The following is a 392,643-nucleotide window of genomic DNA, read 5'->3' as shown; positions in this document are numbered from 1 at the left end:
CCCCCCCCCACGACCCATTTGTGCGTCCGGAGCGCGGAGATCCCGCGCCCGGGTGCAGAGATGAGCGAGACTGAGCGCATACAGCGCGGAAGGAATCACGATGAGCGAGCGTGGCAACCGGGGCGGTCAGGACCGAGGAGGCCAGGGGCGCAGCGGTCAAGGCCGTGGCGGCCAGGGCGGAAGCGGTCAGGGCGGAAGCGGTCAGGGTGGCAGCGACCGGGGCCGTGGCGGCCCGGGGAGCGACCAGAGCCGTGGCGGCGGTCAGGGCGACCGGCGGGGTGGCCCGTCGAGCCGTGGCACTGGTCCCCAGCGTTCGGGTGGGAGGCCTGGCGGATCTGCCGGCGGCTCTCGCGGACCGCGACGTGACGACGACCGCTCACGTCCCCCTCGCGACGGCGACCGCTCGCGTCCCTCTCGTGACGGTGACCGCTCGCGTCCGCGCCGTGATGACGACCGGCAGAGTGCTCCGCGCCGGGTCGAAGGCCCACCGATTCCGGACGGCGTCCACCCCGACCAGCTCGACAAGAGCATCCGTCGGCTCCTGACGTCGCTCACCCCTGGCAAGGCAGACTCGGTCGCGTCCCACCTCGTGGCCGCAGGCATCCTGATCGACGAGGATCCTGACCTGGCCTACAAGCATGCACGCGCTGCTCGTGAGCTCGCGCCCCGGATCGGCGTGATCCGCGAGGCTGCCGGCGAGACGGCGTACGCGGCCGGCCGGTGGGCCGATGCCCTCGCGGAGCTGCGCGCCGCGAAGCGGATGACGGGCGGCTACGACCACATCGCCCTCATCGCCGACGCCGAGCGTGCGCTCGGGCGTCCCGACCGGGCGCTACGGGTCATCGCCGATGCGCGCGAGAAGATCACGGACATCGACGTCCGGGTCGAGGCCGCGATCGTCGCCGCCGGTGCGCGTCGTGACCTGGGCCAGGTCGACGCGGCCATCGCCCTCCTGCAGCAGGAGCCGCTCCACAACTCGAGCCCCACGACGTGGCTGGCTCGCCTTCGGTACGCGTATGCGGATGCGCTCGCGGAAGCCGGCCGTACACAGGACGCTCTGGAGTGGTTCCACCGTGCGCTCGGGGCTGATCCGCAGCACACCACGGACGCTCAGGAACGGATCGCGGCGCTCGAAAAGGCCTGACCTGGGGTGACACGCCGACCGGGGGGCACGCGGTCAGGCGTCGTCGTACACTCGTGCCTCCGCCCTTTTGCTCGAGGAGGATTCTGCGTGCGTTTCACAGTCAGGCGTGTGGTCGTGGCCGCGGTTGCGGCGACGGTCGTGGTCGGCGCCGGCGTAGTCGGCGTGACCGGCGTCCACAACCCGCTCCCTGTCTCGGCCGACGCCGCAGGAGCCTCGGCCGCGGCGGGAAGCGCCGTAGGATCTGCCGAGACGACCGTCCCTGCGGGGACGGCGCGCTACCGGCCGAACGTCGTCGCGATCGTCGCCGATGACCTCGATTCCTCGCTCGTGAAGTACATGCCCAACGTCAAGAAGCTCCAGGCGCGCGGCGCCGACTTCAGGCGGCACTTCGTCGTCGACTCGTTGTGCTGCTCGTCCCGCGCCTCGTTCCTGACGGGGATGTACCCGCACAACTCGAAGGTTTACAACAACATCCCTGGCGGTGACGCTGCTAAGCCGGTCGGTGGCTATCCGGCCTGGGTCAAGGCCAAGAACGACACGAAGACGTTCGCCTACGCGATCACGCGCCCCGACGCCGGCTATCGCACTGCCTTCTTCGGCAAGTACATCAACCGCTATCCGGGCACGCCCGGGACCCCGCCGCCACCGGGCTGGCACACCTTTAACGCGCTGACCACCAACATGTACGCGATGTGGAACTACACGATGACCTCGGTGACCCGCAACCGCGCTGGCGACCGGGTCCTGACCAACCGCCGCTTTGGCACCAAGGACAGCGAGTACTCGACCGATGTCCTGCGCCGCATGGCGGTGCGACACCTGCAGGCCGCCGAGCGTCAGAACACGCCGTTCTTCGTCGAGATCGCCCCGACGGGCGTGCACCACCGCAACGTCAAGGCGGCGCGCAAGGGTGACGCGAAGTATCCGCCGGCGGTGCGCGACCGACCCCGCACCGGCAAGAAGGCCAAGAAGAACCCGCGGCTGCGTTACGGCGACTGTGGTCCTGTGCGCTGCGACCGGGTCGACGTCAGCAAGCACCCGAGCTTCAACGCCAGCCGCGGGACCTCGCGGCCGCGCTATGCCGACGGCCGCATCGCGCCGTCCTTCGGCCAGACCAAGAGGCTCAACCGCCAGCAGGTCAAGAAGATGAGCAACCACTACCGCAACCGCGTCCGGATGGCTCAGTCGGTCGACGACCTCGTGGGCGCCGTGATGCGCACGGTCGGGCCTGACACCTACATCGTCTTCACCAGCGACAACGGCTACCACCTCGGCCACCGGCGGCTCAGCCCTGGAAAGTCGAGCGCGTACGACACGGATATCCGTGTCCCGCTCGTGATCGCCGGCCCGGGTGTCGTCCGTGGGCCTCGATACCAGGTCGTGCAGAACATCGACGTGGCGCCGACGTTGGAGCAGATCGCCGGGATCAAACCGTCGGCCGTCCGTGACGGGCGCTCGCTGATGTCGATCCTGCGCAATCCACGCGCCGCTGGGTCGCGGTACGCGTTCATCGAGCACACCCGACCGCCCAGGTCCGCCGACGACCCTGACGGTGAGGGCCTGACCGGGGCGATCCCGTCGTACATCGCCGTCCGGTCCGCCGATACCCTCCTGGTCCGCTACGACACGCAGGACGGCGCCGAGGCCGGCCACACGTACGAGTACTACCGCGGCCTCTCGCGCGCGGGTGCCTGGGAGCGGTTCAACCTGTTCCGGCCGAGCGATCCCGTGGTGCAGGAGCTCCAGCGGCGGCTCGAGGCGTACGAGGACTGCAAGGGCGCAGGCTGCGTCGCGCTGACACGCTGAGCCCTGCTTGGGCCCGCCGCGCTCGCCCTCGGATCATCGGGCCAGGGTCCGGCGGGTAGGCTCGTTGTCGTGGCAGGACGAGATCTCGACGCAGCAATCAAGTCCCTCGACGCGACGATGACGTCGATCGAGGCCGTTCTCGACCTCGACACGATGAGGGCAGAGATCGCCGAGCTCCAGGAGAAGGTGTCCGCACCCGACCTGTGGGACGACCAGGCGCACGCCCAAGAGGTCACCGGGCGGCTGTCGGTCCTACAGGCCGAGACCGAGCGCGTCATCAGCCTCCGGCAGCGCATCGACGACGTGAGGGTGCTTGTCGAGCTCGGCCGCGAGGCTGACGACGCCGACGTCCTCTCCGAGGCCGACGTCGAGCTCGAGCGGATCGAGAAGGCTGTCGAGGCGCTCGAGGTCCGCACGCTGCTGTCGGGGGAGTACGACGCCCGCGACGCCCTCGTCACGATCCGCTCCGGCGCCGGCGGCGTCGACGCCGCCGACTTCGCCGAGATGCTGCAGCGGATGTACATCCGCTGGGCCGAGCGCCACAAGTACTCCGTCCAGGTCTACGACACCTCGTACGCGGAGGAGGCGGGCCTCAAGTCCACGACCTTCGCCGTCAAGGCGCCGTACGCGTACGGCACGCTCTCGGTCGAGTCGGGCACGCACCGGCTCGTCCGGATCAGCCCCTTCGACAACCAGGGGCGACGTCAGACGTCGTTCGCCGCGGTCGAGGTCGTCCCCGTTCTCGAGCAGACCGACCAGATCGACATCCCCGAGGACGAGATCCGCGTCGACGTCTATCGCTCCTCGGGGCCCGGCGGCCAGAGCGTCAACACGACCGACTCCGCCGTCCGGCTGACCCACATCCCGACCGGCACGGTCGTGAGCTGCCAGAACGAGAAGAGCCAGCTCCAGAACAAGGCCAGCGCCATGGTCATCCTGAAGGCCAAGCTGCTCGCGCTCAAGAAGGCGGAGGAGCGCGCCCACCTCGACGAGCTGCGCGGTGACGTCCACGCCTCGTGGGGCGACCAGATGCGGTCGTACGTCCTCAACCCGTACCAGATGGTGAAGGATCTGCGGACCGACTACGAGACGGGCAACACCCAGGCGGTCTTCGACGGCGAGATCGACGGGTTCGTCGAGGCCGGTATCCGGTGGCGGCGTGGCGCTGAGGGAAGCACTCCGTAGCCTTGCGTACACTCGCACGGTGATCCGCTTCGAGAATGTCAGCAAGACCTATCCGGGGCAGCCGCGACCGGCCCTGGAGAAGATCAGCCTCGAGATCGAAAAGGGCGAGTTCGTCTTCCTCGTCGGCCAGTCGGGCTCGGGCAAGTCGACGTTCCTCCGCATGATCCTTCGCGAGACCCGTCCCTCGACCGGCCGCGTCTACGTCGCCGGCAAGGAGATCAACCGCCTCGCCAACTGGAAGGTCCCCAAGCTGCGGCGCCAGCTCGGCACCGTCTTCCAGGACTTCCGCCTGCTGCCCAACAAGACGGTCTCCGAGAACGTCGCGTTCGCGCTCCAGGTGATCGGCAAGCCCCGCTCGGAGATCCGGCGCGTCGTGCCGGAGACCCTGGAGCTCGTGGGCCTGGAGGGCAAGGGCGAGCGCATGCCCGACGAGCTCTCCGGCGGTGAGCAGCAGCGCGTCGCGATCGCGCGCGCGTTCGTGAACCGACCGATGATCCTGATCGCCGACGAGCCGACCGGCAACCTGGACCCGGTCACGTCGGTGGGCATCATGAAGCTGCTCGACCGGATCAACCGCACCGACACCACCGTCCTGATGGCGACGCACGACGCGGGGATCGTGGACCAGATGCGCAAGCGGGTCATCGAGCTCAGCGGTGGCGTGCTGGTCCGTGACCAGTCGCGCGGCGCCTACGACTACGAGAACTGACGAGGACCGATGGCACTGGGAAGCATCTTCTCCGAGCTCACGACAGGGCTGCGGCGCAACTTCTCGATGACGGTCTCGTTGGTCGTCACGATGAGCGTGTCGCTGGTCCTCGCCTCTCTGGGGCTTCTCCTGCAGGCGCAGGCCGACCGTACGGAGAAGTACTTCGGCGACCGGCTCCAGATCCAGGTCAACCTCTGCACGCAGAACTCCTCCGCGGAGACGTGCGTCGGCGGGCGGGCGACCGAGGAGCAGGAGCAGGCGGTCGCGGCTGCGCTCGACGGCAACCCCGAGGTGCGCTCCGTCGAGCGCTGGAGCCCCGAGCGCAACTACGAGCAGGCGCAGGAGTGGCTCGGCCAGAACGAGGAGGACCGCAAGCAGCTCGAGGCGCTAGGCCCGGAGTCGTTCGGCACGTCCTACATGGTGACGCTGCGCAACCCCAACCAGTTCGAAGGGGTCCAGAGCCAGATCAGCGGCATGGACGGCGTCAACTCGGTGGTCAGCATGCGCGACCTCCTCGCCCCGCTCTTCGAGGTGCTCTCCAAGCTCCGGTGGGCCGCGCTCGGGACGTCCTTGCTCCTGATCGTCGCCGCCGTCCTCCAGGTCTCCAACACGATCCGGATGACCGCGTACGCCCGTCGTCGCGAGATCGGCATCATGCGCCTCGTCGGTGCGTCGTCCTGGCACATCCAGCTGCCCTTCCTCCTGGAGTCGCTGGTCGCCGCGGTGATCTCGGCCGTGCTGGCGTGCGCCGGCCTGGCGGCGTTCATGCACTTCGTCGTGTACGGGTTCCTCCGTGACCGGCTCGCCGGTCTCACCACCTGGGTGCGCTGGGAGGAGGCGCTCACGGTCATGGGATACACGACCGTGCTGGCGCTGCTGCTGGCCCTGGTGCCGACGGTCGTGATGACGCGCCGCTACCTGAAGGTCTAACCGAGTCGTTGGTCTCGACCAACGGTTGCGGCACGCCCGGGCGCGTCGAAATGCGCGGAAGGTCCCGAATGACGGGCTAGCGTCACCCACGGAACTTCCCCGACCAGAGGCAGGCCCGTGGTGCGACTCGTCATTCCCCGGCGTGCCGGCACGCGCGTCCGCACCGCCCTCGTGCTCTGCCTGCTGATCGCGCTGACCGGAGCGGCTGCGAGCCCGACGCTGGGTGACGACAAGGACGACCTCAAGAACCGCCGCAACCAGGTCCAGTCGGAGATCTCGGGAGCCCAGGCCGAACTCGACCAGTCGAGCGCCCAGCTCGCCGCCGCGACCCGGACGCTGCAGAGCTCTCAGGTGAGCCTGTCGTCGGCGCAGACGTCCCTGGCGACCACGCGGGTCCAGCTCGCGGCGGCCCAGGCACGTGATGCCGCGATGCAGGCAGCGCTCCTCAAGGCGCAGGCCGAGCTGGTCGTCGCCAAGAAGGACGCGAAGAGGGGACGCCGGAGCCAGCGCCGGGCCTCCCGTGTGGTCGAGCGGATGACCGTCGAGTCCCTGCAGGGCGGGTCGCCCAGCCTGCGGGCGTTCTCTGCCCTGGTCAACGGCGTCGATCCGGCGGCGTACGGCAAGCAGGTCAGCCTCGACCAGGCCGTCACTGACGCCCGCCTCGCCAAGGTTGACACGCTCGAGGCGACCAGCATCGTCCTCGACCTGCACCGCGAGAAGGTCCAGAAGCTTCGCGACGAGGTCAAGGTCAAGCGCGAGGAGGCAGCCGAGAACCTCGCGACGCAGCAGCGGCTCGAGAAGGATGCGCGCGAGCAGGAGGCCGAGGTCGCCCAGCTCGTCCAGGCCAACGCGGTCGCCCAGACCACCGCGCAGCAGGCCCGATCCTCTGACGCCGCCCAGCTCGCCGCCCTGGAGTCCGAGCGCTCCTCGATCTCCGGGAGGCTGAAGGCGATCGCAGCCGCGGAGCGCGCCGCACTGGCCCGAGCGGAGGCGCGCGAGCGGGCGCGGCAGCGCAAGGAGGCACAGAAGAAGCGCGACGGCTCCGGCGGTGGTGGGAATGGCGGCGGCTCGGCGTCCGGCGACTCCGGCAACTCCGGTGGCGGCGGTGGCGGGGGCGTGGGCGGCGGCGGTGGTGGCGGCTCGTCCTCGGGCAACCCCCTCTCGTACCCCGTGAGCGCCCCCATCACGTCCTCGTACGGCATGCGCTTCCACCCGGTCCTGCACTACTGGAAGCTGCACGACGGGACCGACTTCGGCGCTGCCTGCGGGACGCCTGTGAGAGCGGCGGCCGGGGGGCGGGTCGTGGACCGCTACTTCAACGCCGGCTACGGCAACCGCGTCATCATCGCCCACGGTCAGAACCGCGGCTACAGCGTCGCCACGACGTACAACCACCTGTCGCGGTTCTCGGCGCGGCCCGGCGAGCGCGTCCAGCGTGGAGAGGTCATCGGCTATGTCGGGTCGACGGGCTACTCGACCGGGTGCCACCTGCACTTCATGGTGCTGCTGGACGGTGACACCACCAATCCCATGAAGTGGCTCTGACGGCGGGGGCGGTTCTCGATCAGCGCCGCCGGCGACGGTCGGTGAGCAGATCGACGAGCCCGAGGACCAGCGCGCCGACGACGAAGGCCACCGTGGTCCGCAGGGCGAGGGTCATCGACGCCACGTAGTCGCCGTCGGTGCTCTCGAGCTGGCTGAAGAACTGCGCGAGCACCAGCGCGACCCCGATCGCGCTGCCGACGCGCTGCGCCGTCTGGAGCATGCCACCCCCGGCACCGGCGTGACGGACGTCGACCTCCGACAACGTGATCGTGACGTTGGGGGAGATCACCAGCCCACCACCGAAGCCGGCGACGACCAGCGGCAGGGCCAGCCACAGGCCGACGCGGTCGTCGAGGTGGGGGACGAGCAGGTCGACGCCGACCAGCCCGACGATGACGAGGACGAGGCCGCTCACCACGAGCGCTCGACCGTACTGGTTGACGAGCCGACCACCCAGCCACGCCGCCACCGCCGCGCCCAGCGCGAACGGCATCTGGGTGAGACCGGCCTCGAAGGCGGTGTAGCCGAGGCCGTTCTGCAGATACAGGGTGAGGACCAGGAAGATCGAGGTGAAGCCGGCGAAGTAGAGGGTGCCGAGCCCGAGACCGAGCATGTACGAACGGATCCGTACGAGCGAGAGGTCGACCAGCGTCGCCCGGCCGGAGCGGGCCCACCAGCGCTCCCACGCGGCAAACGCGACGAGCAGCGCGAGGGCGACGCCGACGATCCACCACGGGCGCGAGGAGAGCGCCTCGCCCCGCGCCCCGTCCACCAAAGGCAGCAGCACGAGGAAGGTGGCTCCGCCGAAGAGGAGGACACCGACCGGGTCGAGCGACTCCCGTGGCCCGGGCTCGGACCGGGGGAGCCAGCGCAGGGCGAGGACCAACGCCACGATGCCGACCGGGACGTTGACGAAGAACACGTACCGCCACCCGTGCTCGGCGCCGCCGAGGGTGACGAGCGCGCCGCCGAGAAGAGGGCCGACCGCGGTCGAGATGCCGACCGTCGCACCGAACAGTCCGAACGCGCGGGCTCGTTCGTCGCCGCGGAACATGGTCTGGATGAACCCCGAGACCTGCGGGTTGATCAGACCGCCCCCGACCCCCTGGAGGATCCGGGCCGCCGCCAACCACGCGGGATCGGACGCCGCGCCCGCCAGCGCGCTCGACGTGGTGAAGACGACCAGGCCGATGCAGAAGACCACCTTCCGGCTCAGTGCGTCACCCAACCGCCCCGCCGGGACGAGCACGATGCCGAACGCGAGCGAGTAGCCGGCGACGATCAGCTGGATCTGTGAGTCCGACGCCTCGAGCCCGCTGCGGATCGACGGCAGCGCGACGTTGACGATGCTGACATCGAGCAACGTCATGAATCCGGCGGTCAGGCACACCACGAGTGCGCCCCAGCGTGTGTCCCGAGGTGCGTCCGTCACCGTCCGAAGGTACGCCGTCACGGGCCGGTACGCGGATCGATCACCTCCCTCCCGTGAAACTGGTCGACGACGCTGGGAGAATGGTCAGATGGCCAAGGACACCGGCATCAAGCTGATCGCGCAGAACCGCAAGGCGCGGCACGACTACCACCTCGACGCCACGTACGAGGCGGGCATGGTCTTGTCCGGGACCGAGGTCAAGTCCTTGCGTGAGGGGCGGGCCAACCTCACCGACGGCTGGGCGGACATCGAGGGCGGCGAGGTGTGGCTCCACGGGGTGCACATCCCCGAGTACGCCCAGGGCACCTGGACCAACCACACCGCTCGCCGCAAGCGCAAGCTGTTGCTGCACCGCCGTGAGATCGAGAAGATCGAGAAGGCCGTGTCGACGCCGGGCGTGACGCTCGTGCCCCTCTCGCTCTACTTCTCCTCCGGGCGGGCCAAGGTCGAGATCGCGGTGGCACGGGGCAAGAAGGCGTGGGACAAGCGCCAGGCGATCGCCGAGCGCCAGGCCACGCGCGAGGTGCAGGCCGAGGTGGGGCGCCGGGTGAAGGGCATGCCGGGATGACCTTGGCGGGGATCGCCTCTGCCGGCGAAGACCTGCGGGACGAGGACCTGCCTGCTCTGGCGGACGCACTGGGGATCCCGGGGTTCTTCGACGTGCACGTGCACTTCCTCCCGCCGCGGGTGATGGACAAGGTCTGGTCCTACTTCGACTCCGTCGGACCGCTGACCGGCCGGCCGTGGCCGATCCGCTACCGCCAGCCCGTCGACGAGCGCGTCGAGCAGCTCGGCCGGATGGGCGTCCTCCGCTACTCGGCTCTCCCGTACGCGCACAAGCCCGGGATCTCCGAGTTCCTGAACGACTGGGCCGCGGGCTTCGCCGACAGCTTCGGCAACGCGCTGCGGTCCGCGACGTTCTATCCCGAGCCTGAGGCCGGGTCGTACGTCCGACGCTCGATCACCGACGGCGTCGAGATCTTCAAGACCCACCTGCAGGTCGGCGACTTCGACCCGACCGACCCGTACCTCGACCCGGTCTGGGGCGCGATCGCCGATGCTCAGGTGCCGGTCGTCGTGCACGCGGGATCCGGGCCGGCGCCTGGGACCTACACCGGGCCTGAGCTGATCGGCCGGGTCCTCGCCGCGTACCCCACCCTGCCGATGATCGTCGCCCACATGGGGATCCCCGAGTACGAGGACTTCCTCGGGCTGGCCGAGCGCTACGTCAACGTCCGTCTCGACACGACGATGGTGTTCACCGACTTCACCGAGGAGACCGCTCCGTACCCGCGTGACCTGCTGCCTCGGTTGCGCGATCTCCAGCCCAAGGTGTTGCTCGGGACCGACTTCCCGAACATCCCGTACGCCTATGCGCACCAGGTGGAGGCGCTCGCACGACTCGACCTGGGGGACGCGTGGCTGCGCGACGTCCTGTGGCACAACGGCCTGCGGCTGTTCGACGCCTGAGGTGACCTGTGGAATGCCGGTCGTCGCTGCAAGGTTGGACCAGGTATCGTGGTCGTGCGCGAGCGGTTCAGAGCCGGTCGCGTGGCGTCACAGTTGACAACATCACAGCGGGGCTGATCGGTTTCGACTTTGGTCGTACGTAGCAGGAGAAGCGAGCCGAGAATCCAGGGTCATCTCGTAAACGTTCCTTGGAAACCAATAAGTGCCAATTCTAAGCGCACTGACTTCGCCCTCGCCGCCTGAGGCGAGCTAGGTGAAGGGTCGGCCTGGGAACGCCTCCGTCCCAGTCACCGGCCTCAGCTAGGAGGCTTGCTCTGTTAGTCCGGTCGCGGGACTGACAGGGGACATCAACAGCGACTGAGCCTGTCGACGACGCGTCTGCTCGAGCGTCGGGGCTGAGAAAACGACATAGCAGTCTGCGCTCGGAGAAGTCCTGGTTCTGCGCTGAAGGACGCGGGTTCGATTCCCGCCAGCTCCACCACATGCAGTCCCCGCACCACGAGGCGCTCCCGGCCACCGGCCGGGAGCGCCTCTGTGTTTTCTCTCAGGCTGTCTGCAGCGCGGCGTCATGTCTCCGCGCGGATCCCTCCGACCCGCATGCGTCATTCATGCAGACCAGCCGCGTCACGCCCCGAGTCTCCGGTCCGGACCTCGCGGACGGTGGCGACCGCTGCGGCTGCCTCGGCGGCGGGCAGCGCCGAGCGTACGCCCCACTCGAAGAACGCCAGCGCGAACAGGGCGACGGCGACCATGTCGACACCGGACGGCAGCAGCTCACGGCCCCCGCCGAACCTCCCGACGAAGGTCAGGGTCAGCAGCCCGACGTAGTAGGGACCGAGCCACACGAGCGAGCGCAGCGCCAGGGCTCGCCTCAGCTCGGGGTCCCGGACCATGCGCCACGCCAGCACGGCGATGCCGACCGCGATCGGGATCGTCACCTTGATCATCGTGTCCCACCCGGTCCAGTAGACGATCAGGCTGACCACGACGAAGGCGACGCGTGCGAGCACGGGCAGCCCGCGGAGGCGGAACGGCCGTACGCGGTCAGGCACCTGGCGACGCAGCGCGACGACGGTCACCGGGCCGAGCGACATCGACAGCACGATGGCGCCGGAGTTGAAGGCGAGCAGCTCCGACCAGCCGTCACGGAAGACGAGCAGCAGCAGGAGCCCGGCCGCGAGGTTGAGGACCATCGCACGCAGCGGGACGCCGTGACGCGAGAAGACCGACACGGTCCGTGGAAAGAGGCCGTTCTGTGCCACCGCCACTGCGAGCCGGCCGGTGGAAGCCGTGGAGACCAGACCTGCGCCGAACGGCCCGAGCACCGCGTCGGCCAGGACGAGCTTGGCGAGCACGGCCATGCCGAGGCCGGTGAGCAGTGCGGCGAGCGGGCCGTTCGCCCCACCGCTATCGAGGCCGGCCCAGCCACGATCGAGGTCCCCTGGGTCGACCGCGCCGACGAAGCCGACCTGGAGGGCGGTGAAGAGCGCGGTGCAGATGAGGATGCCTCCTACGAGTGCTACCGGGATGGTCCGCTGCGGCCGCCGTGCCTCGCCCGCGAGGTCGAGCGCGTGTCGGAAGCCGAGGAACGCAAAGACGACGCCACCCGTGGTGAGGGCCCCGAGGACTCCGGCCACGCCCTCGGGAGCGAAGCCGGTCTCGCGGATCGGCGCGGACGAGAACTGAGTGAGGAGAGCAACGGTGACGGCCACCGGGATGAGCAGCTTCACCCAGGTCAGCGCGGTGTTGACCCGGGTGAAGAGCGCCACCCCGTACGCGTTGAGGGCCGTGAAGGCCACCAGGACGACGGCTGCGGCCGCGATGCCCGGGAGGCTGAGCGGACTCTCGCCGCCCGAGGAGGTCTCAGCGACGAAGAGCCAGTCGAAGGCCGCCTCGTTGCTGGCGTACTCGAGCATCGCCTGGGTCTCGATCGGCGCCGCGGTCACGTACCCCACCCAAGCGACCCAACCGATCGCGATGCCGACGCCTTGTCCGTGACTGAAGGTGGGAAGGAGCCCGAGGCCCCCGACGACCGGCAGCATGGCAGAGACCTCGGCGAAGACGAGCACCACCGTGATCAGCATCAGGCTCGCGATCGGCCACGCGATGATGGAAGCGGGTCCGGCCTGCTGGGCAGCGAACAGCGGGGCGAACAGGATGCCGGATCCGACCACGCCGCCGACGACGACGAAGGTCAGGCCGAGTGGGCCGACGGAGCGGCTGGGAGCGTGCGGCGCAACCATCACAGTCGACGGTATCCATGGCCCGCCACCTCGGCACGCTCACTGTCGTGCCGCCGACCACGCTCGACGGGCCCGATTCGGTGAGGGAATCGGGAATCCTCGGCGGAAAACCCCGATCTCCTCACCAAATCCGGGAGAGGGGGCGGGGCGGGGCGGGGGCCCCGGACGTACGAAAGTCTCCGCCCGGATGGACGGAGACCCTTCGTACGGGGTGCTGCTCTTAGTCGGAGTCGGTCCCGTCCTGCGGGGGGACCGGGTCGATCCGCCAGGTGACACCGCTCGTCAGGGTGGTGACGATCTCGGTGACGGCGCGGTGCTCAGGATCGCGCGGTTGTCCTGAGGTCGAGGCCTTCACCTCGTCCTGAACGCCCTTGCTGCGGAAGACCCCCATGTGTCGGACGTTATCAGCTGGCGCGGCGCTCGGTGCCGGTCTCGACCAGGGCGTTGCGCTCGCCGGTGTTGAGGCCGCCCCACACGCCGAAGGGCTCCCGGACGCGCAGTGCGTGGTTGAGGCACTCGTTGACCACCGGGCAGACGGCGCAGTACGCCTTGGCCTTGGCCTCACGGTCGTGGCGCTTCTTGCCACGCTCGTGCTCGGGGCTGAAGAAGATGGACGTGTCGGCGCCGTTGCATGCGCCCTGGAACTGCCACTCGTACTCGTCCATCAGGGGCATCGGGAGGCGGGAGATACTGCTGCTCATGTCTACTGCTCCTCAATCGTGCTGGTCTTATGTGGTGCCAAGTCGTGCGCGGTCGCGGTGACCGGATGTCTCATGTCGGGGTGGGTGCGAACCAGTCGTTGTTGATCGTTCGCACCGAGATCGTGCTGCGTGCGGCGTGCGCGGGGGAGAGGTCGGCCTCGGCGAACCGCCCGATCAGACGGTCGATCGTCAGGCGACCCTGGAGCCAGGGGCGGGACAGCGACGTGGTCATGCCGCGTCATCGATCAGGCCGGCGGCGGCGGCGAGCTCGTCGCGAGAGAGCCGCCCAACCTGCTCGATCCAGGTGGTGTCATCGGCGGCGTGCGTCCGTGCTGCGGCGCGGTGCGTCGCACGGATGACACTGCCTGCGGATGCCACTCCGGTCATTCCCTGGAGGAGCTCCTCCTGCAGGGCGAGCAAGGACCGGTGTCGCGGCAGGGACAGCACCGTGGTGATGCTGCGACCACGGCGGACCCGTACGGTCTGCTCGTTCGTCCTCACGGTGACTCCTTGCTCTCGGCGGGAGCCAAAACGTAGCACGCGAAGTTGTTCACCTGTCAAATCCCTGAACCAATTTTCTTGGTCAGAATCGCTGTAGATCCAGCGATCGGCCTCCGAAGCGTCCACGTTCAACCAGTTCAAGCCTGACGAATCGTGAGCAGGTTTATACTCTGTCGCAGACGCCGCCCGACTAGAGAGGCACCGGATGGCACCCTCTGAAGGCATGAGCGTGCGCGATGTCGCCGTACGCCTCGGCGTGCCGGCGGCGACCCTGCGCACGTGGGAGCGCCGCTACGGACTTGCTCCCTCAGGCCGCAGCGCGGGTGGGCACCGTCGCTACTCCGAGGAGGACGTCGGCCGGCTGGCCGTCGTGGCGCGGCTGGTCGCGGACGGCATGTCCCCCCAGCTCGCGGTCGCGGCCGTACGCGCCGACCCGCACGTGTCCCCGATGGGCCTCGGTCGGGCGCAGGAGCAGATCAGCGGCGAGCTCGTGTCGGTCCTCCTGGCGGCGGCCGCCCGCGGTGACACCGCGGCGATCCGTCGGCACGTGTCGCGCGCGGTGACCCAGCGCGGGGTCGCGCGCGCGTGGGACGAGGTCCTCGTCCCACTGCTCCAGGCGGTGGGCGAGCGCTGGCGGGACCCGGCGTTCGGGATCGCCGGCGAGCACCTGACGACCGAGATCGTCATGACGACCCTGCACGGTGCGACTGCCCGGGCCGAGCAGCGCACTCGCGGGTCGGCCGATGGAGAAGTCCTTCTCGCCTGCGCTGAGGAGGAGCAGCACTCGCTGCCGGTCGCCGCCCTCGAGGCCGCGCTCGCCGAGGCGGGGACGGCGAGCCGATCGCTCGGGGGACGGGTTCCTCTCCCGGCGATGGTGGACGAGCTGGTCAGGTCTCGGCCCAAGGTCGCGTTCGTGTGGGCCTCGATGCGTCGTCCCGACCCCAGTCTCCTCCTCTCGCTCCAGGAGTCCGCGCTGTCGCCGGTTCTCGTCCTGATCGGCGGTCCGGGCTGGGCCAAGGTCACGCCGCCCGAGCCTCGGGGAGGTGTGGTCTTCGAGCCGGTCGCGGACCTCCCGAGCGCGGTCGAGAGGATCGTCGTCGCCGTCCGCTCGTGGCAGGGCGCGCTGGTCGACGACGAGATCTGACCCCGGGCGCATCAGACGTCGGGCACAGCAGACGTCGGCTACGTGATCGACGCGGTCGGGCGTGCCTCGACCCGCGAGGCGGCCGCCGCGCCGCACAGCGCGAGCGCGGCCGCAGTGGCGAGGATCCCGGCCAGGACCGCGCCGGGCAGGGGCGTCCCCACGATCGCGATCGCCGCCCCTGCGACCGCGATCAGCATCGACTGGGAGATCGTCGCCGCGAGCATGGACGCGGCCGTGAGCCGGCCCTGCTCGTCCTCCGGAGCGAGCGCGAGGAGATGGGTCGTGAGCGTCGGGGAGCCGACACCCATGCCGATGCCGGCAGCAGCCCACAGTGCGAGCCCTGCCCAGACGGGGAGCCGGTCGATCGCGACCATGGCCGGACCGAGGATGCCGAGGCAGATGAGCGCGAACGATGCCCGCACGCGTCCGGTCACGGTCGTCCGACGCTGGACCGCGGACGTGCCGTTCACCTGGGAGCCCAGGGCCCACGACAGCCCCGTGATCGTGAGGCTGCTCGCCGCGGCTGCCGGTCCCAGCCCGTGGACTGAGGTCAGCATGAGCGGGATGAAGGCGCCGGCGCCGGCGAAGGACGCCGCCCGAAGGCCCTGGCTCGCGACCACGGCGGGCAGTCCGGCGGCGAACCGGGCGGTGCCACGAGGGAGCACGCGCCGTGCGCCGATCAGGATCAGCGCGAGTCCCGCGCCCACGGCGACACCTCCGACGATCGCCGTCGACCCGCTGTGTGCGCTGTGTTCGAGGCCCGGGCCGCCCAGCGTCAGGGCAGCCAGACCGGCGGACACCACGGCAGCCGAGACCAGGATCTGACGCGTGTCCGGGGGTGCCGTCGACGGCTCCGCGGCGTCCGCACCTCGAAGTGTCCGCAAGGACGGCCGCAGGGCGAGTGCGGCCGGCACCGTGAGGGCGATCGCGACCAGGAAGACGGACCGCCATCCGACCAGGTCGGCGAGCACCCCGGCGATCAACGGCCCGATCAGCGAAGGGACGATCCACGCGGTCGCCATGGCCGCGAACATCTTCGGACGAAGGCTCCTCGGGAGCACGCGGGCGACCAGTACGGTGAGGGCGACGTCGAGGAGCGCCTCGGCCACCCCCGTGCCGACACGTCCGACGAGCAGCACGGTCATGCCCGGCGCGGCTCCCATCACGAGCTGGGAGAACGTGAAGACGAGCAGGCCGGTCGCCAGCGCGGGAGTCGGCCCGCGCCGATCGCACCAGAGGCCCGCAGCGACCGTCGCGACGACCGAGGAGATCAGTGGTGCAGCGGCAGCCGCGCCGAAGAGCGCCATCCCGTCGAGGTGGCCGGCCACGGTGGGTAGGATCGCGACCGTCGCGCGGTTCTCGAACGCGCCGAGAGTGACGAGCGCGAGCGCTCCGACGACGAACGGCAGGCAGCGGGGATCCCACAGGCTCGAGGGAGTGTCCGAGCGGACGGAGGCAGGCATGAGCGAGATCGTCACACCTCAAGTTCACTGGAGGTCAAGCCACTGGCCGAGGCGTGCCCTTGTCACCCGTACGGGTCGTCGGTACGGTCACGTCGACCCCTACTCGAGGAGAAGCATGTCCAAGCTCGCCCCGCTCGCCGGAACGCTGATCGCCGCCACCGGCGCCGCCCACTTCGTCACCCCGCAGACCTTCGCGTCGATCAACGAGGCGGCGTTCCCGGAGAACACCGGCGAGTGGATCAAGCGCAACGGAGCCACCGAGGTGGCGCTCGGGCTCGGACTGCTCTCGCGCCGCACCCGCAAGCTCGCCACCGTCGGGCTGGTCGCCTACACGTCGTTCCTGGGCAGCCGCGTCGCCGCCCACCGCGCCGGCTGAGTCAGGCGCACCCGACGCACGTGCGTGCGGCCGGTCGTACGGCGAGCCGTTCGGCCGGGATCGGTCGCCCGCAGCGCTCGCACACCCCGTAGGTTCCGGCGGCGGCACGACCGAGTGCGGCGGTGAGCTGCTCACGCTCAGCCTCGTGACGAGCAATCAGCGCGGACATCTGCTCGCGTTCCCACGCGATCGTCGAGCCCTCGGGGTCGTGCTCGTCGTCGGCGTTGGAGGACTCCGAGGCCGCCACGATCGCCGCATGGTCGCGGCGCAGCGCGGCCAGCAGCTCCTCCAGGCGCTCGAGACGCTCGACGATCGCGGTGGTGTCCACGAGCAAGCTCAACGACACCGGCAGGGTCGATCATTCCTGCCGGTCCACCCGGGCGATGTGACGATGGCCAGAGTCGGAGCACGGCCGCCGAACCGGGGAGTGACGATGCCGAGCACAGCAGAGGTGATGATCGAGACGGTCAAGGCCGCAGGTGTCAAGCGGGTGTACGGCCTGCCCGGCGACTCGCTCAACGCCTTCACCGACGCGCTGCGCAAGGACGGAACGCTCGAGTGGGTGCACGTCCGCCACGAGGAGGTGGCCGCGCTGGCTGCCGCTGCGGAGGCGCACCTGACCGACGAGGTCGCCGTCGTGGCCGCGAGCTGCGGGCCCGGCAACCTCCACCTCATCAACGGTCTGTACGACGCCCAGCGCAGCCGGGTGCCTGTCGTCGCCATCGCCTCCCACATCCCGAGCTCGGAGATCGGCAGCGGCTACTTCCAGGAGACCCATCCTCAGCAGCTTTTCCAGGAGTGCTCCGTCTACTGCGAGATGGCAGGGACGCCCGAGCAGCTGCCACGGATCCTCGAGATCGCGTTCCGTACAGCCGTGGCCGAGCGAGGCGTCGCGGTCGTCGTGGTGCCGAGCGACGTGATGCTGGCCGAGGCCTCAGGGCGCCGTCCTCCGTCGACGATCCAGGCGAGCCGCGCTGTCGTCGTCCCGGCCCATACCGACCTGCTGCGCGCTGTCGCCCTGCTCGACGCCGCCGAGCGGGTGACGATCCTCGCCGGCGCGGGGTGCGCCGGGGCTCACGGCGAGCTGGTCGGTGTCGCGGAGGTGCTCAAGGCTCCGATCGTGCACACGATGCGCGGCAAGGAGTACGTCGAGCACGACAACCCGTACGACGTCGGGATGACCGGGCTGCTGGGCTTCTCCTCCGGGTACCGCGCGATGGAGGCGTGCGACGTGCTGCTCATGCTCGGCACCGACTTCCCCTACCCGCAGTTCTTCCCCGAGCACGCGGCGGTGATCCAGGTCGACGTGCGCGGTGCACAGCTCGGGAAGCGGACGCCGATCGATCTCGGGCTGGTCGGCGACGTCGGTGAGACCCTGCGCGTGCTGACCCCGCTGCTCGACCCGCGCAGCGACGACGGCCACCTGATGAAGATGCTCGCGCACTATGCCCGGAGCCGCAAGGAACTCGACGAGCTCGCCGGCCCGGGGGGTGACGGGCCGTTGCACCCGCAGTACGTCGCGCGGACGGTCTCCGAGATGGCCAGCGCCGACGCGGTCTTCACCTGCGACGTCGGCACGCCGGTGATCTGGGCGGCGCGCTACCTGGAGATGAACGGGCAGCGGTCGATCGTCGGGTCGTTCACCCACGGGACCATGGCGAACGCCCTGGGGCACGCGATCGGCGCCCAGGCGGCGTACCCGGGCCGGCAGGTGGTCGCCCTCTGCGGTGACGGAGGGCTGTCGATGCTCCTGGGCGACCTGATCACGCTCGTCCAGCAGGAGCTCCCGGTGAAGATCGTGGTCCTCAACAACGCGTCCCTGGCCTTCGTGGAGCTGGAGATGAAGGCGGCCGGCATCGTGAACTTCGGCACCGGTCTCACCAACCCGAGCTTTGCCGCGATCGCGCGGGCGATGGGCATGCACGGCGAGCGGGTCGACCAGCCGAACCGGCTGCCGCACGCGATCTCCGAGGCGTTCGAAGCGCCCGGACCGGCCGTCGTGGAGGTGATGGTGGCCCGTCAGGAGCTGGCCATCCCCCCGACGGTCACCGCCTCGCAGGCGAAGGGCTTCACGCTCTACGCACTCAGGACCGTGCTCTCCGGTCGGGGTGACGAGGTGGTCGACCTGGCCCGGACGAACGTCTTCGGGCGGCGGCGCGACCGCTGAGCACCTGAGGGCGGCCTCAGCGGGCGGCGTGGTCGCGCTTGAGCGCGACCACCCTCGCGGCCGCCTCCTCGACCCGGGCCTGGAAGGCCGGGTCCTGGCTGGCCCGCGCGAACACTGCCGCAGTCATCTCGGGCATCTGCGCCGGATCGATCGCGAGCACGAGGTCGCCGCCGGCGCGGAGGAAGTCGACGGCGCGCTCGGCAGGCGTGCGGTCCTTGACCTGCTGCGCCGCCGAGAGGTCGTCGGACATCACCACGCCGTCGAACCCCATCCGCTCACGGAGCAGCCCGGTCACGATGGGTCGGGAGAACGCTGCCGGCTCGTGCGGGTCGATGCGGTCGAACGTCGCGGTCGCCATCATCACGACACGCGCTCCAGCGGCGATCGCGTCCTCGAACGGCCGCAGGTACGGGTCGGTCGCCGTCGTCTGCGAGTCGTGCACGTCGTCGCTGGTGTCGGTGTTGGCGGTCACCCGGCCGAGGCCGGGGAAGTGCTTCACGGTGCCGATCACGCCCGCGTCCTCCATCCCGCCGAGGAACGCGAGGCCCTTGCTGGAGACGGCCTGCGGCGTGAATCCGTACTGCCGGTCGAAGGCGCCGATCGGAGCGTTCTTGGGGGCGAACGCAGCGCTCGGCACCGTGTCGAGGACGGGGGCGAGGTTGAGGTCCACGCCGGCTGCCCGCAGCTCGCGCCCCCAGGTCGTCGCCCGGCTCCGCAGGGTCGCTGCAGACCATCCGCCCTGCGAGACCGCACTCGGCAGGTCGGTGAACCCCTGACCGCGCAGCACCTGGACCTGGTCGCCCTCCTGGTCGGTCGCGACGAGGAGGGGCACCGAGCCCGTGCTGTCTGACCCGACTTCGTCGCGCAGCGTGCGTACCACGCGGGCGGTCGTCGCGACCCCGTCGTCACTGCGGCCGCGCAGCATGACGTTGCCCACGTGGTGGTCGCGGATCGAGTCGAGGGTGGCGCTCTCCGCATCCGACGGGGACGTGCCGGTCATGAACACCTGGCCGACGACCTGAGGCAGGGTGAGTCCGGTCACGGCGGGAGGGCTGGGTGCCGACGGGCTGGGTGTCGACGGGCTGGGCTCGGAGGGTGCACTCGTGGCGGGCGTGGTCGTCGTCGTCGCCGAGGCCTCGGCGGCGGGCCGGGGTGCCGACTCGCCGCATGCCGGAAGGATGAGGACCGCGGCCAGCCCGAGCGCGAGACGACGCCGCGTCACCAGGGTTGCGCTCATGCGGCCCAGGGTAGTCGGCCACGTCGTGCCATCCGACCCGGCCGTGAACCCGCGACGCGGTTCACTGAAAGCAGGCATCGAATCGGACGATAGCGACCATAATGGCGTGTACTCGGGAAGGAGCGCGATGACCTCATCGATCACGTCGTCGCATGCGGCGCGCCTCACCACCGCGCTGGGGGCGATCAGGGCCGGAGACAACGACTCCGCCGTCGCCGCGATGAAGACCCTGCTCCGTGACCTCGGGCACGATCCGTCGGAGCTGCGCGCAGCGGCGGAGTACGTGCTCGTGATCGCTGCCGTCGAGTCCGGGGCCTGCGGGCAGGCCTCGCGGGCGGCAGCCGCCTGCCAGGCTGTCGGTCTGGCGCTCGACGAGCCCGGCTGGGTGGCGATCGGCTGTGCCACGCGTGCGATCGCGGTGCTCCAGGACGACCGCCCCGCCGACGCGGTGAAGGATCTCGTACGTGCCGAGTACGAGCTGCGCGACTCGCGCCGGGACGACCTGCGCGGGTGGGCTCACACCCACCTCGGCCAGGCCTACGAGAGGTTCGGCCTGTTCGAGCTCGCGGTGCCGCACTACGAGGCGGCGATGGCCATCGAGGACCGCCTCCTCGACCTCGCGGGCTCCCGCGCGATCGACGCGCGCAACCTCGCGTCGGTGAACTACCACTGGGCCAAGGAGCTCGACATGCTGATGGAGCCCGACCTCGAGTCCGAGGTCGAGCGGCGTCGCGTGGAGGTCGTGCGTTGGGCCGAGCGCTCGCTGACGCTCGCCGACTCCGAGCACGTCGAGGGCTCGGTCTTCCCACTGGCCCGGTATCTGCGCGCGGCAGCCGGCTGGCCCACGGACCCCGCTCGGTGGATCGGTGAGCTCCACGTGTGCCGGAGCAACCTCAGCGAGGCCCACGTGGGCTTCGAGATGGAGGCGACGGCACTCCTGGCGGTGGCCTATGTCGAGGTAGGGGAGATCGCCCAGGCCCAGCGCGAGGCGCGCAGGGCGCTGATCCGGCTCGACGGGATCGACGACCTGAACGTTCAGCGCTACGTCCGGTGGGCGACGTTGCGGGTCGCCGACGCGATGGGCTATCCGTCCGCGGGGGCGGGTCTCGGTTATGGACGGAGCGTGTCGTGGGCGTGGCGCCAGCAGCACCGCAGCGACCTCGAGATGATGCGTGCGGCGATCGCCGGGTACGAACGCTCGCGGGCGCACGACGCCGCTGTGCAGGCAGCGCGCGAGGACGCGCTCACCGGTCTGGGCAACCGTCGTGCCTTCGACGAGTGGATCGCCGACGCGGCGGTGTCGAGCACAGAGGTCTGTGTGGTTCTCGTCGACATCGACCGGCTCAAACAGCTCAACGACACCTACGGCCACGCCGTCGGTGACGACGCGCTCAAGACGGTGGGCGAGCTGATCCGTACCAACACCCGGAGCGAGGACCGGGCGGCCCGGCTGGGTGGTGACGAGTTTGCCATCGTGCTCTCCTCTCCCGATCCCGTCGAGGCCCAGCTGGTCATGGACCGTCTCCAGCTCGCCGCGCGGGTCGTCTCGCTGAAGCCATGGGTCGAACAGCCCGGCATCGGCCTGAGCATGGGCCTCGCGACGTGCAGCGAAGGGCTCTCCTCCGAGGCCCTGTACGCGGTGGCGGACGCGCGGATGTACGAGGACAAGCGTCGCCGTTCCGGCGCGGTCGCCTGAGCCGTTCCGGCGCGGTCGCCTGAGCCGTTCCGGCGCGGTCGCCTGAGCCGTTCCGGCGCGGTCACGCATGCCGGGGTAGCCAGTAAAGGTGATGATGACTATTATGTGTTCAGGTCACCCAGACCTTTACTGGTGACTCGACAGCGAGGGGGGACCGGATGTCCGGGATCGAGATTGCGGTCTCCACGGTGATCTTCGCGCTGCGGCACGATGACCGGACCGACCGCACCTCGTTGTGGATGCCTCTCGTGCGCCGCGTCAAAGATCCGTACAAGGGCAGCTGGGCGCTCCCCGGCGGTCCGGTCCCCGAGGACGAGGACCTGTCCGACACCGCGCGCCGGACGCTGGTCGAGACGACGGCGCTCAGCCCGAAGTACCTCGAGCAGCTCTACACGTTCGGCCACGTCGCGCGCGCTCCGCAGCCGGTGCCCGGTCCCCGGGTCATCTCCGTCGTCTACTGGGCGCTCGTGCGTCCCGAGGAGGCGGAGCGCGGCATCGAGGACGACAACGTCTCGTGGCGACCCGCCGACGAGCCCCCCGAGCTCGCCTTCGACCACTCGACGATCGTCGAGTACGCGCTCTGGCGGCTGCGGACCAAGATGGAGTACTCACGGATCGCCCAGGCATTCCTCGGTGAGACGTTCACGCTGGCCGAGCTGCGCCACGTGTACGAGGTGGTGCTCCAGCGCACCCTCGACCCCGCCAACTTCCGCCGCCAGGTCGAGGCGAGCGGCGCCGTCGAGCCGACGGGGGACTACCTCGTCGGCGGCCGCCACCGACCCCCGAGGCTCTATCGACATCGCGAGGCGAGCGACCTCGCGGACAACGGACCCCTGACCCGGCCGTGACCACCACAGTCCCGTCGTACGACACCTCTCGCCGGCCGGTGCCGGCTCCTTCCAGGAAGGCCCTCACCATGTCCTCTGTCGACACCGTCGTCCGAAGCGCACCCGGCGCCACCTGCGACCCGAGCCTGGCCGACGGCCCGTGGACCGTGGACCTCGCACCACCCTCGTACGGGCCTGGCGCCTCCATGGGCGACGTGATCCCCGCGGCGGCGCCCCGCCAGGGCGTCCTCCCGGCGGCCTACACGCAGATGTCCGCCGACGAGCTCGACGCCCGCATCCGCGCCGCCAAGGACGCCCTCGGCGACCGGCTCGTCGTCCTCGGCCACTTCTACCAGCGTGACGAGGTCGTCCGGCACGCCGACTTCGTGGGCGACTCCTTCCAGCTCGCGAACGCCGCGCTGACCCGCCCCGACGCCGAGGCGATCGTGTTCTGCGGGGTCCACTTCATGGCCGAGACCGCCGACATCCTCTCCGGTCCGCAGCAGGCCGTGATCCTCCCGAACCTCGCGGCCGGGTGCTCGATGGCCGACATGGCCGACATCGACTCCGTCGAGCAGGCGTGGGCCGAGCTCGAGGCGGTCTACGGGACCCAGCCTGACGCCGACGGCAGGCTCCCGGTGATCCCGGTGACCTACATGAACTCCTCGGCGGCCCTCAAGGGCTTCTGCGGCGACCGCGGCGGCATCGTGTGCACGTCGTCCAACGCCGAGACCGTGCTGCGGTGGGCGTTCGAGCGAGCGCAGCGTGTGCTCTTCTTCCCCGACCAGCACCTCGGTCGCAACACGGCGAAGGCGATGGGCGTGAGCCTCGACGCCATGCCCATGTGGAACCCGCGCAAGCCGCTCGGCGGCAACGACGAGCAGACGCTGCGGGACGCGAAGGTTCTGCTGTGGCACGGCTTCTGCTCGGTGCACAAGCGGTTCACCGTCGCTCAGATCGAGAGTGCGCGCGCAGCGCACCCGGACGTCCGCGTGGTCGTGCACCCGGAGTGCCCCATGCCGGTCGTCGACGCCGCCGACGAGGCAGGTTCCACCGACTACATCCGCAAGGCGGTGGAGTCTGCGCCGGCTGGGACGACGTTCGCGATCGGGACGGAGATCAACCTCGTCCAGCGGCTCGCCGTCGAGCACCCCGAGCACACGATCTTCTGCCTCGACCCGGTCGTGTGCCCCTGCTCCACGATGTACCGGATCCACCCCGGCTACCTCGCCTGGGTGCTCGACGGGCTCCTCGAAGGACGGGTCGAGAACCAGATCCAGGTCGACCCGCAGGTCGCCGACGGTGCCCGCGTCGCGCTCGAGCGCATGCTGGCCGCCCGCCCGCCGGAGCGGGCAGCATGACGAGCCGTGCTCGGCCCCGACGCCTCCGGGTGGTCGTGGTCGGCAGCGGGATCGCGGGGATGACGACCGCCGTCGAGGCGAGCGTTCACCACGACGTCGTCCTTCTCACCAAGGGAGCGCTGGGCGAGGCGACGACCCGGTACGCGCAGGGCGGGATCGCGGTCGTCCTCGACGCTACGGCGCGAGCGGGCGTCGAGGACTCCGTCGCGGCGCACGTCGCGGACACGGTGACCGCAGGTGCCGGACTGGTCGACCGTGCGTCGGCCGAGGTGGTGTGCGGTGAGGGACCCGACGCGGTCGCGGCGCTCATCCGGTGGGGCACCCGGTTCGACCGGCAGGACGGGCGACTCGCGCTCGGCCTGGAGGCGGCACACTCGGCGCCGCGGATCCTGCACGCCGACGGCGACGCGACCGGGGCCGAGATCGTCCGTGCGCTGTCCGCGAAGGTGCAGACGGGCGCGCTCGCCGTGCACGACCACGCCATGGTCACCGACCTCAGCCTCCGCGACGGCGCGGTCGTGGGCCTCACCTGGGTCGGCGCCCCGAGCGGGCGCCCCCGGACGCTCGAGGCGGATGCCGTGGTCCTCGCGACCGGGGGAGCCGGACAGCTCTACGCGCACACCACCAACCCCGTCGGCTCCACCGGTGACGGCCTGGCCCTCGCCCTGCGTGCGGGAGCGGTGGCGACGGACGTGGAGATGTACCAGTTCCACCCGACCCGCCTGGCCGTGCCCGGCGGGGGACTGATCTCGGAGGCCGTCCGGGGGGAGGGAGCCGTGCTCCGCGATCAGGCGGGGCGGCGGTTCATGCGTGACGTCCACCGCGACGCCGAGCTGGCACCGCGCGACGTCGTGGCCCGTGAGATCGCTCGGGTCATGCACGAGCAGGGCGGTGAGCCGGTCCTGCTCGATGCCACCGCCCTCGGTGCGGAGTTCCTCGCCCGACGCTTCCCGGGCCTCGACGCGCGCTGCCGCGCCCATGGGCTGCGCTGGGACGAGGGACCGATCCCCGTCACGCCCGCCGCGCACTACTTCATGGGCGGCATCCGGACCGACCTCGACGGGCGCACGAGCGTCCCCGGGTTGTACGCCGTCGGCGAGGCCGCGTGCACGGGCCTGCACGGCGCGAACCGTCTCGCCTCCAACTCGCTCCTCGAGGGCGCGGTGACCGCACGGCGTTGCGTGTCCGCGCTCCAGGAGCCCGGAGCGGCCGCGTGGGACGGTGAGCCCACCCCGTACGCCGCCGAGCCCGTCGGAGTGACGACCGGTGGGCCCACCGCAGGACCCCTGGACCGGGACGAGCTGCAGACGACGATGTGGGCCGCCGCGGGACTCGTCCGCGACGGCGACACCCTCCAGGCGGCGGCCGACGCCATCGCCGGGTGGTCCCCGACCGTCGACGGGACCACGGCGGCGTACGAGGACGCCAACCTGCTGGAGGTTGCGCGGGTGGTGGTGACGGCGGCGCTGGCCCGGGAGGAGTCGCGCGGCGCCCACTTCCGGTCCGACCGTCCCGACCGTGACCCCGCCTTCGACCGCCACCTGTCGTGGGTGCGGAAGGGAACACTCGCATGCTGACCGACACGCTCATCAGGTCAGGGGTGCAGGCAGCACTCCAGGAGGACTCGCCGTGGGGAGACCTCACGGGGGAGGTGCTGGTCCCGGCGGAGGCGGTCGCCACCGCGCGCATGGTGGCCCGGGAGGCCGGAGTGCTCTCCGGCGGACGGGTCGTCGACGTGGCCTTCACGACCGTCGACCCCGCCATCTCGGTCCGGCTCGAGCGGGCAGACGGTGACGCGCTCGAGCCGGGGACGGTCGTCGCGACCGTGGTAGGTCCCGCCCGGGGCGTCCTTCGCGCCGAGCGCGTCGCGCTGAACTTCGTCCAGCGGATGTCCGGCATCGCCACACAGACGCGCGCGTACGTCGAGGCCGTCGCCGGGACGGGTGTGCGCATCGTCGACACCCGCAAGACGACGCCGGGGCTGCGGGCGTTCGAGCGGTACGCCGTGCGGTGCGGCGGCGGGCACAACCACCGGTTCTCGCTGTCGGACGCCGTGATGGCCAAGGACAACCACCTCGCTGTCCTCGGCGACGATCCGGAGCGCGTCACCTCGGCGCTGCGAGCCGCGCGAGAGGCGCTCCCGCACACGGTGCACCTCGAGGTCGAGGTCGACCGCCTGGACCAGCTCGATGCCGTCCTCGCGGCCGGTGTCGACACCGTGATGCTCGACAACTTCACGCTCGAGGACCTCCGTACCGGTGTCGAGAAGGTCGCCGGGCGGGCGCTGGTGGAGGCCAGCGGCGGCATCACGCTCCCTCGGGTCGGTGAGATCGCGCTGACCGGGGTCGACCTGATCTCGGTGGGGGCCCTCACGCACAGCGTCGCCGCGCTCGACCTGGGGCTCGACGTCGAGGTGGCGGTCTAGGGTGCGCTACCTCGACACGGCCGCGACCACGCCGGTTCGCCGCGAGGTGCTGGAGGCGATGTGGCCCTTCCTCACCGGCGAGTTCGGCAACCCGTCGAGCCGCCACGGTCTCGGAGACGTCGCGTCCCGGGCGCTGGAGCGCGCACGCGCGGACGTCGCCGCCGCGGTCGGTGCCCGACCGGCGGAGATCGTGCTCACCTCCGGTGGGACGGAGGCCGACAACCTCGCGGTGAAGGGACTGGCACTGGCGAACCCGCGTGGGCGCCACCTCGTGACCACCCGGATCGAGCACCCTGCCGTGCTGGAGGCGTGCGACCACCTGGTCAGACTGCACGGGTTCCGGAGAGACCTGCTCGACGTCGACGGTGACGGCGTCGTCGACCTGACGCAGGCGGAACGACTGATCGGCGCCGAGACCACGTTGGTGTCGGTCATGCTCGCGAACAACGAGGTCGGTACGGTCCAGCCGGTCGCCGAGGTCGCCGCCCTGGCACGCGCACGGGGGGCGCTCGTGCACACCGATGCCGTCCAGGCCGTCGGGTCCGTCGTCGTGGATCCCACGCAGCTCGGCGTCGACGCCCTCTCGCTCAGCGGGCACAAGGTGGGTGCGCCGAAGGGGAGCGGGGCCCTGTGGGTCCGCCGAGGCGTGCCCTTGGAGCCGCTGATCCACGGGGGCGGCCAGGAGCGTGGACTTCGGTCGGGCACCGAGAACGTCGCCGCCGCCGTCGGTCTCGCCGCGGCGATCACGTCGGCGGTGGGGTCCACGCCCGGGGGACCGCGTCCGCGAGGTCCGGTCGAGGCCCTGGCCGCGGCCCGCGACGCGTTCGTGCACGACGTGCTCTCCGCTGCCCCGGGCGCCTTCCTCACCGGCCATCCGCGCCGTCGGCTTCCCGGTCACGCGTCGTTCTGCTTCCCGGGCACGTCGGGGGAGGCGGTGCTCCTGGGGCTGGAGCAGGATCACGGCATCGCGTGCTCCAGCGGCTCGGCGTGCGCCGCGGGCTCCGACGAGCCCTCGGAGGTCCTCTTGGCGCTCGGGATCGATCCCGAGGTGGCGCGTACGGCGGTGCGGTTCACGGCCGCGTCGCCGGCGGACTTCGAGGGTGCCGCCGGGGCCGTCGTCACCGCGGTGCGAGCCGTCCGGTCGCTCGCCGGCTGACCGTCGCCGGCGCGCCCGCGGGTGCGGTGGACCCTTGCATCCGCGCAGAGCTTTGTTATGGTCCTGGGACAAGACCGGTCAAAATATGACAAGGGTCACATAGCCCCCCGTCGATCACTGCGACGGCAGGGCAGGTGACCTGGACGAGCGTCCAAACCTCGTCCGTGGTGACGTCTGGTGTTTTGAGCGGGTCCATCGACGTGTCTATGGTGGCCCGCGGCCTGACAACAGGCCCCACAACCCCCCATAACGGGCAGGACCGGGACGCGACCGGGTCCTGCCGGACAACTGAACATCGTGTGTGGGAAACGCCCAATCCTGCCCGCCTGCACACGCCCCCATCATCGACCGTCACCGACGGGCAGGAGCGGAGGAACCAACTCTGCACGAAGTCCTTCGGGTCATGCGTGCTCGGGGTGAAGCCCTAAGACAGGGCAGGGCCATCCTTCGGCCCTAATCCGACAGCTCACTTCGCAGGCGTGGAAGGGACCACGCTCATCATGCTCGCGACCCCCCGGACGCAGCGCCTCATGGCTCTGCCGATCGCTCTCTCCGCTGCCTTCGCGATGGTCGTCACGACCGCCAACGAGGCCAGCGCAGCCCCCGCCTCCACGTCCACGAGCACGGCCGCCGCGAAGACCGCGACCGCCCAGAAGCTCGCCGCCGCGAAGGCCACCAAGAAGGCCAAGCGCGTCGTCGCCAAGAAGCGTCGCGCCGGTCGCATCGTCAAGGCCTCCCGCGTCGCCGCGCGCCAGAAGGGTGACCCGTACCGCTACGGCGCGTCCGGCCCCCGCGCGTTCGACTGCTCCGGCCTCACCTCCTACTCGTTCCGCAAGGCAGGCATGAAGCTGCCGCGGACCGCGAACTCGCAGTACCGGCACGTCCGCAAGATCAAGAAGCGCAACATCCGCAAGGGCGACCTCGTCTTCTTCGGTGGGTCCCGCAAGTACCACGTGGGCATCTACTGGGGGAAGGGTCGCATCCTCCACGCGCCGTACTCCGGCAGCCGCGTGAAGGTCGAGCGGATCTGGACCCGCGGCTGGTCCGCAGGCACCATGCGTCTGCGCTGACAGCGACACCACCACGAAGAGCAGGGCCGGTGCCTCCTGAGGTACCGGCCCTGCTCCACCATGGGAGCATGCACGTGAGCCAGAAGCCCCGTACCGCGTTGCGCGCCACCCTCGTCGCGACCGCACTCGTCCTCGCGGCGGCGTGCTCGGGTGGTGACGAGCCGAAGACCCCGGAGAAGCCGACGCCGACCAGCGCCGACGCCGCGCGCAAGGCGGCGACCCTGAACCGCGCCAACCCGTTCACCGGCGAGGCGGCGGCCAAGGGTCTGCCCGATCACCCCGCCTTCCTGGTGAAGGTCGAGAACACCGCCGCCGGAGCCCCGCAGTACGGGTTGTCGCAGGCTGATCTCGTCGTCGAGGAGCTGGTCGAGGGTGGTCTGACGAGGCTGGCGGCGTTCTTCTACTCGCAGACGCCGACCAAGGTCGGGCACGTCCGCTCGACCCGGACCACCGACATCGCCCTCGTCAAGCCGACCGGTGGGCAGCTGATCGCCTCGGGCGGCGCGAAGGTGACCATCCGCAAGATCAAGGCCGCTGGTGTGAAGCTCTACAGCGAGGACACCGGCAACCTCACGCTCGCCATCGACCGGGGCAAGAAGGCCCCGTACGACCGGCTGCTGAACCTTGCCGCCTACGCCGACCAGCACCGGTCCGCTAAGGCCGCCGTGCCGCCGCCGTACCTGCCGTTCGGCGCGAGCCCGACGCCCGGCTCGACGAAGGCGACGTCGTTCGACGTCCGCTTCTCCCGCAGCTCCGCGACGCGGTGGCAGCTCGGTTCCGGCGGCGCGTACCGCCGGGTCAACGGCCACGCCCAGAAGGGCAAGGACTTCAAGCCGGACACCGTCCTCGTGCTCTTCACCCGACAGGTCGACGCGGGCTACCGCGACCCGGCCGGGTATCCCGTCCCCGAGACGGTGCTCAAGGGGGGCGGCCGGGCTGTCGTCCTCAACGGCGGCACGATGCTGAACGCCCGCTGGAGCAAGAAGAGCGCTGCGGCGCCGATCCAGCTGACTGCCGGGGGCAAGCCGGTCACGCTCGAGCGGGGCAAGGTCTTCGTCGAGCTCGTGCCGGCTGGCGCCGGTGGCGTGACGGTCCGGTCCCGCTGACGCGAGGAAGGTCACAGCAGGCGGCCTCGGTTCGGCGCGCGCGCTCCCCTACGATCGGCACCAGGGTTTCGGCCCCACCCGGCGGGTCCCTCCCTCCAGCGTCGGGTGGGGCCGTTCTCCGCCTCCGGGGGAGCCGTCTGTGGAGACGCCGGCGTCAGGCGTCGGGAGCGGGTCGCTGGTCGCCGAGCGCCGCGAGCTCCTCGCCCAGGGCGTCGTCGATCGCGTGCGCCAGCTCGTCGCGGAACACCGCGACGACCGCCTGCGCGGCGACCGGCAGCAGGTTGGCGATGGAGGTCACGACCTCCTGCCACTGGTCGTCGGGCATGCCGGCGCCGACGAACGGCTGCCAGATGTCGCGACGCACGCGGCCCACGAGGTCGTCGGCGACCGTGCGCAACGGCCCCGACAGCGCCGGGAGCAGCTCGAGCACCGTCTCCGGGGCCAGGCCGAGCGAGATGGCGGCGGCTCCGGCCCGCACCACCTCGGGACGGTTCACCTCGAGAGTGTCGTCGTCGACGATGGTGGCCAGGCCGCGGTCCACGAGCTTCTGGGCGAGGTCGGTGTCGCGGTCGATGCCTGCCATCGCCGAGAGCCGGTCGCGTGACATGAGCTCGCTCTCGGGCTCGCGGGCCAGCGGCGAGTCGAGCACCGTGATCAGGTCGAGTGCGTAGTCGGCCGTCGTGGAGGTCTTGTCCTGCAGCGCCTTCTCGACGGCCTGCAGCGTGTAACCGCGGTCGAGGAGGCTGCGGACGAGCTGGAGCTGCTTGACGTGGGAGCGCGTGTAGTAGCCGGTGCGTCCCTCCAGCCGCGGCGGTGCGAGCAGTCCACGACTGGCGTACGCGCGGACGTTGCGCACGGTCATCCCGACGCGTGCCGCGAGCTCGTCGACGGTGAGCTCGTCCTCGTTGGCGGTGTCGGCCATCTCGTCCTTCGTGTCGGGTTCGCGGTCCGGTCATCCTACGGCCTGGGTACCCGCGCGAGAGGGCGCCACGGCGTACGCTGAAAGCCGATGAGGCGCCGAGCGAGGAGGGGCGATGACCGACCAGGAACCCGCCGGCATCTCGCCGCGTCACCGGTCGTGCCGAGGCCGTCTTCTCGTGGCCACTCCGCTGCTCGTGGGCGGGCCGTTCTTCCGCGCGGTCGTCGCGGTGCTCGACCACGACGCCGGGGGAGCGCTCGGCGTGATCCTCAACCAGCCGCTGGACGCCACGGTCGCCGAGGTCCTGCCGGAGTGGTCGACACTCGTGTCCAGCCCGACCGCCCTCTTCTCCGGTGGTCCCGTCTCGCCCGACTCGGCCCTCGCGCTCGGCGTCCTGCGGTCGGGTGACCGGCCGCCGACCGGCTGGCGCGAGATGTACGACCGCGTGGGACTGATCGACCTCGACCTGCCGGCCCACGGCGTCGAGCCGGGGCTGCGTGGGATGCGGGTCTTCGCCGGGTACGCGGGGTGGAGCCCGGGGCAGGTGGAGGAGGAGATCGCCGAGGGTTCGTGGGTGGTGGTGGACGCGTTCGACGAGGACCTTCTCTCGTCCAATCCCGAGGCGTTGTGGCGTCAGGTGCTCCGCCGTCAACGCAGCGATCTCGCAATGCTCTCGACCTATCCGGACGATCCCCAGCTCAACTGACCGGCTAGGGGGACGGTTCTTTCTGGCATAGACTGAAGGGGTGTCGACCACCTTCAGTCCCGGATCCCAGACGTCGTCGGACGTGCGCACGCAGCCGCGCCTCGACGACGGCGATCACGAGCGCTACTCGCACTACGTGCCCAAGGGCAAGCTCACCGAGGCGATGATCGAGGGCACGCCCGTCGTCGCCCTGTGCGGCAAGGTGTGGGTGCCGAGCCGTGACCCGCAGCGCTTCCCCGTGTGCCCGGAGTGCAAGGAGATCTGGGAGTCCCTGAAGGCAGGCGGCTCCGGTGACGATGAGTGATCGGCCGCGGCGGCGGCCGCGCTCGTATGCCCTGGGGGCGGTGCTCATCGGCACCGCCCTCGTCGCGAGCATCGCGGCGCTGACGGGTGCCTCGGCGGTCGTGCCGGCCTCCGCAGCGCCCGCCTCGGCACGGCCTGCGGCTGCCGCGACCGACTGCACTCCCGACGAGACGCTCGGCGCACGGACGCTCAACGGTCTCGACGGTGTCGTGCGGGCGCCCGAGCCCTCGCACGCGACCGTCGAGGCGTACGAGCGCGACCTCGCCCGTCGCGTCGGCGGGGTGGGCGCCGCGAGCGACCGGCGCAGCGCGCAGGGCGATGGCCCCCGGCGGATCAAGATCCGTGTGTACGCCCACGTCATCAAGCCGTCCTCCACGAGCAAGACCGTCAGCCGCGCCAAGGTGCGGCGCCAGATCAAGGTGATGAACCGCGCCTTCGCGGGCAAGCAGTGGCGCGACGCGCGCAGCACCCGCTTCCGGTTCGTGCTCAAGAAGACCGACTACACGGTCAACCGCGCGTGGTACACCGCCGGGCTCGGCTCGCGTGAGTCCCGGGCGATGCGCAAGGCGCTGCACCGCGGCAAGAAGCGCGATCTCAACCTCTACATCGCGGCGCCGACCGAGCGGGGCGACCTGCAGGTCCTCGGCTACGCGACGTTCCCGCAGCGCCCCAAGAGCAAGCTCGCGACCGACGGTGTCGTGATCCACCGTGACTCGATGCCGGGCGGACGCTTCCGCGGCTACAACAAGGGCGACACCGCCGTGCACGAGACCGGGCACTGGCTCGGGCTCTACCACACCTTCCAGGGCGGCTGCGGCAAAAAGAACGACCGCGTGCACGACACCCCTCGCGAGCGGATCCCGAGCTTCGAGTGCCCACGGGGACGCGACACCTGTCCGTCTCCGGGGGAGGATCCGATCCACAACTTCATGGACTACTCCTACGACCGGTGCATGCACCACTTCACGCCCGGTCAGATCGAACGCATGCGCAAGCTCTGGCGGGTGTATCGCCGCTGATGTCCGGGGCCGCGCATCTCTCACCGGCCTATCCCGACCGCGCAGCCTGGGGCACCGCTCCCAAGCTGCGCGCGTGGCAGGCCGACGCTCTCTCCCGCTACGCCGAACGCAACCCGCGTGACTTCCTGGCGGTCGCGACCCCGGGAGCCGGCAAGACGACCTTCGCGCTGACGGTCGCCGCCCAGCTCCTCGAGCGCCGCATCGTCGAACGCATCGTGGTCGTCGCGCCGACCGACCACCTCAAGACGCAGTGGGCGGAGGCCGGTGCACGCGCGGGCATCCCGCTCGACCCGTCGTTCAGCGGACGCGGTGGCGCGATGGCCTCCGACTTCAAGGGCTTCGCCCTCACCTACGCCGGGGTGGCGACCAACCCCACCGCGTACCGGCTGCGCACCGAGCGCTTCCGCACGTTGGTGATCCTCGACGAGGTGCACCACGCCGGCGACGCCCTCTCGTGGGGTGATGCGGTCCGGGAGGCGTTCGAGCCCGCGACGCGCCGGCTGGCGCTGACCGGCACCCCGTTCCGGTCCGACACCAACCCCATCCCGTTCGTCACCTACGCTCCCGGCGACGACGGCATCGGCCGGAGCGTGGCCGACTACTCGTACGGCTATGCGGAGGCGCTCGCCGACGGCGTGGTCCGCCCTGTCCTGTTCATGGCGTACTCCGGTGACCTTCGGTGGCGTACGCGCGCCGGCGACGAGGTCGCGGCGCGGATGGGCGAGCCGATGACGAAGGACCTCACCGCGCAGGCGCTCCGTACGGCGCTCGACCCGGCCGGCTCATGGATCCCGTCGGTGCTCGGCGCGGCAGACACCCGGCTGTCCGAGGTCCGGCGCCACGTGCCCGACGCAGGCGGGCTCGTGATCGCGAGCGACCAGAACACCGCACGGGCCTACGCCAAGATCCTCCGCGAGGTGACCGGTGACGGACCCGCTCTCGTGCTCTCGGACGAGAAGGAGGCCAGCGCGCGGATCAGCGCGTTCGCCGAGTCCGACGAGCGGTGGATGGTCGCGGTCCGGATGGTCAGCGAAGGCGTCGACGTGCCACGGCTGTCGGTCGGCGTCTATGCGACCAGGACGTCCACCCCGCTGTTCTTCGCCCAGGCGGTCGGTCGCTTCGTCCGTGCCCGCAAGCGGGGCGAGACGGCGACCGTGTTCGTCCCGAGCGTCCCCCGTGTCCTCGGGCTCGCCTCCGACCTCGAGGTGCAGCGCGACCACGTGCTCGGTCGCGCCGGCGGTGACGACGACGATCCGTTGGCTCTCGACGACGAGCTGATCGCGGCCGCCCAGGCGACCCAGTCCACCGCCGATCTCGAGCCGTTCGAGTTCAAGGCTCTCGGCAGCGAGGCCTCGTTCGACCGCGTGCTCTACGACGGTGGCGAGTTCGGACACGAAGGCGAGGTCGCGACCGGGTCGGAGGAGGAGATGGACTTCCTCGGGATCCCCGGCCTGCTCGAGCCCGACCAGGTGCGAGAGCTGCTCCGCCACGCGCGGACCCGGCGCACCCAACGGGGTGTCGCAGCCGCAGCCGAGCGGGGGGAGCCCGCCGACTCCCAGGCGGGGGCGACCGGCTCTCCTGGGCCGGCGACGCGGCCCGACGAGCCGAGCACGCACCAGATGCGTGCGCTGCTGCGGCGCGAGCTCAACGGACTCGTCGGCGCGTGGCACCACCGCACGGGTCAGCCCCACGGTGTCGTGCACAACCGGCTGCGCGAGGAGTGCGGGGGACCTACGGCAGCGAGCGCGTCGGTCGACGACCTGCGGGCGCGGATCGACAAGATCCGCGAATGGGCCGGTCGACCGACCTCTTGACGTCGTAGTGTCACAGCATGCGTCTCGCCGTCGCGATCGCCTCTGCCACCCTGCTCACCGGGCTGCTGCCCGTTGCACCAGGTGCGGCCGCCGCGGCTGAGGCGGGCGAGGCCGGCACCAACACCGCGGTGCGTGCGGGCATGGCGGCCGCACCGGGCGTCGGTCGGCCGGGAGCCGGCGACGCATACTTTCCGGGCCACGGCAACGGCGGCTACGACGTACGGCACTACCAGGTCACCGCCGCGTACCAGCCTGCCGAGAAGCGTCTCGTCGGACGCACCCGCCTGCGGGCGGTGGCGAGCCAGCGGCTCCGGCGCTTCAACCTCGATCTCGTCCTCGCCGCCTCGTCGGTACGGGTCGGCGGGCGCCCCGCGCGGTTCAGCCAGCGCGGCAGGGAGCTGGTCGTCACCCCGCGCCGGGCGATCCGCAAGGGCGATCGCTTCGTGGTGTCCGTCGCGTACGCCGGCCGGCCCGCGAGCATCAGCCACCGCGGTGCCCGGCCTTTCGTCACGACGCGGGCGGGCGCGATCGTCGTCGGCCAGCCCGAGGCCGCCCCGTGGTGGTTCGCGAGCAACGACCACCCCAGCGACAAGGCGACGTACGACATCCGCCTCCGGGTCCCGCGCGGCCGGGAGGCGATCAGCGTCGGCAGGCTCGCGGGACGCAAGCGCGTCGGTGACCTCGTGCAGTGGCGGTGGGTGATGCGGCGGCCGATGGCGACCTACCTCGCGTTCGCGGCCTGGGGTGACTTCCGTGTCGTCCGCGGTCGGGCCGGTGGTGTCCGCTATCTCTACGCCTACGACCGTGCGCTCAGCGCCGGCGTGCGCCGGCGGGCGGTGCGCTCGCTGCGCCGTACGCCCGAGGTGACGCGGTTCCTCGCGCGCCACCTCGGCCCCTATCCGTACGGCGACCACGGTGGCGTAGTCACGAAGGCCGACCTCGGCTTCGCGCTGGAGACGCAGGCCCGCCCCGTCTACGACGCCGCCTTCTTCCGCCGTGGGGCGGGCCTGCAGCCCGGCCAGAACACCTCGGTCGTCGCGCACGAGGTCGCTCACCAGTGGTTCGGCGACTCGGTCTCGCTGCGCCGGTGGCGTGACATCTGGCTCAACGAAGGGCTCGCGACCTACCTCGAGTGGATGTGGGACGAGTCGCAGGGACTCGGGTCGGTCCGGAGCGAGTTCGACTACTGGTACGACCATGGCGGCCGAGCGTTCTGGCGGCTGCCCGTCGGCAACCCGGGACGGGACCGGATGTTCGACAACCGGGTCTACGTGCGAGGCGCGATGACGATCCACGCGCTGCGGCGCGAGATCGGCGACGCCGCGTTCTTCGCGCTGCTGCGGCGGTGGGTCGGCGAGCGCCGTGACGGCCACGGGACCACCACGCAGTTCGAGCGGCTCGCCGAGGACGTCAGCGGGCGTCAGCTCGACGGATTCTTCGACGCCTGGTTGTTCCGGCGGTCGCGGCCGTTGCTCTGAGCGTGAGCCGGGGCGGCGGGCTCGTCCAAGGGCACGCGCAACGTGTGCAGCGTCGTCGCGAGCCCGTCGTACTGGCACACGAGCATGACGATCTCGACCAGGCTGCGGGGTGGGAAGCGCGCTGCCAAGGACTCCCACGTGCTGTCGTCGACGTCACGCGTGAGGACCAGCGCGTCGGCGGTGTCGAGGAGCGCCTGGTCGGCAGCCGACCAGGGCCACGTCGTGGCCGGATCGGTGACCGCCTCGATCTCGTCCGTGCTCAGACCGGCCCGCGCACCGAGACGACGGTGGTGGTCGAGCTCGTAGGCAGATCGGCGCAGCGCGGCGACACGGAGGATCACGAGCTCGGCCTGCCGGCGGGGGAGCGTCCCGAACGGCATCAGGCGCCCCGAGTAGTGGAGCCAGCCTCGGAACAGCCCACGCGTCCGGCCGAGGACGGAGAAGACGTGCACGTCACGGACCCCGACCACGCGGGAGGCGACACGGGCCAGCGCGGCGTTGACGAGGCCGAGGTCGCGCCGGTCACCCGGGGGGACGCGGGGGAGCTCGGTCACGCGGCATCCCGAGGACCGTCTGGCGCCGCTTCGGCGGTCGGCTGCGGTGTCGTCAGGCCCGCGCCCTCCCGGCGTGCGATCTCGAGCGCGTGGCGTACGCGCGAGCGACGCAGGGTGCGTTCGACGGCGCGCTGGACGGCGGCGCGAGCAGGGAGCGCGGCCCTGACGAAGCGCGGTGAGGTGACGACGCGGGCCCGGCGGGCGATGCCGCGCTCGAGCGCGGTGATCGCGTCCTCGAGCGGAGCGACGCGCCCGATCGGGGTGCCTCGCATCAGTATCGTGGCCGCCTCCGTGCCAAAACCTCGGCTCGTCATCTCGGTGTCGAGCTCGCCGAAGAAGGCGACGCCGACGCGGGCGCCGCTCGGCGCCAGCTCGAGGCGGAGCGCGTCGCCGAGCGCCTCGACGCCGGCCTTCGACGCGGAGTACGCGCCGAGCATCGGGAGGTGCACGGCAGCCGCGAGCGACGAGACCAGCAGGGCGTAGCCCTCGGGGTGGCTCACGTGAGGCCCGGCGAGACGCACCGTGTCGTACACGCCAGTCAGGTTGACCGCGAGCGTGCGGTCCCACACGTACGGGTCGCCACCGACGATCGGCAGCTGCGCGGCGACCCCGGCGTTGGCGACGACGACATCGAGGCCACCGAGCGCGGACGCAGCCGCCTCGATGGACCTCTCGAGCCCCGACCGGTCGGTGACGTCGCAGGCGAACCACGGCGCGTCACCCGCACGGGCGGCCGTCGCCGCGAGGCCGTCGGGCTCGAGGCCGAGGAGGGCGAGACGGGCGCCGCTCTCGGCCAGACGGACCGCGAGCGCCGCGCCGATCCCACGGGCGGCGCCGGTCACGAGGACGCGTCGTCCGGCGAGTCCGGCTGCGGTGCTCACGCGCACACTATGGCGCGGGCGGCGCCGCGGTGTCGAGGCCCAGCGCGGCGTCGAGCAGGGGGGCGACCCGGGGCGCGAGCTCGGTCTGCAGCGCGATGACCGTGGCGACGCGCACGATCGACGGCTCCGAGACGACGGCGTCGAGGACCCGCTGGAGGTCGGTGTTGGAGCGGGCGACGACGCGGCACCAGAGGTCGCCGGCACCGGTGATGGTGCATGCCTCGAGGACCTCGGGGATGGAGGCCAGGTGGTCGGCGACGGGGGCCCGACCCTCGCCCTGGACGACCTCGAGCGTGAGAAAGGCGGTGACGGGATAGCCGAGCGCCGCCGGAGAGACCGTCGGTGACCAGGACGCGATCACGCCGCGCTCGGCGAGGCGATCGAGCCGCGTCTGAACCGTGGCACGGGCGACCCCGAGTCGCCGCGAGGCCTCGAGGACCCCGATCTTGGGCTCGGCGAGGAACAGGCGGGCGATCTGGGCATCGAGGTCGTCGATCGCAGGCATCCGGTCAGCATAGGGTGAGGCATGGACACCGACGTCTTCGTCGCCGAGCTCGTCGCCGCTCTCGGGCCGGACGTGGTGGTCACCGATCCTGACCGCCTCGTCTCCTACCGGACCGACCGCGCGATGTTCTGCGAGGCGGGCACCCCGTGCGCGGTCGTGCTCGCCCGGGCGACAGGCGACGTCGCGACGGCGATGCGGCTCGCCTCCGCGCACGGGATCCCGGTCGTGGCGCAGGGCGCCAGGAGCGGCCTCTCCGGTGCCGCCAACGCGATCGAGGGCGGGTTGGTGATCACGCTCGAACGGATGGACCAGGTCCTCGAGGTCGACACCGACGAGCGACTCGTCGTGACCCAGCCCGGCGTGCTCAACGCCGTCCTGTCGCGCACGGTGGCCGAGCATGGGCTGTTCTACCCACCGGACCCCAGCTCGTGGGAGTTCTGCACGATCGGCGGCAACCTCGCCACGAACTCCGGCGGCCTCTGCTGCGTGAAGTACGGCGTCACGACCGACTACGTCCTCGCGCTCGAGGTCGTCCTCGCGAGCGGAGAGGTGCTGCGGACGGGGCGGCGTACGGTCAAGGGCGTCGCCGGATACGACCTGGTGCGCCTGTTCGTCGGCTCGGAGGGGACGCTCGGCATCATCACCGAGGCGACGCTGCGGCTGCGGCCCGCCGCCCACCGCCCTCGGACCCTCGCGGCCACCTTCGGCACCGTGCACGCGGCCGCGGAGGGCATCGGCGCGATCGCCCGCTCGAGCGTGGTCCCCAACCTGCTCGAGCTGATGGACGCCACGAGCCTCCGGGCGGTCAACGACGCCTACCGTCTCGGATTCGACGCCGAGGTGGGGGCGCTCGTCCTCGCGCAGTCCGACGCGCCGGGTGCCGCCGGAGAGGAGGAGATCGCCGCCCTGGCGGCCCACCTGCGGGACGCGGGAGCGTACGACGTGGTGCTCGCCGCCGACGACGCGGAGGCCGCGCTCCTGCTCACCGCTCGGCGCGAGGTGCTGACGGCCTTCGAGTCGATGGGGACGACGATGGTCGACGACGTCTGCGTCCCGCGGTCGAGGATCGCCGACCTCGTCGACGGGGTCGCCGCGATCGCTGCGAAGCGCGAAGTGGTGATCGGGGTCGTCGGGCACGCCGGTGACGGCAACTTCCACCCGTGCGTGATCTTCGACGGTGCCGACCTCGACGAGGCGGAACGGGCGCACGCGGCCTTCGACGACGTGATGCACCTGGGCCTCGACCTCGGCGGAACCATCACCGGGGAGCACGGGGTCGGCGTCTTGAAGCGGACACTGCTCGAGCGTGAGCTCGGGCCCGTCGGACTCGGGGTCCAACGCGCCGTGAAGCACGCGCTCGACCCTCACGGTCTGCTGAACCCCGGGAAGGTCATCTAGTCTGGCGGCCATGGCCGCCCCCTTGCCGATCCGCACCAGACTGTTCACGTTCGTCGAGCGCTTCCTCAACCGACCGATCGACGAGGTGCCGCGAGAGGAGCTCCCTGCTCGCCGTACGCAACGGGCCAAGCTGCTGGGCTCGCCGCTGGGACGCGCCGTGTCGGGCAGACCGCATCCCGACGCCCAGGTCACCGACCGCCTCGTCGAGCTCCAGCCGGTGACGGTCGGCGAGCTCCCGCAGGAGACTCAGCCAGTGACGCTGCGGCTGCGGATCTACCAGCCGCCGACACCGGGGCCCGAGCCGTCGCCGGTGGTGGTGCTCTTCCACGGCGGAGGCTGGGTCCTCGGTGATCCCGAGCAGGACGAGTGGTGGGCCAGCCATCTCGCGGTCGACACGCCGTGCGTCGTGGTCTCCGTGGCCTACCGGCTGGCTCCCGAGCATCCCTACCCTGCCGCCGTCCTCGACACCTGGGCCGCGCTGGACTGGGTCGTGACGCACGCCGACGAGCTCGCGGCCGACCCGGCGCGCATCGTCGTCGCCGGCGACAGCGCCGGCGGCAACCTGGCCGCCGTGGTCGCCGACCTGGCGGGTCAGGCGGGTGCACCGGCGCTCGCCGGTCAGGTCCTCGTCTATCCCGCGGTCGAGATGGAGGAGGTCTTCCCGTCCGAGCGCGAGCACGCGAACGCCCCGGTGCTCACCTCACGCCAGATGCGCGCCTTCTCGCGCCTCTACCTCGACGGCGCCGACCCGTCCGCGCCCACGGCGGCGCCCTTGCACGGGACGCTGTCGGGGGCGGCCGTGCCGGCGTTGATCCAGGTGGCGGGGCACGATCCGCTGCGTGACAACGGTGTCTTCTACGCCGAGGCGCTGCGCGGCAACGGCGGCGACGTCACGCTGACGGAGTACGCCGATGCCGTCCACGGCTACATCAGCCTTCCGGGGATCTCGCCGTCGGCACCGCGTGCGCTGGCCGAGATCGTCACCTTCGTCCGCCGGGTGACCTCCCGCGGGTGAGGTCGTACGTCCGATCGAGGCAGGTGGTGGGGGACATGACCGTCGAGGATCTGCCGCTGATCGACGAGCACGCGCTGACGATCGCGCGGCCGCGTCAGCAGGTGTGGACCGCGCTCGAGGCCTTCGTGCACAGGTCACTGCTCTCGGCGGCCGACGGGGCGATGGCTCGCCTCCTCGGCACCGACCCGCCCGGCGGCTTCGCCGTGGACGACGTCGTCACGGGGGAGCGGCTGGACCTCGCCGGGAGACACCGGTTCTCCGTCTACCGCCTGGTCTTCAGGCTGGCCGACGCACCTCTGGCCGACGCACCTCTGGCCGAGGTGCCCGCGGCTGACGCTCCGGCGACGCGACTCTCCGCGCGCAGCTATGCGGTCTTCCCCGGTGTGCGTGGTGCTGTCTACGAGACGATGGTCATCAGGACGCGCTTCCACGTCCTCGCGACGCGACGGATGCTCCGGCAGGTCCGTCGGATCAGTTTGTCGGACCCAGCAGGCTGAGTGCGCGGAGGTCGGCGAGCGAGGCGTCGACGTCCTCGGAGCCGACGCCGGTGAACCACCGCCGAGCCGACTCCAGCGAGGACTCGCCGATGACCCCGAGCTCGGTGACGACACGCTCCGAGGCGGTCAGGGCCAGGCGCTCGGCGACCGCGCCGACGTCACCCCCGTCGAGGCTCGCGCGGGTGGCGAGGAGCACGTTGAGGAACCCGTGGCGCACGCGACCCGTGTCGGGCTCGCGCCAGGCCACCGCGTGCGCCAGGTCGCCTCGGCACGAGAACGCGACCTCGCGGTCGAGCGCGTCGCCGACGGCACCCGCCAGGGTCTCGGCCGACGGCACCTCCTCCGGGTCGGCCCCGCCGGTCCGCAGCACGAGCCGCAGGTCCTGGGACGCCAACGTGTCGAGGGCGTGCTGCCAGCGCAGCGAGCCCTCGGTGCGGGCGTGCAGCGGGAGCCCGACCTGCACATCGACGTCCTCCAGCAGCCCTTCCGCCTCGAGCTGGCCGACCATCGCCACCACCCGGTGGGCGCCGCGGGCCAGGTCGTCGAGGTCGCGGACGGCCGCGGTGAGGCCGACCAGACGGAGGCGCTCCTGCCGCGTCGCCCACCGCACCGCCGGCTCGATGGCCCCCGCACCTCCGGTGACAGCGACGACGACATCGATCTCGTCGGCGCCGAGGGCGGCCACCGTGCCCTGGACCAGCGGAAGCTCCGTGTCGGGCACGACGAGCGGGCCGAGCACGTCACCGTGATCCTCGGCGGTCGAGCGGCGCGCGGCGTACGCCTTCACGCGCTCGCGCAGGCCGTGTGCCGCCGGTGCCTCGTACGACGTGTCGGCCACGAGATCTCGGAGGTACGGGGCGCTCATGTCTCCGAATCTAGTGCAGACGCCGACCGTCGGAGCACGGTAGCGTCCGGTGCATGACACGCGTCCTGCCCGCCGCTCCCCGGGGACGGGAGCGCTGGCGCCGCGATGCGTGGCAGCGGGTGATCGCGACCCTCGACCCGGAGACGGACTACGAGATCATCTCGGCGGTCGACACCCGATTCGAGTTCCCGTGGGACATCCAGCAGGCGCTCAGCTTCGCGCTGTTCCGGACGTTCGCGGTGCCGTCGATCGGGGTGCTGCTGCACGAGACGCAGGAGTTCACCGAGCGCACCCAGAAGCGCCACGACGACACGGTGCTCGTCCTCGACGCGATCGTCGAGGACGGCATGGAGTCGTCGCCCGGACGTGCTGCGGTGCGTCGGATGAACCAGATGCACGGTGCCTACGCCATCAGCAACGACGACCTGCGCTACGTCCTCGCGACGTTCGTCGTCACGCCCGTCCGGTGGCTCGCCGACTACGGGTGGCGGCCGCTCGGCCCTGCGGAGGTGGACGCGGCGACGCGGTCGTACCAGCGGATGGGCGAGCTGATGGGGATCAAGGACATCCCCGCCTCGTACGCGGAGTTCGAGACGCTCCTCGACGCCTACGAGCGCACCCACTTCGCCTACGACGACCGTTCGCGCGAGGTCGCCGACGCCACGCTGGCGCTGCTCTGCTCCTACTACCCTCGGCTGCTGCGGCCCGCGGTCGAGGTCTTCTCCCGGTCGGTGATGGACCCGCACGTGCGCGACGCGTTCGGGTACGCGACGCCGCCGCGCGCCGTCGTCGCCCTGTCGCGAGGACTCCTGCGGCTGCGCGGTCGCGCGCTCCGGCTCGCCCCTCCGCGGGTCGCACCGTCCCGGCCCGAGGACCGCGGCGCGATCCGCACCTACCTGCCGGGCGGCTATCGCATCGAGGATCTCGGGACGCATGTCTGACGAGCCGTCGACGTACGAGCTCGCGCGCGAGTGGTGGCGCAAGCAGCGCTGGTACGGCCGCGCCTACCGGCCTCTCAACCGGGCGCGGCTCAGCGTCGAGCTGGCGCGGCGGCGCGCGTACGCCCGCGGCGTGGTGCACGGCGACGTGCTCGAGATGCTGCGCGACGGGCGTCTCCACCTCGGGCCGCAGGTGTTCCTCGAGCCCGGGGTCTGGATCACCGGCGGATCGGACGCGCAGATCGTGATCGGTGAGGGCACGTTCCTCAACCTCGACGTGATGGTCTCCGCGTCGCACCGCGTCGAGATCGGCGCCCACTGCATGCTCGCGAACGGTTGCCTCGTGACCGACTCGGCGCACCGCTACGACGACCCAGACGTGCCCGTCCCGTGGCAGGGGTTCACGTCGAAGGGGCCGACGGTGATCGGCGACAACTGCTGGCTGGGCGCCAACGTCGTCGTCACCAGCGGCGTGACGATTGGGGAGCGGTGCGTCATCGGCGCGAACTCCGTCGTCACGCGTGACGTGCCTGCGTTCTCGGTCGCGGCAGGCTCGCCGGCGCAGGTGGTGCGGTCGGTGGCGTACGGGTGAGGCTCAGGCCACCGTGACCCCTGCGGCGTCGAAGTCGCTCCGGGTCTTGTCGAGGTTCGCCGCAGCGACCGGAGCGGTGAGATCCATGAGGACACGCGTGCCGAAACCGCGTGCCGCAGCATCGAGAGCCGTGGCCCGCACGCAGTAGTCGGTGGCGATGCCGACGATGTCGACCGTGTCCACGTCGCGCGCGCGCAGCCAGTCCTCGAGCCCGTCGCCGGTGGTGGCCTTGCCCTCGAAGCCGGAGTAGGCCGCGTCGAACTGGCCCTTCTCGAACACCGCCGCGAACATGTCCGCCGTCAGCGGCGCATGGAGCTCGTTGCCATCGGTGCCGACGACACAGTGCGGCGGCCACGAGTCCACGTAGTCGGGCTGGTCGCTGAAGTGGGCGCCCGGGTCGATGTGGTGGTCCTTGGTCGCCACCACCAGGTCGTAGCCGCCGTCGGCGACCAGGCGCGCCACGCGCTCGGCCACCGCGGCGCCTCCTGAGACGGCGAGCGAGCCGCCCTCGCAGAAGTCCTTCTGCACGTCGACGACCACCAGTGCCCTGCTCATCGTGCTCCTCCGCTCGTCACGTCCTCGAAGACCGTCGGGATCGCGGCCTCCCCCCGCGAGAGCTGCCGGGCCCGCAACGGTAGCTCAGCGAGCGAGTCCCGTAGCCGGTCGCGGGCGGTCTCCAGGGTCTCGTCGTGGACCCGTTCGCCGTTCTCGACGAGCGGGACGAGCAGCGGGCGGTCGTTGTCGTCGCTCTCCGGCGGCTCGCCGATGCCGATCACCTCGGCCGTGGCCGTGCCGTGACGGTCGAGGCGACGCAGCGCGTACTTGCGGCCGCCGATCGACACCTTGTCCACGCTCGTCTTCGCGACGGAGATCATCGCGGCGTCGGTCTCCAGACCGTCGGCCCGGGCGACGAGCTTGTAGACGAAGCCGCACGTCGGGTGCCCGGATCCGGTCACCAGCGACGTCCCGACGCCGTAGCCGTCCACGGGAGCGGCGGCGAGACCGGCGATCGCGTACTCGTCGAGGTCGCTGGTCACGGTGATCCTGGTGCCGGTCGCACCGAGCTCGTCGAGCTGGCGTCGGACCTGGCCCGCGAGGAGCGGGAGGTCGCCGGAGTCGAGGCGTACGGCGCCGAGTCCCGTGCCCGCGACGTCGATCGCGACGCGCACCGCCTCGGCGACGTCGTAGGTGTCGACGAGCAGCGTCGTCGCGGTGCCGAGCGACTCCACCTGGGCGGTGAACGCGTCACGCTCGGTGTCGTGCAGCAGGGTGAAGGAGTGGGCGGACGTGCCGGCGGTCGGGATGGCGTACCGGCGGCCGGCCTCGAGGTTCGACGTCGTCGCGAACCCGGCGACGTACGCGGCCCGGGCCGAGGCGACCGCCGCGAGCTCGTGCGTCCGCCGTGACCCCATCTCGATGCACGGACGGTCACCGGCGGCCACCGTCATCCGGGCCGCGGCGGAGGCGATCGCCGAGTCGTGGTTGAGGATCGACAGCAGCAGGGTCTCCAGCACGACGGCCTCGCCGAAGGTGCCTTCGACGATCATGATGGGCGAGTTCGGGAAGTAGGTCTCGCCCTCGGGATAGCCCCACACGTTGCCGCGGAAGCGGTAGTCGGCGAGCCAGTCGAGCGTCGGCCCGTCCACGATCTCGTTCGCGCGCAGGAACGCGAGCTCGCCGTCGGTGAACCGGAAGTCGGCGATCGCATCGAGCACGCGGCCCGTCCCTGCGACGACGCCGTAGCGCCGGCCGTCCGGGAGCCGGCGTGCGAACAGCTCGAAGACCGAGCGTCGGTCGGCCGTGCCGTCTGCCAGCGACGCCTGGAGCATCGTCAGCTCGTAGTGGTCGGTGAGCAGCGCGGTGGAGGTCACGGCGTCAGCGTAGTGGCGGGCCGGCGGACCGTGGAACTCCACCGGGCAGGGGCGGGCCGGTGAGTTTGCGCGTACGCCACAATGGGCCGGGTGAGCACGCCAAGCCCGATCGAGGTCGACGAGCCGGCGACCGACGAGGTCACCGAGCTCGACCGACCCTGGGTCACCATCGTCTGGAACGACCCGGTCAACCTCATGTCCTACGTCGCGTACGTGTTCAAGTCCTACTTCGGCTACGACGACGCCACGGCGAACGACCTGATGATGAAGGTCCACCACGACGGGCGGGCCGTGGTCGCGACCGGGCCCCGCGAGGAGATGGAGCGGCACGTGCAGGCGATGCACGAGTACGGATTGTGGGCGACGTTGCAGCGGGACGACGCATGAGCGCGGAAAGCATCCGATGAGGGCGTTCGAGCGACGCAAGCGCGACCGGGTCCGCGCGGAGTTCGAGCGGGCCGAGGCCGAGCTGCTCGTCAACCTGCTGGGCCAGGTGATCGAGCTGCTGCGTGACCGCAACGCCCCCGAGGAGTCGTCGCCCGACCCGTTGTTCGGTCAGCTCGGCACGACCGCGTCCTCGCTGCCTCCGGAGGACCCGGTGCTCCGGAGGCTCCTGCCCGACGCCTATCGCGACGACGACGACTCGGCGGCCGACTTCCGTCGCTTCACCGAGCGGAGCCTGTCGACGGCCAAGGTCGAGAACGCTCAGGCGCTCGTCGCGTCGCTCGCGGCGGGCGGCTTCGACCTGGACGACCCGGAGCAGTCCGTGGACCCCATCGAGGTCGAGCTCGGTGAGCGCGGTGCTCAGGCGTGGCTGCGGTCGCTCACCGACGTACGGCTCGCCCTCGCGGTCAGGCTCGGCATCGAGTCCGAGGAGGATGCCGAGGCGGCCGCGGAGAGCGACGATCCCTCCGTGGCGGTGGTCGTCGACATCTACGAGTGGCTGGGCTTCGTCCAGGAGTCCCTCGTCCAGGCCCTCGACTGAGCCCATGAGGTTCTGCCCGTGAGGTTCTGCGTCGTGTCCTTCGTCGAGGACGCGCCGGAGGAGTTCGGACGTGAGGCGTGGCCGCTGCACGTCACCTGGGTGCCGCCGTTCGACGCTGACGAGGCCGAGGCCGTGGAGGCGTTCACCCGTGCTGCCGAGAGTCGTGCGCCCGCAGCCACCGAAGCGGCGGGGGAGGAGTGGTTCGGCAGCCGTCACGACGTGCGGGTGACCGAGCTGGCACGGACCGCTGATCTCGACGCGCTCCATCGGGCGCTGCTGGGCGCCCTCGCCGACGCGGGTGTCGACGTCGCTCGGATGCGGCACGTGCGTGACGCCTTCCGGCCGCACGTGTCGGCTCAGGGTGGCCGGGCTCTCAGGGTCGGGACGCGCGTGACGCTCGACGAGGTGTCGCTCGTCTCCCTGCGACCCGACGACGACCCTCGCCGGCGGCGCGTCGTCCTCACCCGCCCGCTCGGCTGACGCGGAGTGGCACGGAGTGGCGCGGCCCACACGGACGCCGTTCGGATGGCGGACCCACCCTCTGAGCCGGGTGCCACCCCGTACCTTGGAAGCGTGCTCACCATCGACCAGGCGACGTACGACGCGATCATCGCGCACGCTCGACGGGACCACCCGGACGAGGCGTGCGGCGTGGTCGCCGGACGGATCGGCTCGGACCTGCCGACGCGGTTCGTCCCGATGGTCAACGCGGCGATGTCGCCCACGTTCTACGAGTTCGACTCGACGGACCTGCTCCGGCTCTACCAGGAGATGGACGACAACGACGAGGAGCCCGTCGTCGTCTACCACTCCCACACCGCCACCGAGGCCTACCCGTCACGCACCGACGTCAACCTCGCCGGCGAGCCGAACGCGCACTACGTCCTCGTGTCGACCCGCGACGGCGCCCACGCGTCCGGACCTGTCGACTTCCGCTCGTTCCGGATCGTCGACGGCGAGGTCAGCGAGGAAGAAGTCCGCGTCGTCGAGCGTTACGACGAGGAGGGCCCGGGCGGCGACTCCGTCCAGGCTCCGAGCACTCATCCCACCGATCGACCAGGAAGCTGACGTCTGATGGCCATCGAGGTCCGTGTCCCCACCATCCTCCGTACCTACACCGACGGCGAGAAGAAGGTCTCCGCCGCCGGTGACTCGGTCAGCGCGCTGATCGAGGACCTGGAGGCTCACCACTCTGGCATCAAGGACCGCCTGGTCGAGGACGGCCAGCCGCGCCGATTCGTCAACATCTACGTCAACGACGAGGACATCCGCTTCTCGGGCGGCCTCGAGACGCCCCTGTCCGACGGCGACGTCGTCGTCATCCTGCCCGCCGTCGCGGGCGGGGCGCGCTGACCTCGCGTACGAGGCCGGACCCGTCCATGCGCTTCGACAACCTGATCGACTCCGTCGGCGGCACCCCGCTCGTCGGGCTCCCGAGGCTGTCCCCGTCCCCTGAGGTCCGGTTATGGGCCAAGCTGGAGGACCGCAACCCGACCGGCTCGATCAAGGATCGCGCTGCGCTGGCGATGATCGAGCGCGCCGAGGCCGAGGGTGTCCTCCGACCGGGGTGCACGATCTTGGAGCCCACGTCGGGCAACACCGGCATCTCGCTCGCGATGGTCGCCAAGCTGCGCGGCTACCGCATCGTGTGCGTGATGCCGGAGAACACGTCCCAGGAGCGCCGGCAGCTGCTGCGCATGTGGGGTGCCGAGATCGTGTCGTCGCCCGCCGCCGGCGGCTCGAACGAAGCCGTCCGCGTCGCCAAGCGGGTCGCCGAGGAGCACCCCGACTGGGTGATGCTCTACCAGTACGGCAACGCCGCCAACGCCGACGCGCACTACCGCGGCACCGGCCCGGAGATCCTGGCCGACCTCCCCGAGGTGACGCACTTCGTCGGGGGCCTCGGCACGACCGGCACGCTCATGGGCGTCGGACGCTTCTTCCGCGAGGCCAAGCCGGAGGTCCGCATCGTCGCCGCCGAGCCACGCTACGGCGAGCTCGTCTACGGGCTGCGCAACCTCGATGAGGGGTTCGTACCCGAGCTGTACGACCCGCAGTACATCGACGCCCGCTTCTCGGTCGGACCTCGCGACGCCGTGCGACGGGTGCGCGAGCTGCTCGAGTCGGAGGGCATCTTCGCCGGCATCTCCACCGGCGCGATCCTGCACGCCGCCCTCGCCCAGGCCTCGAAGGCCGTGAAGGCGGGGGAGCCCGCCGACATCGTCTTCGTGGTGGCAGACGGCGGCTGGAAGTATCTCTCGACGGGCGCGTACGAGGGCACCGTCGACGAGGCGGAGGAGCGGCTCGAGGGCCAGCTCTGGGCGTAGCCCGCTCGTCCGGGAGCGGCTCGCCCCGGCCATCAGGTCGGGTAGCCCTCGAACGGGCCGGTCGCCCCGTCGATCAGCTCGCGGAGGATGTCCGCGTGCCCGGCGTGACGGGCGTACTCCTCGACCATGTGGATCAGCACCCACCGGAGCGACACCGTCTGACCCCACCACGCGGTGCCGGTGTCAGTGAGGTCGAGGTCGTCGATCACGGCGTCGGCGGCCTTGCGGGCCATCGCGAAGTAGGCCAGCACACCCTCGGTGGTCTCCCACGGCTCGATGCGCCAGTCGGCGTCCCAGTCGTCCTCGTCGGCCGGGACCTCGAGCGACTCGCGGCCGAACGTCGAGCAGAACCAGGCGTAGTCGACGGACGCCAGGTGCTTGACCATCCCGAGGAGCGTCGTCCCCGACGGCACCATGGGCCGCCGGAGGTCCTCGTCCGAGAGTCCGTCGATCTTCCACAGGATGGCATCACGGTGGCGGTCGAGAGCCGTGTAAAGGCTCTCCTTCTCGTCGCCGGTGAAGGGCACGCGTCTCATCGAGACAGCATGCCCGACCGCGGTGTCAGACCGCGAAGAGCAGCGCGGCGCTGACGAGGACGATGACGGCCGTGGCGAAGTGGATGCCGAAGGCCACCGCCTTCGTTCCTCCGTTGCGGAGGACGACGAGCGTGTCGCCGAATGGCGCGAGCGAGACGGTGATCATGAACAACCCCGCTGCTCCGGGCGTCGAGAAGGCCAGCAGAGTCAGGCCGACGACGCCGAACGTGGAGTCACGGACTCCCTTGACCGTCAGGTACGCGCCGTCGCCGTCCGGCTTGGCCGGGACGCCGTAGCCGGCGGCTGCCGGGATCGGGTGAGTCAGGAACCGTACGCCGATGAACAGAACCATGAGGCAGAGGGCGGCGGCCAGGACGTACGCGACGGTGATGAGCACGAGAACTCCTTGTTAGCGATGCTAGAAACAAGTGCGACGCTATGCGAGCATGAGCCTGATGTCTAGCGGTGCTAGGATCTCTGCGTGGCGATCCACGAGCGCAGGGCACGCGAACGCGAAGCACGTGAGCGGTTGATCATCGACGTCGCGCGCGAGCTGGCCGAGGCCGAAGGGTGGGAGGCGGTCACGACGCGACGACTCGCGGAGCGCGTCGAGTACAGCCAGCCCGTGCTCTACAGCCACTTCGCCGGCATGGGCGCTCTGATGGCAGCGGTCGCGATGGAGGGCTTCACCGAGATCGCCGAGGCGCTGCTCAGAGCCGTCCGTACACCGGAGGTGTCTCCCTCGGAGCGCCTCGCCGACGTAGCCACGGCGTACCTCGACTTCGGTGCACGCCACCCGGCACTGTACGACGCGATGTTCAGCCGGGCCGTCGAGCTGAAGTTCGCACAGGAGTCCACCCCGGCGCCGATGCGCGAGGGATTCGGTGCGCTTCGCGAGGTGGTCCGCCCGTACGTCGGCGACGACGCCGACGCCGACGCCGACGTGGACGCGCTCACCGAGGTCTTCTGGAGCTGCCTGCACGGTCTGGTGACGCTCGCCGCCACCGGACGGCTGAACCCTGCGCTGGTCGAGCTGCGGCTCACGGCCCTCGTGGAGCGCTTCAGCCGGTGACGCCGAGCCGCGTCCCACGCGACTCGCCCTGTGGCGTCGGACGCATTGTGTTTCGTGGGTGTGAATCGCACACTAGGCTCGCTCGGGTGAACGACGCGCCCATCGGCATCTTCGACTCCGGCTTCGGCGGTCTGACCGTCGCCCGAGCCGTCATCGATCAGCTGCCGAACGAGGCGGTCCTCTATCTCGGCGACACCGCCCGTCAGCCGTACGGGCCACAACCCATCGGCGACGTCCGCGAGTACGCGCTGGAGTGCCTCGACCACCTGGTCGACCGAGGCGTGAAGGCGCTCGTGATCGCCTGCAACTCCGCCAGCGCAGCGGTGCTCCGCGACGCGCGAGAGCGGTACGACGTGCCGGTGGTCGAGGTCATCGTGCCGGCGACCCGACGGGCCGTCGCCGCCACCCGCAACCACCGCGTCGGTGTCATCTGCACCCAGGCAACCAAGACGTCGATGGCTTACGAGGACGCGTTCGCCGCGAACCCGTCGGTCCAGCTGACCGTCCGGGCCTGCCCCCGCTTCGTCGAGTTCGTCGAGGCCGGGGTGACCGCAGGTCCCGAGCTCCTGGAGGTGGCGCGGGACTACCTCGCGCCGCTGCAGGAGAGCGGGATCGACACGCTCGTGCTCGGCTGCACCCACTACCCGCTGCTCACGGGCGTGATCGCCTACGTGATGGGCGAGGAGGTGACGCTCGTCTCCAGCGCGGACGAGACCGCCAAGGACGTCTACGCGCTGCTCGTGCGCCACGGCCTCGAGCGGACGGTGACCACGCCGCCCGAGCACCACTTCCTGACCACGGGGCAGCCTGAGGAGTTCCGCACCCTCGGGCGCCGGTTTCTCGGTCCCGAGATCGACCACGTCGACCAGTTCTCGTGGGTGGGCGTATGAGGCTGACCGTCGTCGGCTGCGCGGGGTCGTACCCGGGCCCGGACTCCCCGGCCAGCTGCTATCTGCTGGAGGCGGCGCACCAGGGGCGCACCTATCGGCTCGTCATCGACCTCGGCAACGGTGCGCTGGGCGTGCTCCAGCAGTACGTCGCCCTCTCCGACATCGACGCGATCGCGATCTCACACCTCCACCCCGACCACTACATGGACATCTGCGGGATGTACGTCTACCGCAAGTACGTCCCGGGCGGTCCGCTCCCACGGATCCCGCTCTGGGGTCCGTCGGGCAGCGCCGACCGGTTCGCGGAGGCGTACGGGCTGCCGATCGACCCCGGGATGACCGACGAGCTCGCGGTCCAGACGTGGGTCGAGGGCGAGCCGGTGACCCTCGGACCGTTCACGGTGACGCCGCGACTGGTCGACCATCCCGTGCAGTCGTACGCGTTGCGGATCGAGGCCGACGGCAGCGTCCTCACCTACTCCGGGGACACCGGGCCGACCTCGGCCCTCGTCGAGGCGGCGGACCGGGCGGACGTCTTCCTGTGCGAGGCGTCGTTCACCGACGACCCGGACAATCCGCCCCACCTCCACCTCACCGGCACCGATGCCGGGGCCGCGGCCACCGAGGCCCACGTCGGGCGGCTGCTGCTGACCCACGTCCCGACCTGGACCGATCACGAGCTCGTCGCGTCGGAGGCCAAGGCCGCCTTCGCCGGACCGAGCGAGCTCGTCGAGGCGGGCGGGGTCTACGAGGTCTAGGCCGTTAGGCTCGTCGGCATGCCCACCACCCGAGCGGACGGCCGCCCGAACGACGAGCTGCGTCCCGTCACCATCACCCGCAACTGGCTCGACCACGCCGAGGGATCGGTCCTGGTCGAGTTCGGCCGCACGCGCGTCCTCTGTGCGGCCAGCGTCACCCAGGGCGTCCCGCGCTGGCGGCGAGACTCGGGGCTCGGCTGGGTGACCGCCGAGTACGCGATGCTGCCGCGCGCCACGCACACGCGTTCCGACCGCGAGTCGGTGAAGGGGCGGATCGGCGGACGTACGCACGAGATCTCGCGCCTGATCGGCCGGTCGCTGCGTGCGGTGATCGATGACAAGGCCCTGGGCGAGAACACGATCGTCATCGACTGTGACGTGCTCCAGGCCGACGGAGGCACCCGGACCGCCGCCATCACGGGCGCGTACGTCGCGCTGGCCGACGCCGTCTCCTACCTGCGCGAGCGGGGTGCCCTGCTGTCGGAGCCGCTGACCGACTCGGTCGCCGCCGTCTCGGTCGGCATCATCGACGGCACCCCGATGCTCGATCTACCCTATGACGAGGACGTCCGCGCCGAGACCGACATGAACGTCGTGATGACGGGCTCCGGGTCGTTCGTCGAGGTGCAGGGCACCGCCGAGGGTGCGCCGTTCGACCGGGCGGAGCTCGACGCGCTGCTCGCGCTCGCGGAGAAGGGGTGTGCCGACCTCACGGCGATCCAGGCCTCGGCGCTCCAGGACGGGCCCTCCGCATGAGTGCGCGACGAGTCGTCCTGGCCAGCCACAACCCCGGCAAGCTGGTCGAGCTGCGTCGCATCCTCGAGCCCGACGTGCCGGGGATCGAGGTCCTCGGTCTCGACGACATCGGCGACTTCGACGAGCCCGTCGAGGACCAGCCGACGTTCGAGGGCAATGCGCTGCTGAAGGCGCGCGCCGCCGCGAAGACCACCGGACTCCCGTCGCTGGCCGACGACTCCGGGTTGTGCGTGGACGCGCTCAACGGGATGCCCGGCGTCCTGTCGGCACGGTGGAGCGGCAAGCCGCAGGGTGACAAGCGGTCCGCCGACACGCGCAACAACGCGCTGCTGCTCGACCAGCTGGCCGACGTGCCGGACGAGCGGCGTGGTGCCGAGTTCCGGTGCGCGATGGCGCTGGTGCTGCCGAGCGGGGCCGAGGTCGTCGAGCTGGGCGTGATGCGGGGTCGGATCCAGTGGGAGCCGACGGGTGACGGCGGGTTCGGCTACGACCCGCTGTTCGCCGCGGACGGCTACGACGTGTCGACCGCAGAGCTCACGCCCTCCGACAAGGACGCGATCAGCCACCGGGGCAAGGCCCTGCGGGCGATGGTCCCGCACCTCGTGGCCCTGCTCGCCTGAGCCCGTGCGCACCCTTCTTGCCCTGCTGCGTATCGCGGCGCTGGGCTCGTTCGTCGTCGCGTTCGTCGCCGCGTGGCGTGAGTTCGGCTCGACCGGGATGCCGGCGCAGGAGGGGATGACCGCGGACGCGCTCTGGTGGTACGTCCACCAGGACGACGTCCGAGATGCCGGGCTTGTCACGCTGGTCGTCGGGCTCGTCACGATGCTGGTGCCGTCCATGCTGGTCACGGTCGCCGGGGCGTGCGCCGTCGCGGCGTACGCGTCCGTCGTCGGTGCTTCCCCGGCCTTCGACGTCGAGCAGCCCGCGGCGTGGTGGATCTTCGCCGGTGCTCTCGTCCTGGTCGCGCTGGTGCGACGCGCATTCCGACGGCCCGGCTCCTCCGGTGGGCAGGCGACTCCGCCGCAGCACGGGGTCCCGCCGCTCAGTTGAGGCGTACCCGAGGATCGAGGACCGCGTAGGCGATGTCGACGACGATGCTCGCGATCACCACCGCGGCTGAGGTCACCAGCACCACGCCGATGATCACCGGCAGGTCCTGGTTGTTGATCGCGTCCACGCTCGTCTTGCCCAGACCCGGCAGACCGAACACGGTCTCGGTGACGACGAGACCACCCACGACTGTGCCCAGGTCGATCCCGAGCTGGGTCACGACCGGGGTCAGTGCGCTCCGCAGACCGTGCCGCAGGACGACGCGGCGCTCGGTGATGCCCTTCGAGCGGGCGGTCCGGATGTAGTCCTCGCCGAGCGCGTCCAGCATCGCGCCTCGTGTCAGCCGGGTGTAGATCGCCGCGGACAGCATCGCCAGCGCGATCCACGGCAGCACCAGGTGCCGCGCCCACTCCCCGACCCCCGCCGACAACGGCGCGTAGCCCGCCGCGGGGAACCAGTCCAGTCCTGCGAGGGTGAACCGGTAGTAGAAGACCGTGAGCAGGAGCAGGCCGAGCAGGAACGACGGCATCGAGTAGAAGAACAGGGCGAAGAACGTCAGCCCGCGGTCCACGGCGGAGCCCGGGCGCACGGCCGAGACAACGCCGTTCGTCACTCCGAGGAGCGTCCAGATGACGGCGGCGCCCAGCGCGAGCGAGATCGACACCGGCGCGGCCGCAGCCAGCATCGAGGTGACCGACTGGCCGTGGTAGTAGTCGTAGCCGAGGTTCCCGTGCAGGGCGTTCCACAGGAAGTCCCCGTACTGCTCGAGCAGCGGACGGTCCAGCCCGAGACGGTGTGAGATGAGGGCGACCGTCTCAGGGGTCGCCTGCTTCCCGGCGAGCGTCTCAGCGACGTTGTTGGGCGCGATGAAGAACATCCCGAACACCAGCAGCGTGATCAGCCACATCACCACGGCGCCGAGCAGGGTGCGTCGCACCACGAACCGGATCATGACGGTCTCCCTGGTCTCATCGAGAGCGTCGGTCGGGCGCGGGGGTCGAAGGCATCACGGACACCGTCGCCGAACAGGTTGAACGCGAGCGTCGTGACCAGCAGCGCGAGGCCGGGGAAGAGGATGTACCACCACGCTGTCGTGTAGTAGTTCTGGGCCGTGGCGATCATCCCGCCCCAGTCGGCCGTCGGCGGGGGAATGCCGAGGCCGAGGAACGACAGCGTCGCCTGGGTGACGATGACGACGGGGATGAGCAGCGAGGTGTAGACGATCACCGGCGCGAGCACGTTCGGCAGGATGTCGATCACCATGATCCGCCAGCTCGACGCGCCGAGGGATCGTGCTGCTTCGACGAACTCCCGCTCACGCACCGACAGCACCTGCCCCCGGACGATCCGCGCGACCGACGCCCAGCTGAACAACCCGATCACGAGGATCGAGATGCCGAGGCTCGGTCCCGTGATCGACACCAGCGAGATCGCGAACAGCAGGAACGGGAACGAGAGCACGACGTCGACGAAACGGGCGAGGATCGTGTCGATGACGCCACCGAAGAATCCGGCAGCCAGACCGACGACGACCCCCACCAGCACGGCGAGCGCGGTCGCGGCCACGCCGACCAGCAGTGAGACGCGGGCACCGTAGGCGATCCGGACCAGCAGGTCGCGCCCGAGGTCGTCGGTGCCGAGCCAGAACGTGCTGTTCGGACCGCGCGGCAACCCGTCCGGAGTGAGTCCAGCGCTGTGGTATTGCGTGTTCGGCGGATGACCGGTGACCGCCGCGACGACCGGGGCGAAGACCGCCATCAGGAGGATTGCGGCGATCACCGTCAACGAGAGCATCGCCACGCGGTCACGTCGGAGCCGATGCCACGACAGCGCCCATGGGCTGCGGCCCTTGATCTCACCAGCAGCAGCGGTCTCGGTGGCCTCCGGGCTCATCACGCACCTCCAGGATCGGTGACCCGCTCGGCGACGATCTCGCTGTCCTGCGCATCCAGGTCCGGCACCTGCCCCACCAGCTCCTCGCCGACGCGCAGCGGGTGGAGGCACGCGGCACGGTGCTCGGGTGGGTCGTCGAGCACCGGGACGAGGTCAGGGTCGACGGACACACAGTCGTGTCGTGCCTTCGGGCAGCGTGGGTGGAAACGGCAGCCGGACGGTGGCGCGACCGGCGACGGGAGGTCTCCGACCAGGACGATCCGCTCCCGAGCCTCGGCCTCCTGCGGATCTGCCACGGGGAGTGCGGAGAGCAACGCCTTCGAGTAGGGGTGCCGAGTCACCTCGAACAGCTCGTCGGCCGGGGCGGTCTCGACGATCCTCCCCAGATACATCACCGCGATCCGGTCGCTGATGTGCCGGACGACCGACAGGTCGTGGGTGATGAAGAGGTAGGTGAGGTGGAGGTCCTCCTGGAGGTCGATCAGCAGGTTGAGCATCTGAGCCTGGATCGACACGTCGAGCGCCGAGACCGGCTCGTCACAGATCAGGAGCCTCGGGCGCAGCGCGAGCGCGCGGGCAAGGCCGATGCGCTGGCGCTGACCTCCGGAAAAGTCGGCGGGGAACCTGTTGTAGTGCTCGGGGTTGAGGCCGACGAGCTCCATCAGGTCCTGGACCCGATGTGCGCGCTCCTTGGCCGACATCGACCGGCCGTCGGTGTCGCCGTGGATCGCCAGCGGGTCTCCGATGATGGAGCCGACTCGTCGCCTCGGGTTCAGCGAGCCGTACGGGTCCTGGAAGACCATCTGGATCTCCCGCCGCACAGGTCGGAGGCGGCGCCGGCTCGACGCCGTGATGTCGGTGCCGTCGAAGCTGATCGAACCTGACGTGACGTCGTAGAGCCGGGCGAGGCAGCGCGCGAGCGTCGACTTCCCGCAGCCGGTCTCGCCGACGAGCCCGAGGGTCTCCCCACGCCGGATCTCCAGGGAGACCCCGCTCACCGCGTGCACGACCTCGCGGCTGCGCCGCCACGGGCTTGAGGCGCCGACCGGGAACTCCTTCACGACGTCGGAGGCGACCAGGAGCGGTGCAGCGAGGTCATGCTCGCGCCTGCCCGAGGCGTCGACGGCAGCGGTGCTCATGCGGGTTGCTCGTGTGGTGAGGTGACGCGCGCCTCGCGTGAGGCGACACGCTCGTCGCGCGAGGCGATGTCGCTCGGCAGCCAGCAGGCCGACTCGTGGTCGGAGCGCCCGAAGACCGGTGCCAGCCACGGCGTCTGCGTGCAGCGGTCGAAGGCGTAGGCACATCGCGGTCGGAACGGGCAGCCCTCCGGCGGCGTGATCAGACTCGGCGGTGAGCCGGGGATCGGGGTCAGCCGCCCCCGGCCCGGTGCTCGCGAGGGGAGCGAGGCGAGCAGGCCCTCGGTGTAGGGGTGGTGGAACCGGTAGAAGAGCTCGTGGCGGGCGGCCCGCTCCATCACCTGACCGGCATACATCACCACGATCTCGTCGGCTACTTCCGCGACCACCCCGAGGTCGTGGGTGATCAGGATGATGGCGGTGCCGAGCTCACGCTGCACGTCCTGCAGCACGGTGATGATCTGCGCCTGCACGGTGACGTCGAGCGCCGTCGTCGGTTCGTCGGCGATCAGCAGCGCGGGGTCCAGGGCGATCGACATCGCGATCATCGCGCGCTGGCGCATGCCGCCCGAGAACTGGTGGGGGTAGTCGTCGACCCGCAGATCGGCCTGCGGGATGCCGACGAGTGCGAGAAGCTCGACGGCACGACGTCGGGCGGCTCGACGGGAGATGCCGCGGTCGTGCGCGCGGATCATCTCGACGATCTGCCAGCCGACCGTGTAGTACGGGTGGAGGCTGGTCAGCGGATCTTGGAAGATCATCCCGATCCTCGCCCCGCGCACTGCCTCGAGCTGCTTCGTCGTCGCGGTGAGCAGGTCCTCGCCGTCGAACACGGCGGACCCCGAGATCTGCGCTCCTCGGGTGAGGCCGGTGACGGTCTGGGTCGCAACGCTCTTGCCGGAGCCGGACTCGCCGACGACGGCGAGCGTCCGACCGGCCTCCACGGCGAACGAGACGCCGCGTACGGCGTGCACGACGCCGTCAGGAGTCGGGAAACCTACGTGCAGGTCAGTGACCTCGAGCAGCGTCATCGGTGGCTCCTTCCAGGCAGAGGGGACGAGGCGGGGAGCGAGGTGGCGACCGCGCAGATCCGCGTGGCCGCCACCTCGCCCGAGATCACCCGCCCTGCTTGCCCTTCTCCAGCCAGACGTTGGCCGGGTCGAGGCTCTGCAGGATGGGGATGTAGACGCCGTGGTGCACCTGCGACGCCTTGTAGGTCGGCCACAGCGCATTCGTGATCGGATAGATCGGCGCGTCCTTCATCGTCTGCTTGTCCGCGGCCGCCCACAGCTTCTTCGCGTCCTCGTCGGTCGCCGCCTTCGAGGCCTCGTCGATGAGCACGTTGGTCGTCGGGTTGTCGTAGAACCCGAAGTTGCTGCCGACCGGCGGGAACGACGACTTGCCCGAGAACAGCGGCTTGAAGAAGGACAGAGCCGCGTTCCCGTACCAGTCCGAGCCCCAGCTGGACATCGCGATGTCCCACTCGCCGCGCTTGGCCACGGCAGGCACCTGGAGGTACTTCGTGTAGAAGTCGGCCTGCTGCGCCTGGAGCCCTTTCACGGTGATGCCGACCTCCTTCAGGTCGCCTTGGAGCGTCTGGAACACCTTGCTCTGACCTTCGCTCTTGTTGCGGTAGAGCACCGTCAGGGTCAGGCCGTTCGGGTAGCCCGCCTGCGCCAGCAGCTGCTTCGCCTTCGTGACGTCGTGGGGATACAGGTCGAACTCCTCCGACCCGAGCAGCGTCGACGGCAGGACGTGGGTCAGCGGCGGATTGACCTTCTCGCCGCCGAGCACCTGCACGAGGTGGCTGCGGTCGATCGCGTGCGACAAGGCCTGCCGCACCGCGACCTTGCTCAGTGCACGGGCGTTGTTCGGCGAGACCGTGTTGAAGATGACGTACGGGCCTGAGCTGCTGGTGACACCCAGGGTGAGGTTGGGGTCCTTGGCCGACACCAGCTTCGGGAGCTGCGCCGGCGGCACGGCGATGTCGAACTGCATGTCCGCGCTCGGCGTGCCCGTCTGCAGCTGCTGGAGGATCGAGTTCTGGTTGCCGCTCTCGCTGACGACGACCTTGTCGACGTACGCCTTGCGGACGGGGTCGCTCGAAGCCACCCAGGCAGGGTTTCGCGAGAGCGTGATCTCCTTCGTCGGCTGGTACGAGTCGATCTTGTACGGCCCGTCGGAGATCGTGTGCTGACCGAGCTCAGCGCTCGCGGGGGTGTACTCGAGGAACTCCTTCGGCGCGGGTGACATCGCCGTGAGGGTGAGGATGCCGGTGAAGTACGGCGCGGGATGGGCCAGCGTGAACACGACCGTCTTCTCGTCCTTGGCCGTCACACCGGCCACGTCGTTGCCCTCGATGTAGCTCGCTATCGCCTGCGGAGTGGGGTCGACCTTCTCGAACCCGCTGCAGAACTCCGCCAGCCCGACGATCAGGTCGACGTAGTTCGGCAGACCACCGAAGGGCTGGGCCGGGTTGCAGGTGCGCTTGACGCCCCGGACAACGTCGTCGGCGGTGACGGTGCGCTTCGGTGAGGTGTTCCACGCGGCGTCGGGCTGGATGCGGATCGTGTAGGTCTTGCCGTCCTCGCTGATCCCGCCGTTGTCGGTGGTCGGCATCTCGGTCGCGAGGTCCGGGACCTCCTCGGTCGTGCCGCCTTCGACCGCAGGATAGGTGAACAGCTGCCGGCTCCAGAGGCGGAGAACGGTGTATCCCGCCGAGTAGTAGCTGATGTTGGGGTCCATGTAGTCGACATCGCCGACGCCGAGCATGTTGAGCGTGCCCCCCTTGACGGGCTCGCCCTCGTCGCCCGGCCCTGAGCCGGAGCCCTCTCCGCTGCCGCACGCGGTGACCACCAGTGCCGCCGCGACCGCTCCGGCCCCGGCGGCGAGCCATCGTCTCGTTCGCACCATCGTTCCTCCTGGTCCGTGCCCGCGGATCACGGGCTCCCTGCGCCGGAGCCCGGAAGGGCCTGGCACGACGCGACGCTAGGCTCCCGGCCAGTGGGCGGCCAGGCTCCGAGTCGGACCGACACGGGACTGCCATGGAGCTGTCACGGCGGTTGTCATCTCGTGACGCCTCCGTGGCAGGCCGATGACGAACGTCGGCGTGTCGTCCTCGCTGACTCCCGTCCGAGCAGCTGCCGGGCCATAGTGAACGCATGACGCGCAGCGTGCTGCTGGTGGAGGACGACCCGCGGGTACGTCGCTCGCTGCGCCTGGCGCTCGAGGACGAGGGATATGCCGTCGTGGAGGCGTCGACGGGCGCCAGTGCGCTGGACATGCTGCGAGAGCGCGGACCGGACGTCGTGCTGCTCGATCTGATGCTCCCCGACACCGATGGGTTCTCGGTCTGCCGCGAGCTCCGGCGGGAGAGTGCCGTCCCGGTGATCATGGTGACCGCCCGTACCGACTCCCACGACGTCGTGGCAGGGCTGGAGGCGGGCGCCGACGACTACGTGACAAAGCCGCTGGTGGCCAAAGAGCTGTCGGCGAGGATCCGCGCGCTGCTGCGTCGGGCCACCGCGGGGCCCTCGGCCGCGCCACGCGACGACCTCACACTGGGCGACCTGCGCATCGATCTCGGTGATGCGGTCGTGGTGCGTGACGGCGTCGAGCTGCCCCTGACACGAACCGAGTTCAAGCTGCTCGCCGAGCTCGTCCTCGCCGAGGGCAGGGTGTGCAGCCGCGAGCACCTCCTGGACAAGGTCTGGGGGTACGGCTACTTCGGCGACAGCCGCATCGTCGACGTGCACGTGCGGCGGCTCCGGATGAAGGTCGAGCACGACCCTGCGTCCCCCTGCCACCTGCTGACCGTGCGCGGGCTGGGCTACCGGTTGGCCGGCTGAGGATCCACCGTGGCCACGACCCGACGCCCGTCCGACCCCAGGAGGTGGAGGATGCGGCTCGGGGTCCGCGGACGTGTGACGCTGCTCTTCGGCCTGCTGGCGCTGGCGCTGTCACTGCTGCTCGCCGTGCTCAGCTGGTCGCTGGTCACGCACTTCCTGGTGGCACAGCGCGAGTCCAGCGCGGCTGCGGAGACGGCGGTCGACGCGGGACTGCTCCAGCGCGAGATCGACGCCCGGCCCGTCGACGTGTCTGGCGCTCTCGACACCGTGGGGTCGGGCGCCTCGGCGGCGGTTCTGCGCTACGACGACGCCTGGTACGCGACCTCGCTCGACCCGACCCCGTCCGACCTGCCGGCCGCGCTGGTGGAACGGGTCGAGGCCGGGACGGCGAGCACCCAGCGGATCGAGATCGACGGGCGGCCGCTGCTCGCCGTGGGGATGCCGTTGCAACCGAGCGGCAACGCCTACTTCGCGGTCTACGACCTGACAGAGCTGAACCGAACCTTCCGGGTGCTGTCCGCGAGCCTGGCCGGTGCCGCGCTGCTCACGGTCGTCTGCGGTCTGGTCCTCGGCCGGTCGGCGAGCCGCCGGGCGCTCCGCCCGCTGACCGAGCTGAACGACGTCGCCTCCGCCGTCGCCTCCGGCAGGCTGACCGCACGGATGGACACCGGCGGCGACCCCGACCTCGCGCCGCTCGCCCGGTCGTTCAACGCGACCGTCGAGTCGCTGCAGCGGCGGGTTCGTGCGGACGCACGCTTCGCAGGCGACGTCAGCCACGAGCTGCGCACCCCGTTGACCACGATGCTGAACTCCGTGCAGGTGCTCCAGAACCGGCGCGCGAGGCTGCCTGAGGAGGTGCGCGAGCCGCTCGACCTGCTCGCGGAGGACCTCGAGCGGTTCCGGCGGATGGTGGTGGACCTGCTGGAGATCTCCCGCGCAGAGGACGAGTCCAGCGCCACGTCGGAGGCGGTGGCGATCGGTGAGCTTGTCGAGCGTGCCGCGGACGAGGCCGCCAAGCGTCCCGTCACGATGGTCGAGCCGGAGGCAGCGGACGTCATCATGCTGGCCGACAAGCGCCGGCTCGAGCGGGTGATCGCGAACCTGGTGGAGAACGCCGAGCGTCACGGCGGTGGCTGCACCGGAGTGACGGTCCGGCTGGGGTGTGACGGCTCGACGGTCGAGATCGCCGTCGATGACGCCGGTCCCGGTGTCCCCATCGACCGGCGGGAGCGGATCTTCGAGCGGTTCAACCGCGGTGATGAGGCAGAGGACTCCGGCGTCGGTCTCGGGTTGGCGATCGTCGCGCGCCACGTCGGACAGCACCACGGGCGGGTGGCAGCCGAGGACTCGCCGGTCGGCGGGGCACGATTCCTCGTCACGTTCCCGGTCGGCCGAGGGAGGGGCCGGTGAGCCGGGCTGCGCGGCTGGGGGCCGCGGCCGTGCTGGCTCTGAGCCTCGGCGCGTGCGCGATCGGTGCGGAGCCCGCACCTCGCGACGCCGCAGTCACCGCTCCGCGCCTGCCCGCGTACGGACCGACAGTCGGCCGGGAGCGTGCGATGGACGTCGAGGTGTGCCTGCTGGAACGCGGCCGGCTCCGCCGCGTGGGGCGGACTGCCGCGGCAGGTGGGGTGGCGAGCGCGCTGCGCTCGCTCGCCCGGGGGCCGACGGGCGGCGAGCGTCGCGCGGGGCTGACGACCGACGTGCCGCAGAGCGCAGAGGAGAGCCAGGTGACGGTGGCGTCCAGCGTCGCTCAGGTCGAGGTCCCGACCGGCTTCGCCCGCCTCACCGCGGAGCAGCAGATCCGGGCGATGGCCCAGATCGTGTGCTCGGTGACGAGCGGCGGCGTGATCCGCAGCGTACGGCTGGTCTCCGACGGCAAGGCCGTATTCGCACCCGTCGGGAGCGGTGCGCTCGTGGACCGGTCGGTCGGGCTCGGTGACTACCCGGCCTTCACACCGCGGTGAGCGTCGCCGTATCGGGGACTCAGGTGCCGCCGGCGTACCCCTGCTGGCGCCAGGCCTCGTAGACGACGATCGCGGTCGAGTTCGCGAGGTTGAGCGAGCGGCGGGCCGGCAGCATCGGGATGCGGAGCCGATCGGTAATGCGACGGTCGGCGAGCACGTGGTCGGGGAGACCGGTCGGTTCCGGACCGAACAGGAAGACGTCTCCGGGTTCGTAGGCGATGTCGGCGTAGGACGTGGTCGCCCGCGTCGTGAACGCGAACACGCGTGCGGGGTCGAGCGCCTTCCACGCCGCCTCGAGGTCACCGTGGACCGAGACGTCGGCGAGGTCGTGGTAGTCGAGCCCGGCCCGGCGGAGCTGGGCGTCGGACAGGTCGAATCCGAGCGGCTCCACCAGGTGGAGCTGAGCCCCCGTGGCGGCCGAGAGCCTGATCGCGTTGCCCGTGTTGGGCGGGATGCGGGGTTCGTAGTAGAGGATCCGGAACATCGTCTGAGGCTATCGCTGATGACGACAGGCCCGGATCGGCGGATACTCGGGACGTGACCTCGACGGACTTCGTACGCGCGGACCCGCGTGGTCCGTACGCGGGCGCCGTCGTCTCGCTCGTCGGATACCGTCAGCGCGACATCGAGCAGCGCCTGCACCGCGGCCTCCCCTCGCCGTACCTCACCTTCGTCGTCTCGCTCGACAACCCGGTGGTCGTCGGGGAGCGTGAGGACGACCCGGAGCCGGTGTCCGCGTACGGCATGCTCGGCCCGCTCGCCGCGCGGCCCGCCTTCATCGACCAGCCCTCCGCGCAGGAGGGGGTGCAGCTGGCGATCCACCCGTTCGCGTCCCGATGGCTTTTCGGGGTCCCGGCGAGCCGGCTCACCGGTCTGGCCCTGGACGTTCGCGACGTCCTCGGCGCCCCGGCCGACGCCCTGCGCGCGCGGATCGGCGACACCGACGACTGGGGACAGCGGTTCGCAGCGGTCAGCGGCCTGCTCGCCGAGCGTGCGCGTACGGCGTCCGGCGCGGCGGCGGCGCGACCCCGCCCGGAGGTCGTGGAGGGCTGGCGCTGGATCGTCGCCCGCGGGGGCAACGGTCGCATCGACGACCTCGCAGCCCATGTCGCCCTGAGCCCACGGCGTCTGCGGACGGTGTTCGTCGACGAGCTCGGCTTCGGCCCCAAGGTCCTGAGCAGGCTCGTGCGCTTCGAGCGGGCGGTCGCGATGGTGCGGGACCAGACGGTCGCGCCGGAGACGGGGTCCTTGAGCGACGTCGCCGCGCGGGCGGGCTACGCCGACCACGCCCATCTCGTGCACGAGTTCCGGACGCTGTCGGGGACCACTCCGACGGGGTGGGTCGAGGAGGAGCGCCGAAACCTCCAAGCGGGAGGGCACCGCAACGGAGCATCGTGAGGTCCATGAGCACTGTTGAGAACCAGAACCAGAACCAGAACCAGGACCAGAACCGCACGGCCGAGCCGCCGGCCCCCACCGTGTGGCCCGCGCTCGCCGCGCGCGACGCACTGGCGATGATCGACTTCCTCGAGCGCGCCTTCGGCTTCCGGCCCGTCGTCGTGATGGCGGAGGACGGGTTCGTGCAGCACGCCGAGCTCGCGTGGCCGGAGGGCGGCGGGATCATGATGGGCTCGGAGAAGCACGAAGGGAACTGGCAGCAGAAGCCCGGGACCTTCGGGGCGTACGTGGTGTGCTCCGACCCCGACGCCCTCTACGACCGGGCCAAGGCGGCAGGAGCGACGATCACGATGGAGCCGACGACGACCGACTACGGGAGCCGCGACTTCATCGCCGAGGACCCCGAGGGCAACTCGTGGTCGTTCGGCACGTATCGCGGGGAGCCGCACTGAGCACGAGACGACAGGCAGACGGCCGTCTCGGGTGCCGGTGACAGGACTCGAACCTGCACGTCTTGCGACACAGGAACCTAAATCCTGCGTGTCTACCAGTTCCACCACACCGGCCCGCCGGACAGTCTAGGCGGCGACCACCGCCGTACGGCTCAGGCCAGGTCGAGCTGACGGATCAGGCGCTCGACGTGACCGGTCGCCTTGATGTTGTACTGCGCGACCTCGATCTTGCCCTCCTCGTCCACGACGAACGTGGAGCGGATGACGCCCTCGATGACCTTCCCGTACAGCTTCTTCTCGCCGAAGGCGCCCCAGGCGCGGAGCACGCTGCGGTCGGGGTCGGACAGGAGCGCGATGTCGAGACCCTCCTTCTCGCGGAAGGAGGCCAGCTTGTCGGTGTTGTCCGGAGAGATGGCCAGCACGGTGTATCCCGACGCGTCGAACGTCTCACGCTCGGCGGTGAAGTCGCACGCCTCGCGGGTGCACCCCGGCGTCATCGCGGCGGGATAGAAGTAGACGATGACCTTCCCGCCGCGCAGGTCGGAGAGCGTGACCTCCTTGCCGTGGTCGTCGAGGAGCGTGAAGTCGGGCGCCTGATCACCTGGCTGCAGTCGCGTGGTCATGGTCCTATCCTTGCGTATCGGTACGGTGGTCACGACAGGTGACCGCGCCGAGCGAGGAGACAACGTGACGAACGATTTCAGGCCGGATGTCCCGACGACCATCACGGGCACACCTGACCAGCTCGTCACCCAGATCGACGAGGTTCGCAACCGTCTTGCCTCCAACGTCGACCAGCTCGTCTACCGTGCGAGCCCCAAGACGGTGGCACGACGCGGCCTCGCCGACGTCAAGGCCAGGTTCGTCACCCCGTCGGGTGAGCCGCGGATGGAGACCATCGTCCCGGTGGTGGGTGGCCTCGTCGCCTTCATCGGTCTCGTCGTCGTGATCCGCAAGATCGTGAGCGACTGAATGACCGACGGGCTTCCGATCCGGATGCTCCACGACCGCCTCCTGGTGTCGGTCGACCCGGACGACGGTGACCGCCGCTCGTCCGGCGGCATCGTGATCCCGGCCACCGCGCAGCTGGGCCGCCGGCTGTCGTGGGCCCGGGTCGAGGCCGTCGGCAGCACCGTCCGGACCGTCCAGGTCGGCGACCGGGTGCTCTTCGACCCCGACGAGCGGGCCGAGGTCGAGGTGCGCGGCAGGGACTACATCCTCCTGCGTGAGCGCGATCTGCACGCGGTCGCGGCCGAGCGGATCGACCACGACCAGACCGGGCTCTACCTGTAGGCCCCTGATGGTCAGCGGACAGGGTTTCCTGGATCGCATCAGCGGTGACGATGCGCGCGGTGTCCCGATGCCGGTGTCGTTGCACACCCGGGCGCAATGGGTGCGCGCGCAGATGACCAGCATCGTCCAGATCTCGGTCGGTGCGGCGCTGGCCTGGGTGATCGCGCACGACCTGGTCGGCCACCAGCAGCCGTTCTTCGCCCCCGTCGCCGCGATCCTCGTGATCTTCGCGGGCACCGGCGGGCGGCGGCGGATCACCGTCGAGCTCTTCATCGGCGTCTCGGTCGGCGTCCTCATCGGAGAGAGTCTCATCTCGGTGATCGGCCGCGGGTGGTGGCAGCTCGGCGTCATCGTCGCGCTGGCCGCGACCGCCGCGACGTTCCTCGGTCTGCGCGGTCTCGCCCGGAACCAGGCCGCGACCTCGGCCAGCCTGCTTGCCGCCATCGTCCCCGTGATGCCCGGCAACCCCGCCGTCGCGCGCTTCGTCGACGCCGTGATCGGCGGCCTCGTCGGGCTCGCCATGGCGCTGCTCATCCCCGGCAACCCGGTCCGACGTGTCAACCGTGGCATGCAGCCGGTGCTGACGACGCTCGGTCAGGCGCTGCGTCGCATCGAGCTGGCCCTGCGCCTGGAGGACGCCGGTCCCGCATGGACGGCGCTGCAGCAGGTTCGCGGCCTGCAGCCGGCGATCGAGAGCCTCACGACGACCGTCTCCAACGCCGATGAGATCGCCCGCTACTCGCCGTTGCGGTGGCGACAGCGCGGCCACGTCGAGCGGTACGTGGTCGCGGTCCGCGACGTCGACAACGCGATCCGCGACACGCGCGTCCTCGCACGGCGGGTGCACACCATGCTGCGCCGTGGCGAGCACTCCTTCACCGGCATGCCCGAGGCCGTCCGGCTGCTGCGGGAGGCGGTCGAGGTCTTCGCCGACGACATCGCGGAGAAGGACGCGTACGACGAGGCGCGTCGCCAGCTCATCGAGGCGGCCAGGATGGCGACCAAGGCGCTGCCCGAGGCCGCCACGATCAACGACGCCGCGGTCGTCGCGCAGGTCCGCTCGATCGCCTCAGACCTCCTCTATGCCACCGGATGGACGGTGGCCCAGGTCGACCGAGCCTTGGCGACCGGGCGCTGATCAGAACACCGGTGACGCGAGGCCGAGACTGTCGATCTGCGAGCGCAGGGTCGCTGCGGATGAGCGGAGTCCTGCCAGGTCGGTCTCGTCGAGGGGCAGCTCCGCCGGGCCTGCGACGCCGCTTGCGCTGACGACGCAGGGGGCGGAGAGGCAGACGTCGTCGATGCCGTACTGCCCGGTGAAGAGGGTGGAGACCGGAAGGAACCGGTGCTCGTCGCGCAGCACGGCCGACATGATGTCTGCGGCAGCGAGACCGATGGCGAAGTTGGTCGCCCCCTTGCCTTCGATCACCTTGTACGCGGAGCCGGCGACGGTCTCGCGGATCGCGGCGTACTCGGAGGGGTCGAGCGAACGGCCTTCGAGGTCGTACTCGGCGATCGGGACGCCGCCGATGTTGGCCGACGACCACAAGACGATCTCGGAGTCGCCGTGCTCACCGGCGACGGCAGCGTGGACGCTCCGCGGAGACACGGCGAGGCGCCGCGACAGCAGGTAGCGCAGCCGTGCGGTGTCGAGGACGGTGCCGGACCCGAAGACCCGACCGGGCGGGAGGTCGAGGAAGCCGATCGCCGCGTAGGTCAGCACGTCACAGGGGTTGGTGACCAGCACGTAGACCGCGTCGGGCGCGACCTCGCGCACGGCGCCGAGGACGTCGCGCGTGATGCCGACGTTGACCCCTGCGAGGTCGAGCCGGGTCTGCCCGGGCTTCTGCCGGGCTCCTGCGGTCATCACCACCAGGTCTGCGCCGGCGCACGCGGCTGGGTCGTCGCTCCCGACGATGGTCGTCGGCGACGCGAACGCGGCACCGTCGTTGAGGTCGTGCGCCTGCGCCTCGACGAGCGTGGACGCGATGTCGTACAGCACGATCTCTCCGGCCAGCCCCCGCAGCAGCGCGGCGTACGCGACGGTGCTGCCCACCGAGCCCGCGCCGCACACCGCGATCTTGGCGCCCCTCCTGGACGTGCGCGGGCCGGCGGGAGGCCCGGGTCGTTCGTCGGCCATCGGCCCTCCTCGTACGGCTGCTGGAGCATGTCGTCGCCGCCCCGAGTTTCTCACTGAGAGGGTGCGACCGCGCGATCGGTACTACTCTCTCGGGCATGGCGATGGTGGTGACGTTCGGTGGACCGTTGGAGTACGCCAACCAGGTGTGGAGCGACGTCGAGCCCGACCAGGACGGCTACGTGCTGATCCTCGGTGGCGCGGCCGCGGGCCAGGAGGCGTGGTACGTCGTGGATCCGGAGGCGGAGCTGATCCCGACCGACCAGGGTGACGCGATGCCCGCGGAGTACGCGGGGGAGCGGAAGCCGGAGAGCTAGCTGTAGCTAGACGTCGTCGCCCGTACGCGGGCGTCCTCCGCGGCTCAGGTCCCCACGATGGCGTCCTGGAGCTGGAGCACACGATCTCGCTGCCGAGCGTGCAGCTCCGGGTCGTCGATCTCCTCCCTCGCCACGACCGTGAGCAGCGCTGCGGTGTCGAGCTCGTAGACGTCCAGGAGTGCCTGATCGGCCGGTGACCACCCTGTGCGTCCATAGCCCGCAAGGAACTCCTCGTCGAGGTAGCCGTAGGCGCGGATGCGGCCGAGTTCCAGAAGAGGGTCACCGACGACGCAGTTGGCGGCGTCGATGATCGCGACGATCCTGGTGCCCTGCACGCAGATATTGGCGCTCCGCAGATCCATGTGCAGCAAGCTCGTGGCCGCCGACGCCCGCCCCTCGAGCAAACCGGAGACGCCGGCGATGACGGCGACGTCGAGCCCGTCGCAGTATGGCGCCGCAGCGCGAAGACGCTGCTCGAGCCGGCGCCAAAAAGTGTCTGCCCACGCCGCCGGAGGACTCAGCAGATCGCTCGTCGGCTGGATGTCGTGGATCAGCCGCGTCATCCGGCCGAGCTCACGCAGCGGGACCTCAGCAGACGTGTCGTCGTGGACCCGCTGCTGGAGCATCCACGAGGGACCATCGGCCGGTGCCGCGCGATGCACGGCCAGGGCTTCCGGCACGGGCACGCCGCCCACAGCCATCAACCTCAGCGCTTCGCCCTCGACCTCGAGGACGGCGCCGAAATCGACGACCCCCTCGTAGGAGGTCTCCAGCAACTCGTGCCGCGGCGAACGGAGAACTCCAAGCTCTCGACCGTCGACGATCAACAGGTCGGCCCAGAAGTCGACGCCAGACGTCCAGGGCTGCACCTCGACCTCTCGGTCACCGAAGCCGCGGCTCACGCTTCTTTTTAGTTGCGCGACGCGTTGTTCCTCACACGGCGGCATAGTCTGCCCGTTCTCGTGGCCCATCGGGGGGTGCGAAGGCCCCCGGATCCGACGACGTGGCGAACAACTGGTCTCGCGATCTGTTGATCGTCCCAGGATCGGGTACCAATGGTGGACCGGTACTCGACGAAAGGAAACTCCCATGAAGGGAAAGCTGGCACTCCTCGGCGGCATGGCCGTCGGCTATGTCCTGGGCACGCGTGACGGTCGCGAGCGCTTCGAGCAGATCAAGGGCAAGGCGCAGAGCCTCTGGAACGACCCCACGGTGCAGCAGAAGGTGAGCGATGCCCAGGGCTTCGCCGCCGAGAAGGCGCCCGAGGTCCAGGAGAAGGTCGTGCAGACGGCCAAGGACACCGTCGGCAAGGTGACGAACCGTGGTGAGGGTGGCGACCACGCCGCGCCGACCTCGGGCAGCAGCAGCACGGGCAGCAGCACCGGCAGCAGCACGTCCTCCGGCAGCGGCCTCGGCAGCTCCACCGGTGGCACATCGACCAGCACCCCCGGCAGCCACGCCGGCAGCGGCTCCACCGGCAGCAGCTCCACCGGCAGCGGCTCGACCGGCAGCGGCTCGACCGGCAGCAGCTCGACCGGCAGCCGCTCGGCCGGCGGCAGCAGCAGCGCCGCCACCTCCGGCTCGCCCGCCTCGAGCCGCCCGTCGGGCCAGGCTGGATGACCGACGCCCGCCCCGGGCGTGCCCCGCACCCGGACGACCCCGCCAAGCCAGACTCTCCCACCGACATCACGAAGCCGTCGTGGGGGTACGTGGCACGCAAGGCCGTACGCGAGTTCTCCGAGGACGAGTGCCTCGACCTCGCTGCTGCCCTGACGTACTACTCCGTGCTTGCGCTGTTCCCGATGATGATCGCGCTCCTCTCCCTGGTCGGCCTGTTCGGCCAGGGCCGCGAGACCGTGGACACGCTCCTCGGCGTCCTTCGTGACGTCGGTGCCAACTCCGCGGCCGACACGGTGGAGCCGACGCTGGTGCAGCTGAGCGAGGGTCGCGGTGCGGGACTGGCGTTCGTGGTCGGCCTGGCCGTGGCGCTGTGGTCGGCCTCGGGCTACGTCGGCGCGTTCGGGCGGGCGATGAACCGGGTCTACGAGATCGACGAGGGTCGTCCGATCTGGAAGCTCCGGCCGGTCATGCTGCTGGTCACGCTGATCACCGTGGTTCTGTGTGCCCTCGTGGCTCTGGCGCTGGTCCTCACCGGGCCGGCTGCTCAGGCCGTCGGGGACGCGATCGGGCTCGGTGAGACGGCGGTGACCGTCTGGAACATCGCCAAGTGGCCGGTGATGCTGATCGCCGTCATGTTCGTCGTGGCGATCCTGTACTACGCCACACCGAACGTCCGGCAGCCGAAGTTCCGGTGGCTGAGCGTCGGTGCGGTCGTCGCGATCCTGACCTGGATCGTGGCTTCGGCCGCATTCGGGTTCTACGTCGCGAACTTCTCGAACTACAACCGCACGTACGGCTCGCTGGCCGGCGTGGTCGTGTTCTTGCTGTGGCTCTGGATCACGAACCTCGCGCTGCTGTTCGGCGCGGAGCTCGACGCCGAGCTCGAACGCGGGCGTCAGCTCCAGGGCGGGATCCCCGCCGAGGAGAAGATCCAGCTGCCACCGCGCGACACGAAGAAGAGCGACAAGGCGGCCGCGAAGCACGACAAGGACGTCGAGCGCGGGCGGCGCCTGCGCCAGAGCAGGGGCCAGACGACGAGTCAGGACGAGCCGGAGCAGGACTCGGGCTCTCGCTGAGAGTCTCCTCAGCCTGGGCGTACGACGCGGGCCAGCCCCGTCGGCGCGAACCAGGTGGGCACGGCGCGGCGCGCTGCGGAGGGTCCGTCCACAGTGACGGTGCCCGCCCGCAGCGCGCCGGCCCACGTCGTGTCGCCTCTCCAGACCTGGGTGAGGGCGCGGAGCCCTGCGGTCACCGTGACCGAGACGGGGCGCTCCGGGTCGATGTCGCACACGTCGGCGTCGTCGCGCTCGATCACGATCCACCACTGCCGCGCCGCCCCGGTGACGTCGTCGAAGACGAAGTTGACGACCTCGGGCGGGTCGTCCACCGCGGAGTGGTCGATGTTGCGGTGCATGTCCCACATCAGGAGCTTGGGGTCGAGGTCCTCGTCGCCGAGCGTTCCCATCCACCGCACGCCCCAGGTGCCGACGGACTCGACGACCGTCCGCAGCTCCCGGCCGGCCGGAGTCAGGACGTAACGCACCTCGGCACCGTGGACCTCCTTGTCGACGATCCCGGCGCGCACGAGCTGCTGGAGGCGCTTGGACAGCAGGGTCGGCGACATCCGTGGTAGCCCTCGTCGCAGGTCGTTGAAGTGCTGGCTGCCCGTCACCAGCTCCCGGACCAGCAGCATCGTCCATCGCTCGTCGAGCAGCTCCATGGCTTTCGCGACCGGGCAGAACTGGCGGTACGGCGCCCCCATCCGTGCAGCGTACGCCCGGTACAGATCTCGTACTAGGCCCGTTGTCTCTGCATCTCTAGCGTCGAGAGCACGCACAACGAAGGGACACTCATCATGACGAGCGAGACGACAGCAGCACCGGTCACGGTGGACGACGGCGTGATCAAGGCCAAGCACCGGGCGATGTGGGCGATGGGGGACTACCCAGCCGTGGCCACGGAGGTGGTGGCCGACCTGGGACCGGTCCTCGTGGACGCCTGCCGAGTCGGAAGCGGGACGACCGTCCTCGACGTAGGCGCCGGCTCCGGCAACGCCGCGATCCCCGCTGCGCGAACCGGAGCGACGGTGACGGCGAGCGATCTCACGCCCGAGCTCCTCGACGTCGGCCGCGCGGCGGCCGCGGACGAAGGGCTCACACTCGGGTGGCGTGAGGACGACGTCGAGCACCTGGGGCTCGAGGACGCCTCGTACGACGTGGTCATGTCCTGCATCGGAGCGATGTTCGCGCCGCACCACCAGGAGACCGCCGACGAGATCGCGCGCGTCTGCACACCCGGCGGCACGATCGGGCTGCTGAGCTGGACGCCCCAGGGCTTCATCGGGCAGATGTTCGCCACGATGAAGCCGTACGCGCCGCCGCCACCGCCCGGCGCGCAACCACCGCCGTTGTGGGGGGACGTCGAGCACGTCCGGGCACTCTTCGGCGACCGAGTCACCGACGTCGAGGCCACGACGCAGACGCTCGCGGTGGACCGCTTCGTCGACGGGGAGGAGTTCCGGGACTTCTTCAAGGCGACGTACGGTCCGATGATCGCGGTCTACGCGGCGATCGCTGACGATCCTGACAAGGTCGCCGCGCTCGACGGCGCACTGGCAGACCTGGCGGACCGGTTCGGTGTCCGGGACGGCGCCATGCAGTGGGAGTACCTGCTCGTCACCGCTCGCCGGGCCTGACGGCGCGGGACGGTCAGACCCCGGTCAGGTCGGCGTACAGGAGGGCGTGGTCGGACGCCTCCTCCACCTTCGACGTCAGAGTGGGAAGGATCTCCCACGGGTCCTTGGTCCGAGGGCCCCGCCAGACGCCCTTGCGGAAGACCCCACCCCCCTGCGCGTGGGAGAACAACGCCGGCGAGAGCAGGATGTAGTCGATCTTGGCGGTCTCGTTGCCCGACCCGTACGTCCCCTTGCGGTGGTTCCAGTCGAAGTCCGGGTGCGCACTGATGTCGACGAGGGTGCCGTCCTCGAGCAGCGGAGCCAGTGCGTCACTGGTCGGGTCGTCGTTGAGGTCCCCGGTCACCGCGAACATCTCGACGCCCTCGTCACGCAGCGCCGCCACGATGCGTGCGACCCGCTCTGCCTGACGGCGACGGCGTCTGCCGCCGAGCGGGTCACCTGGCGAGCTGTAGCCCTTGGACTTGAAGTGGTTCGCGAGCACCACGACGCGGTTCCCGAGAGGGGTGTCGAGGTGGTATTCGCAGCAGTCCCGCGAGAAGACGGTCCCAGAACCGTCGGTGTCGAAGATGTGGGTGCGCATCTGCACCAGCCGGTAGTCGGCGCGCGCCATCAGCCCGACGTCGATCCCGCGCTCGTCGTTGCCCTCGACCACCATCACCTGCTCGTACGGGGTGCCGCCGACCGCCGGCAGCAGCGACTCCGAGAAGAGCTGGAGCCCGGGACGGTCGTCGGCCTCGACGACGGTGACGACGTCGGCGCCGACCTCGTCGAGGACCCGCGCGATGTTCTCGGTCGCCGTGACGTTGACCGCGACGGTCTTGAGCTCCAGCCATCCGACCCAGTCGGGACGCCCGGCAGCCGCGAGGACGACCGGTCCGCTGCGCGGGCGCTTCAGGAGATGGCGGCCGCGCATCGTGCGCATCCGCACGTACGGTGCGTCGTCGGAGCGAAGCAGACCGAGCGTGTCGAGGAGCCCGAGGATGTCGGCCTCGCGGCCGGCGTAGCTGGGCCGGTCGAGGAGTGCGGAGAGTCGTGCGTGAGCCGCGAGCACCTTCTTGCGCGTGGCCGCGTCACCCTGCTCCTCCGCCATGGCCTTCGGCCGGGCGAACAGGTTCTCGACGTTGAACGATGCGATCCTCATGGCGTCCCCCTCTCGCCAGTGTGCGCCGACGCCGGTTCACCTCGTGGGGGATTGAGCCACCGCTCAGATGACGCCGAGTGCGAGCATCGCGTCGGCGACGCGGACGAAACCCGCGATGTTGGCCCCGGCGACGTAGTTGCCGGGGCTGCCGAACTCGTCGGCGGTCTCGGCGCACCGGTCGTGGATGCTGCGCATGATCTCGGCCAGGCGCTCTTCGGTGTGCTCGAAGGTCCAGGAGTCGCGCGAGGCGTTCTGCTGCATCTCCAGTGCACTGGTCGCGACGCCGCCCGCGTTGGCCGCCTTGCCCGGGGCGAAGCGCACACCCGCCTCGTCGAAGACGGCGATGGCCTCGGGGGTCGCCGGCATGTTGGCGCCCTCCGCGACGATGGTCACGCCGTTCTTGACGAGGGTGACCGCGTCGGCGCCGTTGAGCTCGTTCTGGGTCGCCGACGGCAGCGCGATGTCGCACGGCACGTCCCAGATGGACCCGGCCTGCCCGAGCCGGACGTCTCCGCCACGCAGCTCGGCGTAGTCGGCGATGCGCCCGCGGCGCACCTCCTTGACCTCCTTGAGGATGTCCACGTCGATGCCGTCCTCGTCGACGACGTAGCCGCTGGAGTCCGAGCACGCGACGACGGTGCCGCCGAGCTCGTGCACCTTCTCGATCGCGTACGTCGCGACGTTGCCGGAGCCGGAGACGACGACGCGCTTGCCGTCGAACGACTCGCCCGCGGCCTGGAGCATCTCGGAGACGAAGAAGACGGTGCCGTAGCCGGTCGCCTCCTTGCGGACCTGGGAGCCGCCCCAGGTGAGGCCTTTGCCGGTCAGGACCCCGGACTCGTACCGCGTGGTGATCCGCTTGTACTGACCGAAGAGGTAGCCGATCTCACGGCCGCCTACGCCGATGTCGCCGGCGGGGACGTCGGTGTACTCGCCGATGTCGCGGATCAGCTCGGTCATGAACGACTGGCAGAACCGCATGACCTCGGCGTCGGAGTGGCCCTTGGGGTCGAAGTCGGAGCCGCCCTTCGCGCCGCCGATGGGCAGACCGGTCAAGGAGTTCTTGAAGATCTGCTCGAAGCCGAGGAACTTCACGATGCCCAGGTAGACGCTCGGATGGAAGCGCAAGCCACCCTTGAACGGGCCGAGCGCGGAGTTGAACTGCACCCGGAACCCGCGGTTGATCTGGACGCGACCGGCGTCGTCGACCCACGGCACGCGGAAGATGATCTGACGCTCGGGCTCGCAGATCCGACGGATGACCGCGGCGTCGACGTACTCCGGCCGCTTCGACACCACCGGACCGAGGCTCACCAGGACCTCACGGACGGCCTGATGGAACTCGGCCTCTCCGGGGTTGCGACGAAGGACCTCGTCGTACACGTCCTGCAGCTTCTCGTCGATGCTCGACACCTGGTGCACCCTTCTGTTGACGGCCCCTCTCGAGGCTATCCGGGGCCCGATCCCCCTCTCAGTAGGGGATGCGCAGCGTCGCACGGACCGGGTTGTGGTCCGAGGCGAAGGGCGTCCGGTACAGCTTCCCCTTCAGGCGCACGATGACCCGGAACTGGCGTACGCCGATCCCCGGTGAGACATAGACGTGGTCGACGTGGTGGTGCGTGCGCCACGGCCGCCGCCGCAGCTGGTTGGCGCTGTTGTAGCTGCCGAACTTGCGGGTCCGGGCCACGGCGAACGCGTCGCGAGCACCGGCCGCCTGGCGCATCGCGCGGCGAGGCGCGTCGAAGGTGTACTTGCGGGACGCGGACGAGTTGTAGTCGCCGGCCCACACGATCGGCCAGGACGCGCCGTGCGCTCGGCGCACCGCGAGAGTGTCGGCGATGAGATTGCGGGTCTGGCGGTAGCGCTTGCGGTCCTTCGCGACGCCAGGGCCGTTGACGAGATGAGCCGAGGCGACAAGGAACCGCGCACCCGTGGCCTTCTCCGTGAGCAGCTGGTAGCACCCGTAGTCGGCGCTCACCGAGTAGGAGCGGTCCAGCCGGATGCGACCCGAGATCGCGCGCGACCCCGAGAAGCGCGTGCGGTCGTAGAGGATGCGCGAGCGGGCGTCACGAACGGCGGTGCCCTTGATCTTGGCGCACCGGGCGGTGGAGGCGAAGCGGTGCTTCACCTTCCGGTAGAGCGACGGGAAGTTCGTGTTGCCGTTGGCCTCCTGGAGGCCGACGACGTCGAAGCCGCTGCGCAGGACCTGGGACGCGACCCGGTTGCGCCGCTTCGCTGTCCACGGGAGCGGCTTGGCGTCCTTGTGGATGTTGTACGAGCCGACGCGGACCGTCGTGGCGCCGGCGGCCCGGGCCTGCGAAGCCGGCTGGACGGTGGCGGACGAAGCCGAGGGGGGCGCCGAGGGGGCAAGGGCGGTCGGCGTCGCGAGTGCCACAGCGACGGCTGTGGCAGTCGCGACGCCCATCGGGAACCGGGATAAGAAGGTCATACCGCCATGCGATACCCGGAGTGAGTCAGGTGCAACTCAGCCCAGGACGCGCTTCGCGGCTCGGTAGGCGAGCCAGCCTCCCAGCACCCAGGGGCCGGCGACGATGACCGGGTCGAGCGCCTGGTGGACGACGTCGGTGCGGTTGCGGCCGAACCGGGACTTCGCACCGTGCCGCTTCAGCTCGCTGCTGATGCCGGTCTGGGTGATGGGGTTGTCGGGGCGGAGGGTGACGAACGATCGCAGCATCGCCTCCTTCACGTCGATCCGGTCGGCCGCCATCAGCAGGAGCCAGTGCGCCGCCCGACCTTCGCTGTAGCGGGCGTAGGCCAGGCGCCGCACCTTGCCGGAGAGTCCACGCGGCGGGCAGGAGGTCCCGAAGACCGGCGTGAGGAACGCGTGCTCGATCGAGCGCTCCCGCGGATAGGTCTCGGGCTGCCGGTCCGGGAACGACCAGTGGGCGCCGGAGTGGTCCGGCTGAGGCACTTCGCGGGGGAAGGACGGGCGGTCCGCCGGGTCGAGGTCCGCACCCCATCCCGGGATGGTCGCGCGGATCTCGTCGAGAGGCCGGGGGAGTGGCGGCTTCGCCTCGGTGTACGTCGGGATGTCGGACGGGGTGGTGGCAGTCATGGTGGTGCCCTCCTCAGGCGGCATCAGGAATGATGAGCGGCTTGATGCAGCCGTCGAGCTTGGCCGAGAACATGTGGTAGGCCTCGTTGATGTGCTCGAGCGGGAGGCGGTGGGTGACGATCTCGCTCGGCTTGAGGTGGCCGTTGCGGATGTGCTCGAGCAGGCGAGGCCACTGGCGCTTCACGTGAGCCTGGTTCATGCGGAGCGTCAGACCCTTGTTCATGGCGTCACCGAACTTGACGGCGCTGAAGATCGGGCCGTACGCCCCCATCACCGACACCGTGCCACCCTTGCGCACGCCGTCGATCGCCCAGTTCAGCGCGACAGGGGACCCTCCCTGCAGCTTGAGCTTCGCTGCGGTGACGTGCTGCAGCAGGTTGCCGTCGGCCTCGGCACCGACCGCGTCGATCGCGACGTCCGCTCCGAGGTGGTCGGTGATCTTCTTGAGGTGGACGATGATGTCGTCGTACTCGACGAAGTTGTACGTCTCCGCGAACGCGAACGTCCGCGCCTTCTCGAGCCGGTTCTCCAGGTGGTCGATCACGATCACCCGGCCGGCGCCCATCAGCCAGGCCGATCTCGCGGCGATGAGCCCGATCGGGCCGGCGCCGAACACGACCACGACGTCGCCCTCGTGGATGTCTCCCAGCTGGGCTCCGAAGTAGCCGGTCGCCGCGGCGTCGGTGAGCAGGACCGCGTCCTCGTCGGCCAGCCACTCGGGGATCCGGGAGGGGCCGACGTCGGCGAACGGCACCCTGACGTACTCGGCCTGACCACCGTCGTACCCGCCGGTCGTGTGCGAGTAGCCGTAGATGCCCCCGACCGCGGTCGCGTTCGGGTTGACGTTGTGGCAGTTGGCGAACAGGCCGCGCGCGCAGAAGAAGCAGGTGCCGCAGAAGATGTTGAACGGCACCATCACCCGGTCACCGACCTGGAGGTTCTCCACCGAGGGGCCGATCTCGTCGACGATGCCGATGAACTCGTGGCCAAAGGTGTGGCCGACCCGCGTGTCCGGCATCATCCCGTGGTACAGGTGCAGGTCGGAGCCGCAGATCGCGGCCATCGTCACCTTGACGATCGCGTCGTTCGGATGCTCGATCTTGGGGCGGTCCTTCTCTTCGACGCGGATCCTGTACGGCCCGCGATACACCATCGCTCGCATGAGGCTTCCTTTCGCTGGTCGTCAGTCAGGCAGGTACCCGCCATGACCCGTCGTCACTCCTCCGTCTTCGTCGCTCGGCTCGGCCTGGGTGGGCGGTAGACGTAAGCCAGAGCGGGGAGGACGAGCAGGACGGTTCAGCGCGACCAGCAGGACGAGCGAGATCCCGGCTGCCCGCCCACCGGTCAGCCCTCTCGCGGGTGACGACGATGGCGGCGTGCCGAACTCCGTGCCTCGCTCAGAGCACGAGGGGCCCGACCTTCTGGCAAGGATCTGACAGCCCGGTTGCCGACCGCCATGGCAAGGACCATGACCACGAGGAAGCCGACATAGCCGGCCACCATGACGACCACAGGAGCCACGCGACTGGCGTCCGCGGTGTTGGCCAAGATGACCCCCGTCACGCTCAGGACCGCCGTGACGATGGCCAGCAGGCACGCCACAGCGCCTCGCACTAATCGGAGAAGCCCCTGACGGCCGCAACCGTGATGCTCGGGGCGCCGCTCCCAGCGCACGCCGGGCGCGACGGGCACCGATCCCGGGTGGTCAGGCGAAGTCGTAGCGATAGACCGAAACCGGGTTCCACGGCGTCTGGTCCGACCGCTCGAACCGGAACCCCAGCCGCTCGGCCAGGCGGATACTTGCTGCGTTACCGGGCTGAATGACGGCGGTTAGCGCTTGCGCAACCCCCTCCCGGCGACCCCACTCCAGCCAGGCTCGAGCAGCCTCATGAGCGAGGCCGCGGCCCTGGTAGCAGCGCGCCAGCACCCAACCGAGCTCGACCTCGCCCCATTCTTCCCACGGATGCAGGCCTACCCGGCCCATGACCGTGCCGGTGAAGCGATCGCACACGATGCTCTGCCCGTAACCCCGCTGATCCCAGACAGATGCGAATTTCTGCGCCTGGCGCTCCGCAGCAACCCGATCAAGTCCGTCACCGCCGATGTGGCGGGCAACTTCTGGGTCTGAGTACAACTCGGCGAGCAGCGAACCATCTCCCGCATCGAGTGCCCGCAGCGCGAGCCGCTCCGTCATCATGATTCTCGGCTCAAACGACACGTCGGGTCATTCGCTTTCGTCCGGTCTGTCTCTCTCGGCCGCCTCGCGGAGCCGCGCGAACTCCTCGGCCAACCGCGGCAACGTGTAGTGGGCATTGAGCCCGCTCGGGTTGGGCAGCACCCACACGCGGGACGGCCCGAGGCGGCGATCCTGCGGGCCGACCGTCGTCCGTGGATCGTCGAACGCAGCACGGTAGCCGGTGATGCCGAGGACGGCGACCCACGCCGGACGCCAGCGGTCTGCCTTCTCGGTGAGCGTCCGGCCACCCGCCACCAGCTCCTCGCGGGACAGCTCGGCAGCGCGTGCCGACGCCCGTGCGACCAGGTTGGTGATGCCGAGGCGACGTGCGAGGAGCGCCTCGTGCTCCCACGGCTCGAGCCGACGGTCGGTGAACCCGGAGAGGTGGAGAGCCGGCCAGAAGCGGTTGCCGGGGCGAGCGAAGTGGAGCCCCGTCGCCCCGGAGTAGAGGCCCGGGTTCAACCCGACGAAGAGCACGCGGAGGTCCGGCCGGACCCAGTCCGGGATCGTCCGTCCGTCGGCGGCCGCGACCTCCGCCGGGTCAGGGCGAGGCGGCCGATCTCCTCGTGCAGCGTCCACCGTGCCGTTCTATCGCGTGCCCCTGCGTCGTCGCTCGGGCGGGCCTCAGCGCAGAGCGCCGAGCTCGTGGTCGGCGTCTGCGCCGTAGTAGTCACGGAGGAGGCCGGCCGCGACACGATCTCCCCAGCGCTCGAGGCGACGGTGGCCGCGCTCGCCGCGGCCGAGCAGCCGGTATCGGACGGTGTTGGCGGCGATGGTCGTGGCCGTCGCCCACGGGGGACGGACGGGGAGACCGAGCTCGCGCATGCTGCGGACCCCGAGGAACGCGGTGAGCATCGATAGCGTGCGCTCGCGGCGGAAGGCGCCGTTCGGCAGATCGCGGAGAGCGCCGCTGATCGCCTGCGCGAGCTGCGGCCCGGCCTCGGAGATGTCGGCCTGCGCCCGTACGAGGTGGTAGTTCAGCCGGTGACGCTCGCGCTCGTCGTCGACGAGCCAGGCCTCGTCGACGCCCATGAGCCAACCGACGTACTTCCACAGGTGCATGACGGCGTGCGCCTCGTCCCGTGTCACCGGGACTCCGAGCGCTCTCACGCCGATCAGGAGGACACCGTCGAACAGGCCGAGCGTGGCCGCCTGATCGGTCATGTTGATCGGCAGGCCCCAGCGAGGGACGTCCCAGGTGGGCTCGAACGTGTGGTTGACCAGGGCGTGCATCGCACGGACGTGCACGGTGAGGCGCCAGCCCTCCCCGTAGGGAAGGAGTGCGTCGGGCTGCGCCAGGGCGACGGCCCACTTCTGAGTCTCCGCGAGCCGGCGCCGGGTCATCTCGCCGGTCAGCCCGCCGGTGGCGACCAGGAGGTCGGTCGGCCCGCCGAAGCGGTACCCGCCGATGAGCGAGAGCTGGAGGAGGACGTCCGCGGCGTTGCGGCCGAAGCGACGCTGCAACCGCCCGGCCCGCGCGATCAGCTCGTGGTCGACCCAGTCCGGTGTCGCCTCGACGCGGGAGAAGAAGTCCGTCAGCGCCTCCGGAGCGTCGGGCACGGCGGAAGGGTCGCGGAGACGGGCGTGGAAGTCGCTCATCGACACCCGTCGTGGATCACCCGCTCGCATCCGCATCGCTTCGGCCAGCCGCTGACCGACCTCGTCGCGCTCGAGGAATCCCGCGCCGATCCGGGTCATCAGCGCCTCGTCGACGGCCGCCACCCGTCCGAACAGTCGCAAGGGTCGCGCGATGCGGGCCCCGCGCTCCTCCGCCTCACGGAAGCGGCTGGGGAACGTGGGGGAGTCGGGACCCGCGGCGGTGCTCTCGAGCGTCGTCATGCTCCCATCGTGACGCGAGTTACAACTCGCATACCAGTCGCGTCAGCGCCTACGATGCGGGCATGGCTGCCTCCGGACCTCCGGCGTACGGATCCGCCGACGCGGTGCTCCAGGCGCGCAAGCAGCCGCGTCAGGCGCGATCTCGCGCCACCGTCGACAGGATCCTCGCCTCCGGTCGGGCGGTGCTCCTGCGCGACGGGTACGACGCCTTCTCGACCAACCGTGTCGCCGACGCGGCGGGCATCAGCCCGGGCTCGCTCTACCAGTACTTCCCGAACAAGCACGCCATCGTCGCCGCCATCGTCGAGCGCTACGCCGACGAGGTCTCGGACCAGGTGGCCGCCGCGCTGGCGGACCGGCTCGGCGAGGTCGGTCCGTCGATGGTGCGTGCGTGCGCCGACGCTCTGCTGACCGCCCTCGAGGAGAACGCCGAGCTGCTGAGGCTGGTGTTCGAGGAGCTGCCGGCGAGGCAGAACGCCGCACGACGCACCACGCTCGAGCGACGCGTGCAGGATCTCGTCGGTGCGTACCTGGCCGCACGTGCGGGCCCGGCTCTCGACCGACGACCGACCGTCGTGGCATGGGTGCTCGTGCTGGCTCTGGAGAACCTCGCCGTCCGGTGGGTGCTCGACCGCCCGCCGATCCCTCGGGAGGCGCTCCTCGACGAGCTGGTGCGGCTCTGTCTCGGCTACCTCGGCGCCCCGCCGGCTCCGGATGCACGATGACGTGCCGTCGGCGAGGCTAGGGGTCCTGCACAGCACGACGCTCAGGAGGCTCCATGTCCATGTCTCGCGCCGTTGCCGCGGCGTCCGCCGTACTCGTCCTTCTCGCGACCGCCGCGTGCAGCGACGACGACGACGATCCTGACGACCAGGCCCAGCCCACGGCGACCGCGACGGACACGACGGAGCCGTCCCCGGGCGCGACCGCGACCGCGACCCTCGAGTCGGAGGACGAGGCCGGAGAGTTCGAGCTCGACACCACTGACGACTCCGTCGACGTCGATGGTCGGGCCTCGGAGTGCCAGAGCCCCGACGACGCGACGCTGACGGTGACGTTCACCGACGAGGGCACCACGGTGACCGCCGACATCAGCGGCGGTACGGGCACGGTCAAGGTCACCGGCGGCATCGAGTTCGAGGGCGACGTCGCGTCGGTCCAGGTCTCGGACAATGGCACGCTGAACGCGTTCGGACAGGGAAGTCTCTCGCGCCCCGGCGCCGAGAAGACCGCCTTCACCCTCGTCGGCAGGTGCTGAGCGACAGGGTGGGCCTCGGCCCTGCCGTCAGAGGTCGCCGAACGGACCCGCCGCGCCCGACGAAAGGTTGGCGGCAGAGACGACGAGACCGAGGTGGGAGAACGCCTGCGGGAAGTTGCCGAGCATCCGCTCCGCCTTGGGGTCGTACTCCTCCGACAGGAGACCGACGTCGTTGCGCAGGTCGAGCAGCCGCTCGAAGAGCGCCCGAGCCTCCTCGTGCCGACCGACCAGCGCGAGGGCGTCGACGAGCCAGAACGTCGTCATGAGGAACGCCCCCTCGCCCGGCGGCAGCCCGTCGACGGTGTCGGCGGCTCGGGTCGGGTAGCGAAGCAGCACTCCGTCGACGAGCAGGTCCGCCTGGATGGCGTCGATGGTCCCGAGGATCCGCGGGTCGTCGGGAGGGAGGAACCCGACACGCGGCAGCATCAGGAGGGATGCGTCCACGACGTCCGCGCCGTAGAACTGCACGAAGCTGTTCTTGTCGGCGTTCCATCCTTTGTTGCAGATGTCGGCGTGCACGGTGTCGCGGAGCTCGGTCCACCGCTCGAGCGGGACGGCGTCGCCGAGCATGAGGTGCTCGGCGATACGGACCGCCCGGTCGAACGCCACCCACACCATGACCTTGGAGTGGACGAACTGACGGCGTGGCCCTCTGATCTCCCAGATGCCGTCGTCGGGGTCCTCCCACACCCGCTCGAGGTGTTCCATCAGGGCAGGAAGGATCGCGTCCTGCCGGTGCCCCAGCACGGGGAGGTCCTCGGCATGGGTCACGAGGTTGGCCTGGACCGCCGTCCAGGTGGCGTCGAGAACCTCACCGTAGACGTCGAGCTGGACCTGCGAGCTCGCGGCGTTGCCGACCCGGACCGGACGTGACCCTTCGTAGCCCGGCAGCCAGTCGAGCTCGATCTCGGTGAGCCGGCGCTCTCCTGTGACGCCGTACATGATCTGGAAGTCACCCGGGCTGCCGGCGACAGCACGGCGCAGCCACCGGTACCACGCCTGTGCCTCCTCGGCGTACCCGCTGAGCACGAGGGCCTGCAGTGCGAAGGAGGCGTCGCGCAACCACGAGTAGCGGTAGTCCCAGTTGCGGACGCCGCCGACGAGCTCGGGCAGCGACGTGGTGGCGGCCGCCGCGATCGCGCCCGACGGTGAGTACGAGAGGGCCTTGAGGGTGAGGAGCGAACGCAGCACCTCGTCGCCCCACTCGCCGTCGTACGTGCAGCGTCCTGCCCAGTCGCGCCACCAGCTCTCGGCCCGAGCGCGCGCGGCATGGGCGTCGAGGGGGAGCGGAGGCGAGGTCTGCGCGTCATAGCAGGCGAGAGAGAACCCGACCTGCTGATCCGCACGGCACGAGAAGGAAGCGACCGTCTTCATGCCCTCGCCCTTGACCGGCACTCCCGCGTGGAACCGCAGACCGTCGCTGCCCGCTACGAGCGTCTGCCCGCCGGGCACGTGGTTGACCCATGGGACGATCGACCCGTAGTCGAAGCGCACGACGAGCTCCATCTTCATCGGCACTGTTCCGTCACGTCCTTCGACGATGCGAAAGATCCGGGACTGCTCGTCGGGTGGGGCCATGAAGTCGACGACCGCAACCGTTCCGCTCGCGGTCTCGAACTCGGTCTCGAGGACGAGGGTGTCGTGGCGATACCAGCGCCGGACGGAGACGATCTCCTCGTCCGGGCAGAGCAACCACCGCCCGTTGCTCTCGTCACCGAGAAGAGCGGCGAAGCACGCCCCGGAGTCGATCCGCGGCACGCACCACCAGTCGATCGACCCGCCACGCTCCACCAGGGCGACCGTCTTCGTGTCGGCAATGATCGCGTAGTCCTCGATCCGTCCGGCCATCGGTCCACTCCGCTCCGTCGCGTGGAGTCGTCAGCCTAGCGACGAACAAGGTTGCGGCACGCCGACCTGACGGACCTAGTCTCGAGCCATGAGCGATCCCGAGCCGGGCTCTGACGTCGACGTGGCCGTCGTCGTCCGCGACCCGGCCTGGCTCACCGACGTCTCGATCTCGGAGCGCTGCGTCGACCGCCTGCGCCACGGTCGGGTCCTGCTCGCGGGCGATGCGGCGCACATCCAGAGCCCGGCGGGGGCCAGGGCATGAACACCGGGATCCAGGACGCGGTGAACCTCGGCTGGAAGCTGGCGCTCGTGTGCCGGGGGGAGGCAGGCGAGGCGCTCTTGGACTCCTACGCCGACGAGCGCCTCCCGGTCGCCGCGGTGTGCTGCGAACGACAGGCCGCGCCTTCCGTCTTGCGACCTCCTCGAGGCTCCGGTGCGCGCCTTGCGGCCACGTGTCGCGACGGCGGTGCTGCCACTGCTGACCAGGGTCCCGGCGATCCGTCGAGCGGCGTTCCGGGCGCTTGCCGAGCTCGACGTGGGTTATCGCAACGGTCCGCTGCCGGACGGCCCTGTGGTCGTGGACGGTCGGCCCCTCCGCCTCCAGCAGAGCCTGTCGCCGACGGCCTTCACGCTCCTCCTGTGCGGGCCTGGGGACCATTGGGCCACGCCTGCGGTGCGGGCACTGGAGAGTCGCTGGCCAGGGATGGTCCGCGCTCGTCAGCTGAATGTCTCGGAGGGCCTGCGCCAAGGCATGGGTCTCGATCCGAGGCGGAGCACGCAGCTGCTCGTCCGCCCCGACGGCTACCTCGGTCACCGGGTCGACGCGGCGGACCTGAGCGCGGTCGACGACTACCTCCGGACGGTGCTCGGCGGGAGTTCACGCGACGGAAACATCGGCGTACGAGCATGAGCCGGTGACGACGCAGATCCATCGTGCGGACTTCGCCGACCCCGGCCTCTCCGCCTTCCTCCAGGCGCACCTCGACGACCTTGCACCCACCGCCCCTGCGTGCAGCCGGCACGCCCTCGACCTCGACGGTCTGAGGCGGCCGTCGGTGCGGATGTGGGTGGCGTGCGACGGAGACCAGATCGTCGGGACGGCAGCGCTCGCGGAGCTCGAGCCCGAGCACGAGGAGCTCAAGAGCATGCGGACCGACCCCCGCCACCGCGGCCGGGGAGTGGCCCGCGGTCTCCTCACGCACCTCCTCGCCGACGCGCGTGACCGGGGGGGTCCGACGGATCTCGCTGGAGACGGGGAGCATGGAGTTCTTCGCGCCTGCCCGCGCGCTGTACGCCTCGTCCGGCTTCGTCGTGTGCGACCCCTTCGGCTCCTACCGCGAGGACCCGAACAGCACGTTCATGACGCGCGTGATCGCCGCGACAGCGGCCGTCTGACCCGGTTGCGATCCCGGCAAGCAGACGCTGCCGGGTCGGCTCGTGCCATGGTGGCGGAGTGAACGTCGACGAGGTGGCGCAGGCACTGTACGTGACGCTGCCCGCCGACTTCGTGGGCGCTCGCACGGCGTACGCGAAGGAGGCCCGGGCCGACGGCGACGCCTCGTCGGCTCGCCGCATCGGGCGGCTGCGCAAACCGACGAAGTCGGCGTGGGCGACCAACCTGCTCGTCCGTGCCGATCCCGGACGGCTCGACGCGCTGCAGGCCCTGGGCGCGGAGCTCAGGTCCGCGCAGGACCGTCTGGCCGGCGCGGAGCTGCGGGCCCTCGCCTCGCGCCGGCGTGATCTGGTAGCCGACCTGGTGGCCGAGGCACGCCGTCTCGCGGACGAGGCGGGCGACCCACTCGGAGGTCCGGGGGCGGACGAGGTCGCACAGACCTTGAACGCCGCGCTCACCGACGCCGCCGCCGCGGCGGCGCTGGACACCGGCCTGCTGGTCGACGCGCTCGTGGCGACCGGGCTCGAGCCGGTGGAGCTCGACGGCAAGGTGGCGCTGCCGGAGTCGGTCGGAGAGGTCGCCGAGCGCCCTCGTCGCGCGCCGTCGCCGACGCAGCCCGCGCCGACCAGGAAGGCCAGGCCGAGGAAGGCGCCGCCGGAGAAGAAGAAGAAGCCGGCCCGGCGCGAGGAACCGGAGGAGAGGGTCGAGGACACGGCGGCGGAGAAGGCTGCAGCCAAGGCCGAGGAGAAGGCAGCCGCGAGGGCGGCGGAGGAGCGACGTCGAGCCGAACGCAGGAGGTCGGACGCCGAGGACCGCCTGGTGGCTGCTCGCCGGGCGATCGAGCAGGCCGAGCAACAGACGACATCGGCCCGCGGAGCGCTCGACGACCTCGAGCAGCGGCGTACGGCGCTGCAGGACGAGCTCGCTCGGCTGGACCACGACATCGCCGCCGCCCAGCGCGACGTGAGAGAGGCGCGTCAGGCCCGGACCGCGGCCGAACGCGCCGAGGCCAAGGCGCAGCGGGCGATCGACCGCCTCCCGTAGGTCACTCCTCGTCCGCCACCTGCTGCTCCAGGAGCTCCCGGGCGTGACGACCGGACTCGCCCTCCGCGTGGAGACCGCGCCGGAAGCTGTCCAGCTTCTCGCGACCACCAGGGAACGGAGGCAGCAGCGGCTGGTCGCGGTCGACCATCGCCTCGATGACGACGGGCCGGTCTGCGGCAAGAGCGCGCTCCCACGCGGCGTCGATCTCGTCGGGCGAGGTGAGGTGGATGCCCTCCAGCCCGAGGAGTTCCGCGTAGGCGGCGTACGGGAAGTCGGGGAGCGACTGGCTGGCCTCGTACCGAGGCTCGCCCTCGGTCTCGCGCTGCTCCCACGTGACCTCGGCCAGATCCCCGTTGTGCAGGACCAGCACGACGAACCGCGGATCATCCCACTCCGGCCAGGACCGAGCCACGGTGACGAGCTCGTTGATCCCGTTCATCTGCATCGCGCCGTCACCGACGAGAGCGACGACCGGTCGTCCTGGCTGGTCCAGCTTGGCGGCGAGGCCGTACGGGAGACCCGATCCCATGCTCGCGAGGGTGGAGGAGAGATGGGCCGGGACGCCGTGGGGCAACATCAGGTGGCGGGCGTACCAGTACGTCACCGACCCGACGTCGACGCTGACGAGGGCGTCGCCGGGAAGGTGCGCACTGAGGTGGTGGACGACCGCCTCGGGGTTGAGCGGGTCGGCCGGACGGGCCGCACGACGCTGCCGGATGTCGTGCCAGCGGGTGACCTGCTCGGCGACGCTGCTCCGCCACGGATCGTCGCCCGCACGGCCCTCGAGCATCGGGAGGAGACGCCGCAGCGTCTCGGCCGCGTCGCCCCGCACACCCACCTCGACGGGATAGCGGTGGCCGAGGTTCCGGCCGTCGATGTCGACCTGCACGGCTCGGGCGGCGCCGGGCGGGGGATAGAACTCGCTCCAGGGATCGTCCGAGCCGATGATCACCAGCGTGTCGCACTGCTCCATCAGCCATCCCGAGGCGGTGGTGCCCAGGTGTCCCATCACGCCACAGCTGTAAGGGAGGGTCTCGTCCCACCACGGCTTGCCCAGGAGGCTGGTCGTCACCCCCGCTCCGAGGTGCTCGGCGAGGGCGCGGACCTCGTCACCGGCGTCGCGGGCACCTTGGCCGACGAGCAGCGCGACCCGTGCTCCGGCGTTGAGGACCTCCGCCGCGGCCGCGAGCTGCACATCCTCAGGGACGACGCGGGCGGGCGACCAGCGGGGTGCGCTCACGACAATTCCGTGCTCCTGCGGCGGCTCGGCAGGAAGCATGCCGGTCTGGACGTCGTGGGGGAGGATCACCACGCACGGCGACCGTCGCTCGAGTGCCGTGCGGAACGCCCGGTCCACGACGACCGGCACCTGCTCCGGCGACATGACGGTCTGGACGAAGTCGCGCGCGACCTCGGTGAAGAGCACCTGGAGGTCGATCTCCTGCTGGTACTCCGATCCGAGGACGGTCGTCTGCTGCTGTCCTACCAGCGCCACGACGGGCACGTGGTCGAGCTTGGCGTCGTACAGGCCGTTGAGGAGATGGACGGCCCCGGGGCCTTGTGTGCTCGTGACGACGCCGACCCCGCCGGCATACTTCGCGTGGCCGACGGCCATCAGCGCGGCGTTCTCCTCGTGCCGCGCCTGGACGAACGCAGGGTCTCCCGCCGCCCGTCGCAGCGCACCCATGAACGGGTTGATGCCGTCCCCCGAGTAGCCGAACACGCGAGGCACCCGCCATGCGCGCAACCGCTCCACGAGGAAGTCGGCCACCAACGTCTCGTCGCTCATGGGGCATCTCCTCGGCTCGGCAGTCGATGGCGTTCCCGGGCCCGGTACCCAGGGCAGCGGGACAGAATCGCCCGACACGCGGCCCGCGCATGACCACGGGCACCAGGGGAACCGGAGGGTCCCACCGAGACGAGGAGGACGCCATGGCCGCCGAGGAGACCGAGCTGGACGTCGTCGACCTGCTGCTGGCGCAGCACGATCGGATCCGCGTGCTCTTCCGTGAGGTCGAGGTCTCGGGCGACGGCACGCGCAAGGAGCGGTTCGACGAGCTGCGGGCGTTCCTCGCCGTCCACGAGACCGCCGAGGAGATGATCGTCCACCCGCTCGCCAAGCGGCAGAGCGATGAGGGCGAGACCGTTGCTCGCGATCGCCTCGCGGAGGAGAGGGAGTCGAAGGAGTTGTTGGCACGGCTCGACGACATGGACGTGACAGACCCCGAGTTCCGGGTCAGGTTCGCGATGCTGCACGAGATGGTGCTGCACCACGCCGGCAACGAGGAACGCAAGGAGTTTCCGCTGCTGCGCCGGCACGTGGAGCCTGACGAGCTGCGCCGCATGGCGGGGGCGGTCCGGGCTGCCGAGAAGATCGCCCCCACCCGGCCGCACCCGGGAGTCGAGTCGCCGGCGGCGCACGTTGTCACCGGCCCGCTCGCGTCCCTCGTCGATCGGACGCGGGACGCGGTGCGTTCGGCCCTGCGTGACTGACCGCAGGGTCGAACGCACCGCGACGAGTCACCGGCCGGTGGTGCGAGGGCTCGTTCCCCTGTGGCTGTCGAGCGCGCGTCGCCCGTAGAGCCCCAGAGCCACCATCCCGACGCCGAGGACGAGGTGGAGCCAGTTGTCGGCGTCATTGACGGGGATGAAGTTCGCGCTGTCGTCGTGGTCGATGACCAACCCGTAGATCCAGAGCAGAAGGTAGATGACGCCGCCGGCGATGAGGTACAGGACCGCGGTCCGCGCGGCACGCGCCGCCCAGAGCCCCACGAGGCCGAACAGCAGGTGAACGATGTTGTGCAGGATCGAGACCTCGAAGATGCCCAGGAGCTTGGCGTTGCTCTCGTGCCCGGCGAAGGTCATCGTGTCGTAGTTCGTCGTGATCCCCGGGATGAAGCCGAGAATGCCGATGAGTAGGAAGACAGCAGCGACGACCATCGTCAGCGTGCGGATGGTCTTGGCGTCGGAGTCGCCGTCATGGGCGCGGTTGCCTGCCGGTTGGTTCGTCATGATCTTCCTCTTCCGTTTGTCGTGCTCTCTGTACGCACCCACTACCCCCCGTTCCGTCCTTGACACCTCACGGGGTGCGACCAGGAGCGCGGCTCCGCAGACCGACGCCTCCGCGCCATGGCGTCACGCTCTGCGCTGGTCGCCTGCGTCCTCACGACCGTGCCTGCCCTCCTCGTCGAGGGCCTGATGCTCCTGCTCGCGTGACCGCCCGTGAGACGGTCGCCTGGCGGGAAGGCGGGGGCCGGTTGCCAGCAGCCGGGCGGGGTTGGTGACGAGGATCTGGTGCAGGTCCTCGTCGCTCGCCCCGCCCGAACGCAGCATCGGGAGGATCCGCCGAGGAAGGTTCTCCATGTGCCAGTTCGGCACGTGCCGCGCTCTCCAGCTCGGCGGTGTCACGCGGCTGAAGAACGCGGCGTCGTGCGACAGCACGAGACGGTCGGCGTAGCCGCGCTCCAGCAGCGCCAGGACCGTCCGGACACGACGCTCGTCCTCCAGCACGTGCTCCATCCCGAACCGGTCCATCCCGAGGGTGGCGCCCGTGTCGGCAAGCTCGCGGAGGTAGCCGAGGTCCTCGGAGTCCCCGCAGTGGCCGACGATCACCTGTTCCGGAGCGACCCCGTGCCGAGAGAGCAGAGCCAGCTGCTCACGGCCGTTCTGCGACGCGGCGTTGGTGTGGGTGGTGACGGGCACTCCCGTCTGCTGGTGCGCCACTGCGGCGGCGGTGATCACCCGGGTCACGTCCGGCGTCAGCCCCGGGCGGTCGGTCACCACCTTGAGCATGCCCGCCCGGATCCCGGTCCCGGCGATCCCCTCCTCGATGTCGCGCACGAACATCTCGACGAGCGGATCGGGCCCGCCGACGAGCAGGCCGGGACCGTGGGTGTGGAAGAAGGGTGGCAGGGCGTCCGAGGTGTAGTAGCCCGTCGACGCGACCAGGTTCACCGGCGTCCGCGCAGCCACCGCGGCGACCCGTGCCACGTCGCGTCCGAGACCGAGCACGGTGAGATCGACCACCGTCCGTACCCCGAGGTCCCAGAGCCGGTCGAAGCCCGCGACGGCGACCTCGACCGACCTGGCCTCGTCCCACTCGGGGTGGGGGAAGTTCAGGTCCAGCTCCGGGTGACCCACGAAGACGTGCTCGTGGATCAGCGTGACACCGAGGTCCTCCACCGCCACAGGGCCCGCGAACGTCTGAACCTCCCCCTCGCCCGTCATCCAGCCGTGCCCCTGATCGCCTCGTACACGGCGAGCTGCTCGTCGTCGAAGTTGTCGCGGAGGTAGGCGTCGGCCTTCGTACGGAACGCGTCGACATCCACGTCCTCCACGACCTTGAGCGAACCGCTCTCCTTCCACTCGGCGAGCTTCTTCTGCTCGTCCTCCTCGACGCACCCGGGTACCTGCTCGACCGCGGCGTCGACCGCCGACTCGAGCGCCTCCTGCTGCTCGTCGGACAGCTCGTCCCACCGCTGACCAACGATCACCAGGTTCGAGTTGGCCTGGTGCGACGACATGCTCAGGTAGTCCTGCACCTCGTCCAGGCTGACCGCGTCGATGTTGACGATCGGGTTCTCCTGTCCGTCGACGGTGCCCTGCTGCAGGGCGAGGAACAGCTCCTCGTACGCCACCTCGGTCGCGTTCGCCCCGAGCGCCTTCGCGTTCATCAGGAACTGCGGGGACGCGGGAAAGCGCATGCGCAGACCCTCGAGGTCATCGGGTGTGCGGATCGGCTCGTTGGCGGTGAACTGACGCATCCCGGCCGACCAGGCGCCGAGCGTGGACACGCCCGTCTCCTCCTTGAAGCCGTCGAGAACGTCCCCGGACGCGTCGCTCTCGAAGAACGTCGCCAGGTGGTCGGCGTCGTCGAAGGCGTAGGCAGCGTCGAGCACCGCGATCGGCTCGTACACCGCCCCGAGTGCTGATGCGCCCTGGATGTCGATGTCGATGTCTCCCGAGACGACCGAGCTGATCCGGTCCGCGTCACCGCCGAGCTCGCTGTTGGGGTGCAGCGCGATCGTGAGGCCGACGTCCGACTTCTCGACCTCGTCGGCGATCACCTGCGCACCGCAACGGTGCTGTGGCTGGTTCTCGGTGTAGCTGTGGGCGAGCGTGAGCTCGACGTCACCGCCGCCCTCGTCCCCGTCTCCACCGCAGGCGGTGAGAGCGAGGACGGGAACGACGGCCCAGACGGCGAGTGCCGTGGTTCGGCGGAGCTTCTCTGCGGACATGGTCATGGGTTCCTTTCTCCGGAGGTCTCCCGAGACGGTGGGACGGGGGTGTCGGCGACCTCGGACGAGACCATCTCGTCGAAGTCGCGGAACATCTCCTCGCGGTGAGCGGGTCTGCCGGTGAGGAGCTCGAAGGTGTCGGCGGCCTGGTTGACCGCCATCCCGGCACCGCTGAGGGTGGGGCAGCCGCGTGCTCGCGCAGTACGGAGCAGCTCGGTCGTGAGGGGGCGGTAGACGATGTCGGCCACCCACAGCCGCGGGGTGAGCAACGTGTCCGGCACGGGCGAGCCGGGGTGGTGGGCCATTCCGACGGGCGTGGCGTTGACGACTCCCGATGTGGTGGTCAGCACCGACTCCAACGCGCCGGGATCCGACGTCCGCACGTCGAGACCGCTGCCCGCCGCGGTCAGCGACGCCCGCAGACCGTCGGCGCGAGCAAGGTCCGGGTCGACGACGTGCAGTGTGATGGCGCCGAGGTCCGAGAGGGCATGCGCGACCGCCGTCCCTGCTCCGCCCGCTCCGAGCAGCACCACGTCGGTCAGGTCGGCGTCCGGGAGCCCCTCGCGGAACGCGCGGGTGAACCCGGTGAGGTCGGTGTTGTGGGCGACGGTGCGGCCGTCGCGCACCAGGACGGTGTTGAGGGCGCCGATGCGCTCGACCTCGGGCCCGAGCTCATCGACCAGTGGCATCATCGTGTGCTTGATCGGATGGGTGACGTTCAGACCGTCGAAGCCGAGCTCGACCGCGGCGTCGAGCAGCTGCCGCAGGTGGTCGGCGCCCACCTGCCGGTCGTCGAGGTCGACCACTTTGTAGACGTAGCGCAGTCCGTGCCGGTCGGCCTCGCGCTCGTGCATCGGTGGTGTCAGCGACGGACCGACCCCTTGGCCAAGGAGCGCGACGAGGACCGACTCGCGGCCATCAGCCGCACGAGACCTCACAGCCCCAACTTCTGAGGGAGGTAGAGGATCGCGTCAGGCCAGAAGATGATGGCGACGCAGAGAAGGAGCAACGGCACCATGAACGGCAGCGCGCCCCAGAAGACCTCCGACATGCGGGCCTTCGCGATCGCCTGGAGGACGAAGATGACCGTGCCCACCGGCGGAGTGAGCAGCCCGATCATCTGCGACAGGATCATCAGGACTCCGAGCGCGATCGGGTCCACGTCGTACACCGCGGCGATCGGGAGAAGGATCGGGACGGCGAGCGTGAGGACGGCGATGGCGTCGAGGGCCGTACCGAGGATGAGCGAGAGCAGCAGGACGAGCAGCAGGAAGACCGTCGGGCTCGAGGTGAGGTCGAGGACCCAGGCCGAGAGGTCCTTCGCGACCCCCTCGCGGGCGAAGATGTAACCGAGCAGGTTGGCCGAGGCGACGATGAGCATGATCGCGCCGCTGGTCAGGACGGCCTCGGTGAGCACCTTCGGCAGGTCCCGCACCGTGAGGGTGCGGTAGGCGAAGCCGAGGGCCGCCATGTAGGCGACGCCGACGGCGGCGGCCTCGGTCGGGGTGAAGACGCCGCCAAGGATGCCGCCGAGGATGATGACCGGCGCGCCGAGCGGAGCGATGACGCGCTTGCCCGTCTCCCACACGCGCGCCCCACTGAACTGCGTGCGCTCGATGTTGGGGTCACGACGAACCCAGAGGAACACGACGACACACAACCCGACGGCCATCAGGAGCGCCGGCACCACCGATGCCGCGAAGAGTGCACCGGTGGAGACTGCGGCGAGCCCGGCGTAGACGACGGCAGGGATGCTCGGTGGCATCACGGGCGCGATCAGCGACGCGGCGCCAGTGACACCCAGCGCGAACTTCCTGGAGTAGCCGGCGCGCAGCATCGCCGGGATCTGGACCTTGCCGAGCGCAGCGGCGTCCGCCACGGCCGATCCGCTCATCCAGGAGAAGCCCACGCTCACCCCGACGCTGACGTAACCGAGGCTGCCGCGGACCCGGCCGAGCAGGGCGAGCGCGAAGTCGAAGAGGCGATCGGCGATCCCTGCGTGGTTGGCCAGGGTCCCGAGCAGGATGAACAGCGGCACCGCCAGAAGCGGGAAGCTTGCCGTGGACTGGGCGACGAGCCGCAGCGCAAGGCCGACCGACAGGTCGTTGGTGAGCAGATAGAGCATCGACGGGCCGATGAACGCGAAGGCGATCGGGACCCGGATCACGAGCAGGAGCGTGATCAGGAGGCCGAGGACCAGCAGGCTCATGCGACCGGTGCCTCCGTCTGCGTCTCGTCCTGGGGGACGCCGACGACGGCGTACTGGACCGCCGCCACCGTGGCACGCACCGTCATGCTGACGAAGCCGACGAGCGAGACCGCGTACAACCACGACATCGGCATCCGCATCGCGGGGGACTTGAGGATGCCCTGGCTCTCGATCAGCGACCACGCCTCGACGGTGAGGCCGATCCCGACCGCGGCCACGACGAGGCACGAGATGACGCGAACCAGCCGGCGTACGACCTCGTTGCCAACCGCGTCGACCATCTCGATCGCGATGTGCGAGTCGGTCGTGACGAGGACGCCCGCGACGACGAAGGTCAGCCACACGAGACAGAAGCGGGCGAGCTCGCCGGTCCAGGGCCAGCCGTCGACGGGCAGGTAGCGCTGGGCGGCCTGCGCCATGACGAGGAAGAAGATCAGCAGCAGGGCCGCGATGCCGATCGCGAGCTCGATGGCGGTGGCGGCGCGGATCGTGCGGGCGAGCCATCGCGGCGGGGCGTCGAAGAACGCCTTCCCCCGTCCCCAGCCCTGCGGCTGCGGTGTGACTTCGGTCATAGCAGGCGAACTTAGGGAGAACGGCAACCGGATGGCAAGGGGTTGCCATCCGGTTGCCATCCGGCTTGAGTGAGCGGGTGCCCGTACCGACGATCTACGACGTCGCTGCCGTCGCCGGAGTGGCGACCTCGACCGTCTCGCGCGCCTTCTCGACCCCGGGCCGGGTCAACGCGTCCACCCGCGAGCACGTCCTCGCGGTGGCTGCCGAGCTCGGCTATCGGCCAAACCCGCACGCGCGAGCGTTGTTGTCCGGGCGTCACCACACTGTCGCGATGGTCGTCTCCGACATCACCAACCCGCACTACTTCGAGCTGATCCGTGGCGCCGAGCTACGAGCCAAGGCGTCGGAGTACACGCTCGTGCTGGTCAATGCCGAGGAGTCGCCGAGGATCGAGTACGACCAGATCCAGCGCCTGGTCAGCTCGGTCGACGGCTTCGTCCTCGCCGCGAGCCGGCTTCCCGACGAGAACCTCGAGCAGATCGCGGCCCAGCGCCCGGTGGTGCTCATGAACCGCGAGCTCACCGGGCTCCCCAGTGTCGTGCTCGATCACGTGCAAGGGTGCCGTCAGATCGTGGAGCACCTGGTCTCGCTCGGGCACCGGCGTCTGGTCTACCTCGCCGGTCCCCGCAACTCGTGGATGGCATCGATGCGCTGGTCGGCTCTGCGGACGGCAGCCGACGACCTCGGCGTCGACGCCCAGCGCGTCGGGCCGTTCACGCCGAAGGTGACACAGGGTGGCGCCGCGGCCGACAGCGCTCTGACCACCGGCGCGAGCGCGGTCGTCGCGCACAACGACCTCCTGGCGATCGGCGTCGTCCAGCGCTTGGCGCAGCGCGGAGTGCGCGTCCCCGAGGAGGTGAGCGTGGTCGGGTTCGACGACATCTTCGCCTCCGACCTCTGCACCCCGAGCCTGACCACGCTGGGCGGCCCGCACGTCGAGGTCGGACGCGCCGCGGTGGAACTCCTGCTCGACCGGACGAGCCCCAGCGGCTCGAGGCGCACACCGCCTCGCTTGGTGGTGCCGGCCGGGCTGGTGCTGCGCGGCTCGACGGGTCCCGTCGCCCCGCGGTGAGGCGACGCGCTCAGGTGCCGGGGTGCTGGGCCGTAGCGCGCTGTGCGGCGAGCCGGACCGGCGCGTCGGCCGCGGCGCCGTAGCCGTCGTACGCGTCGCGGCGCTCGACGAACTCGAAGAACAGGTCGCCGAGGGTCCGTGTGTAGAAGTGCACGAACCCGCCGTCGGGGTCCTCGTCGTACAGCAGGTCGTGCTCGCGCAGCTGCGCGACGAACGCGTCGTCGAGAGCGAAGCGGGCGCGGAGGTCGTCGTAGTAGTTGTCCGGCACCGGGAGGAACGACAGCCCTCGCCGGCGGGCGGCGCGGGCGAGACCGACGACGTCGGTGGAGGAGAACGCCACGTGCTGCGTACGCTGCTCCTCTGCCTGCGGCTCGACGTTCAGCGGGAGCCGTACACAGCCGTCGGGCGTGCGCATGACCTGGCTCCGGACCAGCCCCCGCGGGCTCGCCACCTCGCGTGCCGGCTCGGCCTCCAGACCCAGCACACTCTGGTAGAACAGCACGGCCTCGTCGAAGTCCTGCCAGCGCTGGGTGATGTTGACGTGGTCGATCGAGCGAGCCACGTCGTCGTTCTCGGGATCGCCGTAGGTGAACTCCGCGAGCCAGCGGGGGTCCGGCCCGTTGTCGTTGAAGAGGATCTGCATGCCGTCGGGCGCCGCCGTCGCCGGCAGGTCCTGCTCACCGGCGTGGGTCTGGCGGAATACCGGCGGAGCGGCCAGCTCGCGCGCGCGTGCCAGCGCCGCGTCGGCGTCGGCGACCTCAAGACCGAAGGCGGCCAGGTGGGCGGGTCGGTCGTTGTCGCGCTGCTCGTTGAGGATCACCCGGGCGCGACCGGAGGACCAGAGCCGCACCGGCTTCGTCCTGTGCCGTCCGCGGAAGGTGAAGCCGAGCTGCTCGAGCACCAGGTCTACCTCGTCCAGGCCCGAGCCGCGCAGCTCGACGAAGTCGAAGGCCTGCGGGGGAGAGACGGAGGTCAGGGGGCGCAGCGGCTCCGGGGCGTCCAGGCGCCGGACCTGATCCTCGAGCCACACCAGCGAGCGGTGCGCGTGCGCAGCCGTACGGCGGACGTCGGTCTGGCGGAAGACGTCGTTGAACACCTCGAGAGACAACGGCCCTGTGTATCCCGCGGCGAGGACGTGACCGAGGAAGCCGCTGAGGTCGAAGCTGCCCTCACCCGGGAACAGCCGGTGGTGGCGGCTCCACGACAGGACGTCCATGTCGAGGGCTGGAGCATCGGCGAGCTGCAGGAAGAAGATCTTGTCGCCGGGGATCTTCTCGATGTCGCTGGGGTCGTGGCCGCGCGACAGGATGTGGAAGGAGTCGAGGCACACGCCGACGTTCGGGTGGTCGGCGCGTTCGACGATTCGCCAGGCCCGCCGGTAGTCGTCGACGTACTTTCCCCAGGCCAGTGCCTCGAAGGCGACGCGCACCCCGTATGCCGCGGCGAGGTCGCCGAGCGCGCGCAGCTGCTCGGCCGACACCTCGTCCGAGTCGATCGTCGCGGTGGCGACGTTGCTGCACACGAGCATGAGGTCCATGCCGAGGCGGTTCATCAGCCGGAACTTGCTCTCCGCGCGCCGCAGGTTGTCGGCGAACACCACCTCGTCGACGCCTTCGACGTCACGGAACGGCTGGTAGAGGTCGAGTGAGAGCCCGAGCCGGTCTGCGAGCGTCCTGATCTCCTCCGGCGACTCGTACGCCGTGACGAGGTCGGGCTCGAATATCTCGACCCCGTCGAACCCGGCCTCGGCGCAGGCGTGGAGCTTGGGGACGAGGCTTCCGCTGATGCAGACGGTGGCGATCGAGGTGCGCACCGTCAGAACGTACCAGTTCGTACATAGCCTGGCGAGGGTAAGTTGATGGCCGTGAACGACACCGTCCCGAGACAACGCGACCCCGAGCGTACGAAGGCCGAGATCCTCGAGGTGGCCACCCGGACGTTCGCCGAGGACGGTTATTCGGGGGCGCGCGTCGACGACATCGCGGAGCGCACCCGCACGACGAAGCGGATGATCTACTACTACTTCGGCGGCAAGCAGCAGCTCTATCTCGCCGTCCTCGAGCATGCCTACCGCGGCATCCGCGACGCGGAGGAGCACCTCGAGGTCGGAGACCTGGGGCCCGTGGACGCGATCCGTCGTCTTGCCGAGCTGACGTACGACCACCACGTGGAGCACCAGGACTTCATGCGCCTGGTCGCGATCGAGAACATCCACCGAGGTGACGGGATCCGTCGGCTCGAGGTGCTGCGCGACCTGGGCAAGCCGGCGATGGAGGTACTCGAGACGATCCTCTCGCGCGGTATGGCGGACGGGAGCTTCCGTGAGGACGTCGACGCCCTCGACGTCCATCTCCTCATCAGCGCCTACTGCGTGTTCCAGGTCGCGAACCAGTACACGTTCGGCTACCTCTTCGACGTCGACCTCCTGGCCGACAGCACCCGGCCGAGGCTGCGTTCGATGATCGGGGACGTCGTCGTCGCGTGGCTCTCGACGCCGGCGCGCTGAGGGGCGGCGTCGGGCCGGCGTGGTTTTGACCCCCACCGCCTCGGGTACCGGCGTCTTCACGGCGGCGCGCTGCCTCGAGGCGCCTCATCGGACCACCAGGAGGATCTCGTGCAGTTCGGCTACACCTTGATGACGGAGCAGTCCGGACCGAAGGCACTGGTCGACTACGCGGTGAGGGCGGAGAGGGTCGGCTTCGACTTCGAGGTGGCCAGCGACCACTACTTCCCGTGGCTCGACACGCAGGGGCACGCCTCGTACGCGTGGAGCATGCTCGGGGCGGTCGCCCACGCGACGGAGTGGGTCGGGCTCATGACGTACGTGACCTGCCCAACCGTCCGCTACCACCCCGCGGTGGTCGCGCAGAAGGCCGCGACCCTGGGCCTGCTCTCCGACGGGCGCTTCACGCTCGGCCTCGGTGCCGGAGAGAACCTGAACGAGCACGTGGTCGGCGAACGCTGGCCCGCGACGCGCGAACGTCACGCCATGCTGTACGAGGCGGTCGAGATCATCACGGAACTGTTCAGCGGTGAGCTGGTCGACTACGACGGGCAGCACTTCCAGGTCGACTCCGCCCGCGTGTGGGATCTTCCCTCCGACCCCGTGGAGATCGGTGTGGCCGTGTCGGGGTCGAAGTCGATCGAGCAGTTCGCTCCGGTGGCCGACCACCTGATCTCCACCGAGCCCAAGAGCGAGATCATCGAGCAGTGGAACGGAGCGCGCTCGGGAACGCCGTTGCCGGACTCGCGGAAGATCGGCCAGATCCCGATCTCCTGGGACACCGACCGCGACGCCGCGATCGAGCGGGCTCACGAGCAGTTCCGGTGGTTCGGTCTGGGCTGGCCGGTCAACGCGAACCTCCCGACGACTCAGGCGTTCGAGTCGGCGAGCGCGTTCGTGACACCGGACGACGTGGCGGCGTCGATCCCGTGCGGGCCGGACCTGGATGCCGTGGTCGAGGCGGTGTCGGCGTACTGGGAGGCCGGCTTCACCGACGTCGCGCTGGTGCAGATCGGTGACGAGAAGCAGGAGGAGTTCCTCCACTCGGCCGCTGGCGAGCTGCTGGACAAGTTGCGTGCTGCGGCGCCCTCCTGACCGGACGGCCACCGGCATCCCTGTGCGGGACGTCGGGTCATCCCGTGACGTCGGGTCGAGCCGCGCTCACCGGAGTCGCCGAGGTCGGCAGCGTCTGGATTGGCGCGGCAGCAGAGGCGGCGGCGTCCAAGAGCGTGCCGCGAGCCGTTGTCTCGGGCAGGGCCGATCGGTGGGGCGGGATCGGCTCACGGAGAATGAGGCGTGACCCCACGACGTGTTGAGACGACTCCGTTCGGCCACCTGACGATCGCCTTCGACGACTCGGTCCTGCGTCCGCGCCCCTGGACCGCACGTCAGTCCGAGCTCGCGGTCGAGCTCGCCTCACGGTCCCCGGAGGGCTCTGTGCTGGAGATCTTCTCCGGCGCCGGGCAGATCGGTCTGCTCGCGGCATCGATGATGGAGCGCCACCTCGTCCAGGTCGACCTGAGTGAGCGCGCCTGCGCCTTCGCCCGGTCGAACGCGGACGCCGCGGGGGCTCGCGTCGACATCCGGTGCGGCTCCCCGGAGGCGGTCCTCGACGAGGACGAGCGGTTCGCCGTGGTGATCGCGGACCCGCCGTGGGTCCCGACCGACGAGATCGGCGAGTTCCCGGAGGACCCGCCACTGGCGATCGACGGAGGGGTCGACGGACTCGGTCTCGCGCGGCACAGCATCGCGCTGATCGGGCACCACCTCTTGGACGGCGGCCACGCCGTGGTCCAGGTGGGTCCGGGCGCCCAGGCCGAGTCGCTCGTCGACGCTGCGGCGAGCGACGCGGGCCTCGAGTGCGTCGCCGTCGAACGGTTCGACCGCGGCGTGCTCGTCGGGCTCCGGAAGAACCTCGGCTGAGCGACGCACTCGAGGACGTGCGGTCGGTCAGTCGTCGCTGACCACGAGCGTGACGTCGATGTTGCCGCGGGTGGCGTTGGAGTACGGGCAGACCTGGTGGGCCTTCTCCGTGAGCACCTCGGCGGTTGCGGCGTCCATGTGGGGGAGCGTGATCTCGAGCTCCACGGCCAGGCCGAAACCACCGTCTCCGTTGGAGCCGAGCGACACCCGGGCACCGACTGCGGAGTCCGAGATGTCGGCCTTCTCCTGGCGTGCCACCTGACGGAGGGCGGAGTGGAAGCATGCGGCGTACCCGACGGCGAAGAGCTGCTCGGGGTTGGTTCCCTCGCCGCTCCCTCCCATCTCTGCGGGGATGGCGAGCTCGACGTCGAGCCGGCCGTCGGAGCTGCTGGCGTGGCCGTCGCGTCCGTCGCCGGTGGACAGGGCCTCTGCGGTGTAGAGCGTCTTCACTCGGATTCCTTCCGTCGTGATGCATTGAGGGCCTCGCTGAGACGGCGGACCGCCTCGCGCAGGTCCGCGGTCTCGTGTGCGGTCATGCCGGTCGCCGAGAACGCCTGTCTCGGAACGCCGCGCGCCTCGCGTTCGAGGTCGGAGCCCGCCGGAGTGAGGACCACCTCGACGACCCGCTCGTCGCTCGTCGAGCGCTGGCGGCGGAGGTATCCGTGTGCCTCCAGTCGCTTCAGCAGCGGCGAGAGCGTCCCCGAGTCGAGCTGCAGCCGCTCGCCCAGCTCACCCACCGTGGTCCGGCCCTCTTCCCAGAGAGCCATCATCACGAGGTATTGCGGATAGGTGAGTCCGAGCCCCTTCAGCAGCGGTCGGTACGTCGCCGTCATCGCGCGCGACGCCGAATAGAGCGCGAAGCAGAGCTGCTCGTCGAGGGTCGGCATGGCCATGCCTCATGTCTAGCGCGACATTGAGTTGTGCACAACCGATTGGCAGGGGTGCCCAGCAGGCGGGACGTGAGATGACGCGCGCACGCGAGCCGAGGCTGACATCGTGGGGCGATGGGCGATTTCGAGATCCTCATCCTCGGTCTGCTCGTCGCCGTCGCGGGTCTGGGAGCGCTCGCGAACCGGATCTCCGTGCCGTACCCGATCGTGCTCGTGGTCGGGGGTGCCCTCGTCGGGTTCGTGCCCGGCCTGCCGGAGGTGCGCCTCGACCCCCAGGTCGTGCTGGTGATCTTCCTGCCGCCGCTGCTCTACAAGTCCGCGATCTACGCCAACTTCGGTGACTTCCGCGCCAACATGCGCGCGCTCACGTTCAGCACCGTCGCCCTCGTCCTCGTGACGATGTGTGCGGTGGCCTGGGTGGCGCACGCGGTGGTCCCCGACCTGCCCTGGAGCGCCGCCTTCGTCCTCGGCGCCATCGTGTCGCCCACCGATCCCGTGGCCGCGGCCACGATCATGCGTCGGCTCTCGGCGCCGCGACGCCTGGTCAGCGCTGTCGAGGGCGAAGGGCTCTTCAACGACGCCACGGCTCTCGTCGCGTACCGGGTCGCCGTCGCGGCGGTCGTGGTCGGCACGTTCTCCCTGGGGCAGGCCGGTGCGGAGTTTGTGCTCGGTGCTCTCGGTGGAGTGCTCATCGGGCTCGCGATCGGGTGGGTCGCCACCCAGATCCGTGCCCGGATCTCCGATGCACAGGTGAGCGTGACGATCTCCCTGCTGACCGGCTACGCGGCCTTCGTCCCGGCCGATGCGCTCGGCGCCTCGGGTGTGTTGGCGACGGTCACCGCAGGTCTCTACGTGGGCATCCGTGCACCGGGCATCCTCCCCGAGTCGAGGACGAGGCTCCAGGGGTTCTTCGTGTGGGACCTGCTCGACTTCCTCGTCAACGCGCTGCTGTTCGTACTCATCGGCCTGCAGCTCCCGACGGTGGTGGACTCGCTGGGGGACTACTCCGCCGCGGCCCTGACCGGCTATGCACTCGCCGTGGCGGGCGCGGTCGTCGGCGTACGGCTCGTGTGGTTCTTCACCGTGCCTTACCTGATCCGGGTGGTGGACCGCCGGCCGTCCCAACGTGCCCGACGGGTGGGCCCACGCCTCCGTCTGGTGCTGGCATGGAGCGGCATGCGCGGAGCCGTCTCCTTGGCGGTGGCGCTCGCGATCCCGCTGACCACCGACACCGGCGACGCCTTCCCGAGCCGTGACCTCATCGTGTTCCTCACGTTCACCGTCATCCTGGTGACGCTCGTCGTGCAGGGCCTGACGCTACCCACGCTGATCCGCCGCCTCGGCATCACCTCGGCGGGGGAGGAGGAGGCGGAGGAGGTCCGAGGCCGTCTTGCGGCGGCGAGGGCGGCGCTGGCCGAGATGGACCGTCTCGAGGACCAGGACTGGACCCGCCCCGACTCGGTGGAACGGATGCGAGCGATGTACCGCTACCGCGAGGCCCGCTTCGCCGCCCGCGCGGGAAAGTGGGAGGACGAGGGGTACGAGGACCGGTCGCAGTCGTATCAGCGGATGGTTCGAGCCGTCCTGGACGCTCAGCGCCTCGCGCTGCTGCGCCTCCGAGGGGACGGAGAGATCTCGAACGAGGTCGCGAACCGCATCCTGCAGGACCTCGATCTGGAAGATTCTCGCCTGGAGATCTGATCCTTGGCATCCGTACGCCGCTGTCGGGCGAAGTACTAGTGAAGGGCCGGGTGACCGGCACACTCGACAGAGAGGCAGACTCATGAAGAGGAACCGGTTGGTCGGAGCGCTCGTCGCTCTCCTGACAGGCTTCGGGCTCGTCGCCGTGGCAACAGCGCCCGCCGAGGCCCAGACCCGGCCGCGGACCGGCTACACCCAGGTGGTCGTCGCGCCGGAGGTCTACTCCTTGATCGCCGGAGCGGGGATCACGCCGGCGCCGATCGAGGGCGCCAAGGCTGCTCCGTTCAGGGACACGCTCTCGGCGTCCTTCCCCATCACCGGCTACACCCTCGGCAAGCTGCGGATCAGGCACAGCGGCGGCCTCAGCCTCACTGCCGGGTCGTCGACCATCGCGCTGAAGAACTTCAACATCGACCTCGGTCGCCTCCGGGTGAGCGCTGAGGTCTCGGGGACCATCGGCAACGTCGGCCGCGCCGACCTGTTCACCATCGGATTCTCCAACCGTCTTCGGTACGGAGCTGTCCGTCTGCGGCTGACGGCGACGGCCGCAGGTGCACTGAACTCGACGTTCGGTGTCGACGCGTTCAGCGCCGGTGACACCTTCGGGTACGCCACGCCCAAGCCGTTCTCGCGGTTCTGATCTCCGCGGACCGGCGGGAGGGCATAGCACCCGGGGATCTCCCGCCGGTCCACGGTCAGCTCGTCGCCCGCTGCGCACGCAGCGGGCGAACGGGGGTACCGGACGGCCTGACCCACCACGAGCTCGACACCGCCCGGCGTCTCGTGCCCTCCCTCGTCCGGATCGGGCCGTTGACCGGCCCCTCTCGCCGCCCTAAAGTCGTCGGCGCCGACATCCGCGGCGAGAGGAGCACATCGTGACCGACGTCGTCCTGTTCCACCACGTGCAGGGACTGACCGACGGGGTGCGAGCCTTCGCCGACCAGCTCGCCGAAGGCGGGCGCACCGTGCACACCCCCGACCTGTTCGACGGGGAGACGCCCGCGAGTCTCGAGGAGGGGATGGCGTTCGCCCAGTCGATCGACGACGACGTCGTCCGGGAGCGGGTCGATGCGGCCTTGAGCGGCCTGCCGCCCGAGCTCGTCTTCGCCGGCATCTCCTTCGGCATCATGGAGGCTCAGCGCCTCGCGCAGACCCGGCCCGGTGCTCGGGGAGCTCTGCTGTACGAGGGGTGCCTCCCCATCACGGGGGAGTGGGCGTTCGGACCCTGGCCCGACGGGGTGCCGGTGCAGATCCACGGCAAGGACGACGACGCGATCTTCGCGCACGAGGGCGACGTGGAGGCCGCGCGCGGGATCGTCGACACCGTCGGGCCGGACCTCGCCGAGCTGTTCCTCTATCCCGGCAACACGCACCTCTTCCTCGACAGCACCCTGCCCACCTACGACGCCGAGGCGACCGCGCTCGCCGTACAACGCTCGCGTGCGCTGCTCGACCGTGTGGGTTGAGCCGGAGACGGAGCCGACGAAACGGGTTTGATCTGACGGCCGGGCCGACGCACGATCGTGTGTGGTCCCCCGCCCCCAGCCGTGAGAGTCCGTCATGCATCCCGTCACCGAGTCCGAGATCCGCTCATCGTTCGTGAACGCCTCGCGTCGAGAGGCGACCCAGGCGCCTGTGCCTCCGTCCCTCGACGAGGTGGACTGGGACTCCCGCGACTTCCTCGGCTGGGTCGATCCCAAGGCGCCACGGCGCGCCTACGCCGTCGTCCCCACCGCCGAGGGTCTCGTCGGCCTGCTGCTCCGGACGGCCCAGACGACCGGGCATCGGCCGGCCATCTGCACGTGGTGCGAGGACGTCAAGGCGACCGAGGACGTCGTGCTCTACGTCGCCAAGCGGTCGGGGTCGTCGGGTCGCAACGGCAACACCGTCGGCACGCTCGTGCATGCCGACCTCTCCTGCTCCGGGCACGCGAGGCGTCGGCCGACCCGCGCCGAGGGAGCCGGCGACCCGGACGCGTTCGTCGCTCGCCGGGTCGCCGGTCTCCGCGAGCGCACGGTCCGCTTCGCCGAGCGGGTGCGCGACGCGACCTAGTCGCTCATCCCTGCCTTCTCGGCGGCGATCGTCGTGTCGTCACCGTGGCCGGTGTGCACGACGGTGTCCTCCGGGAGGGTGAACAACGTGGATCGGATCGACTCGCGGATGACGTCGGCGTCGGAGTACGACCGTCCGGTCGCGCCGGGGCCGCCCTGGAAGAGCGTGTCGCCGGTGAAGACGCAGCCGATGTCCTCGGCGTAGAGGCAGACGGCGCCGGGTGCGTGTCCCGGCGTGTGCAGGACGCGCAGCTCGGTCCCGCCGACCGTGATCGTGTCGCCGTCGGCGAGATCGACGTCCCACGTGGTGTCGGGATGGGTGAGCTCCCAGAGCGGCCGGTCGGCCGGGTGCAGCATGATCGGGGCGCCCACCCGCTCGCGGAGGGCGGGGGCCACCCGGACGTGGTCGTCGTGAGCGTGGGTGCACACGATCGCGGTCACCGTCCGGTCACCGACGACGGCGAGGATGTCCTCCACGGAGTGGGGGGCGTCGATCACCACGCACTCCCGATCGTCCCCGACCACCCAGATGTTGTTGTCGACCTCGAAGGTCTCCCCGTCCAGGCTGAAGGTGCCGGACGAGACGGCGTGGTCCACGCGGGCCATCAGAGGATCACCACCGAGCGGAGCACGTCGCCGTCGTGCATGCGGGCGAAGGCGGCCTCGACGTCGCCGATCCCGATCTCCTCGGTGACGAACGCGTCGAGGTCGAGCCGGCCCTGCCGATAGAGGTCGACCAGCATCGGGAAGTCGCGCGACGGCAGGCAGTCGCCGTACCAGCTCGACTTCAGCGCGCCGCCGCGACTGAACATCTCCACCAGCGGGATGTCAGGAAGCGTCATGTCGGGCGTGGGCACGCCCACCAGGACGACGGTGCCGGCGAGGTCGCGAGCGTAGAACGCCTGCTTCCACGTCTCGGGACGACCGACGGCCTCGATCACGAGGTCGGCTCCCTCGGCACCCTCGTACACCTCGCCGACGATCTCGCGGATCGCCTCGACCGGATCGGTCGTCGAGGAGTCCACGGTGTGGGTCGCGCCGAGCCTGCGGGCAGCCTCCAGCTTCTTGGCGTCGATGTCGACGGCGATGACGGGCGATGCGCCGGCGAGCGCCGCACCGGCGATCGCGGCGACGCCGACACCTCCGCACCCGATGACGGCCACCGAGCGGCCCCGCGTGGCACCTCCGGTGTTGATGGCGGCACCGATGCCGGCCATCACCCCACATCCCAGGAGGCCCACGGCGGCAGGACGAGCCGACGGGTCGACCTTGGTGCACTGGCCGGCGGCGACGAGGGTCTTCTCCGCGAACGCGCCGATGCCGAGCGCGGGGGTCAGCTCCGTGCCCGCGTCGGGGCCCTCGGCAAGCGTCATCTTCTGGGTGGCGTTGTGCGTGTCGAAGCAGTACTGGAGGTCGCCGCGCTTGCACGCACGGCACTCGCCGCAGACGGCCCGCCAGTTGAGGACCACGAAGTCTCCGGGGGCCACGCTCGTCACGTCAGGTCCGACCGCCTCGACGACGCCGGCCGCCTCGTGGCCCAGCAGGAAGGGGAACTCGTCGTTGATCCCGCCCTCCCGGTAGTGGAGGTCGGTGTGGCAGACGCCGCAGGCCTGGACGGCGACCACCGCCTCGCCGGGTCCGGGATCGGGGACGTTGATCGTCGTCACCTCGACCGGCTCGCCCTTGGCGCGTGCGACCACTGCCTTCACCTGCTGCATGTCTCTTCCTTCGCTTGCCGAACCATCCCCTCTCGAAGATCTCATGCGGGTCCACGCCGTACCGAGCGAGGCGGCTCGCTGGCCCAGGCTTGACATGTGACCATTTGGTCACATAACGTCGGAAGCGTGAGAGACGACGACATCGACGAGGTGGTGTTCCGGGCCCTGGCCGACGGCACGCGTCGGCGCCTGCTGGACCTGCTCTTCGCGCGGGACGGGCGCACGCTGACGGAGCTGGAGGAAGAGTTCGAGATGACCCGGTTCGGTGTGATGAAGCATCTCAAGGTGCTCGTGGAGGCCGGCCTGGTCGTCACGCGCAAGGAGGGACGCTCCACCCTGCACTTCCTCAACCCGGTGCCGATCCGGTTGGTCCACGACCGCTGGATCGACAAGTTCACCGAGCAACGGGTCGCCGCTCTCTCAGACCTCAAGGCCAGGCTCGAAGACAACCGTTCGCAGGAGGGCACATGAGCACCATCGGCAACACGCAGGACGCGCAGGCGACGACCGTGCAGGTCTATCAGATCCTCGTCAAGACGACCCCCGAGAAGCTCTGGGAGGCGCTCGTCTCGCCCCAGTTCACCGCGCAGTACTTCTACGGCGCGCGCATCTCCGTGTCGCCGGAGGGCTACGAGGCCTACGGCTCCGACGGTTCGTCGTGGGGTGACACCGAGGTGATGGTGTTCGATCCGCCACGACGTCTCGTCCACGGCTGGACGTCGGCGTACGACCCGGAGCTCGCGTCGGAGCCGCTCAGTCGCGTCACGTGGGAGATCGAGCCACGAGACTCCGGAGTGTGCCTGCTGACGGTGGTCCACGACCAGCTGGAGCGGTCGCCGGGCACCGCGAGGAGTGTGGCCGGGGTCGGTTGGATGACCGTCCTGTCCGGGCTCAAGACGCTGCTCGAGACGGGGGAGCCCCTCCAGTCGTAGCCCGCATCGCGCCTTGTGGAACGGAAGACCGTTGCGCAAGACTTGCTCGGTGGCTGCTGAGTACGAGAAGAGCGACCAGTTCCGTGGCGCCCGGATCTCCGAGTCCGACCTCTCCGGTCTGGAGGTCCGCGACTGCGCGGTCGATGGGCTGAAGATCGTCGACTGCTACGGGGAGGACGTCTATGTCGGCGGTCAGTTCACACGCATCGTCGTCAACGACGTCGACGTCGCCGCGTACGTCCAGGGCGAGCTCGACGAGCGGCAGCCCGAGCGGGTCCTCGCCCGGGGCGCCGTCACTCCGGCCGACTACCAGGCCGCCTGGGACGCCATCGAGGCGATGTGGGCTGTGACGGTCGATCGCGCCAGGCTGATGCCGCAGTCGGCGTTGCACGAGCGCGTCGATGGTGAGTGGTCGTTCGTCGAGACTCAGCGCCACCTGCTGTTCGCCACGGATGCCTGGCTCGGCAACGCCGTGCTCGAGCAGGAGGCGCCGTACCATCCGCTGGGGCTTCCTTCCAGCGGGATGCCGGCCGATGTCGCATCCGCGCTGGGGCTGACGCTCGACGCCACGCCGTCGCTCGACCAGGTGCTCGCTGCGCGGTCCGAGCGCATGGCTTCGGTGCGGCGCCTCGTCGACGGGCTGACCGAGGCCGAGCTGGACCGGGTCTGCCGGCGCAAGCCCGCGGACCCGTACCCCGACGGCGAGTACGTCGTACGGCGCTGCCTCGGAGTGGTGCTCGGCGAAGAGGTCGAGCACCACCGCTACGCGGTGCGCGACCTCGACACCCTCGCACGCTCCTGATCACCGCTCCACGAACGTCCCCACGTCCGCGACGGTTGCCCTTCTGACCACGACCCGACAGGGTTCCGTCATGACACATGCGATCGTGACAGGTGCGGCAAGCGACATCGGGCAGGCCATCGCCCGGACCCTGGCGGCCGAAGGCGCGCACGTCGTGCTGGCCGACCGTGACCTCGACACGGTCCAGGCGGTGGCTGACGACCTCGACGGCGCGGAGGCCGTCGGTCTGGACCTGCGGTCCGCCGACGAGGTCCGCCAGGTCACCTCCGACCTGGTCCGGCGCCTCGGGCCTCCTGACCGCCTCGTCAACGGAGCGGCTACCTGCAGCGGCGAGCCTTTCGAGACCATCGACGAGGCGACCTGGTCACAGGACCTCGACGTCGTCCTCGGAGGGACGTTCCGACTCTGCCAGGCACTGCTCCCGGCGATGCGCGAGGCCGGTCGTGGCTCGGTCGTCAACATCGCCTCGGTGAACGGGCACGCCTATTTCGGCACCGACATCTACAGCGCAGCCAAGGCCGGGGTGCTCAACCTCACCCGTACCCTCGCCGTCCAGTACGGGCCGCACGGTGTCCGCGTCAACTCGGTGTCACCCGGGACGGTCATCAACGCCGTACGCCGGAGGCAGCTGGCGGCCGATCCCCACGCGCTCGACGAGGCCACCGGCTGGTACCCGCTGCAGCGGGTGGGCGTGCCGCAGGACGTCGCGGACGCGGTGGCCTTCCTCCTCTCCGACCGTGCGAGCTGGATCACCGGCACCGACCTGCGGGTCGACGGTGGACTGCTTGCCGGCATGCGCGGGCTCGCCGACGCCCTCGGCTCCGGCGAGCCCGGATAGTCACGGTCCGACCGGTGGCTCGAGACGCTTCTGCGTCGTCTCGAGCTTCGGCATCTCGCCCAGCGCGTCGACCTGCTCGGTCAGCGCGTCGAGCACGGACCGGAGCTGGATCTGCGCGACCTTCGCGAACGTGCGGACGTACTCGATCTCGGGGATCGGGTGGTCGTAACGGGTGCCCTCGGTCGTCTGTGCCAGCGGCTCGACCTTGCGGACGGCCTCGGTCGCGGCGTCGTGCGCGTCTCGGACGATGTCGCGCTGCTGCGCCCGTGCCGACATCATGAGGTCGCGCGCGTGCGTGACCGCCTCGTCGATGAGGCTGTCGGCGACCTTCTGGGCCTCGGCGAACATGATGACGGCCTGGGCGCTGATCGGCTCGCTGTGCTTCTCCTCCTCCTTGGTGCGGAGGTCGGCGCGCAGCCTCGCGTTGTCCTCCTCGAGGCGCTGGACGGCCATGGCGAGCTGGCTCAGGTAGTCACCGACCTCTTGCTCGTCGAGCCCGCGCCGACGGACCGTGAAGGTGGCTTGACGGATCTCTGACGAGATTCTGCTGGTATCCGTGGGGGTCGTCATGGCTGTTACCCGTCCTTTGCCGTGTCGCGCGGTCGGTAGCCGCCTTCGCCGAAGTCCTCGTAACGGATGTCGCTGGGCGGGATCCCCGCGGAGACGAGCTGAGGGACGGTGTTCTCGACCATCCCGCGTGACCCGCAGACGAACGCCCGGTAGCCTCGCCAGCCGCCGCGCGCCGCCGCGACGTGGCCCACGGTGCCACGCTGGCCCCGGTAGGTCGTGTCGTCGGAGACGGCTGCGTCGTAGGAGAACCACGGACGCTTCGTCATCTCGCGCATCGCCTCGTCGTCGTAGAGGTTCCACGGCATGCGCGCACCGTGGAACAGGTGGACCTTCGGGCCACGTCCCGTCTGGCGCCAGTAGGCGTCGACCTCTTCGATGACCGCCTTCATCGGGGCGAGGCCTGTGCCTCCGGCGACCAGGAGGAGGTCTCGCGTCGGATCCTCCAGCGTCAGAGCGACACCGACGGCAGCACTCATCCGGACGGTGTCACCACGCTGCAGGTCCTTGACGATGGCGCTGCTGACCTGCCCGCCGTCGACGATCTGCACGTGCAGATCGATGGAGCTGTCGTCGCGCGGCGCGTTCGCCGGGCTGTAGTAACGCCACAGACGAGGACGCTGGGGAACCTCGACGGCGATCGACTGACCAGGCCGGTACGGGAGACGCTGGTCGAGCCGGAGCCGGACGACCGCGACGTCGAGCGTGCGTCGCTCCACGTCGACGACCTCCGCGTCCCACCACGAAGGCGTGGTCTTGGCCGACTCCTCGGCTCCTTGGACCATCGTCTTGGCGATCACGCCGTACGCCGCGGCCCAGTCCGCCGCCAGCTCGTCCGTCCACTGCTCGCCGAGGAAGTGCTTGAGGGTCGCGAGGAGGGAGCCGCCGACGGCGTTGTACTGGTCAGGGGAGACCCGGAAGCGACGGTGGTCGCTCCCGAGCTGTCCGAGCACGGGCACGACGTTCTCGAGGCTGTCGACGTTGCTGACGACGGTGCCGAGCGCCGTCACGAGCTTGTCCCGCTGCGCGGACATCGAGACGGGGAACATCGACCGGACGTCGGGGTGGGACAGGAAGAGGTGCGAGTAGAAGAAGAGCGGGACGTCGTCGCCGTGCTTGGCGACGTACGCCCAGCTCTCCTTGAGTGCTGCTGGATCCACGCCGGTCAGCTCTCCTGACTGACGATGTCCGGCTCGACCGCGACGAGCGTGCCGCCGAGCGTCGCGATGATGTCGTCGGGGACGCCTGCCTCGGTGAGGGCCGCGACCAGATGCTTCGTCACGAGCGCGTACGCCTCGTGGGTGATGTTGAGGCCGACGTGTGCGTCCCGCAGCTCACGGCCGGTGTACTCGACCGGTCCACCGAGGAGGTGGGAGATCAGGTGCACCTGGTGCTGCTTCAGCGTGGGGAGGTCGGTGTTGGCGAAGTAGGGAGCCAGCTGCGGGTCGGCGATGACGAGCTCGTAGAAACGATCGACCACCACGCGGACAGCACTTCCACCGCCAACGCGCGCGTAGGGCGTCTCCTCGTTCAGAGCTGTGTCGACGTCGGTCATGCGAAGCTCCCTTCTGCACGGCCGACTCCGATTGCGGCACGCGCGTTCGGCCGCCTGTATAGCAGTCATTTCATCGCGCGGTAAAGCCGCTGTTCATGGCGAAGTACGACGCGGGCACCGTCGCAACGCGCTGGCCTGCGGTGATGGCGGCTCCCGCGGGATGAGGCGGCCGGCGGGTATGGGTCCGGTCACACGTGCGTGCGTCCTGGCGTCTCTGCTCCACAACGGTCCGGACACAGATTCCGATGTCGCCAGACCACGGTCTACCGGGGCGATGACAGCACGGAGTAATCTGAGTCGTGCTCTCCAACACCCCCTCGGGCGCTCTCGGCGACCTGGCTATGGCGGCGCGCGACATCGACGCGGCCGAGACCGTCGACTCCGTCGCTCAGCAGTCGGTCGAGTTCGTCGCGACCTACATCGGCGGCTGTGCGGCCGCAAGCATCACCTTCGCCGGCCGAGAGTCCTTCGAGAGTCTCGCCGAGAGCGACTCGTTGGCTCTGCGGGCCGACCAGCTCCAGGCCGAGCTCGGCGAGGGTCCGTCGCTCGATGCCGTGGTCGAGACCCCGACGGTCTACGCGGCCGACCTGGCACACGACCCCCGGTGGCCGCTGTGGGCCGGCAGCGTCGTGCACGACCTCGGTGTCCGCAGCATCGTCAGCTATCGCCTCTTCACCAGCGACGAGACGATCGGAGCGCTCAACCTCTACGGCAAAGAGGTCGACGCCTTCGACGACGAGGCGAGGGAGCTGGGCTATCTCGCCGCCACCCAGATCGCGGTCGTGATCTCGTCGACCCGCAAGGAGCAGAGCTTCCGGTCGGCGCTGGCGACCCGAGTCGCCATCGGGCAGGCGCAGGGAATGCTGATGGAACGCTTCGGCCTCTCGGCCGACCAGGCGTTCAACGTCCTGCGCCGTGCGTCGACGAGCCACGACGTCCCGCTGCGCGAGATCGCTGACGAGCTCATCAGGACGCGCGAGCTTCCCGCCGACGTCGAGTAGTCGCCGTACGGACGTACGGCGGTCGGTGCGTGCCATCCCAGAAACAATTCGTACACATGTGTCCGAGTTGGTGTTACCTTGATCTCGTACACACGCGTACGAGTTGAGGGGGGATCCTCATGACGTCCCAGCATCACGGTGGCGCGTCCGTCACCGCCGAAGCCGAGCGCCCGCTCTCGTGGTGGCGGCGTCCGGCCTGGACGTTCACCCGTCACTACCTGGAGATGATCGTGGCCATGCTTGTCGGCATGGCGGCCCTCTACCCCCTGTGGAGCGTCCTGGCCGGGTCGACCGCCGTCTCCGCGTGGGCCTCGCGCCCCGACGTCGACGCGACGGCGATGGCGACGGCGATGAGCATCACGATGGTGGCGTGGATGCGGTTCCATCGCGCCCGCCTCCAGCTCGTCGTGGAGATGACCCTCGCCATGTACGCCGGGTTCTGGGTGCTGTTCCCGCTGCTGTGGGCCGGTGTGCTCGCCGAGATGGGTCTGATGATGCTGGGGCACGTGCTGATGCCCCTCTTCATGCTGGTCGCGATGCTGCTGCGACGAGGCGAGTACGCCTACGGCCACATGCACGCGGCCGACCCTGCCTGACCCCAGCGCCAGCCTCCGGAGCCGCGTGCCGATGACGACGCGACGCGGGGAAGGTGATAGAAAATATGTGCTGCTTAGACTGCCAGGCAGATCCCGGGGACAAGTCTGTTCAGGAGCGGCTGCGGTATGGAAGATGCGCGCCTCGACCATCAAGAGCTGGTCGAGATCGTCGAGGAGCTGCATGCCGCTGATTCCCTCGAGGAGACGGCCGAGCAGGTCATCGCGTACCTCTGCGAGACACTCGAGATGGATGCGGCGGGCGTGACGCTGTTGCGCGGCAACAGCCGCCTCGAGACGGTGGCCGCCACCAGCGACCTGGTCGTGGAGGTCGACGAGATCCAGGAGAAGTGCCAGGAAGGCCCGTGGCTCAGCTCCGACTGGGACCAGACCCTCCGTGTCGGCGACCTGGGTCAAGAGACGCGGTGGCGCGACTGGACCTCCGGCCTGTCCGAGCGCGGTTTCAAGAGTCTGCTCGCCGTCGGGCTCCCGATCCAGGGACGCCGGATCGGTGTGGTCTCGCTCTACTCCTGCGTTCCTCGGTTCTTCGACGAGGACGACAGCGCGCTGGCGCACCTCTTCGCCCGGCACGCAGCGGTAGCCCTCGTCCGGGCCGACCGTGAGGCTCACCTGCAGCTCGCGCTCGACTCCCGCAAGCTGATCGGTCAGGCACAGGGGATCCTGATGGAGCGGTTCGGTCTCGACGAGCCGCGGGCGTTCGAGGTCCTCAAGCGCTACTCGCAGCACCACAACCTCCGGTTGCGCAGGGTCGCGGAGATGCTGGTGCAGACGCGCGCCCTCCCTCCGATGGTCTGACCGGGGCTCGACCGGAATACGCCGGTCGTACTGGCGGTTGGCGCTGAGATGAGCCGCAGACGCCGTCTTCCCGATGCTCTTCATCCGATCTCCGTGGAACCGACACCCTCACGGGTCCGGGTCCTGGTCGGTGACACCGTCGTCGCCGACACGACCGCCGCTCTGACGCTGCGGGAGTCGACCTACCCGCCGGTCGTCTACGTCCCTCGGTCCGACCTCGACGCGTCGGTGGTGTCTCCGACCGACACGTCCACCTACTGCCCGTTCAAGGGAACGGCGAGCTATGTCTCGATCACCACTCCCGAAGGCATCGTGGAGGACGGCGGGTGGACGTACCCCGAGCCGTACGGCGCCGTCGCGAGCATCCGCGGGCACGTGGCGTTCTATCCCGACCGGGTCGCGGTCGAGGTCGAGCACACGGCCGGCTGAGACCATGGGACGCACCGACTCGGCCTCTCGCACTGTCGCGGCACCGCCGCAGCGGGTCTATGACGCGTTGACCGATCCGGAGGCGCGCGTCGCGTGGCTCCCGCCCGACGGCATGACCGCCCGAATCGACCGGTACGACCTCCGGCCGGGCGGGTCCTACCGGATGGTGCTGACCTACGACGACGTCACCACCGTCACCGGCAAGGCGACCGCCGACTCCGACGTCGTCGAGGCCCGCTTCGTCGAGCTCGTGCCGGGTGCGCGAGTCGTCGAGGCCGTGGAGTTCCCGTCGGACGATCCCGCGTACGCCGGGACGATGACGATGACCTGGACGATCGCGTGGACGGGGAGCGGGACGCGCGTCGAGGTTCGTGCCGACGACGTGCCGGCGGGCATCTCCGCCGCCGACCACCGCGCCGGGCTGGCCTCGTCCTTGGCGAACCTGGCCGCGTACGCGGAGGGGACCTCGCGCGATGTGTGAGACCGCCTCCCACGGGGCACCATGGGAGGACCGAGCAGGATCAACCGAAGGGGATGACCTCGATGGGTCTCGACGACAAGCTGAAGAACACCGGTGAGGACGCCAAGGGCAAGGCCAAGGAGGCCGCCGGCAAGGCGCGGGGCGATGAGTCCCAGGAGGCCGAGGGCAAGACCGACCAGAGCAAGAGCGACCTGAAGCAGGCCGGCGAGAACGTCAAGGACGCCTTCAAGAAGTAGCCCGCCGGTCCGCTCCAGCTCCCGTCCCGTCCCCGATTCGTGCAGTTGGTCAAGGTAGTTCCATCCGAAACCTTGATGAGGTGCACAAATCGCGGGCGGGACGGTTGCGTGCGGGCTCACGCGGGGAGCGTCGTCGGCAGGCCGAACGCGGCGAAGTCCGCATCGAGAAAGCTGACGACCTCCCGTACGGAGCCGTCCGCCACGCTGAGGACGTCCAGCCCTGCGGGTCGGAAGTCTCCGTGCTGGGCGTCGAACATGTACGTCGCGAAGGCGAGCTGACCGTTGGCCTCGGTCCTCAGGAACCGCCACCTCGCCTGGAGGGGACCGTCTCGCAGGAAGGCGGCGACCGAGGCTGAGCCGAGGTACCAGCGCGGCTCAGGCGGCATGGCGTAGCGCACGTCCTCGGCGAGCAGGGCGACGATCTGGTCGACGTCGCCGGCCTCCCAGGCGCGGGTGTAGCGCTCAGCCAACGCGTCGAGACCGGCGTCGTCGCTCGTGGAGCTCGGCGCCGGCAACCCGTCGGCGACCGCTGCGCGGGCGCGTTGCAGAAGGCTGGTGACCGCCGGCACGCTGAGGTCGAGGATGCCGGCGACCTCGGCCGCCCTGAAGGCGAGGACGTCACGCAGCAGAAGCACGGCGCGCTGTGCCGCAGGGAGGGTCTGCAGCGCAGCGACGAATGCCAGCCGTACGGTCTCCCGATCGATCGCTTGCTCCTCGGGCGTCGATCCGAGCCAGCCCCCCGGCAGCGGCTCGAGCCAGGACACCTCGGCGTCACCGGTGGCGAGCGTCATCGGAAGCTCACGTCGACCGCGCCGGTCGATCATGGTCAGACACCGGTTGCTCGCGATGCGATAGAGCCAGGCCCGCAGGTGCCGGCCGTCGAACCGGCCGAGACCCTGCCAGGCGCGCAGCAGCGTCTCCTGCCGGGCGTCCGCCGCGTCCGCGGTCGATCCGAGCATCCGGTAGCAGTGGAGAAGCAGCTCGCGGTCGTACGGCGCGACCAGCCTGGCGAACGCGTCGGCGTCGCCGGCACGCGCGCTCGTGAGGTCGGTGTCGGGCTCGGCGCGATGAGTTCCGGTCTGCGCCGGGGTTCCTTCCACGAACCCAGACTTGCAGACCGGAGGCAACCGATGGAACACGAATCCGACATCCGCTCCGTGATCACCCGCTGGATCGACGCGGTCGACCGCGGGACCGATCTCGAGGCGGTGCTGGCCGACCACACCGACGACATCGTCATGTTCGACGTCCCGCCGCCGTACGAGGGCGTCCGGGGCATGAAGGCGTACGAGGCGTCGTGGAGCGACTTCCTGGCCTGGCAGCGAGGCGACGGCCAGTTCGTGCTGGAGTCGCTCGAGGTCACCGCGGGAGACGACGTCGCCTTCGCGCACGGTCTCGTGCTCTGCCGCGCGCGAGGATCCCACGACGAGCACCCAGACCAGCGGCTCCGCCTCACGCTCGGGCTGCGAAGGGTCGACGGACGATGGCTCATCGCCCACGAGCACCACTCGTTCACCGAGGACAGCGGACGTCGTGACTCGGAGGGGGAGGCCGAGGTCGCTGCCGTGCTGAGGCGCTGGCACGAGGACACCGCCGCCAAGGATCTCGACGCGATGATGGCTGGCATCGCCCAGGACGTGACGTCGTACGAGCTCGAGGAGCCTCTCCTGCTGCGCGAGCTGGAGGACGTCCGTGAGAGCTGTCGTCGCGGGTTGGAGGCGACAGCCGGCCGGATCGACTTCGACGTGGTCGATCCCCAGATCGTCGTCCGCGGTGACCTCGCAGCGGTGTGGTCCCTGGACCGGGTCGCGGTCACGCAGGATGGTGACGACGACGAGGCCACCACCTGGTCGCGTGCGACCCGTGTCTTCCGCCGGAGGGACGGGCGGTGGCTGCTGGTCCACCAGCACCTCTCGTACCCGCTCGCGGCGGGGACCGATCGGGTCCGGTTGGACCTCCGCCCCGTCCCCGATGTGTGCAGCTGATCAAGGAATCCGGCACCGAGAACCAGGATGAAGTGCACACATCGGGGACGGGAAGGGACGGGAGGGGATCAGGGCATGATCGGCAGGAACCGGCAGTTGGACCGCGCCGGCTTGCCCGCGAGGCGGTCGGTCACCCACGAGATGGCCTGGCCCTGATCCTCGAGCATCGGCAAGAAGTGGTTGGGGAGCACCAGCTTGTTGCCGAGGTTCGGGAGGTAGACAGGCTCGTAGGTGACATTGGCGCCCTTGGCGCACCAGTCGACGGCGAGCTGTCGAGCCTGACGGTGAGGCACCGTGTCGTCGGCGACGCCGGTGGCGACGCGGACCGGGGCGGTCGGGCGCAGCCGGCCGATGCGCTGCTTGTCGATGGCCGCCTGGACCGCCGGCTCACGCGCGACGACGTCGCCGAGCGAGATGCCCTGCTTGGTCCAGCTCCTGGTCTTGGTGAAGCCGTGGGCGAAGATCGCGTCCCCGACGCACCGGGTCGACACGTCCTCCAGTGCGGCGCGGCCCTTGTCGTTGATATAGGCGTCGATGATCGGCCGCAGCGCCGGCTCGCTCTGGGCGAGACCGTTGACGGTCCATCCGGCGGCTGCCGCGAGGGCACTCCCGTCGATGCCGGGGAGCACCTTCACCAGGTCGGCCGGCGGCGCGCCGGAGTACACGCCGGAGAGGGTGACGTCCGGGGCGTACGAGGGCTGCAGCTCCGCCGCGGCGGCCGTGGCTCCGCCCCCCTGGCTGTAGCCGTACAGACCCACGGGCGAGGCGTCGGTCACCGACGCCGAGTCGAGTCCACGAGCGGCGCGCACAGCGTCGAGCACGGCGTGCCCCTCGTCGACGCGGTTCACGTAGGTGTGCAGCCGGTCGGTGGCGCCGAGCCCGACGTAGTCGGTGACCGCGACCGCGACGCCCTTGGCGAGCAGGCGGTACGTCGCCAGGTTCTCGTAGCCGACCGACACGGTGCCCTCGGTGAGGTTGAGCGCCACCGGGTTCTCCAGCGCGAGAGAGGCCGCGCACTGGTCGCCCTGCCCGAGCGTGCCGGGCGCCAGGACGACGAGCGGACGAGGCCCGGTGCCCGTCCACCGCGCTGACGGCTCGATGTAGGCGCCGGTGACCGCGACGGGCTGCCCGTTGGAGTCGGTCGACTTGTACATCAGGCGGGTCGCCGTCCCCGGGAGCGGGCCGTTGAGGCCGGGCAGGCTCAGCCCGAGCTTCAGCGGCGCGGTACGGATCAGCGCTCCGTCGGCCGACGGCAGGGAGCTCGGCGGGTTGTAGAAGGCGGGGATGGTGATCCCTCGGGACACCACCTCGTCGTCGGCTGCTGCCGGAGCGGCGGTGCCGAGGCCGCCGAGCAGGGTCAGCGCGGCGACGGCGGCGACGAATCGGCCGCCTCGGCCGGCAGGGAAGAAGGGTCTCGAACGCTTCATGGGACTCGCTCCTGTGTCGGTGGCTTGTGAAGCACGTCCGACTGCGTCGCTCGCCGGGGCGCCGGCGTTCGAGAGGGAGGGCGGTCTGGGACGCAGAGCCCGAGCCGCAGGGGCCCTGCGCGGTGGCGAGGGGCCTGGGTCTTCGGTGGTGACCGGCCGCGGAGGTCGTCCGTGCCAGAGGCGTCGCCCCGCGCGCGGAGCGAGTCGTTCGTTGCGGTAGACGGAGTCTAGATCGTCGTAGCGCCGGGCGACAAGCAACGTGTCACCCAGCGTTACGACGTCACGCTCGTACGGCCGTCAGTCGCCCCGCTCCTCCAGCGCGTCGGTGAGCAGCCCGACGAGAGCCTCGAGCTGGACGTCGGCCGACGCCTTCTCGTCGAGGGCCTCGCCGTCCAGCGCCGTCGCGGCCAGCGCGGCCTTCGAGTCGATCAGCTCGGCGACCTTCGCGTCGATCGTCTGTGCGCCGATGATCCGCCACGCGGTGACCGGCTCGGCCTGACCGATGCGGTGCACGCGGTCGATCGCCTGCGTCTGCTCGGCGTCGGTCCACGAGAGCTCGGCGAGCACCACGTTGGACGCGACCTGAAGGTTGACGCCGACGCCGGCGGCGGTCAGCGAGCACACGATCACCGCGACGTCGGGGTCGTTCACGAACGCGTCGATGTCGCGCTGGCGCTGCGTCGACGTCTGGTCGCCGCGGATGGTGGCGTAGCGGAGTCCGCGCTTGGCGAGCGTCTCCTCCGCGACGTCCATGACGTCGAGGTGCTTGGCGAAGAACACGACCTTGCCGACGCTGCGAGCGAGCTGCGCGGTGTAGTCGGCGGCGAGACCCGCCTTGGCCAGACCGATCCGGCGCATCATCCCGAACACGTTGCCGGTCTCGTTCGTGTCTTCCTCGCGCTCCCACTTGGCGACGAGACGGACGAGCTCGCGGTCGATCCCGTCGACGACCTTGCCGGCCGCGCGGTGCTCCAGCGCGTTGTCGTACCGGGCGACCATCCGGCGGGCGAGCACGCGCTCGGCCTCACGGATAGAACGTCCCGTCTCGCCGTCGAGCTCGACCGGGATGTCGGCGATGCGACGCGCCGGGATGTCGGCGGCCACGTCGATCTTGCGGCGGCGGACGATACCGAGGTCGACGACGCACCTGCGGGCGGCGGCGTAGAAGCCGGGCTCGCCCGGCTCCAGTCCGGTCTCCTCCAGCGCCGCCATGAGCTCGGCCTCGGGCTTGCGGTCGTCGATCCAGCCCAGGAACTGCCAGATCGCCCGGAAGTCCTCGATGTCGTTGATCAACGGCGTGCCCGTGAGCGCCATGAGCAGCGGCCGGGCGGTCCGGGAGCGGATCCGCTCGGAGAGCTCGAGCGCGTGCTGGGAGCGTTGGGACTTGCGGTTCTTGATGAAATGGGCCTCGTCGACCACCATGCCGCGGAAGCCGTGCTCACCGAGCCAGCCGATGTGGCGGTCGAGGACCTCGTAGTTGACGACGACGATGTCGGCGAACCCGTCGATCGTGGTGCCGTCACCGTGGATGACGGTGGCGGTGCGCCGCGGGGTCCACAGCTGCGCCTCCCGCGCCCAGTTGATCTTGACGACGTTGGGAGCCACCACGAGCAGGGGATAGGCGTCGGCCGACTGGGCCGCGAGCAGCGCCTGCGCCGTCTTGCCGAGCCCGGGTTCGTCGGCGAGCAGGAAGGTGCGGTGGCCGTCGGCGGCCGAGGCGACCAGCTGCGCCTGGTGCGGCATCAGGTCGCGGCCGTCGCGGGTACGCAGGGTGGTGGGCGTCGGCAGCTCCATGCTGGAGGCCGGTCCGCCCTGCTCGAAGGACCGCAGCAGCGGCTCGATGAGCTCCCAGTTCGCGAGGCGTCCCGCGCCGGTGCGACGGGGCTTGGCAGCGGAGAGGTCGGGAGTGAGGAAGGGGTTGGCCAGCTGGCGCGCGACCACCGACTGCGGCACGACCTGGCGGTCGGGCGCCGGTCCTGCCTCCTCAGGAGCCGCGACCGGCTCCTCCTCGACCTCGATGCCGGCGGCCGTGAGCATCTCGCGCCGCAGCGACCTGGCAGCGGGGGAGGGTACGGCGTCGTCGGCGAGCAGGGTGAAGAGGGAAGGGTCTCGAGCCGCGGTCGTGGCCAGGATCGTCGCGATGCCGTCGAGGCGCTTCAGCTGCTCGGCCCGGCGCGCCTCGGGGATGTCCTCCTGCTTGATCCTTGCCCGCTCCTCGCGGACGAGCAGGGCGATCACCTGGAACGCGGTGCGCGTCGAGGACGTCGCCGTCCCGCGCTGGACCGCCCGTTCGACCTCGCGTACTGCCTGGGCGAGCAGAGGGAGGATGCCGACGTTGTCGGCGTCGACCTTGCGGTCACGGGTCGACCGCCGAGCCCCGCCCTTGCGGCGCGGGTCCGGTCGACGCTGGGTCGGTCGAGCCAACGATCCTCCTCTGGAACGGGGCCGCCGTGCGCGACCCCTGGCACCGGCGACCGCGGTCACGCACGAAGCCGCCAGAAGGCGGTCGTGCTGCCGCGGTGCCGTATCCGCCCGTGGGCGGCGGAGACCGTCGAGCGAGTGCGTGCGACGGGTGAGGGACGACGAATGTCGATGTCCTCATGAATCTCCGGACAGCTGCTTCGGTGACGATGATACGCCGTCGGGCGCCCGGTGGGGGGATCTGGTGGCGTGGCCACCTCAGCGATCTCCGCGCGGCTTGGCCAGGGGCGCCTGGAAGCGGGCCGAGACCGCCCCCGGCAGGCGTCTTGTGACGATGCTCTGCACCTTGAGGATCTTCGACCCGCTCACGACTCGCCGCTTGCCGGCCATCATCGCGGCGAAGCCTTCCCGTGCCACCGTCGCCGGGTCCGCCTTCGGCCCGCGTGCCAGCCAGGTCTCCTCCATCTTGGCGCGGGCGAAGAAGCGCGTGTCGGTGGGGCCAGGCTCGAGCGACGTCACCGTGACGCCGGCTCCTCGCATCTCATACCTCAGAGCCTGGGCGAAGGACGAGAGGAAGGCTTTCGACGCGGCGTACGTCGACTGGAAGGGCCCGGGCCCGTCCGCGGCGATCGACGACGTCACCATCAAGCGCCCTTCGCCCCGGGCGACCATGCCGGAGAGCAGGTGGTGCGCGAGCCAGACCGGTGAGACGACGTTGACGCCGACCACGCGCAGGTGGTCGGCAAGGTCGGCGCGGTCGAAGCGGCCGTGGACACCGACCCCCGCGTTCAGCACGGCGGCTGACACCGGTCGGCGGTCGGCGACCAGGGCAGCCACCACGTCGTCGTTGCCGGAGGGTGTCGCCAGGTCGGCGGTGAGCGGCCGCACGTGCTCGCCCAGGCCCGACCGGGCGATGTCGTCGGTCATGTCCTCGTCGGAGACCGCGATGAGGTCGAAGCCCGCGCCGACGAACTCGTCGACCAGGGCGCGCCCGATGCCGCTCGATGCGCCGGTCACGACGCCGAGCGGGCGGGGAGGGGCGGTGGGAGTGCTCATGACGGCTGGGTACCCACGACCCCGGCCGCCCACGCACGAGGGCGCGGCACGGTCGGCGCCTCATTGTCGGCGCCTCACGGTTGGCGCAGTACGGGATGGGTAACGGCGTCTCATCGACATCCGCACAGGAGGTGAGGTGACGATGGAGAACAAGGACACTCTGTCCGTGGACGAGGCCGCCGCGCTGTACGAGGAGCGCAACCGCCGCGCACGCCGGGTGGCGGCGTACGTCGTCACGACGGGGGCGGCTGTGCTCGCGTCCGTGGTGGCCTTCGGCGTCGCGGGTCTCGAGCAGGGAGGCTGAGCGGCAGCGCATCGGCGTCGGTGTCCCGCGCGCCGTGGGCAGCAGCGTGGCGTGGCGTGGTGCGGGCTCCCAGGTTTCGGACGACGATGGAAAATGGAGGCACAATTAGTTAGATTATCTATCAAGTAATCGACGAACGGGAGTTTGATGGGCAACTGGGCCGACTTGGTCGTCCTCCTTGACGAGGATCATCAACCAGCGGGTGTTGCCCCGCGTGCGGAGGTGCACGATGCTTCCACGCCGTTGCACCTGGCGTTCTCCTGCTACCTGTTCGACCAGGAGGGGCGCCTCCTCATGACTCGCCGAGCCGTCGGCAAGCGCAGCTGGCCGGGCGTGTGGACGAACTCCTTCTGCGGGCATCCGCGACCGGACGAGGCGATCGAGACGGCGGTCCATCGCTACGCCGACCACGAGCTGGGCGTCCCGATCCGCGAGCTGACACCTCTGCTCCACGACTTCGTCTATCGTGCGGTCGATCCGGCCGGGGTGGTCGAGCACGAGCTCTGCCCGGTCTTCGCCGCCGTCTGCGACGGGGACATCGAGCCGAATCCCGCCGAGGTCGAGGAGTGGAGGTGGGTCCACCTCGACGAGGTTCTCGAGGTCGTCGCGGTGGCACCGTGGACCGTCAGCCCGTGGATGGTCGCGCAGGTCGACCAGCTCCACCGTGCCGACCGGTCGCCGTGGGTGCGTACCCGATGAGCGCCGAAGGCGGAGCCAAAGAGTTCTCGTCCGCACTCGACGCCGAGGTGGCCCGGCACCTCGCCGAGCTCTGGTCAGGCGGCTCGGGCGGGGTCGACGGGGACGCGCTCCGAGCAGCGCTGGACGACGCCGTGACCGGCGGCAAGCGCTTCCGCCCGCACCTCCTCGCAGGCGTGCACCATTCGCTCGGCGGCGGCGCTCATGCCGCGGTCGCGCAGACCGCTGCGGCGGTCGAGCTGCTCCACACGGCCTTCGTGATCCACGACGACGTCATCGACGGCGACGACGTGCGTCGAGGCCGCCCGAGCATTCCGGGACGATTCCGCCGCGCGGCTCGCGATGCCGGCTCGCCCCCTGAGCGGGCCGACACGTACGCGCTCGCCGGTGCCGTCCTGACCGGCGACCTGGCACTCAGCGCGGCGTTCCGCGCGATCGCCACCACGCCGGCACCCTCCGACGTCCGACAGCAGGTGCTCGACCTCGTCAGCCAGGCGTCCTCCGCGTCAGCCGCCGGCGAGCTCACCGACGTACGCCTGTCGGTCGGTGGTGAGTGGCCGACGGTCGTCGAGACGCTCGAGCTCGCCGAGCACAAGACGGCGGCCTACTCCTTCGTCCTCCCGATGCAGCTCGGGGCCGTCCTGGCCGGTGCAGCGCCGGACGTGGTGGCGCAGGTGTGCGAGGCGGGTCGGTTGCTCGGCATCGCCTTCCAGCTCTACGACGACCTCGCCGGCACGTACGGCGACCCGGGGGAGACGGGCAAGAGTCGTACGGCCGACCTTCGTGAGGGGAAGTGCACGCTGCTGCTCGTCCACGCCCGCGGCACCTCGTCGTGGTCCCAGGTCGAGCCCTACTGGGGCAACCTGGAGATCACCGAGGACGACGCGGCGCTCGTCCGGTCGGCGTTGGAGGCCTGCGGGTCCCGCGCCTACGTGGAGCAGGTCGCCGCCGACCATCTCCGGGCAGGGCTCGAGCAGGCCGCGGACATCGGGGTCGACGCGCCCGTGCTGACGTGGCTCGCCAGCGTCCCTGCGCGCCCGAAGGTCGGTGCGGCGTGACCGCGCTGGTCTCGGGGTCGCCGTCCGGTGTCTCGGCCTCGGACCTCTACGACTCGGTCGCCGACGAGAGCGCAGCGTTGGTGATCCGCCGCTACTCGACGTCGTTCGCCCTGGCGACCCGCCTTCTGGGCGACCGGGTGCGGACCGACGTCAAGAACGTGTACGCCCTGGTGCGCATCGCCGACGAGGTGGTCGACGCCCCTCGCTCGGGCGCCCGCGCGGAGGAGCGCCGAGCCCTGCTCGACGCGCTCGAGGCGGAGACGGAGGTAGCACTCGAGCGCGGCCACAGCGCCAACCTCGTGGTGCACGCCTTCGCGCGCACCGCGCACAGGTGCGGCATCGGGCTCGACGTGGTGACGCCGTTCTTCTCGTCGATGCGCGTCGACCTCGAGCCGGTGACCCACGACCCCGAGAGCTTCGCCACCTATGTCTACGGCTCCGCCGAGGTCGTGGGACTGATGTGCCTGCGTGCGTTCCTCCGCGGTGTCCCCGATGGTCAGGCTGCCTACGACGGGCTCTCCCCAGGCGCTCGACGGCTCGGGGCCGCGTTCCAGAAGATCAACTTCCTGCGGGATCTCGCGGCCGACCACCACGACCTCGGGCGCTCCTACTTCCCGGGCCTGGACCCGTCGTCCCTGTCGGACGGCGAGCGTGACGCGATCCTCGACGACATCGACGACGACTTTCGCGTCGCTGCGGCCGCCATCGCCGGCCTCCCGGCGGACTGCCGCCGAGCCGTCGATGTCGCGCGGGCGCTGTTCGGCGAGCTGGCAGTGCGCCTACGAAGCACGCCCGCGGTGCAGATCCGCGAGCAGCGCGTCAGGCTGTCGGCGCCGGTGAAGGCTCGTGTCGTCGCCGGAGCCCTCGCCAGGAGCGGGCGGTGAGCGGCGGTCACGCCGTCGTGATCGGGGGTGGCATCGCCGGTCTCGCGTCGGCGGCCCTCCTGGCTCGCGAGGGATGGAGCGTCGAGCTGGTCGAGCGCAACGACCGTGTCGGTGGTCGCGCAGGGCAGTGGAGCAAGGACGGGTTCACCTTCGACACCGGACCGTCCTGGTTCCTCATGCCCGAGGTCTTCGACCACTTCTTCCGGCTCTTCGGCACCTCGTCGGCCGAGCAGCTCGACCTCGTGCGCCTCGACCCGGCCTACCGTGTGTTCTTCGAGGGTGAGGACGAGTCGCTCGAGATCCGGTCCGACCGAGCGGCGAACCTCGCCACGTTCGGATCGCTGGAGGAAGGCGCCGACCGGGCACTCGACGCGTATCTTGATTCCGCGCGTGAGGCCTACGACCTCGCCGTACGCCGGTTCCTGTACGGGACGTTCGCCTCGAAGGCGTCGCTGCTGGCCCCGGACGTCGTGCGCCGTGGCCCGCGCCTCGCGGGCCTGCTCACCCGTTCGCTGGAGTCGCACGTGGCCGCGCGGTTCTCCGACCGCCGGCTGCGGCAGGTGCTCGGATATCCAGCGGTCTTCTTGGGGACCGCGCCCGACCGTGCACCCAGCCTGTACCACCTGATGAGCTCGATGGACCTCGACGAGGGCGTGCTCTACCCGCAGGGCGGTTTCACCACCTTGATCGACGCGATCGAGGGGATCGCGACCCGCGCGGGTGTCCGGATCTCGACGTCGACCACAGCGACGGCCGTCGAGGTCGACCGGACGGGGCGCCGCCCGTCGGTCAGCGGCGTGACGGTCCGCGACGATGACGGGGGGAGCCGGACTCTCCCGGCCGACCTCGTGGTCGGGGCGGCCGACCTGCACCACGTAGAGACCCGCCTGGTCCCCCCGGACCTGCAGACCTATCCCGAGGACTGGTGGGCGGAGCGTGATCCAGGCCCAGGCGCGGTGCTGGCGTGCCTCGGCGTGCGCGGCGAGCTGCCGGAGCTGGCCCACCACTCGCTGTTCTTCACCCGCGACTGGTCGCGCAACTTCGGTGACATCTTCGACCAGCCCACCCGTGTCCCGGACCCCGCGTCGGCGTACGTGTGCAAGCCGTCGGCGACCGATCCCTCGGTCGCGCCTGCCGGGCACGAGAACCTCTTCGTGCTCGTCCCCGTGCCGGCCGACCCGACGATCGGGCGGGGAGGGGTCGACGGCTCCGGTGACCCGATGGTCGAGAAGACCGCCGACGCGGCGATCGCCCAGATCGCCGCGTGGGCCGGGGTGCCCGATCTCGCCGAGCGCGTGGTGGTTCGCAGGACGATCGGGCCGGGCGACTTCTCGACCGATCTCAACGCCTGGTCGGGGGGCGCCCTCGGGCCCGCGCACGTGCTGCGGCAGAGTGCGTTCTTCCGCGCCGGCAACTCCTCCAAGAAGGTCTCGGGGCTGCTCTACGCGGGTGCCGGGACCATCCCGGGGGTCGGTCTGCCGATGTGCCTCATCAGCGCCGAGCTGGTGATCAAGCGCGTGCGGGGCGACCGGTCGACAGCCCCCCTCGCAGAGACGGAGGCACCATGGGCCTGAGCTACCTGGTGGCGGTCGTCGTGTCGATGCTCTGCATGGGACTGGTCGACCGGCGTTGGCGGCTGTTCCTCTTCGCAGGCCGGCCCGGACGGGCGCTCGCCCTGGTCGGCGCAGGCGCCGCTCTCTTCCTCGGCTGGGACCTGGCCGCCATCGAGGCCGGGATCTACGAGCGCGGCGGGTCACCGGCGATGACGGGCCTCGAGGTGCTGCCGGAGCTCCCGCTGGAGGAGATCTTCTTCGTCGTCTTCTTCTGCTACCTGACGATGGTGCTCCACCGGCTGCTCCTGCGCGTGCTGGCGCCGGCTCCCCGCGTCGCCGCCCGGGTGCGAGAGGAGAGCGCACGATGACGCACGCCGAGCTTGCCGTGCCCTTCATCGCCCTGTCGCTGGCGGTGCTCGCTGCCGGTGTGCTCCGACGTCGGCCGACGGCTCGTTGGTGGTGGGCGACGGGGCTGACGATGCTCGTCCTGATGGTGCTCACCGTCGTCTTCGACAGCATCATGATCGCCGCCGACCTCTTCCGCTACGGCGACGGCCAGATCTCCGGCGTACGGATCTGGCTCGCGCCGGTCGAGGACCTGACGTGGCCCGTGGTCGCGGCGCTGGCGCTGCCCGGCCTCGCGCTCCTCCTCGGCGACCCGGGGGAGGAGTCGTGACCGCCACCGTCGGCTCCGGACGAGAGCGACAGCGCGTGCTCGGCCAGGTCGTCGCGTCGTCGCGTCCGCTGAGCTGGGTCAACACCGCCTACCCGTTCGGTGCCGCCTACCTGCTCGCCGGCGGCGGGGTCGACCTCACGCTGGTCCTCGGCGTCCTCTACTTCCTGGTGCCGTACAACCTGCTGATGTACGGGGTCAACGACGTCTTCGACTACGAGTCGGACGTGCGCAACCCGCGCAAGGGCGGTGTGGAGGGGGTCGTGCTGGACCGCGCGGTCCACCGCACGACGATCGTGGCGGCAGCGGTGACCAACCTGCCGTTCCTCGTCGCGCTCGTCGTCCTCGGCAGTCCGGCGTCCTCGGCGGTGCTCGCGGTCGTCGTCTTCGCGGTGGTCGCGTACTCCGTGCCCGTGCTGCGCTTCAAGGAACGCCCGTTCCTCGACTCGCTGACGTCGAGCACCCACTTCGCCGGGCCGGCGTGCTTCGGAGTCGCCGTGGCGGGAGCCTCGTTCTCCACCACGGTGGTCGCCGCGTTGCTGGCGTTCTTCCTGTGGGGCATCGGGTCGCACGCCTTCGGGGCGGTTCAGGACATCGTGGCCGACCGCGCCGGCGGGATCGCGTCGACGGCGACCTGGCTCGGTGCTGCGGGGACGGTCCGCGTGGCGCTCGGGGCCTACGTGGTCTCGGGCCTGCTGCTCCTCACGCTCCCGTGGCCCTACACGCTCGCGGCGGTGCTGGTCGTGCCCTACCTCGTCAACGCCGCCCCGTACCACGCTCTGAGCGACGTCGACTGCGAGCGCGCGAACGCGGGGTGGCGCCGGTTCCTCTGGCTGAACTACCTGACCGGCTTCCTCGTCACCCAGCTGCTGATCCTCGCGGCGATCGGCTGGTAGCGGTCGCGCCAGCGCAGCCACGGGGGCTGCACGCTCCAGTTGAGCGCGAGCGTGGTGCGTGCCCGGTCCAGGCGGCGTCGTAGCTGCCTGCCCCCGCGCAGGGAGCGTCCCGACACGCCCACCGAGACCGGCACGAGCCGGATTCTCCGGGCCGGGCCCAGCACGAAGGCGAGGTCCATGTCGTCGTGGACGTCGGCGTCACGGTGGACCCCGTCGCGGATCTCCTGCCAGGTCGCGCGCCGGAACGCCATGTTGGACCCCCACAGAGCCGTGTGCCCGAGGGCCAGGTGGGTGAAGAGGTAGTAGGCACCGAGGTACATGACGGCGCTCATCCGCCCGAGGCCGCGTGGGAGGTCGTAGAACCTGCCCAGCCCCGTGACGGCGTGGAGTCGCGGGTCGTCGACGAGGTGGCGGACGAGGCGTTCCACCCACCGAGGACCCGGGACGGAGTCGGCGTCGCAGCGGAGCACGATCTCACCCGTCGCCGCGTCGTACCCCGCCGCCGTCGCCGGTGCGATGCCGACCTTCGGCTCGACCACCACGCGGGCACCATGGGCGCGGGCGACGGCGGCACTGTCGTCGCTCGAGCCGTTGTCGACCACGACCACCTCCGTCGGTGGCAGCGTCTGGTCGGCCAGGCGCCGCAGGCACTCCTCCAACGCCACGGCGTCGTCGCGTACGGGGATGACGACCGACACCGAGATCGGAGCGGACAGCCTGGGGGCCTGTGAGGTCACCGGCGCGCTCCGGCGAGCAGCAGGCCGCGTGCGAGCAGGATCCCGGCCACGACGGAGCCGACCGTGCCGGCGGCGAGGTCGCCGAGCGTGTCGTGGTATCCCACCTGGATGCTCTCGTCGATCTGCGTGTGACCGAACCACTCTCCGAGCTCCCACAGGGTCGCGAGCGCCACGCCGAGCGCCGTGGTGACGAGCGCGCTGCCGAGGCGTGCCCGTCGCAGCTGCGGGTCGTCCACCGGGGCGACGGCGTTGAGCCGCACCAGGGCGAGGTGCACGACCGTTGCGACCAGGCCCGTGACAGCGGTGTGCACGACCAGGTCGAGCCAGCTCACGGCGACGTACCAGTCGAGCTGGGCGGCCCACGCCGCGACGAGGATCGCGAGGCAGTAGGAGAGGTCGAGCGCTGCCGGGGCTCCCAGGGCTCGCGGGATCATCGTGCCCCCCAGCACGAAGAAGAACAGCGCGCCGCCGAGGCCCCCGTAGGCGAAGACACCGGCGACCACGCTCACCGCCGCAGCGAAGCGGACGGCGTCCCCGATCACCGGCGTCGCGGTGCGCCGGATCGGCTGAGCACTGGCCATGCCCCGACCGTAGCCGCCAGCAGGTAGTCGAAGAAATTCAGCCTCGGCGCACATCCACCAGCCGACCCGCTCCGAACCAAGAGCATGGACTTCGCCGCCGATGTCGTCGGTCAGTCGATCGGTCTGCGCCTCGCACACCGCGACGAGACCGCGCTCCAGGACGCCTACGAACGCTACGCACCCGTGGTGCTGGCCTATGTCACCGGCTTCGTCGGCCGGGACGAGGCCGAGGACGTGCTCCAGCGGACGTTCCTCGACGTCTGGCGCAGCGCTGCGCGCTACGACCCGGCGCAGCGGTTCACGGGGTGGCTGTTCACCATCGCTCACCGTCGGGCGGTCGACACGCTGCGGGCTCGACGCCACGTCGTCGTCGACATGGACCTCGCCCGCGATCTCGTCGGCGACGACGGGAGGGAGACGGTGAACCGGTTCGCGGACGCCGCGGACGTGCGATGGGCCGTCGCCCGGCTGCCCGAGCACGAGCGCACGGTGCTCGAGCTCGCCTACTTCCGCGAGCTGACGCAGCGGGAGATCGCCGTACGGCTCGACGTGCCGTTGGGGACGGTCAAGGCGCGTGCCTCGCGGGGGACCCGACGGCTGGGCCAGATCATGCGCGCCTCCGACGAGGCCGCGCGATGAGCGCCGAGCACCCGGACCACGTCGGGCTCCTGCGCGGTGAGCTGACCAATGCCGAGGTGCTGGAGCTCGGCGGTCACCTGGAGGCGTGCGACGAGTGCCGGGACGAGCTCGTCGCCCTGGTGACCGGGCACGGGCTGCTGGCGGCCACGATGCGTGCGCTGCGTCCCCGGGAGCCGATGGAGACCCCGTGGGTCCCTCCGCTGACGGTGACGCCCGCCCGACCACGGTGGCGTCGACCGGCCGTCCTGGTGGCGGCGGCCGCGCTCGTCGTCGCGGGCGCGGCGGTCATCCCCCTCGTCGAGGGCGGCTCCGAAGGCTCCACGCCGACCGCCCGCCGTACGGCTGCGCTGGCGCCGGTCGACGGCTCGGCACGTGGCCGGGTGGTGATGACCGAGGGCGCCGGCGCGGTCCGGATGACGATCACCACCCGCGACCTCCCGCGAGCCGCGCGCGGCGACTACTACTACGCGTGGTTGTTCGAGCCTGCGACCGACAAGATGCTCGCGCTCGGCGTCGTCGACCCCGATGGCGTCACCGCCTTCGAGGTCGCGCGCGACCTCGTCGAGCGCTACCACGCCCTGGACGTCAGCCTCGAGAGCGACGACGGCGACCCGGGCCACTCGATCACCTCGGTGCTGCGCGCGAACTACACGCCCGAGGCATCCAAACCTCCCTCTGCAACGAAGTAGTGGGTAGGCACGATTCTCGCCATCGATCTGGAGGAACTCCCATGAAGAAGCAAAAACTCGCCGGCGCGCTCGCAGCGTTCGCCGCGACGTTCGGGCTCGTCGCCGTCGGCACGGCGACGCCGGCCCAGGCAGCCGAGCAGAAGCCCAAGGTGGGCTACACGCAGGTCACCGTCGCACCCGCCGTCTACAAGCTCGTCGCCGGGGCCGGCATCACGCCTGCTCCTGTCGGTGGGGCCAAGGCCTTCGCCTACAAGAACACGCTGGCGGCGCGCTTCCCGATCACCAACGCCTCGCTCCGCACGCTCAAGATCAAGCACAGCGGCGGGATCAGCCTGACCGCCGGGTCGCGAACGATCGCCCTGCGGCGCTTCACCATCGACCTGAAGCGCCTCCGGGTCAGCGGCAAGGTCTCGGGCTCCATCGGCAACGCCGGGCGTGTCAATCTCTTCAAGATCCGTCGTTCGAGCCGTCCCGGCCTCGGCGTCGTGCGTCTCACCCTGACGAAGACGGCTGCGCAGGCGCTGAACGCGACGTTCCGTGTCCACGCCTTCAGCGCGGGCGACACCTTCGGTTACGCGACCCCGCGTCCGTTCGCACGCTTCTGAGGTTGCTGAGCGAGCACCCTGGGTGCTTGATGGTACGAGCGGTCTGAGGGCAGGACCTGCGCGTACCGACCGATCCGCGTGGCCGCGTCTCCACCACGGAGGCGCGGCCGCGTCGGTGTTGTCGTGGACCTTGGGGGGAGCGGGCATGCGTGGTGTGGTGATGTACGGACCGGGCGACGTGCGGGTCGAGGAGCGTGACGATCCCACGATCGTCGAGCCGTCCGACGCGATCATCCGCGTCTCGGCCACCTGCGTCTGCGGCTCCGACCTGTGGCCCTGGCGCGGGGTCGAGACTGTCGAGGGACCGGCGCCGATGGGCCACGAGTACGTCGGCGTGGTCGAGGAGGTCGGTCCCGACGTCAGCAACGTGCGGCCCGGCCAGTTCGTCGTGGGCTCGTTCTTCGCCTCCGACAACACCTGCGAGATCTGCGCGGCGGGCTACCAGTCGCGCTGCGTCCACGCCGTGGGGATGGGCGGGATCGGGACTCAGGCGGAACGGGCGAGGATCCCCCTTGCGGACGGGACTCTGGTCGCGACTCCCGACCTGCCCCCGGCCGAGCTCCTGCCCAGCCTGCTGGCCGCCTCCGACGTGCTGGGTACGGGGTGGTTCGCCGCCGTCGCGGCAGAGGTGGCGCCAGGGAAGACGGTGGCCGTCGTCGGGGACGGGGCAGTGGGGTTGCTGGGTGTGCTCGCTGCGCGTCGTCTGGGCGCCGAGCGCATCATCGCGATGAGCCGGCACGCCGACCGCCAGGCCCTCGCCCGCGAGCTTGGGGCGACCGACGTCGTCGAGGAGCGCGGCGACGAGGGGGTCGCCCGGATCAAGGAGCTCACTGGTGGTCTCGGTGCGCACAGCGTGCTGGAGGCGGTGGGTACGCAGGAGTCGATGATGCAGGCGATCCGATCGACGAGGCCCGGGGGACACGTCGGATACGTCGGTGTCTCGCACGACGTGAGCCTGCCCGGGGACGAGCTCTTCTTCGCCGACGTGCACCTGCACGGCGGGCCGGCACCGGTGCGCCGCTTCCTGCCCGAGCTGGTCGACCTGATCTGGCGACGCGAGATCGACCCAGGTCGTGTGTTCGACCTGAGCCTCCCGCTCGAGGACGCTGCGGCGGCGTACGAGGCGATGGATCAGCGCCGGGCGATCAAGGCCTTCCTCACCGTCTGATCGGGGTCGCGGCGGTCGACCGCGGCGAGGGTCGCGGTCAGCTTCTCGACCTGGCCGCAGCTGCGGTCATCCGACGACCGTCTCGCCGGCGATGAGCGACTTCGCGACGACGGTACGGAGGATGTCGTTGGTCCCCTCTCCGATGCTCATGAGGATGGAGTCGCGATAGAGGCGCTCGACCTCGAACTCGGTCGAGTAGCCGTACCCGCCGTGGATCTTCATCGCGTCGATCGCCGCCTGCAGCGCCACCTCGGAGCAGAAGATCTTGGCCATGCCGGTGGCACCGTCGGCCCGTCCGCTGCGGACGGCGTCGGCAGCCCAGTAGGCCATCAGACGGGCGGCCTGGACCTGCGTGCCGAGCTCGCCGAGCTTGAGCTGGATCGCCTGGAAGTCGGCGATGGGCCTGCCGAACGCCTTGCGCTCGCCGGCGTAGGCGAGGGCCTCGTCGTGTGCTCGCTGTGCGATCCCGACCGACCGTGCGGCGATGTTGACGCGGCCCCACTCGAGGGCGGAGAGGACCTGCTGCATGCCCCGGCCCTCGACCCCGCCGACCAGCTGACCGACCGGCACGCGTACGTCGTCGAGGAGGATCTCGCAGGACTCGGTGCCCTTGTAGCCGAGCTTGGGGATGTCCTTGGTGACCTCGAAGCCTGGGGTGTCGGCCTCGATGAGGAGCACGCTCATGCCCTTGTGCGCCGGAGACGCCGACGGGTCGGTCTTGACCAGCACGGGGAGCGGGTCGGCGTAGCGGGCGTTGGTGATCCACATCTTGGACCCGTTCACGACGTAGTGGTCGCCGTCGAGTCGGGCGGTGGTCCGGATGCCCTGGAGGTCGGTCCCGGCGTCCGGCTCGGTGAGGCCGATGCCACTGCGCCGCTTCCCGGTGGCGAGGTCGGGGAGATAGGCGCGCTTCTGGTCCTCGGTGCCGTGCATCGCGATCAGGCGGCAGGCGAGCGAATGGCTGCCGAGGATCCCCGCGACGCCCATCCAGCCCCGGGCGATCTCCTCGAAGACGAGCGCGAAGGACACGGGGTCGAGGTCGAGGCCGCCGTACTCCTCGGGCACCGTGATGCCGAACAGGCCCATGTCCTTCATGCCGTCGACGATCTCGGTGGGGTAGCGGCCGGACTGCTCCCAGTCGCGGGCGACCGGGACGATCTCGCGGTCGACGAACTGGCGCAGCAGCGCCTTGAACTCACGCTGGTCCTCGTCGAGCTCGAACTTCATCGGGACTCCTCGTTGCGGTCGATAGGTCGGAAGCAGGGGAGGGCGCGGCCGTCGGGCAGGTCGGTCCACGCGACGGTGACCGTGTCGCCGATCGTCCACGCCTCCGGGTCGTCGCGGCCGTCGAGACGGGTGAGGAGGATCGGCCCCTCGGGCAGCCGCACGCGGGCGACGACGTACGGCACCGGGACGTCGGGGCGGGGGGCACGGTGGACGACGGTGAACGAGTCGACCGCTGCCGTGCCGTCGGTGTCGACCGGTCGCAGGGACCGGGTCGACGAGCACCCGGTGCAGAGAGCACGCGGCGGATGCTGCCGGTGACCGCACTCGCCGCACTCCTGGACGGTGAGGCGGTGCTCACGGGTGGCGTCCCACCACGGGCCGGTGACCTCGTCGGCGGGCGGGACCTCAGCGGGGACCCAGTGGCTCTGCTCGCTCATCGGTCGACTCCCAGGACGACGGTCGCATGGGTGGAGAGGATGCCGCCGGTCCCGTGGGCGACCGCGACCTCCGCGCCCGGCACCTGGCGGTCGCCGCACTCCCCGCGCAGCTGGCGGACCGCCTCGACCAGCAGCAGGACGCCGTACTGGCCGGGATGGCAGTACGAGAGGCCGCCCCCGTTGGTGTTCAGCGGCAGGGCGCCGCCGGGCCGGATCCGGCCGTCGGCGATGTAGTCGAGCACCTCACCGGGTCCGCAGAACCCGAGCGCCTCGACGCTGAGGGCGGCGGTGATCGTGAACGAGTCGTAGACCTCGAGCACGTCGACGTCGGCCGGTGTGATCCCGGCGCGCCCGAACGCGTCGGCACCGGACCCGATCGCGCCGGGGCGGGTGAGGTCGTCCACGGCGGTGAACGACGTGTTGGTGGTCCGCTCGCCGTAGCCGAGCACGTGGACCGGCTTCTGGCGCAGGTCGCGAGCCCGCTCGGCCGAGGTGAGGACGACCGCTCCTCCACCGTCGGTGACCAGGCAGCAGTCGGCTGCGGTCAGCGGCGAGGAGATCATCGTCGACCCGACCACGTCGGCGACGCTCAGCGGTCCCTTGCCGTAGCGGAACGCCTTCGGGTTGAGCAGCGCCCATTCCCTCGCCGCGACCGCGATCTCCGCGAGCTGCTCGCGGGTGCCGCCGTAGCGGTGGAGGTAGGCCCGCGCTGCCATCGCGTAGTACGACAACGGATAGAGGACGTCGTACGGCTCCTCGAACTGAGCCTCGGGGACCCACGCCTCGTGCACGCCACCGAGCCGGCGCGAGCGCGCCGAGCGCTGGTTGGACGCGAACGAGATCACCACGACCTCGCACTGCCCGGCCTCGATCGCCTGGGCGGCGCGCGCGACGAACATCTCGAACGCGCTGCCGCCGGCGAACGTGGAGTCGGTCCACGTCGGCACGATGCCGAAGTAGTCGGCGAGCTGGGTGGCGGAGAAGCGCGACACCCCGGTCGTCGCGATCCCGTCGACGTCGGCGAGCGTCAGGCCGGCGTCGTCGAGCGCCCGGGTGACCGCCTGGGTCTGGAGGCCGAGGATCGAGAGCCCGGTGACGCCGAGGTCGGACTCGGCGGCACCGACGATCGCGACGCCGCTCACGGGCGGCCGGTCCCGTCGGCGCGGCCGAGCAGGACCCGAGCCGACGCGGGGCGCACGGCGAAGCGGTCGTCGGCGCCGTCCGAGCCGAGGATCGTCGCGCTCATCGCGACCTCGACGGCGTCCTCGGAGACGGCGACCACCTGGCCCTCGCACCGGACCGTCTCACCGGCGAACATGAGGTTGCGGAACGTGAAGTCGATCGTCTGCACGAACGAGTCCGGGCCGAGCCAGTCCTGGAGCATCTCGACCAGCAGCGCCCCGAACACCTGGCCGTCGACGACCGGACCCGGGAGCCGCTTCTCGGCGACGTAGGCGGGGTCGTAGTGCAGCTGGTGCCAGTCCCAGGTGGCGCCGGCGTAGGCGACCATGTCGGTCAGCGTGATCGTGCGCTCCAGCGGCGGCACCGGCTGGCCGACCGCCGGGGGAGAGGTCGGCGTGCTCATGCGGCCCCCAGGGCGATGAAGATGATCGTCTCGGTGTTCTCGGCGAGGAAGTCGCCGTCCTGGTTGGTGTAGGTCGCCGTCGAGGAGACGATGAGCATGTCCGCGCCGGCACGGTTGGTCTTCTCGGTCGCGTCCGTGATCTCCCACGTCGCCGTGACGACGTCGTCGGGTCGGACGCGGCGCCCGAAGGTGTAGCGGTTGCCGCCTCGGACCTGACGGGTGTCGGGGACGCTCAGTCCCCAGGTGTGTCCGGCATAGCCCTCGGCGTCCGCGGGCAGCCCGGCGTACTGGTTCGTCTCGCAGATCAGCGTCGGCGGCAGCGTGACGCCGGGCAGGCCGTGGTCGCGGGCGAACGTCGCGTCGGTGTAGAGCGGGTTGTCGTCGCCGACGGCGAGGGAGAAGTAGCGTCCGCCCGCGGCGCCCATCGGCTCCGGCGCGGTGTAGACGCGGCGGGTGCCGATCAGCGACCGGACCTCGTCGGTGAGCAGACCCACGTCAGCCCTCCTCGGGGTAGAGCGCGGTCGGGAACACCTCGAGGAGGAACTCGGGTCGCAGCAGCCCCGCGCAGATCGCACCGGTCGACGCGGGCCACGGTGGGGAGAGGAGGCGTTCGCGCACGGCGGCCACGGCCCGGTAGTCCGGGAGGGCCGACTCGACGCAGTACTCGGTGGTCTCGAGCAGGTGGGTGGCGTCGAGGCTCTCGTGCTTGAGCAGGTGGAGGATCGCGCCGTACGTCGCCTCGGCCTGCGCACCGATGTCGTCGGGGTGCAGCGCCTCCTGCGTCTCCATGTCGAGCGCCGCGAACCCGGACATGTAGAGGGTGCGCCCGGCGCGCACGCCCGGGGCGTACGTCAGCGTGTCGTAGCGCGACCAGCCGGGGTTGACCAGCTCGAGCGGATGACGGGAGGCGGTGACGTCGATCGCGACGAGCTGATCGGGGTGGTGCAGCCGGCTCATGAGGATCCCGCCGGCCCCCGGGTAGACGCCGGCGCCGCCGAGCAGCTCCTTGCGGACGCGGTGCGTCTTCCGGTACACCGACCGGGTCTCGGGCGTGGAGTAGTCGTAGGTGGTGACGGCGTCGTCCAGCGACAGCCCGGCCTCCCGCAGCAGCACGTCGGCCTGCTCGAGGCAGTAGCGGTACTGGCCGACGAAGTCGCCGGGTGCGACCACCTCTCCGGAGGCGTCGACCGGGATCATGGTCGGCAGGTACACCGCGCCGTCGTGGCCCTCGCGGACGGGCGAGGCCGCCCACGTCCCGGCATCGCGAGCCTCGCTGGCGGCGCGCAGCTCCTTCCCGCCACCGGCGACCGCGTGCAGCTCGACCTCGAGGAGCGCGGCGCGCCGCACGAGGCGGTCGACGACGACCGTGCGCAGCGTCGGTTGGTGCTCGCCGAAGAGCTCGCGCCGTACGGCGGCGGCCGCCTCGTAATCAGGCAGCCCGGCCAGCGTGACGTTCTCGGTGATGCGGGTGACGTCACCGGGGCCGAGGCCTGCGCCCGCGAGGATGGTCAGGACCTTCTCGTACGCGGTCCGCGCCTGCTGCTCCATGCTGCCGCCGACCGTCATCTTGCCGATCGCCGGGTCGTGCGACGCGGCGGTGTGCCCTGACGTCCACGCGGTCTCGCCCTCGGCCAGTCCCAGGCAGAAGGTGAACCCCTCGTACGGGAACCACGGGAACGACGGTGGGCGGATGGCGCTGAGCGTCATGGGTGGCCTCCTGGGACCGATGCGGTGTGGAGCGCTGCGAACAGACCATCGAGGGACGGCTGGTCGGCCAGGTGGGTGACGACGTCGACCACCTCGTCGCCGCCGGGCCCCGCGTTGGCGAGAAACTTGTCACGGATCTGCCGGACCGACATCGGGTTCGCGGTGGTGCCCGAGCTGGCCGCGACGGTCCCCGTGATCTCGCGGCCGTCGACCAGCCGGACGACGACCCGACCCGGAGCATCCGCCGCGTGGCCGGCACGCGCGCTCGTCTGCCACGAGACCTTCTCCGCGAGGGCGGCGACCTCCGGGCGTGCGAGCGAGTCGCCCTCGTACGTCGCGAGGCCGACCGCGCCGTCGACGATCATCGCCGCGGTGGACCAGGGGAGCGAGAACTTCGCTGCGTACGGCGACCCTGGTCGAGCGAGGTCACGGCGCTCGTCGCAGACGGTCGGAGCAGAGTCCGGATGGACGTCGGCGACGACGGCGGCGACCTGCGTCGCGTCGAACGGCACCGTCGCGGCGGCGTCGGCGACGGCGTCCAGGGTGGCGTGCATCAGCTGGCACGCCGGGTAGGGCTTGATCCCGATCCTGACCGTCTCCCACCGCTCGCCCAGCGCCGCGACGACCGACCCAGGATCGGCCTCGACGGCGGACAGGGCGTCGTAGACCCCGTGCGGACCGTCCAGGACGGTGTCGGGTCCGCTCGCGCCGGCGGCCGCGAGGCGCGCCGCGAGGATCCCGGAGTGGGACGCGAGGCCCGGGTGCAGCTGCTTGGTGCTGGCGTCGGTGCCGAGGAACGCGAGGAGCCCGCCGGCCTGGCTGCCGGCGATGCCGAGGGCGTCGGTCGCCGCGTCCTCGTCGAGTCCGAGGAGCCGCGCGGCCACGAGCGCCGAGGAGAAGACGCCGGCGACCATCGTGGCGTGGAGGCCGCGCGCGTGGAACCCGTGCGGCGCGGCGGCGGCCACCCGGCAGACGGTCTCGTAGCCGACGAGGGCGGCGTCCAGGACCTCACGGCCACTCGCGCCGACCTGCTGCCCGACCGCGAAGGCGGCCGGGAGGACGACCGCGGTGGCGTGGACGAGACCGCCGGCGTGGGTGTCGTCGAAGTCGAGACCGTGGACCATCGCCCCGTTGGCCAGCGCCGCTGCCGGAGCACCGACGGGCGCGGCGACTCCGATGACGTTCGCCTCCGGGCGGCCGCCGAGGCCGGCGGCGACCTCGACCGCGGCCTCCACGCTGCCGTACCGGCGGGCGGCGAGGGCGGCGCCGAGGCCGTCGAGGAGGTGGCAGAGGGCCGCCTGCTCGACGTCACCGGGCGCGCCGACAGGTTGCAGTCCCCAGCGTGCGAGCGTGCGAGCGGTGCTCATCGTGCTGCTGCCGCCGTCGCGTCCGGGTCCTGCCCCTCGGGCTCGTCGCCGAAGGCACCACGGCGCCGGAGCGCCGCGACGTCGGCGGCCGACAGCTTGAGGATCTCGGTGGCGATCGCGTCGAGGTCCTCACCGCGCTGCGGTGCCCGGCGGTAGTCGGGTGTCTCCGATCCGACCCGGACGGGCGACGCGAGCTGCTCGAGCGACCCGTAGCGGGGGTGGTCGGTGGTGACCACGAGGTTGCGCGCCCGGGTGTGCTCCTCGGTGAGCGCCGCCTCCACGTCGTTGATCGGCCCGCAGGGGATCGACGCGGCATAGAGCTCGGGCAGCCACTCGTCGACCGTACGGCCGCGGAAGATGTCCTCGAGCGTCTTCACCAGCTCGTCACGGTTCTCCCGGCGCGACGCGAACGTCCCGTACGGCGACCCGTGCTCGGCCCACTCGGGGTGTCCGACGACGGCCGCCAGTCGCGTCCAGAACTTCTCCTTGGCACAGCCGACGACCAGCCAGCCGTCGGAGGCCTCGAACACCTGGAACGGCACGAGCGACGGGTGGGCGGAGTGACGGGTGCGCTCCGGGGTGAAGCCGGCGTTGAGGTGCCAGGTCGCCGGGTAGGTCAGCATCGCGATCGCGGTGTCGTAGAGGCTGACGTCACAGTCCATCCCGACACCGTCGCGACGTGCGGCGTGCACGCCGGCGAGCAGCGACAGGGCGGCGACGAACCCGCCGGAGTAGTCGACCATGGACAGCCCCGACTTCGTCGGAGGACCGTCCGGCTCACCGGTGAGGTCCATCCAGCCGGCCAGGCCCTGGAGGATGTAGTCGTAGCCGGGCTCGGTGCTGCGCGGCCCGGTCATCCCGAAGCCGGTCAGCGACACGCACACGATGGCCGGGTTGAGGTGCTTGAGGTCGTCGTAGGTGATCCGCATCTTGGCCGGCACGTCGCCCCGCAGGTTGGAGTAGACGACGTCGGAGACCTTGACGAGGTCCTCGAACACCTCCCGGCCGGCCTCGGTCGTCAGGTCCAGCGAGAGGCTGCGCTTGTTGCGGTTGAACGTCTCGAAGAACAGCGAGTCCTCACCGTCGGCGTACGGCGGCACGTAGCGCCCCACGTCGCCCCCGGCGCGTGGGTCCTCGATCTTGATGATCTCGGCACCGAGGTCGGCGAGATGGACGCTGCCGAAGGGCCCGGCGCCGTACTGCTCGACGGCGATGACGCGGATGTCCTCGAGCGGCTTCATCGACGTGCTCCTGTGAACTCGGCGATCATGTCGATGATCGCGGCCTGGGCCGTACGGGTCTCCGCAGCATCGATGCCGTGGGTGGGTGGGCTGAGCTTGACCGAGTCGGCCACGCCGTCGTACTCGGCGACCCGGGCGACGACCTCGTCACGCGTCCCGGCGAGGGTGAGCGCGTCGACCATCTCGTCGCCGACGACGTCGGCGAGGTAGTCGGCGCCGGTCCCGGCGCGGAAGGTCTCGATCACCCGCTGCTGAGCATCGCCGAGGCCGTGGAACTCGAACATCTCCGCGTACGTCTTGACGGTGGCGTAGAACCCGACGCCGCCGGCGGCCCGGCGGCGTGCCCGGCCACCGTCGGTGTCGACGGAGCAGCACGCCGACACGACGACGTCGAGATCGTCACGGGTCTTGCTCTCGGCGCGCGCGATGCCGGTCTCCAGCTCGGGCAGCAGCCGCTCGGCGAGGTACTTCGGCGAGCACAGCTCGTGGCTGATCCACCCGTCGGCGATCTGGCCCGCCAGCCGCATCATGAAGGGACCCATCGCCGCCAGGTAGACGGGGATGTCGGGTCGGGTGACGGCGAACGGCCGCTCGTAGCCGCGGATCCGCATGGGCTCCCAGTCGCCCTCGGCCTCCATCGTCTCGCCGCTGGTCGACTTCTCCCAGAACAGCCGGATGTTGCGCACGGTCTCGCGCAGGTGGGGGACCGGCTTGCCGAAGGTGACGTTGTGCCAGTCCTCGTTGAGGCGCTGGACACCGGTGCCGAGCCCGAGGACGAACCGGCCGCCGGAGAGCTCGTCGAGATCGAGGGCCTCGAGGGCGGTGATCATCGGGCTCCGGGTGAAGGCGAGCGTGATCGCGGTGCCGACGCGTGCCGTACGGGTGCCGGTGGCGAGTGCCGCCGCAGTCACGGTCGCGCTGCGGTGCAGCTCGGAGCTCCACAGCACCTCGGCTCCGGCGTCCTCCGCCCGCCGCCCCGCCTCGACCAGCTCGGCGAGGGTCTCGCCCCAGGGCTGGTAGGTGATCCGCAGGCTCATCGAGCGCTCTCGGTGTCGAGCGACAGCGGCGTCTTGCCCGCGGGGAACGTGTCTTCGACCTGCTCGGCGCCGCGGCGGTAGACGTAGAAGGTCCTCTTGAAGGAGCAGACCTCGTCGCCGTCCTGGTTGAGGGTCCGGGTCCGCACGGTGACGATGCCGGCGTGCGGACGGCTGGCCGACTCCCGCTTCTCGAGCACCAGCGACTCGCTGAACAGGGTGTCGCCGGCGAAGACGGGGTGCGTCATCCGGATCTCGTCCCAGCCGAGGTTGGCGAACGCGTTCTGGGTGATGTCGGTGACGCTCTGGCCGACCGCGATGGCGACCGTCAGCGTGGAGACGACCAGCGGCTTCTCGAACTCGGACTTCTTGGCGTACTCGGTGTTGAAGTGCATCTGGTTGGTGTTCATCGTGAGCAGCGAGAACCAGGTGTTGTCGTTCTCGGTCACCGTCCGGCCGAGCGGGTGCTGATAGACGTCACCGATCTCGAAGTCCTCGAAGAATCGTCCGGTCCATCCCTGCTTGTGACTCATCGTCACCCTCTCGGTCGAAGTTGCGTGCTGCCTGGACACTAAATGTCAGACGATTCAAAGGTCAAGGCGTCGGTTGCTCAGCGCTGGTCCGGGCGTGGGTCGCGATAGCTGCCGCGGAGTCGCCCCAGGTGCTCGCTCATCGCCCGGCCGGCAGCGTCGGCGTCGCCCGCCTCGATCGCGGCGAGGATCGTCTCGTGGTCGTGATCGACGTCGGTCCAGAAGTGGGGGTCGACGTCGGGGTCGAGGAACGTCGACTGCAGGACGCCGAAGACCGGCTCCGTCATCACCTCCAGCAGAGCGTTGCCCGAGCACTGGAGCACCAGCGCGTGGAAGTGGCGGTGCTCCTCGAAGCGGCGTCCGCGCCCGCGTCGTTGCCGCTCGCGCTCGACCGCCTCTCTCAGCGCGGTCAGGTCGTCCTCCTGCCGGCGTTCGGCGGCCAGCCTGGCCGCCGGGACCTCGAGGATCTCGCGCGCCTCGAGCATCTGCTCGACGTCGATGTCGGCGCTGCCCGACATGAGCCCGAGGCTGGTCTCGAGATAGCTGCTGACCTGGCGGAGCTCGACGCGGCGGACGAACGTGCCGCCGGTCGTGCCGCGTGCGGTCTCCAGGAGGTCTCGCGACGCCAGGGCCCGCAGCGCCTCGCGCACGGTGCTGCGGCTGACCCCGAAGATCGACGACAGCTCGGCCTCGTTGGGCAGCCGGTCGCCCGCCTTGAGGGTGCCGTCCAGGATCAGGTCGAGCAGCTGGTCGGCCACCTGCTGGTAGGCGTTGCGGACCCGGCCGGGGGTCACGCCGTCCGCACCGTTGTCTGCCCGAGAGCGGCGCGCCGCGAGCCCGGCGATGAGCACGTCCTTGGTCATGACCCCACCCTGCCAGGCAGCGTCACGCTGAGGTCGTGCCCTGCTGGGCGAGGTACTGGTCGCGGATGTCGCGCTTGAGGATCTTGCCGCTGGGGTTGCGGGGGAGCTCGTCGACCAGGTGCCACTCGCGAGGCACCTTGAACTTCGCCACGCCGGCTCGGACGTGCTTCTCGAGCCCGGCCAGGTCGACGGTGGTGCCGCGGCGCGCGACGAGGAAGGCCGCCACCCGCTCGCCGTACACCTCGTCGGGGACGCCGACGACGGCGACGTCGTCGACCTCGGGGTGCCGGGCGACGACCTCTTCGATCTCTCGCGGGAAGATGTTGACGCCGCCGGCGATGATCATGTCCTTCTTGCGGTCGACGATCGAGAGGAAGCCCTCCTCGTCGCGGACCGCGATGTCGCCGACCGTGACGAACCCGTCGTCGGTCGTCGCCTCCCGGGTGGCCTCCTCGTTCTTGAGGTATCCCTTCATCAGCAGCGGCGAGCGTGCGAACAGCTCGCCCGGCTCTCCCGGCCCGACCTCCTGGCCGTCGTCGTCGAGGAGGCGGACCTCGTTCATGAACCACGGGTGCCCGACGCTTCCGGGCTTGCGCAGCGAGTCCTCCGGACGCAGGTCGGTGACGACCGAGCACTCGGTCGACCCGTACAGCTCGTGGACGCCCACGCCGGGGAACGCCTCGTGCACCCAGGCCTTCAGCTCCATCGGCAGGGCGGCGGCGTTGAAGTAGAGCGTCTGCAGGGCGGACAGGTCGTAGGCGCGCGTCGGCTCCTCGACCATCCGCCGGATCTGCTGGGCATGGGTCGGGACCAGGAAGACGGTGCTGACCTTCTGCTCGGCCATCCCGGCGAGGAACCGCTCCGGGTCCCACGACGTCAGGACCGTGGTGGTCCCTCCCAGCTGAGGGCCGGCGTAGGCGAAGGCGAACCCGGCTCCGTGGTAGAGCGGCGCGACCGCCATCGTCGACGTGGAAGGCCCGAGACCCCACTCGATCGCCGAGGCGTAGTTGGTGAGGACGCGTCCGCGGTGGGTGAGGATCACGCCCTTGGGGAGCCCGGTCGTCCCGGAGGTGTAGGTGATGCAGAAGATGTCGTTCTCGTCGACGGCGGTGCGCGGGTCGACCGCACGCGACTCCGCCAGGAAGGTCTCGTAGTCGAGGCCGAAGCCACCGTGGAAGGAGATCACCGTGTCGAGCTCCTCGACGAGCGACCCTGCGCCGGCCGCGAGCGCATCGTCCATCAGCAGAGCGCGCGCCTCGCAGTGCCCGAGGATGTAGGCGTTGTCGGAGGCCTGGTTGCGCGGGTTGAGCGGGACCATCGGCAGACCGGCCTTGGCGAGCGCGGCGGCGATCTCGAAGTACTCCATGCGGTTGCCGCTGAGGACGGCGACGGGGTCGCCGGGCCGCAGGCCGTGAGCGAGGAGGCCGGACGCGAGCCGGTTCGACCGCTCGTCGAGCCCGGCGAACGTCAGCGACCGGTCACCGTCGACGACCGCGGTCCGGCGCGGTGTCGCCCGTCCGAACTCGCGGATCCCGGTCGCCATGTTCAGGTGCGTGCTCACGGTGGCTCCTTCGTCGTCCTGACCGGCCGGCATCGGGACCTTCGCCGGCCGAGATCAGCCTGTCTATCATATCTGATCTACAAGCCGCCATGACCGGATTCCGGTGCACCGAGGGGTGACCGGTCAGCTCGGACAGACGACGCCGCTGTCGAGACTGGGAGTCCAGACCTCGCTCGCACGCGCCCGGCCGAGGTTCCACGCGAGCCAGTCGCCCGCCTGCGGAGGCCGGACCGTGGCACAACCGCGGACCGCGGCGGGCAACCCCGCGAGCACGGGTGTCGCGTCGTCGGAGAGCTGAGAGAGGTAGTGCCAGTCGACCTTGCCGGTGCTCTCGTAGCGCGCGATGTTGCGCTCGGCGATGTAGGCGTCGGGATTGATCGCCGCCAGGACGACCAGGGCCGAGGCTCCGGAGAGGAGCGCAGCGCGCGGCACCCACCACCCCGACAGGCGCACCCCCGCGGCGACGACCAGGGCGAGGACGAGGCCGAGCCAACCCTCGAAGAACGACACCAGCAGCCGCAGGCGTGTGAATCCGTACGCCTCCTCGTAGACGTGCATGCGGGAGAGCGCGGACACGACGACGATCAGCGTCAGCAGGCAGAGCGCGCCGAGGACGACGCGCAGCAGCAGCCGGTCGCGCGCCCGGGCACGTGACGCCTTGCGCGCGGTGAGCGCGACGACCCCGAGCGTGAGCATCGTCGCGACCGTGAGCTGGCCGAAGCCCTGGTGCACGTACTCGGCGTAGGTGAGTCCGGTCGTCCGGCGGAGGTAGCCGTGACCGCCGAACATCACCGTGAGCTGCGCGGTCACGAACAGGCCGAACACCGCGACCACCAGGGACACCGGGACCAGCCACTCGAAGCGCCGAGCGACCGGCGGTCCCGGCGGCGGCGCGAGGCGCTCGACCAGCGGCGGGTTGAGCGCGGCGTACACGCCGGCCAGGGTCAGCGCAGCCAGCGCCAGCCCGGCGAACGCCCGGGCGGGCGTGTCAGCCAGCGTCAGGTCGGGCACGAGAGCGTCCACCCACCGGGCGAACAGCGCGTCCGCCGAGGCGAAGAGTGCGACGAAGACGACGACGGCGACCACGGAGAGCAGGACGGTCCGGACGACCGGCACCCACGTCCGTGCGCCCCGACCCCGTGCGACCGACCTCCCCACCCACGGCAGCCCGCGCACCGAGCCGATCGGAACCAGACCGGTCGACGCGACGATCCCGATGACCGACCGTGCTCCTCCGAGAGAGGTGGCTCCGACGACGAACGCCGTGAGCAGGCACAGGAGGCTGAGCCACTCCGCGGCCCGCAGGAAGAGCGTGGACAGCAGGAGAAGGATCAGCGCGGCCGAGACGAGATGGTACGGGCGACGGAGGTGCGGGTCGGCGAGGGCGACGACGGCGCACACGCTCACCAGGACCAGGAAGGTGCCGAGCCCTAGCTGCCGGTGGGGCAGCACGAGCGCGGCCAGCACACCCACCGCCGCCACCGCAGCGACGAGCCGGGGACGGGCCGCAAGCGACTTCTCGGGCCAGAGGTCACCGAAGAAGACGTCGAACGCGGGCGTGGGCTTGGCGGGAGGTGCAGGAGCGGGGAAGGCGGGGATGGTCATGGGAGTCGTCCCTCCGGGAGACAGGCGCGGATGCGGCATCCGGTCGTGGTGTCGGCGACCTCGATCGTGCCGCCGTGCAGGTCGGTCACCCAGCGTGCGATCGCGAGGCCGAGGCCGGTGCCGCCGTCGTCCTGACCGGCGCCGGTGCCGGTCGTGAAGCGCTCGAAGACGGCCGTACGTTGCGCGGGTGCGATGCCCGGCCCCTCGTCGGAGACCTCCAGCACCATGCCGCCCTCGCCGGGGTGCGCCCGGATGGTCACGGTGCCCTGGTCCGGGCTATGACGCGCTGCGTTGTCGAGGAGGTTCGCGGTGAGCTGGTGGAGGCGTGCACGGTCGGCGCGCACGACGAGATCGGACGGCTCGACCTGCACCGTGAATCGCACCGGGCGTCCGGTCAACGTCGCTTCGCGGACGGCGTCCTCGAGGAACGGCCGCACCTCCATCGGCTGGGCGTCGAGGGCACTGATCCCGGCGTCCACGCGGGACAGGTCGAGCAGGTCGGACACGAGGTGGCTGAGCCGCTCGGTCTGGTCGAGCGCCGTACGCAGCTGCTCGGGGTCAGGCTCGACGACACCGTCGGCGAGGTTCTCGAGCAGCGCCCGCAGCGCGGTGACCGGCGTTCGCAGCTCGTGCGAGACGTTCGCGACGAGGTCGCGGCGCTGTCGGTCGACGGCCTCGAGATCGGCGGCCATCGTGTTGAACGCGCGGGAGAGCTCGCCGACCTCGTCACGTGACGACGCAGTGACCCGGCGGGAGTAGTCGCCGGTTGCCATCGTCCTCGCGGCCGCCGTCATCTCCCTCAGCGGCGACGTCATCCCGCGGGCGAGGAGCTGGGTGAGGAGCAGGGCGACGGCGACGGTCGCGGGGACGGTCACGAGCGGGTCGAGGCCGAGGCGCGAGCCCGCGAGCGGGAGCACGGCAGCGACGGCGACCGTCACCGCGACGAGGACGCCGAGCTTGGTCTTGATCGAGCCCAACCGGTCGAGCGGTCTCACGAGGTCACCTCCAGGGCGTAGCCGACCCCGTGGACGGTCCGTACGACGTCGGCGCCGAGCTTGCCGCGAAGGGAGCGCACGTGACTGTCGACCGTCCTGGTGCCGGCTGCGTCGGGCCAGTCCCACACGTCGGCCAGCAGCCGCTCACGGGTCAGGACGGTGCCGGGCGTCGCCGCGAGGCACACCAGGAGGTCGAACTCCGTCGGTGTGAGGTGGACCAGCTCGCCGTCGCGGCGGACCAGACGGCGCGCGTGGTCGATCTCGAGCGGTCCGACCGTGCGCGGACCGGGGGCGCCGGCCGCGAGCGATGCCGCCCGCTCGACGCGCCGGAGGAGCGCCCGGACCCGAGCGACGAGCTCCCGCATGCTGAACGGCTTCGTGAGGTAGTCGTCGGCTCCGACCCCCAGACCCACCAGTACGTCGGTCTCGTCGTCGCGAGCGGTGAGCATGAGGACGGGCAGCGGTCGCTCGGCCTGGATGCGCCGGCACACCTCGTGCCCGTCGTACCCCGGAAGCATCACGTCGAGGACCACCACGTGCGGCAGCCAGTCGGCCGCGGCCGCGACGGCGCTCGGGCCGTCGTACTCCTGACGCACCTCGAAGCCCTCGGCGACCAGTCGGTCGGCGACGGACTGGTTGATGAGGCGTTCGTCCTCGACGACCAGGACGCGTGCTGCCGTCGTGTTCATGCCTCGACCTTAGGTTCGCCGCTGCGCAGGGGAGGCCGGGAACTCGTGAAGATCCTGTGCAGGTCGTCCCGGGAGTACGGGACGACCTGCACAGGACGCAGGACCGCTCAGGCGACGTCGCGTCGACGGACCAGGACGATGACCAGGACCACGAGCCCGACGCAGTAGGCCGCCACCGTCGTCAGCGCCTGGCCGCCCGAGAGGACGTCGAGGATGCCCGGGGTCTCGTTCGGGTTGGCGGAGACGTCGATCAGCGCACCGACCAACGACCCGCCGGCCGTCCCGGGCAGGACCTCTGTCACCGCCTCGACGGGGCCGAGCAGCGCGCCGACCCCGCGGAGGAGGTTCTCGACGACCAGGGCCCAGACCAGACCGAGACCGACCGCCAGCGCTGGTCCGCGCGCCACGGTGCCGAGCGCGAAGCCGAGCAGCGCCCACATCTCGAGGACGAGGAAACCACCGCCGAACGACTCGGCGAGCGCACCCGCCGACGGCCAGGTGACGGCCTGCGACTCGGTGCCGGCGACCAGGAGCGAGACTCCGGCGAACAGCACCAGCGTCAGTGCGAGGCTGCCGAGGACGGCGATCGTGAGCGCGACCAGCGAGCCACCGACCGTGGCGGGACGGGACGGACCTTGGGTGAAGATGGTCTTCCACGTGCCCCATCCATAGCCGTTGCCGGCGACGATCGCGCCGAGCACCAGCGCCAGCGCGCCGCCGAACATCGGCAGGCCCTGGACGAGCACGACCGGGAGCGCGGGAGGCAGCATCTCGACGAGCAGCCCCGCACGTGTGTCGCCGTCACCGGCGAAGCTGAGGTCGCCCGTCCGGTACGACAGGTACGGGAACAGGTAGCCGAACACCAGAGCCAGGGTCACCCAGACGGCGACCAGCACCCACACCGCCGGCCACCTGCGCAGCCGGAGAACCTCTGCTCGTGTGCTGCGGACGACCGGGTTGTCGATCAGCGTGGTCATGCCACCGTCTCCTTCGTCTGTGCGGGCGTCGTCTGCGTGGTCGTCGTCATCTCGAAGAAGACCTCCTCGAGGCTGCGCTCGGTGGGGAACACCTCGTGGACGTCGACACCCGCCGCGACCAGGTCGCGGATGAGCGCCGGCGCGCCCGCCGGTTTCAGGTCGAGCTCCAACCCGTGCGGCGTACGGTGCACCGCGTCGTCACCGGCTGCCTTCATCGCGACCGCGAGCGCCGTGTCCTCCGGGGTGGCGCGCACCCGCAGGGTCGCCTCCCCGCGGAGCTCGGCGACGCGCGCCTCACGGAGCAGCCGACCGCCGTTGATGACACCGACGCGGTCGCAGATCTCCTGGACCTCGGTGAGCAGGTGGCTCGACAGCAGCACGGTCTGCCCGCCTCGTGCGAGCGAGACGACGAGTGCCCGCATGTCGGCCATCCCGGCGGGGTCGAGGCCGTTGGTCGGCTCGTCGAGGACGATCAGCTCTGGGTCGCCCATGAGCGCGGACGCGACGCCGAGCCGCTGCTTCATGCCGAGCGAGTACGCCTTGAACCGGTCGCCCCCACGGTCGGTGAGGTCGACGCGCTCCAATGCCGCGTCCACGGCCGCGTCGCCGAGTCCTCGATAGCGCGCCAAGGTCCGCAGGTTCTCGCGGCCCGACAGGTACGGGTAGAAGCCCGGCCCCTCGACCAAGGCGCCCACCTGCGCGATGACGTCGGGGCGACCTGCCGGCCGCCCCAGGACGCTCGCCGAGCCGGCCGTCGGCCGGATCAGGCCGAGCATCATCCTCAGGGTCGTCGTCTTGCCGGCCCCGTTCGGGCCGAGGAATCCGTAGACCTCGCCCCTCCGCACGGTCATGCTGACCGAGTCGACGGCGAGTCGATCGCCGTACCTCTTGGTCAGCCCGTGTGTCTGCACCACCAGATCGTTCATGGGCACCACGGTCGTCGTTCGCGTGCTGCGTCGCGTCCGCTGCGTCGCGGCTCCGGCGTACGCGGATCCGCGTACGCCGGAGCCTCGCGTGGTCGTACGCCGCAGGGCTCTAGCCGGTCTATCGTCGGGCCCGTGAGCGACCGGCGCAGCGTCCTGGCGAACGCCCATGGCTGGTGGGCGATGGTGGCCGTCGTGCTGCTCGGCACCTTTGCGGCCAACCGCGACGTCGACCCCGGTCACGGGGCGGTCGCGGCCGCGGTGATCGTCGCGGTGCTCGCCGTCCTTCCGGCCGTGCTCCCGTGGCGACCCGAGGTGGCCGTCGCGGCCAGCGGTGTCTGCACGGCCGTCTACTTCGGCGCGGGATTCGCGGACGGCCCGATCTTCCTGGCACTCCCGACGGTGACCTTCGTGGCCGTGCTGCGGGCGACGTCGTACCGGTGGGTGCCGTGGGCCACCGCCGCCGCCGTCCTCGCGGCGACCGCGCTCGTCCTCCGGATGCTCGTCACGGACGGGGAGCGGACGCAGGAGGTGTGGCAGGCCATCGGACTGCTCGCCGTGGTCGCGGCGGCCGGTGCCGTCGCCACCGTCGTGAGCCAGCTCGAGGCCTCGCGCGCCGACCGGACCGCTCGCGCGGCGAGCGAGGAGCAGCTGCGCATGGCCCAGGACCTGCACGACGGCGTCGGGCACGGGCTGGCCGTGATCGCCATGCAGGCGGGAGTCGCCCTGCACCTGCTCGACCGCGACCCGGAGAAGGCCCGCGAGAGTCTGGAGGCGATCCGTGCCACCAGCCGTGAGTCGCTGGACGCGCTGCGGACCGAGCTCGGTCGCATGGCGGGTGCTGAGTCTGAGGCGGCTCGCCGCCCGGCGCGCGGACTGCGCGACCTGGACGCGCTGATCGAGCGGGTGCGCGCGGGTGGCCTCGAGGTCGACCGCGAAGGCGAGCCTGGCGCGGTCGACGACCGGATCGGTGAGGTCGCGTACGCCGTGGTGCAGGAGGGGCTGACCAACACCTTGCGTCACGCGGACGCGAGCCGGGCGGTCGTCGCGATCGTGCGCGAGCCGGGGACGGTCGTCGTGAGCGTGCGCGACGACGGACGCGGTGCACCCGCAGAGGGCCAGGATGAGGGCATGGGGATCTCCGGCATGCGGGCACGCGTCGCCGAGCTCGGCGGCACGCTGGACGTGACGCCGGCCGACGACAGCGGCAGCGGCTTCGTCGTCCGCGCGACCCTCCCGGACCCCGCGTGATCCGCGTGGCGCTGGTCGACGACCAGCCGCTGGTTCGGATGGGACTGGCGACCCTCGTCGACTCCGAGGACGGCCTGGAGCTGGTCGGGCAGGCGGCCGACGGTCGGGACGGGCTCGCGCTGATCCGCCGTACGAGGCCCGACGTGGTGCTGTGCGACGTCCGGATGCCGGTGCTCGACGGACTGGCGCTGCTCGAGGAGGTCACCCGTGACCCGGCACTCGCCGGGGTGCGGGTCGTGATGCTGACGACGTTCGAGCTCGACGAGTACGTCTTCGAGGCCCTGCGGCACGGTGCCAGCGGGTTCTTGCTCAAGGACGTCGAGCCGACGGCCCTGCTCGACGGGATCCGCGTCGTGGCGGAGGGGGGATCGCTGCTCGCCCCGTCGGTGACGCGGACCGTCATCACGCGGTTCGCGGGCACGTCGGCCGCGTCGCGTCCGCATCCCCGCCTCGGCGACCTCACCGAGCGCGAGACCGAGATCCTCGGCTGGGTCGCGACCGGTCGCTCGAACCAGGAGATCGCCGACGAGCTGGTCGTCAGCCCCGACACCGTCCGGACCCACGTGAGCCGGGCGATGGTCAAGCTGCACGCCCGCGACCGTGCGCAGCTGGTCGTGTACGCGATCGAGTCGGGGCTCGGGCGATGACACGGCCGACGGCCCGCCCCCTACGCTGACCGACATGAACCGCACGCGTCGGGCCGTCGTCGTCCTCGGGGTCCTCGGACTGACCGGCATCGTCCTCCTCGGCACCGCCAACGCCGTCGTGCTGGCACGCACCGACCAGTGGATCGTCGACGATCCCGACGACCTTCCGCACGCCCAGGTGGCGATCGTGCCCGGCTCGCTGGTGCGACCCGACGGCACTCTCGGGGCGGTCGTGCGCCAGCGGGTCGACGCGGCGGTGGCCCTGTACGAGGCGGGCACGGTCGACAAGATCCTGGTCTCGGGAGACAACGGCACGCACGCCTACAACGAGCCGGACACGATGCGTGACGCCGTCCTGGCCGCCGGCGTCCCGCCCGAGGACGTGTTCACCGACTACGCGGGCTTCAACACGTGGCACACGATGCTGCGGGCTCGCGAGGTCTTCGGCGTCTCGACCGCGGTCGTGGTGACGCAGGACTTCCACATCGCGCGGGCCGTCGACCTCGCCCGCAACGCGGGGCTGGAGGCGTACGGCCTCGGCGTCGGCGACGCGAACGCCCTGCGCGCCGACGTGCGTGAGCTGCTCGCCCGGGTCCGCGGGCTCGGTGAGGCGACCGTGCGGCCCGACGTCGTCCTCGGCCCGCCGCTCCCCATCGAGGGTGACGGGCGCGACTCCTGGGCACCCGACCGCCGGCCGCCGGTCGACGCCAAAACCGGGTGACGAGGTCGCACCGACCTCCTAAGGTGGCGCGCATGTGCTTCGCCTTCGCGTGCCCCCTCGTGATCCGTCCCCGCCGCTCCTGACGGCGCGGCGCCTCACCTTCGATCGCGTCGTCCTCCGGATGCCCCGCACCCGGCAGCGCGTCGGCGACCCCACCCGCTCCCGGGTGCTCCACTCCTCTGCGGTTGGAGCGCTCCCTTGCGATCACACACCCCTCACGGCGGCCGGCACGAGCTCGGCCAGAACTTCCTCCACCACCGTCCGACCATCGAACGCATCGTCGCCCTCGTCGGTGCGACGGACGGCCCCATCCTCGAGATCGGCAGCGGCGACGGCGCCCTCACGCGTCCGCTCGCCGGCCTCGGACGCGACCTGATCGCGGTCGACCTGGACCGTCGTCGCGTCGAGCGCCTTCGCGCGCGGCTGCCGGGGGTCACCGTCCGTCAGGGCGACGCGCTCGACGTACCGCTCGACCGTCCCGTCGTCGTCGGCAACGTCCCGTTCCACCTGACCACCCCGATCCTGCGGCGCCTGCTGCGGTCGCCGGGATGGCGGCACGCCGTCCTGGTGACGCAGTGGGAGGTGGCGCGCAAGAGGTCCGGTGTCGGAGGGAGCACCATGATGACGGCGCAGAGCGCGCCGTGGTTCGCCTTCGATCTGCATCACCGTGTGCCTGCGAGCCACTTCACCCCGATGCCGAGTGTCGACGGCGGGATCCTCACCGTCGAGCGGCGTGAGCACCCGCTGGTGCCGACGACCGAGCGCGCCCGGTACGAGCGGTTCGTGCGGGCGGTGTTCACCGGCCGGGGGAGAGGACTCGAGCAGATACTCGTACGGGTGACCGGGACGCCGGCGCGAGGCGTCCGGCGTGCGCTGGCCGAGGCGCCCGTCGGCCGAGCGGCGCTGCCGCGCGACCTCGCCCCGGCCCAGTGGGCGGCGTTGTGGTGTCGGCTCGGAGCGGCGGCGGTGAACGAGCGGTCACCTGGGTCCTGACGTCACCAGCGGTTGCGGACGGCCTCGGCCCATCCGACGAGCCCGTCGACCTCGACCCAGGTCCCGGTGTCGTCCTGGACGCGTCCGCTCCAGTGGCCGAAGCACTGGTGCGTCCGGGACGAGAAGACCTTGAGGTCGGTGACGGACCTCTTGAGGTGGAAGGGAGTGAACGTGAGGTCGACGGTGCCACCGGTGATCCGCCAGGGCGCCATCCAGTCCTCGACGTCGTAGCTCCACACCAGCTCCTCGCTGATCTTCGACAGGTGCCCGTCGACGACCAGCGCGTTCTCCACCGACCCGGTGCCGTCGGTCCACTTCCCACCGACCTGGATCCCGATCACTCGGCCGCCGGTGCGACCGGACCCCGCACCCCAGTTCCAGTGCATCGCGTACGGCCAGCGACCGCGGCCGTGGTCCAGCGTCGCCCAGGACTCGCCGTCGGGAAGGTCGGAGGCGACCCCGTCGACGCGGATCCTGCCGGTCGCCGGACGCGCCACGTCCTTGACCGTGTACTGGAACAGACGGTCGCTCCACGGCACGACGACGCCGAGCGACTCGTGTCCCTCGGGTCGATGGGCGACGACGTCGACCTGCACCCGCTCGGTCCGGGCTCGGAGACGCGTCCCGCCGTCGACCTCGTCGAGAGCGATCTGCACCTTGTTGGTCCGGGCACGGGCCGGACCGGCCCCCAGCGTGCCGGGCAGGGTGGCGCTCCCGCCGAGGATGCCGATGGCGTCGTACGCGATGGTCTCGCCGGTGGTCCGGTCCAGCAGCCACAGGCCGTGCACGGCGGCGTAGTCGATGTCGGAGAGCACGAGGGCGACCACGTGCGTGGGGGTCGTCACCGCCCAGTACTCCCAGCGCTTGTTGCGCCCCTTGCCGAGGCGGCCACGGCCGATGCCGTCGGTGGTGATCAGAGGCGTGCGCGTCCACCCGACCGCGTCGGGGTTGAGACGACCGTCGGGCAGCGTCAGGGACACCGGCGCCGTGATCTCCCGCTCGACGACGGTCAGCGGGCGTGCAGATCCACCTGCCGCGTGGTCGTGCCGCTGCCGCAGCCGCTGGTTGGATTCTCGTACTGCTTCGGCGTCCACCTTGAGCACCTTCCGGTCGTACGTCATCAAGCCGTTGGTCTCATCCTCCACGTCGGCGAGCTGGGTGTAGACGAAGGCCGTCAACCCCTGCTCGACGGCGGGTCCCACCTGGGTGTGCTGGAGGCGCAGGTAGGCACGCTCGAAGGACGAGCGGTCGGCGATCTTGCGGTAGCCGAACTCCTTGTCGCCCCAGACGTGTCCCGGCACCCGATGGGAATAGCCGCCGTACTCCGACAGCACGGCCGCGCGCGGGTCGTCGGCGTCTGCACGCGAGAGACGGTAGCGCCGGAAGTAGACGTGCCTGCTCGTCATGTCGCCGCCGCCCTGGTCGTACCAGCCGCTCGCGTGGTCGACGGGGCGGCTCGGGTCGAGTGTGGTGACCCGCTGGGCGACGGCGTCGGCGTCGAACTGGCCCCAGCCCTCGTTGAACGGCACCCACGCCGCGACGCTCGGGACCGAGCGCAGCAGCGCGACCGTCGCGTCGAGCTCCTCCAGGAACTCCGTACGGCCGTCCGCGTCCTCGCGTCCGAACACGCGGTAGCGAGAGTCGTCCAGCCGGACAGGCAGCACGACGGGCGCGGTGACCACCGCGGGGTGATAGCGGCGGCCGCCGTTGACCATGTCCTGCCAGACGAGCATGCCGAGCCGGTCGCAGTGGTGGTACCACCGCATCGGCTCGATCTTGATGTGCTTGCGCAGCATCGTGAAGCCGAGGTCCTTGGCCGTCCGGATGTCGTGGACCATCGCCTCGTCCGACGGCGGGGTGTAGAGGCCGTCCGGCCAGTAGCCCTGGTCGAGCAGACCGGCGTGGAGGTATGGCTCGCCGTTGAGCAGCAGGCGCGTACAGCCGTGCGCGTCGGGGCCTGTCCCGAAGGAGCGCATCCCCACGTAGCTCGTGACACGGTCGTCGCCGAGCCGGACCTCGACGTCGTACAGGAAGGGGTCCTCGGGTGACCAGGGGCGCACGCCCGAGCCCAAGCTCAGCCGAGTCGGCACGCCGACCGTCACGTCGGCGCCGACGACCGTACGGCCCGCCGCGCTGATCGACACCTCGGCCTCGCCCGCCCCGCGCCCGCCCGCGACGACGCAGACCTCGACCTCGCCGCTCTCCAGGTGCGGCGTGAGCACGAGCCGGTCGACCCACCGCGCCGGGACCGACTCGAGCCAGACGGTCTGCCAGATCCCCGACTGCGGCGTGTACCAGATGCCACCGCGGTCGAGTCGTTGCTTGCCGCGGCTGCGCCACGACGTGTCGGTGACGTCGCGGACGCGGACCACCAGCTCATGCACGTCGCCGGTCAGGGCGTCGGTGACGTCCAGCGTGAAGGGGAGATAGCCGCCACGATGCTCACCGACGCGCGTGCCGTCGACCCACACCTCGCAGTCCTGGTCGACCGCGCCGAAGTGCAGCAGCACGCGGTCACGCACGAAGCCGTCGGGGAGCCGGACCGTACGGCGGTACCAGAGCGCCTCGTCGGGCTGCAGCGTGCGGCCGACCCCCGACAGCGGCGCCTCGGGAGAGAAGGGCACGACGATCTCGCCGTCCCACGAGGTCGGTACGGCGTCGGCAGACGCAGCGGTGAACGTGTGCTCCCAGCGACCGTTGAGGGTGACGTAGGAGTCGCGGACGAGCTGGGGGCGCGGGTGCTCCGGCAGCACGCGGTCCGGGTCGAGGGCGTCGCCCCAGGTGGTCATCATGCGGACGGCTCCAGCGTCGCGGGGCGGGAGTCCATCGTGCGCAGCATCCGGGCGGGGATCACGATGAGCAGCACGACGAGGGCGGCCGTGGGAAAGATCCACGGGCTCGGCACCTGCTTGACGACACCCAGCTCGGTGAACGTCTCGTCGGCACCGGCGATCACCGCCGCGCCCAGGAAGGGTCCGACCACCATCGGCACCAGGACCGCGAAGATCATCCGCAGGCCCTGCACCTGACCGGCGCGATCGGGTGGCGTCAGGTTGCGGACCGTGGCGGAGATGGCGGCGACACCCAGCATGAATCCCGACATCGTCACGATGCCGGCTCCGATCACGGCGAGCATGTCCCGCGCGGGGAACATCAGGAGCAGACCCACGACATACGCCCCCGCGACCGGCAGGATCGCCCGCGGCGGACCGACCCGGTCGAGCACACGGCCACCGAGGATGCTGACCAGGGCCGCGCCGAGCAGGACCGACGCCAGCACGATCGCGTAGCCCTCGATGTCGAGGTAGCGCTGGACGTAGATGATCAGGTAGGGGAGGAAGACCTGCGTGCTCGTGCCGAGGATCGCCCACGCGCTCAGCGCCAGGTAGAGCCTCGGCTGTGCACGCACGGTGCTCGGACGCAGGCCGTGGACGACCGACGACAGATAGCTGCCGCTCGGTCGAGGCGTGCGGGTCTCCCGGAGCCCGAACCACGCGACGACGCCCACCACCGCCGTGGCGCCCCCGACGACCGAGAAGAACAGCACCCAGTGCCCACCCCGGGTGAGCGGGTCGAGCGCCCCGAAGACCAGCAGCATCGCGAGCAGCGGCATGGTGGCGAGTACGCCCTCGACGCGGCCACGGTTGCCGGGGTGGGTGGAGTCGGTGACCCAGGCGTTGAACGCGGCGTCATTGGCGGCCGCGCCGAGGACGCTCATCAGGCAGTCGAGCAGGATGATGATCGCGATCGCGACCGTCACGGCGTCGACCATCGGGAGCAGGGCCGCGGCGGCATCGACGCTCACCAGGCCGAACGCTGCGGTGCAGGCCCCCCACAGCACGTAGCCGCCGGCGATCAGCTCGCGGCGTCGCCCGCTGCGATCCGACGCCGCTCCGGCGAGCAGCGTCGCCACGGTGGCGGCGAGAGCGCTGGCGGCGACCAGCGTCGCCAGCGCCATCGGAGAGTCGGTGATCGTGTCGTAGACGAACACGTTCAGGTACATGTTCTCGACCGTCCAGGCCAGCTGGCCGGTCAGGCCCAGGACGACGACCCACGTCCAGAGGCGACGGTCCGCCGGGTGCTCGTTCATGAGCCGGACTGTAGTGGCGTCGATCACGTCGGCGGCGGATCGGGGCCGGCGGATATTGACAACGTGATTGCATTGAGGATTGTTGACGATCTGTGCGACGCTCGTCACCTCGGTCTCGACGAGGAGGCGCACATGCCCTGGCCCTTCATCCCCCGGCTCCGCCCGCAGCGACCACGCGGTGTAGCCGTCACCGTGGCGGCCCTGCTCACTGCCGCAACGCTTGCCCCTGTCGCCGTCGCCACGGCCGCCCCTGCCGTCGGGGGCGGTGGCAGATCCGCCCACGCCGGGGTCACCCCCGACGGCCTCGCCCGGCTCAAGGCCCTGGCTCCCGTCATGGGCTGCGCGGAAGTGGCCGAGCTCGACCTGACCGGGGTGACCGACGCCCCTGTGGACATCACCTCAGCGACAGTCGTGTCCGCTGGCACCCCGGCGCCGTACTGCGAGGTCCGCGGCACCATCGCCCCGGCCGACACGATCGTCGTCCGGCTCCCGGTCGAGGGCTGGACGCAGCGCTACGTCCAGACCGGCTGCGGCGGTCTCTGCGGCAACGCCACCATCAACTACGGCCAGGCCGCGGGCTGCCCGGTCCTCGCCGACGGGTCGGTCGCGAGCGCGACCACCGACATGGGGCACCAGGGTCAGAACGACGGCTCCTGGGCGGCCGGCAACCCGCAGGCCCAGATCGACTTCGCCTACCGCGGCGTCCATGTGACGGCTCAGACCGCGAAGGCGATCATCCGCGCCTTCTACGGCCGTCGCCCGGCCTACTCCTACTTCACCGGCTGCTCCGACGGCGGCCGTGAGGGGTTGATGGAGGCCCAGCGCTATCCCGACGACTTCGACGGGATCGCCGCCGGTGCGCCAGCCAACAACATGGCCGTCCAGAACACCTTCCACCACGCATGGAACGTCCTCGCCAACAAGGACGAGGACGGACGCTTCATCCTCCTCGCCGACAAGCTGCCGCTGGTCCACTCCGCGGTGATGGCCCGGTGCGACCGCCGCGACGGCGTCGCCGACGGCGTCCTCGACGACCCGCGCGCGTGCGACTTCGACCCGGCCGTCCTTCGGTGCCGACCCGGCCAGGACACGGCGACATGCCTGTCGACGGCGCAGGTGCGGGTCGTTCGCAGGTTGCACGAGGGCGCGACCGACTCCCGTGGTCGTCGTCTCGAACCTGAGATCTCCCACGAGTGGGGCTCGGAGCTCGAGTGGACGCTGTTCGTCCCAGCCAGTCAGGGGCAGACGCCGATGAGCGAGAACTTCGCCCTGTCCTACCTGCGCTACCTCGCCGAGCCGAACGACCCTCGGCCGGACTTCGAGCTCGAGGACATCGAGTTCACCGTGCCGTCGTTCTGGCGAACCGTGCAGTCCTCGAGCTACATGTCAGCGCTCGACCCCGACCTGTCCGCCTTCCGGCGCGGCGGCGGCAAGCTCCTGCTCTGGCACGGCTGGAACGACCAGCACATCTCTCCGCAGTCCACGCTGGCCTACTACGACGCCGTGCAGGACACCCTCGGCGCACGGCGTACGGCGTCGTTCTCGCGGCTGTTCCTCTTCCCCGGGCTCGCGCACTGCAGCGACGGGGCCGGGCCCAACACCTTCGACGTGCTCACCCCGGTGATGGCGTGGGTCGAGAGCGGACGTGCTCCCCGCTCGATCGCCGCCTCGCGGACGGCGGACGGGTCCACCCGGACGCGTCCCGTCTTCCCGTACCCGACGGTGGCGCGGTACGACGGGACGGGCAGCACCGACGAGGCGCGCAACTTCGTGCCGGTCACTCCACGCCGCCAGCCCGGACCGGGCTACCGCTGGGTCGGTGAGCGGCTCTACTCGTCCGACTACCAGACCTGGTGCCGGGCCGTGGACGGGAGGCTCGTCTGCCGTCCGTCCCGCACGTGGCTCACCCGGCGCGGTGACCTGGCCAGGTGACCGACCGGTGGTGCTGCCTCGCTTCCCCTGGGTGAGGCGGCACCACCGATATGATCGACGTCGATGCCGGCGGCAGCTCAGCAGCCGGCGCGAGTGCTTCCCGGGGAGGGCACGCATGGCCGCGACCGAGGGGCGTCCCACGAGCGATCCGCGCGTGGTCACCGACGCCATCCGCGCCGCGATCCTGAGCGCGGAGTTCGCCCCGGGCCAGCGCCTCGTCGAGGCTGACCTGTCCGAGCAGTTCCGCGCGAGCCGGTCGGCCGTGCGTGCCGCGCTGTTCAGCCTGGCGACCGAGGGCCTCGTCGAGCGGATCGCCAACCGGGGCGCACGTGTCCGGGTGGTCTCGCTGGAGGAGGCGACCGAGATCTACGAGGTGCGCATGGTCGTGGAGGCGCTGTGCGCCGCGAAGGCGGCCGAGAGGATCGACGACGCCGACGTCGCGATGCTGCAGCAGATCGGCACCGAGATGCGAGCTGCGGTCACCTCAGGAGACGTGTTCGGCTACTCCGCGCTCAACCAGCGGCTCCACCGCGCCCTGCGCGACCTGAGCGGGCAGAAGACCGCAGCGGACGTCCTCGACCGACTCCGCGGGCAGCTCGTACGCCACCAGTTCCGGCTGGCGACCCAACCCGGGCGCCCGCAGGTCTCGCTCGACGAGCACCTGCAGATCATCGACGCCGTCTGTGCCCGCGACCCCGACGCGGCCGCCATCGCGGTTCGCCGGCACCTCGAGAGCGTCATGGCGGCGATGCGCAAGGCGGCGGAAGCCACGGCCGCCGCCGTCTGACCGCAGGCCCGCGCTGCCCTTTCGCTTCCGGCTAGGCGAGCGGCGGGGTGCCGTGGGTGTGGAAGCTCTCGATGGTCTTGAGTCCCCACGCCTGGCCCTTCGCCCGCTCCGCCTCCGTCCACGTGACCAGCGGCCAGTCGGGGGCGAGGACGAGGCGGGTGAGCGGGTTGCAGAGCTCGATGCGGTTGCCGCCCGGCTCGTAGACGTAGAGGAAGAACGTCTGCTGGATGGCGTGCTTGTGCGGGCCCGTCTCGATGAAGACACCGTTGTCGAGACACAGATCGGCGGCGCGAAGGATGTCCTCGCGGGTGTCGGTCGCGAAGGCGACGTGGTGGAGACGCCCCGACGACCCGGACCAGTCCTCCGTGTAGACGAGGTCGTACGACTTGTTGGTGAAGGTCAACCAGCGTGCTGCGACGGTGCCCGAGTCCAGCACGATCTGCTCGGTCGGACGGCCCCCGAGCGTGTGCTCGACGAACTCGACGTTCGGCAGCACCGAGGCCGCCAGGTAGTTGACGTGGTCGAGACGACGCACGCCGACGCCCTGGCGCGGCTTCGCCTGCGGCTGGTTCTTGAGGCCCGGCCGGAGGTCGTCCGGTGCGTCGTACCACGCGGTCTCGTAGTACAGCGCGATCTCGTGGCCGTCGGGATCGGTCGTCACGTACGTCGGTCCGGTGCCCGCGCGTCCGTCGGTCCAGCGGCCGTCGCGCCCGCTCTCCTCGATCGCGCGGACTCGACGGCGCAGCGCCTCGTCGCTCGACGCCCGCAGTGCCGTACGCCGGATCCCCGCGGTCTCGTGCGCCGTGACGACGACGCTCGTGAGCTCGTAGTCGTCAAAGGTCCGCAGGAGGACGGACCCCTCCTCGCGCCCGGCCTCGGTCATGCCCAGGATCTCGGTGAAGAACCAGACGGTCCCGTCCACGTCCGGGGTGAGCAGCTCAACGTGGCCGAGGTGGGCGATGTCGCCGAGGGGTGGGGGCATGGTGGCTCCTTCGCGCAGGGGGTCAGAGACGAGCGGGGCCGGGGAAGACGGTGCCGTCGAGCAGCATGCGGGCCGTCCGCACCACGGACGTCCGGCTGACGCGGGGTGTGTCGCCGGCAGCTTGGTCCACGTCGAGAGCGAGGTCGAGGAAGCCCGTCGGGTGCTCGAGGCGGACACGCCCCCCGGGCCTGGCAGCGAGGTCGTACGCGACCGTGCCGGGTAGTGCGGCGGCCGCGGCGATGGAGGCGCCGCCGAGCACGCCGATCGCCTCGTGGACACGGTGCGGGATGAAGCTCCGGGTGCGCAGCGAACCGCCCTCCTCGGGTGAGGAGACGAGGACGATCTTGGGGACGGTCGACGTCTCGAGATCGGTCGAGAGCCCCATCGCCGCCGACGCGGCGGCCCTGACGAGATGGACGCGCTCCCGCAGCGCGTCGTCGGCCTCGAGCTCGTCGGGCGGCTCGCCCCCGGTGATGCCCAGGTCACCGGCACGGACGACGACCGTGGGCATCCCGTTGTCGATGCACGTGACGTCGAGGCCGGCGAGCCGATCGATGACGGCGCCCGTCGGGAGGAGGGGGGCGGACGGCGGGGCGAGCTCGATGTCGACGGGGGCGGCGGTTCCCGGGACGCCGGCGAGGTCGGTGTCCCCCTCGTACGTCACGGTGCCCCCCGGCGTCCGCACGTGCAGGGTGGCCCGTCCGCCGGTGTTGAGCATCCGGACCCGGACGGGGGTGACGCCACCGTAGGCCCCGACGAGGCCGCGCTCGACCGCGAACGGTCCGACCGCGGCGAGCATGTTTCCGCAGGTCTGGGAGTCGGAGACGACCGGCTTGTCGACGACGACCTGGAGGAAGAGGTAGTCGACGTCGACGTCGGGCTCGGACGAGGTGGAGACGACGGCCACCTTGCTCGTGAGTGGGTGGGCGCCGCCGACGCCGTCGATCTGACGACGGTCGGGGCTGCCCATGACGCGCAGCAACAGGTCGTCACGGTCCGCGCCGCTGGGCGGGAGGTCGTCGGCGAGGAACACCGCCCCCTTGGAGGTGCCGCCCCGCATCAGCGCGCACCGGACGCCGTCCGAGGTCACTGCCGGCCCTGGGCGTCGCGGGCGGTGTCGTACGGGCGGTACTCGACGCCGAGCCGTGCCAGCACGTCGCGCAGACCGTACCGGTCGAGACCGAGCTGGCCGGCGCGGAACGCCTCGCGGGTCGCCGCCTCCTTCTCGACCCGAGCCTGACACGCCTCGAGGGTCGCCTCGACGTCGTCGAGCGGGACCCGCACGACACCGTCGTCGTCGGCGACCACCACGTCGCCGGGGCAGATCGTCTGGTCGGCGATGGTCACCGGGACGTTCACCGAGCCGGCCGTCGCCTTGACCGTGCCTTCGGCACTGACGTGGCGCGACCAGGCGCCGAAGCCCATGGCGCGCAGCTCGGCGGTGTCGCGCACGCCCGAGTCGATCACCACGGCGACGGTCCCTCGGTGCGCGAGCGCGGTGGCGAACAGCTCGCCGAACATCCCGTGGGTCGACGGCGCAGCCGTGGCGACGACGAGCACATCACCGTCACCGCACTGCTCGACCGCGGCGTGGATCATGAGATTGTCACCCGGCCAGCACACGGCGGTCACCGCGCCGCCGGCGACGGTCAGACCCTGCTGGATGGGTCGCACGTCGGGACCGAGGCTGCCGGTGCGCCCCATCGCCTCGTGGACCGTCGCCACGCCGTACTCGCGCAGCCGTGCCACAGCCGCGGGGTCCGGGCGTGGTGGTGAGGTGATGACGACCGGCGTCATGCCAGTTCACCGGTCACCTGCGGGTAGGGCCGCATGTAGGCCTCGCCGTACGTGGTGCTCGCCAGACCAAGGTTGGGACCGGCGTTGCGCCGCAGCTGGACCCCTCGCCGGGTGGCGAGATCGGTGTAGTAGTCCCAGAGGTGCTGCTGGGCCGTCAGGCACTCCATCGCGGCACGCTTGGTGTCGAAGACCTCGGTGATGTCGAGGAGGACCTCGGGCCGGAAGCCGGACATCTCTGGCTGGTGCGGCTCGAAGAAGAAGACCGGCGGGGCGCCCAAGGGCTCACCGGCGGCGGGGTAGCCGGCCGCCTGTGCGAGCACGCGGGCGTCCAGCGCCATCCGGGCCGCAGCCGGGTGGTCGACGTTGTAGGGGTCCTCGAGAGGATGGGTGAGAACGACGTCGGGCTGCACCTCCCGGTAGAGGCCCACGAGGTCGTCGACGAGCTCGGGCCGAGCCACGAGGGGATAGTCGCCCGCGTCGAAGAAGCGCACGGTCGCCCCCAGGACGGAAGCCGCCTCCTCCGCCTCGGCACGCCGTACCGCCTTGATCTCCTCCAGCGAACGCCCCTCGCGCCACGCTCGGGCGGACTCTCCCCGCTCGCCGAAGGTGAGGCAGGCGATCGTCACCTGCTGGTCCCGCGAGGCGGCGAGCGCGATCGCACCTCCCGCCCGCCACACGAAGTCGCCCGCGTGCGCGGTGACGACGAGAGTGGATCGAGTGCCCGCCGACTCCTCGACTGCAGAGCTCACGGAAGCATCTCCTCCAGGTCGGGCTGCTTGCTGATGAGCTCGTCCTGCTCGGCCAGGTCCGCGAGCTTCTGGACGGAGTCCTCGTCTATCTCCGCGGACCAGCGGGGGAGCATGACGGCCTTGCCGATCGCCGGGTCGATCTCGGTGTAGGTGCCGAGGACGGTGCGGACCTCGTCCGGGTGAGCCTGGGCGTACTCGAGCGACTTCTCCATCGCGGTACGGAACTTCTTGACGACCTCGGGGTTCTTCTCGGCGTACCCCTTCGACGCGAAGTACATGCCCACCTCGAGGTTGGGGTCGGTGGCGGCGTAGTTCGAGACGACCTGCCGGTCGCCCTGCCGGGTGGTGATGGTGAGGAAGGGTTCGACGACCTGCCCGGCGTCGACCGTCCCCTTGGAGACCGCCGCCGCGATGTCGGGGAACGGCAGCTCGATGTAGTCGATCGACGAGGGGTCGCCGCCGTCCTGCCGAACCGCCTCGTTGATGGTCGTGGTGTTGATGTTCTTCAGGGTGTTGACGGCGACCTTCTTGCCGGCGAGGTCGGCGGCGGTCTGGATGTTGCTGTCCTTGGAGACGATGACGGCGCCGAAGTCCTTGCCCGCCTCGCCGGTCGAGGAGACTCCCGCGCTGACTACCTCGAGCGGGAGGCCCTGGGTGTTCGCGAGCAGGAGGGAGATCGTGTTGCTGAAGCCGAACTGGAACTCGTCGCTCACGACCCCGGGGACGATCGCGGCTCCGCCCTGCGCCGTCTTGAGGGTGAGATCGAGGCCCTCGTCCTCGAAGAAGCCCTGGTCGATACCGAGATAGATGGGTGCGACGTCGACGATCGGGATCACACCCACGGTGACGGCGGTGGTGCCGTCCTCGCCTGCCGACGAGTCGTCACCGCCGCAGGCGGTGAGTGCGAGCATCACCGCCGCCACCACGGCGAGGAGCCGGAGCGGGCGCGGAGCGCGGGGGGTGGGCGACCTGTGCATGGGGTCTCCTCGGGGGTCGGGCGGTCGTGCCGGGCGACGGATGCCTCGGGTGAGGTGCCAGGCACGCTACCGATATTGTGAACAATTGTGAAGACGAAATAGCAGACAAGGGTAGAGACCTCTGAGGAGCGCTAGCGTCTGCCCATGAGTCCTTTGCACCGCACCCTCCCCGTCGCCACCGCTCTCGTCCTCGGCCTGACCGGTGCCGCCCTCGGCTCCTCGGCGAGTGCCGCCCCGGCCGCCCGGCCCCCCGTCGTCGGGCAGCCTGGCGGGTCCTGGGCCGGTGACCCCTACTTCCCGGCCATGGGCGCGACGGGATACGACGCGCTGACCTACCACCTCGACCTCGACTACGACCCGGTCGACGCGACGAGCGGCACCCTGGACGCGACCGCCCAGCTCACGCTTCGGCCCACCACGACGCTGTCGTCGTTCAACCTCGATCTGCGCGGGCTCGACGTCTCGTCGGTCAGCGTCAACGGTCGACGCGCCGGCTTCACCCACGAGGACGGCGAGCTGACGGTGACGCCGCGGCGACCGTTGCGCAAGCACGTCCGGGCGGTCGTGCGCATCTCGTACGGCGGGACGACCGGGCGTCCGGTCGACGCCGAGGGCTCCCTGTACGGGTGGGTCTCGACCGCCGACGGTGCGATGGTCGTCAACGAGCCCGATGGCGCCCCGACGTGGTTCCCGGTCAACGACGACCCCAACGACAAGGCGATCTACACGTTCAGCATCACGGTGCCCAAGGGCAAGGCAGCCGTCGCCAACGGCGTCCAGATCGGCAAGCCGAAGACGCGTGCCGGGCGCACGACCTACCGGTGGTTCGAGTCGAGCCCGATGGCCAGCTACCTCACTACGGCGACGATCGGCGACTTCGACATCACGACCACCCGCGGCCCTCGCGGCATCCCGATCATCAACGCGATCGATCGCGACGTGACGCCGGCCAACCGCGCCACCAGCGAGGCGTCGCTGGCCAAGCAGGCCGACATGATCGCGTTCTTCAGCGACCACTTCGGGCGCTACCCCTTCGCGTCGGCCGGCGCGATCGTCGACGACGACTCGGTCGGCTACGCGCTCGAGACCCAGTCGCGCGCGATCTACTCCCGCTCGGCGAGCGAGGGCACGGTGGCGCACGAGATCGCCCACCAGTGGTACGGCAACGCGGTCTCGCCCCACCGTTGGTCCGACATCTGGCTCAACGAGGGGTTCGCGACCTACGCCGCGTGGATGTGGGGCGAGCACACCGGCGGTCGTACGGTCGAGGCGCGCGCGGCCGCGGTCTACGCGACCCCGGCGACCTCCGGTCTCTGGACGACGGTGATGGCAGACCCGGGCCCGCTGAACCTGTTCGCCGGAGCCGTCTACGACCGGGGAGCGCTGACGCTGCACGAGCTGAAGCAGAAGATCGGCGACGACGCCTTCGCCAGGCTTCTGAAGGCATGGGCGCGTGACTCCCGCTACGGCAACGCGACGACGAGCGACCTGGTCGCGCTGGCGGAGTCGATCTCGGGCCAGGACCTGAGCGCGTTCTTCGATACCTGGGCCTACACGCCGGAGAAGCCCACCACCTGGTGACGCCGGGCACCTCCGCAGGAGGGGCGAGAGCGCGTTGTCACAGACGGGCCTGCTGTCAGGTCACTACGTCGAGGGCAACGCCCTCCGTCAACCGAGCCAGAGAGGTGCAGTCATGAAGGTCACCATCATCGGTGGAACCGGCCTGATCGGATCCAAGATCGTCGAGAGGCTCCGGGCACACGGCCACGAGGCCGTCCCCGCCGCGCTCCAGACGGGCGTCAACACACTCACCAACGAAGGCGTCGACGCCGCGCTCGTCGGCGCCGACGTGGTCGTCGACGTCTCCAACTCGCCGTCGTTCGCCGACGACGACGTCATGAGCTTCTTCGTCACCTCGACGACCAACCTCGTCGGGGCTGCGAAGCGGGCGGGGATGGGGCACTACGTCGCGCTGTCCGTCGTCGGCGACGACCGCCTTCCCGCGAGCGGCTACCTGCGTGCCAAGGTCGCCCAGGAGAAGCTCATCCAGGAGTCGGGCATCCCGTACTCGATCGTCCGTGCGACCCAGTTCTTCGAGTTCGTCCCGGCCATCGCGGATGCGTCGACGGTCGATGGCGTGATCCACCTCCCACCGGCGCACTTCCAGCCGATGGCCGCGGACGACGTCGCCGCGACCGTCGGTCGTACGGCGGTCGGACCACCCGTTGAGGGCGTCCGCGAGATCGGCGGCCCGGAGAAGGTGCGGATGAGCGAGTTCATCTCCGACGCGCTCCAGCAGACCGGGGACGACCGTGAGGTCGTCGCCGACGAGCACGCGACCTACTTCGGCACCGAGGTCGCCGACGACAGCCTCGTCCCGGCCGACGGTGCCGAGCTGGGCGCGACCACCTACCGCGCCTGGGCCGACGCTCGCAGCGTCTCGGCCTGAGACGCAGAGGACGCCGGTGACCAGATGCGCTCCGGTCACCGGCGTCCTTGCACGCTCAGGCGACGCCGGCGACGGAGCACTCGTCGAGTGCCTCGACGATGGTGTCGGTGACGGCTGCAGGCCGAGACAGGCTCACCGCGTGCGACGCCCCGCTCAGCTGGGTGATGCTGCGGGCCTCCGCCGAGCGGCTTGGTGGCGCAGGGCGGCAGCGACTCGCCGAGCGAGCTGCCCGGGTACGTCGTCGACAGCTCGAGGGCACTCTCTCCGTGGTCCGGCGCGAACGCGGCCACGTACACGAGCCCGAGGACGGCGGGATCCGCCGAGGCGGCCTCGGTGATGACGACGCCGGCGTAGGAGTGCCCGACCAGCAGGACGGGGCGGTCGAGGCCGGTCACGACGTCACGCACGTACGCGGCATCGCCGCTCACGCTTCGCAGCGGATTGCCGCGGCCACGACCTCCACGTCCCGGGCGTGGAGCATCTCGATCACGGGGTACCAGCTCGCCGACTCGGCGAAGGCGCCGTGGACCAGCACGACGGCCGGTGTGTGGTCGCTCCGCAGTTCGAGCTGGAGGTCGGTGGACCCGTCGTCGCGGGCGCGCAGGTAGATGTCCATGACCTCGGGCGCCGCCGTAGACGAGACCGAGCACCACGGCGCGACGCAGGCCGTCCCCGCGGATGGCGAGCACGGTCCTCGGCCGCAGGAGGAACAGGGCAGCGGCGGCGATCGCGAACCGTACGGCGAGGAAGTCGACCGGCGGGACGACCTCGACGAGGTCCTTGATGAGGAAGAACGTGGACCCCCACGCTGCCGTGACGGCGAGCAGCGCGGCTGCGGCGAGGACCCCGTACGAGCGGGGCGCCAGCTCCATGGCGCTGTCGGCGGCGCTCACTGCGGGCGGAGCGAGGCCAGGAGCGCCAGGTCCTCGCGCCACGCGTCGGCGCCGCCTGGGGTCTCGAGGACGAACGGCACACCTACGGTGGCCGGGTGCGCGAGCATCGCGGCGAACGCGTCCTTGCCGAGGTGCCCGACGCCGATCCGCTCGTGGCGGTCCTTGAAGCTGCCGCGGACGTCCTTGGAGTCGTTGGCGTGGACGAGGGCGAGTCGGCCGGGACCGGCGACCTCCACGAGACGGTCGAGGGTCGCGGCGACTCCCGTGGGCTCGTCCAGCGGTTCGCCGGCGGCGAAGGCGTGGCAGGTGTCGAGGCAGATCCCCACGCGAGGGTGGCGTTCGAGCGCCTCGAGGTACGGCTCCAGGTCGTCGACCTTCGCGCACAGCGAGCGCCCCTGCCCCGCGGTCGGCTCGAGCAGCAGTCGAGGCCCCTCCTCGGGGAGGGCGTCGAGCAGCGGGAGCAGACCTTCGCGGACCTGCGCGAGCGCGGCGTCGTACGCGCCGTCGTCGACGCACGAGCCGGTGTGGACCACGAGCCCGCGTGCCCCGATCGCGTGCGTACGGGCCAGGTTGTGGGCCACGCTCGCCACAGACTTCTCGTACGTGGCGGGGTTCGGGCTGCCGAGGTTCACGAGGTACGGGGCGTGGACGAACGCAGGCACGCCCTCGGCCTCGCAGAGTGCGCGGAACGCGGCGTCCTGCGCCGGGTCGCCCGCGGACGCGGCCCATCCGCGGGGGTTGCCGGTGAAGACCTGCAGCGTGTCGCCACCGAGATCGCGCATGGCGCGCCAGGCACCCTTCGCCAGGCCCGGACCGACGGGGACGTGCGCCCCCAACGGGTTGCGGGCATGCGTCGGCGGAGGGGTGGCAGGGGAGGGCACGGCCGCATTCTAGGGCGCCTGGCCGGAGGTCCCGCTCTCGAGGATGCTGACGATCGAGTACAGCGAGAAGGCGACCGCCCCGAGGCCGACGAGGACGCGGGCAGCGATGAAGAGGTTCGTGTCGTCGACCGCCGCCTGGAACACGAAGGCCGCGAGGAACAGGCACGCGAGGGCGGTCGTCACCGGGATCAGAGGGACCCGGTTGGCGAGGTCGAACGTCCGGCGCCAGACGAGCGAGAGGAGGCCGACCTTGCTGAGGATGCTGTAGCAGACGAGGCCGAGGCCGATCATCACGAACCCCGGCGTCAGGGCGTACGGCTCGTCGTTCACCAGCAGCACCACGACGCCCCAGACCAGGCTCACGGTGCCCATCGCCACCACGAGCCACGGCCAGAGGATCCGCTCGCGGGCGACGTACTTGTTCTCGATCTGGCGGACGATGCTGACGACCAGGCCGACGAGGCTCGTGCAGATGCACGCAAGCCCGGCCATGACATGACCGACGGTGAAGCGAGCCGGGGTCGTCGACCCGAAGAGGTTCGCGAGGGCGAACCCCCACGCCACCGCGGCGAGGACGATCGGGACCGCGACCAGCAGCGGGGCGGTCGGGCGGCCGAACGCCTCCGGCCGTACGTGGTGGTCACCCACCTCGAAGCTCGAGTTCTCCGGGATGAGGGTGAACTTGGTCGACGCTGTGGCCACGGTCGCGACGCATCCGCTGATCAGGCCCAGGCCAAAGACCACGTGCCCCGCCACGTACTCCTGGCTCTGGGCCGTGCCCGATGCTCCGGCGAACAGCGTCACCCCGTACGAGGCCGTTCCGGCCGCTACCGCGTAGCCGAGAACGGGGTAGAGGACGCGGTCGAGCGCGGTGAACCGCTGAAGGAGCTGTCTGATGATCGTCGCCGCCGTGCAGAACAGGCACAGGCAGATGGCGGCCAGGAACGTCACCACGTGTCCCGCGACGAAGTTGTCGGCCACATCGCCGGCGTTCCACACGTAGAGCCCGAAGCCGAGGCACAGCGCCATCATCGCGACCGGGATCGCGCGGAAGACGACGCTCTCGACGTAGCTCACAGCTTCTGAGCCTAGGGCCGGCCCTACCCGGCCGCGAGCCGATCGGCGCTGGATCAGACGATGCGCAGGACGATCGTCGAGCCCGGGGGTGCCTCGTCGCCGCTTCCGGGGGACTGCCGGGACACCGTCCGTCCTGGGATCGCGGGGGAGAGCCGAGGAAGGCCCTCGTGAAGAAGTCCTCGAGCACCGGGCCAGGTCGTGTTCGTGTCACGCAAGCGCGGGCGTCGGCACCTTCCTAGAAGTAGGGAGCCGATGATCGAGGAGGGGCGACGCATGGGGGCGCCAACCGGGAGGGACGGTCGTGAGTACCTCGACGCCCATGCCGGCGGTGTGTATGTACTGCGGGCTCGGAGCAGAGCACGACGGCGAGGAGCTCGAACCGTCACTCGACGCTCCCGGCCGATACCAGCACGAGACGTGCAACTACATCGTCGACCGCGCCCACTACTACGCCCTCGCTAGAAAACCCGAGGAGGACCACGCCGCAGCCATCCGGGCCCGCTACCGGGCTCATCCAAGCCACCGGCCGCCAACGAGGTGTGCGCATCGGCGACGGGTCGCTTGCCCAGCGCCAGCACCGCCACACCGGCCTCGGCGACCTCGATCGCCGCGCGCAGGCCGGACCCTCCCGTCCCGACGACAAGGACAGACGTGGCGAGCTGGTTCTCTCGTGGCACCACGGTCGCTCCTCGATAGAATGCAGGCCTACGTCGACCCGACCGAGCAGCGTCGCGATCTGTGACACCGGCATTGCGGAGCGTTCCTGCAGGAGCCGCCCATGAGCGCCACCCCCCGCACGCAGCTGCTCGGGCGTCGGCGAGAGGCAGAGATCCTGTGCGACCTCGTCGATCGGACGCGACACGGCGCCGCCGCTGTCTGCGTCGTCCGGGGCGAGGCGGGCATCGGCAAGTCGACGCTCCTCGACCACGTCGCCGTCCACGCCTCTGACCTCACCGTGGTCCGGGCGCAGGGCGTCCAGGCCGACATGGACCTCGCTTTCGCCGGCGTCCATCAGCTGTGCGCGCCGTTCCTCGGACAGCTCGGCGACCTCCCCAGCCCTCAGCGCGACGCGCTCCAGGTCGCCTTCGGGTTGGTGGACGGACAGGCGCCCGACCGCTTCTTGGTCGGTCTCGCGGTGCTGAGCCTGCTCACGGCATCGGCTGACGCGCGGCCGCTCGTGGTGATCGTCGACGACGCCCAGTGGCTGGACCGGGTCTCACTCCAGACACTCGAGTTCGTGTCGCGTCGTCTGTTGGCCGAGCCGGTGGCCGTCGTCTTCGCCGTGCGGCACTCCGAGGGTGAGCCGGTCCTCGCCGACCTCCCGTCGTTGGAGGTGGGCGGGCTGGATGACCACGCGGCGCGGCAGCTGTTGGCCTCGGCGGTGCACGGACCGATCGACGACCAGGTCCGCGACCGGATCGTGGCGGAGACCCACGGCAACCCGCTCGCGCTGCTGGAGCTGCCGCGGGGCCGCAGTGCCGCCGACCTCGCGTACGGCTTCGAGATCGGGGACGCAGGATCGGTGTCGACGAGAGTCGAGCGCGACTACGCGCAGAGGCTGGCGGGCCTGCCGCGGCCGACTCGGCTGCTGCTGCTCCTCGCTGCGGCGGATCCGGTCGGTGACGCGAGCCTTCTCGCGCGGGCCGCCGGGCACGTCGGCATCACCGCGGACGCAGCGCCGGCGAAGGCCGCCGGCCTGCTCGAGTTCGGGGAGTCGATCCGGTTCCGACACCCGTTGGCACGCTCGGCCGTCTACCGCGACGCGCTCCCTGACGACCTGCGCCAGGTCCACCGCGCGTTGTCGCTGGCCACCGACCCGGTCCAGGACCCCGACCGGCGTGCCTGGCACGCCGCGAAGGCCGGCTCCGGCCCGGACGAGGAGGTCGCGGCCGCTCTCGAGAGCTCCGCAGAACGCGCTCGGCTCAGGGGCGGCATGGCCGCTGAGGCCGCGCTCCTCGACCAGGCAGCGCGGTCGACACCGGATCCGCGACGGCGTGGGCGACGCGCGTTGGCCGCGGGGGAGGCGTACGTCGCTGCAGCGTCGCCCGACGCCGCGTCCGAGCTGGCCGGCGTCGCCGTGCTGTGCCCGTTGAGCGCGCAGGACCAGGCGCGGCTCGTACGCCTGCGGGCGCGTGTCCTCTTCGCCCGCAGCCGCAGCGACGAGGCCGCACCACTGCTCCTGGACGCAGCCGCCGCCTTCGCGAGCGAAGGGTCACCCCTCGCGCGCGAGACCTACCTGGAGGCGATCAGCGCCACCGTGTTCTCCGGTCGGGTCCACGGGCCCGCGGGTGCTCAGGCTGCGGCGATCGCCGCACGTGAGTACGTGACCGGCGTTGTCGGCGCGCCGTCATCACCGCCTGCCCCGTCAGACCTGCTGCTGGAGGGGGTCACCACCCTGCTCGCCGACGGGCTTCCCGAAGGGGCGCCGCTGCTGCGACGAGCGCTCGGGCCGTTCGCGGACGAGGAACCAACCGACAGGGGGGCGACCCAGCGGTGGTTGGCGCTGGCCCCTGTGGCGCAGGAGACCTACGTCCACCAGCTGTGGGACTTCGCGGCGTGGACGACGCTGGCGGCCCGGATGGTGCGCGTCGCGCGAGACGTCGGCGCACTCGGCGTGCTGCCCCAAGCACTGCAGTTCGAAGCCGGGGTGCACCTCCACCGCGGCGATCTCGCCGCTGCCGCGCGCCTGATCGCGGAGGGTGACGCGATCAGCAGGGCGACCGGCTCCGCGCGGCTGACGTACGCGGCGCTCGTGCTCGCGGCCTGGCGGGGTGAGGAGGCTGATGCCACACGCATCCTCGACGAGGCACGCGAGAGCGCGACCATCCGCGGCGAGGTCTCGCTCCTCGGAGTCAGCGGACATGTCGAAGGGGTCCTCTACAACGGGCTCGCCCGCTACGACCGAGCGCTGGACGGAGCCCGCGCAGGGATCGAGCACGACGGCTTCAACTTCACCGGCTGGGCGCTGGCCGAGCACGTCGAGGCGGCCGTCCGGTGTGGCGAGGACGACCTCGCCGCGGAGTCGCTCCGTCGCCTGACCGAGCGGACTGCTCGGGTCGGCACCGGGTGGGCCCAGGGCATGCGAGCACGCTGCGAGGCCCTGCTGCGGGCCGGGGACGAGGCGGACCGTCTGTACGAGGCAGCGCTGGAGCACCTGCGGGGCGAGGGCATCACGGTTCAGGTCGCCCGCACTCACCTTCTCTACGGCGAGTGGCTCCGGCGTACGAAGAGGCGAGCGCTGGCGCGCGAGCACCTTCGTGCCGCGCACGAGCTGTTGCATGCGATGGGAGCCGACGCCTTCGCGGAGCGGGCCCGCCGCGAGCTCCGCGCGACGGGGGAGAGAGCCCGTCCCCGCGACGACCGCCGGGACGACCCCCTCACACCCCAGGAGTCGCAGATCGCCGCGCTCGCGGCGGAGGGGATGACCAATCCGGAGATCGGCGCCGAGCTCTATCTGAGCCCGCACACCGTCGAGTGGCACCTGCGCAAGGTGTTCGCGAAGCTCGGGATCGGCTCACGGCGTCATCTGCGCGACGCGCTGACGTCGGGGACGGCCGCTCGTCCGTAGGCGCGCGACCACGCACCGGACCACGGATCTCCGGGGCGCGGGGCACGGGGCGACGACCGGAGGCTGGATCTCCCAGGCACTCGGGTGCCGTCGGTCCGGTCCCACAGGAGCCCGCATGTCCCCACACGACCTCGACGCCGCCCTCCAGACCTTTCTCTGTCACCGCACGCACCTCTTCCGGGTCGCCTACCGCATCGTCCGCGACGTCGCCGGCGCCGAGGACGTCGTCCAGGACGCGTGGCTCCGCTGGCAGCGCACCGACCCTGCAAAGGTCACGAACCCCGCTGCGTTCCTCTCGACGACCACCACCCGCCTCGCGATCAACGTGATCCAGTCGGCCCACCACCGGCACGAGAGGTCAGGCAGCCCGGCCGTGCTCGGGCTCGCCGACCCCGCCCAAGACCCGTCAGGGCACGTCGAGCGCGCCAGTGAGGTCGAGCAGGTCCTTCACCTCCTGCTGGAGCGGTTGACCGCGGCCGAGCTGGCGGCGTACGTCCTCCGCAAGGGTTTCGACTACCCCTACGCGACGATCGCCCGGCTGCTCGAGACCACCGCCGCGAACGCTCGGCAGCTGAGTCGTCGAGGGCAGGAGCACCTCTCGAGCGACCGTGCGCGTCGAGTCGACGCCGATGCTCACGGTCACCTCCTCCAGGCGTTCTTCGCGGCCTCGCGTACCGGTGACCTGGGGTCCCTGGAGCGGCTGCTCACCGAGGGCACGCGTGTGCCGTCCCGGCTCGCTGACGTGGCCGCCTAGTCTGGACCTGCCGCAGCGAGCGGTGCGGGCGTGCGGCACCATCGGTGCACCACCCCTTCTCTTGATGGCGAGACGGCGTTGAACGACCATGAGACGCGGCGCGAGACGCCGCGCCGAGCTGCGCTGGCGGTCGGTGTGGTGGTGGCCGTCGCCGCTGCGTCGATCGGAGCGCTCGCGTTCGTGACCGGCGGAGCCCCGGTCGAGGACGTCGAGGGAGACGGCTCGGCCGCGGCCGTTGCTCGCGTTGCCGGCCCTGGCAGGCTGACGCTCTCGGTCGGCCCGCTCTGCGCCGACGCAAACGGGGCCGTCGACGTTCTCGCCGTTGCGGCCGCCGGTCGTGCCCGTGGGCTGGCAGTGACCGACTTCGGCTTCGTGGCTCCCGTGCGAGCCGCCAACGGCGACAGTGGGGTGGTGGTCGACGAGAATGCCTCGCTGCACGAGAACCTCGATGGCCGGCCGGTCACGACGCGGTTGTCTGCGCCGTGCAGCGGGGGCGCAGGCAGCCCGCCGGAGCTGGTCGTGGAGCTCCGCAAGACCCTGAAGGGGATCGCTCGGACGCGCGGGTTCGACATCACGTACCGGGCAGGTGGTCGCAAGCACCAGATCTTCGTCCCGTACGGCCTTCGGGTGTGTGAGCCGACAGGGAAGTGCGACACGACGGCCTGAGGCGTCGACCCGGACGACCCCGCTCCTGACGCCGGCGTGGCTATCGTCAGTCCATGCCGCGCAGGCTGCTGCTGGTCGAGGGCGAGAGCGACGAGGTCGCCGTGCGGGCGCTCGCGCGTCGGCGGCCAACCGACCTCGCGGGCGCCGGGGTGGCCGTCGTGGCGATGGGCGGGGTGACCAACCTCGGCCGCCATCTCGACTCCGTCGATGATGCCGAGCTGGTCGCTGTCCTCCACGACGTCCGCGAGTCCCCGTACGTCGAGCGGACCCTCGCCCGTCACCAGGCCATCCCGACCGCGAGGTTCGTCTGCGACCTCGACCTCGAGGACGAGCTGATCCGCAGCCTCGGCGTGCCGCGGGTCCTCGAGGTGATCGAGTCGGCGGGCGACCTCGGCGCGTGGCGCACGCTGACCCGACAACCGTTCCACCGAGACAGGCCGGAGGACCAGGTGCTTCGGCGCTTCCTCGGCACGACGAGTGGACGAAAGGCACGCTACGCGCGGCTGCTCGTCGGTGCGCTCGACCTCGACCGGGTGCCGCGCCCTCTCGTCGATGCCCTCACGGCAGTTGGTGCGTCATCCCTCTCGCCGGGGGAGAGTCCCCTGTCTTGACTCGAACCGTTCCAGCTCCCTGCCACGATCCGTGGCTACCTCACCGCGCACGAGCCGGTGCCCCGACGCCGCGCTCCGTGCGTGCACCCCCCCAGATCGACCGCCTCCTGCGCCCAGCTCACGCACACGACCGAGCTCGTCGGCGCTCAGCGCGTGGACGATGATCCGAGTCACGCCGCCGGGTGGACTGCGAACATGTAGCAGCCGTAGACCGTGTTGCGGACGTGCAGAAAAGCGACGTCTGGCTCCGCCAACAACCGCTCGGCCACAGCCTCTTGACCGGTGCCCGGCTCGACGATCTCACCACCAACTATCTGCCCACGCTGGTCGTACGCCCGGAAGACCACCGTCCTTGAGCGGAAGTCGTCCGGATAGCCCGGAGACTGCGGCCCCTCGCAACCGTCGGCGTGTACGAAGACCGGCCCGGTCTCGGCGTACGCACCTTGAGGGCCAGGCGGGGTCACGGTCCCCAAGCGCACTCGCTCGCCGGCTCGACTGTTGCGCAGGCAACAGCGCAGCTGAGCACCACCTTCGGTGTCGAGCCAGTCACTGGCGTGCGTGATCGAGACGGAGGCGGGCAGCGCGTGAATTGACATGCTCATAGACAGATCTTTGTCAGCCACCGCACTGCATGCTGGCGGTTATCGGACGTCGTGATCCCGGTGCGGAGGTGGACGGGATCGCGGTGCTGGTTCAGGAGCGCGCGGCAGCAGCGGACGGTTGAGCGCGGCGGACGTCCCGCCGCAGGGTCAGCACGTCAGGCGTGAGCGCCCGCAGGAAGTCCTCGGCGTCGAACACCTCACCCGGTGCGACGGCACCTGTACCGGAAGCGCGGCCGTCGAGCAGTTGAGCCGTTGCCTCGACGATCACCGGTGCCGTGGCGGCGTAGATGTCCCGGCCACTGGCTGACATCCGGTGCGTCTGCGTCCCCGCCTGCGCGACGACGTCGACCACGAACTGCTGGGACGAACGGCCGCGGTCATCGATCGCCGGGGGAGGAGGGGTCTCTGGATCGCGGATGTCGGTGAGTGCCGACGCGCTGAGGTAGGAGTCGAGCCGGTCGACGGGCAGGTGCCGCGCGAGGAGGACCGGCTCCGAGAACGGGACGGCGACGACGACCTGCTCGCCCAGCCCCGGGAAGTCCCACGGGTCGGGCGGCGGGGACTCGCCGAGTGGTGCCAGCCGTCCGTCGACGATGGTCCGTCGAGGTGCGGTGTTGCGGCTCCCTGTGAGTCGTGTGCCGGTTGTCGGCCACCAACGGTCGAGCCCGACCGCGACCGTGAGCGCGGCCGGCTCTGTCAACCCGTCGAGGATGGACGTCGCGAGCAGGTCGGCGAGGCCGCCGTAGAACGCCATCGCGGGGATGACCGCGACCCCCGCCTCCTCTGCATCGAGAGCGCGCGCGGCGTACACGGCTTCGACGGCAGGCTGTTCGGCGGTGACGTCGAGGTAGTGGGCTCCCGCGGCAACCGCAGCACCCGACACGATCACGCCCGTGTCGAGGAACGGGCCGGCGACGTTGATGACGGCAGCCGCGCCAGCCACCGCCGTACGCAGCGCATCGGGATCGTCCACCCGCGCCGGGCGGATCTCCAGGTCGCGCCGCCCGTCGGTCATCGCTGCGAGTCGCGTCTCGTCACGGCCGGAGAGGATCGGAGTGAGGCCGCGTCGAAGGAGCTCGTCGACGACGAAGCGGCCGGTGTGACCGTACGCGCCGTACACGACGACGGGACCGGGGGAGGAGGAAGTCATGTCCCCATCCCATCGCGAGCCACCGCTGAACAGCCAGTGTCCGAACCGACGCCTGTCGTACAGTTTGCGACATGGTCACCGTGGGGCTGGCTCTGCACGCTGACGCGATGCTGTACGAGACGGCGATTGCCGCCGAGGTCTTCGGCGTCGACCGGTCGGACCTCGCGGGCGACGGCGCGTGGTACTCCCTCGTCGTCGCCACCCCCGACGGCACACCCGCGCCGTGGCTCGGCGATGCGCCGACCGTGGGGTACGACGCGCTGACAGGGGTCGACCTCGTCATCGTCCCGTCGACGAACCACCTCGACGCCGCGCCCGACCCGACCCTGGTGGACGCGCTGCGGGCGGCTCATGCGCGAGGGGCGCGCATCGCGTCGTTGTGCACCGGCGCCTTCGTCGTCGCCGCGGCCGGACTGCTCGACGGGCGTGAGGCCGCGACGCACTGGATGCACGTCGCTGAGCTCGAGCGCCTCTATCCGGCCGTACGCGCGCGTGCCGACGTGCTCTACGTCGATGACGGGCAGGTCCTCACCTCCGCCGGCAAGACGGCCGCCCTCGACCTGTCCCTGCACCTGGTCCGCTCCGACTTCGGCAGCGCCGCCGCCAACGGGCTCGCGCGGCGCCTGGTCGTGGCGGCGCAACGACCGGGCGGGCAGGCACAGTTCATCGCGGCACCCGTGAGCCCGACCGGGCCGGACTGCGTGGGTGCTGCCCTGGACTGGGCGCGCGAACACCTCGACCAGCCGCTCACGGTCACCGACCTGGCACGCGAGGCCGGACTCGGCGCACGTCAGCTGACGCGCCGGATGAGCACCGCGACCGGGCTGACGCCTCTGAGGTGGCTCCACCGCGAACGCGTGCTCCGCGCCCAGGAGCTGCTCGAGCGCACCGACGCGTCGGTGGAGCAGATCGCCACCCGGTGCGGCCTCGGCACGGCCACCACGTTGCGTCGGCACTTCGTCCGTACGGTCGGTGTCAGTCCCACCACCTACCGCGCGACGTTTCGCGGTGAGCTGACCCGCAGCCACTAGGGTCGTCTGGATGCCGGAGGGGCCGGTCGTTCACGGGCCGGGGGGAGCGGACAGTGTCGAGCTACGACATCAAGAAGGAACGCAAGGACCTCTACGCGCCCAAGGCTGACGACTTCGTCGTCGTGGACGTCCCCGAGATGTCGTTCCTCATGATCGACGGACACGGTGACCCCAACACCTCGCCCGCCTATCGAGAGGCGGTCGAAGCGCTCTACACGACGTCGTACGGCGCCCGGTCGATCGCGAAGACGCGACTGGACCGGGTACACACGGTGGCGCCGCTCGAAGGACTCTGGACCGCCGACGACCTGTCGGTGTTCCAGACGCGGGACAAGAGTGCGTGGGACTGGACGATGATGATCGCTCAGCCGGACTGGATCACCGGCGACATCGTCGACGAGGCGTTGGCCGTGGCGAGCAAGAAGGGACTACCGGCGCTGGGTCTGCTCAGGTTCGAAGGATACGACGAGGGCCGGAGCGTGCAGATTCTCCATCGAGGCTCGTACGACGACGAGGGTCCGACCCTGAGACGCCTCCACGAGGAGTTCCTTCCCGCGCACGGGCTGCGTCCGTCCGGACGCCACCACGAGATCTACCTCTCCGATCCCCGCAGGACGGACTCGTCCGCGCTGCGGACGATCTTGCGTCAGCCCGTCGTCGGGTGACCGTGGGCGGCCAAGCGCAGGCGGTCGCGGATGGCGCGTCGGGCGCGGTCGTAGGACGTGTCGCCGCGGTCGAACAGGGAGTCGAGGTTGGCGCCGTCGAGGAACGCGTTCAGCTCGAAGACGAGCTGGTCGATTGATTCGGCGGCATCGAGCTCGCCGAGGGCCTGGGCCTCCATCAGCGACCGCTCGATGAGCTGAAGCCACTCGTAGTGCGCCGTGGTCAGGGCGTCACGCACCGCGCCGTCGCGGGCGGCGTACTCGGTGCTCGTCCTGGCGAAGAAACAACCGCCCGGAAAGACGCGTTCGCGCGAGTAGTCGAGCCATGCGGCGAGGAGGGCCGACACCCGCCCGAGGCCGGGGGTCGTCTCGAGCGCCGGGCGGACCACGGTGTCGAAATAGATCCGCTTCGCTGCCCGGATGGTGGCGAGCTGGAGCTGCTCCTTCGCGCCGAACAGGGCGAACAGGCCGCTCTTGCTCATCGAGAGCTCCGTGGCCAGGCGCCCGATGGAGAGTCCGTCGAGGCCCTCGACGGAGGCCACATCCACGGCACGACGGAGCACTGCCCGCCGCGTCGCATTGCCGCGGCGCACCCTCCCGTCGGGATGGTCGCCGAGAGTGGTCTCCGTCTCCATGTCTCCTCGAACTTAGCGCAGAGCCACAGCCTAACAAATGATACGATCGTTCGTATTGTCTTTGCTTTTCGGGGGGTTTTATGACAGCGACGGTCGAGCCGAGCGACGTGGAGCTCCGTGCGGGTTCCCTCGACGACCTCGAGGCGATGGAAGCCTTCCTGCTCGCTCTGTCGCCAGACACCTCATATCGGCGCTTTCTCACCGGCTTCGGACCCCAGACACCACCGGCCCTCGCGAAGCATCTGCTCCGGCCCGGTGCCGTGGGCGGTTCGGTGCTCGCCTTCCGCGGCGCCGCTGTCGTCGGACATGCCATGTGGGCACCGATCGCGACGAGCACGGGCGACGGCGAACCGGCCGGCGGCGGGTTGACGGCCGAGGTCGCGGTGGTGGTCGCCGACTCCGACCAGGGCAGAGGTCTCGGCTCCCGCCTGATCGACGCCGTCGTCCACGACGTCCCGAGCGAGGACTTCTCCGCCGTCCAGGCCGTCGTCAGTGCCGAGAACCGCATCGCGCGGCGGATGATCCTCGCGCGGGTGAGCGACCCGGCCTACGTGCGCAACGGTGCGGAGATCACCGTCACGGCAGAGGTGGGTCAGATCGCGACGAGCGCGGCCGACGGGGCGGTACCGTCGGGAGGTGCCACCGCAGAGCCCGCAGACCCTCGCGCACCTTCGTCGTGCTCGCGACCTGATGGACGCCGACTACGCGCGTGCGCTCGACGTGCCAGCGATGGCCAGACGCGCGTGCATGTCTGACGCGCACTTCAGCCGCGAGTTCAAACGCGCGTACGGCGAGACGCCGTACGGCTACCTGATGACACGGCGTGTGGAGCGCGCGATGGCGCTGCTGCGCGCCGGCGTCAGCGTGACGGACGCCTGCATGGCCGTCGGCGCCTCCTCGCTCGGATCCTTCAGCTCGACGTTCACGCGCATCGTGGGAGAGACGCCCAGCACCTATCGCGCGCGGCCCCACGACGCGGTCGAGGCGATGCCTCCCTGCATCGCGCGTCTGCTCACGCGCCCTGTGCCCCTTCGCTGAGGACGGGGGAGGGCCGAGGACAGGGCAGCTCAGCAGGATCGGAGAAGCCTCGGCGTGGCCGCGTCCGTAGCGTGAGGCGCATGGACATCAGAGCGAAGTACTTCCCGATCACGGTGGACGACGTCGACGCCGCGATCGGCTTCTATCGCGACGTGCTCGGCCTCGAGGGGGTCAACGACGTCGAGTCGGACGGACACCGGTGGGTGAGCCTCGGATTCCCCGGTCAGCAGGGTGTCACCGTCGTCCTCTCCGACCCAGGAGCGGGACGGTCCGAGGATGACGGCGACTCCCTGCACCGTCTCGTCGCCAAGGGCTCCGGTCCGGGCCCGTACGTGTTCAGCACGAGCGACCTGGACGCCCTCTTCGACAAGGTCAGCTCGAGCGGCGTCGACGTCTTGCAGGAGCCGATGGACCAGCCGTGGGGACCGCGGGACTGTGCGTTCCGTGATCCGTCCGGCAATCTGATCCGGGTCGACCAGCTGACCTGAACACGGTGATGCCGGCCGCGCGCCCAGCGCGTCGGTCACTTGAGGCGTCGGCAGACGTTGGGGTCCTGTTCTTCCCACGCGGCCTGCCTGTGCAGCATCTTGTCCCTGGTCGCCGGCCCGTACACGCCGTCAGCCGTGATCTTTGCGATCTGCTGGACCCGCTTGACCGCGGCCTTGGTCGCCGGGCCGTAGTTGCCGTCGACGGCGATCTTGAGGACCGCTTCCCCCCGGCCTCGGTAACACCAGTTGATCGAGTTCTGGAGAGTGCGGACCGCTGCAGAGGCGTAGCCCTGCTGGAGGTGGCAATGGTCATCGCCGCTGCTCGTCGCGGGTATGGCGACGATGTTGCCGGTGCTGGCCACTGCCAGTCCCTTGTGGGTGCAGCCGGGACTGGCCGAGGCCGGCGCGCCCGACGTGACCAGCAGGCCGGCGGTGAGCCCGACGGCGGCCAAGGCCGAGTAGATTTTCCTCTTCATGTTTCCCCCTGGTGATGCTGATGGATGCCCTGGCGCGTCGACGTGCTGCGTGCACGGCGCCTCGGCGAAGGGATCGTGTCGACCGGGCGCACCAGAACGACAGGCATTTCGACGAGCATCGAAATAGGCAGCGCTGACCTACCCGTGTGCGAGCCTGTGGGAGGTCTGACAAGGGGGAAGCCAGTGCTGCGCATTCACTTCAGCGAGCACGATCTCGCTCTCACGAGCGTTGCTGCCGCGCCCGATCCCATGTGGGAGATCGCCTCCAGCCTCCACCGGTTCCAGACTCGTGGGGGCCGCTGGCTGCACGAGAGGTGGTACGAGGATGCGTTGCGCAACCTGCGCGACACCGGCCTCGGACGCGCGGTTCGTTCGATGCTGCTGCCGTTGTTTCCGCTCGCCCGCTACTACCCCGACTTCCTCACGCCGGGAAGCGCGGCGGAGGGTCTCGATGCCGGGCTGGACGCGATCCTCGAATCGCCCGAGCATCGCGTCGCCGAGCAGATCGCGCGGGTGGATCCGAGCCGGGGCGCCGGTTCACCGCTGAGCACGCTGGCCGAGCCCCGTTCGCGCTCGACCCTGACCGATGCCCTGCGTGCCTACCACGCCACGGTGATCTCGCCGGTCACCGGTCAGATGGAGAGCCTGTTCGAGAGCGAGCGAGCACTGCGCGCCCGGCAGCTGCTGGACGGGGGTGTGGACGGACTGCTCCGGGGCCTCGGTCCGTCATTCGTCTGGCATGCACCGGTGCTCGGTGTGGTCGACCACGTGGACGACCGCGACGTCTACCTCGAGGGTCGCGGGCTCCGCCTCGTCCCTTCGTACTTCTGCTGGCGGCAACCGGTCACCCTCAGGGATCCCCACCTGCCGCAGGTCCTCGTCTACCCCGTGTCGCGAACCGCCGCGGACCTCGTCGCCGTGTCCCCTGAGCGGGCCCTCGCCGCCCTCATCGGAGGCAGTCGCGCGACGGCGCTCGCCGCCTGTGCTGTCGGTGCCACCACCTCCGAGCTTGCCGCTCGGGTGGGCGTGTCGGCCGCGACCGTCAGCTATCACACCCGCACCTTGCGCGAGGCCGGGCTGATCACCAGCCGCCGCGACGGCGACTCGGTGCTGCACACCCTGACCCGACTCGGCGGGGACCTTCTGCGCGAGACCTCGTGAGAGGTCTGGCCAGCGCTAGCCGGCCGCCGTGTGCTGCTCGGGGATCCGCCGGGTGGTGACGATGTGCTCGGCAACCGCGAGGAGCCGGGTGTTCGTGATGCTGGAGACTCGCTGCAGGAATCGGAACGCTCGCGAGTCGTCGAGCCCGTACCTCTCCATGACGATGCCCATCGCCTGGCCGATGACCGTGCGGCTGTTCACCGACCGTCCGAGGTTGTCGATCTGGCGGGAGGAGGCGAGGGCGACGGCGATGTGGGCGGCCATGGCCAGGCCCACGATCTGGTCATGGCCGTCGAACGCGTCGGCGCGCTCGGCATACATGTTGAGCGCGCCGTAGTCGGTGGCGGTGGTGAACAGCTGGAAGGAGAGGGCACTTCCGAAGCCCAGGTCACGGTTGACCCGTTGACTCCAGCGCGGCCACCGCGCCTCGTCGGCCAGATTGGGCACGAGCGTGGTCTCGTGGTGGGCGATGGTATCGAGGCACGGCCCCTCACCGGCGTCGTACTGGAGCTGGTCCGCCTCTGCCGCCCGCGACCCGATGGTGTTGAGGGTCTCGATGCGGCCCCCGCGTCGGATCAGGCTGACGGCCGCCTCGTCGCACCCCGAGATGATGTCGACCGCCATCTTGAGAGCATGGTCAAGGGTCTCGCTCTCGTCGCCTTGTTCTTTGAGCGAACGCGCCAGTTCGACGAACCGGTCTTCGGGATCCTGCTGACGTGGCATTCACACATGATAAAGCGAGACGTCGGAGTGGTCAGGCTGGCACACGGCAGCCCCGCCGCGGTGCGACGGGGCCGCTGCGTAGTCCTAGGCCTTGGTCGTGGGCCCGAAGAGCGGGTCGGACGCCTCCGCCATCTCGATCTCCGCGGTGGCCTGGATCAGCGACAGGAGCTCGGGGTCGAGACCGGGCGAGAACTCTTCGAACCGCTCCTCGGCGATCGTCAGAGGGACCCCCATCGGCGCCTGCTCCGTGGCGTCGAGCTGCGTCCCGTCGTTCGACGGTGACATGCCCTGGAAGATGCGTCCGGCCTCCGAGGCACCCTCGAGATCGAACGTGTACTGCTTCGACTGGAGTCCGAGGTCCACCAGCTTCTTGACCTCCGGGTACCTCTCGGCGTTGGTCTTGGGGATCGGGAGGACCGATGCCCAGTTGACGCCGAGCGTCTCGAGAGCGCGCGCATAGGCGTTCTCGTGGGCCTGGTCGCGCACGATCAGGTACGAGATCGTCGAGCGCGCCGTCTTGTTGCTGGTCATCTCGTAGATCCGGCACTTCTGCAGGCGTCCGGTGGACTCGAGCATCAGGTTGTACAGGAGGTCGAGGACGAGGTTGCCCGAGTTGTAGACATAGCTTCCGGACCACGGATTGCCCGCGGCGTCGACCGGCAGGGCGCCCTGAGCGGCCACCAGGTAGTGGTGGATGTTGCTCTCGTGGAGCGCCGTGTCGAGAGGAGTCTTGCCCTTGGCGCCGGGCATGTCGAGCGGGTCGGTCTTCTTCCCGTTGTATCGGGGCGAGCCGTCGAGCAGGCGCGAGATCGTGGTGCCGATCAGCTCGACGTGGCTGATCTCCTCTGTCCCGATCCCCTGGAGGAGGTCCCGGTAGGGCTTCCCGTCCGGGCCGCGGAAGTTCATGCTCTGGAAGAGGTACTGCATCATCGTCCGCATCTCGCCGAACTGGCCGCCGAGCCCTTCTTGCAGCGCGTTGGCCGCTGCGGGGTCCGGCTCGTCCGGGATGATCTCGTTGATGAGTCGCTGAACGTGCAGATACATCGCTGCCTCCTGGCGAGCCCGCGCACCCCCGCTCCATGGATGGAGCGATCTGGTGAGGGCGTGCAAGGCTATGGAGGTACCCCCTACGCGCGTCGTCAACCTTCCTCAGGCTTCGCTTTTCTCGCGGTGACGGCGGCTCGGGCTCAACCTGCGGATCCCGCCGGGGATGGACCCGGCGACCGCGATGGAGAGGGACGCCCGTACGCCGGCCCTAGCGGCTCAGCGTCGCCACGACGTCGATCATGCCGAGCTTGGCCGGGTTGCGCACCAGGTAGATGCGGCTGATCCGACCGCCTTCGACGACGAAGCTGATCGCGGTGTCGAACCCGTCGGCGATGCCGACGACCCGAGCGCCGAGGGTGCCGTTGAACACGGTGGGCACGATCTCGGCCCCTGGTGCCAGACGTCTGAACGGCTTCAGGAGGTTGGCGACCTTCTTGGCGCCGGCCACCGGGTTGACCACGGCCTGAGCGACGCCGCCGCCGTCGGCCACGAGCACGACGTCCGGTGCCAGGGCATCGAGCAGCCCTTGCAGGTCGCCCTCCCACACCGCAGCGAGGAAGCGCTCGACCACCTGCCGTTGCTCGGCACGGCCGACCTCCATCCGGGGCCGCCGCGCTGCGACGTGCTCACGGGCACGGTGCCCGATCTGGCGTACGGCTGCCGGAGTCTTGCCGAGGGTCTCCGCGATCTCCCCGTACGGCGTCTCGAACACCTCGTGAAGCACGAACACCGCGCGCTCGGTCGGCGTCAGCGTCTCCAGGACGGTGAGCATGGCGATCGAGACGCTCTCGGCAAGCGCGACGTCGTCCGCCACGTCCGGCGCCGTGAGCAGCGGCTCGGGGAGCCACTCTCCGACGTACTCCTCACGCCGCCGTGCGTTCGCCCGGAGCCGGTCCAAGGCCTTGCGCGTCACCATCCGTACGAGGAACGGGCGCGGGTGGCGCACGTCCGCGCGGGCGTCGGCGCCGATCGCGTCCCACCGCAGCCAGGTGTCCTGGACGACGTCCTCGGCATCGGCCGCCGAGCCGAGCATCTCGTAGGCGATCGTGAAGAGGAGACCTCGGTTGGCGAGGAACGGGTCGTCGGACACCTTCACGACCCTACGGCCGTCGGTGGGGTTGTGGTCGGCCCTGCGAGAGGAGGGAGTCCGCACGCCGCAGCGAAACCGTCGGACTCGATACCGAGAGCGATGTTGCCTCGTGTCGTGAAGTTGGCGAAGGCGATGATGGCGGTCAGCTCGACGACGGCGGCCTCGCCGAGCTGCGCGACGAGCGACGCCACCATCTCGTCGGTCACCGTCGGCTCCGTCGTCGACATCGCCTCCGCGTACGCCAAGACCTCGCGCTCGAGCGGGGAGAAGACGTCGGACTCGCGCCACCGCGGGATCTCGCGCGCCTTCTCGATGTCGAGGTTCTTGTTGAAGGTCTCGAAGTAGTTGAAGTCCAGGCACCAGCTGCACCCCACCTGGGCGGCCACCGCCATGTGCGCGAACGACTTCAGCTGTTCGTCGCAGGCGTCCCACTTCTCGACCTTGGTACTGGCACCGCTCAGGGCCATCATGACCTTCTGGTTGTGCCAGTACACGCCGACCGACGCCGGCACCTGGCCGAGCTTCTTCTTCGCGAACCGCTTGATGACTGCGCCCTTGATGCCGGTGATCTCGGCGGGGGCGATGCGGGGTGATCCGTTCATGTCGACCTCCTGTGCGAGCGGGTATGACATGGAGACGCACACCGACCCCGGAACGTGACAGCGCACGATGATCCCGCTCGGATCGCACGTGACCTGAACCCGGGACCGATTCGCCGTAAGGTTTCGCCCACACGGCAAGAGGGCAAGACTGAGGTGGTGGAGTCCTCCGTGGCTCCCGGTCTCAGCACATCCGCACTCCGCCGGCGTGGTCGGCGTAGGCAGAAGGAGATCCACATGAGCGAACGCGATCCCGAGACAGAAGGCCCCGCGGACGGTGGCGCCGAGGGTGTCCCCGGTGTGCACGACGGTGGCGCGGACGGTGGTGCCGACAGCGGTGCCGAGGGTCCCGCCGACGGTGGCGCCGAGGGCGTTCCCGGTGTGCACGACGGTGGCGCGGACGGTGGTGCCGACAGCGGTGCCGAGGGTCCCGCCGACGGTGGCGCCGAGGGCGTTCCCGGTGTGCACGACGGTGGGGCAGACGGCAGCGCATGACAGCTGATCGGATCGGGGCGCCCCTCTCCGAGGGGCGCCCCGCTGTCGTTCCTGAGGCGGCGTGGGCGAGCCCGGTGGCACGCCTGCTGGGCAGGCCGCTGGAGGAGTTCGCGTCGACCTACTGGGGCCGTGAACCGCTCCTGGCGACGGCCGCCGAACGCGACGGCGGGTTCGAGGACCTGCTCGACGAGGACGCGGTCGACGCGCTCCTCTCCGAGCACGGTCTGCGTACGCCGTTCCTCCGGGTGGCGCGCGACGGGACGACGCTGCCGAACCGCGACTTCACCGCCGGGGCCGGCGTCGGTGCGGGCATCACCGACCAGGTCGACGACTCCCGCCTGAGCACGCTCTTCGGCGACGGCGCGACGTTGGTGCTCCAGGGGCTGCACCGCACGTGGCCGCCGCTCGTACGCTTCGTCGCAGATCTGGCCGAGGAGCTCGGCCACCCCGTGCAGGCCAATGCATACGTCACCCCGCCGCAGGCGCAGGGGTTCGACGACCACTATGACGTTCACGACGTGTTCGTGCTGCAGGTCAGCGGTGAGAAGGAGTGGCGTATCCGCCCTCCGGTCCTCGAGGCGCCGCTGCGTGATCAGCCGTGGACGGAGCGCCGCGCCGCGGTTGCGCACGCCGCGCAGGAGCCGCCGCTGATCCGTACGGTCCTGCGGCCCGGCGACTGCCTCTATCTGCCCCGCGGATATCTGCACGCGGCCACCGCGCTCGGAGACGTCAGCACGCACCTCACGCTCGGCGTCCATGCCTGGACCCGGCACGCGCTCGCCGGTGAGGTCCTCCAATCGGTGCTCCGGTCGCTCACCGACGACCCCGCGATCCGCGCGTCCCTCGACGTCGGCGTCGATCTCGGGGACGAGCAGGCGATCGGTGACGATCTCGACCTCGTACGCGACCGACTGGCCTCGGCGATCGCAGACCTCGACCGTGCCGCCGTCGCTCGTCGGCTCGAGGGTGCCTCGCGTCGCGCTGGCAGGCCCGCGCCCGTCGGCCCCGTCGCGCAGCTGCGAGCCTCGCAGCAGCTTCAGCCGGACGACGTGGCGACGTTGCGTGAGCACCTGCACGGAGAGCTGCGCCTGCGCGACAACGGTGGCGCCGATCTTGTGAGCCGTGCGGGGACGGTCCGGCTCGATGCCGCGGACCTTCCTGCGGTCCGCGAGCTGCTGGTCTCGCGGGAGATCCCGGTCGGGACGCTCGGGATCGACCTCGCGCGCCGTCTGCTGGCACGGGCAGTCGTGGTCCGTGGCCGCTGATCCCGTGCCGACCGAGGCGCCGGCCGCCGAGCCGTTCCGTTGTGCGACGGCGGCGCGGCGACGTGAGGACCCGCTCGCGGCCACCGCGACTCCCGCGCGCCGCTGGCTCCTCGTCGAGCACCCCGGGCCGTGGCCGTTCAACGCCTTCGCGTCCGACGCGATCGAGCCGCACGTCCTGGCGGAGCTGGCTGCCGCGATCCGTCCCGCGCGGTCACGGCTGCTGATGATCCGCAGACCGGGACGTCAGGTGGTCGGTGCCGAGCGGCGCTGGGCCGTCCTGGACACCGAGCCGGGGCGCGAGCAGGTGTGGGGCACGTGGCGGGACAGCGCGGACCTCCGTGACGCCGCCGCCATCGTCGGCGAGCCGCTCCCGGAGGCGACGGGGCCGACGCCGACGACCCTCTTGGTGTGCACCCACGGCAGGCACGACGTCTGCTGCGCGGTCCGCGGTCGCCCCGTCGCGGCGGCTCTCGCCGAGCGCTGGCCCGAGGAGACGTGGGAGTGCTCGCACATCGGCGGCGACCGCTTCGCCGCCAACGTGATCGTGCTGCCCGGCGGCACGACGTACGGCAACCTCGATGCCGACAACGCCGTCGACATCGTCTCGTCCCACCTCACGGGCGCAGTCGTCCCGGCGTACCTGCGCGGTGTGGCGTCAGCGCCGCCGTACGGCCAGGCAGCGGTCATCGCGGCGTACGAGCGGTACGGGCCGTTGCCCGCCGAGGCGGTGCGCTTCGTCGACGGTCGTCAGGTCGGAGAGGGCCGGTGGATCGCCGACCTCGAGGTCGGCCAGGCGGGTCGAGCGGTGGCCCACGTGGTGGCCGAGGTCGAGGCGAGCGAACGACCTCCGACCCTCCTCACGTGCGCCGCGCACATGGAGACGTCGGCGAGGGCGTACACGGTGACGCGGATGGGCGAGGCCTAGGCGGACGCACAGCGCCGCTGTTTTTCGCCTTCCCAACCCGCCTCGCGCGGGTCTAGGGTGCGTGTGACCCTCGTCACAGGTCGGGAACCCGGAGGCTCACATGTCCGCTCGGTCCACATCCACCACTCGCCATGTCCGGACACCGCTCCGGCTGCTGGCGATCGGGCTGTCGCTGGCGCTGGTCGCCGCGTTCGGGCCACCTGCGGCCACGGCGAGCGGACCGGGACACTCCGGTGACGCGCCCTACCGTGGCAAGGTGATCTCGCAGCTGCGACACATGACACTGGAGCAGAAGGTCGGTCAGCTCTTCGTCATCGAGGTGGCCGGGCGCGACGCCGACAACCCGAGCGATGCCGCCAAGGCGATCAACCGGCGGATGTACGGCGTGGACACCCCCGCCCAGGCTGTCGCGAAGTACCAGCCCGGCGGCGTCATCTACTACACGACACGCAACAACGACGAGAACATCGGCGACCCTGCGCAGGTCGCGACGTTGTCCAACGGCCTTCAGCGTGCCGCGTTGTCCCTGCCGTCCCGCATCCCGCTGCAGATCTCGGTCGACCAGGAGGGCGGTGCACTCGTCGCCCGCTTCGGGCCTCCCGCGACCCAGATGCCCGGCAACATGGCGCTCGGTGCAGGCCGGTCGACACGAGATGCTCGACGCTCGGCCGAGGTCATCGGCACCGAGCTCGATGCCGTCGGGGTCACTCAGGACTACGCTCCCGTCGCCGACGTCAACGTCAACCCCAACAACCCGGTCATCGGGATCCGGTCGATCGGGTCCGACCCGGGGCTGGTCTCGCGTCTGGTCGCCGCCCAGGTCCGCGGCTACCGTGCCGGCGGGGTCTCCGCCGTCGCCAAGCACTTCCCGGGGCACGGCGACACCGCCAAGGACAGCCACTTCGGTCTCCCCGAGGTGACGCACGACCGAGCCGAGCTGGAAGCGATCGACCTCCCGCCGTTCCGGGCCGCGATCGACGCCGGGATCGAGTCGATCATGACGGCGCACATCGTCCTGCCGGCGATCGACCCCGGTGTGCCGGCGACCATGTCGCACAAGATCCTGACCGGTCTGCTGCGCGAGGAGCTCGGGTTCGAGGGCCTCATCGTCACCGACGCGCTGGACATGCAGGGCGCCACCGCGACCTACCCGCCGGACGTCGCGCCCGTCCGCGCCTTCCTCGCGGGAGCCGACCAGCTGCTCGTGCCGCCGCAGATGGACACCGCCTACAACGCCGTGCTCGACGCCGTCCGCAGCGGCGAGATCAGCAAGCAGCGTCTCGACGAGTCGGTCTACCGCATCCTGCTGCACAAGCACCGCCGCGGGATCTTCGGTGACCCCTACGTCGACCCGGTGGCGGCCACCCACGTCGTCGGAGCCCCCGAGCACGTGGCCGACGCCCAGGCCATCACCGACCGGACGACCACCCTGGTCAAGAACGACGACGCGCTCCTGCCGCTCACGGCCGGACCTCGTCGGGTGCTCGTCACCGGTTGGGGCGTGGGGACGACGCAGACGATCGCGAGCACGATGGCGGCGCGGGGGGCGACGACCCAGGTGCTCGAGTCCGGCACGACACCGTCGGCGACTGCGATCGCCAACGCCGTGACAGCAGCGCGAGCGTCCGACCTCGTGGTGGTGACGACCAACAACGCCTACGGCTTCAACCCGGACACCGGCCAGCCGACCGCGGCCGCGGTGGCGCAGACCGCGCTGGTCCGGGCGCTGCTGGCGACGGGGACGCCGGTCGTGGCCGTGGCGGTCCGCAACCCGTACGACGTCGCGTCGTTCCCCGCGGCGCCCACCGTGCTGGACACGTACGGGTACACCGCGCACCAGATGGACTCACTGGTCCGCGTCATGTTCGGCGAGCTCGAACCCACCGGGAAGCTTCCGGTCTCGATCCCGCGGGCGGACGGCACGGGCGACCTGTTCCCGTTCGGGCACGGGCTGGGCTACTGACGGGAGCGTCTGCGGCTATCGGTCCGTGTGAGGCTGTCCCCGCAGGAGGGGCAGCCGGACCGTGACGCACAGCCCACCGGCAGGCCGAGGGGCGAGGGTCAGAGTGCCAGCGTGCGCGCGGGCGATGTGCTGGACGATCGCCAGGCCGAGGCCGACCCCGGAGTGGTCGGCGTGGATGCGATCGGTGCCGCGCCGGAACGGCTCGGCCAGTGTCGCGACGAGCTGCGGGCTGAGCAGCTCGCCGGTGTTCTCCACGGTGAGCAGCACGCTGGCGGGCTCGACTCCCGTGGTCACCTGCACGTGGCCGTGCGCCGGCAGGTTGTGGACGATCGCGTTGTGGATGAGGTTGGTGGTCAACTGCAGCAACAGCGTGGGCGAGCCGCTGGTCGTCGCGACGTCACCGGAGGTCTGGATGCTGACGCCGCGCCGTTCCGCGAGCGGGAGCAGGGTCTCGGTGGCCTCTTCGGCGAGCAGCGACAGGTCGACAGGCTCGTGGGTGAAGGAGCCCTGGTCTGTGCGGCTGAGCAGGAGCAGGGCTTGGGTGAGCTCGATCGCCCGGGTGTTGACTGCCGAGAGACGTTCCACGAGCTCCCCCGTGTCGCGGCTCGGGTCCTTCCGAGCGAGATCGAGGAGCGTCTGCGTCACCGCCAGCGGCGTACGCAGCTCGTGCGAGGCGTTGGCCGCGAACCGCTGCTGCTCGGCGACGTGCGCCTCGAGTCGTCCCAGCATGGTGTCGAAGGCGTCGGCGAGCTCACGGAACTCGTCGTGTCGACCGTCGAGGTCGATCCGGTGCGAGAGCTCGCCGGTCGCCGCCCGACGCGTGGCAAGGGTGATGCGGGTCAGTGGAGCGAGCATCCGACCGGCGAGGAACCAGCCTCCGGCGAGACCGACCAGGAGCAGGACCGCCAGTGCTTGAGCAGCTCTCGGTGCGAAGGCTTCCAGCAGGTCGGAACGTGTGGGGGTGAAGGGGCCGGGGCCGAGGTTCGCATGGTCGGGCACATAGCGCAGGAGGAACACCCAGACCGTGGCGAGGAGCAGGGCACCGGCGACCATCAAGAAGCCGGCATAGCTGAGGGTGAGCTTGAGCCGCACGCTCATCCCGGGCGCCCTAGCCACCGCGTGCTCCCTCGCGCCCCACGTGCGTCTGCGTGTCGAGGCGATACCCGACGCCGGGAACCGTGGCGATCAGCCCGGGTTCCCCGAGTCGCTTGCGGAGGCCGGAGACGGTGATGCGTACGGCGTTGGTGAACGGGTTCGCGTTCTCGTCCCACGCCCGCTCGAGAAGCTGCTCCGCGCTGATGACGCCACCCTCGGCAAGGACGAGGATCTCGAGGACGGCGAACTGCTTGCGGGTGAGCGGGACGTAGCGGCCGTCTCGATAGACCTCGCGGCGGAACGGGTCGAGTCGCAGGCCGGCCACCTCGTGCACGGGCGGTCTGCTGTGCGCGCGGCGACGATCGAGCGCCCGCAACCGCAGCACCAGCTCCCTCAGCTCGAACGGCTTGGTGAGGTAGTCGTCGACACCCAGCTCGAACCCTGACGCCTTGTCGTCGAGGCGGTCGGCGGCGGTGAGCATGAGGATCGGTGTCCCGGCCCCGGAGTCGACGATGCGCCGGGCGATCTCGTCTCCGGACGGGCCGGGGATGTCACGGTCCAGCACGGCGATGTCGTAGGCGTTGACGCTGAGCAGCTCCAGAGCGGTGTCACCGTCGCCCGCGATGTCGGCGGCGATCGCCTCCAGCCGGAGGGCGTCGCGGACCGCCTCCGCCAGGAACGGCTCGTCCTCGACGACCAGTACGCGCATCCTCCGATGGTAGGGAGTGGGCACCTATCGCCGCCGTATCGAAATCTGCGTACGCCCTGACAACACGCCCTTTCCTTGACTGGCGGCATGTCCCGTACCCAGGAACCGCGAGCGGCAGCGCGCCGCACCCGATCGATCCTCCTCACGGTCACGGTCGCGGCCGCGGCTGCCGCCACCGCCGCGCTGTGGGTGACCGTTCTCGGCATCCCGCAGACCGGCGTTCCCGCGGAGACCCGTGCCGTCGGCGCGAGCGGCAGGATCGCCGAGGGCGCGTCCGTCCTCGCCGAGATCCCTGCGGTGACGAACCTCGACCCAAGGCTCCGTACGGCGCTTCGCCGGGCGGCGACCGATGCGGCCGACGACGGTGTCGAGCTCGCCGTCAACAGTGGATGGCGCTCGTCCGACTACCAGGAGCAGCTCTTCCGAGAGGCCGCGGAGAAGTACGGCTCGGACGAGGAGGCCAGGCGGTGGGTCGCCCGGCCCGGGGCCTCGGTGCACGAGGCCGGGGACGCTGTCGACATCGGTCCGTCGACGGCCACGGCATGGCTGGCCGAGCACGGCGCCTCCTTCGGGCTCTGCCGGATCTACGACAACGAGCCGTGGCACTATGAGCTGCGAACCGACGCCGTGGCTCATGGTTGCCCACCGACCTACGCCGACCCGACCGACGACCCGAGGATGCAGCGGTGATCATCGACCGGTACGGCGGCATCGGCCTCGTCATGCTGGCTCTTCTGCCGGCGGCAGCAGTGGTCGCGTGGGCGCTGGCACGCGTACGCCGTCGCGCAGGGAGCCCGACGAGATCGGCGTGGCGGGTGTCGCTCACCGAGGTCGGCATCGTGTACGGGACGGCACCGTGGGTCTGGCTCACCATGGAGCCGGGCAACCCCGCTGAGACCGGCACGGTGAGCCTGGTGCCGCTCCGGGACGTCGTCACCATGCCGCCGTACCAGGTCGTCGGGAACCTGTTGGTGTTCGCGGTGCTCGGCCTCCTGATCCCCGTGAGGTTCCGGGCACTCGCCTCGGTCCCGCGGGTCATGGTCGTCGCGGCCTTCTGCTCGCTGCTGATCGAGGTCACGCAGTACGTCGTCCAGCTGGGGCGCGTGGCCTCGGTCGACGACATCCTGCTCAACAGCGTCGGCGCAGGTCTCGCCGCTCTCGTCTCGCGCCCGTGGTGGCGCCGGTCGCGAGGGGCCGGCACGGCGTCGCGGCGGGAGCAGCCACGCGCGATCGCGTGAGCGCCACGACCATCAGGACCGACATCATTCCTCCGAAGATGCCGAACGCGCCCGCGAGCGACACACCACCTGCCACCGCGCCGAAGGTGGCCATCGCCGCCGGCATGAGGCAGTCGTCGCCGAGGCGCTGGATGGAGCCGAGGCGACCGAGGAACTGGGGCGCGACGCTCCGGACGAAGACGGCATAGAGCAGCGCTGAGGCGGCTCCTGCAGTGAGACCGATGATCACGCACGACGTGGCCGTGACGAGGACCGTGGGTGTCGCGAGGAGGACGATCGCGAGCCCCTGCACGACGAGCAGCGTGAATGCCAGTGGGGCGGGCCGGTGGGGTTGCCAGCGGATCATGACGGCTCCGCCCACGAGTGCGCCACACGCGACCAGGGCCTGGAGCACGCCCAGCGTCCCCGCGCCCCACTCCGCGTCGCGCACGCGGAGGGCGAGACCGAGCCCGAGCGCCGGCCCGACGGCGAGATTGAGGCCCGAGAGGGTGATCACGAGCGTCCTCGTCGTCCGGGTGGTCCTCAGGTGCCCGAACCCCTCCCCGATGGCGCGCAGCACCGGGGCCGGATCCATCCGGGGCATGGGGAACCGGAGGCGGAGCGCCACCGCCAGATAGCCGAGAACCCCGAGGTAGGTGATCGCGTTGAGCGCGGCACTGACCGTCAGCCCTCCGAAGGCGACCAGTCCACCGCCGATCGCGGCGCCCGTCATGGCGCCGAGACGTGCGGAGGTCTGGCTCGCCCCTCCGTACGCGGACAGGTCGTCCTCTCGCACGAGGTGACGACCGAGGGTGACGGCGGCCGGCTCGAAAATCGCGTCGCAGAGTCCGAAGCCGATCGCGGCGACGGCGAGCAGGGCGATCGACTCTCCTGCCAGGACCGCGACCGCGATGGTGCCGAGGAGGACGAGCACACGAGCCGCGGTCGTCATGGTGAGGATCCGGCGTACGTCGAAGCGGTCGGCGACCGCCCCGCCGACCAGGAGGGCGGCGGCCCGGGGGAGCGTGCCGGCGGCAACGACCAGGCCGGCGACAGCGGGACTCGCGAGCTGCACCGCCGTCCACGCGAGAGCGATGATCCATGCGGCGTCGCCGGCGTCCGAGACACCCTTGACCACGAACCACCCGTGGACCATCCGATCTCGGGCGAAGGGCGGCACGGTCGACGTCGTCGTCACGGCGCGCTGGGGAAGCCGTGGGTGAAGACGAAGACCGGCTCTCGACCTTCGCCGTCGTCGACGTCGATCGCGCCGCGCCACTCGCGCCAGGTCCGGACGAGGGCCTGGTGGAGCGCGTCCAGCTCCGCGGGTGTGGCGGAGGCGATCAACCCGCTGTTGAACGCGGCACGACGCCACTCTTCGCCCGCACCGTCAGACGCCCGCTTCCACGCTGCGAGCTTGGCGAGCTGGTGGTCGATGTTGACCCGCTCCGCGGCCTTCGCCTCCATCCGCGCAGCAGGGTCGGTGTTGAAGTCGTCGACCGACCAGGAGATCGAGCTCTGCACCAGTCGCCACCAGCTCGTCCGGGCGTCGGTTGCCAGCTCCGTCGCCTGGGAGACGACTCCGGCGCGTTCCAGCATCCGGAGGTGGTGGCTGATGCTTCCGACCTGCTGGTCGAGCGCGCGGGCCAGCGTGCTCACCTGGCACGGCCCGTGCAGATAGAGGTACTCGATCATCCGTCGCCGGGTCGGCTGCATCACGGCGCGCAGTGTCTCGATGGACGTCATGTCGCGACGCTAAGTTCGGTGGAGCAGTTGGACAACAGTTCTTGTACATCTCCGCCGAGCCGCTGCGGGCGCTACTGCCAGGTGATGCTCACGGTCTCAAAACCTGCCGCTGCGAGGAACGTACGGAGCCACTGCTCGGTGTTCGCGCGCGCACGGTCGACCAGCTCGGACTCGTCGGCTGCCTTGTCGATCCGGGCCTTCGCGGTCCGGAAGACCGGACTGTCGTCGGTCGGGTTCTCGGCGAAGAAGTCCTCGACGCGGTCGGCGACGCCCCGCTGGCGCGAGACGATCCGTACCGACTGCTCGTCGATCTCGGCGCCGCTCAGCGTCGGCTGCGGGAGGGTGATCCTGATCGTGCTGGAGTCCTCCTCGACCGCGACGGAGTCCGCGTCGAGGCGGCTGAAGTCGACGGTGGCACCCACCGAGCCGGTCACGATGGCGACGACGCGTTGGCCCGAGACGAAGCCGGGGACGAACTTCGTGTCGTTCTCGATGTCCACGTCCTGGGTGAAGTTGCCCTCGGCCGCGGTGAACTCCTCGAGCGTACGGATCCGTTCGAGCATCGTCGGCCCCGAGCGATCGACCGTCTCGGAGCCGAAGGGGTTGAAGCCGTCAAAGATGTTGAGGCGATCGATCGCCATCACAGCAGCGATGGTGAGCAACGACGACGCGATCACCAGAGCGATCACGGTCTTGAACGCGGTCACACCGCTGCGCTGGAAGGCCACGGGCGTCAACATAGTGGCTCGACACGCGTCTGTGGTCCGGCCAGGGCCGCCGACTCGGCGCCTTCGGGCTCCGGTGCTCTGCCATAGTGCGGGGATGACTTCCTGGGTGCGCACCGCCGTCTCGTCAGTCCGGCAGGCGTACCGCGCGAGTGGTGCCGACCGACCGTTCGGCGACCCGCTGCCCGCGCACGGGGTCGCGATGGAGGGCTACTTCTGGCGGTTCACCGACCCCGCGTCGGGTCGCGTCGTGATCGCGCTCGACGGGGTGAACCAGGCCGCCGACGGGACGTGGTCGACGCTGGGACTCGCGGCTCACCCGGGCGGCTTCCTCCGCACCACGGCGCACCCGGCGGGCTCTGCCGCCGCGGACGGGCTGGGAGTGCTGTCGGGAGAGGCCTTCCACGGCACACCGGACAGCCTGCGGGTCGATCTCGGCCCGGACGCGCGGCTCGACGTCAGGGTCACGACCCCGGTGCCGTGGCCGCGTCGGAGCGTGGGTGGATCGAGTGTGTTCCAGGCCGTGCCTGGTCTCAACCAGTACTGGCACCCGTGGCTTCTCGGCGGGTCTGCGTACGGCCAGGCCGTCGTCGGGACGGAGACCTGGGACCTCGACGGGTGGTCGGTGTACGCCGAGAAGAACTGGGGCAAGGGCGGGTTCCCCGACTCCTGGTGGTGGGGGCAGGCCCAAGGGTTCGCCGAGCGGTCGGTGTGCGTCGCCTTCGCCGGCGGAGAGGTGACTGCCGGCCCGATCCGGACCACGGTGACCGCCGTCGTCGTGCTCCTGCCCGACGGCCGGTTGGTCCGGCTGGGCGACCCGGTCGTGTCGCCGGTCCGTGCGGAGGTGAGTGACGAGCGTTGGACGCTGCGCGGGCGCAGTGCCCAGTGGCAGGTCGAGATCGAGGGCTCGGGCAATCTGGCGAGCGCGCACGTGCTTCCCGTTCCCCTCCCTGCGCAGCGGCGCAACGTGCCGGGTGCGATCGAGCATCTCGGCGCCACCATGCAGGTGACGGTGCGTCGCCGGGGACGGCGTGTCTGGGAAGGCGAGTCCCACCTCGCCGCACTCGAGCACGGCGGTATCGACCGGGCGCGCGCCGAGGTCGTACGCCGTGGCGGCGGGCCGGACGCCGTGGATGCCCCGCCGTTGTCGTAGCCGAGGCCTGACACCGGCGCGGCCTTATCGTGGCGGTGTGAGCGACGCCGCGGCGCATCTGCAGGTCCTGGTGATCGGCCTCGACCCCTTCCGGGTTCCCGGACCGTGGGATCCGGAGCCGGTCGCCGAGGCGATCGAGAGCGGCATGGCCGACCTGGCCGCCCGCGGTCATGACGCCGAGGCATGTCTGGTGGGGCTGGACGGCAGCGACGACATCCGCACGCGCGTCAGCAGTGCGCTTCGAGCGCGCCCTTGGAACTGTGTTGTCGTCGGCGGTGGTCTCCGCAAGGATGAGGACCAGCTCGAGCTCTTCGAAACGGTCGTCAACCTGGTCAGGCGTCACGCCTCTCAGGCGACCATCGCCTTCAACAGCACGCCCCACGACCTCGCAGACGCGGTCGTCCGATCTCTGCGATGAGCCCACGCCCAGGACCCGGCATCTGAAGGGATCCCCATGAACATCACTGCCCCCGACGGAACTCGCCTCGGCTATCGCCGAGTCGGTGCTGGCTCGCCGCTGGTGTGCGTCCCGGGAGGTCCGGCGTTGCCCGCCGACTACCTCGGCGACCTGGGCGGCATCAGCGACGAGGCGGAGCTGGTGCTCCTCGACCCCCGGGGGACCGGTGCGTCCGAGGCGCCCGCCGACCCCGCGACGTACCGGTGCGACCGGCTGGTCGACGACGTCGAGGCGCTGCGGTTGCACCTCGGCCTGGACACGCTCGCGCTGCTCGGCCACTCGGCCGGGGCGAACGTCGTCTACCGATACGCCGAGCAGTATCCGGACCGCGTCGAGCGACTCGTGCTGATCACTCCGAGCACTCGGGCCGTCGGCGTCGAGATCAGCGACGAAGCCCGGTCCGAGGTGGCGCGCTCGCGAGCGGCCGAGCCCTGGTACGCCGACGCGGCGGCCGCGCTCGACCGCATCCAGTCCGGCGCTCCCGACGAGGCGGACTGGGCCGCGATCACCCCCTTCACCTACGGGCGGTGGGACGACGAGGCCGCCGCGTACGACGCCGAGATGGACGCGGCTCGCAACCCGGTGGCAGCCCAGGAGTTCGGCGCCGACGGGGCCTTCGAGCCCGAAGCCACGCGGGCCGCCCTGGCAGCGCTCGACATCCCGGTCCTCGTCCTCGCTGGGAGCGTGGACGTGGGCAATCCGGTCGGCCCGTTGAAGGAGCTCGCCGCCCTGTTCCCGCGCGGAGAGCTCGCGGTGCAGGACGGCGCCGGCCACTTCCCGTTCTTCGACGACCCGGCGGCCTTCCGCGCACTCGTGGCCGGGTGGTTGGCGCGCTGAGGCCGGTCGGGCGACCGTGTCAGTGGTTGCCGAGCACGGCCCACGCGATCAGGCTGTCGATCCGCCGGACGTCCGCGCCCTTGCTGAGCTTGACCTTGATGTGGCCGGCGCGCGTCCAAAGCTCGATCTCCGAGTTCCAGTCGAGCCGGCCGGCGTTCTCCGACGACCACATGTTGATCGTGTTGTACGGAAGCGAGTAGATCTCGACCTTCTTGCCGGTCAGCCCTTGTGCGTCCCGCACGATCAGGCGTTTCGACGTGAAGACGGCGCTGTCGCGGAAGGTCTTGAAGGCGGCGACGGGTTCCTCGCCCGGCACCAGCAGTGGCCTCACGTCCTCGGGGATCGGGATCTCGTTCTGCAAGGTCCAGGCGGCGATCGGGGCGGTTTCCATGCGGGTGCTCCTCAGAGCTCGATGACGATGTCGCGGAACAGACTGCCGTACAAGCGCCGTCAGACGGCCGTGTTCCGGATCATCTGCTGGAGGACCTTCACCGTCGTCGCATAGTCGGCGTCGTCGATGCCGCGATGGATCGCCTCCCGGATCGCCGGGGTGTGCTGCTTGAACGCGACACGAGCCTCCTCGCCCGCATCGGTGAGCCAGAGCCTCCCCTCGGCATCGCGAGTCAACCATCCGCGGTCCAGCATGACCTCCGCTTCGGCAGCGAGGTCGTCCTCGACTCTGAGGTAGGAGCTCATGGCCTGCTGGAGGTCGGGGACGGTCATGCCGTGGCCGTCGGAGGAGATGTCGTTCTTCGACAGGTTGCGCAGCAGCCAGAACTGCGGCTGGGTGAAGCCGAGCGCGGCTTGCTTCGCGCGGATGAACGCGATCACCGACTCGTAGGCGACCCCGGTCCAGTAGGCGACCGGTTGCGCGGTCACGTCGGCGTCTGCGGTTTGCTGTGTCGTCATTCGACGACCGTAGGACTTCAAGCAACGTTGAGGTCAACACGCGGGTTTGTGGTGCAGGTCACAGGGAACAAGACGGACAGCGCAGCGCTCTGGAGGTCCCCATGCCCGCACCCCGCCCCGCCCGACGTCCTCTCGCCGCAGTCTTGGCCGCCACGGCCGCGGTGCTGCTCGGCGCCTCGTTGCTCGCGGCTCCGCCGGCCGCCGCAGCACCTGACGGCCCCGCGCCCGGGAGCCCCGGCGCCAAGAGCACCTGGACCGAGGCCGACAAGACCGGCTTCGGCACCGCTCGGGCCCGCCGCAGCAACGTGTGGTTCACACTCCAGCGTGGCCGGGTCAGCGAGGTCTTCTATCCCGATCTGTCGACACCGAGCGTGCGGAGCCTCGAGCTCGTCGTCACCGACGGCAGGAGGTTCACCGACCGCGAGTCCGTCGACATGCGTCCGGCCACCACGCGACCTGACGCACGCAGCCTCCGGTTCCGCCAGGTCGGCGGGCGAGCCGGTCGCTATCGCATCGTCAAGCAGGTGACGACCGACCCGCGCCGCGCGGCCCTGGTCGTCCGTGTTCGTCTGCAGTCGCTGGACGGGCGCCGCTACCGCCTGTTCGTACGGCACGACCCGGCCCTGAACAACGGCGGAATGGATGACCGTGCCCGTACGGTCGGCCGGACGCTGGTCGCCAGTGACGGCCAGGTCGCGACCGCGCTGCGGTCCCGTCCGCGCCTCGGCGCGAGCAGCAACGGGTACGTCGGTCGTGCCAGCGACGGGTGGCGTGACCTGCGCCGTGACCACCGCCTCGACCGGCGCCACCGCTCGGCCGGACCCGGCAACGTCGTCCAGACCGCCCGCGTCAGCCGTGTCACTGGTCTGCCGGGGCTACAGCGCGCCACGCTCACCCTGGGGTTCGGGCGACGCCCGGCTGCAGCACGTGCGACCGCCGCCGCGAGCGCCCGTACGGCGTGGTCCAGCATCCAGCGCCGGTACGACCGCGGGTGGCACCGCTATCTCGCCTCGCTGAAGCGGGTTCCCGCGTCGGCAGCTCCGGTCCGGCGGCAGTACCTCGCTTCCGCGCTCGTGCTGGCCGCCGCCGAGGACAAGCGCAACCCCGGTGCCGTCGTCGCCTCGCCGTCCGCGCCGTGGGTGTGGGGCGACGAGGTCCCCGACCTCTCCTCGCCGTCCGGCGCCTACCACCTCGTCTGGTCACGCGACTCGTACGAGTTCGGCAGCGCGATGTGGACCATGGGGGACAAGGCGGCGGCGCGACGCATCGTCGACTGGCTGTTCCGAGTGCAGCAGAAGCCCGACGGATCCTTCCCACAGAACTCCGACGTCGAAGGCGATCCGGTGTGGTCTGAGCTCCAGCTCGACGAGGTGGCGCTGCCGATCGTGCTCGCGCGGCTGACCGGCAAGACCGACCGCGCGACGTACCGGGGGGTGAAGCGCGCGGCAACCTTCCTCGAGCGTTTCCGCGACGAGGAGACCGGGCGTCCCGCGCCGTTCTCACCGCAGGAGCGCTGGGAGAACCAGTCCGGCTACTCGCCGAACTCGATCGCCGCGCAGATCGCCGGCCTGGTGTGTGCCGCCGACATCGCGCGCAGGAACGGCGACCAGGAGTCCGCGCGTCGCTGGCTCCGGCTCGCCGACCGCTGGGCGTCCCAGGTCAAGGGCTGGACGGTCACCACGAACGGACCGCTCTCGACGCGCCCCTACTTCCTGCGGCTCACCAAGAACGGGCTCCCCGACACGGCTTCGCCGTACGAGATGGGTGACGGGGGACCCGTCAGCATCGACCAGCGCCGGGTGGTCGACCCGAGCTTCCTCGCCCTCACCCGGTGGGGGATCCTCCCCGCGAACGACCCGGTGATCGCGTCGTCTCTCGCTGTCGTCGACCAGGAGCTGAAGGTGCAGACGCCGAACGGTCCGTTCTGGCGGCGGTTCAGCTTCGACGGGTACGGCGAGACACGCGAAGGCCGGCAGTGGGAGATCACCGAGCCGGGCACGGCCACCACGCTCGGCCGGGCCTGGCCGCTCCTCACCGGTGAGCGGGGTGAGCAGGAGGTGGCCGCCGGGCGCGACGCGTCGTCGTACCTCGCTGCGGTGGCGGCGGCCGCCAACGAGAGCGACATGATCTCCGAGCAGGTGTGGGACGGCCGACCACCGACGGGCAGGCCGTGCTGCCAGCTGGGAGAGAACACGCGTGCCGCGACGCCGCTGGTCTGGTCGCACGGGCTCGTGGTGAGGCTGGCCTGGTCGATGCAGCGCGGCCGGCCGGCGGACCAGCAGGACGTGGTGGCGCAGCGATACCTCGACTGACGGCGACCGGCGGCGCGCGATCCCGTCCCCGCCCCGATGTGTGCAGTTGGTACCGGAATCCCCGCCGAGAACCTTGACCAACTGCACACATCGGGGACGGGGCGGCACCCATGTGACGTTCGACCGTGCGACGGGCTGACGGCTGGTCAGGCCGGGAGAGGGATGCCGGTGTGGACCTCGAGCGCGTCGACCACCGCGTCCTGGAACCCAGGATCCGACGCGGCGGGATGAGGCGCCTGCGCAGCCTGGTGATACCAGTAGCCGCCCGTGCGCGGGTCGATCGAGTCCGTGTCGGCGGTCGCGAGCCACACCTGGGTCCGGTGACCGTCCTCCAGGCTCTCCGGCGCCGACGGGCCACCCATCCGGGTCGGCACCCAGCCGGGGTCGACGGCGTGCGACAGGGTGTGCGGCAGGCGCCGAGCCAGCGCCAGGGCCAACGCCGTGACGAAGAGCTTGCTGTCTCCGTACGAGGTGCGGCCGGGCCGCGCGAAGTCGGGAGCCAGACGTTGCGGTGAGCCGGAGTGGTGCAGCCCGCTGCTGAGGAAGATCGCCCGCTGCGGCGGCGTCATCGTCGCGGTGAGGACGAACGGTGCCACTGTGTTCACGGCGAGGACGTCGTCGCCGCGCATGACGCCGGCGTTGTGGACGACGGCGTCGAACCGGCCGATCGCGTCAGCCCGTCGCGCGACCTCGACGGTCTCCTCGCGGTGTGAGAGGTCGCCGTAGACGACGTCGTACATCTGCTCGAGGACGCGTACGTCCTCGATGCGGTCGGCGTTGCGGGCGTGCAGTACGACGTCGTGCCCGCCCGATGCGAGAGTCGTGGCGGTCGCGAGTCCGAGCCCCGTCGACGCTCCTGTCACCAGCAGCAGTGCCATGATCGCTCTGAACCAGAGGAGTCGTTCATGCTCCTCACTGTAGGGAGGTTGCGATGCAGATCTGTGCGACGTGCGGCGTCGAGTACAGCGAGCCGCTCCCCGAGGTGTGTCCGATATGTGCCGACGAGCGCCAGTGGGTGCCGGTCGACGGTCAGCGCTGGACCACGACGGCGGAGCTCGGCGCGGCAGGCCAGCGACTGGTCTGGACCGACCGCGAGCCAGGTCGTGCCGAGCTCACCACCGACCCGAAGGTGGGGATCGGTCAGACCGCGCAGCTGGTGACGACGGAGCAGGGATCGCTGCTGTGGGACCCGCCCGGCTACGTCGACGACGAGACCGCCGCCCGGATCCTCGATCGTGGTCCCGTGCTGGCGGTCGCCGCCAGCCACCCGCACATGTTCGGCGTCCAGACCGCGTGGGGTGACGCCCTCGACGCTCCCGTGCTGGTGTGCGCGTCGGACGAGGGCTGGGTCGGACGTCGTACGGAGCGCATCGGGCTCTGGGATGACGACCACGCGCTGGCGCCGGGACTGACCCTCCATCGCGTCGGCGGCCACTTTGCTGGCGCGGCGGTCGCTCACTGGGCCGGCGACGCCAGCGGGGGAGGTCTCCTGCTCTGCGGCGACACGGTGTTCCCGAACCCCGACCGGCGGTCGCTGGGCTTCATGCGCAGCTATCCGAACAAGATCCCGTTGTCGGCGACCGTCGTCCAGGCGATCGCCGACCGGCTGAGCACCCTCGACTTCGACCGCATCATCGGCAACTTCGGCAACCCGATCGACGGTGACGCGAAGGCCGTTCTCGCGTACTCCGCCGCCCGCCACATCGCCTGGGTGCGCGGCGACCACGACGACGAGACCGGCATCCGGACCGACGGCTGAGGCAGGCTCAGCGGTGCGGGCTCGGGCGATAGACGAGCTCCTGGGTGCGGCCGTCGAGGGTACGGGCCTCCAGCAGCTCGAGGTCGAAGTCGGCGGCGCCGCCGAAGATGGGGGCCGTCCCCGTCTGACCGCTGATGACGGGAAAGAGGGTCACCTGGAGGCGGTCGACGAGGCCGGCCGCCATCAGCGCGCGGTTCATCGACAGGCTGCCGTGCGAGCGCAGCGGCACGTCGGACTCCGCTTTGAGACGGGCGACGACGTCCACGGCGTCGCCGCTCGCGACGCTCGCGTTCGGCCAGTCGAGCGGTCCTGTGAGGGTCGACGAGACCACGGTCGTCGGCATGCTCACCATGCGGTCGTTGATCGGGTCTGCCCCTGGTGTCCTCTCGGCGCTCGGGCCCAGGATCTCGACGAACTCCCGATAGGTGTTCGCGCCGAGGACCATCCTCTGCTCGGCCTCGTACTGGGCGAGGCGGTGGGCGAGGAACTCAGGGCCCTGCTTGCCCCAGTATCCGCCCCAGTCGCCACCCTCTCCGTACGAACCGAAGCCGTCGAGGGTGGAGACGATGTCGAACGTGTAGCTGGCGGTCATGCTGATCTCCTCGCGGGGCTGGGTCGACTCTCTGCAGAGGAGACCGGCTCCGCGCCGAAACTCATCGGCGTCGGCTAGAGCCAGCCACGTCGTTTGAACACGACGTAGAGCGTCGCGCACACCAGTGCCATCAGCGCGATGGCGAAGGGGTAGCCGAACAGCCATCCGAGCTCGGGCATGTGCTCGAAGTTCATCCCGTAGATCGTGCCGACGAGAGTGGGCGCGAAGAGGATCGCCGCCCACGAGGAGATGCGCTTGACCTCCTCGTTCTGGAGCAGGCTGGCCTCGGTCAGACGCTGCATCTCCTCGTTCTGCCGTTGGCCGACGAGCGTGGAGTTGACGGCGAGGATGTTCTGGAGGAGCAGCCGGAAGCCCTCCACCCGCTCGACGACCCGGATCACGTGGTCCTCGACGTCGCGCAGGTTGCGTCGCAGCTCCTCGTCGACCTCGTACTTCTCGAAGCCGCTGCGCAGCGCGTCGAGCATGCCGATGAGCGGGCGGGTGGCGCGTTGGAACTCGATGACCTCGCGAGACAGCTCGTAGATGCGTCGCGAGACCGCGGGGTCGCCGGCGAACACCTGGTACTCGATCTCGTCGATGTCGTTCTCCAACCCGTCGACGACCGGACCGTACTCGTCGACGACCTCGTCGAAGATGGCGTACAGGACGGCTTCCGGGCCGAGGGAGAGGAGGTCCGGCGCTGCCTCGAGGCGACTCCGGACGTGTCCGAGGTTCGGAGCCTCCGCGTGCCGGACCGTGACGACGAAGTCGGCGCCGGTGAAGACGTGGACCTCGCCGAACTCCACGCGCTCCTCGGCGTCGAGATAACGCGCCGGCCGCAGGACGGTGAAGAGGACGTCGCCGTAGCGCTCGAGCTTCGGGCGCTGGTGAGCACGGATCGTGTCCTCTACCGCGAGCTCGTGGAGTGAGAACTCCGCGGCGACCGAGTCGATCTCCTCGCGCGACGGACGGTAGAGGCCGATCCAGCCCATGCCGTGCTCGTCTCGCAACAGCTCGTAGGTGTCCTCGAGGGTCGGCGGCTCCACCTTGCGTGCCCCACCGACGTACACGGCGTTGTCGACGATCCCCATCGCTGCCTCCCCTCATTGCCACGCCGACCGTACCCCGCTGACGCGCGTGAGGCGCTGACGCCACCGGGATTCGGCAACCTCAGAAGGACCGGATCCGGCCGCGGCGCCGACACGCGGCGCGCGTTGCGACCGGCTTCTGCCGCAGTGGATGATGGGGCGTCGCGGGGGAGGCCTGCACGAGCCGATGGGGAGATCAGATGGCGGTCACGACCGCAGGTGTCGTCGATCGAGGGCTGAGGCGCACGGGCGATCCGCGCGTGTGGGGCACGACCATCGGCGCCGCGGGCGCCAGCGTGTTCGTCCATGCCAACCGGGGTGAGTTGCCGTCGACGGCCTCGATCGTTGCGGTGGTCCTGTGGGTGGGCGCCCTCGCGGCGTACGTCTGGGCGGTGTTCGTGAGGCCGCGCTGGTTCCCCGAGCCCGAGCCGGTCCGCGGCAGTGCCCCCTGGATCTATCTGGCCAGCGTCGTCGGCATGCTCGCCCTGGTCCAGGTCGGACAGATGGCGCTGGACGCGGGGGACAAGGTCGACGTCCTCCCGGCCGTCATCGTGCTCGCCGTCGGGCTGCACTTCCTGCCCTTCGCCCGGGCTTTCCACACGCCGATGTTCATCCGGCTCGGTCTGGCCATGGCCGCGCTCGGTGTCGTGGGGCTGGTGCTCGGCCTCGCGTGGACCGAGACGGCTGCCCCGGCGATCGCCGTACTCGCGGGCCTGGTCATGCTCCTCGTGATCACGGAGGCGGCCCTGCGGGACGACGGTCACGCGCCGTTCTGACCGGCCGGTTCGTTGCGGCGCGGGGTCGCACGGAGGATCGTGGTGCCGGTGCCTGAGGTAACACCCGTACCCGCCGAGCCCGCGGACGCGGGCGCCGTCCGCCAGATGGTGCGCAGCGCGTACGCGCCGTACGTCGCGGCCGTCGGAGGCGAGCCGGCGCCGATGAACACCGACTACGAGCGTGCCATCGAGGCCGGCGACGTCCACGTCGTCCGTGAGGACGGCGAGATCGCTTCTGTCGTGGTCACCCGGGGGGAGGGGGACCACCTCCTGATCGAGAACATCGCGGTCGCTCCCGCGCGGCAGTCGCAGGGACTCGGCCGGGCGATGCTGGTGTGGGCCGAGGCCCAGGCCGCGGCTCGCGGGTACGACGAGGTGCGCCTCTACACCCACGAGACGATGGTCGAGAACATCGCGTTCTATCGCCGGCACGGGTTCGAGATCACCCGCGTCGCCGCCGACGATCCGTACGGGCGGGTGCACCTGTGCAAGGTGCGCTCCTCGCCCTGACCGGGCGTCCTCGTACCTCTCGCCAAGCGCGCCGCGACGTCTTATGTTGACGGGACCACACGACCCGGCTGCGTTGCCGTCCGGGTCTCACCTCAAGGAGACGCGCGTGAACAGATCCACCCGTTTGCTCGTGGCGCTCGGCGCCACGATTCTCCTGGCCCTGGGGCTGGTCAGCCCGGTCGCCACCGCGACCGCGGCCCCCACGCCCACCGCGACATCAACCGACCGCGACCTGGTCGAGATCCCGGCCAAGGCCGCGTTCGAGCGGGCCGTCTCGCCCAGCGAGTGCGGCAGCACCTTGCTCGACTCGTACGTCGACGGCCTGATCGCCGACTGGACGCCCGAGCAGCTCAGGTTCGCGGCCGCCCACCTCAACGTCCTGACGAGTGTTCCCACCTACGACGCGCTCTTCTTCGGAACCACCGGTGACCCGGACTATGCGCTGGAGTCCCACGAGCACCAGCTCCAGAACACCTTCCGTGACCTCCGGCGCTTCTGGGACATCGAGTCCGCCGACATCCAGCTGATGGCCATGCACGGTGACGTGCTGCTCGACGCCGACCGCATCGCCGCCACGCTGACCGCCATGGTCGCGACCAGGCAGATCGCTCCGCTGACGCCGGCGCAGATCCAGCGCGAGGCCGAGACCGTCGCCACCTTCATGCAGGCGCAGGGCGACTTCTACGACGATCCATTCTGGACGTTGAACGCCTTTGCCTTCAGCGGCGAGGACGAGACCGATCCCTTCCTCAAGGCGCTCCCCGACAAGCTGGTCTTCGGTGACGGCATCCTCGAGGCGTACGACGCCATCGGCCTCGGCGACGTCGGTCCGCGGGTGATCATGGCGCACGAGTTCGCCCACCACGTCCAGTTCGAGCTCGGCGCCTTCGACACCGGACCGTCCGATCCTGCGGCGGCCACCCGCCGTACGGAGCTGATGGCCGACGCGATGGCGTCGTACTACGGCACGCACAAGAAGGGCCTCGCGCTCAACAAGAAGCGGGTCACCGACGCGCTGCTGAGCTTCTACACGGTGGGAGACTGCAGCTTCGCCAGCCCCGGCCACCACGGGACGCCGCTGCAGCGCGAGCGCGCCGCCGCGTGGGGCGCCGAGCTCGCGGCTGCAGCCCAGCCGCGGAGCTACGTGCTGCCGGCCGCGACGTTCATCGAGCAGTTCGAGGCTGCGCTGCCGCGGATCATCGCGGGCAGCTGACTCAAGCAGGAGAGCGTCACCGCACCGCCCCCGGCCTCAGGGTCCGGGGGCGGTCGCTCGTCTTCGCGCTTGCGTTGCGCGGTGCGGGAGCGCGGAGGATCGTGGCGGGATGCGCGAGGTGACACCTGAACCCGCTCTACCCGCCGAGGCGATGGGAGTGCGTGACCTCGTGCGCAGCGCGTACGCACCGTACGTCGCGCGCATGGGCTGGGAGCCGGGACCGATGAGTGCCGACTATGAGGAGGCCATCGCGCACGGCGTCGTCGACGTCGTGCGCGACGCAGGTGGACTGGCCGCCGTGATCGTCACTCACGGGGAGACGGCCATGTCCTGATCGAGAACATCGCAGTCGCTCCAGGCCGTCAGGGACAGGGCCGCGGCAGGGCGCTGCTGGGCTGGGCCGAGGTGCAGGCCGCGGCTCACGGGTACGCCGAGGTGCGCCTCTACACGCACGAGACGATGGTCGAGAACCTCGCGTTCTATCGGCGGCACGGCTTCGAGGTCACCCGTGCGGCTGCGGACGACCCGTACGGGCGGGGTGCACATGCGCAGGGTCTGTGGCAGCACCTGACCGGCCCGGATCGCCGCCTGCGCACTCTGCAAGAGGGTCGCCAGGTGGACCGGGCGCATGCTCCCCTGGACTGGGCGAAGGTTCCCGGCTCCCGGAGTGGCAGCACGAGGTGGGGAAGTGACTGAGATGGCGTCGAACGACGACGGGATACCGCTCTGGCGCCGCTGGCTGCTGCCGACAGTGATGGTCTTCGCCTTCGCCCTCCCGGTGGTGTGGGTGTGGCGGACGGCGCGGGGCTCCACGGACGGCTTCCCGGCGGCGCTGATCCAGGCGGAAGGCCTGCTCCTGACGGCGTTGGTGTTCGTGATGGGCTTCGGCCAGTCGAGTCTGCGTCGAGCTGCGGACCGCGCAGTCGCCGACATCCAGACCTGGGCGGAGAACCTGCGCACGGTGTACGGCAATCCGGCGGCCGTGTCGACCACGGACCTCTTCACGATCTGCCATGAGGCCGAGGCGTCGACGTTCGGGGTCTCCGTGCTGATCGGCGACGTCCAGCGTGACCCTTCGGCCGCACGCAGGCGGTACCGACGCTTCTCGGGTGACTGGACTGAAGGCAACCTGGACGAGGTCGTCAGCGTCGTGGCGATCGACCGTGAGCTCGAGAGGCAGCCGGGCGAAGCGGGTGCTCCGACGGCGCGGCGTCGCCGGTACCTGGAGCGGGAACGCGCTCGGCTGCACGCGGAGCGTACGCAGCGCTTCGAGCGTGCCGAGGACCTCGGGCAGCGCGGGGGTGCGCGGCTGAAGGCCATCGGCGGCAAGTTCACGGTGGAGCTGGCCCTCGCGCTGTGGCAGCTGCGTGCGGTCAGGGTGTTCGCCGCAGCCATGGTGGCGTTGACCGTCCTCGGCGCCGTGTACGACGGCTGGTCGAGCGCTCAGGCGCCACCGCCCGAGCTCTGGGCCGCCCTCGTCATCCCCGCCCTGGCGTTCGCGTATGCGTGGATCCTCACCCTGGACGCTCGCAGTGAGACCAGCCGGGTCAAGCAGGCGATCGTCTCGTCGTGGCCGTGTGTCCTCGACCGCGCCGAAGGTGTCCTCAACATGTTGTACGACGAGTCACGGAGCGAGTCAGCAGAGCACGACGTCCGTGTCTACCTCGACCAGATCCTCGACCCGTTGCAGGACTCGCTCGGTGACTTCGGCTGGTACCTCAGCGTCCGGGCACGGCAGATCGCGCACTCGCCCCTCCGAAAACTCGGGGAGCATCCTGGCTCGCTGTTGTGGGAAGCCGACCGACGCCGGCTGGCCCGAGCACGTCGCTACGCCCACGCGGCAGCCGAGCGAGCGGACGATCCCGTCGCCGCCGTCACCCTGGCGGCACTGCTCGAGATCGACGACTTCGGCAGGTACCGCGAGGGTGATCGACCAGTCGAGCTCATCGACCGAGCCGTCGCTCTGATGACGGCAGACGAGGCGCCCTCGCCGTCGAACCGCTTCCTCGACGGATACGGCCTGGCCGCCATGCGGCTGTCCGAACAGGCCCTCCTGCACCCGCTCGACGAACGTCTCGCGGAGCGACTGCGCTCGGCGTTGGACGATGAGCATCCGGACCCTGCGAAGCTCGCCATCGACGAACGGATCGAGGCGCAGTCACGGGCGTACGAGGCGTTGAGCGCGCGGGTCGATCGCGAGACCAGTGCGTGGCAGCAGGACGAGGAAGATACCCCGATCTGACCTCCCCTGACCGCGACGTCGACCCGTCACGCGATCCGCTGGCGCAGGCTGCGCGCCAGCGTCGGGATCATCACGGTCGCGGCGACTAGGTGCAGGCCGACCAGTGTGCCGGTGGTGGCGGCATCCGCCTCGGCGAGGAACGGCGGGACGAGCGAGAGCGCGGTGAGCGACACCGTCGTCCGTACGAACCACACGGCGGGGCGAGCGCTCCAGCGCAACAAGGCGGCGGCGATGACGACGCCGACGAGCGAGAAGAAGCCGGTCACCACCGAGATCCCGGCCAACGGGATCGCCTCGCCGTCCGACACCTCCAAGTCCACGCCTGCCGCACGGGCGAGCGCGGCGGCGAGGGTGGTGACGACGACCGCGGCGAGCGTGGCGAGCACGCCGACGCCGACGAGCCGCCTCATGCGTCCGCCTGCAGGCGGTCCGGCAGCCCGAGCAGCGGGAACTGGTCGGCGTGGAAGATGGTGATCTCGGTGACCTTCCCGCCGCTGATCCGCAGGACGTCGATCGTCAATGGCAGGTACGCGTTCTCGGTCTCCTGCCACAGGTAGGCGGCGAGCGCAGGCTGGCGGTTGACCGCGGTCGGCAGGGCGTGCAGCCCCGTCATGCTCTCGAAGCCGTCCTCGACCCAGTCGCTCAGCACGGCCTCGCGGCCGACGTGCAGGCCAGGCGTCGGCGGCATCGAGAACCTCACGTCGTCGCTGAGCATCGCGGCGAGCGCGTCGATGTCGACGTCCACGCTTGCCTCGGTGAAACGGCGCACCAGCTCGCGGGTCTCGGCGTCCTCCTTGCCGCCGGTCCAGTCCTGACGCTCGGCGGGCAGATGCTCCCGCATGCCGGCTCGGGCACGCTGCAAGGCGCTGTTGACGGAGTTGACCGAGTCTCCGAGGAGCTCAGCGACGTCCTTCGCCGGCCACCCGAGCACGTCACGCAGGATCAACACGGCCCGCGGACGCGGCGCGAGGTGCTGGACGGCGACGATGTACGCGAGCTCGATCGTCTCCCGCGAGACGGCGGCGTTCTCCGGCTCGTCTGCGTCGTCGGCTCGGATCTCGTCCAGCAGGCGGTCCGGGTACGGCTGCAACCACGGCACCTCCCCGCCGGTCGCCGGATCCGGGCGACGCTTGGCCAGCAGGTCCAGGGAGGCGTTGGTGGCGATGCGATAGAGCCAAGCGCGGAAGGTGGAGCGGCCCTCGAACGTGTCCCGCCGCCGCCACGCGCGGAGGAACGTCTCCTGGACTGTGTCCTCCGCATCCTGGAACGACCCGAGCATCCGATAGCAGTGCACGTGCAGCTCACGGCGGTGCCGTTCCACCTGTCCCGAGAACGCCTGCTCGTCGAGCATGCCGAGACCGCTCCCGCCCAGATCGCTCATGTCGATCTCCTCCAGCCGCGTGTCCGTACTCATCGGTCATCCTTCCCTCTTTCGTGTCCCGTTGTACGTGTGACGGGGGAGGGCGGGATTAGTCATCACTCGACTCGGTCGGGGCGGGAACGCCGCCTCGTGTCACAGCACGCGGTCACGCGGCGTCTCCATGACATGAACCTCGACATGAACGTGGTGCTGTGGATCGCCACCGGCCTGCTGGCCCTGGTCGCCGTGGTGGGTGGAGTCACGAAGACCTTCATCCCCAAGGAGAGGCTGGCTGCACAGCGCGGTGGTGAATGGACCGCTGATGCGAGCGTCGGCTTCGTCAAGACGCTCGGTGTCCTGGAGCTCCTGGCCGCCGTGGGGCTGATCGTTCCCGCCGTCGTCGGTATCGCGCCAGTGCTGGCCCCCGTCACTGCCGCCTGTTGGGTGGTGCTCATGGTCGGGGCGATGATCACTCATGGCCGGTTGGGGCAGCCAGCCCTCGTGGCACTCACTGGGTTCTATCTCGCGATTGCGGCCTTCATCGCATGGGGTCGCTTCGGCGACTATCCGCTCGTGAGCTGATCGGCGGCGTACGGCTCGTTCGTCGAGGAAGCCGTCCTGTCACAACGAGTGGTCACACGGTGTCTTCGTGACATGAACCTCGACATGTGCGTGTCGCTGTGGATCGCCACAGGTCTGCTGGCTGTGGTCGTCTTCGTAGGTGGCGTCACCACGACCTTCGTGCCCAAGAAGCCCCATCGTGGTGGCCATCATCGGTGTCGCTCGCGGCCGGCTGGGTCAGTCGTGGGTCTGCGTGCTTGCGACGTGACAGGCTTGCCCCGTGACCGCGACAGCAACCCTTCACCTCATGGTCGGGCTGCCTGGCGTCGGCAAGACCACGGTCGCTCGCGGCCTCGAAGACACTGCACGAGCCGTACGCCTCACCCCTGACGAGTGGATGATCCCGCTGTTCGGTGACCCGGAGGCCGACGGAAAGCGCGACATCCTCGAAGGGCGGCTCCTCTGGACGGCCCACCAGGTCCTCCGCGCTGGGGCGTCGGTCGTCGTGGACTTCGGTTGCTGGGTGGCGGCCGAGCGATGGGCCGTACGTGCGATCGCCGAGCACGCGGACGCGCGGTTCGAGATGCACGTCGTCGACCTGCCGGAAGCCGAGCGCCGCGCCCGGGCTGCACGTCGATGGGCGAGCGGCCGCGAGACGACCGTCGACCTGCAGAAGTCGGACCACGATCGGGCTCGGGCGCTCTTCGAGCGCCCGTCAGCGGACGAGCTCCACGACGGCCCAATTCCCAGTCCGCCACGTGGCTTCGGCTCCTGGCTGACGTGGGCTGCCCATCGGTGGCCGAGCTTCCCTGACCTGAGCGAGCAGCGCAGGTAGTCGCTTCGTTCGACCGCGTGGCCGACCTATTCCTCTTGTCGGACCTCCGTCGGCAACTCAGCGGCGGGTTCGCCGTCCTGGAGCTGCCGAACCGCGAAGCGGCGGGGGAGCGGGCACGAAAGATCGCGGTGGGCTGTCGCTGCGCGCAGCTGTCCGACTGGGCGGGAGGCGCGGTCGGCCGGGGTAGACGGAGTGCGGCAGAGCCCGGCAGGGTCGGCCATCCCGAATGCACGACGTGTTTCCATCGCGATGCTTCGCGTGCGGTCTCGCCTTTGCCTGTGATGCGACAGTGGTCGCGTGAGCTTCGACCAGCAGCCGGTGGTACGAGTCTCGGCGAACCCCGGCGCGCCGCTGCCCGATGACTGGGCCGGTGACATCCCCGCTGTGAAGCAGCTCCTCAGCGAGGGCCTTGACCTCGGACCCGGCGTGACGTTCCTCGTGGGTGAGAACGGGTCGGGCAAGTCGACGATCGTCGAGGCCATCGCCGTCGCGGACGGGTTGTCGCCAGAGGGTGGCACCGCCTACGGGCATCACCAGACGCGCCGTACGGAGTCAGATCTGCACGGCTCGCTGTTGCTGCAGCGAGGCATCGGATCAGGGCGGTGGGGCTTCTTCCTGCGCGCAGAGACGATGCACGGCTGGTACACGTTCCTCGAGGACAACCCGGGCAGCGGTCCGGACTTCCACGCGATGAGTCACGGGGAGTCGTTCCTCGCGGTGCTCGAGGCACGCTTCAACTCAACGGGTTTCTACGTGCTCGACGAGCCGGAGGCCGCGCTGTCTTTCGCGTCGACGCTGGGGCTGATGGCGCGCCTCGACGACCTCACGCGCTCGGGCGCACAGGTGCTGTGCGCGACTCACTCGCCGGTCCTCGCCTCGCTTCCCGCCGCGCGGATCATCGAGGTCGGTCCCTGGGGTCTGCGGGACGCTCGCTGGGAGGAGCTCGAGCTCGTACGCCACTGGCGTGCATACCTCGAGACGCCCGAGCGGTACCCTCCGTCACCTGCTCGACCCCGGCGGCTGACCAGCGCCGCGAGTGCCTGCGCTCGAGGAACGGGCGAGCCACCCGAATGGTGGACGGGTGGACATCGAGGGTGCAGACTGCCCCCGTGATCGACGACGACGCCTATCTGGCGCAGCTGCAGAGGATCTTCGACGCGAACGACCCTGGAAACGGCATCGATCGATTCACCGGATACGGCAGCGAATGGCGTGTTTCGGGCCTCCGTGTGGTCGCCAACGAGGATGGGTTCGACGACGTCGACGTCGATATTGAGGTCAACGGGAGCGGTGCGGACGGGCCGTTGCAGGTGCGGTCGCAGGTGCTGTTCGATCGGCAGTGGCGCAGCGACGCCGGGTATGAGGATCCGGCGGTGTTCGCGCCATACCTCGTCCGGGAGCTCGATGGGAGGATCTACGGTCTTGTCCGCGATCGCGACTCCGATGTCGCGGGCACACTCCCTCCGGCCATCGACGGCGCCACGCGCGACGAGTGGTGGGCCGCTCTGCTCGACGATCTGAGTGGTGAGGCCGTCGTGGCGCGGGAGGTCGGTCCGGGGACCATCGAGGTTGAGCAGCTCGACGAACCCACCACGTGGGTCCATGTGACCAGTGACCAGTGGGCCCGGTACGTCTCCGAGCACGGGTGGGATCAGGCTACGGAGGACCTCGCGACGACACGGTCTGCGCTGTGGGAGGAGCACACGGTCCTGTTCCGAGGGCGCCTGTGGTGCTCGATCCGCGCGGAGCTTCCTCCCATCAGCCAGGAGCAGGATGAACGCTCCAAGGGAATCCCGCCCGAAGAAGGGAGGATGGCCGGGGGCTATTGGGTGGCGGTCGACGGGCGGGGGCAGGAGCACCGCTTTCCCGAGATGCTCGAGGACGAACCGGGCGGGTTCGCCGGTGTGGTGCGGCGTCAGTTCGATCGGTTGCGGCGGCGCTGCACGGACTGTCGGACGACACCCGGCTCGTGGTCTCCGAGCTGCTCGGCGACCTGCGCGGCGCGTAGCGGGAGGTCCCGGAGTCGACGTGCGTGATCGTCCACGGCGGCTCGGAGGAGCTGCGCGCCTTCGAACCCGTGTAGGTAGCCATCTGCCGGCACGACTCACCGCGCGCGTCTCCCGCCTGCGAGACATCGAGTCCGGCTTCCGGCCACGGACGGGCCGTGGTGGTCAGCTGGCTCACGTCAGCGCGGGTGCTGCCTTGACTCCTAATCTGAATGATTAAGACTGGGCCGGTACGTGGGCCGGTACGTGGGCCGATGAGTCCCCGCGTCGAGGACGGTCGTACACCGCATGAGCCAATTCCTGCTTTCCGTCCCGCACGACTCCGATGAGGAGCCGACCATGGAGACCATGGACCCGGCTGAACTCGAGGCGGCCATGGCGGCCACCGGCGCGATCATCGAGGAGCTGACGTCGACCGGAGCCTTCGTCTTCGCGGGTGGTCTGATGCCGCCCTCGAGCGCGATCACGGTCGACAACACCGGCGAGTCGCTGAGCACCGTCAACGGCCCGTTCGTGGAGGCGCCGGAGTACCTCGGGGGCTTCTGGGTGATTGACGTCGCCGATGAGGAGGCAGCCCTTGGCTGGGCTGCCCGGGCGTCGAAGGCCCTCGGCGGCCGGATCGAGGTGCGAGCCTTCCAGGTGCCGGCGGGGGAGTGAGTTCGGTCGCCGAGCGGGGTTCCCGAGCTGGCGGTCTGCGATCTGTACCGCTAATCGGCTCTCACGCGTCTGGTGCCGTATGCCCACATCGCGATCTCGACGCGGTTGCGGGCGCCGAGCTTGGTCATCAACGAGGCGACGTGGGTCTTGACCGTGCTCAGGCCGACGAAGAGCTCCGTGGCGATCTCGGCGTTGGTCCGGCCCTGTGCCACCAGCTCGAGCACCTCCTCCTCACGCTCGGTGAGCGGATCGATGGGCTGGGACGGCACCACCGGCACCTGGTCGGCGAAGGTCGCCAGCAGCCGGCGGGTGACGTTGGGGGCGATCAGCGCGTCCCCGTTGGCCGCCGCGTGGATGGCCTGCACCAGGAGCTCCGGCCCGGCGTCTTTGAGCAGGAAGCCACGGGCGCCGGCGCGTAGGGCGCCGAGGACGTACTCATCGAGGTCGAAGGTGGTGATCACGACGACCGCCATCGGGTCCGTCACGTCTGGCCCGGCCAGGCGCCGCGTCACCTCGACGCCGTCGAGGCCGGGCATCCGGATGTCGACGAGGAGGACATCGGGTCGCAGCCGGGTCGCCAGGTCGAGCGCTTCGAGCCCGTCTGCCGCCTCCCCCACGACCTCGAGATCGGGTTGCGCGCCGAGGATCATCACCAGCCCGGTCCGGACCAGGTCCTGGTCGTCGGCGACGACAACGCGGATGCTCATGCCAGCGGCTCCGCCGGCAGCACGGCCTCGACCACCCAGCCACCCTCCGGCCCCGGCCCCGCGGAGAGCGATCCGCCGAGGAGCTGGGCGCGTTCGGCCATGCCCAGCAGGCCGAACCCAGGCTCCGGGGCTGGTCCCGGCTCGATCTGTCCATCGTCGCTGACACGCAGCCTGACGGCGTCGCCCTCCCGGCGTACGTCGATCCCGACGCGGGTCGCGCTCCGCGCGTGCCGTACGGCGTTGGTCAGCGACTCCTGCGCAAGCCGGTAGAGCGCAGCGTCCACGGGGCGTGCCAGCCGGGTTGACGAACCGTCCAGCGAGACTTCGACGGTGGGTGTCGCGTCGGCGCGCGCCAACGCAGGCAGGTCCGCGACACCCCTCGGCGGTGAGTAGGTGACCGCTTCCTCCTCACGCAGCACCCGCACCATGGATCTCATCTCCGCAAGGGTCGACGACGCTTCGGACTCGATCGCGGCCAGGATCTCGGCAGCCTTCTCAGGCTGGATGCCGGCGACCACGCCACCGGCCTGCGCCTGCACCGCGATGGCCGAGACGTGGTGGGCCACGATGTCGTGCAGCTCGCGCGCCAATGCCACCCGCTCCTGATTGCGGATCTCGCGCTGTTGGCGATGCCAGAGGTCTGCGCGGTAGCGGAACACCGCCGCGAGGGCGACGAACAACAGCACGAGGACGCTTCCGCCGAAAACGTCGGCCCAGCCGACGGAGGAGGCGTACATCCCCAGCGCGACGACGAAGGTCACGAACGCCGTCCCCAGGACAATCTCCCGTCCCGAGCCCCACCGCACCAGGGAGTAGAGCAGGATCAGCACGGCCATCATGGAGTAGAGGCCGAGGTCCCCGGCGTGCGCAGTCAGCTGGAGGACCGAGAGCAGCCCGGCGACGCTCCACCCGACCAGGGCGGCTGTCAGAGGGCGGTCCCGCCGCCAGAGCAGGGCAGGAATCAGCGCCAGGGCGAGCACCGTGACAACGGGTCGCCAGGTCAGGTCCGGACGAACGATGCCCTCGACCAAGGCCGCGACCGCGAACACTCCCACCAGCAGCCAGTCGAGACGACCGACGGGTGGGGCGTCAGCAGGCCGCGGCTCGTGCCAGAGGGAGCGCCGGACAGTGACCACGGGCTCAGCCTAGGGATCCGCGCGCCTCGGCGTACCCGCCGAAAGTACGAGCGAGAGACCATGCCATCGGCCAGGTGAACTCCGGCCTCTGGACCGAGGCGCCCGCCGCCGGGCTCAGCGAGCGTGGAGCTACCGATCCGCACCACACCAACGGAGCCCAAGATGAGAAAGCGTCAACCCACCACCGCGGCGCTGGAAGACCAGCCGATCCCGGTGAGAGTCAAGCTCGCCGCAGCGTGGACAAGCCTCATGTTCCTGTACGCCTACGTGGACATTCTGAACTTCTTCACGCCCGGCGTCGTCGACGACATCCTTGACGGCAGGGTCTTCGAGTTCGACCTCTCTCAGACCTTTTCGACCGCGGCGCTGACCCTCATGGCCTTCCCGATCTTCATGGTCGTGCTGTCGACGACGCTGCCGGCCCGGGCGAACCGTATCGCGAACCTCGTCGTGGCCGCGGTCTACGTCCCCGTCACGGCGTTCAACGTGGCAGGCGAGTCCTGGCTGTACTTCTTCGGCCTTGGCGTCGTCCTGGAGCTGATTCTTCTCGCCCTCATCGTCCGGTTGGCCTGGACCTGGCCCCGCACGGCATCGTCGGCGACCACCCCGGACCGTGGAACGGCTCGCGCCCAGCAGCACGCGTGAGCCAAGAGCAGTCCCGTCGTGCCAGCGGCGGGACGGGATCGCTCGACCAGCGGGGGCGTACGACGAAGGCCAGGCATCATCGTGATGCCTGGCCTTCGTGGGTGGTGCGCCGTCAAGGACTCCAACCCCGAACCGGTGATGCTCGATCGGTTGAGCATGAGCCGGAGGTTCCGTGTCTGCGGCGCGTCGCACGCTCCGGTGCGCAAGGTCGATTGCGGCGACAAGACGCGCCCGATGGCAAGGAAGCACTGGTCGCGGCATCAGCGCGTCGCTGAACACCGCACGTTTGCGGGCGCCCGCGTCGATGTGGAACATCGATCTCGCCACGCGAGCACATCTTGGCAGTCGACTCGTCGGCCCAACTCTCGGTCCCTACTCGTCTTGCATGCCGACTCGCTCGGATGAGGTCATGAACTCTGCCCACGGCTGACCCGTACGGGCGATACAAAGGGGGACCCAACAACAGGAGTGAGACCCTTGTTCAAGATACCCGTCGCCCTCTTGGCAGCCCTCGCCTTGATGGTGGGCCTGGCCGGAACCGCGAATGCAACGGACACCAGCGAGCTCGGCCGTGAGGCAAAGAAGGCGTTCGTGAAGCCTTCCGGAGACCTCGTGGCGAGTGGCGTGGCCGGGACGGCGCTGTACTCCGACGTCAGCCTGGGCAACTTCACGCTTCCGCGCTCGGGGAGTGTGACCCGCAGTGCCACCTACTGGGTCGCGCCTGACAATGACTGGCTGTTGTCCTACGAGGTCTACGACGGCAACGACAACCTCGTGTCGACTGGGGAGGTGAGCAGCCTCTACGGTGACGCGCCATCGGGGTCGATCCCGCTGACCTTCTCGGCATCGGCGGTAACGGGCACCTGGACAGTGCTCTGGGGTTACGCGGAGTACCTCCCTGAGAGCGACGACTATTACACCGAGGGCGACTACAACTTCTTCGCCGTTAACCGTCAGGCCGCGCCGGTCCCGACCGCGAAGAAGCCCGGCGCGCCGCGGTCGCTGAAGGTTTCCAGTCAGGTCGACGCAAAGAAGCGGAAGGTCTCGTGGGCGGCTCCGTCGAGCAACGGTGGCGCGGGTATCCAGGGCTACCAGATCATGGTGAGGAAGGGCAGCAAGACGCTGTACACCAAGAACGTCGCGGCATCGCGGCGCTCGTTCAAGGTTCCCCGCCGCCTGCTCCACAACGGCAAGGATCGGGTCTATGTGAAGGCCCGCAACCGTGTCGGGTTCGGCTCGAACGCTGCCCGCTCCTTCAAGGTGAAGAAGCCCGTCAAGGCGTACTCGCGATGCTCAGCACTTGCTAAGGACTACCCGCGCGGGGTCGCCCGCTCGGCGTCTGCGGCTCGCAAGCACAGCGATGGCGCCGAGGTGTTCGCCAGGGTCTACCGCCTAAATGCCAAGAGGGACAGGGACAAGGACGGCGTCGCCTGCGAGCGCTGACGTCAGTCTGATCGGCGGGCCGCGCTCGTCCATAGTCGAGCGCGGCCCTCCGAATGAGTAGCTCAAGAGATGGCGCTGACTGTGCACTTGGAGGCACGGCGGAGGTCCTCGAATCACGCGGTGTCTAATGAGGGAACCTGGCCGCGCCTGGAAAACTCCACCTTGGCGCTCGTTCATCGAATCTGCGTTCGCCGAGTCAGGAGGGCGGTCATACCTCATTGCGCTCAGTGTGCGCTGCCGCGCGACCCCGTCAGGCAGCCCTCGATCAAGGCCATGTCGACGGCCTCGACCCAACTTGCGGATGGCGCTGTGGCTGTCGACCGGCGTGAGGGCTCGGCGTACGGCGACCTCCATGCGCCGTTCGTCATCGCGATGGCGGCAGCCAGTTTCTCAACGGACGACCACGACGTGATCAACGCTCTGTACGGCACCGCGGTCGTGGAGATGACCTCCACGCCGGATGGCGAAACGTCCTCCGCCTCCGTCCACAGGCCCGACGGATACTGGTACCGGGGCGATCGCTGGGGACCACCAAGGGGTGTCGGCGGTCCTCCTCGTCAGGCGACTACACGTCGGCGCACGTCGGCGCACGTCGGCGCGCAGACCCACACGGCACCCGCACCCGGAGGCCGAGGTCGAGACGTTGCCGATCTCACGGCGGTCCGTCGTCGATTCCGACGGGCACCTCAGCTTCATCGAGGCAGAGCGATCCCAGGCGGCTTGGCTCGGTCTGAGGGGCCCCTGGCCTGTCGGTGAACCCTGCCCGAGGTGAGCCGGTCGAAGGTAGTAGTTGCCCACGCTTCTCCCAGCCGGGTTGCTGTCGGGGACGCGAAGCGGTCCGCCGGGTCGACTCCGAGGGTATGAATGGCGTCAGCGCGATGTGGCAATCACCTCGCGAAAGTGGAACGCTTCGAATCCGCGACCAGCGACCGGTTCGCCCGGCGCGACGCCTCAGCGACGGCAGCCACTGTTCCTCACGACCGCGACGCAGGACACGCGGCCCGGCGAGCACGTCGGCGAGCCGGGCCGTTGAACCTTCAATTTAGGCTCCTTCCGATCCGGCCACTGGGGCCGCCCGAGCCTTCAGCGCCGGTAACAGCACACGAATCCCGTCACCAGGTGCCTACCGATGATGTCGCCGATAACCGGATCGTCGGCCCTGATCTTGGCCAGCACCCGTTTCAGCGCCTTCTGCACCGAGGTGCGAGCGCGCTCGTCCGCGCTCGCGAAGTTTCGTGCACGACCCGCGAGTCCGTGGCCCCGTGCCAGTTCGTCCACAAGCGCGTCGTACTCGCGTTGTGCTCTGTCGAGCCGAGCGTCGTCATCTGCCGCGTCGGCCATCTCCTCACGGAGCCGCTCCATGCGATGCCGGTATTCCAGAACTGCTCGCCCATCGAGAACGGGCTGTGGCGTGCCGGCGTCGGTGGGTCGCCCAGACAGTTCTATTGCGCTGACCTCGACGCCGGGCCTAGCGAGCAGGACCGCGAGGTACCGCATCCCCAACCAGTCAGGGACGCGGACATCGCGGGTCCCCAGGGAGATCTGCCACTGCCCGTCGACGCGCGTGCAGCTGACCGGCGTGGGGCGACCGTCGGCCCGGCTGGCGACGTGTGACTCGAGCAGACGCTGCGCGATCCGAGTCGCCGGCAGGTTTCCCAGGGTCTGGTTGTGTCGGATGGCTGCCTCGAGATGCAGGCGAGCGCCGTCGGTGTCGCCGAGTGTCAGTGCAGCAAGTGCAAGCGGGTAGTGCGCTGACCCGAAACAGGTCACCCCAAGGCTGGCCATGACGGGGCGTTCGGCGTACGGGGCGAGGAGTTCGCGGACCTCTACGGCGACGTCACGGTCGTGCAACTCGTGAGCCGCAATCGCCGCGCCGAACAGCGCGACGAGCCAGGTGCTCGAGGGGCGCAGGTTCGAAAGGCTCGGTCCACGGAGACGCCGCAACGCGATCAAGGCCTCCTCCAGCTCTCCGGCGTCGGCGGCTGCGACGGCGAGAGCGGCAAGGTATGCCTCATTGGTAGAGGCGAGCGTCTGCGACGAGACGAGTTCAGAAATGAGGGGGATCAGCTCAGCGCTGCGCCCCTGATACCACCGCAGCGAGCATAGCTGCGCGCCATACCAACCCAGAGCGTCAGCATCCCCGACCTCTTCGCCACGCTCGAAGCACGCGGCCGCAGCTCGCTCAGCGTCGTCGAGGTGGCCGGAGCGGATCATCTGCATGACCTTAAGCGCGGACACCAGATAGAGCGTCGCGCTGTGGTCCGGATGCGATGCCATCCGCTCCAGTTCCGACACCGCACGATCCGCGTGAGGGTCACCGAGGAGGACGAGGTCGACCGTCCGCCACACGACTCCCATCAGGAGGTCGATCCTGCGACCCTCCGTGGCCCCCAGGGCGATCAGCTCGTCGGCGATGCTTAGCCTGCGCTCCGCGTGCTCGGGGCCGAGCATGCAGTGGTGGCAGAGGTTAAGGGCCTCAGCGACCAACAGCACGTCGGCCGTCTGTTGCGCCTCATCCAAAAGCCGCCCTACGCGCGCGACTGATCCGTCGCCGTAATCAACCTCGGCAGCGTCCCGCACCGCCAGCCGCTTCGCGGTCTGGGACGACGACGGGAGCCGCTGCATGGCCCGCTGACGCCAGGTCCGGACAAGCAAGGCATCGACAACGCCCCGGTTCTCGTGAACCCAGAGGCCGTTCCAACCGAGGACTGCTCGACCGAGGAGGTCGTCGTCCTCGCTGTTGACGGCCGTCAGTGCTGCTCGCATGAAGTGCTTGCGGGCCGTCCCCAGGTTCCCGTCCACCTCGAGCGCAGTCGTCCCCAGGCCCAGGTCGATCCGCGCGCTCGCGCAGACTCGGGGCGCGCGCCCGCCGTTGCCCCGGTTCGATCGTGGTTCCATCAGCACTCAACGCGCGTAGCCGTGCACACCGGGCACCCCCTTCCCGCCATTGTCGCGCGTGCCAGGGCCGCGGTCCACGAAGTTGTCGGCGGACGCACGGCGGCACAGGTACGGCACACCCGCGTCACGCCTGAAGGTTAGGAACAGCCTTCGCGAGGGTGCCAAGCCGACCCTGTCGGCATCACCGGGCTACCTCGTACATCACCCGAGGGGAACACCATGACCATCTCGTCTCAGTGGCGCCGCATCGTAACCATCGCTGTCGCGGCGGCCGTCACCTTCACTACTGCATCCACGGCAATCTCGGCGGCGCCAAGCGTCCCCGGCGATCAACCGGTACTCGACACCGATGCTCACCCGAAGTTCAGTTGGAGCATGCCGGAGCGATACGACGCCAGTTGGGCGGCATACCGCGCTGCCACGGGCACCTACCGCCCCGGTTTCGTCACACCAGCAGCCTGGTCCATCCGGCTTGACGCATGTGACTCCACTGCGATTCGCCAGATCACCGGTTACGTCTTCAGAATCAATAAGGTCGGCAGCACGTGGTCCCGAACTTTCAGGTCACGCACTTGCAAGGCACGCTACGACGCCCTGCCGTCTCTCGGCAGGTACGACGTGCGGCTCTCGCTCAATACCAACTGGCGCCCGAGTGTTGGCGTCAGCAGACAGGTTCACGAGCTCGCCACTTTGAAGGACCACCTTATCGTCTCGATGGGTGACTCGCTCGCCTCTGGGGAGGGCAACCCGGACGTCCGGGGTGACTACGGCGCGCGGCCTCCCAAGGCTGCCGTGTGGAGAGACCGCCGCTGCCACCGATCGGCACGGAGTGGACCGGCTCGCGCCGCCCGGGCGGTGGAGCGGGCCGACGCGCACTCGTCGGTCACCTTCATCAGTGTGGCGTGCTCTGGCGCCAAGATCCGACATGTCTCTCACCGAAGGTACTCGGGGATTGCCGGGGCCGGCTTCCTCTTCCCGCCCCAGGTGAAGCAGGTCGCAGACCTGGTGGGTCCTCAATCAACGCGTGGGGGGCGCCGGATCAATGCGATTCTGATGTCCGCGGGCGTCAACGACCTCTATTTCAGTGGGGTGATCAGGCGATGCGCGAAGTTCTGGACGGGCACCAGTTGCTTGCGGATGCCCGATCGTCGGAGCAACCTCGCGGGGCTCCCTGCGTCGTATCACCACCTGGCACGGGAAATCGCGGCACAGTTGCCGAACACCGCGCGAGTGCTCGTGAACAACTATCCCGCGTACGTGTTCAAGAACGGTGGTTGCGGTGCCCTGCGCGGCATCACCAGCTCAAAGGGTAAGGCGATCGCCCGCCTCGGTGTGACGCTCAACAAGTCCATCGCCACCGCCACGCGACGCCACCTCAATGCCCCGTACCGCTGGCGGGCGGTGCCTGACCTGACTGCTCCGTTCAAACCGCACCCCTACTGCGGCGGCAGCACATGGTTCACGCGGTTCGAGTGGTCGCTGCGGCGCCAAGGCGACCTGAACGGGACTGCGCACCCGAACGGTCCCGGCCACCGTGCGTACCGCGACATCCTCAATAGCGCCCTTCAAGGCGTGCTCTGACACCAGGTGGTGTCCCGGACCGGTTAGTCCGGGACACCACCGATGAGCTGGCACGAAGAGGACGACGGCCATGATCGGTCTGAAGAGATCGTGCATTAGGTCAGGCGCCGACGATGGGCCGGGCGAGCGGCTCTCATATGGCGAGTACCGTGCGCGAGAGGGCCACTCATCCGGTTCGCCGCACTCTGCACCTCTGCTTCTTGGCGCTAGAGCGGCTTGGTGCTCGGAACACCAGAAACCGCCGCTTCGAGCGAGCGATCATCGACTCCGCCTACGTCGTCCCGGGATTCGGTCTGATGACTGAAAGCGACCACGCGAGTGAGAAGCTGCTGTCGTCGTAGTTCGTGGCCTATCAATTGGGCCACGAGCGCCAGTTAAGGACTCGGGGTAGGTGCTTGACTTGCTGGGTAGCCGACTGCCGTGCGACGGATACCGCCACCCGAGCGGCAGTTCTGAGGACACGAATCGCCAAGCGACCTCTGAAGGGTTCTTGTCGTCTGAGGTCGGGCAGTCCTGTCCGGGAATGACCAGCCCACGCGTCGACACGCTTGAGGGAGGCGAGTTGGACTCTGGGCCGCGCCGTGTACGGGTGCTGACTAGTGGACGACTCTCTCGGAAGACTTCTCGACCAGCGGAGTTTCGTCCGAGCCCGTGCGCGCGATCACCGAGATCATGTAGTCGCCACGCTTCTTCGGCAAGGGCACCCACAGCTTAAAGAAGGCGCTGTCAGGATCCTCGTCCGCGTGGAGTTCTAAGGCGGCGAACTCCCCTAGCCACGCCTTGCTGAGGGACTGGATCTCGCCGTCAGTTGCGTCGATGAGTTCCCAAGAGATCCCGACAGTTCGACCCTCGCTGTGGGTCAGATGGACGTTCACCCGCACCACCACGCCCAGTGAGTCTCTCTTGCCTCCCGACCCATTGCCGACAGGTCGTGACCGGACCTGGGAGAGCACGACGAGGGCGCGCTCGGTCGCCGCGCTGGCCGGAAGTCGACGTCCTCCGCTACCGCGTGAGCTTGCCCGAACGAATAAAGTCATCGGCCCGTCACTTTCCGCCTCTGGGTCCACCCGATATTGGGCGCCAACCCGTCGCAACACCTTCCTCACGTAGGCGCGCGGCACAGCTGGTGCCTCCGATGCTCGCCGCGGCGCGGCTGTGGTCACGGACGTGGGCGTTGAGGGAGTCGTGGAGGTCGGATCTGTAGGGGTAGCCGTCGACTCGGTCCCGTCGGTCGTCGTAGACGTTGGGTCAGTGGGTATGGGCCCACTCACGACGGCAGATGTGAGCGCCGCGACTGGTCGAAGCGTTACGCGATGTCCGTGCGTGCTGGCTGCGAAGTTGTCCCCGACCGGTCGAAAGTCCGCGAGCGGAACGAGGCTCGGAGAAACCGCCAGCGACGTGATCCGGACGTCCACCGGCTCCTGACGAGGTATCAGGGCGGCGACGGCGGCGATGGATGTCGCGATGGCGCCGGCGGCGATGATGCCGCCTTTGAGCGTGGCGACGGCAGCTCGAGCGCGTGACCAGATGCTGTCGCTCTCGCGATCTCTCTGCGCGGATGCGAGGTCACCGGCATGAGCGGTTTGTGCGGTGCGCCGAGCCATCCTGAACCGTCCTCCCGGTACTGTCAAGTCGGTGTCTCAACCGACCTCCATGTCCGGGGATGCACGGTGACCGTGCATCTCTTACACGTTCCTCGTGTGATGTGGGCGTGTCAACGAACTTTCGTTTTCCGCCCACTTGTACGGCGGTCATCGCGAGGGTGCGGCCGTGCACGGCGTCGCGGTCGCTCTAACGCACTCTGTGGTCGCGGATGCCTCTGCCAAACCCTCGCGGCGTCGCTGTCGGCGCGGCTCGGCCACGCGCGGCCGTCTATGAGCCAGGACATGTACTTGACGCCGCGGAAGGTCGACTCCCAAGCTGCTGACGCGCTCAAGTTCGCGAAACCGTCCCGGCAGCCAGGAGGGAGCAAAGAGGGCAATGAAGAAGGCCAGAACCCTAGGGGTGTCTGGCCTGCTTGTTGGTGCGCCATCAGGGACTCGAACCCCGAACCCGCTGATTAAGAGTCAGCTGCTCTGCCAATTGAGCTAATGGCGCGTGGTGCCCCTAGACCGTCGTCCGAAGCAGTAGGAACTTTAGCAGGGCACCTCAAGCAGTCCTAATCGAGGCCCGCCGTGTGACGCGGGACACCGCCCGACCTGCAAGAATGCGGCTCCGATCGACCGAGAGAGTCCGCCTATGAGCCAGGCTACGTCGCGCCCCCTGTCCCTGCCTCTGCGCCTCGAGCGGGCTGCGATCCGCGGCTTCGCCCGGCTCCCGCAGGCCGTCATCGCACGCCTGGGAGCGAGCGCCCCGGTCAACCGCGACGGCGAGCGCCTCGCGCCCGAGGTCGCCACGGCGTTGGGCGTCCTCAACCGCATCCCGGGGTCGGACTTCTCGACCAAGCCTCTCGACGCCGCGCGTCAGCAGATCGAGGAGGAGTCGCTCGTCTTCGCCGACAGGTTCCCGCCGTTCGCGGTCGAGGAAGACCTCCTCATCCCCTCGCCGCACGGCGTGATCCCAGCGACCCGCTACCGCGCCAAGGCGGGGGAGTCGCGTGGGCTCGTCGTCTACTTCCACGGCGGTGGTTGGGTTCTCGGGAGTCGCGTGAGCACCGACTCCGCCGTACGGTTCCTCGCCCTGCACGCCGGCGTGGACGTGCTGTCGGTCGACTACCGGCTCGCGCCCGAGCACCCGTTCCCCGCGGCGATCGAGGACGGGCTGTCAGCCTGGGACTACGCGGTCGCGCAAGCACCGGTATGGGGCCTCGACCTGTCGCGCATCGTCGTCGCGGGCGACAGCGCCGGCGGCAACATCAGCGCCGTCCTCGCCCTCGAGCTCCGCGGGCGAGAGGTCGAGCCGTGCCTGCAGGTGCTGTTCTTCCCCGTCACGGACCTGTCCACCAAGCACCCGTCGTACGAGGAGTTCTCCGACGGGTTCTTCCTGACGGAGCGGCAGATGGACTGGTACCGAGAGCACTACCTCGCCGACTTCGCCGACGCCGTCCACCCGCGGGTCTCGCCGCTGCTCGCCGAGGACCTGACCGGCGCCGCGCCCGCGTACGTGGCGGTGGCGGGGTTCGACCCGCTGCGCGACGAGGGCATCGCGTACGCCCGCCGATTGGAGGAGGCCGGCGTCCCCGTCGAGCTGGATCGCGCTGGCGACCTCATCCATGCCTTCATCAACATCACCGGCGTCAGCCCGAGCGCGTACGCCGCGACGTTGCGGGCCGCGCGCGCCATCGAGAAGGCCGTCGGGGCATCGGGGCGCGCCTCGTGACGACGGTGACCAAGGCGTACTCGCGCCGAGCCGCCGAGTACGCGCACGTCCTCGGCTCGATGGAGGCGGTGCACCCCTCCGACCGGCAGCTCGTCGAGAGCTGGGCCGACACCGTGACGGGGCCGGTGCTCGACGCGGGGTGCGGGCCCGGCCACTGGACGCACCACCTCGCGGGGCGTGGCCTCGACGTTCGCGGCATCGACCTCGTCCCCGCCTTCGTGGAGCATGCTCGGCGGAGCTATCCGGACGTGCCGTTCCGGATCGGCAGCATCGACGCGATCGAGGAGCCCGACCAGTCCTTCGGCGGGGTGCTGTCGTGGTACTCGACGATCCATCATCACCCGTCCCGGATCGCCGCCACCTTCGACGAGTTCGCCCGTGTCCTCCGGCCCGAAGGCGGGCTCGTCCTCGGCTTCTTCGACGGACCATCGATCGAGGCGTTCGACCACGCGGTCACGCCGGCCTACCGGTGGCCGCCCGAGGAGCTGCACCGGCTCCTCGCGGCGAGCGGCTTCACCGTGAGCGAGACCCGTACGAGGACAGGACAAGGGCAGCGGCCCCTCGGCGCGATCGTGGCCCGACTCGGCTCAGCCTCGTGAGGCGGACCGCTCCAGGCGCCACACGTTGTCGACGTGCGTCCCCGTACGGCCGTCGGGTGCCGTCGACGCACGCTCGACGCCTTCCTTGGTGACGACCGTCCACTCGTCCTCGGGGAGCGACAGCACGTCGAGGACCTCGTCGAGCGTCGGGAAGACGGCGTGGGGCACGGAGTGCTCGTGCGGCTCGGCCCACGAGGGCCAGCCGCCGTGCATGACGACGAGCAGCGTGCCGCCCGGTGCCACCGCCTCGGCGGCGCTGCGGAGCACGCCGTCCTGGTCGAGGGCGACGGGGGACTGGAGGTAGTGCGCGTTGACGAGGTCGTACGAGCCGTCGGGGAAGGTGACGCCCAGCTCGTGCCGCTCCCACGTCGTACGGTCGGCTACCCCGGCGTCGGCGGCGTGCACTGCTGCGCGGTCGAGGGCGGTCTGCGAGATGTCGACGCCCGTGACCGTCCAGCCCTGCGTGGCCAGCCACACGGCGTCGGCGCCTTCGCCGCAGCCGAGGTCCAAGGCGGTGCCGGGAGTCAGGTCGGCAACCTCGCGGACGAGCAGCGGGTTGGGCTTGCCGCTCCAGATGCGGTCGGAGCTGCCATAGCGCTGCTCCCAGAACTCCGTCGGATCCGTGGGCTCGGCGGGGGCGGTGGGCTCTGTCGCGTCGTTGCTCATGCTGCTAGTCGACCACGGGGGTGGAGCGGCCGTAGCCGGATCTGCGGGTCAGCTTGTCCAGCAGCGGCTGCACGCGGTACGGGAGAGGAGTCGAGATCGCCAGCGTCGAGGTCGTGTGACGGACGCCGTCGGTGTCGATGATGCGGACGACGACCTCCTGCAGCTCGGCGTGCGTCACCGCGCCGACGCGTACACGCAGGTCCTCACGTCCGGCCTGCGTGATGATCTCGAGCACCTCCGGGATCTCCGAGATCGCCTGCACCACGTAGGCCATCCGCCGCTGGTCGAGCTCGACGTCGACGAACGCCTGCACGGACACGCCGATCGCCTCGAGGTCGACGTCCGGGCGGAAGCCACGGAGGACGCCGGTCTCTTCGAGCCGCTTCAGGCGCGCCTGCACCGTGTTGCGGGCGACACCGAGCGCCGACGCGAGCTCGACGACGCCGGCACGCGCGTTGCGGGTCAGTCTCCCGATGATCTCGGCGTCGAGGCGGTCCAGGCGAGGCACGGGTCGAGTCTGTCAGACCAGTCCGTCGACCGGCACACCCTCGGCACGCAGCCGCTCGACGTACGTCGCGACGTTGCGCAGCTTGACGTCCTCGTAGCCGCGCACGAGGTCCGGCAGCTCGGCGATCCGCACCGCACGCTCGTACGAGTCCGCCGACAGGCCGGCGGTCACGGTGTCGAGCAGCGCGTCGTAGTGCGCGGCGAGACGACGCTCGAGGCGCCGGACCTTGGCGTAGCCGAACACGTCGAACGGTGTCCCGCGCAGGCCCTTCATCCGCGCGAGCCCGCGCAGCAGCACGTGCGAGCGTGGCGTGAATCCGACCTTGGAGCTGCGGCCCATCGAGCGCATCACGGGCGGGTGCAGCTTGTAGGTGAGCGTGGCGCCGCCGGGCACCTGACGCGCGACCTCGTCGGCGAACGAGGAGTCGGTGAGCAGGCGAGCCACCTCGTACTCGTCCTTGTAGGCGGTGAGCTTGAAGAGGTACTGAGCCGCGGCCCGCGTCAGCCGGTCGTCGCTGGTCACGGCGCGCTCGGCGTCGCGTACGGCGGCGACCCTCGCGACGTAGCGCTGCGCCGTCGCCATGCCCTGGAATCCGACGAGGTCGCTGGCCCGGCGGGCGACCATGGCGCGGATCTCGTCGCTGAAGCCGGCAGCGTCGACGGCCGGCACGGCGACGAGCGGAGCTGCGCTCGTCTGCGGGCGCGTGGCCGTGGCAAACGCCTCCGGATCGGCGACCGCCACACGGCCCCACCGGAAGGCGGCCACGTTGGCGTCGACCGCGACTCCGTTGATCCTGATGGCCTCCTCGATCGCCTCGGCCGGGATCGGGAGAGCGCCGGCCTGGTAGGCGGCACCGACGAGCAGGAAGTTCGCCGTGGTCGTGCTCCCGAACAGCTCCTCGGCCGCCTCGAGCGCGTCGAAGGCGTGCACGTCACGCGTGACCGCGTCCAGGCGGCCGATCAGCGTGTCGAGCTCGGGATAGCCGACCGACGCGTCATAGACCATGTCACCGGTGGGCGTCCTGCTCGTCGACGCGACCGCGACGGTCGTCGCCGGGTCGCCGTACCCGAGGTTCTTCGGGGACGTGGCGGCGAGCAGGTCGAACGCGAGGACGCAGTGCGCGCCCTGCGGGGTGAGCCGGTTGGACGGCTCGAGGCCCGCTCCGGACTCTGTGCGCGGCGAGAAGCGCAGGTGCCCGGTCACCGGACCGGCCTTCTGGCTCAGACCAGTCTGATCGAGCGTCTCGGCGTCGAAGCCCGCCCGCATCGCCGCCATCGCGAGCACCTGGTTGACCGTGACGATGCCGGTCCCGCCGATGCCGGCCATCAGCACGTCGTGGGTGCCGGCGAGCGGGGGAGCGGTGGGGTCGGCGACCGCCGGCGGCGTCGGCGTCGTACGGCGCGCCGGGCGTGCATCCGGGTCGACCTCGACCGTCACGAACGACGGGCAGTCTCCGTCGAGGCACGAGTAGTCGGTGTTGCACGACGTCTGGTCGATGCGCGTCTTGCGGCCGTACTCGGTGTCAACCGGCTGTACCGACAGGCAGTTGCTCTTGACGCCGCAGTCGCCGCAGCCCTCGCACACGGCCTCGTTGATCACGACGCGAGTGTTGCGCGCGGGCAGCGTGCCCCGCTTGCGCTGACGGCGTGCGTCGGCGGCGCAGTGCTGGTCGTAGATGAGCACGGTGACACCGGGGACGTCGCGCAGGATCCGCTGCGCCTCGTCGAGCCGGTCGCGGTGCCACAGGAGCGTGCCCTTGGCGAGCGAACGCCTGCGGTGCCGCTGCGGCTCGTCGGCCACCACGATGACGCGCGCGACGCCCTCGTCGGTGAGCTTGTGCGTCAGCTCCGGGACGGTCAGCGCGCCCTGGGCGTCCTGCGCACCGGTCATCGCGACGACGTCGTTGTAGAGGATCTTGTAGGTGATGTTGACACCGGCCGCGATGCACGCCTGGATCGCGAGCTGGCCGGAGTGGAAGAACGTGCCGTCGCCGAGGTTCTGGAAGATGTGCCCGGTGCGTGTGAAGCCGGACTGGCCGATCCACTGGCTGCCCTCGGCGCCCATCTGGGTGAAGCCCGTGACGGCACTGTCCTCGCGGCCCGACGTCGACACCATGATGTGGCAGCCGATGCCGCCGCCGGCCAGCGAGCCCTCCGGGACGGCGGTGGAGCGGTTGTGCGGGCAACCGCTGCAGAAGTACGGCGCGCGCGAGGTCGACAGCAGGGGGAGCGGGATGGTCTGGGGCCTCGGGATCTCGATGCGGACGCGGCCGTCGAGCACGTGGCGCAGAGGTGCGAGCAGGCGGCCGGAGGTGACCTCGCCGTCGGCGGGGACGAGCCGACGGCCGACGGCGTCCTTCTTGCCGATCGCGCGGGGGGCGTCGGGCATCCCGTAGAGGATCTCGCGGACCTGCGTCTCGATGAACGCGGTCTTGTCCTCGACGACCACGATCTCGTCGAGACCGGTCGCGAACTTCTCGACGATCCCCGGCTCCAGGGGCGTCACCAGGCCGAGCCGCAGCACCCGGATGCCGGCGGCGTGCAGCGCGTCGTCGGTGAGGTTGAGGTCGAGGAACGCCTGACGGAGCGCGTCGTACGTGGTGCCGGCGGCGACGAAGCCGACGGTCGCGTGCGGCGGGTCGATGTCGACGACGTTGAGCGGGTTGGCGGCGGCGTACGCGAGGACGGTCTCCGTCCGCGGTCCGACGAGCTGCGCCTCCGCCCCCACGATCGCGTCCGGGTTCACGATCATCGGCGCCTGGGCGTACGACCAGGGCTTGCCGTCCCACTCGATCGACGGCACGACCGGGCGGAAGGCGTCGGCGGGGCGGTCGACCACCCACGAGCCGTCGGCGACGTCGGCGACGATCTTGAGCCCGACCAGGCAGCCCGACGCACGCGAGAGCGTGACGGCGTGGAGCCCGAGCGTGACGATCTCGGCGGCGTTGCGTGGGAAGAGGACGGGGATGCCGAGCGCGGCCAGCGTCCGCTCGCTGACAGCGGGGACGGTGGACGACTTGGAGGCGGGGTCGTCGCCCGCGAGGATCACGGCTCCGCCGCGGGGGTCGACGCCGTACATGTTGGCGTGCCGCAGCGCGTCGGTCGCGCGGTCGACGCCGGGCGCCTTGCCGTACCAGTAGCCGACGACGCCGTCGTAGACCGCCTCGGCCGGGTCGAGCGGCTGCTGGGTGCCCCACACCGACGTCGCGGCGAGCTCCTCGTTGAGGCCGGGGACGAAGCGGATGTCGTTCGCCTCGAGCACGTCGGGCATGTCAGCCAGCATGCGGTCGACGCCCCCGAGCGGGCTGCCCTGGTAGCCGGACACGAACGACGCGGTGCGCCGGCCCTCACGCCGGTCGTGCTCGCGCTGCTCGACCAGGAGGCGCGCGATGGCCTGGACGCCGGTCAGCAGCACCGGCGGCGAGCCGGCGCGAAAGCGGTCACGCAGGTCGTACGGCTCCGGCTCGGGAAGCGAGTCCGGGCGGCCGACCATCAGCTCGGTCATGGGAGCTCCTTCACGCGGCGGGCATCGATGTGATGCCCCCACGGTGGAGGAGCGTGACGGATCGCGCAACAGCCCGTTCAGCAGCGACGCATCATGCTCAAATGTGACGCCCGTAACGGACAGCAGGACCGCAACGTGACCAGCATCACGCCGAGGTGCGGACGGGGCGGCTCAGACTGCGCGGCCCTCGTGGTCGAGCACCGCCATCGCGGCGTTGTGGCCCCCGATGCCGCTGACCGCGCCGCCGCGCCGTGCGCCCGATCCGCACATCAGCACGCGCGCGTGCCCGGTCTGGACACCCCACCGCTCCGCCGGCGTACGGCCCAGCTGCTCGACCCAGGGCCACTGCAGGTCGCCGTGGAAGATGTGGCCACCCGGCATCGCGAGATCCTTCTCGATGTCCGCCGGCGTCTTGACCTCGACGCAGGGGTCGCCGTTCGCGTCGCGTGCGATCACCGACGCGATCGGCTCCTCGAGGTAGGCGTCGATCGCCGACTCGAACGCCCGCCAGCCGCGCGCCTTGGCGTCATCGCTGCTCTCGGCGTACGGCCAGTGGATCCCGAAGTACGTCAGCGTCTGCGCGTCCGTCCCCGCGAGCTCCGCACCGAGGATCGAGCGGTCGGTGAGCGTGTGGCAGTACAGCTCCCCGCAGGCCACGTCGGGCGACGGCGTCGCGAACGCCCGCTCGAGCTCCTCGTAGGTCTCGCCGAGATGGAAGGTGCCGGCGAACGCGACCGTCGGGGCGACGCCCGACTTCAGCCGCGGCAGCCGGTCGACGAGCAGGTTGATCTTGAGCTGGGACCCCTCGGGCTTCGAGGGCAGGGGATCACCGAGCAGCCCCGCCAGCACGTACGGTGCCACGCCCGACAGCAACCAGCGGGCCTCGATGTCGAGGCCGTCGGCGTGGACGACGACGCCGTCGATGTCCGCGTCGACGGCACGGACCGTCACCCCCGTCCGGATCTCCGCGCCGGCCTCCTCGGCGACGCGACGCAGCTCGTCGGTCACCGCGCCCATGCCACCCACCGGGACCCGCCACTCGCCCGACCCGTTGCCGACCAGGTGATAGAGGAAGCAGCGGTTCTGCTGGAGCGTCGGGTCGTGCAGCGAGGCGTACGTCCCGATCAGGCCGTCCGTCGCGACCACGCCGCGGACGAGGTCGCTGGTGAAGCGACGCTCGATGGCGTGGCCCAGCGGCCGCGCCACGAGGTCGCTCCACACGGCCTCGCCCACGTCCTCTCGGATCGCCTCGGTCGTGGGCAGCGGCCGCAGCAAGGTCGGCGCCACGGAGAGCGCCAGCCTCTGCGCGTCGGCGTAGAAGGCCCGCCAGGCGTCGTACTCGGTGTTGGTCCCCGTCGTCTCCCGGAACGACTCTGCTGTCGACCGTCCCTCGCGCGTCTCGACGAGCAGCCCGCCACCGTCGTAGGGCGTGTACGAGGCGGTGTCGCGTGCCCGCAGCTCGAGCTCGAGACCGAGGTCCTTGATCAACTCGTGCGGCATGAGCGAGACGAGGTAGGAGTAGCGCGAAAGCCGGGCATCGACCCCCGGGAACGGGCGCTCGCTCACGGCGGCGCCGCCGGTCCGGTCGAGGCGTTCGAGCAGCACCGTACGGAGGCCGCTGCGGGCGAGGAGGGTTGCGGCGACGAGGCCGTTGTGGCCCCCGCCGACGATGACGACGTCGTGAGTCATGCGGGTCAGCCTAGGCTGGTTGATCGAGTAGTAGTGCGTGCCAGCCAGCCAGCCAGCCAGCCAGCCAGCCAGCCGTCGGGCGGACATGGACCCGATGGGCGAGGTCGAATACGCGCCGGGCGAGCCCAAGGGCACGCCGTGGCACCCGCACCGCGGCTTCGAGACCGTGACCTACATGCTCGATGGCGTCTTCGACCACGCCGACTCCCACAGCGGCGGATCGATCACCGACGGCTGCGGCCTTCGCGGCGGACCGGGGCCCCTACACCCGCGACCCGCTCCCGATCCGCTGACCCCGGCCCCTGGCACCCTTACTCGGGTCCGGGGGGCTTCGCTTTTGCCCTGAGCAGCGCGCGGCGCCCTGGCGGACTCCCTCCCCGATCGTTCCCTGACGTCCTAAGAGGCCACATGAGATTCAAGAAGTCGCTCACCGCGCTCGCTGGTGTCGCCGCTATCGGCACACTCACGACGGCGTGTTCAGATGATGCGGTGGTCGTGAGCGACAACTTGTCGAAGGCGGCCGACAACTTCGAGATCGACCGCCGCGTCGTGTTCTTCAACGGGATCACGGACAAGTACCTTCTGACGATCGAGGGCCGGTGCGCGATCGAGGACGATGGCGGGCAACTCGAAGTGACGTGCAAGGTCGGGAAGGGCGCCTACAAGAAGCACTTCCTCGGGCTGTCTGACAACGTCTCGTACTTCGTCGAGCAGATCGAAGGCGCGTACGCGGACCCGAACCACTATCGGGTCACGTTTAAGCCGGAAGCGATCGTCCCATCGATCGACCTGCGCACGTCTGCCGACGACTGACCGTTTCCTGAAGGCCCCGGCTCCTCTTCATGAGGGGTCGGGGCCTTTTGTGTGAGCAGCCTCCGGCGTCCTGGCGGACTGCGCGCTCATGTCTCCCTGTTACGTCAGGAGGCATGGAGGCGTACGAGGACTTCCGCAGGGGACGGTTCGGCCAGATCCCGGCGAAGGAGATGCCGCACGGCGACGTCTGCGGAGCCGCGCCCGGCGCGTGAGGCACTGGCGCCGCGTTGGGCCCCGTTGGTCGAGTGGGGCGGAGCGCCAGCGGAGCCCGTATCGAGATCCCTCGGCGCCCGCCGTCCCTCGAGCCACACCACGCAGGTCGAGGCCGCGAGCACGGCGCCGAGCGCGCTGACCGCGGCCCACCCGCCGGCCACCCAGGCGGCGGTCGTCGCCGCCGACCCTGCGGCCCCGCCGACGAAGAACGCCGTCATGAACGCCGCGTTGAGCCGGTTGCGCATCGCAGGGTCGAGCGCATAGATCGCGTTCTGGTTCGCGTTGAGCAGCATCTGCTGCGCCACCACGAGCGCCAGCACGCCGAGCAGCAGCCACGTCAACCCCGCCGCGCCGCCTCCTCCGCCGAGCGCGATCAGGCCCCACGCGATCGGCAGGGCGAGCGTCGACGCCCGGGCGACCGTACGGGCACGCCCGGCGTCGACTAGCCGCCCCGCGACCGGCGTCGCCACGACTCCGGCGATCCCCATCAGACCGAAGGCGCCGATCGCTGCCTCCGACCACCCGTACGAGGTGGCGAGCAGGAAGGTCGACGCAGTCCAGAACGTGTTGAAGGACGCCAGCGACAACGCGGCGACGAGCGCACGGCGGCGCAGCACGGGTTGCGTCCCGAAGAGCGCGAGCGTCGAGCCGAGGAGGGCGGGATAGGCAAGGCCGCTCGGTGTCTGGAGCGTCGGGAGCCGCACCCGAAGCGCCACCGCGACCGCCGCCACCAGCACCCCGCACACGACGTAGACCGACCGCCACCCGGCGAGCTGCGCGACCGCCCCCGAGATCGGCCGCGACACGATGCTCCCCAGGAGCAGACCGCTCATCACGACAGCGACCACCCGGCCCCGCTGCTCCGGCTCGGCGAGCGTCACCGCGAACGGGACGACGACCTGCGCCGCGACCGACGTCAGCGCCGTGAGCGCGGTGGTGACGAGGAGGACGCGGCCGCCGGGCGCGAGCGACGACGCGACCAGCAGGACGGCCGTCGCGCCGAGGAGGGAGACCGCCAGCCGACGCCGTTCGAGGAGGTCACCCAGAGGGACGATGGCGAGCAGGCCGACGGCGTACCCGACCTGCGCGGCGGTCACGATCATGCCCGCTGTCGAGTCTCTGATCCCGAGGTCGTCGGCGAGCAGGTCGAGGAGGGGGAGTGCGAGGTAGTTCGCCGAGACCGACAGCCCGGTGGACAGCGCCATGAGCAGGAGCAGGGAGCGGGGCAGGTCGCGCGGGCCGGACATGACTCCAGCCTGAGCCGTCAGGGTGCATGAGTCCAACGCATGCTTGTCACGCCAGCGATCGCGATTTGAGATCGATCTGCCACCATGGGCGGATGGAGCTCCAGCAACTCCGCTACGTGGTCGCCGTCGCCGAGACGCGCAGCTTCACGCGCGCCGCACAGCGCTGCCACGTCGTCCAGTCGGCGCTCAGCCACCAGGTCGCCAAGCTCGAGCGAGAGGTCGGGGCCCGGCTGTTCGAACGCACGAGTCGCCGGGTCGCGCTGACCGCGGCGGGCGAGGCGTTCCTTCCCGCGGCACGGGAGGCTCTCGACGCGGCCGAGCGTGCGCGGGCGGAGGCGGCCGCCGTCTCCGGCGTCGTGAGCGGACGACTGCGTCTCGGTGCCATCCCGACCGTCACCGCCGTCGACGTCCCCCAGGTCCTGCGCGCCTTCCGCGACGAGCACCCGCGCGTCGACGTGAGTCTGCGGACAGACGGGAGCGAGGAGCTGGTGGCACGGATCGCGGGCGCGTCGATCGATGTCGCGTTCCTCGGCCTTCCGCCAGGGCGCGAGCCCGCCGGCGTACGCTCGCGTCTCCTCGGTAGCGGCACGCTCGTGGCCGTCCTCGCACCGGACCATCCACTGGCGGGCCGGCGCCGCACCAGGCTCGCCGAGCTGGGAGGCGGCGACTTCGTCGACTTCACGGCGGGGACGCCGGGACGCGTCCAGTCCGATCTGGCCTTCGCCGCCTCGGGCGTCGAGCGGCACGTCGCCTTCGAGGTCACGACCGGTGACCTCGCCGGACGTCTGGTCGCGGAGGGTCTCGGGGTGGCGCTCTTGCCGGAGGCGTACGCGGCCACGCTCCCCGGCGTCCGTACGGTCCCGATCACCGACGCCCCGGTCCGCGAGGAGCACCTCGCCTGGAGCCGCTTCCGCCCGTCACCGGCGGCAGCGGCCTTCCTCGCGATGCTCGGGGTGCCGGAGGCGGGGGCGAGCGTGTAGAAACGTCGCATGGCCGACTTCGTGGGGTCCGTGGACCAGGGCACGACCAGCACCCGCTTCATGATCTTCGACCACGGCGGCAACGAGGTCGCCCGTCACCAGCTCGAGCACGAGCAGATCATGCCGCGCAGCGGCTGGGTGGAGCACAACCCGCTGGAGATCTGGGAGCGCACGAGCGCCGTCATCCAGACCGCGCTCGCCAAGGCCGGCCTCTCGTCGTCGGACCTGGCGGCCCTCGGGATCACGAACCAGCGTGAGACCACCGTCGTCTGGGACCGCCGCACCGGACGGCCGTACGGGCCCGCGATCGTCTGGCAGGACACCCGCACCGACCGGCTCGCCTCCCGCCTGGAGCACGACGGCCGCGGCCAGGTCATCCGCGAGAAGGCGGGCCTGCCGCCGGCCACCTACTTCTCCGGCGGCAAGATCGCCTGGATCCTCGAGAACGTGCCCGGTGTCCGCGAGGCCGCCGAGCGCGGTGACGCGCTGTTCGGGACGACCGACTCGTGGGTGGTCTGGCAGCTCACCGGCGGACGCCGGGGCGGCGTGCACGTCACCGACGTGACCAACGCCAGCCGGACGATGCTGATGAACCTCGAGACTCTCGACTGGGACGACGACCTGCTGGAGATCTTCGACATCCCGCGCGCGATGCTCCCCGACATCCGACCGTCGTCGCTCACCGACGCGTACGGCACCACGCTCGACAACGGTCCTCTCGACGGCGAGGTTCCGATCACCGGCATCCTCGGCGACCAGCAGGCGGCGCTCGTCGGGCAGGTGTGCTTCGCGCCGGGGGAGGCCAAGAACACCTACGGCACCGGCAACTTCCTCCTCCTCAACACCGGCACCGAACTCGTGCGCAGCAAGGCGGGTCTGCTGACGACGGTGGCCTACCAGCTCGGAGACGCCGACCCGGTCTATGCGCTGGAGGGCTCGATCGCCGTCACCGGGTCGGCGGTGCAGTGGTTGCGAGACCAGCTCGGCATCATCTCCGGGGCCGCCCAGTCCGAGGCCCTGGCACGCCAGGTCGAGGACAACGGCGGCGTCTACTTCGTGCCGGCGTTCTCCGGGCTGTTCGCGCCGTACTGGCGCTCGGACGCCCGCGGCGCGATCGTCGGCCTGTCCCGCTACAACACCAACGCGCACCTGGCGCGAGCGACGCTGGAGGCGATCTGCTTCCAGTCGCGGGACGTCGCCGACGCCATGCGCGAGGACTCGGGCGTGGCCGTCGACGTGCTCAAGGTCGACGGCGGCGTCACCGACAACGAGCTCTGCATGCAGATCCAGGCCGACGTGCTCGGGACTCCGGTCAGCCGGCCCGTCGTGTCGGAGACCACGGCGCTGGGAGCGGCGTACGCGGCGGGACTGGCCGTGGGCTTCTGGGACAGCACCGACGAGCTGCGGGAGAACTGGCAGGAGTCGAAGCGCTGGGAGCCGCAGTGGGACGAGGAGCGGCGCGAGTCGGCGTACGCGGGGTGGCAGAAGGCCGTCGAACGCACCCTCGACTGGGTGGAGGTCGACTGACGTGCGGCCCGTCGCGCTGGACCACGCAGCCCGCAGGGGGGCTCTCGAGCGGCTGCGCGCAACGGCCTCGGAGGGCCCGCTCGACGTCCTCGTGATCGGCGGCGGCGTCGTCGGCGGAGGGTGTGCCCTCGACGCCGCGACCCGGGGTCTGACGGTCGGGCTGGTCGAGGCACGCGACCTCGCCTCCGGCACGTCGAGCCGCTCGTCGAAGCTGATCCACGGTGGCCTGCGCTATCTCGAGATGCTCGACTTCTCGCTCGTCGCCGAGGCGCTGGCCGAGCGCAGCCTGCTGGTCGAGCGCCTCGCGCCGCACCTCGTCCGCCCGATCCCCTTCCTGTACCCGCTCACGCACCGCGGGTGGGAGCGGGCGTACGCCGGCACGGGGGTCGCGATGTACGACTCGATGGCGTGGCTGTCGGGGCAGTCACGTGGGATGCCCCGTCACCGTCACCTCTCACGGCGCAAGGCGATGCGGCGGATGCCGGCGCTGCGCAAGGACGCGCTCGTCGGTGCGATCGAGTACTACGACGGCCAGGTCGACGATGCGCGCCACACGATGATGCTCGCGCGGACGGCTGCCTCGTACGGGGCGCACGTCGCCACCCGCACGCGCGTGACGGGCATGCTGCGCGAGGGCGAACGCGTCACCGGTGTGGTCGCGCGCGATCTCGAGAGCGGAGACGAGCTCGAGATCCGTGCGTCGCAGGTGATCAACGCGACGGGCGTCTGGACCGACGAGACGCAGGCGATGGTGGGTGAGCGCAGCCAGTTCCACGTGCGGGCGAGCAAGGGCGTGCACCTCGTCGTGCCGCGCGACCGCATCCAGGGCGACGTCGGGCTCATCCTGCGGACCGAGACGTCCGTGCTGTTCGTGATCCCGTGGAAGCGGCACTGGATCGTCGGCACCACCGACACCGACTGGTCGCTGTCCAGGGACCATCCCGCGGCGAGCCGGACCGACATCGACTATCTGCTCGCGCACCTCAACAGCGTGCTGGCGACGCCGTTGACCCACGACGACGTGGAGGGCGTGTACGCAGGGCTGCGCCCGCTGCTGGAGGGGGAGTCCGACGCGACCTCGACGCTGTCGCGCGAGCACGCGGTCTCGCACGCGGTGCCGGGCCTGGTCGTGGTCGCCGGCGGCAAGTACACGACGTACCGGGTGATGGCGCGCGACGCCGTCGACGCGGCCGCCGACGCGCTCGGTGTCCAGCTGTCGCGAGCGATCCCGGCGTGCGTGACCGAGGACGTGCCGCTGCTCGGCGCCGACGGGTACGCGGCGCTGTGGAACCGTCGTGGCCTGATCGCTGCGCGCAGCGGGCTGCACGAGGTGCGGGTGGAGCACCTGCTCCGGAGGTACGGCGCCCTGGTGCACGAGCTGCTCGAGCTCATGGAGGCCGACCCGACGCTGGCGGAGCCGCTCGCGGGCGCGGACGACTATCTGCGGGCCGAGATCGTCTATGCCGTGACCCACGAGGGCGCGCGCCATCTCGACGACGTCCTCACCCGCCGTACGCGGATCTCGATCGAGACGTTCGACCGTGGTGTCGACTCGGCCGACGAGGTGGCCGCCCTCATGGCGGGCCCGCTCGGATGGGGACCCGAGCAGGTGCGCCGGGAGGTCGAGCACTATCTCGCGCGGGTGGCCGCGGAGCGCGAGAGCCAGACGATGCCGGATGACGAGACAGCAGATGCGGCGAGGATGGGGGCGGGGGACGTCGTGCCGGTGGCGCGCGGCGGGTAGAGCGCCGGTGGCGCGCGGCGGGTAGAGCGCCGGTGGCGCGCGGCGGGTAGAGCGCCGGTGGCGCGCGGTGGGTAGAGCGCCCCACCTACGATCGACGTGTGCCACCTCGCTCCCCGCTCCCACCCCAGAACGGCCTCGGCGCCGTCTGGTTGCGGACGCCGGACCGCGGTCGCGAGGCGGTGACCTGGGCGACGATGGGGGAGTGGCTGCGCTGGCGGCTGCCGGAGCAGGTCGACGTCGCCGGCATGTTCGCGACGCGGCGATTCGTCGACGACGCGGGAAGTCCGGTGGCCGCCGACGACCCGTACCAGCCGCACGCCTTCGTGTGGTTCTACCGGGACCTGCGCGAGGAGGCCCCCGTGCCGGGGGAGCTGCGCATCCTGCATCGCGACGAGCGCCTCGTGGTGGTGGACAAGCCGCCGTTCCTCGCGACGATCCCGCGGGGACGCCACGTGCGCGAGAGCGTCGTGGTCCGGCTGCGCGACGAGCTCGGCCTGCCCGAGATCTCGCCCGTGCACCGGTTGGACCGGATCACCTCGGGCGTCCTCGTGCTGACCACCGAGCGGAGATGGCGCGGCGCGTACCAGATGTTGTTCCAGCGGCGGGAGGTGCGCAAGACCTACCGGGCCCTCGCGCCGGTGGACCCCGGGTTGGACCTGCCGGTGACCGTACGCAACCACCTCGTGAAGCGCCGCGGGCTCTTCCAGGTGGCGGTGGTCCCGGACCTGCGGGTGAACGCCGTCACCCGCGTCGTCCTCGAGGGCCGCCTCGGCGAGCACGGCGTCTACCGCCTCGAGCCCGAGACCGGCCGGACCCACCAGCTACGGGCTCATCTCCACGGCCTCGGCATCCCGATCGTCGGCGACCCGGTCTATCCCGAGGTCCTCGATGTCGACCTGGACGACTTCACGCGACCGCTCCAGCTGCTGGCGAGCGAGCTGGCGTTCACCGACCCGGTCGACGGTTCCGAGCGCCGCTTCGTCAGCGAGCGCGCGCTGCCGCTCCTCCCCGAGGACTAGCGTCTTCGGCGCCGCCCGGCCGGGACGAGACGGGCCGGCTCACGGCACGCGCGCGGTCCACTCCTCGGTGGCGTACTTCGCCGCGGCCAGCGACTCCATCGCCTCGCGTGTTCCCTCGTCGAGCGCGACCGGCCTCAGCCCATAGCTGGCGTCGAAGTGCTCGACCATCGCGCGGACGATCTCGTCGCGGGTCATGCCCGTCTGGCTCCGCAAGGGGTCGACCCGCTTGGCGGCGCTTGCCGTCCCCTTGTCCGACAGCTTCTCGCGCCCGATCCGCAGGATGTCGAGCATCTTCGCGGCGTCCATGTCGTACGACATCGTCACGTGGTGCAGGACCGCGCCGCTGGCCAGCCGCTTCTGCGCGGCGCCGCCGATCTTGCCGTGCGGGGTCGCGATGTCGTTGAGCGGCACGTACGACGCGTCGAGGCCGAGCCCGCGCAGCGCACGGATCACCCAGGCGTCGAGGAATGCGTACGACTCGGCGAACGTCATGCCCTCGACGAGCGACGCGGGGACGTACAGCGAGTACGTGATCGTGTTGCCGGGCTCGACGAACATCGCGCCGCCGCCGGACATGCGACGTACGACCGTCGCGTCGTGCCGCGCCGCGGCGTCGAGGTCGACCTCGTTCGACAGCGACTGGAACGAGCCGATGATGACCGCGTTGGACGCCCACTCCCAGACGCGCAGCGCCGGTGCGCGCAGACCCTCACCGACCTGCGTCGCGAGGACCTCGTCGAGCGCCATCTGCTGCGCGGGGTGGAGCGGGCCGGCGTCCACGAGCTCGAAGTCGAGGTCGTGCCACGCGGTCGAGCGTCCGAGCGCGCGTGCCACCGCGAAGCCGACGGAGCGCGGGTCGAAGCCGATCATCGTGGCGTCCTCGAGCGCGTCCTCGACGGCGCTCGCGTACGACCCCACCGAGGCGTCGGCCGGCTGACCCTCGAGCGCGTCGGTGATCCGGTCGAGCCCGTCGTCGGGCTCGAGGAAGAAGTCGCCCGACAGCCGGACGTCCTTGAGCCGGCCGTCGACCACCTCGAGGTCGACGACCACCAGCTTGCCTCCGGGGACCTTGTACTCGCCGTGCACCGCGACCTCCTCCTCGACTGCGCCGACGTGGACGCGTCGACGTCGGGGTCAACGCGCGACGAGGGGCAAGGCTTCCCAGGAACGGGAGAAGCCCGGTCGGGACATCGTCCTGACCGGGCCTCATCGGGGTGGATGACGGGACTTGAACCCGCGACCACCGGCACCACAAGCCGGTGCTCTACCAACTGAGCTACACCCACCGCGCGCGACCCGGCTCGTACCGAGTGCGGCCAGACGAGTGTAGCGGGTCAGCCTTCGTCGTCCGAAATCCGGGTCGGGTCCACCTGCTCCACCGCGGCGTCTGTCTCCGGCGCCGCTGGAACCGTCGCGCGGAGCGATCCGGAGTGCTCTGCGGCGAGCGCCTTGGCGGTCTCGCTGTCCGGCCCGGGCTCGGGGACGAAGACGGCGGCGCGGTAATAGCGCAGCTCCTCGATGCTCTCGAGGATGTCGGCCAGCGCCCGGTGGTTGCCGGTCTTGGCCGGGCTGTTGAAGTAGGTGCGCGGATACCAGCGGCGCGAGAGCTCCTTGATGGAGGAGACGTCGACGACCCGGTAGTGCAGGTAGCCCTCGAGCTCGGGCATGTCGCGCAGGAGGAACGCGCGGTCGGTGCCGATCGAGTTGCCTGCGAGCGGCGCCTTGCCGGCCTCGGGGACGTGCTGCTTGATGTAGTCGAGGACGACCTGCTCGGCGTCGGCGAGCGGCAGACCGGCATCGAGCTCGGTCAGGAGGCCCGACGCGGTGTGCATCTGCGTGACGACCTCGTTCATCTGGTCGAGGGCTTCACGTGGCGGCTTGATCACCACGTCGATGCCGTCGGCGATCGGGTTGAGCTCGAAGTCGGTGACGATCGCGGCCACCTCGATGAGCGCGTCGCGCTCGAGGTCGAGCCCGGTCATCTCGCAGTCGATCCATACAAGCGTGTCCACGACGATCAACCCTAGCGGGAAGGGCGGACACCGACCGGTAGCCTGGTAGCTGTCCCTGGGAACGTGCGACGCTGTGCCGCGCGTTGGACGGGGGACACGTGTCCGTAGGCGAAGGATGGTTGAGCCAGGTGGCCAGCAGGGATGACAAGCGCGCGCGGCGTGAGCGCGCGGAGCAGATGCGCATGGAGCGAGAGCGGAAGGACAAGCGTCGCCGCACCCTCATCACCGCCGCGATCGTCGCGGTCGTGCTGGTCGTGATCGGTGGAGCAGGCTTCGCCGTGAAGTCGGCGGTCGACAACTCCGCCGACGAGCCCACGCGTGCTCCCGGCGGCCTGACCGACGACGGTGGCGTGGTGCTGACCGCCACCGACCTCGGCGGCTCCGCCGCCTCCGACCCGGTCAAGGTGACGGTGTTCGAGGACTTCGCGTGCCCGCACTGCAAGACCTTCGAGGACGAGACCGGCGACTGGATCGACGAGCAGGTCGCGGCAGGTGCGATCGACGTGGAGTTCCGTCCGGTGGCGTTCCTGTCCGACTTCTCCCACGACACGATGGGCGCCGCGATGTGCGTCTTCGAGGAGGGCGGGTCCAAGGCCTACCGCGACTTCGCGAAGCTCGCCTTCGCCAGCCAGCCCACGGAGGGCTCGGGCCTGGACGAGAAGGACTACGTCGACATGGCCGAGCAGGCCGGAGCGCCCGGAGCAGCGACCTGCATCAAGGGTCGTCCCTTCCGCGACTGGACCGACCCGGCGACCAAGGCGTCGTTCGACCAGCCCGACTCCGAGGGCGAGAAGCTCTCCGGCACGCCGACGGTGTGGGTGGACGGCGCCACGGTCAACGGACCCGAGGGCTCCGACGGCAAGCCGACCGTCCCCGGGCTCGCCGACATCCAGAAGGCCGTCGCGGCCGCGAAGGCGAGGTGACCCATGGCAGCCGAGAGCTCGCGAAGCCGTCGTGAACGCGCTGAGCAGATGCGCAAGGAGAAGGAGCGGCAGGACAAGCGTCGCCGCACCCTCATCACGGCGGCGGTCGTCGCCGCGGTGCTCATCGTCATCGCCGGTGCGGGCTTCGCCGTGAAGTCGGTGATGGACGACTCCGCCGGTGACGAGGTCCGCACTCCCAAGGGGCTCACCAAGGACGGTGGCGTGCTGGTCACCGCCGAGGACCTGGGCGGCACCGCCCAGCCGGACCCGGTCAAGCTGACCATCTTCGAGGACCTCCAGTGCCCGGTCTGCAAGGCCTTCGAGGAGACCTCGGGTGGCTGGATCGACGAGCAGGTCGCCGCCGGGGCGATCGAGGTCGAGTACCGCCCGGTCGCGTTCCTCAACGAGTTCTCCGGCGCCGCGCTGGCGGCGTCGATGTGCGTGTTCGAGGAGGCCGGCGCCAAGGGCTGGGTCGACTACACGCGCACCGTCTATCAGAACCAGCCCGACGAGACCAGCACCGACGTCGACGAGGACCAGCTCGTCGAGTGGGCCGACCAGGTCGGCGCCGGGGCAGCGACCGACTGCATCAAGGGTCGTCCGTTCCGTGAGTGGGCCGGCAACCCGCCGGGCAGCACGAGCGAGGTCACCGACGAGGCGTTCGCCTCCAAGGACTCCGAGGGGCAGCAGGTGTCCGGGACCCCGACGGTGTGGGTCGACGGCACCGCGGTGACCGGCTCCGGCGGCAACATCCCGACGCCCGCAGACCTCGAGGCGGCGGTGACCGCCGCGAAGGCAGGCTGACGCCCGCAGGTCGAGCGATCGCGATCGACGCCCCGTACGCCTTGTGCGTGCGGGGCGTCGCGTCTCTACGGTGGGGCAGGAACACCACCGACGAACGACGGGAGCGACACCATGGCCACACGCACCGCGACGACACAGTGGACCGGCGGGCTGCAGGACGGATCAGGACGGGTCAACCTCGACACCTCCGGAGCCGGATCGTACGAGGTCTCGTTCCCGCGGCGGATCGCCGACGAGGCCGAGGGGGTGACCAGCCCGGAGGAGCTCCTCGCGGCGGCGCACGCGGCCTGCTACGCGATGGCGCTGTCGGGCGGGATCGCGAAGGCCGGAGGCACGCCGCAGTCCTCTACGGTGCGGGCCGACGTCACCGTCCGTCCCGACCGTGAGGGTGGTGGGCTGCTCATCTCCACGATCACGCTGACCGTCCGCGCGAAGGTCGACGGCCTGACGGCCGAGCAGTTCACCGGGGTCGCCGAGCAGACCAAGAAGGACTGCCCGGTGAGCAAGGCGCTCGCCTCCGTCCCGGAGATCGAGCTCGACGCTGCTCTCGAGAGCTGAGCGCGCCCGGCAGGATTCGAACCTGCGACCGGCGGATTAGAAGGCCGCTGCTCTGTCCAGCTGAGCTACGGGCGCTCACGGGAACCAACCCTAGCGGCGACGTCGCTCTCGGCGCTCGCCGCTAGGGTTCTCCCTGTGTCCCCGCCGTTTGCGGCGCGTCTGCCGCAGCCCCCTTCGTCGCCGGTCCCGCCAGGGCCGCTTCCTCGGCTGCGCGACCCCATGTGGCAGCGGGGGCACACGCTGCTGGTCGTGCTCATGCTCATCACCGCGGTGATCGGTGTGGTGGGCGCCGGCTTCTTCGCCGTCGGGAGCGGCGACGCGGCCGGGAGCGGGCTGAGCCTGCTGTACGCGCTGCTCCCTCTGCCCGCTCTGCTCGGCTGTTTCTTCTGGCTCGACCGCTACGAGCCGGAGCCGTGGCACTACAAGCTGGCCGCGGTGGTCTGGGGTGGAGTCGTGGCCGTCGCGATCGCGCTCGCGGCGCAGATCTTCGTCTCCGAGACGTTCGACCTCTCCGACCCGGTGCTCGCGACCTTCATCGCACCGGTGACCGAGGAACCGGCCAAGTGCCTCTTCCTCGTGCTGACCTTCCTGCGGATGCGACGCGTGATCGACGGGGTCATCGACGGGCTGGTCTTCGCCGGGCTCGTCGGGCTGGGCTTCGCCTTCGTCGAGAACATCGGCTACTACGCCGGCGCGTACGTCGGCATCGACGAGACAGGCATCGAGGGGGCCGGCGCCACGACCGTGACCTTCGTCCTCCGCGGCATCATGAGCCCGTTCGCGCACCCGATGTTCACCGCCGCCTTCGGCATCGCGGTCGGTCTCGCCGTGAGTCAGCGTTCCCGCCTCAAGCGCGCACTCCTGTGGTCCGCGGGTCTGCTCGGGAGCGTCCTGCTGCACGGCATCTGGAACGGCGGCGTGAGCTATCTGGGGGGCGGCGGTTTCCTCATCGCGTACGCCTTCACCGGTCTCCTGCTCGCGGCCACCGTGGTCCTCGCCGCCGTCGCGCGACGCAACCAGGGCCGCTACCTGACGCGTGCGCTGACCGACATCGCGCGCCGAGGATGGCTCGTCGCAGACGAGATCCCGTTCATCGCTTCCCTCTCCTACCGGCGCAAGGCGGTCAAGCACGCACGGACGCACGGTGGCCGGATCTCGGCCAAGGCGACGCGGCGCTACCAGCGCGACGCGATCACGATGGCGTTCCTGTACGCGGGAGTGATCGACCGGATGCCCAAGCCGCACGCCGTGGAGCGCGTCGACGCCTTCCTCGCCGAGATGCGGATCCTCCGGCCGTACGCCGTCCTCCCGCCGCCGCTGCGCTTCGCCTCGCCCCCGGTCGGCCCGTACGGGCAGGGCTACGGCCAGACCCACGGTCCCGGCCCGTACGCGGTCCCTCCCTACGGTCGGGCGCCGTCCGTCCCGCCTGGGCCTGCTGCGCCGCACTACGGGATGAACACCCCGTACGCCCCTCGGCCGCAGCCGCGACCGGCCGACGTACCCCCGAACGCGCCGGGGCCTGACAGCCCCGAGCCGCATCGTCGAGAGTGACCGCGACCACCTGACGGGCTCGTCCCCGGTCACCGGTGCGTCAAGCGTGGTGCTCTCCACTACGCTGAGGCCGGGGCAAGCACACCCACTCTCCCGGAGGTCCGAGTGTCGAGGGACGGTTCTACCGCCACCCTGCTCGCTGCGCTGCTCAAGCTGCGCGCCGAGCTGAGCGGTGCTGCTCTCGGGCTGGAGATCGCGGGGGCGTCCGACGGGCGCGAGGCGCAGCGCCGACTGCTGTCACAGCTCGACGACTACGTGCTGCCTCGCCTGGTGCAGCTCGACGCGCCCTTGCTGACGGTGGTCGGCGGGTCGACGGGCGCAGGCAAGTCCACGCTGGTCAACTCGCTCGTCGGCCGCCGGGTCACCGCCTCGGGGGTCCTGCGGCCCACGACGCGGTCAGCGGTGCTGGTGCACAACCCCGCCGACGCCGAGTGGTTCCAGCCCGACCGCATCCTGCCCGACCTGGCGCGTGCGACCACCCAGTCGCACGACACCCGGGCGCTGACGCTGGTGCCCGCGCACACCGTCCCCAAGGGCCTCGCGCTCCTCGACGCCCCTGACGTCGACTCCGTCGAGGCCGAGAACCGTCGGCTCGCGAGCGAGCTGCTCGCCGCGGCAGATCTCTGGCTGTTCGTCACCTCGGCCGCACGGTACGCCGACCAGGTCCCGTGGGACTACCTGCGCGAGGCCGCCGAGCGCAGTGCCGCCGTCGCGATCGTGCTGGACCGTACGCCCGACCAGTCGATGGGCGAGGTCCGCGGCCACCTGGCCCGCATGCTCACCGCACGTGGCCTGAAGGACTCGCCCTTGTTCACGGTCCTGGAGGCCGAGGTCGACGACGACGGACTTCTGCCGCCGAGCGCGGTCGCCCCGATCCTCAACTGGCTCCACGACCTGGCGGGCGACCCTGAGGTGCGTGCGTCGATCGTGACCCAGACCCTCGACGGCGCGGTGCGCAAGATCGTCTTCGGGGCCTTCGACGTCGCCGACGCCGTCGCCGAGCAGGGCACGGTGCTCACCGGGCTCGTCGAGGACGTGGACCGCGCTTACAACGGCGCTGAGGCCGCGTTCGCCAAGAGCCTCTCCGACGGCACGCTGATGCGCGGCGAGCTGGCCGCGCGCTGGCGCGACTTCGCCGGCTCCGGCGACCTGCTGCGCGGCAACGAGGACAAGATCGGGCGACTGCGCGACCGCATCGTGGACAGCGTCCGCGGCCGTCGAGCGCGCGTCAACGAGGTGCAGGAGAGCTTGTCCCACAACGTCGAGCTGCTGCTGCTCGAGCAGGCCGAGGCCGGCGCCCACGCGGCGTACCAGCTGTGGGAGCAGGTGCCTGCCGGCGCCATCCTCCTGCGCAACGCCGGCCGCGACCTGGAGCGTGCCAACCGCATGCTGCGTCCGCGAGCCGAGCGGATCGCCGCCGACTGGATCGAGGCCTGCACCGAGATCGTGCGCGCGGAGGGCTCCGAACGCCGGATGACGTCCCGCTTCCTCGCCCTCGGCACGACCGGCTCCGCGGTCACGCTCGGCGTCTGCGTCATCAACGAGCTCGCACCCCGCGACGAGGAGATCGCCACCGGGGCCTCGACGGCCCGTGAGCTGCTCATCGACGTCTTCGGGGAGACGACGGCGCGACAGCTGCTCGACCTCGCCAAAGAAGACCTTCTCCGGCGAGCCGCGACCGTTCTGCGAGACGAACGCCAGCGTTTTTACGACGTACTCGCACGGGCTGCCGCAGCACCCTCGGCAGCCGATAGCATTCGAGCCGCTGCTCGGGCCGCCGAGGATGCACGCCACACCGACCTGATCCCCGAGGACTGGGACTGACGTGAACGACACCCCACCCGCACCGCTGTTCAGCACGAATGGCGGTGACGTCGCCGCGCGCGTCGACGGCCTCGCCGCCGCCGTGGATGCCGCCTCCGGCCGGCTCGACCCTGGCCTGGTGAACGAGGGCGCCACCGTCGTCCGTCGCGCCGCGGACCGCCTGCGCCTGGCCAGCGACCGTACGGTCGTCGCACTCGCCGGTGCCACCGGCTCCGGCAAGTCGTCGCTGTTCAACGCGGTGGCCGGCATCGAGCTGTCGGCCGTCGGCGTGCGCCGCCCGACCACCTCCTGGGCGATGGCAGTCGCCTGGGGCGAGAGCGGGTCCCGTGACCTGCTCGAGTGGATGGGCATCCCCGAGCGCCAGCAGATGTCGCTGACCAGCCCGCTCGGGACCGTCCCCGACGACACGAACCTCGACGGGCTGGTGCTCCTCGACCTGCCCGACCACGACTCGACCGAGGTGAGCCACCACCTCGAGGTCGATCGGCTCGTGCAGTACGCCGACGTCCTGGTGTGGGTCCTCGATCCCCAGAAGTACGCCGACGCGGCGATCCACGACCGCTACCTCCGCCCGTTGGCCCGCCACGCCGGCGTGACCATGGTCGTGCTCAACCAGATCGACAGGCTGCCACCCGAGAAGTGGGACGGGACGTTGCAGGACGTCCGCCGGCTCCTGGCCGACGACGGGTTGGCGGGGGTCCCGCTCATCGCGGTGTCCGCCCTGCGGGGCGACGGCGTGGACGACTTCAAGCGCGCGCTGGTCCGCAAGATCCGGGACAAGCAGGCCGCCGGGATGCGGACCGGTGCCGACGTCGAGCACATCGCCAAGGCGTTCGAGCAGATGAGCGGAGACGTGCCGGCGATCGGGTTGACCGACTCCGACCGCGACCAGCTGGTGGCGACCCTCGCCGAGGCGGCGGGCGTGTCGGCGGTCGCGGACTCGGCCGAGAAGGCACTCGTCTCGCGTGCGGTCACGGCGACGACGTGGCCGCCGCTGCGGTTCGTCGGCCGCTCGAAGCGGCCCTCGGCCGCCGAGGGCGGGGCCCTGCGGTCGCTCGAGTTCGATGACGTGAGCGCGAGGGTGCAGCGGCCGGCGGTCGACGTGGCTGTCCGCGACGTCGCCGAGAAGGCCACGATCGGCCTGACCCCGCCGTGGGTGCAGTCCGTACGCCGCGCCGTCGTCGTCCCGAACCGCGACCTGGCCGACGTGCTGGACCACGAGATGTCCCGCACCGGGCTGGGTCTCGACCGCGCGCCGACCTGGTGGTCGGTCGTCAAGACGGTCCAGTGGACGGCGCTCGCGGTGACGGTGGCGGGTCTGCTCTGGTTGCTCGCGCTGGTCGGCGCGGAGGTGACCGGCGACGCAGCGGCGCCGATGATCGGCGGAGTCTGGCTGCCCGTCTACCTCTCGGTCGGAGGGCTGGTGATCGGTCTGGTGCTCGCGATGGTCGCGACGGTGGCAGCGAAGTCCTCAGCGAGTCGCCGGGCGCAGGAGATCGACGAGGCGCTCCGAGCGACGATCGTCGACGTCGCGAGCGAGCGGGTCCTCGCGCCCGTCGACAACGAGCTCGCCGCGTACGACCAGGTTCGCCGCGGCATCGCGACGGCCCTGGGCCGCCGCATCTGACGTCGCGCACAGCGCGCCGCCGTCCACAGCCGGCGGCGGCGTGCTGCCGCCGCGCTCTGGCGGGCCCCACCATCGGGATGTCCCCGATGATTGGAGCAGCACATGAGCGACAACCAGATGACCGTCTACGGCAACCTCGGCACGCCGGTGGATCTCAGGGAGAGCAACGGCTTCGCCTGGGCGATGTTCCGGGTCGGATCCACGCCTCGCTACTACGACCGCCAGCAGGGCGGGTGGCGCGACCTCGAGACCGTGTGGATCACGGTCAAGGCCACCCGCGCTCTCGCCCAGAACGCCGCTGCCTCCCTCGCCCTCGGTGACCCGATCGTCGTGATCGGCAGGCTCCGGACCCACTCCTGGCAAGACCGGGAGACCGGAGAGCAGCACCGCCGCGACGTCCTCGAGGCGACGGCGGTCTGCCACGACCTCAACCGTGGGACGACCGAGTTCCACCGCAACGAGCCCGCGGCGACACCCGAGCCCGCAGGCGGCGAGGGTCAGGCGGTCGCGGCGTTCGAGAGCACGCACGTCGTCGACGGGGCCGCTCCGCGGGGCGAGCCGGTGGCTGTCTGACCCCCGGCTTCCGTCCCGGCCGTCGCGGCCGCAGGCCGCTCGACGGTCCGATTCACGCGGCGGCCGGGGGAGCGCCTACCCTTGACCCATCATGTCTGACTACGTCTTCACCCTGCGCAACGTCCGCAAGTCGCTCGGCGACAAGGTCGTCCTCGACGACGTGACGCTCTCCTTCCTCCACGGGGCCAAGATCGGTGTCGTCGGGCCGAACGGCACCGGCAAGTCGACCCTGCTCAAGCTGATGGCCGGCATGGAGCAGCCGAGCAACGGCGACGCCCACCTCGATCCCGGGGCCAACGTCGGCATCCTCCTCCAGGAGCCGCCTCTCACCGACGGCGCGACCGTCCTCCAGAACGTCGAGGAGGCCGTCGCCGACATCAAGGGCAAGCTCGACCGCTTCAACGCGATCAGCGAGGAGCTCGCGAGCCCCGACGCCGACTTCGACTCCCTTCTCGCGGAGATGGGCGACCTCCAGACCGCCCTCGACCACGCCAACGCGTGGGACCTGGACTCGCGTCTCGAGCAGGCCATGGACGCGCTGCGGTGCCCGCCGCCGGACGCCCTCGTCGACAAGCTGTCCGGTGGAGAGCGGCGGCGTGTCGCGCTGTGCAAGCTCCTGCTCCAGCAGCCTGACCTGCTCCTCCTCGACGAGCCCACCAACCACCTGGACGCCGAGAGCGTGCTCTGGCTCGAGCAGCACCTCGCCAAGTACCCAGGCGCCGTCCTCGCCGTGACCCACGACCGCTACTTCCTCGACAACGTGGCGCAGTGGATCCTGGAGCTCGACCGCGGCAAGACCCACCCGTACGAGGGCAACTACTCGACCTACCTCGACACGAAGCAGCAGCGGCTGGTCGTCGAGGGCAAGAAGGACGCCAAGCGGCAGAAGATCCTCGAGCGTGAGCTCGAGTGGGTCCGCTCGAACCCGAAGGCGCGCCAGGCCAAGAGCAAGTCGCGTCTGGCCCGGTACGAGGAGCTCGCCGCCGAGGCCGAGCGCAGCCGGGCGGTGGACCTCTCCGAGATCAACATCCCGCCGGGCCCCCGCCTGGGTGACGTGGTCCTCGACGTCCGCGACCTCAAGAAGTCGTTCGGCGAGCGGACGCTGATCGACAACCTCAACTTCTCGCTCCCGCGTGCCGGCATCGTCGGCGTGGTCGGTCCCAACGGCGTCGGCAAGACGACGCTGTTCAAGATGATCACCGGTGAGCAGCAGCCTGACTCCGGCGACCTCACTGTGGGCACCACGGTCAAGATCTCCTACGTCGACCAGTCCCGGTCGGGCATCGACCCCTCCAAGAACGTGTGGGAGGTCGTGTCCGACGGCCTCGACCACATCAAGGTGGCCAACTTCGAGATGCCGAGCCGCGCCTACGTCGCGTCGTTCGGATTCAAGGGGCCCGATCAGCAGAAGCGTGCCGGCATCCTCTCCGGCGGTGAGCGCAACCGCCTCAACCTGGCGCTGACGCTCAAGATGGGCGGCAACCTGCTGCTGCTCGACGAGCCGACCAACGACCTGGACGTCGAGACGCTTCAGTCGCTCGAGGACGCGCTGCTCGACTTCCCCGGCTGTGCCGTGGTCGTCTCCCACGACCGGTGGTTCCTCGACCGGGTCGCCACCCACACGCTGGCCTGGGAGGGCGACGCCGAGAACCCCGCCCGCTGGTACTGGTACGAGGGCAACTTCGCCGACTACGAGGCCAACAAGGTCGAGCGACTCGGCCCCGAGGCTGCACGGCCGCACGCGCTGACCTATCGGCGCCTCACCCGCGACTGATCCACCGAGGGTCGGTCAGAAGCGCGCGCCGCCGAGGTCGTTGCGGATGCGCTCGAACACCCGACCGATCACCTCGAACTCCTCGTCGGTGGCGTTGTCCAACAGATATCGGCGTACGCCGCCGACGTGGGTGTGGGCTGCCTCGCGCAGCCGCTCCATGCCGGCCTCGGTGAGCTGCGCGTTGACCCCGCGGCCGTCCGAGACGCACGAGCGGCGCACGACCAGCCCTGCGCGCTCGAGGCGCGCGACGGTGTGGGTGACCCGGCTGCGAGAGTGGGAGACCTGGTCGGCGAGCTGGGCCATCCGCAGCGTCCAGTCGTCGGCCTCGGACAGGCGGACGAGGATCTCGTACTCGGGCATCGAGAGGTCGTGCTCGCGCCTCAGGTCGCGGTCGAGCTGGTCGAAGAAGACCGTCGAGCCGCCCAGGAACGACCGCCAGATCGCCTGCTGGCCGTCGTCGAGCCAGCGTGTCTCGGGGGAAGCCTGCGTGGTCGAGGTCATGCGAGAAGTGTAGCGCGGGAATAGTTGGATCTTAAATCAGTTGTGCTATCGTGACGGCAGTTGGTTGAAACCGCAGGAACCTAGCGGATCGCCAGCGCCAGACCAGACCGACGAGCACAACCCGCCCGAAGAGGATGCAACCCATGGCACAGATCACCACAGGCACCTGGACGTTCGACCCGACCCACACGGAGATCGGCTTCACCGTCCGCCACCTCATGAGCAAGGTTCGCGGCAAGTTCGAGAGGTTCGAGGGCAGCATCACCACCGCCCCCGTGATCACCGACTCGACCGCCACCGCCACGATCGACCTCGTCTCGATCAACACCGGCACGCCTGATCGTGACGCCCACCTGCGCTCGTCCGACTTCTTCTCGGTGGAGACCCACCCGACGATGACCTTCACGTCGACCGGCGTCGTCGAGAAGTCCGACACCGAGTTCGTCCTGCGTGGCGACCTCACGATCAAGGACGTCACTCGCCCGGTCGAGCTGGCCGTCGACTTCCTCGGCGAGGGTCAGGACCCGTGGGGCGGGACGCGCGTGGGCATCGAGGCCACCACGACGATCAGCCGCAAGGACTTCGGCATCGACTTCAACATCCCGCTCGAGGGTGACAAGGTCATGATCGGCGACAAGATCAGCATCATCATCACCGGCGAGGCCGTCCTCGCCCAGTAGCACGCGACATCGACGTCCCGAGGACGTCGATGACGACGACGGCCGTCCTGGAGCCCACGGCTCAGGGGCGGCCGTCTTGCTGTGCTCAGCGGTGCACGGCCCCCACGGCTCGGAGCGCCAGGTCGGCATACAGGTTGCCGACAGCCTCGGGCGTACGAGGCCCACCCGGCTGATACCAGCGGACGAGGTCGATCGCCATGGAGATGAGGGCGAGCGCGGTGCCAGGGACATCGCTGACCTCGAAGACGCCCTTGTCGACGCCCTCGCCGATCGCGTCGCGGTAGACGCGCTCGATGTCGCGCCGGTAGCCCGCGACCTCCTTGCGGTGCTCAGGCGTGAGCGCAGAGATCTCGTACTGGACCACCCGGGCGCGCTTGCTGTGGACCGCGTGCCACCGCGTGAACTCGAACTGGATGGTGGCGAGCCGCTCGACGGGGTCGGCGGTGGAGGCGTACGCGGCGGCGATCATGTTGCGGGTATTGAGGTGGCCGGCCGAGCTGATCTCGTAGAGGAGCTGCTCCTTGGACGCGTGGTGCACGTAGAGCGCTGCCGGGCTCATGCCCGCCCGCGTCGAGATGTCGCGGGTCGTCGTGGCGTGGAACCCACGCTCGGCGAACGCCTCGACTGCGGCGTCCATCAGCCGCTCGCGTGCGGGAACCTCGGTCATGGGCGCTCCTGGTCTTCGACAGCGGGGTGGGGGACCCCTGGCGCTAAGCGATCGCTTAGTACACTCTAGGTGATCGTGACCCCATGACCCGGAGGCACTCCGTGAAACGAGCCATCTTCGACGACGACCACGAGGCATTCCGCGCATCGGTCGCGGCGTTCGTCGAGCGTAGCGTCCTGCCCCACGCCGATGCGTACGCCGAGGACAAGGGCCTGCCGCGTGACTACTGGCTCGAGGCCGGCAAGCAGGGCTTGCTCGGCCTCGAGGTCCCCGAGGCGTTCGGCGGCGCCGAGGCACGCGACTTCCGCTTCAACGCCGTGCTCGCCGAGGAGCTGTCCAAGGTCAACGCCGCCCTCCCGTCGTGCACCGGCATCCACTCCGACATCGTCGCGCCGTACCTCGTCGAGCTCACCACCGACGAGCAGAAGGCGCGGTGGCTCCCGCGCTTCGTGACCGGCGAGCTGCTCACCGCGATCGCGATGACCGAGCCGTCGGGCGGCTCCGACCTGGCCGCGCTCAAGACCACCGCCGTGCGCGATGGTGACGGGTGGGTCATCAACGGCTCCAAGACCTTCATCACCAACGGCTGGTCCGCCGACCTCGTGGTGGTCGCGGCCCGCACCAGCCCGGAGAAGGGCGCCAAGGGCATCACGCTGTTCGCCGTCGAGACCGGCATGGACGGCTTCACCCGTGGCCGCAAGCTCGACAAGGTCGGCCAGAGCGAGTCCGACACAGCCGAGCTGTTCTTCTCCGACGTGCGGGTGAGCGACAACCAGGTGATCGGCGAGGTCGACCGCGGGTTCATCGCGATGATGGAGCGTCTCCCGCAGGAGCGGCTGTCGTGCGCCGTCTCCAACGTCGCGCACGCCAAGCAGATCCTGCTCGAGACGATCGCCTACGCCAAGGAGCGGCACGCGTTCAAGCAGCCGATCGGGTCGTTCCAGCACAACAAGTTCCTCCTCGCCGAGCTCGTGACGCGGATCGAGTCGGTCGAGGCGTACGTCGACGCCGCCGTGCTCGCGCACACCTCGCGCGAGCTGACCGCGATCGACGCGGCCAAGGTCAAGTGGCTGTCGTCGCAGGTCCAGAACGAGGTGCTCGACCACTGCGTCCAGATCCACGGCGGGTACGGCTACATGAACGAGTACCGAGTCGCCCGTGCCTGGCGTGACGCCCGTGTCACCAAGATCTGGGCGGGCTCCAACGAGATCATGAAAGAGCTCATCGGTCGCGACCTCGGGCTCTGACCACACGACAAGATTCGGCCCCTCAGACAAGGAATCCTCATGACCGAAGCCGTCATCGTCTCCACCACGCGCTCGCCGATCGGCCGTGCCTTCAAGGGCTCGCTCAAGGACATGCGTCCTGACGACCTCACCGCGCAGATGGTGCGTGCCGCGCTCGACAAGGTGCCCGAGCTCGACCCGCGCGAGATCAACGACCTCATCCTCGGGTGCGGTCTGCCGGGTGGCGAGCAGGGGATGAACATGGGGCGCGTCGTCTCTGTGCTCCTCGGCTACGACTTCCTGCCCGGCACCACCGTGACCCGCTACTGCTCCTCGAGCCTCCAGTCCACCCGGATGGCGTTCCACGCGATCAAGGCGGGCGAGGGCGACGCCTACATCTCGGCCGGTGTCGAGACGGTCAGCCGCTTCGTCAAGGGCAACAGCGACGCGATCCCGGGTCAGGAGATCACCAACCCGGTCTTCGCCGATGCCGCGCAGCACACCGAGGAGCTCTCGAAGGGTGGTCAGACCTGGACCGACCCACGCGAGGACGACCGGCTCCCTGACGTCTACATCGCGATGGGCCAGACCGCCGAGAACGTCGCCCAGATCCTCGGCATGAGCCGCGAGGAGCAGGACCGCTTCGCGGTGCGCAGCCAGAACCTCGCCGAGGAGCGCATCAAGGACGGCTTCTGGGAGCGGGAGATCACCCCGGTCACGCTGCCCGACGGCACCCAGGTCACCGTCGACGACGGCCCCCGCCCCGGCACGACGTACGAGGCGGTGTCGCAGCTGAAGCCGGTCTTCCGACCCGACGGCACCGTGACCGCCGGCAACGCCTGCCCGCTCAACGACGGCGCCGCGGCCCTGGTGATCATGAGCGACACCCGCGCCAAGGAGCTCGGCCTCACCCCGCTGGCGCGCATCGTGTCCACCGGCGTGACCGGTCTCTCCCCGGAGATCATGGGGCTCGGCCCGGTGGAGGCGATCCCGCAGGCGCTCAAGAACGCCGGGATGGCTCTCGGCGACATCGACCTGTTCGAGATCAACGAGGCGTTCGCGGTCCAGTCGCTCGGCTCGGCCCAGCAGCTCGGCATCGACATCGACACGCTCAACGTCAACGGCGGTGCGATCGCGGTCGGTCACCCGTTCGGCATGACCGGTGCTCGGATCACGGCGACGCTGATCAACTCGCTCCAGACCCACGACAAGCAGTTCGGCGTCGAGTCGATGTGCGTCGGCGGCGGCATGGGCATGGCGATGGTGCTCGAGAGGCTGTCGTGACCGGCGGCGCGAAGCGCTTCGAGGGCCGCACCGCGATCATCACCGGGGCGAGCCGTGGCATCGGGCTCGGCATCGCGCAGCGCATCGTCGACGAGGGTGGGCGGGTGTGCCTGACTGCCCGCAACGACGAGGCGCTGCAGGAGGCCGTGGTCCACCTCGGTGGCCCCGAGGTGGCGATCGGCGTCCCGGGCAAGGCTGACGACCCTGCCCACCAGGAGGAGGCGGTCGCGCGCACGCTGGAGGTGTTCGGGTCCCTCGACCACCTGGTCAACAACACCGGCATCAACCCCGTCTACGGGCGCATGATCGATCTCGACCTGGCGGCGGCGCAGAAGATGTTCGCGGTCAACGTGCTGAGTGCCCTGTCCTGGACGCAGCGGGCCTACGCTGCCTGGATGGAGACCCACGGCGGCACGGTCGTCAACGTCGCCTCGGTCGCGGGCACGAAGCCGGCGCCCGGGATCGGCTTCTACGGAGCCACCAAGGCGATGCTCATCCACATCACCCAGGAGCTCGCGGTCGAGCTCGGCCCGCAGCTGCGCGTCAACGCGGTCGCGCCGGCGGTCGTGAAGACGCGGTTCGCGTCGGCGCTGTACGAGGGTCGAGAGGACGAGGTGGCCTCGGCGTACCCGATGAAGCGCCTCGGTGTCCCGGCCGACATCGCCTCCGTGGTCGCGTTCCTGCTGTCGGACGACTCCGGGTGGTTGACCGGGCAGAACATCGTCGTCGACGGCGGGCTCACCCTCACCGGCGGGGTCTGACGTGCTTCCCGATCGCGCGGGTGTCGTCGTCACCGGCGGCGGCAACGGGATCGGACGGGCGATCGCGCACCGGCTCGTCGCAGCCGGTGCGCGGATCGTCGTCAACGACCTCGATGGCGACGCTGCCGCACGGGTCGCGGAGGAGGTCGGAGGGCTGGCGGTCGCCGGTGACGCGGCCTCGGCCGACGGCGTCCAGGCCCTCGTCGACGCTGCACGCGACCACCTCGGGTCGATCGACGTCTTCTTCGCCAACGCCGGGATCGCCCGCGGCGACGCCGCGACGGCGACCGACGCCGACTTCGAGACGTCGTGGCAGGTCAACGTCATGGCGCACGTCCGCGCCGCGCGGGCGCTGCTGCCGGAGTGGCTGGAGCGGGGGGAGGGGCGGTTCGTCGCGACCGCCTCGGCCGCCGGCCTGCTGACGATGCTGGGCTCTGCCCCGTACACGCTGAGCAAGCACGCTGCCGTGGCGCACGCCGAGTGGTTGTCGGCGACCTACCGGCACCGGGGTGTCGTCGTGCAGGCGCTGTGCCCGCAGGGAGTGCGTACGGCGATGCTCGACGACTCCGGGCCGGCGGGGGACGTCACCCTCACCGAGACCGCGATCACGCCGGAGCGCGTGGCGGCGACGGTCTTCGACGCGCTCGAGGACGACCGGTTCCTGATCCTGCCCCATCCCGAGGTCGCCGACTACGTGCGGGCGAAGGCAGCCGACCCCGACCGCTGGCTAGGTGGCATGAACCGGCTCCAGCAGCGGGTCGAGGAGCTGCGCGCCGACTTCTGAGCCGGCGCCGCGTCAGGCGTGCCGACGGAGCTCGGCCTTGGCGAGGGCGTTCTTGTGCACCTCGTCCGGGCCGTCGGCGAACCGGAGCGTACGGATGCCGGCGATCGCGGCGGCCAGCGGGAAGTCCTGCGAGAGCCCGGCGGCCCCGTGCGTCTGGATCGCCTTGTCGAGGATCCACTCCACCGTGCGGGGCGTGGCGATCTTGATCGCCTGGATCTCGGCGTGCGCGCTCTGGTTGCCGACGGTGTCCATGAGCCAGGCCGTCTTGAGCGTCAGCAGGCGCAGCTGCTCGACCTTGACCCGCGACTCGGCGATCCAGTCGCGGACCACGCCCTGCTCGGACAGCGGCCGACCGAAGGCCACCCGGCTGCTGGCGCGTCGGCACATGGCCTCGATCGCGCGCTCGGCGATCCCGATCGCCCGCATGCAGTGGTGGATCCGGCCGGGCCCGAGACGGGCCTGGGCGATCGCAAATCCGTCGCCCTCGCCCGCGATCAGGTTCGACGCGGGCACGCGCACGTCGGTGAACACGATCTCCGCGTGACCTCCGTGGTCACGGTCGTCGTAGCCGAGGACGTGCATCCCGCGGACGATCTCGACGCCTGGAGTGTCGCGCGGGACCAGGATCATCGACTGCTGGCGGTGCCGTCCGGCGGTCGGGTCGGTCTTGCCCATCACGATGAAGATCGCGGCGTTGGGGTTCATCGCGCCGGTGATCCACCACTTGCGCCCAGTGATCACGTAGTCGTCGCCGTCGCGCACGATCGACGTCGCGATGTTGGTCGCGTCGGAGGAGGCGACATCAGGCTCGGTCATCGCGAACGCGGACCGGATCTCACCGGCGAGCAGCGGCTCCAACCAGTCGCGCTTCTGCTCCTCGGTGCCGAAGGCGTGGAGCACCTCCATGTTGCCGGTGTCAGGCGCGGCGCAGTTGAGGGCGACAGGCGCGATGGCGGAGCTGCGGCCGGTGATCTCGGCGAGGGGAGCGTACTGGAGGTTGGTGAGCCCGGCGCCGCCGTCCCCGGGAAGGAAGAGGTTCCACAGGCCCTGCTTGCGCGCCGCCGCCTTCAGGTCCTCGATCATCGGTGGCGGGCCCCAGTGGTCGGGGTGGGCGTCGACCGCCGCGTGGAACTCCTTCTCGGCCGGATAGACGTGCTCGTCCATGAAGCCCAGCAGCCGCTCGCGCAGCTCGATCGTCGTGGAGTCGTACGCGAAGTCCATGGTGCTCCTTGCTCGGGGGTCAGGTGCGGGCCGAGGCGAGGCCGGCGGCGATCAGCGGCTCGGTCGCCGCGCCCATGCGGCTGAAGCCGTCGCCGACCGTCTGGCCCTGGGTGTAGCGGTAGTGGATGCCCTCGGTGATGACCGCGAGCTTGAAGTAGCCGAGCGCCAGGTGGAAGCCCATCGTCGAGACGTCGCGTCCGCTCCGGGAGGAGTAGCGCTCGAGCACCTCGTCGACCGTCGGGTAGCCCGGCGCTGCCGTCGCGTCGGCCACCGCGTTGTTGCGGGTCGACCGGCCCATCTCCTGGTAGACGATCGTGAGGGCGATGTCGGAGAGCGGGTCGCCGAGCGTGGCCATCTCCCAGTCGAGGACCGCGGTGATCGCGTCCTTGCCGTCGGGGGAGGTGTCGACGAGGACGTTGTCGAGACGGTAGTCGCCGTGCACGATCGTCGCGTCGGAGTGGGTCGGCACGTGCGTGCCCAAGAAGTCACGTAGCTCCTCGTACCCGGCGAGGTCGCGGCTCTTCGATGCCTCCGCCTGCTTGGTCCACCGGCGCACCTGGCGCTCGAGGTAGCCCTGCGGCCGCCCGAACTCCTCGAGGCCCACGGAGGCCGGGTCGACGGCGTGGAGGTCGGCGAGCGTGTCGATCAACAGGCCGGCGATGTCGGCGGTGCGCTCGGGCCCCAGCTCCTCGAGCTCTCCGGCACGCCGCAGAGCACGGCCCTCGGCCTTGCTCATCACGTAGAACGGCGAGCCGATGACGTCGGTGTCCTCGCACAGGACGTACGCGTGAGGGACCGGGACGTTCGTCGAGCCGAGCGCGTTGATGACGGTGAACTCACGCCGCATGTCGTGCGCGGTGGCGAGCACGTGCCCCAGCGGCGGGCGACGCACGACCACGTGGGTCTCGCCGTCGGTCACGTCGTACGTCAGGTTGGAGCGCCCGCCCGGGATGACGGATCCGGTGAGCGGACCTCCGACCAGGCCGGGCACCGAGTCCTCGAGGTAGGTGCCCAGCCGGTCCAGGTCCAGGCCTGGGAGGTCGGTCATGTCAGTCCTTCGGTCCGCCGGCGACGTAGATGACCTGGCCGGAGACGAAGCCGGACTCCTCGCTGGTGAGGAACGACGCCGTCGCGGCGATGTCCTCGGGCTGACCGACGCGCGCCACCGGGATCTGCTGGGCGCTGAACTTCTTGAAGTCCTCGTAGTCGACGCCCACGCGCGCGGCGGTCGCCGCGGTCATCTCGGTCTCGATGAACCCGGGAGCGATCGCGTTGGCGGTGATGCCGAACTTGCCGAGCTCGATCGCGAGGGTCTTGGTGAAGCCCTGGAGACCGGCCTTGGCCGCAGAGTAGTTGGCCTGGCCGCGGTTGCCGAGCGCCGAGGTCGACGAGAGGTTGACGATGCGGCCGAACTTCGCGTCCACCATGTGCTTCTGGGCGCCTCGGGACATGAGGAACGCGCCGCGCAGGTGGACGTTCATGACCGCGTCCCACTCGGCGACGCTCATCTTGAAGAGCATGTTGTCGCGGATGATGCCCGCGTTGTTGACCAGGATCGTGGGAGCCCCGAGCTCGGCCTCGACGCGTGCGTAGGCGGCCGTGACCGCCTCCTCGTCCGAGACGTCGGCGCCGACGGCGATCGCCTTGCCGCCCGCGGTGGTGATCGCGTCGACGGTGCCCGCGCACGCGTCCTCGTCGAGGTCGATGACGGCGACGGCGTGTCCGTCCGACGACAGCCGCCTGGCGACGGCGGCGCCGATCCCGCGTGCGGCGCCGGTGACGATGGCGGTGCGCTGCTGGCTCACAACTTCTCCTCGTGGCTTCGGGTGAGTGCTCGTGGTACCGCTAAGCGGTCGCTTAGCAAGGTACCGCATGGCAGTGGGGCGAAACACAGGGTCACATCACGGTTCGCCCCAGACCTGGGGGCCGAGTCTGCCACGATCGTCGGGTGCACCACGTCTACTCGTGTCCGATGCGTTGGGCCGACATGGATTCCCAAGGTCACGTCAACAACGTCACCTACGCCGACTACTTCCGCGAGGCCCGGCTGGCGGCCGGGGAGGGAGCGCGGCTCGTCCGCCTCGAGCTGGAGTACCGCGCACCGCTGGTCTTCCGTCCCGAGCCGGTCCTGGTCGAGTCGAGCGTCTTCGGGTCGAGGACCCGGGGTGACACCGTCCTGGAGCAGCAGATCATCGACCTGCGGGAGGACGGCGGCCGCACGGTCTACGCCCGGGGCCGGAGCGTGCTCGTCCGTACGCGGGGACGACTGCCCGCGGTCGCACCGTCGTCGGGGCCCGCCACGGACGTCCCCGTGCTCGTGCGGGCCCGCGACCTCGGTCCCGACGGAGCGGTAGACGAGGCAGCCACCCTCGAGCTCTTCCAAGAGGGTCGTGTCGCCTTCGTCTCGTCGATCGGTGCCCGCGATCCCGAGCTCCCCTGGGTCATCGGGCGCAGCGAGCTGACCTACCTGCGCCCGATCGTGCACCGCGAGCGCCCGTACGCCGTGCGCACCGCCGTCACCCGCGTCGGCCGGTCGTCCTTCGAGATCCGTGCCGAGATGGTCGACGACGAGCCGGCCGAGGTCGACGGTCCGGTGGTCCTCGTGACCTCGCGCGCGGTCATCGTCGGGTTCGACCCTGGGGAGCAGCGGTCGCGGCCGCTGACCGAGCACGAGAGGTCCCATCTCCTACCGCACCTCGCCCGGGCTTGAGGCGACCGGTGACAATGGTGGCGTGAGCCAGAACCAGGCGGAGCAGCAGCAGACCTTCTACGACGCGATCGGCGGGTACGAGACGATCGCGTCGATCGTCGCTGCCTTCTACGAGGGTGTCGCCGACGACCCGGTCCTCCGTCCGATGTACCCGGAGGAGGACCTCGGCCCCGCGCAGGAGCGTTTCACGGACTTCCTCGTCCAGTACTGGGGCGGCCCGACGACCTACTCCGAGCGCCGGGGTCACCCGCGCCTGCGGATGCGCCACGCTCCCTTCGCCGTGACACCGACCGCCGCCGAGCACTGGCTGCGCCACTTCCGCGCGGCCCTCGACCGCGTCGGTCTGTCGCCCGAGCACGACCGTGAGTTCTGGGCGTACGTCACCCATGCCGCGCAGTTCATGATCAACGCGCCGCAGGACCTCGGACCGGCACAGCCGCGCTGATCAGCCCGCGTCGCTCGCCTGGTCCGGGTCCTGCTGCCCGTCCTGGTCCCGGTCTGAGTCCCGGTCCTGCGTGGGCAGGGGAGGGGCGCCGTACGCCGCTGCGTGCGCGTACGGGATCCCGATCCCGAGCGCGTCGAACCGCTCCTTGATCAGCTCGCGCATCTCGCGCGCGACCTCCCACTGCTTCATCGGGGCGGTCTTGAGGACGACGCGGACGACGACACCCTCGGGCGTCCACCGCTCGACCCCCCAGACCTCGGGCTCCTCGAGGACGGCGCCGCTCCAGGCCGGGTCCTGCCACAGCGCGAGCGCGACCTCGTGCAGGGTCGCGCGGACCTCGCCCAGGTCGACGTCGTAGCCGACCGGCACGTCGAGGACCGTGCGGGCCCAGTTCTGGCTCTGGTTGCCGACGCGCAGGATCTCGCCGTTGCGGACGTACCAGACCGTCCCGTTGACGTCGCGCAACCGCGTGACGCGCATGCTGACCGCCTCGACCGTGCCGGTCGCGTCGCCGAGATCGACGACGTCGCCCACGCCGTACTGGTCCTCCAGGATCATGAAGATGCCGGAGATGAAGTCCTTGACGAGGCTCTGGGCGCCGAAGCCGAGCGCCACACCCAGGATCCCCGCGGACGCCAGCAGCGGCCCGATGTTGTAGCCCATCGTCGCGATCACCATGAAGGCGACGACGGTGAAGATCACGATGGTCGAGATGTTCTTGAGCAGCGAGCCCATGCTCCGGGCGCGCTGCTCGCGCCGCTCGTGCAGGATGGGGGTGATCGCCTCGGCGGCCCGCGCACCCGGGACGGTGCCGGCCGCGGCGGTCCGGGTGATGCGGTCGATCAGGCGGTTCACGAGCCACCGGGCCGCGACCCCCGCGAGCACGAGGACGAGGATCGCCAGCGGCTTGGCCAGCAGCAGGTCGGAGAGCTCGGCAAGGGTGTCGTTGTCGGTCCACCGGTGGACGAGTCGGCAGATGGTGTTGTCCGAGTCCGCCCAGCACGGGTTCTCGGTGGCGTCGGCGGTCACGAGCATGCCCTCGACGTTAGCGGTCGGTCATCACCGTGCGCGGACGCCTCCAGGGGTTGCCCCGGCTCGAGCACTCGTGCTCGACCTGGGCCGCGAGGCTCAGCAGGAGCGGCTCGGCGCCCGGCTTCCCGGCGATCATCGTGCCGATCGGGAGGCCCGCCCGACTCCACCCGGTGGGCAGCGAGAGGGCCGGGGCACCGGCGATGTTCCAGACCGACGTGTAGGGAGTGAAGCCCTTCTGCGCCTCGAAGTCGGCAACGGGATCGGCATCGTCGCGCAACGAGCCGACGAGGGCAGGCAGCTGGCCGAGCGTGGGGGTGAGGACGACGTCATAGCCGGCGTAGGCCTCGAGGGTGCGCTGCTCGGCCTGGCGCATCGCGAGCAGCGCGGCGGCGTACTCGACGCCGGTGGCGGCGCGGCCACGGTCCCGCTCCCAGCGGGTGAGGGGTCGCAGCAGCTCCTCGCGCTCGGGGGGCACGTCGACCGAGGCCGCGCCGACGAACCAGGCGGTCTCGAACGCGGAGACCGTGTCCGGCCCGAACGGAGGGTCGACGTCGACCACGTCGTGCCCGAGGCGCTCGAGGAGGCGGCTGGTCTCCTCGTACGCGGCGACCACCTCGGGGTCGGGGGGCAGCTCGCTGATCACCGGGTCGCAGAAGCGTGCCACCCGCAGCCGACCGGGTGCCCGGCCGCAGGCGTCGAGCATGCGGCTCCCGGTGAGCGCGACGACGTCGAGCATCGCCGCGGCGTCACCGACGGTGAGAGCGAGGGTCCCGGGCACGGAGAGGCCGGAGACGTCGATCTCCTCGGGTGTCCCGGCGACCAACCCCCGGCTCACCTTGATGCCGACCAGTCCGCACGAGGATGCGGGGATGCGGACCGAACCGCCTCCGTCGGAGCCGACGGCCACGGGGACGAGGCCTGCCGCCACCGCTGCCGCGGCGCCGCCCGACGAACCACCGGCGCCACGGCTCAGGTCGTACGGGGTGCGGGACGGCGGTGCCACGTCCGGCTCGGTGTAGCAGGGGAGCCCGAGCTCGGGCGTGCTCGTCTTGCCGAGGCTGATCATCCCCGCCGACGCGACCCGTACGGCGATGGAGCCGTCGGTCTCCGGCACCAGGTCTGCGAAGGCGGCAGAGCCGTACGTCGTACGGACACCCGCGGTCGGCGTGAGGTCCTTCAGCGCCGTCGGCACCCCGAACATCGGCGGGAGGGCGTCGGCTCCGGACCCGCGCAGCGCGTCGCGGGCCGACAGCGCGGCGGCGCGTGCCTCGTCGGCGGTGACGGTCACGAAGGCACCGACCTCCGCGTCCAGAGCGCCGATCCGCTCCAGCAGCCTGTCGACCACTGCGACGGGATCGGTCTGGTCGCTGCGGTAGGCGGCGGCCAGCGCGAGGGCGGAGGCGGGAGGTGTGCCGAGCTGAGCGGGCATACCGCCGAGCCTAGACGCGGTCCCCCCTCGGCTAGAATGTCGCCATGCTGAGCCGGAGCCGTACCGCTGTCCGTTCTGCCGTCGCCGGTGCGCTGGTCGCGTCGCCGCTGCTTGCGGTCGCTGCTGCCGCACCCGCCGCCGCCGACGTCCCGGTCGGCTGGGAGGACCCCCAGTCGCTGACGACCCTCCAGCTGATCCTCATCTTCGCCGGGATCCCGCTGGGGATCGCGCTGGTCCTGACCGTCTTCGGCTACCTCCTGGCACGCCGGACGACACCGAGCTACCTCCCGTACGTCGTGGCGCCGGGCAAGGCGGTCACCTCGTCGTCCGAGCGCAAGACGCTCGAGTCCCACCGCTGACCGTCCGTCCTACCCGAGCCTTCGAGGAGACCCGCCCGTGAGCTTCTCCCGTCCTGGTGCGATCGATCTGTCCGCCCTCAAGAACGCTGCTCCCGGTGCTCCGGCCGGCGCTCCACGCGGCCCCGCACCCGCGGGTGCCTCGTGGGTGCTCGACGTCACCGAGCAGAACTTCCAGGACGTTCTCCAGAGCTCCCTCGACCATGTGGTCGTGCTGGCGCTCTGGTCGTCCCGTGCCCCGCAGGGTGACGACTTCAACCGGGTGCTCGCCACCGTCGCCAACTCCTACGGCGGTCGGCTGCTTCTGGCGCGGGTGGACGTCGACACCAGCCCGCAGATCGCGCAGATGCTCGGTGCACAGGGCGTTCCGTTCGTCGTCGGTGTCGTCAAGGGTCAGCCGGTCCCGCTGTTCCAGGGGACGGCTGACGAGGCGCAGGTCCGTCAGTACCTCGACGAGCTGCTCCGCGTCGCCCAGGCCAACGGCGTCACCGGGTCCGCCCCGCCGGTCGGCGGCGTGGCCGAGGTTGCCGAGGAGGAGCCCGCAGACGACCCGCGTTTCGCCGCGGCCGACGACGCCTTCGCGGAGGGCGACTACGCCACCGCGATCAGCGAGTACGAGAAGCTGCTCGCCGCCAACCCTGCCGACACCGAGGCAGCCGAGCGGCTCGCCGGTGCCCGACTTCTCGACCGCACGGCCGACGCCGACCTGACGGCGGCGCGCGAGGCGGCCGCCCAGAACCCCGACGACCTGGACGCGCAGATGCTCGTCGCCGACCTCGACCTCTCGGGCGGCCACGTCGACGACGCGTTCGGTCGCCTGATCGACCTCGTGCGACGCACGGCCGGTGACGAGCGCGAGCGGGTCCGCGGGCGGCTCGTCGAGATGTTCACGATCGTCGGCTCGGACGACCCCCGGGTCGCCCAGGCGCGCCGCAAGCTCGCCTCCGCCCTGTTCTGAGCGCGGGCCCCGGCGTCCGCTGTGGCGGCCCCTGCATACTGGCTCCATGCGACGGGTGGCGGGGGCCGGGCTGCTGACGCTCGGGATCCTGCTGGCGATCCTGGGCGCTGTGGTCGCGTTCGCTGTCGGCCCGGACGACCGCATGACGACCGGGACGCGCACGCTCGACACCGACTCGCGTGCGGTCGCGACCAGCCCGTCGGTGCTCGCCCGCCACGGCCCTCAGGTCAGCGTTCTCGTCGAGGTTCCGGACGATAAGCCGGTGTTCGTCGGACTGGCACACTCCCTCGACGTCGCCGACTACCTCTCGTCGACCTCGCACCTGGAGCTGACGCGCTACCGCGTCCCGTGGTCGGTGCGCACCCGGGCCGTCGAGGGTGAGCCGCAGCTTCCCGCGGCACCGACCGCGCTCGACTGGTGGCTCGAGCAGGCCTCCGGCGTCGGCGGTGCCGAGCTCCGCTTCCGGCTGCCCGACGAGACCGTCTCGCTGGCTGTGCTGGCCGTCGGCGACTCCGACCTCGCGGGCCTGCGCCTGACCGGTGCGTACGAGGTGCCGGGTGCCTTCGGGGTGGCGGTGGGGACGACGCTCGCCGGTCTCGGAGCCGTGGTCCTGGGTCTCGTCGCCCTCGGTGCCGTCGCGGGCGTACGCCGTCCGCCGCCGCCTGCCGACGCACCCGGGTTCGCCGACGACGAGTGGGACGCTCCCTGGCTGGAGACCGATCCCGCCGACGCCGACACGTGGGACGACTTCCTCACCGAGAAGGCAACCGCATGATCAGCGGCCGCCGTCCGGGCGCGGTGCTCGCTGCAGGACTCCTCGTCGGGGCGCTGGTCAGCGGGTGCGGCATCGTGCCACTCGAGAAGACCAGCACCGAGGTCTCGAAGATCGCGGCCGACCACGACGAGGTCGACCGTACCTACCGCAACTACGAGAAGGCCCGAGCCGCCGCCTTCGGCGCGCTGGATCCCGACATCCTGGCGCTCGTCGAGACCGGGCCGGTGCTCGCGGTCGACGGACGTGCGATCGACGTGGCGAAGCGCGTGCACGGCAGCGCGTCGACCGGGGCAGCGGTGGCGCCGGCGGAGATCGAGGACGTCTACACGCCGCGCCTGGACGCCTACCCTCTGTGGTTCGTCGTAACCGCGCGCGACGCGGCACGCGGCATGCGGAGGATCCAGGTCTTCGAACGCGCGTCGTCCACCGAGCAGTGGGAGCTCACCGCCTCCCCCGAGGCGCTCCTCAGCACGGTCCTCCCCGTGCCGAGGACGGTCGACGAGGTGCTCGAGACGGTCCCCGTCGACGACGGCGACGGTCTGGTCTCGAGCCCGGCGGCCGCGATGCAGGCGTACGCGGCGGCCCTGGGCGACCCGAGCTCGCCGCGCGCCGACCAGGTCACCGCGGACTCGTTCGTCACCCAGATGCGCGCCCAGGCTGCCGGGCTCGCCAAGCCCGGCACGACCTTCCGCCGGACCTGGTCGTCGCAGCCGGTCACGCACACCATGCGGACGCAGGACGGCGGTGCGCTGGTGTTCGGGACGCTGATGCGCCAGGACGGCTGGGTCCTGGCACCCGGCGCGACGGTCACCTGGCCGGAGGCGTCGGAGCACAAGGCCTACCTCGGGAGCCCGATGACGGGATCCGGCGTGCTGCGCTACTACCACCAGGTGCTGATGTACGTCCCGCCGCAGGGCGGGGTCGGTCTGCCCCGCGTCCTCGGGCAGTACGGGGGAGTGGTCGACGTCGAGGAGACCGGCCCGGTGGAGGCGAGCCCCTGACGTCCAGGTCAGCGCTCGGGCGAGGGCCGGAAGACGTGGCCCGCCTCGCGGTAGGTGCCGTCCGGGTCGGCGTCGAGGTTGTCGAGCAGGTCGATCGTCGCTGCCGCGGCGCGCTCTCGCAGGAGGTCGCGGTCGCACCAGTGGACCGCGGCGATCTCGGTCGGCTGGAGCGTGAGCGGGGCGTCGGGGTCCCACGCCTCGACGTCGAACACGAACAGCACCGCGTCGTCCCAGGCGCTCCACGGCGGCAGCCAGTTGACGGTGCGCAGTCCGCGGATCCGTGCCTCGACACCGAGCTCCTCGCGGAGCTCCCGCACGACCGCGTCGGCGGGTGACTCACCGGGGTCGACGACTCCGCCGGGCAGGTCCCACTCGCGCTTGTAGGTCAGCTCGCACAGCAGCACCCGGCCGTCGGGGTCGCACACGAGCGCCTGCGCGATCGCGCGCTTCTTGGGCAGCGCCGCGTTGAGCATCGCGACGAAGCCCTCGCGGCTCTGCGGCTGGGGGTCGTCGGCGAGTCGCGACAACAGCTCCTGGTCGGGACCGTCGACGTGGCGGATCAGTCCGTCGCGTCGCATGCCCGCACGCGCCGCGGCCCGGCGGTCCGGCACGGCGTCCTCGTCGGTCAGGGTCTGGACCCGGGTGACGCCCAGCTCGTCGAACGCATGGGTGATCGCGAGGTTGACCGCCTGGGAGCGCAGGGGTTCCTCCGTGGGCCCGAGGTCCCACCGCAGGGACGCCGTACGCGCGTCGTCCAGACGCAGCGAGATGGTGCCGAGGGCGCGGCCGTCCTCCAGGACCTCGAACGTCTCGGCGTCGACCGGCCGCAGCGTGAGGTCAGCCATCGGCGGGCTCCAGCCAGGTCACCGAGAGGGCAGGCAGACGGAGCTCGACCGAGTGCGTCTGGTCGTGCCACGCGACCTCGTCGGCCACGATCTCGGGACCGGGGGTGTCGCCCGTGCCGCCGTACGCCGCGTCGTCGGTGCAGAGCGCGACCCGCCATGCGCCCGCCAGGGGCAGCCCGACGCGGTAGGTCGGCCAGGTGCGGCCGGACAGGTTCGCCACGCACACGAGCGTACGACCGCCGCCGCGCCGCACGAAGGCGTAGACGTTGCCGGCGGCGTCGTCGGCCTCCAGCCACCTGAACCCGTCCGGGTCGTGGTCCTTGGCCCACAGCGCCGGGTTCGCGCCGTAGACCGCGTTCAGATCGGTGACGAGCCGCTGCACGCCGGCGTGCCCGGGATCGTCGAGCAGCGACCAGTCGAGCGAGCGTTCGTCGGACCACTCGGAGAGCTGGGCGATCTCGCCGCCCATGAAGAGCAGCTGCTTGCCCGGGTGGGACCACTGGTAGGCCAGCAACGAGCGCAGGTTGGCGAGCTGCTGCTCCCGGTCGCCCGCCATCTTGCCCAGCAGCGAGCCCTTGCCGTGCACGACCTCGTCGTGCGAGAAGGGAAGCACGAAGTTCTCGGCGTCGTGGTACATCATCGCGAACGTCAGCCGGTTGTGCTCCCCGCTGCGGTGCACGGGATCGACGGCGAAGTAGTCGAGTGTGTCGTGCATCCACCCGAGATTCCACTTGAACCCGAAGCCGAGACCGCCGTGGGTCACGTTGCGGGTCACGCCGTCGTAGGCCGTCGACTCCTCCGCGATCATCGCGATCGCGCCGAAGCGGTCATAGCACGACGCGTTGAGCTCCTGGAAGAACGTCACCGCGTCGAGGTCGATGTTGCCCCCGTGCGCGTTCGGCACCCAGCCGCCCGGTCCGCGCGAGTAGTCGAGATAGAGCATCGACGCGACGGCGTCGACCCGCAGGCCGTCGACGTGGAACTCCTCGAACCACCAGAAGGCGTTGGCGAGAAGGAACTCCCGCACCTCCTCCTTGCCCAGGTCGAAGACGTACGTCCCCCAGTCGGGGTGCTCGCCGCGGAGCGGGTCCGCGTGCTCGTAGAGGGGGGTGCCGTCGAAGCGCGCGAGCGCCCACTCGTCGCGCGGGAAGTGGGCCGGGACCCAGTCGAGGATCACGCCGATGCCCGCGGCGTGGAAGGCGTCGACGAGCGCCCGGAAGTCGTCGGGGTCGCCCCATCGCGAGGTCGGCGCGTAGTAGCCGGTCACCTGGTAGCCCCACGAACCGCCGTACGGGTGCTCCATCACCGGCATCAGCTCGACGTGGGAGAAGCCGCGTTCTGCGACGTAGGGGACGAGGGTCTCGGCCAGCTCGCGATAGCCGAGACCGGTGCGCCACGAGCCGAGGTGCACCTCGTAGACGCTCATCGGCTCCGCCCACGGTCGCCGATCGCGCCGCTGCTCCATCCAGTCGTCGTCGGCCCAGGTGTAGCCCGACGCGAACACGCGTGAGGCGTTGGCCGGCGGGACCTCCGTCCAGAGGGCGAGAGGATCAGCCTTCTGACGCCAGACGTCGTCGGCGCCGTGCACGGCGTACTTGTAGAGCGCACCGGCACCGAGCCCTTCGACGCGACCCCGCCACACGCCGTCGTCGCCGCGGACCAGCGGGTGGCCGCCGCCGTCCCATCCGTTGAAGTCGCCCAGGACCTGGACGTCACGGGCGTTCGGTGCCCAGACGGCGAAGTCGACGCCGCCGCGGCGCAGGTGTGAGCCGAGGTCGTGCCACAGGTCTCGAGTCATGGTCGGAGGCCCCTCACGTCCGGTCGTCGGCGAGCAGCTGGTCCAGCGCCTGCTCGGGAACCGCGCGCCAGTCAGGTCGGTGGTCGAGCTCGTAGACGAGCTCGTAGACGGCTTTGTCGATCTCGTACGCCCGCAGCAGCGCCGCCTCGACTCGCGTCGGCCCCGTGCGGTCGGCACTCTCGTCCGGCTGCCCGTGGTAGCCGTCGAGGAACGCCTGCCGGTTGCGTCGTACCCACGCGCGGGCCTGGTCCACCTCGTCCTCGCCGCGCGTGCCGGTCTGGAGGAGGTAGGAGAAGGCCGCGTAGTCGAACGACCGGACCATCCCGGCGACGTCACGCAGCCGGGAGTCGAGGGTCACCCGCTCCTCGAGCGGCGCGACCGGCTCGCCCTCGAAGTCGATCAGCTTCCACCCCGCCGTCGTGCGCAGCGTCTGGCCGAGGTGGAGGTCACCGTGGACCCGCTGGGCGACGACCGGTCCGTCGAGCGAGCGCAGGACGCCGTAGCGCTGCCTCGCGCCCTCGGTGTAGCCCTCCACCTCGGGGCAGCGCTCGGCGAGCCGGTCGAGACGGGCGTCGAGACGGTCGGCCAGCGCCTGCAGGTCGGCGGCCGCCCACTCGGTGGTCGGCAGGCGGTCGGCCATCAGGGCGTGCACGAACCGGACGGTCGCACCCAGACGGGCGGACTCGGCGGCGAAGTCGCCACCGGCCTCCTCGGGCGCCAGGCCGGGCTCGGCGAGGAGGTCGCGCACGCTGGCTCGGGCGCCCTCCCACCCGTTGGTGGCCGTACGGAGGAACTTCTGCAGCATCGCCAGGTCGTACGAGGTCTCACCCTCGGCCGGTGTCGCCGAGATCCATCCCCACATGGGCGCGATCGCGTCCTCACCCGGACCCGCGAGCGCGTCGTGGATCTCGACGTCGGGGTTGCGGCCAGGGACGACCTTGCGGAAGACCTTCAGCATCGCGCGCTCGTCGACGACGACGGAGGTGTTGGACTGCTCGACCGAGAGCAGGACGGACTCCGACTCCGAGCCGATCGACGAGGTGCCGTCGTCGTCGGACGGGATCCGGGACACGTAGGTCGCCGCGGACCCGGTGTCCTCGGCGAAGAACCCCTGCATGATCACCCGCCGCGCCTCCGGGTCGTGCAGCGCGTCGTAGACGAAGAGGTCGTCGACGGTCTCGCCGAGCCCGGGGGAGTAGGTGCCGATGAAGCCGTACGCATTGGCCTCGACCGGTTCGGCGCGGTAGGCGAGCGGCACGTTGTAGGTGTGCGTGCCGCCGGGGCCGCGCACGGTCACGAGCTCGAAGCGGACGCCGAGGCCGGTCGCCGGCCGGCTCAGCCAGCCCAGCGGCGCGACGCGCTCCAGCTCCCAGCCCTCGCCCTCCCCGGAGAACCAGCGGCGTCGGACGAGGTAGTCGAGCAGGTCCTTGCGCTCGGCCGTCCTCCGATCGGCCGTCCCTCGGTCACCCGTCGTACGGTCGGTGCTCATCAGACCCCCTCGGTCTCGGCCGGTCGGCCCAGGCGGAACCAGTAGAACCCGTGCCCCGCCAGCGTCAGCAGGTAGGACAGCTCGCCGATGGCCGGGAACTCCACGCCTCCGAACGTCTCGATCGGGCGGACCCCGGCGTAGGCGTGGAGGTCGAGCTCGACCGGCTGCGGGAACCGCGACAGGTTGTTGACGCAGAGCATGACGTCGCCCTCGTGCTCGCGCAGGAACGACAGCACCGACGGGTTGGAGCCGCCGATGTCACGGAACGTGCCGACGCCGAACGCCGGGTGCTGCTTGCGGATGTGGATCATGCGTCGTGTCCAGTGCAGCAGCGAGGAGGTGTTCTCGCGCTCTGCCTCGACGTTGACCGACTGGTACCCGAAGACGGGGTCCATGATCACCGGGAGCGTCAGCTTGCCGGGATTGGCGACGGAGAAGCCGGCGTTGCGGTCGGGCGTCCACTGCATCGGCGTCCGGACGCCGTCGCGGTCGCCGAGCCAGATGTTGTCGCCCATGCCGATCTCGTCGCCGTAGTAGAGCACGGGAGAGCCGGGTAGGCTCAGCAGCAGCGCCGTGAACAGCTCCATGCGGTTGGTGTCGTTGTCCAGCAGCGGGGCGAGCCGGCGGCGGATGCCGATGTTGGCCTTCATCCGCGGGTCGGTGGCGTACTCGCTCCACATGTAGTCGCGGTCCTCGTCGGTCACCATCTCGAGGGTGAGCTCGTCGTGGTTGCGCAGGAAGATGCCCCACTGGCACCCCTCGGGGATGTCGGGCGTCTGCTCCATGATCTCGCTGATCGGGTAGCGCGACTCCCGGCGCACGCCCATGAAGAGGCGCGGCATCACGGGGAAGTGGAAGCACATGTGGCACTCGTCGCCGCCGACGGCCGGGTCGCCGAAGTAGTCGACCACGTCGGAGGGCCACTGGTTGGCCTCGGCGAGCAGGACGCGGCCCGGATAGTGCTCGTCGACGTAGCGACGGACCGTGCGGAGGAAGGCGTGGGTCGGCTCGAGGTTCTCGCCGCTGGTCCCCTCCTGCTCGTACAGGTAGGGCACGGCGTCGAGCCGGAACCCGTCCACACCGAGGTCGAGCCAGAAGCGGAGGACGTCGAGCATCGCCTCGTGCACCGCCGGGTTCTCGAAGTTGAGGTCCGGCTGGTGGCTGTAGAAGCGGTGCCAGAAGTAGCGACCCCGGACGGGGTCGTACGTCCAGTTCGAGCTCTCGGTGTCGACGAAGATGATGCGGGCGTCGGAGTAGGCCTCGTCGTCCTCGCGCCACACGTAGAAGTCGCCGTACGGCCCGTCGGGATCGGTGCGCGACTCCTGGAACCACGGGTGGGCGTCGGACGTGTGGTTCATGACGACGTCGATGATGATGCGGATGCCGCGCTCGTGGGCGGCGTCGAGGAGCGTCTTGAAGTCCTCGACGGTCCCGAGCTCGGGCGACACGCTGGTGTAGTCGGCGACGTCGTAGCCGCCGTCACGCAGCGGGGAGGGGAAGAACGGCGGGAGCCACAGGCAGTCGACGCCGAGCCACTGGAGGTAGTCGAGCTTGCTGGTGATGCCGGCGAGATCGCCGATCCCGTCACCGGTCGAGTCGTGGAACGACCGGACCAGAACCTCGTAGAACACGGCACGCTTGAACCACAGCGGATCGTCGTCGCGCCGGTCGGTGGGGGAGCCCGGCACGGGCACGGGGGCGTCCATGCGCGCCATCCTCGCACGGCCTCCCACAGCCCCGAAGGTCGCGGCACTAGGCTGTTCCCATGCTTCTGGCCGTGGTCGCCGCAGCCCTCACGGGAGTCGCCATCGGGGCGCTCATCGTGTGGTTGAGCGCACGCCAGGGCGCGCCCGAGCCGATCACCGGACGGCAGCTCACGCCGATCGCGCCCGAGCTCAAGAAGGCCGCGCTCGAGACGCGCGGCAACCGCCCGGTCGACGAGGTGACGCGCTCGGAGATCACCCGTCTGCTCGAGTCGGGCCGCAAGATGGAGGCGACCCGGCTCCTCCACGCCAGCGCCGACATGTCGCTGCTTCAGGCCAAGGCCCGCATCGAGGAGTGGTCCGACGCGGTCGAGCGTCGCCTGCTCGGCCAGGCATATGCCGACGCCGTCAACCTCGACCACGCCGAGATCGACGAGACGCTCGCGGGCGACCTGCGCGAGCTGCTCAGCCGGCGGTGGGGACGATGGCGCGCGCTCAAGGTGCTCCGGCGCCGGACGACGATGCGGCTCATCGACGCCATGCACTACCTCGACGCACTCCTCCGGACCCCCAGCGCCGCTCGGCTTCCCGTCGACGTCCCGGAGGCGGTCCCGTCGACGACCGAGTCGACCATCGTGGTGCAGCCGGCCCCGGTCGTGCAGCCGGCCCCGGTCGTGCAGCCGGCTCCGGTCGTACGGCCCGCCCCGGTCGAGCGTCCGCCCGGCGGCTGAGCTGGAGCCGAGCGGGAGCGACGACTCGGGGAGGTCCCTACCGCAGCACGGTCAGCACGTGCGCGACCTCGGCGTCACCGCCCAGCCGGACGTAGTTCTCCTCGGTCCAGTCGAACACCTCGCCGCTGAGCTCGTCGCGGACCGCGAAGCGCTCACCCCAGCCGATGCCGAGCGCCGGCAGGTCGAGGCGGACGATCGTCTCGTGGGCGGCGCCGGGGTCGAGGTTCGCGACGACGATCACGGCGTCGTCGCGGGTGTCGCCGAGGTGGCGGCGCGAGAAGCAGAGGATGTGCTCGGAGTCGTTCGGGTGCACGGCGAGCCGGTGCAGCTGCCGTAGTGCCGGGTGCCGGCGCCGTACATCGTTGAGCCTCGCCACGAACGGCGCCAGCGAGTCGGCGACGCCGTAGTCGCGGTGCTTGATCTCGTACTTCTCCGAGTCGAGGTATTCCTCCGAGCCTGGACGCAGCGCGGTGTGCTCGAGCAGCTCGTAGCCCGAGTACATCCCCCACGTCGGCGCACCTGTGGCCGCCAGCACGGCCCGCAGCCGGAACATCGCCGGATCGCCGGTCTGGAGGTGGGCCGGGAGGATGTCGGGGGTGTTCACCCAGAACGCCGGGCGCATCACGTCGGCCTTGCGGCCCGTGACCTCCTCGAGGTAGGCGGTGAGCTCCTCCTTGGTTTCGCGCCAGGTGAAGTAGGTGTAGGACTGGTGGAACCCGACGGTCCCGAGGGCCCGCATCATCGCCGGACGGGTGAACGCCTCGGCGAGGAACACGACGTCGGGGTCGGTGCGACGGATCTCCGCGAGCAGCCGCTCCCAGAACGGGACCGGCTTGGTGTGCGGGTTGTCGACCCGGAAGATCCGGATCCCGTGGGACATCCAGTGCCGCACCACTCGCAGCACCTCCGCATGCAGTCCCTCGGGGTCGTTGTCGAAGTTGAGCGGATAGATGTCCTGGTACTTCTTCGGCGGGTTCTCGGCGTAGGCGATGGTGCCGTCGGCGCGGGTCGTGAACCACTCCGGGTGCGCGGCCACCCACGGGTGGTCAGGAGCGCACTGGAGCGCGAGGTCGAGTGCCACCTCCATGCCGCGGTCACGCGTCGCGGCCACGAAGGCGTCGAGGTCCTCGAGGGTGCCGAGCTCGGGGTGGATCGCGTCGTGGCCGCCCTCCGCGGCACCGATCGCCCACGGCGACCCGGGATCGCCCGGCTCGGCGTGGAGCGAGTTGTTGCGCCCCTTGCGGTTGACCCGCCCGATCGGGTGGATCGGCGGCAGGTAGACGACGTCGAACCCCATCGCCGCCACCCGGTCGAGCTGGTCGATCGCCGGCCGCAGACCCCCGAACGATCGGGGGAACAGCTCGTACCAGGCGCCCGCGAGGGCCCGCTCGCGGTCGGCGAAGACGGGGTACGGTCCGGTGCTGCCGACGAGGTCCCGCAACGGGAACCGGCTCATGATGCCGAGGATCTCCGGCGTCCTCGCCGCGTCGACCCGCTCGGCGGCGTCGAGGCTCGGGTCACGGAGGACCTTCGCCGCCTTGCGAAGCGCCGCTCGTTCCGCCGTCCGGTCGCGGGGGAGCGTCGTCGCCGCGCGCTCCAGCACGACCGCTCCTTCGATGGGCATCAGCTCTCTGTCCACGTCCGCGGCGACCTTTACCGGGGCGTCGTGCAGCCACGTGCCGAACGGGTCGGACCAGGTCTCGATCCGGAACGTCCACGGTCCGACCTCGTCCAGGGTCACCCACAGCTCGTGGTGGTCGTTGTCGAGGTGCGGCAGTGGGAGCAGGGGCCGGTCGCGTCCGTCCGGGCCGGCGAGCACCACCCCCGCGCCGAGGGCGTCGTGGCCCTCACGGAAGATCCGGGCACGGATCGGGAACGGTTCCCCCACGGCGGCCTTCGCGGCGTAGGCGCCATTCTCGACGACAGGGCACACGTCCATCACGGGGATGCGCAACATGGGCCCGACGCTATCCGACGCGACGCGGCCCCTCAGGAGGCGATCAGCAGCACCATGCTGTGCGCGGCGACCGGCACCGCGGCACCAGGACCGTAGGACGTGGCGTGGTCGAGATCGGCGGTGTCGAGCGCCACGGCGTACGTCTGCTCCCACGCGCCGTCGGGGAGCGCCCACTCCTGCGGCTCGTCTCCGGCGTTGAGCAGCACGACCGCGCACGCCGCGTCGGCGCCGCCGTCGAGCGCCATCCCGATCGTGCGGAGGCCTTCGTCGTGCCAGTCGTCGGGGGCCCACGGCCGCCCGTCGGGGTGGAGCCAGCGAAGGTCCTCGCGGCCGGTCTCGTCCGACACCTCGCCGGTGAAGAAGCGGGTGGTCCGGAGCGCCGGGTGCTCGGCCCGCAGCGTCGTCAGCCGCGAGACCACCTCGCGGACGTGCTCCCAGCCGACCTCCGGCACCGGCGGCAGCCAGGTGGTGGGGGAGTCGTGGCAGTACGCGTTGTTGTTGCCGCCCTGGGTCTGACCGAGCTCGTCGCCCGCGCGCAGCATCGGCACGCCGGCTGCGACCAGCGTGGTCGCCACGAGGTTCGCCGACTGGCGTCGCCGTAGCGTCAGGACGTCGACGTCGTCGGTCTCGCCCTCGACGCCGCAGTTCCACGAGCGGTTGTCGGAGTGCCCGTCGCGGTTGTCCTCGCCGTTGGCCTCGTTGTGCTTGTCGTCGTACGAGACGAGGTCGCGCAGCGAGAACCCGTCGTGCGCCGTGACGAAGCTCACCGACGCCTGCGGTGGCCGTCCGCTCGGTGCGAAGACCTCAGACGACCCGGCGAGGCGGGTCGCGATCCCGGCGACGCCGCCGCCGTGCCCGCGCCAGAAGTCGCGCACGTCGTCGCGGAAGCCGTCGTTCCACTCGCTCCAGCCCTGGGGATACCCCCCGACCAGGTAGCCGTCCATGCTTGCGTCCCACGGCTCGGCCACCAGCTTGACGTCGCGCAGCACCGGGTCGCGGCCGATCGCGGCGATCAGCGACTCGGCGAGGGTGACTCGACCGGCCTCGTCGCGGGCGAGGGCCGAGGCGAGGTCGAAGCGGAACCCGTCGACGTGCATCTCGCGGACCCAGTAGCGCAGCGACTCGAGGATGAGCTCCGACCCGGGCCCGGAGTCGGACCGCACCGTGTTGCCGCAGCCGGTCACGTCGAAGTAGTGGCCGTCGGAGTGCCGGTAGTAGCCGTCGTCGTCGAGGGCGCGGAGATGGATCGTCGGCCCGCCGTCGCCGCCCTCGCCGGTGTGGTTGTAGACGACGTCGAGGATCACCTCGAGGTTGCGGGCGTGCAGCGCCCGCACCATCTCCTTGAACTCGCGCACCGGATCGTCGGACGCGGCGTACGGGGCGTGGGGCGCGAGGAACGAGACGCTGTTGTAGCCCCAGTAGTTGACGAGCCCGCGGTCGGCAACGGTCGGCTCGGTGACGAAGTGGTGGATCGGCAGCAGCTCGACCGCGGTGACACCGAGCGCGACGAGACGGTCCAGGGTCGCGGGGTGCGCGAGACCCGCGTAGGTGCCGCGCAGCTCCTCCGGCACGTCGGGGTCCTGCTTGGTGAGGCCCCGCACGTGCGCCTCGTAGATGACCGTGCGGTCCCAGGGCGTGCGCGGTGCGCTGTCGCCCGACCAGTCGAACGCCGTCTCGGCCACGTACGCCCGCAACCGGGAGGCATTGCCGTCCAGCCCGCCGCGGACGTGCATGGCGTACGGGTCGAGGACCCGGGTGCCGTCGACCTCGAAGGCGTACTCCTGCCCGGGACCGGTGCCACGCACCTCGAGGTGCCACACCGACCCGGTCCGGGACTCCAGCTCGTACGTCCCCACCCCCGGGAGGTGGAGCCGCACGCTGCGGGCCTGCGGTGCGTGCACCGCGAAGTTGGTGCCGCCGACGACGGGCCGGGCGCCGAGGGGGTGGCAGCTCCCCGCCACGCTCGGGTGACGCTCGTACGCCCAGGTCTCGGCCATGAGCCCCATCATGCGGTACGACCACCACGCGCTCGGCCCCGCATCCGTGGCGTTCGCTACCCTCGGAGCCACGGCGGACGTCGACAGCAGCACTGTCACGACGCTCCGCCGGACCCGGCATCCCACAAGAGAGGCAGCGCGCATGGGCGAGCTCGTCAGGCTCGAGGTTTCGGACGGCGTCGGCACGATCCGGCTCGACCGGCCGAAGATGAACGCGATCAGCGCGCAGCTCCAGACCGAGCTCGCGGAGTGCGCCGTCGAGGCCTCCGCGCGCGACGACGTCGCCGCGGTCGTCGTCTACGGCGGAGAGCGCGTCTTCGCCGCGGGTGCGGACATCAAGGAGATGGCCGACCTCACCTATCCGCAGATGAACGTGCGCGCCCAGCAGCTCCAGGCGGCGCTCAACGCCGTGGCGGCGATCCCCAAGCCGACGGTGTCCGCGATCACCGGCTACGCCCTCGGCGGCGGTTGCGAGCTGGCGATGTGCACCGACGTCCGCTTCGCCGCCGACAACGCCAAGCTCGGCCAGCCCGAGATCCTCCTCGGCATCGTCCCCGGCGCCGGAGGCACCCAGCGCCTGCCGCGACTCGTCGGCCCCGCGAAGGCGAAGGACCTCATGTTCACCGGCCGTCAGGTCGACGCTGCGGAGGCGCTCGCCATCGGGCTCGTCGACCGCGTGCTTCCCGCCGCGTCGGTCTACGAGGAGGCCGTCGCGTGGGCCCGCCAGTTCGTCGGCGGCGCGTCCCTCGCGCTGCGGGCGGTCAAGGAGGCCGTCGACCGCGGTCTCGAGGTCGACCTGGTGACCGGGCTCGAGATCGAGCGCCACGCGTTCGCCGCCCTGTTCGCGACCGAGGACCAGAAGACCGGCATGCGGTCGTTCATCGAGAACGGGCCTGGCAAGGCCACCTTCGAAGGAAAGTAAGCAGCAAGCATGAGCACGATCGCCACCCCCAACCCCCATGCCAGCGCCGACGAGGTGGAGGCCGCCTGGTCCGACACCAAGCTCGCCCAGGTGCTCTACCACGACTGGGAGGCGCAGACCTACGACGAGAAGTGGTCGATCTCGTTCGACGAGCGCTGCATCTCCTACGCCCGGGAGCGCTTCGTCGCCGTCGCCGGCGAGGGAGACTGGCCGTACGGACGCAGTCTCGAGATCGGTGCGGGCACCGGCTTCTTCACCCTCAACCTGATGCTCGCCGGCGTGGTCGACAAGGGCACGGTCACCGACATCTCCCCGGGGATGGTCCAGGTCGCCCAGCGCAACGCCGAGGGCCTCGGCCTCTCGCTGGACGGGCAGGCCGCCGACGCCGAGGAGCTGCCGTACCCCGACGAGTCCTTCGACCTCGTCATCGGCCACGCCGTCATCCACCACATCCCCGACGTCGAGAAGGCGTTCCGAGAGATGCTGCGCGTGCTCCGTCCGGGCGGACGGATCGTGATCTGCGGCGAGCCGACCACGCGTGGCGACTTCGTGGCCCGCCGCCTGTCGCGCCTGACCTGGTGGGCGGCGACCCGCGCGACCCGGCTGGGTCCGCTGCGCGACTGGGCGCGTCCGGCCGAGGAGCTCGACGAGTCCTCGCGTGCGGCCGCGCTGGAGGCCGTGGTCGACCTGCACACGTTCGAGCCCGCCGACCTGGAGCGTCTGGTGCTGCGCGCGGGCGGGGTCGACGTCCGTACGCAGACCGAGGAGCTGACCGCGTCCTGGTTCGGGTGGCCGGTACGCACCTTCGAGGCCGCGGTCCCCGAGGACAAGCTCGGCCCGCGCTGGCGGATGTTCGCCTACCGCTCGTGGGTGCGGCTGTCCGCGCTCGACAAGGCGCTCGCGCCGGTCGTGCCCAAGGGCCTCTACTACAACGTCTCGGTGGCAGCGACCAAGCCGTGACCCGCCTTCGATGACGCCCGTCGGCTGATGCCCGCTCCGCAGCCCGCACGCTTCCTCACCCTGGACTCGCTCCGCTGGGTGAGGCGCCACCGCGCGTGGACGTGGTACCACGTCGTCCGCTACTGGCGGCTCTGGAGGTTCAAGCGGCGCTATCCCCACGTGGTGACGGAGGGGATGGTGTTCCTCGGCAAGGACGTCGTCGTCGAGGACCACCCCCCGTACGGCCGGGTGGTCCTCGGTGCGTTCGTGCACCTCGGCGACCGGACGGCGCTGCGCGCGCACAACGGGACGCTCCGACTGGGCGACAAGGTCGTGATGGGGTCGGACAACACCGTCAACGCCCACCTCGACATCGAGATCGGTGCGTCGACGATCATCTCCGACTGGACCTACATCTGCGACTTCGACCACGTGACGCTCGACCTGGCCGTGCCGATCAAGGACCAGGGTCTGGTCGTGTCGCCCGTCCGTATCGGCCCCGACTCCTGGATCGGGGTCAAGGCGACGGTCCTCCGCGGGACGCGTACCGGCCGTGGCGTCGTGCTCGCGGCCCACACGGTCGCACGCGGCGAGTACCCCGACTTCGCGATCGTCGCCGGGCTCCCGGGCCGCGTGGTCAAGAGCCGCCGCGACGACCTGGCTGAGTGGGCCGAGATCCAGCGCTACACCGCCGAGGTCGCCGACGAGCAGGCCGAGGCTCGCGACCAGCGCGACGGACCGGCCGTCTGACCGGGACGTCGTCGTCGCGAGGGGGATGGCGTTCTGCGGAGAGCGGAACGCCGGTCACGACCGCGGCGCGGCGCCCTAGCATCGGGACATGGGCGACCTGATCCGCTTCCCGGCGCCGCACGAGCCCGCCACCCGGCCGCAGCCGCCGCGTCCGCTGCGTCGTCCGAGTGTCCCTGCCGAGCCCGAGCCGCTCTGGCGGGAGGTCCTGGGCGAGCGGATGCGGCAGCGTCGTGCGGCGCTCGGCCTCCGTCTCGTCGACGTCGCCGGCCTCGCCGGCATCTCCGTGCAATACCTGTCCGAGGTCGAGCGTGGCCGCAAGGAGCCGTCGAGCGAGATCATCGCTGCGGTCGCGGGTGCGCTGGAGACCTCGCTGCGCGAGCTCACCGGCGTCGTCCACCACGACCTCGCGTCGCGTGTGATCAGCTCGTCGACGAGCCGCGGCCCGAAGGCGATGGCCGGGGTCGCCTGATCATGAGGCGTACGCCGCGGGCGGGAGCACCGCCTGCTCCATGACCGCGTCGACGAGGCCGTACTCCCGCGCCGCTGTCGCCGAGAACACCCGGTCACGGTCGGTGTCGTGCCTCAGGGTCTCCACGCTCTGTCCGGTGTGCGCGGACAGGATCGCCTCCATCTCGTTGCGCACCCGGACCACCTCGTCGGCCTGGAGGATGAGGTCCGGGATCGTCCCCTGGCCGCGCGCTGCAGGCTGGTGGAGCACGAAGCGTGCGTGCGGGAGGCTCGCGCGACGCCCCGGCGCACCACCGGCGACCAGGGCGGCGCCGGCCGCGATCGCCTGCCCGACGCAGACGGTCGCGATCGGGGAACGGATGTGCTGCATCGTGTCGTAGACGGCCAGCATCGCGGTCTCGTCGCCACCCTCGCAGTTGACGTAGAGGCTGATCTCCGCGTCGGGGTTGTCGGCCTCGAGGTGCAGCAGCTGCGCGATGAGGGCGTTGGCGACACCGGCGTCGATCGCGGTCCCGAGATAGACGATGCGCTCGGTCAGCAGGTGGGAGTAGACGTCCATGATCCGCTCGCCGCGCGGGTGCTGGGCGATCACGTTGGGGATCGTGTACTGGCTCATCGCGTCACCCCGATCCCGACCGTGCGCCGACGAGCGGGCATGACCTGGTCGAAGCGATCGACGACGTGGTCCACGAAGCCGTATGCCAGCGCCTCGGGTGCGGTGTACCAGCGGTCGTGGAGGGAGTCCTCGAAGATCTGCTCGAACGGCTGACCGGTGTCCTCGGCGATGAGGGCGAGGACGGTGTCACGGGTGTGGCGGAGATCGTCGGCCTGGACCTCGATCTCCACCGCGCTGCCACCGATCCCCGCTGATCCCTGGTGCATCAGGACCCGAGCGTGGGCGAGCGCGTGCCGCTTGCCCGGCGTCCCGGCAGAGAGCAGGAACTGCCCGGCGCTGCAGGCGAGGCCGAGGGCGAGCGTCGAGACGTCGCACGGCACGAGCCGCATGACGTCTCGCAGTGCGAGCATCGCCGGCACGGACCCGCCGGGGGAGTGGATCCACAGGGCGATGTCGGCGACGGCGTCGTCGGCGGCCAGCGTGAGGATCTGGGTCGTGAGCAGCGTCCCGTTGTCGTCGTCGAGGACGCCGTCGAGCACGAGGATGCGCTGGCCGAGCAGCTGTTGTCGCGTCGCGGCGTCGAAGAGGGGTGTTCTGGTGTCGGTCATGGACCTACGGTGCGCCGCGAGGGTCCTGCCGATCCAGTGCTTCGTCCGAGAGCGGATCTGCCCTCGGCAGCACGACCGGGACCGTGCCGGAGCGTCAGTCGCGGACCGCGGTGACCACGAGGTCGAGCGAGGCCGCGAGGTCCGCGTCGTCACCCTCGCGCAGCACGAAGTCGTCGGTGCGCACCGAGCGGACGACCTCGGCGACCGCTGTCGGCCACTCCTCGTACGGCGTGGCGATCTGGGCATCGACCAGGGACCCGTGGTCCTGCTCCCACGCGGCGACGCGGGGCCCGTGGTGGAGGCCGACGAGCGAGGTGACGGTCGCGTGCCGGGCCACGAGGTCGCGCAGCTCGCCGGGCTCGAGCTCCTTCGGGTGGTAGATGTTACCCGGCGGGAACGTCAGCGTGTTGGGGGTGCTGACGACGAGCACACCACCCGGACGCAGCACGCGCACGCACTCGGCGACGAACCCGTCCTGGTCCCAGAGGTGCTCGATGGTCTGCAGACTGACGACGACGTCGAACGAGGCGTCGGCGTAGGGGAGGGCGATGAGGTTGCCGCGCACCACCGGCACGTCGGGGTAGGCCGTGCGGACGTGACCGGTCGCGTACTCGTCGTAGTCGAGCGCGAACAGCGAGCCCGCCGCGCGGCTCAGGAGGTCGGCGCCGTACCCCTCGCCGCAGCCGGCCTCGAGCACGCGGGCGCTGCGGACGCGATCACGCAGGGACTCGTACACGACCTCGTGGCGACGGAACCAGTAGTTCTCGTGCCAGATCCCCGGCACGGTGCGCTCACCGGTGATCACCATCTGAGGTCTCGTGTCGTCGTCCTCGCTGCTCACGTCCGCAGCGTACGGGTCAGGTCCCCGCTCAGTAGGCGGGAGGGGCGACCGTCACGGCGCGATCAGCGGTGCTCGAGACGAGGCTCGCGATCACCACCACGATCAGCACACCGACCACCGCGCTGGCGACCTGCTCGCTGGTCTCGACGTTGATGGTGAATGGCAGTACGCCGGCGATCACACCCACCAGCACCATGATCCACCCGAAGAACAGCCGGGGCCGCGGCGTCGCCAGGACGAGGAGGTGCATCAGCGCCGTGGCGAGCAGGGCACCGCCCGCCGCGACCAGGGCAAAGGGGATCGTGGACACGACGTCCCACCGCCCCCCGCCCGACGGCACGAGCACCGCGATGTCGAACACCCCTCGGAAGACGAGGAGACCCACCACGGCGGCCAGGCCGGCCACCACCGCGGTGGCGACCCCGCCGGCCCAGAGCCTGCCCGTGTTCACCGTCAGGCCGCTCGGTGTCTCGGAGTCGGCGTCCGCAGCGGGCTGGGGCACTCGGCGGGGATCGTTCTGGGGTGGCTGCTGGTAGGACATCATTCCTCCTGGTACGGGGTCTCCGTCACGCTACCGGTGATCCGCCCCGCGCCGCCGATCTCGTGCCCCTGATCTCGCGTCGCCGCCACCGGCGTCCGCGACCTCGCGCCCGGGGCCCGCGACCTCGCGCCCGGCGAGGAACGGCGACAGCCATCGCGTCTCGGGATCACGGTCGACCAGGAGCTTCTTGACCAGCAGGGTGGCCGGGATCGCGAGGATCGCCCCCCACGCGCCGAGGACGAGCGTCCAGAAGATCAGCGAGAGCATGCTCAGGGTCGCCGACAGGCCCACCGAGTCGCCCACGATCTTGGGCTGGATGACCGACTGCACGACGCCGTTGATCACGCAGTATCCGACCACCACCCAGAACGCGGTCTCCCAGCCCGAGTCGAGCAGCGCCAGCATCGCCGGCGGCACGAGGCCCAGCACGAAGCCGATGTTGGGGATGTAGCCGGTGATGAGCGACAGCACGCCCCACAGGATCGGCTCGGGCACCCCCAGGGCGTAGAGCAGGATCACGTTGCCGATGGCGACGATCAGCCCGAACACGGTCGCGACGACGAAGTAGCGCCGTGTCCCGGTGGCGAAGTCGGCCAGCGCCTCGAGGGTCGCCCGGTGGCGCTCGGGGACCTGGGTGGAGAGACGCGGGAAGATGCCGCCGTCGAGGGCCATGAACAGCAGGAGGATCAGGATGAGCAGCACGTTGCCGGTCACCGAGGTGGCGCTGGAGACCGCGTCCGCGACGTACGGCGCGACGCTCTTGATGTCGACGCTGGAGAAGATCTGGTTGAGCTCTCCCTGACCGATGCCGAAGCTGTCGAGCGCCTTCTTGATGTCGGCCACCCAGCGGTCGAACTCGTCCTCGTACGAGCCGACGAGCTGCACGAAGCGCGCCCCGGACAGGACGAGGGTCACGGCGAGGACGACGAGGATCGCGTAGACGGTGACGACGCAGGTCACGGTCCCGACCCAGCGAGGAAGTCCCCAGCGGGTGAGGACTCCGCGCAGCGGGTGGACGGTCACGGTGAGGCACACCGCGAGGAAGGTGGGGCCTGCGATCCCCTGGATCCTCATGACTCCGGCGACGACGACCACGAAGGCCGCCGTCCCGACCAGGATGGTCAGCGTCCTTGGCAGTGCCCTAGGCTCGGACATGTGGCTCAGTGTCGCAGCGTGCCGCGCTGACGACCTCTCGAAGTCCCCCCGGCTACGGGCCACCGCTGCGGGAAGCCGGAGGGTCGCAGGGTCCGTGGTGTGACCCACGCCACCCGTGACGAAGTCGTCATAAAGGTTACCTGTCGGTAACCTGGGGGTGCCGTGGTCGTAGCGCGACCCGGCACGCAGTCGCCCGCGGCTGCAACGACGCGCGTCCCGTGCGAGCGCCGTGTCCAAGAAGTCGACTCCACAGGAGGGGCCGAGCAGGCCATGAACATCGTCGTCTGTGTGAAGTACGTACCGGACGCTACGGCGGACCGGTCCTTTGACTCGTCGGACAGCACCGTCGACCGTGAGGGCGTCGACGGCCTCCTCTCGGAGCTCGACGAGTACGCCGTGGAGCAGGCGCTCCTGGCTGCGGAGGAGAGCGACGGCGAGGTGACCGTCCTGACGGTCGGCCCGGCCGACGCCGCCGACGCCGTCCGCAAGGCACTCCAGATGGGCGCCGACAAGGGCGTCCACGTCGAGGACGACGACATCGCCGGCTCGGACGCCGCGGCGACGTCGCTCATCATCGCCAAGGCCCTGGGCACTCTCGAGTACGACCTCGTGTTCTTCGGCATGAGCTCGACCGACGGCACCATGGGCGTCGTCCCCACCATGGTCGCCGAGCGACTTGGTCTCCCGGCCGTCACCTACGGCTCCGAGATCAGCGTCGACGGCTCGACGGTGACCGTCCGCCGCGACGGCGACGTCGCGACCGAGACCATCACCGCGACCGCTCCGGCGGTCGTGTCGGTGACCGACCAGTCCGGTGAGCCTCGCTACCCGTCGTTCAAGGGCATCATGGCGGCCAAGAAGAAGCCGGTCGAGGAGCTCACCCTCTCCGACCTCGGCATCGATCCGTCCGAGGTCGGCCTCGACGCCGCCTGGACCAAGGTCCTCTCGTTCGCGCCGCGGCCGCCCCGCAGCGCCGGCGAGATCGTCACCGACGAGGGAGACGGCGGCGTCAAGCTGGCCGAGTTCCTCGCGTCGAAGAAGTTCGTCTGAGGAGCAGCGACAGATGAGTGAGATTTTCGTTCTGGTCGACCACGTCGACGGCACCGTCCGCAAGACCACCGGTGAGCTCCTGACGCTGGCGCGTCGTCTCGGCACCCCGTCGGCCGTGTTCATCGGGTCCGGCGCCGACGCCGCGCAGGCCTACCTCGCCCAGTACGGCGCAGAGAAGGTTTACGTCCTCGACGCCCCCGAGCTCACCGAGTACCTCGTGGCCCCCAAGGCCGAGGCCCTCGCCGAGCTCGTCTCGAGCAAGCAGCCGGCCGCCGTCCTCGTCTCGAGCTCGGCGGAGGGCAAGGAGATCGCGGGCCGCCTCTCGATCAAGACGCAGTCCGGTCTGATCACCGACGCGGTCGACGTACGCGCGGCCGGTGACGGCGTGGAGACGACGCAGTCGGTCTTCGCCGGCAACTTCACCGTCGAGGCGACCGTCACCACGGGCACCCCGATCGTCGCGGTCAAGCCGAACTCCGTCACCCCGGAGCAGGCGTCCGCAGCCGCCACCCTCGAGCCGGTGTCCGTCACCGTGTCCGACGTGGCCAAGGGCGCTCGGATCACCGACTCCAAGCCTCGCGAGGCCACCGGTCGTCCCGAGCTGACCGAGGCGGCCATCGTCGTCTCCGGCGGCCGTGGCACCGGCGGCGACTTCTCGCAGGTCGAGGCGTTCGCCGACTCGCTGGGTGCCGCAGTCGGCGCCTCGCGCGCGGCGGTCGACTCGGGCTGGTACCCGCACAGCTTCCAGGTCGGTCAGACGGGCAAGACCGTCTCGCCGCAGCTGTACGTCGCCAACGGCATCTCCGGAGCGATCCAGCACCGCGCCGGCATGCAGACCTCCAAGACGATCGTCGCCGTCAACAAGGACGAGGAGGCGCCCATCTTCGAGCTGGTCGACTTCGGCGTCGTCGGCGACCTCAAGGAGGTCCTCCCGCAGGCGACCGACGAGGTCAACAAGCGCAAGGGCTGACCCAGCACCAGGTCCGTACGACCCCAGGCCGCCACGTCCCCCGAACCGGGAGGCGTGGCGGTCTTGCTGTGCTCGAAACCTCGCTCTGGCGTCCCACAGGGCCCGCGAAGGCACATCAGGGGCCCTCTGCGCACCTCAATTTCGGGGATCTGATAATACTGTGGTCACGATCAAGGAGCCTGGCGGTTGTAACACTTCGATAAGTGTCTGGCTCCCGACCTGTTCTGGTCGAAGATCCCGAGCAACGATGGGTCCGCGGAAAGTTTTCTGCGCGTTCCCACACACAACAGGAGGATTCCCATGCGACTCTCCCGGCGTACTCGCCTTGGAGGCGTGGCGCTGCTCGCAGCCATCGGACTGACACTGTCCGGCTGCGGCGGCGACGGGGGAGATGAGGGCAACGGTTCGAGCGATTCGACCGACGCCGTCATCACCGCTCGTTCGACCGAGCCTCAGAACCCGCTGGTTCCGCAGGCGACCAACGAGGTCGGCGGCGGCAACGTCATCGATCTGCTCTATGCGGGCCTCATCACGTACAAGGAAGACGGCTCGCAGGAGCTCGAGGTCGCTGAGTCGATCACCTCTGACGACAACAAGACCTGGACGATCAAGCTCAAGGACTGGAAGTTCAGCGACGGCACCGCCGTCACCGCGAAGTCCTTCGTCGACGCCTGGAACTACGGCGCCGGCCCCGGGGGCAAGAACGCGCAGAACGCCTCGTACTTCTACTACCCGATCGAGGGCACGACCGCCGAGGGCACCCTCGACAAGAACGCCCAGACGATCTCGGGTCTGAAGGTCGTCGACGACAAGACCTTCACGATCACGCTGAAGCAGCCGGAGTCCGACTTCCCGCTGCGTCTCGGCTACTCGGCCTACTACCCGCTGCCTGAGTCGGCCTTCGCCGACATCAAGGCGTACGGCGAGAAGCCGGTCGGCAACGGCCCGTACAAGCTCGAGGCCTGGGAGAACAACAAGGAGATCCGTCTCGTCCCGAACGGCGAGTACGACGGCGCCCGCAAGGCCCAGAACGGCGGCGTGACCTTCGTGGTCTACACCGACACCGAGGCCGCCTACACCGACCTCCAGTCGGGCAACCTCGACGTCCTGGACACCGTCCCGGACAGCGCGCTGGCGACCTTCGCCGACGACTCGGCCATCCAGCCCATCGAGGCACCCGGCTCGGTCAACGGTTCGTTCCAGTTCCCGGTCGACCTCCCCGGCTTCACCGGTGAGGCCGGCAAGCTTCGCCGTCAGGCCGTCTCGATGGCCCTGAACCGCGAGGAGCTCACCGAGAAGCTGTTCTTCGGCACCCGCACCCCGGCGCTCGACTTCAGCGCCCCGACGATGCCGGGCTGGACCGACGAGATCCCCGGCAACGAGGTTCTCGAGTTCAACGCCGACGAGGCCAAGAAGCGCTGGGCCGAGGCCGAGAAGATCGAGCCTTGGGGCAACAAGAAGCTGCTGATCGCCACCAACACCGATGGCGCCGGCAACAAGGCGTCGGTCGACGCGATGGCCAACCAGATCAAGAACACTCTGGGCATCAAGGCCGAGCCGAAGTACTACGCCACGTTCGACGAGTTCCTCGACGACCGTGACAACAACAAGACCGGTGCCCTGTTCCGCGCCGGCTGGCAGCCGGACTACGCGTCGATCTCGAACTACCTCGGCCCGATCTACGGCACCGGCGCGGCTTCGAACGACGCGCGTTGGTCCAACAAGGAGTTCGACGCCCTCATCGCCAAGGCGGCAGGCGCGGAGACCGACGAGGATCGTTACCAGGCGTTCGTCGACGCGCAGGCCATCCTCATGGAGGAGCTGCCGGGCCTGTCGATGTGGTACACCGACTCCACCGGTGCTGCTGCCAAGGGCGTCAAGAACGTCAAGTTCAACTGGCAGGGTGTTCCGATCTACCAGAACATCACAAAGTAGTCGCACCACCACCGCATGCGGGGCGCGCGGGGGTCAGCTCACCAGCTGCCCCCCGCGCGGCCTGCGCGGGTCCCCGGTGCCTACCGGCGCCGACGGGCCCTGAAACCATCTCTCTCCTCTCGGAGAGACCATCCCGTAGGAGGCCACTGACATGTGGTGGTATGCCGCGCGGCGAATCCTGCAGACGATCCCCGTCCTGCTCGGGTCGACGCTGCTCATCTACGCGCTAGTCTTCCTTCGCCCCGGTGATCCCGTCCGCGCGCTGTTCGGTGACAAGCCGGTCTCCGAGGCGACGCTGGCTCAGCTCAGGGAGCAGTACAACTTCGACGAGCCGTTCCTCGTGCAATGGCTCCTCTTCCTCAAGGGCGCCGTCACCGGCGACCTCGGACAGTCGTTCACCGGCCGTCCTGTCATCGATCTCGTGGCCGACGCCTTCCCGGTCACCATCAAGCTCGCGCTGATGGCCCTCGTCTTCGAGGCCGTCTTCGGCATCATCGCCGGCACCATCGCCGGTCTCCGCAAGGGCAAGCTCTTCGACTCGACGATGCTCGTCGTGTCGCTGCTGGTCATCGCCGTCCCCATCTTCGTCTTCGGCTTCGTGCTGCAGCTCATCTTCGGCGTCAAGCTCGAGTGGTTCCCTGCGACCGTCGGCGGTGACGCTTCGTTCTACAACCTTCTGCTTCCCGCGATCGTGCTCGGACTCGTCTCGTTCGCCTACGTCCTGAGACTCACGAGGACCTCGGTCGCCGGCAACCTCGGCGCCGACCACGTGCGAACCGCGCGGGCCAAGGGGCTCCCCGAGGGGACCGTCGTCCGACGCCACGTCCTGCGCAACTCCCTGATCCCGGTCGTGACGTTCCTCGGTGTCGACCTCGGTGCCTTGATGGCAGGCGCGATCGTGACCGAGGGCATCTTCAACATCCCCGGCGTCGGCAATCTGGCCTACCAGGCAGTCATCCGCGGAGAGACACCGACGATCGTCTCGGTCGTGACGATCATGGTCCTCGTGTACGTCATTGCGGCGTTGCTCGTCGACCTGCTGTACGCCTTCCTCGACCCAAGGATCCGTTATGCCTAAGCCGACGCTCGCGGGGCAGGAGCGCTACGTGGCCCCGATCGAGGAGACCCCGCTCGCGGCGGTCGACTCGATCCAGGTGGACGAGGCGCCCTCCAGCCAGTGGAAGGAGGCGTGGAAGCAGCTCCGCCGCAACCCCATGTTCCTCATCTCCGCCGCGCTCCTGGCCGTCCTGGCCGTGGTGATCGCGTTCCCCGGACTCTTCACCAACGCCGACCCGCGATTCTGCGAGGTCGGCCGAAGCCTCGACCCCCCGTCGCCCGGCCATCCTTTCGGGTTCAACTTCCAGGGGTGCGACGTGTGGTCGCGGACCCTGTACGGAGCGCGTGCCTCGGTCGCCGTCGGTGTCCTCACCACGCTGTTCGTCGTCGTGATCGGTGGCATCACCGGAGCGATCGCCGGCTTCAAGGGAGGCTGGGCCGACGCGATCATCTCGCGCATCAGCGACATCTTCTTCGCGATCCCGCTGATCCTGGCAGCCATCGTGAGCCTCTCGGCGCTCACGAACGCGTTCCCTGACCGCGGGTTCTGGGGCGGCATCGCCGCCGTCGTCGTGACGCTGGCCGTCTTCGGCTGGCCGCAGATCGCCCGCATCATGCGCGGTTCGGTCATCGAGGTCAAGAACCTCGAGTTCGTCGATGCCGCCCGCGCGATCGGCGCCAAGGACTCGCGCAACCTGTGGCGTCACATCGTCCCGAACGCGATGTCTCCCGTGATCGTCACCGCGACCGTGTCGCTCGGCATCTTCATCGTCGCCGAGGCCACGCTGTCGTTCCTCGGGCTCGGCCTGCCCTTCACGGTGGTCTCCTGGGGCAACGACATCGCGGAGGCGCAGCGGCTGGTCCGGTCCGGCACTCGGCTCGGCGTGATGTTCGTCCCCGCCGCCGCTCTTGCGCTCACCGTGCTGAGCTTCATCCTGCTCGGTGACGCTGTCCGTGATGCCCTCGACCCGAAGGCGAAGAAGCGATGAGCCAGCAGCCACTCCTCGAGGTCCGCAACCTCGACGTCGCCTTCTACGCCGACAAGAAGGCCATCCCTGCCGTGGAGGGGGCGAACCTGACCGTCTACCCGGGCCAGACCGTCGCCATCGTCGGTGAGTCCGGCTCGGGCAAGTCGACGACCGCGCACGCGATCATCGGGCTGCTTCCGGGCACCGGGCGGGTGACCGGCGGCGAGATCCTCTTCGACGGCAAGGACATCGCGCACTCGAGCACGAAGGACTTCGAGTCCCTGCGTGGTGACCAGATCGGCCTCGTGCCCCAGGACCCGATGTCGAACCTCAACCCGCTCTGGCGGGTCGGGACGCAGATCAAAGAGTCCCTGGTCGCCAATGACATCGCCAAGGGCAAGGACGCCGATCGCCGCGTGAACGGGCTGCTTGCCGAGGCCGGCCTGAACGACGTCGAGCGTCGTGCACGCCAGTACCCGCACGAGTTCTCCGGCGGCATGCGCCAGCGTGCGCTCATCGCGATGGGTCTGGCCGCACGTCCCAAGCTCCTCATCGCCGACGAGCCGACCTCGGCGCTCGACGTAACCGTCCAGAAGCAGATCCTCGACCATCTCGACGGCCTGACCGACGAGCTGGGCACCGCGGTGCTGCTGATCACCCACGACCTGGGTCTGGCGGCAGAGCGTGCCGACCACATCGTCGTCATGTACAAGGGCCGGGTCGTGGAGTCCGGTCCGGCGCTGGAGATCCTCAAGAACCCCGAGCACCCCTACACCCAGCGGCTCGTGTCCTCGGCCCCCTCGATCGCGTCGCAGCGCCTGAGCTCGGTGCGGGCGCGCGCGGAGGTCCGGGAGCAGGCGGTGCAGACCGCCGGCGAGATCGCGGCCCAGGTCGCGACGACGCAGGGTGAGGTCGGCAAGGGCCACGACGACATCATCGTCGTGGAGAACCTCACGAAGGTGTTCATGCTGCCGGGCGACCGTCCGTGGCGCAAGACCGAGCTCCGAGCGGTCGACGACGTCAGCTTCCGGCTGCGTCGGGGCACCACCACCGCGATCGTGGGCGAGTCCGGCTCGGGCAAGTCGACGGTCGCGCGGATGGTCCTCGGCCTGCTCGATCGGACCGGCGGCACGGTCCACTTCGATGGGTACGACACGGGTCAGCTGAAGGGCAAGAGGCTGATGGCGCTGCGCCGCCAGATGCAGCCCGTCTTCCAGAACCCGTACGCCTCCCTCGATCCGATGTACTCCATCTTCAAGTCGATCGAGGAGCCCCTGGCGACTCACGGGATCGGCTCGTCGGCGGAGCGCGAGGCCAAGGTCCGTGACCTGCTCGAGAAGGTGTCGCTGCCGGGGTCGATCATGCGGCGCTACCCCAACGAGCTGTCCGGTGGACAGCGCCAGCGGGTCGCGATCGCGCGCGCGTTGGCGCTCGAGCCGGAGGTCGTCGTGCTCGACGAGGCGGTCTCCGCCCTCGACGTGCTGGTCCAGGCTCAGATCCTGGAGCTGCTCAACGACCTCCAGGCCGAGATGGGTCTGAGCTATCTGTTCATCACGCACGACCTCGCGGTGGTCCGTCAGATCGCCGACAACGTGCTGGTGATGCAGGACGGCAAGATCGTCGAGGCCGCCGGCGTGGGAGAGGTGTTCGACAACCCGCGCGAGGGCTACACGCGCAGGCTGCTCGACGCCATCCCCGGACGGGACCTCCTGGCCTCGGCCTGACCACGACGCGCACGCCGCAGCGCCGCCGTACCCCCTGATCGGGGGGACGGCGGTGCTGTTGTTCACACCCTCGGCCAGGCGGTGGACACCCGTTTGACTCCTTCGAACATCTGTTCGAACATGGAGGGGTGACCGGAGCCGTTCTCGATCAGCTTGCCGCGCGGATGCGGGCGATGGAGGGGTCGTCCCCGCAGGTGCGGGACCGCCTTCCGACGCTGCCCGCGTTGGCTCAGGTGGTGCCGGGTGGGCTGCTGCGCGGCACCACGTACGAGGTGGCTGACTCCCTCGCCCTGGCTCTCGCGCTGGCCGCCGGCCCGTCGATCGACGGGGCCTGGTGCGCCGTGGTGGGGGTGCCCGAGATGGGAGCCGAGGCCGCAGCCTCGCTCGGTCTCGCGCTCGAGCGGACCATCCTCGTCCCGGCGCCCGGTGAGCACTGGCAGCACGTGGTGAGCACGCTCGCCGACGTGACGGACGCGATCGTCGTACGCCCTTCCTCTCGTGTCCGTGACGGTGACGCGCAGCGGATCACGGCACGTCTGCGACAGCACGGCACCACGGTGGTCGCGCTGACGCCCCACCCGGGCGTGTGGCCCCGTGCCGCCGGCCGGCTCGAGGTCACCGAGAGCTCCTGGACCGGGATGGGCGACGGGCACGGTCACCTGCGCCGTCGTCATGTCACCGTGACCGCGACCGGTCGCTGGGGGCGGCCGCACCGCACCCGGCTGTGGCTGGACGCGGTCGTCGAGCCGGCTGCTGTCGGGGACGACACGGTCGTGGCGCTGCCCGGGGCGCTCGGCTACGGGGTGGCGAGCTGATGGCGCGCACCCTGGTGGCGTGGTGCCCCGACTGGCCCGTCCGGGCGGTCCGGCACACCGGTGCCGGCGCCGGGCTGCCGCCGGGGGCACCGATCGCGCTGTTCGAGCGCGGCGAGGTCCGGGCGTGCTCGACCTCCGCGCGCGCCGAGGGGGTGCGCCGTGGCCAGCGGATGCGCGACGCACAGGCGCGCTGTCCCGACCTGGTGACGCTCGACTACGACCCCGGGCTCGACGTGCGTGCGTTCGAGCCGGTGCTCGCCGCGGTCGAGGAGATCGCTCCTGGGGTGCAGCCGCTGCGTCCGGGGACCTGCGCGGTCCGCGTGGCGGGTCCCGGCCGCTACTTCGGTGGTGAGCAGCACGCGGCTGCGGTCCTCGCCGAGAGGCTGGTCGAGCACGGCATCGACGACGTGCGCTTCGGTGTCGCCGATGCCGTGTTCGCTGCCGAGCAGGCTGCTCGGCAGGCGAGCGTGCAGGACAGTCTCGTGGTGCCCCCGGGGGAGTCGGCCGCCTTCCTCGCCGACCTGCCGGTGAGCGTCCTCGACCGGCCCGAGATGGTGAGCCTGCTGCAGCGGCTCGGGCTCCGTACGCTCGGGGCGTTCGCCGCTCTGCGTCCGATCGACGTGCTGACCCGGTTCGGGCCCGACGGGGCACTCGCCCATCGGCTCGCTCGAGGCGCCGACGACCGGGCGTTCGCGGCGCGCCGCCCTCCCTCGGACCTCGAGCGCGAGGTCTCGTTCGAGCCGCCGCTCGAGGATGCGGAGGCGGTCGCGTTCAGCGTCCGGCGGACGGCCGAGGCGTTCGTCACCGGTCACGCCGAGCGGCAGCTGGTCTGCACCAGCCTGTGGGTCGAGGTGCACACCGACGACGGGCAGATCGCCGAGCGTCAGTGGCTGCATCCCCGCTGGTTCGACGCCGGCGACATCGTCGACCGGGTCCGCTGGCAGCTGCAGGCGTCGTCGGGATCGGGCACGGCCGTCTCGGCCGTCAGTGCGCCGATCACCGGGGTGAAGCTGATCCCGGAGGACGTGGCGCCGGTGACCGACCATGCCGAGGGCCTGTGGGGGAGTGGCCCCGACGTGCGCATCCACCGGGCCGCGTCCAAGGTGCAGAGCATGCTCGGCCGGGAGGCCGTGGTCTCGGCGGTCGTCGGAGGCGGACGAGGTCCCTCCGACCGACGGACGCTGGTGCCGTGGGGCGATCCGCTCTCAGCTGAGCGCCCGGCCGCACCGCCGTGGCCCGGCAGCCTGCCAGCACCGGCGCCGGCCACCGTCTACGACCCACCGCGTCCGGCACAGGTGGTCGGCTCCTCCGGACAGCCGGTCAGGGTCAGCGAGCGGGGCATGGTGACGGCCGCGCCTGCGCGGTTCGCCGCGAGCGACGCCGAGCTCCGGCCGGTGGCCGCCTGGGCAGGGCCGTGGCCTGTCGACGAGCGCTGGTGGGACGCGCGGGAGGCGGTGCGGGCGGCCCGGTTCCAGGTGGTCGGGGTCGACGGCAGCGCGTGGCTGCTGCGAGTCAGCGACGGGGTCTGGTGCGTGGAGGCCCGATATGACTGAGGCCGGGGCCGACTGATGGGCTTCAACAACCCCGACATGCCCTGGTCCGAGCTCGAGCGGCGGCTGTCGGGGCGGCTGCCGCCGGAGAAGCAGTCGCCTGCCTTCGACGTCCCCGACGGCGGCGACGGTCCGGCGTTCTCCCGCAAACGTGCCCCGTACGAGCCGTCGGGCGCCGTCGAGGAGTCGTCACCGGAGCCGGACGAGCCGTACGTCCCCTACGCCGAGCTCCACGCGCACTCCGACTTCAGCTTCCTCGACGGTGCGAGCAGCCCGGAGGCGCTGGTCGAGGAGGCGGTGCGGCTGCGGCTGACCGGGCTGGCGCTCACCGACCACGACGGCTTCTACGGGGTGGTGCGGATGGCGGAGGCCGCGGCAGTGCACGGTCTGCCGACCGTGTTCGGAGCGGAGCTGTCGTTGGACCTGCGCGGTCCTCAGAACGGCGCCGCAGATCCGGACGGCACTCATCTCCTGCTGCTCGCCCGTGGACAGGAGGGATACCACCGCCTCGCCGGGGCACTCACCGCCGCGCACCTGGCGGGCGGCGAGAAGGGCCGACCCCTCTACGACCTCGACGACCTCGCCGACCGCCTCGGCCGGCACGCGGTCGTGCTCACCGGCTGCCGCAAGGGCGCCGTACGCCAGGCGTTGGTCGGTCCGACCGGCGTCGAGGTCGACGAGCTCGCCGCCGAGAAGGAGGTGCGGGCGCTGCTCGACCGGTTCAGCGAGGACCAGGTCCTCGTCGAGCTCACCGACCACGGCGACCCGTACGACTCCGTCCGCAACGACGCGCTCGCGGCGATCGCGGACCGCTTGGGGCTTCCCACCGTGGCGACCGGCAACGTGCACGCGGCAACGCCCCACGACCGCCGTCTCGCGGGGGCGGTCGCTGCGGTCCGGGCGCGTCGCAGCCTGGACGCGATGGACGGATGGCTGCCCGCGGCGGGGCCACCGCACCTCCGCTCGGGCTTCGAGATGGCCCGCCTCTTCGCCCGATATCCCGGCGCGGTGGAGCGGACCGTCGACATCGCCGCCGACCTCGCGTTCGAGCTGCGCCGGGCCAAGCCGCGACTGCCCAAGCAGAAGGTGCCTGACGGGCACACCCCGATGTCGTGGCTGCGCGAGCTGGTGCGGCGCGGGGCTGCCGAGCTCTATCGCGACGGCCCGCCGAGCACCTACGAGCGCCTGGAGGCGGAACTCGCGGTGATCGAGGAGCTCGACTTCCCGGGTTACTTCCTCATCGTCCACGACATCGTCGCGTTCGCGAAGGGGCGCGGGATCCTCTGCCAGGGTCGGGGGTCGGCCGCCAACTCCGCGGTCTGCTACGCCCTGGGGATCACGGCGGTGGACTCGGTGACGTTCGACCTGCCGTTCGAGCGGTTCCTGTCGGCGAGCCGTGAGGAGGAGCCCGACATCGACGTGGACTTCGACTCCGACCGGCGAGAGGAGGTGATCCAGTGGGTGTACGAGCAGTACGGCCGCCACAACGCCGCGCAGGTCGCCAACGTCATCTCGTACCGTCCGAAGTCTGCGGTCCGTGACATGGCCAAGGCGCTCGGCTACTCCCAGGGGCAGCAGGACGCGTGGTCCAAGCAGATCGACCGCTGGAGCAGCCTGCCGCGCGACGAGGTGACCGAGGACGTGCCCGAGCCGGTGCTCGACCTGGCCGAGCAGCTCCTCAAGGCGCCGCGCCACCTCGGCATCCACTCGGGCGGCATGGTGCTCACCGACCGACCGGTGGGGGAGGTGTGCCCGATCGAGCACGCCCGCATGGAGGACCGCACGGTCCTGCAGTGGGACAAGGACGACTGCGCCTGGATGGGTCTGGTCAAGTTCGACCTGCTCGGTCTCGGGATGCTCGGCGCCATCCAGCACACGTTCGACATCGTCGCCGAGCACACCGGCGAGCAGTGGAGCCTGGCGTCGATCCCCAAGGAGGAGGCCGGTGTCTACGACCAGCTCTGCCGCGGCGACTCGGTCGGGGTGTTCCAGGTGGAGAGCCGCGCTCAGATCGGGACGCTGCCGCGCCTGAAGCCGCGACGCTTCTATGACCTGGTGTGCGAGATCGCCTTGATCCGGCCGGGTCCGATCCAGGGTGGCGCGGTGCACCCGTTCATCCGGCGGCGGACCGGCGAGGAGGAGATCACCTATCTGCACCCGGCGCTCGAGCCGGTGCTTCGCCGTACCCTCGGCGTGCCGCTGTTCCAGGAGCAGCTGATGCAGATCGCGATGCAGGTCGGCGGCTGCACCGGGGACGAGGCCGACCTGCTGCGGCGGGCGATGGGGTCCAAGCGCGGCGTCGAGAAGATCGAGCGGCTGCGCGCGACGCTGTACGCAGGCATGGCCGCGCACGGCATCACCGGCGACCTGGCCGACGAGATCTACCAGCGGATCGAGGCGTTCGCGAGCTTCGGGTTCGCCGAGTCGCACTCGATCAGCTTCGCGCTGCTGGTGTATGCGAGCACGTGGCTGCGACTGCACTATCCGGGGGCGTTCCTCGCGGGGCTCCTACGCTCGCAGCCGATGGGGTTCTACTCGCCGGCGAGCCTGGTCGCCGACGCGCGGCGCCACGGGGTGGAGGTGCTGCGCCCCGACGTGAACCGCTCGGGTGCAGGCGCCGACCTCGAGCTCGCGGGTCACTCTCCGGCACTCGCGGGTCACTCTCTGGCGTCCGCGGGTCCCTCTCTGGCGTCCGCGGGTCACGACGCCTGCCTCGAGCAGGATCAGCCACCGGTCGGTGACTTCGACGCGGACGTGCCGTTCGACCACGCGTGGCACCGCCGCGACGGACGCTTCGTCGTACGGCTCGGGTTGGCCGGGGTCACCTCGGTGGGCAAGGACGCGGCAGAGCGGATCGTCGCGGAGCGCTCTCGCGGTGGGCCGTACGCCTCGATGACCGACCTCACCCGCCGGGTCTCACTGACCGCGGCGCAGGTCGAGGCGCTGGCGACCGCAGGGGCGTTCGACGGGTTCGGGCTGTCGCGGCGCGAGGCGCTGTGGTCCTCGGGGCCTGCCGCGCAGGAGAGTCCTGGGCAGCTCGAGGGGACGACGGTGCTCAGCGACGCGCCGATGTTGCCGGGGATGAGCGAGGCCGAGATCACGATGGCCGATCTCTGGTCGACGGCGATCGCGCCGGACAGCCACCCGATGGACCACGTCCGGGAGGCGATGCGCGCACGCGAAGCGCTGCGCGTGTCCGACCTGGCGGCGGTCGAGCCGGGGACCCGCATCGAGGTCGCCGGCCTGGTCACGCACCGGCAGCGCCCGGCGACGGCCGGGGGAGTCACGTTCCTCAACCTCGAGGACGAGACGGGGATGCTCAACGTCATCTGCACGGCAGGACTGTGGTCGCGCTACCGGCGGATCGCCCGCGACTCCAGCGCGCTCGTCGTCCGCGGGATCGTCGAGCGGCGCGACGGCGCGACCAACCTGCACGCCGACCGGCTCGAGCGCCTCCCCATCACGATGCGGACGACGTCGCGCGACTTCCACTGAGGCCGGCGGGGGCGGTTCGCCCGTTCGCCCCACGATGAGTGGAAGGCGGCCGAACGGGAGGATCTTCTGGGATACCCTCCAGCAGCCGCAATCCGTCTGGCACACTAGGGCGCGTGTCCAAGATCACATCAGGTGGCGCTGCCCCGCCCGCACTCCCGTACGCCGTCATCGGCGCCGGCCCGTCCGGCCTCGCGGCCACCCGGGCACTGACCAAGCGCGGCCTCGACGTCGTCGGGTACGAGCTCCATGACGACGTCGGCGGCCTGTGGGACATCGACGGGCCGCGCAGCACGATGTACGAGTCGGCGCACCTGATCTCCTCCAAGACCACGACCCAGTTCGCCGAGATGCCGATGGGCGACGAGGTCGCCGACTACCCGAGCCACCGTGAGCTCAAGCGCTACTTCCGCGCGTACGCCGACCGTTTCGGTCTCCGCGACCACTATCGCTTCGGCACGGAGGTGACCCGCGTCGAGCCGCACGCCGACGGGGGTTGGGTGGTCACGACCCGCGAGGTGTCGTCAGGTTCGACGAGCACCGACCGTGTCTCCGGAGTCGTCATCGCCAACGGCACCCTGTCCGAGCCGAACCTGCCCCAGCTCAAGGGCCAGTTCGACGGCGAGGTGTTCCACACCAGCGCGTACAAGAAGGCGACCACCTTCGCCGGCAAGCGCGTCCTCATCATCGGCGCCGGCAACTCGGGCTGCGACATCGCCGTCGACGCGGTGCACCACGCCGCATCGGTCGACATGAGCGTGCGGCGCGGCTACTACTTCGTGCCGAAGTATCTCTTCGGCAAGCCCGCGGACACGCTCAACCAGGGCAAGCCGCTCCCTCCTCGGGTCAAGCAAGCGATCGACACCCGCGTGCTCAAGCTCTTCACCGGTGACCCCGTCAAGCTCGGCTTCCCCAAGCCCGACTACAAGATCTACGAGTCGCACCCGATCGTGAACTCGCTGATCCTCCACCACCTCGGCCACGGCGACCTCAGCATCAAGCCCGATGTCGACCACGTGGACGGCTCGACGGTGCACTTCCGTGACGGCACGAGCCGCGACTACGACACGATCGTGCTCGCGACGGGCTACACGCTGCACTACCCGTTCATCGATCCGGCCCTGCTGCGCTGGAACGGCTGGTCGCCGCAGCTCTACCTCAACATCTTCACTCCCGAGCGCGACGACCTCTTCGTGATGGGCATGGTCGAGGCGTCGGGGCTCGGCTGGCAGGGCCGCTACGAGCAGGCCGAGCTGATCGCGTCGTACGTCGATGCTCGGCGGACACGCCCGGCCCAGGCGGAGGCGTTCGCCGCCAAGACCCGTGGCCCGCTGCCGGACCTGTCCGGCGGCTACCGTTACCTCGGCCTGGAGCGCATGAGCTACTACGTCAACAAGGACGCCTACCGTACGGCGGTCCGTGCCGCGATCGAGGAGCTCTCGTGACCGACCTCGTGTTCCTCGCCGCCGGCGACGTCGACGCGATCAGCATCTCGTTCAACGAGTCGTCGCTGACGCTGCTCAAGATCGTCATCGGCACGATCCTCTTCGGCATCGCCCTCGACACCCGGCTCGAGGACTTCCGTGCCGCCGCCCGCAAGCCCCTGGCGATGGGAGTCGCGATCGCCGGGCAATTCCTCCTGCTGCCCGCGATCACCTTCGCTCTCACGCTGCTGCTCAACGTCCGCGGGTCGATCGCGCTCGGCATGATCCTCGTGGCGTGCTGCCCTCCCGGCAACGTCTCGAACATCCTCACCCACCGCGCCCGCGGTGACGTCGCGCTCTCGGTCGCGATGACGTCGGTCGGCAACGTGCTGGCGATCTTCCTGATGCCGCTCAACTTCGCCTTCTGGGGCGGCCTCCACCCGACCGGCCAGAACTTCCTCACCGACATCGAGGTGAGCCCCTGGGACATGCTCAGCGAGGTCCTCCTCGTGATCGGCCTGCCGTTCGTCCTCGGGATCACGATCGCGCGGCTGTGGCCGCGGGTCGCCGCGCGTGCGCACGGCATCGTCAGCAAGGTCGCGTTCGTCGCGCTCGGCGCCATCATCCTGGTCGGCATCGCCAGCAACTGGGGCGTGTTCGTCGACTACATCGGCGTCGTCGTCATCGCCGTCTTCCTCCACGACGCCCTCGCGATGGCCCTCGGGTACGGCGTCGCTCGGGGTGCACGCCTGTCCGACCGGTCGACACGGGCGATGACGTTCGAGGTCGGCATCCGCAACGCCGGGCTCGGGCTGCTGCTGGTCTTCGAGTTCTTCGACGGGCTCGGGGGCATGGCGCTGGTCGCCGCCTGGTGGGGGATCTGGGACATCATCGCGGGTCTCGTGGTGGCGTCCCTGTGGGCGCGCAGACCCGTCCGCGAGGAGAAGGTCGAGGTGCCGGCATGAGTCGTCGCGTCCTCGTCACCGGTGGCTCGGGCTTCCTCGGCTCGTCCGTCGTCCCTGGTCTCGCGGCCGACCCCGGGGTCGCGCTCGTCGTGAGCGCCGACGTGCGGGAGCCGCGCGAGCGGGTCACGGGCGTCGAGTACGCGACGGTCGACGTCACCGACCCCGGCGCCGTGTCCGACGCGGTCTCCTCGTACGAGGTCGACACGATCGTCCATCTCGCCTCGATCGTGAACCCGCCCCCCGGCATGACCGACGACGTGGCCTACCGGGTCGACGTCGACGGCAGCCGCAACGTCCTCGACGCGGCCCTCACCCACGGCGTACGCCGGCTCGTCGTCTCCTCCAGCGGCGCGGCGTACGGCTACCACGACGACAATCCCGCGTGGATCACCGAGGATCAGCCCGTACGCGGCAACGACGCCTTCGCGTACAGCCGGCACAAGCGGCTCGTCGAGGAGATGCTGGCCGACGCCCGGCGCGACCACCCGGAGCTGCAGCAGACGGTGCTCCGCATCGGGACGATCCTGGGGGAGCGGGTCGACAACCAGATCACCGACCTGTTCCGCAAGAAGCGCCTCCTCAAGATCGCGGGGGCCGACTCACCCTTCGTGTTCGTCTGGGACACCGACCTCACCGCGATCGTCGTGCACGCCGTCACCGCCGACGTGACGGGCACCTTCAACGTCGCGGGCGACGGGGCGCTGACGATCGACGAGATCGCGGTGCGCCTCGGACGGGGCACGCTGGCGATCCCCGAGGTCGTGCTCCGCGGGGCGCTCACGGTCGCGAAGCCGCTGCGGTTGACGCAGTACGGCCCTGAGCAGACGAAGTTCCTCCAGTTCCGCCCGGTGCTCGACAACACACGGCTCAAGACGGTCTTCGGGTACGAGCCTGCCTACACGTCTGCGCAGGCGTTCGAGGCGTGGAGGGCCGCGCAGGGGCTGTGACGTCGCGGCCCACCCGGCACGGCGCCGCCGCTACAACGCAGCGACCGGCTCGACGACGGTGTCGACCAGCTCGCGGGCGAACCCCACCGGGTCGTCGTCGGACGGCGTCACGAACACTTCCTCGACGCCGATCTCGGCGTACGGGGCGAGAGAGTCCGTGAACGAGCCGTCGAGCGGCACCGAGCCGTTCCAGAGGATCGTCTTGCGGATCTCCTCGTACGGCCGCCCGACGTCGTCGCAGTGGCTGCGCAAAACGTCGAGCTTGTGCGCCACGCCGTCTGTCCCGTCGCCGGCCTGCGCGAAGAGGTTGCAGGCGTCGGCGTACTGCGCGACCAGCCGCAGCGTCTTGCGTTCGCCGCCTCCGCCGACCATGATCGGCACGGGTCCGAGCGGCTTCGGCTCGCACAGCGTCTCCGCGAGCTGGTAGTAGCGCCCCTCGTACGGGCCGTCGTCGTCGCCGAACATCTGCGTGACGATCTGCAGCGTCTCTTCGAGCCGCGCCAGCCGCTCACCCGCCGGCCACACGGGCACCCCGAGCCCGCGCTGCTCGCGCTCGTACCAGCCGGCGCCGATCCCGAGGGTCGCGCGGCCAGCGCTCAGCACGTCCAGCGACGCGACGATCTTGGCCAGAAGCCCGGGATGGCGGTACGGGACACCGGTGACGAGGACCTGGAGCCCGACCCGCTCCGTCCGTCCGGCGAGGAACCCGAGCGTCGTGTAGGCCTCGAGCATCGGGTCGCGCGGACCACCGGCGTAGCCCTCCATCTGGAAGAAGTGGTCCATCACCGACAGGGACCGCAGGCCGCCGGCGTCGGCGACCGCGCCCACCTCGGCGTACACCGGCGCGATCGCTGCCGCGCCACCGGGGACGTCGTAACGGGGGAGGTGGAGCGAGACATGCATGGCTAGACGCTACCCTGCGCGGTCCAGCTCATTAACGGTCTCGGGATCGAGGGTGAGCGCGGCTGCGGCCATGTTCTCCTCGAGGTGCGCGACCGACCCGGTGCCGGGGATGGGCAGCATCACCGGCGAGGTCTGGAGCAGCCACGCCAGCGCGACCTGGGCGGGTGTCGCGTCGTACCGCTCGGCCGCGTGGCCGACGGGTCCGTCCGGCCCGGCGAGCTCGCCCGCATCGACCGGTGCCCACGGGATGAACCCGATGCCGTGCTCGGTGCAGTAGGCCAGGACGTCGGCCGAGGAGCGGTCGACGAGGTTGTAGCGGTTCTGGACCGTGACGACGGGCACGTACGTCCGCGCCTCCTCGATGTCGGCCACCGTGACCTGCGACAGCCCGACCGCTCGGACCTTGCCGTCCTCGCGCAGCTGGGCCAGCGTCTCGAACTGCTCCTCGCGGGGCGTGCGCTCGTCGATCCGGTGCAGCTGGAAGAGGTCGATCACGTCGGTCCGGAGCCGACGCAGGCTCATCTCGACCTGCTGCCGGAGGTACTCACGACGGCCGACCGGCCACCACTCGTCCGGACCGGTGCGGACGAGGCCGGCCTTCGTGGCGATGGTCAGACCTTCTCCGTACGGCGCCAGCGCCTCGGCGATGATCGACTCGCTCACCTCGGGCCCGTACGAGTCGGCCGTGTCGATGAAGTCGACTCCCAGCTCGACGGCCCGCCGGAGCACCGCGCGCGCCGTCTCACGGTCGGCAGGCTCGCCCCAGATCCCCGGACCGGTGATGCGCATCGCGCCGAATCCCAGCCGGTTGACGGTGCCCACACCGTCGATGTCGAACGTGGTCGCGCTGGTGCCCTCAACGGTCATCGCTGTCGTCCTCCTCGAGGTCGGCGAGCGTGTCGTAGTACGCCCGACCTGCAGGGTAGTAGTCGGTCCAGACAGGCTCGGGCTCGTCGACGATCCTCGCTCCGAGGACTCCGAGCAGGTAGTCGCCGCGAGGGCCCTGCTCGCCGACGTCGGCCGGTGTGACGTCGTGGATCACCAGCTGCATGTCGGTCGTGCTGTCCTCGCGTGTGCGGAGGTAGGCGTCGACCACGGTGCCGGTGTCGAGGCGAACCGCGAGATGGTCGGGCTCGCTCTCGCCGATCACCGTCACCTCGATGTCGCCGAGCGGCTCAGGACCCGTCACCGCCGCCCAGGCGTCGTCTCGGTCGAGCGGCAGGATCCGGTTGTAGACGAGGTCGATATGCTTGTCGTGAGTGCGCATCCGGCCCGTCGGAAGGTGCTTCATCCCTCTAGCGTCGCAGGCACCGGACGCACGCACAGAACACCGGCGACTAGGTTGGAGGTGTCATGAGTCTCGCGCCCGCCACCACCTCCTACCTCGACCACGCAGCGACCACGCCGATGGTCCCCGAGGCGATCGCGGCGATGCAGGACGCCATGCTCGAGGGAGGCAACCCCTCCTCGCTCCACGGGTCCGGACGCCGGGCTCGGCGCCGGGTCGAGGAGGCGCGTGAGCTGATCGCCCAGCGGATCGGTGCCCGCCCCAGCGAGGTCGTGTTCCTGTCCGGAGGCACCGAGGCCGACAACCTCGCCGTCAAGGGCCTGTACTGGTCGCGCCACCGTTCCGACCCCGCCCGCCGCCGCGCGGTCGCGTCGGCGATCGAGCACCATGCCGTGCTCGACTCCCTGGCCTGGTTGGAGAAGTCCGAGGGGGCGGTCGTCGACCTCGTCGGCGTCGACGCGGTGGGCCGGGTCGACGTCGACGCCTTGCGCGCCACCCTCGAGCGTGACCCGAGCGACGTCGCGCTGATCAGCTGCATGTGGGCCAACAACGAGCTGGGCACGGTGCAGCCGATCCCCGAGATCGTGGCGCTCGCCCGCGAGCACGGCATCCCTGTGCACAGCGACGCGGTGCAGGCGCTCGCCCATCTCCCCGTCGACTTCGCCGCGAGCGGACTCGACGCGATGTCTCTCGCCTCGCACAAGGTCGGCGGCCCGACCGGCGTCGGCGCCCTGGTCGCCCGTCGCGAGCTGGAGGCGGTCCCGCTGGTACACGGCGGCGGACAGGAGCGCGACCTGCGGTCCGGCACGTTGAACACGGCGGCGATCGCCGCGTTCGCGGTCGCGGTCGACCTCGCCGTCACCCGCCGTGAGGACGAGTCCGCGCGGCTCGAGGCGCTGCGGCGGCGTCTCGTCGAAGGGTTGCGTCAGGCGGTCCCCGAGGCGGTCGTCAACGGCGACCCGGAGCCCGGTCCGCAGTCGCGTCTGCCGCACGTCGTCCATCTCACGTTCCCCGGCGCCGAAGGAGACTCGCTCCTCATGCTCCTCGACGCGGCCGGGATCGAGTGCTCGACCGGGTCGGCCTGCTCGGCCGGGGTGCCTCAGGCGAGCCACGTCCTGACCGCGATGGGTCTGGACGACCTCGCGGCGCGCGGGTCGTTGCGCTTCAGCATGGGGCACACCACGACCGCGGCCGACGTCGACCGGCTGCTCGCCACGCTCCCGGGGATCTACGAGCGCGCACGTGCTGCCTCGACGGCGGGGAGGCGCTGATGCGTGTCCTGGCCGCCATGTCCGGGGGAGTCGACTCGGCCGTCGCCGCAGCCCGCGCGAAGGACGCCGGCCACGACGTGACCGGCGTGCACCTGGCTCTCTCACGCAACCCGCAGTCGTACCGCACCGGAGCGCGCGGGTGCTGCTCGATCGAGGACAGCAACGACGCCCGCCGCGCCGCTGACGTGATCGGCATCCCGTTCTACGTGTGGGACATGAGCGAGGAGTTCCACGAGGAGGTCGTCGAGGACTTCATCGCCGAGTACGCCGCCGGCCGCACCCCGAACCCCTGCCTGCGATGCAACGAGAAGATCAAGTTCGCCGCCGTCCTCGACCGTGCTCTCGCCCTCGGCTTCGACGCCGTGGTGACCGGTCACTACGCGCGTCTCGAGACCGCGTCGGACGGCACGGTCGAGATGCACCGCGCCGTCGACCACGCCAAGGACCAGTCGTACGTGCTCGGCGTGCTCACCGCCGACCAGATCGCCCACTCGATGTTCCCCCTCGGCACCGACACCAAGGACGAGGTACGGCGGGAGGCGGAGCGCCGGGGCCTGCAGGTGGCGCACAAGCCGGACAGCCACGACATCTGCTTCGTCGCCGACGGCGACACGCCCGGCTGGCTGCACGACAAGCTCGGCACCCGTCCCGGTGTGGTCGTCGACGAGGGCGGCGAGGTCCTCCGCGAGCACGAAGGTTCCTTCGCCTTCACGATCGGTCAGCGTCGTGGGCTGCGGCTCGGCCGTCCCGCCGCGGATGGCAGGCCGCGCTTCGTCCTCGACATCGAGCCCGTCTCGGGCACGGTGACGGTCGGTCCCCGCGAGCACCTGGCGGTCGACGGTCTGATGGGCATCCGGCCGCTGTGGTGCGGGGCGCCGCCCGACGGCGAGCTCTCGTGCACGGTCCAGCTGCGCGCCCACGGCGACGAGCACCGCGCTTCCGTCCGTCTCGACGGCGACCGGCTGCACGTCGACCTGCACGACCCCGCCGACGGCATCGCCCCTGGGCAGGCGGTCGTCGTCTACGACGGCACGCGTGTGGTCGGGTCCGCGACGATCTCCGCCACCCGGCGGGTCGCCGGTGCGGTGCCGGTCCGATGAGCGTCGACGGAGGAGCCACAGGCATGCGCGCGACCGGTATCGGCTCGATGCCGGGGGAGGACTTCCGTGGCGTCGTCCGGTTCGTCCTGGAGACGCTCGACCTGCCGTTCCTGCCCGAGCTGCCGGCGCGCGGTGACGGGGCGGGGATGATCGGGCGGGCGGCCGGCCTCCTCGACGGTCTCGGTGCGGACCTCCAGCCGGCCGGCTGGCGTCTGACGGACCGTCCCGGCCTCGACCAGCGACGTGCCCGTTCGCTCCTGGCCCACGACCTCGACGTGCTCGAGGAGGAGGCGGACGGCTACGAGGGCGACCTCAAGGTCCAGGTCGCCGGACCGTGGACGCTGGCCGCGACGATGGAGCGTCCGCGGGGCGACCGCCTGCTGGCCGACCACGGAGCCCGCAGAGAGCTCGCCCAGTCGCTCGCGTCGGGTCTGGCCGCCCACGTCGAGGAGGTGCGTCGCCGCGTCCCCGCGGCCTCGATCGTCGTCCAGGTGGACGAGCCGGGCCTGCGTTCGGTGCTCGAGGGGCAGGTCCCGACCGCGAGCGGCGCCGGGAACCACCGGCGGGTGCACCCCCCGGAGGTGGACGCCGCGCTGCGCGAGGTCGCCGACGCGGCGCGTGGCGCGGGAGCGCGACCGGTGGTCCACACCTGTGCGCCCCGGGTGCCGCTGTCGCTGCTCGCAGGGGCCGGATTCGAGGCGATCTCCTTCGACCTCGGCCTGGTGAGCGGCGAGGAGCGCGACGCGTACGCCTCGGTGCTCGAGTCCGGGGTGGACCTGTGGCCAGGAGTTGCCGACGACGACGTGAGCGCGATGCGGCGTACGAGCGACCACTTCTTCAGCGGGCTCGGGTTCGGGGAGGAGGCGACCGTTCCACGGACCGTCCTGTCGCCGCCCTGCGGGCTCGCCGACGCGTCGCCGGACGACGCGCGCCGCGTTCTGCGCGGTGTCGCGGCCACGACAAAACTCTGATCTCGCTCCGAGTAGCGCCGTGACGTGGCTCACGTACGCTGCCTGGGAGCACACCACCCCTGGGGGGTCAGCATGAGCACATCTCGGAGCGCCATCGCACTCGCCGTCCTACCGACCGTCGCGGCCGGACTGGTCGTTCTTCCCGTGGTCACCTGGAACGAGACGGTGACCGTCGGCACGACGCCGGACCCGACCACGTACGCCCTCGCGGCGTACACCGCCGGCGCTGACGACGAGCCGAGCACCGATCCGCCGGTCGACGGGGCCCTCGCGCCCGACGGGAGTCCGGCACCGGACCCCACGCACGCCGTCGCGACCGCGGTCGACTCGCCCAAGCTGCCGACCGAGGACTTCCGCGTCGCGGGCGTCACGTGGGACCGGGGCTCGGTCGACGGCGAGGTGGTCACCTACGTCCGTACGCGCGAGACGAGCGGTTGGACGAAGTGGTACCGGCTCGACGACGCCACCGACGACGGCCCCGACCCGGGCTCCCGGGAGGCGGCGAAGGCACGCGGGGGCACCGCCCCGCTCATCGTCGGCGAGTCCGACGCCATCCAGGTCACCGTGGCCACGCCGGACGGATCGGTCCCCGACGACGTCCAGGTCGACCTGCTCGACCTCGGGACGACCACGACCACGCAGCAGGTCGAGCCCCTCGCGGCGGCGTCGGCGGCGACGCCGAGACCCTCGATCAAGTCGCGGGCGGCCTGGGGAGCCGACGAGCGCATCCGGGACCGCTCCGCGCCCGACTACGGGTCCGTCCAGGGCGCCGTCGTCCACCACACGGCCGGCTCCAACTCGTACTCGCGTGGCGAGGTGCCCGCCGTGATCCGGGCGATCTACGCCTACCACACCAAGGCGCTGAAGTGGCGGGACATCGGCTACAACGTGGTCGTCGACAAGTGGGGCCAGGCGTGGGAGGGACGCTGGGGTGGACTGGCGCGCAACGTCGTCGGCGCGCACGCGCTCAACAACAACTCGACGACGTTCGGGATCTCCGTCCTCGGCAACTTCGAGTCGGCCCAGGCGTCCTCGGCGGTGGTCGAGACGATCTCCCGCGTGATCGCGTGGAAGTTCTCCCTCAACCACGTGATCCCGACCGGCTACCGGACCTTCACCACCAACACCGGCAAGAAGGTCTCGCGCACCAAGATCGTCGGGCACCGTGACGTCGGCCAGACGGCGTGCCCGGGCCGCAACCTCTACTCCAAGATGGGCACGATCCGCACGCGGGTGGGCGCCTTGATGAAGAACACCGGGATCACCCCCACGATCACCGCGACCCCCGCGCCGACCGCCTACACCGTCGGTGGCAACCGGGTGGACGTCGCGATCACGGTGGCTGCCTCCGGGCGGGTCCCGACCGGCACCGTGCAGGTGGTCGACACCCAGCGCGGAGACGTGCTGGGGCAAGCGACGCTGGCGTCGGGCAAGGCCTCGATCAAGCTCCCCAAGCTCATGTACGCCGGTGCGCGACGTCTCGCGGTGATCTACAGCGGGGATGCGGCGGTCGCCTGGCGGCAGGCGGCGCCGTTCACGGTCAACGTCACGAAGGCAGCCACCACGACCGCTGCCACGTTCGACAAGACATCGGTGACGTCCGGCGACCAGGTCTCGGCCCGCGTCACGGTGGAGGGCGCCAATGTGGTGCCCCGCGGCACGGTCAGCATCCTCGCCGGCTCCACGCTCCTCGGCCGAGCGACCGTCTCCCGGGTGGGCGACCGGTACGCCGCGGCCGCGACGGTACGCCTGCGGCGCGACCTCCCCGGTGGCACCCACCGGCTCGTCGCCCGCTACGACGGCCACTACGCGATCTCGGGCTCCACGGCGCCCGCCGCGACCCTCCGGGTGGCGAAGGGCCGCTCCTCGCTGTCGCACGCCTGGGTCGGTGCCCCGCGCTGGCGGGCGCAGCCCGTGCTCCGGGTGCGGGCCTGGGCGAACGGGCAGACGCCGACGGGCACGGTCGTCGTCCGCGAGGGCGGGCGGGTCGTGGGCTCCCGGGCTCTGTCGCGCGGGGTCGCCGACGTGAGGCTCACCCCGAGCCGTACGAAGCGGCGCGCGTTCACGATCTCGTACGCCGGGTCGCGGAGTCTGAACGCCGCCCCGACCGCCCGCCGGACGGTGGCCGTGGCGAAGGCCAAGCTCAGGGTCACCCGCAAGCTCAGTGACCGGTCGGCGCGACGCGGCCAACGGGTCGTCCTGCGAGTGCGGGCGACGGCGCCGGGCTTCCGACGGGTCGTGGGCCGGGTGACGGTCTACCGCGGAGGCAGGGTGCTGCGGTCGGCTGCGATGACCAAGAAGCTCAGCGGGCGCGTCGTGCTGAAGATGCCGACCTCCCGTCGGGGCACGCAGAGGCTGCGGGTCGCGATCAGGCCGAAGGGCTACGTGCTCCCGTACCGGTCGAAGGCGTTCACGCTACGGGTGCGCTGACCTCCGGGCCAGGCCCGGTTCACCTCGTACGGCTGTCCGTGGGCAGCGGTAGATTGGCGTCCGTGCCGACCTCTGACGAACGCATCGAGAGCCCTCCGGACGAGGCCGCCGCGCGCTCGCGACATGCCGAGCTGAGCGAGAGCATCGAGCAGGCCCGCACCCGCTACTTCGTCGAGGACGCGCCGACCCTCTCCGACGCCGAGTACGACCAGCTGATGGTCGAGCTGCGCGAGCTGGAGGACGCGTTCCCGCAGCTGCGCACGCCCGACTCGCCGACACAGACGGTCGGCGGCGGCATCTCGACGGCGTTCTCGCCGGTCCGGCACCGGCGCCGGATGGAGAGTCTCGACAACTGCTTCTCGTTCGAGGAGCTGGCGGCCTGGGGGGCCCGCGTCGAGAAGGAGGCGGGCAAGGAGAGCGACTTCCTCGTCGAGCTCAAGGTCGACGGTCTCGCGATCAACCTGACCTACGAGGCCGGCCGTCTGACTCGGGCGGCGACTCGCGGTGACGGCACGGTCGGCGAGGACGTCACCGCCAACGTCCGCACGATCGACGGCATCCCGCACCGGCTGACCGCTTCCGACGAGCACCCGGTGCCGTCGTTGCTCGAGGTCCGGGGCGAGATCTTCTTCCCGACGCGGGCGTTCGAGGAGTTCAACGCGGCGTGGAGCGAGGCCGGCAACACGCCGTTCTCCAACCCGCGCAACGCCGCTGCCGGGTCGCTGCGCCAGAAGGACCCACGGGTCACCGCGAGCCGCCCGTTGCAGATGGTGTGCCACGGCATCGGTGACCGGGAGGGCTACGTGCCCGAGCGGCAGTCCGAGGCGTACGCCGCCCTCGCCGCCTGGGGCCTGCCGACGAGCGACCGGGTGCGTGTGCTGCCGACGATGGCTGAGGTCGAGGAGTTCATCACCTTCTACGGCGAGCACCGGCACGACGTCGAGCACGAGATCGACGGCATCGTGGTCAAGGTCGACCAGATCGCGCTGCAGCGGGCGCTCGGGTCGACGTCTCGTGCGCCTCGCTGGGCGATCGCGTTCAAATACCCGCCCGAGGAGGTCAACACCAGGCTCCTCGACATCCGCGTCAACGTCGGCCGCACCGGCCGCGTCACGCCGTACGGCGTCATGGAGCCCGTCTTGGTCTCGGGGTCGACGGTGGAGATGGCGACGCTGCACAACGCGTCCGAGGTCGAGCGCAAGGGCGTGCTCATCGGTGACACCGTCGTGCTCCGCAAGGCAGGCGACGTGATCCCCGAGATCGTCGGGCCTGTCCCCGCACTGCGCGACGGCAGCGAGCGTGCATTCGTGATGCCGACACAGTGTCCCTCGTGCGGCACCACGCTGGCGCCGTCCAAGGAGGGCGACGCCGACATCCGGTGCCCCAACACCCGCAGCTGCCCCGCGCAGCTGCGCGAGCGTCTCTTCCACGTGGGCAGCCGGGGCGCACTCGACATCGAGGTGCTGGGCTATGAGGCGGCGAGCGCGCTGCTCGACGCGGGTGTGCTGACCGACGAGGGCGGTCTGTTCTCCCTGGACGAGCAGCAGCTCCTCCGCGTCCCCTTGTTCACCCGAGCGGCCAAGAAGGCCGAGCGCGAGGCCGGGGCCGGAGACCGGGTGCTGTCGGCCAACGGACGCCGATTCCTGGACAACCTCGGCAACGCCAAGGAGCAACCTCTCTGGCGGGTCTTGGTCGCGCTCTCGATCAGGCACGTCGGCCCGACCGCCGCACGAGGGCTGGCCGCGGAGCTGGGGACGATGGACGCGATCCGCGACGCCGACTCGGCGACGCTGGCTGCCGTCGAGGGGGTCGGCCCCACCATCGCGGCATCGGTCGTGGAGTGGTTCGGGGTCGACTGGCACCGCGACATCGTCGATCAGTGGGCTGCTGCCGGTGTCCGGATGGCCGACGAGCGTGACGCGTCGATCGCCCGCACGCTGGAGGGCCTGACGCTCGTCGTGACCGGCTCCCTGCAAGGCTTCACGCGCGACGAGGCCCGCGAGGCGATCCTGACCCGAGGCGGCAAGGCGGCGGGGTCGGTCTCCAAGAAGACGAGCTTCGTCGTCGTCGGTGAGGCGGCCGGCACGAAGGCCACCAAGGCCGAGGAGCTCGGGGTGCCGCTGCTCGACGAGGCCGGGTTCGTCGACCTGCTGCGCGAGGGGCCGCCTGCGGCCGACGAGGCCCCGGCCGCAGACGCCTGATCGCCCGTCCTGAGGGCGGCGAGTCCTCGGCACGGACGGCCGCAGATCGGTCGTGACGGTCGTCGACCTCCGGCGTCGGCGACGAGATGTGGCTGGTCCACAATGGAGCGCACCCTTCCCCGGAGGACCGATGTCAAACCCGAACGGCCCGCAGCCGCCTGTCCCGCCTCAGAGCCCGTCTCCCGATGGCGAGCCTGCCCGCGGCGACCGACCGCAGGGTCCGCCACCAGGGTGGGCCTCGCCGCAGGGCCCTCCCGCGCAAGGCTCGGGTCCGCCTCAGGGACCTCCGCCCCGTCAGGGCCCGCCGGCGCAGGGTTGGGGTCCGCCTCAGAGCCCGCAGGGGGGTTGGGGTCCGCCGCAGGGACCTCCGCCTCATCAGGGCCCGCCGACGCAGGCCTGGGGCCCGCCGCAGGGTCCGCCGCCGCCGTACGGCCCGCCACCCGGGCAGAGCAGCTATCCGGCGCAGCCGGGCTACTCCTCACAGCCAGGTCAGGGCACCGCGCAGTGGGCCCCCGCGCCGCAGGGCGTCACGAGCAGCGGCAACCGTGGACGGACGATCGCGCTCGTCACCGGCGGCGTCGTCCTCGTCGTCGCACTCGTCGTGGCGATGGTCTTCGTGGGCGTGACCGTTCTCGGCGGTGACGACGACGCCAGCGGGTCGGCCAGCAAGCCCGAGAAGGTTGGGTCCTCGTCCGACGACTCGGGCGAGGGAAAGCCGATGAGCGAGGGCGCCGCCACTGCCCTGACGGCGGCGCTGGGCGAGCAGGACGGGTGGTCCTGCTACGCCTCGGTCCCGGGCTCGCTGATGCGGTGCCACTACTTCGTCGCCGCAAAGGAGCCGCAGCGGGCGATGTTGCGGATCGACCTCGCCGACGGTGCCGTCGACACCGTCAGTCTCCTCGCCTACCGGGTCGACGACCCGGCTTCGATCACCGAGGCCGTCGCCCGTCTGGTCGGTGACGCGTTGTTCGCGGGTCGCGGTGACGAGGTGGTCGCCGCGGTCCAGAACGAGGCGTCGCTGGGGCCTGAGGACCTGGGGACCGAGGCCTCGCTCAACGCCTACGGCGACGGCCTCCAGGTCCGCGCATCCGATGCTCCGGCGGTCCCGGCGAGCGGGCCGTCTCCGGCCACCACCACGGCGTTGACGCCGACTCTGGAGGCGCAGGGCTACACCTGCGAGCAGACCGACTTGGGCTCGCTCTCGTGCGGCAAGGAGAAGGGCGCGGCGACGATCCGCGTGATGGGGATGGATCAGAAGTCCTCGACCACGTCGACCACCTCGACCACCTGGAACCTCTCGGTCCGCAGCTCGTCGTACGACGCACCTCTCGACGAGAGGCAGGGCCGCACGGTCGTGGGTCAGGAGCTGGTCGCGCTCGGTCTCACCGACGAGTCCGGTGCCGCGTTCACAGGAGCGGCCGCGGCCCGTCAGGAGGGCGACTTCAAGAGCTACGTGCTGGGCTTCGACTCCTACGGCTCCAGCGCAGGCACCTACCTGTCGGTGATGGTGCGCCAGATCCGGTGAGCGCGGGCACCGGACCTCTCGGTCGACGCCCTAGGATGGATCGGTAATCCCCACCCACGCTCGAAGGGACTCTCCGTTGTCCGACGGGATCTCGCGCGCTGACGTCGCCCACCTGGCGAACCTCGCACGCATCGACCTCACCGACGCCGAGCTCGACCGTCTCACGCCTGAGCTGACGGTCATCCTCGAGTCGGTCGCCAAGGTCGCCGAGGTGGCGGCCGCCGACGTGCCGCCCACCTCTCACGCCGTGCCGCTCTCCAACGTCTTCCGCGAGGACGTCGTCACTCCGGGGCTCACACCCGAGCAGGCGCTCGCGGGTGCGCCGGCCGTGGAGCAGCAGCGATTCGCCGTCCCGAAGATCCTCGGGGAGGACGCATGAGCACCATCCGTCTGAGTGCGGCGGAGATCGCCGACAGGCTGGCCGCGGGCGAGGTCTCGTCCGCGGAGGTGACGCAGGACCACCTCGACCGGATCGCCGCCGTCGACGGCGACCTCAACGCGTTCCTGGCGCTCGACGCCGACGGTGCGCTGTCGACGGCACGCGACGTCGACGCCCGCCGCGCCGCGGGGGAGCGGCTGCACCCGCTCGCCGGCGTGCCGATCGCGGTCAAGGACGTCGTCGCCACTGCCGGCATCGCCACCACCGCGGGCTCCAGGATCCTGGAGGGTTGGGTCCCGCCGTACGACGCCTTCCTCGTACGCCGCCTCCGCGAGGCCGGGCTGCCGATCCTCGGCAAGACCAACATGGACGAGTTCGCGATGGGCAGCTCGACCGAGCACTCCGCGTACGGCCCCACCCGCAACCCCTGGGACCGTGACCGCATCCCCGGCGGTTCCGGAGGCGGCTCTGCGGCCGCCGTGGGCGCGTACGAGGCTCCGCTCGCGATCGGCACCGACACCGGTGGCTCGATCCGGCAGCCGGCCGCGGTCACCGGCACCGTGGGCGTCAAGCCGACCTACGGCGGCGTGTCCCGCTACGGGCTCATCGCACTGGCGTCGTCGCTCGACCAGGCCGGTCCCGTCACCCGCACCGTCCTGGACGCGGCGCTGCTGCACGAGCTGATCGGCGGGCACGACCCGCTCGACTCCACGAGCATCGATGCGCCCGTCCCGCCTGTGGTCGAGGCCGCTCGCCGCGCCGACGTGTCCGGGCTTCGGATCGGTGTCGTGCGCGAGCTCGGCGGAGAGGGCTACCAGGCGGGAGTCCGGGCCCGCTTCGACGAGGCCGTCGCGCTCCTCACCAAGGCGGGAGCCGAGATCGTCGAGGTCTCGTGCCCGAGCTTCGACTATGCGCTCTCGACGTACTACCTGATCCTGCCCGCTGAGGCCAGCAGCAACCTCGCCAAGTTCGACGCGATGCGCTATGGCCTGCGGGTCAGCCCGCAGGGCGTGCCCGACCCGAGCGCGGAGCAGGTGATGGCGGCCACCCGCGAGGCCGGCTTCGGTGACGAGGTGAAGCGCCGCATCATCATCGGCACCTACGCGCTCTCCAGCGGCTACTACGACGCCTACTACGGCTCCGCGCAGAAGGTCCGCACGCTCATCGCGCAGGACTTCGCCCGCGCCTTCGAGCAGGTCGACGTGCTCGTCTCCCCGACGTCGCCGACGACGGCGTTCCCGCTCGGGAGCAAGCTCGACGACCCGATGTCGATGTACCTGCAGGACGTCGCCACGATCCCGGCCAACCTTGCCGGCATCCCGGGCCTCTCGCTGCCGGTCGGCGTCACCGACGAGGACGGGCTGCCGGTCGGCATGCAGGTCCTCGCGCCTGCGATGGCCGACGACCGTCTGTACAACGTCGGAGCCGCGCTCGAGCGGCTGCTGCTCGAGCAGTGGGGAGCGCCGCTGCTGAGCCGCGCACCCGAGCTCGCCGCGACGCCCCAGGAGGAGAGCAAGTGACCGCCACCCATACGGAGCTGGTCCCGTTCGACCAGGCGCTCGAGACGTACGACCCGGTGATGGGGCTGGAGGTCCACGTCGAGCTCAACACCGCGTCCAAGATGTTCTGCGGTTGCTCGACGGTGTTCGGCGCCGAGCCCAACACCCAGGTGTGCCCGACGTGCCTGGGGCTCCCTGGGGCGCTCCCGGTCGTCAACGGCAAGGCGGTCGAGTCGGCCATCCGGATCGGGCTCGCGCTCAACTGCTCGATCGCCCCGTGGTCGCGGTTCGCACGCAAGAACTACTTCTACCCGGACATGCCCAAGAACTTCCAGACCTCGCAGTACGACGAGCCGATCTGCTTCGAGGGCTGGACCGAGGTGACGATCGAGACCGACGAGGGCCCTCAGGCTTTCCGTGTCGAGATCGAGCGCGCCCACATGGAGGAGGACACCGGCAAGTCGCTGCACGTCGGCGGCGCCACCGGGCGCATCCACGGTGCCGACTACTCGCTGGTCGACTACAACCGTGCGGGCATCCCCCTGATCGAGATCGTCACCAAGCCGATCGTCGGCACCGGCAAGTACGCCCCGCAGGTCGCGCGGGCGTACGTGGCGCACCTCCGTGAGCTCGTGAAGGCGCTCGGCGTCTCCGACGCACGCATGGAGCAGGGCTCGATGCGCTGCGACGTCAACCTGTCCTTGATGCCCAAGGGCGCCGACGTGCTCGGCACCCGGTCGGAGACCAAGAACGTCAACTCCCTGCGCTCGGTGGAGCGCGCGGTGCGCTACGAGGTCGAGCGCCACGCAGGCGTCCTGGACGCAGGTCAGAAGATCGTCCAGGAGACCCGGCACTGGCACGAGGACACCGGCGTCACCACGTCCGGTCGCGAGAAGTCCGACGCCGAGGACTACCGCTACTTCCCCGAGCCCGACCTGGTCCCGGTCGCCCCCTCGGAGGAGTGGATCGAAGAGCTCCGCGCGAGCCTGCCCGAGCCGCCGGCACAGCGCCGCGGGCGCCTGCAGGGGGAGTGGGGATACTCCGACCTCGAGATGCGCGACGTCGTGGGCGCGGGTGCGCTCGACCTCATCGAGGCGACCGTCGCCGCCGGCGCGACCCCGACGGCCGCCCGCAAGTGGTGGCTCGGTGAGCTGGCGCGTCGTGCGAACGACACGGGCACGCCGATCGACGGGCTCGGTGTCACCCCGGCGCACGTCGCCGAGGTGCAGGCGCTCGTCGACGCCAAGCGGATCAACGACAAGCTCGCACGCCAGGTCTTCGACGGCCTCGTCGCGGGCGAGGGCACGCCGGAGGAGATCGTGGTGGCGCGTGGACTCGAGGTCGTCTCGGACGACGGCGCGCTCACCGCGGCCGTCGACCGCGCGATCGAGGCCAACCCCGACGTCGCCGCCAAGATCCGTGACGGCAAGGTCGCGGCCGCGGGTGCGCTCATCGGTGCCGTCATGAAGGAGATGCGGGGTCAGGCGGACGCAGGCAGGGTCCGCGAGCTGATCCTCAGCAAGCTCGGCTGACGGCGATGACCGTGGTGGTGACGCCGTTCGGCGCCGACGAGCTGTCGGCGCCCGAAGGGCTGACCGTCGTGCCGTTCTCGGGAGATGCGTCGAACCTCCCCCCGGACGACGTCCTGGCTGAGGCGGAGATGTGGGTGCTCCCGTACGACCTGTCGTTCTCCGTCGGCGAGATCGCGGCGAGGATGCCTCGGCTTCGCGTCATCCAGGCGCAGTCGGCCGGCACCGACGGCATCGCGGCGCAGATCCCGGACGGCGTCACCCTGTGCAACGCGCGCGGCGTCCACGACGCGGCGACCGCCGAGCTCGGGGTCGGCGCGATCATCGCGTCCCTGCGCGGCATCCCCGCCTTCGTTCGGGCACAGGACGAGCAGCACTGGCTGCCGTACCGGTGGTGGGACTCCCTGGCGGACAAGACCGTGATGATCGTGGGCTACGGGAGCATCGGTCACGCTCTCGAACGCCGGCTCGCCGGCTTCGAGGTCGAGATCGTCCGCGTGGCCGGGCACGCACGCGAAGGGGTGCACGCCTCCTCGGAGCTCTCCGAGCTGCTGCCGACGGCCGACGTGGTCGTCCTCCTCACGCCGTTGACCGACGCCACCCGTCACCTGGTCGACGCGGAGTTCCTCGCCGCGATGCGCGACGGTGCGCTGCTGGTCAACCTCGCACGGGGCCCCGTGGTCGACACCGAGGCGCTGCTCGCCCAGCTCGAGGACGGACGCCTGCGCGCGGCGCTCGACGTGACCGACCCCGAGCCGCTGCCGGCCGACCACCCGCTGTGGAAAGCGCCCAACCTCCTCCTGACGCCGCACGTCGCGGGCGGGACCTCGGCGATGCGACCCCGGATCCTCGCGCTGGTCAGAGATCAGCTCCAGCGGTTCGCGGCCGGTGAGGACCTGCTCAACCAGGTCCGGCTCCACCGCTGACCGCGTTCGGCGGTCCCGGCTGCATCGCCCATCTGATGGTCTTCGTCGCCGCCGACCCGGCCGTTCGGAAGGCGAGCGTCTCGGTGACGGGGAGCCACGGCAGCCGTAGCGGCCTGCGAGCCCAGCGGGGGAGCAGACCGACCGCGGCGCCCGACAGTGCGGCGTAGCCCGGTCGCAGCGCCCACGGCACCGGCGGAGTCAGCAGCAGGAAGCGCGCGGCTTCCCGCGCGGCGGCGGTGGAGGCGAGCTCGGGCCGGAAGGCGTGGAGCCGGTCGGCCAGCCCGGCGGTGTCGGCGGGCGGATCGTCGGCTCCCAGGGCCCGCGCGACCTCGGCCGCCTGCGCGACGTAGAGGTCGCGCTCGTCCGGAGAGAGCGGCGATCCTCCGTACCGGTCGTGCGCCCGCAGGAAGCTGTCCACCTCGGCGACGTGCACCCAGGTCAGCAGATGGGGGTCGTCGGCGGCGTACGGCCGTCCGTCCGGTGCCGTCCCGCGCACCCGTCGATGGATGGCCCGGACGATGCGTACGGCCCGCTCCGAGGTCTCCACCGTGCCGAAGGTGGTCTCGGCGAGGAAGCCGCTCGTCCGCTGGAGGCGCCCCCACGGGTCGCCGCGGAAGCCGGAGTGCTGGTCCACGGCCGCCATCGCGAGCGGGTGGAGCGACTGGAGGAGGAGGGCACGGATGCCTCCCACGAACATCGAGGCGTCCCCGTGCACACGCTGGATCGGGTCGTCCGGTCCGAACCGACGGGGACCGTCGGCGCCATGGATGCGCACGCGACGACGCGCCCCGTCGTCGCCCGCAACGCGGGCGAACAGCTCGTGCCCGAGCCGGTCGCGTACGCCCATGCGTCGACTCTAGACGCGTCCCAAAGAGTTCACCGTCGAGGTGATCGCCGCCGCGAACCGCTCGGCGGCCCCGTCGACCGACGGAAGGAACAGCGACGGCTCGGTCAGCTCCAGCTCGAGCAGCTGCGGGGCCCCGTCCCGACCGGTGACGACGTCCACCCGCGCGTACAGCAGGTCGGGGCCGCCGCCGAGCGCCTGGGTGGCCGCCCGGAGCGCCTGCGCGGCGACGGCGAGCTGTGCGTCGGTGGCGGTGGTCGGCGTGATGCTCTCGCGCGCGTCACGATCGTGACGCACCCCCTCGCCTCGGCGGAGCATCGCGCCCTTGACGACGGCGTGCGAGAGCTCGCCGCCGACGAAGAGGAGCGCGGTCTCACCCTCGTCGTCCACCGAGGCGATGTAGGGCTGGAGCATCGCCGTACGGCCCGCCTCCACGAGCGACCGGCTGTGGGCCAGCGCGTCGTCGACGTCCGACCAGCGCGCGGTGTCGCGCGAGCTCGCCGAGACGGCAGGCTTGACGACCCACTCGGTCTCGTCGACCGGGATCGCCCAGGCATCGGCGTGGGCGACGAGCGTCTCCTCGTCGGTGACGTCCCAGGCGGTCGGGATCACGGGGCAGCCGGCCTGGGCGAGGTCGCGAAGGTAGGTCTTGTGGGTGTTCCAGGCGATCACCTCCGCCCGGTTGCGCAGTCGCGGCACCCGCCGGGCCCACTCGAGGAACGCCTCGCGACGCGGGGTGTAGTCCCAGGTCGAGCGCACGACGGTGAGCGCGTAGGCATGCCAGTCGACGGCGTCGTCGTCCCACACCTCGACGGCGACGTCGTGGCCGTCGGCGCCGAGCGCGTCGCTCAGCAGCGTGACCTCGGCGTCGTCGACGTCGGACGCGGAACTGGCGAGGGCGATGCGAGCCACGGGGATCCCTTCGTGAGGTGGAACAGCCGACCTGACGGTACGCGACCCGTGCTTCAGCCCTGGACGTCCCCTCCGACCTCGCGGAGGTCCTCGGCAATGGCGCGCTCGCTCGCGAAGTAGGCGAGCCCCCAGTCGGCGACGGTCGCCGGCGACCTCAGGCGGGGGTCGTCACCGAGCATCTCGCGGACGCCACGGAGCTCGGCGGTGCGCTCCTCGAGCTGGGCGATGTAGACGTCCAGCCATCGCTGGACGTGCTCCGGCGAGACCATGTGGGCAAACATCAGGCGCAACGCCACCGGGTGCTTGAGGACCGGGAACGCCGGCTCGGAGGACTCGAGCCACTCCAGGAGGTGGGTCCTGCCGACCTCCGAGACCGCGTACCGGCGGGTGCTCCGCCGTCCGTTCGGGGCGTCGGTGACCTCGACCAGCCCGTTCTGCGCGAGCCGTGCCAGCTCGGTGTAGACCTGGCTGGTGGCAGGGGAGACCCAGTAGTAGCGCAGCGTCTGGTCGCAGCGCTGCTTGAGCTCGTAGCCGGTAAGCCCCGCGGCGTCGTGCGGGTCGAGCGTGAGCAGACCGAGGAGAGCGTACGAGGTCGTTGACAGGGCGCTCGGCACGTCCTTAGCGTAGCCAGTATTCCAATTAGGAACACTGGTGAGCACGTCGAGCGAGAAGACCGGGTGGGACGTCATGGAGGCCATGCTGCTGATCGGCACGCGCAAAGGACTGTGGATCGGTCGTTCGGACGACCGCTCGAGGTGGGAGCTGCGTGGGCCGCTGTTCGGGATGAACGCGGTCTACGCGACGTGCATCGACACCCGCAGGGAGGCGCCACGCCTGCTGGTCGGGACGATGAGCGAGCACTGGGGTCCTCAGGTCACCTGGTCCGACGACCTCGGCGAGACGTGGTCGGAGACCCCCGGCGGTGGCATCCGCTTCCCCGAGGACGCGGGGGTCGCTCTGGAGCAGGTCTGGCAGCTGACGCCGGGCACCGAGACCGACGAGGTGTGGGCCGGGACCCAGCCCTCCGCGCTGTTCCGGTCGACCGACCGCGGCGAGACCTTCTCGTTCGTGCGCGGACTCTGGGACCACCCTCACCGGACGGAGTGGGACGCCGGCTTCGGCGGTCAGGCCGTCCACACCGTGGTGCCCGACCCGGTCGACCCGGCGCGCGTCACCGTCGCGATGTCGACGGGCGGTGTCTATCGCACGGAGGACGGGGGGACGAGCTGGGACCCGCATAACGTCGGCATCAAGGCCTACTTCTTCCCCGACCCCTGGCCGGAGTTCGGGCAGTGCGTGCACAAGGTCGCCTCGCACCCCGACCGGCCGGAGCGGATGTACGCCCAGAACCATCACGGTGTCTACCGGTCCGACGACGGCGGTGACTCGTGGACGTCGATCGCTGACGGGCTGCCGAGCGACTTCGGTTTCCCGATCGTGGTGCACCCCGCCCAGCCCGACACCGTGTACGTGTTCCCTCTGGTCGCCGACTCCGACCGGATGCCGCCGGGGGCGCAGGCGCGGGTGTGGCGCTCCGACGACGCGGGGGAGACCTGGCGCGATCTCGGCAAGGGCCTGCCCGACCCCTACTACGCGGCCGTGATGCGTGACGCCTTCCGTGCCGATGACGCGCCGGCGTACGGACTGCCGGCAGGCCTCTATCTCGGTGGGCGCGACGGCAGTGTGTTCGCCAGCGCCGACGAGGGGGAGACCTGGGCGGAGGTCGCCTCGCACCTTCCCGACGTGATGTGCGTGCGTGCGGCCATGGTCTGAGGTGACGTGCAGAGCGATCATCAACCCTGACCGCTTGACATCATACAATCAAAGATGCAGGCTTGATCTCTAAGGATCCACTCTGCAACCTTGATGGAGGGCCGTCGTGTATGTCATGACGCTCGACCAGCGGCGAAGCCGCCGAGACCGTGACGCCGTGCCCGAGCTCCTCGTCACCCTCGCGGGCATCGCCGATCCCGTACGCCCCTTCGAGCGCACCGCCGGCGACGAGGTCCAGGGCCTGGTGGAGGATCCGAGACAGGTCGCCGATCTCGTCGTGCACGCCCTGCGCGAGCGCCGGTGGTGGATCGGGATCGGGGCCGGCGTTGTCGAAGGGCCGCTCCCCGACACGACCCGGGCCGGGCGCGGCCCTGCCTACGTGTACGCGAGAGAGGCCGTCGAGCGTGCCAAGTCCGAGCCGCAGCCGGTGTGCGTCCGCGCCGAGGACACCGGTCCGGCGGAGGATGCCGAGACTGCGTTGTGGCTGCTCGCCGGCCTGCTGTCCCGGCGTACCGGCGCCGGGTGGGAGGCGGTCGATGCGATGGCGGACGGCGGGACCCAGCGGTCCGCGGCGGCAGGGCTGGGGATCACGGCGCAGGCGATGAGCAGCCGCCTCGCCGTCGCGGGCTGGACCGAGGAGCGCCGAGGCCGTACGCTCGCCGCGCACCTCCTGGCAGCCTGCGACCCGGAGCAGAAGAATCACTGAGGAGCGAGGCCGATGACGACCTACGTGCTGGTGGTCGCTGCCGCCTGCCTGGCGCTGGTCGGATGGGCCTTCGTCCAGAGCGAGCCCGGACGCCAGGTGGTCGGCGCAGTGCTCGGTCTCGCGGTCGCGCTCGCCGTCGTCGCGAGCATCTTCGGAGAGCCCGTCACCGGTGTCCAGCACGACATCCTGATCCTCTTCGCCATGGTCCTGGCGGTCGCCGGGGGCGGTGTGGTGACCTCCGCCGTCTTCGACACCATCGACTCCTCGCGCTCACCGGCGACCACGCACGGCCAGACGATGAGCGCCGCGGCCGACATCCTGCGCGGCGGGGTGTGGATCGGGGCGCTCGAGCGGCTCGCCGTCTTCGGCTCGCTCGCGGCCCGGTGGCCCGAGGGCGTCGCCATCGTGCTCGCCGTCAAAGGACTGGGCCGCTATCCGGAGCTCAAGATGGGCACGGCGACCGGGGTTCGGGGCGAGACGACGGGGACGGCCGAGCGCTTCATCATCGGGACGATGACCAGTGTGATCTGGGCGGTCACCTGCGCCTACCTCGCCTTCGCCCCGTACGTGCTCCCGCCCGGCCGCTGAGTCCCAGCCCCCGGGACCGTCGTCCGGACCCCGCCTCGTCCGCCGTAATCTTGAGCTATGGCGTCCGAGACCCCCGACATCAAGCCCCGCAGTCGTGACGTGACCGACGGACTGGAGAGCACCGCGTCCCGCGGCATGCTCCGTGCCGTCGGCATGGGAGACGACGACTGGCAGAAGCCGCAGATCGGCGTCGCCTCCAGCTGGAACGAGATCACGCCCTGCAACCTCTCGCTGGACCGTCTCGCCGGAGCAGTGAAGAACGGCGTCCACGCGGCGGGCGGCTACCCCCTCGAGTTCGGCACGATCTCCGTCTCCGACGGGATCTCCATGGGTCACGAGGGCATGCACTACTCGCTGGTGTCGCGCGAGGTCATCGCCGACTCCGTCGAGACCGTCATGATGGCCGAGCGGCTCGACGGGTCGGTGCTCCTCGCCGGCTGCGACAAGAGCCTGCCCGGCATGCTGATGGCCGCGGCGCGGCTCGACCTGTCGAGCGTGTTCCTCTATGCGGGCTCGACGATGCCGGGGCAGGTCGACGGCAAGGACGTCACCATCATCGACGCCTTCGAGGCCGTCGGCGCCTGCCTGAAGGGCATGATCTCGCGTGACGAGGTCGACCGCATCGAGCGCGCGATCTGTCCGGGGGAGGGGGCCTGCGGCGGCATGTACACCGCCAACACGATGGCCTCGGTCGCCGAGGCTCTCGGCATGTCGCTGCCCGGCTCGGCCGCCCCGCCGGCGGTCGACCGTCGACGCGACGGCTTCGCGCACCGCTCCGGCGAGGCCGTGGTCAACCTGCTCCGTCGTGGCATCACGGCCCGGCAGATCCTGACCAAGCCGGCGTTCGAGAACGCGATCGCGGTCGTGATGGCGCTCGGGGGCTCGACCAACGCCGTCCTCCACCTGCTGGCGATCGCCCGCGAGGCCGAGGTCGACCTCACGCTGGACGACTTCGTGCGGGTGGGTGAGAAGGTGCCGCACCTCGGTGACCTCAAGCCCTTCGGCCGCTACGTGATGAACGACGTCGACAAGGTCGGCGGCATCCCGGTCGTCATGAAGGCGCTGCTCGACGCCGGTCTGATGAACGGCGACACCCTCACGGTGACGGGCAAGACGATGGCGGAGAACCTCGCGGAGCTCGTGCAGCCCGTCGACGGCGACGTCATCCGCCGCCTCGACGACCCGATCCACGCGACCGGTGGACTCACGATCCTCGAGGGCACGCTCGCCCCGCAGGGAGCAGTCGTCAAGAGCGCCGGGTTCGACGAGAGCGTCTTCAGCGGTACGGCGCGGGTCTTCGACGGTGAGCAGGCCGCGATGGCCGCGCTCGCCGACGACACCATCGGTGCCGGCGACGTCGTCGTGATCCGCTACGAGGGGCCCAAGGGCGGCCCCGGCATGCGGGAGATGCTCGCCATCACCGGGGCGATCAAGGGCGCGGGTCTCGGCAAGGACGTCCTGCTCCTCACCGACGGCCGCTTCTCGGGCGGGACCACCGGGCTCTGCGTCGGCCACGTCGCGCCGGAGGCCGTCGACGGCGGCCCGATCGCGTTCGTGCGCGACGGAGACCCCATCACGCTCGACGTGGCGAACCGTCGCCTCGACGTGGAGATCGACGCCGACGAGCTCGAGGCGCGCAAGGTCGGATGGACGCCGAAGCTGCCCGTCGTGCCGCCGCGCGGCGTGCTCTCGAAGTACGCCAAGCTCGTCGGCTCGGCAGCGGACGGGGCCGTCCTGGGCTGAGGCCTGAGGAGGATGCGCGCCGTCATGTGGGACGGACATCTCAGGATGCGAGACGCGAGTGACGCTGGCTTGACCCTCGGGGGCCCGTCGCGCACTCTTGTCTCGTGCGCAACCTCCTTCTCGTACCCCACTGACGCGCGACCGGCAACGGTTCCGCGTCACCCCTCGAATGCCCGCTCGGGCCGAGGGGTTTTTTGTTGCCACCAGACCGTCCGAGAAGGCCCCAGCACGAGGGCAGCCGCCCACCACACGCCGGCGAGACCGGTCCGTACGAAGGGACAGCGATGAGCGAGCAGGTCACCGGGGCCCAGAGCCTCGTCCTGGCACTGGAGCACGCCGGGGTCGAGGTCGTCTTCGGGATCCCGGGCGGCGCGATCCTTCCGGCGTACGACCCGTTGATGGACTCGCAGAAGGTCCGCCACATCCTCGTCCGTCACGAGCAGGGCGCCGGTCATGCGGCCCAGGGCTACGCGGTGGCCAGCGGCAAGGTCGGTGTCTGCATGGCGACGTCCGGCCCCGGGGCGACCAACCTCGTGACTGCGATCGCCGACGCCTACATGGACTCGGTTCCGATGGTCGCCGTGACCGGGCAGGTCGCGAGCCGCGCGATCGGCACGGACGCGTTCCAGGAGGCCGACATCCGCGGCATCACGATGCCGATCACCAAGCACAGCTATCTCGTGACCGATGCCGCGGAGATCCCGCGAGCGATCGCCGAGGCGTTCCACATCGCGTCCACCGGCCGACCCGGGCCGGTGCTGGTCGACATCTCCAAGGACGCGCTGCAATCCGCGACGACCTTCGCATGGCCGACCGAGCTGCACCTCCCGGGCTACCGGCCGACCAGCAGGCCGCACAACAAGCAGGTCCGTGAGGCGGCGCGTCTCATCGCGGCGGCCGAGCGCCCGGTCCTCTATGTCGGCGGCGGCGTCGTGAAGGCCAACGCCTCGACCGAGCTCAAGGTCCTCGCCGAGATGACCGGCATCCCTGTCGTCACGACGCTGATGGCGCGCGGCGCGTTCCCCGACAGCCACCCCCTCCACCTCGGGATGCCGGGCATGCACGGCACGGTGGCGGCCGTCGGTGCGCTCCAGAAGAGCGACCTGCTCATCTCGCTGGGTGCGCGCTTCGACGACCGGGTGACCGGGCACCTGGAGTCGTTCGCGCCCGGCTCCAAGGTCATCCACGCCGACATCGACCCGGCTGAGATCTCCAAGAACCGCACCGCCGACGTGCCGATCGTCGGAGACTGCCGTGAGGTGATCGCCGACCTGGTCGTCGCGCTGCAGGCCGAGTACGCCGAGCACCCCGCCGACTACACCCCGTGGCGCGGGCAGATGCAGGCGCTCTCCGCCCGCTACCCGCTCGGGTACGAGGAGCCGGACGACGGGTCGCTGTCGCCGCAACGGGTGATCCAGCGCATCGGCCAGATCGCCGGCCCCGGCGCGACCTACACCTCCGGCGTGGGACAGCACCAGATGTGGGCTGCCAACTTCATCGAGCACGAGCGCCCCGCCCGCTGGATCAACTCCGGCGGCATGGGCACGATGGGCTTCTCCGTCCCTGCCGCCATGGGAGCGCAGGTCGCCCGCGCCGGTGAGGTGGTGTGGGCCATCGACGGCGACGGCTGCTTCCAGATGACCAACCAGGAGCTCGCGACGTGCGCGCTCGAGGGCATCCCGATCAAGGTCGCCGTCATCAACAACTCGTCGCTCGGCATGGTCCGGCAGTGGCAGACGCTCTTCTACGATGGCCGCTACTCCAACACCGACCTGCAGACCGGCGCCGACGAGGCCCGCATCCCCGACTTCGTCAAGCTCGCCGACGCCTACGGCTGCGTCGGGCTGCGGTGCGAGAAGGCCGAGGACCTCGACGCGGTGATCGAGAAGGCGATGTCCATCACCGACGCGCCGGTCGTCATCGACTTCGTCGTGCACCGCGACGCGATGGTGTGGCCGATGGTCCCGGCCGGAGTCAGCAACGACATGATCCAGATCGCGCGCGACATGGCGCCCGAGTTCGGTGACGAGGAACTGTGATGAGCCAGCACACCCTGTCCGTCCTGGTCGAGAACACCCCTGGTGTGCTCGCCCGCGTCGCGAGCCTCTTCATGCGCCGCGGCTTCAACATCGACTCGCTCGCGGTCGGGCCGACCGAGATCCCCGAGATCTCGCGGATGACGATCGTGGTCAACGTCGACGAGCTGCCTCTGGAGCAGGTCACCAAGCAGCTGAACAAGCTCGTCAACGTCCTCAAGATCGTCGAGCTCGAGCCCACCACCTCGGTCGAGCGTGAGCTCATGCTGATCAAGGTCCGCGCCGACTCACGGACGCGCGGACAGGTCTTGGAGACCGTCCAGCTGTTCCGGGCGAAGGTCGTCGACGTCGGCGTCGACGCGGTGACCATCGAAGCGACCGGAGACCCCGGCAAGCTCGAGGCGATGCTGAAGGTGCTCGAGCCCTTCGGCATCCGCGAGATCGCCCAGTCCGGACGCGTCGCGATCGGTCGCGGAGGACGGTCGATCACCGACCGCACCCTGCGGGCGGTCCCCGGCGCGTCCACCCAGACCGCCTGAGCGTACGGTCGATACGGGCCGTACGTCTGATCCGAGCGGCACCACCCCGGTGCCACACGGCACCACGAGAAGGAGCAACCCCGTGCCTGAGCTGTTCTACGACGACGACGCCGACCTGAGCGTCATCCAGGGCCGCAGCGTGGCCGTCCTCGGCTACGGCAGCCAGGGCCACGCCCACGCGCTGTCCCTGCGCGACTCCGGCGTCGACGTCCGCGTCGGACTCCCCGAGGGCTCGAAGAGCCGTGAGAAGGCCGAGAACGAGGGCCTTCGGGTGCTCACCCCGGCCGAGGCGTGCGCCGAGGCCGACGTCATCGTCGTGCTCGCGCCCGACCCGGCGCAGCGCAGCCTCTACACCGAGGCGATCGAGCCGAACCTCAACGACGGCGACGCCCTGATCTTCGGGCACGGCTTCAACATCCGCTACGGCTACGTCAAGCCGCCGGCCGGTGTCGACGTCGGCATGATCGCGCCCAAGGGCCCGGGTCACCTCGTCCGCCGCGAGTACGTCGAGGGCCGTGGCGTCCCCGTGCTCGTCGCCGTCGAGCAGGATGCCACCGGCAACGCGTGGCCCCTGGTCCTCTCCTACGCCAAGGCCATCGGCGGCCTGCGTGCCGGCGGCATCAAGACGACGTTCACCGAGGAGACCGAGACCGACCTGTTCGGTGAGCAGGCGGTCCTCTGCGGCGGCGTCTCCGCACTGGTCCAGGCGGGCTTCGAGACCCTGACCGAGGCCGGCTACCAGCCCGAGGTCGCCTACTTCGAGTGCCTGCACGAGCTCAAGCTGATCGTCGACCTCATGTACGAGGGTGGCATCGCCAAGCAGCGCTGGTCGGTCTCCGACACGGCCGAGTACGGCGACTACGTCTCCGGTCCGCGGGTCGTCGACGCGCGCGTCAAGGAGAACATGCAGGCGGTCCTCGCCGACATCCAGAACGGCGCGTTCGCCGAGCGCTTCATCGCCGACCAGGACGCCGGTGCGGCAGAGTTCAAGAAGCTGCGCGCCGAGGGCGAGGAGCACCCGATCGAGGGCACCGGCCGCGAGCTGCGCAAGCTCATGGCCTGGGTCAAGAGCGGCGACGACGACTACACCGAGGGCACCGCTGCGCGCTGACCCTCGTACGTCCCGACCGGCGGTGAGCCCGGTCCCACGCGCATCACGGCGTGGGACCGGACTCACCGCCGTCGGCGTTGGCGGGCCGCGGGGAGGTCTCCGGGGTAGATGAGACGAGCGAGCCAGCGGCGGGACGCGAGATAGACCTCGTGAACCCCTCCGCGGCGCCAGGCGCGACGGACGCGACGGGCGGAAGCCATGCATACCCCTCGGGGGAAGGAGTCGGGTGGGTTGCCCGAACGCTAGCGGGCCGGTGCGACGTCGCGGAAGGGGCTCCCGGCACTTCTGTTATCGTCGCCAGCAGTTGCAAGGCCGGGGTGCCCGAAGGGCTGAGAACACACCCGCCGAACCTGATCCGGGTCATACCGGCGAGAGGGAGCCTGATGCTCGAACCCCGTACCGCTGCCCACGTCCACGACCAGCTCCGGGCGCAGACCCCGCTGGTGCAGGTCATCACGAACTACGTGTCGATGGACATCGCCGCCAACCTGCTCAATGCCGCAGGCGCCTCTCCGGCGATGGTCCACGACCCGCACGAGTCCGCGGAGTTCGCCGGCATCGCCCAGGCCGTCGTCGCCAACATCGGCACGCTGTCCCCGCCGTGGGTCGACGGCATGCTCGCCGCGGTCGAGGTCGCCTCGGCCACGGGCAAGCCGTGGGTCCTCGACCCGGTCGCGGTCGGCGCGACCACCTATAGGCGCGAGTCCGCCGCTGCCCTGATCGAGCACCGCCCGACGGTGATCCGGGGCAACGCGAGCGAGATCCTTGCGATCGCGACGTCGACGGGAGCAGGGCGAGGGGTCGACGCCGACGCCGATACGGCCGACGTCCGTACGGACGCCGAGGCGCTCGCGTCCAAGCTGGAGACCGTCGTCGCCATGACGGGCGCCGTCGACGTCGTCACGGACGGCACCCGTACGACCGAGATCCACGGCGGCGATGCGCGCGCCCCGATGATCACCGCGCTCGGGTGCTCCGCGAGCGCCCTGGTCGCCGCGGCCTGCGCGGTCCATGACGACGCGTTCGAGGCGTCGGCGAGCGCACTGGCGATCCTGACGGCCGCGATCGAGAAGGCCGCGCCGCTCGCCGAGGGTCCCGGATCGCTGCGCTGGCGGTTGCTGGACGCGCTGTCCACGTTGTCTTCCGAGGCGGTCGCCGAGGTCGTCGCGCGCTGATGGTCGGCCCGGCCGGAGACGTCCGTCTCTATCTCGTCACCGGGTCCGTGCCTCACGGTGCGGACCTGGTCGACGTCGTCGCCGACGCCGTCGACGGGGGAGCGACGACCGTCCAGCTCCGCGACAAGCACGCGTCGACCGACGAACGCATCCGGCTGGCCACGAGGATCGCCGCGCGCGTCGGTGACCGTGCGTCGTTCGTGCTCAACGACGACCTCGCGGCGGCGCGCGCCGTGCCCGGTGCGGGCCTGCACGTCGGGCCCGATGATCTCCACCCCGCGCGAGTGCGAGAGGTGCTCGGCGACGACGCGGTCGTCGGGTGGTCGCTGCACGACCTGGCCCAGCTCGACGACGCCGAGGCGCTCGCCGCGTGCAGCTACCTCGCGGTCAGCCCGGTGTGGGCGACGCCGACCAAGCCCGACACGACCGCGCCGTGGGGACTCGACGGCGTACGCCGCCTGCGCGCGGCAACGCCGGACGACCTCCCGCTCGTCGCGATCGGGGGCATCTCCGCATCGAACGCCGCGTCGGTCGTCGCCGCCGGCGCCGACGGCATCTGCGTGGTCTCCGCGATCTGCTCGGCACCCGAGCCGCGTGCGGCCGCCCGCACGCTCCGCGAGGTCGTCGACGCCGCCCTCGCCGCACGCTCGGAGGTCCAGCCCTGAGCGCCGTGCCCGTCATGCTCACCATCGCCGGCTCCGACCCCTCAGGCGGCGCCGGGATCCAGGCGGACCTCAAGACGGCGACCGCCCTCGGCGTGTACGGCGCCGCGGCCCTGACCGCGCTCACCGTCCAGAACACCCGCGGCGTCTTCGGGATCCACCCGGTGCCTGCGGCGTTCGTCGCCGAGCAGGTGCGTGCCGTGCTGGACGACCTGGACGTGAGCGTGGTCAAGATCGGGATGCTCGGCACGGTGGAGATCGTGCTCGCGGTCGCCGACGTCCTGCACACCGCGGACGTGCCCGTCGTGCTTGACCCGGTCATGGTGGCCACCTCCGGCGACACGCTGGTCGGGGAGGACGTGGTGGACACCATCCGTACGACGTTGCTGCCGCTGGCGGCCGTCGTCACGCCCAACGTGCCGGAGGCTGCGGTCCTGACCGGCACCGCGCCGGCGACCGATCCCCACGGGCTGGCGACCGCCGGGCGCGCGTTGCGCGCAGCGGGCGCTGCAGCCGCGCTGGTCAAGGGCGGACACCTCGAGAGTCCGGAGAGCATCGACGTGCTCGTCGACGCGGAGGGTGCGTGCACCTATCGTGCACCGCGGATCGACAGCCCCAACACGCACGGGACAGGCTGCACGCTGGCGTCGGCGATCGCGTCCGGCCTCGCGCTCGGCCTGCCGCTGCGCGAGGCGGTGGGTGAGGCCAAGGACTACCTGACCGGGGCTTTGCGCAGCGGCGCCGAGCACTCGGTGGGTCGCGGCCACGGACCTGTCGACCACCTCTGGAGGGCGCGTAGGTGACGGACGAGAGGACGTTCTCCGAGGCCGCGTGGACGCACGTCGCGAGCTGGTACGACGCGATCCTCGAGCACCCCTTCGTGGTCGGTCTCGCCGCCGGGACGTTGCCGGAGGACGTGTTCGGCCGCTACCTGCTCGACGATGCCCACTACCTCTCCCGCTACGGCAGCACGCTCGCGATGCTGGCCGCGCGTGCGGGCGACCCGGCGCTGTCAGCCGGCCTCGCACGCGCGGCCGCCGAGGCGGTCGAGGCCGAGCGGCTGATGCACGCGGAGTTCCTCGTGCCTCGCGGCCTCGACCCGGACGGGCCTGATGCGGCGGAGCCGACGCCGACCTGTCAGGCCTACGCCGGCACGCTGCTCGCCGACGCCGCGTACGCACCGGTCGAGGTCGGTCTTGCGGGTGTGCTGCCGTGCTTCCGCGTCTATCTGGAGGTTGGGCGCGCGATCGCGGCGCAGGCGACCGACGCTGCGCATCCCTACCGCGCCTGGATCGACACCTACTCCGACCCCGCCTTCGACGCCGCGGTCACGCGGGCCGAGGGGTGGGCCGACCACCTCGCGACGACGGCGACGCCCGAGCGCCGTACGAAGATGCTCGCCGCCTACGAGCGCGCGACGCGATTCGAGTGGATGTTCTGGGACGCGTCGTGGCGCGGGGAGACCTGGCCGAGGGCCTGACCTCCCCGCGCCCACCTGCCGTCACGGGCAGCCGGACATCTCCCGCACCGTGAGCGTCGGAACCCCGTCGCGGACCGCGTCGGCCACCGCCCGGACCCCGTCGGCATACTCGCCCTCGGCGTCCATCGGCGCGAGCAACGGCCAGCGGCGCCCGCTTGCCAGCGCCTCGACGGCGGCCTTCCTCGCCCGGTCGTCTCGCGCGTCCTCGGCACGCCGGAGCTCTCCGACCCAGCCGCACACCACCGGCTCGAGCACCTGGGCGCTGAGCTGGTAGCGGTCGTTGGTGCCGAGGTCGTCGAGTGACGCACGGTCGAGTCCCGGCGGGAGCGGCACACCGGCCAACAGCTCGTCGATCACCTGCGAGGCCTTGTCGGGAGTGACGATCTCCGGCGGCATCGCCGCGAGCCACTCCGGGACCGAGACCGCTCGAACCGTTCGCAGGACAGCCACGATCTCGGCGCGATTCCTCCAGCCGCCGCCGGTGCGGATCTCGGAGAACGTGCCGCCGGACGGGCGCAGCATCACGGCGATGTCCGTGGTCGAGTATCGGAACTCGCTGCCATCCTGCCCGTCGATCGAGAACGGTCGCGGAGCAGAGACGTCGAGACGGTCCTCGAAGTAGCCGGCGTACTGGTCGGCTCGGTACCAGACGAACTCGAGCTCGCGATCGCCCTTGGTGAACACGATGGTGCCCTCGTCCTCGGCGAACCCGTACACGTGGGTCACCTTCCAGCCGGGCTCGCCGACCAGCAGCCGCGGCTGGCGGCCGGCGGCTTCGACGACGGCGGCGGCGTAGCGGATGGGCGCCTCGACCGTCGGCTCGGAGGCGGCAGGAGGCGCGGCCGGCGTCTCGGGGTCGTCGGTCGAGCCCACCCAAGCGGGGACGAGGAGGGTTGCGGCCATGACGGCAGCGGACGCGAGCGCTCCGGCCAGTGGCAAGCGCCACGATCGTCTCGACCGCTGAGGGCGTCGAGCGGTGTCGGCCATGATCTCGTCCAGCAGGGCTCGGTCGGCTCCGCCGAGGTCAGGCGCCGCGTGCCGCGCGTACGGGTCGGCGGCGCTGAGCCGGCGGTCGAGGTCGGTGTCGTTCATCGTCCCTCCTCAGGGCTGAGCACGGTGCGGACGCTCATCACGCGTCCGGGTTCGGGACGGTCGTCGCCAAGGGCGTCGCGAAGCCGTCGACGCGCTCGGGACAGGCGGGTCCGTACGGCGCTCGGACTGATCTCGAGGACGCGTGCGATCTCGCGGGGTTCGAGCTCTTCCCACGCCGAGAGCATCAACAGCTCACGGTCGGCCGCTCCGAGCCGCTGCAGCGCCGTTCGGACGGCACTGTGCTCCGCGACGTCGTCGGAGGGGTGGGCGTCGGAGGTCTCGCTCAGCTGCTGCCGCAAGCGCTCGCCGAGGCGCTCGCGGCGGCGCCCACTGCGCTCGGCGTTCGAGCGGACGTGCCGGGCCACCCCGTACAGCCAGAGGCGGCTCTCGTCCCCGGACGGGATCGCGTCCCAGCGCCGCCAGGCGACGAGGAAGGTCTCCGCGACGAGGTCGGCGGCGTCGTCAGGGTGGCGCGTCCGGCGGATGGCGTAGGCGAGGAGCGCGTCGAAGTGGGCGGTGTAGAGCTCGCGGAAGCGCTCCTCGCGAGCCGTGTCTGGTGTCGTCGTCACGTCACGTCATGTCCGGGGCGTAGCCGATCGTGACAGCCGCTACGCGGTCAGCGCAGGGCCGCGTCGCGAGGGCGCCGACGTGGGGCGCCCGGCCAGCACGGTCTCCCATGCGAGGGCGAGACGGTCGACGGCGTCGTCGATGGCGCCCGTGCTGCGGTCGTACGGGAGGCGCAGGGCGGACTCACCACCGCCGTCGGCGTAGAACCGTGGGCCGGCGGTGAGCAACAGGTCCTGGGCCTCCGCGGCGACGACGAGCCGGCTCGAGGCCCGCCTCGGCAGGCGCACCCACAGCGACAACCCGCCGGCGGGGGAGTTGAGACTCCAGTCGGGCAACCGATCGGTCACCGCCGTCCTGAGTGCGGACCGGCGCGCGCGCAGGGTGTCTCGGCGCTCGTCGAGCACCTCCTCGCGGACGCGGAGGAGCTCCGCGACCGCGAGCTGCTCGAGCACCGGCGTGCCGATGTCGAACGTCTCTCGCGCCGCGACCAGCCGCGGGACGACGGCGTGCGGGGCGCGGATCCACCCGATCCGCAGGCCACCCCAGAACGACTTGCTCGCGGAGCCGAGCGTGATCGCGCCTGGATGGTGCGCGGCCAGCGGGACCGGCATCGCACGCTCCTCGACGTCGAGCGCGAGGTCGAGCATGGTCTCGTCGACGATCGGGACCGTCGTCGAGCGACGCAGGATCGACGCCACCTCGTGACGCATGATGTCGTCCATCAGTGCGCCCGTGGGGTTCTGGAAGTCCGGGATCAGGTACGCCCACGCGACGGGCGCCGCGCGGACGGCCGCGGCGAGCGCGTCGAGGTCGAGGCGGTGGCCGTCGTGCGGCACGCCGAGGACGCGCAGGCCGGTCCGGCGCAGCGAGTCGATGGCGTTCGGGTACGTCGGGCTCTCGACCACGACGCGATCGCCTCTCGCGGCGAGGGTCCGGCTGACGAGGTTGAGCGCGGACTGGGCCCCCGAGGTGACAAGAATCTGGTCGGGATCGGTGGGCAGCCCGCGGTCGGCGTAGCGCTGCGCGACGAGCTCGCGGAGCACCGGGACGCCCACCGTCTCGTACCCGGTCTGCGCGAGGTAGGCGGGCAGCTGTTCCAGCGCGCGGCTGTAAGCCAGCCCGACGCCTGGGGCCGCCTGGCCGGCAGCGATCGTCCAGCCCACCATGCTCGATCCGCTGGGAGGCGTGTACGGAGGACGGGCACCGCGAGGCAGGGTGACGACGCTGCCGGACCCACGCCGCGAGACCAGCAGCTCGGCATCCCGCAGCACCGCGTAGGCGCGGGTCACCGTCGTCCGGCTCAGGGGGAGGGCGGCGGTGAGCTCGCGCTCGCTCGGCAGCCGTGTGCCGGCCGGGATGCGCCCGTCGAGCACGAGGAGTCGGATGAGGTCGGCCAGCTCGCGGTACCCGGGAGGGTCGTCCGCCTCGATGTCGAGCAGGACGTGGAGACGCTCCGCCGACAGGACCGATGTGGGAGCCATGTAAGCCACCATGTCACGATTGGCTATCGAACGGTAGGCCAATCGCGACGATGATGGACGGCATGGCCCGCGTCCCGTACACCCCTGACACCCAGTCATCCCTCGACCAGCTTCGGTCGGGAAAGCTCGGGCGCCGGCTTCCTCAGCTCGTGTTCGGGCTCATGCTCTACGGCTGGTCGATGGCGCTGATGATCGAGGCAGGCCTCGGTCTGGACCCGTGGGACGTCTTCCACGAAGGACTCACGAAGTACCTCCCGCTCACCTTCGGGCAGGTCACGATCCTCGTCGGTGCCGCAGTTCTGCTGCTGTGGATCCCGCTGCGCCAGTGGCCCGGTCTCGGCACGATCCTCAACGTGATCCTCATCGGCCTCGCCGTCGACCAGGGCCTGTGGCTGCTCGCGCAGCCAGACTCGCTCCTGCTGCGCGTCGTGATGCTGGTGGCCGGTGTCGTGCTCAACGGTCTTGCCGGCGCGCTCTACATCGGGGCGCACCTCGGGCCTGGCCCCCGTGACGGGCTCTTTCTGGGGCTGGTTCGCCGCACCGGCTACAGCGTCCGGTTGATGCGGACGTCGGTCGAGATCACGGTGCTCGCCATCGGCTGGCTGCTCGGCGGGACGGTGGGTGTCGGCACCGTGCTCTACGCGCTGACGATCGGGCCCCTCGTGCAGGCGTTCCTGCCGCTGGTCCAGGTCCGGATGCCGGAGCCTGAGCCTGCAGCGAGCCCGAGCGAGGTCAGACCCGCGTCGCCAGGATGACCGACGCGTCCGGCGCGACCATCACCTCGACGGCGACGAAGCGTTCGTCGGTGAGCCACTGCTCGCGGACGGTGTCGACCCTGCCCTCGTAGATCGGGGGCCAGGTGTGCGACGGCGTGAAGTCGTCGAGGACGGCGATCCCGCCGATCTCCATGAGGTCGGCGACCTGGTCGACGGCGCGCTTCACGTCGCGCACGTCGACGAACAGGAGCGAGAACGGTGCGTGCTGCTCGAGGGCGCTCCAGTCACCGGAGGTCACCTCGACCGTCGGGGTGTCGGAGAACAGGTCCTGCACCGCCTCGGCCAGCGTCGGGTCGAGCTCGGCGCTGACGATCCGAGCACCCTCGGAGACCCCGCTCGACAGCCACGCGGATCCGACGCCGCACCCGGTCCCGAGCTCGGCCAGCGTGCCCCTGCGCGAGGCGGCCAGCGCGGCGAGCAGGCGTCCGGTCTCGTTGCGGGTCGCGGTGATGAAGCCCTTGCGCCGTGACAGGTCCAGGGCGCGCGCGACAAGGGGCGGAACTTCGGTGGGGGCACTCACGTCGCGAGTCTGTCACACGCCACAGCCTGGACACGAGTCTCAGTCAGCGAGATCGTCGGCGGAAATCGGGACAGAGCGGGCGAGTCCGACGTACCGTCGACCCATCATGCGGAAGCAGGTAGTAATCCTCGGCTGCCGCGGCGAGGCCTCCTAGGCCGACACCTCGCCGCGGAGCTTGGCGTTGGCCGACTACCCGCAGCGAGGATCCCGCACCGTACGACCCTCCTCCCGTTCGGGGAATCGGTTTCCAGCGCCATCGGCCAGGACCGACACCAACCCGAAGAGGAGAGAACGATGTCCGAGACGCAGATGCAGTACTCCGAGTGGGGCCCGAGCCGCCACTGGTCCGACGAGTCCCGCGGCGAGGGTCCCCGCAACCCCGTGCAGACCGCCCTCGACCTCCGTGACAACGGCGGCCCGCGACCGGACGACAACTGACCATCATCCGAGATCCCGGTATCAGATGCTGGGACTGGCGCCAGTAGAGTGCACCCATGACACGCAGCTTCTCCCTGGCCGTGATCCCCGGAGACGGGATCGGCCCCGAGGTCGTCGCCGAGGCGACCCGCGTCCTCGACGAGGTCGCGCGCGTCCACGGGATCACCTTCACCCAGACGCCGTACGTTCTCGGTGCCGAGCACTACCTCGAGTCAGGAGAGGTTCTTCCTGACGCGACGCTGGCCGAGATCCGCGGCCACGACGCGATCCTTCTCGGAGCGATCGGCGGCAGGCCGGGCGATCCCCGCATCCCCGCCGGACTCCTGGAGCGCAACCTGCTCCTGCGTCTGCGCTTCGAGCTCGACCACTACGTGAACCTGCGTCCCACCAGGACGTACTCGCAGGTCGACTCCCCGCTGCGTGACGCGGGCGAGGTGGACTTCGTCGTCGTGCGCGAGGGCACGGAGGGCCCGTACGTCGGTAACGGCGGCCGGTTGCGCGCCGACACTCCCCACGAGGTGGCGACCGAGGTCAGCCTCAACACCGCCTTCGGTGTCGAACGCGTCGTGCGCGACGCCTTCGCGCGGGCCCGGACGCGCCGCAACAAGCTGACGCTCGTCCACAAGACCAATGTGCTGGTCCACGCGGGCAGCCTCTGGTCACGCATCGTGGACCAGGTCGCGCCGGAGTTCCCCGACGTCGCCGTCGACTACCTCCACGTCGACGCGGCGACGATCTTCCTGGTGACCGATCCCGCCCGCTTCGACGTCATCGTCACCGACAACTTGTTCGGTGACATCCTGACCGACCTGGCCGGGGCGATCTCCGGAGGCATCGGCCTCGCCGCGAGCGCGAACATCAACCCCGACCGTACGGCGCCGAGCATGTTCGAGCCCGTGCACGGCTCCGCCCCCGACATCGCAGGGCAGGGCGTCGCCGACCCGACCGCTGCCATCGGATCGGTCGCACTGCTCCTCGACCACCTCGGTCTCACCGAGGCCGGCGCGCAGCTCGACCGCGCGATCGCGGCGGACATCACCGCCAGGACAGGACGGCGCACCACCAAGGAGGTGGGGGAGGCCATCGCGTCGCGTGTGGCCGGTGACGTACCGGAGGTGTGACCTTGCCTCCTCTCGTCCCCCTCTGAAAGGTCCAGTACCGTGCCACCCATGACCACCTCTGCCGACGCCACGTTCTCGTTCGCGCTCGAGCCGACCCCGTCGCCCGTGCCAGAGCAGCGTCGCGCCGAGATCCTCGCCGACCCCGGGTTCGGGCGCTACTTCAGCGACCACATGTTCACCGCCGAGTGGACGCCGGAGACCGGATGGACGGCGCCGACGATCAAGCCGTACGGTCCGCTCCAGCTCGACCCCGCCACCGCGGTCCTCCACTACGCCCAGGAGATCTTCGAGGGTCTCAAGGCGTACGCGCACGACGACGGCTCGATCTGGACGTTCCGTCCCGAGGAGAACGCCCGGCGTTTCCAGCGCTCGGCGCACCGCCTCGCGCTCCCCGAGCTCCCGGTCGACTGGTTCGTCGGCTCCATCGATGCGCTCGTCGAGACCGACCGCGCGTGGGTCCCGACCGGCGGCGAGACCAGTCTCTATCTGCGTCCCTTCATGTTCGCCTCCGAGGCGTTCCTGGGCGTGCGACCGAGCAAGCACGTCACGTACTGCGTGATCGCCTCACCCGCAGGCGCCTACTTCTCCGGTGGGGTCAAGCCCGTCAACATCTGGCTCACGCGCGAGTACGCGCGCGCCGGCGCCGGCGGCACGGGAGCGGCGAAGTGTGGTGGCAACTACGCCTCGAGCCTCCTCCCGCAGCAGATCGCCGCCGAGCACGGGTGCGAGCAGGTCGTGTTCCTCGACTCCGAGAAGCACACCTACATCGAGGAGCTCGGGGGCATGAACCTCTACTTCGTCCACGACGACGGCACCATCGTGACGCCGGCCAGCGACTCGATCCTCGACGGCATCACGCGCGACGCGGTCAGCACGATCGCAGCCGACCTGGGTCGCACCGTCGAGCAGCGTCGCTACACCATCGACGAGTGGATCGACGGTGTCGCGAGCGGACGGGTGACCGAGGTGTTCGCCTGCGGCACCGCAGCGGTCGTGACGCCGGTCGGTGCCCTGCGCTGGGACGGTGGCGAGGCGGTCTGCAGCGACGGCGACGGCGGCAAGGTGACGATGGCGATCCGCGAGGCGCTCATCGATCTCCAGTACGGCCGCGCCGAGGACACCCACGGCTGGATGCACCGCATCGGATGAGGCGTGGTCGGCGGCGACTGCCGCCGACCTCGCCGTACGACGTCAGCGTCCGACGGTGACGACGACCTTGCCGCGGTTGCGGCCGGCCATCAGCCGGGCGAACGCCGCGGGCGCGGAGGCGAGACCCTCGTGGCGCTCCTCGTGCAGCGTCAGCGATCCGTCGGCGAGCAGTGCCGCGACCTCGGCGAGCTGGGCGCCGACGAGGTCGCCGTGGTCGTACACGACCATCCCGTGCACCGTGGCGCGCGCCATGATGATCGCGGCGACGGGCAGCGTCGTGGGAGGCCCGTCGTTGTACTGGTCCATGAGCCCGCACAGCGAGACCCTCGCGTGCGGCGCGAGCCGGCGCACCACGGCGTGCAGCGTCGGCATGTCGCCCATGTGCAGATAGCCGTCGATGCCGTCCGCGCACGCCGCTGCCAGCGCGTCCTCCCAGCCGTCGCGCCCGCGGACGACCGCCGCCGCGTACCCGAGCCGATCGATCGCGTCCGCCGCCTTGTCGTCGTCGCCCACGATCGCCACCGTCCGCGCACCACGGTCGCGGGCCAGCGCCCCGGCGACAGAGCCGACGCCCCCGGTCGCCGCGCCGACGACCACGGTCTCGCCGGGCCGAGGTGTGAGGTGTCGGACGATCGCGGCGTACGCGGTGAGCCCCGGCATCCCGAGCGCGCCGAGCGCGGCGGAGGCGGGGACCCCTGCGGGCACACGGACGAGCGTGGTCTGCTTCGCGGCGACGACGGCCTCGGCCCGCCAGCCGGTCTCGGCCAGCACGAGCGCTCCCTCGGGGATGTCGGCGGCGCGCGACGCGACCACGCGCCCGACGGAACGACCGGGGACGACGTCGCCGACGGCGACGGGGGCGTCGTCGAGGTGCCGTCCCGCCAGCGTCGAGCGCAGGTAGGGGTCGAGCGAGAGGTCGAGTACCGAGACGCGGACCTCGTCGTCGCCGAGTGTGGGAACCTCGACCTCGGAGAGGGCGAGGTCGTCCGGCCGGGGGAGTCCGCTGGGGCGGCGGCGCAGCACGACGGCGTCGACGTGGCGGGGTGCAGTCATCGGAGGGCCTCTTCCTCGGTGAAAGTGTGCTGAGCCATAATGGAACACCATTCCATCAGGTGTGACGACGGATCCCTCCGGTCGGCACGCCGCGTCGGAAGGAGCGCCGGTGCCACCGTCGGACTCCCACCTCTTCGGTCCGCTCGTCTCCGCGCGCGATCTCGACGCGCAGCGCCGCCTCTTCGCGTCCGTGCTCGGGATGGAGGAGCGGGGAGAGACCGTGCTCGGCGCGCGTGACGCGGGCGTCCTCCTCGGCGCTGGAGCGGGGGAGACCTCCGTCGTGGCGCTGCAGACTCCTGGAGCCGTCGCGGGAGCCGTGGTGTGCCGGTTCGAGGCGCCCTCGGACGAGACGGTCCGTGATCCCGCTGCGCCGCTGGACCGCGACGCGTTCAAGGTCATCGACTTCCACGCGCCCGACCTCGCGGCGGCGGCCGCCCAGGCCGCGGCGGCCGGCTTCGACGTGACGGCGCCGGACGGTGAGTACGACATGGCGGGCACCGGGCTAAGAGAAGCACACGTCCGAGGCGCCGACACCCTCACGGTGGCCCTGCTCGGCGGCGCGCCCGGAGCGCTCGATCCCTATGTACGGGTGACCGACAGGGCGGTCAGCGAGGTCCTCGGCATCACCGCGCCCGTGAGCGACGTCGACGCGGCCGAGGCCTTCTGTGCCGACGTCTTCGGCTGGAAGGTCGTGCACGAGTACGTCGTCGACGGCGCGTCCGTCGCCGACCTGGTGGGTGCTGGCACGCGGGTCAGGATGGAGGGCTGCTGTGTCGGGACCGCCGCCGACGAGCCGTACATCGGGCTGGTCAGGTACGTGGTCGAGCGCGGTGGGGAGGCGGGTGCGTCGCTGCGGGGGCGCGCCGTCCCCCCACGCCGCGGCCTGCTCGGTGCGGTGGTCGTCACCGGTGACCTGGACGGCGTGCGAGAGCGTGCGGGCGTGCTGGCGGGGGAGACGGTCGGTCTGACGCTCGCGCCGTTCGGCGAGACGCGGGCGGCGGTGGTCCACCCTCCGTCGGGAGTGCCGCACCTGGTGATCGAGGTCCAGGGAGACCAGGCATGAACGAGACGTTCGACGTGGTCGTCGTGGGTGCCGGGACCGCGGGCATCCCGTGCGCCGTCCATGCCGCTGACGCCGGCGCTCGTGTGCTCCTCGTGGAGAAGGACACCCGCATCGGCGGCACGCTGCACCTCAGCGGAGGACATATGGCGGCCGGTGGCTACCGCCGCCAGCGCGAGCGGGGGATCGAGGACAGCCCCGAGGCACACCTCGCCGACATCCGCCGCATCAGCAGCGGGACGGCGCGCGACGATCTGGTCCAGATCGTCGCCCGCGAGGCTCCGGCGACCCTCAACTGGCTCGACGACCACGGCTTCGCCTTCGCGCCCGAGACACCGCGGATCATCTACGGGCACGAGCCGTACGAGACGCCGCGGACCAGCTACGGCACCGACGAGGGCGTGTCGGTCCTCGACGTGCTCAGGCCCGAGCTGGAGCGTGCGTGCGCCGAGCAGGGCCTGGTGCTGTGGACGAACGCGGCCGTGACCGAGATCCTGACCGACGAGTCCGGGGCCGTCGTCGGGGTCGACGTCTATCGCGAGGGTCGGGACGTCGCGGTGTCGGCCGCCGCCGTGGTGCTCGCGACCGGTGGCTACGGCGCCGACCCCGACCTCTTCGCCGAGCTCGAGGGCGCACCGCTGGTCTCGGCCGCGGCTCGCACCGCGACCGGCGACGGACTCCACCTGGGGATGTCGGTCGGCGCGCGGCTGCAGGGACAGGGCACCTCTCTTCCCACGTTCGGCGGACTCCCCGATCCCCGTACCCCCGGGCGCGCCAACTGGTCCGACCGGCAGCGGCTCACCAGCGAGCGTCCCCCCTGGGAGATCTACGTCGACCGGCACGGTCGGCGGTGGGTGGCCGAGGACGAGGGGTCGATCGACCTCAAGGAACGCGCGCTCGCCGAGGTCACCGACCAGACCTTCTGGACGGTCTTCGACGACGTGGCGCTGTCGGCCGCGTCCGGGACGACGCAGCAGATGGTCGTCGGCAAGGAGCCGGACGAGGTCCGCGCGATGATGAACACCCGTCCCGGCCTGCATGCCGCCGACACCCTCGACGATCTCGCGGACCTCGCAGGCATCGACGCTGCCGGCCTGCGCGAGACCGTCGGCACCTACAACGAGGCGGTCGCGAGCGGGCACGACCCGGCGCACGGGCGGACGTTCCTCCCGGCGCCCATCGCCGCTCCGCCGTTCTACGCGGTCCGGAACCACGCGATCACGTTGGTGACCTTCCAGGGCCTGGACGTGGACACATCCCTCGCGGTCCGGGACGAGTCGGGGAACCCGATCCCCGGGCTGTACGCCGTCGGCGAGGTCATCGGCGCGGGCGCGACCTGTGGCAACAGCTTCTGCTCGGGGATGCTCGTCACCCCCGCACTCACCTTCGGCCGGCTCCTCGGGACCGACCTGGGGCGAGCCGTCACGCCGAGAAGAGAGCCTTAGCCGGGTCGTCGTGCAGCGTGACCACCAGGAGGTCACGGTCGGCGTCGTAGGCCAGCGTCACGTCCACACGTCGTGCGAGGGTCGGGTCGTCGCCGCCGGCGCCGGCGTCACCATAGCCACGGGCGACGTCGCGCAGCGTGATGGTGGCCGGCCCCACCGGGTCGTTGTCGGGCCACTCCTCGGTCACACGCTGGGCGATCCCCGTGAGCACCGCGTCGTACATCGGCAGGGCATCGGGGTCGGCGTCCGGCACCACGAGCTCCGGCAGGCCGAACCTCGCCAGGCCGTGGGTCGTGGTCGTCGACTCGTCGGGACGCTCCAGGACGAACCACTCGCTGATCCTTAGCACCTCGGGGTGCGGCGCTTCGGGTCCGAGCAGGCGGGGAACGGCCGCGTCCACCACGATGCCGACGTGCTCGGCGGCCAGCGCCCGCGCCTCGGCCTGGGTGCGTCGCTGCACCTCCAACGCCTCGGAGACGTCGGACTCCGCGGACACGGCGGTCGCGTACGTCAAGGACTCGGCGTAGCGGACCGCCTTGGGGCTCGAGCCCCGGGCGAGCAGGAGGCTCACAGGCGGCAGCGGAGGAGCGGGGGAGTCGGACTCGAGCGGCTCGTCGGTGAGGACGACGTACAGCGCGGCGACCCCGCGGGGGATCGGGACGGGCCGCGTCACGACGTCGTCGGGTCCGAGCCGACCTGCACCAGGAGCTTGCCGAAGTTGGTGCCCTTGAGCATCCCCACGAAGGCGTCGGGCGCGTTGTCCAGTCCTTCGACGACATGCTCCCGGTAGCGGATCTTGCCCTGGGCGACCCAGTCGCCCATCTCCTCCTGGAACGGGCGGTAGTGGAGCCTGACGAACTCGCGCTGGATGAAGCCGCGGACGGTGAGGCTGCGGACGAGGATCCGGTTCATGAGGGCGGGCAGCCGGTCGGGGCCCTCGGGGGTGCCCGTCGCGTTGTACTGCGAGACGAGGCCGCACACCGGGATGCGACCGAACTCGTTCATGCGTGGCAGCACCGCCTCGAAGACCTTGCCCCCGACGTTCTCGAAGTAGACGTCGATGCCCCCGGGAGTCGCGGCGGCGAGCTGGTCGACGAAGTCGGGTGCGCGGTGGTCGATCGCCTCGTCGAAGCCGAGCTCGTCCTTGACATATGCCACCTTGTCCGGTCCGCCGGCGATCCCCACGGCGCGCGCACCCTTGATCCTTGCGATCTGGCCGACCGCTGAGCCGACCGGTCCGGCGGCCGCGGCGACCACGACCGTCTCGGACGGCTGTGGGTCGGCGATCACCAGCAGGCCGGCGTACGCAGTGAACCCGGGCATCCCGAGCACGCCGAGCGCCGTCGTGATGTGGGCGCGTGCCGGGTCGATCCGACGTACGGCCTTGTCGGAGGCCACGGCGTACTGCTGCCAGCCGGTGTGGGCGAGGACGATGTCGCCCACCTCGTACAGGTCGCTGCGGGTGGCGACCACCTCGCACACCGTCCCGCCCTCCATCACGCCGCCGACCGGGACCGGGACGGCGTACGACTCGGCCTCCGACATCCGACCGCGCATGTAGGGGTCGAGGGAGAGGTAGATCGTCCTCAGGAGCAGCTCGTCGGGGCCCGGCTCGGCCGTCGGCTCGTCGTCGAGGACGAAGTTGTCCGACGTGGGCTCGCCGTGCGGTCGGCTGGCGAGCCGCACGGCGCGGTTGATCGTGGGCATTGAGGCTGCGCTGGAAGTCATGGTTCTCTCAGTCTAGAGTGGGTCCCATGCATCACATGACCCTCGTGATCATTCATCAGCGCGTCTGACCCGCGATCCGGGTCCGACGCGCAGCCTCTCGTACTCCGAGGGGCTTTTTTGTTGTCCCGCGCGCGAGGAAGTTCCACCATGAGCACCGCACCCGACCCCACGTTCCACGTCTACGACACCACCCTGCGCGACGGCGCCCAGCAGGAGGGTCTCAACCTGTCCGTCGCCGACAAGCTCGTGATCTCGCGCCACCTCGACGAGCTGGGCGTGGGCTACATCGAAGGCGGTTGGCCGGGCTCGAACCCGAAGGACACGGAGTTCTTCGCCCGCGCGCGGACGGAGCTGTCGCTGCAGAACGCGACGCTCGCCGCCTTCGGGGCGACCCGCCGTGCCGGGTCTGCCGCGGGCGACGACGCGCTCGTCGGGGCGTTGCGCGACTCGGGCGCCTCGGTCGTGACGCTCGTCGCCAAGAGCCACGACCGCCATGTCGAGCTCGCGCTGCGGACCACGTTGGAGGAGAACCTCGCGATGGTCCGCGACACGGTGCGCCACCTGCGTTCAGAGGGGCAGCGCGTCTTCCTGGACTGCGAGCACTTCTTCGACGGATACCGCGCCAACCGGTCCTACGCGCTGGAGGTCGTCCGCGCGGCCGCCGAGACGGGCGCCGAGGTCGTCGTGCTCTGCGACACCAACGGCGGCATGCTGCCGCACTGGGTCGGCGAGATCGTCTCCGACGTCGCCGCGACCACGGGAGCGCGGCTGGGCATCCACGCCCACAACGACACCGGCTGCGCGGTGGCGAACTCGGTGGCCGCCGTCCAGGCCGGTGCCACGCACCTGCAGGGCTGCATCAACGGGTACGGCGAGCGGACCGGCAACGCCGACCTCGTCACGTCGGTCGCCAACCTCGAGCTCAAGCTGGGTCAGAAGGTCATGCCACGGGGCTCCCTGCGGGAGGCGACCCGCATCGCTCACGCCATCGCCGAGGTGACCAACTATCCGCCCGGCGCGCGGCAGCCGTACACGGGCGTCTCGGCCTTCGCGCACAAGGCGGGCCTGCACGCGAGCGCGATCCGGGTCGACCCCGACCTCTACCAGCACATCGATCCCGAGCTCGTCGGCAACGACATGCGTCTCCTCGTCTCAGAGATGGCCGGCAGGGCGACGATCGAGCTCAAGGGCAAGGAGCTCGGCTTCCACCTCGCCGACGACCCGGCGATGCTGGTGCGCGTGACCGAGGTCGTGAAGGAGCGTGAGCAGGCCGGCTACACGTTCGAGGCGGCCGACGCGTCGTTCGAGCTGCTGCTGGCCGAGCTCGTCGAGGGCCGGCGGCCCTCCTACTTCGACGTGGAGTCGTGGCGCGTGATCACCGAGTCGCACCACGCGGCGGGGGAGGAGGCACCGTCGGAGGCGACGGTCAAGCTGCGTGCGGGCGGCCGTCGGTACGTCGTGACCGGCGAGGGCAACGGTCCCGTCTCAGCGCTCGACCATGCGCTGCGTACGGCGATCGAGCAGGCGTTCCCCGATGTGTCGACGTTCGGGCTGAACGACTACCGCGTGCGCATCCTCGACGAGGCCGGCGGGACCGACGCGAGGATCAGGGTTCTCCTCAGCACCACCGACGGCAGATCGACCTGGACCACGGTCGGCGTGGGGCACAACATCGTCGAGGCGTCGTGGGAGGCGCTGCTCGACGCGTTCACGTACGGGTTGCGCCACCACGGCTGACGTCAGCACCGACGAGAGGACCCGACGACCACCCCGTACTGCGTGATCGTCGGGTCCTGCGTCAGCGTGTCACCAGTTGGTCGCGCCACCCGGCAGCCGCTTGCCCGGCGGCCGGTACAGGTACGAGACTCCGCCGGTCGAGTCCTGCCAGACCTTCTCGAAGTTCTCGCGGGTGTAGACGTTGCGGACGGCCTCGTTGCTGCTCGACGCAGGGTCGTTGAGGATCGGGTCGCCGTCAGCGGTGAAGCCGATGAGCACCATCAGGTGGCCGTTGGTCTCGTAGCCCGCCTCGGGCATCTCGTCGAGGTCCCACGACAGCGACGTGATCACCGGGATCCCCGCCGCGACCAGCCGCTCTGCCTCGGCGAGCGACCGCAGTCGGGTGACGAAGGTGTCGAGCCCGAAGGTGTGGGCGTACGCCGCGTTGAACGGCCAGTTGCCCGCACCCTCGTAGGTGTAGTCCCACGTCTTGATCGCGGCGTAGTCGATCTGGGGGTCCCCGTTGGGAGCGACGATGTCAGCGAGCTCTCGGCGCGGCACCTGGTACCGCTTGCCCCAGTAGTACTGCACCATCGTCGTCGACGTGGGCGAGCACCAGACCTGGCCGCCGCCGCCGAACTCGGGGTACTCGCCCTTGTGGATGTTCTGCGAGAACCGAGGGACGGGCAGCTCGACGTGGCGGCCGAGCGTGAAGTCGCTCGTGACCCCGTCGTCTCCGGCGAGCAGCTCGTTGGTCATGGTCGTGACCCCGTCGAGGCGCGGGGACTTCCGGGTGCCCTCAGGACGGAGCAGCGTGACCCGCGTCTGGTAGGCGACCGGCTCTCGGCCGGTGCGGGCGGAGAACGTGTCCGTCCAGATGTTGGCGTTGGCATCGCCCTGGCCGTCGACCGACGTCCGGTGGATGTCGCCGGCCGCGAAGTCGTCGCCGGAGGCCCAGCGGCCCATCACGTACCACTTGGTCCACGTGCCGTCGGGCAGCTTGCCGCGGAAGGTGGTCTCGACGAACGTGCCGGTCGGTGTCCGCGCGTTCCAGGACGTGATCGACTCGTCGATCGCGTAGCCGGGCGTGACGACCGGGGACGTCCAGCGTCCGTACACGTACGACTTCTCCGTGCCGGCCGCGAACGGGTCGGCGTAGGTGGTCGTCCGCTTCGACCTGGGGCTGATGACGAGGCTCCCGTCGAGCGCGGGGATCACGCCCTCCCAGGTGCCGCGTGCGAAGTCGCGGACGCTGTCCCAGTGCTTCGCGGTGATCTGGGGCGACGCGACGGTGGGCTCGGATGTGGCGTTGACCGGGGCGACCGGGGCGGTCACGGCGGCGATGGTGGCAAGGCTTGCGATACCTATCGCGGTCTGACGGAACATGGCGCTCCTCGGGCTCGTGAGTGCGGCGATCTTCCCGCACGATCAGCCTGGCAGGGAACACTGCGTCTCGCCCCTCGGATGGTAGACGTCGGGGCCGCCCGCGTCGCGGTGCGATATCCGGAACGTATCCCGCGTCAGGCGGTCTGGAGCCGGGCATCCGTCCCGCCGGCGCGGGCCGCCGTGGGGCCCGCCGGTCGGGAGCGGCGCGTGCCGAGGGAGCGCTGGGCGAGCCGCTCGTAGCGGTCGAGGGCCGCGATCGGGTCGCGGTAGACAGGCCCGAGCGCGATGGCACCCGCGGCTGCCGCCTGCACCTCGGCGCCGAACCGCGAGAGCGAGATCGGGACCGGACCGAGGCCGGTCGTCCGGCGGAACGCGTCGAGGACGACCGGCGCCGCGGGCGGATAGGCAGTGAATGCCTGCCCGGCCAGGACCACCCTGTGGGGGTCGAGGAGATCGCGGACGATCGCCACCGCCCGCCCGAGGTGGTCGGCCCGCGCCATGAGCAGCGCGTGCGCGGTCGCGTCCCCGCTGAGCCCCGCGGCGTGCACCAGCTCGACGTCGGGCCGGGTCACGATGCCCGCGGCGTGCGCGGCCGGCCCGATCGCGGCGACGGTGGCGCCGAGGCAGCCGCGTGCCCCGCAGGAGCAGGGGGCGTCGGAGGTGGTGGGCAGGTGGGTGACACTGCCGGTCCGGCGTCCGCCCGACGGGACGGCGCCGTCATGCACCGTGGCCACGCCCACGGTCTCTCGTGCGTAGACGTAGACCGTCGTGCCCTGGGCGTGCTCCGGCGACGACAGGAGGTCGGCCGCAGCGACCGCGGCGACGTGGTCGGCCGTGGCGGTGGGCAGCGCGGTGACGTCGCGCAGCACACGCCCGGCGATCATCGGTGAGCGGTCCAGCGCCTCCCACGGTGCGACGACGGCCGCGGTCACGAGCGTGCGGTCGCCGATGCCGGCCCGGAGCCCGACCAGACGACGAGCGGCGACGGTAGCGAGGTCGCGGTCGCTGCCCCGGGTCGGGAGATGGGCGATGCCGAGGACCCGTCCCCGGAGGTCGGTCAGGGCGACGGTGGTCACCAGCCGCCCGATGTGGACGGCGCCGGCCGACAGGCGCCTGTCGTCGACCTCGACCGGGATGCTCGGTCGCCCGACGTGCCCGCTGCGCGTGCAGTCGGGGCGTTCGCGCAGCAGCCCGCGCCGTGCCAGGGCGGTGACCTGCCGACCGACGGTCGCGGCGCTCAGACCGGTGGAGTCCGCGATCTGGTCCCGGAAGGCGACCCCGTGGTGGAGAACCGTGCGAAGCACGAGCCCGGCGGTCGAGCTGTCCTGGTGGAACGTCTTCACGAGCCCTCGTTTCGTCACGGCGTCATCGCGGAGCCACTTAAGTGGATAAAGTTAGGCGACTAGAGCGACCTTAGCGTCAGCGGGCTCCTCGGCGCAGCATTCTCGACCGCTGGGACGTCGGCGCGGTTGCCGTCAAGGTGACCGCAACCCTTCGACGACCCGCCCTGGCGGGTCACCCTGGGAGAGTGCGGGTGGAGGGCAGACGGCGGCCCTCCACCCGCGTGCCTCTCCGCGAGGAGACGCTCAGCGTGTCTGGGCGCCTGCGGCGAGGGCGCGGTCGTAGTCGGCGAGCAGACGCGCGCGCAGACCGGCCGCGCGCTCGGCGTGCGCGCGCTGGAGCCGTACGTACTCGGCCTTGCCCTCGGGCGTCTCGATCGGCACCGGCGTGCAGCCCAGCGCGGAGAGGTCGTACGGCGCGGCGCGCATGTCGAGCTCGCGCACGTCACGGGCCAGCGCGAAGCAGTCGACCAGCAGGTCGGAGTCTCCGTACGGCACGAGCTTCATGGCCCACTTGTAGAGGTCCATGTTGGCGTGCAGGCAGCCCGGCTGCTCCGTGGCACGCTGGGTCTCACGGCTCGGCGACGACGCGTTGCGGGGTGCCGCCTCCGGCGTGAAGAACCGGTAGGCATCGACGTGGGTGCACCGGAGCTGGTGGGCCTCGACGACGGCATCGGTCCCAGCCGGGCCCAGGCGCAGGGGCCACGACGCATGGCGGACCTCGTCGGGAGCCTGGCGATAGACCATGGCCCACTCGTGCAGACCGAAGCAGTCGGTCCGGCCCGGACGCGAGCCCGTGAGCGCGAGCAGACCGCGGGTCCACTCGAAGCCGTCCCGTCGGCCGGCGATCCGCCCCAGGTCGGCGCCGACGCCGTCGTCGTACGTGCGGTACGTCCCGAGCTGCGCGTACTCCGACGCGTCACCGCCGAGCACGACGCCCGCGCCGGGGTGCCAGCGCATCAGCCGAGCGGGGGAGTAGCCGTAGTACTCGAAGAGGAAGTCGTCGACCGGATGCTTCTCACCGCGTTGCCGGCGTCGCACCCGGCCGGTGACGTAGGGCTCGACCCGGGCGCGGTGACGCTGCGCCCGCTCGCGCCAGTCGCGCTCGTCGAGCCTCAGGCGCACTGGTCGCAGGTCCCGAAGATCTCGAGGGTGTGCGACATCTGCCGGAACCCGTTCTCGGCACCCACCTGCTCGACCCACCGTTCCAGCGCCGGGCCCTGGACCTCCACCGTGCGGTTGCACTCACGACAGACGAGGTGGTGGTGATGGTGGTCGGTCATGCACCGGCGATAGAGGACCTCGCCGTCGTCGCTGCGCAGCTGGTCGACCTCCTCGGCGTCGACCAGCGCCTGGAGGTTGCGGTAGACCGTCGACAGCCCGACGGACTCGCCGCGGTCACGCAGCGCGTCGTGGATCTCGCGCGCGCTCGCGAAGCCGTCGAGGTCGGCCATCACAGCGGCCACGGCGCGCCGCTGGCGCGTCGTACGTACAGGCGTCTCGGTCATGCGGCCTCCTCCGCGAGGTCGTGCGCCGGGCGGCCCCGCCGTCGCCAGGAGCGTGCGAGGTGCCCCACCACCGCCACGGCGAGGAACACGGCGAGGCCGACGATGACGATGGTCGGGCCGGGCTGGGTGTTGATCTCGTAGCTGCCGAGCAGGCCCGCGACGGCGGCGAAGGTGCCGATCACCATCGCGAGGAGGAACGTGCCGCGGAAGCTGCGGCTCACCTGCTGCGCCGCGGCGACCGGTACCACCATGAGTGCCGAGACCAGCAGCAGTCCGACGGTCCGCATCGACACGGTGACCGTCACCGCCGCGAGCACGGCGATCAGCAGGGCGTACGCCCGCACGGGCACGCCGGAGACGCGCGCGTGCTCCTCGTCCTGGCACACCGCGAACAGCTGCGGCGACAGGCCGATCCCGAGGAGGAGGACGACCGCCCCCAGGACGCCGACGATGACGAGGTCACCGGCGCCGATGGTCGTGATCGACCCGAAGAGGTAGCTGTTGAGCGCTGCTGCCGAGCCGCCGGCGAGGTTGGTCAGCATGACGCCGCCGGCCAGCCCGCCGTAGAAGAGCAGCGCGAGGGCGACGTCGCCGCTCGTGCGGCCGTACGTGCGCAGCAGCTCGATCGCGACGGCGCCGAGGATGCTCACGACGACGGCGGTGAGCAGCGGCTGGGTGTTGGTGAGCAGGCCGGCGGCGACTCCGGTGAGGGCGATGTGGCCGATCCCGTCACCGAGGAGTGCGAGGCGCCGCTGCACGAGGTACATGCCGATCGCCGGCGCCGTCAGGCCGGTGATGACAGCGGCGAGCAGTGCTTGCCGCATGAAGTCGTACGAGAGGATGTCGATCACGCCGGCCACACCCCCGACTCGTCGATCCCGGTCCGCGGCTGAGGGGCGACCAGGTGCGGATGGTGCTGGTTGTGCGGCTCGGCGGCTGCGGCGGGGTCGCCGCCGGAGCACGGACCGTCGTAGGAGACGCGGCCCGCGCGAAGGACGACGGCCCGGTCGATCATCGGCTCGAACGGTCCCAGCTCGTGCGCGATCATGAAGATCGCACGGCCCTCGCCCAGGAGCCGCCCGAACAGCTCCGCGAGCGCGAGCTGGCTGCGGGCGTCGACCCCGGCGGTGGGCTCGTCCATCACCAGGAGGTCGGGGCGCGAGGCCAGACCGCGGGCGATCATCACGCGCTGCTGCTGTCCGCCCGACAGCTCGCTGGCCGGCTCGTCGGCATAGGCCTCCAGGTCGACGAGCGCGATCGCCTCGGCGACACTGCGGCGGTCCTCGCGGGAGGAGAGCCCGGCGAACGGTCGCCGCGAGAGCCGACCGCTCATCACGACCTCCCGGACCGTCGACGGCACACCGGCCGCCGCGGTGGACCGCTGAGGCACGTAGCCGATGCGCTGACGGTCGCGGAACCGCCGCAGCGGGGTGCCGAAGAGCCGGACCTCGCCTGCCGCGATCGGGATGACGCCCATCGCCGCCCGCATCAGGGTCGTCTTGCCCGAGCCGTTGCTGCCGAGCAGCACGACGAACTCCGACTCGTGGACGGCGAGGGAGACACCGCGCACGACCTCGCGTCCTCCCAGGACGACGTGCACGTCGTCGATGGTGAGCGGATCGGTGGAGGCGGAGGCTGTCATGAGCAGCGGTTCGCCTTCTGCAGGGCGGCGAGGTTCTGACGCATGAGCGTCAGGTAGGTGTCGTCGCTGTCGTCGTCGGTGAGTCCCTCGATGGGGGAGAGCACGGCGGTGGTCGCCCCGCTCTCACGGGCGATCGTGTCCGCCGTGCGCGGGCTGGTGAGCTCTTCGGTGAACACGGTGGTGACGCCTTGGCTCTCTACCAGGTCGGCGATGTCGGCGAGCTGCTGCGTCGTGGGCTCGGTGTTGGGCTCGATCCCGGCGATCGCGACCTGCGTCAGGTCGTAGGCGTCGGCCAGGTAGCCGAAGGCCGCGTGGCTGGTCACGAACGTGCGGGTCTCGCACTGCGCGAGGCCCTCGTCGAACTCGGTGTCCAGAGCCGTGAGCTCGGTGTCGAGCGCGCCGGCGTTCGTGCGGTAGGCGTCGGCGTTGTCGGGATCGATCTCGGCGAGCCGCTCGGCGACGGCGTCGGCGATCTCGCTCATGCGCTCGGGGTCGAGCCACACGTGCGGGTCGTCGCCCTCGTGGTCACCCGTCGTGTGGTCATCCTCTGCCTTGCCCCCCTCCTCGACGGTGTGGCCGTCGTCGGTCACGCCGAGGAGCTCGACGACGTCGGCCACGTCGAGCCGCGCCTCGTCGGGCAGGCCGCTCTGGTCCACGGCTTCGTCGACCTGCGGCTGGAAGCCGTGGAGGAACACGACGAGGTCGGCGTCGGTCACCGCCGCCATCTGCTTGGCGGTGAGCTCGACGTCGTGCGGCTCGACGCCCGGCTGCGTCAGGTTGTCCACGTCCACCATCGTGCCCCCGATCTGCTCGACCACGTACGCGAACGGGTACGCACCGGCGACCACCTTGACGGGGTCGTCCGACCCGCCGGCGTCGTCACCGCCGCACGAGGCGAGAGCGAGGACGAGCGGAGCGACGGCGAGGGCGCAGAGCCGACGACGGGCCGAGAAGAGGCGGAGCATGAGGGAGAGCCTATTGCGGTTGGGAACCATTCTCAAAACGGATTCTGCTGCAGGCCTCGTCTCACCCGAGCATCACCGTCACGAAGCGGCCCACCGTGAGCGCGACCAGGATGCCGAGGACCAGCATCCTCAGGCGAGCGAGTCCGCTGTCCTGAGCGGGGGACCGGAACGCCATCCACCCGACGAAGACGATGAGGAGCAGCAGGGCCGGGACCCCGATCCACGGGTCTGCCGCCAGCCCGACCACGAGGAGCGCGGCCCCCGCGACGGGGACGGCGACGCGTGCGCCCCGGGAGCTCTGGAGCCGTTCGAACAGGTCGCTCATGGCGTCATCCTGCCGTACGGGTGAGGCGCTGGATACGCTGCGCGCGTGCTGGTCATCACACGGTTCCGCGTCCCCTCCGCACGCGCCGACGTCTTCGCCGACGATCTGCGCGCCGTCGTCGAGGCGTTTCGTGCCCGCCCCGGCCTCGTCGACGCCTTCGTCGGGCGCAACCTCGACGACGCGACGCTGTGGACGCTCACCACGCGCTGGGAGGGTGTCGGGGCCTACCGTCGAGCGCTGTCGGCCTACGACGTGAAGGTCGCCACCGCCGCCCCCTACGCGTTGGCCCTCGAGGAGCCCGCGGCCTACACCGACGCGTACGACGACATCGCCGACGTGGCCGGTGACGCCACGCCGCCGCTCGGGAATAGGTGAGCAGCGCGACGCCTTGGCGACAGGCATGAGCCTCATGAGCATCGAGCTGGGTGACGGACTGCGGGTCAGCGCGCAGGGATTCGGCGGGATGGCGCTGACCGCGGTGTACGGCGGGACGGACCCCGACACCGCGCTCGCGACCCTCGCCCACGCCGTGGACCTCGGCGTCACCTTCGTCGACACCGCCAACGTCTACGGCGACGGGACCAACGAGGAGCTGATCGGCCGGCTCCTCGCCGACCGCCGCGACGAGGTGCAGCTCGCGACGAAGTTCGGCGTGTCGGGCGACATCACCACCGGCGAGCGCGTCGCCCGGGGCGACGCGCCGTACGTCCGTGAGTGCCTGGAGGCCTCCTTGACGCGGCTCGGCACCGACGTCGTGGACCTCTACTACCTGCACCGCCTCGATCCCGACGTCCCGATCGAGGAGACCGTCGGCGCGATGGCAGAGCTCGTGCACGAGGGGAAGGTGCGTCACCTCGGACTCTCCGAGGTGACCGCCGACGAGCTGCGTCGTGCCCACGCCGTGCACCCGGTCGCGGCCGTGCAGAGTGAGTGGTCGATCTGGAGCCGCGACGTCGAGCGTCACGTCGTCCCCGCGGCGATCGAGCTGGGCGTCGGCTTCGTCCCGTACTCGCCGCTCGGACGCGGGTTCCTCGCGGGCTCGGTCGACGTCCTGCCCGACGGCGACATGCGGCACACCTTCCCCCGGTTCGGGGCGGAGGCGCTCGACGCCAACCAGGTCGTGGTCCAGACCGTCCGCCGGGTCGCCGACGAGGTGGGCGCGACACCGGCGCAGGTGGCGCTCGCCTGGCTGTACGAGCACGGGCGACGCCTTGGACTGCCCGTCGTGCCCATCCCGGGCACACGCCGGGCCACGCGCGTCGACGAGAACGTCGGTGCCGTGTCCGTGCGCCTCGACGCCGCCTCGCTGGCCATGCTGGACGACGTCTCGTCCGCCGTGGTCGGCGACCGCTCCGCGGACCCCACCTGGGTCTCCGCGGGACGCGAGTAGGGCTCGGAGGCGCCCCTCGTCCGTCAGCGGCGAGGGAGTAGCCTGGAGCGGCCAACTCGGGCGCGGTCCGCCACGGCGCACCGCCCATGCCCGCCGACACCCAGCCGGAAACGGAGCACACCTGTGCCTGCCTCTGTGATCGACAACGTCGTCAGCCTCTCCAAGCGCCGGGGCTTCGTGTTCCCCAGCGGCGAGATCTACGGAGGCACGCGCTCCGCCTGGGACTACGGTCCGCTCGGCGTCGAGCTCAAGGAGAACATCAAGCGCCAGTGGTGGCGGGCGATGGTCCAGCGCCGCGACGACGTCGTCGGCCTCGACTCGTCCGTGATCCTGCCGCGCCCGGTCTGGGAGGCGTCGGGCCACGTCGACGTCTTCACCGACCCGCTGATCGAGTGCCAGCACTGCCACAAGCGGTTCCGTGAGGATCACCTCCAGGAGGCGTACGCGGCCAAGAAGGGCATCGAGAACCCTGACGACGTGCCGATGGCCGAGGTCGTGTGCCCCCACTGCGGCACCCGTGGTCAGTGGACCGAGCCGCGCCAGTTCTCCGGTCTGCTCAAGACCTTCCTGGGTCCGGTCGACTCCGAGGAGGGCATGCACTACCTGCGTCCCGAGACGGCTCAGGGCATCTTCGTCAACTTCGCGCTCGTGATGGCCGCGGCCCGCAAGAAGCCGCCGTTCGGCATCGCCCAGCTCGGCAAGTCGTTCCGCAACGAGATCACGCCCGGCAACTTCATCTTCCGCACCCGCGAGTTCGAGCAGATGGAGATGGAGTTCTTCGTCAAGCCCGGCACCGACGAGGAGTGGCACCAGTACTGGATCGACGAGCGCATGCGCTGGTACACCGACCTCGGTGTGGCCGCCGACAACCTCCGGCTCTACGAGCACCCGGCCGAGAAGCTGTCGCACTACTCCAAGCGCACCGTCGACATCGAGTACCGCTTCCGCTTCGCCGGCTCGGAGTGGGGCGAGCTCGAGGGTGTCGCCAACCGCACCGACTTCGACCTCGGCACCCACTCCAAGCACTCGGGCAACGACCTCTCCTACTTCGACCAGGAGCTCGGTGAGCGCTGGACGCCGTACGTCATCGAGCCCGCAGCGGGCGTGAACCGGTCGATGATGGCGTTCCTCGTCGACGCCTACCGCGAGGACGAGGCGCCCAACGCCAAGGGCGGTGTCGACAAGCGCACCGTGCTCGCGCTCGACCCGCGCCTCGCGCCGGTCAAGGCCGCGGTGCTGCCGCTCTCGCGCAACGAGCGGCTGAGCCCCGCCGCCCGCGATCTCGCCGCGGAGCTGCGACAGAGCTGGAACGTCGAGTTCGACGACGCCGGCGCGATCGGCCGCCGCTACCGCCGCCAGGACGAGATCGGCACGCCGTTCTGCATCACCGTCGACTTCGACACCCTGGACGACAACGCGGTGACCATCCGCGAGCGCGACACGATGACGCAGGAGCGCGTCGCGCTCGACCAGGTCCCCGCGTACCTCGCGGCGCGGCTGATCGGCGCATGACACGACGTACGGCCCGGGGCGGCGGCCTGGTCGCCCTGGCCGTCGCCGTGGGGCTGGTCCTCGCAGGGTGCAGCGGCGGCGACGACGAGGGGTCGGCCGACGCCACGCCGGAGCCGTCGTCCGCGGTGGAGCTCCCCGACGGAGTGGAGCTGACCGAGGCCGGGGCGGAGGTCGCGCTGGGCAAGCCCGCCACGGTCGGCTATCCCGTCGGCGAGGCGGCGAGCGCGATCACGGTGACCGTCTCGTCGGTGAAGCCGGGGAAGATCGCCGACCTTGCGGGCTACGTGCTCGACCCGGTGTCGGCGACCTCCACCCCGTACTACGTCGGTGTCCAGGTGCGCAACGACGGTCCTGACCCGCTCGGTGGCGCCGCGGTCCCCGTGTACGGCTTCGACTCGACACCGGCCTACTTCCCCCCGACGACGTTCGCGGGCGAGCCGTACAAGCGGTGTGCGGGGGGTGCGCTGCCGAAGGCCTTCGAGCCGGGCGCGACGTGGAAGGGCTGCTTCGTGCTGCTCGTACCGAAGGGTGCGACGCTGCAGTCGGTGCAGGTACGGACGTCCGATCTCGCCAGCCCGGTCTCCTGGCCCGTCGGCTGAGGCACGCTGGCATGCTTGGCCCATGCGCGAGGTGATGCAGTCCACGAAGCTGGCCGACGTCCTCTACGACATCAGAGGACCGGTTCTCGAGGAGGCCAGGCGCCTCGAGGACGAGGGCCACCGCATCCTCAAGCTCAACATCGGCAACCCCGCGCCGTTCGGGTTCGAGGCACCCGACGAGATCCTCGTCGACATCATCGCCAACCTGCACCAGGCCCAGGGATACAGCGACTCCAAGGGCTTGATGCCCGCGCGTCGGGCGATCGTGCAGCACTACGAGGAGCGCGTCTGCGACGTCGACGTCGAGGACGTCTACATCGGCAACGGCGTGTCCGAGCTCATCGTGATGGCGATGCAGGCGCTGCTCGACGACGGCGACGAGGTGCTCGTGCCGATGCCGGACTATCCGCTGTGGACCGCCGCGGTCAGCCTCGCCGGCGGGACCGCGGTGCACTACCGGTGCGACGAGGCCTCGGACTGGAACCCAGACCTCGACGACCTGCGCTCCAAGGTCACCGACCGCACCAAAGCCGTCGTGGTGATCAACCCCAACAACCCGACCGGTGCCGTCTATGCACCGCAGGTGCTGGAGGAGATCGCGCAGGTGGCGCGCGAGAACGAGCTGATCGTGTACGCCGACGAGATCTACGACAAGATCCTGTACGACGACGCCGAGCACACCTTGATGGCGTCGGTGGCCGACGACATCGTCTGCGTCACCTTCAACGGCCTCTCCAAGGCGTACCGCGTCGCCGGCTTCCGCAGCGGCTGGATGATGATCACCGGCCCGAAGCACCATGCGCGCAGCTACATCGAGGGCCTCAACATGCTGGCCAACATGCGGCTGTGCCCCAACGTGCCGTCCCAGTACGCGATCGCGACCGCGCTCGGGGGTCGGCAGTCGATCAACGCGCTGCTGCTGCCGGGCGGACGGCTCCTCGAGCAGCGCAACCGGGCGTACGAGCTGCTCACCGCGATCCCCGGCGTCAGCTGCGTCAAGCCGAGGGGTGCGCTCTACATGTTCCCGCGGCTGGACCCGCAGATGTATCCGATCGCCGACGACGAGAAGTTCGCCTACGAGCTGCTCCGGGAGCAGAAGCTGCTCGTGGTCCAGGGGACCGGGTTCAACTGGCCGACGCCGGACCACTTCCGGATCGTCACGCTGCCTCGGCTCGAGGACCTCGAGGACGCCGTCGGCCGGATCGCGCGCTTCCTGGAGACCTACGCGTCCTGAGGACGCCCCACGACGCCCGGCGGTGCCTGGCCGCTCGGGTCGGTTGACCGCGCCTGGGAGAATGGACGTCATGCCCACGACCGCTCCCGTACGCCCGTCGCTGCGCCTCGGCGACCTCGAGGTCGCGACACCGGTCGTGCTCGCCCCGATGGCCGGCGTGACCAACGCCGCCTTCCGGCAGCTGTGCGCGGAGCAGGGCGCGGGTCTCTACGTCTGCGAGATGATCACCTCGCGCGGGATCGTCGAGCGCGACCCGATCAGCCTGCGGATGCTGAGCTTCGCCGCGGCGGAGTCGGTGCGCTCGGTCCAGCTGTACGGCATCGACCCCGTCTATATCGGCCGCGCGGTGCAGATCCTCTGCGACGAGTACGGCGTCGCGCACGTCGACCTCAACTTCGGCTGTCCTGTCCCCAAGGTGACCCGCAAGGGTGGCGGTGCCGCTCTGCCGTGGAAGTCGACCTTGCTCGGCGAGATCCTGACCGCGGCCGTCCGTGCCGCGCGACCGTACGGCGTGCCGGTGACGATGAAGACCCGCAAGGGCATCGACGAGGACCACCTGACCTACCTCGACGCCGGACGCATCGCCCAGGAGGCCGGGTGCGCCGCGATCGCGCTGCACGGCCGTACGGCGGCCCAGCACTACTCCGGCCGTGCCGACTGGGAGTCGATCGCCACGCTCAAGCAGGCCGTCGACATCCCGGTGCTGGGCAACGGTGACATCTGGGAGGCCTCCGACGCGCTCGCGATGGTGGAGCAGACCGGCGCCGACGGCGTCGTGGTGGGGCGTGGCTGCCTCGGGCGCCCGTGGCTGTTCCGCGATCTCGCGGCGGCGTTCGCCGGCGAGCAGGACACGGCCATGCCGTCGCTCGGAGAGGTCGCGGGGTGGATGCGGCGGCACGCCGAGCTGCTCTCGGCCGACATGGGCGAGGAGCGCGGGTGCATCGAGTTCCGCAAGCACATCGCGTGGTACCTCAAGGGCTTCCGGGCTGGGGGCGAGATGCGCCACGCGCTCGCGACGATCAGCTCGCTGGGAGCCCTCGACGCGCTGCTCGCCGACCTCGACCACGACGAGCCGTACCCGGTCGCCGAGCTCGGCAAGCCGCGCGGGCGGCAGGGGAGCCCGAAGCGGGTCGCCCTGCCCGACGGCTGGCTGACCTCGCGCGAGGTCACCCACATCGACGCCGCCGCCGAGGACGCAACCTCCGGCGGCTGAGCGCGGACCCCGTCCCCGTTTTGTCGACTTCCGGTCGCTTTCTGCGCCGCAGACCGTCCACAAGTCGACGAAACGCGAACGGTGTCCACAGGTGGGCTCGGCCTGCGCCCCAAGGTGGCCGACGGGAACCACCGTGACCGGGTGAAGCCCATACCCGCCCCCTTGTACGACCGTCCTTTCACGAGCACGGAGGCAGCGCGCCACGGACTGTCCGCGCGCGGCCTGCGTGGCCGTCGGTTCCGAGCGCTCTTCCGTGGGGTGCACGTGCGCGCCGACCTGGCCATGACGTGGGTGCTGTGGGTGCGAGCAGGCCTCCTGGTGATGCCCGAGGACGCGCTCGCGAGCCACCTCACCGCACTCCGGCTGTGGGGCCTGGCGCTCCGGTCGCCCCTTCCGTTGCACTTCTCGACGAACACCACCCGTGCCGTGGTCCGCGACGAGATCCGTCTGCACCGGCGTCGCGGGCGCCTGCACGCGTACGTCCGTGACCGCATCGCGTGCACGGGACCGGATCGGACCTACGTCGACTGCGCGACCGTGCTGTCGCTCGTCGAGCTGGTCCAGGCCGCGGACCACCTGCTCCACGCCGGCCACACCACGCTCGCCGGTCTCCGGTCGTACCTCGACGGCTGTCACCTCCACGGCGTGGTCCGTGCCCGGCGAGCTTTCACGCTGGTCCGGGAGCGAGTCGAGTCGCCGATGGAGAGCCTCGTCCGCCTCGCCCTCGTCTTCGCCCGTCTGCCCGAGCCGGAGTGCAACCGCGACATCACCGACGGTGCCGGTGGTTTCGTCGCACGCTGCGATCTGGTGTACGCGCGGTGGCACGTCGTCGTCGAGTACGACGGTGTGTGGCACGAACGCTCGCCGGAGCAACGGGCGTACGACCGGACCCGGCGCGAGCGGCTGGAACGCCTCGGCTGGACCGTCATCGTCGTGCTCGCCGACGACCTGCCCACGATGGAGCGCGTCGTCTGGAGGGTGTACGGCGCTTTGCGCGACCGCGGGTACGACGGGCCGCGCCCCCACCTCAATGCGATGTGGCTCCGCTGGTTCGGGTGACCCCGCGTCCGCGTCCGCATTTCGTCGATTTGCGGTCGGTCTGGGCGCACAGAACCGACCGCAAATCGACGAAACGCGGACGGGCGGCTGAGCGACGGCGCGTCAGGCTTCGCCGAGGGCCTCGCGGGCCCGACGTGCGAGAACCAGCTGAGTGGTCGCGAGGGCACGCGCATCAGCCGCATCGAGGGAGCGGCCGCGTGCCGCGACAGGCCCGTCGGGCGTGTGGACGGCGACGTCCGCGACACCCCGCAGACGCTGCAGCGGCCCCTGCGAGAGGGTCACGGACTGCGTCTTCGCGTGCGGGACGACGTCGGTCCGGTGGGTCACCCACCCCTGCTCGGCGACGAAGGCGTGCCCGTCCGACCCCGCCGCACGGAATCGCCAGCCCACGGGCGCGAGCAGCCACGACCGACGCGGCGCCCGCACCTTCGGCACCGCCGACGGATCGACGTCGGCGAACAGCTCGGCAAGGACACGCCGCACCTCCTCCGGCGTCGCCGCCGGGACGAGGGTCGCGCTCCCCGAGTCGTCGGAGTCGCGCGAGGCGCCGGCGACGGTGACCTCGGCGCGGTGGAGGTGCAGCGGCCGCCACAGCGCCGCCTGGCGGGAGACGACCGCCTGCACCCGGTCGTACGGGATTGTCTGCGAGATCCGCGAGAGCAACCCGCGCGTGACATGGAGCCCGGTGGGAGCGCGCCGCAGCGTGAAGCCCCACTGAGCGATCACGCGCGACATGATCACCTGGCCCGCCCACAGCAGCAGGGGGACCACACCGAAGACGATCAGGCCGGGGAACACGACTCCGCCGACCACGAGTGCCGTCAAGAACACCGCGGGGGTCAGGAACTCCGCTGACAGGACGGTCGCCACCACGAGTCGGGTCGGGGGTACGACGAGGATCGGCGGGGAGAGATCGAGAGATGGCACCGGTGGCGGACCCGGCGGGGCAGTGCCGGCCCCGTCCGAGCCTGCGACACCGGGCGCGGCCGGCGCGGGGACCGCCGCGGTTTCCCGCAGGGCCTGCGAGCCTGCCTCATACGCCCGTTGCAGGAGCATCGCGCGCAGCCGGTCGGCCTCGCCGCGCCGGAGGTACTGGAGCGAGACACGTGAGTCGTCGCCACCCGCCAGCTCGATCCTGAGCTCGCACAGCCCGAAGATCCGGGCGGCGAACGGCTCGGCCACGTCGACGGACTGGATCCGCTCGTACGGCGCGCGCCGCGAGCGTCGTGTGAGGACGCCGCTCTCCACCCGGACCTCGCGCCCGTCGATGAAGTAGCGCGTGAACCGCCACGACAGGTAGCCGAACGCGATCCCGAGGACCGCGGCGGCGGCCACGATGGCGAGCCCGATCCACAGTGCCGACAGCAGGCTGCGCTCCGGCCCGCCCTCGAGGACGTCGCGTCCGAATCCGACGAGACCGGCCGCGACCCACAGCCACACCCGCACCAGCGCGCTCGCCGGGTGCGTCCGCTGTCCGACCGCGGGAAGCGCCTCCTGCGGGGGGAGCGCCGGGTGCTCAGATCCCGGAGCCACGGGTCTTCCGGAGCTCGGTCAGCCGGTCGCGGAGTCGGGCGGCCTCGTCGGAGGGGATCCCGGGGATCACGGCCGAGGTGTGGGAGCTCGCGGTGTGCAGCGAGACCTTGGCGATCCCGAGCGAGCGCTCCAACGGACCGGCCGTGACGTCGACGTACTGGACACGGCCGTACGGGACCGCGACGATCTTGCGCCACGCGACTCCGTGGCGGATCCACAGGTCCTCGGCGTTCTCGGCGAAGCCCCACGCCGCCTGGTTGCGGGCCGCCCAGAACCAGCCCCAGACGAGAACGGCGACCGCGACGCCCGCCACGGCGGCGACCGGCCACCACCACTGGAGCAGGAGCGCGAGGGCGACACAGACCACGACCGCGGGAACCACCGTCCACAGCACCAGGACGAGGCGGTGCAGCGTGCGCAGCTTGACCGAGACGGGGTGCCACGTCTCGGCGGGTGGTGCGAAGAGCGGATCCACGCTCCGACCCTATCGGGGGCCGTCGGCAGAACCCCGCCGGTCCGGCGTCGCGGACCTCGGATCACCGCACCCCGTAGACGGATAAGTCGTCCTGGGCAACAATGAGCCGCAGGCCCGTCCCGGGTCGTCTCCACTTCACTCGGATCGTGCGGCACGTTCCTGCCGCTGAAGGGATGTATCAGTCATGGCATCTGTCACCTTCGAGAAGGCGACGCGCGTCTTCCCGGGCCAGGAGCGGCCCGCCGTCGACAAGCTCGAGCTCGAGGTCAACGACGGCGAGCTCCTCGTCCTCGTCGGGCCCTCAGGCTGCGGCAAGTCCACCTCCCTGCGGATGCTCGCGGGACTGGAGGACGTCGACGCCGGCCGGATCCTCATCGGGACCCGCGAGGTCACGGACCTCCCGCCCAAGTCCCGCGACATCGCGATGGTCTTCCAGAACTACGCGCTCTATCCGCACATGTCGGTCGCCGAGAACATGGGCTTCGCGCTCAAGATCGCCGGCAAGTCCAAGAGCGAGATCAAGTCACGTGTCGCCGAGGCTGCTGACATGCTGGGACTGACCGAGTACCTCGACCGCAAGCCGAAGGCGCTCTCGGGCGGCCAGCGCCAGCGCGTCGCCATGGGTCGCGCGATCGTACGGTCGCCGCAGGTGTTCCTCATGGACGAGCCGCTGTCGAACCTCGACGCCAAGCTGCGCGTCCAGACCCGCGCACAGATCGCGCAGCTGCAGCGCCGTCTCGGCACCACCACGGTCTACGTGACGCACGACCAGGTCGAGGCGATGACGCTCGGCGACCGGGTCGCGGTCATGAAGGACGGTGTCCTCCAGCAGATCGACACCCCCCGTGCGACGTACGACGCGCCCAACAACGTCTTCGTCGCGGGCTTCCTCGGCTCTCCGGCGATGAACCTCTTCGAGGTGGAGGTCACCGAGGGAGGAGTCAAGGTCGGCGACACCGTCGTGCCGGTGACGCGCGAGGTGCTCGCGCACGCCGACGCCGCCACGGTCACGCTGGGCGTCCGCCCGGAGGACATGGCGCTCGGTGAGCAGGGGATCGCGACCGTCGTCGACGTCGTCGAGGAGCTCGGCTCGGACGCGTTCGCCTACGGCCACACCAAGCACGATGACAAGGACCAGCTCCTCGTCTCCCGGGTCAACTGGCGTACGCCGCCGGCCATCGGCGACGTCGTCCACCTCACGGTCGACCCTGAGCGCGTCCACGTCTTCTCGAAGGCGACCGGCCTGCGTCTCGGCTGAGCGACGGGCGGGGCGCCGGCGTCACGGCGTCCCGCCCGCACGCCGGCCCTCGCTCGCGAGGGCGGCTGACCCGAGGGCGGCGGCCCCGAGCGCGGCGGCCGGATAGTCGACGGGCAGCGCGAGCGTCCGCTCCCGCAGCCGCATGCTCGACACGAACGCCGAGGCGGTCGCGTCGGCGTCCATCCGCGCGAACAACGGTTTGGTCACGCGGTCGCCGAGCCGCATCACGCCACCCGTCAGCACCACGCGTGCCGGGTCCACCGCAAGGGTCACGATGCGGACCGCTTCCACGAGCCGACCCACGAACGACTCACGGACGGCGATCGCCCGCTCGTCCCCGGCGTCGGCGGCGTCGAACATCGCGACCGGCTGGGGGGAGGGACCGTCGTACGGCCACTGGCGTGCGAGTCCGCGACCCGAGGCGTAGAGCTCGAGGCATCCACGCTGCCCGCACGTGCAGAGGGGCCCGTCCTCGACGACGGTGAGGTGCCCGACCTCACCCGCGAGCCCCGACGCGCCGTGCCGGAGCCGCCCGCCGAGGACGAGGCCCGCGGCGAGGCCGGTCCCGACAGACAGCAGCGCGAGGTCCTGGGGCTCGCCGCGCGAGCGGAGCCAGGTGGCGGCGCCGGACGCGGCCGCGTTCACGTCGTTGTTGACGGTCACCGGGATCGACAGGGCCTGGCTGAGCACGCCCCGGAGATCGAGCGGGTGGTGGACGTCGAGGTTGACGGCGTTGGTCAGCACACCGGCCGCGTCGACCGCACCGGGGATCCCGACGCCCGCCGCGACGAGCGTCGTCCCGCTCGGCAGCCTCTCGACCAGCCGCCCGACCACCTCCAGCGCGGTGGCGACGACCCCGGCCGGGCCCGGTGCCGTGGGGAGGCGGGCCTCCGCCAGCACCTCGTCGGGACGGGCTTGGTCGGCGGCGATGCCATGGACCTTGGTCCCGCCGATGTCCAACCCGATGGTGGTGGCGATCATCGTTCCTCTCGGTGGGGACCGTCGGGTGCGGGTGCGGGTGCGGGTGCGGGTGCGGGTGCCGTCGCCCGCCGTGCGCGGTCGATCGCCTCGCCGACGGCCCGGGACGGGGGCAGAGAGCCCCCCCACCCTCGTACGACGCGGGGGAGGGCGTCGATCTCGGGCGCGGGCCAGCCCAGCTCCACCACGACGGCGTCGGGGCGCGCGTCGACGAGAGTACGGAGCCACGCCCAGCTGTCGGCATGAGAGGCGGCAGCGCGGGCGACGACCACGAGCGGACCGTCGTGTCCCCGCAGGTCGGTCGCCGAGGGGTGGCCGTCGACGACCGAGACGACGGAGGCGCCGGTGACGCCGAGATCTCCCCACGCCGCATCCCCGACGGCCATGTTGGCGCCGGTCTCGAGGCGGACGACGAGGGGTGGCCCGTCGCCGACGGTCCCCACCTCGCCGACGACCGCCACGGCGGCGCGCCGCCCGGCGGCTCGCCCGCTCTCGACCAGCGTCGGGTCGGCCGGCCTCGCGCCTGTCGCATAAGCGGCGCTCAGCGCGTCCACCCGCGCGGCGGCGTCGTGCAACCGCTCGACGGGAAGCGTCCCGTCCCCGACGGCGGCGACGACGGCGTCGACGACGTCGCGCACCTCGTCCCGCCCGCGTCCACGCAGCGAGGGCCCGATGCACAGCAGGTCGGCCCCCGCGGCGAGGGACGCCACGGCGGCCGCCGGGACACCGATCATGGCGCTCGCGCCCGCCATGTCGAGGGCATCGGTGATGATGACGCCGCTGAACCCGAGCTCGCCGCGGAGGAGCCCGGTGAGGATCCTCGGGCTCAGCGTCGCCGGACGCTCGGGGTCGAGCGCGGGCAGCACGATGTGAGAGGTCATGATCGTCGCGGCGCCGGCCGCGCTCGCCGCCACGAAGGGGACGAGCTCGCGCCTCAGGAGAGTGGAGAGGTCCGCGTCGACACGGGGGAGCGCCAGGTGGGAGTCGGTGGAGGTGTCGCCGTGGCCCGGGAAGTGCTTCACGCACGCGGCGACACCCTGGCTCTGGAGCCCACGCACCCACGCCGCGGTGTGGCGGGCGACGAGGGCGGGATCGGCGCCGAAGCTGCGGGTCCCGATCACCGGGTTGCGCGGGTTGGAGTTGACGTCGGCGTCCGGCGCGAGGTCGAGCGAGATCCCGGCCGCCTTGAGCTCCGCGCCGATCGCGCGAGCGACGGCGCCGGTGGTCCTCAGGTCGTCGGCGCGACCGAGCACGGCGTTGCCCGGGTACGGGCTGCTGTCGGCGTAGTGCAACCGGGTGACGTCACCGCCCTCTTCGTCGACGGCCAGCACCAGCGAGGGACACGCGGCGGCCAGCGCCCGGCCGAGGCTCGCGACCTCGAGGGGGTCGGCGGCGAGGTTGTTGCCGTAGAGGCAGATCCCGCCGAGCCCGTCGTCGGCCAGGCCGGCCAACCATCCGGGCACCGAGGTCCCCTCGAACGCGCCGAGGACGGTCCGGTGCGCGGCTCGGCGTACGGAGGCGTCGGCGATCATCCCTCGCTCACCCGGTCAGTCCATCGGACGGGCCGCCGCCGGTCAAGCGCCCCAGGCCCGAGCGGTGGACGGCGGAGCCGGATTGACCCGAATGGGACCCGGGTGGGACACTAGGAGACGGCGTCGTCCGTCCCACGACGGCTCGCCGGTCAAGGGTCACTCGACAGGCCGGCTCGACCTTCCGGATGCGGCGTCGCCCCGCCCATCAGTCCCGATGAGAAGGAATCCGATGGCCAAGGCTCTCCTCGGCTACGTGGCGACGCCGAGCGTCCACCAGCAGGTCCGCGAAACCCAGCTTCGCCGACGCATCGCCGATCTCGAGGCGGAGGTGGTCCGGCTCAAGCACGAGAACGACGAGCTGAGCGCCTCGACCGACCTCGACCAGGTGCGTCTGTCGACTGCCGACCTGCTGGAGACCGCCGGCTCCTGACCCGTCGGGTCCCCTCTGGGTCCGACGGGGGCGTGGCGCTGCCCCGGGCGTGGCGCGACGGGCGACCGGTGTCGGTCGCCTACCCTGAGAGCGGCATCCTTCCCCGCTGCCCGCAGTCCCTGTCGTACGCGTGAAGGAGCATGGCTTGCATCTCAAGAGCCTGACGCTGCGTGGGTTCAAGTCCTTCGCGTCTGCCACCCACCTCCAGCTCGAGCCCGGCATCACCTGTGTCGTCGGACCCAACGGCTCCGGCAAGTCCAACGTCGTCGACGCCCTCGCCTGGGTCATGGGCGAGCAGGGGGCCAAGTCGCTGCGCGGCGGAAAGATGGAGGACGTCATCTTCGCCGGGACCGCGGGTCGGGCGCCGCTCGGGCGCGCGGAGGTCGTCCTCACGATCGACAACGCCGACGGTGCGCTCCCGATCGAGTACGCCGAGGTGACGATCTCGCGCACGATGTTCCGCAACGGCGGCTCCGAGTACGCGATCAACGGCAACCACTGCCGGCTCCTCGACGTGCAGGAGCTGCTCAGCGACTCCGGCATCGGTCGTGAGATGCACGTGATCGTCGGCCAGGGCCAGCTCGACTCCGTCCTCCGGGCGTCGCCGGAGGAACGCCGAGGCTTCATCGAGGAGGCGGCCGGTGTTCTCAAGCACCGCAAGCGCAAGGAGAAGGCGCTCCGCAAGCTCGACGCGACCGACGGCAACCTGACTCGTCTCCAGGACCTCCTCGCCGAGATCCGTCGCCAGCTCAAGCCGCTGGGCCGCCAGGCGGAGGTGGCCCGCAGGGCTGCGGTCGTCCAGGCCGACGTCCGCGACGCCCGAGCGCGGCTGCTCGCCGACGACGTCGTCCGTGCCCGCGAGGTCCTGCGCTCGGAGCTCGCCGACGAGGAGGCGCTCAAGCACCGGCGTGCCGCCGTCGAGGGAGCCGTCCATCAGATGCGCGACGAGGAGGCGGCGCTCGAGGACGCGCTGCGTGCCGACGCGCCGCGGCTGCAGGAGGCGCAGGACACCTGGTACGGCCTCACCAGCATGCGCGAGCGCGTCCAGGGCACGGCCGGTCTCGCCGCCGAGCGGGTCCGCAACGCCGCCGCGCTCCCTCCTGACGAGCGACGGGGTCGCGACCCCGAGGAGCTCGAGGACGAGGCCGGTCGGTTCGAGGCCCAGGAGAAGGCGATCGCCGAGGAGGTCGCCGCCGCCGAGAAAGGGCTCCAGGACGCGATCGCCGCCCGCAAGGAGGCAGAGCAGGCCTTCCAGGTCGAGGACCGCCGCATCGCCGGCCTCGTCCGAGCCGCCTCCGACCGGCGTGAAGGGCTCGCGCGTCTCACCGGTCAGGTCAACACGCTCCGCACGAGGGTCCTCGCCGCGGAGGAGGAGATTGGTCGGCTCGAGGAGAACCGCCTGCTCGCCGAGCAGCGCGCCCAGCGCGCTCAGCACGAGTTCACGGTCGCCGAGACGCAGGTGGCGGGTCTCGGGTCGGGTGAGACCGGCCTGGCCGCGGAGATCGAGGCCGCCGAGGCCGCGCTCGCCGACGCGACCGAGCGGCTTGCCAAGACCAAGGACGCGGTCCACTCCGCCGATCGCGAGCGTGCAGCTCTCGAGGCACGCAAGGAGGCCCTCGAGATGGGTCTCGCGCGCAAGGACGGTGCCGGTGCCGTGCTCGGCGCCTCCGACCGGCTCGGCGGTGTCCTGGGCTCGGTCGCCGCGGTCATGACGGTGCGGGAGGGGTACGAGACGGCCGTGGCCGCAGCCCTGGGCCCGGCCGCCGATGCCGTCGCCGTCGACACGCTGGAGACCGCGCTCAGCGCCGTCGCGTCGTTGAAGGAGGGCGCAGACGGCCGCGCCGGACTCGTCCTCGGATCGGCCGAGGCCGGCGACCGGACGTCGTGGCCGTCGCTGCCCTCTGGTGCCTCGTACGCCCTCGACGTCGTGGAGGCTCCGGCCGGGGTGCACGCGGCGCTCGGTCGCCTGCTCGACCGTGTCGCGGTCGTCGATGACGTCGAGGCGGCGCGCGCCCTGGTCGAGCGGATGCCGGCGGTCGTCGCGGTGACGCGCGACGGCGACCTGGTCGGTGGCCACTACGTGGCCGGGGGTTCGCAGGACGTCCCGAGCCTCATCGAGGTCCAGGCCGCGGTCGACCACGCCGGTGAGAGCCTCCGCGAGGTCGCTGCCCGTCGCGACGAGCTGGACGTGGAGGTCGCCGACCTGACGGTGCAGCGCGACGAGGCCAAGCAGCGCCTCGACGTCGCGGTCGCGAAGCGCCGCGAGTCGGAGGCGAAGTCGAACGCCCTGACCGAGAAGCTCGCCCAGCTCGGGTCGACCGTCAAGGCGGCCAAGGACGAGGCGACCCGCGTCGCGGCCGCGATCACGACGGCGCAGAAGGCGCGCGACGACGCGGCCTCCGGTCTCGTCGAGCTCGAGCAGCGCCTCGCGGACGCCGAGGAGGCGCCCGAGGACGAGCCGGACAACAGCGCGAGGGAAGAGCTCGCCGAGGCGGCTCGGGCGAGCCGCGCCGCGGAGACCGACGCGCGGCTGGCCCTGCGGACGAGCGAGGAGCGGGCTCGCGCGATCTCTGGCCGCGCGGCCGGTCTGCGTCGCCGGGCGAGCGAGGAGCGCGCCGCCCGCGAGCGCGACCGCGTACGCCGCGAGCGGCTGCGTCGTGAGGGCGCTGCCGCGCGTGCCGTCGGTGAGGCCGCGCAGGTCGTGCTGGAGCACGTGGCGGTGTCGCTCGCTGCGGCCAAGAAGTCGCGCGACGAGATCATGCAGGCGCGTGCGGGACGCGACCAGCAGCTGGCCGACGTACGCCGTCGGCTCCGCGACCTGTCCGTCGACCTTGCGCGGCTGACCGACTCCGTCCACCGTGACGAGGTCGCCCGGACCGAGCAGCGGCTCCGTATCGAGGCGCTCGAGCAGCGGGCGCTGGACGAGATCGGTGTCGAGGTCGACACGCTGGTCGCCGAGTACGGCCCCGAGACGCTCGTCCCCGTACCCCGTCCTGTCGATGCGGACGAGGATGAGCCCGACCCGGAGCCGGTGCCGTTCGTCCGCGCCGAGCAGGAGAAGCGGCTGCGCGTGGCCGAGAAGTCGCTCGCTCTCCTGGGCAAGGTCAACCCCCTGGCGCTGGAGGAGTTCTCGGCGCTGGAGGAGCGGCACAAGTTCCTGTCCGAGCAGCTCGAGGACCTGCGCAAGACCCGCAAGGACCTCCTCGACATCGTCATCGAGGTCGACCAGCGCGTGGAGCAGGTGTTCACCAGCGCCTGGCACGACGTCTCCCGCGAGTTCGAGGGGGTGTTCTCCCGGCTGTTCCCCGGAGGCGAAGGGCGCCTGATCCTCACCGACCCGTCCTCGATGCTCACGACGGGGATCGAGGTGGAGGCGCGGCCCCCGGGCAAGAAGGTGAAGCGGCTGTCGCTGCTGTCGGGTGGCGAACGGTCGCTGGTGGCGGTGGCGTTCCTCGTGGCGCTGTTCAAGGCGCGACCGAGCCCGTTCTACATCCTCGACGAGGTCGAGGCCGCGCTCGACGACACCAACCTCGGGCGTCTGCTGGAGATCTACGAGGAGCTGCGCGAGAACAGCCAGCTCATCGTCATCACCCACCAGAAGCGCACGATGGAGGTGGCCGACGCGCTCTACGGCGTGTCGATGCGCGGTGACGGCGTCTCCGCGGTGATCAGCCAGCGGATGCGCGAGGCCGAGCCCGCCTAGCCCCCGCTATCGTCGGCGCGTGAGCGCCACTCCTGAAGGTCCCTCGAGCCCGAGCCGCGACGACTTCCCGGTGCTGCGCCGCATCACCACGCGGTGGTCGGACGAGGACGTCTACGGGCACGTGAACAACGTGACCTACTACTCCTACTTCGACACCGCGGTCAATGGCTACCTGATCGACGCCGCCGGCACGGACATCCGCCGGCTCGATGCGATCGGACTCGTGGTCGAGACGGGCTGCCGATTCAAGCGCGAGCTCGGCTTCCCCGAGGACGTCGAGGTGGGCCTGGCGGTGGAGAAGCTCGGCACGTCCTCGATCGTCTACGAGATCGGGCTGTTCCAGGGCACCTCTCCCGAGCCGGCGGCGATCGGGCGGTTCGTGCACGTCTACGTGACTCGCGCCGACCGGACGGTCACCCCGGTGCCGGACGTCATCCGTGCGGCGGTCGCTCCGCTGGTGCGGGGTTGATCGCCGCGCGCTCGTAGACGATCTCGAGCCCGTCCTCGTCGTCCCACTGCTCGCCGACCTCGACGAACCCGTACGGCAGGGCGAGATCGCGCGAGACGGTGTTGTGCGGGCCGATCGTGACGCGGACGACGCGCACCCTCGGATCCGCGTCGGCGCGGGCGAGCAGCGCCTCGAGCGCAGCCCGCGCGTAGCCGCGCCGTCGGAGCTCCGGATCCACCTCGTAGCCGATCTCGACCATCCCGTCGGAGTCGGGTGGACCGTGGAAGCCCGCCCGGCCGACCGCGCGCTCTGCGTCCTCGTCCCACATGACGCCGGTGACCCACGCGGCGCTGGAGGGATCGGTGACGACCTGATCGGCACGCATCGCCCAGATCCTGCGGAAGGTCGGGCTGACGAACGCCGGGGACAGCGGGACCGGCGCCGTCGCGTCAGCCGCGTCGAGGTCGCCGTCGGCGAGAGCGCGGAGGGTCTCGGGGGACAGCTGGATGATGCGGACACGGGGGAGGGGCACCGGGCGATCGTAGGCGGTGCGTGGCGGGCCTCAGAGCCGTTTTCGGATCGGCCGGCTCCGCAGGTAGGCGGCGACGTCGTCCCAACGGTCGTCGGCGTTGGAAAACTCGACGTAGTCGCGTGCGCGGCGTAGCCAGTCGAGGGTGCTGGGGCGCAGGCCAGCCAGCCCGTGCTCGATGTCGCCTGCACCGAGCGGAGCCTCGTCCCCCGTCTCGAGTGCACGGTCGATCGCTCGGTCGGCGGCCCGCTCGACGAGGGCACGCAGATCCGCTCCGGAGAAGAACTCGGTCCGCCCGGCCACACGAGCGGTGCTGCCCGGCTCGGCGTGGACATCACGAAGCAGTCGTTCCAGGATCATCTCGCGGGCACGCGCGTCTGGCGGAGGGACGAACACGTGCCGATCGAACCGGCCTGGTCGGACGAGCGCAGTGTCGACGTCCCACGGTGCGTTGGAAGCACCCATCACGAGGATGTCGGTGGTATCGCTGCCGACCCCGTCCATCACCTGGAGCAGCACGTTGGTCAAGCGTCGCGCGGAGTCTCCCTCCGCGCGGTGGCGCTTGTAGGCCAGGGCGTCCAGCTCGTCGATGAACACGACGCAGGGGGCAAACGCCCGTGCGTGGGCGAACGCGTCGGCGAGGTTGCGCTCCGATGCCCCGAAGTAGGGGGAGACGACGTCCTCGATCCGGATCGGGATGAAGGGCAGCCCGCACTCGCCGGCCACCGCGCGCGCCATCAGCGTCTTGCCGCAACCTGGAGGTCCATAGAGCAGGACACCGCCGCCGCCGTGTCGGCCGTACTTCGCGTAGAGGTCGGGCCGGACGTAGGGCATCACGATCATGCGGTGCAGGAGCTTCTTCAGGTCTTCTAGGCCACCGACGTCGCTGAAACGGACCACCTCCGCCGGCTCGGCCGGGGCATCTCCGGAGGGGGCGAGTGCCGTCGCGATGCGCGACTCGAGATCCGACAGCCCTTCGATCTGGCCCCCGCCGCGCGCGACCTCGAGGCACCCGCGCGCGACGCCGAGGTGGCCGAGCGTGAGGGCGAGATCGGCGGCCACCAAGGCTTCTTCGGGAGGAAGGGTATGCGCCGCGAGCAGGCGCGCGTACACCTCGAGTGCCGCGTCGTCGTCGCCGTCGGCGCGCAGTGCCTCGGCCAGGAGGAGCAGGAGGGTCTCGTTGTCCGGGCTGGCCTCGAGCGCGGCGCGCAGTCCCGTGATGCGCGCGTGCCCCGAGGTGGTCACCGCGCCCTCCTCTTCACCCAGGCCGTGAGGACCGCCGGGAGCGCCCAGCTGTACACAAGGAAGGCGACCCACACGGCCGCCACGGTGATCTGAACCGGCTCGGGCATCGTCGCCCGGACCAGCGCGAAGGCGACGTAGGTGACCAGCCACACCTGCCACCAGGCGAAGCGGCTCAACAGTCGCAGTGGCCACATCACGGGGAGCATCGCGATCGCGGCCTGCCGCGCTGCGAGGGCCAGCTCCCGATCGTCGAGGTTGCTCGCCGCCGCCCGGCGCATGCTGCGGACCGCCGTCTCCTGGTCACCGAGCGCTGAGGCGGCGACGGCATCGAGCTGGAGTGCCTCCGGGTTGTCGGGCTCCTCGGCGAGCACGCGGCGCGCCAGATCACGCGCCTCCTCCCAGGCCTTGCGGCCCACCGCGATGCGCGCCCGCAGCAGGGTGAGATCCAGAGCCTCAGGGTCGAGCTCGCGTGCCTGAGCGACCTGACGGTCGGCCTCAGCGAGCCGCTTCTCGTCGACGAGGAACGCGCCGTACCGGGTGCGTATCGCCAGGTCGGACGGGCACAGGGCGAGAGCACGCTGGAAGTGTCGCTCGGCTTCCTTGGGGCGCCTGGAGAAGTCAGCGGCCTGCGCGGCGTAGAAGTGCAGCGGACCGCTGTCGGGGTCGATCTCGAGGCCTCGGAGCGCTACCTCGTACCCTTCTTGGCGACGTCCGAGGCGGATCAGCGCGAGCGAGCGGAGCTCGAAGGCGCGAGCCTGGTCGGGTTCCGACGCGCCCTCGGCGAGGAGGTCCAGGCAACGCTGCGGGTTGCCGACGTCCAGCCAGTGCTCTGCCATCGCCAATGGGTCGCTCGTGCTCGTCATGGGCGGAGCGTAGTGACTCACCTCTCACCGCCGGACCCCGACCCACGCCGCGCCGAGATGCCCGGCGCGACCTGTGCCCGGTTGGCGCCACGTGACGCAGGTCATGTCCGAGGCGTGGTGTCCGAGGACGCGGCTGCCCCTCTCGTGTGAGAGCCTGATCGAGTCCGTTTTAGACCGAATCTTGGGGGTCGTCCTGTGTCGCCGGTCGTCGTCATCGTGCCCGTCATGCTGATCATCGTGGCAGCGGCCGTCATGCTCGGCGCAGTGCTCGCCTACCCGTACCGAGGGAAGCACGTGCCGTCGTCCGTGTGGGGCGCGGAGAGCATCGACCGGCTTCTCGTGGCGATCGCGGACCGGCTCGACATCGGTCGGCACCCCGAGGCCGAGGTCGCCGAGGTCGCCGACGCGTCAGGTCAGCGTCGACCAGGCTGAGGCGATCCACGGCACCGCCAGGCTGAAGGTCGGCACCAGCACCACGACGGCGGCGACGACGTAGCAGGTGAGCGCCTCGACGCGACCCGCAGGTGCGGCGGCGCTGACCTCGTTCTCGAGCCGGTCCATCCGGCGTACGAGCGTGCTGCTCGCTCCGAGCGCCCCGGCAGGGGCGGGGCGGGTGCCGAGCTTGACGAGCGCACGCGCCAGCGGCGTGGTGCCCGCGCGGCGCCTCGCGTGGTCGTCGGCGAGCAGCTCCACCAGGACACGCGTGCTCTCGAGCGCCGCCTCGGTCCGCAGCACCCGCGGGAAGGCCCGGTGCAGAGCCGAGAACGTGTCCACCACGACGTCGTGCCGTGCCCGGAGGTGGGCGCGCTCGTGCGCGAGGACGGCGTCGAGCTCCGCCGGGTCGAGCGAGTCGAGGGTCCCTCGGGAGACCACGACACGCGCGTCGAGGCCAGGGACGCAGTAGGCGAAGGGCTCGTGGGCGTCGAGGATGCGGACCGAGCGGCCCGCGTCGTCGCGGGTGCCGACAAGATCCACCATCGCGCGGTGTCGCCGGCGGGTCGTGCGCACCTCGGCGGCCACACTGAGGAACGACCACACCGTCCGGGCGACGACGACGACGGTGAGCCCGAGGAAGGCGACGTGCAGCACCATCCGTGCCACGCCGGGCTCGGGGTTCGGGGCGCCTTCGTGGACGACCAGCCACAGCGACGCGGACAGCCCGGCGCCGACGACGGCGAGGATCGCGGCGAGCGCGAGCGCCTGCCAGAGGACGACGGCCGCCCGCGGCGCGCGATAGGGCCAGTCCATCCGCGCGAGCATCGCGGGGACGGGCTGAGCCAGCGCGAGACCGATCAGCCCGAGCAGGAGCGGGGTGGTCATGAGCTCGTGGCCGGCGTCTCCGGAGGCTGCGTCGCCTCGATGCGCGCGAGAGCCTCGCGCAGAGCTCGGGCGTCGTCGTTGCTGGCGGTCTCGGCGAAGTGCACCAGCGCCGCCGTACGGTCGTCTCCGGCCGAGGCCAGGACCTCGTGCAGCAGCGTGGCGGTGAGCTCGTCACGACCGACGGTGGGCGCGTAGGTAAACGCGCGTCCGCTCCGGTCACGGTCGACGACACGCTTGCGGGCGAGCCGGTCGAGGATCGTCGTGACCGTCGTGTAGGCCAGGTCCCTGCGGGGGGTCAGAAGGTCCAGGACCTCGCGTCCGGTCAGGGGGGTGGCGGACTCCCAGAGGAGGTCCATCACCTCGCGCTCGAGCTCGCCCAGTCGTGCCATGGCTCAAGGGTACCGGGGGGCTACGACTCTGTGTCGTACCCCACCTGCTGATCTACGACACTGCGTAGTAGCGTTTCTCCTACAGAGCGTCGTCGACGGTCTGGCGAGGACTCGCCGGATTCGCCGCCCACCGGCTCCGGATTTAGCCTGACGATTGATCGAGCCTTGAGGGGCACCATGGAAGCACTCGAGATCGCACGGTGGCAGTTCGGGATCACCACCGTGTACCACTTCTTCTTCGTACCGATCACCATCGGACTGTCATTTCTCGTCGCAGGCCTCGAGCTGGCCTGGGTGCGCACGCGCAACGAGAAGTGGCTCCGTCTGACGAAGTTCTTCGGCAAGATCTTCCTGATCAACTTCGCGATGGGCATCGTGACCGGCATCGTGCAGGAGTTCCAGTTCGGGATGAACTGGTCCGACTACTCGCGGTTCGTCGGTGACATCTTCGGTGCGCCGCTCGCCGTCGAGGGCCTGCTGGCGTTCTTCCTCGAGTCGACATTCCTCGGCATCTGGATCTTCGGGTGGGACAAGCTCTCGCCCGCGCTGCACAACGCCTGCATGTGGATCGCCGCTGTCGGCACCGCGCTGTCGGCCTACTTCATTCTCGCGGCCAACTCCTTCATGCAGAACCCGGTCGGCTACACGTTCAACGCCGAGCGCGGACGCGCGGAGCTCGAGAGCTTCACCGACGTCCTCACCAACAAGGTCGTGCTCATCACGGTCCCGCACACGCTGTTCGGTGCCTTCATGGTCGCCGGCGGGCTGATGGCCGCGGTGTCGATGTGGTGGCTGATCCGCCGCAAGCCCGCGGACGCCGACGCCTTCCGATCCACCCTGCGCCTCGGAGCGGTCACTCTGCTCGTCGCGGGCCTTGGCACGATCGTCACCGGCGACATCCAGGGCAAGATCATGACCGAGGTGCAGCCGATGAAGATGGCGGCTGCAGAGGCCCTGTACGAGGATGCCCAGCCCGCGCCGTTCTCCGTGCTCACCATCGGGTCGCTCAGCGGTGACAAGCCGTTCTACCAGCTCGAGGTGCCGCACGTGCTGTCCTACCTCGCGACGGGCACGTGGGACGGTGAGGTGCGCGGCATCAACTCGCTCCAGGCCGAGTACGAGGAGACGTACGGCCCCGGCAACTACAAGCCGTACATCCCCGTCACCTACTGGAGCTTCCGCCTGATGATCACGTGCGGTGGTCTGGCGATGGCGATCGGCGCGTGGATGCTCTGGTCGACCCGCGGGGGTCGTGTGCCGCGTGGCGACAAGCGCTGGCCGATCTGGCTCGCCGTCGCCTCGATGCTCCTTCCGCTCCTCGCGAACTCCTTCGGCTGGATCTTCACCGAGATGGGTCGTCAGCCCTGGATCGTCTTCAGCCTGATGCCGACCGAGGCCGGAGTGTCGCCCAACGTCGGCGCCGGCACGGTGCTCACGTCCTTGATCGTCTTCACCCTCGTCTACGGCGTTCTCGCGGTGATCGAGGTCAAGCTGCTCCTGGCAGCCGTCAAGAAGGGGTTGCCCGAGGTGGACCCGGACAACGAGACAGGCAAGCAGCCCGACGACCGCCCGATGGCGTTCGCGTACTGAGAGGAGAGGGATCATGGAACTCACCACCATCTGGTTCTGCGTCATCGCGTTCCTCTTCATCGGCTACTTCGTGCTCGAGGGATTCGACTTCGGTGTCGGGATGCTGCTGCCGATCCTCGGCCGCAACGACCGCGAACGCCGCACGATGATCAACACGATCGGCCCGCTCTGGGACGGCAACGAAGTCTGGTTGATCGTCGCCGGCGCGAGCATCTTCGCCGCGTTCCCCGAGTGGTACGCCACCTTGTTCAGCGGGTTCTACCTCCCGCTGCTGCTGATCCTGGTGGCGCTGATCGTGCGCGGGGTCGCCTTCGAATACCGCCACCAGCGCGACGACGCGACCTGGAAGAGCCGCTGGGACGCCGCGATCATCTTCGGCTCCTTCGTCCCGGCCCTGCTGTGGGGTGTCGCGTTCGGCAACATCGTCCGCGGCGTCGAGATCGACGCCGACAAGAACTACGTCGGCGGCTTCTTCGACCTCCTCAACCCGTACGCGCTGCTGGCGGGCGTGGTCATGCTGACGCTGTTCCTCACCCACGGCGCCAACTTCCTCGCCCTCAAGACCAGCGGCATCATCCACGAGCGGGCGCGGGCGTTCTCGCTCAAGATCGGCCTCGTCGCCGCGGTGCTGGCCGTCGCATTCCTGCTCTGGACCTGCCTCGACCACGACAAGGTCTGGGTCTGGGCCCTGTCCGGGCTCGCGGCGCTGACGTTCGTGGGCGGCCTGCTCGCAGCCTGGGCACGGCGCGACGGCTGGGCGTTCATGGGGACGATGGCCGCGATCGGTCTCGCCGTGATGTCGCTGTTCGTGGCGCTGTTCCCGGACGTGATGCCGTCCACCCTCGATCCGGCCTACAGCCTGACGACGGAGAACGCGGCCTCCACCGACAAGACGCTCACCATCATGAGCTGGGTGGCCGTGGTGTTCGTCCCGATCGTGATCGGCTACCAGGCGTGGAGCTACTGGGTGTTCCGCAAGCGGATCAGCGTCGACTCGATCGCGGTCGAGGACGACGAGCACCTGCACTCGCCGGTATGACAACCCTGAACGTACGGACCGCCTCGTCGCCGCCGCTCGACCCCCGCCTCGTCCGGCGGTCGCGGGCGGTCCGTACCTACCTCGCCGCCAGCGTCGTGATCGCGACGGCGATGGCGGCGCTGGTCGTTGGCCAGTCGTGGCTCATCGCCCGGGTCGTCTCGGAGGGGTTCGAGCGGTCGGGACTGGTCGACGTCGTCACCGCCGCCGTGCTGGCACTGGCTGCGGTGATCCTCACCCGCGCCGTGCTCGGCTGGCTCCACGCGGTCGTGTCGGCACGCGCGGCGGCACGGGTGAAGGTGCAGCTGCGCGAGGAGGTGGTCGGCCGGCTTCTCGACGGTGCGCCCCACCACGGGGCTCGCCCGGAGTCGAGCCACGTCGTCACACTGCTCGGGCCCGGCATGGACAAGCTCGACACCTACTTCGCGCGCTACCTCCCACAGCTCGCGCTGGCTCTCACCGTGCCGGCGGTGGTGGTCGTCGCGGTGTTCGTGGCCGACCCGTTGTCGGGGATCACGATCGCCGTGACGCTCCCGCTCATCGTGGTGTTCATGGTGCTGGTCGGCTACATGACGCGTGACCGGACCGAGCGGCGGTGGCGCGCGATGGTCCGGCTCAGCCACCACTTCGCCGACGTGCTCGACGGACTCGTCGTGCTCAAGGTCTTCGGGCGCTCGCGCAACCAGACCGAGGGCATCGCCGAGGTGGGCGAGCGCAACCGCAAGGAGACGATGGGTGCCCTGCGCCTCGCCTTCCTGTCGTCGTTCGTGCTCGAGCTCGTCGCAACGATCTCTGTCGCCCTCGTCGCCGTGTCGATCGGTCTGCGGATCGTCGAGGGCCACCTCTCGCTGATGACTGGTCTGTTCGTCCTCGTGCTCGCGCCGGAGGCCTACCTGCCGATCCGCCAGGTCGGCGCCCACTTCCACGACTCGGCCGAGGGGCAGGCGGTCGCCGACGACGTTTACGCGATCCTCGACGACCAGGACGTCGCCGTCCGCCGGACCGTCGCACCGGACCTCGGCGGCGCAACGATCGTCGTGGACGACGTCTCCGTGTCCTACCCGGGGCGTACGACACCCGCTCTCGCGCCGACGTCGTTGGTGCTCGAACCAGGACGCGTGCTCGCCGTCACCGGCTCGTCGGGGTGCGGCAAGAGCACCCTGGTCGATGTGCTGATGGGATTCGTCGCCCCCACCACCGGCCGTGTCACCGTCCGTGCGGCCGACGGAACGACGTACGACCTCGCAGACATCGACCTCGCCTCGTGGCGTTCGCGCATGGCCTGGGTGCCGCAGGTGCCCGGTCTGCTGTCGGGGACCGTCGCCGGCAACGTCCGTCTGGGGGCGCGTGACGCCTCCGACGACGAGGTCGCCGAGGCGCTCCGCGACGCCGGCGCGCCCGATCTCTCGCCGCAGCGCGAGGTCCACGAAGGCGGGGCCAACCTGTCGGCGGGGGAGCGGCGGCGTCTGGCCGTCGCCCGGGCGCTGCTGCGGGTACGCCGAGCAGGAGCGACCGTGATGCTGCTCGACGAGCCCACCGCCGGCCTCGACACCGCGGCCGAGGAGGACGTACGACGAGCGCTGCGCGCCGCCGACGTCACCGTGCTGGTCGTGGCGCACCGCCGCGCACTCGTCGACGACGCCGACCGGGTCGTACCCCTCGTGCCCGCGGGGATGGCGGCATGACCACCGCGCGCCGCCAGCTGGTCCTCGGCGGCTTCTTCGGGCTGCTCGCGAGCCTCAGCTCGATCGGGCTGCTCCTCGTCTCCGCCTGGCTGATCTCGCGTGCGGCCCAGCACCCGCCCGTGCTCTATCTCATGCTCGCGATCGTCTCCGTGCGGGCGTTCGGGATCGCGCGCGCCGCGCTGCGCTACGTCGAGCGGCTCTACACCCACGACGGCGCCCTGCTTGTGGGCACCTCGATCCGGCTCGCGGTCTATGAGCGGCTGGAGCGGCTGTCGCCCTCGACGCTCGCCGCGGGCCGACGCGGGGAGAGGATCGCTCGGATCGTCTCCGACGTCGACGCGATCCAGGACCGGATCGTCCGGGCGACCATCCCGCGGGCCGTGACCGCGGTCTCGTCGGCGATCGTGGTCGGGTTCGTCCTCGCGATCTTCCCCCGCGGCGGCCTCGTGCTGGCTGCGGCGGTGGTCGTGGCGTGGGTCGGCGTCCTCGTCGCCGTACGGACCGGAGGGAGTCGTTCCAACGCGGCGACCGCCGGGCTGCGCGGTGAGCTCGCCGCCGAGGTCGCGGAGACGCTGCGCACCTCGCGCGACCTCGTGGCGTACGGTGCCGCCGAGGATGCCCGTGCCACGGTCGCGCGCACGGGGGAGAGGCTCGCGGAGACCGAGCGCCGTGCCGCCTTCCTCGACGGACTCGGCGTCATGGTCGTCCGGATCTGTCTCGGCGTCGCGACGTGCCTGATCGCATGGGCGGGTGTGGCCGCCGTCGCCGACGGCGCCCTGAGCCCGGTCCTGCTCGCCGTGGTCGTCCTCGCCCCGGTGGCGCTCGCCGAGCCGCTCGAGGGCCTGAGCGCGATCGAGCAGCAGGCGCAACGGTCGGCAGCCTCCCGGCGACGCATCGACGAGCTGGTCGCCGCTCACGACGACGTGGTGGATCCGGAGCACCCTGCACCCGACCCCGCCGGGTTCGACCTCCACCTGCGCGACGTCGCCCTCGGGTGGGGTGAGGGCGAGGATCTCGTCCGTGGCCTCGACCTGGACCTCCCAGAGGGTGCGGTCGTCGCGGTCTCGGGACCGAGCGGGTCGGGCAAGTCGACCCTCGCCGCGGTGCTCCTGAGGCTCGCCGCACCGAGGGCGGGCACGATCACCCTCGGCGGTACGCCGATCGACGCGCTGACCGGTGACCAGGTCCGCCAGGTGGTGGCGACCCTCCGCCAGGACGAGCACGTCTTCGACACCTCGATCCGAGAGAACCTGAGGATCGCCGACCCGCAGGCCGACGACCGTACGCTCCTGGCCGCCCTCGACGCGGCGGGTCTCGGGGCCTTCGTCGCAGGGCTGCCCGACGGTCTCGACACCGAGGTGGGGGAGAACGGCGGCCGCCTCTCCGGCGGGGAGAGGCAGCGTCTGGGACTGGCCCGGCTGCTGCTCGGAGGGCACCGCGTCCTCGTGCTCGACGAACCCACCGAGCACCTCGACGCGGCGACCGCCGAGGCCCTGCTGCGCGACCTCGTCGCGCTCGCCCCGGAGCGCTCCATCCTGCTCGTCAGCCACGACGAGCGAGCGCTCGCGGCCGCGTCGCACGTCGTCCGGATCGGCGAGCCCACTAGGATCAGGGATCGTGTCTGACACCACCACGCTCTACGTCTTCATCGGTCTCGCCGTCGCCGTCCTCCTGATCGGAGGGATCGCCGCCTTCGTGGTCGGCTCGCGGGGCAAGGCCCTGCCGCCGGCCGACACCGTCGACCGCCGTCTCGACGACCTCCGCGAGCGCCCCGAGCAGGAGCCTGCACCGACCGGTGACGGGGTGGAGCCCGTGCTTCCCGAGCCGGGCGAGATCGACGAGTCCGACACCGGCAACGAGCCCGGAGCCGTCGCGACCGCTCCGACCGCGCCGGGACCCGCGATCGAGGAGCCCGCGCCCGCCGCGGGCCGGTTGGTCCGGCTCCGTACCCGGCTCGCCCGCTCCCAGTCCTCGCTCGGCAAGAGCCTGCTCGCACTCCTCGGCCGTGACCGTCTCGACGAGGACACCTGGGAGGAGATCGAGGACACGCTCCTGACCGCCGACGTGGGCGTTGCGCCGACGCAGGAGCTCGTCGAGCGCCTCCGCACCCGGATCCGGGTCGAGGGTGTCGCCGACCCCGCGGTCGCCCGGTCGATCCTGCGCGAGGAGCTCGTGACGCTGGTCGACCCGTCGTACGACCGCAGCATCGCCGCCAAGGGTGTCGACGGCGCCCCCGGCGTGGTGCTCGTGGTGGGCGTCAACGGCACCGGCAAGACCACGACCGTCGGGCGGCTCGCACGCGTGCTGATCGCCGACGGCGACAGTGTCGTGCTCGGCGCCGCGGACACCTTCCGCGCCGCGGCCGCCGACCAGCTCCAGACCTGGGGCGAGCGCGTCGGTGTCCCGACCGTCCGTGGTCCCGAGGGCGGCGATCCCGCCTCGGTCGCGTTCGACACCGTCAAGACCGGCAAGGAGGGCGGCTACGACACCGTCGTCATCGACACCGCCGGCCGCCTCCACACCAAGGCCGGCCTGATGGACGAGCTCGGCAAGGTCAAGCGGGTCATCGAGAAGCAGGCACCGGTCACCGAGGTGCTGCTCGTCATCGACGCGACCACCGGTCAGAACGGCCTGACGCAGGCTCGGGTCTTCGCCGAGGTCGTCGACGTCACCGGGATCGTGCTCACCAAGCTCGACGGCACCGCCAAGGGCGGGATCGTCATCGCCGTACAGCGAGAGCTCGGGGTCCCCGTCAAGCTCGTGGGGCTCGGAGAGGGCGCCGACGACCTGGCGCCGTTCGTGGCCGACGAGTTCGTGGACGCGCTCCTGTCCTGACCCACCCGGTCCCCGACCGCCCGTCCCCGTCCCCGATTTGTGCAGTTGAGCAAGGAATCCGGGGACGCAAACCCGTACCAACTGCACAAATCGGGGACGGGACGGGGCGGGGTCAGCGTGCGCGGGCGAGGAACCGCTTGAGGAGGGGCCCGGCGGTCTGAGAGCCGGACTCGCCCGTCTCGACGAACACCGCGACCGCGAGGTCGCCCTTGGTCGCCACCATCCAGGCGTGAGTCTTCACCGGTGAGCCGTACTCGGCCGTCCCCGTCTTGGCGCCGACCTCACCGCCGAGCCCTGCGAGCGCGCGGCCGCTGCCGTCGGTGACGACGCGGCGCATCAGCGCACGGAGCTGGCGGGCCTCGGCGGGTTCGAGCGTGGACTCGACCTTGGGCGCCTCGCGATCGGGGAGCAGCACGGGCACGACCGTACGGCCGGCGGCGACCGACGCGGTCACGGTCGCCATCGTGAACGGCGAGGCGAGCACCTTGCCCTGGCCGATCATCGACGCCGCGTGCTCGGTCGTGGGTGCCTCGGTGGGAACGGAGCCGAAGTAGGACGGGAAGCCCAGGTCCTGGTCGACGCCCATCCCGAGCGAGGCCGCGGCGGAGGCGAGGTCGCTCTGCGCCACCCTGTCCCGCAGCCCGATCATCGACGTGTTGCACGACTGCGCAAAGGCCTCGGTGAACCGGATGCGGCCGAGCGAGCTGCTGGGGTAGTCGTCGTAGTTCTTGAACGACTTGCCGTTCACGACGGTCGTCGCGGGGCACGGCGTGGTCGTCGTCGGGTCGACACCGGCGCGCAGCGCGGCGAGCGCGGTCGTGATCTTGAACGTCGAGCCCGGGGCGTACTGCCCGGTGGTCGCGATCGCCTGTCCTGCGGCACCCGGGCCCGTCGCCGCGGCCAGCACAGCGCCGGTCGAGGGCTTGATCGCCACCAGCGCGCTGGCCGGCTTCGTCCCGGCGAGCACCTCCTCGGCGAGGATCTGCAGACGCTGGTCGAGCGTCGTGCGCAGCGGCTCACCGGGGACCGGCGCCTGCTCGTACGCCGGCACGTCCTTGATCGACGGGGACGGGTTCGCCGGGTCGGACACGGCGTCGCTGACGATGTCGACGACGTAGCCGTCGCGACCGCGCAGCTGCTCGTCGTAGCGCAGCGCGAGCCCCGACAGACCGGTGAGGTCGCCGGTGGACAGACGTCCGTCGCTCTTGTCGATGAGCTCCTTGGTCGCCTCGCCGACCGAGCCGAGGATGGCGGAGGCGAAGGTCCGGGTCGGCGCCAGCGGCAGCGTGTCACCAAGGATCTTCGCTCCGAAGACCGACTCGGGGTCCCCGTTGGGTGCTCGCTGCTCGGCACGCAGCACGATCGCCTCCACGAACGCCTTGGGACCCGCCGCCGCGACCTCGGCGGCGTAGTCGTCCGCGTCGATGCCGAGGATCCGCGCCAGCGCGCGGGCAGACGACTGCTGGCGGGCCGCGGGGACGGCCGTCTTGTCGATCCCGATGCGCTGGACGGAGCGCTCGGTGACCAGGACGGTCCCCGAGCCGCCGAGGATGTCTCCGCGCTGCGCCGGCACGGTGCGTACGCGCAGACGCTGGCCCTCGGCGAGGTCCGGGGCGACCAGCGACGGCGACCAGGCGACCGTCCAGGTGTCGTCGGCACGACGCATCTCGGCCTTTGTCTCGTACTCCCAGGCGACGTCGGGCCCGAACTCCCAGCGGTAGGCGAGGGTGGCGGTCGCCGTCTCGTCCTCCTCGGCGACGCCCTTCACCGAGACGGTCGGCCGGAGGTCGTCGAGGCCCTTGGTGATCTGCGTCAGCTCGGCGCCCGCGGCGGAGTCGTCGATCTCGACGCCGGAGAGGTCGAGGCTCGAGAGACCCTCGGCGAGCTGCTCGGCCTCCGGCTCGGCCGGCGAGCCGCTGCAGGCGCCGAGCACGCCGGCGCCCAGCACGGTGGCCAGGGCGAGGGTCACACGACGGCGGGCGGACGAGGGGGAGAAGGCCATGCCCTCATCCTCACCCGCCGGAGGTTCATCGGTCGACAAGAGCGGCCGGGTGGGACGGAGCGTCGTTGAAACTCAGGCGTAACACAACCTGGTCAAGTGTCACCTCCATGAAACACAGCGTCGCTCGACCGGAAACGAACCGCCGCGAATCTGAACGCAACGAAGCCGACCCGGACACTGCCGTTCGAGCGCCGGTCACGTCTCAGATACCTAATCCCCTGGAGGTTCCATGGACACCGGCCACGCAGCCTGGATCCTGACCTCCGCGTCGCTCGTGCTCCTGATGACGCCGGCCCTGGCGCTCTTCTACGGCGGGATGACGCGGACCAAGTCCATCCTCAACATGATGATGATGTCCTTCAGCGCCATGGGCGTCGTCATGGTCGTCTACGTGTTGTGGGGCTACTCGATGTCCTACGCCTCCGGCGGCGAGGACAGCATCGGTGGCTTCTTCGACAACCCGTTCACCCTGTTCGGGCTGCGCGACGTCTCGGGCACCGACTACCTGACCGTCGCCTTCCAGGCGACGTTCGCCATCATCACGGCGGCCCTGATCAGCGGTGCGCTGGCCGAGCGCGTGAAGTTCTCCTCGTGGCTGCTGTTCCTGCCGCTGTGGGTCACGCTCGCCTACTTCCCGCTCGCGCACATGGTCTGGGGTGGCGGCTTCCTCTCCGGAAGCGCCGACGGCCTGGCCGCGGCCATCTTCGGCACCACCGACGGCGCCGCGACGATCGCCCCCATCGACTACGCCGGCGGTACGGTCGTCCACATCAACGCCGGTATGGCGGCGCTCGTCCTGGTGCTGCTGATCGGCAAGCGGAGGGGCTTCGGCAAGGAGCCGACCCGCCCGGGCAACCTCCCGCTGACGATGCTGGGTGCCGGCCTCCTGTGGTTCGGCTGGTTCGGCTTCAACGTGGGCTCGTACGTGTCGGTGCCCGACGAGCCGATCAGCGCCGGTGCGGAGGGCTTCGTCGAGAACACCATCGCCTACGCCACCGCGTTCTCCGGTGAGACCGGTCTCGTGTGGGTCAACACCTCCGTCGCCGCTGCGGCGGCCATCATCGGCTGGCTCGTCGTGGAGAAGATCCGTGACGGCAAGGCCACCTCGCTCGGTGCCGCTTCGGGCATCGTCGCCGGCCTCGTCGCCATCACCCCGGCGTGTGGCGCGCTGAGCCCGATCGGCGCGATCGCCCTCGGCATCGTCGCGGGTGGCCTCTGCGCCCTCGCGGTCGGCCTGAAGTTCCGGTTCGGCTACGACGACTCGCTCGACGTGGTGGGCGTCCACCTGGTCGGCGGCCTCGTCGGCACCCTCGGCATCGGGTTCCTCGCGGTCGAGGGCGGGCTGCTCTACGGAGACGGCATCAAGCTCTTCGTCGTCCAGGCCGCGATCGCTGCCTTCGCCATCCTCTGGTCGGGTGTCTTCACGCTGCTCATCGGCCTGGCCATCAAGGCGGTCATGGGCTGGCGCGTCGCCGAGGAGGACGAGGTGGAGGGCATCGACCTGGCCGAGCACGGCGAGTCGGGGTACGACCTCGCACCCGCGTCGGGCGTCGCCCGTCCCGTCACGGCGGCTACGCTGACCACCACCCCCGAAGGAGCCAAGGCATGAAGCTCGTGACCGCGGTGATCAAGCCGCACAAGTGGGAAGAGGTCCGCGAGGCCCTCGAGACCTTCGGCATCACCGGCATGACCGTGACGGAGGCCAGCGGCTACGGCCGTCAGAAGGGTCACACCGAGGTCTACCGTGGCGCCGAGTACGACGTCTCGCTCGTCCCCAAGATCCGGGTCGAGATCGTGACCGAGGACGAGGACGTCAAGGACGTCGTCGACGTGGTCGTGAAGTCGGCCGCGACTGGCAAGATCGGTGACGGCAAGGTCTGGGTCGTCCCGGTCGAGTCCGTCGTCCGGGTCCGTACCGGAGAGACGGACGAGGCGGCGCTCTGACCGAGGAGCTCAGCGCACGGCGCCGGTCCAGGGCGGACGCCCTGGACCGGCGCTTGCGTGAGTGCTTCACCGAGGCCGCCTCAGACCTGCCTGAGGGCGAGCGGCACGGCCTCGCGCTGGTCGCGGTCGGCGGCTTCGGACGTGCCGAGATGTCGCCCTTCAGCGACGTCGACGTGGTCCTCGTCCATCGCGACGGCGCTTCGTCTGCGCTCGTCGCGCAGGTCGCCGAAAAGATCTGGTACCCGCTGTGGGACGGGGGCGTCACGCTGGACCACGCGGTCCGCAGCGCCGGCCAGATGCTGCAGACCGCCGACGAGGACTACCGCGCCGCGCTCGGGATGCTCGACGCGCGTGCGGTGGCGGGTGACGCCGCCGCGGTGGTCGCGCTGCGGTCGGAGATCCTCACCGCGTGGCGCCGTACGGCCCGTCGTCGCCTCCCCGAGCTGGGGCGCGCCACCCACGAACGCGTCGAGCGGCTCGGCTGGCTCGCGCAGTCGGCGGTGATGGACCTCAAGGAGTCAGGGGGTGGCCTGCGCGACGGGACGGTCATGCGTGCCCTGGTCGCCAGCTGGCTGGTCGACGTGCCGCACCGTGAGCTCGAGGCGCTCCGCGCGGCGTTGCTGGACGTCCGTGACGTCCTGCACGAGGTCGCGGCCCGTCCCACCGACCGGTTGACACCCGACCTCGTGCCGGAGGTCGCGTCCGTGATGGGCTACGCGCCCGACCAGCTGGACCTCCACGTGCGCGACCTCGGCCGCCGCACCGCTCACCTGGCGAACCGCACGTGGCGACGCGTCGATGCCCTGCTCGGGGAGCGTCCGCGCTCCCGCAGCGCCCCAGGTCCTCGCCTGGACCCGGTCGCGCCCGGGGTGGCGGTCGTCGGCGACGAGGTCGTGCTGACGGGGTCGCCCGATCCCGACGAGGACGCGCTCGTGGCGCTGCACGCCGTGGCGGAGTCCGCTCGGCGAGGCCTCCCGCTGGCTGCGGCCTCCGCGGCACGGCTCGCCCGGGGCGCGGTGCCGCCCGAACCGTGGCCCCCTGAGGCGCGTCGTCTGCTGGTCGAGGGGCTGACCGCCGGACGCGGACTGGTCACCGTGTGGGACGAGATCGACCTCGCGGGTCTGGTCGACCGCTGGCTGCCGGAGTGGGCGCCCCTGCGGCTGCGTGGCTCGTCGTCCCCGGTGCACCGGTTCACCATCGACCGGCACTCCGTCGAGACGGCCGTCGTCGCCTCCGGCCTCATGCGCACGGTCGCACGCCCGGACCTCCTGGCGGTGGCGGCCCTGCTCCACGACGTGGGCAAGGGACGCGAGGGCGACCACAGTGAGGTGGGAGCACCGATCGCGCGTGCGGTGGCGACGAGGTGGGGCTTCGGGGAGGCCGACGCCGACACGATCGAGGACCTCGTCCGGCGGCACCTCCTCCTGCCCACCATCGCGACGCGTCGTGACATCGAGGACCCCGACACGGCCGCGAACGTCGCCGCGCTCGTCGGCGACGCCGACCGTCTCGACCTCCTCCTCGCGCTCACCGAGTCCGACGCCCGCGCGACGAGCCCGCAGGCCTGGTCCGCGTGGCGGTCCGGGCTGATCCGAGGGCTCGCGGCGAAGGTGCGGGTCGTGCTCGGCGACGCCGCGGCGCTGGACGACCCCTCGTACGAGGGCTGGCCGGCGGGACTCGCGGTCCCGTCGAGGGTGCTGGGGGACGCGCCGTTCCTGGTCGACGTCGCCGGGCACCACGAGGGATCGCTGGTCCAGGTCACCGCACCCGACCGTCACGGGTTGCTCGCCGATCTCGCCGGCGCCCTCAGCGTCGCCGGTCAGCAGATCCGGTCGGCGCGGCTGGTCGAGCGCGACGGGACGACGACCAGCATCTGGGAGGTGGCCGGTCGAGACGTGGACGAGGCACGTCTCGTCCGCCGGATCCGGCAGGTGCTGGAGGGTCAGCTGTCGCTGGACGACCGTCTCGCTCCGTCGGGGGAGGGGCCGACGGAGCCTCTTCAGGTGATGCTCCACCACGACTCGTCGACCTCGGCGGTGGTCGAGGTGCGCGCTCAGGATCAGCGCGGCCTCGTGTGGGCCGTCGCGCGGACCATCACCCAGGAGGGCTACGGCATCCGCTCGGCCCACCTCTCGACCTTCGGGCCGCAGGCTCGAGACGTCTTCTACGTCGTCGACGGCGCGGGCGCCACGCTGAGCACGGAGCAGGCGGACGCGCTGGTCGAACGGCTGCGAGGGCTTCCGCTCTGACGGGCGCATCCGCCCTCGACGACGCGACGGGCGTACGGGCGGAGGGTCGCTTCGGGGCAGCCGTTAGGCTGGAACCCGCGCACGCCGCACGTCGCGGCTGTCACGACACCTGTGAGGAACGGCTGTCTTGTTCGACACACTCCAGAACCGCCTGCAGACCACCTTCCGCAACCTCCGCGGCAAGGGAAAGCTGTCCGAGGCCGACATCGATGCCACCGCCCGAGAGATCCGGGTGGCTCTGCTCGAGGCGGACGTCGCGCTGCCCGTGGTCAAGGAGTTCGTCGCCCGGGTCAAGGAACGCGCCCGTGGTGCTGAGGTCAGCCAGGCGCTGAACCCTGCCCAGCAGGTCATCAAGATCGTCAACGAGGAGCTCGTCGGCATCCTCGGTGGTGAGACCCGTCGGCTCAGGCTGGCCAAGAACCCGCCGACCGTGATCATGCTGGCCGGCCTCCAGGGCGCCGGCAAGACGACGCTCGCGGGCAAGCTCGGCCTCTACCTCAAGGGCCAGGGTCACTCGCCGATGCTGGTGGCGGCCGACCTCCAGCGCCCCAACGCGGTGACGCAGCTGCAGGTGGTGGGCGAGCGGGCCGGGGTCGACGTGTACGCCCCGCAGCCCGGCAACGGTGTCGGCGACCCCGTCCAGGTGGCCAAGGACGCTCTCGCGGAGGCGCGCAAGTCCCTGCACGACGTGGTCGTCATCGACACCGCCGGTCGCCTCGGCATCGACGAGGAGCTGATGAAGCAGGCGTCGGAGATCCGTGACGCCACCGATCCCGACGAGGTGCTCTTCGTCGTCGACGCGATGATCGGCCAGGACGCCGTGCGGACCGCCGAGGCGTTCCTCCAGGGAGTCGACTTCACCGGCGTCGTGCTGTCCAAGCTGGACGGCGACGCGCGCGGCGGTGCGGCGCTCTCCATCGCGCAGATGACCGGCCGCCCGGTGATGTTCGCCTCCAACGGCGAGAAGCTCACCGACTTCGACGTGTTCCACCCCGACCGGATGGCCTCGCGCATCCTCGATCTCGGCGACATGATGACGCTGATCGAGCAGGCTGAGAAGGCCTTCGATGTCGAGCAAGCGCAGAAGGCCGCCGAAAAGCTCGCCGGCAAGAGCGGCGACTTCACGCTGGACGACTTCCTCCAGCAGATGCAGGCCGTCCGCAAGATGGGGTCGCTCAGCAAGATCCTCGGGATGCTGCCCGGCGCCGGCCAGTTCAAGGACCAGCTTGCCAACTTCGACGAGCGCGAGATCGACCGGATCCAGGCGATCATCCAGTCGATGACGCCGGCGGAGCGCCACAACCCCAAGATCATCGACGGCTCCCGCCGCTCGCGCATCTCACGTGGCTCCGGGACCCAGGTCAGCGACGTGAACCAGCTCGTCGACCGCTTCTTCGAGGCCCGCAAGATGATGCAGCAGATGGCCAAGGGCGGCGGGATGCCGGGGATGCCCGGCATGCCGGGGATGCCCGGGATGCCCGGCATGGGTGGCAAGCGTGCGGGTGCCCGTCAGCAGGCCAAGAAGGGCAAGGGCAAGGGCAAGCGCGTCTCCGGCAACCCGGCGAAGCGCGCTGCCGCGGCGCAGGCCGAGGCGGCCAAGCCCAAGGCCGACGGCGCCTCGGCGTTCGGCTTCGGTGGCACCCCGCAGCCCGACGGCGACGTGGAGATCCCCAAGGAGATCCGCGACCTCTTCTGAGGTGCGGCCCGTCGGGTCCGCGCCGCCCGGAGGTCCACGGCCGCCTGAGCCGTACGGCGCCTGAGCCGTACGGCCACAGGTCACTGCCCCCGCGAGGGAAACCAGCCGGCCCGGCCGAGCTGCGCAGGAGCCTGGGGGAGCCCGAGCTGCTCGGAGATCCACGCGCCGGTCTCGGCGACCTGGGTCGGGTCGACACCGGTGGTGAAGCCGGAGCGGTGGAGCAGATAGAGCAGGTCCTCGGTCGCCACGTTGCCGGTCGCGCCCGGAGCGAAGGGGCATCCGCCGATCCCGCCGGCCGAGGCGTCGAGGACCGAGACCCCGGCCTGCACCGCGGCCAGCGCGTTGGCGTAGCCGGTGTTGCGGGTGTTGTGGAAGTGCGCCCGGAGCGGCACGTCGGGCGCGAGGTCGCCGAGCGTGGAGACGAGCTCGGTCACCTGGGTCGGCACCCCGACGCCGATCGTGTCGGCGACCGCCAGCTCGTCCGGCGCCTCGTCCAGGACCGCGGCGGCAACGTCGCGCACGCGGCTGGTGGGGACCTCGCCGTCGAAGGGACAGCCGAACGCTGCGGCGAGGATCACCGACGTCCGTAGTCCTGCGGCGCGTGCGACCGGTGCGATGGCATGCCACGCGGCCACCTGGTCGTACGTCCCGACGCCTTGGTTGCGCACGGCGAGGCCTTCGGAGGAGACAACGACGACGGTGACCTCGTCGCAGCCCGCCGCGATGGCGCGGTCCAGCCCACGACGGTTCAGGACCAGCCCGATCGCGCTCAGTCGCGGGTCGTCGCGCACCGCCGCCATGAGGTCCTCGGCGTCGGCCATCTGGGGGACGCGGTCGGGCCGGGCGAAGGCGGTGACCTCGATCCGTCGCACCCCGGCGTCGAGGCTGCGGCGCACCAGCTCGGCCTTCACCGACGTGGGAAGGATCGTGGCCTCGTTCTGCAGACCGTCGCGGGGAGAGACCTCGACGATCTCGACCGCCTGGGGCATGGTGCTCGCTGTCATCGCGTCCTCCTGGGATCCCTGGGCGTCGGAGTCTATCTGATATACGATCTTGTCCATGTCAATGGAGCAGACGCCCGGCGCTCTCGCCGGGGTGCGTGTCGTAGAAGCGGGCCAGCTGCTCGCGGGTCCCTTCGCCGGACAGCTGATGGGTGACCTCGGCGCCGACGTGGTCAAGGTGGAGGCGCCGGGTGTCGGTGATCCGATGCGCCAGTGGGGCCGCGAGAAGCCGCACGGCCACTCGCTGTGGTGGCCGGTCGTGGCACGCAACAAGCGCTCGGTCACCCTCGACCTCCGCCGACCCGAGGGCCAAGAGCTCTTCCTGCGCCTCGTCGAGCACGCCGACGTCGTCCTCGAGAACTTCCGGCCCGGCACGCTCGAGCGGTGGAACCTCGGCTACGACCGGCTCAAGGAGCGCAATCCCGGCATCGTCCTCGTCCGGGTCAGCGGCTACGGCCAGACGGGCCCGTACGCCGGCCGTGCCGGGTACGGGTCCATCGGTGAGGCGATGGGTGGGCTTCGCTACATCACCGGTGAGCCTGACCGACCGCCGTCGCGGACCGGGCTCTCGATCGGCGACTCGCTCGCCGCGACCCATGCGACCGTGGGGACGCTCGCCGCGCTGCTGCACCGGGAGCGGACGGGTGAGGGACAAGTCGTCGACAGCGCGATCTACGAGGCCGTGCTCGCGATGACCGAGAGCCTGGTGACCGAGTGGGACGTCGCCGGCTACCAGCGTGAGCGGACCGGTCCGATCCTGCCCAACGTCGCTCCCAGCAACGTCTATCCGACCGCGGACGGCCACACCATCCTCATCGCCGCCAACCAGGACACCGTCTTCCGACGCCTGGCTGCGGCGATGGGGGAGCCGGAGCTCGCCGAGCTTCCGTCCTACGCGAGCCACGGGGCGCGCGGGGCCCACCAGGAGGAGCTCGACAGCCGGATCGCCGACTGGACGGCGAAGTACGACGCCGACGCCCTGCTGGTGCTGCTGCACGAGGCCGGTGTCCCCGCAGGGCGCATCTTCCGTGCCGCCGACATGCTCAAGGACCCGCACTACGCGGCGCGTGAAGCCGTGGTCCGTGTCCCGGACCCGACCTTCGGCACGCTCGCGATGCCCAACGTCGTCCCGCGCCTCTCGGGCACTCCCGGAAGCATCCGTTGGACGGGCCCGTCGCTCGGCGAGCACAACGACGAGGTGTACGGCACGCTGCTCGGTCTCTCCGACGACGAGCGGGCGGCGCTTGCCGAGGCCGGCGTCATCTGATGGAGCGCGGCGACGACTACGCGGCGGCGGGCTTCCTCGGCCGCCTGGGCTTCGGTGAGCGTCCGGCTGTGGTCGTGGTCGACGTCGTGACCGCCTATCTCGACCCGGAGTCACCGCTCAGCGATCGCGGTGGCCGCTTCGAGCGGGCTCGTGAGGCCGCAGCGCAGGTCGTCCACGCGGCCCGGACCGGCGGTGTCCCCGTGGTCTTCACCGAGGTACGGCTGATGGCCGGCGGCGCCGACGGCGGCCTGTTCCGGCGCAAGGTGCCGGCGCTCGCCGCCTTCGAGGCGGGCTCGCCGTGGGCGGCGTTCCCCGACGAGCCGGCTCCGCTGCGGGGAGAGGTCGTCGTGTCCAAGCAGTACGCGTCCGCCTTCTTCGGCACCTCGCTGGCCTCCACCCTGACGGCGTGGGGCGTCGACACGGTCGTGGTGGTCGGGTTCTCGACCAGCGGCTGCGTGCGCGCCACGGCGGTCGACGCCCTCCAGCACGGCTTCCGCCCGATCGTCGCTGCCGACGCCTGTGGGGACCGCGACGTGGACGTGCACGAGCACAACCTCTTCGACCTCGACGC

At 70.7% G+C, this 392,643-nt stretch carries 395 protein-coding genes, 4 tRNA genes, 1 other RNA gene, 3 pseudogenes and 2 riboswitches (1 of these 405 running past the window's edge); of the genes and pseudogenes, 231 read left to right on the top strand and 172 right to left on the bottom strand.

Annotated features, from left to right (window positions below; translation table 11 throughout):
* Window positions 1-589: 589 nt before the first annotated feature.
* From KV097_RS08445 to KV097_RS19730, 6 genes are all read left to right on the top strand, one after another.
* Window positions 590-1,144, top strand: coding sequence for a tetratricopeptide repeat protein (locus tag KV097_RS08445; protein WP_308289373.1), 555 nt, complete (start codon window positions 590-592; stop codon window positions 1,142-1,144).
* An 87-nt stretch (window positions 1,145-1,231) separates the two neighbouring features.
* The gene (locus KV097_RS08440) at window positions 1,232-2,950 is read left to right on the top strand and encodes a sulfatase-like hydrolase/transferase (protein WP_220365612.1); all 1,719 of its coding nucleotides are present in this window, start codon (window positions 1,232-1,234) and stop codon (window positions 2,948-2,950) included.
* 69 nt (window positions 2,951-3,019) lie between these two features.
* Window positions 3,020-4,135: a peptide chain release factor 2 gene (gene prfB / locus KV097_RS08435; protein WP_220346676.1), complete on the top strand. Its 1,116-nt coding sequence runs from the start codon at window positions 3,020-3,022 to the stop codon at window positions 4,133-4,135.
* Between the two features lie 19 nt (window positions 4,136-4,154).
* The gene (gene ftsE, locus KV097_RS08430; protein ID WP_220340873.1) at window positions 4,155-4,844 is read left to right on the top strand and encodes a cell division ATP-binding protein FtsE; all 690 of its coding nucleotides are present in this window, start codon (window positions 4,155-4,157) and stop codon (window positions 4,842-4,844) included.
* A 9-nt stretch (window positions 4,845-4,853) separates the two neighbouring features.
* A complete protein-coding gene (gene ftsX / locus KV097_RS08425) occupies window positions 4,854-5,774 on the top strand; it encodes a permease-like cell division protein FtsX (RefSeq protein ID WP_220340874.1) in 921 nt (306 codons plus the stop codon).
* 117 nt (window positions 5,775-5,891) lie between these two features.
* Window positions 5,892-7,319: a M23 family metallopeptidase gene (locus KV097_RS19730; RefSeq protein ID WP_220365611.1), complete on the top strand. Its 1,428-nt coding sequence runs from the start codon at window positions 5,892-5,894 to the stop codon at window positions 7,317-7,319.
* 19 nt (window positions 7,320-7,338) lie between these two features.
* Here the strand turns inward: KV097_RS19730 and KV097_RS08415 are convergent, their stop codons facing one another.
* A complete protein-coding gene (locus KV097_RS08415; RefSeq protein ID WP_220340877.1) occupies window positions 7,339-8,751 on the bottom strand; it encodes an MFS transporter in 1,413 nt (470 codons plus the stop codon).
* 88 nt (window positions 8,752-8,839) lie between these two features.
* Between KV097_RS08415 and smpB the strand changes: the two genes are divergently transcribed.
* From smpB to ssrA, 3 genes are all read left to right on the top strand, one after another.
* Entirely contained in the window at window positions 8,840-9,319 is a 480-nt protein-coding gene (gene smpB, locus KV097_RS08410) for an SsrA-binding protein SmpB (RefSeq protein ID WP_220340878.1), read from the top strand.
* Entirely contained in the window at window positions 9,316-10,221 is a 906-nt protein-coding gene (locus tag KV097_RS08405) for an amidohydrolase family protein (protein ID WP_220365610.1), read from the top strand. Before smpB ends, KV097_RS08405 begins: the two co-directional genes overlap by 4 nt.
* A 109-nt stretch (window positions 10,222-10,330) precedes the next feature.
* Window positions 10,331-10,702: a transfer-messenger RNA gene (gene ssrA, locus KV097_RS08400) on the top strand.
* A 121-nt stretch (window positions 10,703-10,823) separates the two neighbouring features.
* Here the strand turns inward: ssrA and KV097_RS08395 are convergent.
* The 5 genes from KV097_RS08395 to KV097_RS08375 all read right to left on the bottom strand — a co-directional run bounded on the left by KV097_RS08395 (window position 10,824) and on the right by KV097_RS08375 (window position 13,666).
* Window positions 10,824-12,464: an APC family permease gene (locus KV097_RS08395; RefSeq protein WP_220365609.1), complete on the bottom strand. Its 1,641-nt coding sequence runs from the start codon at window positions 12,462-12,464 to the stop codon at window positions 10,824-10,826.
* Window positions 12,465-12,684: 220 nt separating this feature from the next.
* Window positions 12,685-12,855 (bottom strand): hypothetical protein, encoded by a 171-nt coding sequence (locus KV097_RS08390; protein ID WP_220365608.1) that lies wholly within the window; start codon window positions 12,853-12,855, stop codon window positions 12,685-12,687.
* A gap of 13 nt (window positions 12,856-12,868) precedes the next feature.
* Complete coding sequence (locus KV097_RS08385) at window positions 12,869-13,165, bottom strand: WhiB family transcriptional regulator (RefSeq protein ID WP_220340882.1); 297 nt, start codon at window positions 13,163-13,165, stop codon at window positions 12,869-12,871.
* Between the two features lie 70 nt (window positions 13,166-13,235).
* Entirely contained in the window at window positions 13,236-13,397 is a 162-nt protein-coding gene (locus tag KV097_RS08380) for a hypothetical protein (protein ID WP_220340883.1), read from the bottom strand.
* Window positions 13,394-13,666 carry a hypothetical protein gene (locus KV097_RS08375; protein ID WP_220340884.1) on the bottom strand — a complete coding sequence of 91 codons (273 nt, stop codon included), beginning with the start codon at window positions 13,664-13,666 and terminating at the stop codon, window positions 13,394-13,396. Before KV097_RS08375 ends, KV097_RS08380 begins: the two co-directional genes overlap by 4 nt.
* Window positions 13,667-13,889: 223 nt before the next feature.
* Between KV097_RS08375 and KV097_RS08370 the strand changes: the two genes are divergently transcribed.
* The gene (locus KV097_RS08370; RefSeq protein WP_220340885.1) at window positions 13,890-14,810 is read left to right on the top strand and encodes a MerR family transcriptional regulator; all 921 of its coding nucleotides are present in this window, start codon (window positions 13,890-13,892) and stop codon (window positions 14,808-14,810) included.
* Window positions 14,811-14,848: 38 nt separating this feature from the next.
* On the opposite strand, the gene KV097_RS08365 is transcribed toward KV097_RS08370, so the two are convergent.
* Window positions 14,849-16,273 (bottom strand): MFS transporter, encoded by a 1,425-nt coding sequence (locus KV097_RS08365; protein WP_220365607.1) that lies wholly within the window; start codon window positions 16,271-16,273, stop codon window positions 14,849-14,851.
* Window positions 16,274-16,388: 115 nt separating this feature from the next.
* Between KV097_RS08365 and KV097_RS08360 the strand changes: the two genes are divergently transcribed.
* On the top strand, window positions 16,389-16,649 hold the full coding sequence (locus tag KV097_RS08360; protein ID WP_220365606.1) for a hypothetical protein: 261 nt from the start codon (window positions 16,389-16,391) through the stop codon (window positions 16,647-16,649).
* Between the two features lies 1 nt (window position 16,650).
* Here KV097_RS08360 and KV097_RS08355 read toward each other — a convergent pair whose 3' ends face one another.
* Complete coding sequence (locus tag KV097_RS08355; RefSeq protein ID WP_301022589.1) at window positions 16,651-16,977, bottom strand: TraR/DksA C4-type zinc finger protein; 327 nt, start codon at window positions 16,975-16,977, stop codon at window positions 16,651-16,653.
* Window positions 16,978-17,082: 105 nt separating this feature from the next.
* On the opposite strand from KV097_RS08355, the gene poxB reads away from it, so the two are divergent.
* A complete protein-coding gene (gene poxB / locus KV097_RS08350) occupies window positions 17,083-18,816 on the top strand; it encodes a ubiquinone-dependent pyruvate dehydrogenase (RefSeq protein WP_220340888.1) in 1,734 nt (577 codons plus the stop codon).
* Window positions 18,817-18,832: 16 nt separating this feature from the next.
* Here poxB and KV097_RS08345 read toward each other — a convergent pair whose 3' ends face one another.
* The gene (locus KV097_RS08345; protein WP_220365605.1) at window positions 18,833-20,053 is read right to left on the bottom strand and encodes a glycoside hydrolase family 3 N-terminal domain-containing protein; all 1,221 of its coding nucleotides are present in this window, start codon (window positions 20,051-20,053) and stop codon (window positions 18,833-18,835) included.
* Between the two features lie 127 nt (window positions 20,054-20,180).
* On the opposite strand from KV097_RS08345, the gene KV097_RS08340 reads away from it, so the two are divergent.
* The 8 genes from KV097_RS08340 to KV097_RS08305 all read left to right on the top strand — a co-directional run bounded on the left by KV097_RS08340 (window position 20,181) and on the right by KV097_RS08305 (window position 29,694).
* Window positions 20,181-21,749: a diguanylate cyclase gene (locus KV097_RS08340; RefSeq protein ID WP_220365604.1), complete on the top strand. Its 1,569-nt coding sequence runs from the start codon at window positions 20,181-20,183 to the stop codon at window positions 21,747-21,749.
* Window positions 21,750-21,907: 158 nt separating this feature from the next.
* Complete coding sequence (locus tag KV097_RS08335) at window positions 21,908-22,597, top strand: NUDIX domain-containing protein (protein ID WP_220365603.1); 690 nt, start codon at window positions 21,908-21,910, stop codon at window positions 22,595-22,597.
* Window positions 22,598-22,665: 68 nt separating this feature from the next.
* Window positions 22,666-23,937, top strand: a complete 1,272-nt coding sequence (nadA, locus tag KV097_RS08330) for a quinolinate synthase NadA (RefSeq protein WP_220365602.1) — start codon at window positions 22,666-22,668, stop codon at window positions 23,935-23,937.
* Window positions 23,934-25,514 carry an L-aspartate oxidase gene (nadB, locus tag KV097_RS08325; RefSeq protein WP_220365601.1) on the top strand — a complete coding sequence of 527 codons (1,581 nt, stop codon included), beginning with the start codon at window positions 23,934-23,936 and terminating at the stop codon, window positions 25,512-25,514. The genes nadA and nadB overlap by 4 nt, the downstream gene beginning before the upstream one ends.
* Window positions 25,508-26,362 carry a carboxylating nicotinate-nucleotide diphosphorylase gene (gene nadC, locus KV097_RS08320; RefSeq protein ID WP_220365600.1) on the top strand — a complete coding sequence of 285 codons (855 nt, stop codon included), beginning with the start codon at window positions 25,508-25,510 and terminating at the stop codon, window positions 26,360-26,362. Before nadB ends, nadC begins: the two co-directional genes overlap by 7 nt.
* Window position 26,363: 1 nt before the next feature.
* Window positions 26,364-27,518, top strand: coding sequence for a cysteine desulfurase family protein (locus KV097_RS08315; RefSeq protein WP_220365599.1), 1,155 nt, complete (start codon window positions 26,364-26,366; stop codon window positions 27,516-27,518).
* Between the two features lie 339 nt (window positions 27,519-27,857).
* A riboswitch (cyclic di-AMP (ydaO/yuaA leader) is annotated at window positions 27,858-28,013 on the top strand.
* Window positions 28,014-28,018: 5 nt separating this feature from the next.
* Window positions 28,019-28,588, top strand: a complete 570-nt coding sequence (locus KV097_RS08310) for a C40 family peptidase (RefSeq protein WP_220365598.1) — start codon at window positions 28,019-28,021, stop codon at window positions 28,586-28,588.
* A gap of 68 nt (window positions 28,589-28,656) precedes the next feature.
* Window positions 28,657-29,694, top strand: coding sequence for a DUF3048 domain-containing protein (locus KV097_RS08305; RefSeq protein WP_220346687.1), 1,038 nt, complete (start codon window positions 28,657-28,659; stop codon window positions 29,692-29,694).
* 154 nt (window positions 29,695-29,848) lie between these two features.
* On the opposite strand, the gene KV097_RS08300 is transcribed toward KV097_RS08305, so the two are convergent.
* A complete protein-coding gene (locus KV097_RS08300) occupies window positions 29,849-30,616 on the bottom strand; it encodes a MerR family transcriptional regulator (RefSeq protein ID WP_220365597.1) in 768 nt (255 codons plus the stop codon).
* Window positions 30,617-30,728: 112 nt separating this feature from the next.
* On the opposite strand from KV097_RS08300, the gene KV097_RS08295 reads away from it, so the two are divergent.
* Genes KV097_RS08295 through KV097_RS08275 form a run of 5 tightly spaced genes read left to right on the top strand, consistent with a single transcriptional unit; the run spans window position 30,729 to window position 35,933 of the window.
* Window positions 30,729-31,319: a YqgE/AlgH family protein gene (locus KV097_RS08295; protein WP_220340899.1), complete on the top strand. Its 591-nt coding sequence runs from the start codon at window positions 30,729-30,731 to the stop codon at window positions 31,317-31,319.
* A gap of 40 nt (window positions 31,320-31,359) precedes the next feature.
* A complete protein-coding gene (locus KV097_RS08290; RefSeq protein ID WP_220340900.1) occupies window positions 31,360-31,623 on the top strand; it encodes a DUF3039 domain-containing protein in 264 nt (87 codons plus the stop codon).
* Window positions 31,616-32,641 carry a zinc metalloprotease gene (locus tag KV097_RS08285; protein WP_255559383.1) on the top strand — a complete coding sequence of 342 codons (1,026 nt, stop codon included), beginning with the start codon at window positions 31,616-31,618 and terminating at the stop codon, window positions 32,639-32,641. Before KV097_RS08290 ends, KV097_RS08285 begins: the two co-directional genes overlap by 8 nt.
* Window positions 32,641-34,455, top strand: coding sequence for a DEAD/DEAH box helicase (locus tag KV097_RS08280; protein ID WP_220365595.1), 1,815 nt, complete (start codon window positions 32,641-32,643; stop codon window positions 34,453-34,455). The genes KV097_RS08285 and KV097_RS08280 overlap by 1 nt, the downstream gene beginning before the upstream one ends.
* A gap of 17 nt (window positions 34,456-34,472) precedes the next feature.
* Window positions 34,473-35,933: a M1 family metallopeptidase gene (locus tag KV097_RS08275; protein WP_220365594.1), complete on the top strand. Its 1,461-nt coding sequence runs from the start codon at window positions 34,473-34,475 to the stop codon at window positions 35,931-35,933.
* On the opposite strand, the gene KV097_RS08270 is transcribed toward KV097_RS08275, so the two are convergent.
* Genes KV097_RS08270 through KV097_RS08260 form a run of 3 tightly spaced genes read right to left on the bottom strand, consistent with a single transcriptional unit; the run spans window position 35,876 to window position 37,873 of the window.
* Window positions 35,876-36,487, bottom strand: a complete 612-nt coding sequence (locus KV097_RS08270; RefSeq protein ID WP_220346690.1) for a carboxymuconolactone decarboxylase family protein — start codon at window positions 36,485-36,487, stop codon at window positions 35,876-35,878. The two genes, KV097_RS08275 and KV097_RS08270, sit on opposite strands and share 58 nt — an antisense overlap.
* Window positions 36,484-37,368: an SDR family NAD(P)-dependent oxidoreductase gene (locus KV097_RS08265; protein ID WP_220340905.1), complete on the bottom strand. Its 885-nt coding sequence runs from the start codon at window positions 37,366-37,368 to the stop codon at window positions 36,484-36,486. Before KV097_RS08265 ends, KV097_RS08270 begins: the two co-directional genes overlap by 4 nt.
* A 7-nt stretch (window positions 37,369-37,375) precedes the next feature.
* Window positions 37,376-37,873: an Lrp/AsnC family transcriptional regulator gene (locus tag KV097_RS08260; RefSeq protein WP_220340906.1), complete on the bottom strand. Its 498-nt coding sequence runs from the start codon at window positions 37,871-37,873 to the stop codon at window positions 37,376-37,378.
* A 21-nt stretch (window positions 37,874-37,894) separates the two neighbouring features.
* Here KV097_RS08260 and KV097_RS08255 point away from each other — a divergent pair, with 21 nt between their 5' ends.
* The 3 genes from KV097_RS08255 to KV097_RS08245 are packed head-to-tail and all read left to right on the top strand — an operon-like array spanning window position 37,895 to window position 40,783.
* The gene (locus KV097_RS08255) at window positions 37,895-39,271 is read left to right on the top strand and encodes an FAD-binding oxidoreductase (protein WP_220365593.1); all 1,377 of its coding nucleotides are present in this window, start codon (window positions 37,895-37,897) and stop codon (window positions 39,269-39,271) included.
* Between the two features lie 10 nt (window positions 39,272-39,281).
* On the top strand, window positions 39,282-40,286 hold the full coding sequence (locus KV097_RS08250; RefSeq protein ID WP_220340908.1) for an alpha/beta hydrolase: 1,005 nt from the start codon (window positions 39,282-39,284) through the stop codon (window positions 40,284-40,286).
* A gap of 35 nt (window positions 40,287-40,321) precedes the next feature.
* A complete protein-coding gene (locus tag KV097_RS08245) occupies window positions 40,322-40,783 on the top strand; it encodes a hypothetical protein (RefSeq protein WP_220365592.1) in 462 nt (153 codons plus the stop codon).
* Here the strand turns inward: KV097_RS08245 and KV097_RS08240 are convergent.
* A complete protein-coding gene (locus KV097_RS08240) occupies window positions 40,758-41,648 on the bottom strand; it encodes a hypothetical protein (protein ID WP_220365591.1) in 891 nt (296 codons plus the stop codon). The genes KV097_RS08245 and KV097_RS08240 overlap by 26 nt on opposite strands.
* A gap of 53 nt (window positions 41,649-41,701) precedes the next feature.
* Between KV097_RS08240 and KV097_RS08235 the strand changes: the two genes are divergently transcribed.
* Together KV097_RS08235 and KV097_RS08230 are read left to right on the top strand one after the other, a co-directional pair.
* Entirely contained in the window at window positions 41,702-42,589 is an 888-nt protein-coding gene (locus tag KV097_RS08235; protein ID WP_220346692.1) for an oxygenase MpaB family protein, read from the top strand.
* Entirely contained in the window at window positions 42,582-43,178 is a 597-nt protein-coding gene (locus KV097_RS08230) for a DapH/DapD/GlmU-related protein (RefSeq protein WP_220365590.1), read from the top strand. The genes KV097_RS08235 and KV097_RS08230 overlap by 8 nt, the downstream gene beginning before the upstream one ends.
* A 3-nt stretch (window positions 43,179-43,181) precedes the next feature.
* Here KV097_RS08230 and KV097_RS08225 read toward each other — a convergent pair whose 3' ends face one another.
* A complete protein-coding gene (locus KV097_RS08225) occupies window positions 43,182-43,733 on the bottom strand; it encodes an isochorismatase family protein (RefSeq protein ID WP_220365589.1) in 552 nt (183 codons plus the stop codon).
* Window positions 43,730-45,049 (bottom strand): nicotinate phosphoribosyltransferase, encoded by a 1,320-nt coding sequence (locus KV097_RS08220; protein WP_220365588.1) that lies wholly within the window; start codon window positions 45,047-45,049, stop codon window positions 43,730-43,732. The genes KV097_RS08225 and KV097_RS08220 overlap by 4 nt, the downstream gene beginning before the upstream one ends.
* Before the next feature lie 81 nt (window positions 45,050-45,130).
* Between KV097_RS08220 and clpS the strand changes: the two genes are divergently transcribed.
* The 6 genes from clpS to KV097_RS08190 all read left to right on the top strand — a co-directional run bounded on the left by clpS (window position 45,131) and on the right by KV097_RS08190 (window position 48,361).
* A complete protein-coding gene (gene clpS, locus KV097_RS08215) occupies window positions 45,131-45,436 on the top strand; it encodes an ATP-dependent Clp protease adapter ClpS (RefSeq protein ID WP_220340915.1) in 306 nt (101 codons plus the stop codon).
* A 16-nt stretch (window positions 45,437-45,452) separates the two neighbouring features.
* Entirely contained in the window at window positions 45,453-46,034 is a 582-nt protein-coding gene (locus KV097_RS08210) for a DUF2017 domain-containing protein (RefSeq protein WP_220340916.1), read from the top strand.
* Between the two features lie 33 nt (window positions 46,035-46,067).
* Entirely contained in the window at window positions 46,068-46,514 is a 447-nt protein-coding gene (locus KV097_RS08205; RefSeq protein ID WP_220365587.1) for a 2'-5' RNA ligase family protein, read from the top strand.
* A gap of 93 nt (window positions 46,515-46,607) precedes the next feature.
* Window positions 46,608-47,102, top strand: a complete 495-nt coding sequence (locus tag KV097_RS08200; RefSeq protein ID WP_308289372.1) for a M67 family metallopeptidase — start codon at window positions 46,608-46,610, stop codon at window positions 47,100-47,102.
* Between the two features lie 6 nt (window positions 47,103-47,108).
* Complete coding sequence (locus KV097_RS08195) at window positions 47,109-47,387, top strand: MoaD/ThiS family protein (RefSeq protein ID WP_220340919.1); 279 nt, start codon at window positions 47,109-47,111, stop codon at window positions 47,385-47,387.
* Window positions 47,388-47,413: 26 nt separating this feature from the next.
* Entirely contained in the window at window positions 47,414-48,361 is a 948-nt protein-coding gene (locus KV097_RS08190; RefSeq protein ID WP_220346698.1) for a PLP-dependent cysteine synthase family protein, read from the top strand.
* 32 nt (window positions 48,362-48,393) lie between these two features.
* Here the strand turns inward: KV097_RS08190 and KV097_RS08185 are convergent, their stop codons facing one another.
* Window positions 48,394-48,897 carry a DinB family protein gene (locus tag KV097_RS08185; protein WP_220340921.1) on the bottom strand — a complete coding sequence of 168 codons (504 nt, stop codon included), beginning with the start codon at window positions 48,895-48,897 and terminating at the stop codon, window positions 48,394-48,396.
* Between the two features lie 25 nt (window positions 48,898-48,922).
* Entirely contained in the window at window positions 48,923-49,294 is a 372-nt protein-coding gene (locus KV097_RS08180) for a DUF4267 domain-containing protein (protein ID WP_220340922.1), read from the bottom strand.
* An 84-nt stretch (window positions 49,295-49,378) separates the two neighbouring features.
* Here KV097_RS08180 and KV097_RS08175 point away from each other — a divergent pair, with 84 nt between their 5' ends.
* The 6 genes from KV097_RS08175 (at window position 49,379) to KV097_RS08150 (ending at window position 53,423) form a co-directional block, all read left to right on the top strand.
* Window positions 49,379-49,969: a TetR/AcrR family transcriptional regulator gene (locus KV097_RS08175; RefSeq protein ID WP_220365585.1), complete on the top strand. Its 591-nt coding sequence runs from the start codon at window positions 49,379-49,381 to the stop codon at window positions 49,967-49,969.
* 86 nt (window positions 49,970-50,055) lie between these two features.
* Window positions 50,056-50,859, top strand: a complete 804-nt coding sequence (gene murI, locus KV097_RS08170; RefSeq protein ID WP_220340924.1) for a glutamate racemase — start codon at window positions 50,056-50,058, stop codon at window positions 50,857-50,859.
* Window positions 50,856-51,617: an MBL fold metallo-hydrolase gene (locus KV097_RS08165; RefSeq protein WP_220340925.1), complete on the top strand. Its 762-nt coding sequence runs from the start codon at window positions 50,856-50,858 to the stop codon at window positions 51,615-51,617. Before murI ends, KV097_RS08165 begins: the two co-directional genes overlap by 4 nt.
* Before the next feature lie 18 nt (window positions 51,618-51,635).
* Complete coding sequence (gene rph / locus KV097_RS08160; RefSeq protein WP_220340926.1) at window positions 51,636-52,373, top strand: ribonuclease PH; 738 nt, start codon at window positions 51,636-51,638, stop codon at window positions 52,371-52,373.
* On the top strand, window positions 52,370-52,993 hold the full coding sequence (rdgB, locus tag KV097_RS08155) for an RdgB/HAM1 family non-canonical purine NTP pyrophosphatase (protein ID WP_220365584.1): 624 nt from the start codon (window positions 52,370-52,372) through the stop codon (window positions 52,991-52,993). Before rph ends, rdgB begins: the two co-directional genes overlap by 4 nt.
* Before the next feature lie 4 nt (window positions 52,994-52,997).
* Entirely contained in the window at window positions 52,998-53,423 is a 426-nt protein-coding gene (locus KV097_RS08150) for a hypothetical protein (protein WP_220365583.1), read from the top strand.
* Here the strand turns inward: KV097_RS08150 and KV097_RS08145 are convergent.
* From KV097_RS08145 to KV097_RS08125, 5 genes are all read right to left on the bottom strand, one after another.
* Complete coding sequence (locus KV097_RS08145) at window positions 53,416-54,375, bottom strand: ABC transporter permease (RefSeq protein WP_220340928.1); 960 nt, start codon at window positions 54,373-54,375, stop codon at window positions 53,416-53,418. The genes KV097_RS08150 and KV097_RS08145 overlap by 8 nt on opposite strands.
* Entirely contained in the window at window positions 54,372-55,316 is a 945-nt protein-coding gene (locus KV097_RS08140) for an ABC transporter permease (RefSeq protein WP_220340929.1), read from the bottom strand. The genes KV097_RS08145 and KV097_RS08140 overlap by 4 nt, the downstream gene beginning before the upstream one ends.
* The gene (locus KV097_RS08135; protein WP_220340930.1) at window positions 55,316-56,455 is read right to left on the bottom strand and encodes an ABC transporter ATP-binding protein; all 1,140 of its coding nucleotides are present in this window, start codon (window positions 56,453-56,455) and stop codon (window positions 55,316-55,318) included. Before KV097_RS08135 ends, KV097_RS08140 begins: the two co-directional genes overlap by 1 nt.
* Complete coding sequence (locus KV097_RS08130; protein WP_220365582.1) at window positions 56,452-57,483, bottom strand: ABC transporter ATP-binding protein; 1,032 nt, start codon at window positions 57,481-57,483, stop codon at window positions 56,452-56,454. The genes KV097_RS08135 and KV097_RS08130 overlap by 4 nt, the downstream gene beginning before the upstream one ends.
* A gap of 85 nt (window positions 57,484-57,568) precedes the next feature.
* Complete coding sequence (locus tag KV097_RS08125; protein ID WP_220346704.1) at window positions 57,569-59,362, bottom strand: ABC transporter substrate-binding protein; 1,794 nt, start codon at window positions 59,360-59,362, stop codon at window positions 57,569-57,571.
* A gap of 251 nt (window positions 59,363-59,613) precedes the next feature.
* On the opposite strand from KV097_RS08125, the gene KV097_RS08120 reads away from it, so the two are divergent.
* The 3 genes from KV097_RS08120 to KV097_RS08110 are packed head-to-tail and all read left to right on the top strand — an operon-like array spanning window position 59,614 to window position 62,264.
* Window positions 59,614-60,300 carry a response regulator transcription factor gene (locus tag KV097_RS08120; RefSeq protein ID WP_220340933.1) on the top strand — a complete coding sequence of 229 codons (687 nt, stop codon included), beginning with the start codon at window positions 59,614-59,616 and terminating at the stop codon, window positions 60,298-60,300.
* A 9-nt stretch (window positions 60,301-60,309) separates the two neighbouring features.
* Window positions 60,310-61,710, top strand: coding sequence for a sensor histidine kinase KdpD (locus tag KV097_RS08115; RefSeq protein ID WP_220340934.1), 1,401 nt, complete (start codon window positions 60,310-60,312; stop codon window positions 61,708-61,710).
* The gene (locus KV097_RS08110; protein ID WP_220340935.1) at window positions 61,707-62,264 is read left to right on the top strand and encodes a GerMN domain-containing protein; all 558 of its coding nucleotides are present in this window, start codon (window positions 61,707-61,709) and stop codon (window positions 62,262-62,264) included. The genes KV097_RS08115 and KV097_RS08110 overlap by 4 nt, the downstream gene beginning before the upstream one ends.
* 19 nt (window positions 62,265-62,283) lie before the next feature.
* Here the strand turns inward: KV097_RS08110 and KV097_RS08105 are convergent, their stop codons facing one another.
* Entirely contained in the window at window positions 62,284-62,748 is a 465-nt protein-coding gene (locus KV097_RS08105; protein WP_220340936.1) for a tRNA (cytidine(34)-2'-O)-methyltransferase, read from the bottom strand.
* 53 nt (window positions 62,749-62,801) lie between these two features.
* On the opposite strand from KV097_RS08105, the gene KV097_RS08100 reads away from it, so the two are divergent.
* Window positions 62,802-63,662, top strand: a complete 861-nt coding sequence (locus KV097_RS08100; RefSeq protein WP_220365581.1) for a helix-turn-helix domain-containing protein — start codon at window positions 62,802-62,804, stop codon at window positions 63,660-63,662.
* A 5-nt stretch (window positions 63,663-63,667) separates the two neighbouring features.
* On the top strand, window positions 63,668-64,114 hold the full coding sequence (locus KV097_RS08095; protein WP_220365580.1) for a VOC family protein: 447 nt from the start codon (window positions 63,668-63,670) through the stop codon (window positions 64,112-64,114).
* A gap of 32 nt (window positions 64,115-64,146) precedes the next feature.
* On the opposite strand, the gene KV097_RS08090 is transcribed toward KV097_RS08095, so the two are convergent.
* Together KV097_RS08090 and bcp are read right to left on the bottom strand one after the other, a co-directional pair.
* Window positions 64,147-64,228: transfer RNA gene (locus KV097_RS08090), tRNA-Leu, on the bottom strand.
* A gap of 38 nt (window positions 64,229-64,266) precedes the next feature.
* Entirely contained in the window at window positions 64,267-64,737 is a 471-nt protein-coding gene (gene bcp / locus KV097_RS08085) for a thioredoxin-dependent thiol peroxidase (protein WP_220365579.1), read from the bottom strand.
* A gap of 64 nt (window positions 64,738-64,801) precedes the next feature.
* Here bcp and KV097_RS08080 point away from each other — a divergent pair, with 64 nt between their 5' ends.
* The 3 genes from KV097_RS08080 (at window position 64,802) to KV097_RS08070 (ending at window position 66,545) form a co-directional block, all read left to right on the top strand.
* Window positions 64,802-65,086 (top strand): DUF3618 domain-containing protein, encoded by a 285-nt coding sequence (locus KV097_RS08080; RefSeq protein WP_301022439.1) that lies wholly within the window; start codon window positions 64,802-64,804, stop codon window positions 65,084-65,086.
* Window positions 65,087-65,407, top strand: a complete 321-nt coding sequence (locus KV097_RS08075) for a co-chaperone GroES (RefSeq protein ID WP_220340941.1) — start codon at window positions 65,087-65,089, stop codon at window positions 65,405-65,407. It begins immediately after the preceding gene.
* Window positions 65,408-65,519: 112 nt separating this feature from the next.
* Entirely contained in the window at window positions 65,520-66,545 is a 1,026-nt protein-coding gene (locus tag KV097_RS08070) for an aromatic acid exporter family protein (RefSeq protein ID WP_220365578.1), read from the top strand.
* On the opposite strand, the gene KV097_RS08065 is transcribed toward KV097_RS08070, so the two are convergent.
* A complete protein-coding gene (locus KV097_RS08065; RefSeq protein WP_220365577.1) occupies window positions 66,546-67,547 on the bottom strand; it encodes an L-lactate dehydrogenase in 1,002 nt (333 codons plus the stop codon). It abuts the gene before it with no gap.
* A 95-nt stretch (window positions 67,548-67,642) separates the two neighbouring features.
* On the opposite strand from KV097_RS08065, the gene KV097_RS08060 reads away from it, so the two are divergent.
* Entirely contained in the window at window positions 67,643-67,861 is a 219-nt protein-coding gene (locus KV097_RS08060; RefSeq protein WP_220340944.1) for a hypothetical protein, read from the top strand.
* Window positions 67,862-67,905: 44 nt separating this feature from the next.
* Here the strand turns inward: KV097_RS08060 and KV097_RS08055 are convergent, their stop codons facing one another.
* On the bottom strand, window positions 67,906-68,763 hold the full coding sequence (locus KV097_RS08055; protein ID WP_220365576.1) for a phosphotransferase family protein: 858 nt from the start codon (window positions 68,761-68,763) through the stop codon (window positions 67,906-67,908).
* Window positions 68,764-68,950: 187 nt separating this feature from the next.
* Between KV097_RS08055 and KV097_RS08050 the strand changes: the two genes are divergently transcribed.
* Complete coding sequence (locus tag KV097_RS08050; RefSeq protein WP_220365575.1) at window positions 68,951-69,481, top strand: YtxH domain-containing protein; 531 nt, start codon at window positions 68,951-68,953, stop codon at window positions 69,479-69,481.
* Entirely contained in the window at window positions 69,478-70,557 is a 1,080-nt protein-coding gene (locus tag KV097_RS08045; RefSeq protein ID WP_220340947.1) for a YihY/virulence factor BrkB family protein, read from the top strand. The genes KV097_RS08050 and KV097_RS08045 overlap by 4 nt, the downstream gene beginning before the upstream one ends.
* Window positions 70,558-70,565: 8 nt before the next feature.
* Here the strand turns inward: KV097_RS08045 and KV097_RS08040 are convergent, their stop codons facing one another.
* A complete protein-coding gene (locus KV097_RS08040) occupies window positions 70,566-71,243 on the bottom strand; it encodes a helix-turn-helix domain-containing protein (protein ID WP_220365574.1) in 678 nt (225 codons plus the stop codon).
* A gap of 93 nt (window positions 71,244-71,336) precedes the next feature.
* Here KV097_RS08040 and KV097_RS08035 point away from each other — a divergent pair, with 93 nt between their 5' ends.
* Window positions 71,337-72,176, top strand: coding sequence for a class I SAM-dependent methyltransferase (locus tag KV097_RS08035; protein ID WP_220365573.1), 840 nt, complete (start codon window positions 71,337-71,339; stop codon window positions 72,174-72,176).
* 13 nt (window positions 72,177-72,189) lie between these two features.
* Here the strand turns inward: KV097_RS08035 and KV097_RS08030 are convergent, their stop codons facing one another.
* From KV097_RS08030 to KV097_RS07995, 8 genes are all read right to left on the bottom strand, one after another.
* A complete protein-coding gene (locus KV097_RS08030) occupies window positions 72,190-73,317 on the bottom strand; it encodes an endonuclease/exonuclease/phosphatase family protein (RefSeq protein WP_220340950.1) in 1,128 nt (375 codons plus the stop codon).
* Window positions 73,318-73,380: 63 nt separating this feature from the next.
* A complete protein-coding gene (gdhA, locus tag KV097_RS08025; RefSeq protein ID WP_374106983.1) occupies window positions 73,381-74,730 on the bottom strand; it encodes an NADP-specific glutamate dehydrogenase in 1,350 nt (449 codons plus the stop codon).
* Between the two features lie 58 nt (window positions 74,731-74,788).
* Window positions 74,789-75,766 (bottom strand): endonuclease/exonuclease/phosphatase family protein, encoded by a 978-nt coding sequence (locus tag KV097_RS08020; protein WP_220365572.1) that lies wholly within the window; start codon window positions 75,764-75,766, stop codon window positions 74,789-74,791.
* A gap of 36 nt (window positions 75,767-75,802) precedes the next feature.
* Window positions 75,803-76,393, bottom strand: a complete 591-nt coding sequence (locus KV097_RS08015; RefSeq protein WP_255559282.1) for a hypothetical protein — start codon at window positions 76,391-76,393, stop codon at window positions 75,803-75,805.
* A 13-nt stretch (window positions 76,394-76,406) separates the two neighbouring features.
* Complete coding sequence (locus KV097_RS08010) at window positions 76,407-77,555, bottom strand: zinc-dependent alcohol dehydrogenase (RefSeq protein ID WP_220340952.1); 1,149 nt, start codon at window positions 77,553-77,555, stop codon at window positions 76,407-76,409.
* Between the two features lie 543 nt (window positions 77,556-78,098).
* The gene (locus tag KV097_RS08005) at window positions 78,099-78,587 is read right to left on the bottom strand and encodes a GNAT family N-acetyltransferase (protein ID WP_220365571.1); all 489 of its coding nucleotides are present in this window, start codon (window positions 78,585-78,587) and stop codon (window positions 78,099-78,101) included.
* A gap of 30 nt (window positions 78,588-78,617) precedes the next feature.
* Window positions 78,618-79,208 (bottom strand): G/U mismatch-specific DNA glycosylase, encoded by a 591-nt coding sequence (gene mug, locus KV097_RS08000; protein WP_220365570.1) that lies wholly within the window; start codon window positions 79,206-79,208, stop codon window positions 78,618-78,620.
* 45 nt (window positions 79,209-79,253) lie between these two features.
* Window positions 79,254-80,468: an oxygenase MpaB family protein gene (locus KV097_RS07995; RefSeq protein ID WP_220365569.1), complete on the bottom strand. Its 1,215-nt coding sequence runs from the start codon at window positions 80,466-80,468 to the stop codon at window positions 79,254-79,256.
* A gap of 62 nt (window positions 80,469-80,530) precedes the next feature.
* Here KV097_RS07995 and KV097_RS07990 point away from each other — a divergent pair, with 62 nt between their 5' ends.
* Entirely contained in the window at window positions 80,531-81,193 is a 663-nt protein-coding gene (locus KV097_RS07990) for a TetR/AcrR family transcriptional regulator (protein ID WP_220340957.1), read from the top strand.
* Window positions 81,194-81,246: 53 nt separating this feature from the next.
* Entirely contained in the window at window positions 81,247-81,726 is a 480-nt protein-coding gene (locus tag KV097_RS07985) for a hypothetical protein (RefSeq protein WP_220365568.1), read from the top strand.
* Window positions 81,727-81,753: 27 nt separating this feature from the next.
* On the opposite strand, the gene KV097_RS07980 is transcribed toward KV097_RS07985, so the two are convergent.
* The gene (locus tag KV097_RS07980) at window positions 81,754-83,574 is read right to left on the bottom strand and encodes a glycoside hydrolase family 15 protein (RefSeq protein WP_220346714.1); all 1,821 of its coding nucleotides are present in this window, start codon (window positions 83,572-83,574) and stop codon (window positions 81,754-81,756) included.
* Window positions 83,575-83,662: 88 nt separating this feature from the next.
* Here KV097_RS07980 and KV097_RS19725 point away from each other — a divergent pair.
* From KV097_RS19725 to KV097_RS07965, 5 genes and pseudogenes are all read left to right on the top strand, one after another.
* A pseudogene (locus tag KV097_RS19725) lies at window positions 83,663-83,898 on the top strand (FAD-dependent monooxygenase); the annotation flags it as partial.
* Between the two features lie 109 nt (window positions 83,899-84,007).
* Entirely contained in the window at window positions 84,008-84,484 is a 477-nt protein-coding gene (locus tag KV097_RS19160; RefSeq protein WP_255559391.1) for a hypothetical protein, read from the top strand.
* A gap of 4 nt (window positions 84,485-84,488) precedes the next feature.
* Window positions 84,489-84,794: pseudogene (locus KV097_RS19895) on the top strand (GNAT family N-acetyltransferase); the annotation flags it as partial.
* 40 nt (window positions 84,795-84,834) lie between these two features.
* Window positions 84,835-84,969, top strand: a complete 135-nt coding sequence (locus KV097_RS19155) for a hypothetical protein (protein WP_255559281.1) — start codon at window positions 84,835-84,837, stop codon at window positions 84,967-84,969.
* A gap of 58 nt (window positions 84,970-85,027) precedes the next feature.
* The gene (locus KV097_RS07965) at window positions 85,028-86,011 is read left to right on the top strand and encodes a hypothetical protein (RefSeq protein WP_220365566.1); all 984 of its coding nucleotides are present in this window, start codon (window positions 85,028-85,030) and stop codon (window positions 86,009-86,011) included.
* A gap of 1 nt (window position 86,012) precedes the next feature.
* On the opposite strand, the gene KV097_RS07960 is transcribed toward KV097_RS07965, so the two are convergent.
* Entirely contained in the window at window positions 86,013-87,800 is a 1,788-nt protein-coding gene (locus tag KV097_RS07960) for a thiamine pyrophosphate-requiring protein (RefSeq protein WP_220365565.1), read from the bottom strand.
* A 143-nt stretch (window positions 87,801-87,943) separates the two neighbouring features.
* Between KV097_RS07960 and KV097_RS07955 the strand changes: the two genes are divergently transcribed.
* Window positions 87,944-88,504 carry a hemerythrin domain-containing protein gene (locus KV097_RS07955; RefSeq protein ID WP_220340962.1) on the top strand — a complete coding sequence of 187 codons (561 nt, stop codon included), beginning with the start codon at window positions 87,944-87,946 and terminating at the stop codon, window positions 88,502-88,504.
* Between the two features lie 27 nt (window positions 88,505-88,531).
* On the opposite strand, the gene KV097_RS07950 is transcribed toward KV097_RS07955, so the two are convergent.
* The 6 genes from KV097_RS07950 to KV097_RS07925 form a co-directional block, all read right to left on the bottom strand.
* Window positions 88,532-89,023 (bottom strand): DUF4383 domain-containing protein, encoded by a 492-nt coding sequence (locus KV097_RS07950; protein WP_255559280.1) that lies wholly within the window; start codon window positions 89,021-89,023, stop codon window positions 88,532-88,534.
* A gap of 123 nt (window positions 89,024-89,146) precedes the next feature.
* Window positions 89,147-90,238, bottom strand: coding sequence for a phosphotriesterase (locus KV097_RS07945; protein WP_220365564.1), 1,092 nt, complete (start codon window positions 90,236-90,238; stop codon window positions 89,147-89,149).
* Complete coding sequence (locus tag KV097_RS07940; protein WP_220340964.1) at window positions 90,235-91,254, bottom strand: DctP family TRAP transporter solute-binding subunit; 1,020 nt, start codon at window positions 91,252-91,254, stop codon at window positions 90,235-90,237. Before KV097_RS07940 ends, KV097_RS07945 begins: the two co-directional genes overlap by 4 nt.
* On the bottom strand, window positions 91,251-92,186 hold the full coding sequence (locus KV097_RS07935; protein WP_220365563.1) for a shikimate dehydrogenase: 936 nt from the start codon (window positions 92,184-92,186) through the stop codon (window positions 91,251-91,253). The genes KV097_RS07940 and KV097_RS07935 overlap by 4 nt, the downstream gene beginning before the upstream one ends.
* Window positions 92,183-93,457: a TRAP transporter large permease gene (locus KV097_RS07930; protein WP_220346721.1), complete on the bottom strand. Its 1,275-nt coding sequence runs from the start codon at window positions 93,455-93,457 to the stop codon at window positions 92,183-92,185. The genes KV097_RS07935 and KV097_RS07930 overlap by 4 nt, the downstream gene beginning before the upstream one ends.
* Window positions 93,454-94,029, bottom strand: a complete 576-nt coding sequence (locus KV097_RS07925) for a TRAP transporter small permease (RefSeq protein ID WP_220340967.1) — start codon at window positions 94,027-94,029, stop codon at window positions 93,454-93,456. The genes KV097_RS07930 and KV097_RS07925 overlap by 4 nt, the downstream gene beginning before the upstream one ends.
* A gap of 77 nt (window positions 94,030-94,106) precedes the next feature.
* Between KV097_RS07925 and KV097_RS07920 the strand changes: the two genes are divergently transcribed.
* Window positions 94,107-95,102 (top strand): LacI family DNA-binding transcriptional regulator, encoded by a 996-nt coding sequence (locus KV097_RS07920; RefSeq protein ID WP_220340968.1) that lies wholly within the window; start codon window positions 94,107-94,109, stop codon window positions 95,100-95,102.
* Between the two features lie 10 nt (window positions 95,103-95,112).
* Here KV097_RS07920 and KV097_RS07915 read toward each other — a convergent pair whose 3' ends face one another.
* Window positions 95,113-96,915, bottom strand: coding sequence for a bifunctional sugar phosphate isomerase/epimerase/4-hydroxyphenylpyruvate dioxygenase family protein (locus tag KV097_RS07915; RefSeq protein WP_220365562.1), 1,803 nt, complete (start codon window positions 96,913-96,915; stop codon window positions 95,113-95,115).
* 45 nt (window positions 96,916-96,960) lie between these two features.
* Between KV097_RS07915 and KV097_RS07910 the strand changes: the two genes are divergently transcribed.
* The 3 genes from KV097_RS07910 (at window position 96,961) to KV097_RS07900 (ending at window position 99,528) form a co-directional block, all read left to right on the top strand.
* The gene (locus KV097_RS07910) at window positions 96,961-97,608 is read left to right on the top strand and encodes a TetR/AcrR family transcriptional regulator (protein WP_220340970.1); all 648 of its coding nucleotides are present in this window, start codon (window positions 96,961-96,963) and stop codon (window positions 97,606-97,608) included.
* A 108-nt stretch (window positions 97,609-97,716) separates the two neighbouring features.
* On the top strand, window positions 97,717-98,700 hold the full coding sequence (locus KV097_RS07905; protein WP_308289371.1) for a TIGR03557 family F420-dependent LLM class oxidoreductase: 984 nt from the start codon (window positions 97,717-97,719) through the stop codon (window positions 98,698-98,700).
* Window positions 98,701-98,901: 201 nt separating this feature from the next.
* A complete protein-coding gene (locus KV097_RS07900; RefSeq protein WP_220340971.1) occupies window positions 98,902-99,528 on the top strand; it encodes a methyltransferase domain-containing protein in 627 nt (208 codons plus the stop codon).
* A gap of 27 nt (window positions 99,529-99,555) precedes the next feature.
* Here KV097_RS07900 and KV097_RS07895 read toward each other — a convergent pair whose 3' ends face one another.
* Both KV097_RS07895 and KV097_RS07890 read right to left on the bottom strand, forming a co-directional pair.
* Window positions 99,556-99,984, bottom strand: a complete 429-nt coding sequence (locus KV097_RS07895) for an organic hydroperoxide resistance protein (RefSeq protein ID WP_220346873.1) — start codon at window positions 99,982-99,984, stop codon at window positions 99,556-99,558.
* Window positions 99,975-100,421 carry a MarR family winged helix-turn-helix transcriptional regulator gene (locus KV097_RS07890; protein WP_220365561.1) on the bottom strand — a complete coding sequence of 149 codons (447 nt, stop codon included), beginning with the start codon at window positions 100,419-100,421 and terminating at the stop codon, window positions 99,975-99,977. The genes KV097_RS07895 and KV097_RS07890 overlap by 10 nt, the downstream gene beginning before the upstream one ends.
* Before the next feature lie 111 nt (window positions 100,422-100,532).
* Between KV097_RS07890 and KV097_RS07885 the strand changes: the two genes are divergently transcribed.
* From KV097_RS07885 to KV097_RS07870, 4 genes are all read left to right on the top strand, one after another.
* On the top strand, window positions 100,533-102,119 hold the full coding sequence (locus tag KV097_RS07885) for a Na+/H+ antiporter (protein ID WP_220365560.1): 1,587 nt from the start codon (window positions 100,533-100,535) through the stop codon (window positions 102,117-102,119).
* An 82-nt stretch (window positions 102,120-102,201) separates the two neighbouring features.
* Window positions 102,202-102,759 (top strand): hypothetical protein, encoded by a 558-nt coding sequence (locus KV097_RS07880; protein WP_220340974.1) that lies wholly within the window; start codon window positions 102,202-102,204, stop codon window positions 102,757-102,759.
* Between the two features lie 235 nt (window positions 102,760-102,994).
* Window positions 102,995-103,585: a dienelactone hydrolase family protein gene (locus tag KV097_RS07875; protein ID WP_220365559.1), complete on the top strand. Its 591-nt coding sequence runs from the start codon at window positions 102,995-102,997 to the stop codon at window positions 103,583-103,585.
* Between the two features lie 94 nt (window positions 103,586-103,679).
* Entirely contained in the window at window positions 103,680-104,171 is a 492-nt protein-coding gene (locus KV097_RS07870) for an FBP domain-containing protein (RefSeq protein WP_220346728.1), read from the top strand.
* Here the strand turns inward: KV097_RS07870 and KV097_RS07865 are convergent.
* Window positions 104,168-104,776: an MBL fold metallo-hydrolase gene (locus tag KV097_RS07865; RefSeq protein ID WP_220365558.1), complete on the bottom strand. Its 609-nt coding sequence runs from the start codon at window positions 104,774-104,776 to the stop codon at window positions 104,168-104,170. The genes KV097_RS07870 and KV097_RS07865 overlap by 4 nt on opposite strands.
* The gene (locus KV097_RS07860; RefSeq protein ID WP_220346730.1) at window positions 104,776-105,888 is read right to left on the bottom strand and encodes an S-(hydroxymethyl)mycothiol dehydrogenase; all 1,113 of its coding nucleotides are present in this window, start codon (window positions 105,886-105,888) and stop codon (window positions 104,776-104,778) included. The genes KV097_RS07865 and KV097_RS07860 overlap by 1 nt, the downstream gene beginning before the upstream one ends.
* A 126-nt stretch (window positions 105,889-106,014) precedes the next feature.
* On the opposite strand from KV097_RS07860, the gene KV097_RS07855 reads away from it, so the two are divergent.
* The 4 genes from KV097_RS07855 (at window position 106,015) to KV097_RS07840 (ending at window position 108,460) form a co-directional block, all read left to right on the top strand.
* Complete coding sequence (locus tag KV097_RS07855; protein ID WP_220340979.1) at window positions 106,015-106,359, top strand: helix-turn-helix transcriptional regulator; 345 nt, start codon at window positions 106,015-106,017, stop codon at window positions 106,357-106,359.
* The gene (locus KV097_RS07850; protein WP_220365557.1) at window positions 106,356-106,820 is read left to right on the top strand and encodes an SRPBCC domain-containing protein; all 465 of its coding nucleotides are present in this window, start codon (window positions 106,356-106,358) and stop codon (window positions 106,818-106,820) included. Before KV097_RS07855 ends, KV097_RS07850 begins: the two co-directional genes overlap by 4 nt.
* A gap of 49 nt (window positions 106,821-106,869) precedes the next feature.
* Window positions 106,870-107,622, top strand: coding sequence for a DinB family protein (locus KV097_RS07845; RefSeq protein ID WP_220365556.1), 753 nt, complete (start codon window positions 106,870-106,872; stop codon window positions 107,620-107,622).
* Window positions 107,623-107,692: 70 nt separating this feature from the next.
* On the top strand, window positions 107,693-108,460 hold the full coding sequence (locus KV097_RS07840) for an SDR family NAD(P)-dependent oxidoreductase (RefSeq protein ID WP_220365555.1): 768 nt from the start codon (window positions 107,693-107,695) through the stop codon (window positions 108,458-108,460).
* On the opposite strand, the gene KV097_RS07835 is transcribed toward KV097_RS07840, so the two are convergent.
* Genes KV097_RS07835 through KV097_RS07825 form a run of 3 tightly spaced genes read right to left on the bottom strand, consistent with a single transcriptional unit; the run spans window position 108,461 to window position 110,582 of the window.
* Window positions 108,461-109,030: a DivIVA domain-containing protein gene (locus KV097_RS07835; protein WP_220340983.1), complete on the bottom strand. Its 570-nt coding sequence runs from the start codon at window positions 109,028-109,030 to the stop codon at window positions 108,461-108,463.
* Window positions 109,031-109,035: 5 nt separating this feature from the next.
* Entirely contained in the window at window positions 109,036-110,187 is a 1,152-nt protein-coding gene (locus KV097_RS07830; protein WP_220340984.1) for a globin domain-containing protein, read from the bottom strand.
* A 5-nt stretch (window positions 110,188-110,192) separates the two neighbouring features.
* Window positions 110,193-110,582 carry a group 1 truncated hemoglobin gene (locus KV097_RS07825; RefSeq protein ID WP_220340985.1) on the bottom strand — a complete coding sequence of 130 codons (390 nt, stop codon included), beginning with the start codon at window positions 110,580-110,582 and terminating at the stop codon, window positions 110,193-110,195.
* A 299-nt stretch (window positions 110,583-110,881) separates the two neighbouring features.
* Here KV097_RS07825 and KV097_RS07820 point away from each other — a divergent pair, with 299 nt between their 5' ends.
* The 6 genes from KV097_RS07820 (at window position 110,882) to KV097_RS07795 (ending at window position 114,138) form a co-directional block, all read left to right on the top strand.
* The gene (locus tag KV097_RS07820; protein WP_220340986.1) at window positions 110,882-111,583 is read left to right on the top strand and encodes a GAF and ANTAR domain-containing protein; all 702 of its coding nucleotides are present in this window, start codon (window positions 110,882-110,884) and stop codon (window positions 111,581-111,583) included.
* Between the two features lie 119 nt (window positions 111,584-111,702).
* Window positions 111,703-112,179 carry a hypothetical protein gene (locus KV097_RS07815; protein WP_220340987.1) on the top strand — a complete coding sequence of 159 codons (477 nt, stop codon included), beginning with the start codon at window positions 111,703-111,705 and terminating at the stop codon, window positions 112,177-112,179.
* Window positions 112,180-112,305: 126 nt separating this feature from the next.
* Window positions 112,306-112,992, top strand: a complete 687-nt coding sequence (locus tag KV097_RS07810; protein WP_220340988.1) for a GAF and ANTAR domain-containing protein — start codon at window positions 112,306-112,308, stop codon at window positions 112,990-112,992.
* Window positions 112,993-113,085: 93 nt separating this feature from the next.
* Complete coding sequence (locus KV097_RS07805; RefSeq protein ID WP_308289370.1) at window positions 113,086-113,421, top strand: DUF427 domain-containing protein; 336 nt, start codon at window positions 113,086-113,088, stop codon at window positions 113,419-113,421.
* 4 nt (window positions 113,422-113,425) lie between these two features.
* Window positions 113,426-113,902, top strand: coding sequence for an SRPBCC family protein (locus tag KV097_RS07800; protein WP_220365553.1), 477 nt, complete (start codon window positions 113,426-113,428; stop codon window positions 113,900-113,902).
* Window positions 113,903-113,955: 53 nt separating this feature from the next.
* Complete coding sequence (locus KV097_RS07795; RefSeq protein ID WP_308289369.1) at window positions 113,956-114,138, top strand: CsbD family protein; 183 nt, start codon at window positions 113,956-113,958, stop codon at window positions 114,136-114,138.
* Window positions 114,139-114,254: 116 nt separating this feature from the next.
* Here KV097_RS07795 and KV097_RS07790 read toward each other — a convergent pair whose 3' ends face one another.
* On the bottom strand, window positions 114,255-115,238 hold the full coding sequence (locus KV097_RS07790) for an RNA polymerase subunit sigma-70 (protein ID WP_220365552.1): 984 nt from the start codon (window positions 115,236-115,238) through the stop codon (window positions 114,255-114,257).
* A gap of 30 nt (window positions 115,239-115,268) precedes the next feature.
* Here KV097_RS07790 and KV097_RS07785 point away from each other — a divergent pair, with 30 nt between their 5' ends.
* Window positions 115,269-116,123, top strand: coding sequence for an SgcJ/EcaC family oxidoreductase (locus KV097_RS07785; protein ID WP_220365551.1), 855 nt, complete (start codon window positions 115,269-115,271; stop codon window positions 116,121-116,123).
* A gap of 68 nt (window positions 116,124-116,191) precedes the next feature.
* Here the strand turns inward: KV097_RS07785 and KV097_RS07780 are convergent, their stop codons facing one another.
* The 3 genes from KV097_RS07780 to KV097_RS07770 all read right to left on the bottom strand — a co-directional run bounded on the left by KV097_RS07780 (window position 116,192) and on the right by KV097_RS07770 (window position 121,027).
* Window positions 116,192-117,550: a lipase family protein gene (locus KV097_RS07780; RefSeq protein ID WP_220340993.1), complete on the bottom strand. Its 1,359-nt coding sequence runs from the start codon at window positions 117,548-117,550 to the stop codon at window positions 116,192-116,194.
* A gap of 297 nt (window positions 117,551-117,847) precedes the next feature.
* Complete coding sequence (locus KV097_RS07775) at window positions 117,848-119,974, bottom strand: DEAD/DEAH box helicase (RefSeq protein WP_220340994.1); 2,127 nt, start codon at window positions 119,972-119,974, stop codon at window positions 117,848-117,850.
* Between the two features lie 255 nt (window positions 119,975-120,229).
* Window positions 120,230-121,027 (bottom strand): SDR family oxidoreductase, encoded by a 798-nt coding sequence (locus tag KV097_RS07770; protein WP_220365550.1) that lies wholly within the window; start codon window positions 121,025-121,027, stop codon window positions 120,230-120,232.
* A 136-nt stretch (window positions 121,028-121,163) separates the two neighbouring features.
* Here KV097_RS07770 and KV097_RS07765 point away from each other — a divergent pair, with 136 nt between their 5' ends.
* The 8 genes from KV097_RS07765 (at window position 121,164) to KV097_RS07730 (ending at window position 127,091) form a co-directional block, all read left to right on the top strand.
* Complete coding sequence (locus tag KV097_RS07765) at window positions 121,164-121,331, top strand: hypothetical protein (RefSeq protein WP_220340996.1); 168 nt, start codon at window positions 121,164-121,166, stop codon at window positions 121,329-121,331.
* Between the two features lie 147 nt (window positions 121,332-121,478).
* On the top strand, window positions 121,479-122,030 hold the full coding sequence (gene idi, locus KV097_RS07760) for an isopentenyl-diphosphate Delta-isomerase (protein ID WP_220340997.1): 552 nt from the start codon (window positions 121,479-121,481) through the stop codon (window positions 122,028-122,030).
* On the top strand, window positions 122,027-123,085 hold the full coding sequence (locus KV097_RS07755) for a polyprenyl synthetase family protein (protein WP_220340998.1): 1,059 nt from the start codon (window positions 122,027-122,029) through the stop codon (window positions 123,083-123,085). The genes idi and KV097_RS07755 overlap by 4 nt, the downstream gene beginning before the upstream one ends.
* Complete coding sequence (locus KV097_RS07750) at window positions 123,082-123,969, top strand: squalene/phytoene synthase family protein (RefSeq protein ID WP_220365549.1); 888 nt, start codon at window positions 123,082-123,084, stop codon at window positions 123,967-123,969. The genes KV097_RS07755 and KV097_RS07750 overlap by 4 nt, the downstream gene beginning before the upstream one ends.
* Window positions 123,966-125,543, top strand: a complete 1,578-nt coding sequence (gene crtI / locus KV097_RS07745) for a phytoene desaturase family protein (RefSeq protein WP_220365548.1) — start codon at window positions 123,966-123,968, stop codon at window positions 125,541-125,543. The genes KV097_RS07750 and crtI overlap by 4 nt, the downstream gene beginning before the upstream one ends.
* Window positions 125,534-125,890 carry a lycopene cyclase domain-containing protein gene (locus KV097_RS07740; RefSeq protein ID WP_220341001.1) on the top strand — a complete coding sequence of 119 codons (357 nt, stop codon included), beginning with the start codon at window positions 125,534-125,536 and terminating at the stop codon, window positions 125,888-125,890. The genes crtI and KV097_RS07740 overlap by 10 nt, the downstream gene beginning before the upstream one ends.
* A complete protein-coding gene (locus tag KV097_RS07735) occupies window positions 125,887-126,198 on the top strand; it encodes a lycopene cyclase domain-containing protein (protein ID WP_220341002.1) in 312 nt (103 codons plus the stop codon). Before KV097_RS07740 ends, KV097_RS07735 begins: the two co-directional genes overlap by 4 nt.
* A complete protein-coding gene (locus tag KV097_RS07730) occupies window positions 126,195-127,091 on the top strand; it encodes a prenyltransferase (protein WP_220341003.1) in 897 nt (298 codons plus the stop codon). Before KV097_RS07735 ends, KV097_RS07730 begins: the two co-directional genes overlap by 4 nt.
* On the opposite strand, the gene KV097_RS07725 is transcribed toward KV097_RS07730, so the two are convergent.
* Together KV097_RS07725 and KV097_RS07720 are read right to left on the bottom strand one after the other, a co-directional pair.
* Window positions 127,034-127,828 (bottom strand): glycosyltransferase family A protein, encoded by a 795-nt coding sequence (locus KV097_RS07725; RefSeq protein ID WP_220346743.1) that lies wholly within the window; start codon window positions 127,826-127,828, stop codon window positions 127,034-127,036. The two genes, KV097_RS07730 and KV097_RS07725, sit on opposite strands and share 58 nt — an antisense overlap.
* Window positions 127,825-128,409, bottom strand: coding sequence for a hypothetical protein (locus KV097_RS07720; protein WP_220346744.1), 585 nt, complete (start codon window positions 128,407-128,409; stop codon window positions 127,825-127,827). The genes KV097_RS07725 and KV097_RS07720 overlap by 4 nt, the downstream gene beginning before the upstream one ends.
* Window positions 128,410-128,493: 84 nt before the next feature.
* On the opposite strand from KV097_RS07720, the gene KV097_RS07715 reads away from it, so the two are divergent.
* From KV097_RS07715 to KV097_RS07700, 4 genes are all read left to right on the top strand, one after another.
* Window positions 128,494-129,048 (top strand): RNA polymerase sigma factor, encoded by a 555-nt coding sequence (locus tag KV097_RS07715; protein ID WP_220341006.1) that lies wholly within the window; start codon window positions 128,494-128,496, stop codon window positions 129,046-129,048.
* Window positions 129,045-129,737, top strand: coding sequence for an anti-sigma factor domain-containing protein (locus tag KV097_RS07710; protein WP_220365547.1), 693 nt, complete (start codon window positions 129,045-129,047; stop codon window positions 129,735-129,737). The genes KV097_RS07715 and KV097_RS07710 overlap by 4 nt, the downstream gene beginning before the upstream one ends.
* Window positions 129,738-129,778: 41 nt before the next feature.
* On the top strand, window positions 129,779-130,342 hold the full coding sequence (locus tag KV097_RS07705; protein ID WP_220341008.1) for a hypothetical protein: 564 nt from the start codon (window positions 129,779-129,781) through the stop codon (window positions 130,340-130,342).
* Between the two features lie 145 nt (window positions 130,343-130,487).
* Window positions 130,488-131,510, top strand: coding sequence for a zinc-dependent alcohol dehydrogenase family protein (locus tag KV097_RS07700; RefSeq protein WP_220365546.1), 1,023 nt, complete (start codon window positions 130,488-130,490; stop codon window positions 131,508-131,510).
* Between the two features lie 66 nt (window positions 131,511-131,576).
* On the opposite strand, the gene KV097_RS07695 is transcribed toward KV097_RS07700, so the two are convergent.
* The 17 genes from KV097_RS07695 to KV097_RS07615 all read right to left on the bottom strand — a co-directional run bounded on the left by KV097_RS07695 (window position 131,577) and on the right by KV097_RS07615 (window position 148,254).
* The gene (locus tag KV097_RS07695) at window positions 131,577-132,737 is read right to left on the bottom strand and encodes an acyl-CoA dehydrogenase family protein (protein WP_220341010.1); all 1,161 of its coding nucleotides are present in this window, start codon (window positions 132,735-132,737) and stop codon (window positions 131,577-131,579) included.
* Complete coding sequence (locus KV097_RS07690; protein WP_220341011.1) at window positions 132,734-133,174, bottom strand: Zn-ribbon domain-containing OB-fold protein; 441 nt, start codon at window positions 133,172-133,174, stop codon at window positions 132,734-132,736. The genes KV097_RS07695 and KV097_RS07690 overlap by 4 nt, the downstream gene beginning before the upstream one ends.
* Window positions 133,171-134,316, bottom strand: coding sequence for an acetyl-CoA acetyltransferase (locus KV097_RS07685; RefSeq protein WP_220365545.1), 1,146 nt, complete (start codon window positions 134,314-134,316; stop codon window positions 133,171-133,173). The genes KV097_RS07690 and KV097_RS07685 overlap by 4 nt, the downstream gene beginning before the upstream one ends.
* Complete coding sequence (locus KV097_RS07680; RefSeq protein WP_220365544.1) at window positions 134,313-134,759, bottom strand: MaoC/PaaZ C-terminal domain-containing protein; 447 nt, start codon at window positions 134,757-134,759, stop codon at window positions 134,313-134,315. Before KV097_RS07680 ends, KV097_RS07685 begins: the two co-directional genes overlap by 4 nt.
* Entirely contained in the window at window positions 134,756-135,253 is a 498-nt protein-coding gene (locus KV097_RS07675; RefSeq protein WP_220365543.1) for a MaoC family dehydratase N-terminal domain-containing protein, read from the bottom strand. The genes KV097_RS07680 and KV097_RS07675 overlap by 4 nt, the downstream gene beginning before the upstream one ends.
* Window position 135,254: 1 nt before the next feature.
* The gene (locus tag KV097_RS07670; RefSeq protein ID WP_220365542.1) at window positions 135,255-136,466 is read right to left on the bottom strand and encodes a Rid family hydrolase; all 1,212 of its coding nucleotides are present in this window, start codon (window positions 136,464-136,466) and stop codon (window positions 135,255-135,257) included.
* Window positions 136,463-137,833 (bottom strand): MmgE/PrpD family protein, encoded by a 1,371-nt coding sequence (locus tag KV097_RS07665; protein ID WP_220365541.1) that lies wholly within the window; start codon window positions 137,831-137,833, stop codon window positions 136,463-136,465. The genes KV097_RS07670 and KV097_RS07665 overlap by 4 nt, the downstream gene beginning before the upstream one ends.
* Window positions 137,830-139,074 (bottom strand): CaiB/BaiF CoA-transferase family protein, encoded by a 1,245-nt coding sequence (locus KV097_RS07660; RefSeq protein ID WP_220346753.1) that lies wholly within the window; start codon window positions 139,072-139,074, stop codon window positions 137,830-137,832. Before KV097_RS07660 ends, KV097_RS07665 begins: the two co-directional genes overlap by 4 nt.
* Entirely contained in the window at window positions 139,071-140,111 is a 1,041-nt protein-coding gene (locus KV097_RS07655; protein WP_255559276.1) for an LLM class flavin-dependent oxidoreductase, read from the bottom strand. Before KV097_RS07655 ends, KV097_RS07660 begins: the two co-directional genes overlap by 4 nt.
* A complete protein-coding gene (locus KV097_RS07650) occupies window positions 140,108-140,641 on the bottom strand; it encodes a MaoC family dehydratase (protein ID WP_220341018.1) in 534 nt (177 codons plus the stop codon). The genes KV097_RS07655 and KV097_RS07650 overlap by 4 nt, the downstream gene beginning before the upstream one ends.
* Window positions 140,642-140,718: 77 nt before the next feature.
* Window positions 140,719-141,501, bottom strand: a complete 783-nt coding sequence (locus KV097_RS07645) for a FadR/GntR family transcriptional regulator (RefSeq protein WP_220365540.1) — start codon at window positions 141,499-141,501, stop codon at window positions 140,719-140,721.
* Between the two features lie 22 nt (window positions 141,502-141,523).
* Window positions 141,524-143,062 carry an AMP-binding protein gene (locus KV097_RS07640; RefSeq protein ID WP_308289368.1) on the bottom strand — a complete coding sequence of 513 codons (1,539 nt, stop codon included), beginning with the start codon at window positions 143,060-143,062 and terminating at the stop codon, window positions 141,524-141,526.
* A 123-nt stretch (window positions 143,063-143,185) separates the two neighbouring features.
* The gene (locus tag KV097_RS07635) at window positions 143,186-144,667 is read right to left on the bottom strand and encodes a DUF4153 domain-containing protein (RefSeq protein WP_220365538.1); all 1,482 of its coding nucleotides are present in this window, start codon (window positions 144,665-144,667) and stop codon (window positions 143,186-143,188) included.
* The gene (locus tag KV097_RS07630; protein ID WP_220342575.1) at window positions 144,664-145,662 is read right to left on the bottom strand and encodes an ATP-binding protein; all 999 of its coding nucleotides are present in this window, start codon (window positions 145,660-145,662) and stop codon (window positions 144,664-144,666) included. Before KV097_RS07630 ends, KV097_RS07635 begins: the two co-directional genes overlap by 4 nt.
* Window positions 145,659-146,351 (bottom strand): response regulator transcription factor, encoded by a 693-nt coding sequence (locus KV097_RS07625; RefSeq protein ID WP_220341022.1) that lies wholly within the window; start codon window positions 146,349-146,351, stop codon window positions 145,659-145,661. The genes KV097_RS07630 and KV097_RS07625 overlap by 4 nt, the downstream gene beginning before the upstream one ends.
* Before the next feature lie 107 nt (window positions 146,352-146,458).
* Window positions 146,459-147,328 carry an ABC transporter permease gene (locus KV097_RS07620; protein WP_220341023.1) on the bottom strand — a complete coding sequence of 290 codons (870 nt, stop codon included), beginning with the start codon at window positions 147,326-147,328 and terminating at the stop codon, window positions 146,459-146,461.
* Window positions 147,325-148,254 carry an ABC transporter ATP-binding protein gene (locus KV097_RS07615; protein WP_220365537.1) on the bottom strand — a complete coding sequence of 310 codons (930 nt, stop codon included), beginning with the start codon at window positions 148,252-148,254 and terminating at the stop codon, window positions 147,325-147,327. The genes KV097_RS07620 and KV097_RS07615 overlap by 4 nt, the downstream gene beginning before the upstream one ends.
* A 132-nt stretch (window positions 148,255-148,386) precedes the next feature.
* Here KV097_RS07615 and KV097_RS19715 point away from each other — a divergent pair, with 132 nt between their 5' ends.
* The 4 genes from KV097_RS19715 (at window position 148,387) to erm (ending at window position 151,863) form a co-directional block, all read left to right on the top strand.
* Window positions 148,387-149,502 carry a sensor histidine kinase gene (locus tag KV097_RS19715; protein WP_220341025.1) on the top strand — a complete coding sequence of 372 codons (1,116 nt, stop codon included), beginning with the start codon at window positions 148,387-148,389 and terminating at the stop codon, window positions 149,500-149,502.
* On the top strand, window positions 149,499-150,149 hold the full coding sequence (locus tag KV097_RS07605) for a response regulator transcription factor (protein WP_220365536.1): 651 nt from the start codon (window positions 149,499-149,501) through the stop codon (window positions 150,147-150,149). The genes KV097_RS19715 and KV097_RS07605 overlap by 4 nt, the downstream gene beginning before the upstream one ends.
* Before the next feature lie 34 nt (window positions 150,150-150,183).
* A complete protein-coding gene (locus KV097_RS07600; RefSeq protein ID WP_220365535.1) occupies window positions 150,184-150,870 on the top strand; it encodes a vancomycin high temperature exclusion protein in 687 nt (228 codons plus the stop codon).
* A gap of 198 nt (window positions 150,871-151,068) precedes the next feature.
* Entirely contained in the window at window positions 151,069-151,863 is a 795-nt protein-coding gene (gene erm, locus KV097_RS07595; protein ID WP_220365534.1) for a 23S ribosomal RNA methyltransferase Erm, read from the top strand.
* Window positions 151,864-151,865: 2 nt separating this feature from the next.
* On the opposite strand, the gene KV097_RS07590 is transcribed toward erm, so the two are convergent.
* Window positions 151,866-154,652 (bottom strand): DUF2804 family protein, encoded by a 2,787-nt coding sequence (locus KV097_RS07590; protein ID WP_220365533.1) that lies wholly within the window; start codon window positions 154,650-154,652, stop codon window positions 151,866-151,868.
* A complete protein-coding gene (locus tag KV097_RS07585) occupies window positions 154,652-155,953 on the bottom strand; it encodes an MFS transporter (RefSeq protein ID WP_220365532.1) in 1,302 nt (433 codons plus the stop codon). Before KV097_RS07585 ends, KV097_RS07590 begins: the two co-directional genes overlap by 1 nt.
* Window positions 155,954-156,085: 132 nt before the next feature.
* Between KV097_RS07585 and KV097_RS07580 the strand changes: the two genes are divergently transcribed.
* Window positions 156,086-157,885, top strand: coding sequence for a tannase/feruloyl esterase family alpha/beta hydrolase (locus KV097_RS07580; RefSeq protein ID WP_220365531.1), 1,800 nt, complete (start codon window positions 156,086-156,088; stop codon window positions 157,883-157,885).
* 115 nt (window positions 157,886-158,000) lie between these two features.
* Window positions 158,001-158,672 carry a GntR family transcriptional regulator gene (locus tag KV097_RS07575; RefSeq protein WP_220341032.1) on the top strand — a complete coding sequence of 224 codons (672 nt, stop codon included), beginning with the start codon at window positions 158,001-158,003 and terminating at the stop codon, window positions 158,670-158,672.
* A 31-nt stretch (window positions 158,673-158,703) separates the two neighbouring features.
* Here the strand turns inward: KV097_RS07575 and KV097_RS07570 are convergent, their stop codons facing one another.
* Genes KV097_RS07570 through KV097_RS07550 form a run of 5 tightly spaced genes read right to left on the bottom strand, consistent with a single transcriptional unit; the run spans window position 158,704 to window position 163,177 of the window.
* Window positions 158,704-159,654, bottom strand: coding sequence for a VOC family protein (locus KV097_RS07570; RefSeq protein ID WP_220365530.1), 951 nt, complete (start codon window positions 159,652-159,654; stop codon window positions 158,704-158,706).
* 22 nt (window positions 159,655-159,676) lie between these two features.
* Window positions 159,677-160,744 carry a 4-oxalomesaconate tautomerase gene (locus KV097_RS07565; RefSeq protein ID WP_308289367.1) on the bottom strand — a complete coding sequence of 356 codons (1,068 nt, stop codon included), beginning with the start codon at window positions 160,742-160,744 and terminating at the stop codon, window positions 159,677-159,679.
* A complete protein-coding gene (locus KV097_RS07560; RefSeq protein WP_220365529.1) occupies window positions 160,741-161,451 on the bottom strand; it encodes a 4-carboxy-4-hydroxy-2-oxoadipate aldolase/oxaloacetate decarboxylase in 711 nt (236 codons plus the stop codon). The genes KV097_RS07565 and KV097_RS07560 overlap by 4 nt, the downstream gene beginning before the upstream one ends.
* Entirely contained in the window at window positions 161,448-162,200 is a 753-nt protein-coding gene (locus tag KV097_RS07555) for a PIG-L deacetylase family protein (RefSeq protein WP_220365528.1), read from the bottom strand. Before KV097_RS07555 ends, KV097_RS07560 begins: the two co-directional genes overlap by 4 nt.
* Entirely contained in the window at window positions 162,197-163,177 is a 981-nt protein-coding gene (locus KV097_RS07550) for an ABC transporter substrate-binding protein (protein WP_220365527.1), read from the bottom strand. Before KV097_RS07550 ends, KV097_RS07555 begins: the two co-directional genes overlap by 4 nt.
* A gap of 144 nt (window positions 163,178-163,321) precedes the next feature.
* On the opposite strand from KV097_RS07550, the gene KV097_RS07545 reads away from it, so the two are divergent.
* Together KV097_RS07545 and KV097_RS07540 are read left to right on the top strand one after the other, a co-directional pair.
* Window positions 163,322-164,758, top strand: a complete 1,437-nt coding sequence (locus KV097_RS07545) for a M1 family metallopeptidase (RefSeq protein ID WP_220365526.1) — start codon at window positions 163,322-163,324, stop codon at window positions 164,756-164,758.
* 112 nt (window positions 164,759-164,870) lie between these two features.
* On the top strand, window positions 164,871-165,626 hold the full coding sequence (locus tag KV097_RS07540; RefSeq protein WP_220365525.1) for an SDR family oxidoreductase: 756 nt from the start codon (window positions 164,871-164,873) through the stop codon (window positions 165,624-165,626).
* A 35-nt stretch (window positions 165,627-165,661) separates the two neighbouring features.
* Here the strand turns inward: KV097_RS07540 and KV097_RS07535 are convergent, their stop codons facing one another.
* The 5 genes from KV097_RS07535 to KV097_RS19710 form a co-directional block, all read right to left on the bottom strand.
* Window positions 165,662-166,054, bottom strand: a complete 393-nt coding sequence (locus KV097_RS07535; RefSeq protein WP_220365524.1) for an alpha/beta fold hydrolase — start codon at window positions 166,052-166,054, stop codon at window positions 165,662-165,664.
* Window positions 166,051-166,242 (bottom strand): hypothetical protein, encoded by a 192-nt coding sequence (locus KV097_RS07530; RefSeq protein WP_220365523.1) that lies wholly within the window; start codon window positions 166,240-166,242, stop codon window positions 166,051-166,053. Before KV097_RS07530 ends, KV097_RS07535 begins: the two co-directional genes overlap by 4 nt.
* Before the next feature lie 273 nt (window positions 166,243-166,515).
* Window positions 166,516-167,400, bottom strand: coding sequence for a deoxyribonuclease IV (locus KV097_RS07525; RefSeq protein ID WP_220365522.1), 885 nt, complete (start codon window positions 167,398-167,400; stop codon window positions 166,516-166,518).
* Window positions 167,401-167,409: 9 nt separating this feature from the next.
* Window positions 167,410-168,477, bottom strand: a complete 1,068-nt coding sequence (locus KV097_RS07520; protein ID WP_220341041.1) for a DUF2776 family protein — start codon at window positions 168,475-168,477, stop codon at window positions 167,410-167,412.
* A gap of 458 nt (window positions 168,478-168,935) precedes the next feature.
* A complete protein-coding gene (locus tag KV097_RS19710; protein ID WP_220346765.1) occupies window positions 168,936-169,157 on the bottom strand; it encodes an FAD-binding protein in 222 nt (73 codons plus the stop codon).
* Window positions 169,158-169,255: 98 nt separating this feature from the next.
* Here KV097_RS19710 and KV097_RS07510 point away from each other — a divergent pair, with 98 nt between their 5' ends.
* The 4 genes from KV097_RS07510 (at window position 169,256) to KV097_RS07495 (ending at window position 174,076) form a co-directional block, all read left to right on the top strand.
* Complete coding sequence (locus tag KV097_RS07510; RefSeq protein WP_220365521.1) at window positions 169,256-172,045, top strand: AAA family ATPase; 2,790 nt, start codon at window positions 169,256-169,258, stop codon at window positions 172,043-172,045.
* A 115-nt stretch (window positions 172,046-172,160) separates the two neighbouring features.
* Complete coding sequence (locus tag KV097_RS07505) at window positions 172,161-172,799, top strand: sigma factor (protein WP_220365520.1); 639 nt, start codon at window positions 172,161-172,163, stop codon at window positions 172,797-172,799.
* A gap of 78 nt (window positions 172,800-172,877) precedes the next feature.
* Window positions 172,878-173,465 carry a hypothetical protein gene (locus tag KV097_RS07500; protein WP_220346768.1) on the top strand — a complete coding sequence of 196 codons (588 nt, stop codon included), beginning with the start codon at window positions 172,878-172,880 and terminating at the stop codon, window positions 173,463-173,465.
* Window positions 173,466-173,518: 53 nt separating this feature from the next.
* Entirely contained in the window at window positions 173,519-174,076 is a 558-nt protein-coding gene (locus tag KV097_RS07495) for a TOPRIM nucleotidyl transferase/hydrolase domain-containing protein (protein ID WP_220365519.1), read from the top strand.
* Between the two features lie 170 nt (window positions 174,077-174,246).
* Here KV097_RS07495 and KV097_RS07490 read toward each other — a convergent pair whose 3' ends face one another.
* Together KV097_RS07490 and KV097_RS07485 are read right to left on the bottom strand one after the other, a co-directional pair.
* Window positions 174,247-174,678: a DUF1203 domain-containing protein gene (locus KV097_RS07490; protein WP_220365518.1), complete on the bottom strand. Its 432-nt coding sequence runs from the start codon at window positions 174,676-174,678 to the stop codon at window positions 174,247-174,249.
* A gap of 91 nt (window positions 174,679-174,769) precedes the next feature.
* Window positions 174,770-175,828 (bottom strand): saccharopine dehydrogenase NADP-binding domain-containing protein, encoded by a 1,059-nt coding sequence (locus KV097_RS07485; protein WP_220365517.1) that lies wholly within the window; start codon window positions 175,826-175,828, stop codon window positions 174,770-174,772.
* A gap of 71 nt (window positions 175,829-175,899) precedes the next feature.
* Between KV097_RS07485 and KV097_RS07480 the strand changes: the two genes are divergently transcribed.
* Together KV097_RS07480 and KV097_RS07475 are read left to right on the top strand one after the other, a co-directional pair.
* Window positions 175,900-176,859, top strand: a complete 960-nt coding sequence (locus tag KV097_RS07480; protein ID WP_220365516.1) for a GlxA family transcriptional regulator — start codon at window positions 175,900-175,902, stop codon at window positions 176,857-176,859.
* A 53-nt stretch (window positions 176,860-176,912) separates the two neighbouring features.
* Window positions 176,913-177,524 (top strand): GyrI-like domain-containing protein, encoded by a 612-nt coding sequence (locus KV097_RS07475; protein WP_301022256.1) that lies wholly within the window; start codon window positions 176,913-176,915, stop codon window positions 177,522-177,524.
* On the opposite strand, the gene KV097_RS07470 is transcribed toward KV097_RS07475, so the two are convergent.
* Window positions 177,506-178,156 carry a TetR/AcrR family transcriptional regulator gene (locus KV097_RS07470; protein WP_220341050.1) on the bottom strand — a complete coding sequence of 217 codons (651 nt, stop codon included), beginning with the start codon at window positions 178,154-178,156 and terminating at the stop codon, window positions 177,506-177,508. The two genes, KV097_RS07475 and KV097_RS07470, sit on opposite strands and share 19 nt — an antisense overlap.
* 80 nt (window positions 178,157-178,236) lie before the next feature.
* Here KV097_RS07470 and KV097_RS07465 point away from each other — a divergent pair, with 80 nt between their 5' ends.
* From KV097_RS07465 to KV097_RS07455, 3 genes are all read left to right on the top strand, one after another.
* Entirely contained in the window at window positions 178,237-178,911 is a 675-nt protein-coding gene (locus KV097_RS07465) for a GNAT family N-acetyltransferase (RefSeq protein ID WP_220346773.1), read from the top strand.
* Entirely contained in the window at window positions 178,904-179,194 is a 291-nt protein-coding gene (locus tag KV097_RS07460; RefSeq protein WP_308289366.1) for a helix-turn-helix transcriptional regulator, read from the top strand. The genes KV097_RS07465 and KV097_RS07460 overlap by 8 nt, the downstream gene beginning before the upstream one ends.
* Window positions 179,195-179,274: 80 nt before the next feature.
* Window positions 179,275-179,682 carry a VOC family protein gene (locus tag KV097_RS07455; RefSeq protein WP_220365514.1) on the top strand — a complete coding sequence of 136 codons (408 nt, stop codon included), beginning with the start codon at window positions 179,275-179,277 and terminating at the stop codon, window positions 179,680-179,682.
* Between the two features lie 35 nt (window positions 179,683-179,717).
* Here the strand turns inward: KV097_RS07455 and KV097_RS07450 are convergent, their stop codons facing one another.
* The gene (locus KV097_RS07450) at window positions 179,718-180,158 is read right to left on the bottom strand and encodes a peptidoglycan-binding protein (protein WP_220365513.1); all 441 of its coding nucleotides are present in this window, start codon (window positions 180,156-180,158) and stop codon (window positions 179,718-179,720) included.
* A 183-nt stretch (window positions 180,159-180,341) separates the two neighbouring features.
* Between KV097_RS07450 and KV097_RS07445 the strand changes: the two genes are divergently transcribed.
* A complete protein-coding gene (locus KV097_RS07445) occupies window positions 180,342-181,319 on the top strand; it encodes a helix-turn-helix transcriptional regulator (RefSeq protein WP_220365512.1) in 978 nt (325 codons plus the stop codon).
* Between the two features lie 15 nt (window positions 181,320-181,334).
* Here the strand turns inward: KV097_RS07445 and KV097_RS07440 are convergent, their stop codons facing one another.
* The 4 genes from KV097_RS07440 to KV097_RS07425 form a co-directional block, all read right to left on the bottom strand.
* Window positions 181,335-182,042: a GAF and ANTAR domain-containing protein gene (locus KV097_RS07440; protein ID WP_220341056.1), complete on the bottom strand. Its 708-nt coding sequence runs from the start codon at window positions 182,040-182,042 to the stop codon at window positions 181,335-181,337.
* 84 nt (window positions 182,043-182,126) lie between these two features.
* Window positions 182,127-183,086, bottom strand: a complete 960-nt coding sequence (locus tag KV097_RS07435; RefSeq protein ID WP_220341057.1) for a manganese catalase family protein — start codon at window positions 183,084-183,086, stop codon at window positions 182,127-182,129.
* 211 nt (window positions 183,087-183,297) lie between these two features.
* Window positions 183,298-184,179 (bottom strand): RNA polymerase sigma-70 factor, encoded by an 882-nt coding sequence (locus tag KV097_RS07430; RefSeq protein ID WP_220365511.1) that lies wholly within the window; start codon window positions 184,177-184,179, stop codon window positions 183,298-183,300.
* Between the two features lie 2 nt (window positions 184,180-184,181).
* Complete coding sequence (locus KV097_RS07425) at window positions 184,182-184,781, bottom strand: carboxymuconolactone decarboxylase family protein (RefSeq protein ID WP_220341059.1); 600 nt, start codon at window positions 184,779-184,781, stop codon at window positions 184,182-184,184.
* 234 nt (window positions 184,782-185,015) lie between these two features.
* On the opposite strand from KV097_RS07425, the gene KV097_RS07420 reads away from it, so the two are divergent.
* The 4 genes from KV097_RS07420 to KV097_RS07405 all read left to right on the top strand — a co-directional run bounded on the left by KV097_RS07420 (window position 185,016) and on the right by KV097_RS07405 (window position 189,426).
* On the top strand, window positions 185,016-185,273 hold the full coding sequence (locus KV097_RS07420; RefSeq protein ID WP_255559275.1) for a hypothetical protein: 258 nt from the start codon (window positions 185,016-185,018) through the stop codon (window positions 185,271-185,273).
* Window positions 185,270-186,538, top strand: coding sequence for a cupin domain-containing protein (locus KV097_RS07415; RefSeq protein WP_220365510.1), 1,269 nt, complete (start codon window positions 185,270-185,272; stop codon window positions 186,536-186,538). Before KV097_RS07420 ends, KV097_RS07415 begins: the two co-directional genes overlap by 4 nt.
* Entirely contained in the window at window positions 186,528-187,463 is a 936-nt protein-coding gene (locus KV097_RS07410) for a sucrase ferredoxin (protein ID WP_220365509.1), read from the top strand. Before KV097_RS07415 ends, KV097_RS07410 begins: the two co-directional genes overlap by 11 nt.
* Window positions 187,464-187,563: 100 nt before the next feature.
* Window positions 187,564-189,426, top strand: coding sequence for a glycoside hydrolase family 3 protein (locus KV097_RS07405; RefSeq protein WP_220365508.1), 1,863 nt, complete (start codon window positions 187,564-187,566; stop codon window positions 189,424-189,426).
* Window positions 189,427-189,441: 15 nt separating this feature from the next.
* Here KV097_RS07405 and KV097_RS07400 read toward each other — a convergent pair whose 3' ends face one another.
* Window positions 189,442-190,524 (bottom strand): HAMP domain-containing sensor histidine kinase, encoded by a 1,083-nt coding sequence (locus KV097_RS07400; protein ID WP_255559274.1) that lies wholly within the window; start codon window positions 190,522-190,524, stop codon window positions 189,442-189,444.
* Between the two features lie 10 nt (window positions 190,525-190,534).
* Window positions 190,535-191,230, bottom strand: coding sequence for a response regulator transcription factor (locus tag KV097_RS07395; protein WP_220341064.1), 696 nt, complete (start codon window positions 191,228-191,230; stop codon window positions 190,535-190,537).
* Window positions 191,231-191,317: 87 nt separating this feature from the next.
* On the opposite strand from KV097_RS07395, the gene KV097_RS07390 reads away from it, so the two are divergent.
* Window positions 191,318-191,920: a M15 family metallopeptidase gene (locus KV097_RS07390; protein WP_220365506.1), complete on the top strand. Its 603-nt coding sequence runs from the start codon at window positions 191,318-191,320 to the stop codon at window positions 191,918-191,920.
* The gene (locus KV097_RS07385) at window positions 191,917-192,468 is read left to right on the top strand and encodes a VanZ family protein (RefSeq protein WP_308289365.1); all 552 of its coding nucleotides are present in this window, start codon (window positions 191,917-191,919) and stop codon (window positions 192,466-192,468) included. Before KV097_RS07390 ends, KV097_RS07385 begins: the two co-directional genes overlap by 4 nt.
* Here the strand turns inward: KV097_RS07385 and KV097_RS07380 are convergent.
* The 3 genes from KV097_RS07380 to KV097_RS07370 all read right to left on the bottom strand — a co-directional run bounded on the left by KV097_RS07380 (window position 192,359) and on the right by KV097_RS07370 (window position 194,921).
* The gene (locus tag KV097_RS07380; protein ID WP_220346781.1) at window positions 192,359-193,645 is read right to left on the bottom strand and encodes an MFS transporter; all 1,287 of its coding nucleotides are present in this window, start codon (window positions 193,643-193,645) and stop codon (window positions 192,359-192,361) included. The two genes, KV097_RS07385 and KV097_RS07380, sit on opposite strands and share 110 nt — an antisense overlap.
* Entirely contained in the window at window positions 193,642-194,193 is a 552-nt protein-coding gene (locus KV097_RS07375) for a helix-turn-helix transcriptional regulator (RefSeq protein WP_220365505.1), read from the bottom strand. The genes KV097_RS07380 and KV097_RS07375 overlap by 4 nt, the downstream gene beginning before the upstream one ends.
* 71 nt (window positions 194,194-194,264) lie before the next feature.
* Complete coding sequence (locus tag KV097_RS07370) at window positions 194,265-194,921, bottom strand: DUF4230 domain-containing protein (RefSeq protein WP_220341067.1); 657 nt, start codon at window positions 194,919-194,921, stop codon at window positions 194,265-194,267.
* A 94-nt stretch (window positions 194,922-195,015) separates the two neighbouring features.
* On the opposite strand from KV097_RS07370, the gene KV097_RS07365 reads away from it, so the two are divergent.
* Genes KV097_RS07365 through KV097_RS07355 form a run of 3 tightly spaced genes read left to right on the top strand, consistent with a single transcriptional unit; the run spans window position 195,016 to window position 197,365 of the window.
* The gene (locus tag KV097_RS07365; RefSeq protein ID WP_220365504.1) at window positions 195,016-196,071 is read left to right on the top strand and encodes a tocopherol cyclase family protein; all 1,056 of its coding nucleotides are present in this window, start codon (window positions 195,016-195,018) and stop codon (window positions 196,069-196,071) included.
* Between the two features lie 37 nt (window positions 196,072-196,108).
* Window positions 196,109-196,489, top strand: coding sequence for a hypothetical protein (locus KV097_RS07360; RefSeq protein ID WP_220341069.1), 381 nt, complete (start codon window positions 196,109-196,111; stop codon window positions 196,487-196,489).
* A 36-nt stretch (window positions 196,490-196,525) separates the two neighbouring features.
* Window positions 196,526-197,365, top strand: a complete 840-nt coding sequence (locus KV097_RS07355) for an alpha/beta fold hydrolase (RefSeq protein WP_220365503.1) — start codon at window positions 196,526-196,528, stop codon at window positions 197,363-197,365.
* A 19-nt stretch (window positions 197,366-197,384) separates the two neighbouring features.
* Here the strand turns inward: KV097_RS07355 and KV097_RS07350 are convergent, their stop codons facing one another.
* Complete coding sequence (locus KV097_RS07350; RefSeq protein WP_220341071.1) at window positions 197,385-197,756, bottom strand: PH domain-containing protein; 372 nt, start codon at window positions 197,754-197,756, stop codon at window positions 197,385-197,387.
* Between the two features lie 59 nt (window positions 197,757-197,815).
* Window positions 197,816-198,274, bottom strand: coding sequence for a hypothetical protein (locus KV097_RS07345; protein ID WP_220365502.1), 459 nt, complete (start codon window positions 198,272-198,274; stop codon window positions 197,816-197,818).
* A 101-nt stretch (window positions 198,275-198,375) separates the two neighbouring features.
* On the opposite strand from KV097_RS07345, the gene KV097_RS07340 reads away from it, so the two are divergent.
* Window positions 198,376-200,586: a glycoside hydrolase family 15 protein gene (locus KV097_RS07340; RefSeq protein ID WP_220365501.1), complete on the top strand. Its 2,211-nt coding sequence runs from the start codon at window positions 198,376-198,378 to the stop codon at window positions 200,584-200,586.
* A 146-nt stretch (window positions 200,587-200,732) separates the two neighbouring features.
* Here KV097_RS07340 and KV097_RS07335 read toward each other — a convergent pair whose 3' ends face one another.
* Window positions 200,733-201,464, bottom strand: coding sequence for an SDR family NAD(P)-dependent oxidoreductase (locus KV097_RS07335; RefSeq protein ID WP_220365500.1), 732 nt, complete (start codon window positions 201,462-201,464; stop codon window positions 200,733-200,735).
* Window positions 201,465-201,517: 53 nt separating this feature from the next.
* Between KV097_RS07335 and KV097_RS07330 the strand changes: the two genes are divergently transcribed.
* A complete protein-coding gene (locus KV097_RS07330; RefSeq protein ID WP_220365499.1) occupies window positions 201,518-202,345 on the top strand; it encodes a hydrolase in 828 nt (275 codons plus the stop codon).
* Window positions 202,346-202,352: 7 nt separating this feature from the next.
* On the opposite strand, the gene KV097_RS07325 is transcribed toward KV097_RS07330, so the two are convergent.
* Entirely contained in the window at window positions 202,353-202,937 is a 585-nt protein-coding gene (locus tag KV097_RS07325; protein WP_220341086.1) for a dihydrofolate reductase family protein, read from the bottom strand.
* Window positions 202,938-203,011: 74 nt separating this feature from the next.
* Window positions 203,012-204,028: a magnesium and cobalt transport protein CorA gene (locus tag KV097_RS07320; protein ID WP_220365498.1), complete on the bottom strand. Its 1,017-nt coding sequence runs from the start codon at window positions 204,026-204,028 to the stop codon at window positions 203,012-203,014.
* 197 nt (window positions 204,029-204,225) lie between these two features.
* Here KV097_RS07320 and KV097_RS07315 point away from each other — a divergent pair, with 197 nt between their 5' ends.
* The 6 genes from KV097_RS07315 (at window position 204,226) to KV097_RS07290 (ending at window position 208,766) form a co-directional block, all read left to right on the top strand.
* Entirely contained in the window at window positions 204,226-204,801 is a 576-nt protein-coding gene (locus tag KV097_RS07315; RefSeq protein ID WP_220346791.1) for a hypothetical protein, read from the top strand.
* Window positions 204,802-204,849: 48 nt separating this feature from the next.
* Window positions 204,850-205,311: a GNAT family N-acetyltransferase gene (locus KV097_RS07310; protein ID WP_220365497.1), complete on the top strand. Its 462-nt coding sequence runs from the start codon at window positions 204,850-204,852 to the stop codon at window positions 205,309-205,311.
* 106 nt (window positions 205,312-205,417) lie between these two features.
* Window positions 205,418-206,524 carry a neutral zinc metallopeptidase gene (locus KV097_RS07305; protein ID WP_220365496.1) on the top strand — a complete coding sequence of 369 codons (1,107 nt, stop codon included), beginning with the start codon at window positions 205,418-205,420 and terminating at the stop codon, window positions 206,522-206,524.
* Window positions 206,525-206,681: 157 nt separating this feature from the next.
* Window positions 206,682-206,858: a hypothetical protein gene (locus KV097_RS07300; RefSeq protein WP_220365495.1), complete on the top strand. Its 177-nt coding sequence runs from the start codon at window positions 206,682-206,684 to the stop codon at window positions 206,856-206,858.
* A complete protein-coding gene (locus tag KV097_RS19890; RefSeq protein ID WP_220365628.1) occupies window positions 206,855-207,220 on the top strand; it encodes a GNAT family N-acetyltransferase in 366 nt (121 codons plus the stop codon). The genes KV097_RS07300 and KV097_RS19890 overlap by 4 nt, the downstream gene beginning before the upstream one ends.
* Window positions 207,213-208,766 (top strand): hypothetical protein, encoded by a 1,554-nt coding sequence (locus KV097_RS07290; protein ID WP_220365494.1) that lies wholly within the window; start codon window positions 207,213-207,215, stop codon window positions 208,764-208,766. Before KV097_RS19890 ends, KV097_RS07290 begins: the two co-directional genes overlap by 8 nt.
* Window positions 208,767-208,792: 26 nt before the next feature.
* Here KV097_RS07290 and KV097_RS07285 read toward each other — a convergent pair whose 3' ends face one another.
* Together KV097_RS07285 and KV097_RS07280 are read right to left on the bottom strand one after the other, a co-directional pair.
* Window positions 208,793-209,176 carry a DUF6069 family protein gene (locus KV097_RS07285; RefSeq protein ID WP_220365493.1) on the bottom strand — a complete coding sequence of 128 codons (384 nt, stop codon included), beginning with the start codon at window positions 209,174-209,176 and terminating at the stop codon, window positions 208,793-208,795.
* A complete protein-coding gene (locus tag KV097_RS07280) occupies window positions 209,173-210,180 on the bottom strand; it encodes an RNA polymerase subunit sigma-70 (protein WP_255559272.1) in 1,008 nt (335 codons plus the stop codon). Before KV097_RS07280 ends, KV097_RS07285 begins: the two co-directional genes overlap by 4 nt.
* Before the next feature lie 132 nt (window positions 210,181-210,312).
* On the opposite strand from KV097_RS07280, the gene KV097_RS07275 reads away from it, so the two are divergent.
* The 5 genes from KV097_RS07275 (at window position 210,313) to KV097_RS07255 (ending at window position 214,185) form a co-directional block, all read left to right on the top strand.
* Window positions 210,313-210,708: a DoxX family protein gene (locus tag KV097_RS07275; protein WP_255559271.1), complete on the top strand. Its 396-nt coding sequence runs from the start codon at window positions 210,313-210,315 to the stop codon at window positions 210,706-210,708.
* A gap of 259 nt (window positions 210,709-210,967) precedes the next feature.
* A complete protein-coding gene (locus tag KV097_RS07270; RefSeq protein ID WP_220365492.1) occupies window positions 210,968-211,522 on the top strand; it encodes an AAA family ATPase in 555 nt (184 codons plus the stop codon).
* A gap of 297 nt (window positions 211,523-211,819) precedes the next feature.
* Entirely contained in the window at window positions 211,820-212,635 is an 816-nt protein-coding gene (locus tag KV097_RS07265) for an AAA family ATPase (RefSeq protein ID WP_308289364.1), read from the top strand.
* Entirely contained in the window at window positions 212,632-213,558 is a 927-nt protein-coding gene (locus tag KV097_RS07260) for a hypothetical protein (protein ID WP_220365491.1), read from the top strand. Before KV097_RS07265 ends, KV097_RS07260 begins: the two co-directional genes overlap by 4 nt.
* 309 nt (window positions 213,559-213,867) lie before the next feature.
* Complete coding sequence (locus KV097_RS07255) at window positions 213,868-214,185, top strand: YciI family protein (RefSeq protein ID WP_255559270.1); 318 nt, start codon at window positions 213,868-213,870, stop codon at window positions 214,183-214,185.
* A gap of 50 nt (window positions 214,186-214,235) precedes the next feature.
* Here the strand turns inward: KV097_RS07255 and KV097_RS07250 are convergent, their stop codons facing one another.
* Together KV097_RS07250 and KV097_RS07245 are read right to left on the bottom strand one after the other, a co-directional pair.
* Window positions 214,236-214,892, bottom strand: coding sequence for a response regulator transcription factor (locus KV097_RS07250; protein WP_220365490.1), 657 nt, complete (start codon window positions 214,890-214,892; stop codon window positions 214,236-214,238).
* Window positions 214,889-216,028: a histidine kinase gene (locus tag KV097_RS07245; RefSeq protein WP_220365489.1), complete on the bottom strand. Its 1,140-nt coding sequence runs from the start codon at window positions 216,026-216,028 to the stop codon at window positions 214,889-214,891. The genes KV097_RS07250 and KV097_RS07245 overlap by 4 nt, the downstream gene beginning before the upstream one ends.
* A 123-nt stretch (window positions 216,029-216,151) precedes the next feature.
* Here KV097_RS07245 and KV097_RS07240 point away from each other — a divergent pair, with 123 nt between their 5' ends.
* Window positions 216,152-216,673 (top strand): DUF6326 family protein, encoded by a 522-nt coding sequence (locus tag KV097_RS07240; RefSeq protein ID WP_308289363.1) that lies wholly within the window; start codon window positions 216,152-216,154, stop codon window positions 216,671-216,673.
* 477 nt (window positions 216,674-217,150) lie between these two features.
* Complete coding sequence (locus KV097_RS07235) at window positions 217,151-218,116, top strand: excalibur calcium-binding domain-containing protein (protein WP_220365488.1); 966 nt, start codon at window positions 217,151-217,153, stop codon at window positions 218,114-218,116.
* A gap of 1,083 nt (window positions 218,117-219,199) precedes the next feature.
* On the opposite strand, the gene KV097_RS07230 is transcribed toward KV097_RS07235, so the two are convergent.
* Window positions 219,200-221,020: a hypothetical protein gene (locus tag KV097_RS07230; protein WP_220365487.1), complete on the bottom strand. Its 1,821-nt coding sequence runs from the start codon at window positions 221,018-221,020 to the stop codon at window positions 219,200-219,202.
* Between the two features lie 213 nt (window positions 221,021-221,233).
* On the opposite strand from KV097_RS07230, the gene KV097_RS07225 reads away from it, so the two are divergent.
* Window positions 221,234-222,595 (top strand): GDSL-type esterase/lipase family protein, encoded by a 1,362-nt coding sequence (locus KV097_RS07225; protein WP_220365486.1) that lies wholly within the window; start codon window positions 221,234-221,236, stop codon window positions 222,593-222,595.
* A 596-nt stretch (window positions 222,596-223,191) separates the two neighbouring features.
* Here KV097_RS07225 and KV097_RS07220 read toward each other — a convergent pair.
* Both KV097_RS07220 and KV097_RS07215 read right to left on the bottom strand, forming a co-directional pair.
* Window positions 223,192-223,482 carry a hypothetical protein gene (locus tag KV097_RS07220; protein WP_220365485.1) on the bottom strand — a complete coding sequence of 97 codons (291 nt, stop codon included), beginning with the start codon at window positions 223,480-223,482 and terminating at the stop codon, window positions 223,192-223,194.
* 1,134 nt (window positions 223,483-224,616) lie between these two features.
* Window positions 224,617-224,692: transfer RNA gene (locus KV097_RS07215), tRNA-Lys, on the bottom strand.
* 141 nt (window positions 224,693-224,833) lie between these two features.
* Between KV097_RS07215 and KV097_RS07210 the strand changes: the two genes are divergently transcribed.
* Window positions 224,834-225,913, top strand: coding sequence for an alpha/beta hydrolase (locus KV097_RS07210; RefSeq protein WP_220365484.1), 1,080 nt, complete (start codon window positions 224,834-224,836; stop codon window positions 225,911-225,913).
* Complete coding sequence (locus tag KV097_RS07205) at window positions 225,910-226,512, top strand: class I SAM-dependent methyltransferase (protein WP_220365483.1); 603 nt, start codon at window positions 225,910-225,912, stop codon at window positions 226,510-226,512. The genes KV097_RS07210 and KV097_RS07205 overlap by 4 nt, the downstream gene beginning before the upstream one ends.
* Here the strand turns inward: KV097_RS07205 and KV097_RS07200 are convergent.
* The 4 genes from KV097_RS07200 to KV097_RS07185 all read right to left on the bottom strand — a co-directional run bounded on the left by KV097_RS07200 (window position 226,501) and on the right by KV097_RS07185 (window position 232,879).
* On the bottom strand, window positions 226,501-227,178 hold the full coding sequence (locus KV097_RS07200) for a bifunctional 2-polyprenyl-6-hydroxyphenol methylase/3-demethylubiquinol 3-O-methyltransferase UbiG (RefSeq protein ID WP_220365482.1): 678 nt from the start codon (window positions 227,176-227,178) through the stop codon (window positions 226,501-226,503). The two genes, KV097_RS07205 and KV097_RS07200, sit on opposite strands and share 12 nt — an antisense overlap.
* Before the next feature lie 4 nt (window positions 227,179-227,182).
* Complete coding sequence (locus KV097_RS07195; protein ID WP_220341104.1) at window positions 227,183-227,686, bottom strand: Lrp/AsnC family transcriptional regulator; 504 nt, start codon at window positions 227,684-227,686, stop codon at window positions 227,183-227,185.
* Between the two features lie 12 nt (window positions 227,687-227,698).
* Entirely contained in the window at window positions 227,699-231,190 is a 3,492-nt protein-coding gene (locus KV097_RS07190; RefSeq protein ID WP_255559269.1) for an indolepyruvate ferredoxin oxidoreductase family protein, read from the bottom strand.
* 171 nt (window positions 231,191-231,361) lie between these two features.
* Window positions 231,362-232,879, bottom strand: coding sequence for an NAD(P)/FAD-dependent oxidoreductase (locus KV097_RS07185; protein WP_220365481.1), 1,518 nt, complete (start codon window positions 232,877-232,879; stop codon window positions 231,362-231,364).
* Window positions 232,880-232,964: 85 nt separating this feature from the next.
* On the opposite strand from KV097_RS07185, the gene KV097_RS19135 reads away from it, so the two are divergent.
* Together KV097_RS19135 and KV097_RS07175 are read left to right on the top strand one after the other, a co-directional pair.
* Complete coding sequence (locus KV097_RS19135) at window positions 232,965-233,225, top strand: pirin family protein (protein WP_308289374.1); 261 nt, start codon at window positions 232,965-232,967, stop codon at window positions 233,223-233,225.
* Window positions 233,226-233,287: 62 nt separating this feature from the next.
* Entirely contained in the window at window positions 233,288-233,692 is a 405-nt protein-coding gene (locus KV097_RS07175) for a hypothetical protein (RefSeq protein WP_220365480.1), read from the top strand.
* Between the two features lie 104 nt (window positions 233,693-233,796).
* Here KV097_RS07175 and KV097_RS07170 read toward each other — a convergent pair whose 3' ends face one another.
* The gene (locus tag KV097_RS07170; protein WP_220365479.1) at window positions 233,797-235,152 is read right to left on the bottom strand and encodes an MFS transporter; all 1,356 of its coding nucleotides are present in this window, start codon (window positions 235,150-235,152) and stop codon (window positions 233,797-233,799) included.
* Window positions 235,153-235,244: 92 nt separating this feature from the next.
* On the opposite strand from KV097_RS07170, the gene KV097_RS07165 reads away from it, so the two are divergent.
* From KV097_RS07165 to KV097_RS07150, 4 genes are all read left to right on the top strand, one after another.
* On the top strand, window positions 235,245-236,132 hold the full coding sequence (locus KV097_RS07165) for a LysR family transcriptional regulator (protein ID WP_220365478.1): 888 nt from the start codon (window positions 235,245-235,247) through the stop codon (window positions 236,130-236,132).
* 9 nt (window positions 236,133-236,141) lie between these two features.
* On the top strand, window positions 236,142-237,659 hold the full coding sequence (glpK, locus tag KV097_RS07160) for a glycerol kinase GlpK (RefSeq protein WP_220341108.1): 1,518 nt from the start codon (window positions 236,142-236,144) through the stop codon (window positions 237,657-237,659).
* 1 nt (window position 237,660) lies between these two features.
* Complete coding sequence (locus KV097_RS07155) at window positions 237,661-239,403, top strand: glycerol-3-phosphate dehydrogenase/oxidase (RefSeq protein ID WP_220341109.1); 1,743 nt, start codon at window positions 237,661-237,663, stop codon at window positions 239,401-239,403.
* A gap of 194 nt (window positions 239,404-239,597) precedes the next feature.
* Window positions 239,598-240,422, top strand: coding sequence for a pseudouridine synthase (locus KV097_RS07150; protein WP_220365624.1), 825 nt, complete (start codon window positions 239,598-239,600; stop codon window positions 240,420-240,422).
* Between the two features lie 39 nt (window positions 240,423-240,461).
* On the opposite strand, the gene KV097_RS07145 is transcribed toward KV097_RS07150, so the two are convergent.
* From KV097_RS07145 to orn, 3 genes are all read right to left on the bottom strand, one after another.
* Window positions 240,462-241,508: a biotin/lipoate A/B protein ligase family protein gene (locus KV097_RS07145; protein WP_220365477.1), complete on the bottom strand. Its 1,047-nt coding sequence runs from the start codon at window positions 241,506-241,508 to the stop codon at window positions 240,462-240,464.
* A 127-nt stretch (window positions 241,509-241,635) separates the two neighbouring features.
* Window positions 241,636-241,708, bottom strand: a tRNA-His gene (locus tag KV097_RS07140).
* 48 nt (window positions 241,709-241,756) lie between these two features.
* Window positions 241,757-242,443, bottom strand: coding sequence for an oligoribonuclease (gene orn / locus KV097_RS07135; protein ID WP_220341111.1), 687 nt, complete (start codon window positions 242,441-242,443; stop codon window positions 241,757-241,759).
* A 119-nt stretch (window positions 242,444-242,562) separates the two neighbouring features.
* On the opposite strand from orn, the gene KV097_RS07130 reads away from it, so the two are divergent.
* From KV097_RS07130 to KV097_RS07120, 3 genes are all read left to right on the top strand, one after another.
* On the top strand, window positions 242,563-243,357 hold the full coding sequence (locus tag KV097_RS07130; protein ID WP_220341112.1) for a thioredoxin domain-containing protein: 795 nt from the start codon (window positions 242,563-242,565) through the stop codon (window positions 243,355-243,357).
* A 3-nt stretch (window positions 243,358-243,360) separates the two neighbouring features.
* Window positions 243,361-244,161, top strand: coding sequence for a thioredoxin domain-containing protein (locus tag KV097_RS07125; protein WP_220341113.1), 801 nt, complete (start codon window positions 243,361-243,363; stop codon window positions 244,159-244,161).
* A 111-nt stretch (window positions 244,162-244,272) separates the two neighbouring features.
* Window positions 244,273-244,719 carry an OsmC family peroxiredoxin gene (locus tag KV097_RS07120; protein WP_220365476.1) on the top strand — a complete coding sequence of 149 codons (447 nt, stop codon included), beginning with the start codon at window positions 244,273-244,275 and terminating at the stop codon, window positions 244,717-244,719.
* A gap of 1 nt (window position 244,720) precedes the next feature.
* Here the strand turns inward: KV097_RS07120 and KV097_RS07115 are convergent.
* Window positions 244,721-244,794: transfer RNA gene (locus KV097_RS07115), tRNA-Arg, on the bottom strand.
* A gap of 60 nt (window positions 244,795-244,854) precedes the next feature.
* Between KV097_RS07115 and KV097_RS07110 the strand changes: the two genes are divergently transcribed.
* The 5 genes from KV097_RS07110 (at window position 244,855) to ettA (ending at window position 252,068) form a co-directional block, all read left to right on the top strand.
* The gene (locus KV097_RS07110) at window positions 244,855-246,270 is read left to right on the top strand and encodes a PrsW family intramembrane metalloprotease (protein WP_220365475.1); all 1,416 of its coding nucleotides are present in this window, start codon (window positions 244,855-244,857) and stop codon (window positions 246,268-246,270) included.
* A gap of 105 nt (window positions 246,271-246,375) precedes the next feature.
* Window positions 246,376-248,094: a dynamin family protein gene (locus tag KV097_RS07105; protein ID WP_301022093.1), complete on the top strand. Its 1,719-nt coding sequence runs from the start codon at window positions 246,376-246,378 to the stop codon at window positions 248,092-248,094.
* Window position 248,095: 1 nt separating this feature from the next.
* Window positions 248,096-249,721 carry a GTPase gene (locus tag KV097_RS07100; protein ID WP_220365474.1) on the top strand — a complete coding sequence of 542 codons (1,626 nt, stop codon included), beginning with the start codon at window positions 248,096-248,098 and terminating at the stop codon, window positions 249,719-249,721.
* A 102-nt stretch (window positions 249,722-249,823) separates the two neighbouring features.
* Entirely contained in the window at window positions 249,824-250,294 is a 471-nt protein-coding gene (locus KV097_RS07095) for a single-stranded DNA-binding protein (RefSeq protein WP_220365473.1), read from the top strand.
* 91 nt (window positions 250,295-250,385) lie between these two features.
* Window positions 250,386-252,068, top strand: coding sequence for an energy-dependent translational throttle protein EttA (ettA, locus tag KV097_RS07090; RefSeq protein WP_220341118.1), 1,683 nt, complete (start codon window positions 250,386-250,388; stop codon window positions 252,066-252,068).
* Window positions 252,069-252,083: 15 nt separating this feature from the next.
* On the opposite strand, the gene KV097_RS07085 is transcribed toward ettA, so the two are convergent.
* Window positions 252,084-252,569: a MarR family winged helix-turn-helix transcriptional regulator gene (locus KV097_RS07085; RefSeq protein ID WP_220341119.1), complete on the bottom strand. Its 486-nt coding sequence runs from the start codon at window positions 252,567-252,569 to the stop codon at window positions 252,084-252,086.
* A 143-nt stretch (window positions 252,570-252,712) separates the two neighbouring features.
* On the opposite strand from KV097_RS07085, the gene KV097_RS07080 reads away from it, so the two are divergent.
* Entirely contained in the window at window positions 252,713-253,249 is a 537-nt protein-coding gene (locus KV097_RS07080; protein ID WP_255559266.1) for a YceI family protein, read from the top strand.
* A gap of 85 nt (window positions 253,250-253,334) precedes the next feature.
* Here KV097_RS07080 and KV097_RS07075 read toward each other — a convergent pair whose 3' ends face one another.
* Window positions 253,335-253,916: a TetR/AcrR family transcriptional regulator gene (locus KV097_RS07075; protein ID WP_220341121.1), complete on the bottom strand. Its 582-nt coding sequence runs from the start codon at window positions 253,914-253,916 to the stop codon at window positions 253,335-253,337.
* 101 nt (window positions 253,917-254,017) lie between these two features.
* Here KV097_RS07075 and KV097_RS07070 point away from each other — a divergent pair, with 101 nt between their 5' ends.
* Genes KV097_RS07070 through KV097_RS07055 form a run of 4 tightly spaced genes read left to right on the top strand, consistent with a single transcriptional unit; the run spans window position 254,018 to window position 257,971 of the window.
* Window positions 254,018-255,163: an acyl-CoA dehydrogenase family protein gene (locus tag KV097_RS07070; RefSeq protein WP_220341122.1), complete on the top strand. Its 1,146-nt coding sequence runs from the start codon at window positions 254,018-254,020 to the stop codon at window positions 255,161-255,163.
* Window positions 255,164-255,202: 39 nt separating this feature from the next.
* Window positions 255,203-256,426, top strand: coding sequence for an acetyl-CoA C-acetyltransferase (locus tag KV097_RS07065; protein WP_220341123.1), 1,224 nt, complete (start codon window positions 255,203-255,205; stop codon window positions 256,424-256,426).
* Window positions 256,423-257,187: an SDR family oxidoreductase gene (locus tag KV097_RS07060; protein WP_220341124.1), complete on the top strand. Its 765-nt coding sequence runs from the start codon at window positions 256,423-256,425 to the stop codon at window positions 257,185-257,187. The genes KV097_RS07065 and KV097_RS07060 overlap by 4 nt, the downstream gene beginning before the upstream one ends.
* Window position 257,188: 1 nt before the next feature.
* On the top strand, window positions 257,189-257,971 hold the full coding sequence (locus KV097_RS07055; RefSeq protein ID WP_220341125.1) for an SDR family oxidoreductase: 783 nt from the start codon (window positions 257,189-257,191) through the stop codon (window positions 257,969-257,971).
* A 12-nt stretch (window positions 257,972-257,983) separates the two neighbouring features.
* Here KV097_RS07055 and KV097_RS07050 read toward each other — a convergent pair whose 3' ends face one another.
* From KV097_RS07050 to fabG, 3 genes are read right to left on the bottom strand one after another with little or no spacing between them, the layout of a single operon-like run.
* Complete coding sequence (locus tag KV097_RS07050) at window positions 257,984-259,192, bottom strand: acyl-CoA dehydrogenase family protein (protein WP_220365472.1); 1,209 nt, start codon at window positions 259,190-259,192, stop codon at window positions 257,984-257,986.
* 19 nt (window positions 259,193-259,211) lie between these two features.
* Window positions 259,212-260,240, bottom strand: a complete 1,029-nt coding sequence (locus tag KV097_RS07045; protein WP_220365471.1) for a phosphotransferase family protein — start codon at window positions 260,238-260,240, stop codon at window positions 259,212-259,214.
* Window position 260,241: 1 nt separating this feature from the next.
* Window positions 260,242-260,997, bottom strand: a complete 756-nt coding sequence (gene fabG, locus KV097_RS07040; RefSeq protein WP_301022839.1) for a 3-oxoacyl-ACP reductase FabG — start codon at window positions 260,995-260,997, stop codon at window positions 260,242-260,244.
* 167 nt (window positions 260,998-261,164) lie between these two features.
* Between fabG and KV097_RS07035 the strand changes: the two genes are divergently transcribed.
* Both KV097_RS07035 and KV097_RS07030 read left to right on the top strand, forming a co-directional pair.
* Complete coding sequence (locus tag KV097_RS07035) at window positions 261,165-261,902, top strand: acyl-CoA thioesterase (protein ID WP_220365470.1); 738 nt, start codon at window positions 261,165-261,167, stop codon at window positions 261,900-261,902.
* Between the two features lie 22 nt (window positions 261,903-261,924).
* Complete coding sequence (locus KV097_RS07030) at window positions 261,925-262,347, top strand: globin (RefSeq protein ID WP_220341130.1); 423 nt, start codon at window positions 261,925-261,927, stop codon at window positions 262,345-262,347.
* On the opposite strand, the gene KV097_RS07025 is transcribed toward KV097_RS07030, so the two are convergent.
* Window positions 262,348-263,382: a mechanosensitive ion channel family protein gene (locus KV097_RS07025; RefSeq protein WP_220365469.1), complete on the bottom strand. Its 1,035-nt coding sequence runs from the start codon at window positions 263,380-263,382 to the stop codon at window positions 262,348-262,350.
* 10 nt (window positions 263,383-263,392) lie between these two features.
* A complete protein-coding gene (locus KV097_RS07020) occupies window positions 263,393-264,808 on the bottom strand; it encodes an amidase (RefSeq protein WP_220365468.1) in 1,416 nt (471 codons plus the stop codon).
* A 44-nt stretch (window positions 264,809-264,852) separates the two neighbouring features.
* Between KV097_RS07020 and KV097_RS07015 the strand changes: the two genes are divergently transcribed.
* The 4 genes from KV097_RS07015 to KV097_RS07000 are packed head-to-tail and all read left to right on the top strand — an operon-like array spanning window position 264,853 to window position 267,898.
* Window positions 264,853-265,167, top strand: a complete 315-nt coding sequence (locus tag KV097_RS07015) for a hypothetical protein (RefSeq protein WP_220341133.1) — start codon at window positions 264,853-264,855, stop codon at window positions 265,165-265,167.
* Between the two features lie 37 nt (window positions 265,168-265,204).
* Complete coding sequence (locus KV097_RS07010) at window positions 265,205-266,122, top strand: tetratricopeptide repeat protein (protein WP_220346822.1); 918 nt, start codon at window positions 265,205-265,207, stop codon at window positions 266,120-266,122.
* A 46-nt stretch (window positions 266,123-266,168) separates the two neighbouring features.
* Window positions 266,169-266,897, top strand: coding sequence for a hypothetical protein (locus tag KV097_RS07005; RefSeq protein WP_220341135.1), 729 nt, complete (start codon window positions 266,169-266,171; stop codon window positions 266,895-266,897).
* Window positions 266,894-267,898: a hypothetical protein gene (locus KV097_RS07000; protein WP_220365467.1), complete on the top strand. Its 1,005-nt coding sequence runs from the start codon at window positions 266,894-266,896 to the stop codon at window positions 267,896-267,898. Before KV097_RS07005 ends, KV097_RS07000 begins: the two co-directional genes overlap by 4 nt.
* Before the next feature lie 8 nt (window positions 267,899-267,906).
* On the opposite strand, the gene KV097_RS06995 is transcribed toward KV097_RS07000, so the two are convergent.
* Genes KV097_RS06995 through treS form a run of 4 tightly spaced genes read right to left on the bottom strand, consistent with a single transcriptional unit; the run spans window position 267,907 to window position 273,745 of the window.
* Window positions 267,907-268,743 (bottom strand): NUDIX hydrolase, encoded by an 837-nt coding sequence (locus KV097_RS06995; protein ID WP_220365466.1) that lies wholly within the window; start codon window positions 268,741-268,743, stop codon window positions 267,907-267,909.
* On the bottom strand, window positions 268,736-270,541 hold the full coding sequence (gene glgB / locus KV097_RS06990; RefSeq protein WP_220365465.1) for a 1,4-alpha-glucan branching protein GlgB: 1,806 nt from the start codon (window positions 270,539-270,541) through the stop codon (window positions 268,736-268,738). The genes KV097_RS06995 and glgB overlap by 8 nt, the downstream gene beginning before the upstream one ends.
* A gap of 13 nt (window positions 270,542-270,554) precedes the next feature.
* Window positions 270,555-272,030, bottom strand: a complete 1,476-nt coding sequence (locus tag KV097_RS06985) for an aminoglycoside phosphotransferase (RefSeq protein WP_220346826.1) — start codon at window positions 272,028-272,030, stop codon at window positions 270,555-270,557.
* Window positions 272,030-273,745: a maltose alpha-D-glucosyltransferase gene (gene treS / locus KV097_RS06980; protein ID WP_220341139.1), complete on the bottom strand. Its 1,716-nt coding sequence runs from the start codon at window positions 273,743-273,745 to the stop codon at window positions 272,030-272,032. Before treS ends, KV097_RS06985 begins: the two co-directional genes overlap by 1 nt.
* Window positions 273,746-273,795: 50 nt before the next feature.
* On the opposite strand from treS, the gene KV097_RS06975 reads away from it, so the two are divergent.
* Entirely contained in the window at window positions 273,796-274,464 is a 669-nt protein-coding gene (locus KV097_RS06975; protein WP_220365464.1) for a hypothetical protein, read from the top strand.
* Between the two features lie 37 nt (window positions 274,465-274,501).
* On the opposite strand, the gene KV097_RS06970 is transcribed toward KV097_RS06975, so the two are convergent.
* The gene (locus KV097_RS06970) at window positions 274,502-276,421 is read right to left on the bottom strand and encodes an alpha-1,4-glucan--maltose-1-phosphate maltosyltransferase (protein ID WP_220365463.1); all 1,920 of its coding nucleotides are present in this window, start codon (window positions 276,419-276,421) and stop codon (window positions 274,502-274,504) included.
* Between the two features lie 32 nt (window positions 276,422-276,453).
* The gene (glgX, locus tag KV097_RS06965) at window positions 276,454-278,418 is read right to left on the bottom strand and encodes a glycogen debranching protein GlgX (RefSeq protein WP_220346827.1); all 1,965 of its coding nucleotides are present in this window, start codon (window positions 278,416-278,418) and stop codon (window positions 276,454-276,456) included.
* Between the two features lie 142 nt (window positions 278,419-278,560).
* On the opposite strand from glgX, the gene KV097_RS06960 reads away from it, so the two are divergent.
* The 4 genes from KV097_RS06960 to KV097_RS06945 all read left to right on the top strand — a co-directional run bounded on the left by KV097_RS06960 (window position 278,561) and on the right by KV097_RS06945 (window position 281,498).
* Window positions 278,561-279,340: an enoyl-CoA hydratase/isomerase family protein gene (locus tag KV097_RS06960; protein WP_220346828.1), complete on the top strand. Its 780-nt coding sequence runs from the start codon at window positions 278,561-278,563 to the stop codon at window positions 279,338-279,340.
* Window positions 279,341-279,349: 9 nt separating this feature from the next.
* Window positions 279,350-280,300, top strand: coding sequence for a class I SAM-dependent methyltransferase (locus KV097_RS06955; RefSeq protein WP_220341144.1), 951 nt, complete (start codon window positions 279,350-279,352; stop codon window positions 280,298-280,300).
* Between the two features lie 27 nt (window positions 280,301-280,327).
* Window positions 280,328-281,029 (top strand): acyltransferase, encoded by a 702-nt coding sequence (locus KV097_RS06950; RefSeq protein WP_220365462.1) that lies wholly within the window; start codon window positions 280,328-280,330, stop codon window positions 281,027-281,029.
* A gap of 88 nt (window positions 281,030-281,117) precedes the next feature.
* On the top strand, window positions 281,118-281,498 hold the full coding sequence (locus tag KV097_RS06945) for a helix-turn-helix domain-containing protein (RefSeq protein ID WP_220365461.1): 381 nt from the start codon (window positions 281,118-281,120) through the stop codon (window positions 281,496-281,498).
* Here the strand turns inward: KV097_RS06945 and KV097_RS06940 are convergent, their stop codons facing one another.
* The 5 genes from KV097_RS06940 to KV097_RS06920 form a co-directional block, all read right to left on the bottom strand.
* Complete coding sequence (locus tag KV097_RS06940; RefSeq protein WP_220341147.1) at window positions 281,499-282,113, bottom strand: ClpP family protease; 615 nt, start codon at window positions 282,111-282,113, stop codon at window positions 281,499-281,501.
* Window positions 282,110-282,721: a ClpP family protease gene (locus tag KV097_RS06935; RefSeq protein WP_220341148.1), complete on the bottom strand. Its 612-nt coding sequence runs from the start codon at window positions 282,719-282,721 to the stop codon at window positions 282,110-282,112. The genes KV097_RS06940 and KV097_RS06935 overlap by 4 nt, the downstream gene beginning before the upstream one ends.
* A 94-nt stretch (window positions 282,722-282,815) precedes the next feature.
* Window positions 282,816-283,562 carry a class I SAM-dependent methyltransferase gene (locus KV097_RS06930; RefSeq protein ID WP_308289362.1) on the bottom strand — a complete coding sequence of 249 codons (747 nt, stop codon included), beginning with the start codon at window positions 283,560-283,562 and terminating at the stop codon, window positions 282,816-282,818.
* A gap of 28 nt (window positions 283,563-283,590) precedes the next feature.
* The gene (locus KV097_RS06925) at window positions 283,591-284,103 is read right to left on the bottom strand and encodes a DUF6069 family protein (RefSeq protein ID WP_220341149.1); all 513 of its coding nucleotides are present in this window, start codon (window positions 284,101-284,103) and stop codon (window positions 283,591-283,593) included.
* 30 nt (window positions 284,104-284,133) lie between these two features.
* Window positions 284,134-285,258, bottom strand: coding sequence for an AI-2E family transporter (locus KV097_RS06920; protein WP_220346832.1), 1,125 nt, complete (start codon window positions 285,256-285,258; stop codon window positions 284,134-284,136).
* A gap of 270 nt (window positions 285,259-285,528) precedes the next feature.
* Between KV097_RS06920 and KV097_RS06915 the strand changes: the two genes are divergently transcribed.
* The 12 genes from KV097_RS06915 (at window position 285,529) to KV097_RS06860 (ending at window position 302,154) form a co-directional block, all read left to right on the top strand.
* A complete protein-coding gene (locus KV097_RS06915; protein WP_220341151.1) occupies window positions 285,529-286,308 on the top strand; it encodes an electron transfer flavoprotein subunit beta/FixA family protein in 780 nt (259 codons plus the stop codon).
* Between the two features lie 13 nt (window positions 286,309-286,321).
* Window positions 286,322-287,278, top strand: a complete 957-nt coding sequence (locus KV097_RS06910) for an electron transfer flavoprotein subunit alpha/FixB family protein (protein ID WP_220365460.1) — start codon at window positions 286,322-286,324, stop codon at window positions 287,276-287,278.
* Between the two features lie 333 nt (window positions 287,279-287,611).
* Entirely contained in the window at window positions 287,612-289,213 is a 1,602-nt protein-coding gene (locus KV097_RS06905; RefSeq protein WP_220365459.1) for an ABC transporter substrate-binding protein, read from the top strand.
* Window positions 289,214-289,364: 151 nt separating this feature from the next.
* Complete coding sequence (locus tag KV097_RS06900) at window positions 289,365-290,291, top strand: ABC transporter permease (RefSeq protein WP_220365458.1); 927 nt, start codon at window positions 289,365-289,367, stop codon at window positions 290,289-290,291.
* The gene (locus KV097_RS06895) at window positions 290,284-291,258 is read left to right on the top strand and encodes an ABC transporter permease (RefSeq protein ID WP_220365457.1); all 975 of its coding nucleotides are present in this window, start codon (window positions 290,284-290,286) and stop codon (window positions 291,256-291,258) included. The genes KV097_RS06900 and KV097_RS06895 overlap by 8 nt, the downstream gene beginning before the upstream one ends.
* Window positions 291,255-292,961 (top strand): ABC transporter ATP-binding protein, encoded by a 1,707-nt coding sequence (locus tag KV097_RS06890; protein ID WP_220346836.1) that lies wholly within the window; start codon window positions 291,255-291,257, stop codon window positions 292,959-292,961. The genes KV097_RS06895 and KV097_RS06890 overlap by 4 nt, the downstream gene beginning before the upstream one ends.
* 128 nt (window positions 292,962-293,089) lie before the next feature.
* A complete protein-coding gene (locus tag KV097_RS06885; protein WP_220365456.1) occupies window positions 293,090-293,776 on the top strand; it encodes a hypothetical protein in 687 nt (228 codons plus the stop codon).
* On the top strand, window positions 293,776-295,329 hold the full coding sequence (locus KV097_RS06880) for a DNA polymerase Y family protein (RefSeq protein WP_220365455.1): 1,554 nt from the start codon (window positions 293,776-293,778) through the stop codon (window positions 295,327-295,329). The genes KV097_RS06885 and KV097_RS06880 overlap by 1 nt, the downstream gene beginning before the upstream one ends.
* Before the next feature lie 15 nt (window positions 295,330-295,344).
* Window positions 295,345-298,821, top strand: a complete 3,477-nt coding sequence (locus KV097_RS06875; RefSeq protein ID WP_220365454.1) for an error-prone DNA polymerase — start codon at window positions 295,345-295,347, stop codon at window positions 298,819-298,821.
* Window positions 298,822-298,934: 113 nt separating this feature from the next.
* Window positions 298,935-300,263 (top strand): NAD(P)/FAD-dependent oxidoreductase, encoded by a 1,329-nt coding sequence (locus KV097_RS06870; protein WP_220365453.1) that lies wholly within the window; start codon window positions 298,935-298,937, stop codon window positions 300,261-300,263.
* Window positions 300,260-301,207 (top strand): bile acid:sodium symporter family protein, encoded by a 948-nt coding sequence (locus KV097_RS06865; RefSeq protein ID WP_220365452.1) that lies wholly within the window; start codon window positions 300,260-300,262, stop codon window positions 301,205-301,207. The genes KV097_RS06870 and KV097_RS06865 overlap by 4 nt, the downstream gene beginning before the upstream one ends.
* The gene (locus tag KV097_RS06860; protein ID WP_220341162.1) at window positions 301,204-302,154 is read left to right on the top strand and encodes an SDR family oxidoreductase; all 951 of its coding nucleotides are present in this window, start codon (window positions 301,204-301,206) and stop codon (window positions 302,152-302,154) included. The genes KV097_RS06865 and KV097_RS06860 overlap by 4 nt, the downstream gene beginning before the upstream one ends.
* 30 nt (window positions 302,155-302,184) lie before the next feature.
* On the opposite strand, the gene KV097_RS06855 is transcribed toward KV097_RS06860, so the two are convergent.
* From KV097_RS06855 to KV097_RS06845, 3 genes are read right to left on the bottom strand one after another with little or no spacing between them, the layout of a single operon-like run.
* On the bottom strand, window positions 302,185-303,057 hold the full coding sequence (locus KV097_RS06855) for an LLM class F420-dependent oxidoreductase (RefSeq protein ID WP_220365451.1): 873 nt from the start codon (window positions 303,055-303,057) through the stop codon (window positions 302,185-302,187).
* A gap of 9 nt (window positions 303,058-303,066) precedes the next feature.
* Complete coding sequence (locus KV097_RS06850; protein WP_220365450.1) at window positions 303,067-303,924, bottom strand: aldo/keto reductase; 858 nt, start codon at window positions 303,922-303,924, stop codon at window positions 303,067-303,069.
* Window positions 303,914-304,348: a hypothetical protein gene (locus KV097_RS06845; protein ID WP_220341165.1), complete on the bottom strand. Its 435-nt coding sequence runs from the start codon at window positions 304,346-304,348 to the stop codon at window positions 303,914-303,916. The genes KV097_RS06850 and KV097_RS06845 overlap by 11 nt, the downstream gene beginning before the upstream one ends.
* A gap of 62 nt (window positions 304,349-304,410) precedes the next feature.
* On the opposite strand from KV097_RS06845, the gene KV097_RS06840 reads away from it, so the two are divergent.
* The 10 genes from KV097_RS06840 (at window position 304,411) to KV097_RS06795 (ending at window position 318,176) form a co-directional block, all read left to right on the top strand.
* The gene (locus KV097_RS06840; protein WP_220365449.1) at window positions 304,411-305,616 is read left to right on the top strand and encodes a cysteine desulfurase family protein; all 1,206 of its coding nucleotides are present in this window, start codon (window positions 304,411-304,413) and stop codon (window positions 305,614-305,616) included.
* Entirely contained in the window at window positions 305,616-306,716 is a 1,101-nt protein-coding gene (mnmA, locus tag KV097_RS06835; RefSeq protein ID WP_220365448.1) for a tRNA 2-thiouridine(34) synthase MnmA, read from the top strand. Before KV097_RS06840 ends, mnmA begins: the two co-directional genes overlap by 1 nt.
* A gap of 23 nt (window positions 306,717-306,739) precedes the next feature.
* A complete protein-coding gene (locus KV097_RS06830; RefSeq protein ID WP_220365447.1) occupies window positions 306,740-307,687 on the top strand; it encodes a methionine synthase in 948 nt (315 codons plus the stop codon).
* A 72-nt stretch (window positions 307,688-307,759) separates the two neighbouring features.
* The gene (locus KV097_RS06825; protein ID WP_220365446.1) at window positions 307,760-310,117 is read left to right on the top strand and encodes an Ig-like domain repeat protein; all 2,358 of its coding nucleotides are present in this window, start codon (window positions 307,760-307,762) and stop codon (window positions 310,115-310,117) included.
* Window positions 310,118-310,170: 53 nt separating this feature from the next.
* Complete coding sequence (gene ligA, locus KV097_RS06820; protein WP_220365622.1) at window positions 310,171-312,318, top strand: NAD-dependent DNA ligase LigA; 2,148 nt, start codon at window positions 310,171-310,173, stop codon at window positions 312,316-312,318.
* A gap of 601 nt (window positions 312,319-312,919) precedes the next feature.
* Entirely contained in the window at window positions 312,920-313,843 is a 924-nt protein-coding gene (locus KV097_RS06815) for a hypothetical protein (RefSeq protein WP_220365445.1), read from the top strand.
* A 76-nt stretch (window positions 313,844-313,919) separates the two neighbouring features.
* Entirely contained in the window at window positions 313,920-314,222 is a 303-nt protein-coding gene (gatC, locus tag KV097_RS06810) for an Asp-tRNA(Asn)/Glu-tRNA(Gln) amidotransferase subunit GatC (RefSeq protein ID WP_220341171.1), read from the top strand.
* Entirely contained in the window at window positions 314,219-315,742 is a 1,524-nt protein-coding gene (gatA, locus tag KV097_RS06805; protein ID WP_220365444.1) for an Asp-tRNA(Asn)/Glu-tRNA(Gln) amidotransferase subunit GatA, read from the top strand. The genes gatC and gatA overlap by 4 nt, the downstream gene beginning before the upstream one ends.
* On the top strand, window positions 315,739-317,253 hold the full coding sequence (gene gatB / locus KV097_RS06800; protein WP_220365443.1) for an Asp-tRNA(Asn)/Glu-tRNA(Gln) amidotransferase subunit GatB: 1,515 nt from the start codon (window positions 315,739-315,741) through the stop codon (window positions 317,251-317,253). The genes gatA and gatB overlap by 4 nt, the downstream gene beginning before the upstream one ends.
* A 5-nt stretch (window positions 317,254-317,258) precedes the next feature.
* Window positions 317,259-318,176 (top strand): 2-hydroxyacid dehydrogenase, encoded by a 918-nt coding sequence (locus KV097_RS06795; protein WP_220365442.1) that lies wholly within the window; start codon window positions 317,259-317,261, stop codon window positions 318,174-318,176.
* Here the strand turns inward: KV097_RS06795 and KV097_RS06790 are convergent.
* From KV097_RS06790 to KV097_RS19885, 3 genes and pseudogenes are all read right to left on the bottom strand, one after another.
* Window positions 318,151-319,023 carry an oxygenase MpaB family protein gene (locus tag KV097_RS06790; RefSeq protein ID WP_220365441.1) on the bottom strand — a complete coding sequence of 291 codons (873 nt, stop codon included), beginning with the start codon at window positions 319,021-319,023 and terminating at the stop codon, window positions 318,151-318,153. The two genes, KV097_RS06795 and KV097_RS06790, sit on opposite strands and share 26 nt — an antisense overlap.
* Before the next feature lie 9 nt (window positions 319,024-319,032).
* A complete protein-coding gene (locus KV097_RS06785; RefSeq protein ID WP_220341176.1) occupies window positions 319,033-319,932 on the bottom strand; it encodes a hypothetical protein in 900 nt (299 codons plus the stop codon).
* A gap of 359 nt (window positions 319,933-320,291) precedes the next feature.
* Window positions 320,292-320,621: pseudogene (locus KV097_RS19885) on the bottom strand (PadR family transcriptional regulator); the annotation flags it as partial.
* On the opposite strand from KV097_RS19885, the gene KV097_RS06775 reads away from it, so the two are divergent.
* The 11 genes from KV097_RS06775 to KV097_RS06725 all read left to right on the top strand — a co-directional run bounded on the left by KV097_RS06775 (window position 320,620) and on the right by KV097_RS06725 (window position 331,745).
* Window positions 320,620-321,705 (top strand): exo-alpha-sialidase, encoded by a 1,086-nt coding sequence (locus KV097_RS06775; protein ID WP_220342454.1) that lies wholly within the window; start codon window positions 320,620-320,622, stop codon window positions 321,703-321,705. The pseudogene KV097_RS19885 and the gene KV097_RS06775 sit on opposite strands and share 2 nt — an antisense overlap.
* Before the next feature lie 157 nt (window positions 321,706-321,862).
* Entirely contained in the window at window positions 321,863-322,411 is a 549-nt protein-coding gene (locus tag KV097_RS06770) for a transposase (RefSeq protein ID WP_308289361.1), read from the top strand.
* Window positions 322,412-322,423: 12 nt separating this feature from the next.
* A complete protein-coding gene (locus KV097_RS06765) occupies window positions 322,424-322,999 on the top strand; it encodes a hypothetical protein (RefSeq protein ID WP_220341179.1) in 576 nt (191 codons plus the stop codon).
* 57 nt (window positions 323,000-323,056) lie between these two features.
* Entirely contained in the window at window positions 323,057-324,742 is a 1,686-nt protein-coding gene (gene ilvD, locus KV097_RS06760) for a dihydroxy-acid dehydratase (RefSeq protein WP_220341180.1), read from the top strand.
* Window positions 324,743-325,026: 284 nt separating this feature from the next.
* Window positions 325,027-326,781: an acetolactate synthase large subunit gene (locus KV097_RS06755; protein ID WP_220341181.1), complete on the top strand. Its 1,755-nt coding sequence runs from the start codon at window positions 325,027-325,029 to the stop codon at window positions 326,779-326,781.
* Complete coding sequence (ilvN, locus tag KV097_RS06750) at window positions 326,781-327,317, top strand: acetolactate synthase small subunit (protein ID WP_220365438.1); 537 nt, start codon at window positions 326,781-326,783, stop codon at window positions 327,315-327,317. Before KV097_RS06755 ends, ilvN begins: the two co-directional genes overlap by 1 nt.
* A gap of 82 nt (window positions 327,318-327,399) precedes the next feature.
* Window positions 327,400-328,428, top strand: a complete 1,029-nt coding sequence (ilvC, locus tag KV097_RS06745; RefSeq protein ID WP_220341183.1) for a ketol-acid reductoisomerase — start codon at window positions 327,400-327,402, stop codon at window positions 328,426-328,428.
* A 303-nt stretch (window positions 328,429-328,731) separates the two neighbouring features.
* Window positions 328,732-328,823, top strand: a riboswitch (TPP riboswitch).
* Window positions 328,812-329,603 (top strand): hydroxyethylthiazole kinase, encoded by a 792-nt coding sequence (gene thiM / locus KV097_RS06740; protein WP_220365437.1) that lies wholly within the window; start codon window positions 328,812-328,814, stop codon window positions 329,601-329,603. Its footprint overlaps the riboswitch before it by 12 nt.
* Entirely contained in the window at window positions 329,603-330,268 is a 666-nt protein-coding gene (gene thiE, locus KV097_RS06735; protein ID WP_220346851.1) for a thiamine phosphate synthase, read from the top strand. The genes thiM and thiE overlap by 1 nt, the downstream gene beginning before the upstream one ends.
* A 14-nt stretch (window positions 330,269-330,282) precedes the next feature.
* Complete coding sequence (gene thiD, locus KV097_RS06730) at window positions 330,283-331,068, top strand: bifunctional hydroxymethylpyrimidine kinase/phosphomethylpyrimidine kinase (protein WP_220365436.1); 786 nt, start codon at window positions 330,283-330,285, stop codon at window positions 331,066-331,068.
* Complete coding sequence (locus KV097_RS06725; protein WP_220365435.1) at window positions 331,065-331,745, top strand: TenA family protein; 681 nt, start codon at window positions 331,065-331,067, stop codon at window positions 331,743-331,745. The genes thiD and KV097_RS06725 overlap by 4 nt, the downstream gene beginning before the upstream one ends.
* Before the next feature lie 21 nt (window positions 331,746-331,766).
* Here KV097_RS06725 and KV097_RS06720 read toward each other — a convergent pair whose 3' ends face one another.
* From KV097_RS06720 to KV097_RS06710, 3 genes are read right to left on the bottom strand one after another with little or no spacing between them, the layout of a single operon-like run.
* A complete protein-coding gene (locus KV097_RS06720) occupies window positions 331,767-332,837 on the bottom strand; it encodes a hypothetical protein (RefSeq protein ID WP_220365434.1) in 1,071 nt (356 codons plus the stop codon).
* A complete protein-coding gene (locus tag KV097_RS06715) occupies window positions 332,834-333,406 on the bottom strand; it encodes an RNA polymerase sigma factor (protein WP_220365433.1) in 573 nt (190 codons plus the stop codon). Before KV097_RS06715 ends, KV097_RS06720 begins: the two co-directional genes overlap by 4 nt.
* 39 nt (window positions 333,407-333,445) lie before the next feature.
* Window positions 333,446-334,885 (bottom strand): PLP-dependent aminotransferase family protein, encoded by a 1,440-nt coding sequence (locus KV097_RS06710; RefSeq protein ID WP_220365432.1) that lies wholly within the window; start codon window positions 334,883-334,885, stop codon window positions 333,446-333,448.
* Window positions 334,886-334,947: 62 nt separating this feature from the next.
* Between KV097_RS06710 and KV097_RS06705 the strand changes: the two genes are divergently transcribed.
* On the top strand, window positions 334,948-335,640 hold the full coding sequence (locus tag KV097_RS06705; protein ID WP_255559263.1) for a YitT family protein: 693 nt from the start codon (window positions 334,948-334,950) through the stop codon (window positions 335,638-335,640).
* Here the strand turns inward: KV097_RS06705 and KV097_RS06700 are convergent.
* On the bottom strand, window positions 335,618-336,181 hold the full coding sequence (locus KV097_RS06700) for an O-methyltransferase (RefSeq protein ID WP_220341192.1): 564 nt from the start codon (window positions 336,179-336,181) through the stop codon (window positions 335,618-335,620). The two genes, KV097_RS06705 and KV097_RS06700, sit on opposite strands and share 23 nt — an antisense overlap.
* A 294-nt stretch (window positions 336,182-336,475) precedes the next feature.
* Between KV097_RS06700 and KV097_RS06695 the strand changes: the two genes are divergently transcribed.
* The 3 genes from KV097_RS06695 to KV097_RS06685 are packed head-to-tail and all read left to right on the top strand — an operon-like array spanning window position 336,476 to window position 338,889.
* Window positions 336,476-336,619: a hypothetical protein gene (locus tag KV097_RS06695; protein WP_220341193.1), complete on the top strand. Its 144-nt coding sequence runs from the start codon at window positions 336,476-336,478 to the stop codon at window positions 336,617-336,619.
* Between the two features lie 56 nt (window positions 336,620-336,675).
* Window positions 336,676-337,740: a 3-isopropylmalate dehydrogenase gene (locus KV097_RS06690; RefSeq protein WP_220365431.1), complete on the top strand. Its 1,065-nt coding sequence runs from the start codon at window positions 336,676-336,678 to the stop codon at window positions 337,738-337,740.
* A gap of 48 nt (window positions 337,741-337,788) precedes the next feature.
* The gene (locus KV097_RS06685; protein WP_220341195.1) at window positions 337,789-338,889 is read left to right on the top strand and encodes a branched-chain amino acid aminotransferase; all 1,101 of its coding nucleotides are present in this window, start codon (window positions 337,789-337,791) and stop codon (window positions 338,887-338,889) included.
* Between the two features lie 42 nt (window positions 338,890-338,931).
* Here the strand turns inward: KV097_RS06685 and KV097_RS06680 are convergent, their stop codons facing one another.
* Window positions 338,932-339,942, bottom strand: a complete 1,011-nt coding sequence (locus KV097_RS06680; protein ID WP_220365430.1) for an NADP-dependent oxidoreductase — start codon at window positions 339,940-339,942, stop codon at window positions 338,932-338,934.
* A 109-nt stretch (window positions 339,943-340,051) separates the two neighbouring features.
* Between KV097_RS06680 and KV097_RS06675 the strand changes: the two genes are divergently transcribed.
* Window positions 340,052-341,005: a hypothetical protein gene (locus KV097_RS06675; protein ID WP_220365429.1), complete on the top strand. Its 954-nt coding sequence runs from the start codon at window positions 340,052-340,054 to the stop codon at window positions 341,003-341,005.
* Window positions 341,002-342,447, top strand: coding sequence for an FAD-dependent oxidoreductase (locus KV097_RS06670; RefSeq protein WP_220365428.1), 1,446 nt, complete (start codon window positions 341,002-341,004; stop codon window positions 342,445-342,447). The genes KV097_RS06675 and KV097_RS06670 overlap by 4 nt, the downstream gene beginning before the upstream one ends.
* Here KV097_RS06670 and KV097_RS06665 read toward each other — a convergent pair.
* A complete protein-coding gene (locus KV097_RS06665) occupies window positions 342,425-343,120 on the bottom strand; it encodes a hypothetical protein (RefSeq protein WP_220341199.1) in 696 nt (231 codons plus the stop codon). The two genes, KV097_RS06670 and KV097_RS06665, sit on opposite strands and share 23 nt — an antisense overlap.
* The gene (locus tag KV097_RS06660) at window positions 343,117-344,175 is read right to left on the bottom strand and encodes an NADP-dependent oxidoreductase (protein WP_255559262.1); all 1,059 of its coding nucleotides are present in this window, start codon (window positions 344,173-344,175) and stop codon (window positions 343,117-343,119) included. Before KV097_RS06660 ends, KV097_RS06665 begins: the two co-directional genes overlap by 4 nt.
* Window positions 344,176-344,322: 147 nt before the next feature.
* Here KV097_RS06660 and cimA point away from each other — a divergent pair, with 147 nt between their 5' ends.
* The gene (gene cimA / locus KV097_RS06655; protein ID WP_220365427.1) at window positions 344,323-345,912 is read left to right on the top strand and encodes a citramalate synthase; all 1,590 of its coding nucleotides are present in this window, start codon (window positions 344,323-344,325) and stop codon (window positions 345,910-345,912) included.
* Window positions 345,913-345,981: 69 nt separating this feature from the next.
* On the opposite strand, the gene KV097_RS06650 is transcribed toward cimA, so the two are convergent.
* The 8 genes from KV097_RS06650 to KV097_RS06615 all read right to left on the bottom strand — a co-directional run bounded on the left by KV097_RS06650 (window position 345,982) and on the right by KV097_RS06615 (window position 353,057).
* Entirely contained in the window at window positions 345,982-347,277 is a 1,296-nt protein-coding gene (locus KV097_RS06650; protein ID WP_220365426.1) for a C39 family peptidase, read from the bottom strand.
* A gap of 134 nt (window positions 347,278-347,411) precedes the next feature.
* The gene (locus tag KV097_RS19705; RefSeq protein ID WP_220365425.1) at window positions 347,412-348,620 is read right to left on the bottom strand and encodes an ROK family protein; all 1,209 of its coding nucleotides are present in this window, start codon (window positions 348,618-348,620) and stop codon (window positions 347,412-347,414) included.
* Between the two features lie 243 nt (window positions 348,621-348,863).
* Window positions 348,864-349,742, bottom strand: a complete 879-nt coding sequence (locus tag KV097_RS06640; RefSeq protein WP_220365424.1) for a 3-methyladenine DNA glycosylase — start codon at window positions 349,740-349,742, stop codon at window positions 348,864-348,866.
* Window positions 349,733-350,125 carry a Fur family transcriptional regulator gene (locus tag KV097_RS06635; RefSeq protein WP_220341204.1) on the bottom strand — a complete coding sequence of 131 codons (393 nt, stop codon included), beginning with the start codon at window positions 350,123-350,125 and terminating at the stop codon, window positions 349,733-349,735. The genes KV097_RS06640 and KV097_RS06635 overlap by 10 nt, the downstream gene beginning before the upstream one ends.
* Window positions 350,122-350,985: a metal ABC transporter permease gene (locus KV097_RS06630; RefSeq protein WP_308289360.1), complete on the bottom strand. Its 864-nt coding sequence runs from the start codon at window positions 350,983-350,985 to the stop codon at window positions 350,122-350,124. Before KV097_RS06630 ends, KV097_RS06635 begins: the two co-directional genes overlap by 4 nt.
* A complete protein-coding gene (locus KV097_RS06625; protein WP_220365423.1) occupies window positions 350,973-351,767 on the bottom strand; it encodes a metal ABC transporter ATP-binding protein in 795 nt (264 codons plus the stop codon). Before KV097_RS06625 ends, KV097_RS06630 begins: the two co-directional genes overlap by 13 nt.
* On the bottom strand, window positions 351,764-352,732 hold the full coding sequence (locus KV097_RS06620; RefSeq protein ID WP_220365422.1) for a metal ABC transporter substrate-binding protein: 969 nt from the start codon (window positions 352,730-352,732) through the stop codon (window positions 351,764-351,766). Before KV097_RS06620 ends, KV097_RS06625 begins: the two co-directional genes overlap by 4 nt.
* A gap of 61 nt (window positions 352,733-352,793) precedes the next feature.
* Complete coding sequence (locus KV097_RS06615; RefSeq protein ID WP_220365421.1) at window positions 352,794-353,057, bottom strand: hypothetical protein; 264 nt, start codon at window positions 353,055-353,057, stop codon at window positions 352,794-352,796.
* A 45-nt stretch (window positions 353,058-353,102) separates the two neighbouring features.
* On the opposite strand from KV097_RS06615, the gene KV097_RS06610 reads away from it, so the two are divergent.
* The 7 genes from KV097_RS06610 (at window position 353,103) to KV097_RS19700 (ending at window position 360,064) form a co-directional block, all read left to right on the top strand.
* Window positions 353,103-353,432 (top strand): antibiotic biosynthesis monooxygenase family protein, encoded by a 330-nt coding sequence (locus KV097_RS06610; protein WP_220365420.1) that lies wholly within the window; start codon window positions 353,103-353,105, stop codon window positions 353,430-353,432.
* A gap of 25 nt (window positions 353,433-353,457) precedes the next feature.
* Entirely contained in the window at window positions 353,458-354,447 is a 990-nt protein-coding gene (locus tag KV097_RS06605) for an aldo/keto reductase (RefSeq protein WP_220365419.1), read from the top strand.
* A 123-nt stretch (window positions 354,448-354,570) separates the two neighbouring features.
* Entirely contained in the window at window positions 354,571-355,959 is a 1,389-nt protein-coding gene (locus KV097_RS06600) for a glycine--tRNA ligase (protein WP_220341210.1), read from the top strand.
* Window positions 355,956-356,558 (top strand): hypothetical protein, encoded by a 603-nt coding sequence (locus KV097_RS06595; RefSeq protein WP_220365418.1) that lies wholly within the window; start codon window positions 355,956-355,958, stop codon window positions 356,556-356,558. Before KV097_RS06600 ends, KV097_RS06595 begins: the two co-directional genes overlap by 4 nt.
* 22 nt (window positions 356,559-356,580) lie before the next feature.
* Window positions 356,581-357,792, top strand: coding sequence for a pyridoxal phosphate-dependent aminotransferase (locus KV097_RS06590; RefSeq protein WP_220341212.1), 1,212 nt, complete (start codon window positions 356,581-356,583; stop codon window positions 357,790-357,792).
* Window positions 357,793-357,862: 70 nt separating this feature from the next.
* Window positions 357,863-359,005, top strand: coding sequence for a tRNA dihydrouridine synthase DusB (gene dusB, locus KV097_RS06585; RefSeq protein ID WP_220341213.1), 1,143 nt, complete (start codon window positions 357,863-357,865; stop codon window positions 359,003-359,005).
* A gap of 141 nt (window positions 359,006-359,146) precedes the next feature.
* Window positions 359,147-360,064, top strand: coding sequence for a DUF559 domain-containing protein (locus KV097_RS19700; protein WP_220365417.1), 918 nt, complete (start codon window positions 359,147-359,149; stop codon window positions 360,062-360,064).
* Window positions 360,065-360,166: 102 nt separating this feature from the next.
* On the opposite strand, the gene KV097_RS06575 is transcribed toward KV097_RS19700, so the two are convergent.
* On the bottom strand, window positions 360,167-361,597 hold the full coding sequence (locus KV097_RS06575) for a PH domain-containing protein (protein WP_220341215.1): 1,431 nt from the start codon (window positions 361,595-361,597) through the stop codon (window positions 360,167-360,169).
* The gene (locus KV097_RS06570; protein WP_220341216.1) at window positions 361,581-362,072 is read right to left on the bottom strand and encodes a PH domain-containing protein; all 492 of its coding nucleotides are present in this window, start codon (window positions 362,070-362,072) and stop codon (window positions 361,581-361,583) included. Before KV097_RS06570 ends, KV097_RS06575 begins: the two co-directional genes overlap by 17 nt.
* Before the next feature lie 184 nt (window positions 362,073-362,256).
* On the opposite strand from KV097_RS06570, the gene KV097_RS06565 reads away from it, so the two are divergent.
* Window positions 362,257-363,330: an ABC transporter ATP-binding protein gene (locus tag KV097_RS06565; RefSeq protein ID WP_220341217.1), complete on the top strand. Its 1,074-nt coding sequence runs from the start codon at window positions 362,257-362,259 to the stop codon at window positions 363,328-363,330.
* 21 nt (window positions 363,331-363,351) lie between these two features.
* Here the strand turns inward: KV097_RS06565 and KV097_RS06560 are convergent, their stop codons facing one another.
* Window positions 363,352-364,311, bottom strand: coding sequence for an ROK family protein (locus KV097_RS06560; protein ID WP_220341218.1), 960 nt, complete (start codon window positions 364,309-364,311; stop codon window positions 363,352-363,354).
* Entirely contained in the window at window positions 364,308-365,840 is a 1,533-nt protein-coding gene (locus tag KV097_RS06555; protein WP_220365416.1) for a glycoside hydrolase family 3 N-terminal domain-containing protein, read from the bottom strand. Before KV097_RS06555 ends, KV097_RS06560 begins: the two co-directional genes overlap by 4 nt.
* Window positions 365,841-366,069: 229 nt before the next feature.
* Between KV097_RS06555 and KV097_RS06550 the strand changes: the two genes are divergently transcribed.
* The 3 genes from KV097_RS06550 to KV097_RS06540 all read left to right on the top strand — a co-directional run bounded on the left by KV097_RS06550 (window position 366,070) and on the right by KV097_RS06540 (window position 370,442).
* A complete protein-coding gene (locus KV097_RS06550; RefSeq protein ID WP_220341220.1) occupies window positions 366,070-366,270 on the top strand; it encodes a hypothetical protein in 201 nt (66 codons plus the stop codon).
* A 145-nt stretch (window positions 366,271-366,415) separates the two neighbouring features.
* On the top strand, window positions 366,416-369,973 hold the full coding sequence (gene smc, locus KV097_RS06545; protein ID WP_220365415.1) for a chromosome segregation protein SMC: 3,558 nt from the start codon (window positions 366,416-366,418) through the stop codon (window positions 369,971-369,973).
* 19 nt (window positions 369,974-369,992) lie between these two features.
* Window positions 369,993-370,442, top strand: a complete 450-nt coding sequence (locus tag KV097_RS06540; protein ID WP_220346887.1) for a thioesterase family protein — start codon at window positions 369,993-369,995, stop codon at window positions 370,440-370,442.
* Here the strand turns inward: KV097_RS06540 and KV097_RS06535 are convergent.
* Genes KV097_RS06535 through KV097_RS06525 form a run of 3 tightly spaced genes read right to left on the bottom strand, consistent with a single transcriptional unit; the run spans window position 370,405 to window position 373,058 of the window.
* Window positions 370,405-370,953 (bottom strand): GNAT family N-acetyltransferase, encoded by a 549-nt coding sequence (locus tag KV097_RS06535; RefSeq protein ID WP_220346888.1) that lies wholly within the window; start codon window positions 370,951-370,953, stop codon window positions 370,405-370,407. The two genes, KV097_RS06540 and KV097_RS06535, sit on opposite strands and share 38 nt — an antisense overlap.
* 30 nt (window positions 370,954-370,983) lie before the next feature.
* Window positions 370,984-372,195: a 26S protease regulatory subunit gene (locus KV097_RS06530; protein ID WP_220365414.1), complete on the bottom strand. Its 1,212-nt coding sequence runs from the start codon at window positions 372,193-372,195 to the stop codon at window positions 370,984-370,986.
* Window positions 372,192-373,058, bottom strand: coding sequence for a tetratricopeptide repeat protein (locus tag KV097_RS06525; RefSeq protein WP_220365413.1), 867 nt, complete (start codon window positions 373,056-373,058; stop codon window positions 372,192-372,194). Before KV097_RS06525 ends, KV097_RS06530 begins: the two co-directional genes overlap by 4 nt.
* A gap of 225 nt (window positions 373,059-373,283) precedes the next feature.
* On the opposite strand from KV097_RS06525, the gene KV097_RS06520 reads away from it, so the two are divergent.
* Window positions 373,284-373,490, top strand: coding sequence for a hypothetical protein (locus tag KV097_RS06520; RefSeq protein WP_220346891.1), 207 nt, complete (start codon window positions 373,284-373,286; stop codon window positions 373,488-373,490).
* Here the strand turns inward: KV097_RS06520 and KV097_RS06515 are convergent.
* Window positions 373,467-374,378, bottom strand: coding sequence for a M56 family metallopeptidase (locus KV097_RS06515; protein WP_220365412.1), 912 nt, complete (start codon window positions 374,376-374,378; stop codon window positions 373,467-373,469). The two genes, KV097_RS06520 and KV097_RS06515, sit on opposite strands and share 24 nt — an antisense overlap.
* Window positions 374,375-374,767, bottom strand: coding sequence for a BlaI/MecI/CopY family transcriptional regulator (locus KV097_RS06510; protein ID WP_220341229.1), 393 nt, complete (start codon window positions 374,765-374,767; stop codon window positions 374,375-374,377). The genes KV097_RS06515 and KV097_RS06510 overlap by 4 nt, the downstream gene beginning before the upstream one ends.
* Before the next feature lie 177 nt (window positions 374,768-374,944).
* Here KV097_RS06510 and KV097_RS06505 point away from each other — a divergent pair, with 177 nt between their 5' ends.
* The 5 genes from KV097_RS06505 to ftsY are packed head-to-tail and all read left to right on the top strand — an operon-like array spanning window position 374,945 to window position 381,913.
* Window positions 374,945-376,357 carry a cytochrome ubiquinol oxidase subunit I gene (locus tag KV097_RS06505; protein ID WP_220346894.1) on the top strand — a complete coding sequence of 471 codons (1,413 nt, stop codon included), beginning with the start codon at window positions 374,945-374,947 and terminating at the stop codon, window positions 376,355-376,357.
* A gap of 13 nt (window positions 376,358-376,370) precedes the next feature.
* Window positions 376,371-377,396 carry a cytochrome d ubiquinol oxidase subunit II gene (gene cydB / locus KV097_RS06500; protein ID WP_220346895.1) on the top strand — a complete coding sequence of 342 codons (1,026 nt, stop codon included), beginning with the start codon at window positions 376,371-376,373 and terminating at the stop codon, window positions 377,394-377,396.
* Window positions 377,393-379,078 carry a thiol reductant ABC exporter subunit CydD gene (gene cydD, locus KV097_RS06495; protein WP_220346896.1) on the top strand — a complete coding sequence of 562 codons (1,686 nt, stop codon included), beginning with the start codon at window positions 377,393-377,395 and terminating at the stop codon, window positions 379,076-379,078. Before cydB ends, cydD begins: the two co-directional genes overlap by 4 nt.
* Window positions 379,075-380,703 carry a thiol reductant ABC exporter subunit CydC gene (gene cydC, locus KV097_RS06490; RefSeq protein ID WP_220365411.1) on the top strand — a complete coding sequence of 543 codons (1,629 nt, stop codon included), beginning with the start codon at window positions 379,075-379,077 and terminating at the stop codon, window positions 380,701-380,703. The genes cydD and cydC overlap by 4 nt, the downstream gene beginning before the upstream one ends.
* Window positions 380,696-381,913 carry a signal recognition particle-docking protein FtsY gene (ftsY, locus tag KV097_RS06485; RefSeq protein ID WP_220341234.1) on the top strand — a complete coding sequence of 406 codons (1,218 nt, stop codon included), beginning with the start codon at window positions 380,696-380,698 and terminating at the stop codon, window positions 381,911-381,913. The genes cydC and ftsY overlap by 8 nt, the downstream gene beginning before the upstream one ends.
* Before the next feature lie 112 nt (window positions 381,914-382,025).
* Here the strand turns inward: ftsY and KV097_RS06480 are convergent, their stop codons facing one another.
* Window positions 382,026-383,915 carry a penicillin-binding transpeptidase domain-containing protein gene (locus tag KV097_RS06480; RefSeq protein ID WP_220365410.1) on the bottom strand — a complete coding sequence of 630 codons (1,890 nt, stop codon included), beginning with the start codon at window positions 383,913-383,915 and terminating at the stop codon, window positions 382,026-382,028.
* Window positions 383,916-384,144: 229 nt separating this feature from the next.
* On the opposite strand from KV097_RS06480, the gene KV097_RS06475 reads away from it, so the two are divergent.
* From KV097_RS06475 to ffh, 4 genes are all read left to right on the top strand, one after another.
* Complete coding sequence (locus tag KV097_RS06475; RefSeq protein ID WP_220341236.1) at window positions 384,145-385,524, top strand: ammonium transporter; 1,380 nt, start codon at window positions 384,145-384,147, stop codon at window positions 385,522-385,524.
* The gene (locus KV097_RS06470; RefSeq protein WP_220341237.1) at window positions 385,521-385,859 is read left to right on the top strand and encodes a P-II family nitrogen regulator; all 339 of its coding nucleotides are present in this window, start codon (window positions 385,521-385,523) and stop codon (window positions 385,857-385,859) included. Before KV097_RS06475 ends, KV097_RS06470 begins: the two co-directional genes overlap by 4 nt.
* Entirely contained in the window at window positions 385,793-388,108 is a 2,316-nt protein-coding gene (locus KV097_RS06465) for a [protein-PII] uridylyltransferase (protein ID WP_220365619.1), read from the top strand. Before KV097_RS06470 ends, KV097_RS06465 begins: the two co-directional genes overlap by 67 nt.
* Before the next feature lie 127 nt (window positions 388,109-388,235).
* A complete protein-coding gene (gene ffh / locus KV097_RS06460) occupies window positions 388,236-389,804 on the top strand; it encodes a signal recognition particle protein (RefSeq protein WP_220346899.1) in 1,569 nt (522 codons plus the stop codon).
* An 80-nt stretch (window positions 389,805-389,884) separates the two neighbouring features.
* Here the strand turns inward: ffh and KV097_RS06455 are convergent, their stop codons facing one another.
* Entirely contained in the window at window positions 389,885-390,808 is a 924-nt protein-coding gene (locus tag KV097_RS06455; protein WP_220365409.1) for a hydroxymethylglutaryl-CoA lyase, read from the bottom strand.
* Window positions 390,809-390,863: 55 nt separating this feature from the next.
* Here KV097_RS06455 and KV097_RS06450 point away from each other — a divergent pair, with 55 nt between their 5' ends.
* Both KV097_RS06450 and KV097_RS06445 read left to right on the top strand, forming a co-directional pair.
* Window positions 390,864-392,072: a CaiB/BaiF CoA-transferase family protein gene (locus KV097_RS06450; RefSeq protein ID WP_220365408.1), complete on the top strand. Its 1,209-nt coding sequence runs from the start codon at window positions 390,864-390,866 to the stop codon at window positions 392,070-392,072.
* Window positions 392,072-392,643, top strand: partial view of an isochorismatase family protein gene (locus tag KV097_RS06445; protein ID WP_220365407.1) — the 5' portion only. 91 nt of this gene lie beyond the right edge of the window; only the first 572 of its 663 coding nucleotides appear in the window; it begins with the start codon at window positions 392,072-392,074; its stop codon lies beyond the right edge, outside the window. The genes KV097_RS06450 and KV097_RS06445 overlap by 1 nt, the downstream gene beginning before the upstream one ends.

The organism is Mumia sp. zg.B17, from assembly GCF_019550915.1.
GTDB lineage: Bacteria > Actinomycetota > Actinomycetes > Propionibacteriales > Nocardioidaceae > Mumia.
The sequence above is the reverse complement of the archived record's forward strand: the minus strand, read 5'-3'. Positions and strand labels throughout refer to the sequence as shown.

Coding starts and splice junctions, on each gene's coding strand:
- KV097_RS07050 (WP_220365472.1), bottom strand. CDS start 259,192: ATGGACTTCGCGTACGACTCCACGACGATCGAGCTGCGCGAGCGGCTG.
- KV097_RS08365 (WP_220365607.1), bottom strand. CDS start 16,273: ATGCCTGCCTCCGTCCGCTCGGACACTCCCTCGAGCCTGTGGGATCCC.
- KV097_RS06775 (WP_220342454.1), top strand. CDS start 320,620: ATGGAGGCCATGCTGCTGATCGGCACGCGCAAAGGACTGTGGATCGGT.
- nadA (WP_220365602.1), top strand. CDS start 22,666: ATGTCCTCTGTCGACACCGTCGTCCGAAGCGCACCCGGCGCCACCTGC.
- KV097_RS07210 (WP_220365484.1), top strand. CDS start 224,834: ATGAGCCAGGCTACGTCGCGCCCCCTGTCCCTGCCTCTGCGCCTCGAG.
- KV097_RS08250 (WP_220340908.1), top strand. CDS start 39,282: ATGGCCGCCCCCTTGCCGATCCGCACCAGACTGTTCACGTTCGTCGAG.
- KV097_RS07340 (WP_220365501.1), top strand. CDS start 198,376: ATGCCCGCACCCCGCCCCGCCCGACGTCCTCTCGCCGCAGTCTTGGCC.
- KV097_RS07280 (WP_255559272.1), bottom strand. CDS start 210,180: ATGAGTACGGACACGCGGCTGGAGGAGATCGACATGAGCGATCTGGGC.
- treS (WP_220341139.1), bottom strand. CDS start 273,745: ATGGCGCGCATGGACGCCCCCGTGCCCGTGCCGGGCTCCCCCACCGAC.
- KV097_RS06875 (WP_220365454.1), top strand. CDS start 295,345: ATGGGCTTCAACAACCCCGACATGCCCTGGTCCGAGCTCGAGCGGCGG.
- KV097_RS06790 (WP_220365441.1), bottom strand. CDS start 319,023: ATGGGCGTACGCGACCGGCTCGGGCACGAGCTGTTCGCCCGCGTTGCG.
- KV097_RS07710 (WP_220365547.1), top strand. CDS start 129,045: ATGAGCGCCGAGCACCCGGACCACGTCGGGCTCCTGCGCGGTGAGCTG.
- KV097_RS08225 (WP_220365589.1), bottom strand. CDS start 43,733: ATGAGCAGGGCACTGGTGGTCGTCGACGTGCAGAAGGACTTCTGCGAG.
- KV097_RS06900 (WP_220365458.1), top strand. CDS start 289,365: ATGTGGTGGTATGCCGCGCGGCGAATCCTGCAGACGATCCCCGTCCTG.
- KV097_RS07700 (WP_220365546.1), top strand. CDS start 130,488: ATGCGTGGTGTGGTGATGTACGGACCGGGCGACGTGCGGGTCGAGGAG.
- KV097_RS06605 (WP_220365419.1), top strand. CDS start 353,458: ATGAGCCTCATGAGCATCGAGCTGGGTGACGGACTGCGGGTCAGCGCG.
- KV097_RS06660 (WP_255559262.1), bottom strand. CDS start 344,175: ATGACTTCCAGCGCAGCCTCAATGCCCACGATCAACCGCGCCGTGCGG.
- KV097_RS08070 (WP_220365578.1), top strand. CDS start 65,520: ATGACCAGCATCGTCCAGATCTCGGTCGGTGCGGCGCTGGCCTGGGTG.
- KV097_RS06925 (WP_220341149.1), bottom strand. CDS start 284,103: ATGTCCTACCAGCAGCCACCCCAGAACGATCCCCGCCGAGTGCCCCAG.
- KV097_RS06860 (WP_220341162.1), top strand. CDS start 301,204: ATGAGTCGTCGCGTCCTCGTCACCGGTGGCTCGGGCTTCCTCGGCTCG.
- ettA (WP_220341118.1), top strand. CDS start 250,386: ATGTCTGACTACGTCTTCACCCTGCGCAACGTCCGCAAGTCGCTCGGC.
- KV097_RS06765 (WP_220341179.1), top strand. CDS start 322,424: ATGACGACCTACGTGCTGGTGGTCGCTGCCGCCTGCCTGGCGCTGGTC.
- KV097_RS06590 (WP_220341212.1), top strand. CDS start 356,581: ATGCGCGAGGTGATGCAGTCCACGAAGCTGGCCGACGTCCTCTACGAC.
- KV097_RS07435 (WP_220341057.1), bottom strand. CDS start 183,086: ATGTATCTGCACGTTCAGCGACTCATCAACGAGATCATCCCGGACGAG.
- KV097_RS07655 (WP_255559276.1), bottom strand. CDS start 140,111: ATGAGCCTGCGGATCACCTACCAGCCCTGGGGCGAGACCCTCGCCGAG.
- KV097_RS07025 (WP_220365469.1), bottom strand. CDS start 263,382: ATGCTCGTGACCGCCGACGCCACCGAGAACCCGTGCTGGGCGGACTCG.
- KV097_RS06850 (WP_220365450.1), bottom strand. CDS start 303,924: ATGACCGTTGAGGGCACCAGCGCGACCACGTTCGACATCGACGGTGTG.
- KV097_RS08285 (WP_255559383.1), top strand. CDS start 31,616: ATGAGTGATCGGCCGCGGCGGCGGCCGCGCTCGTATGCCCTGGGGGCG.
- KV097_RS06615 (WP_220365421.1), bottom strand. CDS start 353,057: ATGAGCGACCTGTTCGAACGGCTCCAGAGCTCCCGGGGCGCACGCGTC.
- KV097_RS06555 (WP_220365416.1), bottom strand. CDS start 365,840: ATGATCGCCGACGCCTCCGTACGCCGAGCCGCGCACCGGACCGTCCTC.
- KV097_RS08380 (WP_220340883.1), bottom strand. CDS start 13,397: ATGACCACGTCGCTGTCCCGCCCCTGGCTCCAGGGTCGCCTGACGATC.
- KV097_RS06455 (WP_220365409.1), bottom strand. CDS start 390,808: ATGACAGCGAGCACCATGCCCCAGGCGGTCGAGATCGTCGAGGTCTCT.
- KV097_RS07345 (WP_220365502.1), bottom strand. CDS start 198,274: ATGACGACACAGCAAACCGCAGACGCCGACGTGACCGCGCAACCGGTC.
- KV097_RS08280 (WP_220365595.1), top strand. CDS start 32,641: ATGTCCGGGGCCGCGCATCTCTCACCGGCCTATCCCGACCGCGCAGCC.
- KV097_RS08305 (WP_220346687.1), top strand. CDS start 28,657: ATGCACGTGAGCCAGAAGCCCCGTACCGCGTTGCGCGCCACCCTCGTC.
- KV097_RS19135 (WP_308289374.1), top strand. CDS start 232,965: ATGGACCCGATGGGCGAGGTCGAATACGCGCCGGGCGAGCCCAAGGGC.
- KV097_RS06475 (WP_220341236.1), top strand. CDS start 384,145: ATGGACACCGGCCACGCAGCCTGGATCCTGACCTCCGCGTCGCTCGTG.
- KV097_RS08405 (WP_220365610.1), top strand. CDS start 9,316: ATGACCTTGGCGGGGATCGCCTCTGCCGGCGAAGACCTGCGGGACGAG.
- KV097_RS07580 (WP_220365531.1), top strand. CDS start 156,086: ATGCCCTGGCCCTTCATCCCCCGGCTCCGCCCGCAGCGACCACGCGGT.
- KV097_RS06945 (WP_220365461.1), top strand. CDS start 281,118: ATGGGCGACCTGATCCGCTTCCCGGCGCCGCACGAGCCCGCCACCCGG.
- KV097_RS08010 (WP_220340952.1), bottom strand. CDS start 77,555: ATGCGAGCGATGGTGTATCGCGGGCCGTACAGGATCCGCGTCGAAGAG.
- KV097_RS08105 (WP_220340936.1), bottom strand. CDS start 62,748: ATGTTCCGGATCCTCTACTACGAACCCCGCATCCCGCCCAACACGGGC.
- KV097_RS08385 (WP_220340882.1), bottom strand. CDS start 13,165: ATGAGCAGCAGTATCTCCCGCCTCCCGATGCCCCTGATGGACGAGTAC.
- KV097_RS07075 (WP_220341121.1), bottom strand. CDS start 253,916: ATGACCGAGGTTCCCGCACGCGAGCGGCTGATGGACGCCGCAGTCGAG.
- KV097_RS08020 (WP_220365572.1), bottom strand. CDS start 75,766: ATGACCTTCTTATCCCGGTTCCCGATGGGCGTCGCGACTGCCACAGCC.
- KV097_RS07450 (WP_220365513.1), bottom strand. CDS start 180,158: ATGAAGAGGAAAATCTACTCGGCCTTGGCCGCCGTCGGGCTCACCGCC.
- KV097_RS07615 (WP_220365537.1), bottom strand. CDS start 148,254: ATGAACGATCTGGTGGTGCAGACACACGGGCTGACCAAGAGGTACGGC.
- clpS (WP_220340915.1), top strand. CDS start 45,131: ATGGGCCGGGTGAGCACGCCAAGCCCGATCGAGGTCGACGAGCCGGCG.
- KV097_RS07680 (WP_220365544.1), bottom strand. CDS start 134,759: ATGAGCACGCCGACCTCTCCCCCGGCGGTCGGCCAGCCGGTGCCGCCG.
- KV097_RS07400 (WP_255559274.1), bottom strand. CDS start 190,524: ATGAGCGTGCGGCTCAAGCTCACCCTCAGCTATGCCGGCTTCTTGATG.
- KV097_RS07375 (WP_220365505.1), bottom strand. CDS start 194,193: ATGACGTCCATCGAGACACTGCGCGCCGTGATGCAGCCGACCCGGCGA.
- KV097_RS06690 (WP_220365431.1), top strand. CDS start 336,676: ATGACACGCAGCTTCTCCCTGGCCGTGATCCCCGGAGACGGGATCGGC.
- KV097_RS07795 (WP_308289369.1), top strand. CDS start 113,956: ATGACCTCGATGGGTCTCGACGACAAGCTGAAGAACACCGGTGAGGAC.
- dusB (WP_220341213.1), top strand. CDS start 357,863: ATGCCCACGACCGCTCCCGTACGCCCGTCGCTGCGCCTCGGCGACCTC.
- KV097_RS07740 (WP_220341001.1), top strand. CDS start 125,534: ATGGGCCTGAGCTACCTGGTGGCGGTCGTCGTGTCGATGCTCTGCATG.
- gatA (WP_220365444.1), top strand. CDS start 314,219: ATGAGCACCATCCGTCTGAGTGCGGCGGAGATCGCCGACAGGCTGGCC.
- KV097_RS07170 (WP_220365479.1), bottom strand. CDS start 235,152: ATGTCCGGCCCGCGCGACCTGCCCCGCTCCCTGCTCCTGCTCATGGCG.
- KV097_RS06520 (WP_220346891.1), top strand. CDS start 373,284: ATGCTGATCATCGTGGCAGCGGCCGTCATGCTCGGCGCAGTGCTCGCC.
- KV097_RS07770 (WP_220365550.1), bottom strand. CDS start 121,027: ATGAGCACTCCCACCGCCCCTCCCCGCCCGCTCGGCGTCGTGACCGGC.
- KV097_RS06955 (WP_220341144.1), top strand. CDS start 279,350: ATGAGCACGATCGCCACCCCCAACCCCCATGCCAGCGCCGACGAGGTG.
- KV097_RS08050 (WP_220365575.1), top strand. CDS start 68,951: ATGAAGGGAAAGCTGGCACTCCTCGGCGGCATGGCCGTCGGCTATGTC.
- KV097_RS06560 (WP_220341218.1), bottom strand. CDS start 364,311: ATGATCGCCACCACCATCGGGTTGGACATCGGCGGGACCAAGGTCCAT.
- KV097_RS07850 (WP_220365557.1), top strand. CDS start 106,356: ATGAGCACCATCGGCAACACGCAGGACGCGCAGGCGACGACCGTGCAG.
- ftsX (WP_220340874.1), top strand. CDS start 4,854: ATGGCACTGGGAAGCATCTTCTCCGAGCTCACGACAGGGCTGCGGCGC.
- KV097_RS07870 (WP_220346728.1), top strand. CDS start 103,680: ATGCATCCCGTCACCGAGTCCGAGATCCGCTCATCGTTCGTGAACGCC.
- KV097_RS07250 (WP_220365490.1), bottom strand. CDS start 214,892: ATGAGCATCCGCGTTGTCGTCGCCGACGACCAGGACCTGGTCCGGACC.
- KV097_RS07045 (WP_220365471.1), bottom strand. CDS start 260,240: ATGACCGACCTCCCAGGCCTGGACCTGGACCGGCTGGGCACCTACCTC.
- KV097_RS08230 (WP_220365590.1), top strand. CDS start 42,582: ATGTCTGACGAGCCGTCGACGTACGAGCTCGCGCGCGAGTGGTGGCGC.
- KV097_RS08335 (WP_220365603.1), top strand. CDS start 21,908: ATGTCCGGGATCGAGATTGCGGTCTCCACGGTGATCTTCGCGCTGCGG.
- KV097_RS06890 (WP_220346836.1), top strand. CDS start 291,255: ATGAGCCAGCAGCCACTCCTCGAGGTCCGCAACCTCGACGTCGCCTTC.
- KV097_RS07950 (WP_255559280.1), bottom strand. CDS start 89,023: ATGACGAACCAACCGGCAGGCAACCGCGCCCATGACGGCGACTCCGAC.
- KV097_RS07865 (WP_220365558.1), bottom strand. CDS start 104,776: ATGGCCCGCGTGGACCACGCCGTCTCGTCCGGCACCTTCAGCCTGGAC.
- KV097_RS08040 (WP_220365574.1), bottom strand. CDS start 71,243: ATGGGGGCGCCGTACCGCCAGTTCTGCCCGGTCGCGAAAGCCATGGAG.
- KV097_RS07020 (WP_220365468.1), bottom strand. CDS start 264,808: ATGCCCGCTCAGCTCGGCACACCTCCCGCCTCCGCCCTCGCGCTGGCC.
- bcp (WP_220365579.1), bottom strand. CDS start 64,737: ATGACCACGCGACTGCAGCCAGGTGATCAGGCGCCCGACTTCACGCTC.
- KV097_RS08295 (WP_220340899.1), top strand. CDS start 30,729: ATGACCGACCAGGAACCCGCCGGCATCTCGCCGCGTCACCGGTCGTGC.
- KV097_RS07085 (WP_220341119.1), bottom strand. CDS start 252,569: ATGACCTCGACCACGCAGGCTTCCCCCGAGACACGCTGGCTCGACGAC.
- KV097_RS07420 (WP_255559275.1), top strand. CDS start 185,016: ATGAGCGAACGCGATCCCGAGACAGAAGGCCCCGCGGACGGTGGCGCC.
- KV097_RS07560 (WP_220365529.1), bottom strand. CDS start 161,451: ATGACGCCGGTCGTCATCACCTCACCACCACGCCCGGACCCCGCGGCT.
- KV097_RS07930 (WP_220346721.1), bottom strand. CDS start 93,457: ATGAGCCTGCTGGTCCTCGGCCTCCTGATCACGCTCCTGCTCGTGATC.
- KV097_RS07825 (WP_220340985.1), bottom strand. CDS start 110,582: ATGACCGACGTCGACACAGCTCTGAACGAGGAGACGCCCTACGCGCGC.
- KV097_RS07885 (WP_220365560.1), top strand. CDS start 100,533: ATGGGCGATTTCGAGATCCTCATCCTCGGTCTGCTCGTCGCCGTCGCG.
- KV097_RS07660 (WP_220346753.1), bottom strand. CDS start 139,074: ATGAAGCCGCTCGAGGACATCCGCGTCATCGCCGTCGAGCAGTACGGC.
- cimA (WP_220365427.1), top strand. CDS start 344,323: ATGAGCACCGCACCCGACCCCACGTTCCACGTCTACGACACCACCCTG.
- KV097_RS06505 (WP_220346894.1), top strand. CDS start 374,945: ATGGAAGCACTCGAGATCGCACGGTGGCAGTTCGGGATCACCACCGTG.
- KV097_RS07325 (WP_220341086.1), bottom strand. CDS start 202,937: ATGACCGCCAGCTACACGTTCGACATCGTCTCCACCCTCGACGGCTTC.
- KV097_RS07425 (WP_220341059.1), bottom strand. CDS start 184,781: ATGAACGGATCACCCCGCATCGCCCCCGCCGAGATCACCGGCATCAAG.
- KV097_RS07540 (WP_220365525.1), top strand. CDS start 164,871: ATGAAGGTCACCATCATCGGTGGAACCGGCCTGATCGGATCCAAGATC.
- KV097_RS06650 (WP_220365426.1), bottom strand. CDS start 347,277: ATGTTCCGTCAGACCGCGATAGGTATCGCAAGCCTTGCCACCATCGCC.
- KV097_RS06515 (WP_220365412.1), bottom strand. CDS start 374,378: ATGACCACCCCGCTCCTGCTCGGGCTGATCGGTCTCGCGCTGGCTCAG.
- KV097_RS06880 (WP_220365455.1), top strand. CDS start 293,776: ATGGCGCGCACCCTGGTGGCGTGGTGCCCCGACTGGCCCGTCCGGGCG.
- KV097_RS07890 (WP_220365561.1), bottom strand. CDS start 100,421: ATGGCCATGCCGACCCTCGACGAGCAGCTCTGCTTCGCGCTCTATTCG.
- KV097_RS06625 (WP_220365423.1), bottom strand. CDS start 351,767: ATGACAGCCTCCGCCTCCACCGATCCGCTCACCATCGACGACGTGCAC.
- KV097_RS08395 (WP_220365609.1), bottom strand. CDS start 12,464: ATGGTTGCGCCGCACGCTCCCAGCCGCTCCGTCGGCCCACTCGGCCTG.
- thiM (WP_220365437.1), top strand. CDS start 328,812: ATGCTCGAACCCCGTACCGCTGCCCACGTCCACGACCAGCTCCGGGCG.
- KV097_RS07785 (WP_220365551.1), top strand. CDS start 115,269: ATGGAACACGAATCCGACATCCGCTCCGTGATCACCCGCTGGATCGAC.
- KV097_RS07455 (WP_220365514.1), top strand. CDS start 179,275: ATGGACATCAGAGCGAAGTACTTCCCGATCACGGTGGACGACGTCGAC.
- KV097_RS06565 (WP_220341217.1), top strand. CDS start 362,257: ATGGCATCTGTCACCTTCGAGAAGGCGACGCGCGTCTTCCCGGGCCAG.
- KV097_RS08260 (WP_220340906.1), bottom strand. CDS start 37,873: ATGCCTGCGATCGACGACCTCGATGCCCAGATCGCCCGCCTGTTCCTC.
- KV097_RS07335 (WP_220365500.1), bottom strand. CDS start 201,464: ATGGCACTGCTGCTGGTGACAGGAGCGTCGACGGGGCTCGGACTCGCG.
- KV097_RS07015 (WP_220341133.1), top strand. CDS start 264,853: ATGCTGAGCCGGAGCCGTACCGCTGTCCGTTCTGCCGTCGCCGGTGCG.
- KV097_RS06950 (WP_220365462.1), top strand. CDS start 280,328: ATGCCCGCTCCGCAGCCCGCACGCTTCCTCACCCTGGACTCGCTCCGC.
- KV097_RS19155 (WP_255559281.1), top strand. CDS start 84,835: ATGGAGTTCTTCGCGCCTGCCCGCGCGCTGTACGCCTCGTCCGGCTTC.
- KV097_RS08030 (WP_220340950.1), bottom strand. CDS start 73,317: ATGAGGATCGCATCGTTCAACGTCGAGAACCTGTTCGCCCGGCCGAAG.
- KV097_RS06960 (WP_220346828.1), top strand. CDS start 278,561: ATGGGCGAGCTCGTCAGGCTCGAGGTTTCGGACGGCGTCGGCACGATC.
- KV097_RS07485 (WP_220365517.1), bottom strand. CDS start 175,828: ATGACTTCCTCCTCCCCCGGTCCCGTCGTCGTGTACGGCGCGTACGGT.
- KV097_RS08235 (WP_220346692.1), top strand. CDS start 41,702: ATGACACGCGTCCTGCCCGCCGCTCCCCGGGGACGGGAGCGCTGGCGC.
- nadC (WP_220365600.1), top strand. CDS start 25,508: ATGCTGACCGACACGCTCATCAGGTCAGGGGTGCAGGCAGCACTCCAG.
- KV097_RS07355 (WP_220365503.1), top strand. CDS start 196,526: ATGAACATCACTGCCCCCGACGGAACTCGCCTCGGCTATCGCCGAGTC.
- KV097_RS07695 (WP_220341010.1), bottom strand. CDS start 132,737: ATGAAGTTCGAGCTCGACGAGGACCAGCGTGAGTTCAAGGCGCTGCTG.
- KV097_RS07575 (WP_220341032.1), top strand. CDS start 158,001: ATGGCCGCGACCGAGGGGCGTCCCACGAGCGATCCGCGCGTGGTCACC.
- KV097_RS06985 (WP_220346826.1), bottom strand. CDS start 272,030: ATGAGCACCGACCGTACGACGGGTGACCGAGGGACGGCCGATCGGAGG.
- KV097_RS07985 (WP_220365568.1), top strand. CDS start 81,247: ATGTCCATGTCTCGCGCCGTTGCCGCGGCGTCCGCCGTACTCGTCCTT.
- KV097_RS07960 (WP_220365565.1), bottom strand. CDS start 87,800: ATGAGCGACGAGACGTTGGTGGCCGACTTCCTCGTGGAGCGGTTGCGC.
- KV097_RS06450 (WP_220365408.1), top strand. CDS start 390,864: ATGTCAATGGAGCAGACGCCCGGCGCTCTCGCCGGGGTGCGTGTCGTA.
- KV097_RS06550 (WP_220341220.1), top strand. CDS start 366,070: ATGGCCAAGGCTCTCCTCGGCTACGTGGCGACGCCGAGCGTCCACCAG.
- KV097_RS06830 (WP_220365447.1), top strand. CDS start 306,740: ATGCGCGCGACCGGTATCGGCTCGATGCCGGGGGAGGACTTCCGTGGC.
- KV097_RS07780 (WP_220340993.1), bottom strand. CDS start 117,550: ATGAAGCGTTCGAGACCCTTCTTCCCTGCCGGCCGAGGCGGCCGATTC.
- KV097_RS07925 (WP_220340967.1), bottom strand. CDS start 94,029: ATGACCGAAGTCACACCGCAGCCGCAGGGCTGGGGACGGGGGAAGGCG.
- KV097_RS06705 (WP_255559263.1), top strand. CDS start 334,948: ATGGCCCGCGTCCCGTACACCCCTGACACCCAGTCATCCCTCGACCAG.
- KV097_RS07550 (WP_220365527.1), bottom strand. CDS start 163,177: ATGCACAGGTCGCCCACCCCCCGCGCTCCGCGCCCGCTCCGGCTCCTC.
- glgX (WP_220346827.1), bottom strand. CDS start 278,418: ATGGCCGAGACCTGGGCGTACGAGCGTCACCCGAGCGTGGCGGGGAGC.
- KV097_RS07275 (WP_255559271.1), top strand. CDS start 210,313: ATGAACCTCGACATGAACGTGGTGCTGTGGATCGCCACCGGCCTGCTG.
- KV097_RS07590 (WP_220365533.1), bottom strand. CDS start 154,652: ATGACCACCTGGGGCGACGCCCTCGACCCGGACCGCGTGCTGCCGGAG.
- KV097_RS06510 (WP_220341229.1), bottom strand. CDS start 374,767: ATGGCACGACTGGGCGAGCTCGAGCGCGAGGTGATGGACCTCCTCTGG.
- KV097_RS06710 (WP_220365432.1), bottom strand. CDS start 334,885: ATGGCTCCCACATCGGTCCTGTCGGCGGAGCGTCTCCACGTCCTGCTC.
- KV097_RS08005 (WP_220365571.1), bottom strand. CDS start 78,587: ATGACGGAGCGGCTCGCGCTGCGGGCACTCGATGCGGGAGATGGTTCG.
- KV097_RS07000 (WP_220365467.1), top strand. CDS start 266,894: ATGATCAGCGGCCGCCGTCCGGGCGCGGTGCTCGCTGCAGGACTCCTC.
- KV097_RS08015 (WP_255559282.1), bottom strand. CDS start 76,393: ATGACTGCCACCACCCCGTCCGACATCCCGACGTACACCGAGGCGAAG.
- KV097_RS06480 (WP_220365410.1), bottom strand. CDS start 383,915: ATGGCCTTCTCCCCCTCGTCCGCCCGCCGTCGTGTGACCCTCGCCCTG.
- KV097_RS07880 (WP_220340974.1), top strand. CDS start 102,202: ATGAAGAGGAACCGGTTGGTCGGAGCGCTCGTCGCTCTCCTGACAGGC.
- KV097_RS07810 (WP_220340988.1), top strand. CDS start 112,306: ATGGAAGATGCGCGCCTCGACCATCAAGAGCTGGTCGAGATCGTCGAG.
- KV097_RS08345 (WP_220365605.1), bottom strand. CDS start 20,053: ATGAGCGCAACCCTGGTGACGCGGCGTCGTCTCGCGCTCGGGCTGGCC.
- KV097_RS07390 (WP_220365506.1), top strand. CDS start 191,318: ATGTCCCGTACCCAGGAACCGCGAGCGGCAGCGCGCCGCACCCGATCG.
- KV097_RS07815 (WP_220340987.1), top strand. CDS start 111,703: ATGACGTCCCAGCATCACGGTGGCGCGTCCGTCACCGCCGAAGCCGAG.
- KV097_RS07600 (WP_220365535.1), top strand. CDS start 150,184: ATGAACCGCACGCGTCGGGCCGTCGTCGTCCTCGGGGTCCTCGGACTG.
- KV097_RS07510 (WP_220365521.1), top strand. CDS start 169,256: ATGAGCGCCACCCCCCGCACGCAGCTGCTCGGGCGTCGGCGAGAGGCA.
- KV097_RS06895 (WP_220365457.1), top strand. CDS start 290,284: ATGCCTAAGCCGACGCTCGCGGGGCAGGAGCGCTACGTGGCCCCGATC.
- KV097_RS07125 (WP_220341113.1), top strand. CDS start 243,361: ATGGCAGCCGAGAGCTCGCGAAGCCGTCGTGAACGCGCTGAGCAGATG.
- KV097_RS07320 (WP_220365498.1), bottom strand. CDS start 204,028: ATGGGGATCGTCGACAACGCCGTGTACGTCGGTGGGGCACGCAAGGTG.
- KV097_RS07225 (WP_220365486.1), top strand. CDS start 221,234: ATGACCATCTCGTCTCAGTGGCGCCGCATCGTAACCATCGCTGTCGCG.
- KV097_RS08310 (WP_220365598.1), top strand. CDS start 28,019: ATGCTCGCGACCCCCCGGACGCAGCGCCTCATGGCTCTGCCGATCGCT.
- rph (WP_220340926.1), top strand. CDS start 51,636: ATGCCCACCACCCGAGCGGACGGCCGCCCGAACGACGAGCTGCGTCCC.
- KV097_RS07635 (WP_220365538.1), bottom strand. CDS start 144,667: ATGACCATCCCCGCCTTCCCCGCTCCTGCACCTCCCGCCAAGCCCACG.
- KV097_RS07690 (WP_220341011.1), bottom strand. CDS start 133,174: ATGAGCGAGCAGAGCCACTGGGTCCCCGCTGAGGTCCCGCCCGCCGAC.
- KV097_RS07480 (WP_220365516.1), top strand. CDS start 175,900: ATGGTCACCGTGGGGCTGGCTCTGCACGCTGACGCGATGCTGTACGAG.
- smpB (WP_220340878.1), top strand. CDS start 8,840: ATGGCCAAGGACACCGGCATCAAGCTGATCGCGCAGAACCGCAAGGCG.
- KV097_RS07650 (WP_220341018.1), bottom strand. CDS start 140,641: ATGAGTCACAAGCAGGGATGGACCGGACGATTCTTCGAGGACTTCGAG.
- KV097_RS07955 (WP_220340962.1), top strand. CDS start 87,944: ATGGCCGCCGAGGAGACCGAGCTGGACGTCGTCGACCTGCTGCTGGCG.
- KV097_RS07620 (WP_220341023.1), bottom strand. CDS start 147,328: ATGACCACGCTGATCGACAACCCGGTCGTCCGCAGCACACGAGCAGAG.
- KV097_RS06920 (WP_220346832.1), bottom strand. CDS start 285,258: ATGTCCGAGCCTAGGGCACTGCCAAGGACGCTGACCATCCTGGTCGGG.
- KV097_RS07200 (WP_220365482.1), bottom strand. CDS start 227,178: ATGAGCAACGACGCGACAGAGCCCACCGCCCCCGCCGAGCCCACGGAT.
- KV097_RS07465 (WP_220346773.1), top strand. CDS start 178,237: ATGACAGCGACGGTCGAGCCGAGCGACGTGGAGCTCCGTGCGGGTTCC.
- KV097_RS08340 (WP_220365604.1), top strand. CDS start 20,181: ATGACCTCATCGATCACGTCGTCGCATGCGGCGCGCCTCACCACCGCG.
- KV097_RS06845 (WP_220341165.1), bottom strand. CDS start 304,348: ATGAAGCACCTTCCGACGGGCCGGATGCGCACTCACGACAAGCATATC.
- idi (WP_220340997.1), top strand. CDS start 121,479: ATGGGCAACTGGGCCGACTTGGTCGTCCTCCTTGACGAGGATCATCAA.
- KV097_RS08165 (WP_220340925.1), top strand. CDS start 50,856: ATGAGGCTGACCGTCGTCGGCTGCGCGGGGTCGTACCCGGGCCCGGAC.
- KV097_RS07945 (WP_220365564.1), bottom strand. CDS start 90,238: ATGACGGGCGAGGGGGAGGTTCAGACGTTCGCGGGCCCTGTGGCGGTG.
- mnmA (WP_220365448.1), top strand. CDS start 305,616: ATGCGTGTCCTGGCCGCCATGTCCGGGGGAGTCGACTCGGCCGTCGCC.
- KV097_RS08240 (WP_220365591.1), bottom strand. CDS start 41,648: ATGAGCGCCCCGTACCTCCGAGATCTCGTGGCCGACACGTCGTACGAG.
- KV097_RS06970 (WP_220365463.1), bottom strand. CDS start 276,421: ATGTTGCGCATCCCCGTGATGGACGTGTGCCCTGTCGTCGAGAATGGC.
- KV097_RS07175 (WP_220365480.1), top strand. CDS start 233,288: ATGAGATTCAAGAAGTCGCTCACCGCGCTCGCTGGTGTCGCCGCTATC.
- KV097_RS07285 (WP_220365493.1), bottom strand. CDS start 209,176: ATGAGGCGGCTCGTCGGCGTCGGCGTGCTCGCCACGCTCGCCGCGGTC.
- KV097_RS07095 (WP_220365473.1), top strand. CDS start 249,824: ATGAGCGACAACCAGATGACCGTCTACGGCAACCTCGGCACGCCGGTG.
- KV097_RS07150 (WP_220365624.1), top strand. CDS start 239,598: ATGGGGGAGTGGCTGCGCTGGCGGCTGCCGGAGCAGGTCGACGTCGCC.
- ilvN (WP_220365438.1), top strand. CDS start 326,781: ATGAGCCAGCACACCCTGTCCGTCCTGGTCGAGAACACCCCTGGTGTG.
- KV097_RS07860 (WP_220346730.1), bottom strand. CDS start 105,888: ATGCAGCAGGTGAAGGCAGTGGTCGCACGCGCCAAGGGCGAGCCGGTC.
- KV097_RS07665 (WP_220365541.1), bottom strand. CDS start 137,833: ATGAGCACCGCTCGCACGCTCGCACGCTGGGGACTGCAACCTGTCGGC.
- cydC (WP_220365411.1), top strand. CDS start 379,075: ATGACCACCGCGCGCCGCCAGCTGGTCCTCGGCGGCTTCTTCGGGCTG.
- KV097_RS06595 (WP_220365418.1), top strand. CDS start 355,956: ATGACACGACGTACGGCCCGGGGCGGCGGCCTGGTCGCCCTGGCCGTC.
- KV097_RS06995 (WP_220365466.1), bottom strand. CDS start 268,743: ATGGCTGACCTCACGCTGCGGCCGGTCGACGCCGAGACGTTCGAGGTC.
- KV097_RS07670 (WP_220365542.1), bottom strand. CDS start 136,466: ATGACGCTCAGCGCCATCCGCCCACCGTCGTTCCCGTGGTTCCCGTAC.
- glpK (WP_220341108.1), top strand. CDS start 236,142: ATGGCCGACTTCGTGGGGTCCGTGGACCAGGGCACGACCAGCACCCGC.
- KV097_RS07165 (WP_220365478.1), top strand. CDS start 235,245: ATGGAGCTCCAGCAACTCCGCTACGTGGTCGCCGTCGCCGAGACGCGC.
- KV097_RS06635 (WP_220341204.1), bottom strand. CDS start 350,125: ATGACCGAGACGCCTGTACGTACGACGCGCCAGCGGCGCGCCGTGGCC.
- KV097_RS08140 (WP_220340929.1), bottom strand. CDS start 55,316: ATGAGCCCGGAGGCCACCGAGACCGCTGCTGCTGGTGAGATCAAGGGC.
- KV097_RS07495 (WP_220365519.1), top strand. CDS start 173,519: ATGCCGCGCAGGCTGCTGCTGGTCGAGGGCGAGAGCGACGAGGTCGCC.
- KV097_RS07470 (WP_220341050.1), bottom strand. CDS start 178,156: ATGGAGACGGAGACCACTCTCGGCGACCATCCCGACGGGAGGGTGCGC.
- KV097_RS08255 (WP_220365593.1), top strand. CDS start 37,895: ATGGACACCGACGTCTTCGTCGCCGAGCTCGTCGCCGCTCTCGGGCCG.
- KV097_RS07530 (WP_220365523.1), bottom strand. CDS start 166,242: ATGGACATCTACCTGCGCGCCCGCGACGACGGGTCCACCGACCTCCAG.
- KV097_RS07255 (WP_255559270.1), top strand. CDS start 213,868: ATGGAGACCATGGACCCGGCTGAACTCGAGGCGGCCATGGCGGCCACC.
- KV097_RS07995 (WP_220365569.1), bottom strand. CDS start 80,468: ATGACGACGCTCGAGAGCACCGCCGCGGGTCCCGACTCCCCCACGTTC.
- thiD (WP_220365436.1), top strand. CDS start 330,283: ATGCTCACCATCGCCGGCTCCGACCCCTCAGGCGGCGCCGGGATCCAG.
- KV097_RS06825 (WP_220365446.1), top strand. CDS start 307,760: ATGAGCACATCTCGGAGCGCCATCGCACTCGCCGTCCTACCGACCGTC.
- KV097_RS08210 (WP_220340916.1), top strand. CDS start 45,453: ATGAGGGCGTTCGAGCGACGCAAGCGCGACCGGGTCCGCGCGGAGTTC.
- KV097_RS07585 (WP_220365532.1), bottom strand. CDS start 155,953: ATGAACGAGCACCCGGCGGACCGTCGCCTCTGGACGTGGGTCGTCGTC.
- KV097_RS08095 (WP_220365580.1), top strand. CDS start 63,668: ATGAGCACTGTTGAGAACCAGAACCAGAACCAGAACCAGGACCAGAAC.
- KV097_RS06940 (WP_220341147.1), bottom strand. CDS start 282,113: ATGAGCCAGTACACGATCCCCAACGTGATCGCCCAGCACCCGCGCGGC.
- KV097_RS07405 (WP_220365508.1), top strand. CDS start 187,564: ATGTCCGCTCGGTCCACATCCACCACTCGCCATGTCCGGACACCGCTC.
- KV097_RS07545 (WP_220365526.1), top strand. CDS start 163,322: ATGAGTCCTTTGCACCGCACCCTCCCCGTCGCCACCGCTCTCGTCCTC.
- KV097_RS07645 (WP_220365540.1), bottom strand. CDS start 141,501: ATGACCAAGGACGTGCTCATCGCCGGGCTCGCGGCGCGCCGCTCTCGG.
- KV097_RS07505 (WP_220365520.1), top strand. CDS start 172,161: ATGTCCCCACACGACCTCGACGCCGCCCTCCAGACCTTTCTCTGTCAC.
- KV097_RS06695 (WP_220341193.1), top strand. CDS start 336,476: ATGTCCGAGACGCAGATGCAGTACTCCGAGTGGGGCCCGAGCCGCCAC.
- KV097_RS08045 (WP_220340947.1), top strand. CDS start 69,478: ATGACCGACGCCCGCCCCGGGCGTGCCCCGCACCCGGACGACCCCGCC.
- KV097_RS06840 (WP_220365449.1), top strand. CDS start 304,411: ATGAGTCTCGCGCCCGCCACCACCTCCTACCTCGACCACGCAGCGACC.
- KV097_RS07330 (WP_220365499.1), top strand. CDS start 201,518: ATGCAGATCTGTGCGACGTGCGGCGTCGAGTACAGCGAGCCGCTCCCC.
- rdgB (WP_220365584.1), top strand. CDS start 52,370: ATGAGTGCGCGACGAGTCGTCCTGGCCAGCCACAACCCCGGCAAGCTG.
- KV097_RS08300 (WP_220365597.1), bottom strand. CDS start 30,616: ATGGCCGACACCGCCAACGAGGACGAGCTCACCGTCGACGAGCTCGCG.
- KV097_RS07440 (WP_220341056.1), bottom strand. CDS start 182,042: ATGCCACGTCAGCAGGATCCCGAAGACCGGTTCGTCGAACTGGCGCGT.
- KV097_RS08390 (WP_220365608.1), bottom strand. CDS start 12,855: ATGGGGGTCTTCCGCAGCAAGGGCGTTCAGGACGAGGTGAAGGCCTCG.
- KV097_RS07120 (WP_220365476.1), top strand. CDS start 244,273: ATGGCCACACGCACCGCGACGACACAGTGGACCGGCGGGCTGCAGGAC.
- KV097_RS06975 (WP_220365464.1), top strand. CDS start 273,796: ATGCTTCTGGCCGTGGTCGCCGCAGCCCTCACGGGAGTCGCCATCGGG.
- KV097_RS08275 (WP_220365594.1), top strand. CDS start 34,473: ATGCGTCTCGCCGTCGCGATCGCCTCTGCCACCCTGCTCACCGGGCTG.
- KV097_RS07755 (WP_220340998.1), top strand. CDS start 122,027: ATGAGCGCCGAAGGCGGAGCCAAAGAGTTCTCGTCCGCACTCGACGCC.
- KV097_RS06915 (WP_220341151.1), top strand. CDS start 285,529: ATGAACATCGTCGTCTGTGTGAAGTACGTACCGGACGCTACGGCGGAC.
- KV097_RS06855 (WP_220365451.1), bottom strand. CDS start 303,057: ATGCATGTCTCGCTCCACCTCCCCCGTTACGACGTCCCCGGTGGCGCG.
- glgB (WP_220365465.1), bottom strand. CDS start 270,541: ATGACTCGAGACCTGTGGCACGACCTCGGCTCACACCTGCGCCGCGGC.
- KV097_RS08130 (WP_220365582.1), bottom strand. CDS start 57,483: ATGACGCTGCTCGAGGTCACTGACCTGCACGTAGGTTTCCCGACTCCT.
- KV097_RS07080 (WP_255559266.1), top strand. CDS start 252,713: ATGGCACAGATCACCACAGGCACCTGGACGTTCGACCCGACCCACACG.
- KV097_RS08145 (WP_220340928.1), bottom strand. CDS start 54,375: ATGATCCGGTTCGTGGTGCGACGCACCCTGCTCGGCGCCGTGGTGATG.
- KV097_RS08035 (WP_220365573.1), top strand. CDS start 71,337: ATGACGAGCGAGACGACAGCAGCACCGGTCACGGTGGACGACGGCGTG.
- KV097_RS07990 (WP_220340957.1), top strand. CDS start 80,531: ATGGCTGCCTCCGGACCTCCGGCGTACGGATCCGCCGACGCGGTGCTC.
- KV097_RS07705 (WP_220341008.1), top strand. CDS start 129,779: ATGAAGAAGCAAAAACTCGCCGGCGCGCTCGCAGCGTTCGCCGCGACG.
- KV097_RS07315 (WP_220346791.1), top strand. CDS start 204,226: ATGGCGGTCACGACCGCAGGTGTCGTCGATCGAGGGCTGAGGCGCACG.
- KV097_RS07460 (WP_308289366.1), top strand. CDS start 178,904: ATGTCTGACGCGCACTTCAGCCGCGAGTTCAAACGCGCGTACGGCGAG.
- KV097_RS07005 (WP_220341135.1), top strand. CDS start 266,169: ATGCGACGGGTGGCGGGGGCCGGGCTGCTGACGCTCGGGATCCTGCTG.
- KV097_RS07835 (WP_220340983.1), bottom strand. CDS start 109,030: ATGACGACCCCCACGGATACCAGCAGAATCTCGTCAGAGATCCGTCAA.
- KV097_RS07190 (WP_255559269.1), bottom strand. CDS start 231,190: ATGACCGAGCTGATGGTCGGCCGCCCGGACTCGCTTCCCGAGCCGGAG.
- KV097_RS06525 (WP_220365413.1), bottom strand. CDS start 373,058: ATGACGAGCACGAGCGACCCATTGGCGATGGCAGAGCACTGGCTGGAC.
- nadB (WP_220365601.1), top strand. CDS start 23,934: ATGACGAGCCGTGCTCGGCCCCGACGCCTCCGGGTGGTCGTGGTCGGC.
- KV097_RS07910 (WP_220340970.1), top strand. CDS start 96,961: ATGGCCGTGAACGACACCGTCCCGAGACAACGCGACCCCGAGCGTACG.
- KV097_RS06680 (WP_220365430.1), bottom strand. CDS start 339,942: ATGACTGCACCCCGCCACGTCGACGCCGTCGTGCTGCGCCGCCGCCCC.
- KV097_RS08190 (WP_220346698.1), top strand. CDS start 47,414: ATGCGCTTCGACAACCTGATCGACTCCGTCGGCGGCACCCCGCTCGTC.
- KV097_RS07415 (WP_220365510.1), top strand. CDS start 185,270: ATGACAGCTGATCGGATCGGGGCGCCCCTCTCCGAGGGGCGCCCCGCT.
- KV097_RS08060 (WP_220340944.1), top strand. CDS start 67,643: ATGGCGATGGTGGTGACGTTCGGTGGACCGTTGGAGTACGCCAACCAG.
- KV097_RS08185 (WP_220340921.1), bottom strand. CDS start 48,897: ATGAGACGCGTGCCCTTCACCGGCGACGAGAAGGAGAGCCTTTACACG.
- KV097_RS08065 (WP_220365577.1), bottom strand. CDS start 67,547: ATGGCCGACGAACGACCCGGGCCTCCCGCCGGCCCGCGCACGTCCAGG.
- KV097_RS07035 (WP_220365470.1), top strand. CDS start 261,165: ATGCGTTGGGCCGACATGGATTCCCAAGGTCACGTCAACAACGTCACC.
- cydB (WP_220346895.1), top strand. CDS start 376,371: ATGGAACTCACCACCATCTGGTTCTGCGTCATCGCGTTCCTCTTCATC.
- KV097_RS07570 (WP_220365530.1), bottom strand. CDS start 159,654: ATGCCCCCACCCCTCGGCGACATCGCCCACCTCGGCCACGTTGAGCTG.
- KV097_RS06685 (WP_220341195.1), top strand. CDS start 337,789: ATGACCACCTCTGCCGACGCCACGTTCTCGTTCGCGCTCGAGCCGACC.
- KV097_RS08195 (WP_220340919.1), top strand. CDS start 47,109: ATGGCCATCGAGGTCCGTGTCCCCACCATCCTCCGTACCTACACCGAC.
- thiE (WP_220346851.1), top strand. CDS start 329,603: ATGGTCGGCCCGGCCGGAGACGTCCGTCTCTATCTCGTCACCGGGTCC.
- KV097_RS06910 (WP_220365460.1), top strand. CDS start 286,322: ATGAGTGAGATTTTCGTTCTGGTCGACCACGTCGACGGCACCGTCCGC.
- cydD (WP_220346896.1), top strand. CDS start 377,393: ATGACAACCCTGAACGTACGGACCGCCTCGTCGCCGCCGCTCGACCCC.
- ilvD (WP_220341180.1), top strand. CDS start 323,057: ATGGCGTCCGAGACCCCCGACATCAAGCCCCGCAGTCGTGACGTGACC.
- KV097_RS07350 (WP_220341071.1), bottom strand. CDS start 197,756: ATGGAAACCGCCCCGATCGCCGCCTGGACCTTGCAGAACGAGATCCCG.
- KV097_RS08075 (WP_220340941.1), top strand. CDS start 65,087: ATGACCGACGGGCTTCCGATCCGGATGCTCCACGACCGCCTCCTGGTG.
- KV097_RS06795 (WP_220365442.1), top strand. CDS start 317,259: ATGACCGTGGTGGTGACGCCGTTCGGCGCCGACGAGCTGTCGGCGCCC.
- KV097_RS07720 (WP_220346744.1), bottom strand. CDS start 128,409: ATGGCCAGTGCTCAGCCGATCCGGCGCACCGCGACGCCGGTGATCGGG.
- KV097_RS06670 (WP_220365428.1), top strand. CDS start 341,002: ATGAACGAGACGTTCGACGTGGTCGTCGTGGGTGCCGGGACCGCGGGC.
- KV097_RS07735 (WP_220341002.1), top strand. CDS start 125,887: ATGACGCACGCCGAGCTTGCCGTGCCCTTCATCGCCCTGTCGCTGGCG.
- KV097_RS06755 (WP_220341181.1), top strand. CDS start 325,027: ATGAGCGAGCAGGTCACCGGGGCCCAGAGCCTCGTCCTGGCACTGGAG.
- poxB (WP_220340888.1), top strand. CDS start 17,083: ATGCCGAGCACAGCAGAGGTGATGATCGAGACGGTCAAGGCCGCAGGT.
- KV097_RS06620 (WP_220365422.1), bottom strand. CDS start 352,732: ATGCTCCGCCTCTTCTCGGCCCGTCGTCGGCTCTGCGCCCTCGCCGTC.
- KV097_RS07980 (WP_220346714.1), bottom strand. CDS start 83,574: ATGGCCGGACGGATCGAGGACTACGCGATCATTGCCGACACGAAGACG.
- KV097_RS07490 (WP_220365518.1), bottom strand. CDS start 174,678: ATGAGCATGTCAATTCACGCGCTGCCCGCCTCCGTCTCGATCACGCAC.
- KV097_RS06470 (WP_220341237.1), top strand. CDS start 385,521: ATGAAGCTCGTGACCGCGGTGATCAAGCCGCACAAGTGGGAAGAGGTC.
- KV097_RS07840 (WP_220365555.1), top strand. CDS start 107,693: ATGACACATGCGATCGTGACAGGTGCGGCAAGCGACATCGGGCAGGCC.
- KV097_RS07065 (WP_220341123.1), top strand. CDS start 255,203: ATGACCGAAGCCGTCATCGTCTCCACCACGCGCTCGCCGATCGGCCGT.
- KV097_RS08360 (WP_220365606.1), top strand. CDS start 16,389: ATGTCCAAGCTCGCCCCGCTCGCCGGAACGCTGATCGCCGCCACCGGC.
- KV097_RS06935 (WP_220341148.1), bottom strand. CDS start 282,721: ATGACCGACACCAGAACACCCCTCTTCGACGCCGCGACGCGACAACAG.
- KV097_RS08135 (WP_220340930.1), bottom strand. CDS start 56,455: ATGAGCACCGCTGCCGTCGACGCCTCGGGCAGGCGCGAGCATGACCTC.
- KV097_RS07715 (WP_220341006.1), top strand. CDS start 128,494: ATGGACTTCGCCGCCGATGTCGTCGGTCAGTCGATCGGTCTGCGCCTC.
- KV097_RS06720 (WP_220365434.1), bottom strand. CDS start 332,837: ATGAACGACACCGACCTCGACCGCCGGCTCAGCGCCGCCGACCCGTAC.
- KV097_RS08245 (WP_220365592.1), top strand. CDS start 40,322: ATGACCGTCGAGGATCTGCCGCTGATCGACGAGCACGCGCTGACGATC.
- KV097_RS07800 (WP_220365553.1), top strand. CDS start 113,426: ATGGGACGCACCGACTCGGCCTCTCGCACTGTCGCGGCACCGCCGCAG.
- KV097_RS07940 (WP_220340964.1), bottom strand. CDS start 91,254: ATGACCATGTCCGCAGAGAAGCTCCGCCGAACCACGGCACTCGCCGTC.
- KV097_RS08120 (WP_220340933.1), top strand. CDS start 59,614: ATGACGCGCAGCGTGCTGCTGGTGGAGGACGACCCGCGGGTACGTCGC.
- KV097_RS07365 (WP_220365504.1), top strand. CDS start 195,016: ATGACTTCCTGGGTGCGCACCGCCGTCTCGTCAGTCCGGCAGGCGTAC.
- KV097_RS08370 (WP_220340885.1), top strand. CDS start 13,890: ATGAGCGTGCGCGATGTCGCCGTACGCCTCGGCGTGCCGGCGGCGACC.
- KV097_RS07625 (WP_220341022.1), bottom strand. CDS start 146,351: ATGAACACGACGGCAGCACGCGTCCTGGTCGTCGAGGACGAACGCCTC.
- KV097_RS07395 (WP_220341064.1), bottom strand. CDS start 191,230: ATGCGCGTACTGGTCGTCGAGGACGAGCCGTTCCTGGCGGAGGCGGTC.
- KV097_RS07185 (WP_220365481.1), bottom strand. CDS start 232,879: ATGACTCACGACGTCGTCATCGTCGGCGGGGGCCACAACGGCCTCGTC.